We start from the raw sequence: 357,088 nt of genomic DNA, 5'->3' as shown, positions 1-357,088 counted from the left end.
TAAAGATTTCAATGACGAAGACAAACGTATCCATCGAGAGTGTACTGCGTGAACTTGAAAAACAAAGCGAGTATACTTTCTTCTACAATGACAATCAGGTAAAGCTGAACAAGAAAGTATCCATCAACGTGTCGGATGCTCCGATCGAAACTGTACTGAACGAAGTATTCAAGAATTCGGGATACACTTATAAGATCGTGGATAATCAGATCGTAGTATCTACTGTGACTGCAGCTGCCAAGGATGTGCAGGCTGTTCAACAGCAGAAGCAGAGAAAAATTACCGGAGTCGTGAAAGACGCAATGGGTGAAGCCATCATCGGAGCATCTGTAGTAGAAAAAGGTACTACCTCTAATGGTACTATCACTAACATTGAAGGTGAATTTACCTTGAATACTGTCGGTAAGGAACTTCAGATTACTTATATCGGTTACGTACCTCAGACCATCGTACTTAAACCGGGAGTTAACAATTACAATGTCATAATGAAGGAAGATACAAAAACTTTGGATGAAGTTGTAGTTGTTGGTTATGGTACTCAGAAAAAGGTCAACCTGACAGGTGCAGTATCTTCTGTTGGTACTGAAGAGTTAAAAAGTCGTGTAAATACAGACGTATTAGCATCAGTACAGGGACAGGTTCCGGGTGTCACGGTTATTGCCCGTCCGGATGGTTCTACAAGTATTAACTTCCGTGGTCGCGGTAACTTGGGAACTTCATCACCTCTGTATGTAATTGACGGTGCAATTGCTGATGCAAATTTCTTTTCAAGCCTTGACCCGAACTCTATTGAAAGCATTTCGTTCTTGAAAGATGCAGCATCTTCTGCAATTTACGGTTCGCGTGCTGCTTATGGTGTTGTATTGGTAAAAACAAAAGGTGGTAAAGAAGGTGATTTGAAGGTGACTTATGACGGATATGTAGGTTTTAAATCGGCTCTTTACACTCCTGACGTATTGAGTTCTGAATGGTATGCTCGTTTATCCAACGAAGCCGCATTAAATGATAATCCTAATGCCAAACTACCTTATACAGACGAAGAAATTGCCAAATTCCGCGATGGAACTGATCCTGATTTGTATCCGAATACAAACTGGTATGATCTTGTATTGAAAGATAATGCTACAATAACAAAGCATACTGTAAGTATCAGTGGAGGTAATAAGGTGAAATATTATACATCTTTAGGATATTTGTATAATGACAAGTTCACTCCTGGAGCTACTACTGATCGTTATAATATGACTACTAATATCTCGGCTGATGTTAAGGAGTGGTTGGCATTCCGTGCAAATATCAACTATAACCAAACCTATAACGATAATTCAAAAGGTGGAGTCAGTTATGTAGAAATGTTGACTGTTCCTTCTACTTATGTGGCTCGTCAAAGTAATGGTGAATATGGTAGTTATGAAGCCGGTAAACCAGCTTCACAAGTAAGTATGCAACGTAATCCATTACGGCGTATTGAGTCAGGCGACTGGTCGAATAGCAGAACGCAAAATACTTTAATGGATTTTGCTTTAGATTTGAAGCCTGTAAAAGGTTTGACTGTTACGGGTGAAATGTCTTACCGTATTTGGGATTACAAAGCTAAAACATATACTGCAAGTCGTTCGAAGATCAAAGATTTCCTTACCGGTCAGGAACTGAACGGTACACAGGTTGCTGTTGAGAACTCTAAGATGGAATATGATTGGCAAGAGTCTACCCGCTTGATATACAATGGACTGGCTAATTATACTTGGAGTAAAGACATTCATAACATCAATGCATTACTGGGTGTATCTTATGAACATTATCAGTTCCAGAAACAGAAATCTTCACGTAAGAATTTTCCGACTAACAATATGACGGATATGAACGGTGGTTCAAGTGCATCAAGTGATACTCATACAGAAGGTGGCAGCAATGAAAATAAATTGATGTCTTACTTCGGACGTGTGAATTACACATTGATGGACCGTTACTTGTTAGAGGTAAATATGCGTGCTGATGCTTCTTCACGTTTCCATAAAGACAATCGTTGGGGATACTTCCCTTCATTCTCAGCCGGATGGCGTGTAAGTGAGGAAGGATTTATGAAAGATATCGAATGGATTGATAATTTGAAGATCCGCGGGTCTTGGGGACAGTTAGGTAATATTAACAACGTAGGTGATTATGACTACTTCTCTTCTTATATCCAGGGTGATAACTATAACTTTAATGATGTAGTAGGAAACGGTATCATTGAAGCTAAACCCGCTAATAAGAATTTAGGATGGGAAACCGTTACTATCACAGATATCGGCCTTGATTTTGATGTACTGAATGGTAAACTGCGTTTTACAGCGGACTGGTATAATAAAGTGACGGATGATATCCTGTTGGGTTATAGAGTTCCAATGGAAGTCGGTATTAAAAAAGATTACTGGCCTTCACAGAATATCGGTAGTGTAAGTAACAAAGGTCTGGAAATAGGTATTACACATAATAATACAATTGGTGAGTTTACTTACTCTGTAGGAGCAAACTTCACTCGTAATTGGAACAAAGTAACTAATTTGGGTGGGGTAGATGATTTGTATGATGGTAGCTCTACATGGATTGAAGCAGTAGGACAACCTATCGGAACATTTTATGGTTTCCGTACAAACGGTCTGTTGACTCAAGAGGATATTGACAGTGGTAACTATATTACTGATGGTATTAAGCCTAATGCGGGTGATATTAAATATGTCGATTTGAATGATAATGGAAAGCTGGATGCCGGTGACAAAGACTTTATCGGTTGTGATGTTCCTAAATTCACATATGGTGTGAACTTGAATCTGCAATATAAAGGCTTTGAGTTGAGTATGTTTGGGCAGGGAGTTCAAGGTACCAAAGTGTATTTCTGGCAAGAACAGGCTTGGGCATTCTCTGACTATGCCAGCCCCCGTAAATGGCACTTACAGAGATGGACTACCGAGAATCCGAATCCGAATGCTGCTTATCCTAGAATTTATTCTCGTACCAGCTCACACTCTACTTTCAATAACCGCTTATCTGATTTCTGGTTATTTAATTCAGACTATTTCAGAATCAAGAATATTACTTTCGGTTATACATTCCCAAAAGCGATGTTAAGCAACATCAGTCTGGATGCATTGAAAGTATATGTAGCAGCTGAAAATCCGTTTACTATCCGTGGTGATCATCGCATGAAAGATTTTGATCCGGAATCTGCTACCGGTCGTGGTAGTATGGTTCGTGGAACGAGAACTATATCACTTGGTGTTAACGTTACATTCTAAAAAGAAAGATTATTATGAGACAATTTGGTAAAACAATAAAATATTTAACGCTTTGCACTCTGATCGGTGCAACGGTTACAAGTTGCGATCTGGATGTAAATCCACCTTCTAACATTGCAGCTGAAACCTATTGGAAGACTTCAAAAGATGCCTGGTACAATTTGAATGCTGTATATGCCAATACAATATCTGGAGTCGGGGTATATGGTGAAACTTATACTACTGATGGCTATTGCCAATACTCTTGGGAGTCTGCAGGAGCTATTTTCCAGCAGGATGGATTTAGTGCATTGAATGATGAAGGATGGAATTTTGAAGCGATCCGCAAATGTAATGTGTACTTGAATGAAGTAGATAATTGCGACATGGATGCGGCACTTAAAACACGTACCAAAGCTGAAGTGCGTACGATGCGGGCATTACAGTACTTAGCTATGACTATGACGTTCGGAAAAGTACCTATCATTACAGATGTACCTGCTTATGATACTCCGAATGTGCCGCGTGATGAAGTGAGTAAAGTTCGTGAATTCATTCTTAAAGAACTGACAGAAGCTGCAGCAGATCTTCCTGAGTCTTACAGCGGAGGTGGTGAGTTTAATGAAAAAGGACGTATCACTAAATACGCTGCTTTATCAATTAAAGCAAGAGCAGCTCTTTATTTCGGTCAGTATGATGTTGCTGAAGCTGCTGCTAAAGATGTGATGGATAATGGCGGATATTCTTTGTGGAGAATTTCCAGTCTAACAGATGCTCAGAAGAAGGAAGGTGAAGAGATGTCTATTTATGTAGATTTTGCAGATGAAGCTGCGAAAGAGAAGTTTGTGAAGGGCATGTTTAATTACGAATCTTTATGGTTCACTGAAAATGCTACAGTAGATAATCCTGAGTATATCTTGGCTCGCCAGTATGTTGATCCTGATCAGGAAGATTGGGTGCGTTATACAGCAATGCGTCCTAATCAGTTGGGAGGTTGGTCATCTGTAACTCCGACACAGAATCTGGTAGATGCTTATTGGAGTGCCGATGGTCATACTGTTCCTGCCGCTCCTTCTATTGAGGCACGTGCTGCGGCTTATGATAAGATAGTTGCCGATGTAAAAAAAGAAACAGCAGAAGAAGGTTCTACTCCTTTCCTGACATTTGTAGCTAAGAAGACTGCTGATGGAACATTGACAAAATATGACTATATGAAAGAGTATCGTAATCGCGATAGTCGTATGTATGCGTCTATTCTGTTTCCATTCAAAACATGGCATGAAACAAACTATGGTGCCGGATATGCTTATGAATGGATTAAGGGTGGTAACAATGAATCGAAGACCGGTTTTAACTATCGTAAGATGGTTGCATTAACTACAGACTCAAAAGATAATGCTAATGCTACGGGTGACTATCCGTGTATTCGTTATGCTGAGATTCTGTTGATTTATGCTGAAGCTCATACACAAACAACAGGTTATGATCAGAGTGTGCGTGATGCCTTGAATGATTTGCGTGATCGTTGCGGTATGCCGGATGTACCTGCTACATTAACTAAGGATGAAGCTCTTAACTTGATTCGTCGTGAACGTCGTGTAGAATTGGCGGGTGAAGGTTTCCGTGGAGACGATATGACTCGTTATGAAGATTCTTATTGGGAAAGTGAGATGAATAATGTGCCTATCTCTATGCCTGATGGTGAAACCGTGATAACTATGAAATGGAGTTCACGTATGCGTCTGAAACCGATCCCTCAGACTGCCATTACTCTTAATCCATTATTGGAAAATGATCAGAACCCGGGATATTAATTTAACACAGATATCTCTTAATTAAAGGTTGAAAAAAAGGGATCGGTTTTAAAACCGGTCCCTTTTCTTGTTTTTATATAGTTTTAATTATTTTCCCATGCTCCTCTTGTAAAATCCGGTATTTCTACAGGAATACTACCGTTTAATACCGATTGCTCGCTTAGTTCTGTGATGCATGACCATTCGGCGGCATCGTATACATCCATATCCAATGGGAGCCCGTTGCGCAGGCAATGAATCAAACGGCAATCCATGACATAATTCATTTCATTGGGCAGATTTCTCCGATGGGCTTCTGCACCGTAAGTAGCTGTAAAAGGGTGTTTGTAGCGTTCCATAATATCTTCAAGCGCTTTTCCTTCGAGAGGAGCACTTGCATCGGGTTCAAGGGCGATACAGGGAACGGGATACTTCTGGGCAAAGCCTTCTGTACCACAGATTGTATGGAGGCGGCTGTACGGGCGTGGAGTGACGACATTATACTGAACCATGATACTCTTGCCTTTCATTGTGTGAATCAAGGTGGTGTTCATATCTCCCAACCGATACTTTTGACGGGCTTCGGGAGAATTTTCTCCGAATGTCTTACGGGCGTACGACGTCATGCCGGCTTGCAGACTCGATAATGAAACGAGATAATTCATGCGGTCTCCCCGATGAATATTCAGTACCTGGCAAATGGGGCCTAAGCCGTGAGTAGGATAGGGGTTACCGGTATGCTCTATGCTATATTTCCTCCCCCAATGATTGTGAAATCCTCCTTTACTTTCGTCGGCGAAGTAGATAGAGCGCAGATCATGTATGTATGCTCCCTCTACGTGCGTTATCTCTCCGAATACACCCTGTTGTGCCATATTCAGTGTGGTCAATGCAAATGGATCGTAGCAACAGTTTTCAAGCATCATACAGTGTTGCCTTGTCTTCTCGGCTGTATCTACCAGCTTCCAGCATTCTTCTACGGTCATGGCTGCCGGAACTTCGATGGCTACGTGTTTACCGTGTTCCATAGCATAAACTGCCATGGGAGTATGTGTCAGCCAATCGGTACAGATAAACACCAGGTCAATATCATTCCGTTCACACATTTGTTTCCATCCATCCGCCCCGGTATAACCATCCGGCTGGGGATAGCCTGCTTCCCAGAGAATTTTCTGCGCTTTAGTCAGGTTACCTTCCCTGATTTCGCATAGTGCTTTAATCTCGATTCCTTCGATTTGCAGATAACGCTGTAAAGTCAATACACCTCTATTGCCAAGCCCAATGAAAGCAAGGCGCACAATGGGGATGGGAGGATGTGCCAGTCCGAGCACATGTGTTTGTGAAGGAGTTCTCATATGTGGTTAGGATGTTAGGGTTATATATAAAAAAAGAGAATCTAATTTCTCAGATTCTCTTTAGAGCGGAAGACGGGGCTCAAACCCGCGACCCTCAGCTTGGAAGGCTAATGCTCTATCAACTGAGCTACTTCCGCAATTTTTGTGGGCAAAGATGGATTCGAACCACCGAAGTCGAAAGACAGCAGATTTACAGTCTGCCCCATTTGGCCACTCTGGTATTTGCCCTTTTGTTCGCTTTTGAGTCCCTTTGCTTTCTCTTAAGTAGGTTTGTTTCTCAATTGCGATGCAAAGATACAACTATTTATTTAAACTCCAAACAAAATCGATCATTTTTATTGCAGTAATTGCACATTCGTCTCCTTTATTACCCAGTTTGCCGCCGGCTCTATCTTCAGCCTGCTCCATGGTATTAGTAGTAATTAATCCGTAAATAACTGGTATATCGCCAGTTGCGTTCAGTTGTGCTACGCCTTGTGTCACTCCCATGCAAACATAATCAAAATGTGGAGTATCTCCTTTAATTATGCAACCAATGATAATAATTGCATCTACATCGCAATTTTCCATCATTTGATTGGCGCCGAAAGTTAGTTCGAAACTTCCCGGTACTGTTTTCACCAGAATATTTTCTTGCTTTGCTCCGTGTTTCTTTAAAGTTTTCACAGCTCCGTCCAGCAGGGCGCCGGTGATATGGGCGTTCCATTCGGAAACAACGATACCGAATTTCATTTCTTCTGCATTCGGAACCGAATTAAAATCGTAATCAGATAAGTTATGATATGCTGTTGCCATAATATATATGTTTTTGGTTGGTTTAAAAAAAGCTACCCAGGTTCGTTTGGGTAGCTTTCTATATAATAAGGTATATACCCCGTTATTATTTTTTCAGCAGTTTGGCTTGCTCGATGTACTTATCGATGTCCATAGCCTGATAAGACTGGAAGTATTTGTCTTTGATCTTGGTGAAGGCTTTTACAGCATCATCGTTTTTGCCTTGCTTCATCAGGATTTCTCCGGCTTGCAGTAGGAAGATGGGGCTCAGAGTGCTGTTATCAGCATTGTCTGCTGCTTTCAGAAGGGTTGAAGCTGCTTTGTCGAGTTGGCCTAACTGAGCGTAGCAGTTGCCAATGGCACCCTGAATGGCAGGAGCCACCATCTGGTCGTCTCCGCTGAAGCCGTCGAGTGCTTTGATTGCTTCGTCATATTTACCTAAATTCTGGTAGCAGATGCCGGCGTAAGCTTTTGCCAGGTTGGCTGCTTTGGTTCCGCTGAATTGATCGGCTACTTTCAGGAAACCGATAGAACCGATACTATCACCGTTCAGTGCCTGCTCGTATGCGCTTTGTTCAAAGTACTGTTCGCTTTTGAAAAGAGCAGCCTGCGCTTTTTCTTCACGGGGTTCTGCATAGAAATTCTTGTAGAGGATCACGCCTGCTACGATTACGATTACGGCTACAACGGCGCCAATGATTGCTTTTTTGTTTTTAACAAGAAATGCTTCCGACTGTGTCAGTGCATCTTCCACATTCAGTTCGTTGTTGTGGTTCTTTTGTTCTGCCATTTTTATATGATTCTTTTTGTTATTTTTTCAACTGGATATTTTGGTCAGCAAAAGTAGTTTTTTTATATATATAAACGAAATTTAGAGGCATCTTTTTTTGTTTTACGGCCTAAAACCCCGAAAATCTTTCTACTTTTGTAACCAAACTCAATGTGCATACATGATACTGAAGCGTATATCTATACTGAATTATAAGAATCTGGAGCAGGTGGAACTGAATTTCTCGGCTAAGTTGAACTGCTTTTTCGGACAGAACGGGATGGGAAAAACCAACCTGCTCGATGCTGTCTACTTTCTGTCTTTTTGTAAAAGTGCCGGAAATCCGATTGATTCGCAGAATATTTGTCACGAACAGGACTTTTTTGTGATTCAGGGGTTCTACGAGGCGATGGACGGAACGCCTGAGGAGATTTATTGTGGAATGAAGCGCAGGTCGAAAAAACAATTCAAACGCAATAAGAAAGAATATTCCCGTTTGTCGGATCACATCGGATTTATTCCCTTGGTAATGGTTTCGCCGGCCGATTCGGAATTGATAGCCGGTGGTAGTGACGAGCGGCGCCGGTTTATGGATGTGGTTATTTCACAGTATGACAAAGAGTATCTGGATGCTTTGATCCGTTACAATAAAGCATTGGTGCAACGAAATACGCTGCTGAAGAGTGAACAGCCGGTGGAAGAAGAATTGTTTTTGGTTTGGGAGGAAATGATGGCACAGGCCGGTGAGGTGGTGTTCCGGAAGCGGGAGGCATTCATCAGTGAGTTTATCCCTATATTCCAGTCATTCTATTCGTATATCTCGCAGGATAAGGAGCAGGTAGGGCTGACTTACGAGTCACATGCAAGGGGGGGGGCTCTGCTTGAAGTCTTGAAGGAGAGTCGGGTACGGGATAAGATTATGGGATATTCACTCCGGGGGATACATAAGGACGAGTTGAATATGTTACTGGGTGACTTTCCCATTAAAAGGGAAGGTTCACAGGGGCAGAACAAGACTTATCTGGTAGCGTTGAAGCTTGCCCAGTTTGATTTTCTGAAACGTACGGGAAGCACGGTGCCTTTGTTGCTGTTGGATGATATTTTCGACAAGCTGGATGCTTCGCGCGTAGAACAAATCGTGAAGTTGGTAGCGGGTGACAATTTCGGGCAGATTTTTATAACGGATACAAATCGTGAGCATTTGGATCGTATATTATATAAGGTAGGCAGTGATTATAAAATGTTCCGTGTAGAAAACGGGGCAATTAATGAAATGGAGGAAAAAGACCAATGAAACGGAATGATGCGGAGCCTATTGGCAAACTGATTCAGAAATATCTACGTCAAGAGAGTCTGGAATCTCCACTGAACGAACAGCGTTTGCTGGATTCTTGGGAAACAGTGTTGGGACCTACCATAATGTCGTATACAAGAGATTTATATATTCGTAATCAAGTATTATATGTGCATTTGACTTCTGCTGCCCTTCGTCAGGAGTTGATGATGGGAAGGGAACTGCTGGTTCGTAATCTTAACCAGAAAGTCGGTGCTACGGTGATTACTAATATTATTTTTCGCTGACAGCCGTTATCTCTACCAAGAACGAAGGCTCTGTTTGTATCAAACAGAGCCTTCGTTTTGGGTTAACAGAGCTTCTGTCCGGAGTGGATAAAGCCTCTGTTTCAGTGAAACGTTGTTTGCTTAATATTCCAGGAATGGAATGGTATCTATGACCGGCATTTTCAACTCTTTCAGCTCTTTGCAGGCCCGGTCGTAATAGACCGGATTTTCTAAATCGAGATTGTTGTGTGCATCCAGTCCGATGATGGCCGTACATCCTTCATTGGCCGCAATGTGCCAAAACTGTGGACAGGGATAGGTCATTATTCCCCGGGCCTCATTGGTGGCCATATAACCGACATTGTATTCCAACGGGATGTTCAGTCGTGCCGCAGCCCGGCAGATGTGGCGGCTAATGCTGGTGCAATGTGTATCGAATTCCGGATAGGAGCGCATAAAGAGGTCGGGGTGGGCCAGATAGGCGAATAGTCCGCTCTCCATTCCTTCAATAGAGCTTTCCTCATAGAGGTCGAGCATGTCCCGGTTGGTAGTGTGGTGTCCGAAGTATGGAAACTTTTCGTCGGTGTGGTAATGATGGTTCCCAAAAAGGATGTAGTCCAACCGGTACTCTCTAATGATTTCTTTCAGCCAATGGGTGTATTCGGGAAAATATTCGCATTCCAATCCGATTCTGATACTGATCCGGTTGCGGTATTTTTCTTTCAAGGCGCGGATACTTTCTACGTATTCCGGTAATTCCTCTGGCAGCATACGTATATCTGATACAAAGTCCGTATGATACTTCCACGGACTATGGTCAGAGAAGCCCAGTTCCTGAAAACCACCTTTGATAGCGCTGCGCACATAGTCTTCGTCGTTTCCTACGGCATGCATACAGCGAGTGGTATGTGTATGATAATTCGTTTTCATTGTGCTATGACGGTATCCATGCGGAAGTCAAATTCTTCTGCAGGAACTTCTTCAATCAATTGAAACGGGAAACAAATTCCGGCTTTGGGTGCCGCGATCTGAGGGAGTAAACGGTCATAATAACCTTTGCCGCGCCCTAAACGATGTCCGTGCCGATCAAAAGCGACACCCGGAATGACTGCCAGATCGATCGCCCGGTAATCGGTGAATCGTGTTCCTGTCGGTTCGGCAATGCCATACGAACTTATGGCAAGATCCTGAGGTCCTGTGTAGACACGTAGTTCCAATTCGTCACCTATCACTACGGGAAGTATAATTTTCTTTGACCGGCTCCATTTCTCAATGAAGGCGTGAGTCTGTACTTCGTCCTTCATTGAGTGATAGAGCAGTATGGTATGCCCTTTTTGGAATTCAGGGTATGCTTCAAGGGTGGTTAGCACCTTCTCCGACAATGCCTTAAGCGTAGAGTCGGAGTATTTCTTCTTCTCCTGTGCTATCCACTTGCGCAGTTGTTTTTTTCTTTCCATCTTTCTTTTCCTCCTTTTGAGGTTCTACGCTGACGGGAGCCTTGGGGAATGCTTCTCCGCTCTCAAGTAGTTCGACGGCCTTTTTCACAGTCTGATCGCTTTGGTTGAGATATTGAATATAGGCTTCTTTTCCCAGCATATTGTAGATGATATTACCGTAAATGCTCTTTTCCAGTAACTTATATGATTTCTGAATCAGAATATTTCTCCGTTTGACTCCTTTGCTGTCAGCATAGCGTATGAACTGTTCGACCAGTCCCTGGCGGCGCAGGTAGTTCAACAATGATTCTTCATCTTCATATTTCTTCAGTTTATCGCGGTTGTTATCCGTATAGTGGAACGTGAACTGAATGGTAAGTCCCTTACTCAGTACCTCGGTCAGATATGAAGTAACACCCGTTGTATCTTGTGGAACGAATACATCCGGCATGATACCGCCACCACCGTATACCGGACGTCCCAGAGCTGTAGAGTAGCGCAGATTTTCGTCGAGCTTGATACTGTCTTTCGAGAAGTATTCTCCATGTTCATAACGCGTCAGCCAATCCATTTCGTAGTTGCGGTCTTTGCCATTCTGGTAAGGACGTTGGATACAGCGTCCGGATGGAGTATAGTAGCGGGCAATGGTCAGGCGGATAGCTGAACCGTCGCTGAAATCGATGGGTTGCTGTACCAGACCTTTGCCGAACGAACGGCGTCCTACAACCATACCGCGGTCGTTATCCTGGATAGCACCGGTAAAGATTTCGCTGGCTGAAGCCGAACCTTCGTCGATCAGTACGATGATAGGCATCTTCTGGCAGCTGCCTGTTCCGTTGGCAAACTCGTCGGCACGAGGATATTTGCGTCCTTCTGTGTATACGATCAGTTTACCTTCGGGTAAGAATTCGTTGACCATGCGCACTGCGGCTTCCATGTATCCTCCTGTGTTGCCACGTAAGTCGATAATCAGCCCTTTGCAGTTCTTATGATTCAGGAGAGCAATGGCGTTCAGTAGTTCCACATGTGTGGTACGACCGAATTTACTGACCTGTATATAGCCGAAGTCATCTGTCAACATATAAGCTGCGTCGATGGTGTTTTGCGGAATATCACCACGTGTGATGGTGAAGTTCAGAAGTTCTTTCTCCGTAGCGCGCTTCACGCCCAGTTTCACTTGAGTACCCTTCGGGCCTTTCAGAGTGCGCATGGCACGTTCATTGGTCACTTTCTTCCCTACGAATAAACTGTCGTCCACCATTACGATGCGGTCACCTGCCATCAGTCCTACTTTTTCCGAAGGACCTCCCTGAATAACGCTGTTCACGTGTATGGTGTCGTCCTGGATGGTGAACTGGATACCGATACCGCTGAAGCTGCCTTCCAGTTCCGATGTCACTTCTTCCAGATTTTGTGCCGGGATGTAGGTGGAGTGGGGATCCAACTCTGCCAGAATCTGTGGCATTGCCTTCTCCACGAGGTCGGTCATGTTGACAGTGTCCACGTACTGGTCGTCGACAATGCGTAGCAGGGCATTCAACTTGTTTGAAGATCCGTTGATAATGCCGAGCCGGTTACCGGCAAAGTGCTTGGCATAAAATGTACCTATCAGAATTCCGATTACCACACTGATAGCAATGATGACAGGGGTAAATCGTGAAGAGTTCTTTGTACTCATATCTTTAATCATTATTGGCTACAGACGACAAACTGCAGGGTAGAGCTGTGTTGTAGTCAGTTATTTATGTATGTTGTTTCATTTTTCACTTGTATCGACGAAAACGACTTCGATACCTGCACGTTTCAGCAATTCTATTCCGTCTTCCAGGCGGTAGTGCTCGGAGTATACCACTCGTTTGATGCCTGCCTGTATAATGAGTTTAGCACATTCGATGCAAGGCGAAGCTGTAACATACATCGTGGCTCCGTCACTGCTGTTGTTGGAGCGTGCTATTTTGGTGATGGCATTGGCCTCGGCGTGCAGGACATAGGGTTTAGTCACATTGTTATCATCTTCACAAATATTCTCAAAGCCCGATGGCGTCCCATTGTATCCGTCCGAGATAATCATCTTATCTTTGACAATCAGCGCTCCTACCTTACGGCGCTGACAATAAGAATTTTCTGACCAGATGGCAGCCATTCGGATATAACGTTTGTCTAAATCTGATTGTTTTCTGTTTGCTGTGTCCATTCGCTGCTATATTATTTATCAACATGAAATACAAGACATAAGTCCCTGCCTCCCTCATCCTTGTAATAGATGAAAAGGTTGTCGTAATTTCCTTTATACGAAGTAGCTCTGTTGAGTCCTTCGACAAACTTGTTGCTGAATCCTAACGGATCACTCTCAGAACCTTTTACTGAGGCGGAGAAGGCATTGCTTTCACCGTTGGCGCTCCAGGTTCCTGTATAGGTATGTGTCAGAAGCGTTCCGTTAAATTTTCCGCTGATGACATTGTCTATGTTTTCTCCCTCAAACTTGATGGTGTATGCACCCTCCTTATTGATATAATTCTTGATGGACTGCTCGTATTTATCTTTGTCACCCCAGAAATCATAAGGTTTATGATCATTCTTTTTAGTTATGTACGTCAGTTTCCATACTTTTCCGGTAAAGATACCATTCACATCGTCCGAATCATTGCATCCGCATACAAAAGGGAGCATCAAAAGTAGTAATAATAAGTATTTATATTTCATATCTTTCTATTTTTTTATTCCGTTTCTGATAAGTAATGCATCGATGGTAGGCTCTTGTCCCCGGAAACGTTTATATAGTACCATCGGGTGCTCTGTTCCTCCTTTCGACAAGATGTTACTTCGGAAGGAGTCAGCTACGTCTTTGTTGAAGATTCCTTTTTGCTTGAACAGAGAGAACGCATCCGCATCCAAAACCTCCGCCCATTTGTAGCTATAGTATCCGGCCGAATATCCTCCGGCAAATATGTGTGAGAACTGAGTGCTCATACAAGTTTCCGGTACCATAGGCAGTATCTGTGTTTTGGACCATGCCTGGCGTTCGTACTCTTTTACGTCTCCGTCGAATGGAGTGTTGCGGGTATACCATGCCATGTCCAGCAGACCGAAGCTGACTTGGCGGAGGCAGGCATACGCTACATTAAAGTTAGAGGCATCTACCAGTCTCCGGATTAATTCGTCGGGCAAAGGCTCTCCTGTCTGATAATGGCTGGCAAAGGTATGAAGAAACTCTTTCTCGATGCCGAAGTTTTCCATAATCTGTGAGGGGAGTTCTACGAAATCCCAATAGACATTCGTCCCGCTCAGGCTCTGGTAAGTTGAGTTGGCAAACATTCCATGCAAAGCATGTCCGAACTCGTGGAGGAAAGTTTCTACTTCGTCATAAGTCAACAAAGCCGGTTTGCTTTCTGTCGGCTTGGTGAAGTTCATCACTACCGATACGTGCGGGCGACTGTTCTCGCCTGTGCTTTCTATCCATTGGCCTTTGAATTCTGTCATCCAGGCACCGGAGCGTTTACCTTCACGCGGGTGAAAATCCGTATAGAGCACAGCAAGGAAATTACCGTCTTTGTCCATTACTTCATAAGCATCCACATCCTTATGATATACCGGAATATCGGGGTTCTTGTGGAATGTGATTCCGTATAATCGAGTGGCTAATCCGAAGACTCCCGCTTTCACTTTGTTCAGTTCGAAGTAGGGACGAAGCATCTCTTCGTTGATGTTGAATTGCTGATCCTTCAGCTTGTTGGAGTAGTAGCTCCAATCCCAGGGCATTATCTCAAAATCGTCTCCCTGCTCTTTGCGGGCTAACTCCTGTACTGCTTCATATTCTTTGCGTGCTGTGGGAGTATAAGCATCCAGCAGTTGGTTGAGAAGGGTATATACAGCATCGCTGGTTTCGGCCATGCGTTTCTTCAGTGTATACTCTGCATAATTGTCATAACCCAGTAATTGTGCGATTTCCATATGGATATTGACTATCCTTTTTACAATTTCCAGGTTGTTATATTCATTATTGTGCGTGCACTTCGTATTGTAGGCCATATAGAGTTCGCGGCGTAAATCGCGGTTATCGGCATACGTCATAAAGGGGATGTAACTGGGGGCATGCAGTGTGAATACCCATCCATTCACTCCTTTTTCCCGTGCTGTTTCGGCTGCGGCTTCTATAGCACTTTCAGGCAGACCGTCCAGTTGGCTCTTGTCTGTCAGTGCCAGCTGATAGTTATTGGTCTCTTTCAGGTTGTTTTCGCTGAAGTCCAACGTTAGTTTGCTCAGCTCTCTGGTTAATTCACGGTATTTTTCTTTGGCTTCGCCTTGTAGGTTGGCTCCGCGACGTATGAATCCGTCATAGGCATTTTCCAGAAGTTTCATTTGTTCCGGAGTCAGTCCTAAAGAATCTTTCTGCAGGTATACAGCTTTGATGCGTTCAAACAGTGCCTCGTTCAGGCTGATGTTATTACTGTGCTCACTTAGCAGCGGCACCATTTCCTGGGCAATCTGCTGCAAGTCATCATTAGTTTCGGCACTGCGTAAATTGCCGAATACGGTTGTTACCCGGTCGAGTAATTCTCCGGACTGTTCGTAGGCCAGAATGGTGTTAGCAAATGTAGGAGTTTCCGGATTGTTGACGATGGTATCTATTTCTGCTGCCTGACGGCTGATACCTTCGCGAATGGCCGGTTCATAATGTTCTGTTTTTATTTTATCAAAAGGAACGGTTCCATGCGGAGTTGTATATTTCTCGAAGAATGGATTTTGTGCATTTGCTATATTTGTCATATCAAGTAATATCAATGTTACATTTACAAAATTACAAATTTCACCACAGAGTATCACAGACTTCCGTATAGTTTTCTTCTTATTTAACGTGTTTCACTGTAGTTTTTGCTATGGGAGACGGAGAGAAGAGCAGAACTGTAAAATAAGCATTCCGTGTCTTCGTACGTTTTTTAGGGTGAGCTGTAAAATAAAAAAGCTGTTCCGGTTTCCCGAAACAGCTTTCCATATATTGTATCTTAGCTTGATTATTTAGCAGCGATAACGCGAGCCATTTCACAAACTTTGTTTGAGTAACCCCATTCGTTGTCATACCAAGAAACAACTTTAGCGAAGTTAGAATCCAAAGAGATACCTGCTTTAGAGTCGTAGATTGAAGTGTTAGCGCAACCACGGAAGTCAGTTGAAACAACTGCATCTTCAGTGTAGCCCAGGATACCCTTCAATTCGCCTTCAGAAGCTTCCTTCATAGCAGCGTTGATTTCTTCCATTGTAGCAGCTTTTTCCAAAACAACTGTCAGGTCAACTACAGAAACGTCAGAAGTCGGAACGCGGAATGCCATACCAGTCAGTTTACCGTTCAATACCGGCAATACTTTACCTACAGCTTTAGCAGCACCTGTAGAAGACGGGATGATGTTTTCCAGGATACCACGGCCACCTCTCCAGTCTTTCTTAGAAGGACCGTCTACTGTTTTCTGAGTAGCAGTAGCAGCGTGAACTGTAGTCATCAAACCTTTAACGATACCGAACTTGTCGTTCAATACTTTAGCGATAGGAGCCAAGCAGTTAGTAGTACAAGAAGCGTTAGAGATAATGTCCTGTCCAGCGTATGAAGTGTGGTTTACACCATATACGAACATAGGAGTAGAGTCTTTAGAAGGAGCAGACATGATAACTTTCTTAGCACCAGCCTGGATATGTTTGCGAGCTGTTTCGTCAGTCAGGAAGAAACCAGTTGATTCAACTACAACGTCAGCATCAACTTCGTTCCATTTCAAGTTAGCAGGATCCATCTCTGCAGTCAGACGGATTTTGTTTCCGTTTACAATCAGAGCACCGTCTTCTACAGCAACTTCGCCTTCAAAACGACCGTGTACTGAATCATATTTCAGCATGTATGCCAAGTATTCAGCATCCAACAAGTCGTTAATACCTACGATCTGAATGTCGTTACCAAAGTTCTTAACTGCTGCACGGAATACCATACGTCCGATACGGCCAAAACCGTTAATACCTACTTTAATCATTTTGTTTAAACTTTTAAGGGTTTTATAATATTTGTTCAAATACTTTTCTAAATTCGCATTTGTTTCATTAGAATGCGGTGCAAAAGTAAGAAAATGTTTTTATATTCGCATATTAAATTCATATTAAATATAAAAAAAGATGGGAAAAAGTACTTTTTTACAAGACTTTAAAGCTTTCGCCATGAAAGGGAATGTGGTGGATATGGCTGTCGGTGTGATTATTGGTGGTGCCTTTGGCAAAATCGTTTCGTCGGTTGTAGCCGATATCATTATGCCTCCCCTGGGGTTACTCATTGGGGGAGTGAACTTTACGGACTTGAAATGGGTAATGAAAGCTGCGCAGTACGGAGCCGATGGGAAAGAAACTGCGGCTGCTGTTACCTTGAATTATGGTAACTTTCTGCAAGCAACTTTCGATTTTCTTATTATCGCTTTTTCTATATTCTTATTTATTAAACTGATTACAAAGCTGACCCAGAAGAAAGCTGAGGCGCCTGCTGCTCCTGCTGCACCGCCCGCACCTACAAAAGAAGAGATATTGTTGACTGAAATACGTGATTTATTGAAAGAAAAGCAGTAATTTTGCGCCAAATTCATAACATATCTATATATGCAAGAGAAAATTATAATACTTGATTTCGGTTCACAGACCACGCAGCTTATCGGTCGCCGGGTGCGCGAGTTGGATACGTATTGCGAGATTGTCCCCTATAACAAGTTCCCCAAAGACGACGAAACTGTCAAGGGAGTGATTCTGTCGGGAAGCCCCTTCTCCGTGTATGACGAGAGTGCGTTCAAGGTTGATTTGAGCGAAATCAGAGGTAAATACCCCATTCTGGGCATCTGCTATGGTGCACAGTTTATGGCGTATACCAATGGTGGCAAAGTAGAACCGGCAGGTACCCGTGAGTATGGACGTGCTCACCTGACTTCTTTCTGCAAGGACAATGTGTTGTTCAAAGGTGTGAGAGAGGGTACGCAGGTATGGATGAGCCACGGTGATACCATTACTGCTGTTCCTGAGAATTTTAAAACGATTGCGTCTACAGACAAAGTGGCTATTGCCGCTTATCAGGTGGAAGGTGAACAAGTGTGGGGCGTACAGTTCCATCCGGAAGTTTTCCACAGTGAGGACGGTACACAGATGCTTCGTAATTTCGTTGTCGATGTATGTGGATGCAAGCAGGACTGGAGCCCGGCATCGTTCATCGAAAGTACTGTTGCCGAATTGAAGGCTCAGTTGGGCAATGACAAAGTAGTATTAGGCTTAAGCGGAGGAGTTGATTCTTCAGTAGCCGCTGTGCTGCTCAACAAGGCCATCGGTAAGAATCTGACTTGTATTTTCGTTGACCACGGTATGCTCCGCAAAGACGAATTCAAGAATGTAATGCATGATTACGAATGCCTCGGACTGAATGTGATCGGTGTAGATGCCAGCCGTAAGTTCTTCTCAGAACTGGAAGGTGTAACCGAGCCCGAACGCAAACGTAAAATTATAGGTAAAGGCTTTATCGATGTATTCGATGAAGAGGCACATAAACTGAAAGATGTGAAATGGTTGGCTCAGGGTACCATCTATCCGGATTGTATCGAGTCTCTTTCCATCACCGGTACTGTTATCAAGAGTCACCACAATGTGGGGGGACTTCCTGAAAAGATGAACCTGAAACTTTGTGAACCGCTTCGTTTGCTGTTCAAGGATGAAGTTCGTCGTGTAGGCCGTGAGTTAGGTATGCCCGAGCACTTGATTACCCGTCATCCTTTCCCGGGGCCGGGACTTGCGGTTCGTATTTTAGGTGATATTACTCCCGAAAAGGTGCGTATCTTACAGGATGCTGACGATATTTTCATTCAAGGTTTACGCGACTGGGGATTATACGATCAGGTATGGCAGGCAGGTGTTATCTTGCTTCCGGTTCAGTCTGTAGGAGTAATGGGAGACGAACGTACATACGAGCGTGCAGTAGCTTTGCGTGCTGTGACTTCAACAGATGCCATGACAGCCGACTGGGCGCATTTGCCTTATGAATTCCTCGGTAAAGTGTCAAATGATATTATAAATAAGGTAAAAGGTGTAAACCGTGTAACCTACGATATCAGTTCAAAACCACCTGCAACGATTGAATGGGAATAAGCCGTTTGAAGATGGTATATATAAAAGACAGCCGTTCGGAGAAATTCGGGCGGCTTTCTTTTTTAAATGTATGTACAATGCGATTATGATTTAACAGAAAAGGGACATCCTCACGGACCTCCCTTCCCTTTTTCCTTTTTTAAACCTTATGTAGTTGCTATAAATCTCTTACCGCAACATCTTATTATTATACTAAAAATCAATACTTTTTTAATAGATATATCTACTCTACAGCTTGTGCATTTCTCTCTTCAGGCCAATATGGGTTCTGATAGATAACTGACGAAGATATATCACCTGACGGGGATAACAACTCTATTTGCCGGATAGGTACCGGGTAGAGATAATGTGCTTTAGCCCAACTATAGCCGTCATATATTTCGTTGTTCTTTTTTACAACCGAATATGGACGTAAATAATTGGATAACTTTCTGGACGAAACATTAGCCATTGCATTATCCGGACCTTCGATGTATTCAAATTTAGCATCTTCTCCTTCATAACGTTTGTAAGCGTCGCTTCCCCAGAAGTTGAATCCTTCGGGAATGAATCTTTCAACTAATAATCTGTCCAATGATCTCCAACGGATCAGGTCGTCCATACGCATACCTTCACCAATAAACTCACAACGGCGTTCGCGGCGGATATTGTAAAGTGTTGCATCGATCATTTCGTTTTCACCTTTATATTTAGCCAGGTCGTTTTCCTTGCTCAGATCTGTTGCAGCAATGGTTTTATTGAAATCCGGATCAACCCCTGCACGAATGCGTACGGCTCTCCAGTATTCGGCAGCTTTGCCTGCAATATTTCCATTATTTTTCAGACAATAGGCTTCCAAATAATTCAAGTATGCTTCAACTGCACGGAAGATAACGCAACCGGTTGTTGATTGTGCTTGTCCTGAAACGTATTGTTTCTGGTCGTAGGAGAGACATTTACGAATGCGGTATCCAGTCAAATCTCTAACTTCTGATTCTGCTATAATTATCCTGGGATAATCCGATTCTTGATATGTCTTCATTGCATTGGTTGTAGCATTCGATACAGCTGGTATCATATCTTCTTCGCCGAACAGGAAGAGCTGCAGGCGTTCGTCTCGGTTTGCTTTTTCGTCCATTACCCGTTGGTCACCTTTGAAGGGGCATGCGGCAGTAGCTGCATACCAAGGCATGCCGTCTTTCATTAAGAAAGACTGAACATAATTACGTAGCATTCCATTATTTCCTCCTGAAGCTATATAGGCTGTAGCACCGTGCGCAATGGTAAAATCGCCGGAGAAGTAGTCGCGCCAGAAGAGTACTTCTTCGAATCCGCTCATGTCTTCGGCGGAGAACATATCGAAATAATCATTCCAGCCGGAAATATCATTATCGTTTGCCGGATTGAATACACCGCTGTTAGCGGTCAGTTTGACGACATCAGCCACTTGTTCGGCAGCTGCCATGGCTTCATCCAGAAAGAAGTTTATTTCTGTGTTAGCATCATATTTATAGTCAGGATGAACCCGTTTGCCGGGCCAGTTAGCATCACCCGGTACACGTCCTGTCCCTTGATGATACTTCTCAAAAGTGGCTTCATAGAGAGCTACACGCGATTTGATTAACAATGCACACTGCTTATTCAGGCGGTTATTGCCTGCAAAGCCGTGGTCATGCATATATTCGGCGGCTTTGTCGAGATCTTCAAGAATAAAGCGTGCCACCTTATTACGTGGTTGGCGCACTCCTTTTTCTATCAGTATTTCTGCGTTGTCCGGCAATACTTCAGTGATAATGGGATAGTCTCCGTACAATCTTAGCTTCTGGAAATATTTCCATGCACGGATAAAATACATTTCACCGATGTAATGTTTCACGTCATCGGCGTTACCCGATATTTCGCCTGCTTCATATTTGGGAAGTACTTTCTCAAAGAAATAGTTGCAATAACGGAAGAAAGAGAAATCCCAGTTGCCATTGGCTGCTTCTGTTTTCCATACATCCTTGGTATAGTAGTTCTGGACTCCGCTTCCGCTACTTTCACCTGAAACCATGTTATCGGTAGCTCCGTCGTTATTCACGGTACCTGCATTGAACCCGCCATGTGTTGAGAACAAGCTTTGGTATTGTGAGATACTGTAGGCTGCCAGGTGGTCTGCATTCTGAAAATAAGATTCTGGCGTAACCTGATCCAGCGGTTCTCTGTCCAGAAAGTCATTACACGAAGGGAAAAGTAATACTCCCCCTGTCAGTACGCATAGTTGTATGATTCTGTTTTTTAGTTTCATAATGATTCGTTTTTTAGAAATTTACGGTTAAACCAATTGCAATCACTTTCTGTAACGGATATACTTTACCCGGGTCAGTCCATTGTGTTCCGAGATTTTCCGGATCGAATACTCCGGTGATATCAGATACAGTCAGTAAATTATCGCCTGATACATAGACGCGTACTGATTCCATTCCCGCTTTCTTTGTCCATACTTTGGGCAATGTATATCCGATCTGGATATTTTTCAGGCGCCAATACGAAGCATCCTGTAAGTAGCGTGTCTGACGTTGTTGGTTCTTTGATGTATTACGGATGACACGTGGAAAATAAGCGTTGGTGTTGGCTCCTAAAGGATCGCCTTCCGGACGCCAGAAGTCCCAGTGCTCTTTGAATCCGGCAGAAGCCCATTCGCCGCCTCCGGAGAATCCCCAGAAGTACGGGCCATTCAGCCAGTAGTCACGTTTACCGATACCTTGCACAAAAGCACGGAAATCCAAACCTTTCCAAGCGGCATCTATTGTGATACCGTAGTTGAAACGAGGTGTGTTATTACCGATTATCTGCCAGTCGCCCGAGTCTCCCACTTTGTAGTTGCCTTGGTCTACCGAACCGCTGTTGTCGAGGTCGGCATACATGATGTCACCTGCTGCCCATTTTTGGCCCATCGGTTGTTTAGCGTTGGCAAGGTGCTGGTTCATTTCTTCATCACTTTGTGCAATGCCGATCGTTTTATATCCCCAGATCTCTCCTAATTTTTGTCCTTCATAGTAGGGATTGCTGAGGCTTTTATCCGGATTATTATATTTCAGTATCTTCTGTTGTGCATCCGAGAGTACGAATTTTACTCCGTAAGAGAAGTTTTTGATTCTGTCTCTCCATCCTACTTCTAACTCAAAGCCGTACGATTTCATGTCGGCATTGTTGATTTTAGGAACACCTGTACCTAAAATTGATGGAAGTTCCGGAGCAGTCGCAATCATGTCGTAAGTATAACGTACGAAATAATCGAATGACCCTGTCAGGCGGTTATTGAGTAATCCCCAGTCTAAACCCACATCCCACGTCTCGATGGTTTCCCAAGTTTTTTCGCTGCTCACGATACCCGGATTGCTGGCATAGTTCTGGCGTGTGCCGTTCACTAACCAACCGTAATTCTGTCCCTGGGGTAAAGTCTGGTAGAAAGGATACCAGGCATCATTGGTATTGGTATTACCCAACTGTCCCCACGATGCTCTTAGTTTTAAGGTTCCGATATTCAACTTGTTGGCAGCCTCTTCGAAGAATGCTTCGCGGGCGATATTCCATCCACCGGAGAAAGAAGGGAAGAAGCCCCAGCGTTTGTCACCTATGAAGCGTGAAGAACCGTCATAACGTCCGTTAGCTTCCAGCATATAACGGTCTTTGTAGTTCCAGTTCAAGCGGGCGAAGAAGCCGGCTACTGAAGTGTGTCTGTATCCGCCTGCTACGCTGGGTTCACCTACTGCCGTGTTGATAGTCGGTACAGAAGGGGTAATCAAGGTCGATTTGTCTGCATTCACGCTACGGTCTTTGTACAATTCGGCGTTGAAACCTACCATTGCTTTGAAGTAGTGCCCATTATCCAATTGCTTGAAGTAATCCGAATAGATATTAGTAGAGTAATAATTTTCTTTATATGCGTATTCAGATACCTTTGAACCGCCGATCGGATAACTGCCCACACCTGCATCCCAAGTCATACCTACCGGTTCGCCATCTACATTGTGTTGATAGACGGGAAGTACTTCCCAATGTTGGTTATTGGCAGTCACACGCAAACTTCCTTCTACATAAATTTTCCAATTCTTGATTGGTTCGAAGGTCAGTTGCAATTGTTGGGTGAAAAGATCTTTTTGATTAATTTGCCTACCTCCGTCTTCCAGTTGAATCAATTCAGAAGGTCCGGTCAGGTACCCGTTGTCATCATATACGGGTACAGTTGGCCAGCGGCGTGCCACATTGTGGAAGAACAGTCCTGTCAGATAACTTGGACGTTCAAAATCTTCGCGTGTCCATTTGGTTGAATATCCCAATGTAAACCAGTCTGTGATGTTGCTTGTTATTCTACCATTCAGGGTATAGCGTTGGAAAGTATCTTTCCCATGGCGTATCAGGCCTTTTTGGTCGAGAAAACTTCCACTGACGATATATTGGGTTTTATCCGTACCACCACTGATGCTGATGTTATGATCCATGGAAGGAACCCAGTCTTCGTATACTTCCTTAAACCAGTCTGTATTGGCATTTGAACCTGTATAGTAGTTCCAGTTACGTGACTGTTCGTCAAAGGTCGCTGATGATTTAAGGGTACCATCCTGGTACGCCTTGATACGTTCCAGCTGCTCTTTACTGAAAACTGCTCCACCATTGTGATTTAATGCCGCACGGTTGAAATATTGTGCAAAAGTATAAGAGTCCAGCATTTCAGGCAGATTGGTTGCATCCGAGAAACGTACATTACCGGAATAGGTAACTCTTGCTTTTCCCGACTGTCCGCTTTTTGTTTTTACCAGTACCACGCCGAATGCCGCACGTGCACCATAGATAGAGGCTGATGCGGCATCTTTCAGCACTGATACAGATTCAATGTCATTGGGGTTTACCGTGTTCAGGCTACCTTCGATACCGTCGATTAATATTAATGGAGATGAACCGGAACCGTCACCGATAGTACCTGTACCACGAATATTAATGTTCATTTCACTATCCAGTGCACCCCCACCGTTGTTGACCGAGAGGTTCAAACCCGGTACCACACCTTGCAGGGCTTGTGATACATTTTGTACCGGACGTGCCTCAAGCACTTCGGAATTGACCATACCTACGGCACCTGTCACGTTGACTTTTTTCTGTGAGCCATAACCTACAACGACCACTTCATCCAGTTGTTGCGAGTCTTCTTTCATGGTAACGTTAATAGGAGCGCCGGTTACTTTTACTGTAACGGTTTTGTAGCCGATGAACGAGATTTCGATGTTGCTTCCTTTGGGGGCATCGATAGAGAATTGCCCTTGCAGGTTCGTAATCGTACCTGTGTTATTTGCCAGGACTTTAACGGATACACCGATCATCGGTTCTCCGGTTTCGTCCACTACTGTACCTTTCACTTTGGTGTTGGCCTGCTGTACAGTTTCAATTCCGTGTTCTTCGTAAGTATTGGCTGCTGCTTGCTGCGGTGTTGCGCACCATAGCATGATAGAAGCAGCGATTGCCATTTTCAGGCGATTTGTTTCTCGAAGCCGGATTAGGCTCGGAAACAGGTTAGTTTTTTCTGTCATACACTAAATTGTTCGGTTAAACATCATTTTGAATAGTTTGTTTCTTAAATTTTCCGGGGAATCGGTTCCTTCGGAATCTGTGCTAAAGTCTTTTCTCTGTTTTATTTCATAAGCTTCTTTATTAGGGTTGTTGTATTGATTGTGATTTATGACATATATTTACAATTGTTTCTAATTTCAAGTTTCTATTAAGTTCTGATGGTACTTAATTGATTATGACAAACAGAAATACTGTAAAAGGAGTGCGGATAAGTGTTGAACGCTAAAACTGCTATCTGTTGTATATTAGTTGATTATAGTGAATGTCGGTTGCCTGTAATAGTCCTTATAACTTTAATTTATTAAATTACCAAAGGTCTACCTGTTTTTTTTAATAAGTGAGTTATTATATCTTGGACGAAATGTTTTTTTATGATATATTTGAAAAAATAGAAGCGTTGTTTGTGATTTATTAAAATATATTATTATCTTTGTCCCGTTGGTAGCTATTTGTTACGAATAAAATGGGTTTATTAACTTAATATTAGAAAACCCATTGATGGCGAAAAGCAGTTATAGTAAAGTACCATCAGAACTTTGCTATTTTTTTATTTTTCTTGAATTACTTCTCTTTCTTTGTTTCCACGACCGATCTCTTTGATCTTCAATCCCGATAAACAATTGTGAATAATATATCTGCTCTTATGGACTACTGATATGGACAGGGCAGGAGACTCTGTAAATGCAACCGGCATTAACGACGAATGCTGCCGTCATTTAAGGCGACAGACGGTTGCTTTAATAATCCGGCCTTTGTAGTGACAGGAGTGGCTGTTATATGTAATAAAGACCCTATTTCAGTGTATTTTTTGTGGTTTCGGTCTTTTCTTTGCACACTTTTCATGCTTTTATGCAGAAAATCTATATCTTTGCAACCTAATTTAACATTAAAAGGTATGAGTTACAATTTGTTGAAAGGAAAAAGAGGTATTATTTTCGGTGCATTAAACGAGCAGTCTATTGCCTGGAAAGTAGCCGAAAGAGCCGTTGAAGAAGGTGCTGTTATTACATTATCAAATACTCCTGTTGCTGTCCGCATGGGACAGGTTTCTGCTTTGTCTGAGAAGTTGAATTGCGAAGTGATTGCTGCAGATGCCACTAACGTAGAAGATTTGGAGAACGTATTTAAACGCTCGATGGAAGTTCTCGGTGGTCAGATTGATTTTGTATTGCACTCTATCGGTATGTCACCGAACGTTCGTAAGAAACGTACTTACGATGATCTCGACTATAATATGTTGAATACTACCCTGGATGTTTCAGCTGTTTCATTCCATAAAATGATCCAGGCTGCCAAGAAACAAAACGCAATTGCCGAATACGGTTCTATCGTGGCATTGAGTTATGTAGCTGCACAGCGTACTTTCTATGGATACAACGATATGGCTGACGCTAAGGCATTGCTTGAATCTATTGCCCGCAGCTTTGGTTACATTTATGGTCGTGAGCACAATGTACGTGTAAATACGATTTCTCAGTCGCCTACCTTTACCACAGCCGGTTCCGGTGTGAAGGGGATGGACAAACTGTACGATTTTGCCAACCGCATGTCTCCGTTGGGCAATGCTTCTGCCGACGAGTGTGCAGATTATTGCATCGTAATGTTCTCTGATCTTACCCGTAAGGTGACCATGCAGAACCTGTTCCACGATGGTGGTTTCTCGAGTGTTGGTATGAGTCTTCGGGCGATGGCTACTTACGAAAAGGGTCTGGACGAATATAAAGACGAAAACGGTAATATCATTTACGGTTAAGGCAATGAAAATACGGAAGAACTATATTCTCCTTGTTTTGCTAAGTCTGCTTTTCGCATCCTGCCGGGTGGGGAAGGCAGAGCCTGTCGCAGACCCAATGGAGGAAGAGGGGATTTCCGTAGTCAGATATGATAAGCTGTTGGACGAATACGTTCGTTTCAACAGCTTTTCTGCTTTACAAAAAATGAATCTGGAATATTCTCTGCCTACTAAACTGCTGATTGAAGATGTACTGGCCATCGGGCAGGTAAGTGACGACCATATATTCCAGCGACTGAAAACATTCTATTCGGACACCACTCTGATTCGTCTGATAGAGGATGTGGAAACCAGATATCCCGAATTGGGATCTGTCGAGAAAGAGTTGACCAAAGGCTTCGGGAAACTGCAAAAGGAAGTGCCGGATATCATGATCCCCATGATATACACACAAATTTCGGCATTCAATGAATCCATCGTTCTGTCCGACAGCGTACTGGGCATCAGCCTTGACAAGTATATGGGTGAAGATTATCCGCTTTACAAGCGTTTCTATTATGGCTATCAGCGACGCACCATGCGTCCCGACCGGATTGTACCCGATTGTCTGGTGTACTATCTGATGAGCCAGTATCCTTTCCCGATGGATTACTCCCGTACACTGCTCGATGTGATGATGCACTTCGGTAAAATTAATTATGTGGTGCAGCACCTGTTGGATTATTCCTCTTCGGAAGAAGCATTGGGCTATTCGGATGTAGAGAGAGAATGGTGCAAAGAGAACCAGCAGCAGATGTGGAGATATATTCTTGAAAAAGATCATCTGCATGCAACAGATCCGATGGTGGTACGCCAATATACCCGTCCGGCTCCTTTCACTAATACTCTGGGCGAGAATGCGCCTTCGATGGTGGGTACCTGGATTGGTACAAAAATCATCACTTCGTATATGAAACATCATAAAAAAACAACCTTACGGCAATTGCTCGAAATGAACGATTACGAACGTATGTTCACCGAATCTCGTTTTAATCCGTAAAATTCTTATTATAAAAATCCCTTGTTCATGGATACCGCTCTCTATCTTTTGCCCGTTACATTGGGCGACACTCCCATCGAGTCTGTATTACCACCCTACAATAAAGAAATTATTCTGGGAATCAAGCATTTTATTGTCGAAGATGTCCGTTCGGCCCGCCGTTTCCTGAAAAAGGTGGATCGTGAGATTGACATCGATTCGCTCACCTTTTATCCCTTAAACAAGCACACTTCTCCTGAAGATATTTCCGGTTACCTGAAACCGTTGATCGGTGGATTGTCTATGGGAGTGATTTCGGAAGCCGGTTGTCCGGCCGTTGCCGATCCGGGAGCCGATGTCGTGGCTATTGCGCAACGTAAGAACCTGAAGGTAGTGCCGTTGGTGGGCCCTTCGTCTATCATTCTTTCTGTGATGGGATCGGGATTTAACGGACAAAGCTTTGCCTTTCACGGATATCTGCCTATAGAGCCGGCTGAGCGTGCCAAAAAGCTTAAAGCTCTTGAACAACGGGTATATGCCGAACATCAGACACAGCTGTTTATAGAAACGCCCTATCGGAATAATAAGATGGTGGAGGATATTTTGCATAACTGCCGTCCGCAAACACGTCTTTGCATTGCAGCGAATATCACCTGTGAGGGTGAGTACATCCGCACCAAGACCATCAAAGAGTGGCAGGGAAAAGTGCCCGACCTGACTAAGATACCTTGTATTTTTCTCTTATACCAATAACCTGTTTCAGGTGTTCATATTCCAACTCAAAGCATTCGCTGAAGAAGTGAGTGCCTAAGTTGTGTTCTATCTGTTGGAAAGTCCACAGTTTTCCTCCTTTGAACCGTGGATCGCAGAGGATAGAATCATCTTCCATTTCGACAATAAACAGATAAATCAGACGGTTGGTCTGTGCATTTTCGAAATGATAGGAGATGGTAAATGTAGGTTTCAGATCCGATGCTTTTGGGAAAGCATTACTCAATAAGCGGTTGGCACCTTCGGTCAACGTCTCTCCGTACCGGAGATAACATTCCATCGGTATATCCACTTTGAACTTGTCGAGAATACAGCTTTGCGGACGATTGCAAAGGAACAGCATGCCATGGGTAGAGACGGCAATGCGTATTACCGGGTTGATATAAGCATTCTTGTAGTTGATGGCTTCTACGGCCAGGCTTTTTCCAATGACGTCGCCACGGGTGTTGACGATGGGCACATATTCTGTATGGGCCATTACATGATTAAAATAACGGATGCCTATCTGGTTGAACAGAATGCTGAGGATAAATATGGCAGGCGGCAATATGTGGTAAAGCACCAGCGTGGAAGTCGGAGTGAGAGGGTGTGCTATCAGGATAGTCAGACTGATAACGGCAAAGTGCAGAATACCCAGAATCAAAACAACCCGTGCCGATACGACAGCCGATTCCGCTCCCTGGGCAAACAGTCGGCGGTTGCACTGGGCACTCTGGCGCAGGTAGTGGTTAATGAACCTTCTCCTGTGTAAGAAAAGAATAACCATTGGAATCAGTATACTGACTTCAAGTGTCAGGGGCAAAGCTCCTACCGGGACAAAATCTCCGGGAATGAGACTTGCCAGAGCCAATAGTGTCAAAATTCCCGTAGAGATATAAAGGATAAAATTGGGTATACGCGCCCCGTTACGGGACAGGGACCTGTATGAAAAGATAAGTCCGATACCTGTACCGATATAGATTGATATGTCCTGTGTTATAAATTCGCATAAAAGGATGGAAACAATAACAGGGATAAAGCCCAATGACATATTAAATGCGGAAGAAAGTACTCCTTTGTTACCCATATGTTTTTTATTGTATTATTTTGCCGTTTACTTGTAAAACAAACAAGGAGCCTGTTATGTTCTTACTACTTCTTATTAAATCGGATATGTTTTTCCGCATGATATGATGAACGTACTAATGGTGCGCTTTCTACTTGTTCGAATCCCTTTTTGAGCCCTGTTTCTTTATAGATGGCGAATTGTTCCGGGGTAATGTATGCCACAACCGGATAGTGTTTATGGGTCGGTTGCAGGTATTGTCCGATGGTAAGGATTTTGCAACCGACGGCAATCAAGTCGTCCATTAACTCCTCCACTTCGGCAGGAGTTTCGCCCAAACCGACCATAATACCCGATTTGGCTGTTGTACCACTCTCGGCTATCTGACGGATCACCTCCAGGCTGGTGTGATAATTGGCCGCACTACGCACTTGTGGGCTGATACGTTTTACGGTTTCCATATTGTGGGAAATGATTTCCGGACCGGCTTCTATCACTTGGGAAACCAGTTCCTTGCGCCCCTGGAAGTCGGGGATCAGTACTTCGGTGGTCGTTTCCGGATTCAGGCGTTTGATTTCACGAATTGTTTGCGACCAATGGGCGGCGCCCAGGTCGGGTAAATCATCGCGGTCCACCGATGTGATGACTGCATGTGAGAGCTTCATCAAGGCAACCGATTCCGCAACGTGCAACGGTTCGTCAGGGTCCAGAGGCAAAGGACGCCCGGTCCGGGTATTACAGAATTTGCAACTGCGGGTACAGATGTCACCGGCAATCATGAACGTGGCCGTACCTTTTCCCCAGCACTCGCCCATGTTGGGGCAGCGCCCGCTGCTGCAAATGGTGTGCAGGCAGTGCGATTCGACAATACGTTTGGTTTCCGTATAGCGTTCGTTGGCTCCGATACTGATCTTAAGCCATTCGGGTTTGCGTACCCGTTGATCGTTTCCCATATGATAGTACTGTTTTGTTTAATGATAGAGAGGCTGTCTCAAAAGTTATATTCACCACAGATTACACAGATTAACACAGTATTAGTTTTCAAATCGTTGATTATCAACATGAATAATCTGTGTTAATCTGTGTAATCTGTGGTGAACTCTGACATCTCTTCGAACGATTTCTTATAAATTGTTCAGGAAAAAGTTCGTTAACCTCGTATACAGATGGTTCCGGGTATTTCCGCCATAAATGCCGTGATTCCGGTTGGTATATACCTGCATGTCGAACTGTTTTCCAAGCTGTACCAGGTGTTCGGCATATTCGGTACAGTTCTGGAAGTGAACGTTGTCATCTGCCATACCGTGTACCAAAAGCAGGTTTCCATGCAAGTTGTCTGCACGGCTGAATGCTGAGGCAGCTTTGTAGCCTTCGGCATTTTCTTTCGGAGTACGCATGAAGCGTTCGGTATATACAGTATCGTAATATTTCCAGTCTGTAGGTGCGGCAACAGCGACTCCGGCTTTAAATACCGGTGTACCTTCGCTCATACTCATGATGGTCATGTATCCGCCGAAGCTCCATCCCCAGATGCCGATGCGTCCTTTGTCCACATAAGGCAGGCCACCCAGATATTTGGCAGCTTCCACTTGGTCTTTTGCCTCTTTTACGCCCAGATTCAGATAGGTGCACTTCTGGAATTCGCTTCCACGGCCTCCTGTGCCGCGACCGTCCACACAAGCCACTACGTAGCCAAGACTTGCCATGTATGTTTCCCAGCTGATTCCCCATTTGTCCAGAACCTGTTGCGAACCCGGACCGCTATACTGGAACATCAGTACCGGATAGCGTTTTGAGGGATCGAAGTTCACAGGTTTCATCATCCATCCGTTCAGGTCTACTCCCTCTGTGGTCTTGAAAGTGAAGAATTCCTTTTGCGGTATGGCATATCCGGCTAACTTTTCTTTCAGTTTATCATTGGTCACCAGAGTTTTCAATACTTTACCCGTATTGTCATTCAGTGTAATCAGCATCGGAGTATCGAGGCTGGTAAACTTGTTCATAAAATATTTCATCGAACTGCTGAAGATCGGGCTGTTGGTTCCTTGCTGATTGCTTAGTTTCACCTTCTTGCCTTTACGGTCTATCTTGTATACAGCCTGGCGCATCGGACTCTCTTCGTTGCTGGTGTAATAGAACTCGTTGGTATCCGGATTCCATCCGATGAAGCTTTTTACTTCATAATTGCCGCTGGTCACCTGCTTAATCAGGTTGCCGTTCATGCTATACCAGTACAGGTGCGGATATCCGCTCTTGTCGCTTACAAAACTGAAATTGTCCGGATAGAACCGGATGTTGTCGAATACGTTCTCGTTGATGTAATAAGGAGATTCATCACGTAAAGCCAGCTTGCATACTGTACTGCGGGGATCGGCAAAATACATGTCGAAGCGGTTTTGATGACGGTTCAGCGTCATAATGGCCAGTTTGTTCGGATCTTGTGTGAAACGGATGCGTGGGATATAACCATCGGCGTCTATCGGCAGTTTTACCTGACGGGTCACTTTTGATTTGATGTCGAACGTATGTACCGATACCTTAGAGTTGGGATAACCTGCCTTGGGATATTTGTACGTATACTCGCCCGGGTAGTCCTGCAACGCATTGTTGCGTGGAGCCTCGCCGGCAAACAGCGGGAAGGTGTATGATGGCACTTCCGACTCGTCGAAGCGGACATAAGCCAGCATGGTATTGTCGGCATTGAACTCCAGGGCACGGTTGAAACCGAACTCTTCTTCATATACCCAATCGGGAATACCGTTCAGCACGCTGTTCAGTTTGCCGTCTTCCGTCACCTGCGATTCGCTGTTGCCATACAGGAGCTTCACCAGGAAGATGTTATTGTCGCGGACAAATGCCACCAGATTGCCGTCCGGTGAGAATACCGGAGCTTGCTGCGGGCCGCCGTCCGAGAGTTTTTCTACGATATTGTTGGTAGTAACCCCTTTATCGTTCCGTTTCACCGGATACAGATAGTGGACTGCCGTATAAGAGTGACGGTAGATAGGGGTTGTTTCCGTTGCAATCAGAATTTTTGATCCGTCCGGTGAAAACTGATAGCTGTCGAATTTCTTGAAAGGACATTCGCGAGCTTTGGCCACATCGAATACCACTTCCACCGGTTCACCCGTGCGGAAGGAATATTTCACGATTTGTGTGCCTTCGGCATTTCTTTGTGTGTAATGTTCGCCGTCTGGCATGGGAACCACACCATAGATGTTTTCGGGACTGAACTTGCCTGAGTTGATCTCTTTCAGGTCGAGCGCTTTGCCTCCTTGTGCGAAGCCGGCAAGGCAGCACAGACAGAAAAACAGAAAAATGAATTTTCTTTTCATTGGCTTTAGATGATTTTTAGGTTGTTTCTATAGTGCCGGCAAAGGTAAGGATAAACGGTGAGCCTTCAAAACGAGAGGGTTAAAATATCTGTGAAATAGCGTTCGGAAACGAAAAAAACAGAGCCTCTGTTGGCTCCGGGCAGAGGCTCTTCCGGGTACAGACAGAGCCTCCGGAGAGCAGAAACGGAGGCTCTGTCCCGGACGTTGGAGACACGGAAAGTGGGCCAGCCTCCGAGCCACCTCTCAAACAGTGCTGTATCCCTTTATTCATGGGTGTTTGAGCGTGTTCGAAAAACTGACTGAAATCGATTGGTGGGCCATATAATAAATACTAACAAAAAAAGATATATGAATATATCAGTTCAGATCGTGCGCAATCGGTGAGAAATGATTCCGGATTTGTCGGGAGTTATCCCCCTTTCATCGGTTTTGCTACCGTTATTGACGAAAAAGCCTTTCCGGGTGGTGGCAAATGACCTATCTTTGTGGACGAAGATTAGATGAAATAATTAACAATGAAATGATATATGGAAAAGAAAGAGTTTTCATCTCCCGCTCGGAGATACGGTAAGTTTTTTATTGCCTTTATTTTTATAACGGCAGGAGTGCTTCTACTGGCCCGTAATCTGGGATGGATTACTTATGCCCTGTTTGACCTATTGGTGTCCTGGCAAATGCTTCTGATTCTCTTGGGAGTATACCTGATGCTGCGCCGTCAGATTCTGCGGGGATTGATTCTGGTTGGCATCGGGGCTTATTTAATAAGTCCGCATCTGGGATGGTTTCCGGCGGGAGTCCATATCACTCTTTTCCCGATTATATTGATTGTTATTGGACTCGCTTTTTTATTCAGGCCGAAACGTGCCCGGCACGAACGGATGCGGAGGGGAAACTTTGCCAGCAGCCAATATAACTCTACGGATGGAGTGCTTCACTCGGAGAATACTTTTAGCGGTATCAGGCAAGTGGTGCTCGATGAATTCTTTAAAGGCGGGACGATACAGAACTCGTTTGGCGGGACGATTATTGACCTGCGGCGTACGACCCTTCCCGAAGGTGAAACGTTTCTCGATATTGATTGTACATTTGGTGGAATAGAAATTTATGTGCCTTCCGATTGGAAAGTAGTGTTTCGGTGTAACACCTGCCTGGGCGGATGTCAAGACAAACGTTTTGGTGGAGGTGTGATCGACCAGAACCGGATATTGGTCATCCGGGGCGACTTGACATTCGGAGGTATTGAAATAAAAAGTTGAAAATAAAACATGGATATACATCCTATACAAGAATCTTCCCGACGGTGGATGACGGCATTGATATTGGCCGTTGCCGCAGCAGGGATACAAACAGCATTACTTTGGGGCTATGCCGGAGCTGATACGCTTCCGGCTGCAATAGACGGCTTTTTATCCGTCGGTTTGCTTTGCCTCCTGGCCTATCTGGCATGGTATGTCATCGGCCTCGTCTCCATATTGCAAACAGATCTGCTGATAGCCGCCCTGGCGCTGCTTTTTTGGCTGGCGGGAGGATTTGCCGTGCAATATGTGATGGAACAGAACCTGGGACAAGTCTATGCGTCTTTCGGAGAGACGCTCCCTTTCCGCATACTGTTCGGAGCATTGGCTTGGGGAGTGATGATGTTGTGGTATCGTTTGCAGTCGTTGAGCACTGTTCAGGAGGAGATATTAGAAGAGGCTGTTTCAAGAGAAGAAGCCCTTCGTGAAGAACTGAAGCAGGCCGGATGCCGCGAAGAGAAAGCGTCGCCGGAAGAGGCGGAATGCATTGACCGCATCACGGTGAAAGACGGTACGCATATTCATCTGATCTGTACCGACGAATTGCTGTACATACAGGCATGTGGCGATTACGTCACATTAGTGACCCCTTCGGGACAATATGTCAAAGAGCAGACGATGAAGTACTTCGATGCCCATCTGCCGTCGGCCGGATTTGTGCGCGTACATCGCTCTACGATAGTAAACGTGACACAAATATCACGGGTGGAACTCTTCGGGAAAGAGAACTATCAACTCTTACTGAAAAATGGGGTCAAGCTGAAAGTGAGTAACTCCGGATATAAGCTGCTGAAAGAGCGGCTGGAGCTATAATAACTCCTATCTGGGAATAAACGGAAGGGTGTAGCCATACGAAGCGGATGGCTACACCCTTTTGTGCCCGGGGCTACACCCTTTCCCCCGGATGGCTACACCCTTTCATAAAAATCTTATGGAGAAAGGACCGGTAGCCGGAATAGATTTATTATATTTGCACTAATTGCAAAAATATAATATTCTATGACTGAATCGGCTCCGATGCCTTTATACAACGAGTTTACTTTCTTTCTGAAAAAATATTTTCCTTACAAGGTGCAGAAGATATCTCTCAATGCGGGTTTTACATGTCCCAACCGGGACGGAACGAAGGGGCTGGGAGGCTGTACATATTGTAATAACCAGACATTCAATCCCGAATACTGCAAAACGGAGAAATCCGTCACCCGGCAACTTGAAGAGGGGAAGCAGTTCTTTGCCCATAAATATCCGGATATGAAATATTTGGCTTATTTTCAGGCTTATACCAATACTTATGCCGAACTTGAAGGACTGAAACGGAAATACGAAGAAGCTCTGAGCGTAGATGGTGTAGTGGGATTGGTCATCGGTACACGTCCCGATTGCATGCCGGATCCTCTGCTGCATTATCTGGAAGAGCTGAATAAACACTCTTTCCTTTTGGTGGAGTATGGCATTGAAACCACCCGGGATGCTACACTCAAACGCATTAACCGGGGGCATACCTATGCCGATACGGTAGAAGCTGTCCACCGGACCGCAGCGTGTGGTATTTTAACCGGGGGACACGTCATTCTCGGTCTTCCGGGAGAGAGCCGCGAAGAGATCATTGTTCAGGCGGCAGAGTTGTCACGTTTGCCCCTGACTACTCTCAAGATGCATCAGTTGCAGCTGATACGTGGCACGAAAATGGCACGTGAGTTTGAACTCCATCCCGAAGATTTTCATCTCTTTAGTGTCGACGAGTATATCGATCTGGTAATCGATTATGTGGAACATCTGCGTCCCGACTTGATACTCGAACGTTTTGTTTCACAATCACCTAAAGAACTCTTGATTGCACCCGACTGGGGATTGAAGAATTATGAATTTACAGCCCGCGTGCAAAAAAGAATGAAAGAAAGAGGTGCTTATCAGGGAAAGGCATACTCGGTTTAGAAAAAAAGAACTATTTTTGCGAAGCGAATGAGTTGCGAGTTACGAGTTGCAAGTTTAGAGTGCCGTTGGGCGTTGTTACTCGTGCCCCGTAATTAATTAAACTAAAATAAAGAATGGAACAGAAAACAAGAATTAAAGGAAACGTTCATTATGTGGGAGTTAACGACCGTAACAAGCACCTCTTTGAGGGAATGTGGCCTTTGCCCTATGGAGTTTCGTATAACTCTTATCTGATTGATGATGAAATGGTGGCACTGATCGATACAGTGGATATTTGCTATTTCGAAGTATATCTTCGTAAAATCAGAAGTATCATAGGCGACCGTCCTATCAACTATTTGATTATAAATCACATGGAACCGGACCATTCAGGTTCTATCCGATTGATTAAACAGCACTATCCTGATATTGTAATCGTTGGCAATAAGCAGACTTTTGGAATGATCGAAGGTTTCTATGGTGTGACAGGCGAGCAATATCTGATAAAAGATGGTGATTTCCTTGCTCTCGGACGTCATAAACTGCGTTTTTACCTTACTCCGATGGTGCATTGGCCGGAAACGATGATGACATTCGACGAAACGGATGGTGTACTCTTCTCCGGTGATGGGTTCGGCTGTTTCGGTACGCTGGATGGCGGATTTGTGGATACACGCATGAATATCGATCACTATTGGGGCGAAATGGTACGTTATTACTCCAATATCGTCGGAAAATACGGTTCGCCCGTACAGAAAGCTTTGCAAAAACTGGGAGGACTTCCCATTTCGACCATTTGCTCTACACACGGTCCGGTATGGACCGAAAATATCACTAAGGTGGTAGGCATTTACGATAAACTGAGCCGCTACGATGCAGACGAAGGTGTGGTGATTGCTTACGGAAGCATGTATGGCAATACCGAACAGATGGCGGAGGCCATAGCTGCCGAACTGTCGGCCCAGGGCATTAAAAACATCGTGATGCACAACGTCAGCAAGAGCAATCCTTCTTATATCCTTGCCGATATCTTCCGTTACAAAGGATTGATTGTCGGTAGCCCGACTTACAGCAACCAGATTTTCCCGGAAATAGAGTCGCTTTTGTCCAAAATACTGGTACGTGAGTTGAAAGGACGTTATCTGGGCTATTTCGGTTCGTTCACATGGGCCGGTGCCGCCGTGAAACGCATGGCCGAGTTTGCCGAAAAAAGTAAATTCGAACTGGTCGGCGACCCTGTAGAGATGAAACAGGCCATGAATGATATCACCTATCAACAGTGTGAGAATCTGGCGCGTGCCATGGCCGACCGTTTAAAAAAAGACAGAGTATAAGTTACCCCTAATTTATTAACCTGATAAAAACAATCGAACATGAGACTAATCATTCAGCCGGACTATCAGTCCGTTTCTCAATGGGCAGCACATTATGTTGCTGCTAAGATCAAAGCTGCCAATCCTACTCCGGAAAAACCTTTCGTATTGGGTTGCCCCACCGGATCATCTCCTCTGGGTATGTATAAGGCACTGATCGACCTGAATAAAAAAGGAATCGTATCGTTCCAGAATGTTGTTACTTTCAACATGGACGAATATGTGGGACTGCCGAAGGAACATCCGGAAAGCTACTATTCTTTTATGTGGAACAACTTCTTCAGCCATATCGACATCAAACCGGAGAACACGAACATTCTGAATGGGAATGCTGCCGATCTGGATGCTGAATGTGCACGTTATGAAGAGAAGATCAAATCGTATGGTGGTATCGACCTGTTTATGGGAGGTATCGGTCCCGACGGTCATATCGCTTTCAACGAGCCGGGTTCTTCACTGAGTTCTCGCACTCGTCAGAAGACACTGACTACGGATACGATTATCGCTAACTCCCGCTTCTTCGATAATGATATCAACAAGGTTCCCAAAACTTCGTTGACAGTCGGAGTAGGTACTGTGCTTTCTGCCCGTGAGGTGATGATTATCGTAAACGGTCACAACAAAGCACGTGCATTGTATCATGCCGTAGAAGGTGCTATTACTCAGATGTGGACTATCAGTGCGTTACAGATGCACGAGAAGGGTATCATCGTTTGTGACGATGCTGCTACTGCCGAACTGAAAGTAGGTACTTACCGTTACTTCAAGGACATCGAAGCAGATCATCTCGATCCGCAATCGTTGCTGAAGTAATACATAAGCATAAAAATAAAGAAGAGGATAGGTCAATCGTTTTTTCGGCCTATCCTCTTCTTTTTATCGGTCTGATACATGAAGCCCGGTTGGGCGGGGCTAATCTTTCAGACCGTCTTTGATCCCTTCCATTGCTTTCTCGCCTTTCTTCACAGCTTTTTGGGTACCTTCTTTCACATCTTTTGCTGCATCCTTCGCTGTGTCTTTGGCTTTCTCAAAAGCGTCTTTGGCACCCTCTTTCAAGTCATTGCCTATTTTCTTCAGCTTCAGGGCGGCATAAGTGGATTCCAGTTTTACTATCTCGTCCTTTTCGTTCGAGGTCATTTGCTCACTGAATTTGTTATAACTGTCTTTTAGCTTCGTAAATTGCTCGTCAGCTTTTTCCCAGTCGGCTTTTGTATAGTCCTGGGCGTTTTTCTGTACGTTTTCGACAAAAAGCTTGAAGCCGTCCAGATACGACTCCTTTGTTTGGCTGCATGCGGTGGCAATGGCCAGTACTAATGCAAGGAATAATACTTTCTTCATAATCAAATACTATTGTTTAGGTTTTATATATTAACACCGTGTATTTGAAAATTGTTTGCCCGGGTCAGGATTCTTCCAGTTCCCCTTTGCCTTGCCGGACGATGGTTACCTCTCCGTCAGTACAGTTTACGATGGTCGAAGGTTCGATTCCGCCGATTCCTCCGTCGATCACAAGATCTACCTGGTCACCGAACTTCTCGTCTATCAGCTCCGGGTCAGTGATATACTCTATGTCTTCATGTTCGTCATGGGGCAGGGTAGTGGTCATGATCGGAGCATCCAGCAGACGCGCGATCTCCCGGATGATGTGGCTGTCCGGCATACGGATACCCACTTCCTTCCGGTTACGGAAGATTTTAGGCAACCGGTTCGTTCCGTTCAGAATAAAGGTGAAGGGACCGGGCAGGTTGCGTTTCATCAGTTTGAAGATATTATTGTCTACCTTGGCATATTCGCTGATACTGCTCAGGTCGTAGCAGATGATAGAGAGATTGTTTTTCTTTGGGTCTATTTCCTTAATCCGGCAGATGCGTTCGATGGCACGTTCCTTCAGGCCGTGGCAACCGATGGCATACATGGTATCTGTGGGATAGATAATCAGTCCCCCGTCATTCAGCAGGTCCACAATCCGTTGCAGGTCCTGGGGATTATTGTTTTTCTCGTAAAGTTTGAGTATCATAATTGTTCGTTATTTAATCTTCTTTTTTAAGAAATCAAGTGCTTTTTCTACGGCTTTTTCCTTTACTTTTTCCTTCACGGAATCTTTATTGGCCGTAGTTGCCGAATCTAGTCCCAGTTTTTTCCCTATTTCGCTGATTGCCTTATCTGTGACTGCTTCCACTGCCTGGTTGGTCATGCTTTTCGTATCCAGTGAAACTTTGGGCGAAGAGAAAGTGCCCCCTATTTTCAGGTCGAGTGTAGTCAGTTTGGCAATATCACCCGCTGATGCCGGTAGCTTGATTTTTCCCGAGTAGTCGATGGTCTGGTCAAGTCCCGTACTTCCTGAAAGGTTCATCACATAGTCTCCTAACTTAATGTCGAACGGTTCGGTAGACACTCTTCCCTCCTTGATGGTGAAGTCCAGCGTCATGTCCTTCACTTTCATTTCTTTGAGTTCAGGCTTCTTCACGGCATCGGCTATCTGGTCGATGACCTTTACACCGCTGAGGCTAAGGTCTTTGGTCGAAAGGCTGCCATTGCCTTGCATCGTATCCATGACGGGCTCCATCCGGTTGTCGAGCAAAGTCTGCACATGCATGTTGCCGGAGAAGTTTCCTTTCAGATTCTCGAAAATAGGAGCCATTTGCTGTACCATATTCAATTCTTTGTAGGCTTGTGCAAAGCTGAGTCCCTCCAGGCGGAACCCTGCATTCATCTCCGGTTTTTTTAAGTCGGCGGTAGAATAATATCCGTTCATAATAACCTTGCCTCCCATGGTGTTCATCGACAGGTTTTTCATATCCACTTTTCCGTCTTTTACAACCAGTTTTCCATTCATATTCGTAAAGGCCATCTTGTCGAACAATACCTCTTTCAGGTTGGCATCCATCTGGAAATCGATATTGCGTGGAACCTCTATCAGGCTGGCTGCTTCATCGGGCGAAACTGCCTGTGCCGTTTGGGTGGTAGTATCGGTTGAGGCTGTCATAAAGTCGTTCAGGTTGAGATGGTTCGACCGGACATTCAATGTACCTTTCAATGTAGTGCCTTTCAGAGCATAACCCATGTAATTTTCGAACCGGCTGTCGGCGCTAAGGTCGTTCTTGCCAATAACTACTGTGGTCTCGCTGAGTTGCAGATATTTCGGAGTGAAAGTGAACAGTGATTGTCTGACTTCTACATCAGGTATCTCTTTCATTTTTAGTTTCATGTCGCTAAGGGCGATGGTACCCGATGCGGAGAAACGGTCATATTGCTCTTTTTCGATGTACGAAAGGCGTCCGCCCATCTTCATATCCGCACGAATGGTGCCATTCAGTTCCATGTCGTCCAACGGGTATACTTGCTTGATCATTCCTAAATTAAGCACTCCCTTTGCTTCGGCTGTAAAGTCCGGATCGCTGACCGGTGTCTTTATATCGGCAGTCAGGCTAAACGGGTTGTTTGCCAGACGGAAGCTGAAAGGACGAATGTTGATTTCTGTCAGGTCGATATTACCTCCCGGGTTACGTACTTGTGCGTCAATGTTGATCTGGTCGACTCCTGCCGGCAGGGACGGATAACGGAACATGGCATTCTTTACTGATAACCGCACATCGAACCGGGGGACGGTATCACCTTGCAATACTCCTTTTGCCGTGGCTTCGAGGGTAGCGGTTCCGTCTGTTTTCAGATTCTTGAATTCTTTGGAGTAGATGGCTGGTATCAGGGACAGAATTTCCTTAAAGCCCACTTCGCTGGTATTGAGCTTCAGGTCCATGTCGATGACAGGATCTTTCAGTTCTACCCATCCGTCGATGCCTGCCTTAATGGCGTTGAGGCGAAATTCATTCTTTTTCAGTGTGAATTTGTGATGTACGAGGTCAGCGTCCACATCCATTTTGGCATAGATGTTGGCTTGTGAGAGGAAGGGAATACCATTCATCTTATAAGTCAGGGCTTCGGTCTCTGCTTCTAAATTGAGCAAAGTCTGGTCGCTGCCCAGGTCGCCCGAGCAAAGCGCGTTGAAATTGTGTATGTCGGCATATATGGCGGACTGTCGGTCGTCATACACCACATTCATGTTCTTGATAACAAAACGCTGAAGTTTAATCCGGAAGGGAGAAGATTCGCTGCTTTCCGATGTCTCGCTGACGGCGGCTGAATCGGGTTTCATGATATCCCAGTTGACTTTGCCGTCAGGAAGTACGATGGCATGTAGCCAGGTATCTGTGACAGATACTTTGGAAACGTCGTATCCGCTGTCTCCGAAGAGCGAAAACAGGTTAATGGCGGCAGTAACTTCACCGGCTTTCACCAGCGTGTCGTTTTCAAACGCTCCTGTTCCTTTCAGCCAAAAATCGTTTAGGGTAACGGAAGCTTTCGGGAAATTACGGAACAGGCTGATGTCGAGGCTGCTGAAATCGAACCGGGCGTTCAGCATTTTGTTTCCTTCGGTTTTTACGATACCTTCAATTTTGCCGCGGAAGGCAAAAGGAAGGAGAAACATCAGTATCAGGATGACACCGATGACGATTGCTGTAATTTTGAGTCCTTTTTTCATGATTGCACTGGTTGTTAGGTTGATAGTGGTAACAAAGTTAATAATAAAAGACGAGAAGTCCAAGGTGATGATGGATTATGTTTGGATAGGAGCAAGTTAAGCTTACCACAGAGTAACACGGAGTCTCACAGAAAATTTAAGTACCTATAATAAAAGATTAAAACTCTGTGAAGTTCCGTGTTACTCTGTGGTGAATCGACTTCAAGACCATTGAAGAAATGAACTTATCTTATTTCTTCTTTTTTCGTAATTCCTCTGCGATTCGCCATTGTATGGCCGCTTCTGTCTCTTTCCCCACTTTCAGCAGTGCATCTCCAAAAAGTTCGTGTGCACCCGGATGTTCCGGTTTCAAGGTGGTTGCTTTGTCGAGATCGGCCAAGGCGCCTTCCGTATTCTCTGTTTTCAGACGGAGTTTGCCCCGGTTGTAGAGTGCCTTGAAATCTGTCGGACGAAGACTTACTGCCCGGTTCAGGCAACTCTCGGCATCAAAGAACTCTTTCTCGTTGAAAAGTGTGATTCCTTTCCGTATCCATGCATCGGTGTATTCGGGATACAGTTCGATTGCTTTGTCGTAATTGGCCAGTGCAGCCCGGGTATCATGTGCCTGGGTGATGCATTCGTTGCCCATCAGCAGATATTCCCGCGCATACTTTTGCAGACTTTTTTGCTGTGCGGCCATTTGTTCCTGTAACTTCCTTTTCTGTTCACGCAACAGGTTGATGACACCCAGTTTCCGGCGGATCAGTCTCCGGGCGGTAGGCTTCTCTATGTCGTAACGGGAGTGGATGGCCAAGAAAAACTGTTCAAGACACGATTCGAAATCTCCTTTGTCGAAAGCACGGGCAGCTGCGGCATATTGCACATCGGCTTGTGCCTGTTTCAGAGCTTTGTCGATAGCTTGCCGGTTATTGAACCTTCCGGAAAAACTTACGATTTCGGGACGGACAAAGATGTCGGCACGGCTGACAGGCTTTTTTAATTGAATGCCCTCGAGCGAGGTACAACGGCTGAGAGCTACGTATGCCTGTCCTCCGGCGAACACTCCGCCGGTGAAGTCGATAACTACGCGACTGAAGGTCAATCCCTGACTTTTGTGTACGGTGATGGCCCATGCCAGCCGAATGGGATATTGAGTGAAGGTGCCTAACTCTTCTTCTTCGATCTCTTTCTTTTCTTCATTGTACTTATAGCGAATGTTTCGCCATGATTCACGGTGGACATCGCACTCTTTACCGTCATCGGTGATGACATAGATGATACCGTCGTTATCGATTCCGCTTACTACACCGATGGTCCCGTTCACCCAGCGGCGTTCAAAATCGTTCTTGATAAAGATGATCTGTGCTCCGGGTTTCAAAGTCAGGTCCTTGGATGTCGGCAGGCTGCTTTCGGGAAAATCTCCGTTGATTTCGCCTTCGAATACTACCGGATCTCCGGGGAGTTCGGCAAGCCGTCGGTCATTGATGGTTTCCACCGTATCGCGACGGGTGGCAAGGGTGATGTACATATCCTCTTCCGAGGCATCGATGGGAGCGCCATAACGGGTATTGAGCAACTGAAGGTCGGCGGCTCCGGCAGCTCCGCTGCGAATGTGATCGAGTACGCTGACAAAAACCGCGTCCGACTGCCGGTATACCTTTTGCAATTCGATGGATACCAACTCTATTTCGTTGAAAACCCGTGCCGAAAAAAAGTAAGGAGTGGGATAGAAGCGGTTGATAATTTCTCGTTCGTCTCCTTTGATCACCGGTTCCAGCTGGAATACATCGCCCACCAGTAAAACCTGTTTCCCGCCGAATGGGTCACGCAGGTTGCGGCTGTATACTCGCAGGATGCGGTCTACGGCATCAATCATATCTGCCCGCACCATCGATATCTCGTCGATAATGACCAACTCTACCTGTTCCAACAGCTTCCGATGGGGCTTGGTATACTTGAAGAATTCGTGGATACGTCCCCGTTGCAGGCTTAGGTTGGGGTCGTCGGGCAGCAATGGATGGAAGGGGAGCTTGAAGAAACTGTGTAAAGTACTGCCACCGGCATTAATGGCGGCGATGCCGGTGGGGGCCAGTACGATATGCTTTTTCTTGGTGTTCTTGCAGATATACTTCAGGAAAGTCGATTTACCCGTCCCCGCTTTTCCGGTGAGGAAAACCGATTGCCGGGTGTACTGAATCAGGTTCAGTGCATCCTGAAATTCTTTATTGCCGGTGTCTATAGTAAATTCCACGTCAGATGATACCGAAATGTTTTAATGCTTTTTGTATGCCGTCTTCGTCCACCGATGCAGTCACATAATCGGCTGCCTCTTTGACTTCGTCGTTTGCATTGCCCATGGCCACTCCGATGGCTGCATGGCGCAGCATGCTGATGTCGTTGCCTCCGTCGCCGAATGCCATTGTCTCTTCCAGGCGGATGCCGAAATGGCGGATGATTTCGTCTATCCCTTTTTGCTTACGGATACCTTTTGCCACAACATCTGTGAATGCCGGAAACCAGCGTCCGGACTCACAGTGCGGGAGTAAAGGCAATATGTTTTTTTCGTCTTCGGTGGTGATGAACGGGGTCATCTGGAAAATCTCGGTTTGGGTAGCTTCGGCAGTAGTCTGAACGGGCAGGATGTCTACATGCAGGAACTCGTGGAAAATTTGGTTTACCAGTTCGTTGGGGTTGCAGACGGCTACGGTATGTTCGGCGACAAAGATGCAGGGAAAACCTTTCTCGTCCGAAAGGGCAGCAAGTGTCTTGACATCTTCTGCCGGGATGGAATGTTTGTAAATCACTTCATCTCCTACAAAGCAGTATCCTCCGTTCATGGTGATGTAACCGTCTATCAAACTTTGTTTCTGGAGGGCCGACAGGTTGTTAATAATCGCTTTCGGACGTCCGGTAGCAATGAAAATCTTAATTCCTTTAGCTTTGGCTTCGGTTATGGCCGAGAGGGCAGACGAAGGAATTTCGTGCGTGTTGAAACTAACCAACGTCCCGTCTATATCAAAAAACAGGGCTTTTATCATACGTCTTTTCTTTAATGGAGCACAAATGTACTGAAAAAGCCTGATATAGAGTAACTGAATAGCACAATGATGGTAAATTTTAACTGCTGTCTGCTAAAATAGCTCATTTGGTTTCATTATGAAACAGATGAATTGTACATTTGCAGGCTGAACTTAAAAAGAGAACCCTTATGAAGTATAACTTTGATGAAGTGATAGAACGCCGGGGGACAGACTCGGTGAAGTATGACGCAGTGCTGGAACGTTGGGGAAGAAATGACCTGCTTCCGATGTGGGTGGCCGACATGGATTTCCGTACTCCACCTTTTGTGATAGAAGCTATCCGTCGCCGGTTGGATCATGAAGTGTTGGGATACACTTTTGCCTGCGAAGCCTGGTATACATCCATTATCAATTGGCAGAAAGAACGCCATGGGTGGAATATTACCCGGGAGATGCTGACATTTACTCCGGGAATTGTGCGTGGACTGGCTTTTGCTTTGCAATGTTTCACTGCTCCGGGCGATCGGGTGATGGTGATGCCTCCTGTCTACCATCCGTTTTTTCTGGTAACGGAACATAATCATCGGGAAGTGGTCTATAGCCCGTTGGTCTTGGAAGATGGACAGTATCAGATCGATTTCGAACGTTTCCGTACCGATGTGAAAGGATGCAAAATACTGATCCTTAGTAATCCGCATAATCCGGGAGGACGTGTATGGACCCGGGAAGAGTTGGCTGAGATTGCGGAAATCTGTTATGATAATCAGGTTTTGGTCATTTCGGACGAAATCCATGCCGACCTGACATTGCCCGGATATACGCATCCCACTTTTGCGTTGGTATCGGAGAAAGCCCGTCGGAATTCACTCGTGTTTATGTCGCCCAGTAAAGCTTTCAATATGCCTGGACTTGCCAGTTCGTACTGTATCATAGAGGATGAAGACATTCGTCGTCGTTTCCAGACGTATATGGAGGCCAGTGAGTTCAGTGAAGGACATTTGTTTGCTTATCTTGGAGTGGCCGCTGCTTATAGTAATGGAACGGAGTGGTTGGATCAGGTGTTGGAATACATTCAGGGAAATATTGATTTTACGGACGAGTATCTGAAAGCGAATATCCCTGCAATACGGATGATTCGTCCCCAGGCTTCTTACTTGATTTTCCTGGACTGTCGCGAACTGAGACTGTCGCAGAAAGAATTAGTAAGTTTCTTTGTTGATGATGCACATCTGGCACTGAACGATGGTGCAATGTTTGGTAAAGAGGGAGAAGGATTTATGCGTCTTAACGTGGCTTGTCCGCGAAGTGTGCTGAAGCAGGCACTGGATCAGATAAAGCAGGCATACGGGAAGAAGCATGACACAATAGCATAATTTGTGGAATTTATATAAAAAGACTTTCAGGATGAAAAAAAATAGTTTCGAGACACAAATACTGCATACTCCTTTTGAGAAAGAGGATGCATATCATTCTCTTTCCATGCCGGTATATCATACTGCTGCTTATGAATTTGAAACTGCTGAAGAGATGGAAGCTGCTTTCTGTGGACGGACAGCCGGACATGCTTATTCACGAATTACAAACCCTACGGTGCAGTACTTCGAGCAACGTGTACAGGCTGTGACCGGTGCGCTGAGCGTGACGGCGTTGAATTCCGGAATGGCTGCCATCAGCAATGCTCTGATCACTTTGGCAAGTGCAGGAGCTAATATCGTGACTTCGGCGCATTTATTCGGCAATACCTATTCATTCCTGAAAAGTACGTTAGGAGCTTTTGGAGTAGAAGTACGTTTCTGTGACCTGACATGCCTTGAAGAAGTGGAGAGGCAGATCGATGAAAATACTTGTGCGCTTTTTCTGGAGGTTATTACCAATCCGCAGCTGGAAGTGGCCGATTTGAAAGCCCTTGCCGGTATTGTCCATAGTGCCGGAGTACCATTGCTGGCAGATACAACGGCGGTTCCTTTCCATGTGTTTCGTGCGGCGGATTTCGGAGTCGATATTGAGATTGTGTCCAGTACGAAATATATTTCGGGAGGTGCTACCTGCATTGGAGGACTGATAATTGACTATGGCACCTTTGATTGGGGGCATTCCGGTAAGTTGGCAGCTTTGAGTACAGATACCGGGAAGGAGGCTTTTACCGCCAAACTCCGTAGGGAGATTCATCGTAATCTCGGAGCATACATGACTCCCCAGGTAGCTTATATGCAGACACTCGGGCTTGAAACAATGGAAGTCCGGTTTGCCCGGCAGGCGGAAACATGTTTGAAACTGGCACGGTGTTTGCAAGAACTGCCGGAGGTTGAGTCGGTGAATTATACCGGTTTGGAGACCAATCCGTTTTATGAATTAAGTACCCGGCAGTTTGGTTCTCTTCCGGGCGCGATGTTGACGTTCGACCTTCCATCGCGTGAAATATGTTTTCGTTTCATAAATCGGTTGAGAATCATACGTAGGGCCACGAACTTATTTGATAATAAAACGTTAGCTATCCATCCGGCAAGCACAATCTACGGTTCATTTACCGAGGAGCAGCGCCGGGATATGGACATCAGTCAGAAAACCATTCGCCTTTCGGTGGGGCTGGAACGGACTGATGACCTGCTGGAAGATATCATACAGGCTCTGAAAAGCTAAATTTATCATTTACAAACTTTATACAATGCTGCCAAAAAAAGAAAACCTGGAAGAAAAAGAGAGAACGAAACATACGGTTGATAGTCTGTATAAGGACTATGTCGACGACTTGTTTTCGTATGCTTTAGGATTCGGGTTTGATAAACAGGCAGCGATGGATGCCATTCATGACGTGTTTTGCAGGGTATGTATTCGTGAGAAGGATGTTCAGGAGATACAGAATCCTAAATTTTACTTGTTGCGTGCCCTGCGAAACCAATTGATTGACACCTATAAACTTAAACGGAACTATTCGGAGGTTCTTACCGGTGAGATTACCGATGAACTTCCATACAGAATCAAAATCACCGTGGAGGATGAAATGATCGCGGCGGAAGAACAGGCGGAAGTGTCACAGAAAGTCGATGAAATTCTGAGTGTGCTGACCGAACGCCAACGCGAGATTATTTATTTACGCTATATGCAGGAATGTTCCTATGAGGAAATTGCGGAGATCATGCAAATCAGTGTTCCTGCTTGTCGTAAACTGCTCTATCGGACCTTACTTAAACTGAAGCACAATAATACGTTAGTGCTCTTCTATCTCTTGCTTTCTATTAATGTTGGTTAAATAAGGCACCAATTTAAATTTTATTCGGGAAAAGTGGGTATGAAACCTGTGCCCGTTCGTGTTCTATGCAGACAATAGTGTTATTAAACTCTTTAAGCACCTATTCTGAATGGAAAAAACGAAGCGGGATAGCAGACATATTGATCCTTTGAAAGATGAAGAGAAATTCTTCCAGTGGTTAAAATTCAAGAGCGTTCGGATGAACAGGGAGCGCCTCTCGAAAGATGATCATGAGCGTCTTCGTCAGCGGATCCATGCTTCTCTGCGTATGTTTCGACGAAAACGAACCATCAGGAGGGGCGCTTATTATGGTATATCCGTGTGCATCGTTATTGCATTAGGAATCATTTCTTATTTGAATCGTTATGAGAGGGTGGAACCGGTAGCGCCTGTTGCTGAACAAAAAGCGGAGATTGTATGGCAACCTTTGAAATCAGAAGATATTCGTCTGGTAAGTGGCGACAGTATAACTTCGTTCCGGCAAAATGTACACCTGCTCTTGAGTAAGGATGGATCAGCCATGGTCTACCACCCCAACAGCGGGCAAGAAAAGATCAGGATGGAACAGAATGAGGTCAATGAGTTGGTGGTTCCTTACGGTAAACGGTCGAAGGTGAAGCTGGAGGACGGAACAGAAATCTGGTTGAATTCCGGTTCTGTTCTTAAGTTTCCTACCCATTTCTCGGGAGAGAAAAGGGAAGTGAGCCTGAAAGGCGAAATGTATGCCGAAGTAGCCGCAGATAGCAAGAAGCCTTTCATAGTGCATACGGCACATTTCGATGTGCAGGTATATGGCACCCGATTTAATGTATCGGCTTATGAAGACGAGGCGGTTCCTTCGTGTGTACTTGTGGACGGCATAGTTGGATTTCGGCCGGAGTCCGGTCCTGAGATACGCATGAAAGCAAATGAAAAAGTGCTCTACGATGGGAAGCAATGTGAAAAAAGAAAAGTTAGTGCCTCCAGATATACCTGTTGGAAGGAAGGTTATCTGGAATTGGATGATGCCAATATGGTGGATGTACTGAATCGGATAGGACGATATTATAATCTGTCGTTTAACTTCGGTGACAAGAAGCAACTGACCGGTAAGAGATGTTCGGGAAAGATCTATTTATCCGATAATATTGATAATGTATTGACGACTATATCATTGCTGTATTCTACTGATTACAGGAAAGAAGAGCGGACTATTTTTATATCTGAGAACCCATAAAATGGTAGAGCCTATGGAATGACACTGAACACTATGACACACGCACACACACAACCCCCACAAAAAGGATAGAGTGATATCCTTCCTCTAACTTACACACACGACTACATATCAGAGCCGGGAAGCATGGTTATGCCCTCCGGGAAGGGATGCAATGGCCTGAAATTAGTATTATAACAACTGGAACAAAGCATGAAAAGAGAACGTATAGTAAGAACTGAAAACATTGATAAACAGAGAATAAAATATAGAGTATTGTTTGGCTTTATTTTCATTATGTGCTGTAATGGGGCAGCTTTATCGTCAGAGGATGTTAAGATGCCGGACTGGAAATTTTCTTTTAATCTGAAACGTGTGCCGATCATCCGGGTTTTTGATGAAATCGAGCAAAAGAGTGATTTTGTCTTTGCGTGGGCTTGCGATATAGACACCGAGATTCATAAGGAAATAAGTATTTGTGTTTCGGAAGAACCTATCCAAAGAGTGATGGAGAAGGTTTTAGAAGGATCGGGACTCGTTTTTCAGAGACTCGACAGGCAAATCGTGGTTTACCGTTTGTCGGAGCACAATGCCTGTAGAGCAACTGTTCGCAAGGATAGTGTGAGGATAATGACAAAGGTGGGGCCAAACGACTGATAGAGGGATTAGCACCGGCTCTTTATCGTTTTTCGTTCCACTCTGTCAGGAGTGCTAAGTCGGGTATGCGGATTTCTTTCCGGTGGAGTTCCAGCAGATTTAATTCCTGTAATCCGTTGAGGGCTTTTGATACGTTCAGGCGAGTATCATCCAGTATGCGTGCCAGATCATCCATTTTCACTTTAAACAGTTTTTCACCTGTCATTCTTTCGATATGGGCCAATATGAAACATATTATTTTATCTTCAATGTCCTTGGGAGCTCTATCCCACAAACGAGTGTAAAGGTTCTGTGCACGATTGCTGACAATATTCATATAGTTGAGGCGGAAAATATCGTATTTGAACAGTTCACCCATAACGAATGATTTGCTGATGCTTACCATTTGTGCTTCTTCATTATGAGGAATGTAGGTAGATATATACCGGGTGTTCATTCCAAACATGGAGTAAGGTTCCAATACGGCAGGAGCTTCGAAATACTCTATGACAGTCAGTGTCTCGTCTTCCGATACGGTGACGGAAGAGAGCTTACCTTTTAGCAAAAAAAGTAACTGGTCACATACTTCACCACTTTTTATCAACGGTTCTCCTGCTTTATGACGGGTGAAATGAAGTTTTACTTTTTCTAATATATTTGTGAAATCCTCATGACAAAGTCCCTGAAACAGGGGGAGTTGTAACAAGGTGTCGAACATGGTTTCCATATATCGTAATCTTCTAATTTGAAGGCAAATGTAACGATAATAGGGGTTGACTGAAACCATCTTCCCCTTCTTTTTGTTTTTTTTATTATTTCTTAAAGATGGTAGTGATTACCTAAAACAATCTCTTGCGAGATGCATAAAAATGAAGTATATTTGCGGGAAAAAGGAGGAAGTCATGTTTGCAAACTTTAATTTTCAACAGATGGTCAGTGCGTTTATCGTGCTTTTTGCTGTGATTGATATTATTGGTTCTATTCCTATTATCATCAATCTGAAGGAGAAGGGAAAAGATGTGAATGCCACGAAAGCGACCGTTATTTCGTTTGCATTAATGATTGGCTTTTTTTATGCCGGTGACTTTATGCTGAAACTGTTCCATGTTGATATTGAGTCCTTTGCCGTGGCGGGAGCATTTGTTATCTTCCTGATGTCTTTGGAGATGATTCTGGATGTGGAAATCTTTAAGAACCAGGGACCGATAAAAGAGGCTACGCTTGTACCTTTGGTATTCCCTCTGCTGGCAGGTGCCGGTGCATTTACTACATTGCTTTCTTTGCGGGCCGAATATGCCAGTATCAATATTGTGATCGCTTTGATCCTGAATATGTTGTGGGTGTATTTCGTTGTCAGTATGACAGGACGTGTGGAACGCTTTTTGGGCAAGGGAGGCATCTATATTATTCGTAAATTCTTTGGTATCATTCTGTTGGCTATTTCTGTCAGATTGTTTACCGCCAATATCACATTATTGATTGCTGCATTACAGAAGTAATAGGTATCCCCATTAATCTGTTGTAGAAACCGGGGTGAAAAACTATTCTTTTTCACACTCTGTGTCTTTTTGGTCCGTTTCGTCGCTATTGATTTCGTCGTTATCGGTTTCATTTGCTTCATTGGCAACCTCCTCCTCTTCCTCTTCATTTGCGAATGGTTCAGGCTTTTGTGGACCATGATTCATAAAAGCAAGGGCACAGATGGTACCGGTGACAGCTCCACTCAGATGTCCCTCCCACGAAGTTCCCGATGGTGCGAAATAAGGAAGCATATTCCACACCAGTCCACCATAGAGGAAGGTTACTAAAAGAGAGATCGCGATCAAGGGGACATATTTTCGTAAGAGTCCGCTGAAGAAAAGAAAAAAAGCCAAACCGTAAATAATGCCGCTGGCCCCGACATGCCAACCGGGCTTACCGATAAGGAACGTGATGGTTCCGCATCCTATCCAGATGATAAAAAAAATCAGAGGTGCAATGCTCCTGTAAAAGTAAAAAAGACACCATGAAAGGAAGAATAGAGGTAAAGTGTTGGCCAGTAAATGTTTGAAGCCACTGTGTATAAGAGGATGCGCGAAAATACCAAACATCCCTTTTTTTGACAATGGGTATACTCCTAATCTGGTAAAGTCCCAGCCCATGCCCACCTCTAAAACTTTTATTGTATAAAGGATAAAAATTAGGAACATAGGAAGCACCATCGCTATCAGGATTCGTCGAACATCTGACTTCATATTGGCATATTTCTTTAAATTTTATACAATGCTACGAATATTTGCCTTGAAAATAAAAAATAAAGTTCCTTTTTATTTTGTTTTTTACCTTTAATTCGTATTTTTGGGCATCATACTTATATTATATACTATGATAACCGAAATAATTAACCTTTAAATAATGCACAACTATGAGTTATTTACATTTTGACAAGACTCTGATGATAAATCTTGAGGAATCTTTACCAAGGGAGATTCTCCGGACGAATAAATCAGGAGCTTATCATTGTACAACGATTGTAGATTGTAACACACGCAAATATCATGGATTGCTGGTGATTCCCGTACCCAATCTGGACGATGAAAATCATGTGCTGCTGTCTTCTTTGGATGAAACGGTAATTCAACACGGTGCGGAGTTTAACCTGGGATTGCATAAGTATCAAGGAAATCACTTTAGTCCGAATGGACATAAGTATATCCGTGAGTTTGACTGCGAACATATTCCGGCAACAACTTACCGTGTGGGAGGAGTCATACTTCGTAAAGAAAAAATCTTTGTACATCATGAGAATCGGATCCTGATCCGTTACACCTTGGTCGATGCACACTCTGCTACCACTCTTCGCTTCCGCCCGTTCCTCGCTTTCCGTAGTGTACGAGAATATACACACGAGAATTCGCAGGCGAGCCGTGACTATCAATTGGTAGAGAACGGCATTAAAACTTGTATGTATCCCGGATATCCGGAACTGTTCATGCAATTGAATAAGAAGAATGAATTCCACTTTGATCCGAATTGGTATAGAGGAATTGAATATCCGAAAGAACAAGAGAGAGGATATGACTTCAATGAAGACCTTTATGTTCCCGGATATTTTGAAGTTGATATAAAGAAAGGAGAGAGTATTATTTTCTCTGCCGGTATTTCAGAAATTTCTCCACGTCGGCTAAAGCAAACTTTTGATGCGGAAGTGGCCGACCGTACGCCGCGTGATAGCTTCTATCACTGCCTGAAGAATTCTGCCCATCAATTCCATAATAAGCAGGAAGATGACCATTATATTCTGGCCGGATATCCCTGGTTTAAATGCCGTGCCCGCGATATGTTCGTGGCTTTGCCGGGATTGACGCTTGCTGTGGACGAGACAGATGAATTTGAAGATGTGATGGAGACAGCCCGCAAAGCGATTGGTAACTATATTAAAGGTGAACCGATTGGCTGTAAGATATACGAGATGGATGATCCGGATGTATTGTTGTGGGCTGTATGGGCCTTGCAGCAATATGCAAAGGAGACAAGTCGTGAACAATGTCGTGCCAAATATGGTTCTTTGTTAGAAGAAATCATTGATTTTATTCGTCAGCGTAAACATGATAATCTGTTCCTGCACGAAAACGGGTTGCTTTATGCCAATGGTGCAGATAGGGCGATCACATGGATGAATTCCACGGTTAACGGGCGTCCGGTTATTCCACGCACGGGTTATATTGTAGAGATAAATGCTTTGTGGTATAATGCTTTGCGGTTTATAGCCGATTTAGTTCGCGAGGGTGGTAACGGATTGTTGGCCGACTCGCTGGATGCACAGGCTGAAATAACCGGAAAATCGTTTGTGGAAGTATTCCGTAATGAATATGGTTATCTGTTGGATTATGTAGACGGAAATATGATGGACTGGAGCGTACGTCCCAACATGATATTTACGGTTGCCTTCGATTATTCTCCTCTTGACCGGGTACAGAAAAAACAGGTACTCGATACTGTGACGAAGGAATTGCTTACTCCGAAGGGACTTCGAACATTGAGTCCGAAGAGCGGCGGATATAATCCGAATTATGTGGGTCCTCAGATCCAGAGAGACTATGCTTATCATCAAGGTACGGCTTGGCCGTGGTTGATGGGGTTCTACATGGAGGCTTATCTGCGAATCTATAAGATGAGCGGTATCTCGTTTGTAGAACGCCAGTTAATCGGCTTTGAAGACGAGATGACCAGCCATTGCGTTGGTTCACTGCCCGAGTTGTTTGATGGAAACCCGCCTTTCAAAGGTAGAGGAGCGGTATCGTTTGCAATGAATGTGGCAGAGATTTTGCGTATCTTGAAGCTGTTGTCTAAATATAATTTATAGGAGGAGGGACGAAGATGAAAGTTTTAATGTTTGGATGGGAGTTCCCCCCGCATATCTTAGGAGGTTTAGGAACTGCCAGCTATGGTTTGACGAAAGGGATGTCTCAACAAGAGGATATGGAGATTACGTTCTGTATTCCCAAACCTTGGGGGGATGAAGACCAAAGTTTCCTGAGAATAATCGGTATGAATAGTACACCGATTGTGTGGAGGAATGTAGACTGGGATTATGTGAAAGGACGTGTCGGTTCGTACATGGATCCCCAGTTATATTTTGACCTGCGCGATCATATTTATGCTGATTTCAATTATCTGAATGCAAACGATCTGGGATGTATTGAGTTCTCTGGGCGTTATCCGGATAACCTGCACGAAGAAATCAATAACTACTCGATTGTGGCAGGAGTAATAGCACGCCAGCAGGAGTTTGAAATCATCCACTCACATGACTGGTTAACTTATCCGGCAGGAATACATGCAAAACAGGTATCGGGTAAACCATTGGTGATTCATGTACATGCTACCGATTTCGACCGTAGCCGTGGCAATGTGAATCCAACTGTATATGCCATCGAAAAAAATGGTATGGATCACGCCGATCATATCATGTGTGTGAGTGAACTGACTCGTCAGACAGTGATTCATAAATACTTCCAAGACCCGAAGAAAGTGTCGACAGTGCACAATGCAGTCTCTCCTTTATCACAAGAGATACAGGATATCGTACCCAATAAGAATCTGAAAGAAAAGGTTGTCACTTTTCTGGGACGTATCACGATGCAGAAAGGACCGGAATATTTTGTGGAGGCAGCTGCAATGGTGTTGAAGCGTACGCGGAATGTACGTTTTGTGATGGCCGGTAGCGGTGATATGATGGATCAGATGATTCGTCTGGCTGCTGAAAGGGGGATTGCGGACCGTTTCCATTTCCCGGGATTTATGAAAGGAAAACAAGTATACGAGGTACTAAAAGCCAGTGATGTATACATTATGCCTTCGGTATCCGAACCTTTTGGTATCTCTCCGTTAGAGGCCATGCAGTGTAGTGTGCCAAGCATCATTTCCAAACAATCCGGTTGTGCCGAGATTCTGGAAAAGTGTATTAAGACCGATTACTGGGACATACATGCTATGGCGGATGCTATCTATTCTATCTGTACCTATCCGGCTATGTACGAGTATCTCCGTGATGAAGGTAAGAAAGAGGTGGATGAAATTAAGTGGGAGAATGTAGGCTACAAAGTTCGCGGCATCTACGACGAGGTTATAAAAAATTATGGAAAACAATAAAACAATATAGATATGAGAACAATCTGTCTTTATTTTGAGATACATCAAATTATTCATCTGAAACGTTACCGCTTCTTCGACATTGGTGCCGATCATTACTATTATGATGATTATGCCAATGAGACAGGTATAAATGAGGTTGCCGAACGTTCTTATATTCCGGCTCTCAATGCATTGATTGAAATGGTGAAGAATTCCGGGGGGGCCTTTAAAGTAGCTCTTTCTATTTCGGGAGTAGCATTGGAACAACTTGAAATTCATGCACCTGCTGTAATTGACTTGTTACATGTATTAAACGATACAGGCTGCTGCGAATTTTTGGCCGAGCCATATTCCCATGGATTATCATCATTGGCCAATGAAGAGTGTTTCCGTGAAGAAGTGATGCGTCAGAGCGACAAGATGAAACAGATGTTTGGTAAAGCACCGAAAGTGTTCCGCAATTCCAGTCTGATCTATTCGGATGAAATAGGAGCTACGGTAGCAAGCATGGGTTTCAAAGGTATGCTGACTGAAGGCGCTAAACACATATTGGGTTGGAAGAGCCCGCATTATGTATACCATTGCAATCAGGCTCCCAGCCTGAAACTGCTGTTGAGAGATTTTAAGTTGTCCGATGATATCAGCCTGCGCTTCTCTAATTCCGATTGGAGCGAGTATCCGTTATTCGCTGATAAATATATTGGTTGGATCGATGCTTTGCCGCAAGAAGAACAAGTTATCAATATCTTTATGGAACTGAAAGCACTGGGGCTGGCTCAGCCGTTATCATCCAATATCTTGGAATTCCTGAAAGCTCTTCCGTATTGTGCAAAAGAAAAAGGAATTACTTTCTCTACCCCATCGGAGATTGTTTCAAAATTGAAATCAGTTTCTCAATTGGACGTACCATATCCGATGTCATGGGTGGATGAAGAAAGAGATACCAGCAGCTGGTTGGGTAATGTCCTGCAGCGTGAAGCTTTCAATAAGTTATATAGTGTGGCCGAGCGTGTACATCTCTGTGATGATCGCCGTATCAAGCAAGATTGGGATTATCTGCAGGCCAGCAACAACTTCCGCTTTATGACTACCAAGAATACCGGTGTAGGGTTGAATCGTGGTATTTATGATTCTCCTTATGATGCGTTTACCAACTATATGAATATTTTGGGTGATTTCATTAAGCGTGTAAATTCTCTCTATCCTGAAGATATTGACAATGAAGAGTTGAATTCATTGTTGACAACGATCAAGAATCAGGGAGAAGAAATTGCCGAGTTGCATAAGGAGGTTGATAAACTGGAAGCAAAGGCAGCAAAAGCTACCAAAGCAAAAGCGGAACCCAAAGCTACTGCTCCTAAAAAGGCAGCAGCAAAGAAACCTGCAACAAAGAAGACAGCTGCAAAGAAAGAAGACTGAATATAGTGCAAGTTTGCTTTAGCGAAAGCTTTTCAAATAGAGAGGGCGGAGGATTTACATTCTCCACCCTCTTTTAGTATAGAAGGGGCATTTGATGATTAGATTTTTGTCTCATCTCAGAATTAATGAAAAGGAAGGGGGCGTATAGAAAACAATCAGGGCGGTGTAAAGGGAAACTATTCACACCGCCCTGATTATATAATGAAAATCTTTTGTTATTATTTACCGTTGAAGTTGGTGTATGTCACTTCTAACTTCAGTTTTGGACCATTCTGGCCACCTTCCAGTTTTACATATCCCGGTTGTAAATCGTGCTGAATACTGATCATGTTCTTGTTGGAAGAACTGTCATACTGTACAAGTACCGGAATGAGTACTACTTTGTTCCAATCCGGGTTTTCGGCTTCCCAAGCAGCTTCATTCCAACTGGCCCCAGCTTTTTTCTTGGCTTCCAGTTTTTCGTTGACACAAGTGTTGATCAGACGAGTCAAATTGGTAAACACATACTGATTGGTTGTAGGTTTACTGTTAATTGTTGCATTGTGTACCGCCAGATAAGAAGTGATATTATCTGTAAGTTTATTCTCCTCAAAGAAACTTTGCCGTTCTTTTTCACGCAATAACAACACATATGTAGGTGCTTGCATGCTGAATTGCCCATTATCTACTTGGTTATAGTTGTTGAAAGTCAACTTCACTGCATTAATGGTGTCGTTGCTTAATTCCTCATAAATCTTGTTGATGGGCAGTGTAGCTTGAGTGAAGATACCTGCCGGAGATTTCAGATAAGTACAATCGGTCTTTTTGGCTATTTCCTCTAACTTAGCGGAGTTCGTAAACTTGTTGGCTTGAATAACCTCTTTTGTTGTAGCGAAAGTACGGGTTGTGTAGTACAGAGAATCAGTACCGTCTTTTTTCTTCAGGTTATTTCCTAAACTGTCTTTTTCATGGCATCTGATTACAACGTTCAGGTTGATTTGATCAACATAAAGAACTGTTCCGTTACCATAATCATTTTTTGCATAAATACCTTTGAACACATTGTTGATAAAAGCTTCCGAACTTTTGAAATATTCAGGATGATCTCTGTTTAATCGATAAATCTTTTTACCTAAATTAGTAATCTCCTCAGAAGTCAGACGGACATTGGGATAAAAATTCTCAGTTTTTCTGATGGAATCACTGAGTGATTGATCGACCGCAGTGTAGGCTTTCCGCGCAAGTAAGTTGTTCGGATTATAATATTCCAATGGGTTTATGTCTGTATAATAATTCTGGGTTAGGTTTTTGTCCAGTTCGTACACAGCCATACGGCACGGGCTTATAGAATCGCCAAAATAGTTTTGATAGTACAATATCAATTCAGCAGTGTGGATAGAGTCTCCTGCCATAACACCTTTGGGATTGGTTTCCGGATCGTAAACCGAGGGAAAGGAAATCCCGTCCGGACTATTCAATTGTGCGAGGAAACTGGCTTCGTAATCTCCGAACTCCTTATCGGTGAATTTACCGACATAACCTACGCTGGTTTTGGCAAAAACAGGACCTGATAAATCGGAATTTGTAGTCAACTCGTAAGTGGTGTATCTTCCATTGATATTTTGGTCGCTTTCCGGAAGCATTCCCAATCCGAGAGTACCTGTATTATCATCACACCCGAAGAAAGTCAAGGCAAGCAGTGCTACCCATACATATTTTGCTTTCATGATCGTCGTATCTTGGTTCTTATTATTTTTGTTCAGTTTCCCACACCTGATCGTAGAAGCTGTTGCAAGCGTCTGCAAGAGCGTCGGGAGCCTGATAGTCAAGAACCAATTTACCCGATTGACGGGCATAGTTCATGACTTCTTCATTTACATGTTCGCTATTCTGTACTACTCCGTCTGAGTAATCAACAGCCAATTTGCAAAGTGTAGCGTAATCTACCGGATCTTTCAAAGTAGCCACATCCTTTTTATTAATGCCTTTCAGCATCAGTTTAGTTGCGAAATCAGGGTTGAACGTACCTTTGAAATCATCCTCGTATACGGAGAATACCACTTTCGCATCACGGAACGAAGGTTCGTCTTTATACGCTTTTTTGATATATAAAGGAGCCAGAGCAGTCATCCAGCCGTGACAGTGAATCACATCCGGACACCAACGTAGTTTCTTTACCGTTTCCAACACTCCTCTTGCATAAAAAATAGCCCGGCTGTCGTTATCATCGTATTCTACTCCGTTTTCGTCTGCTGTTTGTAGCCGGTTCTGGAAGTAATCATCGTTGTCGATAAAATAAACCTGCATACGTGCTGACTGGATGGAAGCTACTTTGATGATAAGAGGATGGTCGGTGTCATCGATAATCAGGTTCATACCGGAGAGTCGTATCACTTCGTGCAATTGATTTCTGCGTTCGTTGATATTTCCCCATTTGGGCATGAATGTTCTGATTTCTCTGCCTTTTTCCTGGATAGCTTGTGGTAGATGTCTGCCTATATTGGCCATCTCGGATTCTGAAACGTAAGGAGTAATCTCTTGTGTAATAAATAAAACCTTGTTAGCCTTTGTCATAATAACAATCGTTCTCGTAAATATTCTGCAAAGATATAAAAAAAAACGGGCATTAAAGCAAGTTCTCAGGCGGTATAATTCCTTATGAATTGTTAAGTGCTTGTTTTTCAGTTGTAAACCGTCTGGTTGTTGAGGTTCCTACTTCGGTATCTTTTGCATTAATTTACGATATTTCTTCTTTATATGGTAAATTATGGTTTATTTTGCACCGTTTTTCAAACGACTAAGAATCATAAACCAATTAAAATGAAAGTAATACATACGATCAAGGACTTGCAGGCTGAACTGTCGGTTTTGAAAGCCCAGGGTAAAAAGGTAGGTTTGGTACCTACTATGGGTGCTTTGCATGCAGGGCACGCATCTCTTGTAAAACGTAGTGTAAACGAGAATGAAGTAACGGTGGTGAGTGTTTTTGTGAACCCTACCCAGTTTAATGATAAAAATGACCTTGTAAAGTATCCCCGTACGTTGGATGCCGATTGCAAATTACTCGAGGCTTGCGGAGCGACTTATACTTTTGCTCCTTCGGTGGAAGAAATGTATCCGGAACCGGATACTCGCCAATTCAGTTATGCTCCTCTGGATACTGTGATGGAGGGTGCTTTCCGTCCGGGCCACTTTAATGGGGTATGCCAGATCGTAAGTAAACTGTTTGAAGCAGTAAAACCACATCGCGCATATTTTGGTGAAAAAGATTTTCAGCAGTTGGCCATCATCCATGAGATGGTTCGCCAGATGCAGTTCGATCTTGAAATTGTAGGTTGTCCCATTGTCCGTGAAGAGGATGGGCTGGCTTTGAGCAGCCGGAATGCGCGACTGTCGGCAGAAGAACGTGAAAATGCATTAAAAATATCTCAGACCTTATTTAAAAGTCGTACCTTTGCAGCTACTCACACAGTGAGCGAAACGCAAAAGTTTGTGGAAGATGCTATTGCTGCTGCACCGGGATTACGCCTGGAATATTTTGAGATAGTAGATGGAAACACTTTGCAGAAGGTTGGGAATTGGGACCAAACATCCTATGCAGTAGGCTGTATTACAGTATTCTGTGGAGATGTCAGACTGATTGATAATATTAAATACAAAGAATCTTAAACTAAAAAAGACGAAGTCCTTATGATGATTGAAGTGTTGAAGTCGAAAATTCATTGTGCCCGTGTTACGGAAGCCAATCTGAATTATATGGGTAGTATCACGATTGATGAGGATTTGCTGGATGCAGCCAATATGATTGCCGGTGAGAAAGTATACATCGCTGATAATAATAACGGTGAGCGTTTTGAGACCTACATTATCAAAGGTGAACGCGGATCAGGTAAAATCTGCTTGAATGGTGCTGCTGCCCGGAAAGTACAACCGGATGACATTGTGATTATTATGTCGTATGCGTTGATGGATTTTGAGGAAGCAAAGACATTTAAACCAACGGTGATTTTTCCGGATCCAACTACAAACAGTGTGGTGAAGTAAGAAACCGTTCAACCGAAGAATATAAACAATCCCTGCTAATATCAGAATATTAGCAGGGATTGTTTTATTGGGTAGATCCGTGTTGATGTTACTTTCTGCCCAAAGAGTCTATTTGCGGTCGGTAAGCAATTGGTTGTGAGATCACGAACCGTAGATTACTTACCAACGCAGATTTCCGATTCTTTATTTAGAGCTTAACTGTTCGTTCATCGCTGCTGCAGCACGGCGTCCGTCTCCCATGGCAAGGATTACGGTAGCTCCTCCGCGTACAATGTCTCCTCCTGCATAAATGGTAGGGATAGACGATTGCATCTGGTCATTAACGGTAATCGTACCTTTACGTCCCAATTCCAGACCTTTGATAGAGCTGGGAACAATGGGATTGGGTGACACGCCTACGCTGACAATGGCAAGATCGATGTCGATGGTTTCTGTCGCTCCTTGAATGGGCACCGGACTGCGTCGCCCTGAAGCATCCGGTTCACCCAGTTCCATTTTCTGTAAAACCACTTGTTTCACACGTCCTTGCTCATCAGCCAGATATTCGATCGGGTTGTGCAGGGTCAGGAATTCTATCCCTTCTTCTTTAGCATGCTTCACCTCTTCCAGACGTGCCGGCATTTCTTCTTCCGAACGACGGTAGATAATCATGGCACGTTCTGCTCCCAGGCGTTTGGCTGTACGGACAGAGTCCATAGCGGTGTTGCCACCCCCAATTACAGCAACGTTCTTACCGAAAGCTACCGGAGTATCGGAATCGGGACTGGCCGCATCCATCAGGTTTACGCGAGTCAGATATTCATTGGAAGACATAATATTGATAGAATTTTCTCCCGGTATATTCATGAAGTTAGGGAGTCCGGCACCGGAAGCTACAAAAATGCCTTTGAAGCCTTCTTCCTCCAATTGTTCCACGCCGATTGTTTTTCCTACGATGCAATCCTTGATGAAAGTAACCCCCATTTTGGCAAGATTCTCTATTTCAACGTCTACAATCTTGTTGGGCAGACGGAATTCAGGAATACCGTATTTAAGTACACCGCCGATTTCGTGCAGCGCTTCGAATACAGTTACATCATATCCGTATTTGGCCATATCCCCGGCAAATGACAGTCCGGCAGGACCTGAGCCGATGACAGCTACTTTGATACCGTTCTTCTCACCAATTTCCGGAACAGAGATTTGTCCGCTTTCGCGTTCGTAGTCGGCGGCAAACCGTTCGAGATGACCGATGGCTACAGCTTCTTTACCCATTTTCAAATGGATGCACTTTGACTCACATTGTTTTTCTTGTGGACATACACGGCCACATACGGCAGGCAGGGCACTGGTTTCTTTCAGTGTCTTAGCCGCTTCAAGAATTTCTCCACGTTCGATGTTCTTGATGAAACGGGGAATATCGATACCTACCGGACAACCGGTCATACAACCTGGATTGGCACAATCCAGACAACGTTGTGCTTCTGTGACTGCCTGTTCTTTAGTTAATCCCTGGTTAACTTCCTCTTTGCGGCTGTGTGAACGATACTCCGGATCGAGTTCATTCATTTTGCAGCGTTCGATGTTTGCACGGTCTTTTGCTTTTATTGCTTTACGGAGTTCTTCGCGCCAAGGAGCGGTACGTCCGTTTTCGTCTATGGTTTTAGTTGCTTCACATTCGTCGAGTTTGTGCAGTTCTTCACGTTCAATGGCTTTAAAAGCGCCCATGCGTTTCAACATTTCGTCGAAATCCACCTGATGACCGTCAAACTCCGGACCGTCTACACATACGAATTTGGTTTTTCCTCCGATGGTGATTCGGCAAGCACCACACATTCCGGTACCGTCCACCATAATTGTGTTCAACGATACTTCGGTCGGAATTCCGTATTTTTTTGTCAGCAAACAAACAAATTTCATCATGATAGCCGGGCCGATAGCAAAACATTTGTCCACTTTCTCCCGCTTGATCACTTCCTCTACTCCTTCTGTAACCAGACCTTTGCGGCCATATGATCCGTCATCGGTCATTATGATCACTTCATCCGAACTTTCGCGCATCTCTTTTTCAAGAATAATCAGTTCTTTGCTGCGTCCGGCCAATACAGTGATCACACGGTTGCCGGCTGCTTTAAGCGCTTGTACGATCGGTAGCATCGGAGCAACTCCCACACCTCCTCCGGCACATACAACGGTTCCGAAGTTTTCAATGTGCGTAGCCTGTCCCAGCGGGCCCACTACGTCAGTGATATAGTCTCCTTCGTTTAGTTCGCAAAGGCGGGTAGAAGAGAGTCCTACCTCCTGAACAACCAGTGTGATGGTTCCTGCCTTCGGGTCGGCGGCTGCAATGGTCAGTGGCATACGTTCTCCCTTTTCACCGACACGCACAATCACGAAATGACCAGCCTTGCGTGATTTTGCTATCAACGGAGCTTCAATTACAAGTTTGAATACTTTCTCCGAGAAATGTTCTTTGCTAATGATTTTGTTCATTATCTAATTAATTTGTTGGATTTATTACGTAATTGCTATCAGAATGTTCTTAGTGTGCAAAGATACTGCTAATTTGTAAATAACAAAAGAAAAGCCATCCTTTTGAAGGGATGGCTTTGTCCTCAAGGTGAGTATATTTGTTTATTTTGTTCTGATTTTATACCCCGCCATTCCATAATAGAGGATAAAGAGGAAGCAGGGGAGGCAGATCCAGTAAGCATTTTGTGCTCCTGCTATATCTTTGATATATCCGAACAGGGTAGGAATGACAGCACCGCCGGCCATAGCCATTATCAACAAAGAAGAACCGGCCTTGGTGAATTTGCCTAAGTCTGCCATGGCGAGCGGCCAAAGTGCAGGCCACATCAGTGAACATCCCAATGCTATGAATGCTATGAAGTAGATCGAGATATCAGCCGGAGTCAATACTACCAGGATAGAACCTGCAATGGCAAGAATGGAACAGATTTTCAATGCTGTAGCCTGATTGAGGTATTTAGGTATGAAAATGATGCCGCAGATATATCCGATTACAATTCCGATTGGAGCAATCCAGGCATAAGCTGCTGCGTTTTCCAGATGCAGGCTGTTGGCGTAGTCAACAAGAGTACCCAATGAAACCGTTTCTACACCTACGTAGAGGAAGAGTGCAAGACATCCCAACAGCAGATGCGGGAATTGCCATACAGACGTTTTGCCGGCTGCATACGGACAAGCCTCTGCACCACCTTCGCTGTCGTCTTCGCCGGCTGCTTTTACTTCCGGTAGTGGAGCCATCAGCGAGATGATTCCTAATAAGATGAAGGCGGCGATGATTACATAAAACGGAGTAAATAAGTCTGATACGGTAATGTCGCTGACTTCCTTACCGATCAGGAAGGCCAGGAACAATGGAGGAATCGGCCATGCTAACTTGTTGCAGATGCCCATGATGCTGATACGTTTGGCGGCACTGTCCAATGGACCGAGGATAGTGATATACGGATTGACAGATGCTTGTAAAAATGCATTTGCCGTACCGCTAACGAAAGATGCTACCAGGAAAAGTGCGAAACTTTCCTGACTGGCAGACGGAATGTACAAACCGAAAGCAATGGCAAACATGGCGAATGAGAGTGCCATGGTACGTTTGTACCCGATAGCTTTGATAGTCATCGAAGCCGGATAACCAAAAATAAGAAAAGGTACGAAAGTAGCTGCGATAATAAGATAAGATTCAGCGGAAGTGATGCCTAAAGAACCTTGTAAAACCGGAATCAGAACGGAGTTAATTCCTAATGCGAATCCGATGGCAAAGAACATGATGCCGATAAATGCTAACGGCAGAGCAAAGTTTTTTTGAGTAGAGCTCATAAAATAGGAGTTTTGAGGTTAGTAAAAATGTGTTTTAAGGTAAAAAAAGAGCAACCCCTGTATCGGAGTTGCTCTTTTATCTTGTTTTGTTTTTAGTCGATAATGTCAAATCCGCAGTAAGGAACCAATGCTTTCGGGATCCGAATGCCCTCCGGGGTCTGATGATTTTCCAGCAGGGCTGCTACGATACGGGGTAACGCCAGCGCTGATCCGTTCAGTGTATGGCAAAGCTCGGTCTTTTTTTCTCCGCTGCGATAACGGCATTTCAACCGGTTAGCCTGGTAAGTATCGAAGTTGGATACGGAGCTGACTTCCAGCCAGCGTTTCTGTGCTTCGGAGTATACTTCGAAATCAAAGCAGAGAGCGGCGGTAAAACTCATATCACCGCCACAAAGACGGAGAATGCGGTAAGGAAGTTCTAACTTCTGGAGCAAACCTTCAACGTGATCCAGCATTTCCTGATGTGACTGGCGGGAGTGCTCAGGCTTATCTATACGTACCAATTCTACTTTAGAAAATTCGTGGAGACGGTTCAGGCCGCGTACATCTTTACCGTAGGAACCGGCTTCACGGCGGAAGCACTGTGTGTAAGCACAGTTTTTAATAGGAAGTTGTTTTTCATCCAGAATCACGTCACGGTAGATGTTGGTTACCGGAACTTCGGCTGTCGGGATCAAATAAAGATCGTCTACTTCGCAGTGGTACATTTGTCCTTCTTTGTCCGGAAGTTGTCCCGTTCCGTAACCGGAAGCTGCATTGACAACCGTTGGGGGCATGATTTCAGTATATCCCGATTTACGTGCTTCATCCAGGAAAAAGTTAATCAGTGCACGCTGCAATTGAGCACCTTTACCTTTGTATACCGGAAAACCTGCACCGGTGATTTTTACACCCAGGTCGAAATCGATCAGGTCGTATTTCTTAGCCAGCTCCCAGTGAGGAAGTGCATCTGTTGGGAGTTGAGTTTCCATGCCTCCCATTTTTTCTACAACATTATCCTCGGCGCCAACACCCTCGGGTACGCTGTCATAAGGAATATTGGGAATAGTATACAGCAGATTCAGCATGTCGTTGGCCGCCTGATCCATGTCAGCCTGTAGTGTTTTGTTGGTCTCCTTTATTTCGGCTACACGGGTTTTCGTAGCTTCGGCTTCTTCCTTTTTTCCTTCTTTCATTAGCTGGCCGATGGTTTTCGAGAGCGAATTTACCTCTGCCAGGTTTTTATCTAATTGGTTTTGTGTATTACGTCTTTTGTCATTCACTTCAATCACTTGGGCAATTGTTTCTTTGGCCCCTTTGAAGTGTTTCTTTTCCAGACCGCGGATTACCGCATCTGTGTTTTCTGTAATTTGTTTAATGGTAAGCATATCTATACTTTATTTATGAACTTTCTTCTTTGAGTTTACAAAGATATATAAAAATAAGATAAGAGGATACGTCTTGTATAAAAAAGAAAAGAGACGCAATCAACCGATTGCATCTCTTTCTTCAATTTCTTACAATTTCCTTTAAACTCCGGAAATTTATGCTTCTGTTGCTTCAGCAGGGATGATAGAAACATATCTTCTGTCTTCTCTACCTACTTTGAAACTTACAGTTCCGTCTACTAAAGCGAAAAGAGTGTGGTCCTTACCCATACCGATGTTTTCACCCGGGTGGAATTCAGTACCTCTTTGACGAACGATGATGTTACCTGCTTTGCAAGCTTCGCCACCAAATATCTTAACGCCTAATCTTTTGCTCTGTGATTCGCGGCCGTTCTTAGAACTACCGACACCTTTCTTATGTGCCATTTCTTCTTACTTTTAAAAATTGATTAAGCTACTACTTCTGTAATTGTTAACTCTGTGAACTGCTGACGGTGACCGTTCAACTTTCTGTGACCTTTTCTTCTTTTCTTGTGGAAAACAAGTACTTTGTCACCTTTAACCAGGCTTGAAACAATCTGGCAGACTACTTTTGCACCGTCTACAGTAGGAGCACCTACAGTAACGTTTCCGTCTTTGTCTACCAAAAGAACTTTGTCAAATTCTACAGTTGCACCATTCTCTGCATTCTGAATGTGGTGAACGAACAATTTCTGGCCAGCTTCAGCTTTAAATTGCTGACCGTTGATTTCTACAATTGCGTACATCTTATATAAATAAATGTAAGTTAGCTCCGTCGGGTGGTCTTTAATCACTTAAAAAACACTTGCTCAAACCCGGTGCGGAATAATCAGGGCACAAAATTACTGCTTTTATTTGTTTCGGACAAGTTTTTCTTTTTCTTTTTTGTTGTGCAGTATGTTATTTTACTCTTTTTCTTCTTTCAGGCAGGGGCAGTTAGAAGGTTGATTACTAAATGGAATATGACTTTATTCATTCTGTCACTTTGATAATCGGAACTCCTCAGAATCGTTTATTTCGGACGGGGACGCTTGCCCGAATGAAAAAACGCATTCTACAGTTTTTCCCTGATGACATATTTCTTTGGATTTTTGATTGATTGTATGCATGAGGAAAGAAAAGATGTCTTGACGGCGGTGAAAGTGTTGCGGATGGGATCGTATCCCGGTTATTCTGTCATTCCAGAAAGCTCTGCCTGCGGGTGCCAACCGGAAGATGGAGTGTTCCTTTCAAGCCGGATTTTGAATAACAATAGGAGATATTGGAGAAAACAATAGGAGATATTTTCAAAACACAAGGACATTTTTGGTAAATGCTTACTTCTTTCCGGGTAAATGCTTACTTCTTTCTGCTAAAATGCCTGCTTCTTTTCGCAAAAAGCCCGGCTCTCCAATCTCGGAAGCCCGGCTCTCCGGCTCCAAAAGCCTTCGTTTGGCTTTCTTCTTCTCTCCGAACATTGGAAACGGACAAGGGCTCTGTTATAAAAAACGGATGTTTGCTTTCTTTTTGCACCGTTATTCGGCGAATGGATAACATCCGGTTGATTGCTCAGAGCGAACAGTCGGCTTTGTCGTCCGGAACGGAAATTAGCTGACCAAGGGAACTGATGATTCTGTCGTAGGGATAAGCCTGAAACTCTTCGGCAGTGGTCATACCGCTGGTAACACCGGCAAAAGAAACTCCGGCAGCGGCGGCCGTTCCTGCATCCACTGTACTGTCGCCGATGTATAATACTTCTTCGGGGCATGCCTTCAATCGGTCAATGGCAAGTAACAAACCTTCAGGATCGGGTTTATGATGTGTCACATCTTCACCTCCGATAATAATGTCAAACCAATCATCCGGCATGTGATTTTTCAGGAAACTCAGTATCCGGAACCGGTATTTGGTTGAAATGATTCCGATACGGGCCCCTTGTTTTTTCAGGTACGTAAGCGTGGGGAGAGTATCCGGGAAAAGGATGGTGTTTGCATTCATATATACATCTGCCTCTTTGGCATACTCTTGTCTGAATGCTTCCAGTTGACTGGCGTCAGTAATTCCTGTAAGGATGCTGAATGATTCTTCAAGCGTTTTCCCAATGGTACGTTTAATGGTATCATCGGTGACACCGGTGTAGCCGTGTCTCTCGAGCACGCTTCTGAAGCAGGTTACGATACCGCGTGAAGAGTCTGCTAACGTATAGTCAAAGTCGAATAAATAAACCGTGTATTTCATTTGCGGAATTTTCGGCAAAGATAGTGATTTTTTTATTTCAATAAAGCTTATTTGCGCACTCTGCCTCCCGATATCCAATGGGTACGGTAATAGGGCTCGTTGAGGCTGCTGACAATTACCCCTTGGCTGGTGCTGGCATGAACAAACTTTCCATCCTTGAGATAGATGCCCACGTGGGCCACTTTTCTGCGCGATTTCCGGCTGCTGAAAAATACCAGATCGCCTTCCCGAAGATTCCGCCGGGCAACTTTGCTGCTCTCTTTCTTCTGGCCGTCTGTACTTCGTTGCAGTTTGATGTGATACACCTTTTTATAAATCTGGCAAGTCATTCCCGAGCAGTCAGTACCACGTTTCGTCTCCCCACCTCCCCGGTAAGGGGTACCTATCCACTGGGCCGCCTCCAGATAAAGTTTGTGATTATCTTCCATTCCGATGTCCACACCCAGGCGTACAGAAGCGCGGGCGAGTGCCTTATAATCAAGTCTGGGGACAGAAGTACGGCAAGCACTCAAGCTGACAACCAAAGCAGTAAGGAGCAACAGATTAAAAAGATGTCTCTTCATACGTTTTTATTCTTCTACATTAAAGTAATCTTCCAGTTCTTTTTCAGCCGAATTATTCTCGTTCACAATGTCACGGATGATAATTCCGTGTTCAAGTACTGCGATGCGGGGACAAACATCCACCGTGTGGTTCAGATTATGGCTCGAAATGATGACTGTGGCATTATGTTCTTCATTATACTTTTTCAGCAGGTGCTTGATTACGGATTGCGAACTCGGATCGAGAAAGTTGAATGGTTCATCCAAAATTATCAATTTGGGATAATGCAACATGGCCGATATGATTCCTATTTTTTGCTTATTTCCCGCGGAAAAATTACGGATAAACTTCTTTTGCCCCAGTACTTCTCCGTTCATAAAACGTTCGAAAGCGGTCAAACGTTCATCCACCTCCTCTTTTTTCAGTCCATACATTTTGCCGATGAAATAGAAATACTCCTCCGGAGTCAGGTAGCCGATCAGAAAACCATCATCGATAAATGCACCGGTGAAACTTTTCCAGTCTTCACTTTGATTCACATGGATGTCATTAATAATGACCTCTCCGGAGTCAGCTTTCAGCAAATCTAACATTAAACGGAATAAAGTTGTTTTTCCGGCTCCATTGTTACCTACCAGGCCAATCATTTCTCCTTGATTGATTGTGTAGCTATCGATATCGATAGCTGTTTGGGTACCGAAATTTTTTTGGAGGTTATGTATGGTAATCATATTCTTTTTTGTTTGATAAATATTGAATCGTTATTTACTATCTCTGAATCCTTCCATATTTTCGTAGCGGCGTTGCATGAAACGGACATATACATTGTTTATCCACATAGGGGAGGTCAGGGTGAAGCCTAATCCGATGATTAATATAACAATGTAGGCCCATGTTTGTCCCAGCAGCATGGGGAGCGTACCATAGAGTGTGGTTGGTACGATGAAAACTCCAAGACTGATTAGCATCTGCATTCCGCTATTCGTGCTTTGTTTGCCTGTGATGCTTTCATTGAGTGGTACGGTTTTATGGTTGTATACCGCCAGTTGGAACAAGATGCAATAGACGGGACCTGTTGTCAGAAAGATTAGTGCGACAGCACCCAGCAGGCTGGCTTTTCCCATCACAAAAGCCGGTATCAGCAGGATCAGCGGAATGATTTCCGCCAAGCTATAGATATAATATTTGGCTGTCAACAGGCTTTTGATAGATTCTTTGCGAGTCATCAGTCCGTCGATATAGTTTCCTTCAAATCCCATAAGTTGTATCAGAATCACCATACCGAATCCAAGGAAAGAGTATACCAGGACAAAACTCTTCATGTGGTCATACGTACTGCTGAAACTCAGTATGATGGAGAAGATGATTACGAGCATTGCTACCGATCGGAGTGAGGCCTTACAGCGTTTGTTTCGTAGGAGCATTTTCAACTCCAGGCGCATGTATTCGCCCACCTCTCCGTAACGTTCCAGGAAACGGTATTCGGATACGGTTTTTACTTTTGTGTCTTCTACTTTATTGATTTCGTTGTATATTAAACCGGTCATCACTTTACGGTTGATACACCATATCAGAACAGTGGCTGCCAATGTACCCAGGTAAGCAAGTAGATTTCCTTCGATATAACCTTCTCCCAAGTTCATGAAAAAGTCACTTATAAATTCCGTTTTGGGAATAAAAATAGCGATGGCAATTCCACTGTAGACAACGATGGGAAGTAACACCCACCAAATATGTTCGTTAATCAGCGTACGGCAAAGCAGATACCAATATCCGTTGAAAACCATCAGTAACCAAATGCCGATGCTGTAAGTGAGAACTCCTGATATTCCATAAAAAGGAAAGACTGTGAGTGCTGCGAACGGCACGAACAGGAACAGCCAGATAAGATTGAAAGAGCTGAGCCCGTGGCGGAGAAGCAGAAAGTCGAGTATACGGCTTCGTTTTACCGGAAGTAGCAGGTAAGGTTTTACTTCTTGTGTAGGAGTTTTTTGGAAGGGGAAACGTATTACAAAGTCCAGGGCAAGCGCAAATATCAGTCCACTGTTCAAAATATGATAGGCTTCCATATTGGGAACTTCTGTGCTGATGGCTTTTGCCAGACCGATGCCAATAAATATAAAGTAAGCACCCCAGAAAATAAAGGAGGCATACATGATGTATTTGCCGATTTTATTCTTTTCGTACATCGGATGCCGTTTGGCAGCAAGTTTGCCGTGTCGACGCAATTCGTTGAATAGCATAGTTTGTTATAGTTTAAGGGAGGGGGGAGAGCAAAACCACCACAGATTACACCGGTTTTCATTGTCTGAGTTTCATTCTCGGATTTTGAATGACTGTGATTCTAATCTGTGAAATCTGTGGTGGAAAAGATTTTTTGATGCTCTTTGCTTTTAGGATTGATTATTTATTTTCCGCACTGACCATTGTCACTTCCACCTCGTTCTTTTGTTTGAACAGGTCGTCTGCGAATTTCCGAATATCATTTACCGTAATGCTGTTGACTATCTTTTCGTAGTCATTCACACGGTTAACGCCGGTATACAGGTATTCGTCGATACTTCCCAACCAGTAGCTATTCTCTTTCAGGTCCTCGGTATGCTTTTTCAGCATGTACTCTTTCACCTTATTCAAGTTGGTTTCTGACGGACCGGTTTTCGCTATGTCGGTTATCTCGTCAAAGATGATTTTCATCAATTTCTCTTTCTTGTCGGGGGCTGTATCGAAGATAATCTGCAAAAATATTTTTTCTTTGGGATATTTTTGTAACCTTCCACCTACGTATACTCCATAGGTACCTCCCTCGTCTTCACGTACTTTTTCTGTGTAAACCAGATCAAGTATCTGGCTTGTCATGCCGAGCAGAAGGTTGTTTCTCAGATCATATTTGCAGTCTCCGCTATAAAACACGAATACCGAAGCTTTGGGCGTTTCCTGTTTCTTGGTGAATTCGTTCTTGTAAACACCCTGACGCACTTCTATTTTGTTATCTTTAAAAGTCTCCTGACGATTGATGGCAGGGAGTGCACCCAGATATTCTGCAATGACCGGTTTCATCTTTTCTACATCTACGTTACCGACAAAGATGAATGTGAAGTCGCTTGCATCTTTAAAACGATCCTGATACATAGACAGAATCTTATTGTAATCCATCTGATCCACCATATCGGCTTTTATGCGTCTGGCTCTCGGATGATTCATATAAACACCGGCCTGGATAGAGTCGTTGAATGCCACATTCGGGTTCAGTTCCTGATTTTTTAACGCTGCTTTACTACGACTTTTATAAGATGCAAATGCATCGTTGTCTCTGCGCGGGGCGGTGAATGTGAGGTAAGTGAGCTGCATCATCGTTTCAAAATCCTTGGGAGAGCAACTTCCTGAAACGTTTTCGGTCGTGAGTGAGATGTTGTAATTGACCGATGCTTTTTTTCCGGCAAGCACTTTCTCAAGATCTACTGCACTGAAGTTACCTAAACCACCGGCGCCGACAGCATCCAGACCACTTATATTAATGATTTCCGAATCGGGGAATAAAGAACTGCCTCCCAGACTGACACCTTTCATACGGATTTCGTCTGCTTTGAAATCGGTCTTTTTTATAATTACCTTTACCCCGTTAGATAGAGTCAGAGTAGTTGTTCCAAAGATATCATCTTTCGTTTCGGAAACAATTTTCCCCCCTTTCGGAGCTTCGGCCATCAAAGGTTCGTCTGATACCTTGTCTACATAAGCAGTCAGTTTCTCCGCTTTTGCATCTTTCAGCAGTTTGTTTATGGTCGCTTCGGAAGGCAGTTTCAGACCTTCTTTTTCAGGAGCGAAAAGAGCTACTACCTGATTATTATCCGTAATAAGCCCTTTCATCAATTGGTTGATTGCTGCCACCGGAATATTTGGAGCTATCTGATTGATAAAAGTATATTCGTTTTCAATACCCGGTATTGGTTCGTTATCAAGGAAGTGACGGACATATTCGTCCACATATTTATTATTTTTCTGTTTATCCCGTTCGTTGTAAGCCGACTCCAATTGGCGTAAGTATTCTGCACGGGCACGGTTGTATTCCGTTTCGGTAAAGCCGAACTGGCGGGCACGTTCTATTTCGCGCAGCAGGGTGGCGATACCATTATCTATGCTGTCTTCTTTGCAGACCACAACTCCGAGAAAGGCATCCTTGGTTTTGGATACGAAAAAGTTGCCGTCTTGCGTTCCGGCATAGATATAAGGCGGGTTAGCCGTTTGTGCCAATTCATTTAAACGTGCGTTCAGCATACTGCTGATCAGATCCTTGGCATACTGCTGTATCAGGTAGTCCACATTGCCTTTCTGATTGTCAGGAATTGCTTCGTGCTTATTGAAAAGAAGAACCTGTACATGAGGTTGTTCCTTATCTTTCAGGATACAGATGATCGGTTCTTTATTATCGGCAACCGGATAATAGATGCGTTCGGCGGCATTCGGCTGTGCCGGAATATCGGCGAACATTGTTTTGATCTTGGCTTCTACGGCATCTACGTCGATATCACCGACAATGACGATTCCCTGTAGGTCCGGACGGTACCACTTTTCATAGTAGTCTCTCAGTGTTTGTGGCTTGAAGTTCATCACTACGTCCATGGTTCCAATGGGGAAACTGTTGGCATATTTATCGCCCGGATACATCATCGGTAGAAGTTTCTCTTGCATACGCATCATGGCACTCATACGGGTACGCCATTCCTCATTGATGACACCTCGTTCTTTATCAATTTCCTTCGGATCGAGGGTCAGGTCATTGCTCCAGTCGTGGAGGATCAGTAAACAAGAATCTACTGCTCCGGGGGTGTTGACCGGTACATTGGAGATGTTGTAAACCGTTTCGTCGATGGAAGTATATGCATTCAGATTCTCACCGAACTTTACTCCGATACGTTCCAGATACTGTTTCAGCGCATCACCCGGGAAGTGAGTGGTCCCATTGAAACACATATGTTCCAGAAAGTGTGCCAATCCACGTTGGTTTTCTTCTTCTTGGATAGAACCCACTTTCTGGGCAATGTAGAAGTCGGCACGGTTGGCGGGCAGATTGTTCTTACGGATGTAGTAAGTCAGACCATTGTCTAACTTTCCGATACGTACATTCTTGTCAATAGGGATGGGCGGCATTTGCTGTGCAAAGGCCTGCTGGAAGTTGCAGCACAGGATGACTGCAACGAAAAGTAAACCACGGAATAAATGTTTCATTGCTATACTGTTTTTGAATTCTATCTACCGCAGCATACACTGATCACACTCTCGTTTTTGATGTTTTTATATACAAGATTCTGTGCTTTCAGTGCGTTCTGTGGTGAATAATCTTGTTTCTGTTTTTTCTATCAGTCGCATTGCCGGGAAGTAAATCACATAATCGCTTCTCTAATTTTCACCAGTTTAGTCAATAATCCTTCCAATAGGTCAAGCTTCAGCATATTGGCACCGTCACTTTTGGCTACTGTGGGATTTTCGTGCGTTTCAATGAAAAGTCCGTCGACACCGACAGCGATACCGGCTTTGGCCACCGTCTCAATCAATTGCGGCATTCCTCCCGTTACTCCATTTGTCTGATTAGGTTGTTGCAATGAGTGGGTTACATCCAGAATGACCGGATAACCAAAAGATTGCATTTCCGGTATACCCCTGTAATCAATCACCAAGTCCTGATAACCAAATGTTGTTCCACGTTCAGTCAGCATCACGTTCTTGTTTCCGGCTTCTATCACTTTGTCGGCTGCAAATTGCATGGCGAGTGGGGAGAGAAACTGTCCTTTTTTGATGTTAATCGTTTTTCCGGTTTTAGCTGCCGCCACCAGCAAGTCCGTCTGTCGGCACAAGAAGGCCGGGATTTGCAGAATATCTACATAACTGGCCGCCATGGCCGCTTCGTCGGCAGCGTGAATATCTGTTACGGTAGGTATTCCGAAGGTTTTGTGCACTTTTTCGAGAACCTTTAATGCCTTTTCATCACCAATTCCCATGAATGAATCCATGCGTGAGCGGTTAGCTTTGCGATATGAACCTTTGAATACATAAGGAATTCCCAGTTTATCGGTGATGTTTACTATTCTTTCGGCAATTCGCATGGCCATCTCTTCACCTTCGATAACACATGGTCCGGCCAATAGGAAGAAGTTTCCCGTCTTATTGTTTTTCAGTTGTTCTATCATAACATTTATATTTTATCAATTGGGTATAATCAATGTGGTTGCTTCCGGAATAATTCCTATTTCGATGGGAAAATGACGTGGCAGGAGACGTCCGTCAAGGTCGACTGCGGCATTTTGTGCACGCAATACCTTTACTTTCCGGGTGCGATAAGACTTCACGACTTTATGATTCAGGATACGTCCCTGGATAAGCATCCAAAGTCCGGATATTATTTGCAGGAACTCAGGACGGTAGATGACTGATACATCTAACCAGCCATTATAAGGAACAGCGCTTGGAGTTTGTCCGTATCCGGTAGCGCTTCCTACACAGACTGTCATGATCCGGCCGCGTATATGTTCGTCGTTAATCTTGAGATGTGAGCGATATAGCTTACGTTCGAATATCAACAGGAAAAGAGCTGCCAGGTAGGAGAGGAACTTTACGCCCCAGAAACGTTTGGTTTGATCGGTGATTTTTACGATACGTGCCCCTAACCCTATGTTAACGGCATTCAGGAAATAACGTCGCCGGTGCTTCTCGCCATCGTAAAAATTGCAGTAACCTACATCTATTTTCTTTCGGCGGTTGTTAATGATCCAGTCCACTGCCTGCTTATATTCCAGGTTCAGTTCCCAATATCTGGCAAAGTCGTTTCCAATTCCGTTAGGGATGATACCAATGGCTATTTCGTCTTTTTTTTCTGCATTCGAGCTCATAATGCCGTTGATGGCGTCATTCAGTGCACCGTCTCCCCCCACAACTACGATGGTTCGGTAACCATTGTTGGCCAAAATTCCGGCAAGTCGTTCTACTGAACCGAAACCTTCGGACTGCACATAGTCGTATGACACTCCTTTAGAGTCCATGTACTCTTTAATTTCTTTCCATCGTTTCTGCACTTTTCGTGTGCCTGCTTTGGGATTGTAGATTACACCCCATTTCCCAGGTTCTACGCTCATGGATTTTACATTTATTATTTCGTACTTCTAATTCAATCTCTCTGTCAGCGAACCGGTTTCTTGCTTAAGCGGTAGATCATTCGTTTATTAACAACGGACTTACCGTACTTTAACCGTCTGACATTGGTTATTTATTAGCTTTTCCCTCGTCCTTTAGCTCGTCCCGCATACGCGGGCTCATCGTCCCGCCTGCCTGGGCTCATTAGCCCGCGTACGCGGGCTAATGAGCCCAGGCAGGCGGGACGAGTTGATGAACAAAGCAAAGGCTGTTAAGAACTTCGCCAAAGTTACTAAAACTCTTTGAGTTTCTGCTTTACAAAGTTAATCTTTTCCTCCATCGGAAGTGAAGCATTTACCCAATGAATGGTAAAGCCCCTTCGCTCCATTCCCCTAAACCAGGTCATTTGCCGTTTGGCAAACTGATGAATGGCAGTTTCCAAGCCCGTGAACATTTCCTTATACGTCATTTTCCCAATAACATGCAGAGTCAGGTATTTGTATTCCAACCCATAATAAATCAGGTCATCCGGATGGATTCCTTGTGCCAATAAGCGGCGTACCTCTTCTATCATGCCGTCATCCAGCCTTTGCTTCAGCCGGCGGGTGATTTTTTCCCGTCGTAACTCCCGGTCGATGTCCACTCCGATAATCAGGCTGTTCAGTTGTGGAAACTCTCTTTCTTCTATCGGCGTCTTTGCGTAATATTCTTCAATTTCGATGGCGCGGATTGCCCGTTTAACGGTATCTACATCTGTCGAGTTATGAAGTGTCTTATACTGGCTTAATATGCCGGTCAGTTCTTCCAATGATTTTTCCGCCAGACGTGTGCGCAATTCTTGATTTTCGGGGACGGGAATCAGGCGATATCCTTTCAGTACCGATTCCAGATACAGTCCCGTACCTCCACATAGAACGGGAAGGCGCCCTTTTTGTTTAATAGTCTCGTAAGCTGTCAGGAAATCACGTTGATACTCAAAAACATTGTATTTATAACCCGGGTCGGCAATATCGATCAAGTGATAGGGAATTTGCTGCCCGTTGATGGTGTAATCTTCCAGATCTTTGCCTGTTCCGAGGTCCATTCCCCGGTAAATCTGGCGTGAATCGGCACTGATGATTTCAGTATCTAAGTCTGCAGCTAATGCGGCAGCAAAAGGGGTTTTACCTGAAGCGGTGGGGCCAAGTATGGCAATCAGATCATAGTCCGGCATGGTCATAACTTTATTAATGATTGGACAAAGATATGAAAAAGGAAGTGAAAAGCAGATGTTAAACTCTTAAATGGTGTTATAAAACATGCTTTTTTTCTTGTATTATTTGCAGATAACCAAAGAGTGCGTATCTTTGCAATGTGTTTTTCATAGTATTAGATTTAAGGTTAACAAAGGTTGGAGCAAGGCGTTGCTCCTTTTTTTATGTCCTAATCTCTCTTATGCGTTGTGCATCCATATAGATAACATCTTCTTTTTCAAAACAATGATATTGATGAATGATACCAGTAAGAACAGCAATATGCCGATAGTGAATGTGGGCCAAAGTGATCCGGAGGGTATCTGTGGGAAAAGTGAGTTTAGTGTTTCGAGATAAGATGCACGTGTCCACGAAACAATTCCTATGGATAATAACATCACTACAATATTAAGTCCTACTGTCAGGGTCTGATAGGGGAGTGCCACTTTCGAAGGGCTGTATCCTATCAGAAGCAGGCTTTCCAGCTTGGTGGTGTTTTTTTGCAGTAACAAGAAAATGCTGAGCATCAATATATAGAAAGAGAGCAAGCTGATGAATAGTCCCACAGCCAGAACGATACCCACAATCAGTCTCAGGAAATAAGTCGTTTTACCGGCATCCAGTTTCCCGTCTTCCGTTTCATAACCTTTCTGCTGAAAATATTTTGCGATAGAGGCGTCAGCCGGGTTGTTTACTTCAACAATCAGTCGTGAAGGATCTGCCTGACGATCCGGTGCGAAGTTCTTGTTAGCCCAATCCATGAACGATTGTGGAACCAGAATGGTGTTCAACCGGTTGGAAAAGCCGACGATATTCCCCTTGTATTGCTCTACCCGTCCATTCCCCTTCATCAGGATGTCCATCTGGATCAGACTCATCAGGCCTTCCGAGAGTTTAGGCAGGTTTCGGCTTTGGGCAAAACCAAAGTTATACAGGTTCAGATAATTGCGTGGAATGATGATGGGGAGGGTATGGGTATTTTCATCGAAGTACCATTTGTCGAGGTTGACGTCTACGAATTCGTCAGGGACGGCTTCGAAAAACATTTCCGTAGAAAGGTGTACTCCTGCTTCCTGCATTCCCAGACCGGCGGATACTTTAAATTGCGAAGGGGTGAAAGCGCCTACTGTTAGGGTGAATGACTGTTGTTTCAGTTCCTCGATTTCTTCGGGGGAGAAGGTGTTATTCTTACCTGCGAAAGTCCCTAATGTACTGATTTTCTTGGTAGCAATAATATAATCTTTCTTCATGAAACTATCCCCTTCGGTAAAGATGGGAAGTACATCTTTGTAGAATTGTGCGCTGAGCAACACAATGACCATCCCGAAAAGGTTGGCAAAAAAGAAACCGGTCAACTGACCGATGCTGATATGCTGACGGAGCAGCTTCCAGACTAAGTTGTTCATAATTTTAATATTCTGTCATACTTTAACTCGATATGCTTTCCGATGGACGTCACGATGATACCCGCCCCTTGTTTCTTGGCTTCTCCCGTCACTAACTCTTCCATGATATGTGCGTTGTCATCGTCAAGATGGCTGATGGGTTCATCCAGGAAAATAAAGTCGAAGGGTTGACAAAGTGACCGGATGAACGCCACTCTTTGTTGTTGTCCGAAAGATAGTTTTCCTGCTTTTACATTCAACTTGTCCGAAAGTCCCAGTGCTTCGAACAATGCCAATACCTCTTTCCGGGTTTTATATCCGGTTAGGTTATTCTTTAACCGGATATTTTCGATGGCAGTCAGCTCTGTGAAAATGCGCAAATCCTGAAATAGCATACTCAGTGAATGCTTCCTGAGTTCAACCCATTGCTTCACCGAGTATGCTTTTATATTGGTTTCATCGAAATTGATAATTCCTTGATAGTCGTTTCGGTAGCCATAGATATAGCTGCATAGCGATGATTTTCCGGTACCGGATGCTGCTTCGATCAGGTAAGATTTTCCTTTATGGAAAAAGAGGTCCTGATGCCATACATCCGAAATGACCGAGTTACGGTCAGCAAACACTTGGGGAAGTGTTTGCTGTAAGTGAATGCTGTTCATACGCTGAAGGTTACATGCCGGCAAATTGTTTGGCAAAGTCTACTATCTGTTTTAAAGCGTTGACATCTTTGTTTTTCAGGAGAATGGCTGTTTCAGTCTTACCTTCGCTGTCACTGAATGCTTCAATATAAGAAATCTGTGAAGCAAGTTTATAGTAAGTCTGGTATTCTTCGCCACCGAAACCGGTTATCATTTTCACGACAGGAAGATCTAAAATGGCATCCATGTTGATAACAAAGAACACATTTTTGCCCTTCATATCCGATACATATCCGGCATCTTTGATTGATTTGTCTACCGGCTTACTGATATTCTTGTAGAGGAGCTCGTCATTGGTGGCATACATTTGTTTGTTACGGATGCCAAAGAACACATTATTGGTGTTCGACTTATAAACGTATTCATTTTCGCCCAGTTGGATGATGTCTTCATTTCTACCTAATTTCAATTCTTTCTTTTTATCGTACAATGCTTTCAAGGCATTTCCGTTCTTTGCGTCGGCATAAGCAGCGAAAGTGGGTGCACTGTTCATGGTTACGTTAATCAGACCGATAGAGATATCACCATCGAAAGATGCGAATAAACTTTTCACCTCCTCGGCTTTTGCAAGTGAAACGTTTCTGCGGAATTCTTCGTTGTTGAGCAATAGGTCATAGAATGCTGCCCCGTTGACTCCTATGTTTAGAAAGGCAAGAGTCGATTCCGGGAAATTCTGGAGGAAAGTTGTATTTAGCTTTTTCACAGCTTGAGCCTGCTTCTTTAGCAGTGCGTCTGTTTCGGCGTTATCCGAATAAGTTTCAATCTGCAGAGCTATCTTTCCTTTCTCAAAGTTGAGATTGCCTACGGCCATTACTTCGCTTAGATCGAGTTGTGAAGAAAGCCCCATACTGATTTGTTGCGAGTATATCTTAGGAACAGCATCCATTGAAGCAAAGAAGTTAATGTCCCCTTTTTGATTTTGCATCTTTTTGAAACCGCTGTTCTTCATGATACTGTTCTCTTCCGTCTGTTTTAATAAAGTAGAGATGGTTTGTTTGGCAACATCCATTTGTGAAGTTCCGTAGGCTTCTGTCAAGACTGCTGCGTTTTCATTAAAAACCAACAGGCTGTTTTTTTGCAGAGTAGTGAAACTATATCCGTCTTCTTCTGCTATCGGCTGGCAGATTCCCTCTTTGGCCATTAAGTCAAGAGAAGCACGCAAGTCGTCGATATTGCTAACCTTGGCAACCATAGCGGGGGTAATGAACGTTTTGGAAGTAAACACAAAGACGGGGGCCTTGATATCGATACCCGATTGGGAAGGATTCTTCATTATCTTTTCCAATTGCTGGAAGGCGGCCGCATTCATTCCGCTTTTCAGGGCTTCCATCATTTTTTGTTTCATTCCTTCGTTTTCTTTATCATTCAGGCCGGCTTTGTCGGCAAGCGTGTTCAGATTGACGGAGGCAACAGCCGAAGCGTCAGCAGGAATCACATGGATATATTCCGCTTTCTTTGAGCAGGCTGCCATGAAAACAATCAGTACTCCCAGTACCGAAAGTCGGGAAATCATTCGTTTTACCATAATTACTATATATTTAGTTCTGTAAATTACATATTCATTGTATGGCAAGCCACTAATGCCGCCGTTTCTGTTCGTAGTCGTGATTTGCCTAAACTGATCGGGATGAATCCCTTTTCGATGGCTTTTTTCACTTCCTCTTCGCTGAAGTCGCCCTCCGGCCCGATCAATACTAATGTATCTTCTCCTTTTTTCAGTACATCCTTCAGGAGAGGTTTCTCTCCTTCATAACAGTGGGCTATGAATTTTTGTCCTGAGAAGTCTTTTTCAATGAACGAATTGAAGTCAGTCATTTCGTTCAACCGGGGCAAGCGTGCCTTTAATGATTGTTTGATGGCCGATACCAATATCTTTTCGATACGTTCCGTCTTGATCACTTTTCGTTCGGAAAAGCGGCAGTTCAGAAACGTCAATTCATCGAAACCTATTTCTGTCGCTTTTTCAGCGAGCCATTCATTACGGTCCATATTCTTGGTCGGTGCCATGGCAATATGCAGATGGCCCTGCCATAAAGGCTCTTGATGAATAGTTTCTTTAATATTCACCAGGCAACGTTTATTGGTTGCTGCACTGATCTCTGCCCGATAGAAGTTTCCTTTACCGTCGGTCAGGGTGATTTCGTCTCCGGCTGTCAGACGGAGCACACGCACGCAATGCTGCGCCTCCTCTTCCGGAAGCTCAGCATTGGTTTGTATATCAGGGGTATAAAATACGTGCATATCTTTTATTTATGTCGGTTTATCTCATCACGCAGTCGGGCGGCAAGTTCATAATTCTCTTCTTGAATGGCCTTGCTTAAGGCTTCTTCAAGGGAAATGATGCTGACTGCCTCCGTACGTGAGTTATCATCTTCTTCTGGTGAATCAGGACGTTCAGCACCGTCTGTCATCCGAATGCATTCGCGTTCAAGGATAGATTCATATATAAATATGGGGCAATCTGCCCTCACGGCCAATGCTACCGCATCCGAAGTACGTGCGTCTATCCGGATAATCTCTTCGTCTCTTTTAAAGTAGATATACGAATAAAAGACACCTTCTTTTGCTTTATAAATCAGTACCCGGAGCAAAGATGCTCCCAGAACATTCAAACACGAGTAAAATAAATCGTGTGTCAGCGGGCGAGGGGCTTTTATTCCTTTCAGGCAAATGGCTGTGGCTTGCGCTTCGGCTGGTCCTATTATGATAGGTAACTGCCGTTCGCCATCTACTTCTCCCAGTACCATTGCATAGGCACCCACCTGCGCCTGGCTGTTAGAAATGTTCAATACCTGTAGTTCTACTTTCTTATCCATTGTTAATTATTCACTTTCTTAAGTTCTCCCGGTTGATGTTTGTATCTGAAGACAACGGCAAATAAAATGCCGATGGCCAGTGCGTATGCTGCAAATATAAACCAGATGGTCGGCCAATCTCGGCTTACCAACATTCCGTTTTCGTATACGGAGAATGCGTCCACTACAGCACCGCTGGCATATCCTCCGATGACGGCTCCAAGTCCGTTTGTCATAATGAAGAACAAGCCTTGTGCGCTGGCCCTTGTCTCAGGTTTTGTTTCCAATTCAACAAATAAAGAACCGGAAATGTTGAAGAAGTCAAATGCCATACCATATACTATCATGGATAAAATCAGCATCCAGATGCCCGTACCCGGATCACCGAATCCAAACAGCCCGAATCGGAATACCCAGGCGAACATACTGATCAGCATGACACGCTTGATTCCGAAGTGTCTCAAGAAGAAGGGGATGGCCAGGATAAACAGGGTCTCGGACATTTGTGAGATAGATAGTAGAATTACCGAGTGTTTGACACCAAAGGAATCTGCAAATTCGGGTATTTTGGCGAAACTACCCAGGAATGCATCACCATAGGTATTTGTAATTTGCAATGCCGCACCCAATAGCATAGAGAAAAAGAAGAAAATAGCCATCTTTTTTCTTTTGAACAGGCTGAGGGCATCAAGTCCGAAAGAAGATAATAAAGTTTTATTTTCATTCTTCGCCGGTGGACAGGGAGGCAGCGTGAAAGAATATATCCCCAAAAGTAAGGCTGAACTTGCTCCTACATAAAGTTGTGCACTGGAGTTCTTGAATCCTGTAAGGTCTACTGCCCACATGGCACAGATGAAACCGATGGTTCCCCATACGCGGATAGGCGGGAAATCCTTTACTAAATCACATTTATATTGTTCAAGTGCGTTATATGAAACTGTATTGGCAAGGGAAAGGGTAGGCATGTAAACCATCAGGTTGAGTAACATGGCCCAATACATTTGATTATAGTCGGTAGCGGTGGATGCGTAAAACAAACAGCCGGCTCCTAATAAATGACAAATACCATAAAGACGTTCGGCGTTGAACCATTTATCGGCAATAATACCGGTTATTCCCGGCATGATGATAGATGCGATTCCCATTGTAGCGAAGATAGCTCCGATTTGTCCACCTTCGAAATGGAGGCCTCTTTCCATATAGCCACCTAATGAAATTAACCACGACCCCCATACAAAGAATTGCAGGAAGTTCATAATAATCAAACGATTTTTTATATTCATAACTTTATTGATGTGTTTCCCGTCGTGCCAATATATGGCAGATCAGCTGCAAATATAATATTTTTAGTTGACAGAGTGGAAAAAGCACGGGATAAAAGGGAGGAAGAAAGGGAAAAATAGCAAAAGAAAATTGGAAATGCAAAGAAGGAAAGGGTATATAAAAAAAGAAGGCTATCTATCCCAGACAGCCAATCTTTATTAACCTTAAATCTAATACCATGAAAAACACATTGCAAAGATAAAGGGTTTTATGTTATAGAACATAACGATTTGGTGAAAATCTTCTGTTTGTTAACTCATATTAACTTTGTAGCTTCTGCTTTTATGCTATTAAGGCGATTATTCGACATACAGTACCAATCCTTTGAGATATTCGCCTTCCGGATGATAGATATTTACCGGATGATCTGCTGGTTGAGTCAACTGATGCAGTATGCGTACACTTCTACCGGACATGGCTGCTGCTGTGAATACAGCAGTACGGAAATTATCTTTGGTCACCACCTGTGAACAAGAGAAGGTGAACAGGATACCGCCCGGTTTGATTTTCTCAAATGCTTTGGCATTAAGTTTGCGATAACCTTGGAGGGCGTTGCGCAATGCGTCTTTGTGCTTGGCGAATGCCGGCGGATCGAGAATGATCAAATCGTATTGGTCGCCCATGCGGTCGAGATATTTGAAAGCATCTTCTGCAAAAGCCGCATGACGGGTATCACCCGGGAAATTTAATTCTACATTTTTATTAGTCAAATCAATGGCCTTGGCAGAACTGTCTACCGAATGTACCTGTTTGGCACCTCCACGCATGGCGTAAAAGGAGAATCCGCCGGTGTAGCAGAACATGTTTAATACCGAACGGTCTTTGGCATAACGTTCCAACAAAGCACGGTTTTCGCGTTGGTCTACGAAGAATCCCGTTTTTTGTCCTTTCAGCCAGTCTACATGGAACTTTAATCCATATTCCTGAGCGATGTTGTCGTTACTTCCTCCTTTGAGGAAACCGTTTTCCGGAAGAAGGTCCGCTTTGAATGGCAAAGTCGTTTCCGATTTATAGTAGATGTTTTCAATCTGGTTGCCCATTACTTCGGACAATGCTTCGGCAATGGCCATGCGGTCTACGTGCATGCCGGCAGAGTGTGCCTGCATTACGGCGGTCCGGGCATAAACATCGATAACAAGTCCTGGCAGGTTATCGCCTTCTCCGTGTACCAGGCGGTAAGTGTTGTTAGTCGGGTTGGTAGCGATGCCGATGCTGCGTCGCATGTCATAAGCCACTTCCAACTTGCGTTTCCAGAAGTCATGGTCGATCTCTTCTTGTTTAAAGGAAAGAACACGTATGGCAATGCTTCCGATTTGGAAATGCCCTTTAGCTATGAATTCTTTTTTTGAGGTATACACTTCCACTACTTCTCCTTCTTCGGGTTCGCCGTCGAAGTGAGCAATGGCCCCGGAGAAAATCCAGGGATGGAACCGTTTCAGTGAGTCTTCTTTGCCGGGTTTAAGATATACTTTATGCATAAATTTATTATGTTGTTTTTATTTTTATCATTGATCCGAACCTGCTTTCACCGTCTCTACGGTTTCTTCTTCCGGGGCCAGTTCGTAATTACCCGTACGCTTTAGGTCTTGCAGTAGGTGGTATATGTTGAGGCAAGCCCATGCGTCTGTAGCTGCATATTGCTTTTGGGCATCCGTCAGTACATCTGCTTCCCAATTGGAAAGACGTTGTGATTTTGAGATTTTTTCCCTGAATAAGATACCGTATATCTTTTGCAGGCTTTTATCCTGAATGCCGAACGGACGGACATACTCTTGCAACTCGATGCATGCCTGCTGGTTGAAAGGAGCCCGTTTATGCAACATCATAAAGTCGTCTTTCAACGAGAGTCCTACTTTGATCACTTCCGGATTTTCAAGCAACTCTATGATGGGTTGGGTCAGCCCGGTCATGTTCAGGCGGAACAGGAAGCAACATTCGTCAGATGAAATCTGGAGCAATGCTACTTTATGGGAATGTCCTTTGGTGAATGAGGGACGGGTTTCGCTGTCGATGCCCAGAATTGCCTGGGATTGCAGATAAGCCACTGCTTTTTCCGCTTCACTTTCAGTTTGTATTACATGAATCCGTCCGGGGAATGCCGCTTTGGGCATCTCCTTCACCTCTTCTTTGCTTATGGTTCTTTTTAAAATCATATTCGTTTATTCATCGTCGTGGCAATGACAGCCATGATCGTGACAATGGCAGTCGTCATCTTCACAGTGACAGTCTTCATTGTTTTCGGGTTCGTATTCATCCTCCTCTTCGTCTTCTCCCCGGGCCTTCGGACTATATTTCACGTCATGCAGGGCACGCATGGTATTTACCAGTTTTTGTCCCCACAAGAGTCCGAAGTTTTCCTGGCAAATGGCAAGGGAGTCATTCATCGTCTCGTTCAATCCCAGTTGAAATACAAAGATAAAATCTTTAATATCCTGATAGATATCGGCCAGGTCTTCCGAAATATTCTTTTTGATGGGTTCATCGCTGTAAGCCATGTCGGGTAGGAATACTTCCAGATAGTCGTCCTTTTCCGCCAATACGGATGCCAGGTTGATGCGCAACACTTCGTATATTTCTTCCGTCACATATGTTTCCGGTGCTTCGTCGCCTATCATTTCGCATTTTGGAAGCATGGACGCTTTTAGATAAAGTAAAGGAAGAATTTTCAGGGTGGTGTCAACAAACATACTACGTTTCATGCCTTCGGCACGTTCCAGAAAAGCGCAGAACTCGGCAGCTACCGTAACGAATTCTACCACATTCTTATCAAATATTACTTGGCTTTCTTTTTTCATATCAGCTTGAATTGAAACGCAAAGGTAAGAAAAAGTTGTGGGTAGTCCAATGAAATTCTTTTTTTTACTACTTTTGCATCATTAATCATATAGCTTAAGATTCTTCATCCACATGGCAAAAAAGAAATCAGATAAGGAAGCAGAACAGAAGCCGGCTTCCACTAATAAGTACTTGGCTTTCTTCAGAAACGAAACAATCCACTTTGTGATCGGATTGGTATTGGTCATCTTTTCAGTCTATCTGTTGCTGGCTTTTACCTCCTTCTTTTTCACCGGAGCAGCCGACCAGAGTATCATTGATAGCGGGAATGCCCAGGATCTTGCTGCTGTAAATAATCATGTAAAAAACTATGCAGGTTCCCGGGGAGCTCAGCTGGCAAGTTATCTGATCAATGACTGTTTTGGTGTCTCCTCTTTCTTTATTTTGGTTTATCTGGCTGTAGCCGGATTGAAGCTGATGCGTGTGCGTGTGGTGCGTCTTTGGAAGTGGTTCATCGGATGTACGCTGTTGCTCATTTGGTTTTCCGTTTTCCTGGGCTTTATTTTTATGGATCATTATCAGGATTCATTCATTTATCTGGGTGGATTGCATGGATATAATATCAGTAACTGGCTTATTTCGCAGGTCGGTATTCCCGGTGTTTGGCTTATTCTTTTGGTGACAGGCATTTGTTTTCTTATATATATGAGTGCCCGCACAGTCATCTGGTTGCGTAAGCTTTTCACTCTTAGTTTCCTGAAACGTAAACAAAAAGAAGAACATTCAGAGGTGAAGCAGGATTCCGATCCCCGTGAATATGATAATCCGAAACCTCAGGAAGTGGAATTCGATGTTAATCGCACTTTCCGTCAGGAGGTACCGGTGAAGAAGGTGGAAACTCCTACCGTATCCGATCTGCTTGTCGAGTCTCCTTCTGAGTCTCCAATAGTTACGGAAAGCAGAAATACGGCAACCGATGGTGATGTCACCATGACTTTCGAACAGACAACTCCTGATCCTGTGCCCCCTTTTCGGGCAGAGTCGGCAGATAACGGGCCTGAGTTTGAAATAGAGGCTGCTGCCGATGACGAAAGTTATCAGGGAACGGAAACCGAACCCTATAATCCAAAATTGGATCTGGAAAACTATCATTTCCCTACTATCGATTTGATGAAGCACTATGAAAATAGTGAGCCTACCATCAATATGGAGGAACAGAACGCAAATAAAGACCGTATCATTAATACATTGCGTAGTTTTGGTATTGAAATCAGTACGATTAAAGCTACGGTAGGTCCTACGGTGACTCTTTACGAAATCACTCCGGAACAGGGAGTGCGCATCTCAAAGATTCGTGGGTTGGAAGATGATATCGCTTTAAGCCTTTCTGCCTTGGGTATCCGTATTATAGCTCCTATACCGGGAAAAGGTACAATCGGTATCGAGGTACCTAATTCAAATCCTAAGATTGTTTCGGGGCAGTCCATCATCGGCAGTAAGAAGTTTCAGGAATCGACATACGATTTGCCCATTGCGCTTGGTAAGACCATTACGAACGAGGTATTCATGGTAGATCTTTGCAAAATGCCTCATGTGCTGGTGGCAGGTGCTACCGGACAGGGTAAATCTGTCGGTTTGAATGCCATCATCACTTCATTGCTCTACAAGAAGCATCCTGCCGAACTGAAGTTCGTTCTGGTGGATCCTAAAAAGGTAGAGTTCAGTATTTATTCTGTTATTGAGCATCATTTTCTCGCGAAGCTTCCCGATGGTGAGGATGCTATCATCACCGATGTGACCAAGGTGGTGCAGACCCTCAACTCAGTCTGTGTAGAGATGGACAGTCGTTACGATCTGTTGAAAATGGCACATGTACGCAATATCAAAGAGTACAATGAGAAATTCATCAACCGCCGCCTGAATCCGGAGAAAGGGCATAAATTTATGCCTTATATTGTGGTAGTCATCGATGAGTTCGGAGACTTGATCATGACTGCCGGCAAGGAGATCGAGTTGCCGATTGCCCGTATTGCGCAGTTGGCACGTGCCGTAGGTATCCACATGATTATTGCAACCCAGCGTCCGACTACAAATATCATTACCGGTACTATCAAAGCCAACTTCCCGGCGCGTATTGCGTTCCGTGTGTCGGCCATGATGGACTCACGTACCATCCTTGACCGTCCGGGAGCCAATCAACTGATTGGGCGTGGTGATATGCTTTTCTTGCAAGGGGCCGATCCGGTGCGTGTGCAGTGTGCTTTTATCGATACGCCGGAAGTGGAAGAAATTACCAAATATATTTCACGCCAACAAGGATATCCTACCGCTTTCTTCCTGCCCGAATATGTGAGCGAAGACAGCGGAAGCGATCTGGGAGATGTCGATATGGGGCGCCTCGATCCTTTGTTTGAAGATGCTGCCCGCCTGATCGTAATTCATCAGCAAGGGTCAACTTCGTTGATACAGCGTAAATTCTCCATTGGCTATAACCGTGCCGGACGCTTGATGGATCAGCTTGAAAAGGCTGGCATTGTGGGTCCTTCGCAAGGAAGCAAGGCGCGCGACGTACTTTGTGTTGACGAGAACGACCTTGAAATGCGTTTGAACAATATTCAATAATCAAACGTTAAATGAGTGTATACAATGAAGCAGATTATAATTAGCATTTGGATAGCTTTACTGACTTTGCCTGTGTTTGCGCAACAACAAATGCAGGCAAAGGTTGTGCTTGATAAAACGGCAGCCACATTTGAGAAAGCAGGGGGTATTCGTGCGGGATTCAACGTGACGGTGTTCAATAAAGGCCGGATGGCGGGACAATCTGCCGGAGTCATTGAACTCAGGGGAGAGAAGTTCGTGCTGAAAACGGACGATGGTACCACGTGGTTTGATGGCAAGACCCAATGGAGTTATCTGGCAGGTAGTGACGAGGTCAATATCAGCAATCCAACCGGAGTCGAACTGCAAAGTCTTAATCCGTACGCACTTTTGCAGATTTATCGCCATGGTTTCAGCTATAAGCTTGGAACACTGAAGAATTTTGGTGGCAAATCGATTTATGAAATGGTGCTGACTGCTACCGACAAGAAACGGGATTTATCACGAATTGTGCTTTATGTCAGTAAAGACACTTACCAGCCACTCTTCATTCTGATGGAACAACGTGATAAGAGCCGTAGCGAAATCACGGTGACCAGCTATCAGGCAGGATTGAAATATGCCGACAGTATGTTTGTGTTTGATAAGAAGCTCTATCCTCATGCCGAGGTGATCGATCTCCGATAGGTCAAGAGGAGTAACTTCGATCGTTTATTATAAATCGTAGAATGTAAAATAGGAATATGGAAACAGAAAGAATTAAATGCCTTATTATAGGTTCAGGACCAGCCGGCTATACAGCCGCTATTTATGCAGGACGTGCAAATTTGTCACCGGTGCTTTACGAAGGAATACAACCGGGTGGACAGTTGACCACGACTACCGATGTAGAAAATTTCCCGGGCTATCCTCAGGGAATCAGCGGACCGCAATTGATGGAAGATCTTCGTACACAGGCCGAACGATTCGGTGCCGATATCCGTTTTGGAATCGCTACTGCTTCCGACCTTGGCCAAGCTCCCTACAAAATCACGATTGATGGTGAAAAAGTAATTGAAGCCGATTCATTGATTATCGCTACCGGTGCCACAGCCAAATACTTAGGTTTGGATGATGAAAAGAGATATGCCGGTATGGGGGTCAGTGCTTGTGCTACTTGTGACGGATTTTTTTATCGCAAAAAGGTAGTTGCTGTTGTGGGTGGTGGCGATACCGCTTGCGAAGAAGCCATCTATCTGGCCGGACTCGCTTCTAAAGTCTATTTGGTTGTACGCAAGCCCTATCTTCGTGCTTCAAAGATCATGCAAGAGCGTGTGATGAAGCACGATAAGATTGAAGTCCTTTTCGAGCATAATGTAGTCGGACTCTTTGGAGATAACGGTGTAGAAGGTATGAATCTCGTAAAACGTTGGGAAGAACCGGATGAAGAACGTTATTCGCTGCCTATCGACGGATTTTTCCTTGCCATCGGTCATAAGCCTAATTCGGACATTTTCAAACCTTACCTGGATACCGATGAGGTGGGATATATCATCACTGACGGTGATAGTCCCCGTACCAAGGTTCCCGGAGTGTTTGCGGCTGGCGATGTAGCCGATTCACACTATCGCCAGGCTATTACTGCTGCAGGAAGCGGCTGTAAGGCTGCCATTGAGGCTGAGCGTTATCTGTCGGAGAAGGGATTGATCTGATAGTCGTAAGATATTGTTTATTAATATACCGGACGCAACCATGCTTAATAAGAGAGAGCTGGTTGCGTCCGGTAGTTTTTTTATAACTTCTTATTTCTTTATTGATTTTGCGAGATCAAGCCCCTATGGCACCCTACAAATTCGTCTTGTTCAATTCTATATGTTGTATCAGAGTCATCTCAGGCTTGATTCTGTTTTATATCTATCACTTATCCGGATAGATGAAGTTCTTTTTCCGGTAGTTTTCATTTCACCACCGATTAACAGATTACATTGAGAAGAAGATAATTGGGATTATTTATTTTTATGTAATCGTCAATCGATGGAAAAACAAATTAGTATACTTCAATTTCGTCCAGATACAGGTTTGCCTGAACCACCTCTTTGCTGCCCGGGTCTTTTACGAAGTCGATGCCGTTTCGCAAAGTACCGCCATTCTGAAGGGTGACTTTGAGATAAGTTACTTCTCTCGGTTCGAAGGCTAAGGTGTCTGTAAATGCCTTTCTGCCTCTTTCCGGATAGTTGCGTTTGAAGGAAGCTTCTGCGACTTTGCTGTATTTTTGTCCGTCGGAAGAGGTTTCGATGGTGGCAACACTCGGAGGGAGGATAACTGACGCAGGGTTGTATAGCGAACCGAAGACTACTTTGCTGACAGTAGTGGGCTCATCGAATTCGACGATGAATACCATCTCTTTGCAGTTATCATCCATCCGGAATCCGCTCCACGGAGTCATAGAGGCGGTGTTCCCGCGTTTACCGTTGGTAAGCCCGAAGGTACTTATGTCCGTGCCGAGAACGTCATTTTCACCAAAGATGTCGCCTTTGGCACCTCCAATGGCCGGAGTGACTGTGAAGCTCTTTCCGCTGATCAGGTTGCCGTACAGTTTCTTTCCGGTGACCTTGCCCAGCATCTGTCCGTCTTTGAAAGCGGCTGCTTTCACTTCAATTTCGCCCGAGAGGGTGAAAGGGCGATTGTAGAGGGCCGATTCTACGGTTGGAGTACTTCCATCTGTTGTATAATGAATTTCCGCATTGGGATAAAAGCTTTCCAGTATCACTTTTAGCGTATCACTCTCGTCTACATGAGTATTTATGTTCACATCGAAGAAATTACGGCAGGCTTTTACATTCTTCACGTCCATTCGCCGGAAATCTTCAACCATGCGCTGGCAGAAGTCATTCCAGTTTTTGTTTGCGTTCAGTGTCCAACCGGTTTCGGCAATAGCTATTGCGCGCGGGAAGGCTTGATAGTCGCGGTTATTGTCGCTCGGCATGTATTCGGTCCAAATGTTGCCTTGTACTCCGATGATGTGTTTTTTTACCAGGTCGTCTGCATCGTCCGGTACCGGGTTATAACTGTAGGTCTTTTTAAGTGTATTATATCCGCCGATAGTAACGGGGGCTATCTCCGGTTCTTCCTGATATTGATCCAGATAAGCATATGGATTCGGAGTCATAATAGCGTTGTGACCCGCTTTGGCTGCATTCATTCCGCCTTCTACTCCCCGCCAGGACATGACGGTAGCATTCGGGGCCAACCCGCCCTCCAGGATTTCGTCCCACCCGATGATGTTGCGTCCTTTGCTGTTCAGGTATTTCTCCATGCGGGTAATGAAGTAACTCTGTAATTTTTCTTCTTTGGTATGCTTCTTCCCGTCAATAACGTTGGGAGTGACATCGTTTTTCAGTCCCAGTTGTTTAATCAGTGACTGGCAATATTCACTTTTGATCCAGGCCGTTTTCGGACATTCGTCACCGCCTATGTGGATATATTTGCTTGGGAAGAGATCCATTACTTCGTCCATCACTCCTTCAAGGAACTCGAAAGTGGTATCCGAAGGGCAGAATACCTCTTCGAATACGCCCCAGGTTCCCGTCACATCGCATGTACTGTCCGGTGTACACGAAAGCTCCGGATAAGAAGCGATGGCAGCTATTGCATGTCCCGGCATTTCGATCTCAGGGATTACAGTGATGAATTTACTGGCAGCATAGTCTACAATGTCCTTGATCTGTTCCTGTGTATAGTATCCGCCATGCTCTTTGCCGTCGAATATTTGCGGATAGTTCACATAATAATAGTCTATCAGTGTCTCTTTGCGTTTGGAGCCTATCTCGGTCAGTTTCGGGTATTTCTTGATTTCAATTCTCCATCCCTGATCATCGGTCAGGTGCCAGTGGAAGGTATTCATTTTATGCATGGCCAGCATGTCAATGAACTTATATACATATTCCACTGGAGAGAAGTGGCGGCATACGTCCAGCATCATACCGCGGTATGCAAAGCGCGGGGCGTCTTCTATCTCGACAGCCGGCACTGACCATTCTGCGTTTTTTACTTTCTCTGTGCCATATACGGCGGGAGGAAGCAACTGGTAAAGGGTCTGTAATGCATAGAAAAATCCCTTGGGGGTGGAGGCGCTGAGAGTGATATTCTGCGGTGTGACCGAGAGTTTATATCCTTCTTCGGGCATTCCGTCCTGGGGGACAAAGCGGATGACGGGCTCGTCCGTTATGTTTTCGAAAGTCTGTTTCATTGTGATTCCGGACGTCAACTTCAATCGGTTGATAAGGCTGTCGGCAATGGTCTGTACTTCCGGTGTGCAAGCAGTAGTGATGACTCTTACTTTTTTACTTATTTCAAATCGTCCCTGTTGGGGAATCATTTGGTTGGGCAACGGAACGATATTGTACTCGTTCACGATGGCTTCTTTTGACTGTTTACATCCGGGGGCGATGAAAAGTAGAGACAAAAGAAGAAGAGTAATTCCTTTTTTCATGGTCTGATAAATATGTGTTAAGTTATTAAATAGTGACGAAGCGTCTTAACCGATTTTGCTGATCTTCTTAAGCTTTTCTTCGTCAATGATCTTGATTTTTCTTCCGTCGATGGTGATCAGGCGTTCGGTTGCGAAGTTGGACAACGTGCGTATGGCATTGGAAGTTGTCATATTCGACAGGTTGGCCAGGTCTTCACGGGACAGATAGATGCTCAGGGTAGAGCCGTCTTCCTCCAGTCCGTAACTCTCTTTAAGGAAGAGTAGCGATTCGGCCAGGCGTCCGCGGATATGTTTCTGGGTCAGGTTCACAGTTCTTTCGTCGGCGATACCGAGGTCAACAGACAACTGGCGAATGAAAAACATGGCCAGGTCGTTGTTTTGGCCGAGCAGTGTCATGATGGCACTCATGGGAATCAGGCAGATAGTTGAAGGTTCGAATGCGGAAGCGGCAGTCACATAGTCTTCTTTGGCAAAATAAGCCCGGTAACCGAAATATTCCGTAGGTTTTATCATGCGGATAATCTGACTTCTGCCTCCTACACCGTCTTTGTAGATTTTAACTTTTCCGCTAAGGAGACACATCAGATAGGCAGGCGATTCGCCTTCGCAATAGATTGTTTCGTTCTTTTTGTAATTCTGAAGAGTGAAATTATTGGCCAGGAACTCTCTCTGCTCTGCGTTTAGAGGAGCCCACATCTCTGCAATACGTTCGGGAACGTTTATTTCTGACAAATTCATCTTTACCATGACTGCTGCAAAACTGTGTTATAAAGCACAAATGTAGAAAGAAAAAATGAAAAACGGAATAGTTTTGGGAAAAGTTTGCCATGTTGGCATTGCAATACCGCAGATTCCACAGATGTATGCAGGGTTTATTTCTTTCATTACAGAAGTAGAGAGGGCACAGTGAAACTATATTTTTGAAGATATATTCATAAATGATTAAAAGCCTGTGAACTCTGTATCTTTTGTATTGCATTCTTTGGCTGTTCCTTGTATACCTTTTGATCTCTATATCTAAAACATCCGGGTGTTTATGATGATAACATCCCCATGTTGTTGTGTAAAACATCCGGATGTTTTATGGTAAAACATGGGGATGTTTTAAGGTGAAGGAATTAGTGCTTGTAGTGGAACATTTATAAATAAAAAAAGAAAGTGTGTCGAAACTCACCACAGAGTAACACAGAGTGAATTTTAAGTCATTGATTATCAGTATTGATAATCTGTGATAATCTGTGTAACCTGTGGTGAAAAGACTTTTGACAGAGTCCTATTCTATAAAGTATAGGGCTTACTTTGTGAATAGTAGTTCTCTATACTTCGGTAACGGCCAGATTTCGTCGTCGATTTCCATTTCCAGGTGGTCAATATGATCGCGTATGCTTTCCAGATAGGGACGTACGGTCTCTTCGTAGGCAAATGCTTTTTCCTTAAAGTTCTCTTTATGGTTTGCCACTTTGCGGGCCTCTGTCATGTCGCGTACCAGTACCTTGATGGCAGACACACGGTGCGAGATTTCTTTGATAAGCTCTTTCCGGTCGGCACTCATGATTTCGTATTCTTCTGCTGGGAAGATCTCTTTCATTCTGCAAAGGTTTTCCAGCAAGCGGTTCTGATAGCTGACAGCAATGGGGACAATGTGGTTGATGGCCAAGTCACCCAATACACGACTTTCGATCTGTACTTTCATGGTGTACTTTTCAAGTTCCACTTCCAGGCGGCAGGCAAGTTCGGTTTCGTTAAAGATGCGTTCACCGATCAGTACGGCTCTCGATTGGTTGTCCATGTAGTGCATCAGGGCTTCCGGTACGTGGCAGATGTTTGTCAGTCCGCGACGAGCAGCTTCCTGCTTCCACTCTTCCGAATAACCGTCCCCTTCGAAACGGATGGGTTCGGAGGCGATGATATTTTCCTTCAGGATGCGGAAGATGGCTTCATCCTTGCTAATGCCTTCTTCCATCAGTTTGTCTACCGATGCTTTAAATTCGTTCAACTGGTTGGCCATGGCAGCGTTGATGGCAATCATGGCGGCGGCACAGTTGGCCGATGAACCTGCGGCACGGAACTCAAAGCGGTTTCCGGTGAATGCGAATGGAGAGGTGCGGTTACGGTCGGTAGTATCGAGCAAGATTTCGGGGATACGTCCGATGCCCAGTTTCAGGGTAGTCTTCTCTTCCGGAGTCATTTTGGAATTGGTCACCTGGCGGACAATTTCGTCCAGAGTAGCCGACAGTTGCGAACCCAGGAAGATGGATAAGATGGCTGGAGGGGCTTCATTGGCTCCCAAACGGTGACTGTTTCCGGCGCTCATGATCGAAGCACGCAACAGGTCCTGATTTTTGTGAACCATCATCAGCACGTTGACCAGAAAGGTGAGGAACAACATGTTTCCTTTTGGGTTCTTGCCCGGTGCAAAGAGATTGACACCTGTGTCAGTACAAAGCGACCAGTTGTTATGTTTACCCGAACCATTGACACCGCTGTATGGCTTTTCGTGGAAGAGTACGGCGAAATGATGCTTGCGTGCGATGCGCTTCATCAGATCCATCACCAGCTGGTTATGGTCATTTGCCAGGTTGCAGTTTTCGAAAATGGGGGCCAACTCAAACTGGTTGGGAGCTACTTCGTTGTGACGGGTTTTCACCGGTATGCCCAGTTTGTGGCATTCTATTTCAAGCTCTTTCATAAAGGCTGTGACACGTGGAGGGATGGAGCCGAAGTAATGATCTTCCAATTGCTGATCCTTAGCCGAAGAGTGTCCCATCAGGGTACGTCCGGTCAGTCGGAGGTCAGGACGCGCATTATATAAAGAGGTGTCGACCAGGAAATATTCCTGCTCCCAACCCAGATTGGTAAATACGCGGGTTACGTTTTTGTCGAAAAGCTGGCACACTTCGGTGGCAGCTTTGTCAACGGCGGCCAATGCTTTCAGTAACGGAGTTTTGTAGTCGAGCGCTTCGCCCGTATAGGAGATAAAGATTGTCGGGATACAAAGAGTGGTGTCTACCACAAAAGCCGGTGAGGATACATCCCATGCTGTATATCCGCGGGCTTCGAATGTATTTCGGATTCCGCCGTTGGGGAAGGAAGAAGCATCCGGTTCTTGCTGGATCAGTAATTTTCCGGAGAAGCGTTCGATGACTTCACCGTCTTCGCCAAACTCGATAAAGCCATCGTGCTTTTCGGCAGTTCCGTCCGTCAGTGGCTGAAACCAGTGTGTATAGTGTGTCACGTTGAGCGATTTAGCCCAGCTTTTCATACCATTGGCTATCAGATCGGCCATCTCACGGCTGATGGGTGTACCTTTTTCGGTAGCGTCTACCACTGCTTTGTATGCTTCCTTGGGAAGATATTCCTGCATCTTCTTGCGGTCGAATACGTGGCTGGCATAATAATCGGATAGTTTGTTTGAGGGAGTGGTAACTTCTAAGGGCTTTCTGTTAGATAGCTCTTGTAATGCGAAAAATCTCATTTTTGACATAATGGTGCCTTTTTTATCGGTTGTTGGGCGCAAAATTATGTGTTTTTTCTGAGATAACCCCTATTTTTATAGGGGTATTTTTTATAATTAGTCTCTTTTTTAAGATGACACCCTGTTTTAAGAAGGTAGATCGGATTCGTATAAATCATTAATTTATTAGTCGTATAATCGGATTTTTTTTATATTTGCCTTGAATAAAGGAGATTACTATTTGAGATACAAGATATGGATATGGGTGTTTGGGCTTGTCTTGCTCTCTTTTTCACAAAAGGGAGTGGCTAACGTTGTTCTTGATCCTCAGACCAAACGTCCGATTTCTGCCGATTCCATTTTAAATAATGTGATGACCTTTGCCCCGTTTTATGAAAAGTTGGTGACCGACTACCGAGCCGACCTCTATATAAAAGGTACGATGGACATCAAACGCAAAAATTTTATTCTCCGGTATGTGCCTTCCATGTTCCGTCTTCAGAAAGGAGTGCGCCAGTATATGGTGGAAACATATAGTGACCTGCATTTTACGGCTCCTAATATTTATGACCAAAAAGTGAAAGCCTCTGTAGGTACGGTACACAATAGCCGGGGAGTGCCGGGTATGCTGGAGTATTTCAATATCAACCTCTATTCGTCTACGCTGCTTTATGATCGGTTGCTTTCGCCCTTGGCCAAAAATGGACGGAAGTATTATAAGTATCTGATTGATTCCATTATGGGTGGGACAGATAACCGGCAGTATAAGATACGGTTTATCCCCAAAAGCAAAAGCGACCAGTTGGTGGGGGGGTATATGATTGTGAGCAGTGATGTATGGAGTGTCCGCGAGATACGATTTTCCGGCAGGTCGGAGCTTTTGCTGTTCAGTTGTCTGATAAAGATGGGAGGAGTTGGAGAAGATGATGAATTTCTGCCTGTCAGCTACAATGTCGAGGGACAGTTTAATTTCTTGGGTAATCGTATCAACGGGGTTTATGTGGCATCACTCAACTACCATGACATCGTACTTGAAGAAAACCAGAATGAATGGAAAGAAAAAGTGAGGGCAAGGACAAAAGGAAAAAGTAAATATGATCTTTCAGACTCTTACAACCTGCAATGTGAGACTGCTTCTTATCATACGGATAGTGCCTACTTTGAAACATTACGGCCTATTCCCTTGTCGGAAAGTGAGCGTAAATTGTACGAGGAAGATGCGCTGCGTAAAGACACCATTCAGCGCAATATCAAGCCAAAGAGTAAGAGCCAGGTGTTCTGGGGACAGGTAGGAGATGTGCTGATCAGTGATTATAAATTGAATCTGTCCAATTTGGGAAGTGTGAAGTGCTCGCCCATAATCAATCCTTTCTTATTGAGTTACAGTGGGAGTAACGGGCTTTCTTACAGGCAATCGTTTAAGTACAACCGGCTTTTTAAGCACGACCGGCTGTTGCGTGTGGTGCCTAAGTTGGGTTACAACTTTACGCGCAAGGAGTTTTATTGGTCTGTCAATTCCGAATTTAATTATCTGCCCGAGAAAATGGGGACCTTCCACGTGGACTTTGGTAACGGAAACCGGATTTACAGCAGTGATGTGCTCGATGACCTGAAGGCCATACCGGATAGTGTATTCGATTTCAACCAGATTCATCTGGATTATTTCTATGACTTATACTTTAACTTCAGGCACAGTATCGAAATTATTAATGGACTGGAATTGAGTGTGGGCTTTTCCACCCATAGACGAAAAGCCGTGAAACCCTCCAAGTTGGTTCCATTGACCAAGAGCCTGGAACTTCCCAACGAAGATATTCAGGGAAAAATCAGGAATACCTATTTAAGCTTTGCTCCCCGGGTCCGGTTGGAGTGGACCCCTTGCCTTTACTATTATATGAACGGCCATCGTAAGATCAACCTGCGTTCTAAATACCCCACTTTTTCAATAGACTGGGAGAGGGGTATCAAGGGGGTGTTTGGCAGCACCGGGCAATATGAACGTCTGGAGTTTGACCTGCAACACCATATCCCTTTGGGACTGATGCGTAATATCTATTATCGTTTTGGTTTCGGTATGTTTACTAACCAGAAAGAAATGTATTTTGTTGACTTTAATAATTTCACCCGTAGCAATCTTCCTGAAGGTTGGAATGATGAAATTGGCGGAGTATTTCAGCTTCTTGACCGACGTTGGTACAATGCTTCACGCAAGTACATACGGGGGCATTTCACCTATGAAGCTCCTTTTTTACTTCTAAAGCATCTGATCAAGTATACACGCTATGTGCAAAACGAACGGTTGTATGCAAGTATATTATCGGTACCCCATCTTCAGCCTTATATTGAGCTGGGATATGGAATCGGCACTCACATTTTCGATTTCGGCGTTTTCGTAGGAAGTGAGAACTGGAGGTATACCGAGGTTGGCTGTAAATTTACGTTTGAGTTATTCAACCGCTAATTTTATTCTTGTTATTATTTGTCGGGGAGGAGAAAACCTTTATCTTTGCCCGTAAGAGGATGAGATAAAGATTTAGCAAAAAAGAGGTGCAGTCGCCTCGTGAATTCAGGGTCTTTCTGGATTTCTTTATTAAGATACTCATAATAAAGAAAAGTAAATACTCTCATCCTCTTTTTTACTTGCTTCTATATATTAATTAAGGTATAAGGATGGAACTACTTTTAGCTATTGTGATTGTCGTTACCGGTTGGCTGGTTTTTAGTATCATTCGTTCAAGTAAAGGCCAGGAAGGATATAAAAGATGGAAAGCCGGAAACTATGCCGGTGAGAATCCTTATGCTAAAGAGAAGAAGGAAAGTGTTTCGTCCCTGAAGAATATTTTTGGTAGGAAAGCCGTGGCTTTCGGCTCAAAGCGGTTCGATGCCGGAGCTGTCAGTTGGTGTGCCAGTTTACTTGGAGTCAAAGAAGACACGTTGAGAGAGGTGCTGGATTATGTTCCGAGGCAATACACCCAGTTCTATATAAAGAAGAGAAGCGGAGGAGTCCGGATCATTACAGCTCCCCAAGGTCAGTTGCGAGTTATGCAGCAGACCATTTACCAACGAGTTTTATTGTTAGCCAATGTGCATCCTGCTGTTACCGGATTCTGTCCTGGTAAATCTGTATCCGATAATGCGCGGGTTCATTTGGGACGAAAAAATGTATTGAAAGTAGATCTTCATGACTTTTTCCCTTCCATACGTTCGCCCAAAGTGAGAGCGACATTCAGGGAGATGGGATATTCACGTCCTATAGCGAAAGTACTGGCGGAACTCTGCTGTTGTAACAGGTGCCTTCCGCAGGGTGCGCCTACAAGTCCGGCTCTCAGCAATATTATTGCTTATCCGATGGATAAAAAAATGATGGCGTTAGCCGATGAATACGGGCTGGTCTATACGAGGTATGCCGATGACCTGACCTTTTCGGGAGATTTTCTGCCGAAGGATAAAGTCTTGTCACGGATTGATCAGGTTATCAGGGAGGAAGGGTTTACGATGAATGTGAAGAAAACCCGTTTTCTTCCTGAGCATAAACGTAAGATAATTACCGGAGTATCAGTTAGTTCGGGCACGAAGATGACAATTCCCAAAACTAAAAAGAGGGAGATCCGTAAGAATGTGCATTACGTCCTGACAAAAGGATTGGCCAGTCATCAGGAGCATATTGGCTCCACCGATCCGGTTTATCTGAAGCGTTTATTGGGCAATCTGTGTTACTGGCGTTCCATAGAACCGGATAACCGATATGTATCCGATTCTATCGCGGCTTTAAAGAGCTTGATGTGAGACATACCGATTGTAGCTCTTTTTGATATTTTTTTTGTTATTCTTTTCTAATTCAAGAAAATAGTTCTATCTTTGCGCCCGATTTATATAATCAATATAATGTCTTATTTAATTAAAGAATTACTAAACAATTAATTATTAATGGAAAACTTAAAGAACGTTGCTCCTATTGAAGACTTCAACTGGGATGCGTATGAAAACGGCGAGAGCTTCGCTGGTGCCAGCCACGAAGAACTTGAAAAAGCTTACGACGGTACGCTTAACAAAGTAAATGACCGTGAGGTTGTTGACGGAACTGTAATCGCAATGAACAAACGTGAAGTTGTTGTGAACATCGGTTACAAATCAGACGGTATCATTCCTTTGAATGAATTCCGCTACAATCCTGATCTGAAAGTAGGTGACACTGTAGAAGTATACATCGAAAACCAGGAAGACAAAAAAGGACAGTTGGTTCTGTCTCACAGAAAAGCCCGCGCTACCCGTTCTTGGGATCGCGTTAATGCTGCTCTGGAAAATGAAGAAATTATCAAGGGTTACATCAAGTGCCGCACTAAGGGTGGTATGATTGTTGACGTATTCGGTATCGAAGCATTCTTGCCGGGTTCTCAGATCGACGTGAAACCGATCCGCGACTACGATGTATTCGTTGGCAAAACAATGGAATTCAAAGTTGTTAAAATCAACCAGGAATTCAAAAACGTGGTTGTTTCTCACAAAGCTCTTATCGAAGCTGAACTGGAACAACAGAAGAAAGAAATTATCGGTAAACTTGAAAAAGGACAAGTTCTTGAAGGAACCGTTAAGAATATCACATCTTATGGTGTATTTATTGACCTCGGTGGCGTAGACGGATTGATCCACATCACTGACCTGTCTTGGGGCCGCGTAAGCGATCCGAAGGAAGTGGTTGAGCTGGATCAGAAGTTGAACGTAGTTATCCTCGACTTTGATGACGAGAAGAAACGTATCGCTTTGGGTCTGAAACAACTGACTCCGCACCCATGGGATGCTTTGGATCCGAACCTCCAGGTAGGTGACAAAGTGAAAGGTAAAGTAGTGGTTATGGCTGACTACGGTGCATTTATCGAAATCGCTCCGGGTGTTGAAGGTCTGATCCACGTATCAGAAATGTCATGGTCACAGCACCTGCGTTCTGCACAGGACTTCATGAAAGTCGGTGACGAAGTAGAAGCTGTAGTTCTGACTCTGGATCGTGAAGAACGTAAGATGTCTTTGGGTATCAAACAACTGAAACAAGATCCTTGGGAAACTATCGAAGAAAAATATCCTGTAGGTTCTAAACATACTGCTAAGGTTCGTAACTTCACTAACTTCGGTGTATTCGTAGAAATCGAAGAAGGTGTTGACGGATTGATCCACATCTCTGACCTGTCTTGGACTAAGAAGGTTAAACACCCGTCAGAATTTACTCAGATTGGTGCTGATATTGAAGTTCAGGTACTGGAAATCGATAAAGAAAACCGTCGTCTGAGCCTTGGTCACAAACAACTTGAGGAAAATCCTTGGGATGTATTTGAAACAGTATTTACTGTAGGTTCTGTACATGAAGGTACAATCATCGAAATGTTGGATAAGGGTGCTGTAGTTGCTCTTCCTTACGGCGTTGAAGGTTTCGCTACTCCGAAACACCTCGTTAAAGAAGACGGTTCACAGGCTCAGATGGACGAGAAACTGGAATTCAAAGTAATCGAGTTCAACAAAGACGCTAAGAGAATCATCCTATCTCATAGCCGCATTTTCGAAGATGTTGCCAAGGCGGAAGAAAGAGCTGAGAAGAAAGCTGCTTCTAACGCAAAGAAATCTTCTAAGAGAGAAGAAACTCCTGCTATCCAAAATCAGGCTGCTTCTACTACTTTGGGTGATATCGATGCTTTGGCTGCTTTGAAAGAACAGCTGGAAGGTAAGAAGTAATTCAAATCTTTCATAGATTGATATAGAAGGGTATCTCATTCAATGGGATACCCTTCATTTTTTTGTATGTTGAATCATTGCGCTGAACTTTAATTGTCTATCTTTGCAAATACAGTTTGAAAGATGGAAAAATTTGAATTACATATATTGGGTTGTGGGTCCGCATTGCCTACTACCCGGCATTTTGCCACTTCGCAGGTAGTCAACTTGCGTGATAAACTTTTTATGATCGATTGCGGAGAAGGGGCACAGATGCAATTGCGTAAGTCGCGGTTGAAATTTTCGCGGCTGAACCATATCTTCATTTCGCATCTGCATGGTGATCATTGCTTCGGATTGATGGGGCTTATTTCCACTTTCGGGTTATTGGGGCGCACGGCAGAGTTACATATCCATTCTCCAAAAGGATTGGAGGAGTTATTGGCTCCTATGCTTAATTTCTTTTGCCATACGTTGGCATATAAAGTCATTTTCCATGAATTTGACACCAGACAAGCGTCGGTGATTTATGAAGACCGTTCGATGACAGTCACCACCATCCCGCTCCAGCACCGTATTCCCTGTTGTGGCTTTTTGTTTGCGGAAAAGACCCGGCCGAACCATATTATCCGTGATATGATCGATTTCTATAAAGTACCGGTCTATGAACTGAATCGGATAAAGAACGGTGCAGACTACATAACTCCGGAAGGAGAAGTGATTGCTAATGTGCGCTTGACCCGCCCCTCGGATCCTCCCAGACGGTATGCCTATTGCTCGGATACGATTTTCCGGCGGGAGATTGCGGAACAGATCTCAGGTGTTGACTTGCTTTTTCATGAGGCTACATTTGCCGAATCGGAACTGGCACGTGCTAAAGAAACGTACCATACTACAGCCGCCCAAGCCGGCCGGATAGCTGTGGAAGCTGGTGTACGGCGATTAGTGATCGGTCATTTCTCTGCCCGCTACGAAGATGAAAATGTTTTGCTGAAAGAAGCTTCGGCTATCTTTCCGGATACTATACTTGCAAAAGAAAACTTGTGTATAAGTCTTTAATTTCGGGAGATCGATTAAACCTTTGTTGAATAGAATTGTCTAAAATAACATATACGAATTACAAACGAACCTATGAACCCTTATAATGAACGAGAGGTTTTGGCACTCCTTCAGGATGAGAGGACACAGAAGCAGGGATTTGAGCAGATCGTTTCGCAGTATAGCGAACAATTATACTGGCAGATCAGGCGGATGGTACTTTCACATGACGATGCCAATGACCTTCTTCAAAATACTTTCATTAAGGCATGGATAAACATTGACTATTTCCGGGCTGAGGCAAAGCTGTCTACCTGGCTTTACCGTATTGCCCTGAACGAATGTATCACTTTCCTGAATAAACAACGGGCTATGAATACAATTGCCATTGACGATCCGGAGGCCGACGTGACTCAGAAACTGGAGAGCGATCCTTACTTCTCGGGGGATCGGGCAGAGTTATTGCTTCAGAAGGCATTGCTGACCCTTCCTGAAAAGCAACGGATGGTGTTCAACCTGAAATATTATCAGGAAATGAAATATGAAGAGATGTCGGAGATATTCGGCACTTCGGTGGGGGCTCTGAAAGCTTCTTATCACCATGCCGTGAAAAAAATCGAGAAGTTTTTGGAGGAGGCTGATTAAACCTTTTAATATGCATAATGTCTAAGAAGAAGAGAGGAGAAGAACGTATGAAAGAAGAAGATAACATATTGAAGAAAGTGGGGAGGGAGAATTCCTTTAAAGTACCTGAGGGATACTTTGAAAACTTGACTTCAGAGGTGATGGGTAAACTTCCGGAAAAAGAGAAGCCTGCTTTTGAAGAAGTGAAGCAACCCACAATGTGGACTAGGGTGAAACCTTTATTCTATATGGCGGCTATGTTTATAGGAGCTGCATTGATTATCCGTGTGGCTTCTTCAAATCACCAGCCGGCAACGGTGGATGATCAACTGACTGCAAATGATGCAGGAACCGAAGTTGTTTCGGATGAATATATTGATGTAGCACTGGATCGCTCGATGCTGGACGATTACTCTTTGTACGTCTATCTCAGTGATGCTACAGCTGAATAAGTAAACTAAACTGATTTAATAAAGCAAAATGAAGAAACTGATTATTCTATTGATTATAGTTTGTAGTTGTATCCCGGCACTGAATGCCATGGGAGATCCTAACCAACATTTGTCACCCGAAGAATTCAGGGCCAAACAACGAGCATTTATAACAGAAAAAGCCGGTTTGACTAAGGAAGAGGCAGCAAAGTTCTTCCCGGTTTACTTTGAATTACAGGACCGGAAAAAACAACTGAATGACGAGGCCTGGAAGTTGCTTCGTAGTGGCAAAGATGATAAAACCACTGACGCACAATATGGAGAAATATTGGAAGGGGTATACGATGCCCGTATTGCTTCAGACCGTCTGGATAAAACTTATTTTGAGAAGTTTAAAAAGATACTTCCGTGTAAGAAAATTTATCTGATACAGCGAGCGGAAATGCGTTTTCACCGAGAGTTGTTGAAAGGGGTTCGTGATAACAAAGGAAAGAAAAAATAGAATGAAAAATTGCTTTCCTGCAAGAGCGGGAGAATTTACCACAGACTTAACGGATTGCACAGATAAACACTAATTGGGGATATTTATTGATCCGTCAATTACATACTCTGCGCAATCCGTTAGTTTGCAGTGGAATTTTGGTATTATCCTTTTAGAGGAGAGAGGACTTTTTACAGTCCTTTCTTTTTGGCTTCATCCCAGATTGCATCCATTTCTGCGAGAGACATCTCTTTCAGGTTTTTGCCTTCCTTAATGGTGTGTTCTTCCAGATAGTTGAATCGGCGGATGAATTTTTGGTTTGTACGTTCTAAGGCATTGTCCGGGTTGATCTTGTAGAGACGGGCAGCGTTGATGAGGCTGAACATGACATCACCGAATTCGGCTTCCGCCTTATCTTTGTCCATATGGGCTATTTCTACCTGAAATTCTGCAATTTCTTCTTTGACTTTTTCCCAGACTTGCTCTTTTTCTTCCCAATCGAATCCTACATTACGTGCTTTGTCCTGCATCCGGTAAGCTTTGATAAGTGAGGGTAGGGCAGTAGGGACTCCGCTTAATACAGTTTTATTTCCGTCCTTTTCTTTTAGTTTCAGCTGTTCCCAGTTTTCGGATACTTGTCCGGCTGTGTCGGCTTTTACTTCTCCGAAAACATGTGGATGGCGGAAAATCAGTTTTTCGCAGAGTTTGTCACAAACATCTTTCATGTCGAAATCACCGGTTTCTGAGCCTATTTTTGCATAAAAGGCCACGTGCAGCAATACATCTCCCAACTCTTTACAAATATCTTTTTTGTCATCGCGCATCAATGCGTCGCACAATTCGTAAGTCTCTTCGATAGTATTGGGGCGCAGACTTTCGTTGGTCTGTTTGCGATCCCAGGGACATTTTACCCGAAGTTCGTCGAGTATATCCAGGAAGCGCCCGAAGGCTTCCATCTGTTCTTCTCTTGTATGCATGTTTATTCTTTATTTGATTCTTTTTTCCATTCGTTGTATGAAATCAGCAGACCGATGACTTCCGAATAGTTTTTCCGTCCGCTTTCTATTTTGTTTCCTTTCAGATATAAGTCATATATCCAATCTTGAATATCACCTATCAACGGGCTATATTTAGCCATCCAATACTCTTGATCCTTCCGGGCGAGTTCGATGATTTCCGGACGTATCCGACTGAATAATTCCCGGTATTCATTTTCTGTCATCAATCTGCGGGCATTAGCAAGCACATGTCCCAGGATAGAGAAGTAACCGCTAAAGCGGATTTCTCTATTTGTAGAACGTGTGCAGACCTGATAGGCGTAAAAGTTGGCTTCCGCTTCACTGGTTATACCCAATAAGTGGGCCAGTTCATGCGTATAGGTTGCCGGATATTGTGGAGGTAACAAGTCACCATTCAGCGTGAACTCACAGAAAAACGGTCCCATGCTTCCTGTTACTCCTACCATTGAAATAAGTGGAGTGAACAACATTGTTTTGACCTGTGGCATGGAGTGTGGAGGATGGTGTACGCCGAGACTGTCACTGATCAGACTGTACTGGCTGACTGCCTCTTTACAGATGGTTTCCTTGTCGATCCGGGTTATGGGAACGTATGATTCATTCAGTAAATAGATGTATTGGTTTACAAAGTGGTCAAAATTTTCCGGAGTATAGGTAATATATGGTATCCCTGTACGCTCGTAGAAGTTTCTTTGCGAATAGTTGAGTCCCCATGCCAGGTAAAACCATACATAGATCCATGCCAGATATTCCGTATCCCTTCTCAGGATTGTTTTCCAACTTAACTTTTGGCGGATGCGTGCGTATACCGGATAAAGAATAATCCCTGTAATACTGAATGCTATGAACAGGTCACCCAAAGCAAAAGGAAAGAAATTGGAAAAACCGGACAGGACGTACGAGATAACAGGATAGACCGAGCGTGCATATCCTTCCCCCATTGCCGGGATCGCCTGAGTGACCCAGACAAGGATAATTAAAGTTCCTAAAACAGAGTACCGTATGACTCGCTTTTTGCTTTTCATTGCTACTTCTTTCTTTCGAGGAACAAAAGTACATATTCCTGTCCCTATATTCTACTTATTTTTATTAATTTTGCGCCAATCTTTCGCAATAAACTAATAAAATAGATATATACAACATGGAATTAGCAAGTAAGTACAGCCCTGCTGACGTGGAGGGAAAGTGGTATCAGTATTGGCTGGACCATAAATTATTCAGTTCGAAACCCGATGGACGTGAACCTTACACCATCGTTATTCCGCCGCCTAACGTCACCGGTGTGCTGCATATGGGACACATGCTTAATAATACCATTCAGGATATCCTCGTTCGTCGTGCACGTATGGAAGGCAAGAATGCTTGTTGGGTGCCGGGAACCGACCATGCCTCTATCGCTACCGAAGCAAAGGTGGTGAATAAGTTGGCTGCACAGGGTATTAAAAAGACTGATCTGACTCGTGACGAGTTTCTGAAGCATGCTTGGGCATGGACAGATGAACATGGTGGGATTATCCTGAAACAGCTCCGTAAGTTGGGGGCATCCTGTGACTGGGACCGTACTGCTTTTACTATGGACGAAAAGCGTAGCGAAAGTGTGCTGAAAGTATTTGTAGACCTTTACAAGAAGGGACTTATTTACCGTGGCGTGCGTATGGTAAACTGGGACCCGAAGGCATTGACAGCTTTGTCTGACGAGGAGGTGATTTACAAAGAGGAGCATGGAAAGCTGTATTATCTGAGATATAAGGTAGAGGGTGAAGACAGTTATGCCGTTGTTGCGACTACTCGTCCGGAGACGATTATGGGCGATACCGCTATGTGTATCAATCCGAATGACCCGAAAAATCAGCACCTGAAAGGTAAGAAGGTTATTGTTCCGCTGGTAGGCCGTGTCATCCCGGTGATTGAGGATGATTATGTAGATATCGAATTCGGTACAGGATGTCTGAAAGTGACTCCGGCACATGACGTGAATGACTATATGCTGGGTGAGAAGTATAACTTGCCAAGTATTGATATTTTCAATGATAACGGGACTATCAGCGAAGCTGCCGGTATGTATATCGGTATGGACCGTTTTGAAGTTCGCAAACAGATTGAGAAAGATCTTGAAGCCGCCGGATTACTTGAAAAGACGGAGGCATATACCAATAAAGTCGGCTATTCTGAACGTACCAATGTAGTGATAGAGCCTAAACTCTCTATGCAGTGGTTCCTTAAGATGGAGCATTTGGCTCAGATTGCCCTTGAGCCGGTGATGAAGGATGAGATTAAGTTTTATCCTGCCAAATATAAAAATACTTATCGTCATTGGATGGAGAACATCAAAGACTGGTGTATCAGTCGTCAGTTGTGGTGGGGACACCGCATCCCGGCTTACTTCCTTCCGGAAGGCGGATATGTAGTAGCCGTTACTGACGAAGAAGCATTGAAACTGGCTAAAGAAAAAACAGGCAACGATCATCTGACAATGGCTGACCTTCGTCAGGATGAAGATTGTCTGGATACTTGGTTCTCTTCTTGGCTGTGGCCTATTTCTTTGTTCGATGGCATCAATAATCCGGGTAACGAAGAAATTAACTATTACTATCCTACCAGTGACCTGGTGACCGGTCCGGATATTATCTTCTTTTGGGTGGCTCGCATGATTATGGCAGGCTATGAGTATGAAGGTAAAATGCCGTTTAAAAATGTATATTTTACGGGTATTGTCCGCGACAAATTGGGACGTAAAATGTCCAAGTCGCTCGGCAACTCACCGGATCCGTTGGAGTTGATAGAGAAATACGGAGCAGATGGTGTACGTATGGGGATGATGCTTTCGGCTCCTGCCGGAAACGACATTCTTTTTGATGATGCACTTTGCGAACAGGGACGTAATTTCTGCAATAAAATATGGAATGCTTTCCGACTGGTGAAAGGTTGGGAGAATGGAATGGGAACAATCGATATTCCGGCGGATGCACACCTGGCTGTACAATGGTTTGACCAAAGACTGGATGCTGCCGCAGTTGAGGTAGCCGATTTATTCAGCAAGTACCGTTTGAGCGAAGCGTTGATGCTGATTTATAAACTGTTCTGGGATGAATTTTCTTCATGGTTGCTCGAAATCGTGAAACCTGCTTATGGACAACCTGTAAACGGATTTATCTATTCAATGACTTTGAGTGCTTTCGAACGTCTGTTGGCTATGCTCCATCCTTTCATGCCATTTATTACGGAAGAATTGTGGCAGCAGTTGCGTGAGCGTGAGCCGGGGGCAAGTCTGATGGTAGAACCGTTGGCAGAAGTCGGAGAAGTGAACGAGGAGTTTTTGAAACAATTTGAAACGGCTAAAGAGATAATCAGTAGTGTGCGTGCCATCCGTTTGCAAAAGAATATTGCAATGAAAGAACCGCTTGAGTTACAAGTGGTAGGAGTAAACCCGGTAGAGAAAATGAACCCTGTTATCTTTAAAATGTGTAACTTGTCTGCTATTCAGGTAGTGGATGTAAAAGCTGACGGAGCTTCTTCATTCATGATCGGAACGACTGAGTTTGCAGTCCCCTTGGGTAATATGATCGATGTGGAAGCTGAGATAGCACGTATGGAAGCCGAACTGAAACATAAAGAGGGCTTCTTGCAGGGCGTTTTGAAGAAACTCAGCAATGAGAAATTCGTGAGTAATGCGCCGGCTGCCGTTATTGAAATGGAACGCAAGAAACAGGCTGATGCCGAAAGTATCATTAAATCGCTCAAAGAGAGTATTGCATCTCTGAGAAACGCGTAAGAAGATCTTTTTAGAAGATAAATATAAAAGGGCACTCTAAAATAATAGGGTGCCTTTTTCTGTATACGAATAATAATGATACCTTTGTCACCGATTTTAGCAATCGACCGTTACAAATGAAACAAATGCAATTCAGATATTTCTGTTTCCTTCTGATTCTGTTGGGAGGAATGAACTGTCGGCTATCGGCTCACAAGGACAGGTCCGGTGGAGATGTGTTGTTTCTGAATTCTATTAACTTTAATCTTCCCTGGGCAAAAAGTATATATTGGTATGTACATCAGGAATTGCAGAAGGAAGATGTTGCCGTAACGGCTGAATCTCTGTCTGTACCAGCCCTTTGTAGCCGTAAAGAGGCAACTGCAATTGTAGAACAGTTACGTCGAAAGCATGATATACCTCCTCGATTGGTTGTTTTTATAGGTGACCCGGGATGGATTGTCTGTCGGGAGCTTTTTGATGATGAATGGAGAGATGTGCCGGTCATCATTACTAATGCCCGGGACCGCTTGCCGGCAACACTTGATGTTTTGCTGTCTCACGAACCGTTGACTGATACCAATACCGTTCCGGCTAAAGAATGGCGCAAAGGATATAATGTGACTACATTGGGGCAAACGTATTATGTAAAAGAGACTATCGAACTGATGCGGCAAGTGATGCCCGGGATGAAACGAGTTGCTTTTATATCCGATGACCGATATATCAGTGAGGCAGTTCGTGGTGATGTCAGTCAGGCTGTGGGCAGATACTTCCCGGAGCTGAGTCTGGAGCAGTTGTCAACCAAAAATATTTCTACTGAAATGCTGCTCGATACTTTGAGCGGATATGATAAAAACACCGGATTGATTTATTATTCGTGGTTTGAATCGCATAACCAAGACGACAATAACTATTTGTTTGATCATATTCAAGAGATTATTACCCGATTTGTGCACTCTCCCCTGTTTTTGCTGGCTGCTGAGGATTTATCCAATAACACATTTGCGGGAGGGTATTATGTATCGGTGGAGTCATTCGGAGATTCATTATTGCAACTGATTGAACGTGTGTTGAAAGGAGAGCAACCCCGCGAAATTCCGTCTGCATTAGGGGGTGAGCCGGCCGCTTATCTTTGTTATCCGGCTTTGCAGTCCTACCAAATCCCTGTTTCGCTTTATCCGGAAGGGGCTGTATATGTCAATCTTCCTATGAGTTTCTTTGAGCAGTATAAAAAGGAGATTTTACTAACGGTATTTGTTGTGCTTCTGGTAGCAGGTGCCATTGGCTTTTATATTCATATTCTTAAGAAAACTCATCAACGCCTGGAAGAGGCACGTCTGAAAGCGGAGGAGGCTAATCAATTAAAATCAGCTTTTCTTGCGAATATGAGTCATGAAATACGTACCCCTCTGAATGCTATTGTCGGTTTTTCAAACCTGCTTTCGCAGGTAGAAGATAAAGAAGAGATGAAAGAATATGCCGATATCATTGAAACCAATACAGATCTTCTGCTTCAACTGATCAGCGATATTCTGGACATGTCGAAGATCGAGTCCGGAATGTATGATTTTCATATAACCCGTGCGGATGTCAATCAAATGATGTCGGAGATAGAACAAGTGGGTAAACTGCGTATCAAATCGGAAGAACTCGTTCTAACTTTTGACGAACAATTGCCCCAATGTATTTTATATACTGATAAGAATCGGCTGACACAAGTCATTATTAATTTGTTGACCAATGCGATTAAGTTCACTTCCGGAGGGGAGATACGGATGGGATATCGGTTGAAAGATGCCGCAACATTATATTTTTATGTGTCTGATACAGGCTGTGGCATGTCTACCGAACAGTGTGAGCATGTGTTTGAACGTTTTGTCAAATATAATCCTTTTATACAAGGTACCGGGCTGGGACTATCTATCAGCCGGATGATTATTGAAAAACTGGGAGGTGAGATCGGGGTTACCTCCGAGGTTGGTAAAGGCTCTCTTTTTTGGTTTACTTTACCCTACCGGACTTCTGTATAGTATTTGCTGAATGCTCCGCTGTTTTAACGCAGCAGGAAGGATAGCAGGACGGGCAGATAATCTTTCAGATCGATGCGCAGTTGTTTCAGTGCCTGCTGAATCCGGTAATCTATCGTTTTGGGAGATACTCCTAAGCGTTCGGCTATTTCGTTGTAGGTCAGATTCTGGAAACGATTGAGCTCGAATGCTTCGCGGATATTTTCCGGGAGTCGTGCCAAAGCTTCTTCTATTTTCTCGGTTAATTCTTGCATGACGTAGAAATCGGGATCATCATACTGTGATTGGAGATTGTCGAAAATCATCTTTTCGATTCTTTGTTTGACTTCGTTCCGATTGATAAGAGTCAGGCAACGATTTTTAACAGCTTTGAACAAGTAACTTTTCAAAGAAGTTTCAAATGCCTGCATCTCTTTATTTTCCCAAAGCCAGACCATTACATCCGATACAATCTCCTGTCCGTCGTCCGGTTCCACAAACAGCTTGGCGTAAGCGCACAAGGCGGGATAGTGCCGGAGAAACAGCGCTTCAAATGCGTCTTCATTTCCCTGTTGTATCTGATAAAAAAGAATTTCGTCGCTTGTTGTATGCGATGTATTGTTGTGCATGTAAACCCTCGTTTTGGGCAAAAATAATATTTTTTTCAAAAAAAATACGTTTTTAGGTTAGGAGATTTCTGATTTCATTCGTCTTATCTATAAAAGCACGAATTATGGATGAATTCTATTACATAAATGAGTCAATTCTTTTAAGCTATTTTGCCGGGGAGCTTCCTGCTGACAGACAAAAGGAGGTAGAAGAGTGGATCGCTACTTCGGAGGAGAATACGAAGACAGCACGGGATATTTTTCAGCTTTACCGGGCAGCCGATACATTGAACTACATGAAGCATGTAGATTCTGTTGGGGCTTTCCATCAGGTAAAGGACCGAATACACAAACATCAACATAGAGTTTCATGGATGGTGTGGGGGCAGCGTATTGCTGCTTGTTTAGCTTTGCCGCTGCTTGCCACCACCCTTTATCTGATTTTGAAAAACTCCCCCGTGGAGTATGTGGAGATACGGACAAATCCCGGTATGGTTGCTGAAGCGAATCTGCCGGATGGAACTAAAGTTTGGCTGAACTCGGGATCTTCACTTAAACATCCTACCAGGTTCACAGGAGATATACGTAACGTAGAACTTGATGGAGAGGCTTACTTTGAGGTGCATAGAGATAAAAGTAAGCGATTTATTGTTAATACGCCTTTCCGTATTCAGACTGAGGTTTTGGGTACGGAGTTCAATATAGAGGCTTATCGGACGGACAGTGTGGTAAGAACTACCTTAGTATCGGGCTCTGTGAAATTGTCATTTCTGGGTGAGGGTGACAAGCAACGGACCTTTGTGATGAAGCCTGATGAGGAGTTTATCTATAATCCGAAAACACGTACAGTGAGGACCGACAAACCTTATGTGAAAACTTATACGGCCTGGAAAGACGGTCAGGTGGTATTTAGGAATACCCCGCTGTCTGAGGCTTTGAAAATACTTACCAAGCGGTTTCATGTGGAGTTTATCGTAAAAGATTCTACTCTTTATGGAAATTCATTTACCGGAGTATTCAGCGAACAGCACTTACCTCTGATTCTTGAACACTTCAGGCTTGCTTCGGGCATACAGTATAGATTTATAGAACTGGAACATAACACACAGCAGACAATACAGCAGAAAATGAAAATAGAGCTATATTGACCATTTGAATATTAAACTTTTAAAATCTGATACCTATGACAACACGTCCACCTTAAAACAAAAAAACATACAGGAAAATATTGGCGTATTTTCCTGTATGAAAGTCCACCGTCCGCTTGTTTGGCGACAAGTTGTGCGGTTAATAGAATTTTTTAAATCAAAATCACTACAAATCTATGACAATTTACTTAAACTTCCAATTTTTCGGGAGGCAGAATATCTTTTCGCTTCTGAAAAAAATACCTTTGTGTATGAAACTATCAGCGATCATGTTGTTTGTCTTTGCCAGTATGGCATTTGCGGCTAAGGGTTATAGCCAGTCAGTACGTGTGACATTGAATGTCAGCAACAGCAGTCTTCAGAAAGTGCTGGATGAAATAGAGAAGCAGTCGGAATACCACTTTTTCTATAATAATAAGCAGGTGGATATCTCTCGGAGTGTGACTATTAAAAGTACTCAAAAAGAGATCAGCCAAGTTTTGAATCAGCTGTTTGCCGGTACGGATATCGGTTATAAAATATTGGAGAATAGTATTATCCTGTCTCCTAAACAGATTTTGGAAACGACTGCTGCACAACAGCAGACCACTAAAAAGATAAAGGGACTGGTTACTGATGAGGCCGGTTTACCCATTATCGGAGCTAATATTAAAGAAAAGGATTCCGGAAACGGGACGATTACAGATGTCAACGGTAACTTTAGTCTTTCTGTAGGAACTAAAAGCTCAATTATCATTTCGTATATCGGGTACATCACCAAAGAAGTTCCTGTGGGTAATAATACTTCACTTACTGTTCGGTTGGCCGAGAACACGAAACTGCTCGATGAGGTTGTTGTAACGGCATTAGGTATCAAGCGCGAAGAGAAGGCTCTGGGGTATGCCGTGCAAAAAGTGGACGGAGATCGGCTGGCTGCTGTAAAAACAGTGAATGTTGCTACTTCGTTAACGGGCAAGATTGCCGGATTGAATGTAAAAAACAGTACAGAGTTCAATACAGCTCCTTCACTCTCGTTGCGTGCATCTGCCCCCCTGTTAGTTATCGACGGTGTACCTTATGGTAATGTGGGATTGAATGATATAGCAGCTGATGATATCGAATCGGTTGATGTCCTGAAAGGAGCTACGGCTTCGGCACTCTATGGTGCCCGTGGAGGTGCCGGTGCAGTGATGATTACCACTAAAAAAGGTAAGGAAGAAGGATTGAATGTGACTGTAAACAGCAGTACCATGTTTGCAGCCGGATATCTGAGAAAGCCGGAGGTACAAACTTCATATAGTTCCGGGTCGCAGGGGACTTATTCCACCGGAGGATATGTATGGGGAGACAAACTGGACATCGGACGTACAGCATTGCAATATGATCCGTATACTCACGAATGGGTGGATATGCCTTTGGTTTCGAAAGGTAGAAATAACTTAAAGAACTTTCAAGAATTGAGTTTGGTGACAAACAACAATGTAAGTGTATCCCAGAAAGGTAAATATGGTAGCGTACGTACTTCATTGACCCATGTATATAACAAAGGGCAGTATCCGAATCAAAAATTGAATAAGATTACTTACTCAGTATCGGGCGATATGAAATGGAAGAAATTTTCTTTTGACGGAGGTCTGACTTATAACAAACGTTTCTACCCCAACGATATGGGAGCCGGATATGGTGGAAGTGGTTTCCTTTATAATTTGTTGGTATGGTCAGGGGCTGAGTATGATATACGGGACTATAAAAATTACTGGATTAAACAGGATGAACAGCAGAACTGGATGGATACCAAATGGTATGATAATCCATATTTCATTGCGAACGAAATTACGCGTTCAAGCGATTATGATTTGATTAACGGATATCTTTCTGCCAATTATGATTTTACTCCTTGGTTGAACTTATCACTGCGTTCGGGGCTGGACTCGTATTCACAGAAAAAAGAGTGGCGGAATGCTGTAAGTGCTGTGGGTGGTTGGCATAAACAGGGTTATTATGGTCTGCAACGCTTAGGCGGATATAGTTTAAACAATGACTTGATACTGTCTGCCGATCATAAATTCGGTAATTTCAATGTCGATGGTTTCGTGGGTGGAAACGTTTATTACTGGAAGAGTGATAATATTTTGGCTGAAACACAAAATGGTCTGAAAATTCCGGGATATTACTCATTGAAATCATCTGTAGACCCGTTGAAAACAACCAGTGGTATTACTAAAAAACTGGTGACCAGTGTATATGCAAAAGCTTCTGTTTCGTGGAAGAGTACTTTATTTCTGGATGTAACGGGACGTAATGACTGGTCATCTTCCTTGCCGTCGGAGACACGATCTTATTTCTATCCGTCTGTGGCCAGCAGTGTTGTGCTTTCGCAGTTTATCCCAATGCCTAAATTTATTGATTTCTGGAAAGTGAGAGGTGCATGGACACAAACTAAGAGTGACCTGGGAGTATATGATACTAACAATACTTATAGTGTGTCTACCGATTTGTGGAATGGTGAGAGTGCTGCATATTATCCCACATCTATCCGTGGTGTTGCGGTGAAACCTTCGGCTACACGTTCTTATGAAATCGGTACGGCAGTCCATATGTTTAAAAATCGTCTGAAAGTAGACTTTACTTATTATAATAAGCTCTATTACAATCTGACTCGTAGTGCCGGCATCAGCAACTCTTCCGGATTTACGTCTACATTGATCAACATTGATGAAGAATATGTGGGTCGTGGGGTAGAATTGACCCTGTCAGGCGATATTATCAGAACAAGAGACTGGAATTGGGAGTCGGCTTTCAACTGGTCACGTGACCGTTGGTATTATACCAAAATAGACCCGGTATATTCTACACAGAAGCCTTGGGTAGCTGTCGGTAAACGTTGGGATTGGTACGGAATTTACGATTGGGAACGCGATCCTCAAGGAAATATTATCAATTACAATGGTTATCCTAAACAGAGCGATTACCAGTCGGTTATCGGTTATGAATATCCTGATTGGATATGGGGCTGGACGAATACGATAACTTACAAGAATTTCACTCTCTCCTTTACACTTGACGGACGGGTAGGAGGTATGGCACACTCGAAAACCAATCAGGCGATGTGGAACTCGGGGGCACATATTGATTCGGACAATCAGTGGCGATATGATGAAGTGGTGAATAAGAAGACCAATTTTGTAGGTACCGGAGTGAAAGTCGTTTCCGGGAGTGTAGATTACGATTCGAACGGAAAAATTATCCATGACGATCGAGTATTTGCTCCGAACGACGTACAAGTATCTTACGAGTCGTATATGAAAAGTACTAACCCGTATATAGGTACCGTGACACGTCAGAATGTATTTGACGAGACGTTCTTCAAACTGCGTGACCTCTCGCTGAGCTATCAGATGCCTAAGTCTGTTTGCAACAAACTGCATATGAAAGGTTTGACACTGGCTTTTGTCGGACAAAATCTGTTTGTATGGACTAAAGAGTTCCGCTTTACCGATCCCGACAGTGACTCAGATAACCTAAGTTCTCCGTCCACCCGTTATTTAGGCTTTAATGTAAAATTGGATTTTTAAAAGATAGAATAATATGAAACGAATTAATAAATACATATCGTTGTTATTGGTAACTACCTTGCTGGCTTCTTGCGATAAGTTCGATGAAATCAACACAAATCCCGATGCAACCACTAAGGTTACCTCTTCACTGCTGGCGACCGGATTACTTTTGGATATTACATCGTCCAGTGCCAGTAAATCATTTATATATGACGATCTGCTTGCCAAACAGATGGCATGGGGCGAAAGTATGGAAGATTACCAGTATAATGTGTTCGGACGTTCCGGTTTCGGAGGATACACGACACTGATTAATGCACAGAAGATGGTCGAATCTGTTACGGATGATAATGTGAATGCATACGATGGTCTGGCGCATTTTATAAAGGCCTACAAAATATTCTATATGTCGATGGAAATGGGTGACCTTCCTTACGAGGAGGCTTTGCAAGGTGAATTAGGGTTGGTGCGCCCTAAATACAATACCCAAAAGGAAGTGATGGGGTTTGTTTTGAGTGATCTGGAAAGAGCATACGAATTATTTTCCTCAGCTAAAGATTTTGATGGTGATCCGATTCTGGGAGGTAGTATCAGCAAATGGAAGAAAGCGACTACAGCATTTCAGTTGAAAGTTCTGATGCATCTTTCGAAGAAAGAGAGTGATGTAGATTTGAATGTGAAAGAACGTTTTGCCCGGATCGTGGCATCGGGTAGCTTAATGGAATCAAACGATGATAATCTTCAGATGAAATATGCGGATAAAGCGAATACTGTATATCCTTTCCATAACACAAATACTAAACACGCCGGTTATGCCATGCTTTCTACTATGCTGATTGATAAGTTTAAGGCAACCGGAGATATCCGTATGTTCTATTATGCCAAACCGGCAAAGGCTAAACTTGATGCAGGAGTGACCGCTGACAGTTGGGATGCTTATATCGGGACTGATCCGTCATTGCCTTTTGAGCAGATAGAGAAGGCTTATGCCACAGAACAATATTCTGGATTTAATGCGCGGTATACTGATTATCCTTCCGGAGAACCGGTTGTCCGATTGGGATATGCCGAACAGAATTTCATTCTGGCAGAAGCTGCCGTGAGAGGATGGATTTCGGGTGATGCAACTACTTATTACAAGAAGGCAATCAGAGCTCACATGGAGTTTATAGCTGCTAATACTCCGGATGAAGAGATCTATCATCATGGACATCCGTTGACGCAGGAAGCGATTGCGGCTTTTCTTGAAACACCGGCTATACAGTTAAGTGGTGAGAGAGAGGGAGACCTTGAGAAGATATTGACACAACGTTATCTGGCATCGTTCATGCAACATCCGTATGATGTTTATTATGACTACCGTCGTACAGGGTATCCGATATTACCGATTAATCCTGCAACCAACCGGAATACGATGAATGACAGACTGCCTATGCGCTGGATGTATCCGAAATCAGAGTCTGATTATAATCTGGAGCATCAGAACGAGGCTTTGCAACGTCAATTCGGGGGAGTAGATGACGTTAATAAACTGATGTGGATTTTGCAATAAAATAGAGTTTTAGAAGAGGTGTGTGCAGAATGGAGAGAAATGCTTTCTGTTCGCACCTCCTCTGGTTTTTAATACATTTATTAATATGATGTTGAGATATAGTTTATTAAGTATAGTCTTATGGCTATCTACTGTAATGGCTTATGGCAAGGGAAACGAAGTTAAAGTCCTCCAAATGAATATCTGGCAGGAAGGTACCATGGTGAAAGGGGGCTTTGAGGCAATAGCTGACGAGGTGGCTCGTCTGGAGCCGGATATCGTGATGTTTAGTGAAGTGAGAAACTATCATGGAAAACAATTTATTTCGCGTATACTACAGGCTTTGGAAGAACGTGGAAAGAGATATTATGGTGAAAACAGCAAGTTGGATGTAGGTATTTTATCTAAATATAAAATTGAAGAACAGGCTCCTAATTGTCCCTTGGAAGATGATGCCGGTTCCGTACTGAAAGCCCGCATACGCATTAATGGAAGAGATGTTGTTGTATATTCCGCACATTTGGATTATACACATTATGCCTGTTATCTGCCAAGAGGATATAGTGGCGTTACATGGAAAAAGTTGGATGCACCGGTACTGGATGTAGCGGTGATTGAGAAAGCCAATAATGAATCTTTGCGTGATGAAGCGATTCGTCATGTGATAGAAGATGCCCGGAAAGAAAAGGGGAATATTGTTTTATTAGGCGGTGATTTCAATGAACCTTCACATTTGGACTGGAACGAAAATACGAAGAAATTGTGGGATCATAACGGGACGGTAGTTCGGTGGGATTGTTCCGTTCTCCTTGAAAATGCGGGATTTAAAGATGCCTACCGGACAAAATATCCTAATCCGATCACACATCCGGGATTTACTTTTCCGTCTGATAATGAAGGTATAGCTGTAGAAAAGCTGTCGTGGGCACCTGACGCTGATGAACGGGACCGTATTGATTTTATTTATTTCAGGCCTGACAAAAAATTGAAATTGAAGGATGTATCTGTGGTAGGACCTTCAAAATCGATTGTCCGCAGTAAACGTATAGAGGAGAGAAGCAAAGATTTATTTATAACCCCGTTAGGGGTGTGGCCGACGGATCATAAAGCTGTAATGGCCACTTTTCTTCTGAAATAATTAGGAGGATACAGGGGTTATTGCCAGTGAGTATTTATATCTTTGCTACTTAATTTTATTTGAAATATTTAAATGTAATACTTATGAACAGGAAAAACTACTTATTAGCTTTTATTCTTTGTATGCAGACTTTATTTGTTTCTGCGCAAGTTTATCCGGTACGTGCAAAACTTACCGATAAAAATTCTTTTTCAATGATTCTGTTGCCCGATCCACAGAGCTATACAAAGTTCGATGCCAACCAACCTCTTTTTGAGTTGCAGACAGCATGGGTGGCTAATAGCATTGAGTCTCTGAATATAAAAGGAGTGCTTTGTACCGGTGATTTGGTGGAGCAGAATGAAATCCGTATTCCGGATGGAGTGAACGGGAATCAGACAAGTGAAGAACAATGGCGTGCCGCCTCGCGTGCATTTGAGCGCTTGGACGGAAAGCTGCCTTATGTGATTTGTACCGGCAATCATGATTATGGATATCAAAAAGCAGAAAATCGTTTGTGTCATTTTCCTGATTACTTTCCTTCAGAGAGAAATTCTTGTTGGAGAGAAAGTCTGGTTGCTGTAGGAAATAACTATCAGGGCATACCAACACTGGAAAATGCTGCTTATGAATTCGTGACTGATACCTGGGGTAAGATTTTAGTTGTTTCTCTGGAGTTTGCTCCTCGTGATGAAGCTTTGGAGTGGGCGAAGAAAGTGGTGGATTCACCTCGCTATAAGGATCATAAGGTGATATTGTTGACGCATTCATATCTGGCATGGACAGGAAAAATAATTGAAAAAGAGAATTATAAAATGACACCTGCCAATTATGGACAAGTTATTTGGGACAAGTTGGTTTATCCTTCAAAGAATATTTGTATGGTGATTTGTGGACACGAATGTGAGATAGCCGATTATAAGGATAATGTCAGTTTCCGGATTGATAAAAATGCATCCGGTAAAAATGTTCCTCAAATGATGTTCAATGCACAGACAGCAGATGGACAATGGTTTGGTAACGGTGGAGACGGGTGGCTGAGAATTATGGAATTTATGCCTGATGGAAAAACGATTAAAATCAAGACTTTCTCTCCTCTTTTTGCTCTCTCTCCTCTGACTTGCGATAAATCGTGGAGAACAGATTCTTATGATCAGTTTGATATTACGATAGAATAAACAGTGCATGTGTAAAGGAGGGGGTGTCGAAACTCACCATAGAGAACACAGAATAACACAGATGTGTCTTTAAGTCGTTGATGATCAATGTGAATAATCTCTGCTACTCTGTGTCCTTTGTGGTGAAAAGACTTTTGACACAACTCCTTCTTTTTATTCGGTAACTCTGCCTCCTTTTATAATGTCTATCTTTCGTCTGTGCGAACTACGCTGCCAGAAAAATTAATGCCAATGATAAGAATTCCTTGAGTTCCTTGCGTAGTAATTTCAGTGCCTGTTGTATACGATAATCTACGGTCTTAGTAGATATATTAAGGAGCTCTGCAATTTCTTTGTAACTCATATCCTTGAAGCGGTGCATGATAAATGCTTCTCGATAAGATTCCGGTAACGCTGCTATGGCTGTGTGAATCCGTTTTGTTAATTCTTCTATCTGATAGAAGTCTACATCGTAAATCATTGCCTGATTTTTTTCATAAAATAGTGTATCTGCGCGATATTTTACCTCTTTCTGCGCGATGCGGTTTAATGCACGGTGATATATCATTTTTAGAAGATATTGGCTTAGTGATGATTCAATAAGTAATATCTCACGATTCTCCCATAGCCAAAGCATCACATCCTGTACAATTTCCTCCGCATCCTCCAAATCCACAAACCGGTGGGCGTATGCACATAACGTTGGATAGTATTTTCTGAACAAGGCGTTAAAAGCCTTTTTATCCCCTTGTTGAAGTTTGGAAAGCAATAAAATCTCTTCTCTTGTCCGGTTTGGCTTCATAGATCTAAGAATTTAATTTATATACAAAGATAGTCTTTTCTTATTAAAACAAAGATTTTCTAAAAAAAAATGGAATTAAGTTTAGGAATCCTATTTTCCCACCTGTCTTATTAATAAAAGAGTTGAGTTATAAATATGAATCAAGAAGATATAGACCATTTACTACCTCGCTATTGTGAAGGACTGGCTACGGAAGAAGAGTGCAGGCAGGTGGAAGCCTGGATAGGAGAATCGGAAGAGAACCGGAAGATGGTTGATCAGATGAATACTCTTTATCTGGCTGTAGATACAGTTAACGTAATGCGTAAGGTGGATACGGAGAAGGCCTTGGATAAGGTTAGGAGTAGAATGGTTGTAAAGAAAACAACTTGGTGGGAGTGGATACAACGTACCGCTGCTGTTTTATTCATTCCTTTGTTTATAGCTTTTGTGGTGCAATACATGAACAATAGTAAACCTGTCTTGAGTCAGATGCTTGAGATTAAGACGAATCCGGGAATGACAACTTCGGTGGTACTACCAGATAGTACGGTCGTTTATCTGAATTCGGAATCTTCTTTACGTTATCCAACTTTTTTTGAAGGTGATACACGAGATGTGGAGTTGCGGGGAGAGGCTTATTTTGCGGTAGCAAAAGATTTAAAAAAGAAGTTTTTCGTCTCTACTCCACATGCATCAAAGATAGAAGTATTGGGTACCCATTTTAATGTGGAGGCTTATGAAGATGAACCGGACGTCTCGACCACGTTGGTAGAAGGACATGTTTGTTTTCATTTTAATGATAGAGATTATCGGGTTAAGAAAGTTGTTATGAAACCCGGACAAAAGCTTGTTTATAGTTCGACAAGCGGTGATGTGCGGCTATATGCTACATCTGGCTTGTCGGAAACCGCCTGGAAAGATGGCAAGATCATATTCAGTAATACGCCGTTGGAAGTAGCGTTGAGAATGCTTGAAAAACGTTTTAATGTAACTTTCATTATAAAGAATACACGTTTAAAAACAAATGCGTTTACGGGTACATTCACCGAACAACGGCTTGAACGCATATTGGAATACTTTAAAATTTCGTCCAAGATACAATGGAGATACCTGGAGAGTCCTGATATTCAGGATGAACGGAGTAAAATTGAAATTTATTAATTAACCCTTAAAAGAAATGCTTATGAAAAACAAATCTCCCTGAATTACTAAAAACGTACGGAAAGATATTGGCGTATCCTTCCATACGTAAAAGAGTAAACCTTTTGAGCTTGTTTAGCGACAAGCTAAGATAAACTATTTTTTTAACTTTAAGTCAATACAAAATTATGCAAAATTATTTTAGCATCCAATTATTGCGGGTGGTAAAGTCTTCGCTTTGGCTGACCTCGAATAAAATACCAAGAACTATGCGACTATTTATTCTATTCCTAATTTGCTCTATGAGTTTTGTGCATGCCACAGATGTTTTTGCACAAAAGGTGGAGATCAGTATTGATATACATAATCAAACTGTAGAGAAAGTTCTGAAAGAAATAGAAAAGCAATCGGGCTTTGGCTTTTTCTTTAATAACAAACATGTTAACCTGAAAAGGATGGTTTCCGTTTCAGTTGACAAGAGTGATATATTTAAAGTGCTGGATGAAATCTTTGAAGGGACTAATGTGAAGTATTCCGTTTTGGATAAAAAGATTATTTTATCTACCGAAATGACATCGAAGCAACAACAAACGGTAAGAGTTTCGGGAAGAGTGACGGATGTGAACGGAGAACCGGTGATTGGTGCCAGTGTCGTTGAGAAAGGGACAACAAACGGTATCATAACTAATTTAGAGGGAGAGTTCTCCTTATCAGTGAGTTCGGAGAAAGCGGTGATTGAGATTTCTTATATCGGATATCAGACTCAGGAACTGAAAGTTGTTTCGGGAAAACCATTAAGTGTTACGATGAAAGAAGATACCCGGGCTTTGGAAGAGGTGGTCGTGGTTGGATATGGTTCACAGAAGAAAGTGAACGTGATTGGTTCGATTGCTGCGGTGGATAGTAAGAAACTTGAATCCAGAACCGCTCCCAGCGTTTCGAATATGCTGACCGGACAACTATCCGGAGTAACAATTACACAATCGAGCGGTAATCCCGGACAAGATCAAGGTACAATTCGTGTACGTGGTGTCGGTTCTTTTGGAGCAACCCCCGATCCTTTGGTGTTGGTTGACGGACTTCCCGGTAGCTTGAATGATTTGAATCCAGCTGATATTGAGAGTATTTCAATCTTGAAAGATGCTTCCTCTGCTGCTATTTACGGTTCGCGTGCTGCGAACGGTGTTGTACTTGTGAAAACCAAGGGTGGTCAAAAGGGTAAGGTTACCGTAAGTTATAACGGTTATGTCGGATTTAATCAGGCTACTGAATTACCTGAAATGTGTGATTCGTGGGAGTATGCCGAACTGTACAATAAAGCAATGGGCAAGGAGGTTTATACGGCAGAAGAGATTCAGAAATATAAAGATGGTTCCGATCCGTACAATTATCCTAATGAACACTATCTGGACAAATTATTGGGTAACAAAGGGCTGCAAACCGGACATGAACTGACTGTGAACGGAGGCAATGATAAAACACAATATATGGTTTCCTTTGGCTATGTAAAACAGAACGGGCTGATGAAACACAATCACTATGATCGTTATAACGGCAGAGTGAATCTGACGACAGAATTGGCTAAAAACCTTACATTAACCACACGTTTAGGCGGTGTCGTTTCAAAAAGAAGCGAGCCTTCTACTCCGGGTGGAATGGATTCTGCAGGATTTAAAGCTTTTTCAAGCAATGCACTTCGTTTCCCAGGATTGTGGGCTACCAAATTGGAAGATGGTTCGTACGGTTTAGGACCCAAGGTGCTTGGTACACCGTTGGCATGGTTGGATAGTGGTTCTTTTTATGATGAAAACTTTGATAAATTCCGTTCTAATGTAGAGTTGGCGTTTACACCGGTGAAAGGTTTAACTTTGAAAGCTATCGGAGGATATAATTATACCGGTCAGCAGATTCGTCACTATCGTTCGGCTATGGAGATTACAGGCGGTAAAAAGTTGGGTCCTTCTTCTCTGTCGGATACCATGTATAAAACGGTCTATAAAACGTTTCAGGCATTGGCAGATTACAATGTGAAATTCAGCAAGAATGATTTGTCTGTATTAGTCGGTTATACTTGGGAAGATGAATCGCAGAGAACCGTAGGAGGAAGCCGCCTGAATTTCCCATCGGATGAAGTCCCCTACCTGAACGCCGGAGGAGCTGATGGGCAAACCAATTCCGGTGGAGGCTATGATTGGGCCATTATGTCTGTTTTCGGACGTTTGACTTATAATTATGACCAACGCTATTTGTTTGAAACCACGATGCGCTATGATGGTTCTTCCCGTTTCCCGACAGATAATAAATTTGGTTTCTTTCCATCTGTTGCTGCAGGATGGCGTTTATCGGAGGAGCAATTTTTCAAAGAAGCAGAGTCACTGAGCTTTATTGATAATCTGAAGCTGAAAGCATCATACGGTATTCTGGGTAATAACAATATTGGTAACTATCCTTATCAGTCTACTTATGCTCTTGGAAAAGCAATGAACTATGTATTCGGGGGTGTTTATACTCAGGGTGCCGCAGTGACTACCTATGTTGATCCGACTCTAAAATGGGAAAAGACCCGTACTACGGATGTCGGTATCGAGACTGCTTTCTGGAAGAACAAACTGACGTTTAATGCAGCTTATTTCTATCGTAAGACAACAGACATCCTGTATAAACCGAGCGCAAGTTATTCTTCTATTTTCGGTCTTGCACTTTCGCAAGTCAACACGGGAAGTCTTGAAAACAAGGGATGGGAGTTTGAAATAGGGCACCAGAATAAGGTTGGTGAATTTAGTTATCATGTTAACGGAAACTTTTCCATTATCAAGAATAAAGTGATCAGTCTGGGTGTAGGAGATGTGGAGCAAAAGAGTGGAATGATAGGTAATGGTAGCAATCTGTTCCTGGGTTATCCGATGAATATGTTTTACGGTTATAAGACGGATGGCGTATTCTTGACTGATGAAGAAGTAAAAGAATGGCATGATCAGAGTAAGATTGCTCCTAACTCCAAAGCGGGTGATTTGCGTTATGTGGATATTTCCGGTGACGGAAAGGTGGATGAAGCCGATAAAGCTTATTTGGGATCGAAGATACCTCAATATACATTTGGTTTAGGATTGGGTGCCGAATACAAAGGATTCGATTTCAATATATTGCTTCAAGGAGTGGCCAAAGTAAAAGGACAGTTGACTAATTATGCCGGTTATGCTTTCTTCCAGGAAGGTAATATCCAGAAATGGCAGGCAGAAGAGACCTGGACGAATAATCAGTCGAACCGGTATCCTAAATATCCCCGTCTCGAGGTGATGTCGAATGCGGGTAGCAACAATACGCTGGGTTCTGACTTCTGGATTCTGGATGCCTCTTATCTCAAAGTGAGAAATATCCAGTTAGGATATACATTGCCCAAACATATAACTCAGAAGTTCGGTTCCTCCAACCTTCGTTTTTATATATCACTTGATAATCCATTCTCCATCAGCGGATATCGTAAAGGCTGGGATCCGGAAATTAATACAGACGGTAGTTATTATCCTATTCTGTCAACTTATACATTTGGTTTAACCTTAAAATTTTGATGTAAGATGAAGAGTTTAAAATATATAGTAGCATTGGCATTGGCGGCAGGACTGTTTCAAGCTTGTGATTTAGAGCGCTATCCACTGACAGACTTGTCTGAAGAGACTTTTTGGAATAGCGAATCGAATGCGGAACTGGCATTGACTTCTCTTTATAGAGGAAGCCTGACAGACGGCGTAGAGTATAACCCTTCGGATTGGTGGTCCTATCACGGAATGATTATGATGGAGCATCTTTCGGATAATGCTTTTGACCGTCGGGGGGAGAATAATCCTTTCTTCAAGATTTCAAGTGGTAATTTGACGGCTGATAATGCATTTATTAAAAGATATTGGGAAACGTCTTATAAGAGAATAGGTTACTGCAATCGTTTTCTTGTTGGCATTCAGAATAGTTCCGAATCGGCAAAAAAGACACGGATGATTGCTGAGGCCCGCTTTTTACGTGCAACCCAGTATTTTTATCTTGCCAGCTACTTCAAGGATGTTCCTTTGGTAGAGAATGTGCTGACGGGTGAAGAAGCCAACAATGTGACAAAGACTTCACAGGCCGATATCCTGAAATGGTGTGTAACCGAATTTACTGCAGCTGCGGCCGATTTGCCCCGTTTCTCCGCCATTCCGGCGGGAGAAGCCGGACGTGCTTGTAAACAGGCGGCCCTTGCTTTTCTCGGACGTACCTGCATGTTGCAGAAAGATTGGAAAAGTGGAGCAAAGGCTTTCCACGATATTATGGAATTGGGAGATAATGCGATAAACGCCAACTATCAGGAGCTGTTTTATCCTTCTACCGGAACTTCGAACAAGGAGAATATTTTCTACATCCAGTATCTGGAAAACTATCTGGGTACCGGTCTGCCGCAGCATGCACTTTCTGCCAAAGACGGGGGCTGGAGCCTGGTCAATCCGGCTGCTGATTTATACGAATCGTATGAATTTAAGGATGGAACTCCTTTCAGCTATGATGATCCGAGATATGACCCGTCTAATTTAGGAAAGGATCGCGATCCGCGTCTGGATTATACAATTTACTATAATGGTGCCATCTTTATGGGTACAGAGTATAAGATGAGTCCTGACTATAGTGCAGCCAAGAAAGAGAAGCTCGATTATACGAGCGAGGCTTCCAGAACCGGCTTTATGATGAGGAAATATTTTGAAGAATCGACACCTATAAACGATGTACAGAGCGCAAACGGACTGACTCCGATTATTCGTTATGCCGAAGTGTTGTTGGGATATCTGGAATGTCTGGTTGAAGATAATCAAACGATCACTCAGGGAACATTGGACGAGACAATCAATGCAGTGAGAGGTCGGGCCAGTGTGAAGATGCCTGTTATTACCGAAGTGAATCCGGCTAAACTTCGTGAGATCGTGCGTCACGAACGTCGCATTGAGTTGGCTATGGAAGGCATTCGCTACTGGGATATCATGCGATGGGGGATTGCACATGAAGTGTTGTCCCAGAAAATATGGGGTGCTCCCTATCCAAATTCAACTCAGTATGCAACAACGACCAAGGAGGTTGATCCGACAGGGAAGTGCCGTTGGTATGTTGGAAAACGTGCTTTCCGCAATCCGACAGATTATACATGGCCGATTCCACAGTCTGAACAGAATATTAATCCTAATTTACGCGACTAATTTAATAGCTTAAGCAATGAGACAATATGTATTATTGGCTTGTCTCTCTCCGGTAGCATGCCTGATGGCTGCTACCGGTCAGAAGGGAGGGAAAGCCCAACAAAAAGTAAACGATCGGAAACTCCCCAATGTTGTGTTTATCTATGCTGATGACCTCGGCTATGGTGATTTGGAATGTTACGGTGCAAAGAATGTGCAGACACCCCATGTAAACCGTTTGGCAGCTGAAGGGATCCGCTTTAATAATGCCCATGCTACAGCAGCTACAAGTACCCCATCCCGTTATTCCATGCTTACCGGAGAGTATGCCTGGCGTCGTCCGGGCACGGATATTGCGGCAGGCAATGCAGGGATGATTATCCGCCCCGAGCGTTATACGATGGCTGACATGTTTAAAAACGCCGGTTATGCTACTGCTGCTATCGGCAAATGGCATTTAGGATTGGGAGATAAGGATGGGGAACAAGATTGGAATGCTCCGTTGCCGACTGCTTTAGGAGATATCGGTTTTGATTATTCCTATATAATGGCTGCAACCGCTGATCGTGTTCCGTGTGTTTTTATAGAAAATGGCAAGGTGGCCAATTATGATCCCTCTGCTCCGATTGAGGTCAGTTATCGTAAACCGATTGAAGGAGAACCATTGGGAAAGGATCACCCGGAGTTGTTGTTCAATCTGAAGTCAAGCCATGGACATGATATGGCTATTGTCAATGGCATTGGTCGTATCGGATATATGAAAGGGGGAGGCAAGGCCTTGTGGAAAGACGAGAATATTGCTGATTCGATAACTTCACATGCCATAGGTTTCATTCGTGAGCATAAGGACGAGCCGTTCTTTATGTATTTTGCGACGAACGATGTTCATGTCCCTCGTTTTCCGCACGATCGCTTCCGTGGTAAAAATCCGATGGGATTGCGCGGAGATGCAATAGTCCAGTTTGACTGGAGTGTAGGTCAGATTATGGATACGCTTGATAAGCTGGGATTATCAGAAAATACCCTCATTATCCTGTCCAGTGATAACGGGCCGGTTGTTGATGATGGCTATCAGGATCGGGCAGAGGAGTTGCTGAACGGGCATAGTCCCGCAGGACCGTTACGTGGTAATAAGTACAGTGCTTTTGAAGGTGGAACCCGTATTCCCGCTATTGTCCGGTGGCCGAAGGGAGCTGCTTCAGCCGAGGTTTCCAATGCTTTAGTTTCACAAATTGATTGGTTTGCTTCTTTGGCTTCATTGGTTGGAGCAGGGCTACCCAAAGGAGCGGCACCTGACAGTTTTAACTTTCTGGATACTTGGTTAGGCAAGAATCAGTCCGATCGTCCATGGGTGATAGAGCAGGCTTCAAATCACACTTTGTCGGTCCGTACCAAAGATTGGAAGTATATTGAGCCGAATGACGGACCTGCCATGATTACCTGGGGACCTAAAATAGAAACCGGTAATTTGAGTACCCCCCAATTATATCATGTAGCAGATGATGTGGCGGAACGGAAGAACGAAGCTTCTTTATATCCGGAGCGGGTTTTTGAATTACAGAATATATTAAGGCATGTCCGGATGAAGAATCTGAAACCTTAGAAAACTTCTTGGCAGAAACAGGATGCCGTCTTAATGATAATATCGTTGAGGCGGCATCTTTTTTAGATGTGCTTTATATTTAATTTCATTATTTTCATGACAGAACAAGATTCTTGCCTATCTTTGTACTCAGGCTCCATTGACCTCATCAGAAATTACTCTTGAACAAATTTAATATGACAAACGAAAAAATGAAGTTGCTAAACTGTACCTTAGGGGTGGTAGCGGGGGTATCTTTGCCGGCTACTGCTTTGGCCGGAGCGCCGCAGTCTGCACAAGAAAAAACAGAAAAACAGCCCAACATTATCCTGATTGTTGCCGATGACTTGGGATACGGAGACTTAAGTTGTTATGGTGCCCATCGAATACAGACTCCGGGCATGGACCGTATAGCCAATGAAGGTATTCGGTTTACACAGGGATTCTGTACCGCAGCTACGTCCACTCCGAGCCGTTATTCGGTCATGACCGGGAAGTATCCCTGGAGCAATGTCGAAGCTAAGATTTTGCCGGGTAATGCCGCGTTGATTATTGATCCACAGAAGATAACATTGCCAAAGCTGATGAAGCAGGCAGGGTATACTACCGGTTCTGTCGGTAAATGGCATATCGGTCTGGGAGACGGGCATGTAGATTGGAATAAGGAGGTACATCCCGGTGCTGCCGAGATCGGTTACGATTATTCATTCATTCAGGCAGCGACGAATGATCGTGTTCCTTGTGTTTTTCTGGAAAATGGAAAAGTGGTCGGGCTGGATCCGAATGACCCTCTTTATGTGGATTATCGGAAAAATTTCCCTGGCGAACCCACCGGTAAAGACAATCCGGAGTTGTTGCGTATGCATCCCAGTGTGGGGCATGCAGGTTCCATCGTGAATGGGGTGCCTCGTATTGGTTTCCAAAAAGGCGGTAAGGCGGCACAGTGGAAAGATGAAGAAATGGCAGGATTATTTCTGGATAAAGCCAAACAATTTGTTGATGAAAACAAGGATAAACCTTTCTTTCTCTATTATGGACTTCATCAACCGCATGTACCTCGTGTGCCTAACGAACGTTTTGTCGGGAAGTCGGGTATGGGGCCTCGTGGCGACGTGATTCTGGAAGCTGATTGGTGTGTAGATCAATTTCTGAAAGAATTGGATAAACTGGGATTGGCAGAGAATACCATCGTGATTCTGACAAGTGACAACGGTCCGGTACTTGATGATGGCTACAAAGATGATGCTGTTGAATTGGTGGGTGATCACCAAATAGCCGGTCCTTTACGCGGAGGTAAAACAAGCATGTTTGATGGGGGAACCCGTATACCATTTATGCTTCGCTGGCCGGCCAGGGTGAAGCCTCAGGTATCAGATGTATTTGTTTGCCAGATGGATCTATTAGCTTCATTTGCTTCACTTCTGGGACAAAGTTATCCTGATAAAGTGGATAGTCAGAATACGATGGATGCTTTTTTAGGTAAGAGTAAAAAGGGTCGTAAAGAGTTAGTGATCGAAGGGATGTTCAATTATGCTTATCGTCAGGGTGACTGGGCACTGATTCCCCCTTATTATAATCCCTATAGTAAAGAAGACGGTGACTTTATCGGTTTAGGCTATGGCTATAAACTCTATAATCTGAAATCGGATATCGGTCAGCAGGAGAATCTGGCAGAGAAGTACCCTAAAAAGTTGGGTGAACTAATCAATCGTTTTGAATACCTGAAGGCGCATTCGGACAAGGTGACAAGGTATTGATTATCCATATGTCCGTCATGAACCCAATCCAAAAGAGGCTATTCGAATTATTCGGATAGCCTCTTTCAGTTATATCACAAGAAGGGGGCGGAACTATTTTTCCAATAAGTTTTTCAGAAAATCGTCCAGTTCTTTATCCAGCCCTTTCAGAAGTTCATCATTTACTAACAGTGTATCATCGTCTACAAGCAAAAGGTCGGAGATCGTCTCTTTATCTTCGTCTACCAATACGAAAGAATAAGGTTTAAGGATAGTCAACTTATCGAAACTTCCACCTTCTTTCATACGGCAGAGCATGGTGCGGAAGATTCTTTCAGCATCTTCGTAAAAGTCATCTCCCTCGTAGGCTGTCCATTCATCAATGGTTACACTGGATAATTCTTCATCTTCATCATCATAGATGAAGAGCTCACCGGAATTTTGGTTCGGTTGAATATGGATATCTGTGACGATGGTCTGTTCGCATCCACAGGTATATTTGTTAATTGCTTTTTGAATCGCAGATTCGATAATGGCTTGTGACTGCTGACTAAGTTTCATATCTTTTAGCTCTTTTTATTTAGCTCAAAGGTATAAAAAAAATAAGAACCCTTGCATGATTTCTTTAAAAATCATCATTAAATCTACTCATTTGGCCTTTAAGTTTGCCTAATCCCTCGGCCCTTTCCTTCAATTCGTTCACATAAAGGCTGGTCAGGTAGTAGTTGGGAATTCTGCTAAAGTCTATATCACTGCTCTTCAGTGAATCGATTTTATCTATTTTACGTGCAAATTCCTGTGCTTTGATAGCCCATTTCTCTGCTTCTTCCACACTATCTTTCATTTCGTGGTATAGGGCCAGATTGAAAGCTGCACGCATTTTCTTTTTGTTATTTTTAGTTGCTTCGAAAGCTTGTTCCCAAAGTTTTGATGCTTTGTCCCATTCATTTTCTTTCACATAGACGGCTGCGTCGCGCATTGCTACCGAGCCACTGATGAAGTAATAACGATAGGCTGTTTTCCAGTACGGCAGTATCTTGCTTACCGGAATGCTACCGGCAAACTCAGAGGATTCGCGAATCATTTGTTTGTCATCCGGGAGACGTGAGCGGACAAACGCTTCGGTATTTCCGTACTCTTCCCAAAAAATGCTGTCGTTGCTGTTGATCGTTACCATCGGGCTTTTCCGTCCCGGAAGATAAATCTTCACCGTAGGATAGATTTTAGTATCTAATGTACCATAATAAGTGTTCCATTCGGGAATATAACTGAAAACACGTGTTGATTTCATTTGCAAGTTTTCAAGTGAAATGATGAAATCAACACCTAAAGTCTGTGTCAAGGTCCGGACCTCTTCTTGGCTGAGGGTTGATTCACGAGGTCTGAAGTCCCGTGCGCGCAGAGCCGAATCACAAATAACGACTTCGTTAAAATAATTCTGCTCAGCTATGGCTTTGGCCAGTGCCTCGGTAGTGAGCACGGGCTGGCCGTCGTGATAGGATACTGCCCGGCTGAGTTCATTTTTATCTTTTATTTTATTTTCTTTGGGAGGTAAGGTATTATCAGGTGTGGCACTGACATTATTTACGATTGCCACCCGTTTCAACTCGTTAGGAAAACTGATTTCCGCAGGGAGCATATAATCAATGGAAAGTTGCTCAACAGTCTGGCAGGAACTGAAAGACACAAGGAGCAATACGAACAGAATATACGGATATTTTGTCATAGCCTGTTTTTTTACTTTTCTGAAAGAACAAAAATACGATTTTGATTGAATATAGAAAAGCCTCGAACAGTTTTTAACCGTTCAAGGCTTTTATTAAGGAGTTACGGGTTCTTTATATACTTAACTGTTCCGTCCGTGACAATTTTTATATTTTTTTCCGCTTCCACATGGGCAGGGATCATTGCGTCCTACTGTTTTTTCGGCACGGATGGGTTCACGTTTCACGGCTTCGCGCGTATCTTGCTGGGCAGCGGCCTGCTGATTCGGATCACTCAGATCTTGTTTTTGTTCCCGATATTTGCTCATGTCCTGACGTTGTTCCGGAGCTGCCTGGCGTACTTCTACGCGTCTGGCCGCTTCTTGCTGTTCTTCAGTTGGTTCGGCTACAGGAATCTGACCACGCATCAGGATGGATACAGTCTGATTATTGATCTTGTTTACCATATTATCAAACAAAGTCACCGATTCCAGTTTATAGATCAATAGCGGATCTTTCTGTTCGTAACTTGCGTTCTGTACCGAATGTTTCAGTTCGTCCAGTTCACGTAAGTTTTCTTTCCAAGACTCGTCGATGACATGGAGCAAGATCGATTTTTCGAATGATTTCACTACTTCTTTCGATTCGCTTTCGTAAGCAGCTTTCAGATTGCAAGAGATATTGTACATACGTTTTCCGTCCGTGATCGGAATCAGGATGTTTTCGTACATATGTCCTTGGTTCTCGTACACTTGCTTGATCACCGGATTGGCTATCTGTGCCAGACGTTCTGTCTTGCGCTTGAAGTTAGCCATTGCCACATCGAATGTTTTATCTGCCAGTTTATCCTTTTTCTCGTTGCGGAACTCTTCTTCTGTGAAAGGAACCTCCATTGCGAGCGTTTGGAGCAAGTCCAGCTTACATTCTTCGTAGTCTGCATTGTTCTCGATAGCGGCGGCACAACGGTCCCAAATCATATTAACGATATCCATTCCGATACGTTCACCCATCAGCGCATGGCGGCGTTTGGTATAAACAACCGTACGTTGCTTATTCATTACATCGTCATACTCCAACAGACGTTTACGGATACCGAAGTTGTTTTCTTCTACCTTTTTCTGTGCACGCTCGATGGAGTTGGAGATCATCTTGTGCTCGATCATTTCACCTTCCTGGAATCCCAGTTTATCCATCACGCTGGCGATACGGTCGGAAGAGAAGAGGCGCATCAGGTCGTCCTCGAGTGAAACGAAGAAGACAGATGAACCCGGGTCACCCTGACGTCCTGCACGTCCGCGCAACTGACGGTCTACACGACGTGACTCGTGACGTTCGGTACCGATGATTGCCAAACCGCCTGCTGCTTTTACTTCAGGACTCAGCTTGATGTCCGTACCACGACCGGCCATGTTTGTAGCAATGGTTACCGTACCGCTCAAACCTGCTTTAGCAACGATGTCTGCCTCCCTCTGGTGAAGTTTCGCATTCAATACGTTGTGTTCGATCTTGCGCATGGTCAGCATCTTGCTCAGCATCTCGGAGATTTCTACCGAAGTAGTACCCACCAATACCGGGCGTCCTGCCTGTACCAGTTGTTCTATTTCTTCGATTACGGCTTTATACTTTTCGCGTTTTGTTTTATAAACGCGGTCATTCATGTCTTTGCGGGCAATCGGTCGATTGGTCGGAATCACGACTACATCCAGTTTGTAAATGTCCCACAACTCACCGGCTTCTGTTTCGGCCGTACCGGTCATACCCGAGAGTTTATGATACATACGGAAGTAGTTCTGCAGAGTGATGGTGGCAAAAGTTTGTGTGGCAGCTTCTACTTTCACACCTTCCTTCGCTTCGATGGCCTGATGCAGTCCGTCTGAGTAACGGCGGCCTTCCATGATACGTCCTGTTTGTTCGTCAACGATCTTCACTTGTCCGTCGATTACCACATACTCATCATCCTTTTCGAACATGGTGTATGCCTTCAGTAACTGGTTGATGGTGTGTACACGTTCTGACTTGATGGCATAATTGGTCAGCAAGGCATCTTTCTTTTCAAGCTTTTGTTCGTCGCTCAATCCATGTTCGTTTTCCAATTCCGAAAGTTGGGCGGCTATGTCCGGCAATACGAATAAAGTCGGATCTTCCGAGTTACCGGTGATCAGGTCTACACCTTTATCTGTCAGATCTACGCTGTTCAACTTTTCGTCAATCACGAAGTACAATGGATCTGTTGCTTCATGCATGCGTTTGTTGTTTTGCTCCATGTAGATCTCTTCCGTTTTCAGCATACCGGCTTTGATTCCCTGTTCACTGAGGAATTTGATCAATGCCTTATTTTTAGGCAGTGCTTTGTGGCTGCGGAACAGAGCGAGAAATCCTTCTTCCACCTCTTTCTTATCATTCGAGTTGATAAGTCTCTTAGCCTCCGATAAGTATTTAGTTGCTAACTCTTTCTGTTTCTCCACAAGGCGTTCTACCAATGGGCGGAGTTGCTCAAAGAGTTGGTCTTCGCCTTTGGGCACGGGACCTGAAATAATCAACGGAGTACGGGCATCGTCAATCAATACCGAGTCCACCTCGTCGACGATGGCATAGTTGTGCTGGCGCTGTACAAGGTCTTTCGGGCTGATAGCCATATTATCACGCAGATAGTCGAAACCGAATTCATTGTTCGTTCCGAAAGTGATGTCTGCCAAATAAGCCTGGCGGCGTGCGTCAGAGTTGGGTTGGTGACGGTCGATGCAGTCCACGCTGAGTCCGTGGAACATATAAAGCGGTCCCATCCATTCGGAGTCACGTTTAGCCAGATAGTCGTTCACGGTTACTACATGTACGCCGTTTCCGGTCAGGGCATTCAGGAATACGGGAAGCGTAGCTACAAGAGTCTTACCTTCACCGGTCGCCATTTCGGCAATTTTCCCTTTGTGCAGTACTACACCGCCAAACAACTGTACGTCGTAGTGAACCATGTTCCATACCGTGTCATTTCCACCGGCATTCCAATGATTCTGCCAGATGGCTTTGTCACCTTCGATGCGCACGAAGTCTTTGGTAGCCGCCAGGGTGCGGTCGAAATCTGTAGCTGTAACTACTATTTCTTCGTTTTCAGAGAAACGTTTGGCAGATTCTTTCACGATGGAGAAAGCTACCGGCAATACTTCGTCAAGTGCTTTTTCGTATATCTCTAATATTTCTTTTTCAATTTTGTCGATCTGAGCGAATACTTCTTCGCGGTCTTCCAGTTCCACGCTTTCGATGCCTGCTCTGAGTTCGTCAGCTTTAGCACGTTCTTTGCTTGCCGAGTTGCGGATGTATTCTTTAAGTTCCTCTGTTTTTGCACGGAGGCCGTCATTGTCAAGCTTAGCAACCTCTGGGTAAGCGGCTTTGATCTTGTCTACCCAGGGTTGAATTTCTTTCATGTCTCGTGTGGATTTGTTTCCGAAAATCGAGCTTAAAAATTCATTAAATCCCATTATCTATTATTTATGTTTATTATTTACTAAATTGATTCAACTGCGCAAAGTTACATTAAAATGCTGATTTATTTGCGCTTTGCACACTGTTTTTTGTGTGGAAAGTGTCACCGGATGTCGGTAATCGGAGTTGCAGTGCATGCGTTCGGGGCCCGTATTCTCAGGATGTGAGCTACGGTAGGAGCTATGTGGTCGACGGTTACGGGCGTGTTGATTACGGCCGGTTTTACGCCACTGCCCAGAAAAATAAGCGGAGACGGAATATGTGCTTTCCGGACCACTTTATGGTCGGATGTATTTTCATTGACGATGGTCCAGCCCGGCAATACGTCGATCAACAGATCGCCCGAGCGTTTACGGTGGAAACCATTCCGTATCATTGAGATGTCCGGTGTCCAGGCCCCCAATAACAGGCGTTTACCCGAATAAACCTCGTTTACCCCACTAAACTGGATCAGGAATTCAGCGGCTTTTTCCTGAATATCTGCCAAATCCAGTTGTTTTTCTTCTATCAGTTTATGGTTGAGATAAATTTGCTGGTCGTAGTAGGCTTCCACGTATTGTCCCTGACCGTAAGTAGCCATCAGATACATGTTCAACAGGGCCGCACAACGGTTCAGGTGGAACTCTCCGGTCGGAACCCGGTAGAGTCCCCGGTCTGCCGATTCAGTATCGGTATATCCGGTGGAAGTGATAAAGAAGACAACGTTCTGTAAGCCTACTTTCTTGTCGATGATATCCAGCAAAGAAGCAATGCTGCGGTCGAGGCGAACGTAGGTGTCCTGCATCTCCATAGCGCATTCCTGTACACTCTTGTGGGCATAATTGCCGGCGTAATAGGTGAGTGAGAGCATGTCGGGAGTATTGTCTTTTCCCATTGTGCTCTTGTCCAGAAGCTCCTCGGTCAGCAAGTTAACTTCATCGTTGATAAAAGGGCTTGTAATCAGCCGTTTGTATTTATTGATGCGGTCATCGTCAAATTTATATTTAAAGGCTGCGTCCCTCCATTCGGGTAGGAATGTGTAATTTTGCATGGGGTGGACAGGAGTCCACGTCATATCGGCAATGCGGAAGTCTACGGCATTCCGATCGTTATATTGGCTCACCCACCATGGAAATTCACTATAATAAGTTGTTCCGCACCATTTTCCGGTAGTATTGTTGAGCCAGAATGCGCCATTTCCGGCATGTCCGGCTGCAAGAATGGCAGCGTCACGGAAGGGGGCGATAGCATATACTAATCCTTCGTTGCGGGTAGCTATTTTGAGTTCGTCGGCAATTGTTGAGGTCAGGAGATGTGAAGGAGAAGAACTTTCATTCGTGTAATTACCCATAAATGAAGGATCGTCTACACAACTCACGGTGCGCAGGATCGACACATCCATCCAGCGTTTACCGATGATTCCGTTGACCGAAGGAGTGGTGCCTGTATAAATGGCTGCGATGGCCGATGCGCGGTCTGTGCCACAGAAAGTATATTCGGCATTCCGGAATACGCGTCCTTCTTTCCAAAGCCGCCTGAAGCCTTTGTCGCCATACAAAGTTGAAAAAGCTTCCAGATAGTCCGTACGTAACTGGTCGATTGTAAGTCCCACCACTAATTTCGGAGTAGTGGGAAGTGGCTGGGCTTGCAGCCCGGTAAAAGTAAGTACGGTCAGTATGGAGGTTAATAGTCCTTTCATTTAGCTTTTTTGTATGTCAGTATAAGGTTGCTTGCAGAACGTATCAGCAAACTGAGTGCCAAAGGTAATACTGCTAAGTCGAAATTTTGTGGTATTACAGGGAAAAACGCTATAAAAAGTGTTAAAACCATGCAATTCAGCAGATGATACCTACTTTTGCGCTGCTTCCGTTCATCGTTTATGAAGAAAGGGAGGCAGAGCAGATGTCCCGGGTGAAAGACAAATAACAAGTAATTCGCCCCCACCGTGGGATGCTCGGAGAAAAGAGCAAGGAAAGCAATAATGCATCCTGCGATACCTGCTGCGGCGAATACTGCTATATCCAGTCCCCAAAGACTTTTCTTTTTTCGCAGGCCATAGACCGTAGCTATGCCGATGCCGATAAAAAACAGAAGAGATAGGCGGATGGGGGTAAGTGTATCCCAGATGTCACTTTCTGCAGGTGCGGATACGTCCGGTTCGCAGTCGATAATTTTTTGAGTGGCGGTCACTAACGGTCTGTTTTCGGATGCGTTAACGATGCGCGCTTTGTCAAAAGCATCCATCAGATAGAATGGTGAGAACATCATTTGTCTTTCGCTGATGGGGCGGTCGGCCTGGCTGCCGATGCAGAAGTCGATTCCGAATTGTGCCCAGGGGTGTCCTTTCGTGTATTGGTGAACAATATCCCGATAAGATTTAGTCTCGTTATTTTCGGTATATGTATTGCTGAAGAGCAGTTGGCTGCCACTTTTTTGCAGGCTCTCTTCCACTTTGTCCCGTGGTCGGGTAGCACAATTATCGTAGAAAAAATTATAGCGGTATATCCGGTTTTCCGGGCGGTAATTTTCTTCCAGAAGGGTGATTAACTGTTGTTGTTCTTCGGCTGTCAGATTGAGCGTCTGCTGCCATACACTGCGTCCGAAGTATTCATATTCGACGGCAAAATGACGGTAATCTTCCACTCCCAACCGGTAGTCGGCATTGCCGAGTGCAAAACGTAGCGTAAAGTTAGGGGTGTTGAAACTGAACAGGCCGTAGTTGTACACCCTATCGATACCCCGTGCCGGTTCTTCATAGCGGATGGCAGTATGTCCGAATAACGAATAGATTTCTTCCCCCGGAGCGCACGTCAGCAGGCTGATTCGGACAGAATCAGGCGAGGATGGACTCTCTGTTCCCCATGTCAGGATGGTGAAGAAAGAAAAAAATATCAGGAGCAAATGTCGCAACTTTGAGTTCATGTGGCAAAGATACTGCTTTTGCGGGATAAAATACTCGATTAAGTGAATAAATCTGTCACTTTTTCCCGACCGCCGGGCTGTTTGTGTCGGAGCGCCGGGCTACAGATTGCGGAGCGCCGGGCTGCATACATCCGACCGCCGGGCTACGGGGCCGGAGCGCCGGGCTACAAATCTTTTTGTGATAAGTTTACCGGGGATGGCATCGGCAGCGGCGGTATCTTGTTTCTTCTGTTATTGTTATGTTCTGTATTGTATTGTTCTGTATTGTATTGTAGGTTTTTCTGGGTTTTTATACATACGTAAGGCGTTGCTAATCAATGGTGAAAACTGGATGTTTGGTTTTGGGTTTTCTGTCTTCCTTTTCGTGCGCTTTTTCAGGCGGGTTTTCTGTTTTAAAACGTGTTTCTTCGATAGCTCGTCAAGTCGTCTTTTGGGGGCTTTTCTTTGCCTCCCAATGCTTTTTATTTCTTATTTCAGTATGCAAATAAATTTTATCCCTTATCTTTGCACCCTCAAACAGAGAGAAAGTGAACTTAATTATCGATATTGGAAATACAGTAGCCAAGGTAGCGCTTTTTGACCAAACTTCTATGGTAGAAGTTGTTTACGATTCTAATCAATCTCTGGATTGTTTAGAGGCAGTTTGCAGCAAATATAATGTTCGAAAAGCAATTGTTGCCACTGTTATAGACTTAAACGAATGTGTGTTGGCTCAGTTGGGTAAGCTCCCTGTACCCATTTTATGGTTGAATTGCAATACGCCGCTTCCGGTAACGAATCTGTATGAAACACCTGAAACTCTCGGCTATGACCGAATGGCTGCTGTTGTAGCGGCCAACGATCAGTTTCCCGGTAAAGACATTCTGGTGATTGATGCGGGTACATGTATCACTTATGAATTTATTGACTCTTTGGGGCAATATCATGGTGGAAATATTTCGCCCGGATTATGGATGCGTCTCAAAGCGCTTCATCAGTTCACCGGGCGTTTGCCTTTGATCAATGCGGAAGGACGCCTGCCGGATATGGGAAAAGATACTGAAACAGCCATTCGTTCCGGAGTGAAAAAAGGGATAGAATACGAAATTGCAGGGTATATTACGGCTATGAAGCATAAATATCCTGAACTTTTGGTTTTTTTAACGGGCGGAGATGATTTTTCTTTTGATACGAAATTAAAAAGTGTCATCTTTGCAGATAGATTTTTAGTGTTGAAAGGATTAAATAGAATATTAAACTATAATAATGGTAGGATATAAACAGACACTTTGTGCGCTTCTGCTCACGATATTATTACCCGGAGTGGCAATCGCTCAAAATAATACAAACTCTCCTTATACACGATATGGTTATGGTCAGTTGGCTGATCAGTCATTTGCAAATAGTAAAGCAATGGGAGGGATTGCTTATGGGTTGCGCAATGGATCACATATTAATCCGTTAAATCCTGCTTCTTACACAGCGATTGATTCGTTGACTTTTCTTTTCGACGGAGGGTTTTCGATGCAAAATACCAACTTCAGTAGTGAAGGAACAAAGCTGAATGCGAAAAATTCAAGTTTTGACTACATCGCCATGCAGTTCCGTTTGCAAAAATGGATAGCCATGAGTATTGGTTTGTTGCCTTATTCGAGTGTCGGCTATAGCATGGCAAAAGCAGATAAAGACGTTGCGTCGGAAGATGCGCAGAATGTGACTACATTTTCCGGAGACGGCGGGTTGCATCAGCTTTATGTAGGTTTTGGAGTGAAAGTGCTTAAAAATTTGTCTGTCGGTGCGAATGTGTCTTACTTTTGGGGTGAAATAACACGTACGGCACGCATTGCTTTCCCGAATAATGAAAATGCTTTTGCTTTTCAAAATGTTGATTATTTGTCCGTTCGCGACTATAAATTGGATTTTGGGGCACAGTATACACAACAGTTTGGCAGAAAACATGCTGTTACTTTAGGAGTTGTGTTCTCACCTAAAAAAGATTTGCATAATGAAGCTTATGTGCAAAGGGCAACACTTACCAATTCCAATAGTAACCAGACAGTTGCGGTGAGCACTATCGATACGGTGGCCACCTATGGGACACCAAACAGTTTTGGAGTGGGACTCACCTACGAATATGACAAACGTCTGATCATTGGTGCAGATTTTAATTTGCAGAAATGGGGAGATGTAACCTATATGAATCAGCCTAACGCCTTTTGCGATGCAATGAAAATTTCAGTAGGTGCCGAATATATGCCGAATCGTTTTTCACGCAGTTATCTGGCACATATTAAATATCGTGTTGGCGGATATTATTCGGAACCCTACTATAAGATAGGGGGGGAGAGAGCTTCTCGTGAGTATGGAGTGACAGCCGGTTTGGGGTTACCGCTTCCGGGGTCACGTTCGCTAATCAATGTTTCAGCCCAATACATTAAAGTACACGGACTGAGAGCTGGTATGGTAGATGAAAATACATTGCGGTTGAGTCTTGGAATTACCTTTAATGAAGGCTGGTTCTTCAAACGTAAAGTAAAATAACAGAAAGAATAGACGGTATTATATAACAACTAAAATTTAGATACAATGAAAATTAAAACGCTTGTGGCTGTGTTGTTTCTTTCGGCGGGAGCAACAACTGTGGTAGCACAGGACGACGCTAATTGTAATTCGAACAGTAGTATTTCTCACGAAGCGGTGAAAGCAGGCAACTTTAAAGATGCCTATACTCCGTGGAAAGCTGTTTTGGAGAACTGTCCGACTCTTCGTTTCTATACCTTCACAGACGGTTATAAAATTCTGAAAGGGTTGCTGGGACAGATCAAAGACAGAAATTCTGCTGAATACAAACAGTATTTTGACGAGTTGATGAATACCCATGATCTTCGTATGAAGTATACTCAGGAATTTTTGGGAAAAGGTGTGAAAGTATCATCAGAGGACGAAGCTTTGGGGATCAAGGCTGTTGATTATATTGCCTTTGCTCCTAAAATGGATGTAAACCAGGCTTATGAGTGGCTGAAAAAGTCGGTAGATGCTGTAAAAGGTGAATCTTCGGGAGCTACTATATTCTACTTCCTGCAAATGTCACATGATAAACTGAAAACAGATCCTGCCCACAAAGAACAGTTTATTCAGGATTACCTGAGTGCATCCGAATATGTGGATGCTGCCATAGCTGCTGCTGATAAAGAGAGTACAAAGAAAGCGCTTACTGGTATCAAAGACAATCTGGTAGCTCTGTTCATCAATAGCGGTACAGCCGATTGTGAATCACTGCAAGCAATCTATGCTCCCAAAGTAGAAGCTAATCAGACAGATCTGGCTTATTTAAAGAAAGTTATCGACATTATGAAGATGATGAAATGTACAGATAGTGAAGCCTATCAACAAGCTTCATTCTATGTGTATAAAATAGAGCCTTCAGCTGAAGCTGCTACAGGATGTGCCTACCAAGCTTATAAGAAGGGGGATATTGAAACTTCTGTGAAGTTCTTTGATGAAGCGATTAATCTGGAAACGGATAATGCGAAGAAAGCGGAAAAAGCTTATGCTGCTGCCAGTGTTTTAACTACTGCTAAGAAGTTATCTCAGGCAAGATCATATGCTCAGAAAGCAATCAGTTTCAATGAAAACTACGGTGCTCCTTATATCCTTATTGCTAACCTGTATGCAATGAGTCCGAACTGGAGTGATGAATCAGCATTGAATAAGTGTACTTATTTTGTGGTTATTGATAAGTTGCAGAAAGCTAAATCTGTAGATCCGAGTGTTGCAGAAGAGGCTAACAAAATGATCGGTAGATATTCCGCTTATACTCCGCAGGCTAAAGACTTGTTCATGTTGGGTTACAAAGCTGGTGACCGCATCACTATCGGTGGCTGGATTGGAGAGACTACAACGATCAGATAAATTTATGTTGCGACAACAAAGTAACAGTTTATTAAATAAAAGTTTGAGCATAACAATTGTCTTCGGGGCAATTGTTATGCTTCTTTTATTTTCTTCCTGTGGCGGAAGAAATAAGGCAATGGCCGATGCCATTACCGAACGGGATTCCCTGCCTGTCATGGACACGCGAGGGGTGACGACTCTTATATCCGATTCCGGAGTTACGCGTTATCGGGTCAATACTGAAGAGTGGCTGATTTTTGACAAGAAGAAACCCTCGTATTGGGCCTTTGAGAAAGGAATTTATTTGGAGCAGTTCGACTCCTTGTTTCATGTAGATGCAAGTATAAAGGCAGATACGGCTTATTATTACGACCGTGACCGGCTTTGGAAGCTTATTGGGAATGTAGACATTAAAAGTCTGAAAGGAGATCATGTCAGTACCGAATTATTATACTGGAATGAAGCCACCAAGAAAGTATATACCGATAAATTTGTCCAGATGGAGCAGCCCGATCAGGTGATAACCGGATATGGTTTTGAGTCGGATGACCGATTTCTGAAGCCGGTTGTTCACAATATTGCCGGTATATTTTATGTTGATCAAGATGCCGAAAAGGCAAAAACAGATTCTGTAAATTAGTTATGAGTATCATTATTTACCTGTTGATAACCATGGCATTCTCCGCCTTCTTTTCCGGTATGGAGATTGCTTTTGTTTCGGTAGACAAACTTCGTTTTGAAATGGATCGGAAAGGGGGAGTGTCGTCTCGTATTCTTTCGCTTTTCTTCCGGAACCCGAATGATTTTATTTCTACCATGTTGGTCGGGAATAACATTGCTTTGGTTATCTATGGTATATTGATGGCACAGATTATCGGTGATAATTTGCTGGCCGGGTGGATTACCAATCATTTTGTGATGGTATTGATACAGACCGTTATTTCTACATTGATTATCCTGGTAACAGGAGAGTTCTTGCCCAAAACACTTTTTAAGATCAATCCGAATCTGGTTCTGAATGTATGTGCGCTTCCTCTTTTTATCTGTTATATCATTCTTTATCCGATATCCAAATTCTCGTCGGGAGTTTCTTATCTTTTCCTTCGCCTGTTCGGGATGAAAGTGAATAAGGAGGCTTCGGCAAAAGCTTTTGGAAAAGTAGACCTCGATTATTTTGTCCAGTCGAGTATAGATAATGCCGAAAGCGAAGAGACCCTGGATACAGAAGTGAAAATCTTTCAGAATGCTCTCGATTTTTCGACGGTTAAAATACGAGATTGCATTGTTCCCCGTACGGAAGTAGTAGCCGTTGCATTGGATACCTCGCTTGAGGAACTTAAAAACCGGTTTGTAGAATCCGGAATATCAAAAATAATTGTTTATGACGGAAACATAGACAATGTCGTGGGGTACATTCATTCGTCGGAAATGTTCCGTAACCCGAAAGACTGGCGCGACCATGTGAAAGAGGTACCTATTGTGCCCGAAACAATGGCTGCCCATAAGCTGATGAAACTGTTTATGCAGCAAAAGAAGACTATTGCCGTAGTAGTGGATGAGTTCGGAGGAACTTCGGGCATTGTCAGTCTGGAAGATCTTGTTGAAGAAATTTTTGGTGACATAGAGGATGAACATGACAATACTTCCTATATCTGCAAGCAAATCGGAGAGCATGAATATGTGCTCTCGGCCCGTCTTGAAATAGAGAAAGTAAATGAAACTTTCGATTTGGACCTCCCGGAGTCCGATGACTATCTGACAGTGGGAGGATTAATCTTGAATCAGTATCAGAGTTTCCCAAAATTGCACGAATTGGTATCCGTGGGTAAATATCAGTTTAAAATAATTAAGGTTACAGCAACGAAAATCGAACTTGTTCGGCTGAAAGTGATGGAATAATGATCGATAACTGTAATTTTTTAGCTAATAAATAGATGCATATTAGCATTTTTTGTATCTTCGTGCGCTAAAACCAAAGATGAAGAAAATAATAATAACAAATAAATCGTATTAATCAAAATGGCAACATTACAAAACATTAGATCCAAAGGACCCCTGTTGGTGATCGTTATTGGTTTGGCTTTGTTTGCTTTCATTGCGGGCGATGCCTGGAAAGTTCTCCAGCCACACCAGTCGCATGATGTAGGCGAAGTCAACGGAGAAACTCTTTCTGCTCAGGACTACCAGAATATGGTAGAAGAATATACTGAAGTCATCAAGTTCTCCAGCGGAATGAGTTCATTGAACGATGAACAAACCAATCAGGTGAAAGACGAAGTATGGCGTAGCTACGTGAACAATAAACTGATTGAAAAAGAAGCGAAGAAGCTGGGGATTACAGTTTCAAAGGCTGAAATTCAGTCTATCATCAACGAAGGTGTGAATCCGTTGCTGCAACAGACTCCGTTCCGCAATCCGCAAACGGGTGCTTTCGATAAAGATATGTTGAAGAAATTTTTGTCTGACTATTCTAAAATGGACAAAACTAAGATGCCGTCTCAATATGTAGAATACTATGAAGGCATGCATAAACTTTGGTCATTCGTTGAAAAAACTCTGATTCAGAGCCGTCTGGCTGAAAAATATCAGGCATTGGTGACAAAGGCTCTTTTCTCTAACCCGGTTGAAGCACAAGATGCTTTCGATGCAAGAGTGAACCAATCGGATGTACTGTTGGCTGCTGTGCCTTATTCTTCAATTGTTGATTCTACGATTACAGTGAAAGAATCAGAGCTGAAAGATCTCTATAATAAGAAGAAAGAACAGTTCAAACAATATGTTGAAACACGCAATATCAAATATATCGACGTACAGGTGACTGCCAGTGCGGAAGATAAAGCCGCTATTCAGCAGGAAGTGACTGATTATACAAATCAGTTGGCTACTGCTAATGGTGATTATACTACTTTCATCCGTTCGACAGGATCTGAATATCCTTACGTTGATTTGTATTACACTAAAAGAGCTTTTCCGTCAGATGTAGTTGCACGGATGGATTCAGCTTCAGTGGGACAGGTATATGGTCCTTATTATAATGCCGGTGATAATACCATTAACTCTTTCAAGGTTTTGTCTAAAGTGGCTGCTGCCGATTCTGTACAGTTCCGTCAGATTCAGGTTTATGCTGAAGATGCTGCTAAAACAAAAGTTTTGGCTGATAGTATTTATACAGCAATTAAAGGTGGGGCCGACTTCACCGCTTTGGCTAAAAAGTATGGACAGACAGGTGAATCCAACTGGATTTCTTCTGCTAACTACGAAAATGCACAGATTGATGGTGACAACCTGAAGTTTATCACCACGATCAACAACCTGGGAGTGAACGAACTCTCTAATGTAGCATTGGGACAGGGTAACATCATTTTGCAGGTTACTGACAAGAAAGCTGTGAAAGATAAATATAAAGTTGCCGTAATCAAACGCGCAGTTGACTTCAGTAAAGAAACTTATAATAAGGCATATAATGACTTCAGTCAGTTTATCGCAGCCAATCCGACGGTAGAAAAGATGGCGGCTAATGCTGAAGAAGCAGGTTATAAATTGCTTGAAAGAAATGATTTGTATAGCTCGGAACACGGAATCGGTGGTATCAGAGGAACCAAAGAAGCTCTGAAATGGACATTTGCTGCAAAACCCGGTGAAGTTTCCGGTTTGTATGAATGTGGTGAGAGCGATCGTATGTTGGTTGTCGGCTTGGTTAACGTGATCGAAGAAGGTTATCGTCCTTTGGCTCAGGTTCAGGATCAGTTAAGAGCAGAAATCATTCGTGATAAGAAGGCTGAAAAAATTATGGCTGACATGAAGGCTGCCAATGCAACTTCTTTCGATCAGTATAAATCAATGGCCAATGCAGTGAGCGATTCAGTGAAACACGTAACATTTGCGGCTCCTGCCTATGTAGCTGCTTTGCGTAGTAGCGAACCGCTGGTAGGTGCTTATGCATCGGTAGCCGATATTAATAAACTGAGCGCTCCTATCAAAGGTAATGGCGGTGTATTTGTATTGCAGGTATATGCCAAAGATAAGTTGAATGAAACATTCGATGCCAAGGCAGAGGAGGTTACTCTGGAAAATATGCATGCCCGTCTGGCTGCCCGTTTCATGAACGATCTTTATCTGAAAGGTGATGTAAAAGACAAGCGTTACCTGTTCTTCTAAAAACAAGACTCGTTTTTTATTAAAAATAGTTTTATAGATAAAAGGTCATTCCTTGTGGAATGGCCTTTTCTTTTTGTTCTCTCTTTCCTTCTTCTTATTAACTTTTGTCCTTTCTCTTTTCAAAAATCAACTTTTATTCCTTACATTTGCATGAATAAATAAATATTTGTAGTAAATATGCCCAAATATCCGCTTTTAGGAATGACTCTTACCGAATTGCAATCTGTTACCAAAGACTTGGGGATGCCGGCTTTTGCGGCCAAACAGATAGCTTCCTGGTTGTACGATAAAAAAGTGACTTCTATTGACGAAATGACTAATTTGTCGTTGAAGCATAGAGAATTGCTGAAAGGCGAGTACGATTTGGGAGTAGTCGCACCCGTGGATGCTATGCACTCCATAGATGGTACGGTGAAGTATCTTTATCGCGTGGGAGAGAACCATTTTGTTGAAGCGGTATATATTCCTGATGAAGACCGGGCGACACTGTGTGTGTCTTCCCAGGTGGGGTGTAAAATGAACTGCAAATTTTGCATGACGGGCAAGCAAGGATTTACAGCAAGTCTGACTGCCAATCAGATTTTAAATCAGATCGCGGCATTGCCGGAGCGGGACAAGTTGACCAATGTCGTTATGATGGGGATGGGTGAACCGCTTGACAACTTGGATGAAGTTTTAAAAGCATTGCATATCCTGACAGCTTCGTATGGATACGGTTGGAGTCCAAAACGTATAACTTTGTCGTCGGTGGGGTTACGGAAGGGACTACAGCGTTTTATTGAAGAAAGCGAGTGCCATCTGGCCATCAGCCTGCATTCTCCCTTTCCTTCACAGCGTTCAGAGTTGATGCCTGCCGAAAGAGCCTTCTCGATAAAAGAGATGGTCGATCTGTTAAAAAACTATGATTTTAGTAAACAACGCAGACTTTCGTTTGAATACATTGTTTTTAAAGGCGTCAATGATTCGTTGATTTATGCCAAAGAGCTGGTAAAGTTACTTCGTGGGCTTGATTGCCGGATGAATCTGATTCGCTTTCATGCCATTCCCGGAGTGGATCTTGAAGGTGCCGATATGGAGACTATGATGGCATTTCGTGATTATCTGACGTCGCACGGATTGTTTACTACGATTCGCGCTTCAAGGGGAGAAGATATTTTTGCTGCCTGTGGTATGTTATCGACTGCCAAGCAGGAAGAGAGTGACAAGAATTAATATAAATTATCAGCTTCGTAGACTATATGTATACGGTGATTTCGTAGTTTTGTGAAAACATTAAAATTGATGCATATGAAAAAGTACCTGTTTTACCTCAGTATGGCTCTTGTAGCAGTAGTATTGTTTTCTTGTAAAGGCGGCAAGAAAAGTGTGTTTACTCCAACTTCCAGCGGACGTGCTTACGAAATCCTGGTGGTCGTTGATAATCCTGTGTGGGAGCGTCCTGCCGGTAGAGCTTTGTACAATGTGCTTGATACAGATGTACCCGGACTTCCGCAATCGGAACGTTCGTTCAGAATCATGTCTACTTCTGCGAACAATTTCGATGCTATCCTGAAGCTGGTACGTAATATTATTATCGTAGATATACAGGACATCTATAGTCAGCCTAAATTTAAGTATGCCAAGGATGTATATGCATCTCCTCAGATGATTCTGACTATTCAGGCTCCGGACGAAGCTACATTTGAAAAGTTTGTGAATGAAAACAAGCAAGCAATTATCGACTTCTTTACCCGTGCCGAGATGAATCGCCAGATTTCCTTGTTAGAGAAAAACCACAATGATTTCATTTCGAAGAAGGTTAACAGTATGTTCGATAGCGACATCTGGCTTCCGGCTGAGCTGGGCAGTTCAAAGACTGGAGAGGATTTCTTCTGGGCAGGTACGAATACAGCTTCCGCTGATCAGAATTTTGTGATCTACTCTTATCCGTATACCGATAAGGATACGTTTACGAAAGAGTTTTTCATCCATAAACGCGATTCTGTGATGAAAGCTAATATTCCGGGAGCTAAAGAAGGTATGTATATGTCGACAGACTCTACTACAGTCGAGGTTCGTCCAATCGATATTCATGGCGACTATACAATGGAAGCACGTGGGCTTTGGCGTATGAAGGGTGACTTCATGGGTGGTCCGTTTGTTTCGCACACTCGTCTGGACAAAGCTAACCATCGTATTGTCACTGTAGAGGTATTTATTTACTCACCAGATAAATTGAAACGTAACCTGATGCGCATGTTGGAAGCATCTCTGTATACTTTGCAACTTCCTACTGAGAAGAAGCAGGAGCAGATTCCGATGGGCATAGAGCAGGAGGAGAAAACTAACAAATAACAAAATGGAAGATAACAAAATAAAAATTGGTATCACTCAGGGAGACATAAACGGGGTAGGATACGAAGTAATCTTGAAGACTTTTGCCGACCCCGTCATGTTGGAACTTTGTACACCGGTCATTTACGGTTCGCCGAAGGTGGCTGCATATCACCGTAAATCACTCGATCTGCCTACTAACTTCAGTATTGTCAATACTGCTGCAGAAGCTGCACACAATCGGTTGAGTGTAGTCAATTGTACGGATGACGAAGTGAAAGTCGAGTTTTCAAAACCCGATCCGGAGGCCGGTAAAGCAGCTTTAGGGGCACTTGAAAAAGCGATAGAGGAGTTCAGGGAAGGGTTGATTGATGTCATTGTGACAGCTCCTATTAATAAGCATACAATTCAGTCCGAAGGATTCGCTTTCCCCGGACATACTGAATATATTGAAGAGCGTTTGGGAGACGGTTCGAAATCTCTGATGATCTTGATGAAGGAGGATTTCCGTGTGGCTTTGGTGACCGGTCATATTCCGGTTCGGGAGATAGCTTCTTCGATAACCAAAGAGCTGATTCAGGAGAAACTTGTCATTTTCAACCGTTCGTTGAAACAGGATTTTGGAATCGGCGCACCTCGCATTGCAGTGTTGGCACTGAATCCACATGCCGGAGATGACGGGTTGCTCGGTACGGAAGAACAGGAGATCATTTCTCCGGCTATCCAGGAGATGGCTGCTAAAGGAATCTTATGTTATGGTCCTTATCCGGCTGACGGCTTTATGGGATCGGGTAATTTTACCCATTTTGACGGAGTGCTCGCTATGTATCATGATCAGGGACTGGCACCTTTCAAGGCATTGGCCATGGATGAAGGTGTGAATTATACGGCAGGTCTGCCTGTGATACGCACTTCTCCGGCGCACGGCACGGCCTATGATATTGCAGGAAAAGGGGTTGCTTGTGAAGATTCATTCCGGCAAGCCATTTATGTAGCGATTGATGTATTCCGTAACCGCCAGCGTGAAAAGGCAGCACATGCCAATCCGTTGCGTAAACAATATTACGAAAAAAGAGACGACAGTGATAAACTGAAGCTCGATACAGTAGATGACGATATTTAATCAGGAAGGGAGTTTAGTGCGAATATGACAAAAGCGGAAATACAACAAGTAAAACTAAGGTTCGGTATTATTGGTAACACTGAAGCCTTGACGCGTGCGATAGATGTTGCCATACAGGTAGCGCCTACCGATTTGTCCGTGCTAATAACCGGAGAGAGTGGTGTCGGCAAGGAAAGCTTTCCTCAGATTATTCATCAGTATAGCCGTCGTAAACATGGCCAGTATATTGCCGTGAACTGTGGTGCTATTCCTGAGGGGACCATTGATTCGGAACTATTTGGGCATGAAAAAGGGGCTTTTACAGGTGCTATTGGTGAGCGGAAAGGATATTTTGGCGAGGCCGACGGAGGGACTATCTTTCTGGATGAAGTCGGGGAGTTGCCTTTGCCTACTCAGGCGCGTTTGCTTCGTGTGCTTGAAAGCGGAGAGTTTATAAAAGTAGGTTCTTCCAAAGTGCAGAAAACAGATGTCCGTATTGTGGCTGCTACCAATGTCAATCTGACACAAGCCATTGCTGAAGGGCGTTTTCGTGAGGATTTGTATTACCGTCTCAATACGGTACCCATCCAGATTCCTCCTTTGCGGGAACGTGGAGAAGACGTGCTGTTGCTGTTCCGCAAATTTGCAAGTGATTTTGCGGAGAAATATCGTATGCCTGCGATACAACTGACCGAAGATGCCAAACAGGTTTTATTGTCATATTCATGGCCGGGTAATGTGCGCCAATTGAAGAATATCACGGAACAGATCTCCATCATTGAGACAAATCGTGAAATCAATGCTTCTATTTTGCGGACCTATCTGCCTGCCCAGAATACACAACGACTGCCGGCTTTGTTCGGTGTAAAGCCCGGGAAGAGTTTTGAAAGTGAACGTGAAATTTTATATCAGGTTCTCTTTGATATGCGGCAGGATGTGACCGAACTGAAAAAGCTTGTGCACGAAATCATGTCCGAACGCGGAGCTGTAGCTTCCAATGTTGGTACGTTTTATGCCCCGGCTCCTGTTGTGACGCCTCCGCCTTCTGTACCTGCCCTAATCCATCCGGTCAAGCCTAATTGTCCCGATGACGATGACATACAGGATACCGAAGAGTATGTTGAAGAGTCTCTTTCGCTGGACGAGGTAGAGAAAGAAATGATACGTAAAGCCCTTGAGAAACATCATGGCAAACGAAAAAGTGCGGCAAAGGACCTCAATATCTCTGAGCGTACCCTTTACCGAAAAATAAAAGAATATGGATTGGAATAAAAAGATAATGCGAATCTCACTACTGGTTGTCACGCTGGTAGTGGGCATCTCGTGTACTGTTTCTTATAAATTTAATGGTGGTAATATCAATTACGATAAGGTAAAGACTATTTCTATAGCCGACTTTCCTATAAAGTCGGACTATGTTTATGCACCGTTAGGTACTAAATTCAATGAAGATCTGAAAGATATCTTCCTTCGCCAGACTCGCCTGAAGCTGGTGAATAATAATGCCGACCTTCAGATTGATGGAGAAATCACCGGATACAACCAGTATAACCAAGCTGTTTCGGCCGATGGATACTCTTCTGAAACGAAGCTGACGATTACGGTAAATGTTCGTTTTGTGAATAATACGAACCATGAGCAGGACTTCGAACAGCAATTCTCGGCTTTCCGTGTCTACGACTCAAGAGAGTTACTGACAGCTGTTCAGGACGGACTGATTGCGGAGATGACCAAAGAGATTACAGATCAAATATTTAATGCAACGGTAGCAAATTGGTAATTGGGATGATTTCTGCTAATTTACAACAATGGATTCAGCATCCTGAAACGCTGAATAAAGATACTTTGTACGAGTTGCGGACACTTGTCACACGCTATCCTTATTTCCAGTCGCTGCGTTTACTCTATCTTAAAAATCTTTATCTGTTACACGATATCTCTTTCGGTGCGGAGCTTCGTAAAGCCATATTATATGTGGCAGATCGCCGGAAGCTGTTTTATCTGATTGAAGGTGAGAGGTATATTTTGAAGCCCCGTAAAAAGAATATGCCTTCCGAAGCAGAAGTGTTGGAGGAAGAGCCCGGTCTGGATCGTACACTCTCCCTGATCGATGCTTTTTTGGCCACTGTGCCTGAAGAGGTTTCCGGGCAGACAAGTCTGGACTATTCAACGGATTATACTACTTATCTGTTACAGGAAGATGAAGAAGATTCCGCTCCGGAACAGTCGGAGATTCCGAAACTTCGTGGGCATGAATTGATCGATGGCTTTATCGAGAGAAGTGAGGGAGAAACATCCATTCGTCTGCAGCCCGCAGCTAACAATGAAACGCTTCCCGTGGAAGAAGAGGGGGAGGCGCATCATGAAGAAGATGAAGATGATAGCTGTTTTACCGAAACATTAGCCAAAATATATGTCAAACAGCACCGATATTCCAAGGCACTTGAAATTATTAAAAAATTAAGTTTGAAATATCCAAAAAAAAATGCTTACTTTGCAGACCAAATCAGATTTTTAGAGAAATTGATTATTAACGCTAAATCAAAATAACAAAATGTACTTATTATTAGTTATCTTAATGGTTATTGCAGCCATACTGATGTGCTTCATTGTGTTGATTCAGAACTCAAAAGGCGGTGGTCTTGCTTCTGGGTTCTCGTCATCTAACCAGATTATGGGTGTACGCAAAACTACAGACTTTCTGGAAAAGGCAACTTGGGGCTTAGCTGCATTTATGGTTGTGATGAGCATTGCTACTGCTTATGTTGTTCCGACTTCTTCTTCTAAAACGCAAGATGTCATCATGGAACAGGCTCAGCAGGAAGAACAGACCAACCCGTATAACCTGCCTGTAGGTACTACTGCACCGAAGACGGATGCTGCTGCTCCGGCTGAAGCACCTGCAACAGAAACTCCGGCAACCCCGGCAAACTAACAACAGATTCTTTTTAAGAAACGATAAGTGAAGCTGCAATTTCAAACCGAAACTTGCAGCTTCACTTGTTTTTAGCCGTAAAATGTATCTTTTTGTTAGGCATACAAGGCGGATTTAGTTACCTTTGTTCGCTATAACACTTTTACTAACTTCTGAGTTTAAATATTACAATGACAGAACAATTGAGAAACAAACTGAGTGACTCCAAAACACTTCGTTGGAGTGTGCTCGCTCTGGTCGCTTTTACTATGCTTTGCGGCTATTTCCTTACTGACGTAATGTCTCCTTTGAAACCCATGCTCGAAAAAGAGCTCCTTTGGGATAGTTTGGATTATGGATTCTTTACCAGCGCTTACGGGTGGTTTAATGTATTCCTGCTGATGTTGATTTTTGGTGGTATCATTCTCGATAAGATGGGAGTTCGTTTCACCGGAATGGGAGCCTGTATACTGATGGTGCTGGGTTGTGGACTGAAATATTATGCTATTTCTACAACTTTCCCCGAAGGCGCTTTGATTATGGGCTTCAAAACTCAGGTCTTTCTGGCTGCTTTAGGATATGCTATCTTTGGTGTAGGTGTAGAGATTGCAGGTATCACGGTTTCCAAGATTATTGTAAAATGGTTTAAGGGCAAAGAGATGGCTTTAGCCATGGGACTTGAGATGGCAACCGCGCGTATCGGTACTACTTTGGCAATGGTACTTACTGTTCCTATTGCCGATTATTTTGGCTATACGGATGAAAGTGGCAGTTTCCATACCAATATTCCGATGCCTATTTTGTTGTGTCTGATTATGCTGTGCATCGGTACTATCGCCTTCTTTATCTATACCTTTTATGATAAGAAACTTGATGCTTCTTTAGATGCTCAGGGAGAAGAACCGGAGGAACCGTTCCGTATGAAGGATGTTATGCTTATTGTTACTAATAAGGGATTCTGGTTGATTGCTTTATTGTGTGTATTGTTCTATTCCGCTGTCTTCCCCTTTATTAAATATGCAACCGACTTGATGGTGCAGAAGTATAACGTAGATCCTAAATTGGCCGGAAATATCCCAGGATTACTACCGATAGGGACCATCTTCCTGACTCCGTTGTTTGGTACTCTTTATGACCGTATCGGTAAGGGAGCTACATTGATGATTATCGGTGCCGTTATGTTGATTGGCGTACATACTTTGTTTGCGCTTCCTATCCTTAATGTATGGTGGTTTGCCACTGTAATTATGATAATTCTGGGTATTGCCTTCTCACTGGTGCCTTCGGCCATGTGGCCTTCTGTTCCGAAAATTATTCCGGAGAAACAACTGGGTACAGCCTATGCCCTGATTTTCTGGGTACAGAACTGGGGATTGATGGGTGTTCCTTTGTTGATCGGATGGGTACTGAATACTTATTGCAAAGGTCCCGTTGTAGATGGTGCACAGACCTATGATTATACTTTGCCTATGTCTATCTTTGCTTGTTTTGGTGTTTTGGCACTGATTGTGGCTTTGATGCTGAAAGCTGAAGATAAGAAGAAGGGATACGGATTGCAGGAAGCGAATATTAAGAAATAACAGAATATGGCAGACGCGAAAGAGAAAATAAATCTTCTGGATGTAATTCCTTTCCGTAGTGAGAATATTACAGCCGAAAAGGGAAGCGATGGTACCGTTACCATTGCTTTCCCCCGGTTTAAATATGAATGGATGCGGCGTTTTTTATTGCCCAAAGGAATGTCTCCGGATATTCATGTCCGGCTGGAAGAACATGGTACTGCCGTATGGGAGTTAATTGACGGGAAGCGGACCGTACGCCAGATTATTGAAGAACTTGCAGAGCATTTCGATCACGAAGAAAATTACGAATCGCGTATTACTGCTTATATCACCCAGTTGCAGAAGGACGGATTTGTGAAATTAGCAGTTACAAACTGACGGTGTTTGAAAAGCACAATTTAAGAAAATAAAAAAAACTCCGACTGACCTGTATAGATCAGCCGGAGTTTTTTTATCAGTTTTATTCTCCTTCTTCCCTATCTACTTTAATCAATCCTCCTGTAGCCGGATTGAAAGTAACTTGTACGGTCGATTTTTTATTGAAAAGAGCCGGAGCCAGATATTCAATTGTTCCGAACTGTGTAACGGGAAGTTCACCGTTAAACCATTCTTTTTTTCCTTCTATAAGCGTCACTTGCGCCTTACCGGGCACGTTATAAGCTATGCCGTCTACTTTCTTTTTGCCATCGTCTTCCGGTACATTGACTGTTTTCAGATTTTTCAGAGTAATGTAAACCGGTTCTCCTGCCAGGTCATTATTGGCAACTATACCCAGTTTCCTGGAAAAGCGGAAGGCCACTTCGTTATCCATCTCTTTTTCTGGATTCAGGCGGATAGTAAATATCCGCTCGTCTTTATTCAGTGTACCTGAGAACATTTCGGTCATGGCAGCTTCCTGTTCTTCCAGGTTGGCAAGCATTATCTTCAGTTGTTCTCCGTCTTTAGGCATGTTGTCTGCCTGTCCGCGTACTAAGGCGTTTTTGCTTTCGCGGATGTTGTAGATTTCTTTGGCGACCAATTCAGCCATTTTAGCTGTAGAACCTGCCATCAGAATCTCTTCTGTCAGAAAATCGCGTGGATTTACTTTTTTTCTCAGCGTAGTGGCTGGTTGTATAGGTGCAGACTTCTTCGGACTTAACGGTACATTGATCGATTTAACAATACCGTCTTCGGTCAACTCTATCAACGGAGCCACTGTTTTATCCTTCAGTTTGACGAAATAGGTATGGTCACTATCGGGGATACCGACAGATTTGGCTTTGACGCTGACCAGTTCCCAATATTCCTGAGGCTCTCCCGACACATCGGTCAGCCGCAGATAACGGTCGGCATATTTGCTGAATTCTCCCGGAGTGTATGTCACTTTATTGGCTTTGACTTCAATGTCGATTGCTGTTTTAGGAAGTGCATAGGTCACCCCGTAATCTTTTCCCCGGGTAACTCCCGCTGTAACTTCTGTCTGGGCATATGCCGAGGCAGAAAGTAACAGTCCTGTCAGTATAATTAGCTTTTTCATTTTCCGGTTTATTTTAACTGGTTTAAAAAACAAAGTTAATGAAGTTATTTGGAAAATCATAAGTTGTTAACCTTTATTCGCTTACCAGACGCCAGGCCATTGGCAGATAATTGACAATATCTCCGGCTGTCATACCGATAACGCCCTGCTTTTTGCGTGCGAAATCGCCGGCCAGACCGTGTACGTAAGTACCTATTTTAGCTGCTTCTTCAGCCGGGTATCCCTGTGTCAGTAAAGCCAGTACGACACCCGTCAATACATCTCCACTTCCGGCTGTCGCCATGCCCGGATTACCTGTGGAGTTGAAATAACATTTGCCCGAAGGGGTGATAATTGCTGAATAAGCTCCTTTTAATATAATATGTACTTTAGCGGTACGAGCCAGTTCACAAGCTTTCATCAGTCGCTCGTACGAATTCTGGCATTTGCCCACCATACGTTCCAGCTCCTTGGGGTGAGGGGTCAGGATGGAGCCTTTGGGGAGCGTGGTCAGTGCATGGCGGTGGTTGGCTAATATATTCAGTGCATCGGCATCCAGCACCAAAGGAGTCTGGCATCCACTGAGTTGCTCGAGCAATGCGGCTTCTGTTTCTTCTGAGCGTCCGATTCCCGGACCGATACCTACCGCCTGATAGTCATCTGTATCTGTGGGAAAAGCAAAGCAGGAATCACTGGCATCGAGTTCGACAATTGCTTCCGGGACGGAAATCTGTAGGATGTCATTGTTACGCATGGGTGCGTGTACAGTCAGCAATCCTACCCCCGAACGCATACAGGCACGGGCCGCCAGCACCGAAGCCCCTGCCATACCATACGATCCGGCAATCAGCAAGGCGTGTCCGAAATTTCCTTTGTGTGAAAAGGGGCTGCGGGGTTTGATCAAAGCATGTATCTCTTCTGCTTCCAATAAGGCATAATTGCTTTCTGTTTCTTCGATGGCTTCATGGCTGAGGTTGATATCCAGCAATTTCCATTCACCAACGAATTCGGCATTCTCTGCGAAGAGAAAAGCCAGTTTGGGCAATTGCAGGCTCAGTGTCAGATGGGCATGGATGATATTGGCTTTTACGTTAAATGTGTTTTCTTCTCCCATCAATCCCGAAGGGATGTCGATAGCAACCACTGTAGCAGGCGATGCATTGATATATTTCACTACAGCCGCGAAACCGCCGCTTAACGGTTTATTGAGTCCCGAACCAAAAAGTCCGTCCACTACCAAATGATCCATTGTCAGGGTAGGAGGTACAAATTGTGTGCTTACTTCACTGAACTTCACATTATCCATCATTTCCACCAACTCTTTGTTGGTCTGACAGTCGGCTGACAGTTCTCCTTTCGGGTTGAACAGATAGGCTTCAACCTTATATTCCTTTTCCGCCAGCATGCGGGCCACGGCAAGGGCATCTCCGCCGTTATTACCCGGTCCCGCAAATACCGTGACAGGAGTTGTGATGTCCCAACGTTCAGTGATGGCTTTTGTCAGTGCCTGCGCTGCCCGTTCCATCAGGTCGATCGATGCAATCGGTTCATGTTCTATGGTGTAAGCATCCAGTTTTTTGATGCTGCTACTTGGAAAAATCTTCATGGTGAACTTTTATTTTAAGTTTTTTGACCCACAAAGATAGCAATTAATATACGAAATCAGGAACTTCTTTTTCTTCTTCTTTTTTTCTGAATACGCCTGTTTTTCCGTAGTTCTCTCTACGATAACGTTGATGCAGATAGATAAATGAACATACGAAAGCGACAAAACAAATCACTCCTACATAGCCGGCCATCAGGTTGTAGAAAGCAGTCCAGTTAATGTCAGGTGAAAAGAATTCCTTGACAGCCAATACGATAACCGTACCCGTATAACCGAGAAAATCATTCATGGCAATAAAGAAACCTACATTACCCCGGATTTTAAAGCATGCGATGAATCGGTCGAAGAAAATGGTCTGAAAAGTGAGAAAAGCCAGATAAAGACAGAGGCTCTGAATGAATAACCAGACAATAGTGTTTAATTGCAATTGTTCGTAACCAAATGAAACCACTGCCATCACTACCATGCTGATGATGATCAATCCCAGTAATATCGATAATGCTTTCAAGTTGCTTCGTACAAAAACCATCAACCCGAAAATGACAAGGATAATGATAGTTACTACGCTGTCTACCTGAGCAAACATCCACGAAGAGTATTGGGATACATCGATAATCTTCACCAGGAAGTCTTCTTTGATATCCCTTAAGATTGTCAATACTACATTGGCAATGAAGAGCAGGGTGAGAAAAGGCATAAAATTCTTGAAGATATCCCAACGCTGTTTGCCGTTCAGTGTTTCCCGTTTCGATTTCATGGCGATATCTTCGGCCGTGGGTTGTGGGAGCCGGTTCAGAGAATAACCCAATAGGGCGAGTATGGGTAAAGCAATACCTCCGATCAGAGCCGGCATCCAGAATTCACTTATGTTTAAAGTGTCCATAACAAACAAGCCGGCGGACTTAGCTGTTCCCGAGCTGATAACCATACTGACACCCAACAGGCTGGCGAGTATGTCCGTCATGCGGCGTCCTTCTATAAAACTAAAAATGATTCCCCACATACATCCCAATGAAAGACCGTTCAGAAACATAGCTCCTATATTATAAGGTGCAGGTAGTAGTCCGAACAGTATCAACGAAGCTTCTGCCAGTACAATGGAGATCAGGATGAATTTCATCCGGTTTTCCCGTTTCAATTCTGAAATGAGTTTGATCCCAATGAACTTGGAAAGTACGTATCCTAATATCTGTGCGATAGTGACCACTACTTTATAATCCATTCCAAATGCCTCAAGTCCATCGAATCCGGCAGCCGTATAAGGTTTTCTTAGTGCATAAACCAGTGAGTAGGAGAGCAATGCAGCACCACCTGCCCAAAGAATGAAAAGGAAATCGGAAAGTTTCTTTTGTGAATTAGTTTTTACTTGTTGTACATTGTCCATAACATCTGCTTGTTGTTTTCTGGCGCAAAAATAGGTCCCTCGTATTACAGACCTGTTACTGAATATATGAATATTTATTATTAATAGATATTGATAATGAAAGAGTTATGTTGTAATGTTTATGTAATATTTATGAAATAGAAACGAAATTCATACTGTGCTTCTATCGAATAAATTCCCTACTTTTAGGTATTGCCTGTTTATATGGAATCTGTAACTTTGTTTGTGAAACCAAAACAAATAATAAATGAAAAGGAAAAGCCTTATTAACAGAATCTTGCAGAATGTCCGTAAACCCGAAGGATTCTTTGGAAGAATGATACTCTGGGGAATGAATCAGGGACATGCTTCGTTGGCTCATTGGGGAATGTCTTGTATGGAGTGGCATCAGGGATGGAACGTGCTTGATATAGGTTGCGGCGGTGGTGCCAACCTGGCGCAAATCCTCAAATATTGCCCGCAAGGTAAGGCTTTTGGCATAGACATTTCACCGGAAAGTGTTGCTTTTGCACGAAAAAGAAACAGAAGGCAACTTGGTACACGTTGTTTTGTAGAGCAGGGGAGTGTCGATCAACTTCCATATTCCGATCACAGTTTTAATGTGGTCACCGCTTTTGAGACCATTTACTTCTGGAGTGACTTACAGCATACTTTTACTGAAGTGGCACGTGTCTTGAAGCCTGGCGGAGCATTTCTTATCTGTTGTGAAATGAGTGATCCGACGAATGAAGTATGGACCAGTCGTGTCGAAGGAATGGTGGTGTATTCCGATGATCAGCTGAAGACTATTCTTGTTAATGCCGGTTTTACCAATATAGCCATGTACCGCCGCAGAAAAGAGGAATTATGTATAATAGGGCATAAGAAAATGATGCAGTTGTAAAGGATACCGATGGTTAGCTTACTACTGAATGTATTAACAATGTTAATGGTAAGAAGAGAAGTTTAATTGCTTGCCGATAACTTATTAACTTCGTATTTTTATGAAGTTAATATCCTATGGTTACGAAGTTAACTTTAACACTGTGTTAAAGTTAACTTCCTATAATCATTTTATTAATACCCTGTTTGCAGGAAATCAGATGATTATATGTTTGTTGTTTAGTTCAGGTAGAATCATCCTTTTACATTTAAAATATGAAGTTGTCAATTTATCAAGTTAGCATTAATACTTCTTGTTACTTAATTAAATACTTGTTTTTATATTTTTCTATAATACATATATTATAGTACTTCCCTTCTTTATGAAGATTTGAATTATACTTTTGATTTACATGGGTATAGCCATGTTTTGTGAAAATAATCTGTGAAAAGTTTTGGAGACTCGAAAGAAGGTTTTACCTTTGCAACCGAAAATATATATGCGTGTGAATACTCTTTTTTGAATCGAATATATATTTCAAATAAAATAATTCAACGTATCAGATGGTTCTCAAATCTGATGCGAATACTTTTTCTATATCCAATCATTAAAAAACTTAATTTGTAAATTGCTGAAAATAAGGCGTGTTTTTTGAATATTTCTGTTTTTAACAAATTTTCATCCTTAGTCATTACTGAAACTTTTTCTTACGAACGTAGTCTTGGAGACAACAGATAGCGATAAACATTGGTATGTCGTACTGACACGAACTAACTCAGAACGTAAAGTTCGGGATTATTTTCAATTGCAGGAGGTAGATACCTTTCTTCCTGTACAAAACCGTGTCATAGAGCGTGAAGGAAAACGCATTGAGCGTGAGCGCCTTTTGTTGCCCCGTATGGTTTTCGTTCATATCTCCCGTCAGGAAATGGCCGCCGTCCGAAGCACACTGAATGTATACGATTTCCTTCGTGATCGTTCCACCGGGGCTCCTACCTGTATCCCTGATAGGCAGATGGCCGATTTTCGTTATATGCTCGATTATTCCCATGATCAAGTTATTCTGACCGGTGAAACCATTCCTCAGGGAACTCGTGTAGTAGTAGCTAAAGGTGACTTGCAGGGCTTGCGTGGTGAGTTGGTCCGTTACAATAATAAATATCACATTTTAGTGCGTATCGATATGTTCGGTAGCGCTATGGTGACTATTCCGGCCAGTTACGTCCGAAAGGATAAATAAAAACTATAAATGTAAAGAAAATGCCATTATATGTAATGGCGATAACAATATATGTAACGGGTAATAACAATATATGTAATGTCCCGTTACGTCATTAGACACAATTCTATTGGATATTATTACTCTTCTATACAAATAAAAACCGAAAAAGAATCGACGAATCATAATTCATTCCTTTTTAAAATGAAAAATTCTCTGTGTAATTCTGTGTCCTCCGTAGTGAAGAAACTCTTGGAGTATGGCGAGGACGGTACTCCTGTCTATGTGAATGAACTTACTGCGTTAAATCAGGAACTCCGTAACTTGTGTGCCGATCTCCTTCTTCAGAAAGGAGAATCCCCCGAAGAAGAGGCGGAAATACTTGTTACTTTATTCAAAGGTTACAATACCATGCTGTTTAATTTCTCCTCTGAGAATGAACAGGTTATTCAAGAGTTGTTGGATCGTTCAATGGCTGTTTTAGAGAAACTTCCTGCCTCTGTTTTGAAATGTCAATTACTGTTGGAGTGCTTTGAGCAGACGGGGGATGAAGAGATAATAGGAGAAGCTAAGAAAAACATAGAAAGAATGATGAAAAATAATTAATCTTACATATAAACATTTGGCATGTTAAATAATAAGTCTGTTTTAATTACCGGTGGAACAGGTTCCTTCGGTAAGAAGTTTGTGGAAACAATCCTTCGGGATTATCCACATGTTACAAGAATTGTCATCTATTCTCGTGATGAGTTGAAGCAATTTGAACTTAAACAAAAATATCCGGAATCTAAATATCCTCAACTCCGCTTTTTTATAGGTGATGTTCGTGATGGTGAACGCTTGAAGCGTGCTTGTGAAGGTATTGACGTGATTATCCATGCGGCCGCAATCAAGCAAGTTGATACAGCGGAATATAATCCGGAAGAATGTATTAAAACGAATGTTCATGGCGCTCAGAATGTAATAAATGCAGCATTGCAAACAGGCGTTAAGCATGTTGTAGCTCTTTCTACGGATAAAGCTTGCGCTCCTATTAATCTGTACGGTGCTACTAAACTTACATCTGATAAGTTGTTTGTTTCTGCGAATAATATAAAAGGTGCAAAAGATATTAAGTTTTCAGTCGTTCGTTATGGTAATGTAATGGGTTCACGTGGTTCTGTTATTCCCTTTTTTATAAGCAAGAGGGATAATGGAGCAACAGAATTGCCTATAACCGATATGAAAATGACCCGCTTTAATATTTCTCTTCAAGCCGGTGTGGATTTGGTGATGTTTGCTATCGGACATCATTTAGGCGGTGAAATATTCATCCCTAAAATCCCCTCCTACCACATTGTGGATGTAGCCAAGGCTATTGCTCCCAACCTTCCTTCGGTTGAAGTTGGTATTCGTCCGGGTGAAAAACTCCATGAAGAAATGATTACGGCAACGGATGCCTTGAATACTATTGACTTAGGCCGTTATTATGCGATACTTCCCTCAGTGTCGTTTAATTATAGTAAAGAGGATTATATCCTCCATCATCATGCCGTTGCTGTTCCCGGTGATTTCCATTATAGTTCAGATAAAAACGAGGAATGGGAAACGGTGGAGAGCATGCGTGAAAATATAAAGAAATATGTGGATCCAAATTTTGAAGTCAAATGATCAGTAAACCTATTCCTTATGGTCGCCAGTGTATAACAGACGGGGATATACAGGCTGTTATTGAAACCTTGAAATCTGATTATTTGACTCAAGGGCCTAAGATTAAGGAGTTTGAGGCAGCTTTCGCAGAATATGTAGGTGCCAAATATGCTGTGGCCGTAAATAATGCTACTTCTGGTCTCCATTTATCGGCTACTGCATTGGATGTCCGTCCCGGTGATAAAGTAATTGTTACTCCCATGACTTTTGCGGCGAGTGCTAATTGTATTCGTTACTGTGGTGGTGAGGTTGTTTTCTGTGATATTGATAAGGATACTTATCTTATGGATATTCACAAACTTGAATCTTTACTTCAATTGTCTCCCAAAGGGACTTATAAGGGAATTGTTCCGGTCGATTTCGCCGGGTATCCTTTGCAGATGGAGACTTTTCGCAGGTTAGCAGATGAGTATGGGCTCTGGATCATAGAGGATGCTTGTCATGCTCCGGGTGGATATTTTGTAGATGGTAATGGGCAGAAACAGTATTGTGGGAATGGTTCTTTTGCCGATGTTTCAGTTTTCTCATTCCATCCTGTAAAACATATTGCTACGGGTGAAGGGGGGATGGTGACTACTAATAACAAAGAGTTATATGACCGACTGTGTCTTTACCGTACGCATGGTATTATAAAAAATCCTGATTTACTTCAAGAGCATCATGGTGGTTGGTATTATGAGATGCAAGAATTAGGTTATAATTATCGGCTCACTGATTTTCAGGCCGCTTTAGGCATTTCTCAACTGAAGCGTGCTGATTCAGGTCTGGCACGTCGTCAGGAGATAGCTCAACGCTATACTGAGGCTTTTTCCCAGCTAGAAGGTATTTGTACACCTCATGTGGATCGTGACATTTTCCACGCTTATCACCTTTATATTATCCAAGTGGCAGATCGTTTGGGATTATATAACTATTTGCATGATAATAATATCTATGCACAGGTCCATTATGCTCCTTTACATTTGATGCCTTATTATCAGCAATTCGGAAATAAAAAGGGAAGCTTGCCTGTTGTTGAAGAATATTATGAGCATTGTTTAAGTTTGCCTATGTATCCAACTTTGACAGATGAAGAACAGGAATATGTGATTCATAAAGTGATAGAATTTGTGAGAAAATGAAAAATTTGGCAATAATTCCTGCAAGGGGAGGTAGTAAACGTATTCCTCGGAAAAATATTAAGCCCTTTATGGGTAAGCCCATTATTGCTTATTCCATTGAGGCGGCATTACAGTCAGGCATATTCGATGAGGTAATGGTTTCAACAGATGATGAAGAAATAGCTGAAGTGGCAAAACAATATGGGGCTAATGTTCCATTTATGCGGTCAAAAAGGGCTGCTGATGATTATGCTACAACTTCTGATGTGATAAAAGAAGTTTTGTATAATTATGAGAAATTAGGAAAAATGTACGATTCGGTTTGCTGTATATATGCGACAGCCCCATTTATCTCTCCAGTAAAACTAATAGAGGCTATGGAACTTATTAATAGTAAGAAATTTGATTCAGCGTTTACGTTAGTTCAATATTCTTATCCTATCCAACGTTCGTTATCTATTAAAAGTGAAAGAGTGATGATGTTATGGCCTGAATACTTGAATACCCGTTCTCAAGATTTAGAAGTTGTATATCATGATGCAGGACAATTTTATATTGCTACGGTAGATGCTTTCTTAAAATATAATGATTTTTGGGGAGAAAATACAGGTGCAGTAATATTGAGTGAGCTGGAGGTACAAGATTTAGATACCTTTACAGATTGGATTCTTGCAGAAATGAAATTTAAATTATTAAGGAATGAAAATTCCTAATATTTATTTTCGTGCTGATGCTAATGCTCAAATAGGGTATGGTCATTTTATTCGGACATTAGCTTTAGCAGATTTATTGTGTAATAGCTATAATTGTTATTTCGCTACAGTCAATCCAACAGAATATCAAAGGGAAGAAATTAGTAAGATTTGTCCTGCTATAGTGTTGTCTGAGAAAAATCATTGGACTGAGTTTTTGTCTCTTTTATCTGGAAATGAGATTGTTGTTTTAGATAATTATTACTTTACATCTGAATACCAAAAAACGATCAAAGATAAAGGTTGCTTTTTGGTTTGCATTGATGAAATGCATGACAAACATTATTGGGCTGATGTTATATTTTGTCCAGATCCTGTAAAGTCCTCTTTGTTTTCTTTAGAACCATATACTCGATTATATATTGGGCTGGAATGGGCTTTCTTACGTTCTCCATTCTTGAATGGGAATACTTGGCAGGGACATGATAGTTTACAAAATATTGTATTGAGTTTAGGAGGGGCAGATCCTTGTCATTTAATGAATCGTTTATTAGATGTTCTAGTTCAATTCCCTATTTCTATAAATGTAGTTACTGGAAATCAAGTTGTGATAGATTCTCGCTTCTTTCAGAATAGTTCTATAAATATTCATATTGGAATTAGTGCCTCCGAATTAGTTTATTTATATCAAAATAGTGATGCTGCTTTTTTATCAGCAAGCACCATGTGTTTAGAAGCCTTTGCTATAGGAATACCTGTTGCTTCCGGCTATTATGTTAATAATCAAATTGCTTTATATGAATATCTGTGCCAAATAAATGCTATTTATCCGTTGGGAGATTTGAAACAAAATGATTTTGAAGCAAAAATAATTTCTTTATTTGCCGGTGGAGGAAAACTGAATCCATATGTAATTAAGTATTCTGATTGTAAAAGTGAAATAATGAGTATATTTTCTTCCTTATTATGAAAAAAGTTTTAATACTGGGAGCAGGAGAGATGCAAATCCCTATTATAGTTAAAACAAGACAAATGGGAGCTTTGGCAATTGTTGCCGATATGGATTCTAATGCTCCAGGTTTTGAGTTTTCTGATGAACAGTTGATTGTAAGTACACTGGATATTGAGAAACTCATGGAATATGCTGAAAAAAATAATCTTGATGGAGTCTTAACAACCTCAGATTATCCTGTAAATGTCGTTGCATCAATATCTAAAAAACTACATCTATCAGCAATGCCTGAAGATGTAGCTAAAATTTGTACGAATAAATACTTGCAGCGAGAACTCTTTTTGAGAAGTGGTGTTCATACTCCTGCTTTTTATTTATGCGATCAACAAACAGATTTGTCCTTATATCAAGAATTTCCTTATGTGGTAAAACCTGTCGATTCATCAGCTAGCCGTGGGGTTCAGCGTGTAGACAGTTTGGTACAATTGAAAGATGCTTTTGATTTAGCTTTGAGCTATTCAAAAAAAGGACAGGTTCTGATTGAGGATTTTATTGATGGGCGTGAATTTAGTGTGGAAACATTTACTCAAAAAGGAAGAACTTCCATTATAGCTGTTACGGAAAAGCTAATAATAGGTGAGGATGAAGGCTTTTTTGTAGAAGATACGCATATTGAACCAGCCCGTATAACTGCTGATGAATATGAAATTATTGCCGCAGAGGTTATAAAGGCTATAAATATTATAGGTTTAGATAATTGCCCGTCACATACAGAAGTAAAGTTGAATTCCGGAGGAGCTTTCATCATAGAGATTGCATGCCGTTTGGGGGGAGACTATATAACATCGGATTTAGTTCCTCTTTCGACCGGTGTAGATATGCTTGGGAATTTAGTTAAAATATCGTTGGGTGAAACGATCGATGTCACTAAAAAGAGGTCTCGCTATTCCTGTGTGCAGTTTTTGAATCCACAGAATTATACTCGTTGCGTGGAATTTATAGAATCGCATGATACCCATATCAGTCGATATGATATCCGTCCTTATTCAAAAACGTTAATAAAGAGTTCTCTAGACCGTTTAGGGTACATTATTTTTAGTACGGATACTTTGGCGGAATTAGAGTCGATTTTAGATAAAATAAAATAGAAAATATGAGTAAATGTTTCATAGTGGCTGAGATGTCAGCCAATCATAATGGAAATAAGCAAGTTGCAATAGAGACTATTAAAGCTGCAAAACGTGCTGGAGCTGATGCCATTAAACTACAGACTTATACAGCAGATACTATTACGTTAGATTGTAAGAGTGAAGATTTTAAGATAAAACAAGGAACTATCTGGGACGGTGGCTATCTGTATGATCTTTATAAACAAGCTTATACTCCTTGGGAATGGCATGAAGAACTTTTTCATGTTGCCCAAGAGGAGGGACTGGTTTGTTTTTCTTCTCCGTTTGATAAAACAGCTGTTGATTTTCTTGAAGGCTTGAATAATCCTATTTATAAGATAGCATCTTTTGAAATAACAGATATACCTCTGATAGAATATGCTGCCCGAACAATGAAACCGATTGTTATTTCTACAGGGATTGCTATGCAGGAGGACATCCAACTGGCCGTGGAAACTTGTCGTGCTGTAGGTAATAGTGATATCACTTTATTGAAATGTACTTCATCGTATCCGGCCCCTATAAAAGAAGCCAATTTATGTATGATCAAAGATTTATCAGAGCGTTTTGGAGTGAAGGCGGGACTGTCTGATCATACGATTGGAAGCTTAGCACCAATCGTTGCAGTTTCGTATGGTGCAGTTATGCTTGAAAAGCACTTTATAATAGATGCCTCTATAGGTGGTCCTGACGCATCTTTCTCCATGGATGAAAAGCATTTTGGCCAAATGGTGGAAGATATTCGTATAGCTGAGCAGTCAATTGGTGTGGTTTCTTATGAATTGACAGACAAAATGAAATCTGGGAGGGAATTTTGTCGTTCATTATATGTTGCTGAAGACATGAAAGTGGGTGATATTATAACAGAAGAGAATGTTCGTTCTGTAAGACCTGGATATGGATTACATCCCAAATATATAAAAGAATTAATTGGGCGTAAAATGAAGAGACAAGTGAGCAAAGGGGATCGTGTAACATTTGATATTTTTGAATAAGGACATGAAAGTTGTTTTTTATAGTACAAGTTCTATTTTAAATCCTCACTTTGGAATTTTACTTGATGAAGCCAACCGATTTGCAGATCAAGGTGATAGTGTTGTCTTTGTTACTTGTTCCAGATATAACGATGTATGTTTGAAAAATCCATCGGGTAATCGAGGGCTATGTTACATTTGTAATCAAACTAATTACATTGGATTACGTAATTTGAGAGCCTCAGTAATTCAAAAAAAACTTTCTAACTATTATACAAAGAAACAGAGTGTAAAGTTTGATGGATATAAATCTCTAGATGATATTAAAAAAATTGATTATAAAGGTGGATTGATAGGGTATGCAGCTATTTCTTCATATGTGACTGTAACAAGAAATATAAATCCTAAAATAGATGATATCTTTTATGCATATTTTAATTCTATTTTAGAGCAGGAAGTTAGTCTCATTGATACTTTTCAGAAATTGATTGATTTTGAAAAGCCGGATTTAGTTTGTCTTTTCAATGGACGATTTTTTGAAAATAGACCTCTGTATGATTTATGCATTGGAAATAACATAACTGTTCGTACATATGAATTTGACGGAGGTCGTGAAGAGAAGTTTATTAAGTTGTATTTTGAGAATGCGTTGCCTCATAATTTAATTATAAATACGAATTATGCTTTTGAATGTTGGAATAATTCTAAAGATTGTGATCGCATAAAAAAAGAGAAAGCAAAATCTTTTTTTGAGAAGCGTCGTAATGGTATTATTGCTGGTGATAAAGTATATATTGAGAATCAAATTAAAGGGAAGTTACCGATAGATTGGGATGATACTAAAAGAAATATAGCTATCTTCAATAGCTCTGAAGATGAATTTATAGCTGTTGATAGAGATTTTGATAATCTTTCTTTATATAAATCCCAGATAGATGGTATAAGAGGCATTCTTGAACATTATAAAGAAAATCAGACAGTTCATTTTTATTTGAGGGTTCATCCTAATTTAAAAAATGTACATTATCAATATCATTTATTACTATATGATTTGAGTTTAAAATATCCTAATATAACTGTGATTGGTGCTGATAGTGATATTAGTACTTATGATATAATGGATAATGCTGAGAAAGTTATAGTTTTTGGCTCAACAATGGGGTTGGAGTCTAGTTATTGGGGAAAACCCGTTATTTTATTATCAGGCAGTTTTTATTATTATATGAATGTATGTTATATTCCTAAATCAAAAAATGAATTATGGACTCTTATAGATGATGAAAATTTGAAGCCTTTTGCGGATAAACAAAATACATTAGTAATGGGCTATTATTTTTTGGATAGATCTTTTAGACCTAATATTATTCATCAAACAAAATTGGACTATAATCCATCATATATAAAAATATTTAAATGGAAAATAAAATTATATCCTTATTTGAGAGTGTGTAATAGTAAATTTCTTTTTAAGCTTATGTTCAATATATCAATTTATTTGTGTTCCTATATATCTTCCTGTAAATATGTGATTCCAAAATCAGAGAATGAGTTTTAAGTTATTTTTTAGGTATAAGAGTGAATTAATATTTCTCTCATCTGGTTTTATTACACCCTTTGTTGGCTTTGTTGTTGGATTAATAAATGCCAAATATATTCCTCCTTACGAGATGGGAGTGATTAATAGCGTGTTGCTAATTGTTAATTATTTAAGTTTTATACAATTAGGAGTTTTTAATGGATTGAATAGAAATATTTCATTTTATAAATCTAAAGGTAAAAATTATAAGGTTCAGTCAATGGTTGACACTTCATTTATTACTTCAAAAGTAGTTTCGATTATTTCTGTATCTATTATTTGTGTGGTATTAGGGTGGAATATGTGGGATGGGTTATCTTCATCTTCTAATGTAATTTATGGAAGCTACTTTCTTTTACTAGTAATTATGATATTTCTACCAAGAAATTCACATTATGATGTAACTTTCAAAAGTAGTCAAGAATTTTCTACTTTAGGGAAAATTGTTTTAGGGGAAAATATTAGTTATTTATTATTTTCGTTATCCACTGTTTTTTGGGGCATTTGGGGAAAGTTATTTGCAGATGCAAATAAATATGTTATTGGCTTTTTTTTAAGACGAAGATATTCTCCATTTTTCTTTAAAAGGGAACAAAGTAAGGAGGCATATATTGAATTGGTTCAAACAGGTTTTCCATTATTACTAGGAGGATATATCTGGAGTTTATTTACAATCGCAGATCAGACTTACATAGCAGCGTATTTGGGTAAACAAAATATGGGTGAATATACTCTCTCTAGATTACTAATAAGTGCATTAACTGTTATTCCTACTCTATTAAATACTCTTTTGTATCCTAAAGCGGCTTCTGTTTTTGGACAAAAAGAAGTGGCTAACTCATTAAGACCATTTTGGGTTAAATCAGTATTGTTATTTACAGCTATTATAATTCCTATTTCTATAATAGCATACATTTGTTTACCACCATTAGTTCATACATTTTTACCGTTATATAGTGATGGAATATCTAGTGCTAAAATAAATATATTAACAGGAATAACATTTATTTCTATGGGGCCATCTGTTATTTTTGGTACACTTAGAAAGAATATTTTATATTTGATCTTTGTATTCATTTCTCTCCTTCTTTTTTGGGGGGTATTATTCCTTTTTAGAGATAAATTTTTGACATTAGAAAGTGTCGCATGGCTTAGATTTGCAGTTTCTTTGTTTCTTTCTGTTTTTGTAATGGTGTATACATTTATACTCACTAAATAAATATAAACTTGGGGAAGTTTTTAAATTATATTTTAGTAATATTGACTATCTTTACTAGTGGGAGTGTTTATCATCAAATGTGTGGTAATATTTTATCTCCACTTTTTATTGTAATATTATCTTTGGCATTTTGGGCTAATGCTCCGATTGTAAGCCGCTTTTCAATGAAATTGATTTTAGTAGGGATATTATGTGTTTCTATAGTTTTATTGTTGAATTATCTATTAAGTGAGTCAGGTAACTCTATATGGTTTTATATTAAATTCTTTTTAAGAATAGTATCTACCTTTCTGTTGATTTTATATTATAAAAATACACGGTTTGATTTAAAGCGTGATATTATTTTCTGTTTGTATGTTTTGGCTTTTCATGCTGTAATTTCTTTTTTAATTTTTCCATTCATTGAAAATTATTTGGTTTCAATTCCTACTGAAGAATTGAATGGTAAAACTTTTTATAATTTATTTTTTTATTCTTCATTAAGAGATGTTTTTGGTGTAAATATTTATAGAAATCAGGGAGTGTTTTGGGAACCTGGTATTTTGCAAATATATATGAATATACTTGTTTTTTATAACTTATTCGAAAAAAAGTCATTTAAGAAATCTCTTTTTCCCGCTTTAATAGTTGTGTCAACTATGTCTACTACTGGGTTGGGATTATTATTAATATTATATATCTTCTATTATTTTAGTATTCATACACATTTTTCTATAAAATTTTTCTTGTTAAGCCTTTTTTTCTTTATTCTGATGATTCCTTTAGTTTTAGCTTTTGTAAATAATTTCGGGGAAAAAAAAGATACTTTGTCATATCAACTACGTATGTATGATATGGTGAACGCCATTGAAATGGTTATTCAACATCCTATTTGTGGAATTGGTTTTGATATGGAAGTATATAAAAAGGTACAGACGATGACTAATCTATCTAAATATGCGAATTTGAATATTTATGATGGGGATATGATTTATGAACGTGGAAACACTAACTCTTTGCTCATGTTGTTAATTCAATGTGGCCTTCCAATGTCTGTTATTTACTTATGCATATTGTATCGACAAAATATATTTTTAAATAGGAGATTGTTTTTCTTTGTAATAATTATTTCTCTGATGTCTGAGCCATTGTTATTAGGAAATTTTTTTATTCTTTTTTTTGTTGAATCTTTTTTTACAATATTAAGTCGTTCAAAAGTTTATGATAAAGTTATCAATAATAACTGTTACATATAATAGTGAAAAGTATATTGAACAAACTATTTTAAGTGTTATTAATCAGCATTATTCAAACATTGAATATATTTTAATTGATGGTGGGTCCAAGGATAACACTATTAAAATAATAGATAAATATAAAAAATGTATATCATATTTTATTTCTGAGCCAGATAGGAATATGTATGATGCTATTAATAAGGGAATGAGTTTGGCTACTGGAGACTATATCGCCGTTTTAAATTCAGATGATTATTATATCCATGATAATGTATTAGATGATGTTTCAAAATGTCTTTTGGAGAAAAAAGCATATGATGGAGTGTATTTTGATATAATAAAGGTTAACTCACAAGGTGAAAAATTGTCAAGTGTATATCGATTTGATGTAAATTATAAGCAACTTTTGTTTTCTCGTAAATTGACTTTTGTTGGTCATGAGAGTATATTTATAAAAAAAGAATTAATTGATTCTTTGGGAGGGTATGCTGATGATACATTTTCTGCAGCGGCTGATTATGATTATATTTTGAGAGCTTTTTCTAAGGGGGTATTTTGTCATTATAGTATGAAGATATTAGCATTTAGAATTCATAATGAATCTATTACAGCTTCAGGGAAAATAGAAATGGAAGTTGAAAGAGTTTTGAAAAATAATCGGTATTATGATTATTCTTTATTTGAAAGATGTTATTATTATTACTATTTGTGGGGAAAGTTTATTGTTTTGAATATGGCAACTATTTTAAAAAAGAATTTTCGTAGAATCTTGAAGAACGGTTAGTTAATTATGAAAATATTACATGTAATTTCTTCTCTTGAAGTAGGGGGAGCACAGCGCTTACTTTCAGATTTACTCCCATTAGTTGCAAAAGAAAATTTAGTTTCGCTACTTGTCTTTAAAAATACAGATACAATATTTGAACAATATATTAAAGAAAAAGGAATTATTATTAATTCTTTGAATGTTAATTGTATATATAATCCGTGGATTTTTGTTCGTCTGTTTTTTATTGTTAGAAAATTCGATATAATACATATTCATCTTTTTCCTTCTTTATATTGGGGAGCTTTAGTTCAAAAATTTACACGATGTCGGTTTTTTTATACAGAGCATTCGACCAGTAATAAAAGAAGAAATAAAAAATATTTAAGATTTATAGAGCAAAAAGTATATAGATCATATGATAAAATAATTTCTATAAGTAATCAAACGGAAATAAATCTACTTCAATGGTTACATCTTAATAAAATATCTAAATTTATTGTTGTTGAAAATGGGGTTGATTTACAGAAATTTAGAAAATCATATGAGTCTATATTACCAAAAACTAACATTAATTTACTTATGATTTCTAGGTTTACAAAAGCTAAAGATCATTTTACTATAATTTCTGCAATGGAGCTTTTACGTGATGATGTACATTTATATTTAGTTGGAGATGGAGAGACTCGTAATGTTAATGAATCGTTAGTAAAAGAAATGCATTTGGAGTCTAGAGTTCATTTTTTAGGAAAGAGAAATGATATTCCTCAATTAATTTCTTCTTGCTTAATAGGTATACAATCATCTCATTGGGAAGGCTTTGGTTTAACTGCAGTTGAGTTTATGGCTGCAGGGAAGCCTATTGTTGCTTCTGATGTAGAAGGATTGAGACAAGTTGTTGAAAATGCGGGCTTGTTATTTAAACATGGTGATAGATATGATTTTGTTTATAAAATTAATTTATTATTAAATAGTGAGGATTATTATCATAAAATATCATGTAAGTGCTTTCAACGTTCTAAGCTATATGATATAAATATTACAGCTATGAAATATAATATGTTATACTCTAATAAATAATACTCCTTTATGTATAACCTTTTCATCGTAGTTAACGTTGATTGGTTTTTTCTCTCTCATCGCAAAGATATTGCACTAACTGCTCAAAAGTCTGGTTACAATGTCACTATCGTAACCAAGGATACCGGAAAAAAGAAAGATATTGAGGCACTTGGCCTGAAGGTGATCGATTTACCGATGAATCGTTCGGGACAAAACCTGTTAGAGGAACTGCATACTTGTTGGTTCCTTTACCATCTTTATCGTTGTGAGAATCCGGATATTGTGCATCATGTCGGTTTGAAAACGATTCTTTGGGGCACTTTGGCTGCGAAATTAGCTAATGTCCACGGGATCGTTAATGCCGTTAGCGGTTTAGGTATATTCTTTTCAGAGGGAAACCGGTCTATTATTTCGAAATTACTTCCTAAAGTACTTCGTTTTTCTCATCACCGTAATAATGTCGCTGTCATTTTTCAAAATGATGAAGACAAGTCATTGTTTTTAAAACATCAGATCATAAAGGAATCTCAAGCTTATAAAATTAAGGGATCCGGGGTTGACTTGAACCAGTATAATTATACTCCTGAACCGGAGGAGGGGAAGATCAAAGTTCTGTTAACAGCTCGTATGATTGTAGAGAAAGGTATCTTTATCTTGATAGATTCTGCTATAAAACTTAGGGAGCAATACCAGGGTAAGGTTCAGTTCTTATTGTGTGGCGGACTTGATGACAATCCCATGGCAATACAAGAAAGTGAATTACAAGAGGTATGTGACGGGGAGTATATCAAGTGGTTAGGTTATCGGACGGATGTTTTGGATTTGTTAAAGGGCTGCCATATTGTCGCTTTCCCTTCTTACTATAAGGAGGGACTGCCTAAATCCTTGATTGAGGCAACCGCTATAGGACGGCCTATTATAACTACTAATTCGATAGGATGTAAAGAGACTGTAATTGATGGCTATAATGGATATCTGATTCCCATAAAAGACAGTGATATGTTGGCTTCCCGATTAAGTTTTTTGTTTGAAAATAAAGATGTAAGACAGAGTATGGGACGTAATTCCCGAAAGCTGGCTGAGAAGGACTTTTCTATTGATGACGTAATAAAGAAACATTTGGATATTTATAGAACATTAGTTACTGGAACTTTATGAAATTATTGGTAACCGGTGCTGCCGGATTTATAGGTTCGCATGTTTGTAAGCGTCTTTTGCAACGTGGGGATGAAGTTGTGGGCTTGGATAATATCAATTCGTATTATGATATTAATTTAAAGTATGGACGCCTTTCGAGCTTAGGTGTTTCTCAATCTGAACTGTCATGGTATAAGTTCACACGGAGTAATGTTTATCCTCGATTTAGTTTTGTGCGGATGAACCTCGAGGATAGGCAGGCTATGCAAATGCTGTTTGCTAATGGGAATTTTGATGTAGTAATCAATTTGGCCGCACAAGCGGGAGTGCGCTACTCCATTGAGAATCCATATGCTTATGTTGAAAGCAATATAGACGGTTTTCTGAATGTTCTCGAGGGTTGTCGTCACAGTCAGGTGAAACATTTGGTTTATGCCAGTTCCAGTAGTGTATATGGTTTGAATGGACAGGTTCCTTTTTCAGAGAAAGATGGCATCGCCCATCCGGTGAGTCTGTATGCCGCAACCAAGAAGTCCAATGAACTTATGGCACATACTTATAGCCATTTATATAATATACCTTCTACGGGTCTTCGTTTCTTCACGGTATATGGTCCTTGGGGTAGACCGGATATGTCTCCTTTTCTATTTGCGGATGCTATCTTGCATGGTCGCCCCATCAAGGTCTTTAACAATGGCAACATGCTTCGTGATTTTACATATATAGATGACATTGTGGAAGGTGTCTTGAGAGTGGCTGATTCTATTCCGGAAGGGAATCAGTGCTGGGATGCTGAGGTTGCGGATCCAAGCATGTCCTGTGCTCCCTATAAGATTTATAATATTGGTAATTCCCATCCTGTAAAATTGATGGATTTTATACGTGCTATAGAAATGTCAATCGGGAGGGAAGCTGACAAGATCTATCTTCCGATGCAGCCCGGAGATGTGTATCAGACCTATGCGGATACTTCTTCTCTTTCGCGGGAAATTGGTTTTCAACCCAATACGTCCTTGGAGACGGGCGTTAAGGAAACAATAAGTTGGTATAAAGAATTTTATAATCTATAATTATGAAGATTGCTATAGTTGGTACAGGTTACGTCGGTTTGGTTACAGGTACCTGTTTCTCTGAGATGGGAGTAGACGTCACATGCGTTGATGTGATGGAATCTAAAATTGATAATCTTAAAAAAGGCATAATTCCGATCTATGAGCCGGGACTTGAAGACATGGTGCACCGCAATTACAATGCGGGGCGTTTGAAGTTCACTACTTCCTTAGCTTCATGTTTGGATGATGTTGAGGTTGTGTTTAGTGCAGTTGGTACTCCTCCTGATGAAGATGGCAGTGCGGATTTAAAGTATGTGCTTGAAGTTGCCCGTACGATTGGTAAAACGATGAACCATTATGTACTGGTGGTAACGAAGAGCACAGTTCCTGTCGGCACAGCGCAACAGGTGAAAGCTACGATTCGGGGTGAATTGGATAAACGCGGTTTGAATCTTGAATTTGATGTGGCCTCCAATCCTGAATTTCTGAAAGAGGGAGATGCCGTTGATGACTTCATGAAGCCGGATCGGGTAGTTGTGGGAGTCGAGTCTGAGAGAGCCAAATCTATCATGGAGCGTTTGTATAAACCGTTCATGATGAATAATTATCGTTTGCTCTTTACTGATATCCCCTCTGCCGAGATGATAAAATATGCGGCAAACTCTATGTTGGCCACTCGTATTAGTTTTATGAACGATATTGCGAATCTTTGTGAGCTGGTTGGTGCAAATGTAAATATGGTCCGTAAGGGGATCGGTGCTGATTCTCGAATAGGTAGTAAGTTTCTATATCCGGGTTGTGGATATGGTGGCTCTTGTTTTCCTAAGGATGTAAAAGCCCTGATAAAAACGGCCGATAAGAATGGGTATTCCATGCGTGTGCTCAAGGCTGTTGAAGAAGTGAATGATTCTCAGAAAAGTATTCTTTTTAATAAATTGATCAGATATTTTGATGGAAATCTTTCGGGAAAGCGTATTGCGTTGTGGGGGCTGTCTTTTAAACCGGAAACGGATGACATGCGCGAGGCTCCTGCTCTGGTTCTAATAGATAAGATATTGTCTTGTGGCAGTCTTGTTAAAGCTTATGATCCTATTGCTGTTGAAGAATGTAAACGGCGGATAGGGGACAGCATAGAGTATGCCAGTGATATGTATGATGCGGTTCTTGATGCGGATGCCTTGTTACTGGTTACAGAGTGGAAAGAGTTTCGTATGCCTAGCTGGGGTGTATTGAAAAAGACGATGAATCGTGCTTTGATTATCGATGGTAGGAATATTTATGATAAGAAAGAACTGCATGATATGGGTTTTGAATATACGTGTATTGGACAGTAATGATGAATATATTAGTAACAGGGATTCATGGCTTTGTGGGTTCTAACTTGGTTGAAGCTTTAAAAGAGAATTGTATCTTTTATGGGCTTGATATTGTTTCTCCTGCTAAAGAGGGAGTCGTAACTACTTTTTCTTGGCTAGATATCGAACCCACATCTTTTCCTTTTCAAACTCTTCCCCAATTCGATGCCATTATTCATCTTGCCGGAAAGGCCCATGATACGAAAAACCAATCAGCTGCTCAGTCCTATTTTGATATCAATACCGGTCTGACTCAAAAGATATTCGATTTCTTTTTGGAGTCTTCTGCCAAGAAATTCATTTTCTTTAGTTCGGTGAAAGCTGCTGCCGATAGTGTAGTAGGAGACGTGCTTACTGAAGACGTGATTCCGACTCCGGTTGGTCCTTATGGGGAGAGCAAGATAAAGGCGGAAGAGTATATAAAAGAGCATTTTATGTTTCCAACTGCTTCTATTGATGAGGATCAGTCTTTGCGGTTGGGGAAAGATAAGGGGAGGACGGCTATGAATAAACAGGTATATATCCTTCGTCCCTGTATGATTCATGGTCCTGGAAACAAGGGAAATTTAAATTTATTATATAACGTAGTGAAGAAGGGAATCCCTTGGCCTCTCGGTGATTTTGATAATCGTCGTTCGTTTACTTCAATCAATAACCTTTGTTATGTGATTGAGGGGCTTTTGAATCAGGATGTGCCTACGGGCATCTACCATATAGGAGATGATGAAGCTCTGTCAACGAATGAACTGATTGGCATCATGTGTGAAGCAATAGGAAAACAGCCGCATATCTGGAAGATGAACAAAGGGCTTATGGAAGGATGTGCCGGCTTGGGTACTCTGCTGCATTTACCTTTGAATACGGAAAGACTTCGTAAATTGACGGAAAATTATGTGGTAAGCAACGCTAAGATCAAAGCCGCTCTCGGGATTGATAAATTACCTGTAACGGCTAAAGAAGGATTGATGAAGACCATTCGTTCATTTGAAGAAACTAAATAACTTATGTACTATCTAATCATCTTAGTTCTGCTATTCCTGGCAGAACTTTTTTATTTCCGTATTGCGGATAAGTGTAACATTATCGATAAGCCTAACGAACGTAGTTCACATACCCGGATTACACTGCGTGGGGGAGGGATCATCTTTTATTTTGGGGCGTTGGTCTATTTTCTCACAAACCACTTTGAATATCCATGGTTTATGCTGGCTTTGAGTCTGATAACTTTTATCAGTTTTATAGATGACATTCGTTCTACTTCGCAAGGATTGCGTTTAGTCTTTCATTTTACGGCAATGGCTTTGATGTTTTATCAATGGGGATTGTTTAGCTTGCCTTGGTGGACAATCCTTGTTGCCCTGATCATTTGTACTGGGATTATTAATGCTTACAACTTTATGGATGGCATTAATGGCATAACAGGCGGATACTCATTGATCATTCTGATAGCATTGGCCTATATAAATAGGGTATATGTTCCATTTGTTGAAACGGACTTTATTTATACCATGCTTTGCGCAGTATTGGTTTTTAGTTTTTTTAATTTTCGCAAGCAAGCGAGATGCTTCGCCGGTGATGTTGGGGCGGTCAGTATAGCTTTTGTGATCCTTTTTCTGATCGGAAGTTTAATTATCAAAACAGAGAATTTTAGTTGGCTCGTATTACTTGCTGTATATGGAGTAGATAGTGTGTTGACTATCATTCATCGATTGATGCTTCACGAAAATATTGGTCTGCCGCACCGGAAACACTTATATCAGATTATGGCTAATGAATTGAGAATACCGCACGTAACGGTATCGTTGGTGTATATGATTGCGCAATTTGTAATTATCATCGGGTATTTATATTGCCGGGATTATGGTTATTGGTATTTATTGGGTTGTATCATCTTGCTGAGTGGAATATATATTGTTTTTATGAGCAAATATTTTCACTTGCATCTTTTACCTAAAAGATAATTATTATATTTATGATAATCTTGGTTATGGTTGTTATTAATCCTTTCATAGTTGGAGGATATGTCTGATAATCCCTTCTATAAGCTATAACTTACTTTTCCGGTTTCTATAAACTGTTTTAATAAGGATGCAATTAATGCATCCTTATTTTTTTACTTCGTCTATGGTGTCTTTTATACACGATATATCCCGAAACGAGAATCAACGTTAGCAGAAGTCCGGAGATAAAAACGAATAGATCCGAGAAAACACCTAAGAAAGGTGAATAGCAGCGACCGACATGGAGTTCTAAGCAGAAATTCCATAATGACATGGGTTGCTGTTGCATAAAAACAGGCATTGCCGGCAATGCTAAATTATTCTCTTTATTGCGTGCTCCGTTGTCGTATTCGAAGATTACCTCCCGTGTGATTAAATCGTTGGTGAATCCGTTAACGAGACTGCCGCCGAGCGGTTTCCCGTAAGTTGCTGCCGGGGGGTGGCCTGTATAATAATCGAGAACACTTCCTGTAGATGGATTCCAGACAAACAGTCCGCTGAAAGAGCCGATTAACCATTCGTCCGGGTTTTTCGGATAAAACACATTAACTCCCATAGGACTTACCGGTGGGGTTCGTTTTAATTTAACCGGTGGCAGTGTAAAGTCGTTTATAAGATAGAAACCGGTTGACGAAGACAATAACCAGACATTTTTTGATGCGTCCCATCGGATACTGCGGAGTTTGTCATGCCACGGATTGTCTGAATCAAGAGTTGTTCCGGGGATGGGGTTCGTGTTCACCAGAACAAAAGGTATCATTAAAGGCGGTCGGAGACACATACCCGTAACAGATAACAATATGGTCAGTACGATCAGCCATGTACCCAATTTATTGTGCCAGTTCAGTGAAGTTTTCAAGGCCTTTGCCTGTGTTTTGACAGGGAGCCTTTTTCTGTGTCTTCGGCGAATGAATGAAGGAAGAAAAGTATATATGATTCCCGTTATACTGAGAATGATTAATACTACTCCCAGAAAATCAACTACCAGTTTGCCGGGTGTACCGAACAACTCTCCGCTATGGAGGAGCCAGATGGTACGGAATAAGGAGGTTTTCGGTGAATAATTTTCGGGGGCTTTTAATTCTATTTTTCTGAATTGATGGTAAGGAGACACACTGGCATACAGATTAGAACGTGTGAGCACGACCAGCGTATCTCCGTGTTGGGTTATATCAGAGATTCGTTCTTCATTTCCGGATATCGGATACTCCTGCCATTTGTTTTTGTCCAGGAGATAGACAGAGTATAATCCGGCACACCAAATATCGTTATTGGCAAGGCGGATGATATTACTTATTTTGCGATTGTCGATTCCCCGAACCAGACCTTGGTTGAAATCGGTAAAGGTGATGAAACAGGAGTCTGTTTGCCAGACTCCTGCATTACCATATGCTAGAATTTTCCCATCAGGAAGGCGTAATGTTCCTTTTATAATTCCATTATTCCAGTTTCTGTAGTGATAGCTTTCCGGCATCCAGTTTCTGTTGACTTCAACTTTTGAGAAAATTGTACGGTGATTGAGTACAATGCCTGAGAAACAGAACATCAGGATAAAGAAGCTAAAGAACAAACCTACCCATTTATGGTATTTCTTCCAGAAATTTTTCATTAGAGATTGTTACTTAGTTTAAATTGGTACTGCCATTCGGCTGAATGGCGTATTCAAAGGAATAAATGCCACTATTGCCTTCGTCATCATAAAAACTTTTGGCTTTTAGTTTTGCATATTTCCCACTGGCTGTGCGGACGATAAATACATAATCACTTGGCGTGTAAGTGGGAGGGGGGCCGGCAAAAGTGATTGCTTTACAAAGTACTTCGTTGGCAGTAGACTCCATGGTAGGAGGAGGAAATCCGGTGCCGGGAGCGGTAATGGTATAGGATGCATCGACAGTGAATGTTCCTTGAGGAACTGTCGTACAGGCTGCCATATCTTTGATATTCGTGAGTAAAGCACCGCCTTTTCCCTTACCGGACGCGCCGCTGTTGGTACGCACATTGTAACGGTTGAATGCGATATCCCAATCTGTATTTTCGGCATGGGTTTCTTCACTGACGTTTACTTCTTTTCCTTTTTCAAGTGAATAATAAATCCAGTCGTTCCCATATGCTGTTTTTCGGCTCAGGCTTACCTGTTTTACTGGTAAAGCATCTCCCCCCTGTGAGGGATCGTCGGGCAGAGAACCGTTATTGTCACCTGAGCAGGAGGTGCTGATAAATGCTGATAGTACGCCAAATAATAGAATGGCGAATCTGAATTTGCTTTTGTTGTTCATACTTGTTTTAGTTTAATTTATTTATAGTGTATAATTACATGCGATAAAATAATTTCTTCCCGGTGAGGTAGAGGTATTGAAGGTTACCCGGTCTGAGGTATAATCGAACAGGTTGGTTATTCCTGCCGTGATTCTCAGGTTCTGCATGATGTATTGTGACACCGTCAGATCCCAAAGACAATAGGGGTTCACCTTAGCCTGATAGTAGGCTTCTACTTTCTTTCCCTCTATTTCGAGTTCGTCCAATACGTCGAATCTCTTTTTTCCCATGATATTGCCGGACAGATTGACAACTGTGGCATAACGGGGGATACGTGTATTGTATTCGGCACGGATGTTGCCGGAATGTGGACTGGAAGAACTTAACCGGACTCCGTCAGCGTCTTTGCTTGTGTAGAGGTAATTGTAAGCTCCGTGTACATTGATGTGTCTGTTTATCTGTACCTTGCACATGGTTTCAACTCCTGCCAGATGACTTTTCCCCACATTGGTATAATGGAGTTCGGTTTGGTCATTACTCCACATTCCTTCTATTTTGTTTCGGAACCAGTTACTGTAGATGTTGGCATTGATATTGATCCAACTATTCACGTACTCTCCTGAAAGTGATATATAATTGTTGGTTTCAGGTTTCAGTTTACTGTTGCCATATATCCAGAACATCCCCAGGTGATCCCAGTTCATATAGAGTTCTTTAATGCTGGGTGAACGGTATCCGCGTGCATAATTGAAGCGGACTGTGAATGGGAATACTTTATACATGACAGAAGCTTTGGGAGTGACGTTGGCACCATATTTTTCATGATAGTCACATCGCAGTCCCGCCACAACGGAGAATTGCTTGTTGATACTCCAATCGTCCTGGAGGAAAGCGGTAGCATACCATTGGCTTTTGTTCTCTTTTACACCGGTTTCGAATTTATCACTGAACAATGACTCTCTGTAAAATTCCAAACCGCCCGTGATGGTCTGTTTGTCCAATGCAGTGGTAGTGTAAACGACGCGTGGCTGAATAATATTGTTTTTATATTCAAGGCGGCGCCCGCTTTTCAATTCGTATTTATCATAACGATTGTAATGGTCGGTATGAATAGAAGCAACCAGAGCCGATTTATCGGAAATCGTATAGTCTATTGTGCCCCCATAAGTATAGTCTTCTGATTTTTCGAAAATGTTATCTGCTTGAAAATCATACTTGTTTAGCATATAATAGCTTCCCTTTAACTGGACCTTCAGTCGTTTACTGAAACGATAATCCATTTTATGGGTTACTTGCACGTCTTCGTATCCCGATATGCTGGTGGGAGTTGTGTTGAGTTCTTCGGTAATTGTGGTGTTATAGGCCGGGAAGAATTTTACCAACGGCTTTTTGTCATATAATTGATATCCGTCGAAACTTTTATAAAGTATATCGGTGTTCATCGTGAATTTTCCTAAGTTTAATCCAAGGGATAAATTGGTGTTCAGATTGGGTTTATCTAAATGGGTCCGGTACTTGTATTGTGAATGGTCCTTGGGGGTATCTTTATAATTTTGCTGGTTTCTTCCCGCATAACGTATCCCTGCGGAGGCTTCAAACTTCTTTTGGGCTTTACGGGTAATGATATTGATGACTCCACCCATAGCTTGTGAGCCGTAAAGGGCAGAAGAGGCCCCTTTGACTATTTCGATATGGTCGATGTTATAAAGATTGATTCGTGAATAGTCAATGTTGCCACCGTTTTCTCCTGCTATGCGTTCACCGTCTATCAGGAAAAGGATATGTTTGGAGCCCAAGCCCTGTATGTCGATACTGGTTCCATAACCGACTTCCTGAAAATTGAGTCCGGGTACTTCCTGGGTCAAGAGATCCTGGATGTTACCGGTTCCCCTTTCTTCTATTTGTTTTGCGGTGATTACCTGAGTGATAACCGGTGTATTTTTTATTTTTTTTTCAGTTCGGGTGGCTGTAACCACAATTTGTTCAAGGTTGAAAGGATCATCATTCATATAAGAAACTGTGTCCTTTTCTTGCCGTACATTCTGTGCTGCTAAAGGGAGTGCACCTATAAAAGTCAGTAGTAATGCAAATTTTGTTCTTATCATAATCTTTGTTTTTGGATCAGCAAAGATATAGGGTACTTAAAGAGTGTGAAATACCTAAAAATAGGTAAAAGACAGATGACGATTAATACTAATTCCATCGAAATAATCAGTTCTGCTTCCGGATGGCTTTTCTCACCTCGCATATCGGAGGGATTCTGCCGCTTCTCTTAAAGAATTTGCAGGAGATGGTGTAAGGAGTGGAATAAAAATCGTATTTTTGCAACCAACTTTTTTAAAATAACCGGTTATGAATACCATTCAGATAAAAGATAAACTATTCACTGTTTCTATCAAGGAACAAGAGATTCAAAAAGAAGTGATTCGCGTGGCGAATGAAATTAATCGTGACCTGGCAGGTAAGAACCCTTTGTTCCTCAGTGTGTTGAATGGTTCGTTCATGTTTACTGCCGATTTGCTGAAACATATAACGATTCCCTGCGAAATTTCATTTGTAAAGTTAGCCTCTTATCAGGGAGTATCGTCTACCGGTACTATTAAAGAAGTGATCGGTATCAATGAAGATATAGCGGGACGTACTGTTGTTATCGTAGAAGATATTGTAGATACGGGACTGACTATGCAGCGTTTGCTGGAAACACTGGGAACGCGCGGGCCACAGGAAATCCACATTGCTTCGTTGCTGGTAAAGCCGGATAAGCTTAAGGTGGATCTGAATATTGAATATGTCGCAATGAATATTCCCAATGATTTCATTGTAGGATACGGACTCGATTACGACGGTTTCGGGCGTAATTATCCGGATATTTATACAGTTATAGACTAACATAAAATAAATAATAGGTATACCAGTAATGGTAAAATGTAGAATTATAAATTAACAAGATGCTGAACATTGTAATTTTCGGTGCTCCCGGTTCAGGAAAGGGAACACAAAGCGAACGTATTGTAGAGAAATACGGAATTAACCACATTTCAACAGGAGATGTATTGCGTGCAGAAATTAAAAACGGCACAGAGCTGGGTAAAACAGCTAAAGGCTACATTGATCAGGGACAGTTGATTCCGGATGAATTGATGGTAGACATTCTGGCAAGCGTATTCGATAGCTTTAAGGATAGTAAAGGGGTTATTTTTGATGGTTTCCCAAGAACTATTCCGCAAGCTGAGGCGTTGAAAGTGATGTTGAAAGAACGTGGACAGGATATCTCTGTGATGCTGGATCTGGATGTTCCGGAAGAAGAGTTGATGACTCGTCTGATTAAGCGTGGTCAGGAATCAGGTCGGGCTGATGATAATGAAGAGACTATCAAAAAGCGTCTGGTTGTATATAATACACAGACTTCACCGTTGAAAGAATATTATAAAGGCGAAGGCAAATACCAGCATATCAATGGTCTTGGAACCATGGAAGGTATCTTCGAAGATATTTGTAAAGCGGTAGATACATTATAATTATATATGTGCCGATGTGCTCATTAAGATGATAGCATGGATTATGGGTATGTCGGCACATGATCACATTGAAAATTTATTGATTATGGCTGAATCGAATTTTGTTGATTACGTAAAGATATACTGCCGCTCGGGTAAGGGTGGAAGAGGCTCTACGCACATGAGGCGAGAAAAATATACTCCTAACGGTGGTCCCGATGGAGGAGATGGTGGTAGAGGAGGCCATGTTATCCTGCGTGGTAACCGGAACTACTGGACATTGCTTCACCTGAGGTATGACCGTCATGCTATGGCCGGTCATGGAGAATCGGGGAGCAAGAACCGCAGTTTTGGTAAAGACGGCGCAGATAAGATTATTGAAGTCCCCTGTGGTACGGTAGTTTACAATGCCGAAACGGGAGAATATGTATGTGATGTTACGGAACATGGACAGGAAGTCATTCTCCTGAAGGGTGGCCGAGGCGGATTGGGAAACTGGCATTTCAAGACAGCTACCCGTCAGGCTCCCCGTTTTGCCCAGCCGGGTGAACCGATGCAAGAAATGACAGTGATCCTTGAATTGAAGCTGTTGGCAGATGTAGGTCTGGTTGGTTTTCCGAATGCCGGAAAGTCTACGTTATTGTCGGCTATTTCTGCGGCAAAACCCAAAATAGCTGATTATCCGTTTACTACTTTGGAGCCTAACCTGGGTATTGTGTCTTACCGTGACGGACAGTCGTTCGTGATGGCAGATATTCCGGGAATTATCGAGGGAGCCAGTGAGGGTAAAGGGCTTGGATTACGATTCTTACGTCACATTGAACGTAACTCTTTATTACTGTTTATGATACCGGCAGATAGTGACGATATCCGTAAAGATTATGAAGTGCTGCTAAACGAGCTGAAAACGTTTAATCCGGAAATGCTGGATAAGCAACGGGTACTCGCAGTCACCAAAAGTGATATGCTCGATCAGGAGTTGATGGATGAAATAGAGCCGACATTGCCTGAGGGAATCCCTCATGTGTTCATTTCGTCCGTATCTGGTCTGGGTATCTCAGTATTGAAGGATATTCTGTGGACGGAACTGAATAAAGAGAGCAATAAAATAGAGGCTATTGTGCATCGTCCGAAGGATGTCAGCAGACTGCAACAGGAACTCAAAGACATGGGAGAGGATGAAGAACTCGACTATGAGTATGAGGACGATAGTGATGAAGATGATCTGGATTACGAATACGAAGAAGAAGATTGGGAAGATAAATGATTTCACTCACCGACGATAAGAAAATGTTGGGGTATGGGCTGTTGGGCGCATACCCCAACATTTCTCATTTTGTGACGACCCGACATGGAGGTTATAGTGAGGGAGCGTATGCTTCTTTTAATTGTTCTCCTTACTCGGGGGATGAATTTGAAAAAGTAAAAAAGAATCAGCTTTTATTGTTTCAATCGTTACCGCAAGTACCGAAACATCTGATCCTCCCTTTCCAGACGCATGGAACAAAAGTGCTTCTGATTAATAAGGATTTTCTGGAGACTTCTATAGAATGTCAACAGGAAATGCTGGACGGGATAGATGCATTGATTACCAATGAACCGGGGTGTTGTATCGGTATTTCAACGGCAGATTGTATTCCGGTACTGCTATATGATAAAGTACATGGGGGGGTAGCAGCCGTACATGCCGGATGGCGGGGAACTGTGGGGTATATCGTGGGACACACGCTTGAGAAAATGCGGGCGGCATTTGGTACGGAGGGACGGGATGTGATTGCATGTATCGGCCCGGGTATTTCTATTCAATCATTCGAAGTAGGGGACGAAGTTTATGAAGCTTTTCGTTTGAATGGTTTTGATATGTCGCGTATCTCTTTCCGACATTCGGTTACCCATAAGTACCATATTGACTTATGGGAGGCAAACCGGCAGCAACTATTAGACTTTGGTGTGCCGGGAGTTCAGATTGAAGTAGCGGATATCTGTACTTACATCCATTATGAAGATTTCTTTTCAGCGAGAAGATTAGGCATAAAGTCCGGACGTATTCTATCGGGTATTATGATAAACTGCTGATGGACAAAATTTTGATTTATTATGTATACCATTACTATATCGGAAGAGTTAAAAGAAGCATGTCCTGTTTTTGCAGGAGCTGCTGTATATGCTGAAGTGAAAAACACTTCTTATTGTGAAGGACTTTGGGAGGAGATTCAATCTTTTACAGAAAAGCTCACTACAACAACCCAGTTGGAAGATATTAAAAAACAACCAGTGATAGCTGCCACACGTGAGGCTTACAAACGGTGTGGAAAAGACCCCGGAAGATATCGCCCATCGGCCGAAGCATTACGTCGCAGGCTGATGCGGGGAATTACCTTGTATCAGATTGATACTCTGGTCGATTTGATCAATCTGGTTTCTCTTCGGACCGGGCATTCGATAGGTGGTTTTGATGCGGATAAGATAGCGGGCACCAATCTGGAGCTGGGGATAGGCAAAAAAGAAGAGCCTTTCGAAGGTATTGGCCGTGGAGTACTGAACATAGAGGGACTTCCGGTATACCGCGATGCCGTGGGAGGAATAGGAACACCTACCAGTGATAATGAGCGGACAAAGATGGATCTGGAAACGACTCATATATTAGCCATCGTTAATGGTTATAATGGGAAGGAAGGATTGCAGGAGGCTGCCGGGATGATACAGACTTTATTGCGAAGATATGCAGGATCGGACGGAGGAACGATTACCTATTTTGAATAACAAGCGTCCATGAAGAACATACACACTTTTTTGATTTTATCTCTGTTTTCGTTGTGTACGAGTGCACAACGCAGTGCACAAACCAAATTCTCGGATATGGAAGTTAATCATGTCCGGGTGGCTACACCGGGACTTTTTGCTAAAGAGAATTGCATCATGCTCAATCTGAATTCCCTGTCTCGGAATTACTCTTTTCCTTTGCCGGGAGGTAAAGTCATTTCCGGTTATGGAACCCGTGGCGGACATAGTGGGGATGATATAAAAACTTGTGCCCGTGATACGATTCGCGCTGCTTTTGACGGAGTGGTACGTATGGCAAAACCTTATGGTGCATACGGCAATGTGATTGTGATTCGCCATCCCAATGGGTTGGAAACGGTGTACAGTCATAATGTGAAGAATCTGGTAAAAAGCGGAGATGCTGTGAAAGCGGGAAAAGCTATTGCCCTGACCGGACGTACCGGGCGGGCTACTACGGAACATCTGCATTTCGAAACGCGGATTAACGGGCAACATTTTAATCCCGGTCTTATTTTTGATATGGATAAACGCACTTTGCGCCAGGATTATCTGCAATGTACGAAGAAGGGGAAAGGGATTATTGTGAAAGCTTTGAAAAGCGAAAAAGTTCCCCCTAAGTATAAAACTCTTTCGCCTTTCCTTTATGAACTGCCCGGTATTAAAAAACCGGAATGGAATATACCAGGCCTAGCGAAATCCGCTGTGTATTCGGGTCTATAGCTTCTAAACGGCGGGCAGCTTTCAGGAGTTCGTTCCGTTTGTACTGATAATGGAGGAAGATCAATAGTTCGCTGTTTCGCATCGGATAGTATTCTACGCAGGCTTGCCCGCACCAGGTACGACGATAGGTGCCTTTCTCAAAGATTCCGTTTGTTTTATAAATCTTACCGGTTTCGTAGATACCTTTCAAGTATACATTCCAATTGGGATGGAGACGGTAGTCCACATTGGCAATGGTAGTGAAGTATTCGGTATATTGGGCCGTTTGTGGATTTTCCAGGTCAGTGTGGGGTAAGGCACTGATAATGCCTTTGTTGTCGATCCCCTGTCGGGAGTACATCAAATCTACATAAGCGATCCATGGCCCTTTTTCATAGACGTTTCCGGCAGTGAGATACAGGATGTTTCTTCCTTTGGCCTGCTGTCCCCATGAAGCGGCATATCTTAACTGGATGGCTTTATCCAGATAGTAACTGTTCCAGTTGATAGTTGAGATCAGGGGAACTTTGGTAGCTTCTACATTTGCCGGTAGCCCGTGGAGATAGGTATCTTCATCCCCACCATTACGGTTGTTTACTATCTGGAAGTTCAATTCCTGAGTAGGGGTTACATTCCAGGTGGCAGATACACCTGCCAGAAAGCAGTTGACATAATTATTAAATTCACTGAACTCACGCACTTTAATCGGATTGACATAGTATTCGTAGCCACCCAGCATGAGGAACTGTTTTCCGGCGGTGATGGAAAAGCGGTCGGAGAGATGATAGGTCAGATAAGCATACTCTACGGAAGAAGACAGGTTGTCCAGTACAAAGGGATTGCTGTATTTATTAAAAGATTGACGGAAATGGTAAGAGAACTTTTGGTTGATATTTCCTACAATTTCTAATTTGAACCGATTAAGTTTGAAAGCGACCTCCTCTAATTCATTCTCGGTAAAAGAAGCAGCACATGAGGTGTAGAGTTGCAGGTTCATGTGAGCGGAGAATCCTTTGTTTTCTTTTCCGGTGATGCGTTGGACTACAGAAGAAATAGAGTCGTTTGGGGAAATAATGGGTTGCTGTTGGGCCGTAATAGTGCCCATGGTAAACAAGGTTACCAAAAGGAAGACGTGTCTTTTCATATTTGTGAAATCTCTTTGGGTTAATAAAAGTGATGCAAAAATAATAAAAAACGTCTTCCTTTTCGTCTTTTCAAGGTAAAACTGTCTGTTTCTCCTTAAAGTTCCTGTTCTGTTAGTCTACAAATTTCAGGCAAACAGGTTTGTCTACTTTTATATCTTTCTTGATATCGGTCAATAGTCCGGTAGTCTGGTTCCTTTCAAATATCTGAATGGTATTGGTGTCGCGGCACGCTACCAGCAAATATTTGCCGTTGGGGGTAATGATGAAGTTACGCGGATGGATTCCCGTTAACTGATAACCTATCTTGGTCAGGGTACCATTGGTCTTGTCGACTTTGAAGATGGCAATTCCGTCTGCTTTCAGGCGGTTGCTGGCATAGAGATATTTTCCGTCCGGACTGATGTGGATATCGCCACTGCCTTGCGCATTTACAGTATCGGCTGCAATGGTTTGAATTTCATCTAGCATTCCGTCGGTATACCGGAAAGCTATTACCGTCCCTCCTATTTCGTTAATAAGGTAAGCAAACTTGCTGTCCGGACTGAATATCAGATGTCGGGGACCGGAACCCGGAGCAACCTTAAAAGCTTCCGGATTACCCTTTGTCAGGAGTTTCTCTTTGTTATCGGCATTGGCATTCGGATTGAGATTGAATTTATGTATCTGATCGGTACCTAAGTCATCGGCGAGTAAATATTTGCCATCCGGAGTGATACGTACGCAGTGCAGATGAGGCATTGTCTGTCGTTCTTTATCCGGTCCGGAACCTTTAAATTCGATTACATCGGAGGCGGGTAGCAGAGAACCGTCTTTTCCGATGGGAAAGACAGTGATACTCCCTCCGCTATAGTTGGCAGTGATAACATTCTTTCCGTTGGTGATCAGGTAGCACGGATCGGCCCCCATTGTTTTCTGAGTATTCAATAAGCGAAGCGTTCCTTTGGTTTTATCGAAAGCAAAGGCGCTCACAGATGCCTGGTCTTTGCTAAATTCATTGACGGAATAAACGAATTTTCCGTCGTCCGACGGAACGAGGTATGATGGGTTAGCAACTTCTGCATCACTGAGTGGTACCGATTCTCCGGTTTCTTCGTTGAACCGGAAAGTGTAAATGCCTTTACTGTCGCCGGAAGTATATGTTCCTACCAGCATAGTCAGTTCGTTGTCAGTTGTTGTTGGATCTGCCGGCTGTGCGGTTGTCTTCTTTGGAGAACAACTGGCTACAAGCATGCCGACTGCACAGATACTAATGATTTTTTCGACCATAATAAATAGATGTTATTTTGAGGGTTTGTTGGTTACCTTCGTTATATTCTGAAAACACAAAGTTAGTATAATCTCCTGTGTTTCTTTCCGGAATGAATAAAATATCTAAAATCCATCCTCTTTTTCTTTCTTTATGATGAATATTCCCTATCTTTGCAGCCACATAAGTGGTTACCACTTCCTCATCTCAAAAGGGGTTGACTGGTTTTGACAGCGGGCAGAAATGGTGGGTAAGCATGCAGTGCGTCGGTGATTTGCACTTTAATCTCAGTTATCAAAATTTTATCTGGCGAAACTAATTACGCTCTTGCTGCTTAATCGAATCATAGTAGATTAGCTTAATCCAGACACCAGGTGCCAGGACGAGACATCACTCGGAAGCTGTTGCTCCGAAGCATTCCGGTTCAGTGGTGCAGTTACATCGGGGATAGTCAGAAGTGGCCTCGCGCTTCGGATGAAAATTTAGAGGATAAGGCAGGAATTGATGGCTTTGGTTCTGCTCCTGCACGAAAAACTTAGGCAAAGATAAGCATGTAGAAAGCTTATGATTTCCTCGTTTGGACGAGGGTTCGAATCCCTCCAGCTCCACTTTATGACAGAAACGTCCCTCTGAACCGGTAAGTTCAGGGGGATTTTTTGTTAAGAATATCCGGATTGTCCGGGTTATTTGTTACGTTCTCAACGTAAGTCGTTGATAGGTAGCTGCCTATCGGCATTTAAACTGCTGTTATTTGTCCGGGTACTTTATTTTGTCTTTTAAAATAAACACTCTACATTTGACTTCTGAGCAATTCGTCATAGAGAGTCGACAAGTGAGAAACGGTCTAATCCCAAGTATGGTTAAAGAAATTATTGTCTGCTCATATTTATTGTTTATTCATATTCCGGTAAATGCCCTTGCCAATCTATCTTTTTCTTAATAAAAACCATATTGGGGAAACAAACTGAATATTGTCTCGTTATAATGTAGATCAGATTGATTTTTCATGTGAGTCGCCTTTCTTGATGTCCTGTTGCTCACCGATAAACGATGTGAACATCTCATTACTATTGTTTTGTTAGTATCCTCTACGACAACAGGGATGGATTTAAGGCGTTCAGGAGCGCCACAAATCCGGTCACCTACTCACGTGATGTGCAGAAGGTAGTGTTTTTCTTTCCCCCATGACTACCTTACTATAGGGTTCCCACTTTTAATAAAACTACTCCATTTTAATTATAACAAACAAAAAGAATGAAATATATTTTATACTTCATGATGATGATATATGGTTCGTTATGCCATGCCATCGTTTGCAAACACATTGTAGAAATAAGTGAAACGAATACTCGTAAAGTGCATCAGATACGGAGAGATGCCTTGGGATATATGTGGTTTATGAGCCATACCGGAATAAGCCGGTTTGATGGAACGAAGCTGAAACACTATAAGTTGTCTGCCGAAGGACAGACTGTGGATTATTATATGGGCTGTTGCCGGCTGCTTACGGACAAAGAGAATGGGTTATGGGCGGTTACCCGAAACGGAGATTTATGGACGTATAATCCGTCATTGGATAAGTTTGAGTGCAGAAACCATCTGCCGAACCAGGATAAGGCGTCAGTGCGCTTTCTTTGTGCAGATAGTAAGGGGCATATCTGGTTTTCCGCCGGAAACCGGTTGATTGCTTATCGAGGAATCACTAATACTTTCTATCGGGTGAATCACAATCTGAAAAAGATTTCCGGTATGGTAGAAGTAGCTCCGGGAGAGTATTTCGTGGGCTCGGATGAAGGATTGTTTGAGATAACCATGAAGGGTTATTCCATAGAAAAACAATCCAGCGAACTGTCCGGGAAGAGATGTCGCCGGATACATGAAATGCTTTTTCATCCGTATAGCGGCAGACTGATTATCGCAGACTATTCGGAAGGGTTAATGGTGTGGGACACGAAGTCGGAGCGGATGATTTATACATGGGACAGGCCTGTGAACAGCCGGATTAGTAGTTTGCGAACATTGGACGACCGGAATGTCTTAGTAGCAACGGACGGTGAGGGATTATATCGCATGGACATTATTAACCCGGAAATCAGGTCTTTTGTACATACCGATTTTGAGAATGGTAATTCAATTCGTACGAACCGGATTGTCGATTTGTTTGTGGATGATCAGAAACATATCTGGGTGGCGGATTATCCGGAAGGCGTATCAATGATTGATATGGATTCTCCGGATGATTATAAGTGGTATAGGTTTCAGGCAGGAAATACGCATTCATTGGCGAACAACCGGATAAATGCGGTATTACATGATTCGGACGGGGATGTCTGGTTTGCGACGGATCGTGGTATCAGTTGTTTTCACCCGTCGACAGGCAGATGGGAACGGATTGTTACAGATCTTCCTTGCCAGATGTATACTGCACTTAGCGAAACAGGTCCCGGAGAGATATGTGCCGGAAACTATGTACACGGCTTGTACATCATCCGTAAGAAGAATAATAATCAGGTTGTTCCGTATGCCCGCATTTCCGGGGTCAATGCACTTTGCCGTAAGGATAAAGATCGGTTGTGGATTGGGACGGATGAAGGTTTGTTTCTCTATTGTCCCAATGATAATGGTGTTGTAGAAGTGAAATCCTTGTCCGGTCTGCACATTCATGCCTTGTATCAGTCCGATAGCAATTGCCTGTATATTGGAACCGAAGGAAACGGTTTGCTGGTCTACCGTCCGGAGCAATCCCGGCTGGATACTGTGAAAAATTCAGGAGTTACTAATGTGTACGCTGTTTGGGAGGATGACAAGAAGCGGCTGATAGGAAGCAGTGACCAGTTTGCCTTTTCATTTGATCCTGTACAGCATTCGTTTCGGCGGTTTCCCAATAAAGGACTCCGGATTACGTCGGGAGCTTTTATTGGAGACGGCAGGCAGATACTGGGTACATACCAGGGAGCAATTGATTATGACAAACAAGAGCCTCGTTCGTTACACAAGACCTGCCTGGGATTTTATCTGGACGGGCTTCGGGTGCTGGATAAGGATATGACCGTAGAAACAGAAAATACTCCGTTAGAAAAAGCACTGAATTATACAGCTACCTTACAGTTGGATCATGATGAAAACACTTTTTCGTTTACGGCTACTGCCGTCCGCTACGATGAAATACAGGATATAGCTTACAGCTGGAAACTGGATAATACGGACTGGAGTAATCCGTCGCCGGAGAATAGAATTCGTTTTTCGAACCTTGCTCCGGGTGAATATGTCTTCTCCGTACGGGCAATATCCATTGGCAACGGACGTCCGTTTGCACAGAGGAATATGAATATCGTGATTCGTAAACCGCTCTGGAAGACAAATGGCGCTTTTCTTTGTTATGGAGTTTTGGCTATTACGCTGGGGTCTTTAGCTGTTCGTTCGTGGTTCATCTGGCAAGACAGGAATCTTTCAAGAGAAAAGATACAATTATTTATGAATACTACCCGTAACCTCTGCATGCCGCTTACGTTGATAAAGGTTCCGTTGGAGTATCTTTATGAAAAATCGTCTTCCGAACTTGTCAATAACGTATTGCAACAGATTAAGGGTGTAAACAATCTGCTGGCCGACCTGGAAAGCATCAGCCGTATTTCGGCTTCTCCCGGGTGCCTGTCTCTTGCCGATCATGAGTTATCCATGTTTCTCAAAGAGACGGTGAACCGGTTCAGTGATTACGCAAACGAAAAATGTATTACGCTTCGTTGGGTGGACGAACCGGCTTTTGTCACTGTGTGTCTGGATAAGGAGAAGATGGCTGCAATCCTCCGGAACCTTTTGATGGCTTTTACCGACAGTATAGACCGGGGCGGGGAAATACTTCTGAGTACATCGTGCAACACTCAAAACTGGGAGTTGAGGCTGGAGTCTGGAGATAACGGACTTCTTAAAAAAAAATTCTAAATTATAAGGGACTGGTTTCGGGAGGCTCTGCCGAGACCATGAGTTGGTTATTTATACGCAAATTAATCTGTTTGCATAAAGGCAAAATCAAATTTACTTATAAAGAAGAGCATAAACTGGTTCTTATCTTAGTCTTTCCTGTTGCCATCCGGCAATCGGAGAAATCTTCCGACCTTTCCGATCTGCTTTCCGTACCTGAATTTCCGATCAAGGACAGCGAACTGTTACCGGCTAACGAAACGTTGCCGGCAATGGAAACTCCACTCCCGAAACATCGGGAGAAGAGACGCAACGGACGTTCTTTGGTATTGGTCGAAACCCATAAAGAATTACGTAATTATCTTGTGCGAATCCTGATGCCGGATTACGAAGTTGTATCGGTTTGCGATGCGGAAACGGCCTTTACGACTATATGTGAACGGCATCCCGATGCTGTTCTGGCCTCTTCAGCCCTTGTCGGAATTTCGGGGGAAGAACTTGCTGTCCGGATTAAATCGGATGACAGGGTAGCACATGTACCTGTGATATTGCTCGTGAAACCGGGCGAAGACAGCAAGGAGACCCAACGGAACGCCGATCTTTATGTGACAATGCCTTTTGCCATTTCGTTCTTAAAAGCAGAGATTGAAAGTCTGATTACTAACCGGGAGATTATCCGCAAGAGGTATATCCGTTTGACATTAGGGGTTGATGCTCCGGATGATGTCGAAGCCGATGTGCCGTTGTCGGATAGTGATCAGGAATTTATCAGTCTGGTGAGAAGCCTGATTGAAGAGAGACTCACCGATTCCAGGTTTACGATTGACGAACTGAGTGATTGTGTGAATATGAGCCGTTCGAGCTTTTACAATAGGATTAAGGAGATAACCGGCCATGCACCCGCAGACTATGTTCGTAGTGTACGCCTTAACAAGGCGCTGATCTTGCTGATGAGTAGGAAATATACTGTAGCCGAGGTTGCCGACATGACGGGATTCAGTGATCCGAAATATTTCAGGATCGTGTTTAAGAAACGTTTCGGAGATTCACCGACAAAGTATATAAGCAATTTGTAAGTTAACGGGAAACCGGCCGGGGGAGTGCCTTGCCGGTCTTCATTTTATTAACTAATCCTGTCAGTGGGATTGAAAGAATAACTCTTATCTTTGCTTCTCAAAATGTGAACTGCGATGTAGAATTATTGCAGAAATGGGCGAACGTAAGATTATACATATTGATATGGATGCTTTCTATGCTTCCGTGGAGCAGAGAGACCATCCGGAATTGCGTGGTAAACCGCTTGCTGTCGGGCATGCCGAGGAGCGGGGAGTAGTGGCGGCGGCAAGCTATGAAGCGCGTCGGTACGGAGTGCGTTCGGCTATGTCGTCACAGAAGGCAAAGCGCTTATGTCCGCAACTGATTTTCGTTCCCGGACGGATGGACATATATAAATCGGTTTCCCGCCGGGTACACGAGATCTTTCATGAATACACCGATTTGATTGAACCCCTTTCGTTGGACGAGGCATTCCTGGATGTGACAGAGAATAAACAGGGAATTTTACTGGCGGTAGATATAGCCAGGGCTATCAAGCAGCGCATCCGTGAAGAGTTGAACCTGGTAGCATCGGCGGGTGTATCTTATAATAAATTCCTGGCAAAGATTGCTTCGGATTTTCGCAAGCCCGACGGACTCTGTACCATCCATCCCGATCAGGCGCTCGATTTCATTGCCCGTCTGCCCATCGAGTCATTTTGGGGAGTAGGACCGGTGACTGCCCGGAAGATGCATTTGCTGGGTATTCACAATGGCCTTCAGCTACGTGGCTGTTCGTCGGAAATGTTGGTACGGCAGTTTGGTAAAGTAGGACTGCTCTATTACGATTTTGCACGAGGAATCGATCTCCGTCCCGTAGAAGCGGTATGGATACGTAAATCAATCGGTTGCGAACATACGTTGGAGAAAGATATTCATGTGAAATCGGCTGTGATTATAGAACTTTATCACGTAGCTACGGAACTTGTGGAACGGTTGCAACGGAAGGACTTCCGGGGAAAGACGCTGACGCTGAAAATCAAATTTCATGACTTTAGCCAGATCACACGGAGCATGACGCAGGCTCAGGAACTGACGAGCCTTGAAAGAATTCTGCCTCTTGCCAAACAGTTGCTGAAAGAGGTGGAGTATGAGCAACATCCCATTCGGTTGATAGGGCTTTCGGTGTCGAATCCGAGAGAGGAGACAGATGAGCATCGGGGAGTGTGGGAACAATTGAGTTTTGAGTTCAGTGACTGGGGAAAATAGTTAAAGATCGGGATGCGGGGATGAAATAGTCGGGTGATTGTATCTGTTTAGTATTATTTTTCTTATCTTTGGGAAGTGATACGGCATTGAGAACTAATAAATTATAAAAGATCATGAACCTGAGCAGATGTCCAATTCTCTTGTTGCTACTATTTGCGTTGTTCTGTAGTTGCCACGATGAAGACAGGGAGGATATACCTCCGACCGACGAACGAACCGCGAACTTCATTGTGAAATATAACGACGGATCCGGAATACATCCGGATTATAATGCTAAAGTATATATTTATTATGGAATATATTCGATGGATATTGCAGGTTTCCGCTATCTTCCGGATGGAGTTCTGGAATATCGCGGACAGGAAATAGTTCCTGATATAGAATTGTCTGCTGATGGGAAAGAAGATGTATCACTGTTATTAAATAACACGGAGAAGGTAACGGTCGTGGTTGAGAGTTCCTTTTATGAAGGGAAAATAGGAATAACAAGTTACTCTCCGGGGGATATGCCCATAAAGGGTACATTTATATTTTGGGGATAGTATGGTGGCTCGGGACAGCCGCCTGAATGTCTGTCCTCGTTTTATGATATATAAGAAAGGGGAGAAGCCGAAACTTCTCCCCTTCTGTATAGAGGCTCTGTTTGCTATGAACAGAGCCTTTGTTTGGTACGGATAGAGCCTCTGTTCTGCTTCTGCAGAGTCTCTATTTCCGGCAAGTGCTTACTTCATTCGTTTTCGGAGCAACCGGCTTCCGGTGCTTTTCCCGGTTGCATCCGGGGGAATTGCCGGTTTCTCCGGAAAAGCCCTTAAAGCTGCCGGAATCTGTTTGCTACAATCCGTGTATCACTTTCATCAGTTGTTCGCCCAGTCCGATGGTATAACCTTGTGAAACAAAAACTACCCGGTTGAACGTATCACCGATAATAAACATCGGCAAGATGGTGCTGTTAGGCAATTTCATTGATTCGGCAATTTGTTTCTGGATGGCTCCGTTTACATCGATACCATAGGTAATGGTCGAGGGCAGTCCGGGGAATTCTGTCGGGCGGAACTTCTTATATTGTTCTTCATTAGGGAAAAGCAGTACCATTTTGCGGCCCCATTTTTCGAATTCGCTGCTTAGGGCCGCAATATCCCGGAGAGCATGGTTTGTCGGTTCTTGTCCGGCTCCCAACACGGCAACTACAAAATATCCCCGTCCGCAAGTCTGAAGAATGCTTTGCGGTTCGGTGGCTCCTATCGGCAGGTAGGTGGATTCGGAGTTGAAATTACCGATCACCTGCACCTGATCCTTACTTTCGCGCATCACCAGATCGACAGTTGTTGTCTTTCCCTCTTCGATGGTGAAGAAAGTGATGTTGGCCAACACTGCTCCACTTGCCATACGGGTTCCGGTTACCATCATATAGTATCCGGTATCCATGCGGGCGCCATTTTTCAGCAAGTTCGACCAGGTAGCTCCGCCGCCCATATCTACGTCCCCTTCATCGTAGTTCAGCAATTGGAAAGTCCCGTTGCGGAATTTCGAGAGAGTGAAGTGTGAATAGTATTTCGGATCGCTCAACGAAGGGATAGGCTGGTAGCGGGCTACGAGCGTTCCGATCGGTGCCTGTGTCTGCTGTGCCGCTTCAAAATCCACGTCGTAGACTTTACCGTTCTTTAGATCGTTGTCATTGAAACTCCGGTATTGAATTTTTCCGGTCACTTCGTCTATCCAGGCGGGGATACCCAGGCTACGTGCCATGGATACAAAGAAAATGTTACGGGACTTTTCGTCTGCTACCCGGGCTTTCCATACTCCCATTGGAGACATCGGAATACGTTGTGAGTTCAGTTCATTGTTGATAGTGATCTCTTTTCTGCACCATTCTACCAAAGCCTGTGGATTCTTTCGGAAAGCTTCCGCTTCAGTTGCCGGGATCTCTTTCTGGAAGAATGCTTTGTAGGGAGTGATCATTTCGTTGGCCACACGAGGGTTCAGTACGTTGCTGTAGAAGTCCTCGGAACCGGGCAGACCGGAGTTGTTCAGATGATCGTTCAGTACTTCCGGACTAACGTCTCTCAGGTCCTTGGCTGAGATTACTTTCAGCAAGCTGATGGCCTGACCGGCTTTATCGGCTTTTACGGCAGCAGAAAGGAAATCTGTCAGAGTCTGATGGTTACCTCTGGAAGCTATCAGTAGGCGTACTGTTTCGGTTTCATCCAGCTTGTTCTCTTTGGCAAAAGTCCGGGCTTGCTCTTCGGTAATGAAAGTGGCTACGTAAGCATTGCGGATGGAATCTTCCTGTGCCATGCGGCGATCGTTTTCAGTACGTTGCTCCGGAGTCACTTCGGGCAGGTTGGCACCTTCGGCCGGAGGAACAATATCCAGTGGGAGTGAATAGGTTTCACCGGCATTTTTGTCCAGTGCGATCTTCAGTTCGTTATCTTTGCCGAATGACAATTTGGAATAACCGAACCGTCCGTCTTTAGAGGCCCATACCAGCATATCGCCCTTGCCGGCAGTCAGCGATGCGCGTCCTGCCTTATCCGTATGTTTAGTGGCTACGGTGTAGAATTCAGCATAATTATACACCTTGAACTCTACAGTGGCATCGGATACCGGCTGCCCTTCGGCATCTGTCACCAATACCGAGCCTTTGGCTGTCGGAGCATAGTTGTCGATTACATTGATTTCCGTATAGTTCGGAGTTTCGTACATGATTTCCTCTTGTCCGGCATAGCGTCCGAATACTTTGGTATGCATCAGCATACCACGGCTGGCAGGAGCATTAAACCAGCCCAGGTTCAGTACCGGTTCCGGTTCGCAGGCGCCGAAGAAATACCATTTACCATCTACCCAGGCTTCTACCCAGGCATGGTTATCGTCGGTATGCGCCCAACGCGGAGTATAAACCTGCCGTGCCGGAATGCCTACCGAGCGGAGAGCGGCTACAGTGAAGGTCGATTCTTCACCACAACGGCCATAGGCGGTCTTTACCGAAGCAAGGGGGGAACTGGTACGGGCATCGCTTGGGGTGTAGACTACTTTTTCGTGGCACCAGTGGTTTACTTCAAGCACAGCGTCGTGCAGAGACAGGTTCTTCACACGATCTTTCAGTTCATTGTAAAATACCCGGCGCGAGTCGTCCAGATTTTCGTTGTTTACCCGAATAGGGAGTACGAAATGGCGGAATACGTCATCGGGGATCTCTTTTCCCCAAGGCATTTCGCGACGCGCCTGATCGGAGAGTCTGACATTCTCCAGATAGTAGTCACCTGTATAATCCGTCACGTCACCTGTGGGCATATAGGCATAGAGGAACATCAAGGCCTCCTGTTCAGGAGTGGTGAGTTTTTCATTAAACACTGCGAACAGATCTCCGTTAGGGAGCTGTTGCTTCTTCTTTTCAAAATCTTGCGTCACTTGGCTACGGTAAGTCTCATCTTTCAGGAAGTGGGACTCACTGCATGAAAAAAACGCAACCGACAACATCGGGATGATTAGAAAGCGGGTCAGGGTTTTCATACAATTTGTTGTTAAATAAGGCTTCGCTCCTTTTTCTCTCCCGGAGAGAGGGGAGGAGTGAATGCTGTTGGTTTATATATTTGATTATGATTTCTTTTTTTATTTCCTAAAATCCGTTCATAGGGAAGAGTACTGTGGGGATCAGCAATACCATTCCCAGAATGATGAATAAAAGAAGTAACTTCCAGAACCATTTCACCCATATCTCGTAGGGGATGCGGGCAATGCCCAAGGCTCCCATCAATACGGCGGAAGTAGGTGTGATCATGTTGGTAAATCCGTCACCAAACTGATAAGCCATTACTGTAGCTTGCCGCGAAAGCCCGATGACATCGGAAAAAGGTGCCATGATAGGCATGGTTAATGCAGCTTTGGCCGATCCGGACGGGATAATCAGGTTGATCAGTGTCTGTATCAGGTACATCACCCCCAAAGATACTATTTTTCCGGTTTCTCCCATCAGTGAAGCCAGAGAATGTAAGATCGGGTCGATGATATGTCCGTCTTGCAGTATTTGGATGATCCCTCCTGCCAGACCTACCACGATGGCAGCTGATAGCATATCTTTGGCTCCGTCCATGAATTGCCTGATGATGTTATCTGTTTTTTCACTGTTGGCAAATCCCGAGAGAATACCCATTGCGAGGAAGATGGCGGAGATCTCCGGCAGATACCAGCCATGTCCCATGACACCGGTAATCAGGAAAAGAATGGTGAACGCAAGCAGGGTCAGTATGAAGAACTGATTGGATTTACGTAAACCCAGCCAGCCGAAGACGGCAAACAAAACAGACAGGACGGGCACTGCATAGCAGGTGACAGACGCTTCGCCTATTGCGAAAGTACTGGTTGGGTAAATGATGGAAAACAGGCACAAGGATATGATTAACAGTATGTAGACGATCCATGCCGGACGAGTCGTGACACGGGATATCTCTCCGTTGCTTTCTTCTTCCCGTTTCCGCCAATAAGCATCGGCATGATACATGGGCGATTTCTCCGGATGCTTTTTAATGACGGCGGCATATCTGAGTACACAGACTATCAGGACCGTGGTCAGTATCAGCCAGCAAAGCATGCGATATTCAAATCCGGAAAATAGCGGTAAGTCGGACAAGCCTTGTGCAATGCCAATGGTAAACGGGTTCAGTACGGCGCCCGAAAAACCTATGTGGGCAGCGACATATACCATGCAAAGCCCCGTGATGGAATCATATCCCATTGAAATGGCCAACGGGACGATGATAATGACAAAGGCCAGGGTTTCTTCACTCATGCCAAATACGGAGCCGAAGAGGCTGAAGAGAATAATGACTAAGGAAATCACCACATTGTTTACCCCCAATGATTTAATCAGTCTGTGCTTTTCAAGCCCCTTCGTAAAGTTCAGGAATGAAAAGATGCTGGTATCGATGGCACGGCTGCTGTTCATTATCTGAAAGGCACCTCCCATGATCAATAAGAAGGCGATGATTCCCGCTTGCCGTTCGAAGCCTTCAAGAAGAGCGCTGAACACTTGCCAGGTCTGTGGCGTCTGTTCTACCCGGTGGAAAGAGTGGTCTATAATGACTGTGCGGGAAGTGCCGTTGACGTCAATGGTCTCGCGCACATATTCACCTGCGGGAATGATCCAGGAAAGCACTGCACAGAGCAAGATGACAGAAGAAATGATGGTGTATGTGTGTGGTATCCGTTTTAGCATAGTCGTTTTTCTTGATAAAGCGCAAAGTTATGCAATATATTTGTAATATGCACTTGCCAAATCTGCCCATATAAAAAGAAAAATCAACTAATAACACACTTTTCTTATGTTTTAGAACATGTTTTCGAAAACATTTCGTATCTTTGCAGTGTTAATAAAGAAAACAAGATGTAAAACCGCTCTTCAAAACGTGGGGAGCAAAAAAAGAGGACCAAAATTATGAAAAAGAATGCAAATGAAATTATGATGTTGCAGTACCGTATCAAACGTTACCAAGCAATGGGAAATGGAACAATGTGCCAGCTGTTGAATGGCAAACTTCAAAAACTGCTTGCAAAGCAGGTTACCATGTAATTAAACACACCTATATTATATGAATAAGAAGCGGGGAATCGGATGATTCTCCGCTTTTTTTGTCATTTATCTGTCTGTACCGGGAACAATCATTATAAAATATTCGTTAATTAAACAACGAATCCTGTTTTATCTCAAATTTATTACTACGTTTGCGGTCACTATGATAAAGTACGTATTCTGCATATTGATAGGTATCTTCTTAATGTATGGAGCCGGTTGCACAGCCCCTGCAGAAGAGAACGCGGAACTTCCTGCGGGAGTTACTGCAACCTTTATATCGCAATGTGCCGGAGACCACTCTTTATTCAACGACCAGACGGCTGACTCGAAAGTGAGTGATGCCATCCTTCCCCACGGTTCTTTTTCACGGGAACTCGGTTCATCCAAAGTATTAAAACTAAAATTACAGACTGCCATCCGCTTGCTTAATACCTTTCATATCCGCCAGTCGGAGAAGGGAGATGCTTATCCGGATTTCAATCATAACTTCATTAAATATTCCAGCGGGTATTATGTATACTCGTTAGGGCATATCCTGATTTAGCTTTTCGGTTTCACACTTCCGTATTGAAGTGATTGGGTAATCCCATTTATCTGTTCCGATAAATGCCGGGGAAGTGTGTCTTGTCTCTCTCCGGTAGTCGTCATTCGTTGCATTTTATTTTTTCAATCTAAAATCATACCATGTTATGTTTAGTTTATTGTTATCCACTTTTGCCATGATGGGGCTTACCTTCGTCATTGGCTTTTTCGTTGCCGGAGTAATAAAGCTGATTGCTTCTGCGGCTGATTCATTGGCTTTCTACAGTTCACACCAGGAAGAGCTTGCCCGGTTGAAACGTATTCGGAAACTTCATCAGAAAGTAGCTATCTTGATAACCGAAAGTGCCCTTAGCGACGAGGAGTACGGGAGTGACGGGCGTGAAGACTTCAGCAGGGGCATCACCAAACATCCCGGAGACAATCGCGGGTTCTATCACGGTGTCAGTCCCGGTGAGCCGGAACGCGGACTGATGGATTATTTTTATCCGGAAGATACAAGATCCATGTTTCTTCGCAAAGAAGAACAAATGTTACAGCATGACAAAAAGAACAATAAGAAAGCATCTTCAACCAATAAAAACAAATAAATCTTGATAGTATGGAAAGTATAGACTTTGGAACCCTGTTTCAGGGATTTGGAACAATGATGGCCAGCGGATGGTTTCTGGCCAGTGCCCGTATGTTTTTAATAGCTTTGGGATTTCTGCTCATCTATCTGGGCTGGAAGGGTGTACTTGAGCCGATGGTTATGATTCCGATGGGACTGGGGATGGTAGCCATTAATTGCGGAACACTGATTATGCCCGACGGAGCATTGGGGAACCTTTTTCTGGACCCTATGTTATCGGATACGGACGCGTTGATGAATACGATGCAGATTGACTTTCTGCAACCGGTATATACATTGACGTTTAGTAACGGACTGATAGCCTGCTTTGTGTTTATGGGAATCGGTACGTTGCTTGATGTCGGATTCTTGTTGCAGAAACCGTTTGCCAGTATTTTCCTGGCCCTTTGTGCTGAGTTGGGGACTTTCCTTACAGTGCCTATCGCTTCGGGTCTGGGGTTGTCTTTAAAGGAAAGCGCTTCTGTTGCAATGGTCGGCGGAGCCGATGGACCGATGGTGCTGTTTACTTCGCTTGCCTTGGCCAAACACTTGTTTGTGCCTATTACGGTGGTGGCTTATCTGTATTTGGGATTAACATACGGGGGATATCCTTATTTGGTAAAGCTGTTGATTCCTAAACGTCTGCGTGCTATCAAGATGGTGGAGAAGAAAGCTCCTAAAAATTATGACGCGAAAGTGAAACTTGCCTTTTCTGCTATTTTGTGCGCTGTGCTGTGTTTCTTGTTTCCGGTTGCTTCTCCACTATTCTTCTCTCTCTTCTTGGGGGTAGCTGTACGCGAGTCCGGCATGAAGCATATCTATGATTTTGTAAGTGGTCCGTTGCTTTATGGTTCTACCTTTATGCTGGGATTACTATTGGGTGTGCTCTGTGACGCCCATTTGTTGCTCGATCCGAAGATTCTGAAACTTTTAGTGTTGGGTATGCTTGCTTTGTTATTGTCGGGTATCGGGGGAATCATGGGTGGTTACATCATGTATTTCATTAAGAAAGGAAACTATAATCCGGTGATCGGTATTGCTGCCGTGAGTTGTGTGCCTACTACGGCAAAGGTTGCCCAGAAGTTGGTAAGTAAAGATAATCCGAACTCTTTCATCCTGGGGGATGCACTGGGTGCAAACATTTCAGGAGTAATCACTTCGGCTATCATTACGGGTATTTACATAACGATTATACCATATTTATAATAATGTTGTAGCTGACAGAATGATTTCATGAGTGACTGACAGAGCTTATCCATTTACAGTTTGTATATTTGTCGCTCTCAGATAGTTTGAAAGACAAGGTTATGAAAAAACTTATCCCTCGATATACCTTTTTAAAGAATAAGTACGGCAGTGAGTTGCTGGTGGATATAGTAGAACTGAAAGATATAAAGAAATATGTCGTTAAAAGTTCTGTTCATACCCTGACTTATTATGACATTACCTTTATCACCGAAGGGGAAGGAAGTTTCATTCTTGATAATCATACCTACCGGGGCGGTGTGGGAGATGTGTTCTTCTCCAAGCCGGGAGAGATACGTAGCTGGGATACAAATGCGATTGTGAATGGATATGCTCTGATATTTGAAGAAGAGTTTTTATCTTCTTTCTTTAAAGATTCTTTGTTTGTGCAGCATCTTTCCTTTTTTAATCCGGTGAAGGAATCGTTGAAAATACATTTGCCGGAACGCTCTTTTCTGCGCATGTTGCAACTTCTGCAATCTATTAAGGAGGAGATTGATCTGTTCAGACAGAATGACGTTCATGTGTTGAGAGCGCAACTTTATGAAGCGTTGATGCTGCTTAACCGTTTTTACGTGCAGACCGTATCGGATGCAGGGATAAACAAGGAAGGACGCAGTCCGTATCTTGTTCAGTTTGTACATTTGGTCGACCGTACGTTCAGTGAATATCGTACCGTGCGGTATTATGCCGGAAAACTGTGTATTACTCCTAACTATCTGAATGAAATAGTGAGTATCGCTATGTAGATAAGCGCCAAGCAATATATTCAGAATAAAGTGATGGAAGAAGCAAAGCGGATGCTTGCTTACACGGATTTGCCGGTTGCCGAAATCGCTTTCGAACTGAATTATGAAACGGTTTCTTATTTCAGCCGTTGTTTTCGCCGGTATACGGGAGAAACTCCTTTGGGCTACCGGAGGGGACATAAACCATAAAAAGTGTCATTTCTACCTTTGTTTCTGTCACATACCCTCTTTTTTCTTTCTGTACCTTTGTGTCAGTGTAAAACTATTAAAATTTAGAGCAATGAAAGATGTAGAGAAAACGATTGGGAATCTGATTGATAAGCAAAAGATCGCATTTATCGGATCTGTTGATATAGAAGGTTTCCCCAATATTAAAGCGATGTTACAGCCCCGGAAGCGTGAAGGTATCCGGATTCTTTATTTTACCACCAATACCTCTTCTATGCGTACCACTCAATATCTGAAGAACCAGCATGCTTGTGTCTACTTCTGTGACTCTCGCTTTTTTAGGGGAGTTATGCTGAAAGGTAAGATGGAAGTGCTTACAGATAATTCCACCAAAGAAATGATATGGAGAGAAGGCGATACGCTCTACTATCCGCTTGGCGTTACAGATCCGGACTATTGTGTACTGAAGTTTACCGCTATCACCGGCAGGCGTTATGGAAACTTCAGTTCGGAAGATTTTGAGGTAGAGTAGCCTGTTTTCAATCTTAGAAGCTGATTGAAAACAGTGCTTCTACCTGGAATTTTCCATAGTCGATCGGCTGGATCAGCCGTACGCCTGTCGTGAGCGGATAACTCATACGTAGCACATTCCAATCGAAAATAAGATCGCCTCCGTAAGAGCTTTGTGTGCTCCAGTTACTTTTACGACTGGCTTGGTTGCGTGACAAGTCATAAAAAAGATTTGCACGCAGCCTGCGTATGTAAATCAGTGAACTGATGCTCAGGTCGGGCGAAAGCAGGGGTAAAGCATAATCTGCTTTGAAGGCCCATTGTTGGCGGGTTTGATATTGGAAATGATATCCGCGAGGCTTTTCCAGCAGATGTTTGGGGAGATACAGTGATTTATTGTCAAGGTCTTGATATTGGTAACCCAAGCGGAGCATCAATCCGTGATTCCTGATGATACCCGGCCAATAGGTAGTCAGCCGGACAGCATACAAACTACCGAAATTCTCCTTATTGAACGGGGTTTTCAAGTATTGCAGCCGAAGCTGGTAACCGTTTCGGGGAAGGATATCGCGTTGTGCTTTTCGTCTGTAATCATAAAATAGGATTTCCGGGAGAATGTATTGGAAGTTGCGATACTTTCCACTATGATACTCCTGATACTTATTGTTTGTGAAATAGTAAGTAAAAGCAGGCTGTATGCCTCGTATGCGTTGGTTACGTGTCAGGTTGAAAGGGAGGTAAACTCGCGCTTCCGCTTCCAGTAGATTGCGTCCGGGATAATATCCTTTGGTGATATCCTGACCTTTGTCATCTTTGGTCCAGCCGATATTGAAAGCCTTATCACCATAGTCGGCAGCAAGATTGATTATAGGGAACCAGCCCTGATAGGTGAATGACAGTTTACCGTGATGGTAGCCTTCGTCATAATACCAGCCGGCCTGCATGATGGCAGTGTTCAGTGTATTTTGTGACATAATGGTTGCTCCCGGCTTGACAATTGTACTTAAATCACTTGCACTGCTGTTCATTGCTTCGGCCACATCATAATAGAAAGGTGCCCAGCTGTGTATCTTGAAAGTATGTGTACCTTTATGATAGCGTTTGGGGGTGAAATCGATGCTATCCAGACGGGCAGAGTCAAGGTTGAACTGTTCTTGAGCAGCCAATGTTTCAACGAATGGCATCGGAGCAGGACAGGCTAAATCGGCCTTTTCAAATAGTAAGCTGTCAGTCGGCAACGCAGCAATCCGGTATCCGTCTGCTTGATAATCAGCAAAAAGCAGATGGTTGCCTGACTGGGAAAATGAAGGATCGAATGCACCGAAACGAGCGGCTGTCAGCCGATAAACCTGTTTGTCGGAGAGATGAAGACAGTAGATATTATTTGTGCCGTTGGCTCCCGACTCAAAAAAGAGTTTTCCGTCTTTCCAAATAGGAGAGGTGATGTTGGCCGAGGTGGTTTTTATCAACTCCTTCCACTCTCCGGACTGCGGATTGAATTCCAACAGACTGGTTCCCGAATCGGTTACGGCTATGGAGAAAATATCAAGGCCTTCTCCGAATGTGAGTTCTTTGATAAATGCGTTGTCAGGTACGTCGAAAGAGGATAGCTCTTTTCCCTTTTCTGCATTTATCAATACAAGTTGGTTTTTGCCTTCTACAGTGGGGCGGGAGACCGCAATGGTCTGACCGGACTTGTCGATAGCCGGGGCCAGATAACGTTGGCGCGGGGTGATTGTTTTTATCTGCTTTTTATCCAAATCATAATATTTCAGAACGGAATAGTTCTCGTGCGTCCAACGGAGCCCGGGAACCAATTCACTCCAGTAAATCCGGTTGTTCCGGAAGTTGAGACGACTATTGATACTTCCGATATAACTCAGATGCTTTTCTTTACCGTTGCTGATGGCTACCAGAGAGTTTATATCTTTCAGTCCGGATTTGACGGCAATAATTACACTGTCATTGATCGATTGGGGATATCGATAAGAGGTGTAGGTTTTTGAGGTAGAAGAGAGGTAGTCGGGCACAAGTGTACAGGTATCCTGTTTTTCCCATTCTTTCCGCAAGAAATCGAATGTGTCGTGCTGAAGCCGTTTGAAACTGCTTCCTGTGTAATGCTTGAAAGAGCCTTCAAATAATAAATTCCGGACATAACGGCTGGTACTTTTATCCCAGATATCAGCTCCATAACGCTGGCGGGCATATGAAGCCATATCGTAGCCCAATGCATAATAAGTTCCTGTATAATTTTTGTAAGATCCCATTAACCACTTGTCGAAAGTATAAGGCTTTCCGCCTGCTAATAATTGGGCACGATAGATCATGTTGAATTCCGGAAGACGTCCCCGTCCGCCGTTTGACATGGCAGTTTCGGTGCTTACCGCATCTCCTTCGAGAAACCACACCGGAAGAAAAAAGGAGGCCACGCCGGCTGCCTGTTCACCTATTATATAATAAAGAGGTTTGAAGATACCATGCATCACCTTTCCGGTCTGGAATACGTGGCGCGACTCGTGCAATACCAGATGTTTATCCCAGCTTTGAGTACTTAGGTCCGAAGAAGGAGTTGTAATCAGTTCCATCCGTCTCGGTGCCCAGGAAACCATTCCGTTGGATTGCATGCTGGCCGGATGGAGAATGACCGGGAAACGGGCTTTGATCGGCTTTCCGATGGTCTTGGACATATGGGGATATACATTTTCAAGAAAGAGAGCATATCGATAGGCCATTGAATCATTTCCTTGCGGGTATACCAGATCATAGTGAGGCAGTTTCGCTATGTTCCATTTAAACCGGGCGGGATCCGACCCGTAATCCATGAATTGTGCATGAAGCCGGAGCGGTGCCAGCAGGCAAAGAAGCGAAAGAAACAGATATTTGGATTGTAACATGAGCTGATTTTAAATAGTTATCTGTCGCAAAGCTATAAAAAAATCTCAGTCTGTTCTGTTAAATTCGTTTATACATCAAGAAATTAGTCATTTCTATGCCGTTCACATCGACCGTTTGTTCTTTTTCGGTGATATATCCGTGTTTTTCAAAAAAAGGCCGGGCGGTGATACTTACTTCCGAGTGAACCGATACAGCGCGACAATTGCGGGCATACTCTTCAGCTTTTCTCAACAGACTGGAAGCGATACCCCGATGCTGATATTGGGGATGGACGAACATGCTGTGCAGATACCCTTTAGGGTTGATAGAGGTGAATCCGGCTATTTGTGATTGTCTGATATCTTCTGCTAACAGAAAATATAAGTCACTTTGAAATAATTCCTGCCAACGTTGTTGAGTTCCTCGTCCGATCCATGCTTGAATCTGTAGGTGATTATAATCGGCAGAACAAGTGTTCTGTACGCTTTGTGTAAACACTGTTTGCAGCAAACCCATATCTTGGATCCTTGCTTTTCGCAGCCGGACGGGAGGAATTTGCAGGTGTAAAACAGGAAATGGCTTTCCCGTTCCGTCCAACGCGTCGCGGCCTGTCACTTCAAATCCTTGATGTAGATAGAATCCTAATGCTGCCGTGTTTTGTTCATTTACGTCTACTTTATAAATGTGTTTTTCACGGATGGCGAATTCAACCAGTTCACTGCCATAGCCTTTTTTCTGGACCTTAGGACTGACAAACAGCATTTCGATACAATCGGTGCTCAGTCCCATGAAGGCAGCGATGGTTCCCGAATCTTCACGGATGACATAAAGTTGTACTGCGGCAAAGTATTCGTTCCGGATCAAAGGTTTATAAAACTGTATATCCGTTTCGGTCAGGAAGTGGTGGGTAGTGCGAACTGCCTCCTCCCAAACCTGAAGAAGCTCGTCATACTCGTGTATGTGGGGTTGTTCTATCATTGGTTATTTGTTAAAAGTCAGCTTTCTTTTCAATATATATTCTTTGTCCGGACACCGGATGGGTAAATTCCAGACGTTCCGCATGTAAATAAAGCCTCTCCGCTCTCTTACCGTAGAGTTCATCGCCTGCGATGGGGCAATTCAGACCTGACGGATGGGCGGAGTGAACGCGTAACTGATGTGTACGTCCCGTTTGCGGGAAGAAAGCGATACGGGTTCGTCCGTTTTTGCGATCTATTACGCAGTATCGGGTGACAGCCTTTTTGCCTGATTCTCTGTCTGCTTTTTGTCTGGGCCTGTCAAGAAGATCCGGACAAATGGGAAGATCGATGGTTCCTTCGTCAGTCGGTAAGATACCTTCCAGCAGTGCTGTATACTGCTTTTTAATGCTGTGGCTTTCAAACTGCGCCTGTAAGTGCTGATGTACTTCCTTGGTTTTGGCTACCAACAACAATCCTGAAGTTGCCATGTCCAGTCGATGTACGATCATCGGTCCCGTAGCTTCAGGATAGCGGGCTCTGAGTAGACTGTAGGCGGACAGTTCCTCCGATTTTCCAGGTACGGAGAGTAGTCCTTCCGGTTTATGGATAACCAGAAGCCATTCGTCTTCAAAGAGAATCTCTATTTCCTTTGGCGGGGCAGGGGCTGTTGCCAAAGGATCCGGTTCGACATCCAGACCTTGTAACATGTGACGTAAAATGGGCCCGCATTTTCCTTTGCAGGACGGATAGTAATAACCGTGACGCCTGATTTCTGTTTTCGGTGATTCTCCCCACCAGAATTCGGCCATGGCAATGGGCTTCAATCCATTTAGGTAAGCATATTGCAATAGCTTGGGCGCGGCACATTCACCTGCTCCGGCAGGTGGTATCTGCTGAATGGTTTGTTCGAAGATAGCACACAAGTTCTTGCTTTCTCCTTTGGCATTCAAAAAGCTGAATTGATGGAATAGCTTTTGCTGCAATGCCGCCGAACGGTTTTTGCGTTCTGCTTTGAGAGATTCAATCTGCGATGAAATACTTTCCAGTTCTGCTTTCACTTCGGAAATTCGCTCTTTCCAATATCTTTCCAGACGTTTGAATTCTGCTTTCTGATATTGGCTTTCACGTATCATGGCAGCTTGTTCATCTTCATCCGGTTGCTGCTGCCGGCGCTGTTCCCGTTTTTCTTTTGCCGTTTTCAGAGTCTTTCTCGCTTCGGTCAATATCTGTTGTGATGAGGCTGTTTCTTTCGCCAGCCTTTGTTGGAGTTTCACATACCGGTCACTGTTTTGCAATTGTCCGATTCGGCGGTTGATAGCCGAGATTTGTTCTTCTTCTATCTTGAAGAAACCATCCGGTTGCAACAAATCGTATACCGGTGGTACAAAGAAAGAGTGTGAATTGCTTCCGCACAAGTTACCCGAGAAAGCAGCCAGATATCCCATTTGTCCGTTAGAAGTACGGACTATCAATACGCCGAACATTTTTCCTTTGTCCAATTCTTCTTTCCATCTTGTCTGTTTATTTATGTAAGCCTGTACTTCTCCTGCTGCCATTACACATAACGGATGAGGAGTGTAATGGAAGGGATAAGTAAACAAGTGGGGCAATTCGATGCCGGCAATGGAGGTCTGGAAGGAATGAAACATGCTATTTTATTGGATTTAAACGGGATCTTGTGCGACAATTTTCAAAAGTTCCTCGAAGGAACTTACTTTATCATATTTAAGCTTTCCACCGTTTACATTCGCAAAATGTTTTTTGGCACATTCTATCTTTGCCCTTTCTATTTCCCGGTCTTGCAGGGAAGAATCGCTGGCTTTGGTTTCGGCTATAAAATAAGGATACTTCGACAACTTTTGTTTGAAGACGATGGCCCAGTCCGGATGGTATTTTCCCATTGGAGTAGGGATATAGAAACTGTTGGGTAGTTTTACATAAGCTTCTATTTCGTCATTTTCTTCCAGTTTTTCCATGAATGTTTTTTCATTTCGAGAGTCGAATCTCACATGGTCGTACAGATGTTTATCTGCTTTCATTGTGTTTACTCCCAAACATCCTTGAACAGCTGCCTGGGTAAAGACCGATACATCATAGTACTGGTCGATTGGGCTATATTCGATATGTTGTACTATCAGACGCGCTTTTTCTTCGTTAATCAGTTCCGAAGCCTTAATAATAAAATCTTCGGGATTATTTCTGAATTGGGCGAATACATTCGGTTTTATCCGGGCAAGAATCTGAGCAACTGCCTTTCGGGTCAGATTTGTGGCGTTTGTGAGTTTACCGAGTAAGTCATATTTTACTTGATCGTTTGCCATGGCATCTATCTTTTCATAGTGCGCCTGATTGGGATCTACTTTAAATGCCTCTCCCGAAACCAAAGTTGCTTTAGACTTGATTTCGTCCATTTGGCCTGTAATGACAGAAAGATAGAGCTGGGGTACTCTTAACTTTTCATTTAAGCTCCCGATTGCTTTCTCTACCAATTCTTTTTCGTCAAACTTTACGGTGTAGGTTGACTTGCTGCATAGTAGCTTTAGCAATTCCTGAAGTTTGCTGTTTTCAAGTTTATCTTTCGACAACCGAAGATTTATGTTGTATTTCCTTGCATCGTCCGGCTGCATCTCTCTTGGATTATAGATAGAGGTTAGGATGGTCATGATAGACGCCTTATAATCGGTGAGCTCATCGTCGAAAATCACTTCTCCCTGTTTACGGTCATCATAGAATTTGTCCGTCAGTTCTCCTTTCTTGATATACTTGTTTTCAAGTAAAGAGTCGTAGATACTTTGTGCTATATCTTCGGTTGCTATGATGGTTTCACCATTAGGCAATCGGAGAGTCTTGTCCTTGAATAATTGGATAGTTACTTTTTGTGGGCGGTCGGCTATGGCTTCTGCCATTTCTGTCTGTAAGCCTTTGGCAAACGATTCATACGATTCACTGGCTATCACGGTCAGTAGGTTGACACGATGCACTTCTTTGCCTAAAACGTTGGCGTCCATGCGATCTCCCTGTCCGTTTACGCAGAGGCGCAGCCCGCGTCCCACCTCCTGACGCTTGCGTACCTCTGCCGAACTTTGTTTCAGGGTACAGATTTGAAAGACGTTCGGGTTATCCCATCCTTCCCGCAGGGCGGAATGTGAAAAAATAAAGCGGATCGGCTCTTTTCGGTCAAGCAGGCGTTCTTTATTTTTCATAATCAAATCGTATGCCTCCTCATCTGTTGATTCTTTGGTTCCCCGCTCGGTTTTACTGTCAATCAGCTTTCCTTTTCTATCTTTGGAGAAGTACCCTTCGTGAGCTTTTGATGCCACGGTCGATTTTAGATAATTGATATATTCCGGCTGATTGAATAACGAAAGGTCCAAGTGCTTTATGATATCGGTATATTCCTGCTCGAAAATCTCGGCATATTCTCCTTTTCCGTCCGGGTTATACTGGCGGTATTTGGCTACTTCATCGATGAAGAAAAGGGAGAGAACTTTGATGTCTTTCTCAAACAGTTCCTGTTCTTTCTTAATATGTGATAAGATGGTTTCTCGTATCTGGATACGTCGTAGTTGAGTTTCGTTGACGCTACCCGTTACGTCACCTGCATAAAGCTTGATGCCGTTCCGGAAGGTGACGGAATTTTCAACGCCGTTGATATCTGTAATTACATAGTCGTTCCGGTATTCTTCCAGACGGTTTGATTTAGCGTACAAGTCATCATTTACTTTCAGAGCCCGTACTACCTGATTCACTGCTTTGGTTCTTTTTACTTCGAATCCGATATTGGCAGTCGGATTTTTGTCCGGATACAGATTTAAACCTTCCAGATAGACGAAGCCTTCAGTGGCTGTTGTTCCACTGATGGAAATACCTTTGACGGCAATCTTCTTAACCAGTTTCAGGTTGTAAGCTTCCATCGCGTCCAGGCGATAGACCAGGTTATAGAGTTCGCGGTGTGTAGCCGAATAACGCAGTGTGAACAGGGGATTGAATCGTTTCAATCCCTCTTTTGTTTTGACTCCTTCTACCGACTGGGGTTCGTCGATAATCAGTATCGGATTCATCTGCGCAATCACATCGATAGGACAGCTGCCGCCAAAATCATCCAGTTTCATGTAGATGCGGCGGGCGTCTTTGTTCGTAGCATTGAACTTCTGTGAATTGATGATCATTACATGGATTCTGCTGTCTGTGACAAATGCGTTCAATTCACCCAACTGTTTGGAGTCGTAGATGAAATAAGACAGAGGGGTGCTGTAATCCGAGGCAAAGTGTTCCTTCATAATCTCCAGGCTTTTGTGGACTCCTTCGCGGATGGCAACACTGGGTACGACAATGATGAACTTGCACCAACCGTAGCGTTTATTCAGTTCGAAGATGGTTTTGATGTAGGTATACGTTTTACCTACACCCGTCTCCATTTCGATGGTGAGGTTGTATTTCCCTTCCAGTGCTTCCGACGGTTTGATTTGTTGGGCACGCTGGATATTCTGGATATGTCTCAGAACGATTTCATCTGTGAGTTGGGGTACGACAGGGTGGTTACGGAATCCTGTAAACCTTTCGTAACTGGTCTGTCCGTCTTTCTTCCGGGTCTCTACTTGATAGTCGAGCATCTTGTATGGCTGCCCGGCAAAGACATCACATACCGCTTTTGCTGCGTCTTCCTGAAACTTTTGATGTTTGAATTTTAATTTCATTTCTGTACCTTCCTTCTCTGTTTAAAGAATCTCGATCATAGTACCGGGAGATAACGTTTTAAATATCTCGTCTATGTTGATGCGATCGGCACTATCCCTGAACGAGGCATCCCGAAAGACGACCCGGCGCGGTTGCCTGCCGGCTATTTCACGGAAGACTTTTTCGGGAATCTGTTCAGCGAAACATGCCATTAATTCGGTCTTGTCGACAGAATAAACCGTATATCCATTTATATCCTCTTCATTGTGTGGGAGTGACAGGGATAGTCCCAGGTTGGTCAGGCAACCATAAAGCAGATCGAGTCCGGTACGGTCTTCTTTGATATTATCAGTGAAATAGAATAAATCACTCTGTGAATATTCCTTTGCACTGTAGTACACGTCCTTCATATTGCTGTCGGCAATCCGAAAAACACGGAAACCGATGTCCGGGCGGTTCTTTAATTTAAGTTGGTTGCATTCCGCCTCAATCGTGTCTCCGGCACGTCGAATACGCTCTTTGGACAGTTCGCAGATGTTCAATGCTTTATGCTTTTCCGTGAGAAAGTCGATCGCATTTTGCATGATCTCTTTTTCACTGGGAGTCTTGGCCTTTTTTATTGTTTCAGTCACATCTTCCGGCAGTTGTACGAGAATGTACTTCACCTTGTTTTTACGCGGTTTCATGTTCATCCGCATAACCGCTTCGGCAGTAGTGCCACTACCAGAGAAGAAGTCCATCACAATACAATCTTTGTTTTTGGTGTCGATAAACTCACATAAATATTGAATCAGACTGACAGGTTTCGGAAAGTTGAACACTTTCTTATCAAAGAACTGTAGCTGATAGTTACCGGCCTGCTCATTAGTTTCAACTCCTACTTTGTAATTGATCAGGTTGGGTGGAACTTCCGGGTCATATTCCAGTTTTTCGTACGAAGGACTTAACTTAAGAGTCGGTATTTTGATGGTTGTTCCTTTTTTTATCTCTTTCTCCAGATTTTCCTGACTCCATTTGAATTTGGCTTTCAGCTTGACGGGGGCTGTAAACAGTCCGTCACGTACGGTGGTATCTTCCAGTAATTCCACGTCATACGCATCTGTTCCGTACATGCCCGCTTTGATCACTCCGTCGGGGATGGAAGTAACTACTTTGTTGGCCGGGAAAGTCAGAATGCCGACGGAATTCGGTTGATTCAACAGACCGTTTGAACTGACCGACTCCTTCTTCAGACCCTGGAATTTCATGTCGTTTTTCTTCTTCTGATAGCAGACGATGTATTCGATGATTTGCTTGCTTTTTTTCGAGAGATTTTCCGGAGTTTCCGTCTTTGCCCAATTAAATACATCGATGAAATTAGAAGCATTGAATACTTCATTGCCTATTTTAATCAGATTTGCCAGTTCGTGATCATCAATGGAAATGAAAATGATGCCATTATCATTTAACAGGGTATGGGCAAGCATCAGCCGGGCATACATCATGCTACACCAATCGGAGTGAAACTTTCCGTTAGCCTCCGTATTCTGAAACAATCGTTGTCCTTCTTCATTATATCTTCCCTGTTTCTCGTCGGATTCTTCCTGTGAAAGAGCGAATGTATCATTGAAGATAAAGTCTTTACCCGTGTTGTAAGGCGGATCGATATAGATAACGTCTACCTTTCCTGCATAACTCTTTTTCAGGAGTTTCATTGCGTCCAGATTGTCTCCCTCGATGTATAGGTTTTGGGTCTGTTCCCAATTCCTGCTCTCTTCCGGGCAGGGACGCAATGTTTTGCGGATAGGATGCGCCGCCTCTCTTATCGCCTGCTTCTTGCCCACCCATGTTAATTCGTAACGTTCGTCGTCATCATATACCACTCCCATTTCTGCTTGGTTGGCTGTAAGGAGGAATTTCAGTTTATCAAAGTCGATAGCTTTATGTAGCTGTCCGTCCTTACCCATCGATTCAGTGACTACGTTCGGGAAGAGTTCGGCTATTTTATTCAGGCTGTCCTCTGCGATACTCACAGATTCCATTTTTAGCTTTTCCATATATGATTTCATTTTTGTCCTGCAAAGTTAAGATTTTCATTCTGATTGGCTAATTTCCTCTATAAATAATGTGTGTTTTGGGAAGTAACGTACCGCTATTCCGAACCGGTTGTTGGATTAGGTAATAAGGTAAGTGTTTTATCTTGCTGACCGGATAGTCTTATGTTCTAATCATCAATCGAAAAACACCCTCATGTTTTTCGATTGATGATTAGGAGGAAACGGGCATAGAGTGTGAAGGTGTTTCTTGAATTATAGGAAGCAAGTGTATTTACTTGTATTTATTTTCATAGAATATGCCTTTTCTGAATACTTTTGCCTATTTTTGCGTATTCAATCTATTGACAGAATGGAGTAATATTTAGTTGAAATTTTATAGTAAAAATCATGAAGAACGCAATTGGTAATTGTAAGCAGCGAAAAGCAGTGCTCTTCGCTCTCGCTTTGCCTCTGATGTTTTCCGGTTCGCCTATGCAGGCTATGCATCGGTCCGAAATCGTTAGAGAAGTGACACAACAAAACTTGAAGATCGTTAGTGCAAAGAAAATCAATCCGACTACGATTGAAGTACTGTTCTCTAATAACCAGAGAATGACATTCGATTTCTACGGAGAGAACATCTTCAGAGTATTTCAGGACAATGATGGAGGAATCATCCGTGATCCGGAAGCGAAACCTGAAGCACAAATTCTGGTAAATAATCCCAGAAACACAGTCTCTACGCTTGACTTAAATGATGGCGGTAATCTCCTTTCTATCACTACGGGGAAAATCAAGGTGGAAATCGATAAGAATACCTCTTTGATGAAAGTGATCGACTTGGAAAAGAATACCGTAGCTTTTGAAGAAGCCGAACCGGTACTTTTTGATAAAGGAAAAGTTACTGTAACTCTGAAAGAGAACCCCAACGAATATTTCTATGGCGGCGGTGTGCAGAACGGACGTTTTTCGCACAAAGGAAAAGCAATTAATATTGTAAACGAAAATAGCTGGACAGACGGTGGAGTAGCTTCACCCACACCTTTCTATTGGTCTACTAACGGCTATGGTATGATGTGGTATACTTTCAAACCGGGTAAATATGATTTCGGTGCGGAAGAAAAAGGTAAAGTGAAGCTTATGCACGATTCTCCTTACCTTGATGTATTCTATATGGTTAGTGATGGTGCCGTAGGGATTCTGAATGACTTTTATCAATTGACCGGTAATCCGGTGTTGTTGCCTAAGTTCGGTTTTTATCAGGGTCACTTGAATGCTTATAACCGTGACTACTGGAAGGAAGACGAAAAAGGAATCTTGTTCGAAGACGGAAAACGCTATAAGGAAAGCCAGAAAGATAATGGTGGAATCAAGGAATCATTGAACGGAGAAAAGAATAATTATCAGTTCTCGGCCCGTGCAGTGATTGATCGCTATAAGAATCATGACATGCCTTTAGGCTGGTTGCTGCCAAACGACGGATATGGTGCCGGATACGGACAGACCGAAACCCTTGACGGAAACATCCAGAATCTGAAAAGTCTGGGCGACTATGCTCGTAAGAATGGTGTCGAAATCGGTTTGTGGACACAGTCTGACTTGCATCCGAAAGAAGGTGTGAGTGCATTGCTGCAAAGAGATATTGTGAAGGAAGTGAGAGATGCCGGTGTGCGTGTATTGAAAACAGACGTTGCATGGGTAGGCTGGGGATATTCCTTCGGACTGAATGGTGTGGCAGACGTAGGTCATATTATGCCTTATTACGGAGATGATGCCCGTCCGTTCATTATTTCACTCGATGGTTGGGCCGGTACACAACGATATGCCGGAATCTGGTCGGGCGACCAGACAGGCGGTGTATGGGAGTACATCCGTTTCCACATCCCGACTTATATCGGTTCAGGTCTGTCAGGTCAGCCTAACATCTCTTCGGATATGGATGGTATCTTCGGCGGCAAGAATATGATTGTCAACACCAGAGACTTCCAGTGGAAAACTTTCACTCCGATGCAGCTGAATATGGATGGATGGGGATCGAACGAAAAATATCCGCATGCTTTGGGCGAACCTGCCACTTCTATCAACCGCTGGTATCTGAAACTGAAATCGGAATTGATGCCTTATACTTATAGTTTTGCGAAAGAAGCTGTAACCGGAATGCCGCTTATTCGTGCTATGTTCCTGGAATATCCGAATGCTTATACTCTGGGTACAGCCACGCAGTATCAGTTTATGTATGGTACCGACTTCCTGGTAGCACCTATCTATAAAGCCACAAAAGCAGATGCTGAAGGGAATGATATCCGTGACGGTATTTATCTGCCTGAAGGAGAATGGATCGATTATTTCACCGGAGAAAAATATCAGGGTAACTGTGTACTCAACAACTTTGCTGCTCCTCTCTGGAAACTTCCGGTATTTGTGAAGAACGGAGCTATTATCCCGATGACCAATCCTAACAATAACGTTGCTGAAATCAACAAAGGACTTCGTATCTACGAGATCTATCCGTATAAGCACATGATGACTGTTGAATATGATGATGACGGTGTATCGGAAGCATATAAGGATGGTAAAGGTGCCACAACTTTCATTGAGTCAAATGTTGATTCGAAAAACAATGTGAAGATTTCTATTCGTCCTACACAGGGTGATTTCGACGGTTTTGTAAAAGAGAAAGCTACTGAGTTTAGGGTAAATATTACTGCCAAACCAAAGAAAGTTTCTGCTCAGGTGGGCAAAAGCAAAGTGAAGTTGATCGAAGTGCTCTCTATGGATGATTTCCAGAAAGGTGAGAATGTATACTTCTATGATGCTGCTCCTAATCTGAATAAATTTGCTACGAAAGGCAGTGAATTTGAAAAGAAGGTAATCACTAAGAATCCTCAGCTTCTTGTGAAGTTGGCTGCTACTGACATTACTAAAAATCAGGTTGTGATGAATATCGAAGGCTTCCAGTATGCGCCTGCCGATAATTACAGAGTTACGTCCGGTTCGCTGACTGCTCCTGCAGCTCAGATTACTGCCGAGAATATTGAAGCTTACACTTTGAAACCTACATGGAGCAAAGTGCCGAATGCCGATTTCTATGAAATAGAGTTCAATGGCATGTTGTATACAACAATTAAGGATACTGAGTTGCTGTTTGACGGGCTGGCTGCTGAAACCGACTACGCATTCAAGATCCGTGCCGTAAACAAGGATGGCTATTCGGATTGGGCTGAATTCAGCGCTAAGACAAAAGCGAACCCGCTGGAATTTGCTCTTCACGGAATCAAGGGTGAAACAACTGCGAAGAATCAGGAAGGATTTGATATCGATCGTTTGTTCGACTTTGCCGAATTGGGTGATATGTGGCATACGAAGTATGGAGCAAAAGCGCTGCCATATGATATGATTATCGACTTGAGAACTGTGAACCAGTTGGATAAATTCGAATACCTGCCACGTACCGACGGTGGTAACGGAACGATTCTGAAAGGTACTGTATATTACAGTATGGATAAAGAGAATTGGACTGAGGCCGGAGCAATCGACTGGAAACGTAATGGTGATGTGAAAGTATTTACATTTACTGAGCGCCCGACTGCACGCTATATCAAACTGGCTGTAACGGAAGGTGTGAACAATTATGGTTCGGGTAGAGAATTGTATGTATTTAAAGTTCCTGGAACAGAGAGCCGTTTGCAGGGTGATATCAATAACGACGGTAAGATCGATAATAACGATTTAACTTCGTATACCAACTATACCGGTCTGAGAAAAGGTGATTCCGACTATGAAGGCTATATCAGCGTAGGTGATATCGACCAGAATGGTTTGATCGATGCTTATGACATTTCTGTTGTGGCAACACAATTGGAAGATGGTGTCAGTGATGAACCGATTGAGAAACTGGATGGTACTATTGAGATCAGTACGGCTAAACGAAATTACAGTAAGGGTGATGTGGTTGAAGTGCTTGTAAAAGGTGTCAACCTCCGTTCTGTAAATGCCTTGAGTTTTGCGTTGCCATACAATCAGCAAGATTATGAATTTGTAGGTGTCGAACCTTTGAACCTTAAAGCAATGGAAAATCTGACTTACGACAGACTCCATACCAATGGTACAAAAGCACTCTATCCTACATTCGTTAACCTTGGAGCTAAAGAAGCCCTTGAAGGAACAAACGATCTGTTTATTCTGAAGCTGAAAGCGAAACGTGCCGTGAAGTTTGATCTGAAAGCTATTGATGGCGTTTTGGTCGACAAGAACCTGAACACACGTAAGTTTTAAACTTGTGTAAGAATACTCCGCCGTTTGAACGGAGAAAAATAAAAAGCTGCCCGGAAATTTCCGAGGGCACTGAAAAAACAGATGGCTTTTCAGTGCCCTCTTGAAGAGCAAAAGTGAGAGTCGCCAAGTTAGAAATACTAACTTGGCGATTTTTCTATTTGGTTCCAGTAAGTAAAATGCTTCACATAACGGTTGACATCGTACTTACGAACGTAGTTGTTAAACCGAGTTCTGTTCAAAAAAGTGGAAAAGTTGAGAAAAAGTGTATTTATCTTGATTCATCATTACAGCTGCAAAAATAGAAATTCAAATCCGTTTTATTTCAAAATATAACTTAATCGACTATATTTCAATCATTTCAAAGAACTATTATTTACTTTAACGGAACAGTAGTGAAACATTTATTATATAAATACAAAATATTATCATAATTCATAGTAATAATTGTATTAATAATAGTAGCTTTGTTACTCCTTAAACATATAGTTAAACAATGAAACTAAAACACAAATTAAACTATATACTACAATGAAAAACATGAAAATTGCATCCTTTATGATAAAATTCATAATGATGCCCCTGCTTGTCAGCACTTCCTGTGTAAATGAAATTTCAGAAGAATCGACAACCCTTCCCGGAGAAATTCCTATCCGCCTTTCTACACAAATTTTATGCAACCCCACACGTGTTATTGATAACAAATTTCAAGAAAAGGACGCCATTGGCTTGTATGTATTGACACAACCATCAACTATCAATCAGAAACGATACATTGACAATATGCGTTTCACATGTTCCCAAACCTCCGGCTTCGAACCGGAAGAAACGATTTATTATCCTAAAGGAAACGGAGAATGTAACTTCATCAGTTATTATCCTTTTCAAGAAACAGGTATTGAACCGGACAAAAGTACAATGCAGGTCCAGATACGGACCGACCAAAGTACTGTGGGCGGACTATCACTTTCCGACTTTATGATCGCTGTAAACAATGACATTACACCCAGCCAGAACATGGTTGCCATGGAATATAAACACAAACTTTGCAAACTGGAAATCATTATAAGACCCGCAGCCGGAGAAGACTTACAAGAGCTCTTGGCTGATAACCCTACCTTATCCTTAAACGGATTCCATTCGGAAGCATCTTATGATTTTCTCACCGGCCAATTCGAGTCATCGGGACAAACGAGCGGCATTATTCCTTATGGAGAATGGAAAATAGAGAATAATACCCTTATAGGCAAAAAAGCGATACTGATACCCGAAAAAATAGAGTCTGACAGTCACTACATAAATATGGAAATAGATGGAAAGAGCTATAGTTGCCCATTTCCGGACAACTTTCAGCTGTCCAGTGAAAAAAGCTGTTCCATAGGCATTATCTATAAATCATCCGAAGGTATTCAAATCAACAACTTCGATCATAGCATTGCAGACTGGACAGAAGGGGAGTCGGGTGAAACGACAGCTCAGGAAACATCAGGTATAATTCACCTGGCTGCACTGAAATTCAGTAAGAGTAATGTATATAAAGCCATTAACGAAGGGACGCAGGTAGCAGAGATCTGTAAAGAGTATCTATTGGCAGACAATATCGATGCACAAGCCATCGTCGCCTATCCTGTTCTAAATGGAGAAACAGATTTAAACAACGGCACGGTAATTTGTTTACTTGACGAAACAGCAGCCGTTCACGGAGGCAAGGTCTCTTGGAACAAAGTTAATAATGTATTAGCCTACACGCCCGGAAATCAAAGCGTCATCAACGATTTCTACATAGCCGAAGATAACTCAATATCAATATCCAAGCCGGAAAATCCTCTACCTGTACGATTGCAAGAAGATGTCTTGACAGATATACGGAATACGGAAACCAAAACTTATCCTATAGTAAAAATAGGAATCCAATATTGGATGGGACGTAGTTTGGAAGCGACACGCTATACCGACGGTAAAACAATTACTTTGAAAAAGGATTTCACGGCAACAGCAGGCTATTACACCGGGAAATATCAAGATGCGCCTCAAAATTTTTACTTTTACAATTCTGAAGCTGTTATTTCAGGCAAGTTATCACCCCAAGGATGGAATATTCCTACCGAAACCGAGTGGGAACAACTAAAGCAATATATAAACAATGATGCTTCTAAACTGAAATCTGGGCCATGGTCAAGCGATGAAAACGGTGACAAGCTTCCTATACTTAACACTACAGGATTCAATGGAATGCCGGAAGGATATATTCTAAAAAGTAAGAACGGGTATACCAACGGCTTATATACGGTGGTATACTGGTCTACCAATTCATCTGGAAATCAAATAAATAAAGCAATCTATTTGCTGCATACTACAAATGAAATAAAAGACGGCAATATAACAGACAGAGCTCTTTCTGTCAGATGCATCCGTAAATAACAAGCACTTTGCCTATCATACAGAATCTAAAGTTTAGGTAGATCTCCTCACCGCTACTGGCCCAAACTTTAGATTCTGTATTTTATCGTTAAATTATTCTCTTCATTCGAATAGGGAATCTTCTTCTTTTTTCTGTCTTTATAATCAAGAAATCAATTATAAAACCCAAAACAGAAAACATATGCAGAAAGTATTATTTATCACCACAATTCTACTTACATTATTCGCCCTCTCTATCCATGCTGAGCACAATCCTCAAAAAAGACCAGATGCATCTGCCCAATTCCAAACCGTCTCCGGTCACAGTATCAGTTTAAATGGTATCGGACTGGCATATAGTTATGAATATGCTTTTGCTCCGAAAGGTACTGTTATTTTTAGCGCAGGAGCTTCTTATGCTTTTGGAAGAACATGGCAACTCAAAATGGAATCACTTCGCGAATTTCATATCGCCACCAAAGACTATCATTTAGTAACCGGAGATTTAGCCATAGAACCACGTTTTTATTATAACCTGAAGAAAAGGCATCGCAATGGCAAGCGTACTTGGAGCAATTCCGGTGGGTATTTATCTGCCTGTTTCGGATATTCTTTTCCAATAGCCATCAGCAGCGGAGTAAAAACAGCGCATATATATGTTATCACCCCATATTGGGGATTTCGACGCGTATGGAAACATTTTCTTTTCGATCTATCTGGCGGAGCCGGTTATATAAAGTCCTCCAACGGCAATTCCGCCATCTATCCTACTGTGAGAATAGGACTGGGATATAGATTTTAAACGTCATACTCTAATTGAAGAATAAATAACCAAAGTATCGAATACAAAAAATGGCTACTCATCCCGAGCAACCAATCTTTTGTTAACCTTAAATCTAATACTTATGAAAAAAACACAATACAAATATACCGAATTTCAAGCAATTAGCAAATATCAGAGCAAAAATATCCTGTATTATAACACCGTTTAATACTCGATCTTGTTTTGTTAATACTTTAGGCTAAAAACGTTAACAATTAACACATTCGTTCACAGTTCTCCTGTAGCTCTATAGCCATAGGAAAAACAATATTATTTTCTAAATGAATATGATGATGCAAATTTTTCTCAAATGTCTCCAACATCTCAAACAATAACCTGTAGGTGTCACAAGCATCATCGGGTACTAAATATCCCTGAGCCAATAAAGAAATCCGGCGAAAACGTTCACCTTCGGCATCATGTTCATGCATCATTACCGAAATAGGGCTACTGACACTGCCACAATGAAAAGGCGGAACGGGGCGGTGTTGGGTCACTGCATCGAACAAATCGTATATATAAGGAAACAACACCATTTCCTCCTTGGTAAGATGATTATTCAGATCTATCCAGGACTCCTGAAACAACCCACGTATCTCATGAAGTTCCGGATGTTTCTCACCGTGTACCTCACAAACTTTATCAAGCAATTGAAGAATCTGCGGTCCCTGGTAACGGATATTACGATGATGGAATTTCAGGATGTAATCTACCAATAAATCCATAGGCCAACTTTTAAAATCAAAAATCGGAGAATGGTTCGGTTGCGTTTGCCTCAACTCTTCCAACAAACTGTCCACCCCTGCTCCGGCTCTTTCACAAGCATCAGTCAGCGAGACATCTCCATTGCAACAGAAATCAATGCCATACTTATTGAATACCTTTGCGTGGTCAAAACGATCGGCTACAATCTGGCCGACTGTCATAAGTTTATAATCTTTCATATTTTCCTCTTTTATTATTCAGAGGACAAAGGTAGGGAACAGAAAACAAATAATTTGTAACCAATGTTACAGGAAGGATTTTCTTTTGTCTTTCGAAGCAATATGAAGTATAAAACAATGGCATACACAGTTTTCTATAACTTGTGTATGCCATATTCTTTTCTTAATTAAAATAATACAGAAAGATAGCGATACCTTCGAGTGCTTTCTTAGGCTGATCTTTAATCTCAATCGCAAACTTAATTTCAGCTTTAGCCACACCACGCAAGTTAGTAAGAGAATGCAGACTTGCCTTCAGTCGCACACTTTGACCTGACAGTACTGCTTGCCCGAACTTCATCTTGTCCATACCATAATTAATCATCATCTTCAAATTATTTACTTCAATAATCTGATTCCACAAATGAGGAAGTAATGACAATGTCAGATATCCGTGAACAATGGTGCTATGATAAGGGCTCTCCACCTTAGCACGCTCTGTGTCCACATGAATCCACTGATGATCTAATGTTGCATCAGCGAAAAGGTTGATACGTTCCTGAGAAACCTCCAGATAGTCAGAGACTCCAATCTGCTGCCCCACTAATTTCTCAAAATCTTCATAAGAATTAATAATTACTTTATCCATATTTCTTCATTTAAAAATGTACATCTTTGCTACAAAGATATATTTTTTTTAGATAAGTTAAAATTAATCCGGTCTTTTAGATTCTTCATCAGAAAAACTCGCCGGCTTAGTACATGAATCTACTTTCCCAAATATCCGATACCGATATTTGGAAACCAATAAATACAATGCATCCCTTACTTTTACCGGAATCAGGATCAATGGATAAAAACACTGCCAGAATCCTCCCAGGTCTTTTAAGATATAAAGTATAGCCGTAGATTTAGAATAACAATCTCCTTTCCGAAAATAATAGAGAGTCTTATTACTACTTTCAACAGCATACCGGCCCAACAAAGTTTTACCCGCTTCAGATTGCAGTGAAACAAAACGGAACAGCTTTCTTTTATCCCTCTTTACAATAAAAGAAACTGTCCCGTTGCAGAGATTACATATACCATCGAAAAGTATAATATTCATTCTATTTTTCTAAATAATGGAAGTCTCGTATGCACTGGTCAACATATCATAATCGGCATCACTGTATTCTCCTTTTTCCCGAGCCTTCTGCACCTGTTTGATAAATATTTCTACCTGTGAAAGGAAAGTCTGATAAGACTTCATCTCGCTTTCATGACCATTCACGGCAGGAAGTTTTTTAGCAGCATCGAGTTGTTTGGTAAGTTCAGCTACTTTCAGGTCAATGCGGGGGCCATCCATCATATGCTTACGTGCATACAGGTTCAAAATACTCTGCATCGTAGCAGACATCTTCCGTACAGACATAATCTGTTCTTTCAGCGGACTGTCCGCCAGAAGCACCTGTTCAGCCTGTTCGGTAAACGGACTCAGAATATCAAAAACATTCTGCTTGTATTCAGACATCTGTGTGCTCAACTGATAATTCGCCTCTAACAGTTGCTTCGCTTTGGTTACATCTTTCTTTTTCAAGTAAGAAAGATAGGTATCGAAATTTGCGTAGAACTCTGCTCTCGCCTTAAACAATCCGGCATAGTTCTGCACCAGATTCTGGCGGGTTTCTCCATTGAAGTAATCTCCGGGATTCATCACCGTCGCCGAATCTTTTGCAACAACTGTCGGTGGGGCGATGGCGGTAAGAGCCGGTACTTTTCCTTTTTGTTCCATATAATCCAAAACGGCATTTACATCTTTTTCCTTCACCATATCTTTTAATACTCCGAGAGAAGTATTATAATATTTGATTACCTCTGTCGCATTTTCAATATCTGCCGTACTGGCAACAGGAGCTTTGCTCTTGCTTCCACCCGAACAAGAGGCCAACAGAAAAGCACTCACAAGTGCTCCAAAAAACAATAGATTCTTTTTCATAATGTTTCCTTTAATAATTAGTAAATAGAACAAGCCTATAGATAGCTGATATTGCACTAATAACAATATAAAAGTCGTTTTGCTCTCAAAACCATCTATAAATTACAAAGGGAACAGGGAAATTAAAGAAATAAATATCATCGGAAGCGAAACCACATTACTGCATAAAACAAAAAATGGCTACTCGTCCCGAGCAACCAATCTTTTGTTAACCTTAAATCTAATACTTATGAAAAAACACAATACAAAAATACCGATTCCCAACTAATTAGCAAATTTACGCACGATATTCTGCTCTATTATAACATGGTTTAATGTTACCGATAACTTATTAACATTTCACACTTGTATTGTTAACCATTAACAAGTTCCATTACTCGTTTTCAGACATAAAAAGGCTATCATACGTCATCCACCCAATAACGATGATATCCCCACCGGTACAATATTACTGAATTTCTTTATCCCCCTGATCATATTCCAATCCTTCAGATAACAATTTCTCCGATAACAATGAACATGTTACAGGTATAACCGGTATTTCATTCATAACGAAATGAATGTAGATCTCAAAAGATAGTTTATAACCAATCCACACAACCCTATGCATTTCTGAAGCAGAAAGATAGAAATCAGACAAAGGCAGTAATCTATTATTCAATTCGAATAGTTCGAATGATGGAAAAAAAGAGAAGTCGATATTGTGATATTCTTTCAATAATAGAATCTTGTCGCTTAATTTATTCTTTTTGATTTCTTGTATATTAATGTTTTTTTCTTGCTTTAGACATCAGATAGTGGTATATTTACCCCGAAACACTTCAGCCCGTTTCTTAACCTTAAAAGGAATTGAATATGAAAAATTTAAAATAATTATTGATCGTACTAATCTTTGTTACATAAAAAAACAAATAAAACAAATAAGATGAAACAAGTAAACACTGTTTTGACAGTCATTCTGTTGGTAGTATTGACTGGATGTGGAAGAAATAAACAATCAAACGATGATTTAATCATCGTGGACGTTTCGAAAAGCTATCCTAAAAAAGAATTGATTCTTCAGGATTTTATGAATGTGGAATATGTTGCGCTGGAAACTACAGATGAGTTTCTTACACAAGGCTTAGTACAAGATGTGGGAAAAGAATACTTATTGGTAACCAATAGGAATAATGATGGGGATATTTTTATTTTTGACAGGCAAACCGGTAAAGGATTAAAAAAGATAAATCGGCGAGGGCAAGGGGCAGAAGAATATGCAAGGATTAATGAGATTATTCTTGATGAAAACAATGATGAAATATTCGTAAAGTCACCGGGAAATAAAATCTTAGTATACGATCTTAACGGAGAATTCAAACGGTGTTTGAATCTTGGTAGAGATATTTCATCTATTTTTGATTATGACAAACATAATTTGATCTGTTATGATATGTCAGATTATCATAACAAAGGAAAAGATAGAAACAAATCGTACCATATTCTTATATCAAAACAGGATGGAAGTATCACCCGGGAAATTTTTATTCCTTTTAAAACTATTAACACACCGATTGTGACTGATGGAGATCGATTTATAGCAAATTATTCTTACCAAATACGCCTAAGTAACGGCAAATGGACACTTATGGACGCATCAGCCGATACATTGTATAACTATGCACCGGATGGTACATTAAGCCCCTTTATTGTAAGAACCCCCTCTGCAAATACTATGGAGCCTGAAATTTTTCTTTATATGGGTATTCATACCGACCGTTATTACTTTATGGAAACCGTTAAAAATGTATTTAACTTTGAAAAAGGTAACGGATTCTATACAGATGGGCTGGTGTACGACAAGAAGGAAAAAGCCATATTTCAAGTTGCCGTATATAATGATGACTATGCAGAAAAAAGAACTGTAGCTATGACGGCGAAATCAATTAATCGCGATATCGAAAATGTCACGAGTTTAAGTGCATCCCGACTTGTTGAGATTTATAAGAAAGAGCAACTGAAAGATGGCAAATTGAAAGATATTGCTTCAAAGTTGAATGAAGAAGACAATCCTGTAATCATGTTGGTAAAGCAAAAAAATAGTGGTTTAAAATGAAAAAGGCAACCAACTATTTTATCAAGAGCAGTGGATCATCCACCACCTGCTGAACACTCCTTTTATTCCATTCGCAGGATTGTTGACCGAATAGATGGTGTTGCTCTTGTTCTTTACGTATACTATGAGGTTGTGTCAAAGCGTATTTGACACAACCTCCTTTTCACATTTACATTCAATCATTATAAAAATAACTAACCTTTCATCATGCTATGCTTATCATGATTTTATTTAGCCTTTTACGGTAATTCGTTTGTAACCATATACAGCACGGTCACCCAATTCTTCTTCTATACGGAGCAACTGATTGTACTTCGCCATGCGGTCCGAACGGCTCAACGAACCGGTTTTAATCTGTCCGCTGTTTGTTGCTACGGCAATATCTGCAATGGTTGCATCTTCTGTTTCGCCGGAACGGTGAGAGGTGACTGTTGTATATCCGTGGCGGTGTGCCATTTCAATAGCGTTTAATGTTTCTGTCAGCGAACCTATTTGGTTTACTTTAATCAGAATAGAGTTGGCACAACCTTTTTCGATACCTTTTGCCAGGAAATCAACATTAGTAACGAAAAGGTCATCACCTACCAATTGGCAGCGGTCACCGATACGTTGAGTTAATTTTTTCCAGCCTTCCCAGTCATTTTCACTCATACCGTCTTCGATGGAATCAATCGGATATTCGTTGATAAGTTTCTCCAGATAGTCAATCTGTTCCTCGGCTGTACGTTTTTTACCCTTTTCACCTTCAAACTTGGTGTAATCGTAGATACCGTCATGATAGAATTCGGAAGAAGCGCAGTCCATGCCGATCATTACATCCTTACCCGGTTCATATCCGGCAGCTTTAATAGCGGCAAGGATAGAGTTTAGTGCATCTTCTGTGCCTTCCAGATTCGGAGCGAAGCCTCCTTCATCACCTACAGCTGTACTCAAACCACGGTCTTTTAATACTTTTTTCAAGGCGTGGAATACTTCAGCGCCCATGCGCAGTCCCTCTTTGAAAGAGTTTGCACCAACTGGGCGAATCATAAATTCTTGAAAGGCGATTGGGGCATCGCTATGTGATCCTCCATTAATGATATTCATCATTGGGACGGGCAAAACATAAGTATTTGTGCCGCCGATATATCTGTAAAGGGGAATATCAAGATAATTGGCAGCTGCTTTGGCTACGGCAAGTGAAACACCCAGGATAGCGTTTGCACCCAGTTTGGCTTTTGTCTTTGTTCCGTCCAGTGCCAGCATAGCATGGTCAATGCCCATTTGGTCGAGGGCTGACATACCAATCAGATGTGGGGCAATGACTTTATTAACGTTCTCTACTGCTTTCTGTACACCCTTACCGCCGTAACGATGTTTATCACCGTCGCGGAGTTCAAGCGCTTCATGCTCACCGGTCGATGCGCCCGACGGAACGGATGCACGTCCCATGATGCCTGATTCCAATACTACGTCTACTTCTACTGTAGGGTTACCTCTTGAGTCGAGAATCTCTCGTCCTGTAATTTTTTCTATTTTCATTGTTTCTCTTGTTTTTTTAGTCTCTGCAAATGTACTCACTTATGGGAAGCGGTAGAATAACTATTAATAGGTATTCCGTGCGGTCTCTTTCCCTATAAATCAGTATTATCGCTTTTATACTATAAAACAAAGAGAGGGGTGGAAAAGTTCAGTCGTCTTCAACCTTGACTCCTAACAGAGGCAGTAAGTCCATTGCCTGTAATGAACTGACTATAGCCCCTTTCAGGTCAGCTATGTTTAGTTGAATACCTGTTATTCTTGAGCTCCTTAGGTCGATACCTTTTAAAGACGTATGCGAAAAATCTGCTTCAAGCAGTTCACAATTGTCGAAAGCTGCTGGTATTAATTTACTGTCATTGAGGCTGGCGTTTCGAAAATCACAATGGCTGAAACGAACGGTTCGCATTTTCGTCATGGAAAGATTGATATATTGTCCATAACAATGCTCCATCCGGACATGGTTTAGGGTGGCTTCCGGAAAACCTGTTCCTAAGAGCTTGCATGATATAAATTCTACCCGGTAGAAAGTAGTTCCGGCAAAAGACACGTTGGATAAGTCGCAATTTTCAAAACGTATGTCTGTTAATTGGGCTGATTTCAACTGGCATTCGTTGAATATTTGTTGTTTGAAAGTACAATTGTTAATACTTAGATAGGGCTTATTTACTTGTCGGACAACTCCTTTAGAGAAATATAAATCAGAAATTTTCTCTTCATCCACCAAAATATCGAGCGGAGTGATGCTTTCGGACTGCTCATTGATGAATGGGGCTATGACTTTAACAGGTTGGACTTTCTTAATTGCTGGTTTCATATATTAGTCTATTGTTTTAAATGTTCTCCGAGGTATCCTCCACCTAATACGGCTAAAAGCCCGAGTATCATACTGGCTAATGTATAAAATGCGAATATGCCGTAGAAGCCTCCTTTCAGTAAACTCAGGCCATCATTAGCCAAAGTAGAAAATGTGGTAAAACCTCCACAGAAACCAACAGTCAGAAATAGCCTTAATTCGAAGGATAGATCAAGACGTTCTGAAAGTGAATAAAATAATCCTATTAACAAACTTCCAGCAATGTTCACGGCAAATGTTCCCCACGGAAAGGGGAAAAAAGTAGGGCTAAGTTTCTCGTTGACGGCTATTTGTGCCAGATAGCGGGATACACTGCCTATGCCTCCTCCGATAAATATATAAATAATCTCTTTCATCTTTTTTATTTTGTTGGCAAAGTTACCACTGTCAACTGTTTATGCAAACGTTTTCTGATAAATCTTCTTTATTTCGGTTCTATTCGTCGAACCGGAATCTGCTTCTTGCTTATCTTTGTTGCATGATTACTAATTTATATTAAACCATATCATGAAGAACATGAATAAACTGACTTTTAAGTTGGCTTGCTTTTTTCTTTCTCTTTTAGTGAGTAGTGTGGCAATGGCCGAAAGCATTACTTCTCCAAATGGACTCTTGAAACTGAACTTTTCGGTGAATGGAAAAGGGGAGCCTGTGTATGAACTTTCTTATAAGGGTAAAGAAGTGATTAAACCTTCTAAACTGGGCCTTGAACTGAAAGATGATCCCGGTCTGATGGATGGTTTTACATTGATTGATGCCAAGACTTCTTCTTTTGACGAAACCTGGAAACCTGTTTGGGGAGAAGTAAAGCAAATCCGTAACAATTATAATGAGCTTGCGGTAACTTTAGACCAAAAAGCTCTGGATCGTAAGATGTTGATTCGTTTTCGTTTATATGATGACGGACTTGGTTTTCGCTATGAATTTCCGCAGCAAAAGAATCTGAATTATTTTGTGATAAAAGAGGAGCATTCCCAATTTGCTATGACAGGCGATCATACTGCTTTCTGGATACCGGGCGATTATGATACACAAGAATATGATTATACTCGATCGAAGCTTTCGGAAATACGTGGCCTGATGAAAACAGCTGTTACTCCCAATGCTTCCCAGACTCCTTTTTCTCCTACCGGGGTTCAGACTGCTTTACAAATGAAGACCGATGATGGATTGTATATCAACCTTCATGAAGCTGCCTTGGTGGATTACTCTTGTATGCATCTTAATTTAGATGATAAAAACTTTGTTTTTGAATCATGGCTGACTCCTGATGCACAGGGAGATAAAGGATATATGCAGACTCCTTGTCAGTCTCCATGGCGTACAATCATGGTCAGTGATGATGCACGTGACATTCTTACTTCCAAATTAACATTAAACCTGAACGAGCCATGTAAATTGGAGGATACTTCTTGGATTAAGCCTGTCAAATATGTAGGTGTATGGTGGGAGATGATTACGGGTAAAAGTACATGGGCTTATACTGACGACGTTTATTCAGTGAAGTTGGGTGAGACCGATTATGCTAAGACCAAGCCCAATGGGCGTCATGGTGCCAATAATGAGAATGTGAAACGTTATATCGATTTTGCCGCTGAACACGGTTTTGACCAGGTATTGGTTGAGGGCTGGAATGAAGGATGGGAGGACTGGTTTGGCAAGTCAAAAGATTATGTGTTTGATTTCGTCACTCCATATCCTGACTTTGATGTGAAAATGTTGAATGAATATGCCAAGAATAAAGGGGTAAAGTTGATGATGCACCATGAAACCTCTGCATCTGTTCGTAACTATGAACGCCATATGGACAAAGCTTACCAATTTATGGAAGATAACGGCTACAACGCTGTGAAGAGCGGATATGTAGGCAATATAATCCCACGCGGTGAGCATCATTACGGGCAATGGCTGAATAATCATTATCTCTATGCAGTGAAGAAAGCAGCCGATCATAAAATCATGGTAAATGCTCACGAAGCCGTTCGTCCAACCGGATTGTGTCGTACGTATCCGAATCTGATCGGTAACGAGTCTGCCCGTGGAACAGAATATGAAGCTTTTGGTGGGAATAAACCATTCCACACTACATTGCTTCCTTTTACACGCTTGATTGGTGGTCCAATGGATTATACTCCAGGTATTTTTGACACTCAATTGTCTTTCTTGAGTGGTGAACATAGTTTTGTGCATACCACTTTGGCAAAACAATTGGCTCTTTATGTTACACTTTATAGTCCGCTGCAAATGGCTGCCGATCTTCCGGAGAGTTATGAGCGCCACATGGATGCATTTCAGTTTATTAAAGACGTGGCAGTAGATTGGGATGACAGTAAATATATTGAAGCAGAACCGGGAGAATATATCACGGTGGCTCGAAAAGCCAAAGGAACCGATAATTGGTTTGTTGGAGGTATTACAGGTGAAAATTCCCGTACTTCTACATTTATTCTTGATTTCCTGGATCCGGGGAAACAGTATGTAGCCACTTTATATGCTGATGGGAAAGATGCGGATTATGAGAAGAATCCGACCTCTTATGAGATTAAGAAAGGTATAGTGACTAATAAAACCAAGATTTCTACTAAATTGGCTCGTAGTGGAGGTTTCGCTCTCAGTCTGATAGAAGCTACTCCGGCCGACCGAAAAGAACTTAAAAAGTGGAAATAAAGGTGGGTTAGTGGTAAAAAGGTTAGTTTGGTTATTTTTTTGAAATGAAAGAGTCCGGATACACAATATGTATGTCCGGACTCCTTTTGTTGATAGTTACTATATTATCAATTAAGTGAGTCATCTCTTGACTTTCTATTTTTATCTGCTGTTCTTATCTTTATTGATTATATCGTTTTTAATCAAGTGATTAATAGTCTAATGTTGAATGTTTATAAAGCTAACTTTAACATAGAGTTAAAGCTTGTTTTTTGAATGCAAAGAACAAGTTGTTTGCATTTAAAAGATTTGTTCTTTGTACAGAGGGAATAACGATCTTTGTTTTCTCCTTAACATTGTTAAATTATTCTGTTATGATTATATCTTTGCTTTGATAGCTTTTGTTCCCTATATATAATAAGGTGTAAACAACTCTACTTATTAGCTCCTCCATCCAGTAACTCGGCTATTTTCTTTTTCAGGTTTAGCTTGATAATTTCATCTTGCTGCAGTTCTATTTCTACTGTAATTTTGGCATTTCCCAATTTATATCTGATATCTTCATTATCATAATTTCTCTGTTCTTTTTTGATGCTATATAAAAGGGAAAAATCATAATCTAACGCCAGTGAAATATTGTATAATGTATCCGTATCGATGCTTTTCCTTGTTAGTAGGTAATCTACACTTTGAGGCTTAACGTCCAACCGTCTTGCGAGTTCGGCTTTAGTAACCTGTCTCTCAGACATTACATTCTTGATAATTTCACCTATATAAATATTACTTTTTTTCATTTGCATGAAAGTACAACATAATCTGAAGAGTTAGGTTTATCGATATAAAAGAATCTCTGTCTATTTTTGTATTTTGTTCATAATTTATTTGTTTTATCAGATAAATTAGGATATATTTGCAGCGGATCACTGAGAGAAGTGAAACAACACTCTTCTGGTAGCAGAAGAAAAACAGAGTGGAACATAACATTTATATTATTACTATTATTCATTAAAATTTTGAGATTATGAAAAAGAAACTCGTGATGGTAGCAGTGCTCCTGGGTGCTTTGTCACTGGGAGCTTGCGTTGATAACAACGAATCGACTTCAGTAGAGGCAGTGCGTAATGCGAAAGCTGAGCAGTTGAAAGGCTTGGCAGCATTGGCAAATGCACAAGCTGAGGCTACGAAAATTACAGCTGAAGCTGAGGCTGCATTAAAAAATGCACAAGCTGAATACCAGAAAGAAATGACTGAAGAGGCTAAACAGAAATTTGCTGTTGAAATTGAACGAATTAAAGCCGAGGCGGAAAAAGCAATTGCTGAAGCAAAGAAAGCTGCTTCTGAAGCTGAACTGGCTATTTTAAAAAATGCTGATGAACGTGTTCAGTGGTTATACGGACAGTATACTATAGCTGCTGGTGAATTGGCTGTTTTGAATGAAAACTTTCTTACCAGAACAGCCGGTCTTGCTCAGTTAGAAGCAGGTATAACTACAGCAGAAGCAAATGCTAAGATTAACACTATTACTTTGAATAGAAGTATCGCAGCGGAAACTGCTAAATTGGAGGTTCTGAAAGACCCAGTTAATGCAAATATTGATAAGGATGCGCTTAACGCTAAAAAGGAGGCTGCTCTTCAAAAGTATAGGTTAGCCAATAGTACAGTGATGAATAATGAAGGTGCTGCTTTGGATGCAGACGCCAAAGGTATTCAGGAGGCTATTGATGCTTTGGATAGAGATGCAATTGATGAGGTAAATAATCTTTATTATGGTGTCGTTGCATTTACAGGAACAGAATATTTGCAGTGGGAATCGACTACTGGTATTAAATCTGATGTTGTTAATTTAGGGGCTTATATAAGTGAAAGCCAAAAACTTGAAGCAGAAACATCTTTTGCAAATCGTGTAAAAAATGCTGCAGATGCTTTGGGTACGTCAGCAGATACTAAGGATAAGAATACTGCTTATGGTCGTCTTGCTTCTGCTAATGCACAGTTGGAAGATGCAAATAAGATGGGTGAAACAACAGATGCAGAAAAGGAGGCTAAAGAGCAAGCTATAGAAAATGCAAAGCGTGCAATTGCTTCTGCGAAAGATGGTATTGTGATTGCACAAGCTGAGTATGATAAAGAAAAGGCTGCTTCTGATGAATTTGCTGCTGCTCTTGCAGCTGTTGATGTAAAAGCATATAATGATGCCGTTAGTGCAATTGTAGCATTGGTTAAAGCGAATGAAACTGTTGCTAAAGCATTTAATGATGCAAATGAGACTCCGATGAAACTTTGGAGTGAGTATAGTGTTCTTAATGCACTTTATAATAATAGTCAGAACCTTGAAGAATTAATTGCTCAATGTGAATTAAATATTGCTCAGGCTAAGGAACAGATTAAATTCTATGAAGCTAATATCACGAATGCTGAGGCTCAATTAGCTAAGGGAAAAGAAGAGTTGGATAATCTGGAAAAAGAGATTGCTGCTAAGAAAATTATTGTTGACAATGCAAAAGCTGCGTTGGATGCAGAATTAAGAGCTGAATAATCACCTAAAGTAACGGCAGAAAACAACAAATCAAAAAAAAGTATCGTATGAAAATAAAAAGACTTTTAGTGTTGGCCGTTCTACCCATGATGTGTCTTGCAGCTAATGCACAGAACTGTAGTAAAGATAATACTCCTAAAAAAGGAGACTTTACGGTAGCGGCTACTGTTGGATACAATAGTTACACAAATGTCACAGCCCCTTCGGGGCTGCTGACTGACTATGAAGTCAGAGCGCTCTCAACCAACTGGGCAGACAAAAAGCTGATGGTTGGTTTTGAAGGGGGCTGGTTCTTCAAAGATCAGTGGAAACTAAATTTGGGTGGCGGTGTCAGCTTCACGAATAACCCCGGTTATCCGGCTGTTCCCGGTACAATAGACGAAAATACGGAGATCGGTGATGGGAGTATCCCTAACTACCGTGCCGTAGCCGATGCTCAGTCGTTCGCCTATAATGTGTCGGCAGGTGTTGATCGTTATTTCAACATCAAGCGTGTTCCTAACCTGATGTGGTATACAGGCGTTCGCGTAGGTTTTGCTTACGGCGAAAATGAAATGAAGTATGATGAAGAGACCTCTATGGGCAAATCGGTTGCCGAAAGCTGGAATCTTCGTGCCGCCTTGACTATCGGTGTCGATTACTATGTTCTTCCTGCCCTCTACGTCGGTGCGCAAATCGATCCGTTTGCTTATACGTACAACAAGACCACGTATAATCCGCAAGCCGGTCTTGGCGATCTGTCGGCAGACAGCCATAACTACAGTGTTTTGGCAGCTCCGACATTGAAGATCGGATTTAAGTTTTGACCTCTATCTCCATCCGGCCGATAGGTTATCGGTCGGGTGGGTGATTTTATAAATAAGTCCATTTATTTATACCTCCCCGATGTCCGTGACGGCTGTCGGGGATTTTTATTTATTGTCTTCTTCAAAATCAAAGTCAAAATCAAAGTCATCCATAAATTCCGGAGTAGTGAATTCTTCAATGCTTCGACGGTCTTTTTTAGTCGGGCGTCCGGTGCCTCTTGCGCGATCAATGAAACCACTGATTTTGCTCATTTCCAAAAGTTCGTATTGATCGGGTGTCGTTACGTTTTCCATCATCTCGGATACAAGTTTTGCTCCGATTCGTTTCTCGATAGCTTGTAATACTTTGAAAGAGTATGTAATGGGGGGCTTTTTTACTTGAATTACGTCTCCTGGCTTTATCATACGAGATGCTTTCACAAACGATCCGTTGATGCTGATTCGTCCTTTTTTGCAGGCCTCAGCGGCGATGGTGCGGGTTTTGAAGATGCGGACTGCCCACATCCATTTATCTATTCTTGCTTCAGGCATTGGGTTATAAATTGAAAATGAATTATTATTTTTTGTTGAATTGATTCATCGTTATGTCGATTCCTGCCAAACAAAAGCTTTTGGCAATCTCTCCGGCTGTCTCCAGGCGCTCGTTCATTGTTGTCCAGTCTTCTTCCGTAAAATGTCCTAATACGAAATCAACTTGTCCGCCCTTTGGGAAGTCATTGCCAATGCCAAATCTCAACCGTGCATAATTCTGAGTTCCCAAGATAGCTGCGATATGTTTTAATCCGTTATGACCTGCATCGCTACCTTTGCTTTTCAGACGTAATGTTCCAAAAGGAAGAGCCAGGTCATCAACGATGATTAGCATATTCTCCAATGGAATATTTTCCTTTTGCATCCAATAACGCACGGCATTGCCACTTAGATTCATAAATGTCGAAGGCTTCAACAGAATCATTTGTCTTCCTTTTACAGATAGGGTAGCTGTAAAGCCATAACGACCGTCCTTGAATGATAGGTTGTTTGCTTTAGCCAAAGCATCCAACACCATAAAGCCTATATTATGGCGAGTTTCATGGTATTCTGGACCAATGTTGCCTAATCCGACAATTAAGTATTTCATATCTTTCAGTTTATTTGTTTTTAAATAAAAACGCAGATTAACACAGATGTGAAATCTGCATTAATCTGCGTTTGAATGATATCTCTAATAAAGGATAGCGATATTATTTTCCTGCTGCAGCAGCTGCACCTCTTGCCGCACGAGTCAACTTAACGGCACATACAACAGCTTCTTTTGCATTCAGAAGTTCCAGTCCTTCATAGCTCAATTCGCCTACTTTAACTGTTTTGCCAAGACCCAAGTGAGATACATTGACAGTCAGTTTCTCAGGAATAACGTTGTACAAAGCTTTAACTTTCAGTTTACGCATCTGCAATGCTAATTTACCACCGGCTTTCACACCTTCAGCAAGACCTTCAAGTTGTACCGGTACTTCCATTACGATAGGTTTAGCTTCGTCAATCTGATAGAAGTCTACGTGCAGGATAGTATCTTTTACAGGGTGAAATTGAATGTCTTTCAAAATCGCATTCACTTTTTTACCATCGATAATCAGGTCTACTACGTGGATGTGCGGAGTATAAACCAGATTGCGAAGTCCTTCGTTAGTCACTGTGAAGTGAACAACTTCTCCACCACCGTAAAGTACACAAGGTACACCACCGTTGTTACGAATTTCTTTCAAAGCTCTTGCCTGTTCAGAAGAGCGTTCTGCAATTGTTCTTGCAGTTCCTTTAACTTCAATTGATCTCATTTCTTGAAATTTTTTGTGTTACTCTAAATTAAGTTATTTTGCTTGCTTAATTCACCATCACACGATGTGATTATCACACGATGTGCAAAAAGCGGTGCAAAAGTACACTTTCTTTCTGAAATATCAAAGAATTGATGTTTTTAATTATTCAAAATCAATATCTATTTTAATTTCACTATCTAAAACTACAGTTTCAGTTTCGCTTTCAGATTCGATTTTTTTTCCGGATTCTAATTCTTCGGTATATTCTTGATTCTGATTGATATAACTGATCGCTTGTTCAAGACCGGACATGAATTTACCAAAATCTTCTTTATACAAAAAGATTTTATGCTTTTCAAAACTTACCTGGGAATCGTCTCCTTCTCCCATTACGACTTTTTTGCTTTCAGTGATAGCAAGAAACATTTCATCTTTACGGTTCTTTTTAACGTCCAGATAATATATACGTTTACCAGCTTTAATCGATTTGGAGAATACAATCTCTTTATCATTCATGTCTGTTCCTATTTTCTTTTTAAAATCTTCCATATTGTTAGGTCTGTTTATAATTGGCTTCAAAATTGGATATTTTTTTTAAACCGTCAAAAGAAAAAGGAAAGAGAATGAAATACTGCATTAAAAAATGTGATTTATTTGCGTAAACTCATTAAAAATGTCTACTTTTGCAATTCGTTAATAACAGTATTAATTAAGATTATGATTAACAGAGTTCTTATTCGTCTAAAGATCATACAGATAGTGTATGCTTACTATCAAAACGGCAGCAAAAATTTAGACTCAGCGGAGAAAGAGTTGTTCTTTAGCCTCTCTAAGGCTTACGACTTATACAACTATTTGCTGATGCTTATGATTGCTTTGACGGAATATGCACAAAAACGCATTGACACAGCGAAAGCTAAATTGGCGCCGACAAAAGAAGAGTTGTATCCTAACATGAAGTTTGTGGAAAATAAGTTTATCGCACAACTTGAAGTAAATAAACAATTGAGCGAGTTTATAGCTAACCAGAAAAGAACCTGGGCAAACGATCAGGACTTTATCAAAGAATTGTACGAGAAGATTATTGCATCCGATATATATAAAGAATATATGGCTTCTTCCGATAAATCTTACGAAATGGATCGTGAGTTGTGGAGAAAACTATATAAAACGTTTGTTTTCAATAATGATTCGCTGGATCAAGTGTTGGAAGATCAGAGTTTATATTGGAATGATGATAAAGAGATTGTTGATACATTTGTATTGAAAACTATCAAGCGTTTTGAAGAAAAACAAGGGGCTAACCAGCCATTATTGCCTGAGTTTAAAGATGATGAAGATCAGGAATTTGCACGGCGCTTGTTCCGTCGGGCCATTCTGAATGCCGATTATTATCGTCATCTGATCAGTGAAAACACAAAGAACTGGGATTTGGATCGTGTAGCTTTCATGGATGTGATTATTATGCAGTGTGCGTTGGCAGAAATTCTTAGTTTTCCGAACATTCCGGTCAGTGTTTCGTTAAATGAGTATGTAGAGATTGCCAAACTCTATAGTACAGTGAAGAGCGGTAGCTTTATCAATGGTACATTGGACGGAATAGTTAATCAATTAAAAAAAGAAGGTAAGTTGACAAAAAACTAATACCTTTGTCCAAATAGATTAAAAAACTAAAAAACTGATTATTTTATGAACCTATTAACTGTATTTTTTCAAGCTCCTGCTGCTGGCCCTGATGGTAGTTTGATGTGGATTATGCTGATAGCAATGTTTGTTATCATGTATTTCTTCATGATTCGTCCGCAGAATAAGAAACAGAAAGAGATCGCTAATTTCCGTAAGTCTCTCCAGGTGAATCAGAATGTAATTACTGCTGGTGGTATTCATGGTGTGATTAAGGAAATCAATGATGATTATATTGTTCTTGAAATCGCTTCTAATGTAAAAATTAAGATAGATAAGAACTCTATTTTTGCAGATGCTTCAGCTGCCAATAGCCAGTCTGCTACGAAATAAGGAACTAAAAATAAATAAAGCCTATGTTCGAACGTAGGAACATAAAGTATATTTATTTAAAATTATCAAGAAGGATTAAGGACTTTCTGCTTAGTGATAAGAGCAGAGAGTTCTTAATTTTTTTATTTTTCTTTTTTATTGCAGGTGGATTTTGGCTGCTTCAAACATTAAATAATGATTATGAAGCAGAATTTTCAATTCCTGTTCGTTTGAAAGGAGTACCTAATCATGTAGTTTTAACTTCTGAACCTCCTTCTGAATTGCGTATCAAAGTAAAAGATAAGGGTACGGTATTGCTGAACTATATGTTGGGCAAAAGTTTCTTTCCGGTAAATATCGATTTTTCTGAGTCAAAGGCCCCTAATAATCATGTGAAGATTTATACTTCAGAACTTGAGAAAAAGATTCTGGGACAGCTCAATGTGTCCACTCGTCTGCTTTCTGTCAAACCAGATACCTTGGAGTATATTTATTCTACCGGAAAGTCGAAATTGGTGCCTGTTAAATTAGAGGGTAAAGTTACTGCAGGGCGTCAATACTATATTTCCGATACCATTTATTCTCCGGATTCTGTTTTAGTATATGCTCCTGTAGCTATATTGGATACAATTACAACTGCCTATACACAAAAAGTGAACTTTGAGAATGTAGCGGATACATTGAGGCAACGAATTGCGCTTGCCGGAGTGAAAGGAGCTAAGTTTGTTCCCGGAGCGATTGATTTAACTTTGCCTGTGGATATATATACGGAAAAGACTGTTGAAGTACCATTGCGTGGTATTAATTTTCCGGCAGATAAGGTGTTGAGAGCTTTTCCGTCTAAAGTCCAGATTACATTTCAGGTTGGACTAAGCCGTTTTCGCAAAATTAAGGCAAGTGATTTTGTTGTAAATGTCTCTTATGAAGAACTTTTAAAGTTGGGCACTGATAAATATACTGTCAAATTGAAGTCAGTTCCACGTGGAGTGAGTCATATACGCATTCATCCGGAGCAGGTTGATTTTCTTATAGAACAAGTTTCTTCTTATGGCAATTAAAATTGGTATAACCGGTGGGATAGGCAGTGGCAAAAGTATTGTTTCACGGCTACTTGAAGTAATGGGGATTCCTGTCTATATTTCAGATGAAGAGTCCAAGAGAATTGTAGCGACCGATCTTGTTATACGTAAGGAACTGTGCGACTTGGTAGGAGAGGAGGTTTTCTTAAACGGTAAATTAAATAAGGTCTTATTGGCTTCATACCTTTTTGCTTCCTCCATACATGCTTCTCAAGTCAATAGAATCATACATCCGAGAGTTAAAGAGCATTTCAGGCAATGGGCTTCACACAAGGGTTGCATGGATATTATAGGTATGGAATCAGCAATCCTTATAGAGTCGGGGTTTGCTGATGAGGTTGATTATATTGTGATGGTTTATGCCCCTTTAGAAATAAGGGTGGATCGTGCAGTTCGGCGTGACAATGCTTCGTGTGAACAGATAATGCAACGTATTCGGAGCCAAATGAGTGATGAAGAAAAGTGTGAACAGGCTTCTTTCGTTATAATAAATGATGATGAGAAACCGTTGATACCACAGATTTTAGAGTTAATTGCTTTCCTATATCAAAAGATTCATTACCTTTGCTCCGCAAAAAATAACTAATATAAAAGTAATATACTATGTTAAAGACTATTTTGTCTATCTCCGGTAAACCGGGATTGTATAAGCTTATTTCGCAGGGGAAAAATATGTTAATTGTAGAAACAATTGATGCGACTAAGAAACGTTTTCCTGCTTATGGTAATGAAAAGATTATCTCTTTGGCAGATATAGCAATGTACACAAACGACTCAGAAGTACCTTTGCGTGACGTATTGCGTTCAATAAAAGAAAAGGAAAATGCAGCTATGGCCTCTATAGATGTGAAGAAGGCTACTCCCGAGCAACTACGCCAATATTTAGCTGAGGTTTTGCCTGATTTTGATCGTGACAGAGTGTATGTGAATGATATCAAGAAATTGATCTTATGGTACAATATTCTTGTTTCTAACGGAATTACAGAATTTGGTGAAGAAGCTGCTGCTGAGGCGGAATAAAAATTAATTCTGTTTCTTTTAGTTAAAAGCGCAATATCCCTTACTGAAAGGGGGATATTGCGCTTTTATTTTTTATCATACCCCAATAAACAAAAGGCTCCTTAAGCTGTTCTTGCATAACTATATAAAATTTGCATAGAATATTTTAGAGAACTTATTTGTCGTATTCAGGGCTTTTTAATTATCTTTGTTGCAATCCGTCGATACCTGAAGAGTCAGTGTTGCGAGGAATATTACACAAAAAGAACAAAAGCGTTTTTAAGATATTATTCTGTACTTGAAATCTGGACAATTTCACTATTCAGGAATAATGCAACGAACGCTCATGCTCTGCTGTATATGCAAATATATAGTATCGAGCGTGGGTTGTTGTACATTATTTGAATAGTGGCAGTCCAGAGCCTCAGGTACGATAATTGCAACGTTCCCACGCTTTTTTATATACGAAAGATTCTTTCGAGGGAACCGGGAGTGATAGGAGAGAAGGAAAGAGCATGAAAGCAACAAGAGATAGCGGTATCTGTATGAAACTGGACGATTTTACCGGAGTTTTGTCTTTGGAACGTCTGGAAGTTAATACAATGGTATACCTGTATAGTGAGCAGGGTGAGTTAATAGGGAAGATTCACTCAACGGGAGATTGTGTTACTTTTATATTGCCGAGAAGAGGCATGTATGTGCTTGTTATTCATTGTGCATCCTATCCGGTGGAGGTCAGGAGGATCACTTATTGAACTTTCAAGAAAGAGAAAAGCCGGTATACCATAAGGCATACCGGCAGATCGCTATAGTTTATAGATTCTCAATTCTTTAGTTACGAAAAACCAATCCGTCACCTTGTGCATCTACAATAATTGCTTTACTACGGTCTACTTCTTGTGCTAATAATTTCTTTGATAAATCATTTAATAAATATCTCTGAATAGCTCTTTTTACAGGACGTGCACCGAACTCTGGATCATAACCTACTTGTGAAAGAAAATCTAAAGCGGCATCTGTCAGCTTCAACTCTACTCCATTACCCGCAAGCATCTTCTGCACACTTTTGATTTGCAGCAGGACAATTTGTTTTATTTCTTTTTCCGTTAGTGGTAGAAACATGATGGTTTCATCAATACGGTTTAAGAATTCGGGGCGTATGGTTTTCTTTAGCATATTCATTACCTCTTTCTTGGTTTCTTCTACAACTTCGTCTTTGTTGGCGCTGTTCAGTTTTTCCATTTGACTCTGTATGTAGCTACTACCCATATTAGAGGTCATGATGATGATTGTATTTTTGAAATTTACCACGCGACCTTTATTGTCTGTTAACCTTCCGTCATCAAGTACCTGTAACAATATATTGAATACATCCGGATGAGCCTTTTCGATCTCGTCAAACAGTACTACAGAATAGGGTTTACGCCGTATGGCTTCTGTCAACTGTCCTCCTTCATCGTATCCCACGTATCCCGGAGGTGCTCCAACTAAACGTGAAACACTATGTTTCTCCTGATATTCACTCATATCAATACGGGTCATCATTGTTTCATCATCAAAAAGAAACTCTGCAAGTGCTTTAGCCAGTTCGGTTTTACCTACTCCGGTAGTGCCCAGGAAGATGAAGGAACCAATCGGACGCTTGGGATCCTGCAATCCTGCGCGGCTGCGGCGTACGGCATCGGATACAGCTGCAATGGCTTCATCTTGCCCGATAACACGCTGATGTAATTCTTCTTCAAGATGAAGTAACTTGTCCTTTTCACTCTGCATCATTTTGCTTACGGGAATTCCGGTCCAGCGGGATACTACATCGGCGATATCTTCAGCATCTACCTCTTCCTTTATCATAGCTGTATCCCCTTGCATTTCATGTAACTTTTTCTGGGTATCCTCAATTTCCTTATTCAATTCTTGTAATTTTCCATATCGGATTTCTGCAACTTTCCCATAGTTTCCTTCACGTTCAGCCTTGTCGGCTTCAAATTTAAGATTTTCGATTTCAACTTTGTTCTGCTGGATTATATCCATCAGACTTTTTTCACTTTGCCATTTTGCTTTGTATGATTTCTCCTGTTCTTTCAGTTCGGCCAATTCTTTGCCGATTGTTTGTAATTTCGGTTCATCATTTTCGCGTTTAATGGCTTCCCGTTCGATCTCTAACTGTTTGATTTTACGTGATATTTCATCCAATCCTTCCGGGACGGAATCTACCTCCATACGGAGTTTGGCTGCCGCCTCATCCATGAGGTCAATTGCTTTATCCGGTAAAAAACGATCAGTTATATATCGACTGCTTAATTCTACGGCAGCTATGATTGCATCGTCTTTGATACGTACATGGTGATGATTTTCATATCGTTCTTTCAGACCACGCAGAATGGATATTGTACTCAGATTATCTGGCTCATCTACTTGTACTATCTGGAAACGGCGTTCCAAAGCTTTGTCTTTCTCAAAATACTTCTGGTATTCATCAAGGGTCGTAGCACCGATGGAACGTAACTCTCCACGGGCAAGTGCAGGTTTCAAGATATTAGCTGCATCCATGGCACCTTCTCCCTTCCCGGCTCCTACCAATGTATGGATCTCATCGATGAAGAGTATGATGTTACCTTCAGATTTTTTCACTTCATTCACTACGGATTTAAGCCGCTCTTCAAACTCTCCTTTGTATTTGGCTCCTGCAACCAGTGCCCCCATATCCAGAGAGTATACTTGTTTATCTTTCAGGTTTTCAGGAACATCTCCCCGGAGGATACGGTGTGCCAGTCCTTCAACTATTGCTGTTTTACCGGTACCCGGTTCACCTATTAATATAGGGTTATTTTTGGTGCGTCGACTCAGAATCTGAAGTACACGCCGAATTTCTTCGTCACGTCCGATCACCGGATCGAGTTTGCCGCTACGAGCGGCTTCGTTCAGGTTTATGGCGTATTTTTCCAGTGATTGATAATTATCTTCACTGGACTGAGAAGTGACTTTTTCTCCTTTTCTCAATTCATTAATAGCTCTGCGTAGTTCTTTTTCGGTCATTCCTGCATCTTTCAGAATAGTAGATACAGTACTCTTTACCGTTAGTAATGCCAGTAATAAGTGTTCCAGTGAAACAAATTCATCACCCATTTCTTTGGAATACTGTGTTGCTTTCTGGAAGACTTCGTTTGCTTCCCGACTCAAATAAGGCTCACCACCCGAAACTTTTGGGAAAGAGTCAATTTGCTTGTCGAGTACAAGGGCGATTTGCTGGCCGTTCAATCCTAACTTCTGGAAGATAAAGTTAGTAACATTTTCGCCTACCTTCATCACTCCATACAGGATATGAGCTGTTTCAATGGCTTGTTGTCCCCGGCTTTGTGCCAGATTGATCGCTTCCTGTACAGCTTCCTGTGATTTAATGGTAAAATTGTTGAAATTCATATCGTTTATTCTCCTTTCTTTTTCTTATTTTCAATAACACTATTGAAGGCGCAAAAGATTTGCCATGGGTTAAAAACTGACTTTTTTTCAGCTTTTTAAGGAATGCAAAAGCCAAAATGTCATATATTTTCCTTTTTACAAGGAAATTGTGTCCGAATGCAAGGGCATTTTAGAAGTATGTTGTATCTTTATAGCCTGAATATAATTATAAAGGAATTACTATATGGACGAAAAAATAAAGTTCTCTTCGAATGTGATATTGATAGATGCAGCGTTCTTGAATTTAGTTATAACGGATCTGAAGAAATATTTTGAGCGAACATTGAAGCGTGAGTTACAAGAGATTGATCTTTCGGAATTGATAACTTATTTAGCGTTAGACTCAGGCATAACAGAAGGAGAAAATCAGATTCAAATATTAGTGGTATACGATAAGAATTCCGTCCGGTTATCTAATTGTGTACCGTCTGATTTATCTACAGAGTTGAATGGTGTAGCGTTTAAGAGTCAGTTTGGAGAGTTTTCTTTTGCCGGTGTACCTTGTGAGGAAATGGTATCCCGTGAGGAATTATATCTCGATTTATTAAATATCGTTGCAGATTCTGCCGATGTGAGACAATTGATTTTAGTCTCTTTTAATGAAGAATATGGTGATAAAGTAATGAATCGGTTGAAGAAGATTAAAAATAAAAAAACGATTCAGTTTCGTATGAATGAACCGGAGGAAATGCTGGAAGGGCATCAATGGGAAATGCTTGCATATCCGTTGATGCAAGCGTTGGGAATCAGGGGAGAAGAATTGTAATTATAGACAATAAACCTTTATATTTATGTCTGATTTTCGTCTAAAAGTATTTTTAAGTGTTGCTAAGAACCTTAGTTTTACGAAAGCGTCACAAGAGTTGTTTGTCAGTCAGCCTGCTATAACCAAGCATATTCAGGAATTGGAAACTTGCTATCAGGCCCGCTTGTTTGACAGGCAAGGGAATAAGATATCTTTGACAGAGGCAGGGAAGCTTTTGCAAGAACATAGTGAAAAGATATTGGAGGACTATAAACGGCTGGAATATGAAATGCATTTACTCCATAATGAATATATAGGTGATTTAAAGTTAGGTGCCAGTACTACAATTGCGCAATATGTGCTTCCTCCTTTATTGGCTAATTTTATAGCAAAATTTCCTCAGGTAAATCTTTCTTTGCTGAATGGGAATTCCAGAGAAATAGAAGCAGCTTTGCAGGAACACCGCATTGACTTAGGTTTAGTGGAGGGAATTTCTCGTTTGCCGAATCTTAAATATACTACGTTTTTGCAGGATGAATTGGTGGCTGTTGTCCACACAGGTAATAAGCTCTCATTACCGGATGAAATTACTCCCGAAGATTTATCCAGAATTCCTCTTGTGCTTCGTGAGAGAGGTTCGGGCACGTTGGATGTTTTTGAAAGAGCTTTGTCCGGACATAATATAAAGTTATCATCTTTGAATGTGCTTTTATATTTGGGTAGTACGGAGAGTATCAAATTATTTCTGGAACATACAGATTGTATGGGAATTGTTTCTATCCGTTCCATCAGTCGTGAATTACTTTCCGGTACTTTCCGGGTTATCGAAATCAAAGGCATGCCTATGTTGCGTGAATTCTGTTTTGCCCAACCCCAAGGGCAGGAGAGTGGATTGTCACAGGTTTTGATGCAGTTTGCCATGCATCATAATAAAAAGTTATAAAGCATAATTAGATGCAATTGGCATATACCGATAAGTAGCCGTATCTTTGCACCCGAAAAATAAAAAAGATAATAAGATATGGTATCAGCTATTACGAAAACGTTACAGACAAACAATAAGAAGGTCTATGTTTCTTTACTTTCTATTTTGACTTTATTTCTAATGTTGGATTATGTTCCAGGATTGCAGGCACTTTCTGCATGGGTAACTCCACCATTAGCTCTCTTCCTTGGGTTAGCTTTCGCATTGACATGTGGACAGGCGCATCCGAAATTTAATAAAAAGACATCCAAATATTTGTTGCAATACTCTGTTGTCGGATTAGGTTTTGGTATGAATTTGCATTCGGCACTTGCTTCCGGTAAAGAAGGAATGGAGTTTACTGTTATTTCAGTAATCGGTACACTGATCATTGGGTGGTTTATTGGTCGTAAGTTCTTGAAGGTAGATCGTAATACCTCTTATCTTATCAGTTCGGGTACGGCGATTTGTGGTGGTAGTGCCATTGCTGCTGTAGGTCCTGTAGTAAAGGCGAATGATAGTGAAATGTCTGTAGCGTTGGCTACAATATTCATATTAAACGCACTTGCACTTTTTATCTTTCCAGTAATCGGACATGCTTTAAATATGAGTCAACATGAGTTCGGAACTTGGGCTGCCATTGCTATTCATGATACAAGTTCTGTGGTAGGTGCCGGTGCTGCATACGGTGAGGAGGCACTAAAAGTTGCTACTACTATTAAATTGACCCGTGCCCTTTGGATTATTCCAATGGCATTTGCTACTTCGTTTATCTTTAAAAGTAAAGGACAGAAGATCAGCATTCCTTGGTTTATCTTCTTCTTTGTATTAGCTATGATTGTGAATACCTATTTGTTGGATAGTGTGCCTGCATTGGGGGCAGCTATCAATGGATTGGCTCGTAAGACTTTAACTATCACTATGTTTTTCATCGGGGCTTCTCTTTCATTGGATGTTGTGAAGTCCGTAGGTATCAAACCTTTGATACAGGGAGTACTTTTGTGGGCAGTGATTAGTCTGAGCACTTTAGCATATATTTATTGGTGCTGATTAAATATAAACAGAACTGTATGTAAGAGGTACGATGTATTTAGACATCGTACCTCTTACATATAATAACTATCCTATATCATTTACTCTATACTTATGTTTTTTAATTCTTTCCCAAGGTTTTTTAGTTCGTCATTCAAAGCGTTTAATTCTTCACTATAATTTGTATCTATAGTGTTCAAATTATAAGTTCCGCTTAATTCTATCATACCTTTTTGTTTGCTTATATCTTTCTTGCTGTCATAAATGATAGGTTTATTATTGGTATAGAGCCTATCTCCTGATATTATAAAGCACTGACTGGTATTTTGATACAACATTAGTTTTTTGATATCATCCGTCGTCATATCTCCTTCCATATATACAAATTTTAGGGAAGATGCTCCGTCCATTACCATAATTAGTTCTTTTATCTTACTTCCTTTACGATTTACATAGATTTCTGAACTGGAAGTTGTCCCTTTTTGTTTCATCAATAGTTCATATTTGGATGACTGCACCAAAGAACGAATATCTTTAGCCATCTCTTCACGTATCTTATTATCACGTGTAGAAAGGACCTGAACAGAATTCAAGTGTTCTGCCACCTTACCTATATAAAGGTCCTTCATAAATAAGTTCGGATTTAGTTCCATCATTGCTTTAGAGATGTAAACTGATGATACCCCTTTCATGTCGTTGTATTTGTTGAACAGATTCTTTTGTGCCTGACAAAAGAGAGGTGATAATAGCAGCACACAAACCAGAATAAATTTCATTGTTTTCATAACCGTTTATTTTTTTATTTCGTTTTTTACTTCTTGATGTATTCTTCTCATGTCAATTTGGCTTTCCTTCACTTCATTGAATCCGTTGTTCAGGTTAACGGAAATCTCCAGTAATGTCGCCTGAAACATTCGATAGGCTTCTTCCGGGTCAGAAAACGTGTCTTGCGGTGTAGGTGGACACACATTTTTACCCAGATTGTCGATACCATATCCAAGACCGACAAGTAATAATATAGTGGCTGCTATACTTCCAATCCAGCGCCAATTGTTCTTGGAACTATTGGGGCGGAAGAAGCGTTGTTCTTTCTCGGCCATTTCATCAATCAACAAGTTTAGTTTGTCCTCCAAATATGCAGGAATTTCCACATCATGATCTGCGTTTAAGTAAAGGTTAAGAAAGATTTCTTTGTCCTTCAGCAGATGTTCGGGCACTTCCGTTGTTCTGAAATAATCTCTCAGCGCCTCTTCCTGGCTCTCGGTAGTAGTCCCCTCATAAAACTTGGCGAGCAACCTTTCAATTTCTTCGACTTTCATAATTATTCCATTTATTAAATTCTTCACGTATCTTTTTCCTTGCTCGTGATAGCAGTACACGAACATTAATAGAATTCAATCCGGTAACTTGTTCTATCTCTTCGTAAGAACAGCCTTTGATATCGCGCATGTTTATGATCCGTTGCTGCTGTTCGGGTAAGTGGGCTATAATATCTTTTACCTGTCGTGCGCCTTCGCGTACTTCCAGGTTGTCCGACTGGGAAATATCCTGAACGGTAGACAGTTCTACGGTTTGTCGGGACAATATGTACTTTCCTGAGCGGAGCAAATCAAAACACATATTCTTTACCAAAGTGACACTAAATGCTTCCGGATTACTAATAACAGTCAGTCCTTCCCGCTTATCCCACAGCTTCAGGTAGGCTTCTTGCACTATATCCTCCGCATCGGCTGAATTCTCCAGTAGTCGGTAAGCTACACGGTACAGTTTGCGGTGATAAGGCAGAAACTCTTTTTTAAAACTCTCAGCATCCATGGATTCGTTTTTGTCAATGTTTATATTTGTAAGACGTAACGGGACGAATTATGTTACAAAGAAAGAGAAAAAAGAGCAAGTAATATGAAGATATTTGATGAAAAGGATGTACTTTTAATGACTTAATTAAAATGAAATACTATGAGTGAAAGTGAAATTACGAAATTGGATATTATTGTAGAGGTATTAGGTGAGAGAGAACCGGAGATACGGCGCTTGGTTACATTGGATGATCGGATAAGGACATTTGCAGAGTCTGGTGATGAAAATGGTCAGAGAATGCCAATTGAACTTATAGCGGAGTGGGCGATGTTACTGGATAAGTACTATCCGTTGGCATTGGAAAAACGGAATTCTCTGAATTGATATATGATAAACGATTGGCTGTCATTCAATGAAATACAGCCAATCGTTATCTATTGATTAGAGTTATTTGTGTTCTCTCAGTTTTTCGAAGATTAATCCTTCCAGTTCTTCAGCGAGTTCAGGATTATCGGCAATACACTGTTTAGCTGCATCGCGACCTTGTCCCAGCTTCGTGTCGTTATAGCTATACCATGAACCACTTTTCTTGATGATTCCTAAATCGGCTCCCAGATCAATAATCTCTCCAGAATGTGATATACCTTCGCCAAACATGATATCGAATTCTGCTTTACGGAAAGGAGGGGCTACTTTGTTCTTCACAACCTTGACCTTTGTTTGTTTACCAATCACTTCTTCACCGTCTTTTATTTGTTGTGAACCGCGGATATCCAAACGTACCGAAGCATAGAATTTCAATGCATTGCCACCGGTTGTTGTTTCGGGATTACCGAACATTACACCGATTTTCTCACGCAATTGGTTGATGAAAACACAAGTCGTACGGGTTTTACTCACTGCTGATGTCAACTTGCGTAATGCCTGAGACATTAATCGAGCCTGCAAACCTACTTTATTGTCGCCCATGTCTCCTTCTATTTCTGCTTTCGGAGTCAAGGCGGCTACGGAGTCCACTACGATGATGTCGATGGCTGAAGAGCGGATCAATTGCTCTGCAATTTCCAGTGCCTGTTCTCCGTTATCCGGTTGAGAGATAAACAGATTATCTACATCCACTCCCAGCTTGGCCGCATAAAAACGGTCAAAGGCATGTTCAGCATCAATGAAAGCGGCAATTCCACCGGCTTTTTGTGCTTCTGCAATGGCGTGGATCGCCAGTGTGGTTTTACCGGATGATTCCGGACCATAAATTTCAATTATTCTTCCGCGGGGATAACCGCCTACGCCTAATGCTGCATTCAGTGCAATCGAACCTGTAGGAATTACTTCTACTTGTTCTACCACTTCTTCACCCATTTTCATGATAGAACCTTTACCGAAGCTTTTCTCTATCTTGTCCATGGCAGCCTGTAAGGCTTTTAATTTTTCGCTTGATGCCATTTTATTATTATCTGTTTCAAAATTTAACTCGTCTTCTTTCTTTGCCATAATGATCGATTTATAAAATTTGTGAAGCGTGTTCTTTGGTCTTTACCTCTTTCGGACCAATGATTCGTTCAACGACTCCTTCTTCATTGATCAGGAAAGTAGTGCGTAAAGTACCCATATAGGCACGGCCATATAGCTTTTTCTCTCCCCATACTCCAAATTGCTCTACTAATTTTTTATCAGTATCGGCAATCAAGGTAAATGGCAGATTATTCTTTTCAATAAATTTTTGATGTGACTTTTCATTGTCTACACTAACACCGATCACTTCGTATCCGGCCTTACGCAATTCTGCGTAATTATCACGCAGGCTGCAAGCCTGAGCCGTACAGCCGGAAGTGCTATCTTTGGGGTAGAAATAAAGGACGATTTTTCTTCCTTTATAGTTGCTGAGGCGTACCTCTTCTCCCTTTTCATTGATACCCAGCAATTCAGGGGCTTTATCTCCTATATTCATCTTTGATGATTTTCCCAATGTATAAATTATGTCAATCAGCTTACCACAAGGTGGCATATAGCCAATTGACATATTATTATGTTAATTACAATTCCAGGTTTCCGTCGAATTCTTCGTGCCAAGGCAGACCTTGTTTGTTCAATTGTTCCATGAACGGATCCGGATTAAACTCTTCCACATTATTCACACCCGGTCGCTTCCATTCGCCTTTGAAGAACATCATGGCACCAATCATGGCCGGGACACCTGTGGTATAGCTTACTCCCTGCATACCAGTTTCTTTGTATGCTGCTTCGTGACTACAGTTATTGTATACATAGTAGGTACGTTCTTTGCCATCTTTTAAGCCACGGATGCGGCAACCGATAGAGGTTTCCCCTTCGTAATTTTCACCCAGATCTTGAGGATTAGGTAGCACGGCCTTCAAGAATTGCAAAGGAACAATTTTTTGCCCGTTGTAATCGATTTCGTCGATGCGGGCCATACCGATGTTCTGAATCACACGTAGATGAGTCAGATATTCCTGACCGAATGTCATCCAGAAACGTGCTCGTTTGATAGTTGGAAAGTGTTTTACAAGTGATTCTAACTCTTCGTGGTATAACAAGTATGAATCGCGAGGACCTATATTCGGATAAGTCAAGTCTTTATGAATTTCCAAGGGTTCGGTGGTTACCCATTGTCCGTTTTCATAATAACGTCCGTTTTGGGTGATTTCACGGATATTGATTTCCGGATTGAAGTTTGTAGCAAAAGCCTTGTGATGATTTCCGGCATTACAATCTACTATATCCAGGTATTGAATTTCATCGAAATAATGTTTGGCAGCATATGCCGTATAAATGCCACTTACCCCTGGGTCGAATCCACAACCTAAGATAGCAGTCAGACCTGCCTCTTTGAAACGTTCGTGATAAGCCCATTGCCAGCTATATTCAAAGTGAGCTTCGTCTTTAGGCTCATAATTAGCGGTATCCAGGTAGTTTACACCTGCTTTCAGGCAGGCTTCCATGATAGTCAGATCTTGATAAGGCAAAGCAACGTTAATAACCATTTCCGGTTTGAAGTCGTTGAATAGTGCTACCAGTTCGTCTACATTATCAGCATCCACTTGGGCTGTTTTTATGCTGGGGTTGCCGATGGCTTTCACAATGTCGTCACATTTTGACTTCGTGCGGCTGGCGATCATGATATCAGTAAATACATCGGCATTTTGTGCCACTTTGTGTGCTACAACGGTACCTACACCGCCTGCACCGATAATAAGAACTCTACCCATTTCTTTAATTAAGAATTTTAAATTAAGAATTTAAGAATTGTTGATGGAACAAATATACGGCATTATTTCAGAATATTCGCCGATTTAAGTTTCTTTATTTGGCGCGAAGCAAGATACCATTTTCAAACTCCAGTATTTTTCCTCTGTATAACCATGTCTCAAAACGAGAGTCGGTCCGGGCTCTGATTTCGATAGGTTCGCCGATTGCCAACTTACACTCTTCGGTTGTCATACCCGGTTTTACCTCTCCTTTAGCAAGCATTAACCAGTTGGCTTCGCTAATGTTCGGATATTTTTTTCGTATGTTGGCAAATTCAAAAAGATTTTCGATGAAATCTTCATTTCTAAGGATAGGGTCATATCTCAAATCTACTTTTATTCGGTATGTTGTTCCCAAAACATCTGCCAGTAGGAGTGTAACTGACGTTCCTGTTTTTTCAGGTTGCACATCTTTGATTTGTAGGGGAGTATAACGCAGTAAATCTGCTTGTTTTGTTCGTATTGTTTTTAAGGGATAAACGGCTTGTCCGATATATTTAGATTGAATGGACTCTTTGGCTTTAATGTCCGGATTGGTAAAAGAAAATGCATTGGGGAAGTAGCTCATCCTTTTTTCTGCTTGAAAATCTTCAGGTTCCATACAGGAATTTGTTCTGGACATGGCTACGTCAATATAATAGGTGTTCCCTTCACTGTCAGTAAAAACAATTCTCACAGGAAAAGCTTTGCTACCAATACTTATTGCTATGACTTTTACGGGTTCGCCTTTGGGAATGCTGACCTCTCTGTATCCGGAGTAACTGCTGACATCATCTACTTTTACTATGGTAGTCCGGGTATAAAGTGTTTTTCCAATCAATAATTCTTTGGCAGTATTTATATCTTGCAGGTAGACGAGCCCGTTGATACCGGCACGAGGATCTTTATCACACAGATCGTTTAGTTTGGTATCTTTCATTTCATAATAGTATTTTTTACCTTCACATTCAAAAATGAAACGTGAAGTATATATTTTACCGATATATGTTTCATGCTCTGTTTCTTCTGATCCTACATATTCTACAGTTTTATTTTTGAGTAAGTCGTTAACTACTTCTTTCCCGTTTTCGTAACAATAAAATATGGGGATGAATTCGTCACCACTATCCGGAATAAACATAAATTTTATTCCAGGTGTCCACTTACATAATTGTTTCATCGGAAAATACGTTGTTATGAAATTCGTTTCTTCATCAACCGATGGAGCCAAGGGGGAAGCGAGGGGTACGGAATAATCTTTCTGTGCAATTGCCGCCGAAGCGACTGTCAAGAGGAGGAGTAATAAGGTTCTGATACGTCTTTTCATGATTGTATATTGTTTGTTGAACTATTCGTATGTCTGTTCTGTTTATCTTAATTCGACAAATGTATCAACTTTATATTATTTTTTATCTATATTTGCGCCAATATTTAACTTAAATAGTATAACAATGAAAAAAGTATTGTTTTCAATTTGCATGGCAGGTGCAGCATTCGCAATGTCATCTTGTGGTTCAACCAAAGAGACCGCTTCTTTATCATCTTTAAATGGTGAATGGAACATTATTGAAGTGAACGGTTCAGCTATTGTTCCGGCAGAGAATCAGGAATTGCCGTTTATCGGTTTTGATACAGCAACTGGAAAAGTATATGGTAACAGCGGCTGTAATCGTATGATGGGTTCGATAGATCTAAATTCAAAACCCGGTACTATTGATATGAGTCGTTTGGGAAGTACTCGTATGGCTTGTCCTGATATGACAACGGAACAAAATGTACTGAATGCATTGGGACAGGTAAAGAGTTATAAAAAACTGGGTAAACAGAACATGGCTCTTTGTAATGCTTCCAGTCGCCCGGTAGTTGTCCTTCAGAAGAAAGTATCTACGGTGAAGTTGTCTGCACTGAACGGTGAATGGAAAATAGAGGAAGTGAATGGTGAGGCTATCCCTTCCGGTATGGAGAAGCAGCCTTTTATCAGTTTTGACATTAAAAAGAAATCTATTCATGGAAATGCCGGATGTAATCTGATTAATGGAGGATTTGAAACTGATAAAGAAAATCCTCGTTCTATTTCTTTCCCAAATGTTATTTCTACTATGATGGCTTGTCCGGACATGGAGGTAGAAAGTAAAGTGATGAAGGCTATCAATGAGGTGAAATCATTTGATGTATTGTCCGGTGGTGGAATTGGTTTGTATAACGCAGACGGAACATTGGTAATGGTATTAGTGAAAAAATAGTAGTGCCTTAGTTAAAAGATACAGAGAAGGGTGTCCCACGTGGGACACCCTTCTCTGTATCTTTTAACTAAGGTTTAGTATAATAATGGTTCTTCTTATTTTAGATATGAGTTGCGGAATATGATCCAAACGATTACTGGAGAGCCAAACAAAGCAGTTACTGCATTGATAGGTAATGTACCCTGCATTCCGGGCATTTGAGAAATTAAGTCGCAAATTAACAGCGTAATGGCACCACACAGTATGGAGCCCGGAAGAATAATACGGTGATTAGGGCTCCCAAACAATCCTCTGGCTACATGGGGCATGGTGATGCCTATGAAGGCTATAGGACCGGTAAAAGCCGTCGAAGTTCCGGCCAAAAGTGCAGTGGCCAGAATAATCCAAAGGCGTAATCTGATCACAGAGACTCCCAATCCGTTGGCATAGTTTTTTCCCAACAACAAAATATTGAGTTGCTTTTGCAAGAGCAATGCAGTCAGAATTCCACAGGCAATGACAGGGGCCATCACACTCATCTGTTCCCAGCCCACTGAAGAGAGGCTGCCAAAGGTCCAGGTAATAAAAAGCTTGAGAGTATCCGGATTGCTCATACTTTGCAGGATACTGACGATGGCACCGGCAAAGTTGCCGAACATCATGCCTATAATTAACAGAGAGACAGTCTGAGGTATTTTGATAGAAACGATTATTACCAATAATAAAACTCCTATAGCCCCAATGATAGCAGCTGTCACTTGCCCCCATCCTGCTATAAGCCATAAAGGAAGCGAAGAAGTGCCTAAAGTGAGTAAGGCTACTCCCAGGCTGGCGCCGGAAGTTACTCCCAATACGTCAGGACCGGCCAGTGGGTTATGAAACAGAGTTTGCATCAATACTCCGGCAACAGAAAGTGATGCTCCTGCTAAAATAGCTGTTAATGCTTTGGGAAGTCGGTGATTGATGATAATTTCACGATAGATAAGATTATCACTGCCTCCGGTAAGTGTATCCCATACGTCTCGTATGGAGAGGTTGACGCTTCCAATAGCAATATCTGCCATGAAAGCAATGACTAATAATATGATTAATAATAAAAACAGCCGGTAGTTTTTCATTCACTTCTTAATTTATCCATGTAAGTTAACTCGTAGTCAGGCAATAGTGTCGGATGAACGATCTTGATCATATCACTCAATAATAGATCCGGACGAGCTACTCCACTTTCCCAATAGTCGTTTCCACCAGTAGCATTTGCCCGCTTGTTTATATGGTATACATTGCCGTCTTTATATGATTTGAATAGTTTGTATTTCGAGTCCATTCGTCCCAACTCTTCCAAAGTATTGGCTTGTACGCCTACCCATATGTCAGCTTGGTTGAAATGTATCAGAGCTTCTTCAATACTGCTGGATATACTACCGGAAGCTGTTGTGTCGTTGGCATAATAGTAATTGGCACCTGCATCGCGGAAGAGTTGTGCACTATAGCTTCTTCCTCCCGGCATAGACCAGGTTCCCCTGTAATCTTGCCCGGAAAGTATAGAAGGCGCATATGAAAATTTCTCGGCACTCTTTTTTACTTCATTGTATTGTTTTGCTATTTGCCCGAAAATGCTGTCAGCCAATGCTTCTTTGTCAAAAAGGGCTCCGACAAATTTAATCCATTCTGCACGTCCCAGAATAGATTTTTCTTGCCATTCAATATTATATAGGATCGGCAATCCCGTTTGTTTCATACGTCGGCTGTTTTCGTCTTCGGTATTGTAGGCAGAAGTCATTACGGCCTGTGGGTGTAATAAAAGTAAGTTTTCTATGTCCAGATTGAAAGCATCGCCCAAATCTTTTATTTTACCCTCCTTGACACCTTGCAGAATGGTAGGATTGTAAATATAGGCCGAGTTGCACACCCCTGTCACTTTATGCAATTCCCCCAGAAGTTCAAGAAACCCCAAATGAGTAGCTGAGTTGGTCATAATACTTTTTAGTGGGATCACTATTTTGTGACCGTTGGCAGGGACAGGCTGATCTTCGGTTTTCACAAGATAATAGATATCATAGGTCTCTCCCGGTTTCCAGGGATTATATACTGTTACTGTAGTGTATTCAGGAGAATGTGTTATTCCGAATCCTTCTGCATATGAAAGAGGGGCCGAAACACCTTCTTCGACAGTGAGTGTTGCTTTCTGCTTTTCTTTGCAAGCAGTGAGCAGAAATGATATTAGTACAAAAAGAATAAAAGAAGATCGGTTCATCATACTTTAAATATTGATTAGTCGTGGTGCAAAAATACAGGATTATTCCGGATTATAGGTCTGCCTAATAAGGAAAATGCCGTAAATACGAGCAAAGGGAAAGCCGATGAAAATGTGTTTTTAAACGTACGTTTATTTGTTCACAAAGATAAAGCTAATATTTAAATACACAAAGTGTTTAATAAAAAGACTTCATTTTAACTTTCATTGTTATTGAAATAACCTCATTCTCAAATCAATGTCTGTTCTTTTTCTTTTCATTTTATCTCTATGATTTTATAAATCTTTCCCTTTAACGAATCACTTGTTTTTAATGTGTTTTTAAACGTACGTTTAAAAACACATTTTTTTAGATATAATACGTTGATAATAAGAGTGTTTTATTGAGAATATATTAAAAGCTAACTACTATGATTTTATTAGGATTGATTCTTGGAAGTGTAATATTAGGACTGCTTGCTTGTCTGATATGGATACTTTATGATTTTCGGAGATTTAAGAAGAAAAATAATCTTATAGAATAACTTAGGAAAATGGGCAAGAAAGTATTAGTCTTTTTACTGTTTCTTTTATTTATTGGATGGGTAAGGGCTCAACAGGAAGAGCTGCAAAAAGTAGTAGGACAGAGCGAACAAACTCAGGTTTTTGGACGCAATATATTTGCAAGTCGGAACTTGTCATTTGAACCTAATCTGAATATTCCTACTCCAGAAAACTACATGTTAGGACCGGGAGATGAAGTGATAATTGATATATGGGGAACTTCGGAAAATACGGTAAGAGAGACTATCTCTCCCGAAGGAAGTATTGTGGTGGAGAACATCGGTCCTATTTACCTGAGTGGTCTGAACATGCAGGAGGCCGAGCAGCATCTACGGCGTGAATTTAGTAAAATCTATGCAGCTATCTCCGGAGAATCGGTACATATCAAGGTGACATTAGGAAAGATACGTTCCATTATGGTCAATGTCATGGGGGAGGTTGAAGTTCCCGGTACCTATCGGTTATCTGCTTTTGCATCAGTGTTTCATGCTTTGTATCGGGCTGGAGGGGTCAATCGAATTGGCAGCTTGCGTACGATTCAAGTCGTGCGGAACGGTGAAAAGGTAGCTGATGTGGATGTATATAAATATATAATGGAGGGAAAACTGGCAGATGATATCCGTTTGTCGGAAGGAGATGTGATTCTGGTCTCTCCTTATGAGAATCTGGTCGGTATTTCAGGAAAAGTGAAACGACCGATGATTTATGAGATGAAACAGGGAGAGTCTCTGGCTACCTTAATCAACTATGCAGGCGGCTTTACAGGGGATGCTTATCGGAATACGGTTCGTTTATTGCGTCGTAGCGGAAGAGAGAAGCAAATATATAATGTAGATAAAGTGGATTATGAAAACTTTATTCTGACTGATGATGATGAAGTTTCCGTAGAGGCGGTATTAGATCGTTTCTCTAATAAAGTGGAAGTTCGTGGGGCAGTATATCGTGCCGGTATGTATCAACTGGACAGTTTGACAGGAACTATAAAACAACTGATATGTCAGGCCGAAGGGCTTCGTGGGGATGCTTTTCTTAATAGAGCGTTGCTTAAGCGAGAGCGTGAGGATCTGTCACATGAAATGATTCCTGTTGATTTGAGGAAACTGATGGAGGGGAGTATTCCTGATTTACCCCTTCAAAAAAATGATGTACTTTATATATCGAGTATCCGGGAACTGGAAAAGGAAGGAACATTGGCTATCTATGGCGATGTGGCAAATCCGGGATATTTTCCTTTTGCTAAAAATATGACTATCCAGGATCTGATTTTAAAAGCCGGTGGTCTGTTGGAATCAGCTTCAACGGTTCGTATCGATGTATCGCGGCGTATTAAAGATGCTAAAAGCACCTCTTCCTCTTCTGTAATAGGGAAAAGTTTTACGGTTGAATTGGAGAATGGCCTATTGATAGGAGCAAAGAGGGTGTTTGAATTGGAACCTTATGATATGGTTTTTATACGTAGAAGCCCGGGCTATCAGAAACAGGCGAATGTGACGGTTGATGGAGAAGTAATATTCACAGGCAACTATGCGCTGACTAAAAGGAATGAACGGTTGAGTGATCTGATAGCTAAGGCCGGAGGATTGTCGAAAGATGCCTATGTAAAAGGTGCACGCCTGATGCGTAGGATGACAGCTGATGAAATCCGGCAAAAACAAGATGCAGTCCGGTTTGCTGTTAAGGGAACCGGAAAAGATTCGGTATCTTTGGCTGCTCTGGAAGTCGATCAGACTTATTCAGTAGGTATTGAACTTGAAAAAGCATTAGCAAAACCAAAGTCCGATGAAGATTTGGTGTTGCGTGAGGGAGATGTACTTTTTATTCCTAAATATGTCAGTACTGTGACCATAACCGGAGCTGTGATGTATCCCAATACGGTTCTTTATCAAAAAGGAAGTGGAATTGATTATTATATAGGTCAAGCCGGCGGCTTTGGCAACCGGGCCTTGAAGCGACGTGCCTATGTTGTATATATGAATGGCACTGTTTCCCGATTAAGACACAATACGGCAAATGCCATTGAGCCCGGGTGTGAAATAATCGTTCCCACTAAAGAAGAACGGAAAAAAGCTACTGTGTCCGGAGCAGCAGGCATGAGTAGTTCCATGGCTTCTATTGCTGCAATGGTTGCTTCTATGGTGAGTTTAACAAAATAAGAGATAGATGAATATAAATGAAAAGCCCGAAATGGCGGAGAAACAGTCATGTCATTGGTATCTTGCTTTTACAGCTTCGCGGGCAGAGCAACGTGTAAAACAAGAACTGGATCAACGAAAAGTACGGAATTATCTTCCATTGCGGAAAATTACTTATCAATGGCAGGGCCGTCCCAAGGAAACATTGTTACCACAGATAACTCGTTGCATTCTTATCTGGGCTTCAGAATCTGATGTTTTGCAGTTGTCCGGAATACAAGGATTAATTATTCCTCAAAATATATGGGAATATCGGATACCGGAATGGCAGGTGAACAGTTATCAATTATTGTTTTCTCATATAGATACTGCTGTGGAGTGGATACCTGATTGTCCGGAACCGGCTCCTATGGTTCGTGTCACCGGAGGTTCTTTAAATGGACTGGTGGGCGAACTCGATACTTCGGAAACAGAAATACGCATAATAATCCGTTTTCATACTATGGGATGTTTTCGCATAACCATACCTGGAGAGTGGATTGAAAGGTTTTAGATATTACTTTCTCTTTTTTCATCTCAACGATAATTCCTCGTCCGTTTCAGGGCGGGGAATTATTATTTTATTTCCCTGTAACTTTGACTCTTTTTCATCCTTTGGGTGACATGAAAATGTCAAAATCTGACTTTCTGTCAGAATCCTGTCACTTTCCATCTTACTCAACCTTTTGGCACAAGGTTTGTTTTTTTATAGTCGTCCGTTTGAGACAAACTCCTGAAGGGGGTGCGGGAATAACCGGACAAAAGAAACTGAAATAATAATAAATAAAAGAATAACGATCATGGGAAAAATTATTGGTATTGACTTAGGAACTACAAACTCTTGTGTTTCTGTATTTGAAGGAAACGAACCTGTAGTAATAGCAAATAGTGAGGGTAAACGTACAACTCCCTCCATTGTAGCATTTGTAGACGGTGGCGAACGTAAAGTGGGTGATCCTGCAAAACGTCAGGCTATCACGAATCCTACCCGTACAGTTTTCTCTATCAAACGTTTTATGGGTGAAAATTGGGATCAGGTGCAGAAAGAAATCGCACGTGTACCTTATAAAGTGGTGAAGGGTGATAATAATACTCCGCGTGTAGATATAGACGGACGCTTATATACTCCGCAGGAAATTTCAGCAATGATTCTGCAGAAAATGAAGAAGACAGCTGAGGATTACCTGGGACAAGAAGTAACAGAAGCAGTAATCACTGTTCCTGCATATTTCTCTGATTCACAGCGTCAGGCCACAAAAGAAGCCGGACAGATTGCCGGTCTGGAAGTGAAACGTATTGTAAACGAACCGACAGCAGCTGCGTTGGCTTATGGTCTCGACAAGGCTCACAAAGATATGAAGATTGCCGTATTCGACTTAGGTGGTGGTACATTCGATATCTCTATTCTGGAATTCGGCGGTGGCGTATTTGAAGTACTTTCTACAAACGGTGATACTCACTTGGGTGGTGATGACTTTGACCAGGTAATTATCGACTGGTTGGTTCAGGAATTTAAGAATGACGAAGGTGCTGACCTGACTCAGGATCCGATGGCTATGCAGCGTTTGAAAGAAGCAGCTGAAAAAGCTAAAATTGAGCTGTCTTCTTCTACAAGTACTGAAATCAACTTGCCGTATATCATGCCGGTAGGTGGTGTACCTAAGCACTTGGTTAAGACTCTGACTCGTGCTAAATTTGAATCTTTGGCTCACAATCTGATTCAGGCTTGTCTTGAACCTTGTAAGAAAGCAATGCAAGATGCTGGTTTGAGTAACTCAGATATTGATGAAGTAATTCTTGTAGGTGGTTCTTCACGTATTCCGGCTGTACAGAAGTTGGTTGAAGATTTCTTCGGTAAAATTCCTTCAAAGGGTGTTAATCCGGATGAGGTAGTAGCTGTAGGTGCCGCTGTTCAAGGTGCTGTACTGACTGACGAAATCAAAGGTGTGGTCTTGTTGGATGTAACTCCGTTGTCAATGGGTATCGAAACTCTGGGTGGTGTTATGACTAAATTGATTGACGCTAATACTACAATTCCTGCACGTAAGAGCGAAACATTCTCTACTGCTGCCGACAATCAGACCGAGGTCACCATCCATGTTTTGCAAGGTGAGCGTCCGATGGCTGCACAGAACAAATCAATCGGTCAGTTCAACCTGACTGGCATTGCTCCGGCACGCCGTGGTGTTCCTCAGATCGAGGTTACATTTGATATTGACGCCAACGGTATCTTGAAAGTATCTGCTAAAGATAAAGCTACAGGTAAGGAACAGGCTATCCGTATCGAGGCTTCCAGCGGTTTGAGCAAAGAAGAGATCGAAAAGATGAAAGCAGAAGCTGAGGCTAATGCAGAAGCAGATAAGAAAGAACGTGAGAAGATCGACAAGTTGAATCAGGCTGACAGTTTAATCTTCCAGACTGAAACTCAGTTGAAGGAACTGGGTGATAAGTTGCCGGCAGATAAGAAAGCCCCGATCGAAACAGCTCTTCAGAAACTGAAAGATGCTCACAAGGCTCAGGATATGGCAACTATCGATAGCGCTATGGCCGAACTGAATACTGCATTCCAGGCTGCAAGTGCTGAAATGTACGCTCAGAGTGGTGCGCAAGGTGGTGCGCAGGCTGGTCCGGATATGAACGCAGGTCAGGCTAATGCTGGACAAAATAACGGCAAACAAGACGATAACGTTCAGGATGCTGACTTTGAAGAGGTCCACTAATATCTATAAATAAATAAGTAGTATATAAAATAAAAAGCGGTAAATCATTGATTTACCGCTTTTTATTTTGTGTTTTTCCTCTGTTTATTATGTTATATTTATATATGTTTGCATTATATTTGTCACGCGCTTTAGTATGTGAAAATATGATTTTTAATTAACTTCCTCATATATATTGAATTCTAATACTCACTTTGTTGTCTTTCTAGGTAATATTGAATAGTCTATCTCTGCACGAATTGTATCTTTACTTGCGTTTTTTTACAATAAATATGATTGACTGGTAGATACTTGTCCGGTTTTATTATCCATCTCTTAATTCCAAAGAGGTACAATAATAAGTAGCAAAAATAAAGTAAGAGTCACAGATTTCATGGCTCTTACTTTATTTTATTTATTCTATTCTTCTTCCAAATTGAGGCCTAATTGCATTGCCGATTCCTTTACTACTTTGTAAATTTGTGCCGATTCATCCAATGGATTTGAACTTGTGGTTTTAGCCTTAAAAGAGATTTCTATTTCCAAACCATTATTTTTGAGAGGAACAACAAAGCTGGAGAATAAATCAGTCCAACGCTCAACCGGTACTTTTCCGGATACTTTGATGGACTTGAATTTCCGTATCTCATCAACAGGTTGGGAGTAGTCCGTATGCTCCGATTTTTCTCCTGTGGGTGAATTCCAAGCACTTGACTGTTCATCGGTAGAACTTTCTTCAGATTTTGGTTGATTATTAATAGATTTATCCACTAACCAATATTGCGGATCGGTAACATCTAAGAATGGAACAGATTCATGATGATAAATGCGATTGTAGTTTCCTTGTTCACCACAAGCTACATTAAAATCACCATTCTCGCAATACTTTTGGATACTTTGACTGACAGTTTCCACTCCACAAATCATGGGTTTGTCATCAAATCGTAAAAAGGATTCATATAAGTCGTTAACTTGTATAGGTTGCTCTATTGTAGGGTATAAGCCACTGCTGCGTAAAGTTCCGAGCCCAATTGACTTTTCAAGCAGCCATTCTTCTTCTTTTATATTGTTAAAAAGATTGCTACTTAGTTGCGTGTTAAAATCTTGTGCAAAATCTTTAATCTCGATTTTCTCTAGCCCCTCGCTTACAGAGTATTTACATACAATATTATAAGCGGAAATAAGTAAAGCATTTGCTTGCTTATCGTACTCGGCTTTACGCTCCAAAATATCTTTCTTCTGTTCTGGTTCTATCTGTCCACTATATTCAGCTTGTATTTTCGTACAAGCCAAATACTCGAGTAGCTTACTATGTAGCATACCTAAACCTATTTCAGAGCATGCCAAATATAGTATAGTATTTCTGTATATTCGACTACTATTACCTTTATTTTGGGCTATTTGCTCAACTTGCTTTTTGGTTTTGGTATTTATACTTCCGGGTTGTGTTGTATACTCAGGGCCGAGTATCACCAATGTAAGGCTTTTTTGTTCAGGAATGTCATTGGCTGGATTAACCAGTACCTTGATTTTTGATACATTACGGGTTTGTACATTTAGTCGATTAATAATTTCCCCCGAAATATCCGCTTGGTTTATTTCAGCTTTAGCCTGATTTACCAAAATATTGATATTAGGTTTGGATTGAAACCAATAACTGCGTGAGCCAACATTAGTGGAATAGAGATAATGAGCTACTTGTTCCAATTTGTTTAATGCACTATTTACTTCACTATGATTGAATGCACTAGGTTTCAAAATACATAGTTTTAGTTCTTCAATAGTCAATCCTTTGTTTTGCAAGTTGCCCAATGAAGCCATTAATATGGTAGTGGCTATACCTTGGGTTAAGTTATATTTACCGATATTGTTGTTAGGATCTTCGTTATCTATTTTATAAGCATTGCTTGAGGTACCTATAACATCGGCATGAATCACTGTTTCCCACTGACTTCCCATCAGGCTGGTTATAGTACCTGTCAATGTTGGCAGATTACTAAGGTTGACATCCGAGGTATGGATTAATGCTTGGGTACCGGTTAATGATCCCCGTCGTGTCCATAAATCCTTCACGATGGATGCTAATAATCGTAATACTCCACGAGTACGCTGGAAACGAGAATCCTGTCCCCATTTTAAACGAAACATATCAATCAATTCCGGATGGAAGGGATAAGATTTGCGCATCTTGTTAATATATTCCATGCGGTCGGCTTGATTGGGTAAATCGGAACGCCGATTATGATATGTATTCTTGTAACGGTTTAAAACAAGCTCTATCACTTGTGGATTCCCAATGTTGTCGAATAAACGACGGCGAACGACTTCAAATATTTCTTCATCTTCGACGGGTTTAATACTTGTTCCAACCCGGACAATACGGTTTTCTAAAGCAGTCAGTATCTGCTGACCGATGGCCGATGAAGCAACTTCCGTTGCGCTAGCGGGTAATGTGGCAATTAATACGCAGCGAGGTACGGAAGATACTATTTCAGTCAGTGTTTGCATAAAACCAATAGTCTGGTCAGATAGACTTCCTTTTCCTATCATGACTGCCGATGCTTTATTACAATAGTCCGCTAACTCATCAATTAGTATAAGAGCAGGAGCTGACTTTTCCAGGATAGGTCGGAATAAGTTGGCTGCCGGTGAAATTCGTTCTATGTCATTCTTTTTAATTAAGTTGTATCCTTCTAAACCTCCTAATTGATAAGCCAACTCTCCCCATAAAGTATAAATAGTGATTCCATTATCGGTGGTTCTGCCTTGTGATACATCAGTGGTGTTATTGGTAAACACTGCTACTTGCGCATTCTCAAACTGAGGAGCTACTTTACTATCTAAAATATGCTGAGTATAAGCTGAAGAGAGTAGAGATTTTCCAGTTTTTGTAATGTGGTATAAAGAGATCAACGTATGCGTTTTACCACCTCCGAATCCTGTCTGCAGGGAGATTACCCGGTTATCGGTTTCTTCACCATTCAACGCCCGAACAACCCGGTTGGCTATGTCACGCAATCCGGCTGTGATATAGGTCTTTTCAAAGAACATAGTCGGATTGCTATACACCTCTTGTCCGATGCCCATAGCCACTTCGCTAAGGTTTGCAGCAAAAACAGATTCGTCAAGTGAGCCGTTGCGGATGTCATAATGAGGGTATACATTCGTATACCAGGCCGGTAGAGGGGAGTTTTCGGAGAAAGAAACTGTAGAAGAAGCTTCTGTAGTGATAGGTGTCTCTATTTGAATAGTCGGTTCATTTCCTCTATTTTTTATTGTATCTATTTCTGTCACTAAATCAGGCATCTGAAGTAATTTAGCTACTAATTTCATAGTGCCAAAAGCTCTGTCTATCTCGTCTTCATCCAATGGCTGATAGTGGTTGCATTTATTACGTACTTCCTGTATCTCTTGCAGATAGCTGATAAGTTTATTTGCCTCCTTGCTACTTCCCAATTCATCGGTTAGCTCTTGTTTAAAGGCAATGGCAAAGCTTGAGAGATTGCTATAATCTACCAGTTGCTTACGGTCACTATTTGCGGATAGCGACTGAACAGCTTTATTCCAAGTGTTTTGTTTGTCCGGTTTAAGCCGTGCAAAGAATACGCCTTCCCAAGGCTCATCCTTAAATTTCTCCAGTAAGAAACCCACGACAAACGGACGCATAGCTTCAATAAAAATACTGAGTGCTTTGGATAAATTATCATTCATAATCATTCTGTATTTATTAAAATCCTAAATTCATTTGTGTAGCTTGACCGGTTATATCCTTCTGGCAAGACTGAATTAGTTCCTCACTATTAGCAAGTAGCTCATTTACTTGTTTAAGGTCATCTCCATCGGGGAGTAACTCTTTTAGGGAGGCCAATACACGCCAAAAACTATTGTTAGCTTCAGAACCTACCAGCTTAATAAGACGCAATAGTTTAGGACGATTTTCTTTAGACCATAGCATCATTGCTTGTTGTACTTGGTCTATCAATGGATCACTGATGCTAGTGCCTTGTATTTCGCCTGTGATTCGCTCTGTGTAGGAAGCTAAATGTTGTTTGTTTCCATCTTTAATTAGTAAATGATGATGGAATATGTTGCTAACATCTATATTCATGCCGATGCGTGTGAATTTGGCAGCGTCATCAAAATCAGTCTTTCCCATACCATTCATTTGTAACCAGCCAATGTAGAATTTGGTATATTCATCTCCTTCAAAACCTCTGAGCAAGGCATTGAAGGCTGCTGTTTTTGCAAGTTCTAAAAGTTCTGTTACATTCACTTCGCTTCCATCAGCTTTCTCTACTTTTTCATATTTGCCAAATTCACTTACTGCTTGTCCAAAGCAAGCTGTTAATAGATCGGCGCCGCGAAAACCTAACCCATAAAGTTTTTCTACCTCTTTATTAACTTTTTCTTCAATGGCTCGTTTCACTTGTTTGAAGCTGCCATAACCAGAACGTTCGGAGGGACGACAGGAAACGGTTACAGAAGATTCAAGTGCGGCACTTGCCAGTCCCAAACTTCTATTTGCCATTTCAGTATCCATAGGCCAGCTGCCTGTTATGTTCATGCGGGCACTTAGAATAGAATTACACAACGTGGTCCATGCTTCTGTTGTTTGGTGAGCAAACATTATACTGACAATATCAGACGTTTGTTGTTCTATTGCATCAAATATATCTGTGAGCTTCTTTTCAAAGTATAATTTAGCTTCTTGTTCGCTATTGTTATGATGATGTTTTAGCGCAGTACACTCCTCTGATTTAGGTGTTTGCGGTGTTGAAAAGTTTAATGGATATGTATCATTTAATGTTCGCTTTAGCCAAACGTAGAAAAAATCTGATATATCAGCATACGCAATCGCATCATAATATGGAGGGTCTGTAACCACAGCGGTTAGTTGTTTTTCTCCAAATTGGTTTCTTTCTCCACTTGATGCATTTTTTAAATTAGTACAAAAAGAAGAATTACTTTCTGATTCTATATATCGCAGTATCCATTCAAGTTGGTTTGTTGCGCTGCCAGAACTACTACAGAAAGGATTGGATTCCGGATAATCGAAAACCATGGCAATAGCTTGTCTGCTGAATGGGTGTTCTATTTTTTCACCACTATTATGCCATCTTCCCAAAGATGTGTTTACAACAGCAATTCGATCAATCCAGATTGCTAAGTAAGTGTAAAGAGCTTGAGTGTATTGTGTAGGCTCTATTTTGTTTTTTAAAAGAGAGAAGTTTTTGGTAAATGATTGGAGCATGTAAAGTTGGCGGCTAGAAAACATTTGATACCATTGATTTATTCCCCATCCACGACTGCTAATTAAGTCTGTTTGCTTAGTCATCATTTCTAAGGGTATAAACTCATTATGGTAATCAATATTGGGGAGTAATAAGTCTATGGATGGAAGTTGATATTTTTTCCACCATGAGACTCTACTATAGTTGCAATAAATTTTTCCTTTAACTGGGATTCACAAGACTGTTCTTTTACTTGCTTAGAAGTTGTTACACTACCACAACATGGACAAGTTAGGTTTCCTGTTTTGTTCCATCCTTCTTTTATAGGGCACGTTCCTTCCTTAATCTCGAATTGAATATCTGTCCCATTAATGACAGGATTCAAATACACCTTTTTCGATGAAGTATTTGCCAAATAAAACTGCTTCAATAAAGGAACTTCTGCTTTACAGCTTGGATTAGAGCAAGTAGCAGTTCTTGCCCAATAGTAAGCGATTGGTTTGTTCCCATTCTCATCTGCAGGATATAAATACCCTACTTCTTTCTCTGTCATAGCTAACAATTGCTTGGCATAATATTCCACATCAAAAGAAAGCCTGTTGGGAATATCAATAATGCCGTTACAGATAGAAATTCCCTTGGTAATGAGTATGTCTATACCTTCTTTCCCGTAAATACGACGAAACTCCTCTTCTGTATATCGTATGGGCTTACCATATTTCTGTGGAAACTCTACACTTCCTTTTTCAATGATATGGGCAACTGGATTAATATCATTGCCATAACTGCGACATCCCAAACGTGCTGCCTCTAAAGGTATAGCGCCTCCACCCGCAAATGGATCGAACACACTTGGCATCTGTTTTTGAAAACAATCAATTGCAGTTTGTAGCGCAACTTCCTTTTCTTTTATGATATCAGTTTCTAAATGACGGTCTATACAACTATAGAGATTGTTTTCAGCTTCTTCAATAGCTTGATAGGCAGCATCAAATGATTGACTTAACGAAATAAAAGAAGCATCAGGATTCTGTCCTGCATTGTATGCAACCCAAATTAACTTTCTTGCTTTTGTCAAAACAACCTTATCATTTTTACTTTCCCATTTTATCAGGCAACCTTCACTTAACTGCTCTTTCGAAGCTGTATTTTTGCCTTTCAACATATTAGTTTGACAGACTGGAGAAAACTTACCTATAAACATCAGCAAACGATTGCGTAGATTGTCCGGCATTGGATCGTATATGGCAGTATATGGAATATCCGGATAAGGTGCATATAGTGGATCGTTTCCTAACAACTCCTGTATAGCATCTTTAAAAGCCTGCGGGCATTGTTCATCCAATGGGTCTGGTACCAGACTGGCAAAGATTACAGCCCTGCACACAGGAAGTGGACGGCGTGCCCACCATAAATGTAAAGTAGAAATGTGCCCGTGACGAATAGATTTATCACGTACACTTTCGGCCGATATTTCTTTAATCGGCATAGCTACCTCTATTAGCTTTTTTGCTTTTGTCATATCTATGTTTTCTTATTTTTCAGTTTTATTTCTCCATTCATCCAGTGGCAGGTAGTATTGTACTCCTTTGTCTTTCCGTTCAAAGATTAGCTTCTTGGCTGGGTTTTGAATACGGTGCAATTGTGGTTTAGATTTGCAATTCACTACAATATAAAGCCATGCACTGTTTCCTAGTTGTGCCAACCGGTTCATTTCATTCTCCGACAGCATAACTCCATCGATCCCTGAACGCCCTTTGACCTCAATATACCGTTTAATATCCAACTTGTTGATGCTCCGGATATCATATCCTAAGTTTTGGCTGGAAACATCTTCCGCTTGCCATTCATTGACTGCTTCATATTCGATAGCCATGTTCATAGCTATGGCTTCTACTTCATCGTCTCTTTTCATACCATAATGTTGCTCATACTCCATTTGGCTGAGGGGGACGACATAAGCACATCCCAATATTTCCGGAGCTTTGGGATTTATTTGAACCATTTGCTCCATTTCGCGTATGCGTTCATCTTTTTTGCGAAGTAGTTCTGCTTTTCGTTCCATCTTATGCAGCAGCTTTTCCTGTATTTTTACATCTCCCAATAACACCTTACCTTGCAATTCATTAATCTCTATGTCCAAATCCATGATAATCTGACTGAATGCAGTCTGCAAATATTCTTTCCGCTTTGTAGCATCTGATTCTACAATCTTTTGCGTAGAGGTGAACAGAGGTAAGGTGATATTCTCGAATGCCCATTCGGTGACTTCTTCATTACCTATAACAGCAGGAGGAGTGATTTGCTTGGCAAATTGAAGGGGTGCATGCAGATCCAGAAACTTGGCCGGTGAAGTTGCATGAAACACTCCATTATTAGTTTGATAGACAAAACTAAGCTGCTCATTAGCTATACTGTCGTCTCCTTTGTTAGGACGGTTATCTGTGATTTGATTTTTAACGTAAAAAGCAAAATAGTCTTCAGTATCTTCCGGTGAAACGAGAATCGTACCTTTCAGCATTTCGTCTCTGAAAGAATCCCGCACACAATCAATGAGTGCATCAAACAAAGCATTACCCGGATTGATATAGTGTACCTTACCCAATATGGCATTGGTGTTCTGATAGTCCAGGAATATGTGCTTATCGAAACAGAACAATAATTTATTGATATTTTCAGCATAGATGTTATAATCATCTTTTAGACGTTTGGAAAGTATATCCGGAATGTTTTCCATTTGATAAATTCCGTCCTGTATCATCCTATATTTGCCACCTAAATAGCTGAAAGTCCTTTCAAAAAACAGACGAATATAAATCGGTTGCAATCGTTTCTCGTCAGAATGTTCTTTGAGGATACGGGCATCTTTATAATCGACTTCACTATGGGCGATTACTTTTTGTTGTTCTTCTATCTTATTCCGAAATACTTTCTCAATGATGGTTTCATCCTGCTCTATAAACTTATCAAAGGAAGATTCTTTTCCATCAAAGACGGAAGCTATAATAGCATCCAGACTGACATCCTTCAGTACATCTTGAATAACATCATAAACGCGGTCATCACCCATGCTTTGACGAATAATATCCAACTTTATCAGTAAACGGGACAATACTTGCCCTTCCCGAGTGTTGTCCGCCACCATATTGAAGACCAATACATCATTTTTCTGTCCATAGCGGTGGATACGTCCCATGCGTTGCTCTAAGCGATTAGGGTTCCATGGGATATCCCAATTTATTAGCAATCTACAAAATTGAAGATTGATACCTTCGCCTGCAGCATCAGTTGCAATGAGTATTTGGGTTTCAGGAGACATGAAATCCCATTGTGCCTGGCGGCGTTCATCAACCGATAAGCCTCCATGAATGACTGCTACCTTATAGCCGTTATTGCTTAGGCGTTCTCTCAAATAGAGCAATGTGTCTTTGTGCTCTGTGAAAATAACGAGTTTTTCACCATTGATAACTCCCTGACTTTTTAAGAGTTCTTTTAGCTCAATGTATTTCTTTTCTTCTTGATTTTGATTGTACAGGCTGTTCGCCATTTCATACAGCCGTTTCACTTCTTTAGCTTCGGTCTGTATCTCTGCTAAACTTTTTGAAGTGGTGAACAGTTTGAATTTTCGAGGGTCAGATAGGATACCATCCAACGCATCCCGTTCATCGTCCTCCAGGTCATCATATTGGTCAATACTATCCACATCCAGTTCTTCTAACTTTTGACGTTGCTTCCATATATTAGGATTCTTGCTGACTTCATCTACTATGCCTTGTAGCGCGATCCAGCGTTTGTATAATGTATTTTTGATCGCAAAAATAGAACTAACCAATCGTCGTTGCATTACAGCCAAGGCTAAAGACACATGAATGTTCCTTGTTTCGGTTGCTTCTTCTTTTTGTTTGGTCAGATAATTGGTTACATTATCATAAAGTCGCTTCTCTTCTGGTGTCAATTGAAAAGATACAGTTTTAGTATACCGATCCTTGTATAGATTGTTGCCATTCCAGTCTTTCATGTCCTCCTTTAATCGGCGTATGAAAAACTTATTCAGCCCATCTTTACTTAATTCTTTTACTCTGTCGGCAGCAATATCCTCTGTTGCAAAGATATCTTCGTCTAATAATTGAAGAAGTTTCTTGAACGTATCAGTTCTTCCTCTATGTGGGGTAGCTGTCAATAGCAAGATATGCTCACATTGTTGCGAAAGTAAATGTGCAGCTTCATATCGCTTTGACTTATATGTTTTTTGCCCATATTCATAAGCCGATAGCTTATGAGCCTCATCAAAGATGACCATATCCCAGTTTGTATTGCTGACAATGTTCAACACATCCTCCCGGCAAATGAAATCAATAGAAGCTACCACTTTATTTGCCGAGCGAAAAATGGTAGGGTCAGCATTAAAAATACTTCTATTGACAAGCGTAAACGGAATATTAAATTTTACTCCCATTTCATCTTCTTGCCATTGTTTGGTCAGGCCGCCTGGGGTGATAATAAGTATACGCTCAATGATCTTTCGCATTAATAGTTCCTTCAATAATAAGCCTGCCATAATTGTTTTTCCTGCACCTGTATCATCTGCCAGCAGAAAACGTATCTTAGGTTGGGGAAGCAAAAATTTGTATACGGCTTCTACTTGGTGGGGTAGTGGATCTACAACACTACAATTGATGGCAAATAGAGGATCAAATTGATAAGCGGAATTTATTCTTTCTGCTTCTGCAAATAATACAAATTTATCGGGATCGCCCTTGAAATTGAACTCTCCATCAGATGTCAATACTTCTAAAGAACTGAACTGTTCTTCTGTAATCACCTTGGAACTGCTTTTATTCGTATTTACTCCTGTAAATTTGAGCGAATACATAGTTCCTAATTTCTGTATTTTGTTAACAACAACAGCTTCTGTTGGTATTAGATTCTTTATTATATTGCCGACTTCAATCATTGTTAGAGGATTTTATAAGATCTTTTACGTCCATTTGAAGGACTTCTGCTATCTGAAATAAGACTTCCAAACTGGGCTGTCTTCTATTGCAAACATAAGAATTGACAATACAGAAACTTTTTCCAAGTTTTTCTGCCAGCCAGGTTTGTTTGATACCTTTTTCTTCAAGCACTTCTTTTATCCGATTCATAGGTTTGTCCATCACAAAATTCTTAATTGTTAAACAAAGATATAAAACAATCTGCTATAAAAAGAGAAAAGAGGATGATTATTTCTCTTGGGAGGGTAAAATGAGGTGGTAAAGTGTCTACTTAGTATCCTTATTTCATGGTATCACAGGTCTGATATATTATCTATTTGGATTAGAAAACTCTTTATACGAAAATGACGATATATTCAGCTGCAAAGTGCAATATCTATCTAATAGATAGAGTCACTTCGATGTTGAAAGCTGTGACGGATGAGTAGAGAATTAGCCACGAACTGACGAATAAGGAAATGAATACATAAAGACACAATGAAACAATAAACTGACGGACAGGGAGAATTAACGGCGGGTGGCTTTGCCAGTTAATCAGATTGTAGTGTCGAAATAGGTAGAGATGAATTATAATCAGGGAATGGAACAAAGAATAGCCATATTTACTTTTATTTTGTATAACTTGGGTATAACAGAATTTATTGAAGAAATACCCTCGGATGTTACTTGCGTCTTAAATGCATCCTATCAGTGTCTTTCTAAGATATTTATTTCCATGTATTACCTTTCGGGTTTTAATTTTATCGGCACTTTCTTCATTACGAGCCTAAATCCCTGCTAAGAGACTAATGCGGAAGCCGTGAGAGATAATTTCATATCCACTTTGCGTTCTGCAATAATAGTAGTAGCTGACCAATGTTTGCCCTAGGGGATTGTTTGTAAGTTATTTTGAAAAGTACTTATTGCTAAGCTCATTCATTTTCAATAGGCATTCTACCTTGTGTATCTTTGCTGAATCGATTTCCATCTTCAACTGCCGTATTACCTCCCCACCCGTTTCATTGACAATTCCGATTAGTGCATCTTTTATAATATTCGGTTCAACACGGTTAAGAGTACGTCTATGTATCTGCTCTAATAATACTTCGGGATCTGTCACGCCATTAAGTATACACTCTAATGTCTTTTTATAACTTTTTGAATCTGTTATTACACCATTGTAGACAGACATTCAACTTGGTAAATTTGTAGACAAATTTTTTGTTTAAGTCGAATATCCGACGGTCATACTGACAAAGGTGCTGAATTCCCGTTACTCTTCCTGCCAGGAAGTTGTTTGATAAAATATGAATTCTCTAACTTTTTTGAAAAATAACTTTCAAGAACTCGCCAAATAGGCATCCGATAGACTCTGGTACTTTTTATTGCAACTTCGCCTATTGCATTTTCAATTAATAAATTACGAAATTTATCTAATTTGCTAGTTAAGATACCAAACTTCTCTTGAATTTTATCTCCATTCTCACCTAATATGCACACAAAAACACTATCTTTGTGAACTTCAAGACCACAATTTTTCTCATGGGACATAAGATTTATGGCATAGAACACCATAAATAAAAAAGTATTTTTGGTTCACACACTGAGACCATTTCACCAACAAGGATAAGAGTAGTCTTGTTTTTTATCTAAGCTTAAAAACAGGATTCAATTATAAAACTCGCATCCTGTAGTTTCTTACTTTATACAAAATAGTGGACGGTGTAAGATATAAGATGATTATAGCTGAATCCTGTTTCTTATTTATATAATATTTTGAGCACTTCCTATTAAACAAAACTGTATGGTGAACTTTTTGTCGTCATTATCTTCACCAAAAGTATTTCTACTTTACCTTTTTTGTTAATTCATTTAATTGTTCTTGAGCTTTATATATTTCCAAACGTTCCTTGAGAAATTTAAAAATTGAAGGGTGAACGGAGAACTCGTTTATCTTATTCCAACCGTCCCCCAACGAGTATATCAGTTCGTTGACAAAGGACTCGTCAGGGGTTATGTCGCTGAGTATTTCTCGCACATACACTTTGTGGTTAATAGAGTGAAAATTTCCCTTTGTATTTGGACCAGCGCAATACTTCCACAACTTCGCATCCTGTTTCCAGTAATGTACATTAACGCATGCAGCCAATGTTTCCTCACTGCGACCTGCAGTTCTGAAGTCTTGCCCTTTCTTGATATTATACTTGCTAGTTACAAATCGCATCAGTTTCCGGGTAAGTTTCTCTTCCGGTGGAGCTTCCTTGCCCAGTTTCTTAATGTCTGAATAGAACAAGTCATGGGACACATTATCTGCATATTCACGAATACGCTGCTTGCATAGTACCTTCGACTCATTGCTTTGCACCATATTCATGAGGTCATGGTATACCTCAACTGGTACTTGTATATTCTTTAATCCCACGAGTGCCCGGTATATTTCCTCCATTTCAGGGAAGACAAACTCACAAGTGTCATAAATGTTGTATGTGATACCATCCTTCTCAATGCAATAGATAAAGTTCTCGTTATATCCCTTCTTAAATGCAGGAATATGATATTCGTGCGATTCAAAATTCTCTCCCAAAACTGTAATCACGCCATCGTGAGTCAATCGAGGTTCTCCAACCTTGTAAGCTATCGATCCGTCTTTGCCAATGGTAAGTTGTACAAAGTAATACAGATTATTTTTCTTTTTCTCTGCATATGTGATGACGCATCCTTTGAAACGGTCTATCATATACTGAGGCAGTGCCTCCTTTATACAATAGTCCTTAATCAGTATCTGACGGAAGATATTCTTGATAGTGGCCGCCTCAATCTCTGATTTAATCATCACATCTTGGGTAGGAATTTTCTTTTCTATCAGTTCCATTTTCTCTTTCAAACGTCTATAATCCAAAGTTTGGCGTTCGCTATCAGAAAGTTTTTCCTCCTGGTCTTTGTCACCAACGATACGAATGCAGATTTGTTTCCTACTCTTGTCCTTCTCATGGTAACCTTCAAAGCTATTACCAAACAGCTTTTTGATATACTCCCTTGATTTCTGCTCTATCAAATTTCGTAACTTTTCCACACCTGTTTCGGTGGTATGACAGGCTATCTCAATCCATGAGGTAGAGAGCATATCACGCAACAGTTCATCTTCTTTCCTGAACTCTGCATCCTGTGCTTTCAATAATGTAGGCTTTTTGTACTCTATTGGATTAACAGACACGTACTTTGAATAGGTTGTAAGAAAGTCCTGCAGCACACTTCGAATAAGGTAAGCTTGCGATTCCTCAAAGTGCTCTATATCACCGAACCCTAGGAAAGGTATGTGGTTCTTGTTATCTTTTCTAAAAACAGACGGATGGTTATAGTATTCCTTCGTTCCCTTCTTTTTCTTGGAAGAAAAATAGATTCGTTTTTCATCAAACTCCAAATGATATACTAGAGAATCTTTCTTGTTCTTCTTTTTTATCTTGTCTTCCTCGGCAAAAGTCAATGTGCGCGCAGTCAAGAGATTATCGTAATCGAAACTTATATGCAGGCCCAACTCCTCACCCGCACTTCTCCCTTTATTATATATGCTGCTGCAAGTGCCACAAATCAGTTTACCATGGGCATAGCTCAAGGCTTTATTACGATTTGGAATCATTGACAACAATAGGTTCAGCATATTGTTAGTATAGATACCCTCATCGTAAGCAGGACGATAGGTAATCTGTTTAATTTTGACATTAACATTCTTCAGACATTCTTGCAGCAGTGCCATTGTGAGTTTCTCCTTCTTGGATGAAGCAAATAGGAATATGCGGTGCTTGGATGATTCGCCAGGTTGTGTATTCTTAGCCATTTTGTTGAAAGCACAGATAGCACTGTTCGGGTACAAGCCTTCCAGTTTGCAATAAATACTTGTAATGTTGTCGAAGTCAACATTACCATATTCTATCTTGAAGAAATCGTAATCCTCCAGAAACTCTTTCCAGAGAAATTCCACTATCATGTGATTGGTTTTTATCTTTTCCATAGTTATTTAAGTTGTTAATCTATCAAGAATATTCTGCACGTTCTTGTCGATGACGGAACCTGTCTCAACATCTATCAGACCATTTATAACTGGTAACTGGGGATCACTTCCGAGGGTAAGTGAATGTGAGTAGTTACCAGCATATCGAGGCACATTGACTATGACATACTTACCACCACAATCCTTTATCTTGCCTTCCCAAGCCTGTGCTTTCACATGCCTGTTGAAGTCACCATCCACCATGTATTTTACATCTACATACAGTCGGTCGTTCACTACCCAGTCGGCCCTCTCCCAAATCTCCTCTCTTGGTGAGCTTATGGTACAACCTGCGCTCTCCAATATAACCTTGAACACTTGCTCACCGAAATAGCCAGTGTAAACCTGTTGAATAATCTGTGGTGAGATGACCCATGCCTTGCTCTTCCATGCAGTGCAATAGCCGTTCTTTTCAAAGTAGTCTCGTATGAATTGCTGCCTCATGATAGCATCCATGTGAACGCACGAGTCTGTATAGTTCAGGTTCATCTTCTTTACCTCCTCTGTTTGCACATAATACATGCGCATAGAAGTCTCAATATCCTCCCTGTTGTCAAATTCTGGATGCTTCATCACATACTCGCGAATCTTATGCACCCTATTACGAGCCTGACGGGCATATTCGTCAGTACCCTTGAAACTAATACCTATCAATTCACTAATATGTCGTTCTCTACGGTGTTCTCGATTTTTGAATGCAATGTCAACTTCTGACTCTTTACCATTAATTCGGTCAAGTATAGACGGATCTTCATCTATCGACTTGAGCACATGTTTCAGCAGCTCTGTCTGAACTTCTGGTTTTCTGGCGATAATCATAGAGTATGCCATATCCTTACCTATAGCCACATGGATGGTCTTGTTAAACACCGTCGAACGAGTGATACGTCCCAGTGCCTGTACTGCCCATTTTAAGCAGAAGGCATCATAGGCAGGTGTGCCTTTCAATGCTGCTTTTATTTGTATCTCTCTATGTTTTAACATTTCGGCCAGGTCATCAAGTATACGATGATGCCTTCTGCGGAGCAAGTCACGTTGGAAGTCAGATTTTTCTTTCAATACCAACTGGTTGTCAGTTCCCAGAATACTTAACGAGATGCAAGCTTTGAGGTAGTCATCCACATCCAACAGAGGGATAAAGTTCGTAGGCTTATCCATAATGATACCATCAAAGTTGCAGCGAGTGTCCTTGCGGTCTTTTGTATTTGGGGCTTCCAAACAGTGTTTCTTTCGGTACTTGGCATCGGTATCAAACAGATAGTTCACGCCTACAGCGCCAGACTGGTAGCATACAAAGCAGAACATCTTTAGTGCTGGCTGTTCGGCCAACAGTTTCTCTACAGCCTCCAAGTCATTTTTGAAATACTCACCACTCAAGAAACAGACGTTCAATTCAGGATAGATATCCGCGCGCCTTCTTGTTGTTTCATCATCAATAACATGCTGGTCCATGACGTTAACTCCAAATGTCTCGCCACGCTTTGTCACTCTTGCCTGCTGCAGTATATTCAACACTTTCTTTATCCCTATACTACTCTTACCTGTATATGAGAATGGCTGGAAGTACAACCATGCTCTGGCTTCAGACTTCTTCATGAACTTCATATAATGATTCAACATATTCACTATTCGAGCAGAGTTGTTCTTGTCAAACTTGTTCTTACCATCCATCACGAAGTCTAAACAATCCTTCAGTGCTGAACTGCACTTACCGAGGTAATCCTCCAATATTTCTTTTGGTCGAGTCTCTTCTTCATTGTAGAGAGAGAACTCCACCTTTGGGTTTGCATAGTTGAGAGCAATATATTCTTCGATCTTATGCAAAGTCTCATTGCCCATCTTCTCCACCTTCACGCCTTGCTTTGCTATATAATTGAAATCATAGTTGTGGATAGGTGTCTGACAGTCAGCGGTAGCACTACACATTATCACCCGGTTGTGATTAACCATGTCCAACAGCACATTTTCAGGCATGCACCTCATTTCGTGATAGTCGAAGCAGCACGAATAGCGGTCGTTGTCATGAGAATATATCTCGATGAAGCTGATACCCTTGTCATAGATAGACTTGCCATCGGTTTCTTCACTGTTATTAGAGCGTGGAGTCTGGAAAGTGGTTCCGTTGCGTAATTCTTGCAGTGCAGAGCGATACTCCGTATTGCCTTCGTTTACGCCCATATATTTAATAATGTGGTAAAATGCCAAATCACCCTCCAAATCAACAGCTGTATTTGTACCTTTTTTCTTACGCAACTCGTTTTCTATTGAAGCATACACTTCTGCATGCTTATCCACAATTTGTACAAAGTCCTTCAAGAAGAGCATTATACGGTTTGCCACGAATGACAAAGTTTTGTCATTTTGATCTTTAGTTTTCTTCTTCGTGAGCAGGTAGGATGTGTATTCCTCCTTATTATTGTGAACAGAGAGAACAACATTCTCAGCAGAGAAAGTCTGGTCTTCGTCGTAAAAGATAAAGTTGCCATGATTTACATTTTCCTCCAATTCAAGCCCGCTCAATATTTTCTGAGGATTAATGCCATCAATCAACTCTTTCTTTTTCGTCCTTATTGCCTCCAACATGTCCTGAATGTTCATCTTGTGGTCTGCCCATTCAGGCATCTTCTGCATATCCATCACTTCTTGGTAGTGCTGACAGATAAAGTAGCACAATCCCCAGAAGTTAAAACGTCTTCTGCGACCACACTCACAATCAAACAAACGCTTCATTGCAGCCTCTTTCACACGATCAGACTCATCAATAATTACCAATGAGTTCTTTATATGCTTCCAGTAAGGCTGTGTACCTTTACGTACCAACTTTGGCGATGCCGTGGTATGCAGCTTTGAGGCAGTCAGCACGATAATCTTGCTCTTGTAAAATAATAGTTCTGGATATAGTTCCTCCAGAATCGGACATTCTGTGAGTATATGTGAGGCTATCACCTCATCAGTCTCTTTCTTGTATTTCTGTCGGATAGGAGTAAACACCTTTCTGCGTACTTTCTCCATCAGACGCAGGCGGTTCTTGCCAATCTCCTCAACCATCTCGTCCGTAACATCGGTGTACGAGTATAAACGTTTCAGGTTTGCAAATGTCCTTTCACCTTGAAACAGTTCGTTCCCCTCCATCTTTATACGGATATCAGGGTCGGTGAAGGCACGTTCCCACTGCTCCTCTTGTGAGTACACACGTAAGATGTCATGCTTCTTTAGTTTGAGACCATTCTTTTTTAGATTCTTTTCAATATCCTCGATGGTAGCATCCAACTGTTTCTTGGCATCAGTCACATAGATGATACGTCTAGCATCTTCCTTCTTCAACTCCTCAGCCATCATCTGGCAGGAGTTATACGTTTTGCCAGCACCAGTAGGCAATGGCATTACAAACAGGCCGCGATTAGGTTGTGCAGCCCTAAGCAGTTCTTCGAAAATATAATTGGTGTTTTCAGTCATGTAAATTACATTGTATAAGGTTACGGGATAAAAGTACGAAAAATAGTGCAGCTTCAGAAAGGAATCAAACGAAAATCTGAATACTTTCAAAGAATCTACCTTTGTCACAAGCGTAATTCATAAAAAAATACTGTATTTGTAAAAACAGAGATTGTACCTATTAAAATAGATCATCACAGATAATCACTACCTATTTGCCGATACAGAAGCTCACCTGTTTTTATTTACTTACAAAGGTGCGAAAACCGTGAGATTTTCGCCAAAAATACTAAATGTAAAAGGCTTTCACGAATATATTTTGTTGGCTAAAAGAAATAGGAGAAGAATATATTTTAAGGATAGCTTCTTGGTGAAGCCATTTCTTTTCTTCCCTTTATTTGACTTTACTTTAATGGACTTATATATGATACGGGGGTAAAGTAGAGGTAATCCTCAATTCCGCAATATTTGGTGGAAATATGTATTTGGGCAAAATTGGAATAGTTATGCTTAATGAACATTATGCTTTGGATTCATAATTATTTTTTTTCTTATAACATATCATTAAATAAATAAAAAGTGGTATATTCGCATATTATATGATATATTGCTTATGACAAAGAATACGATGGGAACCAAGTTACCCAGAAAATTGGAACAGAAGATGCAAGTGGTAGGAGAGCAGATTAAGCTGGCCCGCTTGCGCAGAAATCTGAGTGTGGTTCAGGTAGCAGAACGGGCTACCTGCTCTCCACTTACGGTGTCTCGAATAGAAAAAGGTGTACCAACAGTAGCAATAGGCATCTACTTACGTGTGCTGTATGCTTTACAGCTTGATGATGATATTCTGTGGCTTGCTAAAGAGGATAAACTCGGAAAGGCTTTGCAGGATTTGAATCTGAAGACAAGAGAACGCGCATCAAAAAAGGAATAAACGATGAAGAAATTGTATGTATATGCCGATTTCAACTGGCTCAAAGAGATAGAACTCATTGGTGAGTTAGGCTACGAATCCCTTCGTGGTTCAGATAGTTATAGCTTTACCTTCAATGATGAATGGTTGAAAAAGTATGGAGATTTGTTTTTGAGCGATGATCTGAATAATTACCCAGGTCAGCAATACACGCAGCCAGGGAAAGATATATTCGGATGCTTCTCTGATGCCTTACCGGATCGTTGGGGACGTACTTTGTTGTTACGTTGCGAGCAGATTTCGGCGGCAGAAGAAAATAGACCGGTACAACGACTGTCATCTTTCGATTTTCTTACCGGTATCGACGACTTTTCTAGAATGGGCGGTTTTCGCTTTAAGGAAGATAAAAATGGAGAATTTATAAATGTAAGTGAGTCATTGAAAATTCCGCCCCTGACAGATCTCCGGGAGTTGATAACGGCCAGTACGGAGATCGAGAAAAGCGAAGAAGAGAACATTCTTCCGGAAAGGAAGTGGATTGCTCAACTCGTAAAGCCGGGTTCTTCCTTGGGGGGTGCAAGGCCAAAAGCAAGTGTGGTTGATACGGATAAAACCCTATATATTGCTAAATTTCCTTCACGCAAAGATGATTACGATGCCGGGCTTTGGGAACATTTTAGCCATCAACTTGCCATGAAAGCAGGAATAAATGCTGCAACAACCAAAGTTTTGTCCAACGGGGAGAAATATCATACATTACTTTCCCGACGCTTTGACAGAACTCAAGAGGGGAAACGTATCCACTTTGCATCAGCAATGACATTATTAGGGCTTAATGACGGAGATAATGCTGCTACAGGCCATGGCTATCTGGATATTGTTGACTTTATTATTCAGAATTGCACAAATGTAGAAGACAATCTGCAGGAACTTTACCGCCGTGTAGCTTTCAACATCTGTATCGGTAATAGTGATGACCATTTTCGCAATCATGGTTTTCTTTTGACTGCAAAAGGATGGACATTATCGCCTGCATACGATATGAATCCCACTCTGAATGAATATCAAAGTTTGCTTATTTCATCAGCTACTAATAAAGCAGACCTTCGTTTTTTACTTGGTGCTTGTGAAGATTATATGCTTAATCTCAAAATTGCTGAAAAGATTATTTCAGAAATGGTTGAAGTCGTGAAAAACTGGCGAGGATTGGCGATACGATTTGGAATATCTAAAAGGGAGATGGATATGTTTGGTGAAATGTTGGATGAACGCTACAAGCAGGTAAGATAATAAGAGATCTGATTGGTGAGTAATGGGAATACAAGGTACTTCTCTGGCTGAGATATAATAGGGTTTCATTTTTTCAACACCTCGCCGCGCTTCTTTTCATAGCTTATCATTGATGATAAGGTCGTAGCCGACAAAATCTAGTGATATCGATTTTATTCGTAGGATATGCTCGGGCAACAAGACTATAGCTTCTCCTATGGTCAAATGATAATTCTTTAGATTGATTTCAAGGTCGATGTATCCTTTCCTGCATATAAATAGTGTAGCAGAATAGGCGCATATATAATTAAGGTATCTGTGGAAAGGTTCCATCGCTTTCCCAGAATGTCCATTTTTTATTTTCTTCAACCGCAAGGTGCTTTTGGTAAACAGAGTATAGGTTTACATTCATTTGTATAACGATTGTTTTTTTATAAATATACAAGTAATTTGGATCGTTCCACTATATTATTTGTGAAAAAATGTACGAAATGACCAATCTGATGACTTTTAGACCTTTATTAGCCTTTAGCGGACCTCTTCTTTGCACTGTAAAAATTAAAAGGATTATCAATTTAATAAAAAGGATAAGTATGAAAATGAAATTAATGGCATTGGCTGTTCTGTTTTTACTAGGCAGTCAAATGGGATGGGCTCAGACTGCTGCTTTTCGTTTTACCAAGGAAAAGAATAATCGGGTTGAAGAGTATCTTTTCTTCGATAATGAAGATGATTTCAGGGATGTCGGGCGGAGTTTATTGCTACAATCGACCAACCTGCGATTTTAAATACCGACGGATCAGTGACCTTTGACATGGATGGAACTTCTTGAATAAGGATGACCCGGCAACCGTCAATCTGAGTTTATGGTGGTAAAGTCAGTTAAACAAGACTCATGGCTTGTTTGAAGTGTTCCTGGGCAAAATCTGCCAGATACACGACTTTGATTTGACTAACATGACATTTGTCCGGACTAAGCAAGGTTAGGTGATAATAGATGTGGAAACATTTAATGCTACAGCGCAATCCGGATATGACCTGGTGGAAAAGCATCTGGGCGATTTGCCGGAGAAAGCCATAATATTTTCATCTGTCTGATTTTAAATCGGTAAATATCGAGTTCTCAGTAGTTAAGAATATGGAATGTTGGTTGCAGGGGTAATACAAACTATACAACAATCGAGTATTAGAATACTTGTAGATAATGGTAAATAAGCAACCTTGATATGACAACTGAAGTAAAGGTGGGCTATAATGCTGCTGAAATGAAGAAAACAGTGAAAGAGATGCTTCGATATATGTCCGGTACTAGCTGGGAGCATGATGTTGTAATGACGCTTTCCGATTATCAGTAAGTATATGCCAGATTGTTTTTATTATTTTGTGGACTATGGATGTGAACCGAAGGATATGCGAGGAGTTGATTGCCGACTGAATATAGGGTGATATCGTATACATTTTATATTTTGTATAAGTTAGTTGATTGACTCGAACGATTTAAGCAAAAGAAAGCTTTGGTTGGTGTTTATATGTACCTTGTTTCGCAATCTGCCTTCTCCGTACGAATTATATCACAACTTATTCAGGATGAACTAGAAGTTTCTTAAATACTATTTCTCATGTGATAAGAATGAATTGCTGGATTAAATCCATAATCATTGATTTAACTTGATTTGTTCTTATAAAAAAAGATATCTATTTTATAAAGTGAATATCCTTTTTTGCAATATATATTCCAAAATAATAAAATCTGTTGAGGAATTGAGTGAGGATTGCTGGTGATAACTCTTTTTTTACTAACTTTTTGCTTTATATGTTTTTAATAATCAGTGATTTAATGTAGATATATAAAATTATTTATTTGAGGAATCATACCTCATATACTTGTCATTATGTCTTCATATACTTTTGCAAATGGAATCTGAAGTGAATGGCTTCATTCTTTCTGATAACCAGAAATATAAAAGTGAAATTAATATGGATGAAAAAAAGTTTAAAAATTTGTCATTTAATGACATGCCGCAAGCGGTTGAATTTCTTATTGATAGAATATTATCAATGAGTGAACAAATTGGAGTCATTTCGGAACAGATTGGTCATGCCATTCCCGATCAATGGATGACTATTGATGATTTGACGAAGTATTTGCCAGATCGTCCTTCTGCCCAAACTGTTTATACTTGGGTAGGACAAAAGTTGGTCCCTTATAATAAAGTGGGTAAACGTCTGTACTTTCTGAAGTCCGATATTGACAATTGGTTGAAAGATGGTCGTCGAAAGACGGCTGCTGAGATTGCTGTCGAAGCTACTGCTCGTTTTGAAAAGGATACTACTCCTAAAAAGAAATAAGATTCTATTTTTATTTGATAGATGTGACATATGAATAAGGTCGAGTATATTTTGAATGAATTGCCGAAACCTGTTGCGACTCTCTATGACTATATAAAAGAGAATCCGGGAGTTTGTTTGGACACCATAAAAGAAAATTCCGGATATAGTATTATAACTATCAGGAGGTTTATTAGAACTTTGATATCCGCTGAACTAGTAATCATTGATCCGTCAAGTAATCTGTATTATGTTATAAAGTGAATAGTGCGTATTGCAGGTTATTTATGCTTCGTTAAATTTGCGTATTGCAGAAAATATCATTGAATTTGCACATTAGTAAAATGATGAATTATTGAATGTCGAAATATTTGACGTAAATTGTACACCAAACAGCTTGCCTGGAAATAGTAGGTAGCAGGCATTAAGGCACTTCTGATAGAAGGTGCCCGACGAATAGGTAAGTCCACCCTTGTGGAGGAGTTCGCAAAAAATGAGTACTGGGGCTACCTTTTAATAGACTTCAATAAGGTGAGCGACTCGGTTATTTCAGTTTTCAACAATTACATGAATGATCTTGATACTTTTTTCTTGATTCTATCTTCGGAATACGGCGTGAAAATTTATCCGAAGGAATCTATTATCATATTTGATGAGATATTACAATTTCCGAAAGCCCGGCAAGCGATAAAGTATTTGGTGGCAGATGGGCGGTTCGACTATGTAGAGACAGGTTCGCTCATCTTCATAAAGGAAAATGCAAAAGATATAGCCATTCCCTCGGAAGAGAGAACACTATTTATGTACCCCATGAACTTCGAGGAGTTTGCTTGGCTAATGGACGAAGAACCATTGATAATATATATACGTCAATGTTTTGATAAAAAGGTACCTTTGGAGCAGGGATTTCATGCCAAAACCATGCTGTTGTTCCGGCAATATATGATTGTGGGTGGTATGCCGAAAAGCTTGTCAGCATATAGGTCTTTTAGTAAAGTTTCTATATTAGCTTAAATCGCTTTTGTATTCTTTCGGGCTTATGCCGGTATGTCGTTTGAAATATTTCCCGAAAAACGATTGGTCCGGAAAGTTCAGGGCTTCACTAACTTCTTTGACCGATAGGTTTGTGGTTCTCAAAAGAATACCTGCCTCGGTTACTATGTAGTTGTCTATCCATTCGGCAGCCGATTGCTGGCTGGTTTCTTTTATCAGATTGGAGAAGTACCTCGGTGTCATCTGAAAATGCTCCGCATAAAACTGTATGTTGCGTTCCTGTTTATAGTGGACTGCTACGAGCTTCAGAAACTCTTGGAATATCTTTTCTTTTTTCCCAGTGACCTGCATTGTGTTTATCACTCCAGTGTAGAGTTGGTATATCTCATATAATAATGTTGTAATCAAGGTTCGCACTATGATTTGATTGTGGGTAGTCTGAGGACTGTTAAACTTTTCACTGAAGATTTTTAGGTAAGATAGTAAGAAGTCTGATTGGTGGGGAGTAATCGGGATACAAGGTACTTCTTTGGCTGAGGTATAATAGGGTTTCATTTTTTCAACACCTCGTCGCGCTTCTTTCCAGAGCTTATCACTGATGATAAGGCTGTAGCCGGTAAAATCGGGTGATATGGATTTTATTCGTAGGATATGCTCGGGCAATAAGACAATAGCTTCGTCTATGGTAAAATGATAATCCTTCAGATTGATTTCAAGGTCGATGTATCCTTTCCTGCATATAAATAGTGCAGCAGAACAGGAGCGTATATGATAAGGTATCTGTGGAAAGGTTCCATCGCTTTCCCAGAATATCCATTCTTTATTTTCTTCAACCGCAAGGTGCTTTCGGAAAACAGAGTATAGGTCTACATTCATTTGCATAACGATTGCTATTTTTTACAAATATACAAGTAATTTGGATAGTTTCACTATATTATTATTCAAAAAATGTACGAAATGACCAGCCTGATGACTTTTAGACCTTTGTTAGCCTTTAGTAGACCTCTATCTTTGCACTGCAAAAATTAAAAGGATTATCAATTTAATAAAAAGGATAAGTATGAAAATAAAATTAATGGTGTTGGCAGTTCTGCTTTTACTAAGCAGTCAAATGGGATGGGCTCAGACTGATGCTTCGCGTTTTACCAAGGAAAAGAATAATCAGGTTAAAGAGTATCTTCCCTTTGATAATAAAGATGATTTCAGGGATGCCGGACGTGGGTTTATTGCTACAATCGACCAACCTGCGATTTTAAATACCGACGGATCAGTGGCTTTTGACTTGGATGGATGGAACTTCTTGAATAAGGATGCCCCGGCAACCGTCAATCCGAGTTTATGGCGGCAAAGCCAGTTGAACAAGACTCATGGCTTGTTCGAAGTACTTCCGGGCAAAATCTACCAGATACGCGGCTTTGATTTGGCTAACATGACCTTTGTCCGGACTGAGCAAGGTTGGGTGATAATAGATGTGGAAACGTCTAATGCCACAGCGAAAGCCGGATATGACCTAGTAAAAAAGCATCTGGGTGATTTGCCGGTGAAAGCTATAGTATTTACGCATCCGCATGTTGACCACTATGCAGGTGTAGAAGCAATTATAGAAGGAGCTCCTAACAAGGATATAGAAATTATTACTCCGAAAGGATTCTTTGAACATGCTATCAGTGAAAATGCCACTGCCGGTACCACTATGGGGCGTCGTGCCGTGTATATGTACGGTGCGCTGCTGCCTAAAGATGAGAAAGGAAGTGTCGGCAGCGGGCTTGGGCAAGTCAATGCTTACGGAAAACAGAGTAACGCGCTACCTACTATCGAAATAGCCCGAACCGGAGAGAAGTTGAACATCGACGGATTAGAGATGGAGTTTATTTTTGCCGAAGCTACGGAGGCTCCGACGGAGATTATGATTTACCTTCCTCAGTACAAAGCATTCTGTACGGCAGAAGAAATGAACCACACACTTCATAATCTGCTGACGTTGCGAGGAGCGCAAGTACGTAACGGGCGTAACTGGAGCAAAACCATCGATGAAGCGATCCGTCTCTATGGTGATAAAGTGGAAGTGTCGTTCGGTACTCACCACTGGCCTACATGGGGCAACCGGGAGATTGTAACCTTTTGGGAGAACCAGCGTGACCTTTATCGTTAGCTGCATGACCAAACGTTACATTTAGCAAACAAAGGATATACTCCTGTTGAAATAGCCGAGATGATTAAACTTCCGGAAAGTATTGATAAACAATTCTATAATCGGGGGTACTATGGGACGGTAAGTCATAACGTAAAGGCACAGTATCAGCTCTACTACGGTTGGTTTGATGGAAATCCGGCTAATCTGAATCCGCTTCCTCCCTCTGAGCAAGGTAAAAAATATGTGGAGCGATGGGAGGTACAAAAAGAGTGCTTGAAGTGGCCCGTGCATCTTACGATGCAGGTGAATATCGCTGGGTCGCAACTCTGTTGAATAATCTGGTTTTTGCCCAACCTGACAATGGGGAAGCCCGTGAACTACTGGCAAAAACATACGATCAACTGGGCTATCAGGCTGAAAGCGGTCCTTGGAGAAATTTCTATCTGACGGGAGCACTGGAATTGCGTCAGGGAGCTAACAAGGTGGTGTATCCTTTGAATGTGTCTGCCCAAGTGCTGGACATGACCGGACTTGAAGAATTGCTGGATCTACTTGCCGTACAAATTGACGGAGAGAAGGCTGCCGGAAAAGAGATGGCTATTAATTTGAACTTTAAGGATAGGGGAGAAAATGCTTCACTGATTCTTAAAAACGGGGCGCTTACAAATCGTATCGGATACCAGATACCGGATGCCACAGCAAACATAGCCATCGACAAAATAGACTTTATTAAAGTCATGCTCGGTGAAACGTCTCTTGAAGTATTGGTTCGGGAGAATAAAGCTGAGATAGAAGGAATGGTTACTATATTGTCAGACTTGAAGAGTGTGACTAGCCCAGCAGACAAATATTTCAATATCGTTGAGCCATGACCGATTGAACCTCTCATTAAATTAAACAACTAAAGAGTCTGCATTTACACAAGGCGCGTGTATTTGCAGATTTTTGCAGTTAAATCATTTTTTTTGTTACTATAAACTTTGATCTATGTTTATGCGCTAGAAACTATGTTGCTAAAACTTCTTGTTTTTTAAGTAAGTGAGGGAAAAATACTTCTTTCAAATTTAGGAATGGACTGCAAAAAACCAGCGGATATAATGTTTAAAATTAGTAAAATTGTAAAAAAATACAAATGTGAGGATTGAAAAACTAACTCACTTGATTCTTCTAAATTATAAAGAAACGTTTAAAATATATCGTTATCATAGGATTCCTCCCGGAGGGTGCAGTTGTAGGGGCTGTTTATATTTTTTCTCGTCTGAAATTATAGTGAAATCCTTAACTGTGATAGTTAGCTGGATTGCTTTGGTATATTTGAAATTTCAAAGTTGGAAATTAGGGAAAAAGATGGCAAAATAAGGGAACGTTTGATAAGGGAGGACAAAGAACGTATAATGGCGTGAAAGGAACAAATATGTTATTTCTATTTACACCCATTCGGGTATAAATAGATATGTGTATGAATAAAAATACCCCCGAAAGGGTATATGATTAATGTGAGGTTAAATATCTATCTCAGATATTTTTAATGTTATAATTACGATTCTGTTGAAAAAAGTATGCTCCATATCACAATTAGTAGATTTGGTAGAATTCCATAATATCGAGCATTCTAAATAGTGTTCCATTGATGTCGCTATGCCAACTTTGATGAAAGTGCCCATAGAACCAATGTGATACTGGGTGGCGATCAGCCTTTAGCCGATCATAAAGTCTATCCATTGTAGTCCGTTCAGAAGTTACATCGGATAGTAGATTTTTATCTGTTGCAGTCCACTCGTCTAGATTGTTCTTGATCAATAACTCGCAGAACGACGGGGCGGTATGTGTAATAGCTGTATCAACAGTATATTGGGCACTAATGGTAATCATTTTCTCCTTGTCGAATATCGGTGCCTCAGTGCTCCAATACAGATTTCTTGTTAGTTTATCCGCTTGACTATCAGAAACAGATCGCACCTGTCTTTTCTCCCATACCTGCAAGCGATATTGACGATCAATGGAAATGCCTCCCCCCACACATAATACGGTATGAGAGCAAGCTTGAAGGATAGTATAATCGGGTACGGCTATAAATCTCTTATGTCTGAAGGTGTAACCATCAAAATATGCCGGATTGTCATGGTTTCCACGAATGAACACTATCCAGTTGTTTGCTTCGTTCATGCGTTTGGTATTTCGTTTCACCATATTCTCGTAACTTTCTTGCTTTTCAAAGCCAAATCCACAATCGCCTGCCACAATCAGCACGGTATTTCTCATTTGGTATTGTATACAGAGTTTGAACACCAACTGATTGAAGTTACCATGAATATCGCCCGAAACCACTATGCCTTGGCTTCCGGAAAAGAAAGAGTAAAAATATTGCTATCATTCATATTCATGTTTCAAATTTTCCCAGTAAGGCTTTAATGTCGTTTGCAGGTAGCGAACTACATCTGAAAAAGACAATTCGCTTTTGCTTGTAATCTTACGAATGAAGGCTTTCCATCTGGCTTGCATTTCGGCATTGCCGGGATATTCTGCTTTGAAGAACATTGTATCAGTCTTATATTCGGTATGGCGATTCTCAAAAGTCCGTTTGGTAGCCTCTTTTAGTACCTCTACATCATACTGATTAGTAGATAAGATCTGATAAAGGTCGTAATAGTCCTTCATACGGCTACTTTGGTCTGCCAAGTCAATCACGGCGGGCATCTTTTCGGCAATAACAGTTTCTATAGAGTAAGCCAAAATATTGGCAACTGGAAGATGCTTGAGCAAGTTTGGATAATCTAGAGGTATTGCTTCGGGAGTAACCACATCACCGAACCCGATATCCATAGTCATTACCTGTACGATGGTATCCATTGTTACCGGAATGCTCAATCTGATGCCATGGTAGTCCTTGAATTCAGTTATATTTTGTGCCGTAATGTGAGAAAGGTCGAAATTTACACCGTCCTCTTCACAAGGAACAGCACAAATTTCTTTGAATACACTGATTATTTTTTTACCGTCGTTACTGATGTTAGCCCCCAAAAAATCAATATCTAATGTAGGACGAGCAGAGAAACGTTCGTATGCATACATAAGAGCTCCTCCTTTCAAATAGAAATTGTTTCTATAATGGGTTAATGAAATACGATAGAGCAACCGTTCTTGAAAATAACGGGTTAATATCGTTTGGAAAAATACTTTTTCCACTCTAGCAACATTGAGTAAGCGTGCTCTAATAGACTTTCCGTAGTTCTTTATATCATCGCTCATAGCTTTATCTCCAAGTATTTTTCAAGAGTCTTTGTTACACGTAGCTTGTTTGCATAGTCCATCAGTAGGGTTAGGTTTCGATTGGGAAGAGCCAAATAGCTGTTGACTACTTCAGAACAAACATCAATTCCAACCTTATTTCGGTATTTAATGGCATCGCAAACAGAGCGTTCCACATTATATACTTTAACTTTATAACCACTAACAAACTTCTCTTCCGTGCCAAGTTCTAGGATTGATTCGGTAAGGAAGTGAAGTGCAATTGGTGGATATTCCGGAAGGCGAATCTTTCTACCTCTTTTTATCGCTACATGATAGGCTTGAGGCAAAGAAGTTGTGAGCCCATGGATATTCCATGCGGAAAATAAGCATAGAATACCATCTGGTATCACGACTTCAAGGTCTATCATAGTATCGGCTAACTGTTCCATTGTGGCATACACACCACGACGAATACAGACCATATTGCCTTGACGGGCATCTTCAAGTATCTTGTAGTATGATCCGCGGCCCTTTTCCTTGGCTTCAGAAGAAGTGACGAATCGACTCCTATTTTTAGTTGTGTCCATATCAAATTTTATTTTATTGATGTACAAATGTACTACAAATAATCAAAAGTGTAGTGTGTTTGTACAAAGAACAACTATCTATAGCTCATATTTAACATTTGAAGACCTACTTTATATAATGCCTAAATTTTTTATATACTAAAGTATATACCACTCATCCTCACAAAATAGTTGTATAAAGATTTGGCTGTATCAGGAAATAACCTAACTTTCGCAAACTTTTTTGATGCTGAGAAAGCAAAATCGGAATGAAAAACACAGACCTACCACCTGTATATATTCCCTATTAGTTAAATTGATTTATATGCGTAGTGATATGCAGAAAGGGAAAAATATGATGAGTTTTAAGAAGTACAGTTCCATTGAGAATTCCTTCAACCGTCAGTTTATGGAGTGTGTGATGACAGAAATGCCAACGGACTTACAATATGTAATTCAAGAAAAGGTACATGGTGCCAATACGAGTTTCCTGTGCGATGGGGTAGAAGTCCTATTTGCTAAGCGTACATCCGTATTACTTCATAAATATCGTATCCAACGTGTCATAGGCAAGAAAAATCACTCAAATTTTTGCTATAACTTTGCGCCTAATTTTTTAAAATAATCAAAATTGGCCTTAAAGTACTATATTGTGTATTCAGACAGATGAAGTATTTTGATGCATTTGTTAAATATGAAAAGAGTAACAATCTTGTAAGGATAAAGATCTTTACTTTGTTTTTGCTGAAATTACTTGTAAATGGACTATTTTTGTTTCAACAAAAAAATAATTGATGGAACCTAATATTCTTGTAGACGACATATTTAATTCACATTATAAGTTTTACTCTTCGCTTCATAGTGAAACGATCAAGCAACAGGCGGGCCAGATGTGCCAGGTAGAAGCAGATTATCAGGGACGTGTTTTGTACGAGCTTATTCAGAATGCTGTTGACCGTGCCGAGCACCGTATAAAAATAGTTCTTGAGGGCAAAAGGTTATTGGTTGCTAATGACGGTCAATGGTTTACTTTCCGGCATAATTACGACTATCAGGGAGGAAGTGTGCCTCGTGGAGATTTTCAGGCACTATGTTCCATTTCTACCTCTGCCAAGGAAATGAAAAATAGCATTGGTAATAAAGGAGTAGGATTTAAGTCAACTTTCTCTGTCTCTGCAACAGGTTACGTAAATGTCCATACCTCGGGGCAAATCATTGGACATAATACTTTGGTCCCTATTTCGTTCAGACTCTATAATTTGTTTGATAACAAAGAAGAAGTGAGTCGGCTGCTACTTGCTGATGACATAAAAGAGTTTATTGCCAGAAATATAGATATTTCGCAAAAAGAGAACAGTCTTTGGGGAGTTCCCGGATACTATTTCCCTGTTCAAATACCTTTGTCCAAAGAAGATAAAATCAGTGATTGGTTTGCAGAGGGCTTTGTAACTGTTATTGAAATACCGGTGGAAAATTCTAAAGAAATAGCGAATCTGATTAAGGAGATACAAGAAAGCCATTTCAGATTTATCGCTACAAAGTATAGGAATAGACATCTCGATATTATTTTTGAGCAACCGGGCGAGCTTCCGAAAAACATGTCGACAGAAAGCGGCTGCCGTCTATTTTCTGCACAAGTCTTGCCAGAAGTGATGGATAAGGCAAAGGTCGCTGGTATAAAGTTGAGTACATCTGCCGTTTCTGTGTATTTCCGCAGTCATGAAGAGATAAAGTCATCTCCCGGGAGACTTTATAACTACTTGGCAACTAATTTGCCTTCGCCTTTTGAGGGAGTAGACTTTAATGCAGATTTTTATACGACAGTAGACCGAAAATCTATAAATATGGATGGTCCGGTAGGTGAATATAACAGAGAACTATTGAAAGCATGCTATCAGTTCTATTTTTTATTGTTGGCACCGGATATTACATTTACTAATCCTTGTATTGAGGTGCCTGAAAGTACGGGAGTTCTTGCTGGATCGGCAGAATTTCAATGGAAATGGATAAGGTATAATAATGGAAATGACAACCAATCACTGGAAATTTTGCGAGAGATATTGCATGTAGCTAATAGTGATAACTCGTACACTGTTGACATTATGTGTAAAATTGCTGCTCAGTATTTCTCAGTCCGGCAGGTGGATGAAGAGGGAGCGAGAATGTTCTTCGATGTAGTCATCCAGATAGCATGGAGTGTTATCCATTATTATAATTGTAGCAAGGATAGTAGTTATAAGTTCCTGAAAGAAGTGGGAAGATGGCTAAAAATCAATTCTGTCCAGGTTCTGCCAGATGCAGATATCAAAAGTGAAATTCTCTATCGTCGTAAAGATGAAAAGGGTGACATTACTCTTCCTGATGTTTTGGGTGTTAACATCACCTCTTTTGAAGTTGGTGATGATTCGATAAATAAAGGACTTGGAATTTCCAAATTCAATGAATACAGTGAAGTTTATAAATACTTCAAGCAATGCTCAAATGATGGACAAATAAACAGTGAACAAATTTCAGAAGGTGTCCAGCTTGATCTGTTCTCTGCCTTATGTGCGCTGATTCGTAACAGTAAAGAGCGTGAGCGATGTTCTGCTGACCGTATGAGACATTTTTATACGAGTCAGTCCAGAGAGAATTACAGGGTTGTCAACCAAGCTGCCTTTGCGTTATCAACTTTGTTCTATAAAACCGTAGATGGAAAGTACAAGCCTGGTCAATTGCTTCGTTGTAAGGATATAGACGCAGAGTTTTTAGGCCGTATATCAGGGAGTGATGACGAAAAAGAGATGTTATTAAAAATGACTGGTGTTTCGTTTCAAGAGAATTTCTTTTATGCTGATCGGCGTATATTTGATTCTTTGAGTGAGGGACTTGATTACCTCCCTGCATTGATTGATGTAAAAACGGATACAGACAAACTTCAAGGTAAGGATATACTAACCAATATCAATGTTTTCAGGTACAAAAACGGTAAATGGATAGATTTGCACCCTTCTATGATTAACCCCCGTTACGATTTTCTTAAAAAAGTGCCTGAAGAATCTAAGTTGACAAAAGAGCTGGATAAATTACTTGTTCGTCAGTATGCCGATTTTCCTGACGAGTATGTGAATGTCTTGGTCAAACACATGAATGCTTGCTTAGTTGATTATGCCAGTGAAATCATACAGTTTTACCAACGGTATGCACCTGTATTATTCATAGATCGGAAACATTACCTCATTATGAAAGACAGGCAGTTAAGTTGGGCTGACAGAAAGGATTTCTTTGTAGTTGAAAGTAAATCTATGTTTGAGTTGTGGACTAGAAACATACCTGGCAAAGCAGTTCTGTGCTATACGGCTGCTGATGGAACCATGCCGCAGGCAATACGTCCGAGATTGATAAAACCAACGGTGAGTGATTGTTCCTTCAAAGTAGAAGGGCCTGATAATGAAGATCTGAAAAAGCGTCTATACCAGAAAATAATCTATCTGATTTATCTGGTTTCAAATCATGCACAGTCCGAAGTTAATTATTTGGATGATAACTGTAAACTGAAAGAGCTGCGTGATAAGTTACACTCTTTATGTATCAAGACAGGTAGTGGTCTCTCCCGTAAAGTAACTTTCGACGAAACGGAACTTAATAATCCGGTCGAGTATGCAATTAATGATTCCTGTCTGTATTTAGAAGCGGGATGCGATAAAGATGTGCAGGCAAGGGCTGTATCAAGATATTTGTTTAATAATACATCTGTTGCCGATTCTCTTGAGCTTGTGCTGTTTCATAAGACCGAAGAAGAGTTAAGACGTTCGATAGGTGGTCAAAACTTGAAAATGTTACATAAACTCTGGCAAGAAGATTATGAAACTAAGTGGAGGGCATTTGAAAATGAGCTGGAGCGTCGCTTTTCATGTCTGAACTTAAAAAATGATAGTAAATGGTTTTGTTTTGATGCGCAACATGCTAAGTAAAGTGGACGAAAATGGTATGTTGGAAGCACTCCAAGAGGCTGTGAGAGTTCTTGTTACGGCTGAGCCTTATGAAGATTATTTCCCTGAGTTCCATTTGGAAATAGATTACGGATACGTACAATCTGAAGCAGACAAGCTTTTACAGGTACTCTCTCTTCATTATCTAGAAAAAGAAAGTGAACTTTTAGACCGCCTTAAAAATAGAAAAGGCAGATTGTCTAATCCTGAATTTGTTGCTGGTGAGATAGAAAGACTGAAAAAACAATATAATGATTTTGAAGAGAAATATTTGGGTATAAATAAGCCGGACAAAGATTATGAGAAGGAGGGTAGGATAGAAGCTATTTATCGGAAGTATACAGGACTACCGCCAATTGATTGCGTATCCGTAGAGTTACCGGTGGATGGAGAACTGGAAGAGAAGCGCCCCGAACATACGGGAAATATCTATCATGATGAAAAGATCGGTAAGGATAAAGGAGAGCAATGTCATGTAACTGGCGTACAAGGTGAAGAGTTGGTATTGGTTGAATGTATCCGACGTTTTATTAAGGAATGTCCCGGTAAAGAAGAACAGGCGAGGGCTATTTGTCGCATAGAAGCTTTTATAAGAGAATATACGAATACTCCAATACAATCAAAAGTAGTAGAGGAGTGTTATAAGGTAGCTGGGACGTCGGGCATTACTCGTGCGTTGATTTCTTTATGTTATTATGCAATGGATCATGAATATGCTCCATTCGATTTGGTATGCTTTGTTGACGGAATACCTAAAGTGATTGAAGTAAAATCAACATCAGGACATTCAAGGCAGTTCTCTATTTCGCAACGGGAGGTAGCTTTTGCTTGTAAGTTAGAGAGTAGTTATGAGTTGACCAGAGTTGTTGACGGAAAAATTCTATTTATGGGTAATCCTTTTCCTCAATTGGCTGATAAACTGATCGAGATAGGCAGTGAGAAGTTTAATATTCGAGCGAAAGGCTATTTGTTTGAACTAAAAAACGAATAGAACTTTATTTATTTCTATAAACCTTATTTTTTTATTAAATAGCGCAATATATTGCGTATTGTATTTGCTTTATAACTATTAGATAGCTATATTTGCATCAAATACGCATTATATTGCACTATGAATATAGGAATCATAATAAAAGAAAGGCGTAATGTTTTAAACATTACTCAGGAATATCTCTCGGATATGTCTGGGGTGGGATTGAGGACCATTGGACAAATAGAAAAGGGACAAGGGAATCCTTCATTGGCTACTCTTTCTAAAATTGCAGATATTTTAGGAATGGAAGTCGTTCTACAACTAAAAAAGGCGGGTGTTAAATGAGAAAAGCTGAAGTTTATGAAAGCCATATTTTGGCAGGAATATTGGAACAGACGGATGAAGGAGAATTCGTATTCCGTTATGATGATCGTTACTTTGCTGATACTGGTAAAAGGGCTATATCCTTGACTCTACCTAAACTAAAACAGGAGTATCGAAGCCCGGTCTTGTTTCCATTCTTCTTTAATATGCTTTCTGAGGGTGCAAACAAGCGTATTCAGTGTCTGGAGTATAAAATTGATGAGCATGATCATTTTGGTTTATTGCTGGCTACTGCAGGCAAAGATACGATAGGGACTGTTACTCTAAAAAAAATAGATTGATATGAAAAAAATAACTTGCTGCCCTTCTACTTTAGCTGACGGTTTTACAACATACAGCCCTTCAGCTTGTAAGAAACTTTTTGCCGGGAAGAAAGTCAGCCATGTGATGAATTTCAGCTATGATGATGACCAGTATGCTGCCATAGCAGAAAATACTGTGCGTATATCTGTTTCTGGCGTACAGGAAAAGATGTCTGCAGTCGAAGAAAACGGTAGTATAAGATTGGCGGTTGAAAATGAGCAAGCCCGATATATTATTAAGCCTGCTCCGGAAAATAAGGCATTACGGGATAGAAAACAAATCCCTGCCAACGAACATTTGACTATGCAAATAGCCCGTCAGATTTACCGGATTCCAACAGCAGAAAACGGAGTTATATTCTTTTCTGACGGTACGCCAGCTTATATTACCAAACGTTTTGATATCCTTGACGATGGATCGAAGGCGCCACAGGAAGATTTTGCATCATTAATACAAAAAACATCGGAAACTCATGGTGCGGACTTTAAATATACAGGTAGCTATGAAGATATTGCATTGAAAATAAAAGAGCTGGTTCCTGCCTGGCAAGTAGAGATGGGGAAATTTTTCTCTCTTATATTGTTCAATTATCTATTTTCTAATGGGGATGCGCACTTAAAGAATTTCTCATTGCAGCAATCTAAAGACGGGGACTATTTACTGTCGCCGGCGTATGATCTAATGAATACTTCTTTGCATACGAATGATAGTGATTTTGCTCTGGAAGACGGACTCTCTGTTACATTAGAGAAATCAGATATTTATGAGAGTAAAGGGCATCCATGCCAGGAAGATTTTGTTCACTTCGGAAAAAAGATAGGATTATCAGATAAACAGATAGATAAATTGATCTCACCTTTCTTGGTTGAGCAACCCAAAGTATTGGAGCTTATTAATAACAGTTTTCTTGAAGAAAAACAAAAGCGGATATATTTGAGTAGCTATAAAGAACGATTAAGCAGGTTACAGAGAAAATCAATCTCCGAATAATCAGTAATGGACTGTTATTATTGTTAGAAGAAAATGCTATTTCAATCCTTTTTCGTATTCTCATTAGAACTAGTTTGTAAAACTCAATAAATTTTGCGAATATTGTATTTAGCTATTAGAGAACTTGACAATCCAGCTAGGAAATGATTTGTAATATATAGAGTTTACTAAACTCTCTTCCTGGTAAGTAAATTAATTATCAGGGGTTACGCCTGTACCTATATGTATCATCTATTTATGTTCTATTTCCACATTTTTAGCTTTAATACGCACAATAAGTTATGCATAATTTGGACGTTATAAAACTATATTTTAGGGGTGAGTTCAAAATATTCTCTTACCATTCCAGGCTCTCCAAATTCTCCATTCCTTCTATATGCTGAAAATTTATTTTCTGTGAGTTCATCTATATCCCAATAGCTATTATGACCCAAATAGATTACACCAAAACTAGGAGCAGAGAAAGTCCATGAACCATTAACTGTACTTTGTTGTTCTTTTCCATCTTTATCTGTAGTTATTAAGGTTCTTGCATATGTCCCATTGTTAGAAAACGTATATACGTTTTGATAGCTGACTCCCTTATCATTAGTTGTCTTCTTACTAATCCAAGTAATATCACAAATCAAACTGATTATACTATTTTCACTTTCTGTATATTGGTTTTCTTTTTATATTTATTGATATTGTGATATGTTTATGGATGTTTTTACCTTAAAATAATTATCTTTGCCCCAGTGATTTATATCTAGTGTGATAAATAGAGATTCATTATAGAATAAATGAGTCTATAATATTGATTTATTGTAATTTACAGGAAACGAACAGTTGTCGTTATAGCGATATAGTGTGATATATTTATCGAATATTTGTCACATTATTGTCACGTGTACTGTGCAAGTGATTGATAATCAGCTATTGTTGCTTTTGAAGAAGTCAAATGATTCCGATAAGTAAACAATAATAAACAATAAGCAAAAGCGTGCAGCTCAATGGGGTGCGCGCTTTCTGCGTTTAGCAATAATGGCTAATGGCATCAAGATGGCTATGGCGTAAAGTGCATTAGCCCGTGTCTTAGTGCTGACCTGCGGCAAAGATGCAAATAGAAAGGCGATAAGCAGAACGGCAATAATGGGCGAGTGGTATGAATGGAAATCCCATAGGTTTATTGTTCTGTTTGAGAGTTAATGATGATGCGCCAGTAGCCAGTTTTATCAGAACCTTCATGAGTCAAAATTCCCATATCCCTAAGGCTCTTGATGTTTTTTTCTATAGTGCGTTTAGTTACACCAACCTTGTTAGCTATATTATCGGCTGTGATTGATGGGCAAGAAATAACGAGGTCGATTATCTTTTGTGCAGTTTTACTAACTTTCTTCGGCGTTTCCGATGTGTCTCCGAACTTATCCGCATTTACACCGAATATTTTCTCCGAACTTTTTTCGTTTACAAGGTACTTGATGGTACTATTTACTCTGTCGGCCACTTTCTCAACAGGTATTCTTCCGTTTTTATCCCAGTCCAGATTATAAAAGGTCGTGAAGAAAGAAGTTTGGACAGCTATTTTTATTTTAGATTTTCAATGGGTTGGTATAACCATTTGGGAAACAAATATTTAATGTGGTATTTTAGAAATAGCGATAACGATTGGTAATTGTGCGATTTTCAGCGGTTTGTGATGCTTCTCTGTTAAATAATTTTCTTTGATGTAAAGGTAGAACAATTTTTTGATGTACAATGATAGGGGATAGAAAATATTACACATTTTGAGCAAAACAATAGTCCAAAAGTCAAAGAGACAAATGGGCTACTAAAGTTAGTTTTAATAGTTATTCTACCTCAAAAGCATTTTTGAGGAATATCTCAATCTTATTGAAAGGAATTGCATCCAGATTATCATATAAGTCGGTATGGTTCGCACCGGGGATAATCAGCAGTTCTTTGTTCGTTCCTGTCAGCCGCTTATAGGCATCTTCGCTGAAATAACGGGAATGTGCCTTTTCACCGTGTATCAGCTGTACGGCACTGCGGATTTCGTCTATATATGTGAGAACCGGCATATTGACGAATGACAGGATGGCAGTCTTGTTAATCCCCTCATTGGAATTGGGGGAGCGGCGATGATAGCCCCGCTTCGTTTTGTAGTAATCTCAATATTGGTGTACGAAGAGCGGTGCGTCGGCAGGTACAGGGGCTACGACACCACCGTCACGTTGATAATTACCATTCTGATAATCTTTCGTGCTGCCGACAACAATCCATGATATTTCTAAAAAATGCAATGTATCCAGATAGGTTTGAGAAACTTGTTCACTGACAATGCAAAGCACAGGATGTCCGTCTGATGTATTGGCTTGCCAACTCAATTTCCCGTAGGTGTCAACGACAATCGTATATTCATCGGATGAACGTGCGATGTGTATTGATTCTTGAAGAACAGGCTGTTCTCCTATTCTGTCGCTCTCCTCCTTGACAGCCGGACATTCAAGAGCAGCGGTCACTCTACCCGATAGTTTGGAGCAAAGTCCAAATTTATCCAATGCAACTTCATATTCGTCTGTGCTTAATTGCCCAACCATAGGGCAATCTATCCGACCATCAATAGAGGTCATCATATGAACAATGATATAAGGTTTCATATTTTAAATAGTTTTTAATTTACTTAGCTTCAATCTTTTTGATAAATCGGGCCGGATTGCCTGCAACCACTGTCATAGGCGGTACATCCTTCGTTACGACACTGCCGGCTCCGACAATTGCGCCGTAGCCGATACGTACACCCGGAAGAATGGTCGAATTGATGCCTATCCATGCCTTGTCCCCGATGACGATCGGACGACCATAGGTCGCACTGCGGTTCTCCGGTTTCGGGTCATGATTGATTGTAATCAGATTGACTTTTGGACCGATGAATACATCGTTGCCGATTGTGATACCGCCACGACCGAAGAATGTGCAACATTGCTGGATAAAACATCCCTTTCCGATAGTAATAGGTTTACCATAATCAACATAAAGCGGTGGCAATACTGTAGTACTTTCTTCGAGCGGTTTGCCGAGAATCCGTCCCATATAATCATGTACTTCTTCAGGGGTGCGGTAATCCGTATTCATCTCGGTAGCAGTCTTGATAGTAGCGAAAATGTCGGCACTCAATGCTTCATAACCCGGTTCGCTCGGCGAAACCATTTTGCCCGACAAATCTTTTTCAAAAATATCCTTCATTTATTATTCCTTATTTAATGGTGATACCTCCGTCTACAATTAAACCATGTCCATTCATATATGTCGCCTGCGGACTGCACAGCCACAATACTGCATCAGCGATTTCCTCAGGTTTCCCAAAACGTCCGTTCGGAATCTCCTTTGTGAAAGCACTTTCTAACTGTGGGTTGCAGCTTATCAACTCATCCACTATTGCAGTCTGTATAACTCCCGGACATACGGCATTGATGCGAATGCCTTTTGCTGCATAATCAATTGCGGCAGTTTTTGTTAATCCGAGAACAGCGTGTTTGCAAGCTATATAGGCAGCCTGTCCGGGAAAGCCGACCACGTCTTCAGCCGATACGGTGTTGACGATGGTTCCGCTTCCTTGTTTCAGTATCAACAGAATTTCATAACGCATACAATTCCATACTCCTTTCAGGTCTACAGCCACTGTGCGGTCGAACTCGTCATCGGTAATTTCTGCCATCGGGCGTTGCGGAGTTTGTATTCCGGCATTGTTAAGAGCTGCATCCAAACGCCCGTAAGTGGACATAATCCAATCAATCATTTCTTTCACCGCCTGTGTGTCGGACACATTAAGACGATAAGTTGTCGCTTTGTACCCTTCAGCGATCAATTTTTCTGCCTGTACTTTCGGTTCGTTAATATCTGACAAAACGGTAATATAGCCTGCACGGGCAAACGCTTCAGCACAAGCAAGGCCGATTCCCATTCCTGCACCAGTCACCAAAGCCACTTTTTCTTCCATTGTTTTTGTTTCTGCCATAATTATCTAATTTTATCTGTTATAAGTTCTAATTGTTTTCTGATGCAAAGGTAAGAGGGTTATGGCATTATGACTTTGTTGTGTGGTTCAAAGTGTTTTGTTAGGAAGTCCATGAATAAAAAAGTCCCGCAATCTATGCGAGACTCATTTCATGTTGCAGTTTCCCTGTAGGAGGAATACCATATTTTTCTTTATAAATCTTCGAGAAGTGTGAAAGATTCTTGAATCCGACCTCAAAACAAATCTCAGACACTTTGCGCTCGCCTTTTCGTATCAACTCGTGAGCGGCTTCGAGACGGCGGTGGATTAGCCACTCTCGCGGTGAAAGCGAGCTGCATTTTTTAAAATCGCGTTTGAATGTGGAAAGGCTACGACCTGTATAGTTGGCTATTTCTTCCATTGAAATGTCATTCATGTAATTGCTCTCCAAAAAATTCAGGATGTCAATTTTCCAAGGGTCAGTAAAGTCAAAAACCGAAGCATATAGATTCTTGTTTGTTTTGAGCAACACATATATTCCCTCAACCATTTTCAGTTGCAACAGTTCATCTGTCGGTTGAATATCCGAATCGAAATAAGGTGTCATGGATTCGAACAGGCTTATGATGTCGGGACGGTTGGGCGGTAACTTATAGAGACTTACTTTCTCTCTTTTGGCATCCTTTGGGATTAAGTTCGGTTCTATCTTGTTGTAGAAGCTACGCAGGAATTTCGGCGTAAACATTAGAAAAATAGCTTTAAACTGCTCTCCGTTCCACGCCTGCTTTGTCATCCTGACGCTGAAATCCTTACGAATAAAGGCACAGTCGCCTCTATGCAGCCTTGTGGTTTTGCCTTTTTCTTCAATTGCCATTTCACCGGAATAAATATAAACCAGCACATGAGAATGGTTCCGGTGTGTGCAACTCATTCCTCCATCAAAATACATCGCAAAAAAGATGTCTGAATAACGTAGTGTATTGATTCCGTCTGTCATTTCCTTTATTTGATTATAACTATGATTTCTTTTGCAAAGATAGCTCTTTTCAAAAGGAATCATTTTGTTGTATGGTTCAAAATAACAAGAAAGGTATAGCTTTTTGACTCAAAGGCTTCGTCCTTTTTTATGTGGTTGTAGCGGTTGCCTGGTAGTTCAGGAATTAATCTATCAAAAAATGGAAATAGGATTTTTCGGAGAGTTCAATTGGTGTTAAATTATGCTCCTTGTGTATTTGTTCCCATTCTTTTCTTATAGGCAGAGCCTCTTTATTTTACCAACTTCTTTGTCAATCTGAATGAAGTAGTTATTTAGGGTATTTATTGGATGAACCTACAATCATTCTGCCCTCCCGCAAAAAGCAAAAGCTGATGAAATGGCAAATTATCATTTTGTATTTTCTGATGCACGTAGAATCAAATTTCTTCATATAAGCGGAGGGATAAACGGAAAGAATTTGTGGAATTGCCATTAGAAAAATTCAAGTAGAAAGAATACAAGATGAAATTATACCAAAGAGAAAGAGAACATCTCAACATCGGAGTAAAATAATGAAAAAGTGTCCAATAAACAATCTTTTTCATGCTTGCGGTTTTTCCCGTAAATGCAAGCAAGTAGAGAGAAAAACAGTCTCCAGTCACCCTATTTCCCCTTCAAATAGATGTCGATGGCACGAAATAAAAGTGTCTCCGGTAAGAAGTTAACTTCATACTTGCAAAGAACTAACTTTTTGCAAACAGAAAGGTAACTTATTAGAGGGAAAGAAGTGAATATCCTACCAATTACCCCTGTGTTATTGCATTTTTATGCAATAAATAGTCTGCTTGGCGGGCTGTCCTGAAGAAATTTAGCAGAAGACGTGTTAGCAGAAAGGAGGTGTATTGAAATAAACGGATTTAAACAGGCAAAGAAAGGTAACATTATGACACTTGAAGGGTTTGCCAAAAAACGAACTGTCATCCCATACAAGAATAAGGTTCATCCGACGGGTGTGTGGTTGTCATTCAAACTTATGTTGTTGATTCATGCTAATATTCAAGTCTGTTTATAGGGCGAAATGCAAAAGTCTGTTCATTAAATTAAAATGTCTAAAGTGCCGATTTATTAATAACAAGGTCTTTTTAGGGGTTTAGAATGTCGAAGAAGAAAAAAATATTATATTTGCAGATATAGACAAAAAGATGTACTATTATGGAAAATAAAGATCTGAATTGTCTTAAGGGCGGGTTTCTGCTGCCGCTTCTTGCTGAGACAAACGTAAATGCAAAGAATTTGTGGTGATTTATATTAAAGAATAAGTTTATGCTATGAGTACCTTCCGTTCCATAGAGGAGTTGGTTAAAAGCCTTGACCGCGAGAAAGAGCTTCTAAAAGAGATGTTTGCCAAGCGGAAGTCGCTTTCGTTCCGATATGATTATGCATTAGAGATGACTGACTATAAAGAAGAGCGCATCCGCTATCTGATAGATTATGGGGTGATTCGTGATACAGGTGATTTTTTGGAGATGGAAGATATTTATTTAAAATTCTTTGAAGATATACTGGAAGTGAATGAAGAGATAAATGTCTCTTATGTGCAGGACTATCTGGTGCGCCTCAATGAAAACATAGATTACTATCTGAAGGAAAATAACGAAAAGCGAAAGTATAATTATCAGCGTGAGGTGAAGCGCTGCCTAAAGAATATCGCCCTTACTACTGTTCGCAATGTGTTGGATCTGAAACGTAACATGGACAATACGTACAAGAATGAACCCAACTACCAGATCAAAAAAGCCAAATTGACAAGGCTGAGTGAAAAGTTAAGAAATATCTCTTTACTGATAACCAAATGTGAAGAGCTGATCGACCATCAACAGCCTGTGTTTTTTCGTATAGCTATGGATGTACAGATGCAGGATGTAGTGAGTGACGTAAAATTACAATTGAATGACTCTTATCATAATCTGCTTGAAATTCATAGACAGATTGTCCATTACCTGAATCTGATAGATTATCAAAACCGTATCTTTGAGAAGATAAGAAAGTTGAAGTACCTGAAAGACCAGTTCCTACTGGAAGAGAACACTAACATCCGGCAAGTGCTTTCGGGAAGAAATCCCGTATGGATGGAACCTCAAATCAATTATCGCATTAAACTTTCTGTAGATGCTTTGCGTACATCTGATGAAGCGTTTCAAATCATCCGGAAACTGGCGGCACGGCAGAAGATCCGGAAGAACACTTTGAAAAATCTGGCAGCACCCATTCCCGAAGGATACCTGGACGGGCAGTCGGAGGTGGTTGATATGGTGAATTTGCAGGAGGTGTACAATGCCTTTGAGGCCTCGGGCGCTCACCTGTTCTATTTTGTGATGAACTACCGCTACCGCAAAGATGTGACCAGTGAGGATAAACTGATTTATTTTTGTCAGTTAGCTTCTCAATATGCTGATAGGCTTAACTTTACAGAGTGTTATGAACACTCGGGTGAAGTGGAGTATCCAATTATTTATCCTAAATAACAAGAGTTTGAACGATGAAATATACAGAAGAAATTTTCAATACGCTTAGTCGTGGAGGGTTCATCTCCTCCAATAGCATTTCTGCCCAAGTGAAGCGTTATTACGATGTTATAGAGGAGGATTTCCCCGATTATTATGAATATTATAAAGGGATAGGATTCTATCTGGAAGGAGGCGATGGCTACTATCATTTTACGCGTCGGGAAGCGAAAGTGGATTTGGAACGAAAGCTTGAAGCCGCACAACGTTGGATTGAGTATCTTAGTTTTCTGAAAACCTATCATTCGGCTTTTGGACCGGGTTTCTTGTTTCGTGCTGCCGACATTGAGATTCAAATAGGCTGTGACCTGGAGTTGAAAGAGAAAGTCGCAAAGATATTCCCTGACAAAAAGAAGCATGAAGAAGTCGTTGCCAAGTTGATATCCGAATTGGAAAGAATGGGATTTGTTGAAAAAGAAAATGAAGTGGATGGGACTTACAAAGTGTTGACTGCTTTTCATTATATGGAAGAATTGATTGATTGTATTACCATATCGGAGGAGGTGCAAGATGAGATACCTGAATAAAATTATTTTTCTGAACAGCGCTCATATTCCTTATACAGAAGTTTGTCTGGATGGTAATGTTCATTTCATTGGTACGCAGGGAGTCGGAAAAAGTACGTTACTGCGCGCTCTGTTGTTTTTCTATAATGCGGATAAACTGAAATTGGGTATCCCTAAAGAAAAAAAGAGTTTTGATGCTTTTTACTTTCCTTATTCAAATTCCTACATCGTTTATGAAGTAATGCGTGAGAATGGGGCTTATTGTGTGGTAGCTGTTAAGTCGCAAGGCAGGGTTGCCTTTCGTTTTGTGGATGCACCGTTTGAGAGCTATTGGTTTGTCAATGAACAGAATGAAGTATATGCAGACTGGAGCCGTATCCGCGAGCATATTGGGAAGAAGTGTCAGGTCACTCCGCTGGTGAGCGGTTACGAGACTTATCGTGATATCATATTCGGAAATAACCGCAAGCAGGAGCTGTTGATTTATCGTAAATTCGCAATAGTGGAGAGTGCAAAATACCAGAATATTCCCCGTACTATACAGAATGTTTTCTTAAATTCCAAGCTGGATGCTGATTTTATAAAAGATACTATCATTCGTTCGATGAGTGATGAAGATATTTCTGTGGATTTGAGTTTTTATCGAAGTCAGATAAAGGAATTCGAGCAAGAATATAACGACGTGATGCTGTGGTTTACAAAAAATAAGAATGGCGAAATACCTATACGCAAGATAGCAGACAAAGTGATGAATTCATATCGCGATTTAATTTATACCCATAGGCAAATTGAGGAAGAGCGTGCTGAACTGAATTATGCGGAAAAACAGGCTTTACAGGAATTGCCTCAGTTCAGGGAGAAGATTACTAATACGGAGGCAGAGCGGGAACGCGGATTAAGGTTAATCAGTGAACTGCAACAGAAACGCAAAAAGGAAGAGGAGGTATTGATTGGCGATATTAGAGTTGTTGAAGAGGATTTGAAGAAAGCGCGCCGGCAACGGCAGTACTATGAACAAATAGGTATTGAAGAATTGATCCGACGAGTATCACAAGAAGAGTTTCAAAATCAGGAGCTGGAACGTATGCGGATTATGAAATCCGAGTTGACGCGCGCCTATCAGGATGTATTATCTAAGTATCGTTCGTTGACTGAAAATCTGGAGATTGACTTTCGTTCGTTTGAAAATAACAAGCAATCACTGATACTCGAAAAAGGAACTGCCGTCAGCAGGCTACAGGAAGAGGCCATGCAAAATCTTCGTTCGGAAGAAGAGTGGGTGCGTTCGGCATTCGAAGAGAAATTGCAAGCGGTAGATGCAAAAATGTTACAACTGCGTGATGAACAAGCGCAAACGGGAAGACAACAAGTGAAGGCCTCTTACGAAGCACCTTATAAAAAAGAAATATCCGACTGTGAAGAAAGTATCGGGGAGTTAAACCAAAGAGACCAAGAACTGAATTTTCTGATACACCGGCATCAAATGGATATAGATCGTTTGAGGCAGGAATGTGGCATCTTGCGGAAAGAGTTGGAAATGGAAGCTCAAAATAAAATAGAAGATATATGTAAAGAGAAAGAAAATCTTGAGGAAGAACTGAGAGTGCTGAATGCTTTGATTGAGAAACGGAAGGGCTCTTTTGCCGAATGGCTGGAGAGCAACAAACCCGATTGGCAGGATAGCATCGGCAAAATAGCTAATGAGGAGGCGGTGCTATATAATAATGGGCTGAATCCTCGTTTAACGGATAACTCCGGCACTTTGTTTGGTGTGTCGCTCAACTTGTCTGCCATAGAACAAAATATCCGTACTCCCGAAGATTTGAAACAGGAACGATTGGCGAAGCAGCATATACTTCAAGAAAGCAATAACCAATTGGTGCATTTATCGGAGGAACTGAATAGTGAAATAGAGCGTTTGGAGAAGAAATATTCCAAACTGGTGCGCGAAATAGCAGACAAACAACATTTGCTGGAAGCTGAACGAATGCAACTCCCCACTAAGCTAAAGAATCTCCAAGTGGCTCTTTCTTCCTGGAGGACAAAAGAGGGAGAATGGAAACGTATTCGTACCGAAGAGATTCAGGAAGCGTTGAACGAAATAGCCCATCGGCTTTATCGAATAGAAGAGGAAAAGAAGAAGATAGTAGACGAGCGGGAACGCAGGTTAAAGGCTTGTCAGAAGAACTATAAGGAACAAAAAACAGGACTTCAAAAAGAGTTAGAGCAGTATGTATCGAATATAAAGTCCGAAATCAATCTTCGGAAGCAACAACTGGAAGAACGAAAAAAGGAGTTAAGACAAGCGCAGGAAACAGAACTTGGTGGCAAAGGCGCAGATACGGTAACAATTCGCAAGTACGATGCCAGAATAGAACAGATCCAAAAGGAGTTGGTCTACATCCGTGAGCACCGTTCACAAGTTACGTATTATGAAAAGGATAAACAGGAACTTTTTGACAAAGAACCCTTCATGCGAAGTTGTAAGAAAGATCTTGAAGACAAGTTGGCAGCACTGAACGAACGTTTCGATTTGCGTGAAAAAAAATTACAACTTCAACGGAAGAATGTGGAAGAAGCATTGACTAAACTAAGGCAGGGATTACAGCTATTGGAAAACGGGCTGAATAAGGTAGAGGTTTTTCAAGAAGATGATATTTTTTGTCCGCCGGGATCAATGGAGGTGGGTGAAAAGAATACTAAGAAAAGTTGTGACGCAATAGTGGAGGGATTGAAGTCACTGATTATATCTGCTATCAGGAAGAAAGAGGAGTTTAGAAAAGTTGTCATACAGTTTAAAGGATATTTTTCAGCGAAGAACACTTTTCACTTCCGTACCGAATTGATCAGTGAGCAAGATTATTATGACTTTGCTTCAAACCTATGCGAGTTTGTGGATAATGATAAAATATCCGATTATCGGAAACACATCAGCGAGCGATATACAGATATCATTCGTCGCATATCGAAGGAGGTAGGCGATCTGACACGCAATGAAGGGGAGATACGTAAAACGATTGATGCCATCAATACTGATTTTATAGAACGAAACTTTGCCGGAGTAATCAAAGAGATTGCCCTTCGTCCTTTACCGAGCAGTGATAAGTTGATGCAATTGCTGTTGGAAATAAAGCGGTTCAATGATGAGAATCAACATTCTATGGGAGAAGTGAATTTGTTTGCACAAGACTCTCGGGAGAATGTCAATGCAATAGCGGTGCGCTATCTGCTTTCGTTTATGAAGCATTTGCTTGAAGATCCCGGACGGAAGCAACTGGCACTGGCGGATACCTTCAAGCTGGAATTTCGAGTCAAGGAAAATGACAATGATACGGGTTGGGTGGAGAAGATAGCCAACGTAGGTTCTGACGGCACAGATATTCTGGTAAAGGCAATGGTGAATATCATGCTTATCAATGTGTTCAAAGAAAAAGCGTCGCGTAAATTTGGTGATTTCAAGATACATTGCATGATGGACGAGATAGGTAAATTGCATCCTAATAATGTAAAAGGCATTTTGGACTTTGCTAATTGCCGAAACATTCTGCTGGTGAATAGTTCGCCAACTACCTATAATGTAGAAGATTATCGTTATACTTATTTGCTAAGCAAAGACGGGCACTCGAATACGCGGGTAGTTCCATTGATAAAATACTCAAGTAATCGGTAAGATTGGAATGCGTTCGCAAAATTTAGAGAACATGGCTATCAAAAAAGAAAATAAACTTCATCTGGGTGAAGCACGTTTGTTATTACGGATGATGAACGGTGATACGATTTCTTCCTCTCGTTTTTCATTTGCGTTGACGGAAGATCTATTGGGAGAAGGAATTCTTATCCAAATATCCAACGGACGTTTTAGGAAATTTAGGATAAACGATGCTGATGGATGTCGTGTATATCTTGCTCAGCACTATGACATTAAAGGAGGGTTGGAGGAGTGGATCAAGATAAAAGAACGTCAAAATGCGGTGTCTCGTGCAGAACAGGTGTCCGTAACCGGTGATTCTAAGACTAAACATACCCGTTCTTTCAGGGGTTTTCTTATCAGTAGTTATGTTCCGATAGAAGCAACTCTGAATGGCGAAGCTTTTTTAATTCAGCCGTTGCGGGGAACTTCCTTCTTTATTGAAGACTTTGAGCATTTTCATCTTCCCGGAGATGTCATAGTGATAGGCATGGAAAATGGAGAGAACTTTCAGCATATCCGCGAACAACAATATTTGTTTGAAGATATGAAAGTACTTTTTGTCTCTCGTTATCCTCAATCAAAAGATTTGCGTACCTGGCTACAGATGATCCCTAATCGTTATATTCATTTTGGCGATTTTGATTTAGCGGGAATTCATATCTTTCAGAAGGAATTCTATATTTTCTTGGGAGAGCGTGCCGAATTTTTTATTCCGGCGGATGTGGAGGAACGGTTGAAAAATGGCAATCGATGGCTTTATGATGTGCAATATGCCCGGTATAAATCTATGGATATTTTGGATAAACGGTTGTTGCCGCTTGTAGAGATGATCCATAGGTTCCGGAAGGGATATGAGCAGGAAGGATATATTGTTAGATAATGAGAGATTGAACAAAAAGTAGACCACATAATGAAGAGAAAGCAATTAAAAAAAGTGCTTTGTCTTCAATGCGGGACGGAATCATGGCATTCTGTAGAGAATGAATGACTGTTTTTGCATCGAAGTGCGTAAGCAGCATAGTTGGATATGCTGTAGCAGCCTTCTGCTATCTGAAGCAATTTTAACTCTTCGTTTGAAAACCAAGCTATCTCTTAGTTGTTGTACTCTGCAACGGTATAACGGACGGAGATATGTTTGGAAAATCAGGTGATTTAGAGGATATGAGGAAATGGCGGGTATGGAAGCTGAAATTGATAGATGCCCGTCTTTATTTTGTCAGTATATTCGTGGGATTGTTGACAGGGCTTGTTGCTGTACCCTATCACTATCTGTTACAATTCTTTTTTAATACTCGTAGAAACTTTTTTGATTCACAGCCACATTGGTATTGGCATATTCCTATCTTTTTGTCTTTATGGGGTATCCTCTTATTTGTGATGTGGCTGGTGAAAAAGATGCCGTTGATCACCGGTGGGGGGATTCCTCAAACCCGTGGAGTGATTAACGGACGTATCTCCTACAAGCATCCTTTTATAGAGTTAGTATCTAAGTTTGTGGGAGGAGTGTTGGCGTTGAGTGCCGGTTTATCTTTGGGACGTGAGGGGCCCTCCGTGCAGATCGGTTCTTATATCGGTTGTCTGGTGTCTAAATGGGGAAGAGTGCTTGCCGGTGAACGAAAACAACTGCTTGCCGCCGGTGCAGGTGCCGGATTGGCTGCTGCTTTTGCCGCTCCCTTGGCTTCTTCGTTATTGGTCATTGAGTCTATCGAACGTTTTGATGCACCTAAGACCGCCATAACCACTTTGCTCGCCGGAGTGGTGGCAGGTGGTGTGGCGAGTATGATCTTTCCCATTAACCCTTATTTCCAGATTGACGCTATTTCTCCCGGACTGGTTTTTTCTTCACAAGTCAAATTGTTCTTATTGCTGGCTGCGGTAATTTCCGTATCCGGTAAGATTTATTCGGTTATTACAGTTTGGTTTAAGCGACTTTATCCGGCCATCAAGCATCCGGCTTATGTGAAGATGCTCTATTTGTTGTTTATTGCTTATTTAATTTCACTCACGGAAGTGAATCTGACCGGTGGAGGTGAACAATTTTTATTGGAGCAGGCGATGCATGCTGACACCCATATTATGTGGATTGTAGGTATGATGATTTTGCATTTTGTTTTTAGTGTGCTTTCGTTTTCTTCCGGATTGCCGGGAGGAAGTTTTATTCCCACTCTGGTTACCGGGGGACTGATCGGACAGATCGTTGCTTTGATTCTGGTACGTCAGGGCATTATCGGATACGAAAATATCAGCTATGTCATGCTGATATGTATGTCTGCTTTTTTGGTTGCGGTGATCCGGACTCCTTTGACAGCAATCGTTTTGATTACCGAGATCACCGGACATCTGGAGGTTTTCTACCCCTCCATTGTTGTGGGAGGGCTGACCTACTATTTTACGGAGATGTTGCAGATCCAGCCGTTTAATGTGACACTTTATGATGACATGATCAGTTCTCCTGACTTTCAGGAGGAGAAGCGCTATACTCTTTCTGTCGAAGTGATGAGTGGTTCGTATTTTGATGGAAAGACGGTAAGCGAATTACTATTGCCGGAACGTTGTGAGATTATCAATATACACCGTGATCGGAAAGATATACCCCCGGCAAAGCAAAAACTTGTTCCGGGGGACCAGGTGCAGATCGAGATGGATGCACAAGATATTGAGAAATTATACGAACCTTTGGTAAGTATGGCCAATATCTATTGAGCTTGTTCTCTCAGCCAGGCTATTTCTTCGGGCCACAGTGTTTCGTCAATGGTCTCCAGAATTAATGGCATATTGTCGAAACGGGGATCTTTCATTAGTTTCTCAAAGAAAGCGAAACCGATTAGTCCCTTACCGATGCTGTCGTGACGATCTATTCGACTACCTAATTCTTTTTTGGAATCATTGAGGTGCATCCCCCGCAGATATTCAAATCCGACTACTTCACCGAATTCTCCGAAGACATCATCATAATCATTCAGAAAGTCATAACCGGCTGTAAAAGTGTGGCAGGTGTCCAGACAAACCCCTACACGACTTTTATCCTCCACGCGGTCGATGATGTACTTCAGCTGCCAGAATTCATTTCCCAGGTTGCTTCCTTGTCCGGCAGTATTTTCAATAACGGCAGTTACTCCTTGGGTCTTTTCCAAAGTCAGATTGATGCTTTCTGAGATCCGATCCAGACATTCTTCCACCGGTATCTTGTTGAGGTGGCTGCCGGGATGGAAGTTCAGCAATTTCAGTCCCAATTGTTCGCAACGTTGCATTTCGTCAAGGAAGGCAGCCCGGCTTTTGGACAGTCCCTCTTCTTCGGGATGTCCCAGGTTTATCAGGTAACTATCGTGCGGGAGAATGTATTCGGGGGCGAAGCCGAATTTCTCACAATTTTCTTTGAAGAGACGGATACTATCTTCGGTTAGTGGCTTACTGACCCACTGGCGTTGATTTTTAGTAAAGAGGGCAAATGCGTTGGCCCCGATTTCGTGTGCATTGACAGGAGCGAACTCAACGCCTCCTGATGCACTGACATGTGCTCCGATATATTTCATATTCTTTTCTTTGATTCATATGCAAAGATAACATTTCCGTAACAATATATGTTTTGCCCCATAACAATATATGTAATGAGTGATTACATATATTGTTATGGGGCAAAAGCTCTGATGGTATCCGACGGTTAAGCCAGATTGCCTATTTCATCCAGATTCTTTTGGATATCATCATCTGTAAGCGAATAGTTTACCAAGTCACCGGACAGGTATTTGTCATACGAAGCCATATCGATCAGTCCGTGACCGGACAGGTTGAACAGAATCACTTTCTCTTCTCCGCTTTCTTTGCATTTGTTTGCCTCACGAACGGCGGCTGCGATGGCGTGGCAAGATTCCGGAGCAGGAATAATACCTTCAACCTGTGCGAACAGGCATCCGGCTTCGAAAGATTCCAGTTGGCTGATATCGACAGCTTCCATCAGTTTGTCTTTGAGGAGTTGCGAAACGATCACTCCTGCACCGTGGTAGCGAAGTCCGCCGGCGTGGATGTTGGCCGGAGCAAAGTTGTGCCCCAATGTAAACATAGGCAACAGTGGGGTATATCCTGCTTCGTCGCCGAAGTCGTATTGAAACTTACCGCGGGTCAGCTTCGGGCAAGATGCCGGTTCGGCAGCAATGAAGCGTGTTTTTTTACCTTCAAGGATGTTATGGCGCATGAATGGGAACGCGATGCCACCGAAGTTGGAACCACCACCAAAGCATGCGATCACCATATCGGGATATTCACCTGCCATTGCCATTTGTTTTTCAGCTTCCAGGCCGATCACGGTCTGGTGCAGGGTGACATGGCTCAGAACGGAACCTAATGTATATTTACAGTTTGGAGTAGTTTGAGCCAGTTCGATGGCTTCAGAGATGGCGGTACCCAATGAGCCCTGATGATTCGGGTGTGCAGTCAGAATATCTTTTCCTGCACGGGTCGACATCGAAGGCGAAGGAGTCACCTGGGCACCATAGGTCTGCATGATGCTACGGCGGTAAGGTTTCTGCTCATAACTGATTTTCACTTGATAAACGGCTGCTTCCAAACCGAAAAGTTTGGCGGCGTAAGCCAGAGAAGCTCCCCATTGTCCGGCACCGGTTTCAGTTGTTACATTCTGTACACCTTCTTTTTTACAATAATAAGCTTGTGGAATGGCCGAGTTTAATTTGTGCGAACCCATCGGGCTGACACTTTCATTCTTGAAATAAATATGTGCCGGTGTGCCTAATGCTTTTTCCAGCCCATAGGCACGGACCAATGGAGTACTGCGGTAATATTTGTACATTTCACGAACCTCTTCCGGTATTTCTATCCATTGGTCGGTTTGGTTCAGTTCCTGGCGGCAAAGCTCTTCCGCGAAGATCGGATACAGATCTTCTGCCTTTAATGGCTGTTTGGTTCCCGGATGCAACGGGGGCATCGGCTTGTTCACCATGTCGGCTTGTATGTTGTACCAGTAATGCGGAATTTCTTCTTCAGGCAGTATGTACCTTTTTTTCTTGTCGCTCATAATATTGTAGTTATTTGATTATTCTGATGCCAAAAGTAAGTATAATTTTTAAGAATTATATGATTTCAGCAACAAAGAATCGGATATGTTTGTTATTTTAGTTAAGTTTGTGCGACTCTATTAATATGCAATCCGATGAAGATTTATCATAAATTCTTTTTGTACCAGAATAAATTGTTGCAGCCTTACGTACGACTTTTGCTACGATTAATGGCAATTATCACCTATCTGGCTTCCATCATGCTGATAGTCGGAGTGATTTACGAACATGGCTTTACGCTCTCTGCCCATGAAGTTACGAAAATACATCTTCTTTATAAGACGGTTTGGATTATATTCCTGATCGACGTTACGCTGCATATCCTGCTTGAATATAGAGATACGAAAAAGAATTTCCGGAAGTTGGCCTGGATACTGAGCTGGTTACTGTATCTGACTTTGATTCCTGTTATCTTCCATCGGCCCGAGGAGGGAGGGGCTATTCTGCATCTGTGGGAATTCCTGCACGGTTACTTTTACCATATTGTCTTGCTGTTGCTTTTCTCCTTACTGAATTTGTCTAATGGGCTGGTACGATTGTTGGGCAGGAGAACCAATCCTTCTTTGATTCTGGCTGTCAGCTTCCTGGTGATTATATTTATCGGATCGGGGTTGTTGATGTTGCCTCGTTGTACTGTGGAGGGGGTTACCTTATCGTGGGTCGACGCGTTGTTTACTTCTACCAGTGCCGTCTGCGTAACCGGGTTGGTTCCCGTTGACGTATCCGCTACTTTTACGCCGGCCGGACTGACAGTTATCATTCTTTTGATTCAGATCGGTGGTCTGGGAGTGATGACACTGACCAGTTTCTTTGCCATGTTCTTCATGGGAAATACTTCTTTGTACAATCAGTTGGTCGTACGTGATATGGTAAGTTCCAATTCATTGGGGTCGTTATTCTCTACTTTATTGTACATATTAGGTTTTACATTGGTCATTGAGGGGATAGGCATGCTTTCTATCTGGTTCAGTATACATGGTACGCTGGGGATGGATGTTCAGGATGAACTGGCTTTTTCTGCCTTTCATTCCATCTCTGCCTTTTGTAATGCCGGATTTTCTACGTTGCCTGGTAATTTAGGCAATCCGATGATTATGACCCAGCATAACTGGCTGTATATAACCGTGTCTTTCCTGATTATTTTTGGTGGAATCGGATTTCCGATTCTGGTTAATTTTAAAGATATTATAGTTTACCATGCCCGTCGTTTCTGGCGTTTGATCCGTACCCGCCAGTGGGACAATCATCAGGTACATCATCTGTTCAATCTTAATACTAAGATTGTATTGATAATGACTGTTCTGCTACTGGTTTTCGGAACGCTTGCCATTGCTTTTTTCGAGTGGAATCATTCGTTTGCAGGCATGTCGGTTGCCGATAAGTGGACACAGGCTTTCTTCAATGCCACTTGCCCCCGAACCGCCGGATTCAGCAGTGTAGACCTGACTTCACTGAGCATACAAACCATCATGCTTTATATAGTCCTGATGTGGATCGGTGGTGCGGCACAGTCCACAGCCGGTGGTGTGAAAGTAAATGCTTTTGCTGTTGCCTCACTCAACCTGATCGCTGTGCTGAGAGGAACCGAAAGAGTGGAGGTATTTGGCCGTGAGTTGTCACATGACTCCATCCGACGTTCCAATGCTGCGGTAGTCGTTTCTTTGGGAATCTTGTTTGTGTTTGTCTTTATTCTGAGCATACTGGAACCCAAGATGTCTATCATGACCCTGACGTTTGAATGTGTGTCGGCTTTAAGTACGGTTGGCTCCAGTCTGAATGCCACTCCTTTGCTGTGTGATGAAAGTAAGTTGCTGGTATCTCTGCTTATGTTTATCGGCCGTGTAGGATTTATCACTCTGGTGCTGGGCATCGTGAAACAGAAAAAGAATACAAAATACCGTTATCCGAGCGATAACATTATCATAAACTAATCAGTTGAATTTATTATGAAATACATTATTATTGGTCTTGGAAACTACGGTCATGTGCTGGCTGAGGAACTTTCCGCCTTAGGGCACGAGGTGATAGGGGCCGATTTGGACGAAGGACGGGTAGATAGCATAAAAGATAAGATTGCCACCGCCTTTGTAATCGATGCGACGGACGAGCAGTCTCTTTCCGTTTTGCCTCTTAACAGTGTTGATATGGTGATTGTTGCCATTGGTGAGAATTTCGGAGCTTCAATCCGTGTGGTGGCTATGTTGAAGCAAAAGCAGGTGCAACATATTTATGCACGTGCCATCGACGGAGTACACAAAGCAGTGCTTGAAGCATTTGGACTGGAGAAGATACTGACTCCGGAAGAAGATGCCGCCCGAAGTTTGGTGCAGTTGCTGGATTTTGGTACAAAGATGGAAACTTTCCGGATAGATTCGGAATACTATGTAGTCAAATTCAATGTTCCCGAGAAATTTGTAGGCTATTTTGTCAATGAGTTAAATCTGGATGAAGAGTTTCATTTAAAGCTGATAGGACTGAAACGCTCCAATACCATCAAGAATTGCTTGGGCATTTCGTTGGTAGAGCACAAGATAGTGAACGAATTGCCCGAGAATGCCAAGATTCGTCCGGATGACGTATTGGTATGCTACGGTAAATATAATGATTTCCAGAAACTGTGGAAGGCATTGTGATAGACAAATAACGGAAGACGACGAATCATTGATATAAAAATGCGCCATAAATGTTATTGTCTAACATTTAAGGCGCATATAAAAAGAGAGAAAATTATTCTTTCAATGCTTCTTCCAGATTAATACCCAAGGCACAGGCTACTCCTGCACCATAAGCCGGATCAGCTTTGTAGCAGTTGCGCACATGCCGTTGTTTGATAAACAGTTCTGCATCGCCCATAGCACGTGCGGTATTTTCGAACAATAATTGTTGTTCATCCGCAGGCATCAGTCGGAATAAGTCACCCGGTTGGCTATAGTAATCGTCATCGTATTCGCGTTCGTTATAGTTGAATACATCTCCATGAACCTTCAGAGGCGGTTCCTTTTTATCCGGAGAGTCTTGCCATTCACCATAGCTGTTCGGTTCGTAGCCTTTGGCCGAGCCATAATTGCCATCCACTCGCATAGCTCCGTCGCGATGGAATGCGTGGAACGGGCAACGTGGCTTGTTCACCGGAATCTGTTCAGAGTTTACTCCCAGTCGATAGCGTTGTGCATCGCCGTAAGAGAATAGGCGTCCCTGTAACATCTTGTCGGGAGAGAAACCGATACCTTCAACAATGTTCATCGGGTTGAAAGCCGATTGTTCTACTTCTGCGAAATAGTTTTCCGGGTTACGGTTCAGTTCAAGGATACCTACATCCTGTAACGGGAAATCTTTGTGCGACCAAACTTTGGTAAGGTCAAACGGGTTGATGCGATAGTTGTCAGCCTCTTCTTCTGTCATCAGCTGGATCTGGAATTTCCATTTCGGAAAATCACCTCGTTCGATACTTTCGTACAAGTCACGTTGATGTGATTCACGATCTTTGGCTATGATGGCTTCAGCTTCCTGATCAGTCAGGTTCTTGATGCCCTGCATGGTTCTCAAGTGGAATTTAACCCAGATACGTTTGTTCTCAGCATTTAGGAAACTATAAGTATGACTGCCGAATCCATGCATGTGGCGATAAGAAGCCGGAATACCGCGCGGACTCATTGTAATGGTTACTTGATGGAGGGCTTCAGGCAATAGGGTCCAGAAATCCCAATTGTTATTGGCACTACGCATGTTGGTGTGTGGGTCACGTTTTACTGCATGGTTCAAATCGGGGAATTTCAGAGGATCGCGCAGAAAGAACACAGGGGTATTGTTACCTACCAGATCCCAGTTTCCTTCTTCTGTATAAAACTTCATGGCAAATCCACGGATATCGCGTTCTGCATCGGCGGCTCCGCGTTCTCCTGCTACAGTTGAAAAACGTACGAAACATTCTGTCTGTTTACCTACCTGGCTGAAGATAGCGGCTCGTGTGTACTTGGTGATATCGTGTGTGACGGTAAATGTGCCGTAAGCTCCGGAGCCTTTAGCGTGCATACGGCGTTCGGGGATCACTTCACGATCGAAATGAGCGAGTTTCTCAATCAACCATGGATCTTGTAGCATGATTGGCCCGCGGGGGCCTGCTGTCTGGCTGTTTTGGTTGTCGGCAATAGGACGACCATTAGCTGCTGTAAGTTTTTTCTTTTCCATATAGTTTTGGTTTTTACCGGAAACAAAGCTTTCAATGATGTGAAGTCTTTTACAGCTCCTCTTCCGTGTTATTACTTGACAAAAGTAGCGCTAAATTGTTTACTCGTCAAATAGATAATTTCAATCCATGGATAGGTGATATCTATTTCTATCAAAGATATCAGTTTTACTTGGATTTGCAATGTTTCGTGGGAAAAAATATAAGATGTAAGTGATTCTATTTTTTCCAGCCGATTGTTTCCAAAAACCATTGGGTATTAGTCTCGTTCAGTTTTTGCTCCTTGAGCATTTCCGGCATTTGACTATAGTTTCTTTTGAATGCTTCTATCAGTTTGTTAAAACGTTCGGGCGAGTAATTCAGTGCAATGCTGGTCGCTTCGGTTGCTCCCATGGCAGGGGTCAATACGATCCCGGCATCCCGGTATTTGAGCGCGGTGACAGCCTTGCTGAATCGTTTGAATTGTGAAACCATTCCGTCATTTAATTCCGGGATAGAAGTCGGATATTGAATTTCTATCGTGTTTCCCTGGCTGCACGATGTTTCCGGTAGAGTGATCAGTAATGCCAATTCATCACCGATGTATTCATATTCTGCTTTGCTTCCATTCACGGTGATTGCTTCCGGAATGGCGGAACCTAATACTTTTATCTTAAACTGACGGTTAAGCGGCATGTTGCGATAGCTGCCTTTCCGAGGAGCAATCGTTACGGTTAAAAGATTATCTTTTCGTTCACAGGCCATCCGGGTACGGGCATATTCGTCGGCATAATATTTATCATTGCCGTTGTCTTCATAGAAACAGAACGAACCGCTTCCTCCGGGGAATACATTTACGATAATCTCTTCGTTATTGCTGTTCAGATTCTTCACCCGGTTGTAAAGAGGGAGTACGGAGCCCGCTTTTACGTATACCGGATATTCGGTCAGTGTAAACGAGCGCTCTACTGTCTGTCCTCCTTTCAACAAGGTTCCGGTTGTCCATTCAAACCAGTCGTTACCTTCCGGCAGCCACACCTTTACTGTGGAAAGTCCGTTTTGCATGGGAGTAGTGATGGGGGCTACCAAAATCTGGTCGCCAAACATGTATTCGTTTCTGAAATCGTATGCCTCTTTGGCTTCAGGATAATCGTAATACATCGGGCGGCAGATAGAAATACCATTATCGTAAGTCTCCCGGGCCATCGTATATATATAAGGAGCCAGTTGGTAGCGGAATAGGATCGAGTTACGTAAGGCTTCGAAATAATCCCCTTTGAAATTCCATAATTCTTTATTCAGGACCGCATTCTTTGTAGAGTGAGTTCGCATCACGGGTGTCAGAGCACCGTATTGCATCCAGCGGGTGAAAAGTTCCGGATCGAGTATTTCTTTTTCACCGCCTTTGAACATGTGCCCACCGATGTCATGGCTCCAGTAACCATACAATACATTGGAGGCGCAGTTAGTAAAGTAAGGTTGGAATTCAAGCGATTTCCATGATATGACAGCATCTCCCGAGAAGCCGATCTGGTAACGGTGATTGCCCAGTCCTCCCCAGCGATGATAGAGCATCGGACGCGTATCACGGTTACGCTCCATATCCGAGAAGAAAACATAATTGATCCACCAGGTATTACTGAGGCTGTCCATTTTCTTATCATACATCCATTGCTGCCAGTCGAGCCACCAGAAGTCTACTCCTTGTTTTTCCATGGGGCGGAGTACCTTGTTCAGCATACCGTTCATAAAATGTTTGTCCGAAACTACCCAGGGGATAGGTTCGTGTTTAGCCGTATCTATTCCCATCCATTGTGCCATCTCCGGATATTTTTCTTCATAAGGGGCCACACCATCGGCAGGATGTAGATTTAGGGTAATCTTTAAGTCATTGTCTTTCAGATAACCGAGGAATTTGGCAGGATCCGGAAAGAGTCGGCGATTCCATGTCCATCCTGTCCATCCGCCGAATCCCGGTTCGGTATAGTGCCAGTCCATGTCTACCACCAATACATCCAGAGGAATATTATAAGTGTGGAAGTTGTCCACCAATTGCCGCATCTCCTTGTCCGAATAACTCCAATATCTTGACCACCAATAGCCGAATGCGTACCGGGGTGGGAGAGGAACTTTTCCCGCAAAGGCTGTATAATCTTTCAGGGCAGCTTTGTAGTCGTGTCCATAGGCCATGAAGTACCAGTCTTGTCCGTCTTTATTTTCACGTGTCTCTACCCAGGGCCATTCCGAATCATCAAACAGGAAATTTTTTGAATCGTCAATCAGAGTCCATCCGTCTGTTGAGAGAAGACCGTCTTCCAGCTTCATGTCCTGATGGCTGTATATGTTGTGGTTTCCTTCAAAACCATCCAGTGTGCGGTCCGTCCCTTTCAGGTTTCCCTTTTGCGTTGTACCGGGTGTCCACTCGAAGGGCAACATTCCTTTGGCCGATGTAATCGTTAAATTATCTTTCGTAAAAGGACCTTTCCCTTTTTTATATTTCAATTTCATACGGGCGGTACTTATCACTACCACCGCACTTTTATTTTGTACCGTGTACTCCGGAACCGGTAAGTTACGGTGGATTGCTACAAATGATGGGGCGTCGGTAAACGTACCCGAAGGACTCCATTCCATACGGATAACTCCATCTGTGAGAATGCTAAAACGTACGTTCCCATCACAATAGGCTATTGTGTTCTGAGGAGTTGCGGCCGAGAGTGAAAGGCTGAACAGAACTCCTTGCAATGCCAGTAAAAAATAGACTGCTAAATGTTTCATGTTGTATTTATGTTAGTTTTTCACAAAGATAAGAGTAATATTCATATATTTGTAATAATGAATTTTAAATCTTTTTATATCTTTGCAACCTGTGTAATAATTATCGTTCCTTTAGTTACAACAGATGATAGTATGAAAAAAGACGGTTTCTCAGAAATTTATGATGTTTATTTTCCGAAGTTACTGCGTTTTACCCAAACGTATCTGATTTCAGAGGATGAATCGGAGAATATTGTCCAGGAAATCTTTATCTATTTATGGGAACACAGAGATATCATCGAAACACTTCAGAACCTGAATGCCTATCTGTTTACATTGGCAAAAAACCGTTGTATCGACTATTTTCGTAAAGAGATGGTTCGTGATATCCGTAAAGGTTCGCTTTCGGAGATAGAAAACAGGGAACTCCAACTGAAACTATATTCATTGGAAGCATTTGACAACGATCGCCTTTCGGATGCTGACATTGAGGAGATATTGAATAATGCCATCAATCGCTTGCCGGAGCGTTGCCGTGAAATATTTATTATGAGCCGTTTGCAGAATCTCCGCTATAAAGAGATAGCTATACGGCTGAATGTTTCTCCCAATACGGTTGAGAATCAGATTGCCATCGCATTGCGCAAGTTAAAAGAAGAACTGAAAGACTACTTTCCCCTTTTTGTTTTCATTATCTGAAAAAGAATCCCTATTTTTGTCAAGCTATTAGGAATTACTTATTTTATATTCAAAACACAACAATGAAACACTTAGTTATTTGCATCGTCCTGATGGTGGGCGGTGCTTGCTGCTTTGCACAGCAAAAGAAAGTGGCTGCCCATAAGGCCACGAGTGGTAATCCTGTACTCCAGGGGTGGTATGCCGATCCGGAAGGCATTATTTATGATGATACTTATTGGATCTTTCCAACTTGGAGCGATGTTTACGAAAAACAGACTTTCTTTGATTGTTTCTCTTCCAAAGACCTTGTGAACTGGACCAAACATGCTTCGGTTCTGGATACTACAGCCGTTAAATGGGCTAAGAAAGCGATGTGGGTTCCTTCGGTGATTAGCAAAAATGGAAAATATTATTTCTTTTTTGGAGCGAACGATGTTCACGAAGGAGAGATTGGTGGCATTGGCGTGGCAGTCAGCGATCGTCCGGAAGGACCGTACAAAGATTTGCTGGGCAAGCCGTTGATTAATGAGATAGTGAATGGAGCGCAACCGATCGACCAGTTTGTGTACAATGATGACGGGCGTTATTATATGTATTATGGTGGTTGGGGACATTGCAATGTAGTGCAGTTGAACGATGACTTTACAGGATTGGTACCTTTCGAAGACGGTACTATCTATAAAGAAGTGACTCCGGAAAATTATGTCGAAGGACCGTTTATGTTCAAGAAAGACGGCAAATATTATTTTATGTGGAGTGAAGGAGGTTGGGGAAGCCCTGATTACTCTGTAGCTTATGCTATTTCCGATTCTCCGTTCGGTCCTTTTAAACGTGTAGCCAAAATTCTGGAGCAGGATTCTTCAGTGGCAACCAGTGCCGGACATCACTCGGTGTTGCATGCTCCCGGGTCGGATGATTATTATATTGTTTATCATCGTCGTCCGCTGAATGATAATGCGCGCGATCACCGCGCGACTTGCATTGACAAAATGACTTTTGACAAAGACGGATTTATTAAACCTGTGAAGATGACTTTTGAGGGTGTACCTCCACAGAGGATCAAGAAGAAATAAGGAAATCGTTTGGGAGATGTGCCGGAAACAGAATGGCACATGAACAAAGCTGGTTTTGTAAACGGCCGCAGATGCTGACTTTTTCAAACTGTCGATGACATTTGAAATTGCATCTGAGGCCGTTTTATTGTTTGGGATCAGTAGGGTGTCTTCGGGCAAATGCGGTGATCGTTAAGAGTGAGAAAGTGCATTAAGAAGTCCATTGCTTGATGGGATGTGCTTCTTTATGAAGTGGTGAAGTCATGACTGAAAAATCTTCTGGTCTGCATGTAAAGTTCATCTTAGCCGCTAAGATGGACATCTTGGCTGCCGAGATCTGCATCTTGGCTGCTAAGATACACATCTTGAGTGCTGAGATGGACAGTATGATATGGAGAATCCCATTTTCTTTAGTATTCTGACGAACTTTGATCAGGGACTTTTGTGTGTTTGATTTTAATCTTGTGATGGGCTTGTTCAGAAGAGGTTTCCGGAGAGGGAGAGGTATAAACCGATGAAAGGCCGGGACAGGGGATTGTGATGCTTTATTCTGGCTGCACGGGTCTGATTGCAAAGAAAAAAAGTTTTTTGAGAAAAAAGTTGTTTTTCTTTTAGTGGATTTTAAAGGCTGTTACGCCTTATTAATAGAAACCCTAAAAAATGAATGAACTAATAGATAAATATTTTGCAGGAGAAATGACTGACCGGGAGAAAAAAGACCTTTTCGACCGGATAGAGACGGATGAAACTCTGAAGAAAGAATTTCTCCGGATGCAGAATGTAGTAGCGTTGACCGGAATACTTTCCCGGCAGGACGATCCTGAAGTCAGCCGAAAAGGGAAGCAGCATTTCGCGAAACTCCTGTTTCGTAAAAGATTGAAGCGGACAATTACCGTATCTTTGAAATATGCCGCTGTTTTTGCGGTGTTGATTGCAGGTACTTTCTATGTCACAAAGCAATACTTGTCAGAGGAATTCGGTAAAAACTATACTATGATTACAGCTCCCAAGGGACAGCGGGTAAAAGTGGATTTACCGGATGGAACCGTTGCCTGGCTGAGTCCTTGCAGCAGTCTCCGCCTGTCGGCATCTTTTAATGAGTCGGACCGTAAAGTAGAATTGGATGGTGCTACTTATTTTGATGTGGCAAAGAATCCTGAAAAGCCGTTTATCGTTTCGGCCAAGGGCTATCGGGTCAGAGTGCTCGGAACTAAATTCAATATATCGGCCTATAAGAATAGTGCTGAATTTGAGACAGACCTTGTAGAAGGCTGTGTTCACATTTATGATCCGGCAGATATAAGGAATGAAGTATTTCTGCAATCCAAAGAGAAGGCGGTGCTGTGGGGAGACCGTCTGATGAAGCGGGAATCGGACTTTGATAATGAAGAATACCTGAAGAACGGAATAGTGAGCTTCCTGTCGGAACCTTTCGGGAGAGTGCTGAACAGTGTCGCTTTATGGAATGACGTAAATTTCAAGATAGAACGTTCGGTCAATGCAACCCAACGTATTTCCGGTAAATTCCGGCAAAGTGATTCTTTGGAGAGTATCTTAAAAGCTTTGCAAGGTGCCATGCCTTTCAAATACAAGATAGTTAGTGAAGAGGAAATTATTATTTATTGATAAATACGGATGATACTCTAACTAAAAACAGATGCCTATGAAATAGAAAAACAGTATGAAGTGAAAAAAAGGAGGAAATGGTCTGGTACACCTTTCCCTCCCGATAAAGTCAACACATTTGGCTGGTCCTAATAAAAAACAACAAAGTATTAACCTTATTACATTGCAAAAGTATGAAAAAAAACTTATTGCTGTTATCTTATGCAATTAAACAACGTGAAATTATTCAAATCTTGCGAATTATGAAATGCACAGTCTTGCTATTATTTCTGCTTATCCTTCAGGCACATGCCGGTGTAAGCTCGCAAAATGCAAGGGTAAACATGTCTCGAAACCAACTTCCGTTAAAGGAGTTTATGGCGGAAATTGAAAGACAGACAGACTATCTGTTTATCTATAGTGATGCAGAAATCAATGCTTCTCGCCAGGTAAGTGTGAAGAAAGGTACTCATAGGGTGGCCGATTTACTGAGCGAGGTGCTCTCTAAGAATAATATTTCTTATAATTTCGCAGATAATTATATTTCTCTTCATGTACGCAAAGAGGCTGAAGCACAGTCTTTGGCTGCATCTCCCCAACAGAAAAAGAATACAATTCAAGTATCGGGAACCATCGTAGATACCGTAGGTGAGCCTATAATCGGGGCTAACATCAAATTGAAAGGTGCTCAGGGAACCGGAACGATTACGAACGTGGAGGGTAACTTTAAATTGGAAGTGCCTACCAATGGTGTACTGATCGTTTCCTTTATCGGATACCAACAGCAGGAAGTGCCGGTGAACGGAAAAACCATGCTGAGAATTAAAATGGCGGAAGACGCAGAAGTGCTTGATGAAGTGGTGGTAACAGCTTTGGGTATCAAACGCGAAGAAAAGGCATTGGGTTACGCTGTCCAGAAGGTGGGTGGAAGTAAGTTGTCCACTGTGAAACCTGTTAACATCGCTACTTCACTGACCGGTAAGGTTGCCGGTCTGAACGTAACCAACAGTACGGAGTTCAATACGGCTCCGACCCTCAAACTGCGTGGTGAGACTCCGTTATTGGTTGTGGACGGTGTGCCGTATAGCAATATTTCTCTGAATGATATCGCGGCAGATGACATTGAGTCTGTTGACGTATTGAAAGGAGCTACTGCATCGGCTTTGTATGGTGCCCGCGGAGGTTCGGGAGCTATCATGGTGACTACAAAGAAAGGTAGCCAGGAAGGACTGAATATTTCGGTAAACAGTAGTACGATGTTCAATGCCGGCTATCTGGTGTTGCCGGAAGTGCAACACGGATACAGTACCGGTCAGGGAGGTAAATATACCGCTGCCGACTTTGTTTGGGGTGATAAATTGGATATCGGCCGTACAGCCGTACAGTATGACCCGTATACTTATGAGTGGAAAGAGATGCCGTTGGTTTCGAAAGGTAAAGACAACTTTAAGAACTTCCTGGAAACAGGTTTCATCACCAATAACAATATCAGTATCAGCCAGACCGGTAAATACGGTAGTTTCCGCTCTTCTTTGTCGCATGTTTATAACAAGGGACAATATCCGAACCAGAGATTGAATAAGATTACTTATTCGGTAGGTGGAGACATGAAGTTCGGCAAACTGAGTTTCGAAGGAGGCGCGATCTACAACAAGCGTTTCTATCCCAATGGTGAAGGAGCCGGTTATGGCGGCGGCGGTTACATCTACAACCTGTTGGTATGGACAGGTACCGATTATGATGTGCGCGACTATAAAAACTATTGGAGAAAGAAAGACGAAGAACAGAACTGGATGAATGACGTGTGGTATGATAACCCTTATTATCTGGCGCATGAAATGACTTCATCGAATGATTATGATAAAGTAAATACTTACTTGTCGGGTAAATATGACATCATGCCCTGGCTGAACTTCTCAATGAGAGCCGGTGCCGATGCTTATGCCAGCCGTACGGAAAAGAAAAACGCAATGAGTGCCCGCGGCGGATGGGACAAGAACGGATACTTCTATACATCCAAATCTACCGGATTCAGTTTCAATGGTGATGCTTTGTTATCTGCCAACCACAGTTTTGGCGATTTTGCCATCGATGGTTTTGTCGGAGGTACCATCTATTATTACTATGATGATGCCATATCATCGAATACCCGTAACGGATTGAGCATTCCGGGCTATTATTCGCTGAAAGCATCGGTTGACCCGATTGCTTCTTCAAGTTCATACAAGCAAAAACAGGTGAATTCTATTTACGGAAAATTCTCTGCTTCCTGGAAGAGCACCGTGTTTGTGGATGTTACGGCACGTAATGACTGGTCGTCTACTTTGCCCTCGGAAACACGTTCTTATTTCTATCCGGCTGTATCGGGAAGTATCATCATGTCGCAGTTGCTGAAGATGCCCGAATGGCTGAACTTCTGGAAACTGAGAGGTGCCTGGACTGTAACGAAGAGCGACTTGGGCATTTATGATACGAATCAGGCTTACAGTGTAAGCACCAACGTATGGGACGGAATGAATACTGCCGTATATCCGGAAATGATTCGCAGTTCAACCCTTGAACCGACTGCTGCGCGTTCTTACGAAATCGGTACTGCTTTCAATGTATGGAACAACCGTTTGCGCTTTGATATTTCTTATTATAACAAGCTGAAATACAACCTGACACGTGAAGCTACAATCAGTGGATCGTCCGGTTTTACCAAAACATTGGTGAACTATGATGAAGAGCAGGTTCGTCGGGGAGTGGAAGTTTCGTTGACAGCATCTTTGATCCAATCAAAAGACTGGAATTGGGAAGTGAATGCTAACTGGGCCCGTGACCGTTACTTCTATGCTAAGGTTGACCCGGTGTACTCTACACAGAAACCTTGGGTAGCTGCCGGTAAACGTTGGGACTGGTATGGCATCTATGACTGGGAACGTGACCCTCAGGGAAACATCATTCATGAAAACGGTTATCCCGTACAAAGCAAATACCAGTCGGTAATGGGTAATGAATATCCGGACTGGATCTGGGGTCTCAGCACTACCTTGCGCTATAAAGAATGGACTTTGGGAATCTCGCTGGACGGACGTGTAGGCGGTATGGCTTATTCTCGTACGGAGCAGACCATGTGGAACACCGGTGTACACCCCGATAGTGATAACAAATGGCGTTATGATGAAGTGGTGAACGGCAAAAAGAACTATGTGGGCCAGGGTGTGAAAGTGGTATCGGGTAAGGTTGAATACGACACAACCGGAAAGATTATCAGTGATACGCGTGTGTTTGCACCGAACGATACACAGGTTTCGTATGAAAGCTATATCAAGAACTACAATCCGTGGTCGGGTGGCAAGGTTTACCAGAACGTTCACGACTGTACATTCCTGAAATTGCGTGAGCTTTCATTGTTGTACACAATGCCCAAATCAGTATGTGATAAACTGCATATGAAAGGCGTTACACTCGGTTTGATCGGACAGAACTTATTGATCTGGATGAAAGAGTTTAAGTATGCTGACCCGGATGTGGATTCGGACGACCTGAATTCACCTTCTATGAGATATGTCGGATTTAATGTTAAGTTTGATTTGTAAAAATGGAAATTATGAAACTAATAAATAAAACGTTGCTTTTACTTACAGCAAGTGCCGCTATCCTGGCATCTTGTAACAAGTTTGATGATTTGAATACGAACCCGGATGCCGCAACCAAGGTGACAGCCCCCATGTTGGCGACAAAACTTATCCTGAATATCACACAACAGGGTGCTGCAAAGAATTTTGTATACCACAGTATGCTGAGCAAGCAGATCGCATGGTCGGAGAATGCTTCGGATGAACAGTACAATTTGTTTGGCAGAACCGATTTTGACGGTTATACCATTCTCACAAACTGCCAGAAGATGATTGATGCGGCCAATGATGGAGATAAGGACTCGTATGCTGCTTTGGCTAAATTTATGAAGGCCTATAAGCTGTTCTATAAATCATTGGAAGTGGGCGATATCCCTTACAGTGATGCTTTGAAAGGCGAAGAGGGAGTTCAGAAGCCTAAATACGATACACAGAAAGAGGTGATGCGCCAGGTATTGGAAGATTTGGAAGAGGCTTACACTTTATTCTCATCGGGTGATGACTTTGACGGTGACCCTATCTTTGGCGGTGACACTGAAAACTGGAAAAAGACCGTGGTTGCATTCGAACTGAAGGTACTGACCCACTTGTGTAAGAAAGAGGCGGACGCAGACCTGAAAGTGAAAGAACGCTTTGCCCGACTGGCTGCCTCGGGTTCGCTGATGACATCGAATGCAGATAACTTCCAACTGGTATATTCTAATAAGGCCGGACAGCTTTATCCGTTCTACTATACACAAAACAAGCATTCTGACTATCTGATGATGTCGAGCGTGATTATCGATAACCTGAAAAAGTTCAATGACTACCGCATGTTCTATTATGCTTCTCCTTCGAAAGCCCAGACAGACAAAGGGGTGAAAGAGTCCGAGTGGGATGCTTATCTTTCGGTAGATCCTTCGGACAGCTATTCAAATATCTCCGTTCTGTACGGAAAAGGTGAATTCTGCATGGCTAACCTTCGTTATACCCGTATTCCGGAGGGGGAACCTCTGATGCGCCTGAGCTATGCGGAGCAGAACTTTATATTGGCTGAAGGAGCTGTACGCGGCTGGATTTCGGGAGATGCTTCTACTTATTATAAGAAAGGTATAGAAGCCAGCATGAATTTTATAGCGGACAACACGCCTGATAAGGAAGAGTATACTCATGGACGTACCATTACCCAAGAGTATATACAGGAATACTTGGCACAACCGGTCATCCAGTTATCCGGTGATAAGGAAAAAGACCTGGAGATGATCTTATTGCAACGTTATCTGGCCTCGTTCCTGCAACATCCGTATGACGCTTACTATGACTACCGCCGTACAGGATATCCGGTATTGCCTATCAATCCGAATACGAACCTGAATACAGAAAAGGATAAGATCCCTACAAGATGGATGTATCCGGAGGCTGAATTCAGTTATAATCCGGATAACGCCAACGAAGCTGTTCAGCGTCAGTACAACGGTTCGGACGATGTGAATAAGTTAATGTGGATTCTCCAGTAAATTATTACTCATTTGAAGGTAAACGCACAGGTATATCCTGTGCGTCCTTCTTTATACCCAAATAATCATAACCATGAAACAAATTTATTTATTGTTGGCTATCCTGTTGGGAAGCCTTCAGCTGGCAAGTGCACAGCAGCAAACTCTCCGGTTCAACAAAGACAGTAAATTCAAGATTGTCCAGTTTACCGATGTTCATTATATCTATAATGACCCCCGTTCGGACATATCGGTTGAGCGTATCAATCAGGTATTGGATTTGGAAAAACCCGATCTTGTTCTTTTCACAGGTGACGTGATTTATGGCAAACCCGCGGAAGAAGGGATGCGTACGGTATTGAATCTGGTATCTAAAAGAGAGATTCCTTTTGCCGTAACTTTCGGGAATCATGATAACGAGCAGGGATTGACCCGTGAAGAGCTGCTGAAGATTATCCAGTCCGTTCCTTACAACCTGACACAGACCACTCCGGGAATCTCGGGGGTGACCAATTTTATCCTGCCTGTGAAGTCGTCGGACGGAAAACGCAATGCAACGGTTCTTTATTGCATCGATTCCCATTCTTATTCACAGATAAAAGGGGTGAACGGATACGATTATATCAAATTTGACCAGATTCAGTGGTATCGTGAGAACAGTAAGAAGTTTACTGCGGAAAATAATGGCGTTCCGGTTTCGTCGTATGCATTTTTTCATATAGCTTTGCCGGAGTATAATCAGGCAGCCTCTTCCGAAAGCGCAATACTTTATGGTATTCGTAAAGAAAAAGCATGTGCTCCCCAATTAAATTCGGGCTTGTTTACTGCCATGAAAGAGATGGGAGATGTGAGAGGTGTATTTGTGGGACACGATCATGATGACGACTATGCTGTGTCATGGAAGGGCATCTTGCTGGCATACGGACGTTATACTGGCGGTAATACAGTCTATAACCATCTGACAAACGGTGCGAGGGTGATAGAGCTGGATGAAAACGCAAGCAGCTTCCGTACATGGATACGCCTGAAAGAAGGGATTGTTCAACAAGTGACCTATCCTGCCGATTTTACTAAAGAATAAAGGTTGCACAAAAGCATGATGCAATATGACACTGCCGCCACGATGGGATATGTTTTTGGAGTGAAACAGCCGCAAGTTTGGACAGGACGTCCGATGATACAGGCTTTCAAGTAAAACAGTACTGTCACAATCCGAAGAAAAACAATGCACATAATATAAATTGGATAAAATGAAAAAGATTTTTTTTATGACGCTTTTCCTGCTGGTAACTATGGTGGGGCAAAGTAAAGGTAAAGGTGAATTTACGGTTCTGCAATGGAATGTATGGCAGGAAGGTACAATGGTTCCGGGAGGATATGATGCAATCGTTAACGAGATTGTACGTTTGCAACCCGATTTTGTGACGTTCAGTGAAGTACGCAATTACCATAACACTCGTTTCAACGACCGTATTGTGGCTTCTCTCAAAGAGAAAGGGCTGGATTATTACTCTTTCTATACTTATGACACAGGCTTGCTGAGCAAACATCCGATCACGGATTCACTGACTGTATTTCCGGAAAACGGAGATCACGGAAGTATCTATAAACTGACCAGCTCGGTGGACGGACATAAAGTGGCTGTTTATACGGCGCATTTGGACTATCTGGATTGTGCATATTACAATGTGCGTGGTTATGACGGTTCCAGTTGGAAAGAGATACCTATTCCGACTACTGTGGAAGAGGTGCTCAAAGTGAATGTGGCATCTCAACGCGATGACGCCATCAAGATGTTTATCGCTGAGGCCAAAAAGGACATTGCAAACGGATATAGCGTGATTGTAGGCGGTGACTTCAACGAACCTTCACATCTGGACTGGATTGAGGAAAACAAGAATCTGTACGACCATAATGGTCTCGTAATTCCCTGGACAGTGACAACATTGTTGGAGAAGGACGGATTTATAGATACATACCGCCATATTTACCCGAATCCGCTGACTCACCCGGGATTTACATATCCGGCAGATAATCCGCTGAAAGAACCCGGTAAACTGACATGGGCACCGAAAGCGGACGAACGTGACCGCATTGATTTTATTTTCTATCAGGGAAAGGATATTGAAGCAAAGAAAGCGGTGATCTTTGGTCCGAAAGGCTCTATCGTACGTAACCAGAGAGTACAGGAGACTTCAAAAGACAAATTCCTGCTTCCGTTGGACGTATGGCCGACCGATCATAAAGGACTGTTGGTAACGTTTAAGATGAAGTGATGTTTCACCACAGAAGACATAGAGTAACACAGAGTGAATTTTAAGTCATTGATTATTGACATAAATGCTCTGTGTTACTCTGTGTCTTAAATCTCCCCACGCATCCGGTCTTCGAACGCTGCGAGCGCTGCTTTGGCACCTTCCCCCATTGCGATGATAATCTGTTTGTAGGGAACGGTGGAGACATCTCCGGCAGCATAGATCCCCGGAACATTGGTGCGGCAGTGGGAGTCTATTATGATTTCACCCGGACGGTTTACTTCTACCGTCTCCCGGAAAATACCGCTGTTGGGCATCAGTCCTATCTGTACAAAAATGCCGTCTAACCCGATCACCTGTTCCTGCTCCGTCTGACGGTCTTTGACACGGATGCCGGTAACTTTGTCGCCATTGCCTATCACTTCGGTGGTCTGCGAATGGACGAAGACTTCTACGTTCGGCAGGCTTTTCAGTTTCTCCTGCAACACTTGGTCTGCTTTCAGTTCATCCATAAATTCGAGTACCGTGACTTTGGAGCAGATACCTGCCAGATCGATGGCAGCTTCGATTCCGGAGTTTCCTCCTCCTACGACAGCCACATGTTTTCCTTTGTAGAACGGACCATCGCAATGCGGACAGAATGCAACTCCCCGGCCGATGTATTCCGCTTCGCCCGGTACATTCAGTTTACGCCAGCTTGCACCGGTGGCAACGATTACTGCCGGAGCAGAGAAACGCTCGCCCCCTTTGGCTGTGAGCACTTTGTCTTTGCCTTCAAGCTCGAGCTTTTCAAGCCGGCGATGTTCGAGCAGGTCGATAGGGTATTGTGCCATGTGCGTTTTCAAGTTATCGGCCAACTGACTTCCGGTGGTTGAGGGAATGGAAATCAGGTTCTCTATGCCGACCGTCTCTTTTACCTGTCCGCCTATTCTTTCGGCAATAACGGCTACATTCAGGCCTTTGCGGGCCGAATAGATGGCAGCGGCGGAACCTGCCGGACCTCCACCGACTACAATCACGTCATACTTCCTGATAGAACTTTCACGGGCGCTTTGTTCCACTCCATATTGTTCTTCCAGTTTGCTCAACAGTTCGCCAAAGTCGCCGCGGCCTACATGAATCAGTTTGCCGTCTGCGAATACAGAGGGAACTCCCTGTATTTTCAAGGCTTCTACTTCGGCTTGATTGATGGCACCATCCACCGTCTGGTGCTGGATCCGGGCGTTGAGTGTGGTCATGGCATTGAGTGCCTGCACTACGTCGGGACAGTTGGTACAAGTCAATGACACATAGGTTGTCAGGCGGATAGGTCCTTTCAATGCTTTTACCCGGTTGCAAATCCCTTCGTCCGGGAAGTTTTTGCCTTTTCCGTCCGCGTTCAGTACGGCGAGTAGTAATGAACTGAATTCATGTCCGTTGGGGACGGCGCGGAAAGTGATGCCCGTCCTTTGGTCGTCTTTGAGAAGCGTAAATTCCAGTCCTTCGCCCTCATGGATCCGACAAAATAGTTTCTCTGAACAAGATGCCACGTCGTTCAGAAGGTCCAGGAGTTCGTTGCGGCTTTCGTGCTGTGGTGAGACAGTGATATCGAATGTGTACTTCGCCTCCAATCCGGAGAAGATGGTACGTAATTGTTCTTTTATAGCTGAGTCTAACATTATATTGAAGATTGATTAGGGTAAAAAAGACCGGCATTGGGGGATGCCGGTCTTCATAGAATTACTGCTTAGATCTTACCGACCAGATCGATGCTCGGCTTCAGGGTTGCTTCGCCTTTTTTCCATTTGGCGGGGCAAACTTCTCCGTCGTGGGTAGCCACAAACTGTGCGGCTTCTACTTTGCGGAGTAATTCATCGGCATTACGTCCGATGTTGTTGTCCTGTATTTCGGCAATCTTGATCTTTCCTTCCGGATTTACGAGGAAGGTTCCGCGGTAAGCCATTCCGTCTTCTTCGATCATCACGCCAAAGCCACGGCTCAGTACGCCTGTCGGGTCTGCCAGCATCGGATATTTGATCTTGCGGATACTTTCCGAAGCATCATGCCATGCTTTGTGTACAAAGTGGGAGTCGGTGCTTACCGAGTACACTTCCACACCCATAGCCTGGAATTGCTCATACTTTTCGGCAACGTCTACCAATTCTGTCGGACATACAAATGTGAAGTCTGCCGGATAGAAGAAGAAAATAGCCCATTTTCCCTTTACGTCTTCGCTGCTTACTGTTTTAAAACTTCCGTTTTGAAAAGCCTGTACTTTGAATTCAGGCATCTGTGAGTTGATAATTGGTTCCATAATTGTTTCTTATTTAGATTCATTCTTTATTTGTTTACGTTGCAAAAGTATGGCAAAATTTCCCGTTTCAGCAAAAAATCCCATTGATAATATTTATCGGCTGATAGATGAAATCTTATGGGGTATGCAGCTCCATGCGTTTTTTGCCTGGTATAAGGACGGAACGTTCATATTGTAACTTATTTCTTTAGTCCTCTTCCGGAAAGAAAGTAAAAACGCTGATTGGCTGACAAGCCCTTTGGAGATTCGGATCAAACCGGCGGGAGCGAAGTGCAAAAACTGAGTTTTTCTTCCTCAAGAAGCAGGCTTGGGCGGTGCGAAAGCCGGTGTTTTCATCCAAAAGAGCCGGTGTTTCCGGAAAAAGAAGTAAGCATTTGGTCCGAAAGACGTAAGCAACTTGAGAAAATGCTTACTTCTTTTTGGAATATCTCTATATGTTTTCTCTCATTACATATATTGTTCCCGTTTGAGAGATGAAAAGAGAGAGATTTTTTTCTGGTTGACCTTTGATTATGAAGATGCCGAAACAGATAAAAGGGAAGTGCCGGACTTAAATAATACTCTTTTTGTTCTTATTCTTATAGAATAAGTGTTCTCTTGCCTGAAAATAGAGATTAAAGGTGATAAAACGGAAAAGGCTGACCGGGAAAGGAGACGAAAAAAACGTTCTACTGCATTCTTGCCCGGAAAAAAGCAAATCTGGGTCCATTCGATTATCAATTTGACAGAACGGCATTTTAAAGCCTTCGCCGTGGAAAGAGGAGGGAGGGGTGCTTGGAAGAGAAGGTAATATGAAAGCAAAGAGAGCGCAGACAGGTGTAGTCTAATCAAAATAGAAATAAGTTTGCGTTTTGTTAAAGTTGTATTCACGTTTAAACTTCTATCTGACTTTTTAGTCATATAGACAGTTGCAACAAAAAAGACAGATGATTATTTGATAATTTAAAAAAGAAAAGAACAATGAAAAGAATAAGTTTTTTGTTAGTGGCCCTTTTGATGGTAGGGGGAATGGCGATGGCACAAGGCCCGCGCAGAGGTGGTCAGAATATGGATCCGAAGGAACGTGCCGAGCGCATGACTGAACGTATGGCGAAAGAATACTCTTTGAACGAAACCCAGAAGAAACAACTGTTGGAAGCCAATATGGCTCTGATGGAGAAGATGGGAACACGTCCCGGAAAGATGAAACCCGAAATGAGGCAAGGTAAGGAGGGGCAGAGTCAGGCTACTGACAGCTGCACTTGTAAACAGGATAAAAGAAAAGCTCCCCGCATGTCGAAAGAAGACAGAGAAAAGGTGCGACAGGAGATGAAAGCTTCGCGTGAGGCTTACGATGCCAGTCTGAAGAAAATAATGACGAAGGAGCAGTATGAGGCCTATACCAAGCAGAAGGCCGAACGCGGACCGAAAAGAGGAGGTAGAAAGTAAATTTCAGTATGGATGATCAGTGATGGACCGGCGTAGCGGTATAGGGCGCCGGTTCCTCACTAATTGTCAGCTACTAATTACCGAAATACTTGTATATTTCCACTGCTTTTTGTTCCTTTGCCGTACGATTTAATAAACAGATGATTCAAATATGAAAAAGCTTATTTATCTGCTTGGGTTGACAATGCTTATGGTTATCGTTGCGTGTTCCGGTACAGCTGAAAAGAAACAGAGCGATATCCGTGTCTTGATGCAAGATAGCACCGATGCACATGGCTTGCAGCGGATGACAGCCCGGAAGAGTGAGATAGATATTAAATACAAAGGCAAAGAGTACCATTCGTTTATATCCCGTACCCCTAATGATTCACTTCCCCGGGTAGTGAGCCAGATGGGAAATACATACGTTGACAATCAGATTGTTCTGAGACTGACACGCGGGAATGAACGTATTTTTAGCAGGACTTTCACCAAGAAACAATTTGCGTCTCTGATAGGAGAGGACTTTATGGCAAAGTCCATTCTGGAAGGAATTGCTTATGATAAAACAACTCCCGAGGGATTTGTCTATGCCGCCAGTATCTGTTATCCGCAAACGGACTTGTATGTGCCCGTCTCCATTACGATCTCGACCGATGGGAAGATCAGCATGAAGAAAGAAGAACTTCTGGAAGAGGTATACGAGGAGGATACTTCTGGCCGTTAAAAAATACAAAAAGAGTTTACCTTTTTGTTTATTACCAAATCTTTCCCGATTCTATCTCGTTATTTGCAGTGTAAAATAATTCCGAAACTTATTATTTACACTAAAAATAACGATTATGAAAAAGATTCTATCTATTCTTGTTTTGGCTATCATAGCCGTTCAATTTGCGTTTGCAGGTGATATCATTACGAAAGACGTGATGACACTGCCTCTTCCGGCACGCAACTTTATTAATCAGCACTTTTCTAATCCGCAGATTTCGCATATTAAGATAGAAAATGAGATTCTGCAAACAAAGAAGTACGATGTGTTGTTGACTAATGCAACCGAGATCGACTTCGATAACCGGGGAAACTGGATTGAAGTGGATTGTAAGAAAGCCGCTGTTCCCGCATCGATTATCCCCGGCTTCGTGAAGGAGTATTTGAAGTCCAATGGATATAACTCTGAATTTGTAACTCAGATAGAACGTGACCGCAGAGGTTATGAAGTCGAGCTTAATACGGATTTGAGTCTGAAGTTTACCAAAGACGGCCGTTTCCGTAAAGCGGAATATTGATAAATTGGAATAAACCTGTTAAAAAAAGACCTTGATTATGAAATCGTTGAAATTTAGTTTGTTGGCAGCTGTGCTGCTGTCGGTAGTGTTTGCTTTCAGTTCGTGTGGTGATGATGACGATACAGGATATCTTCCGCCGAGCCAGGCCATTCAGGATGCACTGAAGAAGCTTTATCCCAATGCCACTGCCATTAAGTGGGAGCAGAAGGGTGTTTATTACGTAGCCGATTGTCAGGCTGACGGCAGAGAAAAGGAAGTATGGTTTGATGCCAACGCCTCCTGGCTGATGACGGAAACCGAGTTGAACAGCATCAATAATCTGCCCCCGGCAGTGCTGACGGCTTTTATGGAGTCGAGTTACAGCAATTGGGTGGTGGATGATGTAGCGATACTGGAATATCCGAATGAACCTTATACGGAATTTGTGGTAACCGTGGAACAGGGTAAGAAGATTGATTTATACTTTTCGGAAGGTGGCGGTTTGCTCCACGAAAAAGATGTGACCAACGGTGACGATACTCACTGGCCCAGAACTTAAAGGTTGAATCTGCCGACCGAGGCACGTGAATAGAAAGAACAAGAGGATGTGCAATCTGTGGTGAGTCATGCACACCCTCTTGCGCTTTATGGAGAATGGCCTTTTACATCGGCTTGTAATCCTTTGCCAGTCCGCCTTCGCTTGTTTCTTTATAAAGTGAAGGGAGGTCGTGCCCGGTTTGTTTCATTACCTGTATTACCTTGTCGAAAGAGACGCGATGTATTCCGTCGGTGAATGACGAGTATAGATTGGCATCCAGTGCACGTGCGGCTGCGTATGCGTTCCGTTCGATACAGGGGATTTGTACTAATCCGCACACCGGGTCGCAGGTCATGCCCAAGTGATGTTCCAGACCCATTTCGGCGGCATATTCAATTTGCGCAGGACTGCCTCCGAACAATTGGTTGGCTGCGGCCGAAGCCATTGCGCATGCCACGCCTACTTCTCCCTGGCAACCTACTTCCGCTCCGGATATGGAAGCGTTCTGCTTAACGATGTTGCCAATTAGTCCGGCCGTTGCCAGTGCGCGAAGAATGCGCATCTCACTGAAATCACGGCTCTTGGCAAGATGATAGAGAACGGCAGGCATTACTCCGCATGAGCCGCAGGTTGGTGCCGTTACGATTTTACCTCCCGAGGCATTTTCTTCACTTACGGCAAGTGCATAGGCAAAAACCAGTCCGCGGGATTGCAGGGAAGCTTTGTATCCGGTGGCCCGGATATAATATGTGGAGGCTTTGCGTCTCAGGTTCAACGGGCCGGGCAGTACACCCTCTTGTTCAAGACCACGCTGGACGGACTCTTTCATCGTATTCCATACTTCTCTCAGGTAGTCCCATATATCGGGATCTTCGCATTCTTTCACGTATTCCCAGTAACTCTTTCCGGTGTGTTCGCACCAATCCAGAATTTCGGTCATGCTGTTCATGCCATATACTTCCGGGCTTTCAATGGAAGCTTGTTTGTTGTCTTCGGCCAATGCACCTCCGCCAACGCTGTAAACGGTCCAGTTTTCAAGTTCGTTGCCATCAGCGTCGAGCGCAATGAAGTTCATTCCGTTGGGGTGGAAAGGTAGAAATATTTTAGGTTGCCATATAAGATCTACCGGTGCTGTCGGTTCCAATGTGTCGATGATGGCTACATCCGTCATGTGCCCTTTTCCTGTCGCAGCCAGGCTTCCGTAGAGAGTTACTTTGAACGATGCTGCTTCAGGATGTCGGGTGAGGAACATTTCTGCTGCCTTGCGAGGCCCCATGGTGTGGCTGCTCGAAGGCCCGGTTCCAATGCGATAGAGTTCTTTTATTGATTTCATATTAGCTAATTAGGTTGTTGCGCAAAGGTAATTGTTTTTTCAAGATTTTTGGTAACTTAATACCATTTCTTCTTACGGAAAAACCAGTATACGGCTGCGCCTACCAATATCATCAATATCCAGGCGTATACATATCCATACCGCCAGTCCAATTCGGGCATAATCTTAAAGTTCATTCCCCATACACCGACAAGAAAAGTCAACGGGATGAAGATGGTAGAAACAATGGTGAGCCGCTTCATGATGTCGTTCATCCGCAGATCATTGTTCGATATATAAAGGTCTACCAAAGACGATAACGTTTCCCGGCATATTTCGATTGTTTGCAATACGAATTGCAGATGGTCGTTGACATCATTGAAGAAGGCACGGTTCACTTTGTGCATCAGGGAGTTTTCCGCCCTCAGCAGTTTGACGTATTGTTCTTTTAACGGAAGAATGGCTTTTTTCATCAGCATATATTGCCGGCGGAGTGCCTGTATCTGGATGCCGATGTCGTTTCCGTCACTGATGGTGAGTAGTTCTTCTTCCAGATCTTCCAGCGAGTCGTCGATGGTGGATACGGTGGAAATGTAGTTTCCCATCACGCTGTTCAGCAAAACACTGAGCAGGTAGTCACTTTGCCGGCTCCGGATTTTCAGTACGTCATTGTGCAGGGCGGAGGTAACGTCATCGAAGAAGTCGGTTTCATTTTCCAGAAAGGTAAGCACAAAGTTGCTCCCCTGTATGATACACACTTGTTGCTGTTCCAATTCATCCATCTCATCTTCGGGGCTTGTTTCTTCTCTGTTGTTGAAGCGGAATATTTTCATGATCAGTACCGTATACTTGTCATGCTCTTCTATCTTTGTGGGATGTTCGGCATTCAGAATATCCTGAAGGGTAAGAAAGTCTATTTCGAAGTGGCTGCATATTTCGCGGATGAGCTCGGTATTCTGAAGCCCGTGTATCTGCAGCCAGTTGATTTCTTCGTGGTTGAGCGCATTGGCTACAGCCTGGAAATCGGTGCCCGATACTTCTTGCATTTCGAGGGCATTGTAGGTACATAAATGCAGGTGAGTGGGAGTCTGGCTCTCACCGGTATAAACTAATCTTTCACTTAACAGGTTATTCTTCATATTCTTTGTTCTTTTATGCCAAATCGACTACCGTGATACCTGCTCCCCCAAATTGGACATGCTCGTCGGCGAAGTGACGGACACCCGGTACGGTTTGCAGATATTGGCGGATTAGGGTACGCAAAATTCCTGTTCCGGTTCCATGCAGAATACGTACCCGGCTCATACCGACCAGGATGGCGTCATCCACAAAATAGGTAACAGCCTGTAAGGCTTCGTCCCCCCGCATTCCCCGCACATCGATATCTTGCTTGAAGTTCAGCTTCTTCTCGTACATGCTGTCCTGGGTCTGGTTGCTGACAAAAGTACTTTTAGCAGGCTCCTGTTTCTGAGGAGTTGCATTGCTTCGTTCCAACCGTTCCAGCTTTACGGTTGTTTTGATACTGCCGAAAGCTACGACTGCATTCTTTCCGTTGATCTCAAGCACTTCTCCGACAGAACTCTGCCCTTTGATGCGTACCGGACACCCTTCGGTGATGGGAGCTACTTGGGGAGTTTGCTGTGCAGCTTGTTGTTCTTTCGGAACATTCTGCTTTTTTTCTTTCTTCCGGTTTTGCTTTTCTTTCAGCTTTTCCATCTTTCGGGCTATCTTGTCCTCCTGTTCTTTGGAAGTCAGGCTGTCCATCGACTCGCGGAACTCTGCCAGTTCCTGACGGACGAGGCGTGTCTTTTCTTTTTCAGCCTGTGCCTCTTTAATGGTACGTATGGTGTTCTCGATACGTGCGTTCGATTCTTGCAATAACCGTTCGGCTTCTTCTTTGGCCTGGCGGATGATTTCCTTTCTCGACTTTTGCAACTCTTCCATTTCCGATTGATAACGGGCGATGGTTTCTTCCATCTGTTTTTCACGTTGACGGATGGTTTGGCGTTTGCCTTCCCAATAACGCTTGTCCCGCACAATGTCCTGCAAGTATTTGTCAGCATTGATGTACTCGCTTCCCACTATTTCGGAAGCATCGGCAATGACATCTTCCGGTAAACCGATTTTCCGGGCTATCTCTACTGCGAAAGAACTTCCGGGATTACCGATTTGAAGTTGGAACAGTGCCTGCATCAAGTGGCGGTCGTAGAGCATAGCTCCGTTTACCACACCTTCATGGTCTTCTGCAAAGTGCTTCAGATTTTGGTAGTGTGTAGTAATAACGCCGAAAGTATGCTTTATGTTGAATCGTTTCAGAACAGCTTCCGCAATGGCCCCGCCAATCTGGGGTTCTGTACCGCCTCCGAATTCATCGATCAGAATCAGGCTGCGTTCATTGCAACTCTTCATCATGATCTTCATGTTCGTCAGGTGGGAAGAGTAAGTGCTCAAGTCGTCTTCAATGGATTGTTCGTCGCCTATATCGATGAAGATGCTGCCGAACAGACCGGCGTGGCTGCGTTCGTGCATGGGTACCAGCATACCGCATTGTAACATGTATTGCAGCAGTCCTACGGTTTTCAGGCAGACTGATTTACCTCCGGCATTAGGGCCGGATATAATGAGGATGCGCTGTTTGGTACTCAGTTCTATATCCAGGGGAACTACCTTTTTTCCGTGCTTGGCAAGGGATAATTGCAGCAGTGGATGAACAGCCATGGTCCAATCCAGTAATTGTTCGTTTTCCAGACTGGGCTTGATGCTGCTGGTTTGAATGGCAAAGTAACTTTTGGCGCGAATGAAATCGATTTCGGCCAGAAATTCGTACGATTGGAGTATCTCCGGAATGGAAGGACGCAATGTATTGGAAAATGTGGTCAGGATACGGATGATCTCGCGACGCTCGTCTCCCTCCAGTTCGCGGATGCGGTTGTTGGCTTCTACCACTTCTGCCGGTTCGATGAATACAGTTTTACCACTGGCCGATTCATCATGGACGATACCTTTGATTTTGCGTTTCAGCCCCGGGGCAACCGGAATTACCAATCGACCGTCGCGCATGGTCGGAGTAACGTCTTTATCCACATATCCGTCCGATTGAGCGTTACGCAGGATGCTGTTCAGCGAGCGTGAAATACTCCCCATCGTATTAGCCAATTCCCGGCGGATGCGTGACAGTTCGGTCGAGGCGTTGTCCTTGATTTTACCGTATTTGTCCAGAATGCCGTCTATCTTGGTGATAAGTTGCGGGAATACGGCAATATCTCCTGCGAGTCTTTTCAGGCTGGGGTAAGGGTGGTCGGATTCTTCTTCCTCGTTCCGTTGCAGAAAACGTACGATGTCGCGGATTGTCTCTAACGAACGCCGCAAGTCGAACAGTTCCTGTTCGTCCATGTACATGCCTTCTACCCGTACCCGTTTTAATGACGGACGGACATCGAAGAAAAACTGATCCGGGAAGTTATCTTCTTCTTGTATGATGCGGACAAACTCTGTGACTTGGTTCAGCAGTTCTTCAACAGTTTCAAATTGATCGGAGAAGTTCATTTCCGATACTCTCTCTTCTCCCAACGTACTGAGACATTTGTCCTTTAATAATTGTCTGATCTGGTCGAATCCTATTTTTTGCTCAAAATTCTGGGGATATATCATGTACTGTCTTATTTATCTGTATAACGCTTTAAGTTGAAATGTGCCGCAAAAATACGATTATTTCGCGAAAAAAATGCCGAAACGTTTGCAGATTTGAAAATGATTCGTACCTTTGCAGCGCTTTAAGAGAAAAGCACTATTGAAAAGTAGTTTTGGAGAGGTGGCAGAGTGGTCGATTGCGGCGGTCTTGAAAACCGTTGTACTGCGAGGTACCCGGGGTTCGAATCCCTGTCTCTCCGCTGAACGTGCTGGACAGAAATGGTCAGCAAACGGACAAAAAGCTACAAATCAATGATTTGTGGCTTTTTTTATTGCCCGAAAGTCCTGCTTCCAAGACTTCAAAAGTACGGTAAAAGACAAAGTTTCGTTACTAAATCGTTACCTATTCCCCGCCGGACAAAAACGGTAACGATTTGTCCATAAATGACCTGATAATGACTATATTAGTCCATAGTCTGCATAACTCGAAAACGAGAGGTAAAAACTAATTTTGCAACTAAAAATTTTGAGTTATGAAATCGACATTCAAGGTTCTTTTTTATTTGAAGAAAGGTTCTGAAAAGAAAAACGGCGAGGTTATGATTATGGCACGCATCACCATAGACGGCAAACTTTGCCAGTTCAGTACGAAACAGAGCATCCAGCCCGACAACTGGAGCATTGCTGCGGGCAAAGCCAAAGGTAGGGATGCCGGGAGGATAAACGCCCTTTTGGACGACATACGTTCTTCCCTGAATACCATTTACCACGAAATGCAGCGGCGTGACAACTACGTGACCGCCGAGAAAGTGAAAAACGAGTTTTTAGGTCATAGCGAGAGCCACGAAACAATCCTTTCATTGTTCCAAAAGCACAATGACGATGTGAAGCAGCTTGTGGGCATATCCAAGACGATAGCGACCTACCGCAAGTATGAAGTGACCCGCCGCCACCTCGCTGAATTTATCCAAAGCAAGTACAACGTATCGGACATATCCATAAAGGAGATAAGCCCGATGTTCATTACCGATTTTGAGTTGTATTTGCGTACCGCCTGCAAGTGCGGCTACAACACCACCGCCAAGTTCATGCAGTTCTTCAAGCGTATCATCATTATTGCCCGCAACAACGGCATACTGGTGGGCGACCCGTTCGCCAGCTATAAAATTCGGCTGGAAAAAGTGGACAGGGGTTATCTGACAGAGGACGAGATAAAAATCATCCTTAAAAAGAAAATGGTTTCCGAACGGCTGGAACACGTCAGGGACTTGTTCGTCTTTTCCTGTTTCTGCGGTTTGGCTTACAGCGATGTCGCCAACTTGCGGCAGGAGAATATTCAAAAGTCCTTTGACGGCAACCTTTGGATAATCACCAAGCGGCAAAAGACGAATACGGACGTGAATGTTCCCCTGCTGGATATTCCCAAGATGATTTTGAAGAAGTACAAGGGCAAGTTGCCGGACGGGAAGATACTTCCCGTAATCAGCAATCAGAAGCTAAACGCCTACTTGAAAGAGATTGCCGATATATGCGGTATTAAAAAGAACCTGACATTCCACCTTGCCCGGCACACGTTCGCCACGACCACCACGCTGTCAAAGGGCGTACCCATTGAAACGGTGTCCAAGATGCTGGGACACACAAACATAGAAACTACGCAAATTTACGCCCGCATCACCAACAGCAAGATAGGCAGCGATATGCAGGGGCTTGACAAGAAGTTTGTCGGCATCGAGAAGATTTACAAGGAAGTCGCCATGTAATCTTGATTATTGGGAACTGGTCACAATTTGTGACCAGTCCTTACTATTATTCCAACATTGCTAAATTTCCTAAAATATACGATTATGGATTTGCAGATTATCCAAAACAATATTTTTGAGGTCAGAGGTTGCCGGGTGATGCTCGATTATCATTTGGCAGAACTCTACCAAGTGGAAACACGAGCCTTGAAGCAGGCGGTCAAGCGCAATATCGAGCGTTTTCCAAGTGATTTTATGTTTGTTCTCACTCAAGAGGAAGCTAACTTGCTGTTATCCATAGGGGTATCACAAAATGTGATACCCCCTGATTACAACTTCGGCGTTGCTATGCCTATGGCTTTCACCGAGCAGGGCGTAGCCATGCTTTCTTCGGTTCTCCGCTCCAAAGTAGCCATAGAAGTAAACATTTCAATCATGCGGGCTTTCGTCCTCATGCGCCAAATGGCAATCGGTTACGAGGAACTGTCAAGGCGCATCGAGGAACTGGAGGTAAGCACCGATGCGCAGTTCAACGAACTGTACCAAGCCCTTACCCAGCTTCTAAGCCAGTCGAAACAACAGAAAGAACGCCGTCCGGTAGGTTTCGTTACCTATAACCGTGACAAAAACGAATAGGTAACGATTTCGGTAACGAAATTCCGCCTAACAAACTATATCCCAATGAAGTACATTCTTCCACCTTGCGGGCAGTCCACCGACTACCCGCATTTTTTATATCCTTTTCCAACTGGCACATTCCCCGAAACGCCAGCCGTGCGTGGCATGGCTGACTGTATTCCGTGAAAAGAGCCGTTGGAAACCCGCACAAGCGTATTGCAAGCAAGCTCACAACACCCTTGCCTTTCCCGCCCGCATGGAGTGTTCCCTAAAAGATGAAAGAGAACAGGCACTTTTCCCCGGTTTCCCTATCTGTAAATCTTCCTCTTACGCAGTCCCCCAGCCGGGACAGTCGTTTTAATCATTTCAATAGGCAAAGGTAGTTACGTGTTCTTCACGATTTTGCAAGGTCGAGCCGTTCCGGTTTGGCGAAAAAATCTTCCCTGCCTTGCGAGGTATTTTTTGCCCAAAACCTTGCAAACTCTAAACACTACCCTTTTACGCCTATGTGAAACGAAAACGACCGACCCGACCGGAAGACGCATAAAAAAAAAGTCGGATTTACGGGAAACAGGAAAAAAGTTCAGTGAAACTTCAACTCCCTCACCTCTCAAATCCGCATAAAATTAAAAACTTAAAAAATTACAGCAATATGGAAGCAAAGGTATTATCGGAAGCAAAAGTTTATGTAGGCACTTATGTCAAGTACAACAACGGTTCATTGTCCGGCGCATGGCTCGACCTTTCGGACTATTCGGACAAGGAAGAATTTTATGAAGCCTGCCGGGAACTTCACAAGGACGAGGAAGATGCGGAATACATGTTTCAGGACTGGGAGAACGTGCCGGAGGGCTTAATCGACGAAAGCTGGATTTCTGAAAACTTCTTTGCCCTGCGTGATGCGGTGGAGGATTTGAGCGACACCGAGCAGGAAGCCTTTTTCGTGTGGTGCAACTATAAAAGCCATGATTTGGGCGAGGAAGATGCGGACGACCTTGTACGGGATTTCCGGGATGAATATCAAGGGGAATATGACGATGAAGAAGATTTCGCCTATGAAATTATAGAAGAATGTTACGACCTGCCGGAGTTCGCAAAGACCTATTTCGATTACAAACAGTTCGCCCGTGACCTGTTCATGTGCGATTACTGGTTTGATGACGGCTTTGTGTTCCGGGCGGCATAACAACCAATCCGGGCGGGGTGTCAAAGCCCTGCCCGCTAAAAACAACCAAGTTTATAACCATAAAAAAATAAGACATCATGCAGTCACTTAACAAAAACGGGGTAAGCATCACCCAGACACCGGGAGAAGAAAAGTTCGTGAAATGCCATTTAGGGGCTTTCAGGGGACAGATTTATTTTCAATATGACTACCGCCACACGGACGGCGAACTTTTCAGCACGGTAGCCAAAACGCTGGACGAGTGCCGCCGCAGGCGTGACGGGTGGATAGCAAAGAAGAACGGAGTAATAAACAAGTAAATTTTGGGGGCATGAAAACGACAGAAGTAAACAAGGAGCTTATCGGCAGGCGTTGCGAGTGCATTTTTACGGGCTTAATGGTAACGGGCGTTATCGAGGACACAGAAGAAAACGAACACACCATAGAGGTAAAAGTCCGTTTCGACCACCCGCACCAATGGGGCGATGATTTGTATAATGATGTGTGGGCGTGGGGGCGCAAAATTGACGATTTCGGCACGCTGCACCATTTGCAACTGCTGGCAGATAAGCCGGACTTTCAGATAATGACGGTAGTTTTCGGCGAGCCAATCAGCCGGATAGACCGCAGTGTTTTTGAAGATGTGGACACGTGGGGCGTCTGTTCCCTGCAAGGCTGGGTAAACAGCCACGAGAGTGTCCGGTTTGTAGCCATAAACGACCATACGGCAATTATCACGGGCGAATACAACATGGAACAGGTAAAGGTGTGGTTAGAGAAATACACGTCCATAAGGAGCCTTAAAACCAGTTGATAGAGAACGGCGGCTGTTTGCCGCCGCTACTTTCTTTCGTGAGTGCCGGGAAATAAAGTAGCAAAGAAACCCGCCTATATTCCCCAAAAATTATTAGCAACCAATGCCTTCTGACTAGCTGTTGGTTAGCCAATAATACTTTCTGTCTCTCTATACTGTTTGTATATATTCAATACCTGGCAATTTCATAAAACAACTATAATTTTTTTCAAAAATGCCCCTATTTGTGAGTTGTTTATGACTTGCCGTAAAAAAAACTTGCTTTTTAGCCCGAGTAACTGCTACATAAAATACACTTAATTCCTCAAAGAATGATTTTTCTATATCTTTAGTCATCACAAAATTACAGTCATTTCCATTTTTACATCTACCGCATAATCCATACCAGTTAGGAAATGAATCTTTTTCCATATCAGGAAGTATTACATAATCCCATTCTAAACCTTTTGCTGCATGTACCGTAGAGATTATTATAGACGTATTTAAGAATTCCATATATTGTTTTATACCATTATGTTCAAAGGTATCTTTAATCAGATTAATTTTATCTTCATTAGATAAAAACGAATAATCGACAAAAAGCTGAACCCAAAAAATTTCGAGTAATTCTAAAAGAGCTTTAACAAGTACGGAATCATTGTTAATATATATTTCTCGTATTTTATCAATATGTTTTTTCCCTATCTTTTTAGTAATCTTTGAATTTGATTTTAGTAATTCAATAAATTCATACAGACATTTTCTGTTGAATGTTATATATTCAGAGTCTTCATCTGTAAATAATCCATAAAAGAATGGTATCTTATTGTGATTGAAAGTTTTTATAATATGCTCAATATTAGGTCCTCTTTGCTTTGCAAGTATGGCAACTTTAGCAAAGGAATCGTTTTGTAATATTTTTTGTGACTTAATTACAACTTGTAAAGCTTCTTCTTCTTGGTTATCATAGATATTAAATTCCACCTTGGATTTTAAGCTATTAGGGTTATCAAAAGGAGTAATAGCATTTTGCCGTATTATTTTATCCAATTGAAGCATATTCTCATTGGATGCAAAACGATAATTCTTCTCCAATGAAATAAGTTGTAAATTGAATGTATTTTGTGCATGTGAAAGTAAATTGGGTACGGCTCCTATAAATCCATAAATTCGCTGTAAAGAATCTCCTAATAGCAATATATTTGTTTTATCTGTAATTAAGAAATTCAATAGCCAATAACTTAGTAGATTGGTATCTTGAAATTCATCTACGAGAATTGATGTATAATAATTTCGGTAAAATTCTAATATTCCAATTTGTTCTTTAAACAATTTAATTGTTAAAGTAATAATTGCATTATATGGAATGGCATTCTTTATTAATAGTTTGGAGATGACAATAGAATTATATTTATCAATATTTTCTTTTAAATACTTTCCTTTTATGTTTTTAACTCCGGCGTTGAATTCTGACAAAACATTCGCTTCATCTATTGAAATATTATTAAATACTCGCATTATACTATCACTTCGACTATCATCAACGGATTGTAGAGTATCTAAATTCGACAATGCAGGATGTAGTCTATGACCGTATTTTTTTAAAATGCTTCGACAGAAACCATGATAATTAGATACATATATTTTTTCTTTAATATTAATTTGCTTGCCTAAATCCTGCAATAGTTCTGGAATATTCTTACTTACATCTTTTTTAATTTTATATGCAGCATTTACGCTAAAAGTTAATGCTAAAAGTTTTTTTGGAACAGGTAGCTTGCCGATAGATATTAAATAGGCTATCCGGCTTACCATTGTATGTGTTTTACCATAGCCAGCAGGTGCTTCAACTAATAATCGTTTGTTAGGAGAAAAAATAATTTCTAATTGTTTTTCATCCCCTTGGTGTTTGTTCTCAATCCGAGATTTTATAATTTCTATTTCGTTTTGATACATCAGCATAAACTTTTAGCTTGTTCAATTAGATTGACATATATTTGAGGGATTTCGCTTTTAGATAGTTTCATTCCTATTAAAAGTCCCAATGGTTGAGACTTATTGATTCCAAACCATGTAGAATAATAGGCTTTTAGGTTTGTGATATTTGTTTTGTCTATATCTGATAATTTGAGGTCTGTACTGATAGGTGCTGTTAAATAGCCATATTTTTTATATGCTCGTTTATTTAATGCTTGTGCATTCAGAATTCGTTCTTGTTTTTCCGAATCATATTCACAAAGTATATCGCATAATACTTCCTCTCTTCCTATATCAATCAATTTCATTAATTCAGCCTCAAAATCCCGTTCTGTTGTTTTCCATAAATTAGGAATACTTGTTGGGGTATTATCTCCATCACTATCTCTAATCCCAATACAAGGTATACCAAATTTTTCTGCTAACTGTATCAGTTGTAGAACGGAATCTCCACCTGCTTGAATAACACATATCCCGCAATCATCTAAATCTATATCACATTTTTTTGCAAACAAGGGAAAACTTCCATATTCAGAATCCCCTTCGACAAAAATAGCACAGCGAGCAAAGAATGCTTCTTTGATAAAAGGAAAATGAAGTAAAAGATGTTTTTCAAGTTGTTCGCCGAGAGATAGATTTGTTCCTGAAACTATTTTAGTGCTTGTTCCTTCTTTATAAAGTCGAATAATCTGCTTAAAATCATTAAGAATAATACTTGGTGAATGTGTTGCGATGATGATTTGACCATCTAATTTATCAATTCCAAATAATTCTTTTATTAATAACTTTAAGTCAGAATCTTCATTATTGATAACTTTATTGAGATATTTAATAAGAGAACGTTGCATATAAGGATGTAAATGTATCTCTGGCTCGTCAAGTCCTAATACAACAGAAATAGACCTTTCTCCTGTATCCTCATTAACAAATACCCCTGTTTCTCCACGTTGGTCGGAAATTGTTTGAAGTTTATTCAAAATAGATAAAGTAACTAGTAATAAAAATTGAATTCCATATCCACATTTTGACAATGCCCCTCCTCTGGCATCTTGTAAAGAGATTAACTTTGGGAATAACAATGAAACATCCCCCTCCAAAACAGCTTTAATTGCGTGGTCTTTAAAAGATTTTATTTTTTCTAATTTAGTATTTACATTAGTTAATAAATCATTTGTAAATTCAATATCAACTAAATTATTAGTATTTATATCTGTATTCGATACGTAATCCTTAATCATTCTTGATAAAAAACGCCCTACGCCTTTACTGCTGTCAAAATTAATTTCAGAAATGGGATTTCTCAAGGAATCATAGTATATAAAGTTTAAGCATTTAATAAGGGTTGGAGATATGTATGTTTCTGTTTCTAAATGATAAAATTCCATATTATCATCAGGTGATACTTGTTTACAGATAATATTGATATAGGTGTAATCATCTATATCAAACAAGTCTTCAAAATGCCCTATTTCATCATTTGTGAGTTTTATTCGTATATTAACTGTTATAGGTAAATTTGCATCATTAAAATCATCATAAACAAATCCTCTTCGTGTGAAAATGATATTTAACAGGTTTAATATATTTGATTTTCCTAAATTATTTTCTCCAACAATAAAATTGCACGATTCGTCAAATGTAATTGTTGCAGAATTTAAGTTTCGATAATTTTCAACGGAAATATCCTTTATTCTCATAATGTGCAGTTATTTTTTTATAAGTTATTTACAAGGAACAAAGGTAATCACAAAATAAACACCCAGCAATAAAACACTGGGTGTTTATCAACATACTAATTCCAAAAGATTTATTCTTCCTCGCTGCTGTCATTGTTAAACGAGAACGAAAGTTGTTGCATCTGCCCGAAGCTGTCGATAATATAAATGTCAATCGTCTGCTGGTCTGTCGATGCCGAGGTGTAGTAGAGCCTGAATGTTTCTTTCTCCAACGGGTAAAGGTCATTGAGCAAAAGCACCGTGCCGTTATCCATTTCCAGCTTTCCTTTGCCGTCCGGCTGGAAATACCGTATCTGATAGGCAGTCGGCTGGTAATAGCCGCCACGCACCAGTCGGCAGCGTATTTCGGCGGTTTCCCCGACTTTCAGCCTTTTGGGTACTGGCAGTGTTTCGATGCTGAACGGGTACGCCTGCTGAATATCCAAGTTGTCATTACAGGCGGTGACAAGCACGAGGGCGGCCACGATGTAGCAGCCCATGATGATTTTATACATTACATTCTTCATATACATTATTATATAGCGGTCAGTTGATAATGAATTTCAGTCCCAAAGATACCTGCGTGTGGAACTTGCCGATGTCCGAGCCGAACAACGCCCGTTCCCTTGCGTTCAACAGCAGAGCCACCCGGTCGGTCAGGTAGGTTTCCAGTTCCAGCGTCAGCGCACCGCCGTAAATGAAGCAGTCCTTATCCAGCAAGGTAGAGCCGTCCGGCAGCAGCTTTTCGCTTCGGTTGCTTGTTTCGTACCCGGCGAGAGCCGACAAGCCCAATGAAAGGAAAAAGGTCTTTCGTCTGTCCGATAGGAATTTCAGGTAGTAGCCGCCCTCTGCGGTGAACTGTTCGACTGGTATTCTCATATCCTTGTAGTCATACTTCTTGTGCAGGTATTCCCCGCCAATCACCCAGCGGTTGGCGTTCTTGGTGTAAACGCTGTACGCCGCCCCGATGTGGTAGGCAAAATCCGTATTGGCGTTCCAATGCACCCCGTCCGTCATGCCCGCCGTGACCTGCAAGCCTTTCATGCCCGGCAGGTATCTTTGTGCGTGTGCCTGAAACGAGGTCAGGCACAGCGCAAAGAGCATCATTATAAAGATGTGTCTTTTCATTCCCTATTTGATTTTTAGTTCGTCAATCACTTCTGCGTTCACGATGTCGGCGTTTTCCACCCGTATGGTCTGATGCCGCCCGCCGTTCTTCTCGTAGAGTTCCACGACCAGCAGCTTGTCGTCAGGAATGGTAAACTTCGGCAGGGCGTACACCGTGCGCACGGTCGATTTCCCGGCAATCTCTATCACCTCGTTGTAGCTGCGTACCGCATCCAGTACCGTTTCCTGAATAGCCGTGCGTTTGGGCACTTTTTTATCGGTTATCTTAAACCTGATGAAGTCCGTGTCGAAAGGCACGTTGGAACTGTTCTTTGTCTGCGTGTGCACGTAGAGCATCCCGTTATATGTGTAAATCCCCTTGATTAAGAACTGTATGCCGAAACGCTTGCTACCCAAGTGGCGCACTTTCCGGTCATTGTTCTTGTAGATGCTCTGCATTATCAGCTTCACCAGTAGCGGGCTTTCACCCGCCAGTTCCCGGAAATGGATGTTCATCCGGGTATGCGAGAAGTCGGACGTATCTTCATTCTCCAAGAAGTCCTTCATTTCGATGTTGAGCATTTCCGGTTCACGGGCGTACTTGGCGTTGAACGAAAAGAAACTGCCGTCCTCGCAGATAACGGAGAAGTTCGTTTCTCCCGGAAAGCCCTCTGTCGTGGCTTTCACCCTGATTACGTTCTCCGCACCGTCCGCCTTGCCCGCTATGATGTGGTTGCTTCCCAAATCGACATAGCGGACGGCGGCGGGGAAGATGATATGCACCGTCTTGGCAAAGGTCACTTCCACGCCGTAGGGCGTAACCATTTGGCGGTACGGGAGTTTCCGGGTAATACCCCGGTACAAGTCGTTGCCAGCCGCATACTTCACGGTGTCAGCGGTTTGTGCGTTTGCCGCACACACGCCCAGCAAGAGGGCGAACAATCCAAAAATCTGTTTCATTGTCAATTGAAATTTTAACGGTTGATAAAATGGTTATTGTTGTTTGGCGTAAAGCATGACTTTATAGCCTGCTTTCAGCTTCACTTTCACGGTTCGGAACTTCTTGGCGAGGTAGCCGGACGTTCCTTGCAGCAATCCCCTTGTCACGTCCATAGCCACCTGCTGCCCGGCACTTTGGGCAAAGGAAATGCTTGTACCCAGCCCGCTTCCGATATTCGCCATAGCTTCGTTGAACGCTTCCTGCTCCATAGAGGACGGTACGGAAAGCCCCTTTTGCCCGTCCGTGTCGAACACGGCGAGTTCCACCGGGATGATGTTGCCAGCGTACTCAATCGAGGACACCAGTATGTCGAGCCGTTCGCCCTGCACTTTTGCCGTTCCCGCCACGAGGGTATTCTTCGGCACAACGATATTTCCCGCCTGCATGGGTTCGAGCAGCCGTAGTTTCACCGCCTGCCCGTCCACCAGCGTTTGGTCTTGGTGTATGCAGGCGGCTACCGTGTTCTTTCCCATAGCGTACCCCGTGCCTACCGCCGTGTTGAAGCCGTAGTTTCGTGGCTGGCTGTAAGCCCGGATGAAGTCGGCATCGCTCACGGGCTGCTGCAATCCCGAAACGGTCGTTTCCCGGATAGCCTGCACCGGAATAGCCGGAGTGCCGATACCGCCGCCGTTCTGCCCGGCTGTCGGTATTTGGGCAATCTGCCCCCTTTGTCCGTCCTGCCCGTTCATGTACTTTGCCGCCAGCTCGTAGGACTTTTCCAAGAGTGCCATTTGGTCGTCAGCCGTAGGCGTGGCGTTCTGCTGCTGTTTCAGTCGGTCGGTCAGTTCCGCCACCTGCCGTTTCAATTCCTCTTTTTCCTCGTCCACAGGGGGCGTTTCGTAGAACGTGCTTAACTGGCGGTTGATGTCCCGGTAAGCCGCCCTTGAAGAAGCACCGCCGCCCCTTTGTGGCTTCGGATCTTCTTCCGGCATCAGATTGATTTCCTCTTGTGGTTCTTCCGTATCATCGTCCAGCGTGAAACCG

280 protein-coding genes, 3 tRNA genes, 1 other RNA gene and 8 pseudogenes (1 of these 292 only partly in view) are annotated in these 357,088 nt (G+C 42.1%); 160 read left to right on the top strand and 132 right to left on the bottom strand.

Features of this window, described 5'->3' with window-relative positions; translation table 11 throughout:
* Both ISX59_RS05680 and ISX59_RS05675 read left to right on the top strand, forming a co-directional pair.
* The coding region (locus ISX59_RS05680) for a TonB-dependent receptor (RefSeq protein WP_032539683.1) at positions 1-3,278 on the top strand (3,278 nt) is incomplete at its 5' end.
* A gap of 14 nt (positions 3,279-3,292) precedes the next feature.
* Positions 3,293-5,071, top strand: coding sequence for a RagB/SusD family nutrient uptake outer membrane protein (locus tag ISX59_RS05675; RefSeq protein WP_032539679.1), 1,779 nt, complete (start codon positions 3,293-3,295; stop codon positions 5,069-5,071).
* Between the two features lie 83 nt (positions 5,072-5,154).
* Here ISX59_RS05675 and ISX59_RS05670 read toward each other — a convergent pair whose 3' ends face one another.
* The 5 genes from ISX59_RS05670 to ISX59_RS05650 form a co-directional block, all read right to left on the bottom strand.
* Complete coding sequence (locus tag ISX59_RS05670; RefSeq protein WP_032539678.1) at positions 5,155-6,405, bottom strand: Gfo/Idh/MocA family protein; 1,251 nt, start codon at positions 6,403-6,405, stop codon at positions 5,155-5,157.
* Between the two features lie 64 nt (positions 6,406-6,469).
* Positions 6,470-6,542 (bottom strand) — tRNA-Gly (locus ISX59_RS05665).
* An 8-nt stretch (positions 6,543-6,550) separates the two neighbouring features.
* Positions 6,551-6,633 (bottom strand) — tRNA-Tyr (locus ISX59_RS05660).
* A 72-nt stretch (positions 6,634-6,705) separates the two neighbouring features.
* Positions 6,706-7,200 carry a 6,7-dimethyl-8-ribityllumazine synthase gene (ribH, locus tag ISX59_RS05655; RefSeq protein WP_032539677.1) on the bottom strand — a complete coding sequence of 165 codons (495 nt, stop codon included), beginning with the start codon at positions 7,198-7,200 and terminating at the stop codon, positions 6,706-6,708.
* A gap of 85 nt (positions 7,201-7,285) precedes the next feature.
* Entirely contained in the window at positions 7,286-7,969 is a 684-nt protein-coding gene (locus ISX59_RS05650) for a tol-pal system YbgF family protein (protein ID WP_005775687.1), read from the bottom strand.
* A gap of 160 nt (positions 7,970-8,129) precedes the next feature.
* On the opposite strand from ISX59_RS05650, the gene ISX59_RS05645 reads away from it, so the two are divergent.
* Both ISX59_RS05645 and ISX59_RS05640 read left to right on the top strand, forming a co-directional pair.
* Positions 8,130-9,242: a DNA replication/repair protein RecF gene (locus ISX59_RS05645; protein WP_032539676.1), complete on the top strand. Its 1,113-nt coding sequence runs from the start codon at positions 8,130-8,132 to the stop codon at positions 9,240-9,242.
* The gene (locus ISX59_RS05640; protein WP_005775689.1) at positions 9,239-9,529 is read left to right on the top strand and encodes a DciA family protein; all 291 of its coding nucleotides are present in this window, start codon (positions 9,239-9,241) and stop codon (positions 9,527-9,529) included. The genes ISX59_RS05645 and ISX59_RS05640 overlap by 4 nt, the downstream gene beginning before the upstream one ends.
* Positions 9,530-9,649: 120 nt before the next feature.
* On the opposite strand, the gene ISX59_RS05635 is transcribed toward ISX59_RS05640, so the two are convergent.
* From ISX59_RS05635 to gap, 7 genes are all read right to left on the bottom strand, one after another.
* Positions 9,650-10,438, bottom strand: coding sequence for a histidinol-phosphatase (locus ISX59_RS05635; protein WP_032535649.1), 789 nt, complete (start codon positions 10,436-10,438; stop codon positions 9,650-9,652).
* Positions 10,435-10,965, bottom strand: a complete 531-nt coding sequence (locus tag ISX59_RS05630) for a 5-formyltetrahydrofolate cyclo-ligase (protein ID WP_032535650.1) — start codon at positions 10,963-10,965, stop codon at positions 10,435-10,437. Before ISX59_RS05630 ends, ISX59_RS05635 begins: the two co-directional genes overlap by 4 nt.
* Positions 10,895-12,622 carry a S41 family peptidase gene (locus ISX59_RS05625; protein WP_005810117.1) on the bottom strand — a complete coding sequence of 576 codons (1,728 nt, stop codon included), beginning with the start codon at positions 12,620-12,622 and terminating at the stop codon, positions 10,895-10,897. Before ISX59_RS05625 ends, ISX59_RS05630 begins: the two co-directional genes overlap by 71 nt.
* 78 nt (positions 12,623-12,700) lie before the next feature.
* Positions 12,701-13,138: a dCMP deaminase family protein gene (locus ISX59_RS05620; RefSeq protein WP_005775695.1), complete on the bottom strand. Its 438-nt coding sequence runs from the start codon at positions 13,136-13,138 to the stop codon at positions 12,701-12,703.
* An 11-nt stretch (positions 13,139-13,149) separates the two neighbouring features.
* Positions 13,150-13,647: a DUF4847 domain-containing protein gene (locus tag ISX59_RS05615; protein ID WP_005775696.1), complete on the bottom strand. Its 498-nt coding sequence runs from the start codon at positions 13,645-13,647 to the stop codon at positions 13,150-13,152.
* A gap of 6 nt (positions 13,648-13,653) precedes the next feature.
* A complete protein-coding gene (locus ISX59_RS05610; protein WP_005810113.1) occupies positions 13,654-15,711 on the bottom strand; it encodes a M3 family metallopeptidase in 2,058 nt (685 codons plus the stop codon).
* A 245-nt stretch (positions 15,712-15,956) separates the two neighbouring features.
* Complete coding sequence (gap, locus tag ISX59_RS05605; RefSeq protein ID WP_005775699.1) at positions 15,957-16,958, bottom strand: type I glyceraldehyde-3-phosphate dehydrogenase; 1,002 nt, start codon at positions 16,956-16,958, stop codon at positions 15,957-15,959.
* A gap of 139 nt (positions 16,959-17,097) precedes the next feature.
* On the opposite strand from gap, the gene mscL reads away from it, so the two are divergent.
* The gene (gene mscL, locus ISX59_RS05600) at positions 17,098-17,538 is read left to right on the top strand and encodes a large-conductance mechanosensitive channel protein MscL (protein ID WP_005775701.1); all 441 of its coding nucleotides are present in this window, start codon (positions 17,098-17,100) and stop codon (positions 17,536-17,538) included.
* 30 nt (positions 17,539-17,568) lie between these two features.
* A complete protein-coding gene (guaA, locus tag ISX59_RS05595) occupies positions 17,569-19,092 on the top strand; it encodes a glutamine-hydrolyzing GMP synthase (RefSeq protein ID WP_005775702.1) in 1,524 nt (507 codons plus the stop codon).
* Between the two features lie 223 nt (positions 19,093-19,315).
* Here the strand turns inward: guaA and ISX59_RS05590 are convergent, their stop codons facing one another.
* Together ISX59_RS05590 and ISX59_RS05585 are read right to left on the bottom strand one after the other, a co-directional pair.
* Positions 19,316-21,358: a RagB/SusD family nutrient uptake outer membrane protein gene (locus ISX59_RS05590; RefSeq protein WP_032531785.1), complete on the bottom strand. Its 2,043-nt coding sequence runs from the start codon at positions 21,356-21,358 to the stop codon at positions 19,316-19,318.
* 13 nt (positions 21,359-21,371) lie between these two features.
* Positions 21,372-24,638 (bottom strand): TonB-dependent receptor, encoded by a 3,267-nt coding sequence (locus ISX59_RS05585; RefSeq protein WP_032531786.1) that lies wholly within the window; start codon positions 24,636-24,638, stop codon positions 21,372-21,374.
* A gap of 935 nt (positions 24,639-25,573) precedes the next feature.
* On the opposite strand from ISX59_RS05585, the gene ISX59_RS05580 reads away from it, so the two are divergent.
* The 3 genes from ISX59_RS05580 to ISX59_RS05570 are packed head-to-tail and all read left to right on the top strand — an operon-like array spanning position 25,574 to position 28,181.
* The gene (locus ISX59_RS05580; protein ID WP_005775707.1) at positions 25,574-26,431 is read left to right on the top strand and encodes an enoyl-ACP reductase; all 858 of its coding nucleotides are present in this window, start codon (positions 25,574-25,576) and stop codon (positions 26,429-26,431) included.
* Between the two features lie 4 nt (positions 26,432-26,435).
* Positions 26,436-27,449, top strand: a complete 1,014-nt coding sequence (gene gldB / locus ISX59_RS05575; protein ID WP_005810107.1) for a gliding motility lipoprotein GldB — start codon at positions 26,436-26,438, stop codon at positions 27,447-27,449.
* Positions 27,450-27,476: 27 nt separating this feature from the next.
* A complete protein-coding gene (locus tag ISX59_RS05570; protein WP_005810106.1) occupies positions 27,477-28,181 on the top strand; it encodes an SAM-dependent methyltransferase in 705 nt (234 codons plus the stop codon).
* On the opposite strand, the gene ISX59_RS05565 is transcribed toward ISX59_RS05570, so the two are convergent.
* From ISX59_RS05565 to ISX59_RS05555, 3 genes are all read right to left on the bottom strand, one after another.
* Positions 28,147-29,265, bottom strand: coding sequence for a hypothetical protein (locus ISX59_RS05565; RefSeq protein ID WP_032531787.1), 1,119 nt, complete (start codon positions 29,263-29,265; stop codon positions 28,147-28,149). The genes ISX59_RS05570 and ISX59_RS05565 overlap by 35 nt on opposite strands.
* Positions 29,266-29,330: 65 nt before the next feature.
* Positions 29,331-30,197: a lipoyl synthase gene (lipA, locus tag ISX59_RS05560; protein WP_032531788.1), complete on the bottom strand. Its 867-nt coding sequence runs from the start codon at positions 30,195-30,197 to the stop codon at positions 29,331-29,333.
* Between the two features lie 171 nt (positions 30,198-30,368).
* Positions 30,369-32,579, bottom strand: a complete 2,211-nt coding sequence (locus ISX59_RS05555) for a S9 family peptidase (RefSeq protein WP_005810100.1) — start codon at positions 32,577-32,579, stop codon at positions 30,369-30,371.
* Between the two features lie 527 nt (positions 32,580-33,106).
* Here ISX59_RS05555 and ISX59_RS05550 point away from each other — a divergent pair.
* The 5 genes from ISX59_RS05550 to nagB all read left to right on the top strand — a co-directional run bounded on the left by ISX59_RS05550 (position 33,107) and on the right by nagB (position 37,974).
* Entirely contained in the window at positions 33,107-33,835 is a 729-nt protein-coding gene (locus tag ISX59_RS05550) for a LiaI-LiaF-like domain-containing protein (protein ID WP_005810098.1), read from the top strand.
* Positions 33,836-33,844: 9 nt separating this feature from the next.
* Positions 33,845-34,687, top strand: coding sequence for a LytTR family DNA-binding domain-containing protein (locus tag ISX59_RS05545; protein ID WP_005810096.1), 843 nt, complete (start codon positions 33,845-33,847; stop codon positions 34,685-34,687).
* 186 nt (positions 34,688-34,873) lie between these two features.
* Positions 34,874-35,809, top strand: coding sequence for a TIGR01212 family radical SAM protein (locus tag ISX59_RS05540; RefSeq protein ID WP_193684085.1), 936 nt, complete (start codon positions 34,874-34,876; stop codon positions 35,807-35,809).
* 113 nt (positions 35,810-35,922) lie between these two features.
* Positions 35,923-37,122, top strand: a complete 1,200-nt coding sequence (locus tag ISX59_RS05535; RefSeq protein ID WP_032535652.1) for an FprA family A-type flavoprotein — start codon at positions 35,923-35,925, stop codon at positions 37,120-37,122.
* A 39-nt stretch (positions 37,123-37,161) separates the two neighbouring features.
* Positions 37,162-37,974: a glucosamine-6-phosphate deaminase gene (gene nagB / locus ISX59_RS05530; RefSeq protein WP_005775719.1), complete on the top strand. Its 813-nt coding sequence runs from the start codon at positions 37,162-37,164 to the stop codon at positions 37,972-37,974.
* Positions 37,975-38,073: 99 nt separating this feature from the next.
* On the opposite strand, the gene ISX59_RS05525 is transcribed toward nagB, so the two are convergent.
* The 5 genes from ISX59_RS05525 to ISX59_RS05505 form a co-directional block, all read right to left on the bottom strand.
* A complete protein-coding gene (locus tag ISX59_RS05525) occupies positions 38,074-38,499 on the bottom strand; it encodes a DUF6565 domain-containing protein (protein ID WP_005810092.1) in 426 nt (141 codons plus the stop codon).
* 64 nt (positions 38,500-38,563) lie between these two features.
* Positions 38,564-39,178 (bottom strand): L-threonylcarbamoyladenylate synthase, encoded by a 615-nt coding sequence (locus ISX59_RS05520; protein ID WP_032539668.1) that lies wholly within the window; start codon positions 39,176-39,178, stop codon positions 38,564-38,566.
* A 9-nt stretch (positions 39,179-39,187) separates the two neighbouring features.
* Positions 39,188-41,701, bottom strand: a complete 2,514-nt coding sequence (locus ISX59_RS05515; protein ID WP_032539667.1) for an AsmA-like C-terminal region-containing protein — start codon at positions 41,699-41,701, stop codon at positions 39,188-39,190.
* A gap of 229 nt (positions 41,702-41,930) precedes the next feature.
* Complete coding sequence (locus ISX59_RS05510) at positions 41,931-43,931, bottom strand: AAA family ATPase (protein WP_032539666.1); 2,001 nt, start codon at positions 43,929-43,931, stop codon at positions 41,931-41,933.
* A gap of 1 nt (position 43,932) precedes the next feature.
* Positions 43,933-44,718 carry a Cof-type HAD-IIB family hydrolase gene (locus tag ISX59_RS05505; RefSeq protein WP_005775725.1) on the bottom strand — a complete coding sequence of 262 codons (786 nt, stop codon included), beginning with the start codon at positions 44,716-44,718 and terminating at the stop codon, positions 43,933-43,935.
* A gap of 170 nt (positions 44,719-44,888) precedes the next feature.
* On the opposite strand from ISX59_RS05505, the gene ISX59_RS05500 reads away from it, so the two are divergent.
* From ISX59_RS05500 to ISX59_RS05480, 5 genes are all read left to right on the top strand, one after another.
* Complete coding sequence (locus ISX59_RS05500) at positions 44,889-46,073, top strand: MalY/PatB family protein (RefSeq protein ID WP_032539665.1); 1,185 nt, start codon at positions 44,889-44,891, stop codon at positions 46,071-46,073.
* Positions 46,074-46,104: 31 nt separating this feature from the next.
* On the top strand, positions 46,105-47,340 hold the full coding sequence (locus ISX59_RS05495) for a PLP-dependent transferase (protein WP_005810082.1): 1,236 nt from the start codon (positions 46,105-46,107) through the stop codon (positions 47,338-47,340).
* Positions 47,341-47,365: 25 nt separating this feature from the next.
* A complete protein-coding gene (locus tag ISX59_RS05490) occupies positions 47,366-47,950 on the top strand; it encodes an RNA polymerase sigma factor (RefSeq protein ID WP_005810078.1) in 585 nt (194 codons plus the stop codon).
* A gap of 109 nt (positions 47,951-48,059) precedes the next feature.
* On the top strand, positions 48,060-49,166 hold the full coding sequence (locus ISX59_RS05485) for a FecR family protein (protein ID WP_032539664.1): 1,107 nt from the start codon (positions 48,060-48,062) through the stop codon (positions 49,164-49,166).
* Positions 49,167-49,358: 192 nt separating this feature from the next.
* The gene (locus ISX59_RS05480) at positions 49,359-49,802 is read left to right on the top strand and encodes an STN domain-containing protein (protein WP_005810074.1); all 444 of its coding nucleotides are present in this window, start codon (positions 49,359-49,361) and stop codon (positions 49,800-49,802) included.
* 22 nt (positions 49,803-49,824) lie between these two features.
* On the opposite strand, the gene ISX59_RS05475 is transcribed toward ISX59_RS05480, so the two are convergent.
* A complete protein-coding gene (locus tag ISX59_RS05475) occupies positions 49,825-50,568 on the bottom strand; it encodes a Crp/Fnr family transcriptional regulator (protein WP_032539663.1) in 744 nt (247 codons plus the stop codon).
* Positions 50,569-50,683: 115 nt separating this feature from the next.
* Between ISX59_RS05475 and ISX59_RS05470 the strand changes: the two genes are divergently transcribed.
* Positions 50,684-51,280, top strand: a complete 597-nt coding sequence (locus ISX59_RS05470; protein ID WP_005775732.1) for a MarC family protein — start codon at positions 50,684-50,686, stop codon at positions 51,278-51,280.
* Positions 51,281-51,322: 42 nt separating this feature from the next.
* Here ISX59_RS05470 and ISX59_RS05465 read toward each other — a convergent pair whose 3' ends face one another.
* Positions 51,323-52,015: a rhomboid family intramembrane serine protease gene (locus tag ISX59_RS05465; RefSeq protein WP_220575721.1), complete on the bottom strand. Its 693-nt coding sequence runs from the start codon at positions 52,013-52,015 to the stop codon at positions 51,323-51,325.
* A gap of 170 nt (positions 52,016-52,185) precedes the next feature.
* Between ISX59_RS05465 and ISX59_RS05460 the strand changes: the two genes are divergently transcribed.
* Genes ISX59_RS05460 through ISX59_RS05450 form a run of 3 tightly spaced genes read left to right on the top strand, consistent with a single transcriptional unit; the run spans position 52,186 to position 56,816 of the window.
* Positions 52,186-54,126, top strand: coding sequence for a glycogen debranching enzyme N-terminal domain-containing protein (locus ISX59_RS05460; RefSeq protein WP_032539661.1), 1,941 nt, complete (start codon positions 52,186-52,188; stop codon positions 54,124-54,126).
* A 14-nt stretch (positions 54,127-54,140) separates the two neighbouring features.
* Positions 54,141-55,415, top strand: coding sequence for a glycosyltransferase family 4 protein (locus tag ISX59_RS05455; protein ID WP_032539660.1), 1,275 nt, complete (start codon positions 54,141-54,143; stop codon positions 55,413-55,415).
* Between the two features lie 12 nt (positions 55,416-55,427).
* Complete coding sequence (locus ISX59_RS05450; protein ID WP_220575720.1) at positions 55,428-56,816, top strand: glycoside hydrolase family 57 protein; 1,389 nt, start codon at positions 55,428-55,430, stop codon at positions 56,814-56,816.
* A 218-nt stretch (positions 56,817-57,034) separates the two neighbouring features.
* Here the strand turns inward: ISX59_RS05450 and ISX59_RS05445 are convergent, their stop codons facing one another.
* Both ISX59_RS05445 and ISX59_RS05440 read right to left on the bottom strand, forming a co-directional pair.
* Complete coding sequence (locus tag ISX59_RS05445) at positions 57,035-58,522, bottom strand: DUF4270 domain-containing protein (protein ID WP_032539659.1); 1,488 nt, start codon at positions 58,520-58,522, stop codon at positions 57,035-57,037.
* 22 nt (positions 58,523-58,544) lie between these two features.
* Positions 58,545-59,369: a glycogen/starch synthase gene (locus ISX59_RS05440; RefSeq protein WP_005810059.1), complete on the bottom strand. Its 825-nt coding sequence runs from the start codon at positions 59,367-59,369 to the stop codon at positions 58,545-58,547.
* Between the two features lie 246 nt (positions 59,370-59,615).
* Here ISX59_RS05440 and panC point away from each other — a divergent pair, with 246 nt between their 5' ends.
* Both panC and panD read left to right on the top strand, forming a co-directional pair.
* The gene (panC, locus tag ISX59_RS05435; protein ID WP_032539658.1) at positions 59,616-60,464 is read left to right on the top strand and encodes a pantoate--beta-alanine ligase; all 849 of its coding nucleotides are present in this window, start codon (positions 59,616-59,618) and stop codon (positions 60,462-60,464) included.
* Between the two features lie 21 nt (positions 60,465-60,485).
* On the top strand, positions 60,486-60,839 hold the full coding sequence (panD, locus tag ISX59_RS05430; RefSeq protein ID WP_005775741.1) for an aspartate 1-decarboxylase: 354 nt from the start codon (positions 60,486-60,488) through the stop codon (positions 60,837-60,839).
* A 183-nt stretch (positions 60,840-61,022) separates the two neighbouring features.
* Here panD and ISX59_RS05425 read toward each other — a convergent pair whose 3' ends face one another.
* From ISX59_RS05425 to ISX59_RS05320, 22 genes are all read right to left on the bottom strand, one after another.
* Positions 61,023-63,311: a bifunctional dihydroorotate dehydrogenase B NAD binding subunit/NADPH-dependent glutamate synthase gene (locus ISX59_RS05425; protein WP_044301565.1), complete on the bottom strand. Its 2,289-nt coding sequence runs from the start codon at positions 63,309-63,311 to the stop codon at positions 61,023-61,025.
* A gap of 141 nt (positions 63,312-63,452) precedes the next feature.
* Positions 63,453-64,664 (bottom strand): glucose/galactose MFS transporter, encoded by a 1,212-nt coding sequence (gene gluP, locus ISX59_RS05420; RefSeq protein WP_005775743.1) that lies wholly within the window; start codon positions 64,662-64,664, stop codon positions 63,453-63,455.
* 92 nt (positions 64,665-64,756) lie between these two features.
* Positions 64,757-66,031, bottom strand: coding sequence for a serine--tRNA ligase (serS, locus tag ISX59_RS05415; protein ID WP_220575719.1), 1,275 nt, complete (start codon positions 66,029-66,031; stop codon positions 64,757-64,759).
* A 156-nt stretch (positions 66,032-66,187) separates the two neighbouring features.
* Positions 66,188-66,457: a 50S ribosomal protein L27 gene (gene rpmA / locus ISX59_RS05410; RefSeq protein WP_005775747.1), complete on the bottom strand. Its 270-nt coding sequence runs from the start codon at positions 66,455-66,457 to the stop codon at positions 66,188-66,190.
* A 23-nt stretch (positions 66,458-66,480) separates the two neighbouring features.
* Positions 66,481-66,798: a 50S ribosomal protein L21 gene (gene rplU, locus ISX59_RS05405; protein ID WP_005775748.1), complete on the bottom strand. Its 318-nt coding sequence runs from the start codon at positions 66,796-66,798 to the stop codon at positions 66,481-66,483.
* Positions 66,799-67,600: 802 nt separating this feature from the next.
* The gene (locus tag ISX59_RS05400; RefSeq protein WP_032538142.1) at positions 67,601-68,269 is read right to left on the bottom strand and encodes an HAD family hydrolase; all 669 of its coding nucleotides are present in this window, start codon (positions 68,267-68,269) and stop codon (positions 67,601-67,603) included.
* Positions 68,270-68,316: 47 nt separating this feature from the next.
* Positions 68,317-68,832, bottom strand: a complete 516-nt coding sequence (locus ISX59_RS05395) for a C40 family peptidase (protein ID WP_005810046.1) — start codon at positions 68,830-68,832, stop codon at positions 68,317-68,319.
* Between the two features lie 6 nt (positions 68,833-68,838).
* Complete coding sequence (locus ISX59_RS05390; protein ID WP_005810044.1) at positions 68,839-69,543, bottom strand: ABC transporter ATP-binding protein; 705 nt, start codon at positions 69,541-69,543, stop codon at positions 68,839-68,841.
* A 30-nt stretch (positions 69,544-69,573) separates the two neighbouring features.
* The gene (locus tag ISX59_RS05385; protein ID WP_005818637.1) at positions 69,574-71,055 is read right to left on the bottom strand and encodes a DUF5687 family protein; all 1,482 of its coding nucleotides are present in this window, start codon (positions 71,053-71,055) and stop codon (positions 69,574-69,576) included.
* Positions 71,056-71,215: 160 nt separating this feature from the next.
* Entirely contained in the window at positions 71,216-74,035 is a 2,820-nt protein-coding gene (locus tag ISX59_RS05380) for a pitrilysin family protein (protein WP_220575718.1), read from the bottom strand.
* A 155-nt stretch (positions 74,036-74,190) separates the two neighbouring features.
* Complete coding sequence (gene kdsA / locus ISX59_RS05375; RefSeq protein ID WP_005775756.1) at positions 74,191-74,994, bottom strand: 3-deoxy-8-phosphooctulonate synthase; 804 nt, start codon at positions 74,992-74,994, stop codon at positions 74,191-74,193.
* A gap of 15 nt (positions 74,995-75,009) precedes the next feature.
* Positions 75,010-75,936 (bottom strand): diacylglycerol kinase family protein, encoded by a 927-nt coding sequence (locus tag ISX59_RS05370; protein WP_005810037.1) that lies wholly within the window; start codon positions 75,934-75,936, stop codon positions 75,010-75,012.
* 290 nt (positions 75,937-76,226) lie between these two features.
* Positions 76,227-77,147 (bottom strand): tRNA (adenosine(37)-N6)-dimethylallyltransferase MiaA, encoded by a 921-nt coding sequence (gene miaA / locus ISX59_RS05365; RefSeq protein WP_005775759.1) that lies wholly within the window; start codon positions 77,145-77,147, stop codon positions 76,227-76,229.
* Positions 77,148-77,366: 219 nt separating this feature from the next.
* Positions 77,367-78,572, bottom strand: a complete 1,206-nt coding sequence (locus tag ISX59_RS05360; protein WP_032539657.1) for a hypothetical protein — start codon at positions 78,570-78,572, stop codon at positions 77,367-77,369.
* Complete coding sequence (locus ISX59_RS05355; protein ID WP_032535681.1) at positions 78,569-79,213, bottom strand: ATP-binding cassette domain-containing protein; 645 nt, start codon at positions 79,211-79,213, stop codon at positions 78,569-78,571. The genes ISX59_RS05360 and ISX59_RS05355 overlap by 4 nt, the downstream gene beginning before the upstream one ends.
* A gap of 10 nt (positions 79,214-79,223) precedes the next feature.
* Entirely contained in the window at positions 79,224-80,777 is a 1,554-nt protein-coding gene (locus ISX59_RS05350) for a DUF4836 family protein (RefSeq protein WP_220575717.1), read from the bottom strand.
* Positions 80,778-80,803: 26 nt separating this feature from the next.
* Entirely contained in the window at positions 80,804-81,493 is a 690-nt protein-coding gene (locus tag ISX59_RS05345; RefSeq protein WP_005810031.1) for a 16S rRNA (uracil(1498)-N(3))-methyltransferase, read from the bottom strand.
* A 5-nt stretch (positions 81,494-81,498) separates the two neighbouring features.
* The gene (locus tag ISX59_RS05340; protein WP_005775764.1) at positions 81,499-82,068 is read right to left on the bottom strand and encodes a bifunctional nuclease family protein; all 570 of its coding nucleotides are present in this window, start codon (positions 82,066-82,068) and stop codon (positions 81,499-81,501) included.
* 2 nt (positions 82,069-82,070) lie between these two features.
* On the bottom strand, positions 82,071-83,330 hold the full coding sequence (locus ISX59_RS05335) for a nucleoside permease (protein ID WP_032538140.1): 1,260 nt from the start codon (positions 83,328-83,330) through the stop codon (positions 82,071-82,073).
* A gap of 339 nt (positions 83,331-83,669) precedes the next feature.
* Positions 83,670-84,848: a class I SAM-dependent rRNA methyltransferase gene (locus ISX59_RS05330; RefSeq protein WP_032539655.1), complete on the bottom strand. Its 1,179-nt coding sequence runs from the start codon at positions 84,846-84,848 to the stop codon at positions 83,670-83,672.
* 27 nt (positions 84,849-84,875) lie between these two features.
* Positions 84,876-85,523, bottom strand: coding sequence for a 3'-5' exonuclease (locus ISX59_RS05325; protein WP_005775769.1), 648 nt, complete (start codon positions 85,521-85,523; stop codon positions 84,876-84,878).
* Between the two features lie 6 nt (positions 85,524-85,529).
* Entirely contained in the window at positions 85,530-86,165 is a 636-nt protein-coding gene (locus ISX59_RS05320; protein WP_005810024.1) for a DUF5063 domain-containing protein, read from the bottom strand.
* Positions 86,166-86,277: 112 nt separating this feature from the next.
* Between ISX59_RS05320 and ISX59_RS21360 the strand changes: the two are divergent.
* The 4 genes and pseudogenes from ISX59_RS21360 to trxB all read left to right on the top strand — a co-directional run.
* A pseudogene (locus ISX59_RS21360) lies at positions 86,278-87,010 on the top strand (DNA translocase FtsK 4TM domain-containing protein); the annotation flags it as partial.
* Between the two features lie 119 nt (positions 87,011-87,129).
* A pseudogene (locus tag ISX59_RS05315) lies at positions 87,130-88,767 on the top strand (DNA translocase FtsK); the annotation flags it as partial.
* Between the two features lie 24 nt (positions 88,768-88,791).
* Positions 88,792-89,433: a LolA-like putative outer membrane lipoprotein chaperone gene (locus tag ISX59_RS05310; protein WP_032535664.1), complete on the top strand. Its 642-nt coding sequence runs from the start codon at positions 88,792-88,794 to the stop codon at positions 89,431-89,433.
* Between the two features lie 56 nt (positions 89,434-89,489).
* Positions 89,490-90,437 (top strand): thioredoxin-disulfide reductase, encoded by a 948-nt coding sequence (gene trxB, locus ISX59_RS05305; RefSeq protein ID WP_005775774.1) that lies wholly within the window; start codon positions 89,490-89,492, stop codon positions 90,435-90,437.
* Between the two features lie 335 nt (positions 90,438-90,772).
* On the opposite strand, the gene ISX59_RS05300 is transcribed toward trxB, so the two are convergent.
* From ISX59_RS05300 to ISX59_RS05290, 3 genes are all read right to left on the bottom strand, one after another.
* Complete coding sequence (locus tag ISX59_RS05300; RefSeq protein WP_220575716.1) at positions 90,773-93,217, bottom strand: beta-N-acetylhexosaminidase; 2,445 nt, start codon at positions 93,215-93,217, stop codon at positions 90,773-90,775.
* A gap of 45 nt (positions 93,218-93,262) precedes the next feature.
* The gene (locus tag ISX59_RS05295; protein ID WP_005775777.1) at positions 93,263-93,964 is read right to left on the bottom strand and encodes a Crp/Fnr family transcriptional regulator; all 702 of its coding nucleotides are present in this window, start codon (positions 93,962-93,964) and stop codon (positions 93,263-93,265) included.
* 547 nt (positions 93,965-94,511) lie between these two features.
* Entirely contained in the window at positions 94,512-96,701 is a 2,190-nt protein-coding gene (locus ISX59_RS05290; protein ID WP_005775778.1) for a glutamine synthetase III, read from the bottom strand.
* A gap of 211 nt (positions 96,702-96,912) precedes the next feature.
* Here ISX59_RS05290 and ISX59_RS05285 point away from each other — a divergent pair, with 211 nt between their 5' ends.
* From ISX59_RS05285 to ISX59_RS05255, 7 genes are all read left to right on the top strand, one after another.
* Complete coding sequence (locus tag ISX59_RS05285) at positions 96,913-99,132, top strand: DUF5686 family protein (RefSeq protein ID WP_005810014.1); 2,220 nt, start codon at positions 96,913-96,915, stop codon at positions 99,130-99,132.
* 209 nt (positions 99,133-99,341) lie between these two features.
* Positions 99,342-100,457 carry a retron St85 family RNA-directed DNA polymerase gene (locus tag ISX59_RS05280; protein WP_032539654.1) on the top strand — a complete coding sequence of 372 codons (1,116 nt, stop codon included), beginning with the start codon at positions 99,342-99,344 and terminating at the stop codon, positions 100,455-100,457.
* Positions 100,458-100,598: 141 nt separating this feature from the next.
* Positions 100,599-102,392 (top strand): 30S ribosomal protein S1, encoded by a 1,794-nt coding sequence (rpsA, locus tag ISX59_RS05275; protein WP_005775782.1) that lies wholly within the window; start codon positions 100,599-100,601, stop codon positions 102,390-102,392.
* A gap of 123 nt (positions 102,393-102,515) precedes the next feature.
* Complete coding sequence (locus ISX59_RS05270) at positions 102,516-103,430, top strand: ribonuclease Z (protein WP_032539653.1); 915 nt, start codon at positions 102,516-102,518, stop codon at positions 103,428-103,430.
* A gap of 72 nt (positions 103,431-103,502) precedes the next feature.
* The gene (locus tag ISX59_RS05265; protein WP_005810008.1) at positions 103,503-104,054 is read left to right on the top strand and encodes an RNA polymerase sigma factor; all 552 of its coding nucleotides are present in this window, start codon (positions 103,503-103,505) and stop codon (positions 104,052-104,054) included.
* A gap of 17 nt (positions 104,055-104,071) precedes the next feature.
* Positions 104,072-104,485: a hypothetical protein gene (locus tag ISX59_RS05260; protein ID WP_005810006.1), complete on the top strand. Its 414-nt coding sequence runs from the start codon at positions 104,072-104,074 to the stop codon at positions 104,483-104,485.
* 28 nt (positions 104,486-104,513) lie between these two features.
* Positions 104,514-104,966 carry a hypothetical protein gene (locus tag ISX59_RS05255; protein ID WP_005775786.1) on the top strand — a complete coding sequence of 151 codons (453 nt, stop codon included), beginning with the start codon at positions 104,514-104,516 and terminating at the stop codon, positions 104,964-104,966.
* Positions 104,967-105,136: 170 nt separating this feature from the next.
* Here the strand turns inward: ISX59_RS05255 and mazG are convergent, their stop codons facing one another.
* Positions 105,137-105,922, bottom strand: a complete 786-nt coding sequence (gene mazG, locus ISX59_RS05250; RefSeq protein ID WP_005775787.1) for a nucleoside triphosphate pyrophosphohydrolase — start codon at positions 105,920-105,922, stop codon at positions 105,137-105,139.
* A gap of 2 nt (positions 105,923-105,924) precedes the next feature.
* The gene (locus ISX59_RS05245) at positions 105,925-106,989 is read right to left on the bottom strand and encodes a DUF3810 domain-containing protein (protein WP_032531808.1); all 1,065 of its coding nucleotides are present in this window, start codon (positions 106,987-106,989) and stop codon (positions 105,925-105,927) included.
* Positions 106,990-107,105: 116 nt separating this feature from the next.
* Between ISX59_RS05245 and ISX59_RS05240 the strand changes: the two genes are divergently transcribed.
* Complete coding sequence (locus tag ISX59_RS05240) at positions 107,106-109,736, top strand: valine--tRNA ligase (RefSeq protein ID WP_032531809.1); 2,631 nt, start codon at positions 107,106-107,108, stop codon at positions 109,734-109,736.
* Between the two features lie 116 nt (positions 109,737-109,852).
* Positions 109,853-111,748 carry an ATP-binding protein gene (locus ISX59_RS05235; RefSeq protein ID WP_032539652.1) on the top strand — a complete coding sequence of 632 codons (1,896 nt, stop codon included), beginning with the start codon at positions 109,853-109,855 and terminating at the stop codon, positions 111,746-111,748.
* Between the two features lie 23 nt (positions 111,749-111,771).
* On the opposite strand, the gene ISX59_RS05230 is transcribed toward ISX59_RS05235, so the two are convergent.
* On the bottom strand, positions 111,772-112,353 hold the full coding sequence (locus ISX59_RS05230; RefSeq protein ID WP_032539651.1) for an RNA polymerase sigma-70 factor: 582 nt from the start codon (positions 112,351-112,353) through the stop codon (positions 111,772-111,774).
* Positions 112,354-112,457: 104 nt separating this feature from the next.
* On the opposite strand from ISX59_RS05230, the gene ISX59_RS05225 reads away from it, so the two are divergent.
* The 5 genes from ISX59_RS05225 to ISX59_RS05205 all read left to right on the top strand — a co-directional run bounded on the left by ISX59_RS05225 (position 112,458) and on the right by ISX59_RS05205 (position 120,842).
* Positions 112,458-113,480 (top strand): FecR family protein, encoded by a 1,023-nt coding sequence (locus ISX59_RS05225; RefSeq protein WP_032539650.1) that lies wholly within the window; start codon positions 112,458-112,460, stop codon positions 113,478-113,480.
* 251 nt (positions 113,481-113,731) lie between these two features.
* Positions 113,732-117,034: a SusC/RagA family TonB-linked outer membrane protein gene (locus tag ISX59_RS05220; protein WP_032539649.1), complete on the top strand. Its 3,303-nt coding sequence runs from the start codon at positions 113,732-113,734 to the stop codon at positions 117,032-117,034.
* Between the two features lie 13 nt (positions 117,035-117,047).
* Positions 117,048-118,568, top strand: a complete 1,521-nt coding sequence (locus tag ISX59_RS05215; protein WP_005809982.1) for a SusD/RagB family nutrient-binding outer membrane lipoprotein — start codon at positions 117,048-117,050, stop codon at positions 118,566-118,568.
* 88 nt (positions 118,569-118,656) lie between these two features.
* On the top strand, positions 118,657-119,685 hold the full coding sequence (locus ISX59_RS05210; protein ID WP_032531830.1) for an endonuclease/exonuclease/phosphatase family protein: 1,029 nt from the start codon (positions 118,657-118,659) through the stop codon (positions 119,683-119,685).
* A gap of 83 nt (positions 119,686-119,768) precedes the next feature.
* A complete protein-coding gene (locus ISX59_RS05205; RefSeq protein WP_032539648.1) occupies positions 119,769-120,842 on the top strand; it encodes a metallophosphoesterase in 1,074 nt (357 codons plus the stop codon).
* A 205-nt stretch (positions 120,843-121,047) separates the two neighbouring features.
* Here ISX59_RS05205 and ISX59_RS05200 read toward each other — a convergent pair whose 3' ends face one another.
* Positions 121,048-121,623, bottom strand: coding sequence for an RNA polymerase sigma-70 factor (locus ISX59_RS05200; RefSeq protein ID WP_005775800.1), 576 nt, complete (start codon positions 121,621-121,623; stop codon positions 121,048-121,050).
* A gap of 135 nt (positions 121,624-121,758) precedes the next feature.
* On the opposite strand from ISX59_RS05200, the gene ISX59_RS05195 reads away from it, so the two are divergent.
* The 5 genes from ISX59_RS05195 (at position 121,759) to ISX59_RS05175 (ending at position 131,279) form a co-directional block, all read left to right on the top strand.
* On the top strand, positions 121,759-122,766 hold the full coding sequence (locus ISX59_RS05195) for a FecR family protein (RefSeq protein WP_005809974.1): 1,008 nt from the start codon (positions 121,759-121,761) through the stop codon (positions 122,764-122,766).
* A 167-nt stretch (positions 122,767-122,933) separates the two neighbouring features.
* Positions 122,934-126,314, top strand: a complete 3,381-nt coding sequence (locus ISX59_RS05190; protein WP_005818675.1) for a TonB-dependent receptor — start codon at positions 122,934-122,936, stop codon at positions 126,312-126,314.
* Positions 126,315-126,320: 6 nt separating this feature from the next.
* The gene (locus ISX59_RS05185; protein WP_005775803.1) at positions 126,321-127,961 is read left to right on the top strand and encodes a RagB/SusD family nutrient uptake outer membrane protein; all 1,641 of its coding nucleotides are present in this window, start codon (positions 126,321-126,323) and stop codon (positions 127,959-127,961) included.
* A 16-nt stretch (positions 127,962-127,977) separates the two neighbouring features.
* Positions 127,978-129,543 carry an arylsulfatase gene (locus tag ISX59_RS05180; RefSeq protein ID WP_005809968.1) on the top strand — a complete coding sequence of 522 codons (1,566 nt, stop codon included), beginning with the start codon at positions 127,978-127,980 and terminating at the stop codon, positions 129,541-129,543.
* Between the two features lie 176 nt (positions 129,544-129,719).
* The gene (locus tag ISX59_RS05175; protein WP_195341444.1) at positions 129,720-131,279 is read left to right on the top strand and encodes an arylsulfatase; all 1,560 of its coding nucleotides are present in this window, start codon (positions 129,720-129,722) and stop codon (positions 131,277-131,279) included.
* Between the two features lie 93 nt (positions 131,280-131,372).
* On the opposite strand, the gene ISX59_RS05170 is transcribed toward ISX59_RS05175, so the two are convergent.
* The 5 genes from ISX59_RS05170 to ISX59_RS05150 all read right to left on the bottom strand — a co-directional run bounded on the left by ISX59_RS05170 (position 131,373) and on the right by ISX59_RS05150 (position 139,339).
* Complete coding sequence (locus ISX59_RS05170) at positions 131,373-131,819, bottom strand: hypothetical protein (RefSeq protein ID WP_005775807.1); 447 nt, start codon at positions 131,817-131,819, stop codon at positions 131,373-131,375.
* Positions 131,820-131,883: 64 nt separating this feature from the next.
* Positions 131,884-132,984 carry a DUF6340 family protein gene (locus ISX59_RS05165; protein WP_005809963.1) on the bottom strand — a complete coding sequence of 367 codons (1,101 nt, stop codon included), beginning with the start codon at positions 132,982-132,984 and terminating at the stop codon, positions 131,884-131,886.
* A 120-nt stretch (positions 132,985-133,104) separates the two neighbouring features.
* The gene (gene secA, locus ISX59_RS05160; protein WP_005775809.1) at positions 133,105-136,434 is read right to left on the bottom strand and encodes a preprotein translocase subunit SecA; all 3,330 of its coding nucleotides are present in this window, start codon (positions 136,432-136,434) and stop codon (positions 133,105-133,107) included.
* A gap of 107 nt (positions 136,435-136,541) precedes the next feature.
* Positions 136,542-138,116 carry an alkaline phosphatase family protein gene (locus ISX59_RS05155; RefSeq protein WP_005775810.1) on the bottom strand — a complete coding sequence of 525 codons (1,575 nt, stop codon included), beginning with the start codon at positions 138,114-138,116 and terminating at the stop codon, positions 136,542-136,544.
* Positions 138,113-139,339: a DUF4105 domain-containing protein gene (locus ISX59_RS05150; RefSeq protein WP_005775812.1), complete on the bottom strand. Its 1,227-nt coding sequence runs from the start codon at positions 139,337-139,339 to the stop codon at positions 138,113-138,115. The genes ISX59_RS05155 and ISX59_RS05150 overlap by 4 nt, the downstream gene beginning before the upstream one ends.
* A gap of 527 nt (positions 139,340-139,866) precedes the next feature.
* Between ISX59_RS05150 and ISX59_RS05145 the strand changes: the two genes are divergently transcribed.
* From ISX59_RS05145 to ISX59_RS05075, 15 genes are all read left to right on the top strand, one after another.
* On the top strand, positions 139,867-140,598 hold the full coding sequence (locus ISX59_RS05145; protein WP_005775814.1) for a type III pantothenate kinase: 732 nt from the start codon (positions 139,867-139,869) through the stop codon (positions 140,596-140,598).
* Entirely contained in the window at positions 140,585-141,859 is a 1,275-nt protein-coding gene (locus tag ISX59_RS05140; RefSeq protein ID WP_005775815.1) for a hypothetical protein, read from the top strand. Before ISX59_RS05145 ends, ISX59_RS05140 begins: the two co-directional genes overlap by 14 nt.
* Before the next feature lie 45 nt (positions 141,860-141,904).
* Positions 141,905-143,230, top strand: coding sequence for a hypothetical protein (locus tag ISX59_RS05135; RefSeq protein WP_005775816.1), 1,326 nt, complete (start codon positions 141,905-141,907; stop codon positions 143,228-143,230).
* Positions 143,231-143,234: 4 nt separating this feature from the next.
* Positions 143,235-143,852, top strand: coding sequence for an LPS export ABC transporter periplasmic protein LptC (gene lptC, locus ISX59_RS05130; RefSeq protein WP_005809955.1), 618 nt, complete (start codon positions 143,235-143,237; stop codon positions 143,850-143,852).
* 2 nt (positions 143,853-143,854) lie between these two features.
* A complete protein-coding gene (locus ISX59_RS05125; protein WP_005809954.1) occupies positions 143,855-145,111 on the top strand; it encodes a hemolysin family protein in 1,257 nt (418 codons plus the stop codon).
* A gap of 120 nt (positions 145,112-145,231) precedes the next feature.
* Positions 145,232-147,370 carry a peptidylprolyl isomerase gene (locus tag ISX59_RS05120; protein ID WP_005775820.1) on the top strand — a complete coding sequence of 713 codons (2,139 nt, stop codon included), beginning with the start codon at positions 145,232-145,234 and terminating at the stop codon, positions 147,368-147,370.
* 177 nt (positions 147,371-147,547) lie between these two features.
* Complete coding sequence (rlmN, locus tag ISX59_RS05115; RefSeq protein ID WP_005775821.1) at positions 147,548-148,582, top strand: 23S rRNA (adenine(2503)-C(2))-methyltransferase RlmN; 1,035 nt, start codon at positions 147,548-147,550, stop codon at positions 148,580-148,582.
* Positions 148,583-148,657: 75 nt separating this feature from the next.
* Complete coding sequence (locus tag ISX59_RS05110; RefSeq protein ID WP_005775822.1) at positions 148,658-149,704, top strand: DUF4837 family protein; 1,047 nt, start codon at positions 148,658-148,660, stop codon at positions 149,702-149,704.
* A 4-nt stretch (positions 149,705-149,708) separates the two neighbouring features.
* Positions 149,709-150,806, top strand: a complete 1,098-nt coding sequence (gene pdxA, locus ISX59_RS05105) for a 4-hydroxythreonine-4-phosphate dehydrogenase PdxA (protein WP_005775823.1) — start codon at positions 149,709-149,711, stop codon at positions 150,804-150,806.
* A gap of 24 nt (positions 150,807-150,830) precedes the next feature.
* Positions 150,831-152,057 carry a sigma-54-dependent Fis family transcriptional regulator gene (locus ISX59_RS05100; RefSeq protein ID WP_005809949.1) on the top strand — a complete coding sequence of 409 codons (1,227 nt, stop codon included), beginning with the start codon at positions 150,831-150,833 and terminating at the stop codon, positions 152,055-152,057.
* A complete protein-coding gene (gene lptE, locus ISX59_RS05095; RefSeq protein WP_005775825.1) occupies positions 152,044-152,565 on the top strand; it encodes an LptE family protein in 522 nt (173 codons plus the stop codon). Before ISX59_RS05100 ends, lptE begins: the two co-directional genes overlap by 14 nt.
* Positions 152,566-152,570: 5 nt before the next feature.
* Complete coding sequence (locus ISX59_RS05090; protein ID WP_005809945.1) at positions 152,571-153,335, top strand: hypothetical protein; 765 nt, start codon at positions 152,571-152,573, stop codon at positions 153,333-153,335.
* Positions 153,336-153,339: 4 nt separating this feature from the next.
* Entirely contained in the window at positions 153,340-153,720 is a 381-nt protein-coding gene (gene secG, locus ISX59_RS05085) for a preprotein translocase subunit SecG (RefSeq protein WP_005775827.1), read from the top strand.
* Between the two features lie 170 nt (positions 153,721-153,890).
* A complete protein-coding gene (locus ISX59_RS05080) occupies positions 153,891-155,279 on the top strand; it encodes an MFS transporter (protein WP_005775829.1) in 1,389 nt (462 codons plus the stop codon).
* A gap of 6 nt (positions 155,280-155,285) precedes the next feature.
* Positions 155,286-155,639, top strand: a complete 354-nt coding sequence (locus ISX59_RS05075) for a PqqD family protein (RefSeq protein ID WP_005809943.1) — start codon at positions 155,286-155,288, stop codon at positions 155,637-155,639.
* Positions 155,640-155,721: 82 nt separating this feature from the next.
* On the opposite strand, the gene ISX59_RS05070 is transcribed toward ISX59_RS05075, so the two are convergent.
* The 3 genes from ISX59_RS05070 to ISX59_RS05060 all read right to left on the bottom strand — a co-directional run bounded on the left by ISX59_RS05070 (position 155,722) and on the right by ISX59_RS05060 (position 159,746).
* On the bottom strand, positions 155,722-156,777 hold the full coding sequence (locus ISX59_RS05070; protein WP_005775831.1) for a DUF4831 family protein: 1,056 nt from the start codon (positions 156,775-156,777) through the stop codon (positions 155,722-155,724).
* 73 nt (positions 156,778-156,850) lie between these two features.
* On the bottom strand, positions 156,851-158,362 hold the full coding sequence (locus ISX59_RS05065; RefSeq protein WP_005809940.1) for a bifunctional ADP-dependent NAD(P)H-hydrate dehydratase/NAD(P)H-hydrate epimerase: 1,512 nt from the start codon (positions 158,360-158,362) through the stop codon (positions 156,851-156,853).
* A 43-nt stretch (positions 158,363-158,405) separates the two neighbouring features.
* Positions 158,406-159,746 (bottom strand): DUF5690 family protein, encoded by a 1,341-nt coding sequence (locus ISX59_RS05060; protein WP_220575715.1) that lies wholly within the window; start codon positions 159,744-159,746, stop codon positions 158,406-158,408.
* A gap of 247 nt (positions 159,747-159,993) precedes the next feature.
* On the opposite strand from ISX59_RS05060, the gene ISX59_RS05055 reads away from it, so the two are divergent.
* The 19 genes from ISX59_RS05055 to ISX59_RS04965 all read left to right on the top strand — a co-directional run bounded on the left by ISX59_RS05055 (position 159,994) and on the right by ISX59_RS04965 (position 179,748).
* The gene (locus ISX59_RS05055) at positions 159,994-160,629 is read left to right on the top strand and encodes a class I SAM-dependent methyltransferase (protein ID WP_005809936.1); all 636 of its coding nucleotides are present in this window, start codon (positions 159,994-159,996) and stop codon (positions 160,627-160,629) included.
* 700 nt (positions 160,630-161,329) lie between these two features.
* The gene (gene upcY / locus ISX59_RS05050; RefSeq protein WP_032539637.1) at positions 161,330-161,848 is read left to right on the top strand and encodes a capsular polysaccharide transcription antiterminator UpcY; all 519 of its coding nucleotides are present in this window, start codon (positions 161,330-161,332) and stop codon (positions 161,846-161,848) included.
* Positions 161,849-162,031: 183 nt separating this feature from the next.
* The gene (locus ISX59_RS05045; protein WP_032539636.1) at positions 162,032-162,433 is read left to right on the top strand and encodes a UpxZ family transcription anti-terminator antagonist; all 402 of its coding nucleotides are present in this window, start codon (positions 162,032-162,034) and stop codon (positions 162,431-162,433) included.
* 21 nt (positions 162,434-162,454) lie between these two features.
* Complete coding sequence (gene pseB / locus ISX59_RS05040) at positions 162,455-163,477, top strand: UDP-N-acetylglucosamine 4,6-dehydratase (inverting) (RefSeq protein WP_032539635.1); 1,023 nt, start codon at positions 162,455-162,457, stop codon at positions 163,475-163,477.
* Complete coding sequence (gene pseC / locus ISX59_RS05035) at positions 163,474-164,637, top strand: UDP-4-amino-4,6-dideoxy-N-acetyl-beta-L-altrosamine transaminase (protein ID WP_032539634.1); 1,164 nt, start codon at positions 163,474-163,476, stop codon at positions 164,635-164,637. Before pseB ends, pseC begins: the two co-directional genes overlap by 4 nt.
* Positions 164,634-165,329, top strand: a complete 696-nt coding sequence (gene pseF, locus ISX59_RS05030; RefSeq protein WP_032539633.1) for a pseudaminic acid cytidylyltransferase — start codon at positions 164,634-164,636, stop codon at positions 165,327-165,329. The genes pseC and pseF overlap by 4 nt, the downstream gene beginning before the upstream one ends.
* On the top strand, positions 165,316-166,278 hold the full coding sequence (locus ISX59_RS05025) for a hypothetical protein (protein ID WP_032539632.1): 963 nt from the start codon (positions 165,316-165,318) through the stop codon (positions 166,276-166,278). The genes pseF and ISX59_RS05025 overlap by 14 nt, the downstream gene beginning before the upstream one ends.
* Positions 166,275-167,408, top strand: a complete 1,134-nt coding sequence (locus ISX59_RS05020) for an acetyl-CoA carboxylase biotin carboxylase subunit family protein (protein ID WP_032539631.1) — start codon at positions 166,275-166,277, stop codon at positions 167,406-167,408. Before ISX59_RS05025 ends, ISX59_RS05020 begins: the two co-directional genes overlap by 4 nt.
* Before the next feature lie 5 nt (positions 167,409-167,413).
* Entirely contained in the window at positions 167,414-168,424 is a 1,011-nt protein-coding gene (gene pseI, locus ISX59_RS05015) for a pseudaminic acid synthase (protein ID WP_032539630.1), read from the top strand.
* A 4-nt stretch (positions 168,425-168,428) separates the two neighbouring features.
* Positions 168,429-169,958 carry a hypothetical protein gene (locus ISX59_RS05010; protein WP_137570007.1) on the top strand — a complete coding sequence of 510 codons (1,530 nt, stop codon included), beginning with the start codon at positions 168,429-168,431 and terminating at the stop codon, positions 169,956-169,958.
* A complete protein-coding gene (locus ISX59_RS05005) occupies positions 169,948-171,198 on the top strand; it encodes an oligosaccharide flippase family protein (RefSeq protein ID WP_137570008.1) in 1,251 nt (416 codons plus the stop codon). The genes ISX59_RS05010 and ISX59_RS05005 overlap by 11 nt, the downstream gene beginning before the upstream one ends.
* A gap of 8 nt (positions 171,199-171,206) precedes the next feature.
* Positions 171,207-172,433 (top strand): O-antigen ligase family protein, encoded by a 1,227-nt coding sequence (locus ISX59_RS05000; protein WP_220575714.1) that lies wholly within the window; start codon positions 171,207-171,209, stop codon positions 172,431-172,433.
* Entirely contained in the window at positions 172,399-173,199 is an 801-nt protein-coding gene (locus tag ISX59_RS04995) for a glycosyltransferase family 2 protein (protein WP_137570010.1), read from the top strand. The genes ISX59_RS05000 and ISX59_RS04995 overlap by 35 nt, the downstream gene beginning before the upstream one ends.
* Positions 173,200-173,205: 6 nt before the next feature.
* Entirely contained in the window at positions 173,206-174,261 is a 1,056-nt protein-coding gene (locus tag ISX59_RS04990) for a glycosyltransferase (protein ID WP_137570011.1), read from the top strand.
* A gap of 9 nt (positions 174,262-174,270) precedes the next feature.
* The gene (locus ISX59_RS04985; RefSeq protein ID WP_032540896.1) at positions 174,271-175,401 is read left to right on the top strand and encodes a glycosyltransferase family 4 protein; all 1,131 of its coding nucleotides are present in this window, start codon (positions 174,271-174,273) and stop codon (positions 175,399-175,401) included.
* On the top strand, positions 175,398-176,450 hold the full coding sequence (locus tag ISX59_RS04980) for an NAD-dependent epimerase (RefSeq protein WP_032540894.1): 1,053 nt from the start codon (positions 175,398-175,400) through the stop codon (positions 176,448-176,450). The genes ISX59_RS04985 and ISX59_RS04980 overlap by 4 nt, the downstream gene beginning before the upstream one ends.
* 2 nt (positions 176,451-176,452) lie before the next feature.
* Positions 176,453-177,766: a UDP-glucose/GDP-mannose dehydrogenase family protein gene (locus ISX59_RS04975; RefSeq protein WP_032540893.1), complete on the top strand. Its 1,314-nt coding sequence runs from the start codon at positions 176,453-176,455 to the stop codon at positions 177,764-177,766.
* A gap of 2 nt (positions 177,767-177,768) precedes the next feature.
* The gene (locus ISX59_RS04970) at positions 177,769-178,788 is read left to right on the top strand and encodes an NAD-dependent epimerase/dehydratase family protein (protein ID WP_032540900.1); all 1,020 of its coding nucleotides are present in this window, start codon (positions 177,769-177,771) and stop codon (positions 178,786-178,788) included.
* A gap of 3 nt (positions 178,789-178,791) precedes the next feature.
* Positions 178,792-179,748, top strand: a complete 957-nt coding sequence (locus ISX59_RS04965) for a glycosyltransferase family 4 protein (protein ID WP_032540892.1) — start codon at positions 178,792-178,794, stop codon at positions 179,746-179,748.
* Positions 179,749-179,881: 133 nt separating this feature from the next.
* Here the strand turns inward: ISX59_RS04965 and ISX59_RS04960 are convergent, their stop codons facing one another.
* The 3 genes from ISX59_RS04960 to ISX59_RS04950 are packed head-to-tail and all read right to left on the bottom strand — an operon-like array spanning position 179,882 to position 184,148.
* Positions 179,882-181,396 carry a PepSY-associated TM helix domain-containing protein gene (locus ISX59_RS04960; protein ID WP_032540891.1) on the bottom strand — a complete coding sequence of 505 codons (1,515 nt, stop codon included), beginning with the start codon at positions 181,394-181,396 and terminating at the stop codon, positions 179,882-179,884.
* A 13-nt stretch (positions 181,397-181,409) separates the two neighbouring features.
* Positions 181,410-182,063, bottom strand: a complete 654-nt coding sequence (locus ISX59_RS04955; protein ID WP_032540890.1) for an HmuY family protein — start codon at positions 182,061-182,063, stop codon at positions 181,410-181,412.
* A 21-nt stretch (positions 182,064-182,084) separates the two neighbouring features.
* Positions 182,085-184,148, bottom strand: coding sequence for a TonB-dependent siderophore receptor (locus ISX59_RS04950; protein ID WP_032540889.1), 2,064 nt, complete (start codon positions 184,146-184,148; stop codon positions 182,085-182,087).
* A 247-nt stretch (positions 184,149-184,395) separates the two neighbouring features.
* On the opposite strand from ISX59_RS04950, the gene hpt reads away from it, so the two are divergent.
* The 6 genes from hpt (at position 184,396) to ISX59_RS04920 (ending at position 189,044) form a co-directional block, all read left to right on the top strand.
* Positions 184,396-184,932, top strand: coding sequence for a hypoxanthine phosphoribosyltransferase (gene hpt, locus ISX59_RS04945; RefSeq protein WP_005809904.1), 537 nt, complete (start codon positions 184,396-184,398; stop codon positions 184,930-184,932).
* Between the two features lie 59 nt (positions 184,933-184,991).
* Positions 184,992-185,561: an adenylate kinase gene (locus ISX59_RS04940; RefSeq protein WP_005809902.1), complete on the top strand. Its 570-nt coding sequence runs from the start codon at positions 184,992-184,994 to the stop codon at positions 185,559-185,561.
* Positions 185,562-185,646: 85 nt separating this feature from the next.
* Entirely contained in the window at positions 185,647-186,807 is a 1,161-nt protein-coding gene (gene obgE, locus ISX59_RS04935) for a GTPase ObgE (protein ID WP_032529872.1), read from the top strand.
* Positions 186,804-187,616, top strand: a complete 813-nt coding sequence (gene pgeF / locus ISX59_RS04930) for a peptidoglycan editing factor PgeF (RefSeq protein WP_032540888.1) — start codon at positions 186,804-186,806, stop codon at positions 187,614-187,616. Before obgE ends, pgeF begins: the two co-directional genes overlap by 4 nt.
* A 21-nt stretch (positions 187,617-187,637) precedes the next feature.
* On the top strand, positions 187,638-188,303 hold the full coding sequence (locus ISX59_RS04925) for a B3/4 domain-containing protein (RefSeq protein ID WP_032540887.1): 666 nt from the start codon (positions 187,638-187,640) through the stop codon (positions 188,301-188,303).
* 9 nt (positions 188,304-188,312) lie between these two features.
* Positions 188,313-189,044, top strand: a complete 732-nt coding sequence (locus ISX59_RS04920; RefSeq protein WP_220575713.1) for a M23 family metallopeptidase — start codon at positions 188,313-188,315, stop codon at positions 189,042-189,044.
* Here the strand turns inward: ISX59_RS04920 and ISX59_RS04915 are convergent.
* Both ISX59_RS04915 and ISX59_RS04910 read right to left on the bottom strand, forming a co-directional pair.
* The gene (locus ISX59_RS04915; protein WP_005809893.1) at positions 188,983-190,167 is read right to left on the bottom strand and encodes an OprO/OprP family phosphate-selective porin; all 1,185 of its coding nucleotides are present in this window, start codon (positions 190,165-190,167) and stop codon (positions 188,983-188,985) included. The genes ISX59_RS04920 and ISX59_RS04915 overlap by 62 nt on opposite strands.
* A 112-nt stretch (positions 190,168-190,279) precedes the next feature.
* Positions 190,280-191,434, bottom strand: coding sequence for a lactonase family protein (locus ISX59_RS04910; protein ID WP_032540886.1), 1,155 nt, complete (start codon positions 191,432-191,434; stop codon positions 190,280-190,282).
* Positions 191,435-191,627: 193 nt separating this feature from the next.
* Here ISX59_RS04910 and ssrA point away from each other — a divergent pair.
* From ssrA to ISX59_RS04885, 5 genes are all read left to right on the top strand, one after another.
* Positions 191,628-192,025, top strand: a transfer-messenger RNA (tmRNA) gene (ssrA, locus tag ISX59_RS04905).
* 643 nt (positions 192,026-192,668) lie between these two features.
* The gene (locus tag ISX59_RS04900) at positions 192,669-195,356 is read left to right on the top strand and encodes a two-component regulator propeller domain-containing protein (RefSeq protein ID WP_220575712.1); all 2,688 of its coding nucleotides are present in this window, start codon (positions 192,669-192,671) and stop codon (positions 195,354-195,356) included.
* A 38-nt stretch (positions 195,357-195,394) separates the two neighbouring features.
* Positions 195,395-196,411 (top strand): AraC family transcriptional regulator, encoded by a 1,017-nt coding sequence (locus ISX59_RS04895; RefSeq protein WP_220575711.1) that lies wholly within the window; start codon positions 195,395-195,397, stop codon positions 196,409-196,411.
* Positions 196,412-196,544: 133 nt separating this feature from the next.
* Positions 196,545-197,639, top strand: a complete 1,095-nt coding sequence (gene dinB / locus ISX59_RS04890; RefSeq protein WP_005775870.1) for a DNA polymerase IV — start codon at positions 196,545-196,547, stop codon at positions 197,637-197,639.
* Positions 197,640-197,752: 113 nt separating this feature from the next.
* Positions 197,753-198,181, top strand: a complete 429-nt coding sequence (locus ISX59_RS04885; RefSeq protein WP_188520614.1) for a hypothetical protein — start codon at positions 197,753-197,755, stop codon at positions 198,179-198,181.
* 289 nt (positions 198,182-198,470) lie between these two features.
* On the opposite strand, the gene ISX59_RS04880 is transcribed toward ISX59_RS04885, so the two are convergent.
* Both ISX59_RS04880 and ISX59_RS04875 read right to left on the bottom strand, forming a co-directional pair.
* The gene (locus ISX59_RS04880) at positions 198,471-201,149 is read right to left on the bottom strand and encodes a transglutaminase domain-containing protein (RefSeq protein WP_220575710.1); all 2,679 of its coding nucleotides are present in this window, start codon (positions 201,147-201,149) and stop codon (positions 198,471-198,473) included.
* Between the two features lie 106 nt (positions 201,150-201,255).
* Complete coding sequence (locus tag ISX59_RS04875; protein WP_220575709.1) at positions 201,256-202,851, bottom strand: YfcC family protein; 1,596 nt, start codon at positions 202,849-202,851, stop codon at positions 201,256-201,258.
* Positions 202,852-203,070: 219 nt separating this feature from the next.
* Here ISX59_RS04875 and ISX59_RS21150 point away from each other — a divergent pair, with 219 nt between their 5' ends.
* The 6 genes and pseudogenes from ISX59_RS21150 to ISX59_RS04850 all read left to right on the top strand — a co-directional run bounded on the left by ISX59_RS21150 (position 203,071) and on the right by ISX59_RS04850 (position 207,052).
* Positions 203,071-203,205, top strand: a complete 135-nt coding sequence (locus tag ISX59_RS21150) for a hypothetical protein (protein WP_005775876.1) — start codon at positions 203,071-203,073, stop codon at positions 203,203-203,205.
* Positions 203,206-203,368: 163 nt separating this feature from the next.
* Positions 203,369-203,752, top strand: coding sequence for a hypothetical protein (locus tag ISX59_RS04870; protein ID WP_005818739.1), 384 nt, complete (start codon positions 203,369-203,371; stop codon positions 203,750-203,752).
* A 145-nt stretch (positions 203,753-203,897) separates the two neighbouring features.
* Positions 203,898-204,338 (top strand): LapA family protein, encoded by a 441-nt coding sequence (locus tag ISX59_RS04865; RefSeq protein WP_005818740.1) that lies wholly within the window; start codon positions 203,898-203,900, stop codon positions 204,336-204,338.
* 11 nt (positions 204,339-204,349) lie between these two features.
* On the top strand, positions 204,350-205,564 hold the full coding sequence (locus ISX59_RS04860; protein WP_005775879.1) for a sodium ion-translocating decarboxylase subunit beta: 1,215 nt from the start codon (positions 204,350-204,352) through the stop codon (positions 205,562-205,564).
* 101 nt (positions 205,565-205,665) lie between these two features.
* Positions 205,666-206,541 (top strand): annotated as a pseudogene (locus ISX59_RS04855) (helix-turn-helix domain-containing protein).
* 91 nt (positions 206,542-206,632) lie between these two features.
* Positions 206,633-207,052, top strand: coding sequence for a pyridoxamine 5'-phosphate oxidase family protein (locus ISX59_RS04850; protein WP_032542348.1), 420 nt, complete (start codon positions 206,633-206,635; stop codon positions 207,050-207,052).
* Between the two features lie 13 nt (positions 207,053-207,065).
* On the opposite strand, the gene ISX59_RS04845 is transcribed toward ISX59_RS04850, so the two are convergent.
* The 5 genes from ISX59_RS04845 to ISX59_RS04825 are packed head-to-tail and all read right to left on the bottom strand — an operon-like array spanning position 207,066 to position 217,576.
* Complete coding sequence (locus ISX59_RS04845) at positions 207,066-209,924, bottom strand: hypothetical protein (protein ID WP_220575708.1); 2,859 nt, start codon at positions 209,922-209,924, stop codon at positions 207,066-207,068.
* 58 nt (positions 209,925-209,982) lie between these two features.
* Positions 209,983-210,882, bottom strand: coding sequence for a GNAT family N-acetyltransferase (locus ISX59_RS04840; RefSeq protein WP_032540880.1), 900 nt, complete (start codon positions 210,880-210,882; stop codon positions 209,983-209,985).
* A 10-nt stretch (positions 210,883-210,892) separates the two neighbouring features.
* Complete coding sequence (locus ISX59_RS04835) at positions 210,893-212,512, bottom strand: RluA family pseudouridine synthase (protein WP_022011829.1); 1,620 nt, start codon at positions 212,510-212,512, stop codon at positions 210,893-210,895.
* Between the two features lie 15 nt (positions 212,513-212,527).
* Positions 212,528-215,560: a type III restriction-modification system endonuclease gene (locus ISX59_RS04830; protein ID WP_032529853.1), complete on the bottom strand. Its 3,033-nt coding sequence runs from the start codon at positions 215,558-215,560 to the stop codon at positions 212,528-212,530.
* A 21-nt stretch (positions 215,561-215,581) separates the two neighbouring features.
* A complete protein-coding gene (locus tag ISX59_RS04825) occupies positions 215,582-217,576 on the bottom strand; it encodes a site-specific DNA-methyltransferase (RefSeq protein WP_032529852.1) in 1,995 nt (664 codons plus the stop codon).
* Between the two features lie 387 nt (positions 217,577-217,963).
* Here ISX59_RS04825 and ISX59_RS04820 point away from each other — a divergent pair, with 387 nt between their 5' ends.
* Entirely contained in the window at positions 217,964-221,830 is a 3,867-nt protein-coding gene (locus ISX59_RS04820) for a TIM-barrel domain-containing protein (protein ID WP_005809861.1), read from the top strand.
* Between the two features lie 137 nt (positions 221,831-221,967).
* Here ISX59_RS04820 and ISX59_RS04815 read toward each other — a convergent pair whose 3' ends face one another.
* Positions 221,968-222,069 carry a DUF4372 domain-containing protein gene (locus ISX59_RS04815; RefSeq protein ID WP_157195908.1) on the bottom strand — a complete coding sequence of 34 codons (102 nt, stop codon included), beginning with the start codon at positions 222,067-222,069 and terminating at the stop codon, positions 221,968-221,970.
* A gap of 289 nt (positions 222,070-222,358) precedes the next feature.
* Between ISX59_RS04815 and ISX59_RS04810 the strand changes: the two genes are divergently transcribed.
* Together ISX59_RS04810 and ISX59_RS04805 are read left to right on the top strand one after the other, a co-directional pair.
* A complete protein-coding gene (locus ISX59_RS04810; RefSeq protein WP_005809859.1) occupies positions 222,359-224,248 on the top strand; it encodes a fimbrillin family protein in 1,890 nt (629 codons plus the stop codon).
* Positions 224,249-224,429: 181 nt separating this feature from the next.
* Entirely contained in the window at positions 224,430-225,029 is a 600-nt protein-coding gene (locus ISX59_RS04805; RefSeq protein WP_005809857.1) for a hypothetical protein, read from the top strand.
* Between the two features lie 236 nt (positions 225,030-225,265).
* Here the strand turns inward: ISX59_RS04805 and ric are convergent, their stop codons facing one another.
* From ric to ISX59_RS04785, 4 genes are all read right to left on the bottom strand, one after another.
* Complete coding sequence (gene ric / locus ISX59_RS04800) at positions 225,266-225,994, bottom strand: iron-sulfur cluster repair di-iron protein (RefSeq protein WP_005809855.1); 729 nt, start codon at positions 225,992-225,994, stop codon at positions 225,266-225,268.
* A 163-nt stretch (positions 225,995-226,157) separates the two neighbouring features.
* Positions 226,158-226,622, bottom strand: a complete 465-nt coding sequence (locus tag ISX59_RS04795) for a MaoC family dehydratase (protein ID WP_005775901.1) — start codon at positions 226,620-226,622, stop codon at positions 226,158-226,160.
* A 63-nt stretch (positions 226,623-226,685) separates the two neighbouring features.
* Positions 226,686-227,081 (bottom strand): thiol-disulfide oxidoreductase DCC family protein, encoded by a 396-nt coding sequence (locus tag ISX59_RS04790; RefSeq protein WP_005809850.1) that lies wholly within the window; start codon positions 227,079-227,081, stop codon positions 226,686-226,688.
* A 9-nt stretch (positions 227,082-227,090) separates the two neighbouring features.
* Positions 227,091-227,951, bottom strand: coding sequence for a hypothetical protein (locus ISX59_RS04785; protein WP_005809848.1), 861 nt, complete (start codon positions 227,949-227,951; stop codon positions 227,091-227,093).
* Between the two features lie 925 nt (positions 227,952-228,876).
* Between ISX59_RS04785 and ISX59_RS04780 the strand changes: the two genes are divergently transcribed.
* Positions 228,877-230,046, top strand: a complete 1,170-nt coding sequence (locus tag ISX59_RS04780) for a 6-bladed beta-propeller (protein WP_005809846.1) — start codon at positions 228,877-228,879, stop codon at positions 230,044-230,046.
* Between the two features lie 231 nt (positions 230,047-230,277).
* Here ISX59_RS04780 and eno read toward each other — a convergent pair whose 3' ends face one another.
* The 3 genes from eno to crcB form a co-directional block, all read right to left on the bottom strand.
* A complete protein-coding gene (gene eno / locus ISX59_RS04775) occupies positions 230,278-231,567 on the bottom strand; it encodes a phosphopyruvate hydratase (protein ID WP_005775910.1) in 1,290 nt (429 codons plus the stop codon).
* A 148-nt stretch (positions 231,568-231,715) separates the two neighbouring features.
* Positions 231,716-232,381, bottom strand: a complete 666-nt coding sequence (locus tag ISX59_RS04770; protein ID WP_032540879.1) for a pentapeptide repeat-containing protein — start codon at positions 232,379-232,381, stop codon at positions 231,716-231,718.
* A gap of 8 nt (positions 232,382-232,389) precedes the next feature.
* Complete coding sequence (gene crcB / locus ISX59_RS04765) at positions 232,390-232,776, bottom strand: fluoride efflux transporter CrcB (RefSeq protein WP_005809844.1); 387 nt, start codon at positions 232,774-232,776, stop codon at positions 232,390-232,392.
* Between the two features lie 151 nt (positions 232,777-232,927).
* On the opposite strand from crcB, the gene ISX59_RS04760 reads away from it, so the two are divergent.
* Positions 232,928-235,087 (top strand): glycoside hydrolase family 97 protein, encoded by a 2,160-nt coding sequence (locus ISX59_RS04760; protein ID WP_220575707.1) that lies wholly within the window; start codon positions 232,928-232,930, stop codon positions 235,085-235,087.
* A 413-nt stretch (positions 235,088-235,500) separates the two neighbouring features.
* Here the strand turns inward: ISX59_RS04760 and ISX59_RS04755 are convergent, their stop codons facing one another.
* Positions 235,501-235,860: a helix-turn-helix domain-containing protein gene (locus ISX59_RS04755; RefSeq protein WP_005775915.1), complete on the bottom strand. Its 360-nt coding sequence runs from the start codon at positions 235,858-235,860 to the stop codon at positions 235,501-235,503.
* A gap of 227 nt (positions 235,861-236,087) precedes the next feature.
* On the opposite strand from ISX59_RS04755, the gene ISX59_RS04750 reads away from it, so the two are divergent.
* Together ISX59_RS04750 and ISX59_RS04745 are read left to right on the top strand one after the other, a co-directional pair.
* A complete protein-coding gene (locus tag ISX59_RS04750; RefSeq protein WP_032540877.1) occupies positions 236,088-237,602 on the top strand; it encodes a hypothetical protein in 1,515 nt (504 codons plus the stop codon).
* Between the two features lie 47 nt (positions 237,603-237,649).
* Positions 237,650-238,408 (top strand): BT1926 family outer membrane beta-barrel protein, encoded by a 759-nt coding sequence (locus ISX59_RS04745; protein ID WP_220575706.1) that lies wholly within the window; start codon positions 237,650-237,652, stop codon positions 238,406-238,408.
* A gap of 105 nt (positions 238,409-238,513) precedes the next feature.
* Here the strand turns inward: ISX59_RS04745 and ISX59_RS04740 are convergent, their stop codons facing one another.
* The 4 genes from ISX59_RS04740 to ISX59_RS04725 all read right to left on the bottom strand — a co-directional run bounded on the left by ISX59_RS04740 (position 238,514) and on the right by ISX59_RS04725 (position 240,753).
* The gene (locus ISX59_RS04740; RefSeq protein ID WP_005809834.1) at positions 238,514-238,939 is read right to left on the bottom strand and encodes an RNA-binding S4 domain-containing protein; all 426 of its coding nucleotides are present in this window, start codon (positions 238,937-238,939) and stop codon (positions 238,514-238,516) included.
* 25 nt (positions 238,940-238,964) lie between these two features.
* Positions 238,965-239,528 (bottom strand): aminoacyl-tRNA hydrolase, encoded by a 564-nt coding sequence (gene pth / locus ISX59_RS04735; RefSeq protein WP_005809833.1) that lies wholly within the window; start codon positions 239,526-239,528, stop codon positions 238,965-238,967.
* 103 nt (positions 239,529-239,631) lie between these two features.
* The gene (locus ISX59_RS04730; RefSeq protein ID WP_005775921.1) at positions 239,632-240,222 is read right to left on the bottom strand and encodes a 50S ribosomal protein L25/general stress protein Ctc; all 591 of its coding nucleotides are present in this window, start codon (positions 240,220-240,222) and stop codon (positions 239,632-239,634) included.
* Positions 240,223-240,366: 144 nt separating this feature from the next.
* A complete protein-coding gene (locus ISX59_RS04725) occupies positions 240,367-240,753 on the bottom strand; it encodes a PUR family DNA/RNA-binding protein (RefSeq protein ID WP_022011925.1) in 387 nt (128 codons plus the stop codon).
* A gap of 168 nt (positions 240,754-240,921) precedes the next feature.
* Here ISX59_RS04725 and nusB point away from each other — a divergent pair, with 168 nt between their 5' ends.
* The 6 genes from nusB to ISX59_RS04695 all read left to right on the top strand — a co-directional run bounded on the left by nusB (position 240,922) and on the right by ISX59_RS04695 (position 245,032).
* On the top strand, positions 240,922-241,848 hold the full coding sequence (gene nusB, locus ISX59_RS04720) for a transcription antitermination factor NusB (protein WP_005775923.1): 927 nt from the start codon (positions 240,922-240,924) through the stop codon (positions 241,846-241,848).
* 45 nt (positions 241,849-241,893) lie between these two features.
* Positions 241,894-242,220 (top strand): preprotein translocase subunit YajC, encoded by a 327-nt coding sequence (yajC, locus tag ISX59_RS04715; protein ID WP_005775925.1) that lies wholly within the window; start codon positions 241,894-241,896, stop codon positions 242,218-242,220.
* Positions 242,221-242,243: 23 nt separating this feature from the next.
* Positions 242,244-243,257, top strand: a complete 1,014-nt coding sequence (locus ISX59_RS04710) for a CdaR family protein (RefSeq protein ID WP_005818784.1) — start codon at positions 242,244-242,246, stop codon at positions 243,255-243,257.
* Positions 243,247-243,864: a dephospho-CoA kinase gene (coaE, locus tag ISX59_RS04705; protein ID WP_005775927.1), complete on the top strand. Its 618-nt coding sequence runs from the start codon at positions 243,247-243,249 to the stop codon at positions 243,862-243,864. The genes ISX59_RS04710 and coaE overlap by 11 nt, the downstream gene beginning before the upstream one ends.
* 17 nt (positions 243,865-243,881) lie before the next feature.
* Positions 243,882-244,298 carry a DUF5606 domain-containing protein gene (locus ISX59_RS04700; protein ID WP_022011923.1) on the top strand — a complete coding sequence of 139 codons (417 nt, stop codon included), beginning with the start codon at positions 243,882-243,884 and terminating at the stop codon, positions 244,296-244,298.
* Positions 244,299-244,822: 524 nt separating this feature from the next.
* Positions 244,823-245,032: a hypothetical protein gene (locus ISX59_RS04695; protein ID WP_050418555.1), complete on the top strand. Its 210-nt coding sequence runs from the start codon at positions 244,823-244,825 to the stop codon at positions 245,030-245,032.
* Positions 245,033-245,108: 76 nt separating this feature from the next.
* Here the strand turns inward: ISX59_RS04695 and clpB are convergent, their stop codons facing one another.
* Positions 245,109-247,697 (bottom strand): ATP-dependent chaperone ClpB, encoded by a 2,589-nt coding sequence (gene clpB, locus ISX59_RS04690; RefSeq protein ID WP_220575705.1) that lies wholly within the window; start codon positions 247,695-247,697, stop codon positions 245,109-245,111.
* A gap of 223 nt (positions 247,698-247,920) precedes the next feature.
* Here clpB and ISX59_RS04685 point away from each other — a divergent pair, with 223 nt between their 5' ends.
* The 3 genes from ISX59_RS04685 to ISX59_RS04675 all read left to right on the top strand — a co-directional run bounded on the left by ISX59_RS04685 (position 247,921) and on the right by ISX59_RS04675 (position 250,495).
* Positions 247,921-248,502, top strand: a complete 582-nt coding sequence (locus tag ISX59_RS04685) for a DUF6621 family protein (RefSeq protein WP_044299557.1) — start codon at positions 247,921-247,923, stop codon at positions 248,500-248,502.
* 25 nt (positions 248,503-248,527) lie between these two features.
* Positions 248,528-249,424 (top strand): LysR substrate-binding domain-containing protein, encoded by an 897-nt coding sequence (locus tag ISX59_RS04680; protein ID WP_005775932.1) that lies wholly within the window; start codon positions 248,528-248,530, stop codon positions 249,422-249,424.
* A 78-nt stretch (positions 249,425-249,502) separates the two neighbouring features.
* On the top strand, positions 249,503-250,495 hold the full coding sequence (locus ISX59_RS04675) for a YeiH family protein (protein WP_122143661.1): 993 nt from the start codon (positions 249,503-249,505) through the stop codon (positions 250,493-250,495).
* 83 nt (positions 250,496-250,578) lie between these two features.
* Here the strand turns inward: ISX59_RS04675 and ISX59_RS04670 are convergent, their stop codons facing one another.
* The 3 genes from ISX59_RS04670 to ISX59_RS04660 are packed head-to-tail and all read right to left on the bottom strand — an operon-like array spanning position 250,579 to position 252,292.
* On the bottom strand, positions 250,579-251,262 hold the full coding sequence (locus ISX59_RS04670) for a DUF4252 domain-containing protein (RefSeq protein WP_220575704.1): 684 nt from the start codon (positions 251,260-251,262) through the stop codon (positions 250,579-250,581).
* 6 nt (positions 251,263-251,268) lie between these two features.
* Complete coding sequence (locus tag ISX59_RS04665; protein WP_005775935.1) at positions 251,269-251,796, bottom strand: hypothetical protein; 528 nt, start codon at positions 251,794-251,796, stop codon at positions 251,269-251,271.
* Positions 251,777-252,292, bottom strand: coding sequence for an RNA polymerase sigma factor (locus ISX59_RS04660; RefSeq protein WP_005818801.1), 516 nt, complete (start codon positions 252,290-252,292; stop codon positions 251,777-251,779). The genes ISX59_RS04665 and ISX59_RS04660 overlap by 20 nt, the downstream gene beginning before the upstream one ends.
* A gap of 141 nt (positions 252,293-252,433) precedes the next feature.
* On the opposite strand from ISX59_RS04660, the gene ISX59_RS04655 reads away from it, so the two are divergent.
* The gene (locus ISX59_RS04655) at positions 252,434-252,658 is read left to right on the top strand and encodes a hypothetical protein (protein ID WP_005809822.1); all 225 of its coding nucleotides are present in this window, start codon (positions 252,434-252,436) and stop codon (positions 252,656-252,658) included.
* A 63-nt stretch (positions 252,659-252,721) separates the two neighbouring features.
* Here ISX59_RS04655 and recA read toward each other — a convergent pair whose 3' ends face one another.
* The 4 genes from recA to ISX59_RS04635 form a co-directional block, all read right to left on the bottom strand.
* Entirely contained in the window at positions 252,722-253,765 is a 1,044-nt protein-coding gene (recA, locus tag ISX59_RS04650; RefSeq protein ID WP_005775938.1) for a recombinase RecA, read from the bottom strand.
* Between the two features lie 10 nt (positions 253,766-253,775).
* Positions 253,776-254,222 carry a thioredoxin-dependent thiol peroxidase gene (bcp, locus tag ISX59_RS04645; RefSeq protein WP_005775939.1) on the bottom strand — a complete coding sequence of 149 codons (447 nt, stop codon included), beginning with the start codon at positions 254,220-254,222 and terminating at the stop codon, positions 253,776-253,778.
* An 85-nt stretch (positions 254,223-254,307) separates the two neighbouring features.
* Positions 254,308-255,501, bottom strand: a complete 1,194-nt coding sequence (locus ISX59_RS04640) for a saccharopine dehydrogenase family protein (RefSeq protein WP_005818807.1) — start codon at positions 255,499-255,501, stop codon at positions 254,308-254,310.
* Positions 255,502-255,595: 94 nt separating this feature from the next.
* Complete coding sequence (locus ISX59_RS04635) at positions 255,596-256,846, bottom strand: hypothetical protein (protein WP_032540873.1); 1,251 nt, start codon at positions 256,844-256,846, stop codon at positions 255,596-255,598.
* Positions 256,847-256,970: 124 nt separating this feature from the next.
* On the opposite strand from ISX59_RS04635, the gene ISX59_RS04630 reads away from it, so the two are divergent.
* A complete protein-coding gene (locus ISX59_RS04630; RefSeq protein WP_005809815.1) occupies positions 256,971-257,762 on the top strand; it encodes an META domain-containing protein in 792 nt (263 codons plus the stop codon).
* A 95-nt stretch (positions 257,763-257,857) separates the two neighbouring features.
* On the opposite strand, the gene ISX59_RS04625 is transcribed toward ISX59_RS04630, so the two are convergent.
* Together ISX59_RS04625 and ISX59_RS04620 are read right to left on the bottom strand one after the other, a co-directional pair.
* Complete coding sequence (locus ISX59_RS04625; RefSeq protein ID WP_005809813.1) at positions 257,858-258,859, bottom strand: iron ABC transporter permease; 1,002 nt, start codon at positions 258,857-258,859, stop codon at positions 257,858-257,860.
* Positions 258,856-259,995, bottom strand: a complete 1,140-nt coding sequence (locus ISX59_RS04620) for an ABC transporter substrate-binding protein (protein WP_032540898.1) — start codon at positions 259,993-259,995, stop codon at positions 258,856-258,858. The genes ISX59_RS04625 and ISX59_RS04620 overlap by 4 nt, the downstream gene beginning before the upstream one ends.
* Before the next feature lie 533 nt (positions 259,996-260,528).
* Between ISX59_RS04620 and ISX59_RS04615 the strand changes: the two genes are divergently transcribed.
* The 3 genes from ISX59_RS04615 (at position 260,529) to dnaK (ending at position 265,429) form a co-directional block, all read left to right on the top strand.
* Positions 260,529-262,691: an SLBB domain-containing protein gene (locus ISX59_RS04615; protein WP_186993138.1), complete on the top strand. Its 2,163-nt coding sequence runs from the start codon at positions 260,529-260,531 to the stop codon at positions 262,689-262,691.
* A gap of 7 nt (positions 262,692-262,698) precedes the next feature.
* Complete coding sequence (locus ISX59_RS04610) at positions 262,699-263,223, top strand: UpxY family transcription antiterminator (RefSeq protein ID WP_032540871.1); 525 nt, start codon at positions 262,699-262,701, stop codon at positions 263,221-263,223.
* Positions 263,224-263,509: 286 nt separating this feature from the next.
* Positions 263,510-265,429, top strand: a complete 1,920-nt coding sequence (dnaK, locus tag ISX59_RS04605; RefSeq protein WP_032540870.1) for a molecular chaperone DnaK — start codon at positions 263,510-263,512, stop codon at positions 265,427-265,429.
* Between the two features lie 399 nt (positions 265,430-265,828).
* Here dnaK and ISX59_RS04600 read toward each other — a convergent pair whose 3' ends face one another.
* The 8 genes from ISX59_RS04600 to ISX59_RS04570 form a co-directional block, all read right to left on the bottom strand.
* On the bottom strand, positions 265,829-269,119 hold the full coding sequence (locus ISX59_RS04600) for a DUF499 domain-containing protein (RefSeq protein ID WP_220575703.1): 3,291 nt from the start codon (positions 269,117-269,119) through the stop codon (positions 265,829-265,831).
* Between the two features lie 16 nt (positions 269,120-269,135).
* Positions 269,136-270,746 carry a hypothetical protein gene (locus tag ISX59_RS21145; protein ID WP_255580124.1) on the bottom strand — a complete coding sequence of 537 codons (1,611 nt, stop codon included), beginning with the start codon at positions 270,744-270,746 and terminating at the stop codon, positions 269,136-269,138.
* Positions 270,747-270,796: 50 nt separating this feature from the next.
* Positions 270,797-272,161: a DUF1156 domain-containing protein gene (locus ISX59_RS21140; RefSeq protein ID WP_255580123.1), complete on the bottom strand. Its 1,365-nt coding sequence runs from the start codon at positions 272,159-272,161 to the stop codon at positions 270,797-270,799.
* 12 nt (positions 272,162-272,173) lie between these two features.
* Positions 272,174-275,512 carry a helicase-related protein gene (locus tag ISX59_RS04590; protein WP_233481267.1) on the bottom strand — a complete coding sequence of 1,113 codons (3,339 nt, stop codon included), beginning with the start codon at positions 275,510-275,512 and terminating at the stop codon, positions 272,174-272,176.
* A 73-nt stretch (positions 275,513-275,585) separates the two neighbouring features.
* Complete coding sequence (locus tag ISX59_RS04585) at positions 275,586-275,795, bottom strand: helix-turn-helix domain-containing protein (RefSeq protein WP_032540868.1); 210 nt, start codon at positions 275,793-275,795, stop codon at positions 275,586-275,588.
* Positions 275,796-276,857: 1,062 nt separating this feature from the next.
* A complete protein-coding gene (locus ISX59_RS04580; RefSeq protein ID WP_175413941.1) occupies positions 276,858-277,163 on the bottom strand; it encodes an IS110 family transposase in 306 nt (101 codons plus the stop codon).
* 295 nt (positions 277,164-277,458) lie between these two features.
* A complete protein-coding gene (locus ISX59_RS04575) occupies positions 277,459-279,621 on the bottom strand; it encodes a hypothetical protein (protein ID WP_233481268.1) in 2,163 nt (720 codons plus the stop codon).
* A 6-nt stretch (positions 279,622-279,627) separates the two neighbouring features.
* Positions 279,628-283,116: a DEAD/DEAH box helicase family protein gene (locus ISX59_RS04570; RefSeq protein WP_032540740.1), complete on the bottom strand. Its 3,489-nt coding sequence runs from the start codon at positions 283,114-283,116 to the stop codon at positions 279,628-279,630.
* Positions 283,117-283,708: 592 nt separating this feature from the next.
* Here ISX59_RS04570 and ISX59_RS04565 point away from each other — a divergent pair.
* The 6 genes from ISX59_RS04565 (at position 283,709) to ISX59_RS04545 (ending at position 288,619) form a co-directional block, all read left to right on the top strand.
* The gene (locus tag ISX59_RS04565; protein WP_032540726.1) at positions 283,709-284,029 is read left to right on the top strand and encodes a helix-turn-helix domain-containing protein; all 321 of its coding nucleotides are present in this window, start codon (positions 283,709-283,711) and stop codon (positions 284,027-284,029) included.
* Positions 284,030-284,032: 3 nt separating this feature from the next.
* Positions 284,033-285,298, top strand: coding sequence for a type II toxin-antitoxin system HipA family toxin (locus ISX59_RS04560; RefSeq protein ID WP_032540725.1), 1,266 nt, complete (start codon positions 284,033-284,035; stop codon positions 285,296-285,298).
* A gap of 572 nt (positions 285,299-285,870) precedes the next feature.
* Complete coding sequence (locus ISX59_RS04555; protein WP_137570012.1) at positions 285,871-286,065, top strand: hypothetical protein; 195 nt, start codon at positions 285,871-285,873, stop codon at positions 286,063-286,065.
* Between the two features lie 438 nt (positions 286,066-286,503).
* Positions 286,504-286,632 (top strand): hypothetical protein, encoded by a 129-nt coding sequence (locus ISX59_RS21135; protein ID WP_255580122.1) that lies wholly within the window; start codon positions 286,504-286,506, stop codon positions 286,630-286,632.
* A 559-nt stretch (positions 286,633-287,191) separates the two neighbouring features.
* A complete protein-coding gene (locus ISX59_RS04550) occupies positions 287,192-287,626 on the top strand; it encodes a helix-turn-helix domain-containing protein (RefSeq protein WP_137570013.1) in 435 nt (144 codons plus the stop codon).
* Between the two features lie 402 nt (positions 287,627-288,028).
* Positions 288,029-288,619 carry an AAA family ATPase gene (locus ISX59_RS04545; RefSeq protein WP_317473663.1) on the top strand — a complete coding sequence of 197 codons (591 nt, stop codon included), beginning with the start codon at positions 288,029-288,031 and terminating at the stop codon, positions 288,617-288,619.
* On the opposite strand, the gene ISX59_RS04540 is transcribed toward ISX59_RS04545, so the two are convergent.
* A complete protein-coding gene (locus tag ISX59_RS04540) occupies positions 288,611-289,480 on the bottom strand; it encodes an AraC family transcriptional regulator (RefSeq protein ID WP_032540717.1) in 870 nt (289 codons plus the stop codon). The genes ISX59_RS04545 and ISX59_RS04540 overlap by 9 nt on opposite strands.
* A gap of 178 nt (positions 289,481-289,658) precedes the next feature.
* Here ISX59_RS04540 and ISX59_RS21130 point away from each other — a divergent pair, with 178 nt between their 5' ends.
* The 3 genes and pseudogenes from ISX59_RS21130 (at position 289,659) to ISX59_RS21355 (ending at position 291,604) form a co-directional block, all read left to right on the top strand.
* On the top strand, positions 289,659-290,750 hold the full coding sequence (locus ISX59_RS21130; RefSeq protein WP_233481271.1) for an MBL fold metallo-hydrolase: 1,092 nt from the start codon (positions 289,659-289,661) through the stop codon (positions 290,748-290,750).
* A 60-nt stretch (positions 290,751-290,810) separates the two neighbouring features.
* Positions 290,811-291,145: pseudogene (locus tag ISX59_RS21125) on the top strand (alkyl sulfatase dimerization domain-containing protein); the annotation flags it as partial.
* A 108-nt stretch (positions 291,146-291,253) separates the two neighbouring features.
* Positions 291,254-291,604 carry an alkyl sulfatase C-terminal domain-containing protein gene (locus ISX59_RS21355; protein ID WP_233481289.1) on the top strand — a complete coding sequence of 117 codons (351 nt, stop codon included), beginning with the start codon at positions 291,254-291,256 and terminating at the stop codon, positions 291,602-291,604.
* A 703-nt stretch (positions 291,605-292,307) separates the two neighbouring features.
* Here the strand turns inward: ISX59_RS21355 and ISX59_RS04530 are convergent.
* From ISX59_RS04530 to ISX59_RS04520, 3 genes are read right to left on the bottom strand one after another with little or no spacing between them, the layout of a single operon-like run.
* Positions 292,308-293,060, bottom strand: coding sequence for a metallophosphoesterase (locus tag ISX59_RS04530; protein WP_233481272.1), 753 nt, complete (start codon positions 293,058-293,060; stop codon positions 292,308-292,310).
* Positions 293,061-293,102: 42 nt separating this feature from the next.
* Complete coding sequence (locus tag ISX59_RS04525) at positions 293,103-293,981, bottom strand: nucleotidyl transferase AbiEii/AbiGii toxin family protein (protein ID WP_032540716.1); 879 nt, start codon at positions 293,979-293,981, stop codon at positions 293,103-293,105.
* A complete protein-coding gene (locus ISX59_RS04520) occupies positions 293,978-294,550 on the bottom strand; it encodes a hypothetical protein (protein WP_050550275.1) in 573 nt (190 codons plus the stop codon). The genes ISX59_RS04525 and ISX59_RS04520 overlap by 4 nt, the downstream gene beginning before the upstream one ends.
* Before the next feature lie 304 nt (positions 294,551-294,854).
* On the opposite strand from ISX59_RS04520, the gene ISX59_RS04515 reads away from it, so the two are divergent.
* The 6 genes from ISX59_RS04515 to ISX59_RS04490 all read left to right on the top strand — a co-directional run bounded on the left by ISX59_RS04515 (position 294,855) and on the right by ISX59_RS04490 (position 301,150).
* Entirely contained in the window at positions 294,855-295,154 is a 300-nt protein-coding gene (locus tag ISX59_RS04515; RefSeq protein WP_137570014.1) for a hypothetical protein, read from the top strand.
* A gap of 169 nt (positions 295,155-295,323) precedes the next feature.
* On the top strand, positions 295,324-298,482 hold the full coding sequence (locus ISX59_RS04510) for a sacsin N-terminal ATP-binding-like domain-containing protein (protein WP_220575702.1): 3,159 nt from the start codon (positions 295,324-295,326) through the stop codon (positions 298,480-298,482).
* Positions 298,439-299,491 carry a protein NO VEIN domain-containing protein gene (locus tag ISX59_RS04505; RefSeq protein WP_080715619.1) on the top strand — a complete coding sequence of 351 codons (1,053 nt, stop codon included), beginning with the start codon at positions 298,439-298,441 and terminating at the stop codon, positions 299,489-299,491. The genes ISX59_RS04510 and ISX59_RS04505 overlap by 44 nt, the downstream gene beginning before the upstream one ends.
* Before the next feature lie 120 nt (positions 299,492-299,611).
* Positions 299,612-299,818, top strand: a complete 207-nt coding sequence (locus ISX59_RS04500; protein WP_032540712.1) for a helix-turn-helix domain-containing protein — start codon at positions 299,612-299,614, stop codon at positions 299,816-299,818.
* Positions 299,815-300,138, top strand: a complete 324-nt coding sequence (locus ISX59_RS04495) for a HipA N-terminal domain-containing protein (protein WP_032540711.1) — start codon at positions 299,815-299,817, stop codon at positions 300,136-300,138. Before ISX59_RS04500 ends, ISX59_RS04495 begins: the two co-directional genes overlap by 4 nt.
* A gap of 1 nt (position 300,139) precedes the next feature.
* Positions 300,140-301,150 (top strand): type II toxin-antitoxin system HipA family toxin, encoded by a 1,011-nt coding sequence (locus ISX59_RS04490; RefSeq protein ID WP_032540710.1) that lies wholly within the window; start codon positions 300,140-300,142, stop codon positions 301,148-301,150.
* Between the two features lie 305 nt (positions 301,151-301,455).
* Here the strand turns inward: ISX59_RS04490 and ISX59_RS04485 are convergent, their stop codons facing one another.
* The 7 genes and pseudogenes from ISX59_RS04485 to ISX59_RS04460 form a co-directional block, all read right to left on the bottom strand.
* Positions 301,456-301,779, bottom strand: coding sequence for a hypothetical protein (locus ISX59_RS04485; RefSeq protein ID WP_050550273.1), 324 nt, complete (start codon positions 301,777-301,779; stop codon positions 301,456-301,458).
* A 536-nt stretch (positions 301,780-302,315) separates the two neighbouring features.
* Positions 302,316-302,702: pseudogene (locus ISX59_RS04480) on the bottom strand (winged helix-turn-helix transcriptional regulator); the annotation flags it as partial.
* Between the two features lie 277 nt (positions 302,703-302,979).
* Positions 302,980-303,393: pseudogene (locus ISX59_RS04475) on the bottom strand (alpha/beta hydrolase); the annotation flags it as partial.
* Positions 303,388-303,789: pseudogene (locus ISX59_RS21350) on the bottom strand (5-amino-6-(5-phosphoribosylamino)uracil reductase); the annotation flags it as partial. The pseudogenes ISX59_RS21350 and ISX59_RS04475, both read right to left, overlap by 6 nt.
* Before the next feature lie 19 nt (positions 303,790-303,808).
* Complete coding sequence (locus tag ISX59_RS04470; RefSeq protein ID WP_032540708.1) at positions 303,809-304,375, bottom strand: sugar O-acetyltransferase; 567 nt, start codon at positions 304,373-304,375, stop codon at positions 303,809-303,811.
* A gap of 10 nt (positions 304,376-304,385) precedes the next feature.
* Positions 304,386-305,147 (bottom strand): SDR family NAD(P)-dependent oxidoreductase, encoded by a 762-nt coding sequence (locus ISX59_RS04465; protein ID WP_233481273.1) that lies wholly within the window; start codon positions 305,145-305,147, stop codon positions 304,386-304,388.
* Between the two features lie 133 nt (positions 305,148-305,280).
* Complete coding sequence (locus tag ISX59_RS04460) at positions 305,281-306,123, bottom strand: AraC family transcriptional regulator (RefSeq protein WP_032540734.1); 843 nt, start codon at positions 306,121-306,123, stop codon at positions 305,281-305,283.
* 1,307 nt (positions 306,124-307,430) lie between these two features.
* Between ISX59_RS04460 and ISX59_RS04455 the strand changes: the two genes are divergently transcribed.
* From ISX59_RS04455 to ISX59_RS04435, 5 genes are all read left to right on the top strand, one after another.
* Positions 307,431-308,627, top strand: coding sequence for a hypothetical protein (locus ISX59_RS04455; protein WP_032540706.1), 1,197 nt, complete (start codon positions 307,431-307,433; stop codon positions 308,625-308,627).
* Between the two features lie 14 nt (positions 308,628-308,641).
* On the top strand, positions 308,642-309,193 hold the full coding sequence (locus ISX59_RS04450) for a hypothetical protein (RefSeq protein ID WP_032540705.1): 552 nt from the start codon (positions 308,642-308,644) through the stop codon (positions 309,191-309,193).
* Positions 309,177-312,842 (top strand): ATP-binding protein, encoded by a 3,666-nt coding sequence (locus ISX59_RS04445; RefSeq protein ID WP_032540704.1) that lies wholly within the window; start codon positions 309,177-309,179, stop codon positions 312,840-312,842. Before ISX59_RS04450 ends, ISX59_RS04445 begins: the two co-directional genes overlap by 17 nt.
* Positions 312,843-312,873: 31 nt before the next feature.
* The gene (locus tag ISX59_RS04440; RefSeq protein ID WP_032540703.1) at positions 312,874-313,743 is read left to right on the top strand and encodes a hypothetical protein; all 870 of its coding nucleotides are present in this window, start codon (positions 312,874-312,876) and stop codon (positions 313,741-313,743) included.
* Between the two features lie 251 nt (positions 313,744-313,994).
* Positions 313,995-315,566 carry a ClC family H(+)/Cl(-) exchange transporter gene (locus tag ISX59_RS04435; protein ID WP_005775949.1) on the top strand — a complete coding sequence of 524 codons (1,572 nt, stop codon included), beginning with the start codon at positions 313,995-313,997 and terminating at the stop codon, positions 315,564-315,566.
* Here the strand turns inward: ISX59_RS04435 and nfo are convergent.
* Both nfo and ISX59_RS04425 read right to left on the bottom strand, forming a co-directional pair.
* The gene (gene nfo, locus ISX59_RS04430) at positions 315,560-316,396 is read right to left on the bottom strand and encodes a deoxyribonuclease IV (protein WP_032540702.1); all 837 of its coding nucleotides are present in this window, start codon (positions 316,394-316,396) and stop codon (positions 315,560-315,562) included. The genes ISX59_RS04435 and nfo overlap by 7 nt on opposite strands.
* A gap of 128 nt (positions 316,397-316,524) precedes the next feature.
* Positions 316,525-317,892, bottom strand: a complete 1,368-nt coding sequence (locus ISX59_RS04425; protein ID WP_005809773.1) for a TrpB-like pyridoxal phosphate-dependent enzyme — start codon at positions 317,890-317,892, stop codon at positions 316,525-316,527.
* A gap of 135 nt (positions 317,893-318,027) precedes the next feature.
* Between ISX59_RS04425 and ISX59_RS04420 the strand changes: the two genes are divergently transcribed.
* Together ISX59_RS04420 and ISX59_RS04415 are read left to right on the top strand one after the other, a co-directional pair.
* On the top strand, positions 318,028-319,863 hold the full coding sequence (locus ISX59_RS04420) for a TrkH family potassium uptake protein (RefSeq protein WP_005809772.1): 1,836 nt from the start codon (positions 318,028-318,030) through the stop codon (positions 319,861-319,863).
* A 15-nt stretch (positions 319,864-319,878) separates the two neighbouring features.
* The gene (locus ISX59_RS04415) at positions 319,879-320,565 is read left to right on the top strand and encodes a TrkA family potassium uptake protein (RefSeq protein ID WP_005775954.1); all 687 of its coding nucleotides are present in this window, start codon (positions 319,879-319,881) and stop codon (positions 320,563-320,565) included.
* A gap of 94 nt (positions 320,566-320,659) precedes the next feature.
* On the opposite strand, the gene ISX59_RS04410 is transcribed toward ISX59_RS04415, so the two are convergent.
* Together ISX59_RS04410 and ISX59_RS04405 are read right to left on the bottom strand one after the other, a co-directional pair.
* Entirely contained in the window at positions 320,660-322,120 is a 1,461-nt protein-coding gene (locus ISX59_RS04410) for a catalase (RefSeq protein ID WP_005809771.1), read from the bottom strand.
* Between the two features lie 217 nt (positions 322,121-322,337).
* Positions 322,338-324,875, bottom strand: a complete 2,538-nt coding sequence (locus ISX59_RS04405; protein ID WP_220575701.1) for a glycoside hydrolase family 31 protein — start codon at positions 324,873-324,875, stop codon at positions 322,338-322,340.
* Between the two features lie 132 nt (positions 324,876-325,007).
* On the opposite strand from ISX59_RS04405, the gene ISX59_RS04400 reads away from it, so the two are divergent.
* The 8 genes and pseudogenes from ISX59_RS04400 to ISX59_RS04365 all read left to right on the top strand — a co-directional run bounded on the left by ISX59_RS04400 (position 325,008) and on the right by ISX59_RS04365 (position 335,563).
* Entirely contained in the window at positions 325,008-325,553 is a 546-nt protein-coding gene (locus tag ISX59_RS04400) for an RNA polymerase sigma-70 factor (protein ID WP_032529786.1), read from the top strand.
* Positions 325,554-325,615: 62 nt separating this feature from the next.
* A complete protein-coding gene (locus ISX59_RS04395; protein ID WP_220575700.1) occupies positions 325,616-326,608 on the top strand; it encodes a glycoside hydrolase family 43 protein in 993 nt (330 codons plus the stop codon).
* A gap of 639 nt (positions 326,609-327,247) precedes the next feature.
* Positions 327,248-328,213: a FecR family protein gene (locus ISX59_RS04390; RefSeq protein WP_220575699.1), complete on the top strand. Its 966-nt coding sequence runs from the start codon at positions 327,248-327,250 to the stop codon at positions 328,211-328,213.
* A 173-nt stretch (positions 328,214-328,386) separates the two neighbouring features.
* A complete protein-coding gene (locus ISX59_RS04385; protein ID WP_220575698.1) occupies positions 328,387-331,773 on the top strand; it encodes a SusC/RagA family TonB-linked outer membrane protein in 3,387 nt (1,128 codons plus the stop codon).
* 11 nt (positions 331,774-331,784) lie between these two features.
* Positions 331,785-333,308 (top strand): SusD/RagB family nutrient-binding outer membrane lipoprotein, encoded by a 1,524-nt coding sequence (locus ISX59_RS04380; protein ID WP_220575697.1) that lies wholly within the window; start codon positions 331,785-331,787, stop codon positions 333,306-333,308.
* A gap of 73 nt (positions 333,309-333,381) precedes the next feature.
* Positions 333,382-334,368 carry a metallophosphoesterase family protein gene (locus ISX59_RS04375; RefSeq protein WP_217737761.1) on the top strand — a complete coding sequence of 329 codons (987 nt, stop codon included), beginning with the start codon at positions 333,382-333,384 and terminating at the stop codon, positions 334,366-334,368.
* A gap of 9 nt (positions 334,369-334,377) precedes the next feature.
* Positions 334,378-334,482 (top strand): annotated as a pseudogene (locus ISX59_RS04370) (alkaline phosphatase); the annotation flags it as partial.
* Positions 334,483-334,555: 73 nt separating this feature from the next.
* On the top strand, positions 334,556-335,563 hold the full coding sequence (locus tag ISX59_RS04365) for an endonuclease/exonuclease/phosphatase family protein (protein WP_005809750.1): 1,008 nt from the start codon (positions 334,556-334,558) through the stop codon (positions 335,561-335,563).
* An 86-nt stretch (positions 335,564-335,649) separates the two neighbouring features.
* On the opposite strand, the gene ahpF is transcribed toward ISX59_RS04365, so the two are convergent.
* Together ahpF and ahpC are read right to left on the bottom strand one after the other, a co-directional pair.
* Positions 335,650-337,200 carry an alkyl hydroperoxide reductase subunit F gene (gene ahpF / locus ISX59_RS04360; protein ID WP_220575696.1) on the bottom strand — a complete coding sequence of 517 codons (1,551 nt, stop codon included), beginning with the start codon at positions 337,198-337,200 and terminating at the stop codon, positions 335,650-335,652.
* Positions 337,201-337,268: 68 nt separating this feature from the next.
* Positions 337,269-337,835, bottom strand: coding sequence for an alkyl hydroperoxide reductase subunit C (gene ahpC, locus ISX59_RS04355; protein WP_005775969.1), 567 nt, complete (start codon positions 337,833-337,835; stop codon positions 337,269-337,271).
* 960 nt (positions 337,836-338,795) lie between these two features.
* Here ahpC and ISX59_RS04350 point away from each other — a divergent pair.
* The 4 genes from ISX59_RS04350 (at position 338,796) to ISX59_RS04335 (ending at position 341,066) form a co-directional block, all read left to right on the top strand.
* Positions 338,796-339,263, top strand: coding sequence for a DUF4890 domain-containing protein (locus ISX59_RS04350; RefSeq protein WP_220575695.1), 468 nt, complete (start codon positions 338,796-338,798; stop codon positions 339,261-339,263).
* A 151-nt stretch (positions 339,264-339,414) separates the two neighbouring features.
* Positions 339,415-339,969, top strand: coding sequence for a DUF4738 domain-containing protein (locus ISX59_RS04345; RefSeq protein ID WP_005775973.1), 555 nt, complete (start codon positions 339,415-339,417; stop codon positions 339,967-339,969).
* A 115-nt stretch (positions 339,970-340,084) separates the two neighbouring features.
* Complete coding sequence (locus tag ISX59_RS04340; protein WP_005775974.1) at positions 340,085-340,528, top strand: PepSY-like domain-containing protein; 444 nt, start codon at positions 340,085-340,087, stop codon at positions 340,526-340,528.
* A gap of 37 nt (positions 340,529-340,565) precedes the next feature.
* The gene (locus tag ISX59_RS04335; protein WP_220575694.1) at positions 340,566-341,066 is read left to right on the top strand and encodes a PepSY-like domain-containing protein; all 501 of its coding nucleotides are present in this window, start codon (positions 340,566-340,568) and stop codon (positions 341,064-341,066) included.
* Between the two features lie 103 nt (positions 341,067-341,169).
* Here the strand turns inward: ISX59_RS04335 and ISX59_RS04330 are convergent, their stop codons facing one another.
* Genes ISX59_RS04330 through ISX59_RS04320 form a run of 3 tightly spaced genes read right to left on the bottom strand, consistent with a single transcriptional unit; the run spans position 341,170 to position 346,008 of the window.
* Positions 341,170-342,378 carry an L-serine ammonia-lyase gene (locus tag ISX59_RS04330; RefSeq protein ID WP_005775976.1) on the bottom strand — a complete coding sequence of 403 codons (1,209 nt, stop codon included), beginning with the start codon at positions 342,376-342,378 and terminating at the stop codon, positions 341,170-341,172.
* Positions 342,379-342,434: 56 nt separating this feature from the next.
* Positions 342,435-343,496, bottom strand: a complete 1,062-nt coding sequence (corA, locus tag ISX59_RS04325) for a magnesium/cobalt transporter CorA (protein ID WP_005809741.1) — start codon at positions 343,494-343,496, stop codon at positions 342,435-342,437.
* Positions 343,497-343,509: 13 nt separating this feature from the next.
* Entirely contained in the window at positions 343,510-346,008 is a 2,499-nt protein-coding gene (locus ISX59_RS04320; protein ID WP_022011902.1) for an endonuclease MutS2, read from the bottom strand.
* A gap of 154 nt (positions 346,009-346,162) precedes the next feature.
* Between ISX59_RS04320 and ISX59_RS04315 the strand changes: the two genes are divergently transcribed.
* From ISX59_RS04315 to ISX59_RS04290, 6 genes are all read left to right on the top strand, one after another.
* Positions 346,163-346,247: transfer RNA gene (locus ISX59_RS04315), tRNA-Ser, on the top strand.
* Between the two features lie 273 nt (positions 346,248-346,520).
* A complete protein-coding gene (locus ISX59_RS04310) occupies positions 346,521-347,750 on the top strand; it encodes a site-specific integrase (protein WP_008648492.1) in 1,230 nt (409 codons plus the stop codon).
* 84 nt (positions 347,751-347,834) lie between these two features.
* On the top strand, positions 347,835-348,365 hold the full coding sequence (locus ISX59_RS04305) for an ORF6N domain-containing protein (RefSeq protein WP_055295772.1): 531 nt from the start codon (positions 347,835-347,837) through the stop codon (positions 348,363-348,365).
* Positions 348,366-348,999: 634 nt separating this feature from the next.
* A complete protein-coding gene (locus tag ISX59_RS04300) occupies positions 349,000-349,533 on the top strand; it encodes an antirestriction protein ArdA (RefSeq protein WP_055295774.1) in 534 nt (177 codons plus the stop codon).
* Positions 349,534-349,610: 77 nt separating this feature from the next.
* The gene (locus ISX59_RS04295) at positions 349,611-349,832 is read left to right on the top strand and encodes a DUF3873 domain-containing protein (RefSeq protein WP_014298459.1); all 222 of its coding nucleotides are present in this window, start codon (positions 349,611-349,613) and stop codon (positions 349,830-349,832) included.
* Between the two features lie 11 nt (positions 349,833-349,843).
* Positions 349,844-350,326, top strand: a complete 483-nt coding sequence (locus ISX59_RS04290; protein WP_055295776.1) for a hypothetical protein — start codon at positions 349,844-349,846, stop codon at positions 350,324-350,326.
* A gap of 150 nt (positions 350,327-350,476) precedes the next feature.
* On the opposite strand, the gene ISX59_RS04285 is transcribed toward ISX59_RS04290, so the two are convergent.
* From ISX59_RS04285 to traM, 6 genes are all read right to left on the bottom strand, one after another.
* Positions 350,477-352,261, bottom strand: a complete 1,785-nt coding sequence (locus ISX59_RS04285; protein ID WP_165859730.1) for a UvrD-helicase domain-containing protein — start codon at positions 352,259-352,261, stop codon at positions 350,477-350,479.
* The gene (locus tag ISX59_RS04280; RefSeq protein WP_014298462.1) at positions 352,261-353,979 is read right to left on the bottom strand and encodes an ATP-dependent endonuclease; all 1,719 of its coding nucleotides are present in this window, start codon (positions 353,977-353,979) and stop codon (positions 352,261-352,263) included. Before ISX59_RS04280 ends, ISX59_RS04285 begins: the two co-directional genes overlap by 1 nt.
* 110 nt (positions 353,980-354,089) lie before the next feature.
* Positions 354,090-354,530 (bottom strand): DUF3872 domain-containing protein, encoded by a 441-nt coding sequence (locus ISX59_RS04275; protein ID WP_055295781.1) that lies wholly within the window; start codon positions 354,528-354,530, stop codon positions 354,090-354,092.
* Positions 354,531-354,543: 13 nt separating this feature from the next.
* Positions 354,544-355,125, bottom strand: a complete 582-nt coding sequence (locus tag ISX59_RS04270) for a conjugal transfer protein TraO (protein ID WP_117720424.1) — start codon at positions 355,123-355,125, stop codon at positions 354,544-354,546.
* Positions 355,126-355,128: 3 nt separating this feature from the next.
* A complete protein-coding gene (traN, locus tag ISX59_RS04265) occupies positions 355,129-356,064 on the bottom strand; it encodes a conjugative transposon protein TraN (protein ID WP_007845745.1) in 936 nt (311 codons plus the stop codon).
* A 33-nt stretch (positions 356,065-356,097) separates the two neighbouring features.
* Positions 356,098-357,088, bottom strand: partial view of a conjugative transposon protein TraM gene (traM, locus tag ISX59_RS04260; protein WP_117600396.1) — the 3' portion only. 341 nt of this gene lie beyond the right edge of the window; the window shows 991 of its 1,332 coding nt (coding positions 342-1,332); the start codon falls outside the window, past its right edge; it ends in the stop codon at positions 356,098-356,100.

It is taken from the genome of Bacteroides sp. FSHCM14E1 (genome assembly GCF_019633785.1).
In the GTDB taxonomy this organism is placed as follows: Bacteria; Bacteroidota; Bacteroidia; order Bacteroidales; family Bacteroidaceae; genus Bacteroides; species Bacteroides hominis.
This window is presented reverse-complemented; position numbering and strand designations above follow the sequence as displayed.

Excerpts from the sequence above, each read along its gene's own strand:
- ISX59_RS05675 (WP_032539679.1), top strand. The coding sequence starts at position 3,293 with ATGAGACAATTTGGTAAAACAATAAAATATTTAACGCTTTGCACTCTG.
- ISX59_RS05670 (WP_032539678.1), bottom strand. The coding sequence starts at position 6,405 with ATGAGAACTCCTTCACAAACACATGTGCTCGGACTGGCACATCCTCCC.
- ribH (WP_032539677.1), bottom strand. The coding sequence starts at position 7,200 with ATGGCAACAGCATATCATAACTTATCTGATTACGATTTTAATTCGGTT.
- ISX59_RS05650 (WP_005775687.1), bottom strand. The coding sequence starts at position 7,969 with ATGGCAGAACAAAAGAACCACAACAACGAACTGAATGTGGAAGATGCA.
- ISX59_RS05645 (WP_032539676.1), top strand. The coding sequence starts at position 8,130 with ATGATACTGAAGCGTATATCTATACTGAATTATAAGAATCTGGAGCAG.
- ISX59_RS05640 (WP_005775689.1), top strand. The coding sequence starts at position 9,239 with ATGAAACGGAATGATGCGGAGCCTATTGGCAAACTGATTCAGAAATAT.
- ISX59_RS05635 (WP_032535649.1), bottom strand. The coding sequence starts at position 10,438 with ATGAAAACGAATTATCATACACATACCACTCGCTGTATGCATGCCGTA.
- ISX59_RS05630 (WP_032535650.1), bottom strand. The coding sequence starts at position 10,965 with ATGGAAAGAAAAAAACAACTGCGCAAGTGGATAGCACAGGAGAAGAAG.
- ISX59_RS05625 (WP_005810117.1), bottom strand. The coding sequence starts at position 12,622 with ATGAGTACAAAGAACTCTTCACGATTTACCCCTGTCATCATTGCTATC.
- ISX59_RS05620 (WP_005775695.1), bottom strand. The coding sequence starts at position 13,138 with ATGGACACAGCAAACAGAAAACAATCAGATTTAGACAAACGTTATATC.
- ISX59_RS05615 (WP_005775696.1), bottom strand. The coding sequence starts at position 13,647 with ATGAAATATAAATACTTATTATTACTACTTTTGATGCTCCCTTTTGTA.
- ISX59_RS05610 (WP_005810113.1), bottom strand. The coding sequence starts at position 15,711 with ATGACAAATATAGCAAATGCACAAAATCCATTCTTCGAGAAATATACA.
- gap (WP_005775699.1), bottom strand. The coding sequence starts at position 16,958 with ATGATTAAAGTAGGTATTAACGGTTTTGGCCGTATCGGACGTATGGTA.
- mscL (WP_005775701.1), top strand. The coding sequence starts at position 17,098 with ATGGGAAAAAGTACTTTTTTACAAGACTTTAAAGCTTTCGCCATGAAA.
- guaA (WP_005775702.1), top strand. The coding sequence starts at position 17,569 with ATGCAAGAGAAAATTATAATACTTGATTTCGGTTCACAGACCACGCAG.
- ISX59_RS05590 (WP_032531785.1), bottom strand. The coding sequence starts at position 21,358 with ATGAAACTAAAAAACAGAATCATACAACTATGCGTACTGACAGGGGGA.
- ISX59_RS05585 (WP_032531786.1), bottom strand. The coding sequence starts at position 24,638 with ATGACAGAAAAAACTAACCTGTTTCCGAGCCTAATCCGGCTTCGAGAA.
- ISX59_RS05580 (WP_005775707.1), top strand. The coding sequence starts at position 25,574 with ATGAGTTACAATTTGTTGAAAGGAAAAAGAGGTATTATTTTCGGTGCA.
- gldB (WP_005810107.1), top strand. The coding sequence starts at position 26,436 with ATGAAAATACGGAAGAACTATATTCTCCTTGTTTTGCTAAGTCTGCTT.
- ISX59_RS05570 (WP_005810106.1), top strand. The coding sequence starts at position 27,477 with ATGGATACCGCTCTCTATCTTTTGCCCGTTACATTGGGCGACACTCCC.
- ISX59_RS05565 (WP_032531787.1), bottom strand. The coding sequence starts at position 29,265 with ATGGGTAACAAAGGAGTACTTTCTTCCGCATTTAATATGTCATTGGGC.
- lipA (WP_032531788.1), bottom strand. The coding sequence starts at position 30,197 with ATGGGAAACGATCAACGGGTACGCAAACCCGAATGGCTTAAGATCAGT.
- ISX59_RS05555 (WP_005810100.1), bottom strand. The coding sequence starts at position 32,579 with ATGAAAAGAAAATTCATTTTTCTGTTTTTCTGTCTGTGCTGCCTTGCC.
- ISX59_RS05550 (WP_005810098.1), top strand. The coding sequence starts at position 33,107 with ATGGAAAAGAAAGAGTTTTCATCTCCCGCTCGGAGATACGGTAAGTTT.
- ISX59_RS05545 (WP_005810096.1), top strand. The coding sequence starts at position 33,845 with ATGGATATACATCCTATACAAGAATCTTCCCGACGGTGGATGACGGCA.
- ISX59_RS05540 (WP_193684085.1), top strand. The coding sequence starts at position 34,874 with ATGACTGAATCGGCTCCGATGCCTTTATACAACGAGTTTACTTTCTTT.
- ISX59_RS05535 (WP_032535652.1), top strand. The coding sequence starts at position 35,923 with ATGGAACAGAAAACAAGAATTAAAGGAAACGTTCATTATGTGGGAGTT.
- nagB (WP_005775719.1), top strand. The coding sequence starts at position 37,162 with ATGAGACTAATCATTCAGCCGGACTATCAGTCCGTTTCTCAATGGGCA.
- ISX59_RS05525 (WP_005810092.1), bottom strand. The coding sequence starts at position 38,499 with ATGAAGAAAGTATTATTCCTTGCATTAGTACTGGCCATTGCCACCGCA.
- ISX59_RS05520 (WP_032539668.1), bottom strand. The coding sequence starts at position 39,178 with ATGATACTCAAACTTTACGAGAAAAACAATAATCCCCAGGACCTGCAA.
- ISX59_RS05515 (WP_032539667.1), bottom strand. The coding sequence starts at position 41,701 with ATGAAAAAAGGACTCAAAATTACAGCAATCGTCATCGGTGTCATCCTG.
- ISX59_RS05505 (WP_005775725.1), bottom strand. The coding sequence starts at position 44,718 with ATGATAAAAGCCCTGTTTTTTGATATAGACGGGACGTTGGTTAGTTTC.
- ISX59_RS05500 (WP_032539665.1), top strand. The coding sequence starts at position 44,889 with ATGAAGTATAACTTTGATGAAGTGATAGAACGCCGGGGGACAGACTCG.
- ISX59_RS05495 (WP_005810082.1), top strand. The coding sequence starts at position 46,105 with ATGAAAAAAAATAGTTTCGAGACACAAATACTGCATACTCCTTTTGAG.
- ISX59_RS05490 (WP_005810078.1), top strand. The coding sequence starts at position 47,366 with ATGCTGCCAAAAAAAGAAAACCTGGAAGAAAAAGAGAGAACGAAACAT.
- ISX59_RS05485 (WP_032539664.1), top strand. The coding sequence starts at position 48,060 with ATGGAAAAAACGAAGCGGGATAGCAGACATATTGATCCTTTGAAAGAT.
- ISX59_RS05480 (WP_005810074.1), top strand. The coding sequence starts at position 49,359 with ATGAAAAGAGAACGTATAGTAAGAACTGAAAACATTGATAAACAGAGA.
- ISX59_RS05475 (WP_032539663.1), bottom strand. The coding sequence starts at position 50,568 with ATGGTTTCAGTCAACCCCTATTATCGTTACATTTGCCTTCAAATTAGA.
- ISX59_RS05470 (WP_005775732.1), top strand. The coding sequence starts at position 50,684 with ATGTTTGCAAACTTTAATTTTCAACAGATGGTCAGTGCGTTTATCGTG.
- ISX59_RS05465 (WP_220575721.1), bottom strand. The coding sequence starts at position 52,015 with ATGAAGTCAGATGTTCGACGAATCCTGATAGCGATGGTGCTTCCTATG.
- ISX59_RS05460 (WP_032539661.1), top strand. The coding sequence starts at position 52,186 with ATGAGTTATTTACATTTTGACAAGACTCTGATGATAAATCTTGAGGAA.
- ISX59_RS05455 (WP_032539660.1), top strand. The coding sequence starts at position 54,141 with ATGAAAGTTTTAATGTTTGGATGGGAGTTCCCCCCGCATATCTTAGGA.
- ISX59_RS05450 (WP_220575720.1), top strand. The coding sequence starts at position 55,428 with ATGAGAACAATCTGTCTTTATTTTGAGATACATCAAATTATTCATCTG.
- ISX59_RS05445 (WP_032539659.1), bottom strand. The coding sequence starts at position 58,522 with ATGAAAGCAAAATATGTATGGGTAGCACTGCTTGCCTTGACTTTCTTC.
- ISX59_RS05440 (WP_005810059.1), bottom strand. The coding sequence starts at position 59,369 with ATGACAAAGGCTAACAAGGTTTTATTTATTACACAAGAGATTACTCCT.
- panC (WP_032539658.1), top strand. The coding sequence starts at position 59,616 with ATGAAAGTAATACATACGATCAAGGACTTGCAGGCTGAACTGTCGGTT.
- panD (WP_005775741.1), top strand. The coding sequence starts at position 60,486 with ATGATGATTGAAGTGTTGAAGTCGAAAATTCATTGTGCCCGTGTTACG.
- ISX59_RS05425 (WP_044301565.1), bottom strand. The coding sequence starts at position 63,311 with ATGAACAAAATCATTAGCAAAGAACATTTCTCGGAGAAAGTATTCAAA.
- gluP (WP_005775743.1), bottom strand. The coding sequence starts at position 64,664 with ATGAGCTCTACTCAAAAAAACTTTGCTCTGCCGTTAGCATTTATCGGC.
- serS (WP_220575719.1), bottom strand. The coding sequence starts at position 66,031 with ATGCTTACCATTAAACAAATTACAGAAAACACAGATGCGGTAATCCGC.
- rpmA (WP_005775747.1), bottom strand. The coding sequence starts at position 66,457 with ATGGCACATAAGAAAGGTGTCGGTAGTTCTAAGAACGGCCGCGAATCA.
- rplU (WP_005775748.1), bottom strand. The coding sequence starts at position 66,798 with ATGTACGCAATTGTAGAAATCAACGGTCAGCAATTTAAAGCTGAAGCT.
- ISX59_RS05400 (WP_032538142.1), bottom strand. The coding sequence starts at position 68,269 with ATGAAATACACGGTTTATTTATTCGACTTTGACTATACGTTAGCAGAC.
- ISX59_RS05395 (WP_005810046.1), bottom strand. The coding sequence starts at position 68,832 with ATGAAGAGACATCTTTTTAATCTGTTGCTCCTTACTGCTTTGGTTGTC.
- ISX59_RS05390 (WP_005810044.1), bottom strand. The coding sequence starts at position 69,543 with ATGATTACCATACATAACCTCCAAAAAAATTTCGGTACCCAAACAGCT.
- ISX59_RS05385 (WP_005818637.1), bottom strand. The coding sequence starts at position 71,055 with ATGCTATTCAACGAATTGCGTCGACACGGCAAACTTGCTGCCAAACGG.
- ISX59_RS05380 (WP_220575718.1), bottom strand. The coding sequence starts at position 74,035 with ATGAAACATTTATTCCGTGGTTTACTTTTCGTTGCAGTCATCCTGTGC.
- kdsA (WP_005775756.1), bottom strand. The coding sequence starts at position 74,994 with ATGATAGAACAACTGAAAAACAATAAGACGGGAAACTTCTTCCTATTG.
- ISX59_RS05370 (WP_005810037.1), bottom strand. The coding sequence starts at position 75,936 with ATGAGCGTAGAACCTGGGAAATGGGGTGTAATCTACAATCCCAAAGCA.
- miaA (WP_005775759.1), bottom strand. The coding sequence starts at position 77,147 with ATGCCGGACTATGATCTGATTGCCATACTTGGCCCCACCGCTTCAGGT.
- ISX59_RS05360 (WP_032539657.1), bottom strand. The coding sequence starts at position 78,572 with ATGAACAACTTAGTCTGGAAGCTGCTCCGTCAGCATATCAGCATCGGT.
- ISX59_RS05355 (WP_032535681.1), bottom strand. The coding sequence starts at position 79,213 with ATGAACAGCATTCACTTACAGCAAACACTTCCCCAAGTGTTTGCTGAC.
- ISX59_RS05350 (WP_220575717.1), bottom strand. The coding sequence starts at position 80,777 with ATGGTAAAACGAATGATTTCCCGACTTTCGGTACTGGGAGTACTGATT.
- ISX59_RS05345 (WP_005810031.1), bottom strand. The coding sequence starts at position 81,493 with ATGCACGTATTTTATACCCCTGATATACAAACCAATGCTGAGCTTCCG.
- ISX59_RS05340 (WP_005775764.1), bottom strand. The coding sequence starts at position 82,068 with ATGGATAAGAAAGTAGAACTACAGGTATTGAACATTTCTAACAGCCAG.
- ISX59_RS05335 (WP_032538140.1), bottom strand. The coding sequence starts at position 83,330 with ATGAATATAAAAAATCGTTTGATTATTATGAACTTCCTGCAATTCTTT.
- ISX59_RS05330 (WP_032539655.1), bottom strand. The coding sequence starts at position 84,848 with ATGCATAAAGTATATCTTAAACCCGGCAAAGAAGACTCACTGAAACGG.
- ISX59_RS05325 (WP_005775769.1), bottom strand. The coding sequence starts at position 85,523 with ATGATTTTAAAAAGAACCATAAGCAAAGAAGAGGTGAAGGAGATGCCC.
- ISX59_RS05320 (WP_005810024.1), bottom strand. The coding sequence starts at position 86,165 with ATGAAAAAAGAAAGCCAAGTAATATTTGATAAGAATGTGGTAGAATTC.
- ISX59_RS05310 (WP_032535664.1), top strand. The coding sequence starts at position 88,792 with ATGAAGCAGATTATAATTAGCATTTGGATAGCTTTACTGACTTTGCCT.
- trxB (WP_005775774.1), top strand. The coding sequence starts at position 89,490 with ATGGAAACAGAAAGAATTAAATGCCTTATTATAGGTTCAGGACCAGCC.
- ISX59_RS05300 (WP_220575716.1), bottom strand. The coding sequence starts at position 93,217 with ATGAAAAAAGGAATTACTCTTCTTCTTTTGTCTCTACTTTTCATCGCC.
- ISX59_RS05295 (WP_005775777.1), bottom strand. The coding sequence starts at position 93,964 with ATGGTAAAGATGAATTTGTCAGAAATAAACGTTCCCGAACGTATTGCA.
- ISX59_RS05290 (WP_005775778.1), bottom strand. The coding sequence starts at position 96,701 with ATGTCAAAAATGAGATTTTTCGCATTACAAGAGCTATCTAACAGAAAG.
- ISX59_RS05280 (WP_032539654.1), top strand. The coding sequence starts at position 99,342 with ATGGAACTACTTTTAGCTATTGTGATTGTCGTTACCGGTTGGCTGGTT.
- rpsA (WP_005775782.1), top strand. The coding sequence starts at position 100,599 with ATGGAAAACTTAAAGAACGTTGCTCCTATTGAAGACTTCAACTGGGAT.
- ISX59_RS05270 (WP_032539653.1), top strand. The coding sequence starts at position 102,516 with ATGGAAAAATTTGAATTACATATATTGGGTTGTGGGTCCGCATTGCCT.
- ISX59_RS05265 (WP_005810008.1), top strand. The coding sequence starts at position 103,503 with ATGAACCCTTATAATGAACGAGAGGTTTTGGCACTCCTTCAGGATGAG.
- ISX59_RS05260 (WP_005810006.1), top strand. The coding sequence starts at position 104,072 with ATGTCTAAGAAGAAGAGAGGAGAAGAACGTATGAAAGAAGAAGATAAC.
- ISX59_RS05255 (WP_005775786.1), top strand. The coding sequence starts at position 104,514 with ATGAAGAAACTGATTATTCTATTGATTATAGTTTGTAGTTGTATCCCG.
- mazG (WP_005775787.1), bottom strand. The coding sequence starts at position 105,922 with ATGCATACAAGAGAAGAACAGATGGAAGCCTTCGGGCGCTTCCTGGAT.
- ISX59_RS05245 (WP_032531808.1), bottom strand. The coding sequence starts at position 106,989 with ATGAAAAGCAAAAAGCGAGTCATACGGTACTCTGTTTTAGGAACTTTA.
- ISX59_RS05240 (WP_032531809.1), top strand. The coding sequence starts at position 107,106 with ATGGAATTAGCAAGTAAGTACAGCCCTGCTGACGTGGAGGGAAAGTGG.
- ISX59_RS05235 (WP_032539652.1), top strand. The coding sequence starts at position 109,853 with ATGAAACAAATGCAATTCAGATATTTCTGTTTCCTTCTGATTCTGTTG.
- ISX59_RS05230 (WP_032539651.1), bottom strand. The coding sequence starts at position 112,353 with ATGCACAACAATACATCGCATACAACAAGCGACGAAATTCTTTTTTAT.
- ISX59_RS05225 (WP_032539650.1), top strand. The coding sequence starts at position 112,458 with ATGGATGAATTCTATTACATAAATGAGTCAATTCTTTTAAGCTATTTT.
- ISX59_RS05220 (WP_032539649.1), top strand. The coding sequence starts at position 113,732 with ATGAAACTATCAGCGATCATGTTGTTTGTCTTTGCCAGTATGGCATTT.
- ISX59_RS05215 (WP_005809982.1), top strand. The coding sequence starts at position 117,048 with ATGAAACGAATTAATAAATACATATCGTTGTTATTGGTAACTACCTTG.
- ISX59_RS05210 (WP_032531830.1), top strand. The coding sequence starts at position 118,657 with ATGTTGAGATATAGTTTATTAAGTATAGTCTTATGGCTATCTACTGTA.
- ISX59_RS05205 (WP_032539648.1), top strand. The coding sequence starts at position 119,769 with ATGAACAGGAAAAACTACTTATTAGCTTTTATTCTTTGTATGCAGACT.
- ISX59_RS05200 (WP_005775800.1), bottom strand. The coding sequence starts at position 121,623 with ATGAAGCCAAACCGGACAAGAGAAGAGATTTTATTGCTTTCCAAACTT.
- ISX59_RS05195 (WP_005809974.1), top strand. The coding sequence starts at position 121,759 with ATGAATCAAGAAGATATAGACCATTTACTACCTCGCTATTGTGAAGGA.
- ISX59_RS05190 (WP_005818675.1), top strand. The coding sequence starts at position 122,934 with ATGCAAAATTATTTTAGCATCCAATTATTGCGGGTGGTAAAGTCTTCG.
- ISX59_RS05185 (WP_005775803.1), top strand. The coding sequence starts at position 126,321 with ATGAAGAGTTTAAAATATATAGTAGCATTGGCATTGGCGGCAGGACTG.
- ISX59_RS05180 (WP_005809968.1), top strand. The coding sequence starts at position 127,978 with ATGAGACAATATGTATTATTGGCTTGTCTCTCTCCGGTAGCATGCCTG.
- ISX59_RS05175 (WP_195341444.1), top strand. The coding sequence starts at position 129,720 with ATGACAAACGAAAAAATGAAGTTGCTAAACTGTACCTTAGGGGTGGTA.
- ISX59_RS05170 (WP_005775807.1), bottom strand. The coding sequence starts at position 131,819 with ATGAAACTTAGTCAGCAGTCACAAGCCATTATCGAATCTGCGATTCAA.
- ISX59_RS05165 (WP_005809963.1), bottom strand. The coding sequence starts at position 132,984 with ATGACAAAATATCCGTATATTCTGTTCGTATTGCTCCTTGTGTCTTTC.
- secA (WP_005775809.1), bottom strand. The coding sequence starts at position 136,434 with ATGGGATTTAATGAATTTTTAAGCTCGATTTTCGGAAACAAATCCACA.
- ISX59_RS05155 (WP_005775810.1), bottom strand. The coding sequence starts at position 138,116 with ATGAAAGGACTATTAACCTCCATACTGACCGTACTTACTTTTACCGGG.
- ISX59_RS05150 (WP_005775812.1), bottom strand. The coding sequence starts at position 139,339 with ATGAACTCAAAGTTGCGACATTTGCTCCTGATATTTTTTTCTTTCTTC.
- ISX59_RS05140 (WP_005775815.1), top strand. The coding sequence starts at position 140,585 with ATGGTAGGATATAAACAGACACTTTGTGCGCTTCTGCTCACGATATTA.
- ISX59_RS05135 (WP_005775816.1), top strand. The coding sequence starts at position 141,905 with ATGAAAATTAAAACGCTTGTGGCTGTGTTGTTTCTTTCGGCGGGAGCA.
- lptC (WP_005809955.1), top strand. The coding sequence starts at position 143,235 with ATGTTGCGACAACAAAGTAACAGTTTATTAAATAAAAGTTTGAGCATA.
- ISX59_RS05125 (WP_005809954.1), top strand. The coding sequence starts at position 143,855 with ATGAGTATCATTATTTACCTGTTGATAACCATGGCATTCTCCGCCTTC.
- ISX59_RS05120 (WP_005775820.1), top strand. The coding sequence starts at position 145,232 with ATGGCAACATTACAAAACATTAGATCCAAAGGACCCCTGTTGGTGATC.
- rlmN (WP_005775821.1), top strand. The coding sequence starts at position 147,548 with ATGCCCAAATATCCGCTTTTAGGAATGACTCTTACCGAATTGCAATCT.
- ISX59_RS05110 (WP_005775822.1), top strand. The coding sequence starts at position 148,658 with ATGAAAAAGTACCTGTTTTACCTCAGTATGGCTCTTGTAGCAGTAGTA.
- pdxA (WP_005775823.1), top strand. The coding sequence starts at position 149,709 with ATGGAAGATAACAAAATAAAAATTGGTATCACTCAGGGAGACATAAAC.
- ISX59_RS05100 (WP_005809949.1), top strand. The coding sequence starts at position 150,831 with ATGACAAAAGCGGAAATACAACAAGTAAAACTAAGGTTCGGTATTATT.
- lptE (WP_005775825.1), top strand. The coding sequence starts at position 152,044 with ATGGATTGGAATAAAAAGATAATGCGAATCTCACTACTGGTTGTCACG.
- ISX59_RS05090 (WP_005809945.1), top strand. The coding sequence starts at position 152,571 with ATGATTTCTGCTAATTTACAACAATGGATTCAGCATCCTGAAACGCTG.
- secG (WP_005775827.1), top strand. The coding sequence starts at position 153,340 with ATGTACTTATTATTAGTTATCTTAATGGTTATTGCAGCCATACTGATG.
- ISX59_RS05080 (WP_005775829.1), top strand. The coding sequence starts at position 153,891 with ATGACAGAACAATTGAGAAACAAACTGAGTGACTCCAAAACACTTCGT.
- ISX59_RS05075 (WP_005809943.1), top strand. The coding sequence starts at position 155,286 with ATGGCAGACGCGAAAGAGAAAATAAATCTTCTGGATGTAATTCCTTTC.
- ISX59_RS05070 (WP_005775831.1), bottom strand. The coding sequence starts at position 156,777 with ATGAAAAAGCTAATTATACTGACAGGACTGTTACTTTCTGCCTCGGCA.
- ISX59_RS05065 (WP_005809940.1), bottom strand. The coding sequence starts at position 158,362 with ATGAAGATTTTTCCAAGTAGCAGCATCAAAAAACTGGATGCTTACACC.
- ISX59_RS05060 (WP_220575715.1), bottom strand. The coding sequence starts at position 159,746 with ATGGACAATGTACAACAAGTAAAAACTAATTCACAAAAGAAACTTTCC.
- ISX59_RS05055 (WP_005809936.1), top strand. The coding sequence starts at position 159,994 with ATGAAAAGGAAAAGCCTTATTAACAGAATCTTGCAGAATGTCCGTAAA.
- ISX59_RS05045 (WP_032539636.1), top strand. The coding sequence starts at position 162,032 with ATGAAAAATTCTCTGTGTAATTCTGTGTCCTCCGTAGTGAAGAAACTC.
- pseB (WP_032539635.1), top strand. The coding sequence starts at position 162,455 with ATGTTAAATAATAAGTCTGTTTTAATTACCGGTGGAACAGGTTCCTTC.
- pseC (WP_032539634.1), top strand. The coding sequence starts at position 163,474 with ATGATCAGTAAACCTATTCCTTATGGTCGCCAGTGTATAACAGACGGG.
- pseF (WP_032539633.1), top strand. The coding sequence starts at position 164,634 with ATGAAAAATTTGGCAATAATTCCTGCAAGGGGAGGTAGTAAACGTATT.
- ISX59_RS05025 (WP_032539632.1), top strand. The coding sequence starts at position 165,316 with ATGAAAATTCCTAATATTTATTTTCGTGCTGATGCTAATGCTCAAATA.
- ISX59_RS05020 (WP_032539631.1), top strand. The coding sequence starts at position 166,275 with ATGAAAAAAGTTTTAATACTGGGAGCAGGAGAGATGCAAATCCCTATT.
- pseI (WP_032539630.1), top strand. The coding sequence starts at position 167,414 with ATGAGTAAATGTTTCATAGTGGCTGAGATGTCAGCCAATCATAATGGA.
- ISX59_RS05010 (WP_137570007.1), top strand. The coding sequence starts at position 168,429 with ATGAAAGTTGTTTTTTATAGTACAAGTTCTATTTTAAATCCTCACTTT.
- ISX59_RS05005 (WP_137570008.1), top strand. The coding sequence starts at position 169,948 with ATGAGTTTTAAGTTATTTTTTAGGTATAAGAGTGAATTAATATTTCTC.
- ISX59_RS04995 (WP_137570010.1), top strand. The coding sequence starts at position 172,399 with ATGATAAAGTTATCAATAATAACTGTTACATATAATAGTGAAAAGTAT.
- ISX59_RS04990 (WP_137570011.1), top strand. The coding sequence starts at position 173,206 with ATGAAAATATTACATGTAATTTCTTCTCTTGAAGTAGGGGGAGCACAG.
- ISX59_RS04985 (WP_032540896.1), top strand. The coding sequence starts at position 174,271 with ATGTATAACCTTTTCATCGTAGTTAACGTTGATTGGTTTTTTCTCTCT.
- ISX59_RS04980 (WP_032540894.1), top strand. The coding sequence starts at position 175,398 with ATGAAATTATTGGTAACCGGTGCTGCCGGATTTATAGGTTCGCATGTT.
- ISX59_RS04975 (WP_032540893.1), top strand. The coding sequence starts at position 176,453 with ATGAAGATTGCTATAGTTGGTACAGGTTACGTCGGTTTGGTTACAGGT.
- ISX59_RS04970 (WP_032540900.1), top strand. The coding sequence starts at position 177,769 with ATGAATATATTAGTAACAGGGATTCATGGCTTTGTGGGTTCTAACTTG.
- ISX59_RS04965 (WP_032540892.1), top strand. The coding sequence starts at position 178,792 with ATGTACTATCTAATCATCTTAGTTCTGCTATTCCTGGCAGAACTTTTT.
- ISX59_RS04960 (WP_032540891.1), bottom strand. The coding sequence starts at position 181,396 with ATGAAAAATTTCTGGAAGAAATACCATAAATGGGTAGGTTTGTTCTTT.
- ISX59_RS04955 (WP_032540890.1), bottom strand. The coding sequence starts at position 182,063 with ATGAACAACAAAAGCAAATTCAGATTCGCCATTCTATTATTTGGCGTA.
- ISX59_RS04950 (WP_032540889.1), bottom strand. The coding sequence starts at position 184,148 with ATGATAAGAACAAAATTTGCATTACTACTGACTTTTATAGGTGCACTC.
- hpt (WP_005809904.1), top strand. The coding sequence starts at position 184,396 with ATGAATACCATTCAGATAAAAGATAAACTATTCACTGTTTCTATCAAG.
- ISX59_RS04940 (WP_005809902.1), top strand. The coding sequence starts at position 184,992 with ATGCTGAACATTGTAATTTTCGGTGCTCCCGGTTCAGGAAAGGGAACA.
- obgE (WP_032529872.1), top strand. The coding sequence starts at position 185,647 with ATGGCTGAATCGAATTTTGTTGATTACGTAAAGATATACTGCCGCTCG.
- pgeF (WP_032540888.1), top strand. The coding sequence starts at position 186,804 with ATGATTTCACTCACCGACGATAAGAAAATGTTGGGGTATGGGCTGTTG.
- ISX59_RS04925 (WP_032540887.1), top strand. The coding sequence starts at position 187,638 with ATGTATACCATTACTATATCGGAAGAGTTAAAAGAAGCATGTCCTGTT.
- ISX59_RS04920 (WP_220575713.1), top strand. The coding sequence starts at position 188,313 with ATGAAGAACATACACACTTTTTTGATTTTATCTCTGTTTTCGTTGTGT.
- ISX59_RS04915 (WP_005809893.1), bottom strand. The coding sequence starts at position 190,167 with ATGAAAAGACACGTCTTCCTTTTGGTAACCTTGTTTACCATGGGCACT.
- ISX59_RS04910 (WP_032540886.1), bottom strand. The coding sequence starts at position 191,434 with ATGGTCGAAAAAATCATTAGTATCTGTGCAGTCGGCATGCTTGTAGCC.
- ISX59_RS04900 (WP_220575712.1), top strand. The coding sequence starts at position 192,669 with ATGAAATATATTTTATACTTCATGATGATGATATATGGTTCGTTATGC.
- ISX59_RS04895 (WP_220575711.1), top strand. The coding sequence starts at position 195,395 with ATGAGTTGGTTATTTATACGCAAATTAATCTGTTTGCATAAAGGCAAA.
- dinB (WP_005775870.1), top strand. The coding sequence starts at position 196,545 with ATGGGCGAACGTAAGATTATACATATTGATATGGATGCTTTCTATGCT.
- ISX59_RS04885 (WP_188520614.1), top strand. The coding sequence starts at position 197,753 with ATGAACCTGAGCAGATGTCCAATTCTCTTGTTGCTACTATTTGCGTTG.
- ISX59_RS04880 (WP_220575710.1), bottom strand. The coding sequence starts at position 201,149 with ATGAAAACCCTGACCCGCTTTCTAATCATCCCGATGTTGTCGGTTGCG.
- ISX59_RS04875 (WP_220575709.1), bottom strand. The coding sequence starts at position 202,851 with ATGCTAAAACGGATACCACACACATACACCATCATTTCTTCTGTCATC.
- ISX59_RS21150 (WP_005775876.1), top strand. The coding sequence starts at position 203,071 with ATGAAAAAGAATGCAAATGAAATTATGATGTTGCAGTACCGTATCAAA.
- ISX59_RS04870 (WP_005818739.1), top strand. The coding sequence starts at position 203,369 with ATGATAAAGTACGTATTCTGCATATTGATAGGTATCTTCTTAATGTAT.
- ISX59_RS04865 (WP_005818740.1), top strand. The coding sequence starts at position 203,898 with ATGTTTAGTTTATTGTTATCCACTTTTGCCATGATGGGGCTTACCTTC.
- ISX59_RS04860 (WP_005775879.1), top strand. The coding sequence starts at position 204,350 with ATGGAAAGTATAGACTTTGGAACCCTGTTTCAGGGATTTGGAACAATG.
- ISX59_RS04850 (WP_032542348.1), top strand. The coding sequence starts at position 206,633 with ATGAAAGATGTAGAGAAAACGATTGGGAATCTGATTGATAAGCAAAAG.
- ISX59_RS04845 (WP_220575708.1), bottom strand. The coding sequence starts at position 209,924 with ATGTTACAATCCAAATATCTGTTTCTTTCGCTTCTTTGCCTGCTGGCA.
- ISX59_RS04840 (WP_032540880.1), bottom strand. The coding sequence starts at position 210,882 with ATGATAGAACAACCCCACATACACGAGTATGACGAGCTTCTTCAGGTT.
- ISX59_RS04835 (WP_022011829.1), bottom strand. The coding sequence starts at position 212,512 with ATGTTTCATTCCTTCCAGACCTCCATTGCCGGCATCGAATTGCCCCAC.
- ISX59_RS04830 (WP_032529853.1), bottom strand. The coding sequence starts at position 215,560 with ATGAAATTAAAATTCAAACATCAAAAGTTTCAGGAAGACGCAGCAAAA.
- ISX59_RS04825 (WP_032529852.1), bottom strand. The coding sequence starts at position 217,576 with ATGGAAAAGCTAAAAATGGAATCTGTGAGTATCGCAGAGGACAGCCTG.
- ISX59_RS04820 (WP_005809861.1), top strand. The coding sequence starts at position 217,964 with ATGAAGAACGCAATTGGTAATTGTAAGCAGCGAAAAGCAGTGCTCTTC.
- ISX59_RS04810 (WP_005809859.1), top strand. The coding sequence starts at position 222,359 with ATGAAAAACATGAAAATTGCATCCTTTATGATAAAATTCATAATGATG.
- ISX59_RS04805 (WP_005809857.1), top strand. The coding sequence starts at position 224,430 with ATGCAGAAAGTATTATTTATCACCACAATTCTACTTACATTATTCGCC.
- ric (WP_005809855.1), bottom strand. The coding sequence starts at position 225,994 with ATGAAAGATTATAAACTTATGACAGTCGGCCAGATTGTAGCCGATCGT.
- ISX59_RS04795 (WP_005775901.1), bottom strand. The coding sequence starts at position 226,622 with ATGGATAAAGTAATTATTAATTCTTATGAAGATTTTGAGAAATTAGTG.
- ISX59_RS04790 (WP_005809850.1), bottom strand. The coding sequence starts at position 227,081 with ATGAATATTATACTTTTCGATGGTATATGTAATCTCTGCAACGGGACA.
- ISX59_RS04785 (WP_005809848.1), bottom strand. The coding sequence starts at position 227,951 with ATGAAAAAGAATCTATTGTTTTTTGGAGCACTTGTGAGTGCTTTTCTG.
- ISX59_RS04780 (WP_005809846.1), top strand. The coding sequence starts at position 228,877 with ATGAAACAAGTAAACACTGTTTTGACAGTCATTCTGTTGGTAGTATTG.
- eno (WP_005775910.1), bottom strand. The coding sequence starts at position 231,567 with ATGAAAATAGAAAAAATTACAGGACGAGAGATTCTCGACTCAAGAGGT.
- ISX59_RS04770 (WP_032540879.1), bottom strand. The coding sequence starts at position 232,381 with ATGAAACCAGCAATTAAGAAAGTCCAACCTGTTAAAGTCATAGCCCCA.
- crcB (WP_005809844.1), bottom strand. The coding sequence starts at position 232,776 with ATGAAAGAGATTATTTATATATTTATCGGAGGAGGCATAGGCAGTGTA.
- ISX59_RS04760 (WP_220575707.1), top strand. The coding sequence starts at position 232,928 with ATGAAGAACATGAATAAACTGACTTTTAAGTTGGCTTGCTTTTTTCTT.
- ISX59_RS04755 (WP_005775915.1), bottom strand. The coding sequence starts at position 235,860 with ATGAAAAAAAGTAATATTTATATAGGTGAAATTATCAAGAATGTAATG.
- ISX59_RS04750 (WP_032540877.1), top strand. The coding sequence starts at position 236,088 with ATGAAAAAGAAACTCGTGATGGTAGCAGTGCTCCTGGGTGCTTTGTCA.
- ISX59_RS04745 (WP_220575706.1), top strand. The coding sequence starts at position 237,650 with ATGAAAATAAAAAGACTTTTAGTGTTGGCCGTTCTACCCATGATGTGT.
- ISX59_RS04740 (WP_005809834.1), bottom strand. The coding sequence starts at position 238,939 with ATGCCTGAAGCAAGAATAGATAAATGGATGTGGGCAGTCCGCATCTTC.
- pth (WP_005809833.1), bottom strand. The coding sequence starts at position 239,528 with ATGAAATACTTAATTGTCGGATTAGGCAACATTGGTCCAGAATACCAT.
- ISX59_RS04730 (WP_005775921.1), bottom strand. The coding sequence starts at position 240,222 with ATGAGATCAATTGAAGTTAAAGGAACTGCAAGAACAATTGCAGAACGC.
- ISX59_RS04725 (WP_022011925.1), bottom strand. The coding sequence starts at position 240,753 with ATGGAAGATTTTAAAAAGAAAATAGGAACAGACATGAATGATAAAGAG.
- nusB (WP_005775923.1), top strand. The coding sequence starts at position 240,922 with ATGATTAACAGAGTTCTTATTCGTCTAAAGATCATACAGATAGTGTAT.
- yajC (WP_005775925.1), top strand. The coding sequence starts at position 241,894 with ATGAACCTATTAACTGTATTTTTTCAAGCTCCTGCTGCTGGCCCTGAT.
- ISX59_RS04710 (WP_005818784.1), top strand. The coding sequence starts at position 242,244 with ATGTTCGAACGTAGGAACATAAAGTATATTTATTTAAAATTATCAAGA.
- coaE (WP_005775927.1), top strand. The coding sequence starts at position 243,247 with ATGGCAATTAAAATTGGTATAACCGGTGGGATAGGCAGTGGCAAAAGT.
- ISX59_RS04700 (WP_022011923.1), top strand. The coding sequence starts at position 243,882 with ATGTTAAAGACTATTTTGTCTATCTCCGGTAAACCGGGATTGTATAAG.
- ISX59_RS04695 (WP_050418555.1), top strand. The coding sequence starts at position 244,823 with ATGAAACTGGACGATTTTACCGGAGTTTTGTCTTTGGAACGTCTGGAA.
- clpB (WP_220575705.1), bottom strand. The coding sequence starts at position 247,697 with ATGAATTTCAACAATTTTACCATTAAATCACAGGAAGCTGTACAGGAA.
- ISX59_RS04685 (WP_044299557.1), top strand. The coding sequence starts at position 247,921 with ATGGACGAAAAAATAAAGTTCTCTTCGAATGTGATATTGATAGATGCA.
- ISX59_RS04680 (WP_005775932.1), top strand. The coding sequence starts at position 248,528 with ATGTCTGATTTTCGTCTAAAAGTATTTTTAAGTGTTGCTAAGAACCTT.
- ISX59_RS04675 (WP_122143661.1), top strand. The coding sequence starts at position 249,503 with ATGGTATCAGCTATTACGAAAACGTTACAGACAAACAATAAGAAGGTC.
- ISX59_RS04670 (WP_220575704.1), bottom strand. The coding sequence starts at position 251,262 with ATGAAAACAATGAAATTTATTCTGGTTTGTGTGCTGCTATTATCACCT.
- ISX59_RS04665 (WP_005775935.1), bottom strand. The coding sequence starts at position 251,796 with ATGAAAGTCGAAGAAATTGAAAGGTTGCTCGCCAAGTTTTATGAGGGG.
- ISX59_RS04660 (WP_005818801.1), bottom strand. The coding sequence starts at position 252,292 with ATGGATGCTGAGAGTTTTAAAAAAGAGTTTCTGCCTTATCACCGCAAA.
- ISX59_RS04655 (WP_005809822.1), top strand. The coding sequence starts at position 252,434 with ATGAGTGAAAGTGAAATTACGAAATTGGATATTATTGTAGAGGTATTA.
- recA (WP_005775938.1), bottom strand. The coding sequence starts at position 253,765 with ATGGCAAAGAAAGAAGACGAGTTAAATTTTGAAACAGATAATAATAAA.
- bcp (WP_005775939.1), bottom strand. The coding sequence starts at position 254,222 with ATGAATATAGGAGATAAAGCCCCTGAATTGCTGGGTATCAATGAAAAG.
- ISX59_RS04640 (WP_005818807.1), bottom strand. The coding sequence starts at position 255,501 with ATGGGTAGAGTTCTTATTATCGGTGCAGGCGGTGTAGGTACCGTTGTA.
- ISX59_RS04635 (WP_032540873.1), bottom strand. The coding sequence starts at position 256,846 with ATGAAAAGACGTATCAGAACCTTATTACTCCTCCTCTTGACAGTCGCT.
- ISX59_RS04630 (WP_005809815.1), top strand. The coding sequence starts at position 256,971 with ATGAAAAAAGTATTGTTTTCAATTTGCATGGCAGGTGCAGCATTCGCA.
- ISX59_RS04625 (WP_005809813.1), bottom strand. The coding sequence starts at position 258,859 with ATGAAAAACTACCGGCTGTTTTTATTATTAATCATATTATTAGTCATT.
- ISX59_RS04620 (WP_032540898.1), bottom strand. The coding sequence starts at position 259,995 with ATGAACCGATCTTCTTTTATTCTTTTTGTACTAATATCATTTCTGCTC.
- ISX59_RS04615 (WP_186993138.1), top strand. The coding sequence starts at position 260,529 with ATGGGCAAGAAAGTATTAGTCTTTTTACTGTTTCTTTTATTTATTGGA.
- ISX59_RS04610 (WP_032540871.1), top strand. The coding sequence starts at position 262,699 with ATGAATATAAATGAAAAGCCCGAAATGGCGGAGAAACAGTCATGTCAT.
- dnaK (WP_032540870.1), top strand. The coding sequence starts at position 263,510 with ATGGGAAAAATTATTGGTATTGACTTAGGAACTACAAACTCTTGTGTT.
- ISX59_RS04600 (WP_220575703.1), bottom strand. The coding sequence starts at position 269,119 with ATGAATGATAATTTATCCAAAGCACTCAGTATTTTTATTGAAGCTATG.
- ISX59_RS21145 (WP_255580124.1), bottom strand. The coding sequence starts at position 270,746 with ATGATGACTAAGCAAACAGACTTAATTAGCAGTCGTGGATGGGGAATA.
- ISX59_RS21140 (WP_255580123.1), bottom strand. The coding sequence starts at position 272,161 with ATGACAAAAGCAAAAAAGCTAATAGAGGTAGCTATGCCGATTAAAGAA.
- ISX59_RS04590 (WP_233481267.1), bottom strand. The coding sequence starts at position 275,512 with ATGTATTCGCTCAAATTTACAGGAGTAAATACGAATAAAAGCAGTTCC.
- ISX59_RS04585 (WP_032540868.1), bottom strand. The coding sequence starts at position 275,795 with ATGGACAAACCTATGAATCGGATAAAAGAAGTGCTTGAAGAAAAAGGT.
- ISX59_RS04580 (WP_175413941.1), bottom strand. The coding sequence starts at position 277,163 with ATGTCCCATGAGAAAAATTGTGGTCTTGAAGTTCACAAAGATAGTGTT.
- ISX59_RS04575 (WP_233481268.1), bottom strand. The coding sequence starts at position 279,621 with ATGGAAAAGATAAAAACCAATCACATGATAGTGGAATTTCTCTGGAAA.
- ISX59_RS04570 (WP_032540740.1), bottom strand. The coding sequence starts at position 283,116 with ATGACTGAAAACACCAATTATATTTTCGAAGAACTGCTTAGGGCTGCA.
- ISX59_RS04565 (WP_032540726.1), top strand. The coding sequence starts at position 283,709 with ATGACAAAGAATACGATGGGAACCAAGTTACCCAGAAAATTGGAACAG.
- ISX59_RS04560 (WP_032540725.1), top strand. The coding sequence starts at position 284,033 with ATGAAGAAATTGTATGTATATGCCGATTTCAACTGGCTCAAAGAGATA.
- ISX59_RS04555 (WP_137570012.1), top strand. The coding sequence starts at position 285,871 with ATGAAAATGAAATTAATGGCATTGGCTGTTCTGTTTTTACTAGGCAGT.
- ISX59_RS21135 (WP_255580122.1), top strand. The coding sequence starts at position 286,504 with ATGACAACTGAAGTAAAGGTGGGCTATAATGCTGCTGAAATGAAGAAA.
- ISX59_RS04550 (WP_137570013.1), top strand. The coding sequence starts at position 287,192 with ATGGAATCTGAAGTGAATGGCTTCATTCTTTCTGATAACCAGAAATAT.
- ISX59_RS04540 (WP_032540717.1), bottom strand. The coding sequence starts at position 289,480 with ATGCAAATGAATGTAGACCTATACTCTGTTTTCCGAAAGCACCTTGCG.
- ISX59_RS21130 (WP_233481271.1), top strand. The coding sequence starts at position 289,659 with ATGAAAATAAAATTAATGGTGTTGGCAGTTCTGCTTTTACTAAGCAGT.
- ISX59_RS21355 (WP_233481289.1), top strand. The coding sequence starts at position 291,254 with ATGACCGGACTTGAAGAATTGCTGGATCTACTTGCCGTACAAATTGAC.
- ISX59_RS04525 (WP_032540716.1), bottom strand. The coding sequence starts at position 293,981 with ATGAGCGATGATATAAAGAACTACGGAAAGTCTATTAGAGCACGCTTA.
- ISX59_RS04520 (WP_050550275.1), bottom strand. The coding sequence starts at position 294,550 with ATGGACACAACTAAAAATAGGAGTCGATTCGTCACTTCTTCTGAAGCC.
- ISX59_RS04515 (WP_137570014.1), top strand. The coding sequence starts at position 294,855 with ATGCGTAGTGATATGCAGAAAGGGAAAAATATGATGAGTTTTAAGAAG.
- ISX59_RS04510 (WP_220575702.1), top strand. The coding sequence starts at position 295,324 with ATGGAACCTAATATTCTTGTAGACGACATATTTAATTCACATTATAAG.
- ISX59_RS04505 (WP_080715619.1), top strand. The coding sequence starts at position 298,439 with ATGATAGTAAATGGTTTTGTTTTGATGCGCAACATGCTAAGTAAAGTG.
- ISX59_RS04500 (WP_032540712.1), top strand. The coding sequence starts at position 299,612 with ATGAATATAGGAATCATAATAAAAGAAAGGCGTAATGTTTTAAACATT.
- ISX59_RS04495 (WP_032540711.1), top strand. The coding sequence starts at position 299,815 with ATGAGAAAAGCTGAAGTTTATGAAAGCCATATTTTGGCAGGAATATTG.
- ISX59_RS04490 (WP_032540710.1), top strand. The coding sequence starts at position 300,140 with ATGAAAAAAATAACTTGCTGCCCTTCTACTTTAGCTGACGGTTTTACA.
- ISX59_RS04470 (WP_032540708.1), bottom strand. The coding sequence starts at position 304,375 with ATGAAGGATATTTTTGAAAAAGATTTGTCGGGCAAAATGGTTTCGCCG.
- ISX59_RS04465 (WP_233481273.1), bottom strand. The coding sequence starts at position 305,147 with ATGGCAGAAACAAAAACAATGGAAGAAAAAGTGGCTTTGGTGACTGGT.
- ISX59_RS04460 (WP_032540734.1), bottom strand. The coding sequence starts at position 306,123 with ATGACAGACGGAATCAATACACTACGTTATTCAGACATCTTTTTTGCG.
- ISX59_RS04455 (WP_032540706.1), top strand. The coding sequence starts at position 307,431 with ATGAGTACCTTCCGTTCCATAGAGGAGTTGGTTAAAAGCCTTGACCGC.
- ISX59_RS04450 (WP_032540705.1), top strand. The coding sequence starts at position 308,642 with ATGAAATATACAGAAGAAATTTTCAATACGCTTAGTCGTGGAGGGTTC.
- ISX59_RS04445 (WP_032540704.1), top strand. The coding sequence starts at position 309,177 with ATGAGATACCTGAATAAAATTATTTTTCTGAACAGCGCTCATATTCCT.
- ISX59_RS04440 (WP_032540703.1), top strand. The coding sequence starts at position 312,874 with ATGGCTATCAAAAAAGAAAATAAACTTCATCTGGGTGAAGCACGTTTG.
- ISX59_RS04435 (WP_005775949.1), top strand. The coding sequence starts at position 313,995 with ATGTTTGGAAAATCAGGTGATTTAGAGGATATGAGGAAATGGCGGGTA.
- nfo (WP_032540702.1), bottom strand. The coding sequence starts at position 316,396 with ATGAAATATATCGGAGCACATGTCAGTGCATCAGGAGGCGTTGAGTTC.
- ISX59_RS04425 (WP_005809773.1), bottom strand. The coding sequence starts at position 317,892 with ATGAGCGACAAGAAAAAAAGGTACATACTGCCTGAAGAAGAAATTCCG.
- ISX59_RS04420 (WP_005809772.1), top strand. The coding sequence starts at position 318,028 with ATGAAGATTTATCATAAATTCTTTTTGTACCAGAATAAATTGTTGCAG.
- ISX59_RS04415 (WP_005775954.1), top strand. The coding sequence starts at position 319,879 with ATGAAATACATTATTATTGGTCTTGGAAACTACGGTCATGTGCTGGCT.
- ISX59_RS04410 (WP_005809771.1), bottom strand. The coding sequence starts at position 322,120 with ATGGAAAAGAAAAAACTTACAGCAGCTAATGGTCGTCCTATTGCCGAC.
- ISX59_RS04405 (WP_220575701.1), bottom strand. The coding sequence starts at position 324,875 with ATGAAACATTTAGCAGTCTATTTTTTACTGGCATTGCAAGGAGTTCTG.
- ISX59_RS04400 (WP_032529786.1), top strand. The coding sequence starts at position 325,008 with ATGAAAAAAGACGGTTTCTCAGAAATTTATGATGTTTATTTTCCGAAG.
- ISX59_RS04395 (WP_220575700.1), top strand. The coding sequence starts at position 325,616 with ATGAAACACTTAGTTATTTGCATCGTCCTGATGGTGGGCGGTGCTTGC.
- ISX59_RS04390 (WP_220575699.1), top strand. The coding sequence starts at position 327,248 with ATGAATGAACTAATAGATAAATATTTTGCAGGAGAAATGACTGACCGG.
- ISX59_RS04385 (WP_220575698.1), top strand. The coding sequence starts at position 328,387 with ATGAAAAAAAACTTATTGCTGTTATCTTATGCAATTAAACAACGTGAA.
- ISX59_RS04380 (WP_220575697.1), top strand. The coding sequence starts at position 331,785 with ATGAAACTAATAAATAAAACGTTGCTTTTACTTACAGCAAGTGCCGCT.
- ISX59_RS04375 (WP_217737761.1), top strand. The coding sequence starts at position 333,382 with ATGAAACAAATTTATTTATTGTTGGCTATCCTGTTGGGAAGCCTTCAG.
- ISX59_RS04365 (WP_005809750.1), top strand. The coding sequence starts at position 334,556 with ATGACGCTTTTCCTGCTGGTAACTATGGTGGGGCAAAGTAAAGGTAAA.
- ahpF (WP_220575696.1), bottom strand. The coding sequence starts at position 337,200 with ATGTTAGACTCAGCTATAAAAGAACAATTACGTACCATCTTCTCCGGA.
- ahpC (WP_005775969.1), bottom strand. The coding sequence starts at position 337,835 with ATGGAACCAATTATCAACTCACAGATGCCTGAATTCAAAGTACAGGCT.
- ISX59_RS04350 (WP_220575695.1), top strand. The coding sequence starts at position 338,796 with ATGAAAAGAATAAGTTTTTTGTTAGTGGCCCTTTTGATGGTAGGGGGA.
- ISX59_RS04345 (WP_005775973.1), top strand. The coding sequence starts at position 339,415 with ATGAAAAAGCTTATTTATCTGCTTGGGTTGACAATGCTTATGGTTATC.
- ISX59_RS04340 (WP_005775974.1), top strand. The coding sequence starts at position 340,085 with ATGAAAAAGATTCTATCTATTCTTGTTTTGGCTATCATAGCCGTTCAA.
- ISX59_RS04335 (WP_220575694.1), top strand. The coding sequence starts at position 340,566 with ATGAAATCGTTGAAATTTAGTTTGTTGGCAGCTGTGCTGCTGTCGGTA.
- ISX59_RS04330 (WP_005775976.1), bottom strand. The coding sequence starts at position 342,378 with ATGAAATCAATAAAAGAACTCTATCGCATTGGAACCGGGCCTTCGAGC.
- corA (WP_005809741.1), bottom strand. The coding sequence starts at position 343,496 with ATGAAGAATAACCTGTTAAGTGAAAGATTAGTTTATACCGGTGAGAGC.
- ISX59_RS04320 (WP_022011902.1), bottom strand. The coding sequence starts at position 346,008 with ATGATATATCCCCAGAATTTTGAGCAAAAAATAGGATTCGACCAGATC.
- ISX59_RS04310 (WP_008648492.1), top strand. The coding sequence starts at position 346,521 with ATGAAATCGACATTCAAGGTTCTTTTTTATTTGAAGAAAGGTTCTGAA.
- ISX59_RS04305 (WP_055295772.1), top strand. The coding sequence starts at position 347,835 with ATGGATTTGCAGATTATCCAAAACAATATTTTTGAGGTCAGAGGTTGC.
- ISX59_RS04300 (WP_055295774.1), top strand. The coding sequence starts at position 349,000 with ATGGAAGCAAAGGTATTATCGGAAGCAAAAGTTTATGTAGGCACTTAT.
- ISX59_RS04295 (WP_014298459.1), top strand. The coding sequence starts at position 349,611 with ATGCAGTCACTTAACAAAAACGGGGTAAGCATCACCCAGACACCGGGA.
- ISX59_RS04290 (WP_055295776.1), top strand. The coding sequence starts at position 349,844 with ATGAAAACGACAGAAGTAAACAAGGAGCTTATCGGCAGGCGTTGCGAG.
- ISX59_RS04285 (WP_165859730.1), bottom strand. The coding sequence starts at position 352,261 with ATGTATCAAAACGAAATAGAAATTATAAAATCTCGGATTGAGAACAAA.
- ISX59_RS04280 (WP_014298462.1), bottom strand. The coding sequence starts at position 353,979 with ATGAGAATAAAGGATATTTCCGTTGAAAATTATCGAAACTTAAATTCT.
- ISX59_RS04275 (WP_055295781.1), bottom strand. The coding sequence starts at position 354,530 with ATGTATATGAAGAATGTAATGTATAAAATCATCATGGGCTGCTACATC.
- ISX59_RS04270 (WP_117720424.1), bottom strand. The coding sequence starts at position 355,125 with ATGAAAAGACACATCTTTATAATGATGCTCTTTGCGCTGTGCCTGACC.
- traN (WP_007845745.1), bottom strand. The coding sequence starts at position 356,064 with ATGAAACAGATTTTTGGATTGTTCGCCCTCTTGCTGGGCGTGTGTGCG.